This window comes from Nonomuraea sp. NPDC048892 (assembly GCF_040649735.1).
Taxonomy (GTDB): Bacteria; Actinomycetota; Actinomycetes; order Streptosporangiales; family Streptosporangiaceae; genus Nonomuraea; species Nonomuraea maheshkhaliensis.
Genome location: NZ_JBEZFZ010000004.1, coordinates 113,326 through 572,625, shown reverse-complemented (window position 1 = coordinate 572,625; position 459,300 = coordinate 113,326). Strand labels below are relative to the sequence as shown.

399 protein-coding genes, 1 tRNA gene and 5 pseudogenes (2 of these 405 cut by a window edge) are annotated in these 459,300 nt (G+C 71.0%); 199 read left to right on the top strand and 206 right to left on the bottom strand.

The features are described from left to right. The 3 genes from AB0C28_RS16335 to AB0C28_RS16325 all read left to right on the top strand — a co-directional run. Nucleotides 1-1,554, top strand: partial view of an indolepyruvate ferredoxin oxidoreductase family protein gene (locus AB0C28_RS16335; RefSeq protein WP_358075108.1) — the 3' portion only. Its footprint begins 1,797 nt before the window's first position; the window shows 1,554 of its 3,351 coding nt (coding positions 1,798-3,351); its start codon lies off the left edge, out of view; the stop codon is at nt 1,552-1,554. A gap of 139 nt (nt 1,555-1,693) precedes the next feature. After that, on the top strand, nt 1,694-2,842 hold the full coding sequence (locus AB0C28_RS16330; protein ID WP_358075105.1) for an acyl-CoA dehydrogenase family protein: 1,149 nt from the start codon (nt 1,694-1,696) through the stop codon (nt 2,840-2,842). A 171-nt stretch (nt 2,843-3,013) separates the two neighbouring features. Then, a complete protein-coding gene (locus AB0C28_RS16325) occupies nt 3,014-3,661 on the top strand; it encodes an NYN domain-containing protein (protein ID WP_358075102.1) in 648 nt (215 codons plus the stop codon). Nucleotides 3,662-3,737: 76 nt separating this feature from the next. Here the strand turns inward: AB0C28_RS16325 and AB0C28_RS16320 are convergent, their stop codons facing one another. Then, nucleotides 3,738-3,941: a hypothetical protein gene (locus AB0C28_RS16320; RefSeq protein WP_357838031.1), complete on the bottom strand. Its 204-nt coding sequence runs from the start codon at nt 3,939-3,941 to the stop codon at nt 3,738-3,740. 719 nt (nt 3,942-4,660) lie between these two features. Between AB0C28_RS16320 and AB0C28_RS16315 the strand changes: the two genes are divergently transcribed. Beyond that, complete coding sequence (locus AB0C28_RS16315; RefSeq protein ID WP_358075099.1) at nt 4,661-6,955, top strand: M20/M25/M40 family metallo-hydrolase; 2,295 nt, start codon at nt 4,661-4,663, stop codon at nt 6,953-6,955. Nucleotides 6,956-7,350: 395 nt separating this feature from the next. Here AB0C28_RS16315 and AB0C28_RS16310 read toward each other — a convergent pair whose 3' ends face one another. The 3 genes from AB0C28_RS16310 to AB0C28_RS16300 form a co-directional block, all read right to left on the bottom strand. Beyond that, entirely contained in the window at nt 7,351-7,839 is a 489-nt protein-coding gene (locus AB0C28_RS16310; protein ID WP_358075096.1) for a type II toxin-antitoxin system VapC family toxin, read from the bottom strand. After that, complete coding sequence (locus tag AB0C28_RS16305; RefSeq protein ID WP_358075093.1) at nt 7,836-8,156, bottom strand: prevent-host-death protein; 321 nt, start codon at nt 8,154-8,156, stop codon at nt 7,836-7,838. The genes AB0C28_RS16310 and AB0C28_RS16305 overlap by 4 nt, the downstream gene beginning before the upstream one ends. Before the next feature lie 191 nt (nt 8,157-8,347). After that, the gene (locus AB0C28_RS16300; RefSeq protein WP_358075508.1) at nt 8,348-8,977 is read right to left on the bottom strand and encodes a nucleoside monophosphate kinase; all 630 of its coding nucleotides are present in this window, start codon (nt 8,975-8,977) and stop codon (nt 8,348-8,350) included. 167 nt (nt 8,978-9,144) lie between these two features. Between AB0C28_RS16300 and AB0C28_RS16295 the strand changes: the two genes are divergently transcribed. From AB0C28_RS16295 to AB0C28_RS16270, 6 genes and pseudogenes are all read left to right on the top strand, one after another. After that, nucleotides 9,145-10,389 (top strand): peptidase C39 family protein, encoded by a 1,245-nt coding sequence (locus tag AB0C28_RS16295; RefSeq protein WP_358075090.1) that lies wholly within the window; start codon nt 9,145-9,147, stop codon nt 10,387-10,389. A gap of 128 nt (nt 10,390-10,517) precedes the next feature. Beyond that, nucleotides 10,518-15,065 carry a hypothetical protein gene (locus AB0C28_RS16290; protein ID WP_358075088.1) on the top strand — a complete coding sequence of 1,516 codons (4,548 nt, stop codon included), beginning with the start codon at nt 10,518-10,520 and terminating at the stop codon, nt 15,063-15,065. A gap of 493 nt (nt 15,066-15,558) precedes the next feature. Further along, a pseudogene (locus tag AB0C28_RS16285) lies at nt 15,559-16,412 on the top strand (polysaccharide lyase family 1 protein). 100 nt (nt 16,413-16,512) lie between these two features. Next, complete coding sequence (locus AB0C28_RS16280; protein WP_358075085.1) at nt 16,513-17,349, top strand: helix-turn-helix transcriptional regulator; 837 nt, start codon at nt 16,513-16,515, stop codon at nt 17,347-17,349. A 133-nt stretch (nt 17,350-17,482) separates the two neighbouring features. Beyond that, nucleotides 17,483-18,337: an oxidoreductase gene (locus AB0C28_RS16275; protein ID WP_357836749.1), complete on the top strand. Its 855-nt coding sequence runs from the start codon at nt 17,483-17,485 to the stop codon at nt 18,335-18,337. Further along, entirely contained in the window at nt 18,334-19,056 is a 723-nt protein-coding gene (locus AB0C28_RS16270) for an SDR family oxidoreductase (RefSeq protein WP_357836752.1), read from the top strand. Before AB0C28_RS16275 ends, AB0C28_RS16270 begins: the two co-directional genes overlap by 4 nt. A gap of 50 nt (nt 19,057-19,106) precedes the next feature. Here the strand turns inward: AB0C28_RS16270 and AB0C28_RS16265 are convergent, their stop codons facing one another. The 3 genes from AB0C28_RS16265 to AB0C28_RS16255 form a co-directional block, all read right to left on the bottom strand. After that, nucleotides 19,107-21,284, bottom strand: a complete 2,178-nt coding sequence (locus AB0C28_RS16265) for an ATPase (protein ID WP_358075082.1) — start codon at nt 21,282-21,284, stop codon at nt 19,107-19,109. Nucleotides 21,285-21,458: 174 nt separating this feature from the next. Then, complete coding sequence (locus AB0C28_RS16260) at nt 21,459-24,692, bottom strand: hypothetical protein (protein ID WP_358075079.1); 3,234 nt, start codon at nt 24,690-24,692, stop codon at nt 21,459-21,461. After that, entirely contained in the window at nt 24,689-26,068 is a 1,380-nt protein-coding gene (locus AB0C28_RS16255; protein WP_358075077.1) for a glycoside hydrolase family 43 protein, read from the bottom strand. The genes AB0C28_RS16260 and AB0C28_RS16255 overlap by 4 nt, the downstream gene beginning before the upstream one ends. Nucleotides 26,069-26,386: 318 nt before the next feature. On the opposite strand from AB0C28_RS16255, the gene AB0C28_RS16250 reads away from it, so the two are divergent. Beyond that, nucleotides 26,387-27,214 (top strand): hypothetical protein, encoded by an 828-nt coding sequence (locus tag AB0C28_RS16250; protein ID WP_357836763.1) that lies wholly within the window; start codon nt 26,387-26,389, stop codon nt 27,212-27,214. Between the two features lie 71 nt (nt 27,215-27,285). On the opposite strand, the gene AB0C28_RS16245 is transcribed toward AB0C28_RS16250, so the two are convergent. Next, complete coding sequence (locus AB0C28_RS16245; protein WP_358075074.1) at nt 27,286-29,256, bottom strand: translation factor GTPase family protein; 1,971 nt, start codon at nt 29,254-29,256, stop codon at nt 27,286-27,288. A 262-nt stretch (nt 29,257-29,518) separates the two neighbouring features. Here AB0C28_RS16245 and AB0C28_RS16240 point away from each other — a divergent pair, with 262 nt between their 5' ends. Continuing rightward, nucleotides 29,519-30,145: a TetR/AcrR family transcriptional regulator gene (locus AB0C28_RS16240; protein WP_357836769.1), complete on the top strand. Its 627-nt coding sequence runs from the start codon at nt 29,519-29,521 to the stop codon at nt 30,143-30,145. Beyond that, on the top strand, nt 30,142-31,311 hold the full coding sequence (locus AB0C28_RS16235) for an FAD-dependent oxidoreductase (RefSeq protein ID WP_358075071.1): 1,170 nt from the start codon (nt 30,142-30,144) through the stop codon (nt 31,309-31,311). The genes AB0C28_RS16240 and AB0C28_RS16235 overlap by 4 nt, the downstream gene beginning before the upstream one ends. Here AB0C28_RS16235 and AB0C28_RS16230 read toward each other — a convergent pair. From AB0C28_RS16230 to AB0C28_RS16210, 5 genes are read right to left on the bottom strand one after another with little or no spacing between them, the layout of a single operon-like run. After that, on the bottom strand, nt 31,274-32,329 hold the full coding sequence (locus AB0C28_RS16230; protein ID WP_358075068.1) for a phosphotransferase: 1,056 nt from the start codon (nt 32,327-32,329) through the stop codon (nt 31,274-31,276). The two genes, AB0C28_RS16235 and AB0C28_RS16230, sit on opposite strands and share 38 nt — an antisense overlap. Continuing rightward, nucleotides 32,295-32,435, bottom strand: a complete 141-nt coding sequence (locus AB0C28_RS16225) for a hypothetical protein (RefSeq protein WP_346103869.1) — start codon at nt 32,433-32,435, stop codon at nt 32,295-32,297. Before AB0C28_RS16225 ends, AB0C28_RS16230 begins: the two co-directional genes overlap by 35 nt. Before the next feature lie 57 nt (nt 32,436-32,492). Next, entirely contained in the window at nt 32,493-34,982 is a 2,490-nt protein-coding gene (locus tag AB0C28_RS16220) for a PEP/pyruvate-binding domain-containing protein (RefSeq protein WP_358075065.1), read from the bottom strand. Next, a complete protein-coding gene (locus AB0C28_RS16215) occupies nt 34,979-35,752 on the bottom strand; it encodes a TetR/AcrR family transcriptional regulator (protein WP_358075063.1) in 774 nt (257 codons plus the stop codon). The genes AB0C28_RS16220 and AB0C28_RS16215 overlap by 4 nt, the downstream gene beginning before the upstream one ends. Before the next feature lie 44 nt (nt 35,753-35,796). Then, on the bottom strand, nt 35,797-40,728 hold the full coding sequence (locus AB0C28_RS16210) for a tetratricopeptide repeat protein (protein WP_358075060.1): 4,932 nt from the start codon (nt 40,726-40,728) through the stop codon (nt 35,797-35,799). Nucleotides 40,729-40,877: 149 nt separating this feature from the next. Between AB0C28_RS16210 and AB0C28_RS16205 the strand changes: the two genes are divergently transcribed. From AB0C28_RS16205 to AB0C28_RS16195, 3 genes are all read left to right on the top strand, one after another. Next, complete coding sequence (locus AB0C28_RS16205) at nt 40,878-41,432, top strand: hypothetical protein (protein ID WP_357836790.1); 555 nt, start codon at nt 40,878-40,880, stop codon at nt 41,430-41,432. 59 nt (nt 41,433-41,491) lie between these two features. After that, the gene (locus tag AB0C28_RS16200) at nt 41,492-41,875 is read left to right on the top strand and encodes a hypothetical protein (RefSeq protein WP_358075057.1); all 384 of its coding nucleotides are present in this window, start codon (nt 41,492-41,494) and stop codon (nt 41,873-41,875) included. Nucleotides 41,876-41,954: 79 nt separating this feature from the next. Beyond that, nucleotides 41,955-42,626 carry a DUF6766 family protein gene (locus AB0C28_RS16195; RefSeq protein WP_357836796.1) on the top strand — a complete coding sequence of 224 codons (672 nt, stop codon included), beginning with the start codon at nt 41,955-41,957 and terminating at the stop codon, nt 42,624-42,626. Here AB0C28_RS16195 and AB0C28_RS16190 read toward each other — a convergent pair. Then, nucleotides 42,560-43,399, bottom strand: coding sequence for a pyridoxal-phosphate dependent enzyme (locus AB0C28_RS16190; protein ID WP_357836798.1), 840 nt, complete (start codon nt 43,397-43,399; stop codon nt 42,560-42,562). The two genes, AB0C28_RS16195 and AB0C28_RS16190, sit on opposite strands and share 67 nt — an antisense overlap. 43 nt (nt 43,400-43,442) lie before the next feature. Between AB0C28_RS16190 and galK the strand changes: the two genes are divergently transcribed. After that, nucleotides 43,443-44,555 (top strand): galactokinase, encoded by a 1,113-nt coding sequence (gene galK / locus AB0C28_RS16185; protein WP_358075054.1) that lies wholly within the window; start codon nt 43,443-43,445, stop codon nt 44,553-44,555. 142 nt (nt 44,556-44,697) lie between these two features. Next, nucleotides 44,698-45,333 carry a TetR/AcrR family transcriptional regulator gene (locus tag AB0C28_RS16180; RefSeq protein ID WP_357836804.1) on the top strand — a complete coding sequence of 212 codons (636 nt, stop codon included), beginning with the start codon at nt 44,698-44,700 and terminating at the stop codon, nt 45,331-45,333. A gap of 40 nt (nt 45,334-45,373) precedes the next feature. Here the strand turns inward: AB0C28_RS16180 and AB0C28_RS16175 are convergent, their stop codons facing one another. Next, nucleotides 45,374-46,333, bottom strand: a complete 960-nt coding sequence (locus AB0C28_RS16175) for a zinc-binding alcohol dehydrogenase family protein (RefSeq protein WP_358075051.1) — start codon at nt 46,331-46,333, stop codon at nt 45,374-45,376. Nucleotides 46,334-46,401: 68 nt separating this feature from the next. Between AB0C28_RS16175 and AB0C28_RS16170 the strand changes: the two genes are divergently transcribed. Then, nucleotides 46,402-47,034 (top strand): TetR/AcrR family transcriptional regulator C-terminal domain-containing protein, encoded by a 633-nt coding sequence (locus tag AB0C28_RS16170; protein ID WP_358075049.1) that lies wholly within the window; start codon nt 46,402-46,404, stop codon nt 47,032-47,034. A gap of 45 nt (nt 47,035-47,079) precedes the next feature. On the opposite strand, the gene AB0C28_RS16165 is transcribed toward AB0C28_RS16170, so the two are convergent. Then, nucleotides 47,080-47,856: an enoyl-CoA hydratase-related protein gene (locus AB0C28_RS16165; RefSeq protein ID WP_357836813.1), complete on the bottom strand. Its 777-nt coding sequence runs from the start codon at nt 47,854-47,856 to the stop codon at nt 47,080-47,082. Nucleotides 47,857-47,907: 51 nt separating this feature from the next. On the opposite strand from AB0C28_RS16165, the gene AB0C28_RS16160 reads away from it, so the two are divergent. Continuing rightward, on the top strand, nt 47,908-48,612 hold the full coding sequence (locus AB0C28_RS16160) for a tyrosine-protein phosphatase (RefSeq protein ID WP_358075046.1): 705 nt from the start codon (nt 47,908-47,910) through the stop codon (nt 48,610-48,612). 149 nt (nt 48,613-48,761) lie between these two features. Here AB0C28_RS16160 and AB0C28_RS16155 read toward each other — a convergent pair whose 3' ends face one another. From AB0C28_RS16155 to AB0C28_RS16135, 5 genes are all read right to left on the bottom strand, one after another. Next, the gene (locus AB0C28_RS16155; RefSeq protein WP_358075043.1) at nt 48,762-49,892 is read right to left on the bottom strand and encodes a nitric oxide synthase oxygenase; all 1,131 of its coding nucleotides are present in this window, start codon (nt 49,890-49,892) and stop codon (nt 48,762-48,764) included. A 249-nt stretch (nt 49,893-50,141) separates the two neighbouring features. Next, nucleotides 50,142-50,621 (bottom strand): hypothetical protein, encoded by a 480-nt coding sequence (locus AB0C28_RS16150; protein ID WP_358075040.1) that lies wholly within the window; start codon nt 50,619-50,621, stop codon nt 50,142-50,144. 92 nt (nt 50,622-50,713) lie between these two features. After that, the gene (locus tag AB0C28_RS16145) at nt 50,714-50,974 is read right to left on the bottom strand and encodes a cell division protein CrgA (protein ID WP_358075037.1); all 261 of its coding nucleotides are present in this window, start codon (nt 50,972-50,974) and stop codon (nt 50,714-50,716) included. A gap of 95 nt (nt 50,975-51,069) precedes the next feature. Continuing rightward, nucleotides 51,070-51,747, bottom strand: coding sequence for a sulfotransferase domain-containing protein (locus AB0C28_RS16140; RefSeq protein WP_358075034.1), 678 nt, complete (start codon nt 51,745-51,747; stop codon nt 51,070-51,072). Nucleotides 51,748-52,014: 267 nt separating this feature from the next. Further along, nucleotides 52,015-52,089: transfer RNA gene (locus tag AB0C28_RS16135), tRNA-Asn, on the bottom strand. A 127-nt stretch (nt 52,090-52,216) separates the two neighbouring features. Between AB0C28_RS16135 and AB0C28_RS16130 the strand changes: the two genes are divergently transcribed. Further along, nucleotides 52,217-52,534, top strand: coding sequence for a YtxH domain-containing protein (locus AB0C28_RS16130; RefSeq protein WP_346112168.1), 318 nt, complete (start codon nt 52,217-52,219; stop codon nt 52,532-52,534). A gap of 125 nt (nt 52,535-52,659) precedes the next feature. Here the strand turns inward: AB0C28_RS16130 and AB0C28_RS16125 are convergent, their stop codons facing one another. From AB0C28_RS16125 to AB0C28_RS16115, 3 genes are read right to left on the bottom strand one after another with little or no spacing between them, the layout of a single operon-like run. Beyond that, complete coding sequence (locus AB0C28_RS16125) at nt 52,660-53,133, bottom strand: hypothetical protein (protein ID WP_357836832.1); 474 nt, start codon at nt 53,131-53,133, stop codon at nt 52,660-52,662. Next, nucleotides 53,130-54,404 (bottom strand): hypothetical protein, encoded by a 1,275-nt coding sequence (locus tag AB0C28_RS16120; RefSeq protein ID WP_357836835.1) that lies wholly within the window; start codon nt 54,402-54,404, stop codon nt 53,130-53,132. The genes AB0C28_RS16125 and AB0C28_RS16120 overlap by 4 nt, the downstream gene beginning before the upstream one ends. A gap of 32 nt (nt 54,405-54,436) precedes the next feature. Next, the gene (locus AB0C28_RS16115; protein WP_357836837.1) at nt 54,437-54,595 is read right to left on the bottom strand and encodes a hypothetical protein; all 159 of its coding nucleotides are present in this window, start codon (nt 54,593-54,595) and stop codon (nt 54,437-54,439) included. Between the two features lie 177 nt (nt 54,596-54,772). On the opposite strand from AB0C28_RS16115, the gene AB0C28_RS16110 reads away from it, so the two are divergent. Continuing rightward, nucleotides 54,773-55,939, top strand: a complete 1,167-nt coding sequence (locus tag AB0C28_RS16110; protein ID WP_358075030.1) for a hypothetical protein — start codon at nt 54,773-54,775, stop codon at nt 55,937-55,939. A 43-nt stretch (nt 55,940-55,982) separates the two neighbouring features. On the opposite strand, the gene AB0C28_RS16105 is transcribed toward AB0C28_RS16110, so the two are convergent. Next, on the bottom strand, nt 55,983-56,156 hold the full coding sequence (locus AB0C28_RS16105; protein ID WP_357836843.1) for a hypothetical protein: 174 nt from the start codon (nt 56,154-56,156) through the stop codon (nt 55,983-55,985). On the opposite strand from AB0C28_RS16105, the gene AB0C28_RS16100 reads away from it, so the two are divergent. From AB0C28_RS16100 to AB0C28_RS16075, 6 genes are read left to right on the top strand one after another with little or no spacing between them, the layout of a single operon-like run. Further along, the gene (locus AB0C28_RS16100; RefSeq protein WP_358075027.1) at nt 56,146-58,089 is read left to right on the top strand and encodes a tetratricopeptide repeat protein; all 1,944 of its coding nucleotides are present in this window, start codon (nt 56,146-56,148) and stop codon (nt 58,087-58,089) included. The two genes, AB0C28_RS16105 and AB0C28_RS16100, sit on opposite strands and share 11 nt — an antisense overlap. 26 nt (nt 58,090-58,115) lie before the next feature. After that, nucleotides 58,116-59,003, top strand: a complete 888-nt coding sequence (locus AB0C28_RS16095; RefSeq protein WP_358075024.1) for a protein phosphatase 2C domain-containing protein — start codon at nt 58,116-58,118, stop codon at nt 59,001-59,003. Beyond that, nucleotides 58,996-60,294, top strand: a complete 1,299-nt coding sequence (locus AB0C28_RS16090) for a VWA domain-containing protein (RefSeq protein ID WP_357836852.1) — start codon at nt 58,996-58,998, stop codon at nt 60,292-60,294. The genes AB0C28_RS16095 and AB0C28_RS16090 overlap by 8 nt, the downstream gene beginning before the upstream one ends. Further along, nucleotides 60,294-60,968, top strand: a complete 675-nt coding sequence (locus AB0C28_RS16085; RefSeq protein WP_358075021.1) for an FHA domain-containing protein — start codon at nt 60,294-60,296, stop codon at nt 60,966-60,968. Before AB0C28_RS16090 ends, AB0C28_RS16085 begins: the two co-directional genes overlap by 1 nt. Then, the gene (locus AB0C28_RS16080) at nt 60,965-62,323 is read left to right on the top strand and encodes a hypothetical protein (RefSeq protein WP_358075018.1); all 1,359 of its coding nucleotides are present in this window, start codon (nt 60,965-60,967) and stop codon (nt 62,321-62,323) included. The genes AB0C28_RS16085 and AB0C28_RS16080 overlap by 4 nt, the downstream gene beginning before the upstream one ends. Further along, entirely contained in the window at nt 62,320-63,123 is an 804-nt protein-coding gene (locus AB0C28_RS16075; RefSeq protein WP_358075016.1) for a transporter substrate-binding domain-containing protein, read from the top strand. The genes AB0C28_RS16080 and AB0C28_RS16075 overlap by 4 nt, the downstream gene beginning before the upstream one ends. 64 nt (nt 63,124-63,187) lie before the next feature. Here AB0C28_RS16075 and rpoD read toward each other — a convergent pair whose 3' ends face one another. Both rpoD and dnaG read right to left on the bottom strand, forming a co-directional pair. After that, complete coding sequence (gene rpoD, locus AB0C28_RS16070; RefSeq protein ID WP_106235648.1) at nt 63,188-64,324, bottom strand: RNA polymerase sigma factor RpoD; 1,137 nt, start codon at nt 64,322-64,324, stop codon at nt 63,188-63,190. A gap of 441 nt (nt 64,325-64,765) precedes the next feature. Beyond that, on the bottom strand, nt 64,766-66,610 hold the full coding sequence (gene dnaG, locus AB0C28_RS16065) for a DNA primase (protein ID WP_357836864.1): 1,845 nt from the start codon (nt 66,608-66,610) through the stop codon (nt 64,766-64,768). A 184-nt stretch (nt 66,611-66,794) separates the two neighbouring features. Between dnaG and AB0C28_RS16060 the strand changes: the two genes are divergently transcribed. The 3 genes from AB0C28_RS16060 (at nt 66,795) to AB0C28_RS16050 (ending at nt 69,646) form a co-directional block, all read left to right on the top strand. Further along, complete coding sequence (locus AB0C28_RS16060; RefSeq protein WP_357836867.1) at nt 66,795-67,715, top strand: M23 family metallopeptidase; 921 nt, start codon at nt 66,795-66,797, stop codon at nt 67,713-67,715. A 93-nt stretch (nt 67,716-67,808) separates the two neighbouring features. Then, a complete protein-coding gene (locus AB0C28_RS16055) occupies nt 67,809-68,639 on the top strand; it encodes a helix-turn-helix transcriptional regulator (protein WP_358075013.1) in 831 nt (276 codons plus the stop codon). A gap of 44 nt (nt 68,640-68,683) precedes the next feature. Then, on the top strand, nt 68,684-69,646 hold the full coding sequence (locus tag AB0C28_RS16050) for a zinc-binding dehydrogenase (RefSeq protein ID WP_357836873.1): 963 nt from the start codon (nt 68,684-68,686) through the stop codon (nt 69,644-69,646). A gap of 28 nt (nt 69,647-69,674) precedes the next feature. Here the strand turns inward: AB0C28_RS16050 and AB0C28_RS16045 are convergent, their stop codons facing one another. Together AB0C28_RS16045 and AB0C28_RS16040 are read right to left on the bottom strand one after the other, a co-directional pair. After that, entirely contained in the window at nt 69,675-70,832 is a 1,158-nt protein-coding gene (locus AB0C28_RS16045; protein WP_358075010.1) for an FAD-dependent oxidoreductase, read from the bottom strand. A gap of 155 nt (nt 70,833-70,987) precedes the next feature. Beyond that, nucleotides 70,988-72,208 (bottom strand): deoxyguanosinetriphosphate triphosphohydrolase, encoded by a 1,221-nt coding sequence (locus AB0C28_RS16040; protein ID WP_357836879.1) that lies wholly within the window; start codon nt 72,206-72,208, stop codon nt 70,988-70,990. A gap of 101 nt (nt 72,209-72,309) precedes the next feature. Between AB0C28_RS16040 and AB0C28_RS16035 the strand changes: the two genes are divergently transcribed. Then, nucleotides 72,310-73,860 carry a M48 family metallopeptidase gene (locus AB0C28_RS16035; RefSeq protein WP_358075007.1) on the top strand — a complete coding sequence of 517 codons (1,551 nt, stop codon included), beginning with the start codon at nt 72,310-72,312 and terminating at the stop codon, nt 73,858-73,860. 92 nt (nt 73,861-73,952) lie between these two features. On the opposite strand, the gene AB0C28_RS16030 is transcribed toward AB0C28_RS16035, so the two are convergent. Further along, complete coding sequence (locus tag AB0C28_RS16030) at nt 73,953-74,687, bottom strand: phosphotransferase (RefSeq protein ID WP_357836883.1); 735 nt, start codon at nt 74,685-74,687, stop codon at nt 73,953-73,955. Nucleotides 74,688-74,916: 229 nt separating this feature from the next. Here AB0C28_RS16030 and AB0C28_RS16025 point away from each other — a divergent pair, with 229 nt between their 5' ends. The 3 genes from AB0C28_RS16025 to AB0C28_RS16015 all read left to right on the top strand — a co-directional run bounded on the left by AB0C28_RS16025 (nt 74,917) and on the right by AB0C28_RS16015 (nt 78,262). Continuing rightward, nucleotides 74,917-75,654 carry a hypothetical protein gene (locus tag AB0C28_RS16025; protein WP_358075004.1) on the top strand — a complete coding sequence of 246 codons (738 nt, stop codon included), beginning with the start codon at nt 74,917-74,919 and terminating at the stop codon, nt 75,652-75,654. Nucleotides 75,655-75,778: 124 nt separating this feature from the next. After that, nucleotides 75,779-77,518: a DUF4832 domain-containing protein gene (locus tag AB0C28_RS16020; protein ID WP_358075002.1), complete on the top strand. Its 1,740-nt coding sequence runs from the start codon at nt 75,779-75,781 to the stop codon at nt 77,516-77,518. Between the two features lie 198 nt (nt 77,519-77,716). Further along, complete coding sequence (locus AB0C28_RS16015) at nt 77,717-78,262, top strand: GNAT family protein (protein WP_358074999.1); 546 nt, start codon at nt 77,717-77,719, stop codon at nt 78,260-78,262. Between the two features lie 144 nt (nt 78,263-78,406). Here the strand turns inward: AB0C28_RS16015 and AB0C28_RS16010 are convergent, their stop codons facing one another. Both AB0C28_RS16010 and ppdK read right to left on the bottom strand, forming a co-directional pair. Then, complete coding sequence (locus tag AB0C28_RS16010) at nt 78,407-80,656, bottom strand: alpha/beta hydrolase-fold protein (protein WP_358074996.1); 2,250 nt, start codon at nt 80,654-80,656, stop codon at nt 78,407-78,409. Between the two features lie 111 nt (nt 80,657-80,767). Next, nucleotides 80,768-83,404, bottom strand: coding sequence for a pyruvate, phosphate dikinase (gene ppdK / locus AB0C28_RS16005; RefSeq protein WP_358074993.1), 2,637 nt, complete (start codon nt 83,402-83,404; stop codon nt 80,768-80,770). Nucleotides 83,405-83,635: 231 nt separating this feature from the next. On the opposite strand from ppdK, the gene AB0C28_RS16000 reads away from it, so the two are divergent. Next, entirely contained in the window at nt 83,636-84,988 is a 1,353-nt protein-coding gene (locus AB0C28_RS16000) for a cytochrome b N-terminal domain-containing protein (protein ID WP_357836900.1), read from the top strand. Between the two features lie 63 nt (nt 84,989-85,051). Here AB0C28_RS16000 and AB0C28_RS15995 read toward each other — a convergent pair whose 3' ends face one another. The 10 genes from AB0C28_RS15995 to AB0C28_RS15950 form a co-directional block, all read right to left on the bottom strand. Beyond that, entirely contained in the window at nt 85,052-86,239 is a 1,188-nt protein-coding gene (locus AB0C28_RS15995) for a HAMP domain-containing sensor histidine kinase (RefSeq protein ID WP_346115336.1), read from the bottom strand. Beyond that, on the bottom strand, nt 86,236-86,901 hold the full coding sequence (locus AB0C28_RS15990) for a response regulator transcription factor (protein WP_357836903.1): 666 nt from the start codon (nt 86,899-86,901) through the stop codon (nt 86,236-86,238). Before AB0C28_RS15990 ends, AB0C28_RS15995 begins: the two co-directional genes overlap by 4 nt. A gap of 9 nt (nt 86,902-86,910) precedes the next feature. Then, nucleotides 86,911-87,903: a trypsin-like peptidase domain-containing protein gene (locus AB0C28_RS15985; RefSeq protein ID WP_358074990.1), complete on the bottom strand. Its 993-nt coding sequence runs from the start codon at nt 87,901-87,903 to the stop codon at nt 86,911-86,913. Nucleotides 87,904-87,908: 5 nt separating this feature from the next. Next, entirely contained in the window at nt 87,909-88,853 is a 945-nt protein-coding gene (locus tag AB0C28_RS15980) for a VWA domain-containing protein (RefSeq protein WP_358074987.1), read from the bottom strand. Continuing rightward, a complete protein-coding gene (locus tag AB0C28_RS15975) occupies nt 88,850-89,803 on the bottom strand; it encodes a DUF58 domain-containing protein (protein ID WP_358074984.1) in 954 nt (317 codons plus the stop codon). Before AB0C28_RS15975 ends, AB0C28_RS15980 begins: the two co-directional genes overlap by 4 nt. Then, nucleotides 89,800-90,780 carry an AAA family ATPase gene (locus tag AB0C28_RS15970; RefSeq protein ID WP_358074981.1) on the bottom strand — a complete coding sequence of 327 codons (981 nt, stop codon included), beginning with the start codon at nt 90,778-90,780 and terminating at the stop codon, nt 89,800-89,802. The genes AB0C28_RS15975 and AB0C28_RS15970 overlap by 4 nt, the downstream gene beginning before the upstream one ends. After that, nucleotides 90,777-90,935 carry a hypothetical protein gene (locus AB0C28_RS15965; protein WP_346106269.1) on the bottom strand — a complete coding sequence of 53 codons (159 nt, stop codon included), beginning with the start codon at nt 90,933-90,935 and terminating at the stop codon, nt 90,777-90,779. Before AB0C28_RS15965 ends, AB0C28_RS15970 begins: the two co-directional genes overlap by 4 nt. A gap of 180 nt (nt 90,936-91,115) precedes the next feature. Then, complete coding sequence (locus AB0C28_RS15960) at nt 91,116-94,226, bottom strand: M14 family zinc carboxypeptidase (RefSeq protein WP_358074978.1); 3,111 nt, start codon at nt 94,224-94,226, stop codon at nt 91,116-91,118. A 223-nt stretch (nt 94,227-94,449) separates the two neighbouring features. Further along, a complete protein-coding gene (locus tag AB0C28_RS15955; RefSeq protein ID WP_346106273.1) occupies nt 94,450-95,835 on the bottom strand; it encodes a glycine--tRNA ligase in 1,386 nt (461 codons plus the stop codon). Nucleotides 95,836-95,927: 92 nt separating this feature from the next. Then, on the bottom strand, nt 95,928-96,215 hold the full coding sequence (locus tag AB0C28_RS15950; RefSeq protein WP_357836919.1) for an antibiotic biosynthesis monooxygenase: 288 nt from the start codon (nt 96,213-96,215) through the stop codon (nt 95,928-95,930). 58 nt (nt 96,216-96,273) lie between these two features. Between AB0C28_RS15950 and AB0C28_RS15945 the strand changes: the two genes are divergently transcribed. Then, nucleotides 96,274-96,630, top strand: coding sequence for a DUF6703 family protein (locus AB0C28_RS15945; RefSeq protein ID WP_357836922.1), 357 nt, complete (start codon nt 96,274-96,276; stop codon nt 96,628-96,630). Between the two features lie 43 nt (nt 96,631-96,673). Here AB0C28_RS15945 and AB0C28_RS15940 read toward each other — a convergent pair whose 3' ends face one another. The 6 genes from AB0C28_RS15940 to sucC are packed head-to-tail and all read right to left on the bottom strand — an operon-like array spanning nt 96,674 to nt 103,600. Next, nucleotides 96,674-98,215 (bottom strand): aldehyde dehydrogenase family protein, encoded by a 1,542-nt coding sequence (locus AB0C28_RS15940; RefSeq protein ID WP_357836925.1) that lies wholly within the window; start codon nt 98,213-98,215, stop codon nt 96,674-96,676. Between the two features lie 6 nt (nt 98,216-98,221). Beyond that, complete coding sequence (gcl, locus tag AB0C28_RS15935; protein WP_358074975.1) at nt 98,222-99,943, bottom strand: glyoxylate carboligase; 1,722 nt, start codon at nt 99,941-99,943, stop codon at nt 98,222-98,224. Beyond that, nucleotides 99,940-100,800: an NAD(P)-dependent oxidoreductase gene (locus tag AB0C28_RS15930; protein ID WP_358074972.1), complete on the bottom strand. Its 861-nt coding sequence runs from the start codon at nt 100,798-100,800 to the stop codon at nt 99,940-99,942. Before AB0C28_RS15930 ends, gcl begins: the two co-directional genes overlap by 4 nt. Next, complete coding sequence (locus AB0C28_RS15925) at nt 100,797-101,570, bottom strand: TIM barrel protein (RefSeq protein ID WP_358074969.1); 774 nt, start codon at nt 101,568-101,570, stop codon at nt 100,797-100,799. Before AB0C28_RS15925 ends, AB0C28_RS15930 begins: the two co-directional genes overlap by 4 nt. Further along, nucleotides 101,567-102,466 (bottom strand): succinate--CoA ligase subunit alpha, encoded by a 900-nt coding sequence (sucD, locus tag AB0C28_RS15920; protein ID WP_358074967.1) that lies wholly within the window; start codon nt 102,464-102,466, stop codon nt 101,567-101,569. Before sucD ends, AB0C28_RS15925 begins: the two co-directional genes overlap by 4 nt. Then, nucleotides 102,467-103,600 carry an ADP-forming succinate--CoA ligase subunit beta gene (gene sucC / locus AB0C28_RS15915; protein WP_358074964.1) on the bottom strand — a complete coding sequence of 378 codons (1,134 nt, stop codon included), beginning with the start codon at nt 103,598-103,600 and terminating at the stop codon, nt 102,467-102,469. It lies immediately after the preceding gene. 161 nt (nt 103,601-103,761) lie between these two features. On the opposite strand from sucC, the gene AB0C28_RS15910 reads away from it, so the two are divergent. From AB0C28_RS15910 to AB0C28_RS15900, 3 genes are all read left to right on the top strand, one after another. Beyond that, nucleotides 103,762-104,949, top strand: a complete 1,188-nt coding sequence (locus AB0C28_RS15910; RefSeq protein ID WP_357836940.1) for an MFS transporter — start codon at nt 103,762-103,764, stop codon at nt 104,947-104,949. 135 nt (nt 104,950-105,084) lie between these two features. Further along, nucleotides 105,085-105,822: a GntR family transcriptional regulator gene (locus AB0C28_RS15905; RefSeq protein WP_357836943.1), complete on the top strand. Its 738-nt coding sequence runs from the start codon at nt 105,085-105,087 to the stop codon at nt 105,820-105,822. A gap of 266 nt (nt 105,823-106,088) precedes the next feature. Next, nucleotides 106,089-106,268, top strand: coding sequence for a hypothetical protein (locus AB0C28_RS15900; protein ID WP_357836946.1), 180 nt, complete (start codon nt 106,089-106,091; stop codon nt 106,266-106,268). Between the two features lie 90 nt (nt 106,269-106,358). On the opposite strand, the gene AB0C28_RS15895 is transcribed toward AB0C28_RS15900, so the two are convergent. From AB0C28_RS15895 to AB0C28_RS15865, 7 genes are all read right to left on the bottom strand, one after another. Beyond that, the gene (locus AB0C28_RS15895) at nt 106,359-107,348 is read right to left on the bottom strand and encodes a TerC family protein (RefSeq protein WP_357837989.1); all 990 of its coding nucleotides are present in this window, start codon (nt 107,346-107,348) and stop codon (nt 106,359-106,361) included. Nucleotides 107,349-107,356: 8 nt separating this feature from the next. Next, complete coding sequence (locus tag AB0C28_RS15890) at nt 107,357-107,860, bottom strand: hypothetical protein (RefSeq protein ID WP_346106293.1); 504 nt, start codon at nt 107,858-107,860, stop codon at nt 107,357-107,359. After that, nucleotides 107,860-109,266 carry an Nramp family divalent metal transporter gene (locus AB0C28_RS15885; RefSeq protein ID WP_357836949.1) on the bottom strand — a complete coding sequence of 469 codons (1,407 nt, stop codon included), beginning with the start codon at nt 109,264-109,266 and terminating at the stop codon, nt 107,860-107,862. Before AB0C28_RS15885 ends, AB0C28_RS15890 begins: the two co-directional genes overlap by 1 nt. A gap of 164 nt (nt 109,267-109,430) precedes the next feature. Then, the gene (locus tag AB0C28_RS15880; protein ID WP_357836952.1) at nt 109,431-111,545 is read right to left on the bottom strand and encodes an acetate--CoA ligase family protein; all 2,115 of its coding nucleotides are present in this window, start codon (nt 111,543-111,545) and stop codon (nt 109,431-109,433) included. After that, nucleotides 111,546-112,769 (bottom strand): formyl-CoA transferase, encoded by a 1,224-nt coding sequence (gene frc / locus AB0C28_RS15875; protein WP_357836955.1) that lies wholly within the window; start codon nt 112,767-112,769, stop codon nt 111,546-111,548. A 13-nt stretch (nt 112,770-112,782) separates the two neighbouring features. Continuing rightward, nucleotides 112,783-114,456: a thiamine pyrophosphate-binding protein gene (locus AB0C28_RS15870; protein WP_357836958.1), complete on the bottom strand. Its 1,674-nt coding sequence runs from the start codon at nt 114,454-114,456 to the stop codon at nt 112,783-112,785. A gap of 95 nt (nt 114,457-114,551) precedes the next feature. Further along, the gene (locus AB0C28_RS15865; RefSeq protein WP_357837992.1) at nt 114,552-115,865 is read right to left on the bottom strand and encodes a molybdopterin molybdotransferase MoeA; all 1,314 of its coding nucleotides are present in this window, start codon (nt 115,863-115,865) and stop codon (nt 114,552-114,554) included. A gap of 147 nt (nt 115,866-116,012) precedes the next feature. Here AB0C28_RS15865 and AB0C28_RS15860 point away from each other — a divergent pair, with 147 nt between their 5' ends. Genes AB0C28_RS15860 through AB0C28_RS15850 form a run of 3 tightly spaced genes read left to right on the top strand, consistent with a single transcriptional unit; the run spans nt 116,013 to nt 117,551 of the window. Next, entirely contained in the window at nt 116,013-116,990 is a 978-nt protein-coding gene (locus AB0C28_RS15860) for a 2-dehydropantoate 2-reductase (RefSeq protein WP_357836961.1), read from the top strand. A 38-nt stretch (nt 116,991-117,028) separates the two neighbouring features. Further along, a complete protein-coding gene (locus AB0C28_RS15855) occupies nt 117,029-117,160 on the top strand; it encodes a hypothetical protein (protein WP_357836964.1) in 132 nt (43 codons plus the stop codon). Beyond that, complete coding sequence (locus AB0C28_RS15850) at nt 117,153-117,551, top strand: formate dehydrogenase accessory sulfurtransferase FdhD (protein ID WP_358074961.1); 399 nt, start codon at nt 117,153-117,155, stop codon at nt 117,549-117,551. Before AB0C28_RS15855 ends, AB0C28_RS15850 begins: the two co-directional genes overlap by 8 nt. A gap of 149 nt (nt 117,552-117,700) precedes the next feature. Here the strand turns inward: AB0C28_RS15850 and AB0C28_RS15845 are convergent, their stop codons facing one another. Then, entirely contained in the window at nt 117,701-119,416 is a 1,716-nt protein-coding gene (locus AB0C28_RS15845; RefSeq protein WP_358074958.1) for an ABC transporter ATP-binding protein, read from the bottom strand. Next, nucleotides 119,413-121,158 carry an ABC transporter ATP-binding protein gene (locus tag AB0C28_RS15840; protein ID WP_358074956.1) on the bottom strand — a complete coding sequence of 582 codons (1,746 nt, stop codon included), beginning with the start codon at nt 121,156-121,158 and terminating at the stop codon, nt 119,413-119,415. Before AB0C28_RS15840 ends, AB0C28_RS15845 begins: the two co-directional genes overlap by 4 nt. Nucleotides 121,159-121,293: 135 nt before the next feature. Between AB0C28_RS15840 and AB0C28_RS15835 the strand changes: the two genes are divergently transcribed. The 5 genes from AB0C28_RS15835 (at nt 121,294) to AB0C28_RS15815 (ending at nt 124,959) form a co-directional block, all read left to right on the top strand. Further along, a complete protein-coding gene (locus AB0C28_RS15835; protein ID WP_357836977.1) occupies nt 121,294-121,857 on the top strand; it encodes a TetR/AcrR family transcriptional regulator in 564 nt (187 codons plus the stop codon). 123 nt (nt 121,858-121,980) lie between these two features. Next, complete coding sequence (locus tag AB0C28_RS15830; protein WP_357836980.1) at nt 121,981-122,925, top strand: metal ABC transporter substrate-binding protein; 945 nt, start codon at nt 121,981-121,983, stop codon at nt 122,923-122,925. Further along, on the top strand, nt 122,922-123,701 hold the full coding sequence (locus tag AB0C28_RS15825) for a metal ABC transporter ATP-binding protein (RefSeq protein ID WP_357836983.1): 780 nt from the start codon (nt 122,922-122,924) through the stop codon (nt 123,699-123,701). The genes AB0C28_RS15830 and AB0C28_RS15825 overlap by 4 nt, the downstream gene beginning before the upstream one ends. Further along, on the top strand, nt 123,701-124,573 hold the full coding sequence (locus AB0C28_RS15820; RefSeq protein WP_357837995.1) for a metal ABC transporter permease: 873 nt from the start codon (nt 123,701-123,703) through the stop codon (nt 124,571-124,573). Before AB0C28_RS15825 ends, AB0C28_RS15820 begins: the two co-directional genes overlap by 1 nt. Then, entirely contained in the window at nt 124,570-124,959 is a 390-nt protein-coding gene (locus AB0C28_RS15815) for a transcriptional repressor (RefSeq protein ID WP_358074954.1), read from the top strand. Before AB0C28_RS15820 ends, AB0C28_RS15815 begins: the two co-directional genes overlap by 4 nt. Nucleotides 124,960-125,002: 43 nt before the next feature. On the opposite strand, the gene AB0C28_RS15810 is transcribed toward AB0C28_RS15815, so the two are convergent. Beyond that, complete coding sequence (locus AB0C28_RS15810; RefSeq protein WP_358074952.1) at nt 125,003-125,923, bottom strand: DMT family transporter; 921 nt, start codon at nt 125,921-125,923, stop codon at nt 125,003-125,005. Nucleotides 125,924-125,994: 71 nt separating this feature from the next. Between AB0C28_RS15810 and AB0C28_RS15805 the strand changes: the two genes are divergently transcribed. Then, on the top strand, nt 125,995-126,543 hold the full coding sequence (locus tag AB0C28_RS15805) for a CGNR zinc finger domain-containing protein (RefSeq protein WP_357836992.1): 549 nt from the start codon (nt 125,995-125,997) through the stop codon (nt 126,541-126,543). 58 nt (nt 126,544-126,601) lie between these two features. On the opposite strand, the gene AB0C28_RS15800 is transcribed toward AB0C28_RS15805, so the two are convergent. From AB0C28_RS15800 to recO, 3 genes are all read right to left on the bottom strand, one after another. Further along, complete coding sequence (locus AB0C28_RS15800; protein ID WP_358074950.1) at nt 126,602-128,224, bottom strand: polyketide antibiotic transporter; 1,623 nt, start codon at nt 128,222-128,224, stop codon at nt 126,602-126,604. 253 nt (nt 128,225-128,477) lie between these two features. Further along, on the bottom strand, nt 128,478-129,305 hold the full coding sequence (locus AB0C28_RS15795) for an isoprenyl transferase (protein ID WP_346106318.1): 828 nt from the start codon (nt 129,303-129,305) through the stop codon (nt 128,478-128,480). Next, nucleotides 129,248-129,982: a DNA repair protein RecO gene (recO, locus tag AB0C28_RS15790; protein ID WP_357836999.1), complete on the bottom strand. Its 735-nt coding sequence runs from the start codon at nt 129,980-129,982 to the stop codon at nt 129,248-129,250. The genes AB0C28_RS15795 and recO overlap by 58 nt, the downstream gene beginning before the upstream one ends. A gap of 150 nt (nt 129,983-130,132) precedes the next feature. On the opposite strand from recO, the gene AB0C28_RS15785 reads away from it, so the two are divergent. The 5 genes from AB0C28_RS15785 to AB0C28_RS15765 all read left to right on the top strand — a co-directional run bounded on the left by AB0C28_RS15785 (nt 130,133) and on the right by AB0C28_RS15765 (nt 135,915). After that, nucleotides 130,133-131,671 carry a CDP-alcohol phosphatidyltransferase family protein gene (locus tag AB0C28_RS15785; RefSeq protein ID WP_358074947.1) on the top strand — a complete coding sequence of 513 codons (1,539 nt, stop codon included), beginning with the start codon at nt 130,133-130,135 and terminating at the stop codon, nt 131,669-131,671. Continuing rightward, nucleotides 131,668-132,387, top strand: a complete 720-nt coding sequence (locus AB0C28_RS15780) for a DUF5941 domain-containing protein (protein WP_357837004.1) — start codon at nt 131,668-131,670, stop codon at nt 132,385-132,387. Before AB0C28_RS15785 ends, AB0C28_RS15780 begins: the two co-directional genes overlap by 4 nt. A 252-nt stretch (nt 132,388-132,639) precedes the next feature. Continuing rightward, the gene (locus AB0C28_RS15775) at nt 132,640-133,557 is read left to right on the top strand and encodes a hypothetical protein (RefSeq protein WP_358074944.1); all 918 of its coding nucleotides are present in this window, start codon (nt 132,640-132,642) and stop codon (nt 133,555-133,557) included. Between the two features lie 86 nt (nt 133,558-133,643). Further along, nucleotides 133,644-134,399 carry a hypothetical protein gene (locus AB0C28_RS15770; RefSeq protein ID WP_357837009.1) on the top strand — a complete coding sequence of 252 codons (756 nt, stop codon included), beginning with the start codon at nt 133,644-133,646 and terminating at the stop codon, nt 134,397-134,399. A 169-nt stretch (nt 134,400-134,568) separates the two neighbouring features. Beyond that, complete coding sequence (locus AB0C28_RS15765) at nt 134,569-135,915, top strand: glycoside hydrolase family 16 protein (RefSeq protein ID WP_358074941.1); 1,347 nt, start codon at nt 134,569-134,571, stop codon at nt 135,913-135,915. Between the two features lie 73 nt (nt 135,916-135,988). Here AB0C28_RS15765 and AB0C28_RS15760 read toward each other — a convergent pair whose 3' ends face one another. Beyond that, the gene (locus AB0C28_RS15760) at nt 135,989-137,185 is read right to left on the bottom strand and encodes a hypothetical protein (RefSeq protein ID WP_357837015.1); all 1,197 of its coding nucleotides are present in this window, start codon (nt 137,183-137,185) and stop codon (nt 135,989-135,991) included. A 92-nt stretch (nt 137,186-137,277) separates the two neighbouring features. Between AB0C28_RS15760 and AB0C28_RS15755 the strand changes: the two genes are divergently transcribed. Continuing rightward, nucleotides 137,278-138,234, top strand: a complete 957-nt coding sequence (locus tag AB0C28_RS15755; RefSeq protein WP_358074938.1) for a 2-oxoglutarate and iron-dependent oxygenase domain-containing protein — start codon at nt 137,278-137,280, stop codon at nt 138,232-138,234. Between the two features lie 18 nt (nt 138,235-138,252). On the opposite strand, the gene AB0C28_RS15750 is transcribed toward AB0C28_RS15755, so the two are convergent. Beyond that, a complete protein-coding gene (locus AB0C28_RS15750) occupies nt 138,253-140,625 on the bottom strand; it encodes a GH1 family beta-glucosidase (protein ID WP_357837021.1) in 2,373 nt (790 codons plus the stop codon). Nucleotides 140,626-140,750: 125 nt separating this feature from the next. Between AB0C28_RS15750 and AB0C28_RS15745 the strand changes: the two genes are divergently transcribed. From AB0C28_RS15745 to rocD, 3 genes are all read left to right on the top strand, one after another. Next, nucleotides 140,751-141,236, top strand: coding sequence for an Lrp/AsnC family transcriptional regulator (locus AB0C28_RS15745; protein WP_357837024.1), 486 nt, complete (start codon nt 140,751-140,753; stop codon nt 141,234-141,236). Between the two features lie 125 nt (nt 141,237-141,361). Continuing rightward, nucleotides 141,362-142,159, top strand: coding sequence for a dimethylargininase (gene ddaH / locus AB0C28_RS15740; protein ID WP_358074935.1), 798 nt, complete (start codon nt 141,362-141,364; stop codon nt 142,157-142,159). A gap of 2 nt (nt 142,160-142,161) precedes the next feature. Then, the gene (gene rocD / locus AB0C28_RS15735) at nt 142,162-143,388 is read left to right on the top strand and encodes an ornithine--oxo-acid transaminase (protein ID WP_357837030.1); all 1,227 of its coding nucleotides are present in this window, start codon (nt 142,162-142,164) and stop codon (nt 143,386-143,388) included. Between the two features lie 61 nt (nt 143,389-143,449). On the opposite strand, the gene AB0C28_RS15730 is transcribed toward rocD, so the two are convergent. Together AB0C28_RS15730 and AB0C28_RS15725 are read right to left on the bottom strand one after the other, a co-directional pair. Then, nucleotides 143,450-144,160, bottom strand: coding sequence for a class I SAM-dependent methyltransferase (locus AB0C28_RS15730; protein WP_357837033.1), 711 nt, complete (start codon nt 144,158-144,160; stop codon nt 143,450-143,452). 5 nt (nt 144,161-144,165) lie between these two features. Next, the gene (locus AB0C28_RS15725) at nt 144,166-145,713 is read right to left on the bottom strand and encodes an alkaline phosphatase D family protein (protein WP_357837036.1); all 1,548 of its coding nucleotides are present in this window, start codon (nt 145,711-145,713) and stop codon (nt 144,166-144,168) included. A 219-nt stretch (nt 145,714-145,932) separates the two neighbouring features. Here AB0C28_RS15725 and AB0C28_RS15720 point away from each other — a divergent pair, with 219 nt between their 5' ends. Both AB0C28_RS15720 and AB0C28_RS15715 read left to right on the top strand, forming a co-directional pair. Then, nucleotides 145,933-147,210, top strand: coding sequence for a Glu/Leu/Phe/Val dehydrogenase (locus tag AB0C28_RS15720; protein ID WP_358074932.1), 1,278 nt, complete (start codon nt 145,933-145,935; stop codon nt 147,208-147,210). Between the two features lie 100 nt (nt 147,211-147,310). After that, the gene (locus tag AB0C28_RS15715) at nt 147,311-147,514 is read left to right on the top strand and encodes a hypothetical protein (protein ID WP_357837039.1); all 204 of its coding nucleotides are present in this window, start codon (nt 147,311-147,313) and stop codon (nt 147,512-147,514) included. Here the strand turns inward: AB0C28_RS15715 and AB0C28_RS15710 are convergent, their stop codons facing one another. Next, on the bottom strand, nt 147,515-147,961 hold the full coding sequence (locus AB0C28_RS15710) for a MarR family transcriptional regulator (protein WP_357837042.1): 447 nt from the start codon (nt 147,959-147,961) through the stop codon (nt 147,515-147,517). A 56-nt stretch (nt 147,962-148,017) separates the two neighbouring features. On the opposite strand from AB0C28_RS15710, the gene AB0C28_RS15705 reads away from it, so the two are divergent. From AB0C28_RS15705 to AB0C28_RS15695, 3 genes are all read left to right on the top strand, one after another. Beyond that, nucleotides 148,018-149,088, top strand: a complete 1,071-nt coding sequence (locus AB0C28_RS15705) for a substrate-binding domain-containing protein (RefSeq protein WP_358075505.1) — start codon at nt 148,018-148,020, stop codon at nt 149,086-149,088. 110 nt (nt 149,089-149,198) lie between these two features. Further along, the gene (locus AB0C28_RS15700) at nt 149,199-150,566 is read left to right on the top strand and encodes an APC family permease (protein ID WP_358074929.1); all 1,368 of its coding nucleotides are present in this window, start codon (nt 149,199-149,201) and stop codon (nt 150,564-150,566) included. Beyond that, nucleotides 150,563-151,567: an acetamidase/formamidase family protein gene (locus AB0C28_RS15695; protein ID WP_357837049.1), complete on the top strand. Its 1,005-nt coding sequence runs from the start codon at nt 150,563-150,565 to the stop codon at nt 151,565-151,567. Before AB0C28_RS15700 ends, AB0C28_RS15695 begins: the two co-directional genes overlap by 4 nt. Before the next feature lie 44 nt (nt 151,568-151,611). Here the strand turns inward: AB0C28_RS15695 and AB0C28_RS15690 are convergent, their stop codons facing one another. Continuing rightward, nucleotides 151,612-152,826, bottom strand: coding sequence for a transposase (locus tag AB0C28_RS15690; protein ID WP_357837052.1), 1,215 nt, complete (start codon nt 152,824-152,826; stop codon nt 151,612-151,614). Nucleotides 152,827-152,836: 10 nt separating this feature from the next. On the opposite strand from AB0C28_RS15690, the pseudogene tnpA reads away from it, so the two are divergent. Together tnpA and AB0C28_RS15680 are read left to right on the top strand one after the other, a co-directional pair. After that, nucleotides 152,837-153,112: pseudogene (gene tnpA / locus AB0C28_RS15685) on the top strand (IS200/IS605 family transposase); the annotation flags it as partial. A 168-nt stretch (nt 153,113-153,280) separates the two neighbouring features. Then, nucleotides 153,281-154,105 (top strand): hypothetical protein, encoded by an 825-nt coding sequence (locus AB0C28_RS15680; RefSeq protein WP_357837055.1) that lies wholly within the window; start codon nt 153,281-153,283, stop codon nt 154,103-154,105. A 73-nt stretch (nt 154,106-154,178) separates the two neighbouring features. Here the strand turns inward: AB0C28_RS15680 and AB0C28_RS15675 are convergent, their stop codons facing one another. Together AB0C28_RS15675 and AB0C28_RS15670 are read right to left on the bottom strand one after the other, a co-directional pair. Then, nucleotides 154,179-155,066, bottom strand: coding sequence for a Gfo/Idh/MocA family oxidoreductase (locus tag AB0C28_RS15675; protein WP_357837057.1), 888 nt, complete (start codon nt 155,064-155,066; stop codon nt 154,179-154,181). 26 nt (nt 155,067-155,092) lie between these two features. Next, nucleotides 155,093-155,446, bottom strand: coding sequence for a YrdB family protein (locus AB0C28_RS15670; RefSeq protein WP_346106355.1), 354 nt, complete (start codon nt 155,444-155,446; stop codon nt 155,093-155,095). A gap of 122 nt (nt 155,447-155,568) precedes the next feature. On the opposite strand from AB0C28_RS15670, the gene AB0C28_RS15665 reads away from it, so the two are divergent. Continuing rightward, complete coding sequence (locus AB0C28_RS15665; RefSeq protein WP_357837061.1) at nt 155,569-156,261, top strand: TetR/AcrR family transcriptional regulator; 693 nt, start codon at nt 155,569-155,571, stop codon at nt 156,259-156,261. Nucleotides 156,262-156,285: 24 nt separating this feature from the next. Then, nucleotides 156,286-156,597 (top strand): PadR family transcriptional regulator, encoded by a 312-nt coding sequence (locus tag AB0C28_RS15660; RefSeq protein WP_357837064.1) that lies wholly within the window; start codon nt 156,286-156,288, stop codon nt 156,595-156,597. On the opposite strand, the gene AB0C28_RS15655 is transcribed toward AB0C28_RS15660, so the two are convergent. The 5 genes from AB0C28_RS15655 to ddaH (AB0C28_RS15635) form a co-directional block, all read right to left on the bottom strand. After that, the gene (locus tag AB0C28_RS15655) at nt 156,581-157,174 is read right to left on the bottom strand and encodes a TetR/AcrR family transcriptional regulator (RefSeq protein WP_357837067.1); all 594 of its coding nucleotides are present in this window, start codon (nt 157,172-157,174) and stop codon (nt 156,581-156,583) included. The genes AB0C28_RS15660 and AB0C28_RS15655 overlap by 17 nt on opposite strands. A gap of 10 nt (nt 157,175-157,184) precedes the next feature. Next, complete coding sequence (locus AB0C28_RS15650) at nt 157,185-159,545, bottom strand: PEP/pyruvate-binding domain-containing protein (RefSeq protein WP_357837070.1); 2,361 nt, start codon at nt 159,543-159,545, stop codon at nt 157,185-157,187. Further along, complete coding sequence (locus AB0C28_RS15645; RefSeq protein ID WP_358074926.1) at nt 159,542-160,924, bottom strand: MFS transporter; 1,383 nt, start codon at nt 160,922-160,924, stop codon at nt 159,542-159,544. The genes AB0C28_RS15650 and AB0C28_RS15645 overlap by 4 nt, the downstream gene beginning before the upstream one ends. 174 nt (nt 160,925-161,098) lie before the next feature. After that, complete coding sequence (gene leuA / locus AB0C28_RS15640) at nt 161,099-162,805, bottom strand: 2-isopropylmalate synthase (protein ID WP_358074923.1); 1,707 nt, start codon at nt 162,803-162,805, stop codon at nt 161,099-161,101. Nucleotides 162,806-163,049: 244 nt separating this feature from the next. After that, complete coding sequence (ddaH, locus tag AB0C28_RS15635) at nt 163,050-163,796, bottom strand: dimethylargininase (RefSeq protein WP_358074920.1); 747 nt, start codon at nt 163,794-163,796, stop codon at nt 163,050-163,052. Nucleotides 163,797-163,834: 38 nt separating this feature from the next. Between ddaH (AB0C28_RS15635) and AB0C28_RS15630 the strand changes: the two genes are divergently transcribed. The 6 genes from AB0C28_RS15630 to AB0C28_RS15605 all read left to right on the top strand — a co-directional run bounded on the left by AB0C28_RS15630 (nt 163,835) and on the right by AB0C28_RS15605 (nt 171,108). Further along, on the top strand, nt 163,835-164,080 hold the full coding sequence (locus AB0C28_RS15630) for a DUF2630 family protein (protein ID WP_357837082.1): 246 nt from the start codon (nt 163,835-163,837) through the stop codon (nt 164,078-164,080). A 149-nt stretch (nt 164,081-164,229) separates the two neighbouring features. Then, complete coding sequence (locus AB0C28_RS15625; protein WP_358074917.1) at nt 164,230-165,243, top strand: GNAT family N-acetyltransferase; 1,014 nt, start codon at nt 164,230-164,232, stop codon at nt 165,241-165,243. Nucleotides 165,244-165,295: 52 nt separating this feature from the next. Then, nucleotides 165,296-167,566 carry a glycoside hydrolase family 6 protein gene (locus AB0C28_RS15620; protein ID WP_358074914.1) on the top strand — a complete coding sequence of 757 codons (2,271 nt, stop codon included), beginning with the start codon at nt 165,296-165,298 and terminating at the stop codon, nt 167,564-167,566. Between the two features lie 234 nt (nt 167,567-167,800). Beyond that, nucleotides 167,801-169,111, top strand: coding sequence for an MFS transporter (locus tag AB0C28_RS15615; protein WP_357837091.1), 1,311 nt, complete (start codon nt 167,801-167,803; stop codon nt 169,109-169,111). Nucleotides 169,112-169,120: 9 nt separating this feature from the next. Further along, nucleotides 169,121-169,786 carry a response regulator transcription factor gene (locus AB0C28_RS15610; protein WP_357837094.1) on the top strand — a complete coding sequence of 222 codons (666 nt, stop codon included), beginning with the start codon at nt 169,121-169,123 and terminating at the stop codon, nt 169,784-169,786. After that, the gene (locus AB0C28_RS15605; RefSeq protein ID WP_358074911.1) at nt 169,783-171,108 is read left to right on the top strand and encodes a HAMP domain-containing sensor histidine kinase; all 1,326 of its coding nucleotides are present in this window, start codon (nt 169,783-169,785) and stop codon (nt 171,106-171,108) included. The genes AB0C28_RS15610 and AB0C28_RS15605 overlap by 4 nt, the downstream gene beginning before the upstream one ends. Nucleotides 171,109-171,147: 39 nt before the next feature. Here the strand turns inward: AB0C28_RS15605 and AB0C28_RS15600 are convergent, their stop codons facing one another. Then, nucleotides 171,148-172,065 (bottom strand): TAXI family TRAP transporter solute-binding subunit, encoded by a 918-nt coding sequence (locus tag AB0C28_RS15600; protein WP_358074908.1) that lies wholly within the window; start codon nt 172,063-172,065, stop codon nt 171,148-171,150. Nucleotides 172,066-172,091: 26 nt separating this feature from the next. Between AB0C28_RS15600 and AB0C28_RS15595 the strand changes: the two genes are divergently transcribed. Further along, nucleotides 172,092-172,862: a Mut7-C RNAse domain-containing protein gene (locus tag AB0C28_RS15595; RefSeq protein WP_358074905.1), complete on the top strand. Its 771-nt coding sequence runs from the start codon at nt 172,092-172,094 to the stop codon at nt 172,860-172,862. On the opposite strand, the gene AB0C28_RS15590 is transcribed toward AB0C28_RS15595, so the two are convergent. Further along, nucleotides 172,823-176,521, bottom strand: a complete 3,699-nt coding sequence (locus tag AB0C28_RS15590) for a protein kinase (protein WP_358074902.1) — start codon at nt 176,519-176,521, stop codon at nt 172,823-172,825. The genes AB0C28_RS15595 and AB0C28_RS15590 overlap by 40 nt on opposite strands. A 46-nt stretch (nt 176,522-176,567) precedes the next feature. Between AB0C28_RS15590 and AB0C28_RS15585 the strand changes: the two genes are divergently transcribed. Then, entirely contained in the window at nt 176,568-179,144 is a 2,577-nt protein-coding gene (locus tag AB0C28_RS15585) for a BTAD domain-containing putative transcriptional regulator (RefSeq protein WP_358074899.1), read from the top strand. Between the two features lie 81 nt (nt 179,145-179,225). Here the strand turns inward: AB0C28_RS15585 and urtE are convergent, their stop codons facing one another. Genes urtE through urtA form a run of 5 tightly spaced genes read right to left on the bottom strand, consistent with a single transcriptional unit; the run spans nt 179,226 to nt 183,766 of the window. After that, on the bottom strand, nt 179,226-179,915 hold the full coding sequence (gene urtE / locus AB0C28_RS15580) for an urea ABC transporter ATP-binding subunit UrtE (RefSeq protein ID WP_346106387.1): 690 nt from the start codon (nt 179,913-179,915) through the stop codon (nt 179,226-179,228). Further along, complete coding sequence (gene urtD, locus AB0C28_RS15575; RefSeq protein ID WP_357837111.1) at nt 179,893-180,642, bottom strand: urea ABC transporter ATP-binding protein UrtD; 750 nt, start codon at nt 180,640-180,642, stop codon at nt 179,893-179,895. Before urtD ends, urtE begins: the two co-directional genes overlap by 23 nt. After that, nucleotides 180,626-181,660, bottom strand: a complete 1,035-nt coding sequence (urtC, locus tag AB0C28_RS15570; RefSeq protein ID WP_358074896.1) for an urea ABC transporter permease subunit UrtC — start codon at nt 181,658-181,660, stop codon at nt 180,626-180,628. The genes urtD and urtC overlap by 17 nt, the downstream gene beginning before the upstream one ends. 49 nt (nt 181,661-181,709) lie before the next feature. Then, on the bottom strand, nt 181,710-182,558 hold the full coding sequence (gene urtB, locus AB0C28_RS15565; protein ID WP_358074893.1) for an urea ABC transporter permease subunit UrtB: 849 nt from the start codon (nt 182,556-182,558) through the stop codon (nt 181,710-181,712). A gap of 2 nt (nt 182,559-182,560) precedes the next feature. Next, nucleotides 182,561-183,766 (bottom strand): urea ABC transporter substrate-binding protein, encoded by a 1,206-nt coding sequence (gene urtA, locus AB0C28_RS15560; protein WP_358074890.1) that lies wholly within the window; start codon nt 183,764-183,766, stop codon nt 182,561-182,563. Between the two features lie 199 nt (nt 183,767-183,965). Here urtA and AB0C28_RS15555 point away from each other — a divergent pair, with 199 nt between their 5' ends. Genes AB0C28_RS15555 through AB0C28_RS15525 form a run of 7 tightly spaced genes read left to right on the top strand, consistent with a single transcriptional unit; the run spans nt 183,966 to nt 189,275 of the window. Continuing rightward, nucleotides 183,966-184,268, top strand: a complete 303-nt coding sequence (locus tag AB0C28_RS15555; RefSeq protein ID WP_106236048.1) for an urease subunit gamma — start codon at nt 183,966-183,968, stop codon at nt 184,266-184,268. Then, nucleotides 184,265-184,576 carry an urease subunit beta gene (locus tag AB0C28_RS15550; RefSeq protein ID WP_357837124.1) on the top strand — a complete coding sequence of 104 codons (312 nt, stop codon included), beginning with the start codon at nt 184,265-184,267 and terminating at the stop codon, nt 184,574-184,576. The genes AB0C28_RS15555 and AB0C28_RS15550 overlap by 4 nt, the downstream gene beginning before the upstream one ends. Continuing rightward, nucleotides 184,569-186,344, top strand: a complete 1,776-nt coding sequence (locus AB0C28_RS15545; RefSeq protein WP_357837127.1) for an urease subunit alpha — start codon at nt 184,569-184,571, stop codon at nt 186,342-186,344. The genes AB0C28_RS15550 and AB0C28_RS15545 overlap by 8 nt, the downstream gene beginning before the upstream one ends. Beyond that, entirely contained in the window at nt 186,344-187,246 is a 903-nt protein-coding gene (locus tag AB0C28_RS15540) for an urease accessory UreF family protein (protein WP_357837130.1), read from the top strand. Before AB0C28_RS15545 ends, AB0C28_RS15540 begins: the two co-directional genes overlap by 1 nt. 17 nt (nt 187,247-187,263) lie before the next feature. After that, a complete protein-coding gene (gene ureG, locus AB0C28_RS15535) occupies nt 187,264-187,938 on the top strand; it encodes an urease accessory protein UreG (RefSeq protein ID WP_357837133.1) in 675 nt (224 codons plus the stop codon). Further along, entirely contained in the window at nt 187,938-188,762 is an 825-nt protein-coding gene (locus AB0C28_RS15530; protein WP_358074887.1) for an urease accessory protein UreD, read from the top strand. Before ureG ends, AB0C28_RS15530 begins: the two co-directional genes overlap by 1 nt. A gap of 54 nt (nt 188,763-188,816) precedes the next feature. Then, nucleotides 188,817-189,275, top strand: a complete 459-nt coding sequence (locus AB0C28_RS15525) for a hypothetical protein (protein ID WP_357837139.1) — start codon at nt 188,817-188,819, stop codon at nt 189,273-189,275. 12 nt (nt 189,276-189,287) lie between these two features. Here AB0C28_RS15525 and era read toward each other — a convergent pair whose 3' ends face one another. The 8 genes from era to AB0C28_RS15485 all read right to left on the bottom strand — a co-directional run bounded on the left by era (nt 189,288) and on the right by AB0C28_RS15485 (nt 195,238). Then, nucleotides 189,288-190,196, bottom strand: a complete 909-nt coding sequence (gene era / locus AB0C28_RS15520) for a GTPase Era (protein WP_357837142.1) — start codon at nt 190,194-190,196, stop codon at nt 189,288-189,290. Nucleotides 190,197-190,213: 17 nt separating this feature from the next. Then, nucleotides 190,214-190,690, bottom strand: a complete 477-nt coding sequence (locus AB0C28_RS15515; protein ID WP_357837145.1) for an NUDIX domain-containing protein — start codon at nt 190,688-190,690, stop codon at nt 190,214-190,216. Between the two features lie 7 nt (nt 190,691-190,697). After that, nucleotides 190,698-191,009, bottom strand: a complete 312-nt coding sequence (locus tag AB0C28_RS15510; RefSeq protein ID WP_346106410.1) for a cytidine deaminase — start codon at nt 191,007-191,009, stop codon at nt 190,698-190,700. Between the two features lie 9 nt (nt 191,010-191,018). Continuing rightward, on the bottom strand, nt 191,019-191,651 hold the full coding sequence (locus AB0C28_RS15505; RefSeq protein WP_357837148.1) for a hypothetical protein: 633 nt from the start codon (nt 191,649-191,651) through the stop codon (nt 191,019-191,021). Nucleotides 191,652-191,970: 319 nt separating this feature from the next. After that, complete coding sequence (locus AB0C28_RS15500) at nt 191,971-193,266, bottom strand: hemolysin family protein (RefSeq protein WP_358074884.1); 1,296 nt, start codon at nt 193,264-193,266, stop codon at nt 191,971-191,973. Further along, the gene (gene ybeY, locus AB0C28_RS15495; RefSeq protein WP_357837154.1) at nt 193,263-193,739 is read right to left on the bottom strand and encodes an rRNA maturation RNase YbeY; all 477 of its coding nucleotides are present in this window, start codon (nt 193,737-193,739) and stop codon (nt 193,263-193,265) included. Before ybeY ends, AB0C28_RS15500 begins: the two co-directional genes overlap by 4 nt. Continuing rightward, a complete protein-coding gene (locus AB0C28_RS15490; RefSeq protein WP_346106417.1) occupies nt 193,736-194,776 on the bottom strand; it encodes a PhoH family protein in 1,041 nt (346 codons plus the stop codon). Before AB0C28_RS15490 ends, ybeY begins: the two co-directional genes overlap by 4 nt. A gap of 117 nt (nt 194,777-194,893) precedes the next feature. Then, nucleotides 194,894-195,238, bottom strand: coding sequence for a histidine triad nucleotide-binding protein (locus tag AB0C28_RS15485; protein WP_106235463.1), 345 nt, complete (start codon nt 195,236-195,238; stop codon nt 194,894-194,896). Nucleotides 195,239-195,517: 279 nt separating this feature from the next. Between AB0C28_RS15485 and AB0C28_RS15480 the strand changes: the two genes are divergently transcribed. Continuing rightward, on the top strand, nt 195,518-196,030 hold the full coding sequence (locus AB0C28_RS15480) for a SigE family RNA polymerase sigma factor (RefSeq protein ID WP_080047132.1): 513 nt from the start codon (nt 195,518-195,520) through the stop codon (nt 196,028-196,030). Then, nucleotides 196,027-196,683 (top strand): hypothetical protein, encoded by a 657-nt coding sequence (locus AB0C28_RS15475; protein WP_357837158.1) that lies wholly within the window; start codon nt 196,027-196,029, stop codon nt 196,681-196,683. Before AB0C28_RS15480 ends, AB0C28_RS15475 begins: the two co-directional genes overlap by 4 nt. Before the next feature lie 120 nt (nt 196,684-196,803). On the opposite strand, the gene AB0C28_RS15470 is transcribed toward AB0C28_RS15475, so the two are convergent. The 4 genes from AB0C28_RS15470 to AB0C28_RS15455 all read right to left on the bottom strand — a co-directional run bounded on the left by AB0C28_RS15470 (nt 196,804) and on the right by AB0C28_RS15455 (nt 200,147). Then, nucleotides 196,804-197,529, bottom strand: coding sequence for a 16S rRNA (uracil(1498)-N(3))-methyltransferase (locus AB0C28_RS15470; RefSeq protein ID WP_357837161.1), 726 nt, complete (start codon nt 197,527-197,529; stop codon nt 196,804-196,806). Then, nucleotides 197,526-198,668, bottom strand: a complete 1,143-nt coding sequence (gene dnaJ, locus AB0C28_RS15465; RefSeq protein WP_357837164.1) for a molecular chaperone DnaJ — start codon at nt 198,666-198,668, stop codon at nt 197,526-197,528. Before dnaJ ends, AB0C28_RS15470 begins: the two co-directional genes overlap by 4 nt. 11 nt (nt 198,669-198,679) lie before the next feature. Further along, nucleotides 198,680-199,693 carry a heat-inducible transcriptional repressor HrcA gene (hrcA, locus tag AB0C28_RS15460; protein WP_106235455.1) on the bottom strand — a complete coding sequence of 338 codons (1,014 nt, stop codon included), beginning with the start codon at nt 199,691-199,693 and terminating at the stop codon, nt 198,680-198,682. A 295-nt stretch (nt 199,694-199,988) separates the two neighbouring features. Further along, nucleotides 199,989-200,147: a hypothetical protein gene (locus AB0C28_RS15455; protein WP_357837167.1), complete on the bottom strand. Its 159-nt coding sequence runs from the start codon at nt 200,145-200,147 to the stop codon at nt 199,989-199,991. A 93-nt stretch (nt 200,148-200,240) separates the two neighbouring features. Between AB0C28_RS15455 and AB0C28_RS15450 the strand changes: the two genes are divergently transcribed. The 3 genes from AB0C28_RS15450 to AB0C28_RS15440 are packed head-to-tail and all read left to right on the top strand — an operon-like array spanning nt 200,241 to nt 202,338. After that, entirely contained in the window at nt 200,241-200,729 is a 489-nt protein-coding gene (locus AB0C28_RS15450; RefSeq protein ID WP_357837170.1) for a hypothetical protein, read from the top strand. A gap of 17 nt (nt 200,730-200,746) precedes the next feature. Then, nucleotides 200,747-201,553, top strand: a complete 807-nt coding sequence (locus tag AB0C28_RS15445; RefSeq protein WP_358074881.1) for a DUF3097 domain-containing protein — start codon at nt 200,747-200,749, stop codon at nt 201,551-201,553. Then, nucleotides 201,550-202,338, top strand: a complete 789-nt coding sequence (locus AB0C28_RS15440) for a DUF4870 domain-containing protein (protein ID WP_358074878.1) — start codon at nt 201,550-201,552, stop codon at nt 202,336-202,338. Before AB0C28_RS15445 ends, AB0C28_RS15440 begins: the two co-directional genes overlap by 4 nt. On the opposite strand, the gene hemW is transcribed toward AB0C28_RS15440, so the two are convergent. Continuing rightward, the gene (gene hemW, locus AB0C28_RS15435; protein WP_357837179.1) at nt 202,335-203,555 is read right to left on the bottom strand and encodes a radical SAM family heme chaperone HemW; all 1,221 of its coding nucleotides are present in this window, start codon (nt 203,553-203,555) and stop codon (nt 202,335-202,337) included. The two genes, AB0C28_RS15440 and hemW, sit on opposite strands and share 4 nt — an antisense overlap. Before the next feature lie 92 nt (nt 203,556-203,647). Between hemW and AB0C28_RS15430 the strand changes: the two genes are divergently transcribed. The 5 genes from AB0C28_RS15430 to AB0C28_RS15410 all read left to right on the top strand — a co-directional run bounded on the left by AB0C28_RS15430 (nt 203,648) and on the right by AB0C28_RS15410 (nt 209,963). After that, nucleotides 203,648-204,874, top strand: a complete 1,227-nt coding sequence (locus tag AB0C28_RS15430) for a styrene monooxygenase/indole monooxygenase family protein (RefSeq protein ID WP_358074875.1) — start codon at nt 203,648-203,650, stop codon at nt 204,872-204,874. Between the two features lie 51 nt (nt 204,875-204,925). Then, nucleotides 204,926-206,173: a glycoside hydrolase family 18 protein gene (locus AB0C28_RS15425; RefSeq protein ID WP_358074872.1), complete on the top strand. Its 1,248-nt coding sequence runs from the start codon at nt 204,926-204,928 to the stop codon at nt 206,171-206,173. A gap of 395 nt (nt 206,174-206,568) precedes the next feature. Further along, nucleotides 206,569-207,057 (top strand): hypothetical protein, encoded by a 489-nt coding sequence (locus AB0C28_RS15420; protein ID WP_358074869.1) that lies wholly within the window; start codon nt 206,569-206,571, stop codon nt 207,055-207,057. Nucleotides 207,058-207,778: 721 nt separating this feature from the next. Beyond that, a complete protein-coding gene (locus AB0C28_RS15415) occupies nt 207,779-208,870 on the top strand; it encodes a histidine kinase (RefSeq protein WP_358074866.1) in 1,092 nt (363 codons plus the stop codon). Nucleotides 208,871-209,096: 226 nt separating this feature from the next. Continuing rightward, complete coding sequence (locus tag AB0C28_RS15410) at nt 209,097-209,963, top strand: response regulator (protein ID WP_357837193.1); 867 nt, start codon at nt 209,097-209,099, stop codon at nt 209,961-209,963. On the opposite strand, the gene AB0C28_RS15405 is transcribed toward AB0C28_RS15410, so the two are convergent. Then, nucleotides 209,923-210,240, bottom strand: coding sequence for a hypothetical protein (locus tag AB0C28_RS15405; protein ID WP_357837196.1), 318 nt, complete (start codon nt 210,238-210,240; stop codon nt 209,923-209,925). The genes AB0C28_RS15410 and AB0C28_RS15405 overlap by 41 nt on opposite strands. Nucleotides 210,241-210,437: 197 nt before the next feature. Between AB0C28_RS15405 and ccmA the strand changes: the two genes are divergently transcribed. The 3 genes from ccmA to AB0C28_RS15390 are packed head-to-tail and all read left to right on the top strand — an operon-like array spanning nt 210,438 to nt 212,802. Further along, entirely contained in the window at nt 210,438-211,061 is a 624-nt protein-coding gene (gene ccmA / locus AB0C28_RS15400; RefSeq protein ID WP_358074864.1) for a heme ABC exporter ATP-binding protein CcmA, read from the top strand. Then, nucleotides 211,058-211,186 carry a hypothetical protein gene (locus tag AB0C28_RS15395; RefSeq protein WP_357837202.1) on the top strand — a complete coding sequence of 43 codons (129 nt, stop codon included), beginning with the start codon at nt 211,058-211,060 and terminating at the stop codon, nt 211,184-211,186. The genes ccmA and AB0C28_RS15395 overlap by 4 nt, the downstream gene beginning before the upstream one ends. Continuing rightward, entirely contained in the window at nt 211,183-212,802 is a 1,620-nt protein-coding gene (locus tag AB0C28_RS15390) for a DUF6297 family protein (RefSeq protein WP_358074861.1), read from the top strand. Before AB0C28_RS15395 ends, AB0C28_RS15390 begins: the two co-directional genes overlap by 4 nt. Here AB0C28_RS15390 and AB0C28_RS15385 read toward each other — a convergent pair. Further along, a complete protein-coding gene (locus AB0C28_RS15385) occupies nt 212,790-213,257 on the bottom strand; it encodes a GNAT family N-acetyltransferase (RefSeq protein WP_357837208.1) in 468 nt (155 codons plus the stop codon). The two genes, AB0C28_RS15390 and AB0C28_RS15385, sit on opposite strands and share 13 nt — an antisense overlap. Nucleotides 213,258-213,391: 134 nt before the next feature. Next, complete coding sequence (gene lepA / locus AB0C28_RS15380) at nt 213,392-215,224, bottom strand: translation elongation factor 4 (RefSeq protein WP_357837211.1); 1,833 nt, start codon at nt 215,222-215,224, stop codon at nt 213,392-213,394. A gap of 56 nt (nt 215,225-215,280) precedes the next feature. On the opposite strand from lepA, the gene AB0C28_RS15375 reads away from it, so the two are divergent. The 7 genes from AB0C28_RS15375 to AB0C28_RS15345 all read left to right on the top strand — a co-directional run bounded on the left by AB0C28_RS15375 (nt 215,281) and on the right by AB0C28_RS15345 (nt 224,972). Then, a complete protein-coding gene (locus AB0C28_RS15375; RefSeq protein ID WP_358074858.1) occupies nt 215,281-216,279 on the top strand; it encodes a glycoside hydrolase family 18 protein in 999 nt (332 codons plus the stop codon). Between the two features lie 109 nt (nt 216,280-216,388). Then, a complete protein-coding gene (rpsT, locus tag AB0C28_RS15370; RefSeq protein ID WP_346115452.1) occupies nt 216,389-216,658 on the top strand; it encodes a 30S ribosomal protein S20 in 270 nt (89 codons plus the stop codon). 193 nt (nt 216,659-216,851) lie between these two features. Next, entirely contained in the window at nt 216,852-219,914 is a 3,063-nt protein-coding gene (locus AB0C28_RS15365; RefSeq protein WP_357837217.1) for an ABC transporter permease, read from the top strand. A 58-nt stretch (nt 219,915-219,972) separates the two neighbouring features. Continuing rightward, the gene (locus AB0C28_RS15360) at nt 219,973-222,561 is read left to right on the top strand and encodes an FtsX-like permease family protein (protein WP_357837220.1); all 2,589 of its coding nucleotides are present in this window, start codon (nt 219,973-219,975) and stop codon (nt 222,559-222,561) included. Further along, nucleotides 222,558-223,484 carry an ABC transporter ATP-binding protein gene (locus tag AB0C28_RS15355; RefSeq protein WP_358074855.1) on the top strand — a complete coding sequence of 309 codons (927 nt, stop codon included), beginning with the start codon at nt 222,558-222,560 and terminating at the stop codon, nt 223,482-223,484. The genes AB0C28_RS15360 and AB0C28_RS15355 overlap by 4 nt, the downstream gene beginning before the upstream one ends. Continuing rightward, entirely contained in the window at nt 223,477-224,169 is a 693-nt protein-coding gene (locus AB0C28_RS15350; RefSeq protein WP_357837225.1) for an ABC transporter ATP-binding protein, read from the top strand. The genes AB0C28_RS15355 and AB0C28_RS15350 overlap by 8 nt, the downstream gene beginning before the upstream one ends. Before the next feature lie 122 nt (nt 224,170-224,291). Continuing rightward, nucleotides 224,292-224,972, top strand: coding sequence for an HAD family hydrolase (locus tag AB0C28_RS15345; protein WP_357837228.1), 681 nt, complete (start codon nt 224,292-224,294; stop codon nt 224,970-224,972). A 182-nt stretch (nt 224,973-225,154) separates the two neighbouring features. Here the strand turns inward: AB0C28_RS15345 and AB0C28_RS15340 are convergent, their stop codons facing one another. Then, a complete protein-coding gene (locus AB0C28_RS15340) occupies nt 225,155-226,549 on the bottom strand; it encodes an MFS transporter (RefSeq protein ID WP_358074852.1) in 1,395 nt (464 codons plus the stop codon). A gap of 68 nt (nt 226,550-226,617) precedes the next feature. On the opposite strand from AB0C28_RS15340, the gene AB0C28_RS15335 reads away from it, so the two are divergent. Further along, the gene (locus AB0C28_RS15335; RefSeq protein WP_358074849.1) at nt 226,618-227,103 is read left to right on the top strand and encodes a MarR family transcriptional regulator; all 486 of its coding nucleotides are present in this window, start codon (nt 226,618-226,620) and stop codon (nt 227,101-227,103) included. Nucleotides 227,104-227,224: 121 nt separating this feature from the next. Here AB0C28_RS15335 and holA read toward each other — a convergent pair whose 3' ends face one another. Then, nucleotides 227,225-228,196 carry a DNA polymerase III subunit delta gene (gene holA / locus AB0C28_RS15330; RefSeq protein WP_358074847.1) on the bottom strand — a complete coding sequence of 324 codons (972 nt, stop codon included), beginning with the start codon at nt 228,194-228,196 and terminating at the stop codon, nt 227,225-227,227. A gap of 140 nt (nt 228,197-228,336) precedes the next feature. On the opposite strand from holA, the gene AB0C28_RS15325 reads away from it, so the two are divergent. Beyond that, entirely contained in the window at nt 228,337-229,257 is a 921-nt protein-coding gene (locus AB0C28_RS15325) for a hypothetical protein (protein ID WP_358074844.1), read from the top strand. 17 nt (nt 229,258-229,274) lie between these two features. Here AB0C28_RS15325 and AB0C28_RS15320 read toward each other — a convergent pair whose 3' ends face one another. From AB0C28_RS15320 to AB0C28_RS15310, 3 genes are all read right to left on the bottom strand, one after another. Next, nucleotides 229,275-229,709 (bottom strand): hypothetical protein, encoded by a 435-nt coding sequence (locus AB0C28_RS15320; RefSeq protein WP_358074841.1) that lies wholly within the window; start codon nt 229,707-229,709, stop codon nt 229,275-229,277. Nucleotides 229,710-230,191: 482 nt separating this feature from the next. After that, a complete protein-coding gene (locus AB0C28_RS15315) occupies nt 230,192-233,272 on the bottom strand; it encodes a ComEC/Rec2 family competence protein (protein WP_358074838.1) in 3,081 nt (1,026 codons plus the stop codon). Nucleotide 233,273: 1 nt separating this feature from the next. Next, complete coding sequence (locus tag AB0C28_RS15310) at nt 233,274-233,693, bottom strand: ComEA family DNA-binding protein (protein WP_358074836.1); 420 nt, start codon at nt 233,691-233,693, stop codon at nt 233,274-233,276. 28 nt (nt 233,694-233,721) lie between these two features. Here AB0C28_RS15310 and AB0C28_RS15305 point away from each other — a divergent pair, with 28 nt between their 5' ends. Beyond that, the gene (locus tag AB0C28_RS15305; RefSeq protein ID WP_358074833.1) at nt 233,722-234,303 is read left to right on the top strand and encodes a hypothetical protein; all 582 of its coding nucleotides are present in this window, start codon (nt 233,722-233,724) and stop codon (nt 234,301-234,303) included. Nucleotides 234,304-234,971: 668 nt separating this feature from the next. Here AB0C28_RS15305 and AB0C28_RS15300 read toward each other — a convergent pair. The 4 genes from AB0C28_RS15300 to AB0C28_RS15285 form a co-directional block, all read right to left on the bottom strand. Continuing rightward, nucleotides 234,972-235,703: a DegV family protein gene (locus AB0C28_RS15300; protein WP_358074831.1), complete on the bottom strand. Its 732-nt coding sequence runs from the start codon at nt 235,701-235,703 to the stop codon at nt 234,972-234,974. Nucleotides 235,704-236,277: 574 nt separating this feature from the next. Further along, entirely contained in the window at nt 236,278-237,486 is a 1,209-nt protein-coding gene (hutI, locus tag AB0C28_RS15295; RefSeq protein ID WP_357837258.1) for an imidazolonepropionase, read from the bottom strand. Nucleotides 237,487-238,086: 600 nt separating this feature from the next. Next, nucleotides 238,087-239,499 (bottom strand): GTPase HflX, encoded by a 1,413-nt coding sequence (gene hflX, locus AB0C28_RS15290; RefSeq protein ID WP_357838001.1) that lies wholly within the window; start codon nt 239,497-239,499, stop codon nt 238,087-238,089. 108 nt (nt 239,500-239,607) lie between these two features. Then, the gene (locus AB0C28_RS15285; RefSeq protein WP_357837261.1) at nt 239,608-240,300 is read right to left on the bottom strand and encodes a DUF4097 family beta strand repeat-containing protein; all 693 of its coding nucleotides are present in this window, start codon (nt 240,298-240,300) and stop codon (nt 239,608-239,610) included. Between the two features lie 143 nt (nt 240,301-240,443). On the opposite strand from AB0C28_RS15285, the gene aceB reads away from it, so the two are divergent. Genes aceB through AB0C28_RS15245 form a run of 8 tightly spaced genes read left to right on the top strand, consistent with a single transcriptional unit; the run spans nt 240,444 to nt 249,599 of the window. Continuing rightward, the gene (gene aceB / locus AB0C28_RS15280) at nt 240,444-242,021 is read left to right on the top strand and encodes a malate synthase A (protein WP_358074829.1); all 1,578 of its coding nucleotides are present in this window, start codon (nt 240,444-240,446) and stop codon (nt 242,019-242,021) included. Between the two features lie 15 nt (nt 242,022-242,036). Beyond that, entirely contained in the window at nt 242,037-243,473 is a 1,437-nt protein-coding gene (locus AB0C28_RS15275; protein ID WP_346108717.1) for an FAD-linked oxidase C-terminal domain-containing protein, read from the top strand. A gap of 10 nt (nt 243,474-243,483) precedes the next feature. Further along, complete coding sequence (locus tag AB0C28_RS15270; RefSeq protein WP_357837267.1) at nt 243,484-244,662, top strand: FAD-binding oxidoreductase; 1,179 nt, start codon at nt 243,484-243,486, stop codon at nt 244,660-244,662. A 31-nt stretch (nt 244,663-244,693) separates the two neighbouring features. Further along, entirely contained in the window at nt 244,694-245,902 is a 1,209-nt protein-coding gene (locus AB0C28_RS15265; protein WP_357837270.1) for a heterodisulfide reductase-related iron-sulfur binding cluster, read from the top strand. After that, a complete protein-coding gene (locus AB0C28_RS15260) occupies nt 245,899-246,645 on the top strand; it encodes an IclR family transcriptional regulator (RefSeq protein WP_357837273.1) in 747 nt (248 codons plus the stop codon). The genes AB0C28_RS15265 and AB0C28_RS15260 overlap by 4 nt, the downstream gene beginning before the upstream one ends. A gap of 14 nt (nt 246,646-246,659) precedes the next feature. Beyond that, on the top strand, nt 246,660-247,400 hold the full coding sequence (locus AB0C28_RS15255; protein WP_358074826.1) for an IclR family transcriptional regulator: 741 nt from the start codon (nt 246,660-246,662) through the stop codon (nt 247,398-247,400). A 3-nt stretch (nt 247,401-247,403) separates the two neighbouring features. Continuing rightward, on the top strand, nt 247,404-247,616 hold the full coding sequence (locus AB0C28_RS15250; protein ID WP_346108727.1) for a DUF2277 domain-containing protein: 213 nt from the start codon (nt 247,404-247,406) through the stop codon (nt 247,614-247,616). A gap of 60 nt (nt 247,617-247,676) precedes the next feature. Beyond that, nucleotides 247,677-249,599, top strand: coding sequence for a hypothetical protein (locus tag AB0C28_RS15245; RefSeq protein WP_358074824.1), 1,923 nt, complete (start codon nt 247,677-247,679; stop codon nt 249,597-249,599). A gap of 55 nt (nt 249,600-249,654) precedes the next feature. On the opposite strand, the gene AB0C28_RS15240 is transcribed toward AB0C28_RS15245, so the two are convergent. Beyond that, nucleotides 249,655-250,113, bottom strand: a complete 459-nt coding sequence (locus AB0C28_RS15240; protein ID WP_357837281.1) for a hypothetical protein — start codon at nt 250,111-250,113, stop codon at nt 249,655-249,657. A 92-nt stretch (nt 250,114-250,205) separates the two neighbouring features. Here AB0C28_RS15240 and AB0C28_RS15235 point away from each other — a divergent pair, with 92 nt between their 5' ends. From AB0C28_RS15235 to AB0C28_RS15225, 3 genes are all read left to right on the top strand, one after another. Then, complete coding sequence (locus tag AB0C28_RS15235; RefSeq protein ID WP_106235382.1) at nt 250,206-250,883, top strand: response regulator transcription factor; 678 nt, start codon at nt 250,206-250,208, stop codon at nt 250,881-250,883. Next, nucleotides 250,880-252,118, top strand: coding sequence for a HAMP domain-containing sensor histidine kinase (locus AB0C28_RS15230; protein WP_358074821.1), 1,239 nt, complete (start codon nt 250,880-250,882; stop codon nt 252,116-252,118). The genes AB0C28_RS15235 and AB0C28_RS15230 overlap by 4 nt, the downstream gene beginning before the upstream one ends. Nucleotides 252,119-252,184: 66 nt before the next feature. After that, nucleotides 252,185-252,523: a PepSY domain-containing protein gene (locus AB0C28_RS15225; protein WP_357837287.1), complete on the top strand. Its 339-nt coding sequence runs from the start codon at nt 252,185-252,187 to the stop codon at nt 252,521-252,523. A gap of 133 nt (nt 252,524-252,656) precedes the next feature. On the opposite strand, the gene AB0C28_RS15220 is transcribed toward AB0C28_RS15225, so the two are convergent. The 11 genes from AB0C28_RS15220 to AB0C28_RS15170 form a co-directional block, all read right to left on the bottom strand. Then, nucleotides 252,657-253,718: a hypothetical protein gene (locus tag AB0C28_RS15220; protein ID WP_358074818.1), complete on the bottom strand. Its 1,062-nt coding sequence runs from the start codon at nt 253,716-253,718 to the stop codon at nt 252,657-252,659. Beyond that, a complete protein-coding gene (locus AB0C28_RS15215; RefSeq protein ID WP_358074815.1) occupies nt 253,715-256,177 on the bottom strand; it encodes an Hsp70 family protein in 2,463 nt (820 codons plus the stop codon). Before AB0C28_RS15215 ends, AB0C28_RS15220 begins: the two co-directional genes overlap by 4 nt. Further along, nucleotides 256,170-256,748, bottom strand: coding sequence for a hypothetical protein (locus AB0C28_RS15210; RefSeq protein WP_358074813.1), 579 nt, complete (start codon nt 256,746-256,748; stop codon nt 256,170-256,172). The genes AB0C28_RS15215 and AB0C28_RS15210 overlap by 8 nt, the downstream gene beginning before the upstream one ends. Then, nucleotides 256,745-257,758: a serine/threonine-protein kinase gene (locus AB0C28_RS15205; RefSeq protein ID WP_358074810.1), complete on the bottom strand. Its 1,014-nt coding sequence runs from the start codon at nt 257,756-257,758 to the stop codon at nt 256,745-256,747. Before AB0C28_RS15205 ends, AB0C28_RS15210 begins: the two co-directional genes overlap by 4 nt. 9 nt (nt 257,759-257,767) lie before the next feature. Further along, nucleotides 257,768-259,210 (bottom strand): hypothetical protein, encoded by a 1,443-nt coding sequence (locus AB0C28_RS15200; RefSeq protein ID WP_358074807.1) that lies wholly within the window; start codon nt 259,208-259,210, stop codon nt 257,768-257,770. Between the two features lie 115 nt (nt 259,211-259,325). After that, a complete protein-coding gene (locus tag AB0C28_RS15195; protein WP_358074804.1) occupies nt 259,326-260,123 on the bottom strand; it encodes an endonuclease/exonuclease/phosphatase family protein in 798 nt (265 codons plus the stop codon). 33 nt (nt 260,124-260,156) lie between these two features. Continuing rightward, entirely contained in the window at nt 260,157-260,834 is a 678-nt protein-coding gene (locus AB0C28_RS15190; RefSeq protein ID WP_357837307.1) for an HNH endonuclease family protein, read from the bottom strand. A 61-nt stretch (nt 260,835-260,895) separates the two neighbouring features. After that, complete coding sequence (locus tag AB0C28_RS15185; RefSeq protein ID WP_358074801.1) at nt 260,896-264,228, bottom strand: 2Fe-2S iron-sulfur cluster-binding protein; 3,333 nt, start codon at nt 264,226-264,228, stop codon at nt 260,896-260,898. Further along, nucleotides 264,225-264,467 (bottom strand): sarcosine oxidase subunit delta, encoded by a 243-nt coding sequence (locus AB0C28_RS15180; protein ID WP_358074799.1) that lies wholly within the window; start codon nt 264,465-264,467, stop codon nt 264,225-264,227. The genes AB0C28_RS15185 and AB0C28_RS15180 overlap by 4 nt, the downstream gene beginning before the upstream one ends. Further along, complete coding sequence (locus AB0C28_RS15175) at nt 264,467-265,669, bottom strand: sarcosine oxidase subunit beta family protein (RefSeq protein ID WP_358074796.1); 1,203 nt, start codon at nt 265,667-265,669, stop codon at nt 264,467-264,469. The genes AB0C28_RS15180 and AB0C28_RS15175 overlap by 1 nt, the downstream gene beginning before the upstream one ends. Further along, nucleotides 265,666-268,116 (bottom strand): FAD-dependent oxidoreductase, encoded by a 2,451-nt coding sequence (locus AB0C28_RS15170; protein ID WP_357837318.1) that lies wholly within the window; start codon nt 268,114-268,116, stop codon nt 265,666-265,668. Before AB0C28_RS15170 ends, AB0C28_RS15175 begins: the two co-directional genes overlap by 4 nt. Before the next feature lie 150 nt (nt 268,117-268,266). On the opposite strand from AB0C28_RS15170, the gene AB0C28_RS15165 reads away from it, so the two are divergent. Next, the gene (locus AB0C28_RS15165; protein ID WP_357837321.1) at nt 268,267-269,250 is read left to right on the top strand and encodes a helix-turn-helix domain-containing protein; all 984 of its coding nucleotides are present in this window, start codon (nt 268,267-268,269) and stop codon (nt 269,248-269,250) included. A 60-nt stretch (nt 269,251-269,310) separates the two neighbouring features. Here the strand turns inward: AB0C28_RS15165 and AB0C28_RS15160 are convergent, their stop codons facing one another. The 6 genes from AB0C28_RS15160 to AB0C28_RS15135 form a co-directional block, all read right to left on the bottom strand. After that, nucleotides 269,311-270,069 carry a glucose 1-dehydrogenase gene (locus tag AB0C28_RS15160; protein ID WP_357837323.1) on the bottom strand — a complete coding sequence of 253 codons (759 nt, stop codon included), beginning with the start codon at nt 270,067-270,069 and terminating at the stop codon, nt 269,311-269,313. A 123-nt stretch (nt 270,070-270,192) separates the two neighbouring features. Continuing rightward, entirely contained in the window at nt 270,193-272,469 is a 2,277-nt protein-coding gene (locus AB0C28_RS15155) for a tetratricopeptide repeat protein (protein ID WP_357837326.1), read from the bottom strand. 19 nt (nt 272,470-272,488) lie between these two features. Next, nucleotides 272,489-273,244, bottom strand: coding sequence for a hypothetical protein (locus tag AB0C28_RS15150; protein WP_357837329.1), 756 nt, complete (start codon nt 273,242-273,244; stop codon nt 272,489-272,491). 48 nt (nt 273,245-273,292) lie between these two features. Beyond that, nucleotides 273,293-274,105: a diaminopimelate epimerase gene (dapF, locus tag AB0C28_RS15145; RefSeq protein ID WP_357837332.1), complete on the bottom strand. Its 813-nt coding sequence runs from the start codon at nt 274,103-274,105 to the stop codon at nt 273,293-273,295. 1 nt (nt 274,106) lies between these two features. Then, complete coding sequence (miaA, locus tag AB0C28_RS15140) at nt 274,107-275,000, bottom strand: tRNA (adenosine(37)-N6)-dimethylallyltransferase MiaA (RefSeq protein WP_358074793.1); 894 nt, start codon at nt 274,998-275,000, stop codon at nt 274,107-274,109. 13 nt (nt 275,001-275,013) lie between these two features. After that, complete coding sequence (locus AB0C28_RS15135; RefSeq protein ID WP_357837338.1) at nt 275,014-275,541, bottom strand: methylated-DNA--[protein]-cysteine S-methyltransferase; 528 nt, start codon at nt 275,539-275,541, stop codon at nt 275,014-275,016. Here AB0C28_RS15135 and AB0C28_RS15130 point away from each other — a divergent pair. Beyond that, complete coding sequence (locus AB0C28_RS15130; RefSeq protein WP_357837340.1) at nt 275,540-276,457, top strand: ribonuclease Z; 918 nt, start codon at nt 275,540-275,542, stop codon at nt 276,455-276,457. The two genes, AB0C28_RS15135 and AB0C28_RS15130, sit on opposite strands and share 2 nt — an antisense overlap. On the opposite strand, the gene AB0C28_RS15125 is transcribed toward AB0C28_RS15130, so the two are convergent. From AB0C28_RS15125 to AB0C28_RS15115, 3 genes are all read right to left on the bottom strand, one after another. After that, nucleotides 276,430-277,083, bottom strand: a complete 654-nt coding sequence (locus AB0C28_RS15125) for a hypothetical protein (RefSeq protein ID WP_358074790.1) — start codon at nt 277,081-277,083, stop codon at nt 276,430-276,432. The genes AB0C28_RS15130 and AB0C28_RS15125 overlap by 28 nt on opposite strands. 53 nt (nt 277,084-277,136) lie before the next feature. Continuing rightward, nucleotides 277,137-277,877 (bottom strand): isocitrate lyase/phosphoenolpyruvate mutase family protein, encoded by a 741-nt coding sequence (locus AB0C28_RS15120; protein ID WP_357837346.1) that lies wholly within the window; start codon nt 277,875-277,877, stop codon nt 277,137-277,139. Nucleotides 277,878-278,112: 235 nt separating this feature from the next. After that, on the bottom strand, nt 278,113-278,703 hold the full coding sequence (locus AB0C28_RS15115; RefSeq protein WP_358074787.1) for a hypothetical protein: 591 nt from the start codon (nt 278,701-278,703) through the stop codon (nt 278,113-278,115). Nucleotides 278,704-279,061: 358 nt separating this feature from the next. On the opposite strand from AB0C28_RS15115, the gene AB0C28_RS15110 reads away from it, so the two are divergent. Next, on the top strand, nt 279,062-279,589 hold the full coding sequence (locus tag AB0C28_RS15110; RefSeq protein WP_358074785.1) for a hypothetical protein: 528 nt from the start codon (nt 279,062-279,064) through the stop codon (nt 279,587-279,589). Nucleotides 279,590-279,773: 184 nt separating this feature from the next. Here AB0C28_RS15110 and miaB read toward each other — a convergent pair whose 3' ends face one another. Then, a complete protein-coding gene (miaB, locus tag AB0C28_RS15105) occupies nt 279,774-281,273 on the bottom strand; it encodes a tRNA (N6-isopentenyl adenosine(37)-C2)-methylthiotransferase MiaB (protein WP_357837355.1) in 1,500 nt (499 codons plus the stop codon). 137 nt (nt 281,274-281,410) lie between these two features. Here miaB and AB0C28_RS15100 point away from each other — a divergent pair, with 137 nt between their 5' ends. From AB0C28_RS15100 to AB0C28_RS15075, 6 genes are all read left to right on the top strand, one after another. Then, nucleotides 281,411-282,166 carry an amino acid ABC transporter ATP-binding protein gene (locus AB0C28_RS15100; protein ID WP_346108779.1) on the top strand — a complete coding sequence of 252 codons (756 nt, stop codon included), beginning with the start codon at nt 281,411-281,413 and terminating at the stop codon, nt 282,164-282,166. Nucleotides 282,167-282,208: 42 nt separating this feature from the next. Next, a complete protein-coding gene (locus AB0C28_RS15095; protein ID WP_357837358.1) occupies nt 282,209-283,048 on the top strand; it encodes a glutamate ABC transporter substrate-binding protein in 840 nt (279 codons plus the stop codon). A gap of 58 nt (nt 283,049-283,106) precedes the next feature. Continuing rightward, nucleotides 283,107-283,775, top strand: coding sequence for an amino acid ABC transporter permease (locus AB0C28_RS15090; RefSeq protein ID WP_357837361.1), 669 nt, complete (start codon nt 283,107-283,109; stop codon nt 283,773-283,775). Beyond that, on the top strand, nt 283,772-284,689 hold the full coding sequence (locus tag AB0C28_RS15085; RefSeq protein WP_357837364.1) for an amino acid ABC transporter permease: 918 nt from the start codon (nt 283,772-283,774) through the stop codon (nt 284,687-284,689). Before AB0C28_RS15090 ends, AB0C28_RS15085 begins: the two co-directional genes overlap by 4 nt. Before the next feature lie 306 nt (nt 284,690-284,995). Next, entirely contained in the window at nt 284,996-285,844 is an 849-nt protein-coding gene (locus AB0C28_RS15080; RefSeq protein WP_358075502.1) for a glutamate ABC transporter substrate-binding protein, read from the top strand. Nucleotides 285,845-285,913: 69 nt separating this feature from the next. After that, nucleotides 285,914-288,046: a prolyl oligopeptidase family serine peptidase gene (locus AB0C28_RS15075; protein ID WP_358074782.1), complete on the top strand. Its 2,133-nt coding sequence runs from the start codon at nt 285,914-285,916 to the stop codon at nt 288,044-288,046. A 477-nt stretch (nt 288,047-288,523) separates the two neighbouring features. On the opposite strand, the gene rny is transcribed toward AB0C28_RS15075, so the two are convergent. From rny to recA, 3 genes are all read right to left on the bottom strand, one after another. Next, nucleotides 288,524-290,140 carry a ribonuclease Y gene (gene rny / locus AB0C28_RS15070; RefSeq protein WP_358074779.1) on the bottom strand — a complete coding sequence of 539 codons (1,617 nt, stop codon included), beginning with the start codon at nt 290,138-290,140 and terminating at the stop codon, nt 288,524-288,526. 863 nt (nt 290,141-291,003) lie between these two features. After that, a complete protein-coding gene (locus AB0C28_RS15065) occupies nt 291,004-291,447 on the bottom strand; it encodes a regulatory protein RecX (protein ID WP_358074776.1) in 444 nt (147 codons plus the stop codon). A gap of 1,477 nt (nt 291,448-292,924) precedes the next feature. After that, nucleotides 292,925-294,019, bottom strand: a complete 1,095-nt coding sequence (gene recA / locus AB0C28_RS15060; protein WP_357837380.1) for a recombinase RecA — start codon at nt 294,017-294,019, stop codon at nt 292,925-292,927. 652 nt (nt 294,020-294,671) lie between these two features. Here recA and AB0C28_RS15055 point away from each other — a divergent pair. Beyond that, nucleotides 294,672-295,046, top strand: coding sequence for a hypothetical protein (locus AB0C28_RS15055; protein WP_358074773.1), 375 nt, complete (start codon nt 294,672-294,674; stop codon nt 295,044-295,046). 209 nt (nt 295,047-295,255) lie between these two features. On the opposite strand, the gene AB0C28_RS15050 is transcribed toward AB0C28_RS15055, so the two are convergent. Both AB0C28_RS15050 and AB0C28_RS15045 read right to left on the bottom strand, forming a co-directional pair. Beyond that, nucleotides 295,256-295,450 (bottom strand): DUF3046 domain-containing protein, encoded by a 195-nt coding sequence (locus AB0C28_RS15050; protein ID WP_357837385.1) that lies wholly within the window; start codon nt 295,448-295,450, stop codon nt 295,256-295,258. Nucleotides 295,451-295,690: 240 nt separating this feature from the next. Continuing rightward, complete coding sequence (locus AB0C28_RS15045; RefSeq protein ID WP_357837388.1) at nt 295,691-296,179, bottom strand: VOC family protein; 489 nt, start codon at nt 296,177-296,179, stop codon at nt 295,691-295,693. A gap of 89 nt (nt 296,180-296,268) precedes the next feature. On the opposite strand from AB0C28_RS15045, the gene AB0C28_RS15040 reads away from it, so the two are divergent. The 12 genes from AB0C28_RS15040 to AB0C28_RS14985 all read left to right on the top strand — a co-directional run bounded on the left by AB0C28_RS15040 (nt 296,269) and on the right by AB0C28_RS14985 (nt 313,032). Further along, complete coding sequence (locus AB0C28_RS15040; protein WP_358074770.1) at nt 296,269-301,008, top strand: DEAD/DEAH box helicase; 4,740 nt, start codon at nt 296,269-296,271, stop codon at nt 301,006-301,008. 184 nt (nt 301,009-301,192) lie between these two features. Next, nucleotides 301,193-301,798, top strand: coding sequence for a TetR/AcrR family transcriptional regulator (locus AB0C28_RS15035; protein WP_358074767.1), 606 nt, complete (start codon nt 301,193-301,195; stop codon nt 301,796-301,798). Beyond that, nucleotides 301,795-302,544, top strand: a complete 750-nt coding sequence (locus AB0C28_RS15030) for an ABC transporter ATP-binding protein (protein ID WP_358074764.1) — start codon at nt 301,795-301,797, stop codon at nt 302,542-302,544. Before AB0C28_RS15035 ends, AB0C28_RS15030 begins: the two co-directional genes overlap by 4 nt. After that, on the top strand, nt 302,535-304,277 hold the full coding sequence (locus AB0C28_RS15025; protein ID WP_357837400.1) for a hypothetical protein: 1,743 nt from the start codon (nt 302,535-302,537) through the stop codon (nt 304,275-304,277). Before AB0C28_RS15030 ends, AB0C28_RS15025 begins: the two co-directional genes overlap by 10 nt. A gap of 98 nt (nt 304,278-304,375) precedes the next feature. Then, a complete protein-coding gene (locus AB0C28_RS15020) occupies nt 304,376-305,050 on the top strand; it encodes a GntR family transcriptional regulator (protein ID WP_357837403.1) in 675 nt (224 codons plus the stop codon). A gap of 93 nt (nt 305,051-305,143) precedes the next feature. Continuing rightward, a complete protein-coding gene (locus AB0C28_RS15015; RefSeq protein ID WP_358074761.1) occupies nt 305,144-306,760 on the top strand; it encodes an ABC transporter substrate-binding protein in 1,617 nt (538 codons plus the stop codon). Continuing rightward, nucleotides 306,760-307,719: an ABC transporter permease gene (locus AB0C28_RS15010; protein WP_346110060.1), complete on the top strand. Its 960-nt coding sequence runs from the start codon at nt 306,760-306,762 to the stop codon at nt 307,717-307,719. Before AB0C28_RS15015 ends, AB0C28_RS15010 begins: the two co-directional genes overlap by 1 nt. Then, nucleotides 307,712-308,557 carry an ABC transporter permease gene (locus tag AB0C28_RS15005; RefSeq protein WP_358074758.1) on the top strand — a complete coding sequence of 282 codons (846 nt, stop codon included), beginning with the start codon at nt 307,712-307,714 and terminating at the stop codon, nt 308,555-308,557. Before AB0C28_RS15010 ends, AB0C28_RS15005 begins: the two co-directional genes overlap by 8 nt. Then, complete coding sequence (locus AB0C28_RS15000; RefSeq protein WP_357837412.1) at nt 308,554-309,519, top strand: ABC transporter ATP-binding protein; 966 nt, start codon at nt 308,554-308,556, stop codon at nt 309,517-309,519. Before AB0C28_RS15005 ends, AB0C28_RS15000 begins: the two co-directional genes overlap by 4 nt. Continuing rightward, on the top strand, nt 309,516-310,493 hold the full coding sequence (locus AB0C28_RS14995; RefSeq protein ID WP_357837415.1) for an oligopeptide/dipeptide ABC transporter ATP-binding protein: 978 nt from the start codon (nt 309,516-309,518) through the stop codon (nt 310,491-310,493). Before AB0C28_RS15000 ends, AB0C28_RS14995 begins: the two co-directional genes overlap by 4 nt. Next, nucleotides 310,490-312,289, top strand: coding sequence for a gamma-glutamyltransferase family protein (locus AB0C28_RS14990; protein WP_358074755.1), 1,800 nt, complete (start codon nt 310,490-310,492; stop codon nt 312,287-312,289). The genes AB0C28_RS14995 and AB0C28_RS14990 overlap by 4 nt, the downstream gene beginning before the upstream one ends. Beyond that, on the top strand, nt 312,286-313,032 hold the full coding sequence (locus AB0C28_RS14985; protein WP_357837421.1) for a sulfite exporter TauE/SafE family protein: 747 nt from the start codon (nt 312,286-312,288) through the stop codon (nt 313,030-313,032). Before AB0C28_RS14990 ends, AB0C28_RS14985 begins: the two co-directional genes overlap by 4 nt. Before the next feature lie 16 nt (nt 313,033-313,048). Here AB0C28_RS14985 and AB0C28_RS14980 read toward each other — a convergent pair whose 3' ends face one another. From AB0C28_RS14980 to AB0C28_RS14970, 3 genes are all read right to left on the bottom strand, one after another. After that, the gene (locus AB0C28_RS14980; RefSeq protein ID WP_358074752.1) at nt 313,049-314,134 is read right to left on the bottom strand and encodes a glutamate--cysteine ligase; all 1,086 of its coding nucleotides are present in this window, start codon (nt 314,132-314,134) and stop codon (nt 313,049-313,051) included. A gap of 87 nt (nt 314,135-314,221) precedes the next feature. Further along, on the bottom strand, nt 314,222-314,872 hold the full coding sequence (locus AB0C28_RS14975) for a M15 family metallopeptidase (RefSeq protein ID WP_357837426.1): 651 nt from the start codon (nt 314,870-314,872) through the stop codon (nt 314,222-314,224). A 12-nt stretch (nt 314,873-314,884) separates the two neighbouring features. Next, nucleotides 314,885-316,033 carry an ROK family transcriptional regulator gene (locus tag AB0C28_RS14970; protein WP_357837429.1) on the bottom strand — a complete coding sequence of 383 codons (1,149 nt, stop codon included), beginning with the start codon at nt 316,031-316,033 and terminating at the stop codon, nt 314,885-314,887. A gap of 137 nt (nt 316,034-316,170) precedes the next feature. Here AB0C28_RS14970 and AB0C28_RS14965 point away from each other — a divergent pair, with 137 nt between their 5' ends. The 4 genes from AB0C28_RS14965 to AB0C28_RS14950 are packed head-to-tail and all read left to right on the top strand — an operon-like array spanning nt 316,171 to nt 320,834. After that, nucleotides 316,171-317,487, top strand: coding sequence for an extracellular solute-binding protein (locus AB0C28_RS14965; RefSeq protein WP_357837432.1), 1,317 nt, complete (start codon nt 316,171-316,173; stop codon nt 317,485-317,487). Nucleotides 317,488-317,489: 2 nt separating this feature from the next. Next, the gene (locus AB0C28_RS14960) at nt 317,490-318,497 is read left to right on the top strand and encodes a sugar ABC transporter permease (RefSeq protein WP_357837435.1); all 1,008 of its coding nucleotides are present in this window, start codon (nt 317,490-317,492) and stop codon (nt 318,495-318,497) included. Next, a complete protein-coding gene (locus tag AB0C28_RS14955; RefSeq protein ID WP_357837438.1) occupies nt 318,494-319,345 on the top strand; it encodes a carbohydrate ABC transporter permease in 852 nt (283 codons plus the stop codon). Before AB0C28_RS14960 ends, AB0C28_RS14955 begins: the two co-directional genes overlap by 4 nt. 46 nt (nt 319,346-319,391) lie before the next feature. Further along, nucleotides 319,392-320,834 carry a glycoside hydrolase family 3 N-terminal domain-containing protein gene (locus AB0C28_RS14950; protein WP_357837440.1) on the top strand — a complete coding sequence of 481 codons (1,443 nt, stop codon included), beginning with the start codon at nt 319,392-319,394 and terminating at the stop codon, nt 320,832-320,834. A 106-nt stretch (nt 320,835-320,940) separates the two neighbouring features. Here the strand turns inward: AB0C28_RS14950 and AB0C28_RS14945 are convergent, their stop codons facing one another. Continuing rightward, nucleotides 320,941-322,143 (bottom strand): ROK family transcriptional regulator, encoded by a 1,203-nt coding sequence (locus AB0C28_RS14945; protein ID WP_357837442.1) that lies wholly within the window; start codon nt 322,141-322,143, stop codon nt 320,941-320,943. A 78-nt stretch (nt 322,144-322,221) separates the two neighbouring features. Between AB0C28_RS14945 and AB0C28_RS14940 the strand changes: the two genes are divergently transcribed. Both AB0C28_RS14940 and AB0C28_RS14935 read left to right on the top strand, forming a co-directional pair. Beyond that, entirely contained in the window at nt 322,222-324,042 is a 1,821-nt protein-coding gene (locus AB0C28_RS14940; protein WP_358074749.1) for an endonuclease/exonuclease/phosphatase family protein, read from the top strand. A gap of 8 nt (nt 324,043-324,050) precedes the next feature. Beyond that, the gene (locus tag AB0C28_RS14935; protein ID WP_357837447.1) at nt 324,051-324,500 is read left to right on the top strand and encodes an Rrf2 family transcriptional regulator; all 450 of its coding nucleotides are present in this window, start codon (nt 324,051-324,053) and stop codon (nt 324,498-324,500) included. A 91-nt stretch (nt 324,501-324,591) separates the two neighbouring features. On the opposite strand, the gene AB0C28_RS14930 is transcribed toward AB0C28_RS14935, so the two are convergent. Both AB0C28_RS14930 and AB0C28_RS14925 read right to left on the bottom strand, forming a co-directional pair. Further along, nucleotides 324,592-326,676, bottom strand: a complete 2,085-nt coding sequence (locus tag AB0C28_RS14930; RefSeq protein WP_358074746.1) for a serine/threonine-protein kinase — start codon at nt 326,674-326,676, stop codon at nt 324,592-324,594. Beyond that, nucleotides 326,673-328,595: a serine/threonine-protein kinase gene (locus AB0C28_RS14925; protein ID WP_357837453.1), complete on the bottom strand. Its 1,923-nt coding sequence runs from the start codon at nt 328,593-328,595 to the stop codon at nt 326,673-326,675. Before AB0C28_RS14925 ends, AB0C28_RS14930 begins: the two co-directional genes overlap by 4 nt. 237 nt (nt 328,596-328,832) lie before the next feature. Between AB0C28_RS14925 and AB0C28_RS14920 the strand changes: the two genes are divergently transcribed. Beyond that, nucleotides 328,833-329,612, top strand: coding sequence for a DNA-formamidopyrimidine glycosylase family protein (locus AB0C28_RS14920; protein WP_358074743.1), 780 nt, complete (start codon nt 328,833-328,835; stop codon nt 329,610-329,612). On the opposite strand, the gene AB0C28_RS14915 is transcribed toward AB0C28_RS14920, so the two are convergent. The 11 genes and pseudogenes from AB0C28_RS14915 to AB0C28_RS14865 all read right to left on the bottom strand — a co-directional run bounded on the left by AB0C28_RS14915 (nt 329,609) and on the right by AB0C28_RS14865 (nt 339,142). Continuing rightward, nucleotides 329,609-329,965: a helix-turn-helix transcriptional regulator gene (locus tag AB0C28_RS14915; RefSeq protein WP_357837458.1), complete on the bottom strand. Its 357-nt coding sequence runs from the start codon at nt 329,963-329,965 to the stop codon at nt 329,609-329,611. The genes AB0C28_RS14920 and AB0C28_RS14915 overlap by 4 nt on opposite strands. 286 nt (nt 329,966-330,251) lie before the next feature. Next, a complete protein-coding gene (locus AB0C28_RS14910) occupies nt 330,252-330,743 on the bottom strand; it encodes a nicotinamide-nucleotide amidohydrolase family protein (RefSeq protein WP_358074740.1) in 492 nt (163 codons plus the stop codon). A 3-nt stretch (nt 330,744-330,746) separates the two neighbouring features. Further along, entirely contained in the window at nt 330,747-331,319 is a 573-nt protein-coding gene (gene pgsA, locus AB0C28_RS14905; protein WP_357837464.1) for a CDP-diacylglycerol--glycerol-3-phosphate 3-phosphatidyltransferase, read from the bottom strand. Beyond that, nucleotides 331,316-332,725: a 30S ribosomal protein S12 methylthiotransferase RimO gene (gene rimO, locus AB0C28_RS14900; RefSeq protein WP_358074737.1), complete on the bottom strand. Its 1,410-nt coding sequence runs from the start codon at nt 332,723-332,725 to the stop codon at nt 331,316-331,318. Before rimO ends, pgsA begins: the two co-directional genes overlap by 4 nt. Before the next feature lie 70 nt (nt 332,726-332,795). Beyond that, nucleotides 332,796-333,533, bottom strand: coding sequence for a RodZ domain-containing protein (locus tag AB0C28_RS14895; protein ID WP_357838003.1), 738 nt, complete (start codon nt 333,531-333,533; stop codon nt 332,796-332,798). Between the two features lie 106 nt (nt 333,534-333,639). Next, on the bottom strand, nt 333,640-336,153 hold the full coding sequence (locus AB0C28_RS14890) for a DNA translocase FtsK (protein WP_358074734.1): 2,514 nt from the start codon (nt 336,151-336,153) through the stop codon (nt 333,640-333,642). Between the two features lie 136 nt (nt 336,154-336,289). Next, nucleotides 336,290-337,075: a response regulator gene (locus AB0C28_RS14885; protein WP_358075499.1), complete on the bottom strand. Its 786-nt coding sequence runs from the start codon at nt 337,073-337,075 to the stop codon at nt 336,290-336,292. Further along, nucleotides 337,055-337,789: pseudogene (locus AB0C28_RS14880) on the bottom strand (ATP-binding protein); the annotation flags it as partial. The pseudogene AB0C28_RS14880 and the gene AB0C28_RS14885, both read right to left, overlap by 21 nt. 181 nt (nt 337,790-337,970) lie before the next feature. Continuing rightward, a pseudogene (locus AB0C28_RS14875) lies at nt 337,971-338,099 on the bottom strand (hypothetical protein); the annotation flags it as partial. Between the two features lie 39 nt (nt 338,100-338,138). Further along, nucleotides 338,139-338,645 carry a HAMP domain-containing protein gene (locus AB0C28_RS14870; RefSeq protein ID WP_358074731.1) on the bottom strand — a complete coding sequence of 169 codons (507 nt, stop codon included), beginning with the start codon at nt 338,643-338,645 and terminating at the stop codon, nt 338,139-338,141. After that, entirely contained in the window at nt 338,564-339,142 is a 579-nt protein-coding gene (locus AB0C28_RS14865; RefSeq protein ID WP_358074728.1) for a hypothetical protein, read from the bottom strand. Before AB0C28_RS14865 ends, AB0C28_RS14870 begins: the two co-directional genes overlap by 82 nt. A gap of 95 nt (nt 339,143-339,237) precedes the next feature. Between AB0C28_RS14865 and AB0C28_RS14860 the strand changes: the two genes are divergently transcribed. After that, on the top strand, nt 339,238-341,706 hold the full coding sequence (locus AB0C28_RS14860) for a SpoIIE family protein phosphatase (protein ID WP_358074725.1): 2,469 nt from the start codon (nt 339,238-339,240) through the stop codon (nt 341,704-341,706). On the opposite strand, the gene AB0C28_RS14855 is transcribed toward AB0C28_RS14860, so the two are convergent. The 3 genes from AB0C28_RS14855 to AB0C28_RS14845 all read right to left on the bottom strand — a co-directional run bounded on the left by AB0C28_RS14855 (nt 341,699) and on the right by AB0C28_RS14845 (nt 344,501). Continuing rightward, entirely contained in the window at nt 341,699-342,634 is a 936-nt protein-coding gene (locus tag AB0C28_RS14855) for an aldose epimerase family protein (protein ID WP_358074722.1), read from the bottom strand. The genes AB0C28_RS14860 and AB0C28_RS14855 overlap by 8 nt on opposite strands. Before the next feature lie 12 nt (nt 342,635-342,646). Continuing rightward, on the bottom strand, nt 342,647-343,606 hold the full coding sequence (locus tag AB0C28_RS14850) for a LacI family DNA-binding transcriptional regulator (protein ID WP_346110177.1): 960 nt from the start codon (nt 343,604-343,606) through the stop codon (nt 342,647-342,649). A gap of 100 nt (nt 343,607-343,706) precedes the next feature. Next, nucleotides 343,707-344,501, bottom strand: coding sequence for an NAD(P)-dependent oxidoreductase (locus AB0C28_RS14845; RefSeq protein WP_358074718.1), 795 nt, complete (start codon nt 344,499-344,501; stop codon nt 343,707-343,709). Between the two features lie 235 nt (nt 344,502-344,736). Here AB0C28_RS14845 and AB0C28_RS14840 point away from each other — a divergent pair, with 235 nt between their 5' ends. The 5 genes from AB0C28_RS14840 to AB0C28_RS14820 all read left to right on the top strand — a co-directional run bounded on the left by AB0C28_RS14840 (nt 344,737) and on the right by AB0C28_RS14820 (nt 349,517). Beyond that, a complete protein-coding gene (locus tag AB0C28_RS14840) occupies nt 344,737-345,951 on the top strand; it encodes a sugar ABC transporter substrate-binding protein (protein WP_358074715.1) in 1,215 nt (404 codons plus the stop codon). Then, nucleotides 345,948-346,877, top strand: a complete 930-nt coding sequence (locus AB0C28_RS14835) for a sugar ABC transporter permease (protein WP_358074712.1) — start codon at nt 345,948-345,950, stop codon at nt 346,875-346,877. The genes AB0C28_RS14840 and AB0C28_RS14835 overlap by 4 nt, the downstream gene beginning before the upstream one ends. Further along, complete coding sequence (locus AB0C28_RS14830; protein ID WP_357837493.1) at nt 346,874-347,734, top strand: carbohydrate ABC transporter permease; 861 nt, start codon at nt 346,874-346,876, stop codon at nt 347,732-347,734. The genes AB0C28_RS14835 and AB0C28_RS14830 overlap by 4 nt, the downstream gene beginning before the upstream one ends. Before the next feature lie 67 nt (nt 347,735-347,801). Further along, nucleotides 347,802-348,569: an IclR family transcriptional regulator gene (locus AB0C28_RS14825; RefSeq protein ID WP_357837495.1), complete on the top strand. Its 768-nt coding sequence runs from the start codon at nt 347,802-347,804 to the stop codon at nt 348,567-348,569. Nucleotides 348,570-348,611: 42 nt separating this feature from the next. Beyond that, nucleotides 348,612-349,517: a 5-dehydro-4-deoxyglucarate dehydratase gene (locus tag AB0C28_RS14820; RefSeq protein WP_358074709.1), complete on the top strand. Its 906-nt coding sequence runs from the start codon at nt 348,612-348,614 to the stop codon at nt 349,515-349,517. Between the two features lie 255 nt (nt 349,518-349,772). On the opposite strand, the gene AB0C28_RS14815 is transcribed toward AB0C28_RS14820, so the two are convergent. Next, entirely contained in the window at nt 349,773-351,242 is a 1,470-nt protein-coding gene (locus tag AB0C28_RS14815) for an aldehyde dehydrogenase (NADP(+)) (protein ID WP_357837501.1), read from the bottom strand. 105 nt (nt 351,243-351,347) lie between these two features. On the opposite strand from AB0C28_RS14815, the gene AB0C28_RS14810 reads away from it, so the two are divergent. The 5 genes from AB0C28_RS14810 (at nt 351,348) to AB0C28_RS14790 (ending at nt 357,725) form a co-directional block, all read left to right on the top strand. Next, nucleotides 351,348-352,724, top strand: coding sequence for an enolase C-terminal domain-like protein (locus tag AB0C28_RS14810; protein WP_358074706.1), 1,377 nt, complete (start codon nt 351,348-351,350; stop codon nt 352,722-352,724). A gap of 271 nt (nt 352,725-352,995) precedes the next feature. Then, complete coding sequence (locus AB0C28_RS14805) at nt 352,996-354,156, top strand: hypothetical protein (protein WP_358074703.1); 1,161 nt, start codon at nt 352,996-352,998, stop codon at nt 354,154-354,156. 80 nt (nt 354,157-354,236) lie between these two features. Continuing rightward, complete coding sequence (locus AB0C28_RS14800) at nt 354,237-354,734, top strand: chloramphenicol phosphotransferase (protein ID WP_358075496.1); 498 nt, start codon at nt 354,237-354,239, stop codon at nt 354,732-354,734. A gap of 684 nt (nt 354,735-355,418) precedes the next feature. Next, nucleotides 355,419-356,462, top strand: a complete 1,044-nt coding sequence (locus tag AB0C28_RS14795; RefSeq protein WP_357837510.1) for an RNA polymerase subunit sigma-70 — start codon at nt 355,419-355,421, stop codon at nt 356,460-356,462. Nucleotides 356,463-357,227: 765 nt separating this feature from the next. Further along, nucleotides 357,228-357,725 (top strand): DUF402 domain-containing protein, encoded by a 498-nt coding sequence (locus AB0C28_RS14790; protein WP_357837513.1) that lies wholly within the window; start codon nt 357,228-357,230, stop codon nt 357,723-357,725. A gap of 70 nt (nt 357,726-357,795) precedes the next feature. Here the strand turns inward: AB0C28_RS14790 and AB0C28_RS14785 are convergent, their stop codons facing one another. Next, a complete protein-coding gene (locus tag AB0C28_RS14785; RefSeq protein ID WP_357837516.1) occupies nt 357,796-358,443 on the bottom strand; it encodes a response regulator transcription factor in 648 nt (215 codons plus the stop codon). Further along, nucleotides 358,440-359,633: a histidine kinase gene (locus AB0C28_RS14780; protein WP_357837519.1), complete on the bottom strand. Its 1,194-nt coding sequence runs from the start codon at nt 359,631-359,633 to the stop codon at nt 358,440-358,442. Before AB0C28_RS14780 ends, AB0C28_RS14785 begins: the two co-directional genes overlap by 4 nt. A gap of 113 nt (nt 359,634-359,746) precedes the next feature. Between AB0C28_RS14780 and AB0C28_RS14775 the strand changes: the two are divergent. From AB0C28_RS14775 to AB0C28_RS14760, 4 genes and pseudogenes are all read left to right on the top strand, one after another. After that, a pseudogene (locus tag AB0C28_RS14775) lies at nt 359,747-360,385 on the top strand (ATP-binding cassette domain-containing protein); the annotation flags it as partial. 77 nt (nt 360,386-360,462) lie between these two features. After that, nucleotides 360,463-361,227: an ABC transporter permease subunit gene (locus tag AB0C28_RS14770; RefSeq protein ID WP_358074700.1), complete on the top strand. Its 765-nt coding sequence runs from the start codon at nt 360,463-360,465 to the stop codon at nt 361,225-361,227. Further along, nucleotides 361,224-361,772 (top strand): hypothetical protein, encoded by a 549-nt coding sequence (locus tag AB0C28_RS14765; RefSeq protein WP_358074697.1) that lies wholly within the window; start codon nt 361,224-361,226, stop codon nt 361,770-361,772. The genes AB0C28_RS14770 and AB0C28_RS14765 overlap by 4 nt, the downstream gene beginning before the upstream one ends. Beyond that, the gene (locus AB0C28_RS14760; RefSeq protein WP_358074694.1) at nt 361,769-362,545 is read left to right on the top strand and encodes an ABC transporter permease; all 777 of its coding nucleotides are present in this window, start codon (nt 361,769-361,771) and stop codon (nt 362,543-362,545) included. The genes AB0C28_RS14765 and AB0C28_RS14760 overlap by 4 nt, the downstream gene beginning before the upstream one ends. A gap of 341 nt (nt 362,546-362,886) precedes the next feature. On the opposite strand, the gene AB0C28_RS14755 is transcribed toward AB0C28_RS14760, so the two are convergent. The 3 genes from AB0C28_RS14755 to AB0C28_RS14745 form a co-directional block, all read right to left on the bottom strand. After that, a complete protein-coding gene (locus AB0C28_RS14755) occupies nt 362,887-364,572 on the bottom strand; it encodes a ribonuclease J (protein ID WP_357837531.1) in 1,686 nt (561 codons plus the stop codon). Nucleotides 364,573-364,626: 54 nt separating this feature from the next. Beyond that, nucleotides 364,627-365,544, bottom strand: a complete 918-nt coding sequence (gene dapA / locus AB0C28_RS14750; protein ID WP_357837534.1) for a 4-hydroxy-tetrahydrodipicolinate synthase — start codon at nt 365,542-365,544, stop codon at nt 364,627-364,629. A gap of 703 nt (nt 365,545-366,247) precedes the next feature. Beyond that, nucleotides 366,248-366,694, bottom strand: a complete 447-nt coding sequence (locus AB0C28_RS14745) for a GNAT family N-acetyltransferase (protein ID WP_357837537.1) — start codon at nt 366,692-366,694, stop codon at nt 366,248-366,250. Between the two features lie 684 nt (nt 366,695-367,378). Between AB0C28_RS14745 and AB0C28_RS14740 the strand changes: the two genes are divergently transcribed. The 5 genes from AB0C28_RS14740 (at nt 367,379) to AB0C28_RS14720 (ending at nt 373,400) form a co-directional block, all read left to right on the top strand. Beyond that, nucleotides 367,379-368,095: a GntR family transcriptional regulator gene (locus AB0C28_RS14740; RefSeq protein ID WP_357837540.1), complete on the top strand. Its 717-nt coding sequence runs from the start codon at nt 367,379-367,381 to the stop codon at nt 368,093-368,095. Between the two features lie 1,566 nt (nt 368,096-369,661). After that, a complete protein-coding gene (gene radC / locus AB0C28_RS14735) occupies nt 369,662-370,318 on the top strand; it encodes a DNA repair protein RadC (RefSeq protein WP_358074691.1) in 657 nt (218 codons plus the stop codon). Between the two features lie 1,094 nt (nt 370,319-371,412). Further along, a complete protein-coding gene (locus tag AB0C28_RS14730) occupies nt 371,413-371,868 on the top strand; it encodes a hypothetical protein (protein WP_358074688.1) in 456 nt (151 codons plus the stop codon). A 520-nt stretch (nt 371,869-372,388) separates the two neighbouring features. Then, the gene (locus AB0C28_RS14725) at nt 372,389-372,877 is read left to right on the top strand and encodes a GntR family transcriptional regulator (protein WP_357837549.1); all 489 of its coding nucleotides are present in this window, start codon (nt 372,389-372,391) and stop codon (nt 372,875-372,877) included. A gap of 40 nt (nt 372,878-372,917) precedes the next feature. Beyond that, nucleotides 372,918-373,400: a GntR family transcriptional regulator gene (locus tag AB0C28_RS14720; RefSeq protein WP_357837552.1), complete on the top strand. Its 483-nt coding sequence runs from the start codon at nt 372,918-372,920 to the stop codon at nt 373,398-373,400. 1,019 nt (nt 373,401-374,419) lie between these two features. Here AB0C28_RS14720 and AB0C28_RS14715 read toward each other — a convergent pair. The 3 genes from AB0C28_RS14715 to AB0C28_RS14705 form a co-directional block, all read right to left on the bottom strand. Next, nucleotides 374,420-374,857, bottom strand: a complete 438-nt coding sequence (locus tag AB0C28_RS14715; RefSeq protein ID WP_357837555.1) for an ASCH domain-containing protein — start codon at nt 374,855-374,857, stop codon at nt 374,420-374,422. A gap of 139 nt (nt 374,858-374,996) precedes the next feature. Then, nucleotides 374,997-375,947: a hypothetical protein gene (locus tag AB0C28_RS14710; protein ID WP_358074685.1), complete on the bottom strand. Its 951-nt coding sequence runs from the start codon at nt 375,945-375,947 to the stop codon at nt 374,997-374,999. Nucleotides 375,948-376,065: 118 nt separating this feature from the next. After that, nucleotides 376,066-376,908: a DMT family transporter gene (locus AB0C28_RS14705; RefSeq protein WP_357838010.1), complete on the bottom strand. Its 843-nt coding sequence runs from the start codon at nt 376,906-376,908 to the stop codon at nt 376,066-376,068. A gap of 202 nt (nt 376,909-377,110) precedes the next feature. Between AB0C28_RS14705 and AB0C28_RS14700 the strand changes: the two genes are divergently transcribed. The 6 genes from AB0C28_RS14700 (at nt 377,111) to AB0C28_RS14675 (ending at nt 382,713) form a co-directional block, all read left to right on the top strand. Then, nucleotides 377,111-378,523, top strand: coding sequence for a PLP-dependent aminotransferase family protein (locus AB0C28_RS14700; RefSeq protein WP_357837561.1), 1,413 nt, complete (start codon nt 377,111-377,113; stop codon nt 378,521-378,523). A gap of 58 nt (nt 378,524-378,581) precedes the next feature. Beyond that, a complete protein-coding gene (locus AB0C28_RS14695) occupies nt 378,582-379,151 on the top strand; it encodes a CGNR zinc finger domain-containing protein (RefSeq protein ID WP_358074682.1) in 570 nt (189 codons plus the stop codon). Nucleotides 379,152-379,195: 44 nt separating this feature from the next. Then, on the top strand, nt 379,196-379,807 hold the full coding sequence (locus AB0C28_RS14690) for a GNAT family N-acetyltransferase (RefSeq protein ID WP_346110147.1): 612 nt from the start codon (nt 379,196-379,198) through the stop codon (nt 379,805-379,807). 15 nt (nt 379,808-379,822) lie between these two features. Then, nucleotides 379,823-380,698, top strand: a complete 876-nt coding sequence (locus AB0C28_RS14685; RefSeq protein ID WP_357837566.1) for a 1,4-dihydroxy-2-naphthoate polyprenyltransferase — start codon at nt 379,823-379,825, stop codon at nt 380,696-380,698. A 20-nt stretch (nt 380,699-380,718) separates the two neighbouring features. Further along, nucleotides 380,719-381,717, top strand: a complete 999-nt coding sequence (locus tag AB0C28_RS14680) for an adenosine deaminase (RefSeq protein ID WP_358074679.1) — start codon at nt 380,719-380,721, stop codon at nt 381,715-381,717. 96 nt (nt 381,718-381,813) lie between these two features. Further along, nucleotides 381,814-382,713 carry a GAF and ANTAR domain-containing protein gene (locus AB0C28_RS14675; RefSeq protein ID WP_358074676.1) on the top strand — a complete coding sequence of 300 codons (900 nt, stop codon included), beginning with the start codon at nt 381,814-381,816 and terminating at the stop codon, nt 382,711-382,713. A 12-nt stretch (nt 382,714-382,725) separates the two neighbouring features. Here the strand turns inward: AB0C28_RS14675 and AB0C28_RS14670 are convergent, their stop codons facing one another. The 6 genes from AB0C28_RS14670 to AB0C28_RS14645 form a co-directional block, all read right to left on the bottom strand. Further along, nucleotides 382,726-383,205 carry a GNAT family N-acetyltransferase gene (locus tag AB0C28_RS14670; protein WP_358074673.1) on the bottom strand — a complete coding sequence of 160 codons (480 nt, stop codon included), beginning with the start codon at nt 383,203-383,205 and terminating at the stop codon, nt 382,726-382,728. 155 nt (nt 383,206-383,360) lie between these two features. Further along, the gene (gene dapB / locus AB0C28_RS14665) at nt 383,361-384,098 is read right to left on the bottom strand and encodes a 4-hydroxy-tetrahydrodipicolinate reductase (protein WP_357837578.1); all 738 of its coding nucleotides are present in this window, start codon (nt 384,096-384,098) and stop codon (nt 383,361-383,363) included. A gap of 35 nt (nt 384,099-384,133) precedes the next feature. Then, nucleotides 384,134-385,444 (bottom strand): pitrilysin family protein, encoded by a 1,311-nt coding sequence (locus AB0C28_RS14660; protein WP_357837581.1) that lies wholly within the window; start codon nt 385,442-385,444, stop codon nt 384,134-384,136. Further along, nucleotides 385,441-387,771 carry a polyribonucleotide nucleotidyltransferase gene (locus AB0C28_RS14655; RefSeq protein ID WP_358074670.1) on the bottom strand — a complete coding sequence of 777 codons (2,331 nt, stop codon included), beginning with the start codon at nt 387,769-387,771 and terminating at the stop codon, nt 385,441-385,443. Before AB0C28_RS14655 ends, AB0C28_RS14660 begins: the two co-directional genes overlap by 4 nt. Before the next feature lie 300 nt (nt 387,772-388,071). Then, nucleotides 388,072-388,341 carry a 30S ribosomal protein S15 gene (rpsO, locus tag AB0C28_RS14650; RefSeq protein ID WP_106235181.1) on the bottom strand — a complete coding sequence of 90 codons (270 nt, stop codon included), beginning with the start codon at nt 388,339-388,341 and terminating at the stop codon, nt 388,072-388,074. 209 nt (nt 388,342-388,550) lie between these two features. Further along, on the bottom strand, nt 388,551-389,471 hold the full coding sequence (locus AB0C28_RS14645) for a bifunctional riboflavin kinase/FAD synthetase (RefSeq protein ID WP_357837587.1): 921 nt from the start codon (nt 389,469-389,471) through the stop codon (nt 388,551-388,553). Between the two features lie 82 nt (nt 389,472-389,553). Between AB0C28_RS14645 and AB0C28_RS14640 the strand changes: the two genes are divergently transcribed. Next, nucleotides 389,554-390,573 (top strand): SAM-dependent methyltransferase, encoded by a 1,020-nt coding sequence (locus AB0C28_RS14640; protein ID WP_358074667.1) that lies wholly within the window; start codon nt 389,554-389,556, stop codon nt 390,571-390,573. Between the two features lie 148 nt (nt 390,574-390,721). On the opposite strand, the gene truB is transcribed toward AB0C28_RS14640, so the two are convergent. The 8 genes from truB to rimP form a co-directional block, all read right to left on the bottom strand. After that, nucleotides 390,722-391,594, bottom strand: coding sequence for a tRNA pseudouridine(55) synthase TruB (truB, locus tag AB0C28_RS14635; RefSeq protein WP_357837592.1), 873 nt, complete (start codon nt 391,592-391,594; stop codon nt 390,722-390,724). Further along, a complete protein-coding gene (locus AB0C28_RS14630) occupies nt 391,594-392,646 on the bottom strand; it encodes a DHH family phosphoesterase (protein ID WP_357837595.1) in 1,053 nt (350 codons plus the stop codon). Before AB0C28_RS14630 ends, truB begins: the two co-directional genes overlap by 1 nt. Continuing rightward, a complete protein-coding gene (gene rbfA, locus AB0C28_RS14625; RefSeq protein ID WP_357837598.1) occupies nt 392,643-393,113 on the bottom strand; it encodes a 30S ribosome-binding factor RbfA in 471 nt (156 codons plus the stop codon). Before rbfA ends, AB0C28_RS14630 begins: the two co-directional genes overlap by 4 nt. Nucleotides 393,114-393,152: 39 nt before the next feature. Next, complete coding sequence (locus AB0C28_RS14620) at nt 393,153-393,449, bottom strand: DUF503 domain-containing protein (RefSeq protein ID WP_357838013.1); 297 nt, start codon at nt 393,447-393,449, stop codon at nt 393,153-393,155. Nucleotides 393,450-393,569: 120 nt separating this feature from the next. Further along, the gene (gene infB / locus AB0C28_RS14615) at nt 393,570-396,710 is read right to left on the bottom strand and encodes a translation initiation factor IF-2 (RefSeq protein ID WP_357837600.1); all 3,141 of its coding nucleotides are present in this window, start codon (nt 396,708-396,710) and stop codon (nt 393,570-393,572) included. Nucleotides 396,711-396,835: 125 nt separating this feature from the next. Further along, on the bottom strand, nt 396,836-397,135 hold the full coding sequence (locus tag AB0C28_RS14610) for a YlxR family protein (protein WP_357837603.1): 300 nt from the start codon (nt 397,133-397,135) through the stop codon (nt 396,836-396,838). Beyond that, nucleotides 397,119-398,123 carry a transcription termination factor NusA gene (gene nusA, locus AB0C28_RS14605; RefSeq protein ID WP_357837606.1) on the bottom strand — a complete coding sequence of 335 codons (1,005 nt, stop codon included), beginning with the start codon at nt 398,121-398,123 and terminating at the stop codon, nt 397,119-397,121. Before nusA ends, AB0C28_RS14610 begins: the two co-directional genes overlap by 17 nt. Before the next feature lie 12 nt (nt 398,124-398,135). Further along, nucleotides 398,136-398,621, bottom strand: a complete 486-nt coding sequence (gene rimP, locus AB0C28_RS14600; RefSeq protein WP_357837609.1) for a ribosome maturation factor RimP — start codon at nt 398,619-398,621, stop codon at nt 398,136-398,138. Between the two features lie 318 nt (nt 398,622-398,939). Here rimP and AB0C28_RS14595 point away from each other — a divergent pair, with 318 nt between their 5' ends. Together AB0C28_RS14595 and AB0C28_RS14590 are read left to right on the top strand one after the other, a co-directional pair. Then, nucleotides 398,940-399,434 (top strand): hypothetical protein, encoded by a 495-nt coding sequence (locus AB0C28_RS14595; RefSeq protein ID WP_357837612.1) that lies wholly within the window; start codon nt 398,940-398,942, stop codon nt 399,432-399,434. Continuing rightward, nucleotides 399,431-399,919 carry a ferritin-like domain-containing protein gene (locus AB0C28_RS14590; protein WP_358074664.1) on the top strand — a complete coding sequence of 163 codons (489 nt, stop codon included), beginning with the start codon at nt 399,431-399,433 and terminating at the stop codon, nt 399,917-399,919. Before AB0C28_RS14595 ends, AB0C28_RS14590 begins: the two co-directional genes overlap by 4 nt. Before the next feature lie 20 nt (nt 399,920-399,939). Here the strand turns inward: AB0C28_RS14590 and AB0C28_RS14585 are convergent, their stop codons facing one another. Beyond that, nucleotides 399,940-401,007: a DUF5937 family protein gene (locus AB0C28_RS14585; RefSeq protein ID WP_358074661.1), complete on the bottom strand. Its 1,068-nt coding sequence runs from the start codon at nt 401,005-401,007 to the stop codon at nt 399,940-399,942. 68 nt (nt 401,008-401,075) lie between these two features. Here AB0C28_RS14585 and AB0C28_RS14580 point away from each other — a divergent pair, with 68 nt between their 5' ends. Genes AB0C28_RS14580 through AB0C28_RS14565 form a run of 4 tightly spaced genes read left to right on the top strand, consistent with a single transcriptional unit; the run spans nt 401,076 to nt 404,932 of the window. Further along, complete coding sequence (locus tag AB0C28_RS14580; protein WP_358074658.1) at nt 401,076-401,924, top strand: hypothetical protein; 849 nt, start codon at nt 401,076-401,078, stop codon at nt 401,922-401,924. Next, entirely contained in the window at nt 401,921-402,910 is a 990-nt protein-coding gene (locus AB0C28_RS14575) for a tripartite tricarboxylate transporter substrate binding protein (RefSeq protein ID WP_357837622.1), read from the top strand. The genes AB0C28_RS14580 and AB0C28_RS14575 overlap by 4 nt, the downstream gene beginning before the upstream one ends. Next, nucleotides 402,907-403,431, top strand: a complete 525-nt coding sequence (locus AB0C28_RS14570; protein ID WP_358074655.1) for a tripartite tricarboxylate transporter TctB family protein — start codon at nt 402,907-402,909, stop codon at nt 403,429-403,431. Before AB0C28_RS14575 ends, AB0C28_RS14570 begins: the two co-directional genes overlap by 4 nt. Before the next feature lies 1 nt (nt 403,432). Further along, nucleotides 403,433-404,932: a tripartite tricarboxylate transporter permease gene (locus AB0C28_RS14565; protein ID WP_357837626.1), complete on the top strand. Its 1,500-nt coding sequence runs from the start codon at nt 403,433-403,435 to the stop codon at nt 404,930-404,932. 145 nt (nt 404,933-405,077) lie between these two features. Here AB0C28_RS14565 and AB0C28_RS14560 read toward each other — a convergent pair whose 3' ends face one another. Beyond that, complete coding sequence (locus AB0C28_RS14560; protein WP_358074653.1) at nt 405,078-406,820, bottom strand: proline--tRNA ligase; 1,743 nt, start codon at nt 406,818-406,820, stop codon at nt 405,078-405,080. A gap of 177 nt (nt 406,821-406,997) precedes the next feature. Further along, nucleotides 406,998-407,669, bottom strand: a complete 672-nt coding sequence (locus AB0C28_RS14555; RefSeq protein WP_358074650.1) for a hypothetical protein — start codon at nt 407,667-407,669, stop codon at nt 406,998-407,000. A gap of 134 nt (nt 407,670-407,803) precedes the next feature. Between AB0C28_RS14555 and AB0C28_RS14550 the strand changes: the two genes are divergently transcribed. Beyond that, nucleotides 407,804-408,745 carry an acyl-CoA dehydrogenase family protein gene (locus tag AB0C28_RS14550; RefSeq protein ID WP_358074647.1) on the top strand — a complete coding sequence of 314 codons (942 nt, stop codon included), beginning with the start codon at nt 407,804-407,806 and terminating at the stop codon, nt 408,743-408,745. 74 nt (nt 408,746-408,819) lie between these two features. Here AB0C28_RS14550 and AB0C28_RS14545 read toward each other — a convergent pair whose 3' ends face one another. Beyond that, nucleotides 408,820-409,302 carry a hypothetical protein gene (locus AB0C28_RS14545; RefSeq protein ID WP_357837635.1) on the bottom strand — a complete coding sequence of 161 codons (483 nt, stop codon included), beginning with the start codon at nt 409,300-409,302 and terminating at the stop codon, nt 408,820-408,822. A gap of 93 nt (nt 409,303-409,395) precedes the next feature. Between AB0C28_RS14545 and AB0C28_RS14540 the strand changes: the two genes are divergently transcribed. The 5 genes from AB0C28_RS14540 to AB0C28_RS14520 all read left to right on the top strand — a co-directional run bounded on the left by AB0C28_RS14540 (nt 409,396) and on the right by AB0C28_RS14520 (nt 415,761). Continuing rightward, nucleotides 409,396-410,463 (top strand): LLM class flavin-dependent oxidoreductase, encoded by a 1,068-nt coding sequence (locus AB0C28_RS14540; protein ID WP_358074644.1) that lies wholly within the window; start codon nt 409,396-409,398, stop codon nt 410,461-410,463. Next, a complete protein-coding gene (locus AB0C28_RS14535) occupies nt 410,463-411,524 on the top strand; it encodes a hypothetical protein (protein WP_358074642.1) in 1,062 nt (353 codons plus the stop codon). The genes AB0C28_RS14540 and AB0C28_RS14535 overlap by 1 nt, the downstream gene beginning before the upstream one ends. A 49-nt stretch (nt 411,525-411,573) precedes the next feature. Beyond that, nucleotides 411,574-413,130 (top strand): AMP-binding protein, encoded by a 1,557-nt coding sequence (locus tag AB0C28_RS14530; RefSeq protein WP_358074639.1) that lies wholly within the window; start codon nt 411,574-411,576, stop codon nt 413,128-413,130. Between the two features lie 203 nt (nt 413,131-413,333). Further along, nucleotides 413,334-414,635: an FAD-dependent oxidoreductase gene (locus AB0C28_RS14525; protein WP_357837646.1), complete on the top strand. Its 1,302-nt coding sequence runs from the start codon at nt 413,334-413,336 to the stop codon at nt 414,633-414,635. Further along, nucleotides 414,619-415,761 carry an aldolase gene (locus tag AB0C28_RS14520; RefSeq protein ID WP_357837649.1) on the top strand — a complete coding sequence of 381 codons (1,143 nt, stop codon included), beginning with the start codon at nt 414,619-414,621 and terminating at the stop codon, nt 415,759-415,761. The genes AB0C28_RS14525 and AB0C28_RS14520 overlap by 17 nt, the downstream gene beginning before the upstream one ends. A 22-nt stretch (nt 415,762-415,783) precedes the next feature. Here the strand turns inward: AB0C28_RS14520 and AB0C28_RS14515 are convergent, their stop codons facing one another. Next, nucleotides 415,784-416,464 (bottom strand): copper homeostasis protein CutC, encoded by a 681-nt coding sequence (locus tag AB0C28_RS14515; RefSeq protein ID WP_357837652.1) that lies wholly within the window; start codon nt 416,462-416,464, stop codon nt 415,784-415,786. 204 nt (nt 416,465-416,668) lie between these two features. Between AB0C28_RS14515 and AB0C28_RS14510 the strand changes: the two genes are divergently transcribed. Continuing rightward, complete coding sequence (locus AB0C28_RS14510; protein WP_358074635.1) at nt 416,669-419,008, top strand: DUF4132 domain-containing protein; 2,340 nt, start codon at nt 416,669-416,671, stop codon at nt 419,006-419,008. A gap of 205 nt (nt 419,009-419,213) precedes the next feature. Here the strand turns inward: AB0C28_RS14510 and AB0C28_RS14505 are convergent, their stop codons facing one another. From AB0C28_RS14505 to AB0C28_RS14490, 4 genes are all read right to left on the bottom strand, one after another. Further along, nucleotides 419,214-419,429 carry a hypothetical protein gene (locus AB0C28_RS14505; protein WP_357837657.1) on the bottom strand — a complete coding sequence of 72 codons (216 nt, stop codon included), beginning with the start codon at nt 419,427-419,429 and terminating at the stop codon, nt 419,214-419,216. Between the two features lie 187 nt (nt 419,430-419,616). Continuing rightward, nucleotides 419,617-420,831, bottom strand: a complete 1,215-nt coding sequence (locus AB0C28_RS14500) for a S8 family serine peptidase (protein WP_357837660.1) — start codon at nt 420,829-420,831, stop codon at nt 419,617-419,619. A 137-nt stretch (nt 420,832-420,968) separates the two neighbouring features. Next, nucleotides 420,969-423,083 (bottom strand): NACHT domain-containing protein, encoded by a 2,115-nt coding sequence (locus tag AB0C28_RS14495; protein WP_358074632.1) that lies wholly within the window; start codon nt 423,081-423,083, stop codon nt 420,969-420,971. A 139-nt stretch (nt 423,084-423,222) separates the two neighbouring features. Beyond that, nucleotides 423,223-424,677: a YcaO-like family protein gene (locus AB0C28_RS14490; RefSeq protein WP_358074629.1), complete on the bottom strand. Its 1,455-nt coding sequence runs from the start codon at nt 424,675-424,677 to the stop codon at nt 423,223-423,225. A 346-nt stretch (nt 424,678-425,023) separates the two neighbouring features. Between AB0C28_RS14490 and AB0C28_RS14485 the strand changes: the two genes are divergently transcribed. After that, entirely contained in the window at nt 425,024-427,438 is a 2,415-nt protein-coding gene (locus AB0C28_RS14485) for a trypsin-like peptidase domain-containing protein (protein WP_358074626.1), read from the top strand. A 213-nt stretch (nt 427,439-427,651) separates the two neighbouring features. On the opposite strand, the gene AB0C28_RS14480 is transcribed toward AB0C28_RS14485, so the two are convergent. The 4 genes from AB0C28_RS14480 to AB0C28_RS14465 all read right to left on the bottom strand — a co-directional run bounded on the left by AB0C28_RS14480 (nt 427,652) and on the right by AB0C28_RS14465 (nt 431,715). Next, nucleotides 427,652-428,188: a GNAT family N-acetyltransferase gene (locus AB0C28_RS14480; protein ID WP_357837671.1), complete on the bottom strand. Its 537-nt coding sequence runs from the start codon at nt 428,186-428,188 to the stop codon at nt 427,652-427,654. A 268-nt stretch (nt 428,189-428,456) separates the two neighbouring features. Next, the gene (locus AB0C28_RS14475) at nt 428,457-429,194 is read right to left on the bottom strand and encodes a GntR family transcriptional regulator (RefSeq protein WP_106235132.1); all 738 of its coding nucleotides are present in this window, start codon (nt 429,192-429,194) and stop codon (nt 428,457-428,459) included. 914 nt (nt 429,195-430,108) lie between these two features. Further along, on the bottom strand, nt 430,109-430,546 hold the full coding sequence (locus tag AB0C28_RS14470; RefSeq protein WP_358074623.1) for a zinc ribbon domain-containing protein: 438 nt from the start codon (nt 430,544-430,546) through the stop codon (nt 430,109-430,111). Beyond that, nucleotides 430,546-431,715, bottom strand: a complete 1,170-nt coding sequence (locus AB0C28_RS14465; RefSeq protein WP_357837678.1) for an acetyl-CoA acetyltransferase — start codon at nt 431,713-431,715, stop codon at nt 430,546-430,548. Before AB0C28_RS14465 ends, AB0C28_RS14470 begins: the two co-directional genes overlap by 1 nt. 229 nt (nt 431,716-431,944) lie before the next feature. On the opposite strand from AB0C28_RS14465, the gene AB0C28_RS14460 reads away from it, so the two are divergent. The 5 genes from AB0C28_RS14460 (at nt 431,945) to AB0C28_RS14440 (ending at nt 436,574) form a co-directional block, all read left to right on the top strand. Then, entirely contained in the window at nt 431,945-432,478 is a 534-nt protein-coding gene (locus AB0C28_RS14460) for a flavin reductase family protein (RefSeq protein WP_357838016.1), read from the top strand. Then, a complete protein-coding gene (locus AB0C28_RS14455; protein WP_358074620.1) occupies nt 432,465-433,589 on the top strand; it encodes an acyl-CoA dehydrogenase family protein in 1,125 nt (374 codons plus the stop codon). The genes AB0C28_RS14460 and AB0C28_RS14455 overlap by 14 nt, the downstream gene beginning before the upstream one ends. Before the next feature lie 12 nt (nt 433,590-433,601). Then, the gene (locus AB0C28_RS14450) at nt 433,602-434,390 is read left to right on the top strand and encodes an SDR family oxidoreductase (RefSeq protein WP_358074617.1); all 789 of its coding nucleotides are present in this window, start codon (nt 433,602-433,604) and stop codon (nt 434,388-434,390) included. A gap of 93 nt (nt 434,391-434,483) precedes the next feature. Further along, nucleotides 434,484-435,779 (top strand): DUF2252 domain-containing protein, encoded by a 1,296-nt coding sequence (locus tag AB0C28_RS14445; RefSeq protein ID WP_358074615.1) that lies wholly within the window; start codon nt 434,484-434,486, stop codon nt 435,777-435,779. Between the two features lie 48 nt (nt 435,780-435,827). Beyond that, nucleotides 435,828-436,574, top strand: a complete 747-nt coding sequence (locus AB0C28_RS14440; RefSeq protein WP_357837689.1) for an SDR family oxidoreductase — start codon at nt 435,828-435,830, stop codon at nt 436,572-436,574. On the opposite strand, the gene AB0C28_RS14435 is transcribed toward AB0C28_RS14440, so the two are convergent. The 3 genes from AB0C28_RS14435 to AB0C28_RS14425 form a co-directional block, all read right to left on the bottom strand. Beyond that, nucleotides 436,575-437,387 carry a hypothetical protein gene (locus AB0C28_RS14435; RefSeq protein WP_357837692.1) on the bottom strand — a complete coding sequence of 271 codons (813 nt, stop codon included), beginning with the start codon at nt 437,385-437,387 and terminating at the stop codon, nt 436,575-436,577. It lies immediately after the preceding gene. 104 nt (nt 437,388-437,491) lie between these two features. Next, nucleotides 437,492-437,749 carry a hypothetical protein gene (locus AB0C28_RS14430; protein WP_357837695.1) on the bottom strand — a complete coding sequence of 86 codons (258 nt, stop codon included), beginning with the start codon at nt 437,747-437,749 and terminating at the stop codon, nt 437,492-437,494. 42 nt (nt 437,750-437,791) lie between these two features. Beyond that, a complete protein-coding gene (locus AB0C28_RS14425; protein ID WP_358074612.1) occupies nt 437,792-438,079 on the bottom strand; it encodes a hypothetical protein in 288 nt (95 codons plus the stop codon). A gap of 215 nt (nt 438,080-438,294) precedes the next feature. On the opposite strand from AB0C28_RS14425, the gene AB0C28_RS14420 reads away from it, so the two are divergent. Continuing rightward, entirely contained in the window at nt 438,295-438,951 is a 657-nt protein-coding gene (locus tag AB0C28_RS14420) for an NIPSNAP family protein (protein ID WP_358074609.1), read from the top strand. A 157-nt stretch (nt 438,952-439,108) separates the two neighbouring features. On the opposite strand, the gene AB0C28_RS14415 is transcribed toward AB0C28_RS14420, so the two are convergent. After that, on the bottom strand, nt 439,109-439,960 hold the full coding sequence (locus tag AB0C28_RS14415; protein ID WP_358074606.1) for an SDR family oxidoreductase: 852 nt from the start codon (nt 439,958-439,960) through the stop codon (nt 439,109-439,111). A 40-nt stretch (nt 439,961-440,000) separates the two neighbouring features. Here AB0C28_RS14415 and AB0C28_RS14410 point away from each other — a divergent pair, with 40 nt between their 5' ends. Genes AB0C28_RS14410 through AB0C28_RS14395 form a run of 4 tightly spaced genes read left to right on the top strand, consistent with a single transcriptional unit; the run spans nt 440,001 to nt 443,326 of the window. Continuing rightward, nucleotides 440,001-440,729 carry an enoyl-CoA hydratase family protein gene (locus AB0C28_RS14410; RefSeq protein ID WP_358074603.1) on the top strand — a complete coding sequence of 243 codons (729 nt, stop codon included), beginning with the start codon at nt 440,001-440,003 and terminating at the stop codon, nt 440,727-440,729. Between the two features lie 56 nt (nt 440,730-440,785). Next, nucleotides 440,786-441,559 (top strand): CoA-transferase, encoded by a 774-nt coding sequence (locus tag AB0C28_RS14405; RefSeq protein ID WP_357837709.1) that lies wholly within the window; start codon nt 440,786-440,788, stop codon nt 441,557-441,559. Then, nucleotides 441,546-442,268, top strand: a complete 723-nt coding sequence (locus AB0C28_RS14400; protein ID WP_358074600.1) for a CoA-transferase — start codon at nt 441,546-441,548, stop codon at nt 442,266-442,268. The genes AB0C28_RS14405 and AB0C28_RS14400 overlap by 14 nt, the downstream gene beginning before the upstream one ends. Then, nucleotides 442,265-443,326, top strand: coding sequence for a nitronate monooxygenase (locus AB0C28_RS14395; RefSeq protein WP_358074597.1), 1,062 nt, complete (start codon nt 442,265-442,267; stop codon nt 443,324-443,326). The genes AB0C28_RS14400 and AB0C28_RS14395 overlap by 4 nt, the downstream gene beginning before the upstream one ends. A 20-nt stretch (nt 443,327-443,346) precedes the next feature. On the opposite strand, the gene AB0C28_RS14390 is transcribed toward AB0C28_RS14395, so the two are convergent. The 3 genes from AB0C28_RS14390 to AB0C28_RS14380 form a co-directional block, all read right to left on the bottom strand. Beyond that, nucleotides 443,347-444,018 (bottom strand): pentapeptide repeat-containing protein, encoded by a 672-nt coding sequence (locus AB0C28_RS14390; RefSeq protein ID WP_357837715.1) that lies wholly within the window; start codon nt 444,016-444,018, stop codon nt 443,347-443,349. 4 nt (nt 444,019-444,022) lie between these two features. Beyond that, nucleotides 444,023-445,501 carry a glycoside hydrolase family 3 N-terminal domain-containing protein gene (locus AB0C28_RS14385; protein WP_357837718.1) on the bottom strand — a complete coding sequence of 493 codons (1,479 nt, stop codon included), beginning with the start codon at nt 445,499-445,501 and terminating at the stop codon, nt 444,023-444,025. A 211-nt stretch (nt 445,502-445,712) separates the two neighbouring features. Beyond that, complete coding sequence (locus AB0C28_RS14380; RefSeq protein WP_358074594.1) at nt 445,713-446,888, bottom strand: acetyl-CoA C-acetyltransferase; 1,176 nt, start codon at nt 446,886-446,888, stop codon at nt 445,713-445,715. Between the two features lie 97 nt (nt 446,889-446,985). Here AB0C28_RS14380 and AB0C28_RS14375 point away from each other — a divergent pair, with 97 nt between their 5' ends. Continuing rightward, nucleotides 446,986-447,654 (top strand): TetR/AcrR family transcriptional regulator, encoded by a 669-nt coding sequence (locus tag AB0C28_RS14375; protein WP_346104227.1) that lies wholly within the window; start codon nt 446,986-446,988, stop codon nt 447,652-447,654. Beyond that, on the top strand, nt 447,651-448,331 hold the full coding sequence (locus AB0C28_RS14370) for a DNA alkylation repair protein (protein WP_358074591.1): 681 nt from the start codon (nt 447,651-447,653) through the stop codon (nt 448,329-448,331). The genes AB0C28_RS14375 and AB0C28_RS14370 overlap by 4 nt, the downstream gene beginning before the upstream one ends. A gap of 62 nt (nt 448,332-448,393) precedes the next feature. Here AB0C28_RS14370 and AB0C28_RS14365 read toward each other — a convergent pair whose 3' ends face one another. The 3 genes from AB0C28_RS14365 to AB0C28_RS14355 are packed head-to-tail and all read right to left on the bottom strand — an operon-like array spanning nt 448,394 to nt 450,612. Further along, complete coding sequence (locus AB0C28_RS14365; protein ID WP_358074588.1) at nt 448,394-449,257, bottom strand: alpha/beta hydrolase; 864 nt, start codon at nt 449,255-449,257, stop codon at nt 448,394-448,396. Next, nucleotides 449,239-449,727, bottom strand: coding sequence for a hypothetical protein (locus AB0C28_RS14360; RefSeq protein ID WP_346104233.1), 489 nt, complete (start codon nt 449,725-449,727; stop codon nt 449,239-449,241). Before AB0C28_RS14360 ends, AB0C28_RS14365 begins: the two co-directional genes overlap by 19 nt. A gap of 48 nt (nt 449,728-449,775) precedes the next feature. Beyond that, on the bottom strand, nt 449,776-450,612 hold the full coding sequence (locus AB0C28_RS14355) for a LysR family transcriptional regulator (protein WP_346104369.1): 837 nt from the start codon (nt 450,610-450,612) through the stop codon (nt 449,776-449,778). A gap of 84 nt (nt 450,613-450,696) precedes the next feature. Here AB0C28_RS14355 and metE point away from each other — a divergent pair, with 84 nt between their 5' ends. After that, entirely contained in the window at nt 450,697-452,883 is a 2,187-nt protein-coding gene (metE, locus tag AB0C28_RS14350; RefSeq protein ID WP_358074585.1) for a 5-methyltetrahydropteroyltriglutamate--homocysteine S-methyltransferase, read from the top strand. A 16-nt stretch (nt 452,884-452,899) separates the two neighbouring features. Here the strand turns inward: metE and AB0C28_RS14345 are convergent, their stop codons facing one another. The 7 genes in view from AB0C28_RS14345 to AB0C28_RS14315 are tightly spaced (at most 55 nt apart) and all read right to left on the bottom strand, a layout consistent with a single transcriptional unit that may run on beyond the window. Further along, nucleotides 452,900-453,763 carry an alpha/beta fold hydrolase gene (locus AB0C28_RS14345; protein ID WP_357837733.1) on the bottom strand — a complete coding sequence of 288 codons (864 nt, stop codon included), beginning with the start codon at nt 453,761-453,763 and terminating at the stop codon, nt 452,900-452,902. Further along, nucleotides 453,760-454,365 (bottom strand): GNAT family protein, encoded by a 606-nt coding sequence (locus tag AB0C28_RS14340; protein WP_358074582.1) that lies wholly within the window; start codon nt 454,363-454,365, stop codon nt 453,760-453,762. Before AB0C28_RS14340 ends, AB0C28_RS14345 begins: the two co-directional genes overlap by 4 nt. 55 nt (nt 454,366-454,420) lie before the next feature. Then, nucleotides 454,421-455,281, bottom strand: a complete 861-nt coding sequence (locus AB0C28_RS14335) for a phosphotransferase (protein WP_357837738.1) — start codon at nt 455,279-455,281, stop codon at nt 454,421-454,423. Between the two features lie 37 nt (nt 455,282-455,318). Continuing rightward, nucleotides 455,319-456,236, bottom strand: coding sequence for a carbohydrate ABC transporter permease (locus tag AB0C28_RS14330; RefSeq protein ID WP_357837742.1), 918 nt, complete (start codon nt 456,234-456,236; stop codon nt 455,319-455,321). Further along, the gene (locus AB0C28_RS14325; RefSeq protein ID WP_357837745.1) at nt 456,236-457,147 is read right to left on the bottom strand and encodes a sugar ABC transporter permease; all 912 of its coding nucleotides are present in this window, start codon (nt 457,145-457,147) and stop codon (nt 456,236-456,238) included. Before AB0C28_RS14325 ends, AB0C28_RS14330 begins: the two co-directional genes overlap by 1 nt. Beyond that, the gene (gene ngcE / locus AB0C28_RS14320; protein WP_357837746.1) at nt 457,147-458,559 is read right to left on the bottom strand and encodes an N-acetylglucosamine/diacetylchitobiose ABC transporter substrate-binding protein; all 1,413 of its coding nucleotides are present in this window, start codon (nt 458,557-458,559) and stop codon (nt 457,147-457,149) included. Before ngcE ends, AB0C28_RS14325 begins: the two co-directional genes overlap by 1 nt. A gap of 17 nt (nt 458,560-458,576) precedes the next feature. Then, a protein-coding gene (locus tag AB0C28_RS14315) for an SIS domain-containing protein (protein WP_357837749.1) crosses the window boundary here: on the bottom strand, nt 458,577-459,300 show its 3' portion. The gene runs 11 nt beyond the window's last position; only the last 724 of its 735 coding nucleotides appear in the window; the start codon falls outside the window, past its right edge; the stop codon is at nt 458,577-458,579.

Below are 459,300 nucleotides of genomic sequence, written 5' to 3'. Positions count from 1 at the left end.
GGCAAGGCGCCCGTTCCCACCGAGAAGGTGCTGATCAACGAGCGGGTCTGTGAGGGCTGCGGCGACTGCGGGGACGTCTCGACGTGCCTGTCCGTGCAGCCGGTCGAGACCGAGTACGGCCGCAAGACCCGCATTCACCAGGCGTCCTGCAACACGGATTTGAGCTGTCTCAAGGGCGACTGCCCTTCGTTCCTCCTGATCGAACCGGGCACCAGCAAGCCGCGGCCGACCCCGCCTCCCCTCACCGTCCAGCTCACCGACCCCGCGACCCAGCATGGGGACGAGGTACTGGTCAGAATGCCCGGCATCGGCGGCACCGGCGTCGTCACCGTCTCCCAGATCCTGCAGATGGCCGCCCACCTCGACGGCCTCCATGCCGCCGGGATCGAACAGACCGGCCTCGCGCAGAAGGGCGGTCCCGTGGTCAGCGACGTACGCATCTCCAAGGATCCGATCTCCGGCTCCGTACGCGCCTCGCAGGGCGGCGTCGACGTCATCATCGGCTTCGACGTGCTCGGCGCGGCCGCCGACGCCACCCTCGCCGTGGCCTCCCCCGAACGCACCGTCGCCGTGCTCAACACCGCCGTCGTCCCCACCGCCGCCATGGTGACCGGCCGCGTGCCGGTGCCGGGACACGCCGACGCGGTCACGCGGGTGGCCTCGGCCACCAAGGAACAGGTCTGCGTGGACGCTCACGCCCTGTCCGAGGCGCTGTTCGGTGACCACATGCCGGCCAACCTGCTGCTGCTCGGGGCCGCGTACCAGCGTGGCTGCCTGCCGGTCGGTGCCGATGCGATCGAGCGCGCCATCACCCTCAACCGGGCCTCCGTCGAGCAGAACCTGGCCGCCTTCCGCTGGGGGCGGGCCGCCGTGGCCGACTCGGAGGCCGTCCGCCGGGCGGCGCTGCCCGGCTCGGAGCCGGAGGCGCCCCAGAAGCTGGAAGAGCTCGTGGCCACCCGGGTCGCCGACCTGACGGGCTACCAGAACGCGACCTACGCCCGTACGTACGCCGACGACGTCCGCCACGTGACGGCGCTGGCCGTCGAACGCGCGGGCGCCGAGCCCGGCGCCGCCATCGCCACCGCCTACGCCCGCGGCCTGCACAAACTGATGGCCTACAAGGACGAGTACGAGGTCGCCCGCCTCCACCTCGACCCCGCCGAGGTCGCGCGGCGCGAGCGCGAGTTCGGCGCGGACGCCGTCGTGTCGGTGCTGCTGCACCCGCCGGTGCTGCGCGCGATGGGCATGAAGCGCAAGATCCGCCTGCGCCGCTCGGCCGGCGTCCTGTTCCGCGGCCTGCGCGCCGCCCGCGTCCTGCGCGGAACCGCGTTCGACGTCTTCGGCCGCGCGGAGGTGCGGCGGGTCGAACGCGAACTGGTCACCGAGTACCGCGAACTGGTCCACACCGCCTTGACCCGCCTCAACCCCGGCAACGCGGTGGCGGTCGAGGAACTCGCGGGGCTGCCGGAGCTGATCCGGGGGTACGAGGACATCAAGCTCGCCCGCGTCGCGGAGTTCCGCGACCGCGCCAAGAAGACCCTGGAAACCCTGTAGCCCCGCCGGCGGACCGACGGAGCACAGCCGAGGCCCTCCACCGCACCGACCAGAACAGCTAACCTCCACCCATCAGCCCAGAACACTCGACGTACTACCCCACAAGAGTTGACCTCGACCGCCACCAGGAGCTCGAACCGTGACATCTGCCCCAGTTGACCGGCTGCTACCCGACCAGGACTCCCGCGACCTCATCGAGCTCACCAGGGAGATCGCCGACAAGGAGCTGGCGCGCCGGGTGGACGAGCACGAGCGGGCGGAGACGTACCCCGAGGGCCTGTTCGCCACGCTGGGCGCGGCGGGCCTGCTCGGCCTGCCCTACCCGGAGGAGCACGGCGGGGGCGGGCAGCCGTACGAGGTGTACCTCCAGGTCATCGAGGAGCTGGCGATGCGCTGGGCCGCCGTCGCGGTGGCGACCAGCGTGCACACGCTGGCCTGCTTCCCGGTGGCGACGTACGGGACGCCCGAGCAGCAGGAGCGGTGGCTGCCCGACCTCCTGGCCGGCCGCCTCATCGGCGGCTACAGCCTCTCGGAGCCTCAGGCCGGCTCCGACGCCGGCGCGCTGACCTGCAAGGCGGAACGGGTCGAGAGCGGCTACCGGATCACCGGCAACAAGGCGTGGATCACCCATGGGGGCATCGCCGACTTCTACGCCCTGTTCGCGCGGACGGGCGAGGGCTCCCGCGGCATCTCCTGCTTCCTCGCCCCGGGTGCCGCCGACGGCCTGACGTTCGGCCGCCCGGAGGAGAAGATGGGCCTGCACGCCATCCCCACGACCAGCGCCCACTGGGGCGGGGCGATCCTGGACGCCGACCGCCTGATCGGCGAGGAGGGCCAGGGCCTGCAGATCGCCTTCAGCGCCCTCGACTCGGGCCGCCTCGGCATCGCCGCCTGCGCGACCGGCCTGGCCCAGGCGGCCCTGGACGAGGCGGTGGCGTACGCGAAGGAACGCCAGACGTTCGGCAAGAAGATCATCGACCACCAGGGTCTCGGCTTCCTTCTGGCCGACATGGCCGCGGGGGTGGACACCTCCCGCGCCACCTACTTGGACGCCGCCCGCCGCCGCGACGCCGGCCTCCCGTACAGCCGCCAAGCCAGCGTCGCGAAACTGGTGGCCACGGACACGGCGATGAAGGTGACAACGGACGCGGTGCAGGTGCTGGGCGGGTACGGGTACACGCGGGAGTTCCGGGTGGAGCGCTACATGCGCGAGGCCAAGATCATGCAGATCTTCGAGGGCACCAACCAGATCCAGCGCCTGGTGATCAGCAGACACCTGGCCAAGTAGCCACTGACCCAGCGGCCCCGAAACCGACACGACACCACGAACAATCGCATACGGTGCGTATACCTTTAGCTTACAGATCGTGACCGTTCGCGGTAGAATGAAGACTCGACCATGCCCCCACATCGCCATTCAGGTTGGCGGGGTCCTGGGCGGCGAGGTATCCTGTGGTCATTGCTCCCCGCCGTCCTCCGGGATTGGCGGGGCTTTTTCATGCCGGGAGGCGTGATGACAGACCGCGTTGTGGTCTTCTTGGACTATCAAAACGTCCATCTTGGAGCGCATGAGTGCTTCGGCGCAGGCCTTGAACCGTACACGACCTTGGTCCACCCACTGTCTGTGGCCGAACGGATCGTCGCCAAGAGGAAGCACGGCGGAACCCTCCAAGAAGTGAAGGTGTTCCGGGGACAGCCGAACCCTCAGCATGAGCCGACGCTTGCCGCCGCCAACGATGCCCAGAGCGCGGCCTGGAGCCGCGATCCACGTGTCACGATGGTGCGTCGCCCGTTGAACTATCGGGGATGGCCCAGCGAGAGGCCGCGTGAGAAGGGCGTGGACGTCGCCCTAGCCATCTCACTTGTTGAGACTGCCCTGCTTGCCCAGTATGACGCCGCGGTGGTCTTCACTAACGACACAGACCTGCTTCCGGCTATCGAGATGGCTTTCCGCAGGACACGGCCGATGATCGAAATCGCAGCCTGGGTCGGGAAGAAGCCCTTGTGGTTCCCTGAGGAACGGAAGATGAAGCGCTATCTGCCCTTCTGCCACTTCCTGTCTGAGGTCGACTTCGAGGACGTACGCGATCGCGCTACGTACATCTAGCATCCATCCTGAACCGTCGACCTGGTGATCGCTTGCCACTGATCACCAGGTCGACTGCTTTTGGGAAGCCGTGCGATCAGGCGTCTGTCAGCCGTCGCCGTTCGCCGTGCCGCAGTTGCTCGCCCAGTGCCCGCAGATTGGTCAGCCCGCCCTCCGCCGGCTCGCTCGCGGCCACTTCGTCGTCGGCCACGGTCAACTCGAACTCGGCGTCGATCCCGGAGAGGTCCACATCCAGCATGGTGACCACCAGGTCGCGCGCCATCTCCTCGGCCTGCTCCAAGTGCTTCACCTGGGTGTGATGACTCCGCCTGAGGCCGGGTCCGGAGACGGTCAAAGGGTGGCGCTGCCGGTGTATTCGGGGAGTTCGGCACCAGGATGGCGATGTCGGGGGCGGTGGCGTCGCGGCGGCGGTGGATTTCGGCGATCTTGGTGCCGATCTCCGGGTCCGGGTCGTCGGTGATGTCGAACGAGGCGAATCTGTCGACCAGTGCAGCCCGTTGCGGTCCACCTCGAGGTGGACGGGGTGGCCCATCATCTCCGCGTAACCTTCCAGGTCCTCGATCACGGAGATGGAATCGCCACTCCGCGCGACGGCTTGGGGCGACCGTCCGCCCTGGGGTGCGCCCCTCCGTTGCCCATCTTTCGACCTCCTCCATCTAGAGCAGTGCTCCGTTTAGTTATAATCTCTAACTTAACTGAGCATCTATCACGACCGCGCGCTCTGTCAAGAGATGCTTGAAGTGCTTGGCGTTCGCGGAAGATCCGTCGTGGACGTGGCGTGGATGGCATGGAGGGCAGGGATGGTCGCAGGGCGGCGCCGGATCCGCTCTCTCAGTGGATGCACCGAGGACCTGGGTCACTGAGCTGCGGGATCGCCGGCCTGTTCACCTCGTTTCCGACCTACCGGTCACTTGCATAACTTTTTCTGCAGGATTTTTTCTGCAATACTCCCTCGTGGTCATCCCCCGACAGCGGGGCGCCAGCTTGGGAGCGTACGAAATGACATCACCCGAAAACCGGCACCCGACAGGACGGCGTACACGCGTCACCGGCCTCATCGCACTGTGCGTGCACGTGCTGATCGGCATCGCTGCGATCTGGGACATCACCCCCACCGCGGTGAGCCCCGCCGACGCCCCCGACCGGACGTTCAGCGCGCAACGCGCCTTCACCCAGGTCGAGCGCATCGCCGTCGCCCCTCATCCCGTCGGCACGGCCGAGCACGCCCGGGTCCGGGACTACCTGGTCGGCGAACTACGCCAGCTGGGCCTGAAGCCTGAAGTGCAGGAGGCGGTGGGCGTCGCACCCCGCAGCGAACCAGGCGAACCTGTCACTGCCGGGCGCGTCTTCAATATCGTCACGGTCATACCCGGGACCGCTGCCACCGGCCGGGTCTTCGTCACCGCCCACTACGACTCCGTCCCCGAAGGCCCCGGCGCCAACGACGACGGAGCCGGCACCGCCAGCGCCATCGAGACGGCCAGAGCACTGGTCGCGGATGGCACCCGGCTGCGCAACGACGTCGTCTTCCTCATCACCGACGCCGAGGAGACGGGGCTCCTGGGATCGGAGGCGTTCGTCAAGGAGCACCCGCTCGCCCAAGGGCGGAACGTCGTGCTCAACAACGAGGCCCGCGGCTCCAAAGGGCCGGTGCTGATGTTCCGCAGCACGGAACCGAACGCCGGCCTGATCTCCACGTTCGGATCGGCGGCGCCCATGCCGGTGGCCGACTCCGTGTACGCCGAGCTCATGAAACTGCTCAACAACGACACCGACTTCACCGCCTTCAAGCCCGGCGGGATGGCCGTCCTCGACTCCGCGTACGCCAACGCCGGCACCCTCTACCACAGCGTCCTCGACGACCCCGCCCACGTCGACCTCGCCGCACTCCAGCAGATGGGCGACAACACGCTCGCCCTCGTTCGCGCCTTCGGCGACGCCGACCTCGCACAGCTGACCACCAGGAACGACAACCTGGTCTACTTCAACCTCCCACCCGGCCTGCTGATCCGCTACCCGGCCTGGGCGGCCACCGGACTGGCCGCCCTCGCCCTGCTGGCGGCACTCGCACTCATCCTCCTGGCCCGCCGCCGCGGCGTCGTCACATTGCGGCGCACCCTCCTCGGCACCGCACTCGCCCTGATCCCGATCACGGCCGGGGTAGGCGCCGGCGTCTACTTCTGGGACCTGCTCAAGACAATCCGCCCCGCACTCAACGGCACCGCCACCACCACGCCCTACCGCCCCGAACTGCTGTGGCTCGCCGTCCTGACCCTCGCGACCACCATCCTGATCACCTGGTACGCCCTGCTCCGCCGCCGCATCGGCACCACTGAACTAGCGCTCGGCATCCTGACCTGGACAGCCCTGATCGCCCTCGCCCTCGGCATCGTCTCCCCCGGAGCCGCCCACCTCGCCACCTGGCCCACCCTGGGCGCAGCCCTCGGCGGACTGACCGCACTCCATTGCCCGCCGCGCTGGCGCACCCTCGCCCTCACCACCGGCCTCATCCCAGCCGCCCTCATCCTGCTGCCCACCGCATGGAACACCCTGCCCACGGGCCTGCAGTACGTCGGCTACGCCCCCATCCCCCTGATGATCCTCTTCACCGGCCTCCTGCTGCCGCTGATCGAGATGACGTGGCCACGCAGACGTTCCCTGCTGATCCCCCTGACCGCGCTGGCCATGTCCATCGCCCTAGTGGCAGCGGGCCTGCTGGCCGAACCCTTCGACAAGGATCACCCCCGGCGCACCAGCCTCGCCTACGGCCTCGACACCGACACCGGCCAAGCCGTCTGGCTGACCTCCAAGAACCCCGACCAATGGGCCCGCCGCTACAGCAGCACCAGCCACCCGCCGACCGGGCCATGGGCCGACGAACCCAAGCTCTCCAGTCCGGCAAAAGCCGCCCCTCTGCCGCCACCCTCACTACAGGTGCTCACGGACACGACCTCCAACGGCGAACGCACCCTCCGCGTCCGCATCCGTTCGGAACGCGGAGCGAACACGATCGCCCTACGAGTGGACGGGGACACCACGACAGTGCGCGCCCTGACCGTCGAAGGCCGCACCATCACCACCGACCCAGCCGGCTTCGCCTTCCACGCCCCCGACCCAGCAGGCGTAGAGGCAACACTCACCGTAGCCGCCACCAACGACAAGATCCGGCTCCGAGTCACCGACATCAACCCGAGCCCCAGCGAAATGTCCACACTCCCCGGCTTCATCCCCCCACCGGACTGGCTTTTCCTCGGCGACACCAAAATCTCCGTCACCAAGGCCTATCCCCTGTGACAACTATCGCGCCGCACAGAGCCCATCCCCGCCAACGAACAACTCGAAAGTCTCGCGCTTGCTCACTGCTCCCCCTGCTCCTTCGCCACCTCAGCAAGGATGCTGTGGATCATCACCGCAGGCCCCCGAAATCGCCCAGTCCAAGGCGGCTAGGGTTGCAGAGCCAGGCCGCTGGCACACATCTCGACCGGCGGGCGGCGCGACTGCTCACCGACCCAGGGTTCGCAGACTGGTCCCACGCCATGTCCACGGTGACCGGAAAGCACGAGTTCCTCATCCACCGCCTGCGGGAATGGACCCTGCTCAGGGCGATCGCCATGGACGCCCCCTGGAGACCGGAGGAGGTCGTCGCCGCCTCCGACTGGTGCCAGCGTACGGCCGTGCAGTTCCTCACCTCACCGGCCGCACTGCGCCTGCTCGCCGGGGAGGGCAGAACCCGACGCGTCCGCACGGCCGCCGACCGCTGCGCTGACCCATCGTGGCCGGGTGACCGGGACCACGGTGAGCAGGTGGTCCAGGCCCTTGAAGTCCTTGGGATTGCAGGTGTAGAGGGGGAGGCGGTTTGCGATGGCCACGCAGGCGATCATCAGGTCGGCTGTCCGCGGCCGAGGTTTGCGTCCTGAGGCGATGACGGAGGTCCACAATTGGCCGTACTCGCGGGCGGCGGTGTCGTCGAAGGGAAGAGGGTCGAACTCGGCCTCGACAGCTTGCAGGGTCTTCATTCGCTGGGCGAGTTCCTGCGTCCCGGCGGCCACCAGCACACCGACCGACAGTTCGGCGGTGGTGATGGCGCTGATCATCATCTCGTCGGGCAATTCGTCAGGGTTGATGTCAGCCCGCAGGATGAGGATGTTGGTGTCGAGCAGCCCATGAGTGAGGGTCATTCCCCGCCCTCTGCGAACTCGCCCCTGCCGTAAGCGCGGTCGTAGGGGTCATAAGGGTCGTCGTTGACGTAGCGGTTCATGTCCTCGCGGTATTTCCGGTCGTCCAGCCTCGGCATGCCGCGGGACATGGCGGCGAACTCGGCGCGCGAGACGGCCCGGCGGCGACGGCGAATGGGGACCAAGTCGCCGATGTGGTGGCCGTTGCGTGTGACGGCGTACCGCTCGCCGCGTTCAAGGCCGTCCATGATCTCCGCTGACCGGTTGCGCAAGTCGCGTTGGGAGATCTCGTGCGGGTGGTCGGCTTCAGGAGTGCTCACTCGTCAACTCTATCTCGACGTGCTATCAGGTGCCACCGGGTGGCACCTCGTCGACGCACCGGATCGACACGGTTGGCTCGGCGTGGTAGTGGACTCCTTTGGAGGGGCCGCGTCATTGTCGGGCAACCGTCGTTCTTACGGTGTGGTGAGCAGTTCGTTCTGGTGCGCCGAGTGCAGCAGTCGCACACCACCTACCCCTGGTACGGCGGCAGGTTGAAGCGGGTGCGGATGGCGCGTTGGACGGTGGTCTTGTCGGACCGGGCGTCGATGGTCATCACGTACTCCTTGCGCCGGAACAGCTCCAGCACCGGATCCGTCTTGCTGTGATAGTCACGAAGCCGCCGGGCCAGTGCGTCCGGGGTGTCGTCCTCCCTCGTGACCAGGTCCCCGGCGCACACATCGCACCTGCCCTCCACCTCCGGACGGTGGGCGATGAGGTTGTAGTCCATGCCGCACCGCGCGCACAGCCGTCTGGCCAGGACGCGGCGGCGGACCTCGTCGTCCGGCAGGTCCAGGTGGATCACCCCGTCGAGGTCGTAGCTCTCCAGGAAGAACTCCGCCTGGGGGCGGTTGCGGGGGAAGCCGTCGACGACGAAGCCGTAGTTCCAGTCGTGAAGCTGGAGCCGGTCCTTGACCACGTCGGCCACCAGGTCGTCGCCCACCAGCTCGCCCGCCGCCACCAGGCGGCGGACTTGGGCGCCGAGTTTGGTGTGGTTTTTCACGTGCCAGCGGAAGATGTCGCCCACGCTGATGTGCACCAGGTCGAGGTCGGCGGCCAAGAGAGCGGCTTGTGTGCCTTTTCCGCTGCCTTGGACGCCCATAATCACATATTTCCGCATTCGTCCAAACTCCTTGCCTCGTAGTCATGCCACCCTCCCATCGAGGCCCGTACGACGGAACCGCGCCGATACGTAGATCTGCGGATGCTTTGCCAAGCCCGTCGTGCCTAATCTCGGCGGCGACGACCGGGTTCGGAGAAGGTGGGTCCATGCGTGCGCTGACCGTGTTCCTGTCCACCCTCGCCCTGGTCACGACGGTGGCGGCCCCGGCGGGCGCGAAGCCGGCCGCCGTCGTTCCCGACGTCGTCTTCCACCGGGCCGACTTCGCCACCGGCACCCGGGAGGGCACGACCCATGCGGACGGGCTGGCGTTCGGCTCGGCGGCGGGCACGGTCACCCACACCGACGCGCTCGGCACCAAGACCTGGGAGTTCGCCCGCTGGACCGGCCCCGAGCGGGCCATCGGCTTCGCCGCCACCGAGCTGATCGCCTCCTGGACGGCGGACGTCCCCCGGGGTAGCTGGCTGCGGGTCGAGGCCCGGGTCAGGAACGCGGAGGGGCTGACGAAGTGGTATTCGCTGGGCCGCTGGTCCTACGCCGAGGGTGACGTGCTGCGTACGTCGGTGCCCGGCCAGGGCGACGCCGACGCCAAGGTGGCGGTCGACACGCTGGTCGCGGCGGCGGGCAGGCCGATGAGCGGCTACCAGCTCCGCCTCACCCTCTACCGCCTGCCGGGCTCGGGCGTGACGCCGCGTGTGCGCACGTCCGGCGTGATGAGCTCCAACGTGCCCAGCCGTAAGACCGTGCCGGTCAGCCCGGGCGGGGGCGCCTGGGGGAAGGAGCTGGCCGTGCCGCGCCGCTCCCAGAACGTGCACCAGGGCCACTACCCCGAGTGGAACGGCGGCGGCGAGGCGTGGTGCAGCCCGACCTCGACCACCATGGTGATGGGCTACTGGGACGTGTGGCCGAGCGAGCGCGACACCGCCTGGGTCGACCCCGCGGACCCGAACCCCGAGGTTGATCACGCCGCCCGGCACACCTACGACCACGCCTACGCGGGCACGGGCAACTGGCCGTTCAACACCGCCTACGCGGGCCGTTACGGCCTCGACGGGTTCGTCACGCGGCTGCGGTCGCTGACCGAGCTGGAGCTGCTGATCAAGGCGGGCGTCCCGGTCATCACATCGCAGTCGTTCAAGAAGGCGGAGCTGCCGGGGGCCGGGTACGGCACCGACGGCCACCTCATGGTGGTCGTGGGCTTCACCGCGACCGGCGACGTGATCGCCAACGATCCCGCCTCGCCGAGCAACGATGCCGTACGGCGGGTCTATCCGCGGGCGGCGTTCGAGAACGTGTGGCTGCGGAGCTCCAGCAGCGGTGGCGTGGCCTATGTCATCCATCCGCCGGGTCGCCCGTTGCCCGCCACGACGCCCGGTCTGCCCGCCAACTGGTGACGCTCCGTCAACCCCTCGACGCGCGGCCGAGATCTGCGTACCGTAACAACCGGGCAACGGGGGGTTGACCGCGCCCTGACCTTCCCTGCCACCATGGCCGCAAGCATTCCCACGTTGTGGAGCGCCGGATGAGCGAGGACGAGTCGACGACGATCGAGAAGACCCGGCTCGTGCGGCCCCCCCGGTGGAACGGTCCACCACTGCTGCTGTCCGCGGCGGAGGCCAGGGTCGTGGTGGCGGGCACCGGCGCGCATCGGCCCTCCTCACGGCTGCCGCAGGTGCCGGCCGTGCCGGCCACCGTCACCGATCTCGGTCATGCTCTGGTCGAACGGGCGGGCCTGGCGCCGGCCAACCTGTCCGTGCTGCTCGATCCGGCGACCCCGGCGAATCTGGGCGAGGCGCTGGAACGGGCGGCGAGCGAGGCCACCGGCGTGCTCATGTTCCACTATGTCGGGCACGGGCTGTTCGGTCCCGGGAACGAGCTGCACCTGGCCACGCGGGCCACGACGGATCTCACGGAGGGGGTGCCGGGCTACCAGGCGCTGCCGTACTCGATGGTGCGCCGGATCCTCGCGTCGTCGCGGGCCGAGCTGGTCGTCGTGATCCTCGACTGCTGTTTCACCGCCGGCCCCAGGCCGGTGCCGGCCAAGGCCATGGAGCAGGCGCTCGACGTGTCCGCGCGGGGGGCGTACGTGCTGGCGTCCTCCAGCAAGGACGAGAACGCGTGGGCGCTGCCCGGCGTCAGGCACACCGCGCTGACCGGCGCGCTGCTGCGGCTGCTGAACGAGGGCGACCCGTCAGGGCCACCGGCGTTCACCCTCGACCACGTGCACCACCACCTGTCCCGGGTGCTGCCCGAGGCCGGGTTCCCCAAGCCGCGGCGGCAGGCCGGAGCGCTCAAGGAGCTGCCGCCGCTGGCCGTCAACGCGGCCCACGACGCGCCCGCCGGCCGGACGGGCCCGCCGACCGGCTCCCCCGGCGACCTCAACAGCCCCTACCGCGGGCTCGCGGCCTTCGGGCCCGAGCACGCCGGGCTGCTCTTCGGCCGCGAGGAGCAGACGAGGTCGCTGGTGACGCGGGCGCGCCAGGCGCTGCGGACCCCGGGGCCGCCGGTGGTGATCGGCTCGCAGGCGTTCGAGACCGGCGGGCCGCTGGTCCTCACCGGCCCTTCAGGGTGCGGGAAGACCTCGCTGCTGCGCGCCGGGCTGATCCCGGCGCTGGCGAAAGAGGGCGGCCGGCAGGTCGTCATGACCCCGGGCGCGCGGCCGGTGGCCGGGCTGGTGCGGGAGCTGTCGGCCCTGACGGGCAACGATCCGGAACGGCTGCGCGCGGTCATCGAGTCCGATCCCGGCTCGGCCGGGCGCGGGCTGCCCGCCCGCACGCTGCTGGTGGTGGACCAGTTCGAGGAGCTGTTCACCGTCTGCACGGACGAGCCCGCGCGGCGGCGTTTCGTCGAGGCACTCGTCGCGGTCTCGCGCTCCGCGGCCGTGGTGATCGCGGTCCGGGGCGACTTCTACGGGCGCTGCGCGAACTATCCCGGCCTGCTGGAGACGATGCGGCGGCCCGAGATCGTCGCTCCCATGACCCCGGCCGAGCTTCGGGCGGCGATCGAGGAGCCGGCCGTGCGCTCGGGGCTCTCGCTGGAGCCCGGGCTGGTCGAACTGATCATGGAGGACGTCCAGGCGGTCGAGGACGACCTGCTGCCCAGGCTCTCCCACGCGCTGCTGGCCACCTGGCAGCGGCGCAGCGGCGGCGTGCTCACCATGGCCGGCTATCGCTCCGCCGGCGGGGTGGCGCGGGCGGTGGCGATGAGCGGCGAGGAGACGCTGCGGCGGCTGGGCGCGGAGTCCGAGCCGGTGGCGCGCGGCCTGCTGGTCCGGCTGGTGCACGTGGACGAGCGGGGCGGCGGGCTGCGGCAGCGGGTTCCGGTGAACGAGCTGAGCCCTGGGCCGTCGTCGATCGAGGGGCAGGTGCTGGCGGAGTTCGTCCGGGCGCGGCTGGTCACGCTGGACGGCGCCCAGGCCGAGCTCGCGCACGAGGCGCTCATCCGCGCCTGGCCCCGGCTCGGCACCTGGGCGGAGACCGGGCGGGCCCAGCTGCTGGTACGGCGCCGGCTGGCCGAGGACGCGCTGATGTGGCAGCGCGACGGCCAGGACGCCACTTACCTGTACGCCGACGACCGCCTCGCCATCGCCCAGGCGGCCGTGACCGCGTCGGCCCCCGGTGTCCAGGCCGGCGTGACCGCGACCGAACCCGGCCGAACCGCGCAAGCCCCCATGGCCACGAACGCCCCCGCGACACCCGCCGCCGGCCGAACCGCGCAAGCGCCCGCGGCACCCGGCGCCGCCCCTCCCCTCACCCCCGTCGAGCGGGACTTCCTGGCCGCGTCGCGGAGCCGGCAGGCGCGGCGTTCGCTGATCGCGCGTGCCGCCATCGCCTCCCTCGCCGTGCTGTTCCTCGTGGCGGCGGCGGGCGGCGTGGTGGCGCTGGTGCGCAGCGGGCAGGCCAACCGGCTGGCGAACGAGGCCGCCGCGCAACGCGACCAGGCCCTGTCCCGGCAACTGGCCGCGTCCGCGAGCACCGTCAGGGACACCTCGCTCGGGTCCCAGCTCGCCCTGGCCGCCTACCGCGTCTCGGCCACCCCCGAGGCCAGGGGCGCGCTGCTCGGCTCCCTGTCCCGCCCGGTCGGCGCCCGCATGATCGGGCACACAGGCCCGGTCGAGCGGGTCGCCTACCGCCCCGACGGCCGCGTCGCCGTCACCGCCTCCGGCGACACCACCGCGCGGCTGTGGAACGTCACCGACCCCCTGCGCCCGAAGGCCATGGGCGTGGCGAAGGGGCACACCGGCGGCGTGCTCGCGGCGGCGTTCAGCAAGGACGGCAAGACGCTGGCCACGGCGTCGGCCGACGGCACGGCCCGGCTGTGGAACGTCTCCGACCCGGCGAGCCCCCGCGCCCTGTCCACGCTCAAGGGGCACAAGGAGCAGGTCACCTCGGTGGCGTTCAGCCCGAAGGGCGACGTGCTGCTCACCGCGTCCGCCGACGGCACCGGCCGGCTGTGGAACGTCAAGGACACCGCCAAGCCCGCCGCCGTCTCCGTGCTGAGCCGGCAGTCGGCCCTGACCAGGGCGGTCTTCAGCCCGGACGGCCGCCTGGCCGCGCTGGCCGGCACCGGCGGCACGATCGCCATCCTCGATGTGCTCACCCCCGCGCAGCCGAAGAGCCTGGCCACGCTGACCTCGCAGGAGGGCGCCGTGCGCGGCGCGGCCTTCTCGCCCGACGGGCTCAACCTGGCCACGTCCTCCGCCACGGGCGCGGTGCAGGTGTGGGACATCACGGCGACCAAGCTGCTCGGCACGGCGCGCGGCCACTCCGCCTCCGTGGACGACGTCGCCTACAGCCCCGACGGCAGCGTCCTGGCCAGCGCCTCGGCCGACGCCACCGTGCGGCTGTGGAGCATGGAGTCGCCGAGCGAACCCGAGCTCACGGCGACGCTGGCCGGGTTCCCCGATCCGGTGACGGGCGTGGCGTTCAGCCCGAACGGCCAGAACCTGGCCACCTCCGCCACCGACGGCATCGCCCGCCTGTGGAACGTCTCCAACGCCTCCCGCGTCGCCCCGCGAGCCAGGCTCGACCGGCACACCGCGCCGGTCAACGGGATCGCGATCGCCAAGAGCGGCCGCGTCCTGGCCACGACCTCGGACGACATGAGCGTCAAGCTCTGGGACCTGGCCGACCCGGCGGTGGCCGTCCCGCAGTCCACGCTGTCGGGGCACACCGGGAAGATCATGGCGGCCTCGTTCAGCCCCGACGGCCGCCGCCTGGTCACGGCCTCGCTCGACAAGACCGCCAAGCTCTGGGACGTCTCAGAGCCGGCCACCCCGAAGCTGCTCGGCACGCTGAGCGGGCACACCGACGGGCTGCGCTCGGCCTCGTACGGACCGGCGGGCAAGACGGTGGTGACGACCGCCCGCGACGGCCGGACGATGGTGTGGGACGTCGCCACTCCCGCCACCCCGAAGCGGCTCTCCACGCCGGGCGCCGCCGACCGGCGGCTCAACACCGCCGTGTTCAGACCTGACGGCCGCGTGGTGGCGACGGGCTCGGGCACCTCGTCGGTACGTCTCTGGGACGTCTCCAAGCCCGCCAAGCCCGTGTCGCTGAAGACCTTCTCGGCGGCCTCCGGCGGGGTGCTCGACCTGAGCTTCAGCAAGGACGGCAAGACGCTGGCCGTGGCCGCCTCCGACGGCACGGCGCGGCTGTGGGACGTGTCCCGCCCCGCCCAGCCCAAGGCGCTGGCGAGCCTGCCCGGGCACACCGCCGACGTCTCCGCCGTCGCGTTCGCCGCCGACGACCGCACGCTCGTCACCGCCTCCCAGGACCGTACGTTGCGCGTCTGGAACGTCGCGGACCTCGCGCGGCCCTCGCTCTGGGCCGTGTTCGCCGGCACCGAGGCGGCCGGCGACGTGGAGCTCGGCCCCGACGGGACCGTGCTGGCCAGCGCGTCCGGCACGGCCGCCCAGCTCTGGGGGCTGAACGTGGAGCAGGCGAGCGCGAACGTCTGCGAGGCCGCCGGCACGCCGGTCACCAGGGCCGAGTGGGCCCAGTACGTCCCCGGCCGCCCCTACACGCCGCCCTGCCCTGCCACGACCGCCACCCCGGCCGCCGGCTCGTAACGCCACCCGGGCGGGGCCCGCCGGACAGCGCCCCCGCCTGGACGGCACCCACGCGCGATGCTCTGCTGTCGAATGCGAGTGTCGAATGCAACCGCTTGCCGAGCTCTGCCGAGGTTGCGCATGCGACGCCTCATCCTCCCCCCACTGATCGTCCTGACGGCACTCGCGACGGCCCCTCCCGCGACGGCCTCCCGGTGCCGGCACCACCGGCGGCTCGGCTGCCCGCCCCGAGGACGTGCACGTCGTACGGCCCAGGGCGCAACTGCTGGCCGCGCTGGGCGATCCGGCCGACAACACGCCCAAGATCATCTACGTGAAGGGCTCCACAGACGTCGACACCGACGCCGCCGGCAACCCGCTGACCTGCGACGACTACGCCGCAGACGGCTACAGCCTGCCCGCCTACCTGGCCGCCTACGACCCGGCCGTCTGGGGCAGGACGACCGTCCCGTCAGGGCCGCTGGAGGAGGCGCGCAAGGCGTCGTACGCCAGGATGGCCGAGCACGTCACGATCACCGTCGGCTCCAACGTCACCCTCATCGGGGCCGGCCGGGACGCGGCGCTGAAGAGCTTCGGCCTGCGCGTCATCGGCGCCGACAACGTGATCATCCGGAATCTCACCATCACCGACACCTCCGACTGCTTCCCGCAGTGGGACCCGAGCGACGGCGCGGAGGGCAACTGGAACGCCTCCTTCGACAACGTCGAGGTCTCCGGCTCCACGCACGTCTGGATCGACCACAACACGCTGAACGACGGCGACAACCCCGACTCCGGCCAGCCGTCCTACTTCGGCCGTCCGTACCAGGTGCACGACGGCCTGCTCGACATCGTCCGCGGCTCGAATCACGTCACCCTCTCCTGGAACCACCTCAGCGGCCACGACAAGGTGCCCTGATCGGCAACACCGACAACCCGGACAGGTACGGCGAGCAGGACAAGCTCAAGGTCACCCTGCACCACAACCACTTCGAGGCGCTCGGGCAGCGCACGCCACGGGTGCGCTTCGGGCAGGTGCACGTCTACAACAACTACTACCGAGGCGGGGACGGGCACGGCTACAGCATCGGCGTGGGCTTCGGCTCCCAGGTGTACGCCGAGGACAACGCCTTCGAGGGGATCGAGGCGGCGAAGGTGCTGACGGTGTTCAACGGCACGGCCATCACGGCCAGGGACAACCTGGTGGACGGCGTGCCGGTGGACGTGGTGGCCGCGTACAACGCCGCCAACGGCACGACGCTCGGCGACGACGCCGGCTGGATCCCGACGCTGGTCCCCCGGCGGCATCCGGCCAAGGTGCTGCGGCACCTGGTCCCGGCTGGCGCGGGAGCGGGCCGGCTCCGCTAGCGCCGGCGCCGCCGCGCCGGGAGCCGCGCTGCCGGAGGGTGGGTGTGGCGCGGCCACCCTGAGCCTCCCGACCTGCTCTTTTCTGGCCTAGCCTCGAAGCATGGACACGGAGAACCTGCTCGGGCAGTTCCTGCGGGCCCGCCGCGAGCTGCTCCAGCCCGAGGACCTGGGCCTGCCGGTCGGCGTCCGCCGCCGGGTGTCGGGCCTGCGCCGTGAGGAGGTCGCCCAGGCCGCGGGCGTGAGCACCGACTACTACGTACGGCTGGAGCAGGGCCGCGAGCGCCACCCTTCCGCGCAGGTGATCGACGCGCTGGCCCGCGCCCTGGAGCTGGAGGAGGACGCGGCCGCGCATCTGCACGAGCTGGCCCGCCACCGCGACGGCCGGCAGCGCGGACAGGGCGGCTCAGGTCAGGGTGGCGGCCCCGAACAGGTGAGCCTTCGCCTGCTGCGCATGATGGACGCCTGGCCGCACACGCCCGCCGTGGTGATCGGCCGCCGGATGACCGTCCTCGCCGCCAACATGCTGGGCGAGGCCCTGTTCGCGGGCCACGCCCACAGCGGTGACCTGGTGCGGCTGGTGTTCCTCGACCCGGACGCGCGTACGTTCTACCCCGACTGGGACCGGGTGGCGCTCAACACCGTCGCCGGGCTGCGCCAGTCGATCGGCACCGACTACGACGACCCCGCGCTCGTCGAGCTGGTCGGGGAGCTGTCGCTCAAGAGCCGGCTGTTCCGCGAGCTGTGGGCTCGGCACGACATCCGCCAGAAGACCCACGAGACCAAGCGTTTCCGCCATCCGCTGGTGGGCGAGCTGACGCTGCACTACGAGTCGCTGACCGTCAACAGCGCGCCGGGGCAGCAGCTCGTCGTCTACCAGGCCGATCCGGGCAGCGCGTCGGAAGAGGCACTCGGCCTGCTGGGCAGCCTCAGCGCCTGAGCCCACCGCGGGGCGGCCGCACCGCCTGAGCCGGGCGGCCGCAACCGCCTGAGCCATCCCGTCCACCGCGCGGCGACCTTCGCCGGCGCGCCATACGACCATGCCGCGAAACCATCAGAAAGCACCTCACACCATGCAGGACACCCACGTCTGGTTCATCACCGGTTGCTCGACCGGCCTCGGCCGTGCGCTGGCCGCCGCCGTCCTCGATCGCGGCCTGCGTGCCGTGGTCACCGCCCGAGACCCTGATCAGGTGGCCGACCTGGTCGAACGCCATCCCGGCCGCGCCCTCGCCCTGCCGCTCGACGTCACCGACGCCAAGCAGATCGAGTACGCCGTGGCCGAGGCGCACCGGGCGTTCGGCCGGATCGACGTGCTGGTCAACAACGCCGGCTACGGCTATCTGGCCGCGATCGAGGAGGGCGAGGACGAGCAGGTGCGGGCCCTGTTCGACACCAACGTGCACGGCCTGGTGGACGTCACCAAGGCCGTGCTGCCCGGCATGCGCGCCCGCCGCTCCGGCCACGTCGTGAACCTGTCCTCGCTCGGCGGCCTGGCCGCCTTCGGCGCCACCGGCTACTACCACGCGACCAAGTTCGCCGTGGAGGGGCTGTCGGAGTCGCTGGCGGCCGAGGTCGGGCCGCTGGGCATCAGGGTCACGATCGTGGAGCCGGGCGCGTTCCGTACGAACTGGTCCGGGTCGTCCATGCGGCAGTCCGGGATCAGCATCGGCGACTACCTCAAGACCGCGGGCGCGCGCCGCGCGTCGACCCTGGCCACCTACGGCCACCAGCCCGGCGACCCGGAACGCGGCGCCGCGGCGATCATCGCCGCGGTCCAGGCCGACGAGCCGCCGCTGCGGCTGCTGCTCGGCAAGGTCGCCTACGACGTGGCCACGGCCCGGCTCGGCACGCTCGCGACCGTCTTCGACACCTGGCGCGAGCTCACGCTCAGCGCCGACTACCCCACCCAGGAGGGAACATCATGAGCAAGGTCGTTCTGATCACCGGCGCGAGCAGCGGCATCGGCGAGGCCACCGCGCTGCGCCTGGCCGCCGACGGCCACCGCGTGGTCCTCGGCGCGCGCCGCGAGGACCGGCTGGCCACGATCGCGAAGGCGATCGAGGCGGCGGGAGGCGAGGCCGACGTGCGCCGCCTCGACGTGACCGACCGGCGCGACGTCGCCGCCTTCGCCGACGCCGCCGCCGAGCGGCACGGCCGCATCGACGTGATCGTCAACAACGCCGGCGTGATGCCGCTGTCCCGGCTGGACGCGCTGCTGGTCGAGGAGTGGGACCGGATGATCGACGTGAACGTGCGGGGCCTGCTGTACGGGATCGCCGCCACCCTGCCGCACTTCCAGCGCCAGGGCGAGGGTCACTTCGTCACCGTCGCCTCGGTCGGCGCCCATGAGGTGGTGCCGACGGGGGCGGTCTACTGCGGGACGAAGTACGCCGCCTGGGCGATCACCGAAGGGCTGCGGCAGGAGCTGGACCCGGGCATCCGGGTCACCACCCTCTCCCCCGGCGTGGTGGAGTCGGAGCTGGCCGACTCCATCACCGACCCGCTGGCCCAGGGGGCGATGCGGGACTTCAGGAAGGACACGATCCCGCCCTCCAGCATGGCGGACGCCATCGCCTACGCGATCGGCCAGCCGGCGGACGTGGACGTCAACGAACTCGTCATCCGCCCGGCCCGGCAGCGCTGAGCGGGCGCGGGTCTGCCGGTCCTGGGCCGACCGGAGAGCCGGGGCGAGGGTCAGCTCAGCGGGCCGCCGTTGTGCAGGCCCTCGCCTTCGGGTTCGAGCGCGTACGCGATGCCCGCGTCGATGTCACTGTCGAACCCCGTCTGGTAGGCCACCGTGTACGCGTTGTCGCCGAGCAGGTCGCGGGCCTGCGCCTCGCAGCCCTTCCTGGCCGCCACCCACGCCGCCACACTGGCCTGGGCCTGGCCGTGGGTGCTCCAGATCCGCTGGGCCAGCCCGAGCAGCCGCGCGGCGCGCATGGCCCGCCCGGCCGCGCCCGCCGCCAGGGCCAGCAGGTCGACGGTCATGCCGATGCCGAAGCTGTCGTGCAGCCGCCGCTTGGTGCGCAGCGCCGCCTGCCCGTAGGAGACGGCCGCGTCGAGCCGCCCGGCGCTCAGCTCGGCCTGGCCGCGCAGCAGGTCGCCGTGGGAGCGCATCAGCTGCTCGCCGCGTTCGTCGCAGAGCGAGCGCAGGTCCTCCAGCACGGCGATGGCGTCGTCGATGCGGTTGTCGACGGTGTAGGCGTGGCCCCGGCACAGCAGCGCCAGCAGGCCGGCGATGGTCAGCGGCTCGCCGCTCCAGCGAGCGGTGTACGAGGGCTCAGACTCGGCCATCGCCTGCACCAGGTTGCCCCTGATCACCCCGGCGGAGGCGCGCAGGGCCCTGACGCACGTGGCGGCGTAGGGGTCGCCTTCGGGGGCGGCCAGCTCGCACTCCGCGGCCCTGGCCTCGGCCGCGTCGGCGTCACCCTGCGTGGCCGCGAGCAGGCCGTCGGCCCACAGCGCCTGCGCGAGCGCGGGTCCCGGCCTGGTGTCCAGGTCGAGGGCCTGGCGCAGGTAGTGGCGGCCCTCCTTGGCGTAGCCGCAGCCGTACCAGAAGAAGGCCAGCGTCCCGGCCAGCTCCAGCGCGGGCAGGCCGTCCTTGACGCCGAGGGCGACCTCCATGGCGGCGCGCAGGTTGTCGTGCTCGCCGACCATGCGGTCGTACCAGGAGATCTGGCCGGGGCCGAGCCAGCCGGCGGCGCCCTTGCTCGCCAGCGACAGGTAGTGCTCGCGGTGGCGCTGCTTGAAGCGCTCTTCCTCGCCGAGGCCGCGCAGCCAGCCCGCGCCGTATTCGCGCAGCGTGTCCAGCATGCGGTAGCGCTCGCCCGCACCGGTCGGCAGCCAGGTCAGGATGGACTCCTCGGCCAGCGCGTCGAGCAGTTGCCCGATGTCGGCCTCCGCGAGCAGCTCGTCCGCGCACACCCGGCGTACGGCCTCGGCGTCGAAGTCGCCGGCGAACACCGACAGCCGCGCCCACAGCAGCCGCTCGGCGGGCTCGCACAGCTCATGGCTCCATCCGATGGCGGTACGCAGCGCCTGGTGCCACGGCGGGCCGGTCTCGCCGGACGCGCCCGGCGTGGCGGGATCCGCTAATGCGGCGGGGTCGGCTGACGCGGCGGGGTCGGCTGACGCGGCGGGATCGTCGCGGAGCGTGGCGAATCGGTCGTCGAGCCGGTCGGCCAGGTGCTCGACCGGCATCTCGCGCAGCCGCGCCGCCGCCAGCTCGATCGCCAGCGGGATGCCCTCAAGCCGCCGGCACAGCCGGATGACGGCGTCCTGGTCCTGGTCGGCGAGGTCGAAGCCGGGCACGGTCTCGGCGGCGCGCTCGGCCAGCAGCGCCACCGCGTCACCGAGACCGGCGCTCGTGCCGGGCGGCGGGACCGGCAGCGGGTCGACCACGTGGACGAGCTCGCCGGGCACGTCGAGCGGGCGGCGGCTGGTGGCCAGCACGCACAGCCCCGGCACGGCGTCGAGCAGCGTCTCGACCGTTGTGGCGCAGGCGCCGACGAGGTGTTCGCAGGTGTCGAGGACGAGCAGGACCTCCCGGTCGAACAGGTGCTCGGCCAGCACCTCGACCATCGGGCGGGTGGTCTGGTCGGTGAGCCTGAGCGCCTCGGCGATGGCGTGCGGCAGCAGCGAGCCGTCGACGAGCGGCGACAGCTGCACCAGCCAGGCTCCGCCGCTGAACCGGGGCCGCAGGTCGGCGGCGGCGCGCAGCGCGATGCGGGACTTTCCGACACCGCCCACCCCCGTGAGGGTGACCAGGCGGGAGCGCCGGGCGGCCTGGCGCACCTGTTCGAGCTCGGCGCGGCGGCCGATCAGGCTCGTCAGCTCCGCCGGGAGGTTGCCTGCCTGCCACTTGCCCACCATGCGATCGCCACCTATCGGCCGGATTTGTTACAGCAGCTTGCCCGACGACGCCGCGCCATGTCACCGAAAGTGAGAATGTCATTACCCCGATGCACGCGATCGTGCGCCCGCGGCGCGGGTGCCGTCAAGAGGAGGAGCGCCCCCGATATCGGGAGCGCTCCTCGCGTTGGCACCTCAGATTCCGTAGGCCCTGACCTCCAGCAGGCCGACGGAGCTGGTGCCGGTCCCGGTGAGCAGCACCCGCAGGCGGGTGGTGCCGGTGGCGGTGAAGGTGACGGAGTTGTAGGCGTTCTTGGTCAGCGGGTACGCCGAGGCGCCGGGCACGTCCACGTACGCGCTGCCGTTCCAGTACTGCAGCTTCCACGACGCCGGCATGTCGATGCCCTGCTCGTCGTCGAAGAAGTACACCTCGGCCCGGTTCAGGGTGCGGGCCGAGGACCAGGTCAGGTCCACCCACTGCTGGCCGGTCTGCGGCCAGCAGCCCCAGCGCGGGTTGACCGTGTCGTTGGAGGAGGGCGGGTCGATGCCGTCGTTGACGGCGGCCACGCTCTCCCACGACGAGGTGTAGGACGCGGTCGGCGTGGCCGCGGCCGCCAGGTTGGCCGGCGGTGGCGTGCCGCCCCGGTTGTGCGCCTTGATCTCGGTGAGTCCGGTCCGCGCGCCGGAGGCGGCCGTGGCCAGCACCCGTACCCGCTGGGCGGTGACGGCGGGGAAGCGCACGAGGTTGTAGTTGGCCCGCGGCGCGGCCGGGGTCTTGGTCTGCGCGGGCACACTGACCCAAGCCGAGCCGTTGTGGTATTGGATGTCGTACGACGCGGGCGCCCGGTAGGTCGAGTTGGCCGGGCGGCTGTCCTTGAAGTGGAGCCGGATCTCGTCGAGGGTGCGGGCGGTGCCGAAGTTGAGCTCGTACCAGTCCTGCCCGGCGGTCGTGCCACCCCAGAACGGCTCGTTGATCGGGAAGCCGTCCACGGCGCCGGCGGCCGAGCTGCCCGAGGCTGTGGTGGAGGCCGTGGCGGTGGCGCCGGCGGCCAGGTTGGGCAGGTCGGCGGTCAGGTCGACGCCGGCCTTGGCGAGCAGGTCGACCATGCGGGCCCCGCTGTGGACGACCTGGGCCGGCGAGCGCAGGCCCGGGACGGCGACGTGGTGGGTGACGGTGCCGCTCGTGGTGACCGTTCCGGTGGCCGGGTCCCAGGTGAAGGGCACGAGTGAGGAGACCGTGGCGGCGCGGGTGCCGTTGACGTAGATCGAGTAGCCCTCGGGCACGCCGGGGTAGCGGACGACGCCGTCGGCCGGGTCGTCCCAGACGATGGTCAGGTCGGCGCCGCGGTAACGCAGGTTGTTGACGGTGAAGTGGGTCCAGCCGATGCCGATCGGCGAGAGCTCCACCTTGGCGTCGTTGCGTGGCCGCAGCCCGGCGACGTCCTCGATCACGGTCCAGTTGCCGCTGCCGAGGATGTTGTGGTGGATCCAGGAACGGTAGGTGATAGAGGAGCCGTTCCAGTCGGCCCAGAACTCGTTGGCGTCCGGCCACTGGGTGTTGCCGCCCACGTACTGGGCCCAGACGTTCCAGTAGAGGAGCTTCTTGTACCAGGTCGCGTCGATCCACTCGTTCGGGTAGTTACGCAGCACCGAGGAGAGCAGGCGGAACTGCACGGTGGAGTTGATCGTGGAGAAGTTGTTGCTGCCGGTGCCCGAGGCCGCCTTGTCGGCCTGGTTGGCGGTGTAGAAGGGGAAGATCGGATACTGGGCCGGGTCGTCGAAGAGGCGCAGCGCCTGCTTGTAGGTGCTGGTGTTGGGGATCGCGCCGACAGCGAACGGGTAGTAGTTGTTGATCTCCTTCCACGGCACCCATTCGTTGGTGGACTTCAGCCGGTGCTCGAAGAGCTGCCGGCCCGGGTTCCACAGCACGTTGACGATGGCGTTCTGGATCTGCGTGGCGAGCGTGCGCATCTCCGCGGCCTTGGCGGTGTTGCCGACCGTCTCATACGCCTGGGCGGCGGCCAGCGCGCCGCTGTACTGGTAGGCGCTCTCGGCCCGGTCCATCCGGCCCGGCTTCCAGTGGAAGGAGACGGCGTCGGCGTCGTTGCCGGTCAGGGCGCCCCAGTCGTACTCGATCAGCTTGTTGTTGTCGGTGTCGTAGTGGGACAGCTGGCCCTTGACGTCCTGCTCGGCGTAGCGGGCCAGGTTGGCGGCGATGCCGGGCTGGCCGCCGTGGATCTGGTAGCTCTTCCAGGCGGCCTCGCCGATGTACTGGGTGTAGCTGTTGGACCAGTTCTCCGGATCACCGGGGTTGTCGAGGAAGCGGCCGTTCTTGGAGGTCTGCCCGACGCTCAGCCAGTCGCCGTAGGAGTAGATCGGGTCGCGCAGGTACTTGAGGTCGTCGATGTGCATGGGCTGGGTCAGCGCGATGGCGTTGTTGTAGCCGAGCACGCCCTCGGTCGAGGTGGGGAACTGGAAGGTCTGGCCGGGGATGTCGGCGTCGAGGTGGTTGAAGCGCATCAGCCACCAGCGGTAGTAGATGTTCTTCTTGATGGCCGGCTCGGGCACGTCGATGTAGGGGACGTTCTCGGCCCACCAGCGGTTGTAGGCGCGCACGTGGGTGGCGAACGCGGTGGCGGCGGAGTAGCCGGCGTAGGCGTCGTACTCGGTGCGGGAGGCCGGGATCTCACTGGTGACGAAGCCCATGACGACCTTGACCGTGACGGTGGCGCCGGCGGCGATCGTGAGCGAGCGGTTGAGCCCGCCGCTGGAGACCGCGCAGCCGTCGCAGGTGAGCCGCGGGTAGAGGGTGGTCAGGTTGTTGTAGGCGTTGACCTGGCCGGTCAGCTCGGCGCCCGAGCCGGTGGTGGCGTACGGGGAGGTGGCGCGCAGCTGCAGCGTGGTCGTGCTGGCGCCGCCGTTGGTGACGGCCAGGTTGGCCACGGCCACGTTGTTGTCGGTGATGAACTTCGTCTGGTTGACGGTGATCGAGCCGCTGGTGTGCCGGCTCTTCCAGTGGCTCGGCGCCTGCCAGCGCGAGCTCACCTGTTCGGTGAACGTGCCCGGCGTGAGCGCGACGGCGAAGGCGTGGTTGTTGCTGATGCTCTCCCAGTACGCGGCCTGCCCGGCGAACCCGAGCGTGCCCGGCGTGTGCGTCTTCATGAACAGCGCCCGGCCGCGCGACATGAGCCAGGTGCCCGCCGGGTCGTTGCCGGGCCTGGCCAGCAGCCGGTCCATCCAGAAGTCCGTACCGGAGCTCTCCGCGTCGTAGATGGCTCTCATCATGTCGCCGGTCGTGTACGCCCCCGGCGGCGCGGGGACGGCGGGGCCGCCGAAGGAGGGGTAGCCGATGGTCTGGTCGGCGTGCGCCGGGGCGCCGGCGACGAGTAAGGCCGCGATCAGCAGCAGAGCGGACAGGACGCGCCTCATGAGAAGGCCCTCCATTCGAGCACGCCGGTCGAGTAGCCGGTTCTGGAGGTGATGTTCAGCCGCAGCCTGGTCGTGCTGACCGGGCTGAACGTGGTCGGGTTGAACGTGTTGCCGGCCACGCCGCAGCCGGGCAGGTCGACGTAGGCGCTGCCGTTCCAGTACTGGAGCCGGCAGGAGGCGGGCAGGTCGATGCCGAGGTCGTCGTCGAACCAGTACACCTCGGATCTGGAGATCGTCCGGGCGGCCGGCCAGCGGTATTCGAGCCACTCGGTGCCCTGGTGGTTCCAGTTGCCGTAGGCGCCGTGGCTGTGGTCGGCCGAGCTGACCGGGGTGTGGCCGTCGTTGATCGCGCCGAGCGTCTCCCAGGGCGAGACGTACGAGGTGGACGGGGTGGCGCTCGCGGCCAGGTTGCCCGGGGTGACCGGGCCGCCGGTCTGCACGACCTTCCGCATGGTGCCGTCGGCGTTGAAGAAGAGCTGGTCGATCGTCACCGAGCGGCGGAAGTCGCCCCCGCCCGGACTGGCGGCGTTGTGGTAGACCATGTACCACTGGCCCTTGAACTCGATGATCGCCGGATGGTTGGTCGTCGAGCTCACCTGGTCGAGCACGATCCCGCGGTGGGTCCACGGGCCCATCGGGTTGCTCGCGGTGGCGTAGCGCACGCACGCGTAGCCGGGCGCCGAGCAGGCCGAGTCGTTGGCCGCGTAGGCGAGGTAGTAGACGCCGGCGCGCTTGAACATCCAGGGGGCCTCCCAGAAGTTCGACACGCCGCTCGGGGTGATGACCGGGCCGTTGATCGAGGTCATGTCGGCGTTGAGCCTGGCCGCGCGCAGCCCGTAGTAGGAGCCCCAGTAGAGGTAGACCTGGCCGTCGTCGTCGGTGAAGACGGTCGGGTCGATGTTGAGCGGGGAGGAGTTCGGGGTGCTGTCGCTGACCAGTGGGCCGCCCTTGGCGTCGGTGAACGGGCCGAGCGGGCTGTCGCCCACGGCCACGCCGATGTCCATCCAGCCGGGGCCTCTGCCGTTGACGGAGGCGTACCAGTAGTAGCGGCTGTCGGCGCCGCGCTCGACCTCACTGGCCCAGGCGTCCCCGCCCGCCCACGGGAAGGTCGCCAGGCTCAGCCGGGCGCCCTGGTCGGTGAAGGTGGTGGCGTCGGAGGTGGTGAAGACGTGCCAGTCGCGCATGACGAAGTTCGTGCCGCCGGTCGGGGCCTCGTCGTGGCCGGTGTAGAGGTACAGGGTGTCGCCCGCGACCAGCGCGGCCGGGTCGGCCGTGTAGATCGCGGTGGTGATCGGCGGGCCCGCCAGTGCGGGCCGCGCGGTGCCGGGGAGGAGCAGGAGTGCCGCGGCGAGGGCCGCCGCCCATCGTCGTCTCATGAGTGGCCCCTTGTGGATGTGAGCGCTAACATGATGAGCCCGGGACTACCTAAAAGGTTTTCGGGAACGTAGATCGCCGAGGCCGGGTCTGTCAATCGACTCCTGCACGTTGTTGCAAGTGTCATGACCTGCGGAGAGGCGAACGCGGCGGCGCTGATCAGCTCAACCGTTTTTGGTTACAGTTTCGTATCATCGAAAAGGGTTTCGGCGACTTTCTTCGTCCGATGTCATGACGTGGCCGTGCCGCGCGCCTGCGCGGAAAGTCCACCGGCGCATGAGAGGTTCCGAGGAGTAGCTCCTGATCTCCAAGGAACTTCCGTGGTACACGAACGCGAAGACCGGCGGGTCAGCCGGCGACGGCTCATCACCGGAATCGGCACCATCGGCCTCGGCGGCCTGCTCACCGCCGGCGATCCCAGCTTCGGCGTCACCCTGACGGACGACCCGGCCACCGTCTTCGACCCCGACACCCACGCCAAGGCGGACGCGTTGTTCGCCAAGGCCAGGACGTGCCGGCTGGCGCCCAGCACGATGCAGGGCCCCTACTACTTCGAGACCGGCGCGATCCGCAGCGACCTGCGTGAGGACCGGGAGGGCGTCCGGCTGCGGCTGGCGATCAAGGTCCAGGACGGCTCCTCCTGCCGGCCGCTGCCCAGAGCCGTGGTGGAGATCTGGCACTGCGACGCCGCCGGGCTCTACTCGGGCGCCGAGTCCGAGTCGCTCGACGCGCTCAAAGACAGGGGCAAGGACGGCAAGGCGAAGATCAATCCGGACACGAAGTTCGCCGACCTGCGGCCCACGGACCGCAAGCGGTACCTGCGCGGGGTGCAGATCGCCGACGCGGGCGGGGTCGTCCGCTTCACCACCATCTGGCCGGGCTGGTACCCGGGACGTACCGTGCACATCCACGCGATGGTGGTCGTGGACGATCGGCGTGCTCTGTGCACGGAGCTCATGTTCGACGAGAGCCTCAACCGGCGGGTGCTGACTCAGGCTCCTTACCTTGGGCACGACCAGGCGCGCGACACCTTCAACGGCAACGATCCCGTCTTCAAGGACGACATGCTGGCTCATGTCGTGCAGGACGGAGACGGGTACCTCGCCGTCGTCGTGGTGGCCACCGATCCCGACCTGCGGCAGGTCTGACCGTCCGCCGCCCCCGAGCCGCCCATGGGGTGCGGGCGGCACGGGGGCTCTGGGGGACGGGCCTGGGCGCGTCAGACCCGGCGTGCCACGTGCAGCAGGTACTCCTTCCGGTCGAGCGGGTTGTGGTCGGAGCGCGGGCGGCGCGGGATCGGGCCGCGCACGGGCTCGTACCGGTCGAAATCCGACTCCAGCACGGCCTCGCCCCTGGTCAGCCCCGGCAGCCGCCGCTCCAGCTCGTGCACCCTTGCCGCCGGGATCAGCCCCTCCACCAGGGAGGAGCGCTGGGTGCGCGGGGTCGCGCCGAGCCGGGCCAGCACGGGCAGCATCGGGCCCAGCGTGTCGGGCGGCAGTTCCAGGCGGAAGCGGTGCATCGGCTCGTACACCGTGCTGCCTGCCCGCCTCAGCGCGTCCATCAGCACCAGCGGGACGAGGTTGCGGAAGTCGGCCGCGACGCTCGACGGAGGCGAGTATCCCGCGTGGGTCAGCGTGACCACGCAGTCCAGCACCTCCCAGCCGTGCAGGCCCTGGTGGAGGGTCTCGTGCACCGTCTCCTCGATCGCGCTCATGAACGCGTACGGCAGCGACCCCAGCTCCACCTCCAGCCGGAACTCCACTCCCCCGCCCGTCGGGTCACCCGCCCCGCCCGGCTCGACGCGCAGGCCGACGGTCGCGACGAACGGGTTGGGGTCCTTGCCGAGCACCTCCAAGGCCGCGCCCGTGCCGGCGGGCCGTTCGACGCAGATGGTGGTGGTCTCGCGGAAGGTGACCTCCAGGCCGAAGTCGTCCAGGAGCGTGGCCTGGATGACCTCCTTCTGCACCTCGCCGTAGAGCGAGACCGACACCTCCTGGCGCAGGTCGTCCTGGCGCAGGCCGATCAGCGGGTCCTGCTCGGCGAGCCGGCTCAGCGCGAGGTGCAGCGCGGCCCGGTCGGCGGCGCGACCGGGCGACACGACGGTCTCCAGCGTGGGCGGCGCGAAGTGCCCTGCGGAGGCTCGCCTGGCGCTGGGGCCCGCGTCCGCGTCCTGGTCCTCCGGGCGGGTCAGCCGGTCGCCGATACGGACGTCGGTCAGGCCCCAGAGGCGGGCGATCCGGCCGGCGGGCACGTCCTGGCAGCGCACGGACGTGCCGCCGTCGAAGACGCTGATCGCAGTGACCCTGCCCTCACGTCGGTCGTCGAAGTGGAGCCGGTCGCGGGTGTGCAGGGTGCCGCCGAAGATGCGGGCGTAGGCGACCTTCTCCCCTGCGGGACCCCGTTCGATCTTGAAAACGGTGCCCGAGACAGGATCGTTCGGGTCGTCCTGGGCGGGTGGCAGCAGCTCCCTGACGCCCGCCATCAGCGCCTCCACGCCTGCCCCCATGACGGCCGAGCCGAAGAACACCGGGTGGACCAGCGTCCGGCCGGTCTGGTCGGCGAGTTCGGCGCGCAGGCGGGCGGTGGAGATCGAGCTCTCGTCGTCCACGTACGCCGCCAGCAGCGCGTCCTCCTGCGCGGCGAGCACGTTCACCAGGTCCTCGGCGAACGCGGCCTGGCCGTCGAACGGCGTGAACGCGGCGGAACCCGTACCGAGGCCGGAGACCGCGCCCATGGCGACGACGGAAGGGGACAGCTTGGCGGCGAGCTCGCGCAGGACGCCGTCGTAACGGGCGCCACGGCGGTCGATCTTGTTGACGAAGACGAGCGTGGGGATGCCGAGGCGGCGCAGCGTGCGCATGAGCACGCGGGTCTGCGCCTGCACGCCCTCCACGGCGGACACCACCAGGACGGCGCCGTCCAGCACGCTCAGCACCCGCTCCACCTCGGCGATGAAGTCGGGATGGCCCGGCGTGTCGATCAGGTTGACCGTGGTGTCGCCGACGGCGAAGGACACGACCGCCGACTTGATGGTGATGCCGCGCCTGCGTTCCAGAGCAAGGGTGTCGGTCTGAGTGTTGCCGTCATCGACGCTGCCGACCTCGTCGATGACCCCGGCGGCGTGCAGCAGCCGCTCGGTCAGGCTGGTCTTACCGGCGTCTACATGCGCCAAGATTCCCAAGTTGAGCATACGCAACGAACGTCATGTCCTCTGATCGGCCGACTCCTTCTTTCGTGTGGGACATGGACGCCTGGCGCATCGGGGCTCCTCCGGGTCGTTCGGCCACGACAGTGATCGCCACGGTCGCGGCAGTGGGCGTTCGGCCGCCGGAAAGCACATCAGACCGTCTCCCCGAACGGCAACCGATTTACGCAGCGCCGGTCCGCCATGGGGTAATGTTTGGACAGTTGCCCAAGTCGATCGCCCAAGCCATCCGTCCAAAGAGGAGACCATGGCGACCCACTCCGCCGAACGCGGCAGAACCACCCGGCAGCGGTTGCTCGACGCCGCCGTCGCCCTCGTCCCCGAGGTCGGCTGGGGCGGCGTCACGACCAGGATGGTCGCCGAGCGGGCGGGGGTGGCGCCCGGCGTGGTCCACTACCACTTCGCCTCCGTCACCGACCTGCTCGTCGCGGCCGGGCTCGGCTTCGCCGCCGGCCTGCTCGACGGCCTCGCCGCCGAGCTGGCCGCACGACCGGACATCGGCGAGGGGATCGACTGGCTGCTCGGCGAGCTGTCGCGGTACAGCGGCGCCGACCCGGCCTCGCTGCTGATCCTGGAGATGTTCCTCGCCTCGACCCGGCTGCCGGAGCTTCGCGAGCGGCTCGGGGTGCAGATCGGCGGCTTCCGCGCGGTCGTGGCGTCCTGGCTGACCGCACGCGGCTACCGGGGCGACGCGGAGGCCGCGGCCGCGCTGCTGGCGGCCTCGCTCGACGGGATCATGCTGCACCGCGCGCTCGACCCCGGCCTCGACCCGGCCGCGCTGACCGGGCCGCTGCGCGCCATGTTCACCGCAGGACAGACCGCTCCCGACCCGGCGAGCGGTCCCCGTACCAGCACGAGGAGGACGGAAGCGTGAAGGCTCTGATCTGCGGCGCCGGCATCGCCGGGCTGACGCTGGCCTGGCATCTCGAACGCTCCGGCTGGGAGGTGGAGCTGGTCGAGCGGGCGGGGGCGTTCCGCGAGGGCGGCTACCTGATCGACTTCTACGGCCCCGGTCTTGAGGTGGCCGGGCGCATGGGGCTGAGGGAGCGGCTGACGGAGGCGCGCCACCCGGTCGACGAAGTCCGTTACGTCGACCGTTCCGGGCGGCCCAGCAGCCGGCTCAAGCTCGGGGCCGGGCTGGAGGGAGTGCTCAGCCTGCTCCGTGGCGACCTGGCCCGGATCATCGCCGACGACGTGCGCGCGCCCGTCACGTACGGGACCAGCGTCGAGGCCGCCGAGCAGGACGGCCGCCGGGTATCGGTGCGGCTGACCGACGGCACATCGCGCGAGGTGGACCTGCTGGTGGGCGCGGACGGCGCGCGTTCGCGGGTGCGCGAGCTGGCGTTCGGCGACGTGGCCCCGCGCTATCTCGGGCATCAGGTGGCGGCCTGCGTCCTGACGGACGCGGAGCTGAGCCGCCGGGTGGGCGTCCGCTACCAGATGCTCACCGAGCCGGGTCTCATGGCGGGCGCGTACGCGCTCGGCGACGACCGGCTCGCGCTGCTGTTCCTACGCCGCGAGCCCGAGCCCGAACTGCCCGCCGACCCCGCCGCCGCGCTGCGCCGCCACTTCGGCCACCTCGGCTGGATCCTGCCGGACGTGCTGGCGCGCTGCCCCGAGCCGCCCGATCTCTACCACGACCTGGTGACGCAGGTGGTGATGGAACGCTGGCACCGGGGCCGGATCGTGCTTCTGGGCGACTCGTGCCAGGCGGTGTCGCTGTTCGCCGGGCACGGGGCGTCCATGGCCATGGCGGCGGCGTGGGTCCTGGCCGACGAGCTGACGTCTGCCGAGGTGGATCCGGCCGACGCGCTGGCCCGTTACCAGGAGCGGATGACGCCGGTCATCTCGGAGGTGCAACGGTTCGGCCGGCGGTTCATACAGTGGATGGCCCCCTCACACCGCTGGCGCATCGTGGCCCGCGACCTGATCCTCAGGCTGGCCGGGCTCCCCGGCGGCGAGCGCCTGTTCGTCAACGCGCTGAGCCAGGGCGGGCACAACCTCATCCCGCCACGCCACACCACCGTCTCACCCTCCTGAGCCCGCGCCGCGCCCCCGGTCTCGCCCTCCTTCGCCCGCCGCCCAGCGGATGCGGAGCCAGCTCAGTGTGGCTCGCCGGGAGTGTTCGCGTCGCTGCTGGAGGTGCGGGGCGTGCGCGGGGCCCGGGAGGGCGGCCGTACGGGTCCAGTAGCCGGCCAGCGCCACCAGCAGCGCGTCCACCCGCTCGGGGTCGGCGGCCCGGCCGAGCGGGCGCGGTGAAGATCTCCTCCGGATCGGGGGTGCCGAGGTCGGACTCCAGCAGCAGGCAGACCAGGTCCGTCCAGGCCGGTCCGACGCAGGCGCGGCCCCAGTCCACATAGCGGGCCGTGCCGTGCGCGTCGATGACGATGTTGTCGAAGCGCGGGTCGAAGTGGAGCAGCGTGTCGCCGGTGACCAGCGACGTCCAGGTGCGCTCGACCGCCGCCAGCCGGTCCAGGTGCGCACGCTCCCAAGCACCCATCTCCGGAGCGGCGCCGATCCCCGGAGCCCCGGCCCGAGCCCGGTCTCCGTCGCCTGCCGCCCCGCCGTTCGTGGCGAGGGCGTGCCAGAGTTCGCAGCGGCCCGCCATTCGCTCGGCCACCGTCGGCAGGCCGTCCACGGGTGCGGGGGTGAGCGGGGCCGCGCAGGCGGTGAGCAGGTCGAGCGCCGCCGCGAGCTCCGCGGGCCGCCAGGGCTCGTGCGGCACCCGGCCCGGCGCCTCCTCCGAGCAGAGCAGCACCCAGCCGTCCCGTTCGCAGGAGAACAGCAGCCGCGGCGTCGGCACCTCGGCGGGCAGGGCGGCGCTGATCACCGCCTCCGACCGGTAGTCGCCCGCGTGGTCCGCGTCCGCCGGCGTCGGCTTGACGAACACGCGCCGCCCGCCGTCGAGGGTGAGCACGCCGAGGACGCCGTACGAGAAGCCGCCCCGCCGCGGCTCGAACCCCCGTACGGCGCCCAGCCGGCGCTCGGCCTCCGCTACCAGCGGGGCGGGCAGGTCGGCCCAGTCACGCCGCGGGCCCCATCTCGCCGGGCCGCTCAACCGCCTCCTCCCGGTCCTTGTGCTCCAGCGCCTGCTGGGCGTTCCTGAACCGGGCACAACGCGCTTCGAGTTCGCGCTCGTCTTCGAGCATCCACTGTTCGATCATGGTCCTCGACGGGATCACACGCCACCCGGCCCGCGCGAGCGACTTGGCGGGAACTTTTCACGCCAGCAACTCGACCGTGCCGCGTTCCCCGTCCACCCTGATCCGGTCGCCGTCGCGCAGCCGCATGGTGGCGTTGCCGGTGCCGACCACGGCGGGGATGCCGAGCTCGCGGGCCACGATCGAGGCGTGCGACAGCGGAGCGCCCATGTCGGTGACGACGGCGGCGGCGCGCGGGAACATCGGGGTCCAGCCCACGTTCGTCAGCGTCGTGACCAGGATCTCGCCCGGTTTGAGCCGGTCGCCGTCCTCGGGTCCCGAGAGCACCCTGGCGACGCCCTCGACCACGCCCGGCGCGCCGGGGAAGCCGGTCACGGTGTCGCTCACCGGCGCCCCCGGGCCGCGCGCGTCGTAGACGTCGGCCCGGCGTCCCGGGTCGGCCGCCCAGCGCACGGGGTCGAAGTGGCCGACGATCAGCACGGGGTAGGGCGGCAGGGAGGCGTAGCGCTCGTGGGTGACCCGCCGCGACGGCACCCGCTCCAGCGCGGACCGGTCGCCGCGCAGCAGATCGAGCAGCTCCTCCAGGTAGAGGTGGAACACATCGTCGCCGGCCCCGGTCAGCTCGCCGGCCCGGACGGTGAAGGCCCGCAGCACCCAGAACGCCCGTATCGTCTCCGACCGGGTGCTCTCCCGATCGCGTACGACGGCGTTCCAGCGCCGCACCCTGGCCCGCATCCGGGCCTCCTTGCCCGGATGACGCCGGGCGAAGCGCGCCCAGGCCGCCTCGCGCGCCTCCCGCTGCCGGGCGAGCAGGGCCTGGGTGTCGGCCCCGAGGTCGCGCAGGCCCGCGAGCTGGGCGTCGATCCAGCCGGGGTCCTCGCCGGGCCGCGGCACGGAGACCTCGAACTCGTGGGGTCCGCGATGCCCGTACGCGCGGGCGAACTCGTCCCTGGTGATCTCGCCGCGCGCCAGCCTGGACAGGCCGATGACCGGGCCCATGCTGGCCAGCTCGCCCTCGGCGTTGACGCCGGTGAGCATGGCCTCGGCGTCCGCCTCGCCCATCATCCGGTAGAGCCGGTCGCGGGTGTAGACGAGGGTGGCGCCGCCCTGGCGGCCGGCCGCCTCCAGCATGCGGCAGGCGGTGATCAGGTGCGGCCTGATCTCCCGTTCCCACAGCTCGGCCAGCTCGGCGCCGGACGTGGTGCGGGCCACGCGCTCGCGCAGCTCCTGCCAGCGCTGCTGCGAGGTGTCGAGGAACGCGCGCATGCCCTTGAGGTTGCGCCGCACCCGGAGTCGCAGGCGTACGGCCATGGGCAGGACGCGTTTGACGATCTCCCAGCGGGACGCCGGCACGCGCGGCACCTCCAGGCCGGGCGGCAGCTTGCCGAAGACCTGCTCGACGGCGGAGAGCCGGCCGCTCATGCCCAGCGCGCCCGCGATGGAGTGGACGACGCTCAGGTTCATGTAGAAGCGGCCGCCGATGTTGCCCACCAGGTCGAAGCCGGGGATCGAGGCGGCCGACATGGCCTCGTGGATGAACAGCCGCACGTACGACCAGGTGATCGGCGTCATCACGTCGGGGATGGCCTCGCCCAGGTTGCCGCCGGTCCACAGGTAGTCGCCCTTGAGGCTGTCGTTCCACTCCTCGAACTGCGGCTTGATGCCGGTGATCGGGCGGGCCTGGACGATGGCGAACGCGCCGTCGCGCCGGACCCATTCCACGTCCATGGGGGTGCCGTACAGGTCCTGGATGCGTGCGCCGAGCGCGGCCAGCCGCACGGCCTCGGCGTCGTCGAGCACGGCAGCGCCGCGCAGGCCGGCGGGGACCGGCCGTTCCTCGGTACCCGACTCGGTCCGTACGGTCATGACCTGTTTGTCGCCGACCCGCGAGGAGGTGACCGCGCCGCCGGACACCACGATCGTGTCGGGCGTGACCTGGCCGCCGACGACCGCCTCGCCCAGCCCCCACGAGGCGTTGATCACCGTGTCGTCGCGGGCGCCGGTGACGGGGTCGGCGGTGAACATGACGCCGGCCGCGTCGGCGTCGACCAGTTCCTGCACCACCACGGCCAGGGCCACGTCGTCGTGCGGCACGCCGTTCGTGTCGCGGTAGGCGATGGCGCGCGGGTTCCACAGGGAGGCCCAGCAGCGCCTGACCGCGTCGAGGAGGGCGTCGCCGCGGATGTTGAGGTAGGTGTCCTGCTGGCCGGCGAACGACATGTCCGGCAGGTCCTCGGCGGTGGCCGACGAGCGCACGGCCACCGGGACGTCCTGGCCGAGCTCCTCGTACGCCCGCAGGATCTCGTCGGCGATCGGGCCCGGCACCTCGTGGGCGGCGAACAGCGCCGGGATGGAACCGGGGTCGGTGACGGCGGCGCGCAGGATCGCGTCCTGGAACCCGGCCACGAACGCCCGGTAGGCGGCGGTCGTGACGTGGAAGCCGCCGGGCACGGGCAGCCCGGCCCTGGTCAGCCTGGCCAGGGAGGCACCCTTGCCGCCCGCGGTCGCGAGGTCGGCGGCGGCGTCGCCGAGGGGGATGACGGTCTTCACTTCGCCCGCCTCCCTGTGCTCACGGGCTCGGTGCCCAGGGACGCCGCGAGCTTGCGGCCGGCCAGCTCGGCCGCGGCGTCGAGGAAGGCGAGAGTGGCGTCCGCGACGGCCTTCTCGGCGGCGGCGTCCAGTGGCTTGCCCGTGCTCATGGTCCGCTCGATGGTGTCGGCCACCAGGTCGGCGACGCGGTCGTCGGACGGCCGGCCCCCATCGGCCGGCCCGTCAGACAACTCGCCTGGCGGCCCTGCGGTCAGTCCGCCGGGCAGGAACAGGAACCCGTAGACGATCGAGGTGATCACCCGCACATGGTGGCCGGGCTCCTCGCGCACCGCGCCGAGCTCGATCAGCCGGGCCGTGTACGCCTCGAAGGGACCGTCGATCCGCAGCCGCGCCGCGTTCTCGCGCTTCTGCCGGGTGAGCTTGCCGAGCACCTCGGAGTCACCGCTCAGCACCACGTGCAGCAGCGGCCGGCGCAGCAGCGCCCGGGAGAACTCGCCGAACAACTCGCTCAGCGTGGCCGGCTCCCGGTCGCGGACCGCCTCGACAAGGCTGACCCGCTCGCGCCGCAGCAGCGCGGCGAAGATGTCGTCGCGGGTCTTCCAGTGCAGGTAGATGGTGCCCTTGGCGACCCCGGCCCGCTGCGCGATGTCGTCGATCGTGGTCTTGTCGTAGCCCCAGCGCAGGACCAGTTCGGCGACCGCGTCGAGGATCCGGTGCGCCCGCTCGATCTGGCGCGCCGGATCCTGCGGCGGTCTTCCCGCTCGTGCCATCCGTCTCACCCCATTTGTTTGACTGGATGAGACTATTTGGTCATTTAATTAACGGCAAGTTTGCCCAGCAGCGCCTCGGCCTGAGGAGCGAAGGAGGCGTCCCCGGTGTCGACGGCCGTGGTCAGCAGCCGGCGGGCCAGGTCGAGGTCGCCGCGCTCGTACCGGATCTCGCCGAGCCGGTACGCGGCCTCGGCCACCAGGTCGTCCTGCCGGCTCAGCCCCAGCGTGAGCTCGTAGTACCGCAGTGCCCCGTCGCGGTCCCCCAGCCAGTAGCACAGCTCGCCCAGGTGCGCCGCGGCCATCCCCGACTCCGAGTCGCCCGAGTCGATGACCCGCTGGTACCAGGTCAGCGCCTCCGGGAAGTCCCGTGCCCGCTTGGCCAGCGCGCCCAGGTACATCGCGGCCACCGCGCCGGTGTGCCCCTCGCCCTCCTCGACGGCCCTGCGGTACCACCCGCGCGCCTGTTCCTCGTCCTCGTCGTGGTAGGTCTGGCCGAGCGCGACCATCGCCCGCGCGGCGAGGTCGGCGTCGCCGGCGTCCAGCACCCGCAGGTACACCTGCCGGCCCTCCTCCACCTCCCCGGTCTCGACGAGCGCCTGCGCGAAGAGGCTCAGCGCGGTCGGCTCGCCGCTCTCCGCCGCCGCGCGCAGCGTGCGCAGCGCCGCCTCGGTGTCACCCTGCTGACCTTGCAGCATGCCGAACAGGCTGCCGAACACCCCCTGCCCGGGGCTGTCGGCGTCGCCCGCCTGCCGCTCGGCCAGGTCGTAGAAGGCCGCGGCGTCGCCCTCCTCGTCGAGCAGCGACAGCAGCCTGCCGCCGGCCACGAACCGCACGTCGGCGTCGTCGTGGTCCTTCAGCCCCTCGTAGATCGCGCGGGCCTGGTCCGTCTGCTCCAGCTCCTCCAGCCGCTCGGCGATCCGCAGCTCGGTGAAGGGTCCGGAACCGGCCAGCTCGTAGTACGCCCGCACGGCCACCGGGTCCTCGCACATGTCGCCCAGCTCCCTGGCCTGCTCCCTGAGCTGCGCACCGGCCTGTTCGCCCGTCGGGCCGGCCATCGACAGCACCTCGACGGCCAGCGCGTGCTCGCCGCGCCGGCACGCCTGGTAGGCGAGCGCGTCGAGGTTGTTCATGGCGGTCTGGGTGAAGTCGCCGTCGCCGCTCACGGCCACGGCGGCGAACGCCCGTGCCGCGCCGAGGTGGTCGCCGTCCTCGTGCAGCCAGACCCCCAGCAGGACACCGGCTCGCGCCGCGGTGCCCTGGTCGCCGGACTCCACGGCCAGGCGCACCTCCCGGTCGGCCCCGGCGGCATCGCCGAGCTGGCGCAGGGTCAGCGCGAGGTCCACCCGGATGCGCGGCGTGATGCCGGGGAATCCGGTCTCGACGCCCCTGACGTACAGGAGGGCCGCGTCCGGCAGGTCGCCCATGGCCTTGCGGGCGTCGGCCCAGGTCCAGTAGCCCAGCGCCACGGTCTCGGGGTCGCCGGTGCCGACCGCCTGCTCGGCCTGGGCCACGAGGGCGTCGAAGTCCTCCCGCTGGAGCAGGTGGACGAGCAGTCTCTGGTGGCAGTCCAGGTCGCCGGCCGCCGCGCCCTCGGTCAGCAGCCACCGTGCCTCGTCGTACGCGCCGCGTTCCTCCAGCAGCTCGGCGACGAGCGAGGCGGTGGCGGGCAGGGCGGCGCGGGCGGCCTCGATCGCGCCGCCGAGGTCGCCACGACGGCGGCGGACGGTGGCGAGGTAGCGCCAGGCGGACTCGGCCGTCGCCTCGACCTCGGTCGCCGGCAGCAGCCACAGCTCGGCCCGGCACTGGTCGCCGGCGTCCGACAGGATCTCGCTCAGCCGGATCCCGGCCATGGCCGCGAGCTCGGGCTCGCCCAGCTCGGCCACCAGGCGGAAGATCGGCTCGGCCGTGCCGGCGTCCGACTCCAGCGCGTGCGCCAGCAGCTCGCGCAGGGCCTCCGTCCGGTCCTGCACGGGCAGCTCGGACAGCGGGCCGCGCAGGTCTCCCACCTCACCGGCCTGGATCGCGAGCAGCACCTTCGCCACGAGCTCGGACCCGGTCCGCTCGGTCAGCGCCGCCAGCGCGCCCTCCCTGTCGCCCTCCGCCGCCAGCACCCAGGGCAGGTCCTCCTCGTCACCCCGGCCCAGCAGGTACGCGGCCACGGCGGCGCGGAACGGGTCCTCCTCCTGCGCCGCGGCCCGCTCCAGCGCGAAGCGCGCGGCGTCGGCCTCCGGCGTCTCCATCAGGCAGCGGCCGGCGGCCAGCATCGTCTCGGGCTCGGACCCGGGATCGACGGCCGCCCCCAGCTCGAACGCCGCCTTCGCCCCTTCCAGGTCTCCCGTCTCGGCCAGCAGGCCGCCGAGCAGCCGCTGGGACTCGCCGCTCACGCGCGGCGGCGCGGCCTTCATCGCCGCCAGCGCCGCCTGAGGGTCGCCGTGCTCGCGCAGGAAGATGGCCAGGTGCAGCGTCGCGTCCGCGCCGAACGTCTCGGTCAGCAGCTCGCGCGCCTCCTCCGCCCGGCCGCAGGCCACGAGCGAGTCACCGATCATCAGGGTCAGGCCGGGGTCGCCGTCCGCTCCCCGCAGCCGGGTCAGCGTCTCCACCGCCTCGGCGTGCTCGCCCAGCTCCCGCAGGACCTGACCGGCCGAGCGCAATGCCACGTCGTTCAGGCGCTCGTCCTCGCCCAGAGCCCCCAAGAACGCCGCCACCGAGCCGCGCTGGTCCCCCGCTTCGCCGCGCAGCGCGCCGAGGAAGCAGCCGGCCCGCTGCCGTTCGTCCCGCGGCTCGCCGACCGCGGCGACCAGCGCGAGCGCCCCGTCGGCCGCGACCGCCGCGCCCGTGCGCTGCCAGGCGTGCGCGCTCTCCATGGCCAGCGCCGTCGCCATCGCGGCCGGGGCGTCGTCCTGCGGGAACGCCCGCCGCGCGGCCTCGAAGTCCTGGTCGAGCAGCAGCGCGCCGAACGCGCCGACCTCGTCGGAGGTCAGGGCGAGCGCGGCCCGCGCGGCCTCGACGTCGTCGAGCCTGACCCGGGTGAACGCCAGCGGCAGCGCGGCGCGGTCCTGCCTGCCCTCGGCGATCAGCCGCTCGTGCAGGCGGCAGGCGGCCAGCAGGTCGCCCTGCCTCTCGTACACGCCGACCAGCCCGGCGGCGGCCTCGACACGCAGCCCCTGGTGCGCGCACTCCAGCACCGACTCGTACGCGGCCCGCGCCTCGGCCGGGTCGTCCTCCTCGACGAGCCCGCCGAGCTGGTACGCCACCCACGGCGCGAGCACGGGATGCCCCTCCGCCCTGGCCCGGCGCAGCAACTCGACCGGCTGGTCGGCACCCGTGGGCAGGTCCTTGCGAATCAACGCCGTGTACGACAGCGCCAGCGGGTCCCCGCTGTCCGCCGCCCGCGCGAACATGGCCGCCGTCTCCGACAGGTCGTACCCGAGCACGGCCAGCATCTGCGCGAACACGGCGGTGCCGATCGCGGAGACCGACAGGTCGGGATGCTCGGTGGCGGCCTCGTAGCGGGTCAGGCCCTCCTCCCTGCCGAGCCGCTGGTGGGCGAAGATCGCGGCCAGCACGGGGTGCGGCTCCTCGCCCGACTCGCGCAGCAGGTGCAGCAGGAACGTCGCGTGCAGCCCCTGGGCCACGTCGTCGCCCTCGGCCACGTACGTCAGCAGCTCGTCGGCCTGCTCCCGGTCGCCCTCCCCCAGCTCCAGCTGGGCCAACGCCACCATGGCCCGCGACGACTCGGCGGGCGCCTCGGAGTCGACGGCTCCGCGCAACAGCCGCCTGGCCTCGCCCAGGTCTCCCTCGCGCAGCCGGGCCAGGCCGTCGTCGATGTCCTGGAGCGCCTGCTCCGCGACGGGGTCGGCCAGCGGCTGCTGCCTGGCGGCGTGCTCGAGCAGCAGCGCGGCCTTGAAGGAGGTGTCGGGGTCCTCGCTGGCCGCGGCCAGCCCGGCCAGCTCCACGACCTCGTCGCGTACCTCCTGATGAGCGTCGTGCAGCATGCCGAGCAGCGCGACGCAGATCGAGGTCCACTCGTTCTCGCCGGCCTCCAGCACGGCGCGCAGCTCGGCCAGTGCCTCGGCGCTCTCGCCCGCCTCGGTGTGCATCTGGGCCAGGCAGGCGTGCGCCTGGACGGCGTACTCGCGCTGGCCGCTGGCGATCACCCGGTGGAAGATCGCCTTGGTCTCGGCCACGTCGCCGAGCTGCGCGGTCGCCTTGGCCAGCTCGATCAGCGCGGGCAGCCGGAACTCGGGCCTGGGGTCCTCGGCGGCCACCCGGTAGGCGGCGGCGGACTCGGCGTACTCGCCCAGATCCACCAGCACCGCGCCGAGCAGGCTGTGGGCCATGGCCAGGTGATCGGGATGGCCGACGGCGATGGCGTGCTCGCACACCTCGCGGGCCGCGCCGAACTCCCCTTCGTCGGCGTACGCCTGGTAGAGCTTGAACGCCGACAGCGACACCACCTCAGGGTCGCCGCAGGTCAGCAGCGCCCGGTAGTCGTCCTCGGTCTCGGCCACCTCGTACAGGTCCCTGGCCGAGGCCGGGTCCTGCTCGAAGTCCGGCAGCTCCAGCCGGGCGGCCAGCTCCGCCACGGAAGGGCTGTCACACCTGCGGGCCCGCTCCAGCGCCTCCTGCGCGCCCGGCTCGTCGCCGAGCTGCGTGAGCACGAGCACGAGGGCGGTGTCCGCGAGCGCGGCCACCTCGAAATCCGCCCCGTCGGAGGCGATCATCAGCACCCGGTGCGCCGCCGCCCACTCCTTGGCCGTCACGAGCATCATGCCCATGGCGATGGCCGAACGCTGCCCGAACACGGGGTCGCCCGACTGGATCACCGACCTGTGCGCCGCCTCCGCGCCCTCCAGGTCCCCCTGCTCCATCAGCAGCCCGGCCAGCAGATGGGACGCCTCCGGGTCACCCGTGGCCGCGATCTGCCTGAACAGCACGGCGGCCTGGTCGAGGTCTCCCGCTTTCCAGTGGCTCATGGCCGCGTCAAGCTGCTCCGACGCCATCATTCACTCCAAGGTCATCCAACAATGTGAAAAAGCTACACATGTGTCACGCGCGTCACAGGGCATTCCGAGATCTCCCGTCCTCACGCGTAGAACCCGGGGAGCGCCGTAGCGTAGTGCTCATGGGCAAGGCGTTCTGGATCGATCAGGAGTTCGACAGGGACCGCGACGGGCGCTATGCCGTACACGTCCGCAAGAACCTGGACGAGTTCGAGTGGGGTGACATCGCGCCGGTGCGTTTCGCCTGCACGGCGTGGCGGCTGGCCGCGCCGCCGTTCCTCGACCCCGGCTACGTGCGGTGGGACCGGCGCATCCTGGAGGCGACCTGCCACCGCAACACCTGGGACGGCACGCTCTACGCGCGGGTCAGGGTCGTCTCGCCGCTGCCGGAGGAGCTGCGGCGCTCGCGGACGTGGTGGCGCGACCGCGGCTGGCTGGGCTGGCAGGAGACCTTCGGCCAGTACGTCGAGCCGACCCAGCAGGACCTGGCCAGGATCCCGTTCCTGCGCGCCTCCCTCCTCGTCGAGGCGCCGGTGCCGCTGGACGACCTGCCGCCCGAGCCCGAGGGGCCGCACGAGGAGGTCGAGCAGAGCGCGCACCGGGCGGTGACGGTGCTGGCCCGCGAGCTCAACGCGCTGGTGTCGCCGGTGCTCGACCAGCTCGGGCCGATGTACTGAGCCTGTTGCGAGGACCCGGCGGCGAGCATGCCTGATGCTCCTGTGGGTAACAGAGGCCCATGAGAACGCCTCTCGTGGTGCTGACGCTGCTCCTCGTGCCGGTCTCGGCCTGCGCCGTGGACACCGCGTCCCCCGCACGAGCGGCCGAGCGCTTCCACGCCGCGATCTCCGCCCACCAGGAGCGGGCCGCGTGCGCGATGCTCACCCGCGAGACCGCCGACAGGTTGCCCGCCCGCGGTCAGACCTGCGCCGACGCGCTGAGGGAGCTGGGGCTCGGCCCCGGCGGCGGGGTCACCTCGGTGAGCGTGTGGGGCGACGAGGCTCAGGTCCGTCTGCGCGGCGACACGCTCTTCCTGCGCCGCTTCACCGACGGCTGGCGGATCAGCGCGGCGGGCTGCAGCCCGGTGCGCGACCTCCCGTACGAGTGCGAGGTGGAGGACTGATGCGGGTGATGTTCGGGCTGACCCTGCTGGTGATCGTGCTCGGGCTGGCGAGCTTCTTCGCGATCGGATGGTCGAGGCTGTGAGATGGGTCAGGGAGAACGCGCTGTCGCTGACGTTCCTGGTCCTGTTCCTGCTGGCGCTGGGCGGGCAGGCCGTGGCCGGACTGCTGCAGTTCAACGACCAGCAGCTGGCCGAGGGCGCCGAGCCGGTCTCGCTGCTGCGGTTCGTGACCTCCTCGTCGTTCGCGGTGGACGTGGCGGAGAACTGGCAGTCCGAATACCTGCAGTTCTTCCTGTTCATCATGCTCACCGTCTGGCTGGTGCAGAAGGGCTCGCCCGAGTCCAAGGAGCTCGGCGAGGAGGGGCCGGAGTCGGACGAGGAGCAGCGGATCGGGCCGCACGCCGGGCCGGGATCGCCGCGCTGGGCCAAGGTCAAGGGGATGCGGCTGTGGCTGCTCAGCAACTCGCTCGGGATGGTGATGGGCGCCGTCTTCCTGCTGTCGTGGCTGGCGCAGTCGGTGGCGGGGCAGGCGGCGTACAACGCGGAGCGGCTCAGTGACCTGCGCGATCCGGTCACCTGGGGCTCGTACGTGACCTCGCCGGAGTTCTGGAACCGCAGCCTGCAGAACTGGCAGTCGGAGCTGCTGGCCGTGCTGTCGATGGTGGTGCTGTCGATCTATCTGCGTCAGCGGGGCTCACCGGAGTCGAAGCCGGTCGGGGCGCCGCACGCCTCCACCGGGGTCGAGGGCTGACCGGTGACCACGGCGACGACGCGTGTGCCCGGCGCGAGGACGCCCCGCCGGGCGAGGTCGACGATGCCGTAGAGCATCTTCGCCACGTAGATCCGCTCGACCCGATGCCGCTCGGCGAACGCGTCCAGGGCCGGCGTCGATCTCGCGTACCCGCCGAAGTGGTAGCCGAGCTCGATCGACCAGTTCGGCCACGTACGGCCGAAGGCCTCCCGCTGCAACCTGGCCACCTCCTCCCGCAGGAAGGCGCCGCCCTTCAGCACCGCGAACCCGAGCGCCCGCCGCCCCCCGTCGAGGCCCGCCGAGATACCCGCCAGGGTGCCGCCGGTGCCGACGGGGCAGCAGATGACGTCGTAGTCGCCGTCGATCTCGCCAGGCAGCTCGGCGCATCCGCGTACGGCCGCCGCGTTGCTCCCGCCCTCCGGCAGGATCACCACGTCCTCGCCCCACCGCGCCCGCAGTCCCGCCTGCACCTCCTCGGCGTGCTTGCGCCGGTAGGTGGCCCGGTCGAGGTAGGTGAGCGTCATGCCGCAGGCCGCGGCGCGGGCCAGTGAGGGGTTGAGCGGCAGATGCTCCTCGCCCCTGATGACCCCGATCGTCTCGATGCCGTGGCGCGCCCCCGCCTCGGCCACGGCCCTGATGTGGTTGGAGTAGGCGCCGCCGAACGTGAGCAGCCGCTTGTGCCCGAGGTTGTACTTGAGTTTGCGCGGTTTGTTGTCGTCGTGCCGCAGGAACACGCGGACCTGACCGAGCCCTGGGTCCAGCAGCTCCTCCATGGCGCTAGTCTACGGTCGGGCCTTTGTTGAGGAGTGTTCGATTATGAGCGTTGTTGAAGCTTTCCGTGCCGCGTACGGCGCGTCCCCCCAGACCGTCTGGCGTGCACCGGGACGGGTCAACCTCATCGGCGAGCACACCGACTACAACGACGGCTTCGTGCTCCCGTTCGCGGTGCCGTGGGGCGTGACGGCGGCCCTGACCCCGCGCACCGACGGCACCATCCGCCTGCTCTCCCTCCAGGCCCCCGGCGAGCCGGTCACCCTGGCCACCCGCGAGGAGTCCAAGGGCTGGACCCGCTACGTCGTCGGCGTCCTCGCGATGCTCGGCGACCGGGTCGAGGGCGCCGACATCGCGATCGACGGCGACGTCCCGAGCGGCGCGGGGCTGAGCTCCAGCGCCGCCCTTGAGGTGGCCGTCGCCTCCGCGCTCAACGACGTGCACGAGCTGGGCCTGACGCCCATGGAGCTGGCCCTGCTCAGCCAGAAGGCGGAGAACGACTTCGTCGGCATGCCCTGCGGCATCATGGACCAGGCCGCCTCGGCGCTGGGCAAGGAGGGGCACGCGCTGTTCCTCGACTGCCGCTCGCTCGGCTCCCGCAACATCCCGCTCGACCTGGCCGCGCACGGGCTGAGCATCCTCATCATCGACACGCAGGTGCACCACGAGCACGCGGGCGGCGAATACGCCAAGCGCCGCGCCGAGTGCGAGTCCGCGGCCCGCAAGCTCGGCGTCCCCGCCCTGCGCGATGTCACCGACCTGGCCGGCGCCCTCGACCAGCTGAAGGGCGACGAGCGCAAGCGCACGATGCACGTCGTGACGGAGAACCACCGCGTCGAGGCGCTGATCGGACTGCTGCGGGCCGGCCAGGTCACCGAGATCGGCGCCCTGCTCAACGCCTCCCACCTGTCGCTCAGGGACCAGTACGAGGTGTCGTCGCCCGAGCTCGACCTGGCGGTGGAGGCCGCGATCCGGGGCGGGGCGCGGGGGGCGCGGATGACGGGCGGCGGGTTCGGTGGCTCGGCCATCGCGCTGGTGCCGGACGAGCGGCTGGAGAACGTCCAGCGGTCGGTGTCGGACGCGTACGCGGAGCGCGGGTTCCAGGCGCCGCGCTTCCTGCCCGCCATCCCGTCCGCCGGCGCCCACCGCCTCTCCTGACGCCGCCTTTCCTGATCGCCCGCCTCTCCTGGCGCCGGTTCTCTGATCGGTGTCCGGTTTCGCCTAAACTAAGTGGAGCGTCGTTCCGATCGATCGATTGATCGCCGGAGCCCGTTCCGCTTCGTCGGCGAAGGAGAGCACGGTGCCCACCACAGGCCAGCCCACCCCCGCGCAGCCCGGCTCCGAGCGGTTCGGAGCCGAGCGGCCCGGCGCGGCGCCGGTCAGGAACAAGCGGGCCGACGCGCGGCGCAACCAGCAGACGCTGCTGGCCGCCGCCGCCGAGGTGTTCGTCGCCTCGGGCGTCGACGCGCCGATCAGGGAGATCGCGGCCAAGGCGGGCGTCGGGGTGGGGACGATCTACCGCCACTTCCCGTCCCGGGCCGACCTCATCGTCGCCGTCTACCGTCACCAGGTCGAGGCCTGCGCGGAGGCCGGCCCGGCGCTGCTGGCGGAGACCGGCTCCCCGTACGAGGCGCTGCGCCGGTGGATCGACCTCTTCGTGGACTTCCTGGTCACGAAGCACGGGCTGGCCAAGGCGATGCAGTCCGACAGCAGCGGTTTCTCGACGCTGCACGCCTACTTCCTCGACCGCCTGGAGCCGGTCGCCGCCCACCTGCTCGACGCCGGGGTGGAGGCGGGCGAGATCGAGCCGGGCACGCGCGCGTACGAGCTGATGCGCGGCGTCGGCGACCTGTGCGTGGACCACGGCGGCGACCCGCGCTACAACCCCCGCCACCTGATCGACCTCGTCTTCAGAGGGCTGCGGCGCACTCCCTGAGCACCGCGGTCACGGCACGGCGAGGCGCCGGCCGCAGCGGTCACGGCACGACGACGAGGCGCCGGCCGCGCAGGTCGGTGCGCCGCCAGGCGGACTCGACCGCGCTCAGCGGGACCCGCTCGATCTCGAAGGTGAGCTCGCCGGAGCGGGCCCAGTCCACGATCCGCCCGTACGCCTCGCCCATGCTGTCGGGGGTGAGGTTTCTGGCCGCGCCGTAGATCTCGACCCCCGAGGTGCGCAGGCTCTCGGCGGAGAGGGTCAGCCCCGCCCCGGCCGATTCGCCGACCTGCACCACCCGGGTCGTCTTCGGGAAGGCGAAGGAGTCGGGCGTCAGCGCGCGCAGCAGGATCTCGGTGGGCCTGCCCCAGAGGAAGTCCACGACGACGTCGTAGCCGTCGCCCCTGGCCTCGACGAACGCCCGCACCAGCGCGTCGTCGGGGACGGCCGTGTTGATCACCGTGTCGGCGCCGAGGTCCCGCACCTCGCGCAGTTGCCCCTCGTCGCGGCCGGTGGCGACGATCCGGCCGGCGCCGAGCAGCCGGGCGAGCTGGACCGCGAGCCGCCCGGCCACTCCCGTGGCGCCCTGCACCAGCACCGTCTCCCCCGGCACGAGGCCCGCCGCGGTCGCCATGGACATGCCGGTGACGGCCGAGCCCAGCACGGCCGCGACCACCGGCTCGATCCCCTCGGGGACGGGGACGTACGCGCCGCGCGCCACCACGGTCCGCTCGGCGAGCGCGCCGTAGGGTGCGCGCGGGCCGCCGAAGCCGACGAGGGTGCCGTCCGGCAGCGTCCCGATGCCGTCGAAGACGGGGATGAGCGGGAGCCGGGCGAGGTATCCCCCGCCGGCGTAGTGGGTCCCGGCCGCGAACGCCTTGTCGACGTTCTCGATCGCGGCCGCCTTGACCTCGACGATCACCTCGTCCGCGCCGGCCACGGGGTCGGGGAAGTCCTCGAACCGTGGCACGCCGCCGATCTCGTGGAGTACCGCTGCCTTCATGTCCGCTCCTCTCTATCACTGATAGGGAGGACCCTAGCACTGATAGAGTGCGCTGGGAGGTGCCTACTTTGGCCTTGGACAGACAGCGGATCGTCACCGAAGCGATAGCACTGCTGGACGCGGAAGGTCTCGACGGCGTGACCACCCGCAAACTGGCCACCCGGCTCGGGGTGAAGTCACCGACCCTCTACTGGCACTTCCCGAACAAGGCGGCCCTCGTCACCGCGATCGCCGAGGAGATACTCGGGCAGCAGTTCCCCGAGCTGACGCCGCCGGAGCCGGAGGAACGCTGGCAGGACTGGCTGAGCGGCCTGGCCGCCCGGCTGCGCCGTGCGCTGCTGGCCCATCCCGACGGCGCCAGGATCGTCTCGGCGGCCCAGCTCTCGCTCAAGATGGCGGCGATCTCGGAGCTGGCGATGAAAACGCTGGTCGAACGCGGCTTCGCGCTGCGGCAGGCACGCCTGATCGTCCTGACGGTGGAGCGCTTCACCATCGGGTTCGTCCTGGAGGAGCAGTGGCCCCGGCCGGAGCCGGGCAGCGGGGAGGAGGTCGACCTGGCCGCGTACCGGGAGATGTTCCCGACCGTCATGGCGGGTGTGACCGACTACTTCCAGCCCGGCCGCACCGTGGACGACCTGTTCCACGACTGCCTGCGGATGGTCGTCGAGGGGCCCCCGGCAGCGCCCGACCCCGCACCCTGACCGGCGGCACCGTCGCAGGGCCGTCGCAGGGCCGTTACAGAGCCGTTACAGGGGCGGGAAGTTCGGCGGGCGGCGCTCCAGGAAGCTCGCCACACCCTCCGCGAAGTCCGGCCGCTCGAAGGAGGCGAGCATCTCCTGGGTGGCCGCCTTGGCCGACTCCTCCAGCGTGGTGTCCCAGTCGTGCCACACCTGCCGCTTGATCACCGCCATGGACGCCGGCGAACTGTGCACCGCCAGTTCCCCTGCGTAGGCGCGGGCCTGCTCCAGCAGTTCCTCCCCCGGCACGGCCCGGTTGGCCAGCCCCAGCTCGTACGCCTCCCGCCCCGAGAACACCCGCCCCGACAGCAGGATGTCCATGGCCCGCTGCTGCCCCATGACGCGCGGCAGCACCCAGGACAGCCCGTACTCGGCGACCAGCCCGCGGCGCGGGAAGGCCGTCGTCCACTTGGCCTCCTCGGCCGTGAAGACGAGGTCGCAGACGAGGGCGTGCACGATGCCCAGGCCGGCGCAGGCCCCGTTGACGGCGGCGATGATCGGCTTGGCGATGGTCGTGGGGAAGGTGGTGGGACGGGGGTCGGGGGCCTCGTCGTACGAGCCGGTCTGGATGGCGGTCAGCGTCTTGAAGTCGGCTCCCGAGCAGAACCCCTTGCCCGCGCCGGTGACCACCACGGCCCGCACCCCGGGGTCCCGCTCCGCCTCCGCCAGCAGGTCGAAGTAGCGCCGCCCCATCGCGTCGGTCCACGCGTTGAGCGTGTCCGGCCGGTTGAAGGTCAGCGTGAGCACGCCCTTGTCGTCGAGCGTCGAGAGCACCAGTTCCGCCATGCCCTAACAGAACCATGTTCTAGCCTGGGAAGGCAAGGATACGGTGGTCCCATGGAGCGGCATCTGGCGTGGGAGGGCTGCCACAACGTCCGCGACCTGGGCGGCCTGGCGACGGCTGACGGGCGGCGTACGCGCTGGGGGGCGGTGGTGCGTTCCGACACGCCCGACCGGCTCACCCCGGTCGGCTGGGCGGCCGCCGCTGCACACGGCGTACGGACGATCGTCGACCTGCGCACCCCCGGCGAGCATCGCGCCGCCCCCGGCCACCGCCCGCCCGGGATGACGATCGTCAGCGTGCCCCTGCACCGCCACGACGACCCCGCCCTCGCCCGGTACGGCGGGACCCCGCTCTACCTGGGCCCGTTCCTCGACCGGCGGGCCGACCTGTGCGTCCTCGCCCTGCGCGCCGTCGCGCGGGCCGAGCCCGGCGGCGTGCTCGTCCACTGCGTGGCCGGCCGCGACCGCACCGGGCTGATCGCCCTGCTGCTGCTCGCGCTGGCCGGGGTCGGATCCGCCGACATCCTGGCCGACTACGCCTGCTCGGCGGCCCGGCTGAGCCCTCTGTACGCCCTGCTGGGCGAGCCCGACGACGACCTGCGCGTACGGGCACGCCTGGAGGAGGCCGGGACCACCACGGAGGAGGTCGTGCTGGCCCTGCTGGCGCGCCTCGACGTGGAGGCGCGCCTGACGGCGGGCGGCCTGACCGCCGCCGAGATCACCGCACTCCGCGACCGCCTGACCGAACCACCCGCCTGACACCTGGCGAGCGCCCCGCGACGACGGACGACTCGGGGCGGAGGACTCGGGGCGGAGGACTCGGGGCGGACGACTCGCGGCGGACGACTCGCGGCGACGGGCGGCGGACGGGCGTGGGGCCTGCCCTGCCTCCGCTCCCGACACACCTCCTACCGATGGTGGACGAAGGCGGGGGTCAGGACGCGGGTGTCGTAGTAGCGGTGGAAGACGGGCGTGGCGCTGCCCGACAGCGGTGGCACGATCCACGACCAGTCCGCCGGGCAGACCCGTCCCGCCTGCTCCTCCCGCGACAGATGCGTCAGGAAGCGCCGCGACTCCGTGTGGTGATCGGTCATGCTCACCCCGGCCCGCTCGAACGAGTGCAGCACCGCCACGTTCAGCTCCACCAGCGCGTGGTCGCGCCACAGCGTCCGCTCGCTGGAGGTGTCCAGCCCGAGCCGCTCCGCCACCACCCCGAGCTGGTCGTACCTGTCCGCGTCCGCCAGGTTGCGCGCGCCGATCTCGGTGCCCATGTACCAGCCGTTGAAGGGCGCGCAGGGATAGCAGATTCCGCCGATCTCCAGGCACATGTCCGAGATGGCCGGTACGGCGTGCCAGCGCAGGCCGAGCTCCTCGAACCAGGGATAGTCGGGATGCGTCAGCGGCACCTCCAGCACGGCGTCCCCCGGCAGGTTGCACAGGAGCGGCTCGCCCGCCGGGGGCCGGATGACGAGCGGCAGCACGTCGAACCGGCCGCCCCGGCCGCGCCAGCCCAGACCGGTCGCCGTCTCGGTGAGCGCGACGTTGGCCGGATCGCCGCGCACGCCGTCCGGAGTGCGGTATCCGGCATAACGGATGAGCTGGTCGTTCAGGATGCGGAAGCCGGGCAGGGCGGGGGTGTCGGGCGGCAGCACGGTGACCGTGGGCCTGATCTTGCCTTCGCCCGTGGCCTCGCGCAGGTGGGCCACGCATTCGAGGGCGACCCCCTCGGCCGTGCCCACCTGACGGCGGTCACGTACCTTGAGCGAGCGCCAGTACAGCCGCCCGATGCACCGGTTGCTGTTGCGCCAGGCCACCCGGGCCCCGAACTCCAGTTCTTCGTACGTGTGCGTGTAGGTCCCGCGCCGGGCCACCTCCCTGGCGACGTCGCGCAGGCGGGCGTAGGCGTTGCCGGCGGAGGGGTTCTCGGCGTGGAAGAGCCTGATGAAACGCTCGGCCTCGCCGAGGTCGGTGGTGCGCCTGACCACCGTGCGGGCGGCGGGCGCGTCGAAGGGTCGAAGAGATTTGATCCAGGTAGGCACGCGGCAGTCAGCACTTCTCCGTCAGCGGAGCGCCCCGCCGATTCCGGGTCGGCGACACGTCCTGGTGGCGCCCTCTCCACGCCTCCGTCACGGTTCCCGCGGCTCCGGCCCGAACGACCGGCCCTTCCATCCTTGCGTGCCATGCCTGCCTTGTCCCAGGAACGGGAAAACGGGTGATGGTCGAGTCACATAGCGTGAAACGCCACGCGCCCCCGGGAACCCTGCCGGGGGCGCGTGACAACGGCCGGGTCACCGGCGGGCGCGGCCCTCCCACACGCAGGTGAGTTGGATGACGCGCGTGTCACGCCACCGCTTGCCGGCCTTCCCGCGCCCGATCTCGCGTGCCGGAACGCGAATCGTCAGCCGCTCGGACGTCCCACGTACCTCGTCCTCGACCGCCCGCGCGGGCCGTACGTCATCCTGCGCGGCCCGCGCGGGCACGACCTCGGCGTACTCGCCGTCGATCAGCTCGACCGCCCTGGCCCTGGACAGACGCACAACCTCACCGTCACTCGTCCAGCACACGAGCCTGGCACCGCGCGGCGCACGCTCGATGTGCCGGTCGCGCCGGTCGTACTCGCCGTGCCCGTCGTGCCCGTCGTGCCCGTCGTGCCCGCCGAGCACCCTGACGGGCCCGTCAGGACGCTCATCGGCCAGCGCGGGCCCGGCCATGCCACCGAGCCCGAGCGCCGCCACCGTGGCGACGATCGCCAGGTGTCGCTTCATCATTGGGATCTCCCTCCCCGAAGGGTTTCGACACCCCCGAGGGTCGCCCGCGGCACCTGAAGCGAGCCTTAAGACACCCGAAGCGACCTTCAGCTTCAGGGCCGGCGGCGGGCCACCACGATGGCCACCAACGCCTGCACCAGGGCGAAGAACATGCCGAGCAGAATGAACGCGAAGCCGGCGAGCAGGTTCCAGTTGCCCAGTTCGGCGATGCCGGGGAGAGCCGGGTTCACGTAGAACACAACGATCCACAGAACGCCGACGATCCAGGACAGACCCATCGCCAGCGACGGCCACATGGGGGTGCGCTGGGGACGCCGCGACGAGCGGCCGGGCGAATCGGGCGAAGAGGCCACTCGTTCACTCCTCTGGTGGGGAGTCGTCGGGGAACGCACCAGTCCGAACCAACGCCATCAAAGCACGGCGCCTGCGGTTCCGTCCCCCTCCGGCTTCACGCGTCTCGGGGGTACCCAAGCAGCTCCATGGCCGCGGCGTTGTCGGGGCGGGACCAGAAGAGCCGGTGCAGCTCGTCCGGCAGTTCGTCCGCGTGCGTACGCGTATGACCTCTCCTGAAGAAGCCGCCGTCGAGCTGGCGCAACTCCGCGAAGGTCGGGATCCGGGCGTCGGGCAGCGGCCGCAGGGACGGCACCAGCGTGGCCACCAACCGCTCGACGGCCCGGCGCGGCTCGCGGATCAGGTCCTCGTAGCGGAGCGGCACGCGATGGGGCGCGGGTGGCCGGAGCCAGCTCAGCACGTTCCGCCCCCAACTGCCCGTGCCCACCGTGTCACGGCGGTCGATGATCCTGCGCACCTCGGCCTCGAAGTCGAGCGCGCCGTTCAGCCGGGCCCATGAGGTGATGGAGTCGCGGCCGTCCCGGACGAGGCAGATCGCACGGTCCTCCTCGCCTGCGCGCTGCCGGTGCGTCTTGACGAAGTGCGGCCGCTCGGACGCGCGCATCTCCTCGATCGACGAGGGCCGCTCCTCGAACCCGATCAGCTCGGGCCCGAGCCGCTCGGCCACGCCGTCCACGTCGTAGACGGTGGAGGTACGCACGCCGTACAGGTAATTGAGGATGATGCGCAGGAAGGTGTTGCCCGACCGGGGAAACGAGGCGACCCAGATGATCACGCCTCCGACCGTACATTCCGCCCCCGCCGCGCGTCGCGCATCCGGCCGCGCCTCTACGATCGCCATCGTGGGCGCGGGCTTCATGATCGGCGCGGTGGCCCTGGCCATCGGATCGGACCCCCGGGACCGCAGGCGCCCGCAACGCAAAGACCGGCCGACGCACCCGAGCCATGGGGTGAGGCTGTGAGCCCCCGACGATCACGGGTTGACCCGCCGGGCTCCCGTAACGACTCAGGCCCCCTTCCGGAGGAAGAGGGCCTGGATGACTGGCTCCCGCGATAGGACTCGAACCTATAACCTGCCGGTTAACAGCCGGCTGCTCTGCCGTTGAGCTACGCGGGATCGATCTGTTTGCCCACCTCGCCGGGGGTCTGTGCCCCCGTCGCTGTGCGCAGGAATAGATTAGCGCACTCCGGGAGTGCGTGTCGCATCGCCAGCGGGGTAGGCCCGGAGACAGCGGAGGTGCGAAATGCGTTATCGACTGACATTCGCTGTCGGGCTGGCTGTCGGCTACGTGCTGGGCAGCCGGGCCGGGCGCGAACGGTACGAGCAGATCAAGCGGACCGCGCAGCGCGTGGCCGACAATCCCCGGGTGCAGGAAGCGGCCGGGGTGGTCGGGGCGCAGGCGTCGAGGTTCGCGGGAATGGCCAGGGCGAGGGTGGGTGACACGCTGCAGCAGCGGATCCCGTTCCTCCATTCGGAAGAGCACGGCACGGGCAACGGCACCGGCTGGCCCGACGAGGAGGCCGCCGAGCGGAAGGCTCGCGAGAGCGGCATCCCCTACTGAGGCGTACACACGCGCCTCAACAAACGCGCCGCAGGCGCACACCTGAGGCGCACATCGATCGGTAGGGGATTGAGCGGCCGTACACCCCCGCGAGCCTGCGGCCGCCCCCGCACCGGCGCAGAAGATCAGACGCCCATGCTGCGGCGTACGCCTTCCAGAGCCTGTTCGGCCTGGGCGCGCAGGCCGGGGTCGGCGGGGTCGAGGCCGTCGTCGAAGACGAGGGTCCAGCCGAGCATCTCGCCGCCGGGCCTGCGCCTGGCCACCAGCCGGACGCCGCCCCTCCCGGGCAGTTGCACGTGCTTGTTGACCACGATCGTGGAGTTGACGCGCTCGCGCACGGTCTCGGGCATCATGCGCGGCTCGGTGACCCGCTCGAAATGCCGGACGCCGCCCGTGGTGATCACGAGCAGGCCGTCCTCGTCCCACGAGGCCCGGTCGATCTCCTCGTACGGCAGGCGGGTGCCCCCGGGCAGGTGGAGCGCGAGGTTGGTGGCCACCAGGTGGCCCGCCTCGGCGGCGGCGAACGTCAGCACCCGCTCCCCCTTCGCAATGTCCAGGGAACGGCGCACGTCAGCGGGCAGCCGGCGGAAAAGGCTCATTCGACCACAGTATCCGCGAGCAGATCCAGGGTGAGCGCCGCACTCCAGGAGAAGTCCCTGCAGCCCCGCCCGCTGCCGTCGAAGGGGTCGAAGCACTCGCGGAAACCAGCCTGGCGGACCAGACGTAAGGTGCCGTTGGTGAGCTGCTGGCCGAGCTGGTCGAGCGAGTGCACGGCCGCTGCCCTGCGCAGCAGCCAGTTGGTGTTCACCCAGGAGGGGCCGCGCCAGTAGCGGGTGCGGTCGAACTGGGTGGCGCGAATCTCGCAGCTGGGCACCGGATAGCCGGTCGCGCCCATGAACCTGGCCGACTCCAGCACGTCCACGGCGGCCCGCAGCCGGTCGGCGGGCAGGCCGGGGTCGAGCAGCGGCCCGAACGCGCCGACCGTGCAGACCCGGATGAGCCGGTCCGCGCGCAGGTCCCTGGCGTAGAAGCAGCCGTCCCAGAGGCGTTCGAGCAGGGCCCGCCTGATGCGTTCCGCCTGCTCGGCGTGCGGCGCGGGATCGACGCCCGCGAGCGGGGCGAGCTCCGCCATGGCCTGGCAGGACGCGAGCCAGATCCCGTTGAACATCGGGTCCTCGATCGCGAACGGGTGCTCGTCGCGCAGGTAGTCGGGGCTGTAACCGGCGTCCCGGTAGCGCATCGCCAGCCAGACGTAGCGGTCGTGGTCGCTGTCGGGGTGGCGTTCCTCCATCTCGACGTGGTGGTAGCCGTACCGGATCGAGGGCAGCGCGTTGAGCGGCTCGTCCCAGGCCGGGCTGTCGTCCATGCCCGACTCCCAGGGGTGCACGATCGCGGCCAGCCCGGCGCCGCCCAGGTCGCGGGCGGAGGCGAGGTAGTCGTGCTGGGCGGCCAGCGCCGGGTACGCCTGCCTGACGAACGCGGCGTCGCCCGTGTGGCGGTAGAGCCACCACAGCGCCAGCCCGTGCAGGGGCGGCGCGGTGAGTCCTGAGGTGAGCACGCGGGGCGCGGCCTTGTGCTCCTGCGATCGCCACACGGAAGGGCCGGGGAAGTACGCTTCGCGGGTATGGAAGACGATGTGCGGCACCATTCCGGTGGCCCACTGCCCGCGCAGCAGGCTGAGCAGCTCGTCGCGGGCCCGGTCCGGCCGGTGTCTGGCCAGGCCGATGACGACGAACGCGGAGTCCCAGCTCCATTGGTGCGGATACAGCCCTGGCGCGGGCACGGTGCCGGTGCCCGTCCAGTTCGCCTCGAGCACGGCCAGGGCCTCGCGCCCGAGCGCGGCATCGTCGACCGCGGGCCGCGCCTCCATCACCTCACTATGACTGCGGATGCCTCAGGAAGCTATGTCCGCTTGAGCCACTTCGAGGCGAACATGACGGCGAACGCGACGGCGCCGATGACGAGCCCCCACTTGAGCAACGTCAGGGCGAAACCCACGAGGGGGCCGAGCAGCACGAGCGCGGCGATGACGGCCGCGACGATCAGAAGAATTCGTCCCATGACCACCACGCTAAGAGATCGTTAAGTGCTTTGCAGGCGAGGCAGGGTTGAATCAGGGACAAGTCAGGGGTCACCCCGAGCCAAAGGAACTAAAGCCCTTCAACCCGCCGTTGAGGCGGTATAAACGGGGCAGCGGGGGGCCTCTTCACGGGGAGCGTGATGAGCCTGGGACCACCAATGAGCAGGGAGGGCGCCGAGCACGCGCTGCGCGCTCGGGCCGACGAACGTGACCGGATCTCCGGCGACCTGCTCGATCTCGAATCCCACACCACCTACCAGTTGCTGCGCGGCGCCTCCTTACGCGGGGCGACCGAGCGGCGCTGGGCCGCCGCGCAGGAGGCACTGGCCGGGCTGTGGGCGCTCAACGACGCCTACCGCGCCGTGCTGCGCGACGCCGAGCAGATCCGGGCCTCCCGTCCCCGGCTCGGCGCCGACCAGCTCGCCCGGCTCACCGAGCTGCTGTCGGGCCCATCCGTGGTGCTGCGGGCCGCCGCCAAGCCGGTCGAGCAGCGTTCGCTGCGCCCGCAGGCCGACACGCGCCTGACGCTCGACGAGACCGTGACCCGGATGGACGCCGCGTTCGGCGAGGTCACGGCCGCCCTGAACGACATCGACGCGGTGTGGAACGCCGTGCTGCCCCGCCTCGACGAGGCCGACGCCCGCCTGCGCCGCATCCGCGAGCTGGAGAGCCGGCTGGGCGAGAGCTCCGACCTGGCCGCCCAGGAGGCGGAGCTGCGGCGGATGCGCGCGGCGGCGGTCGAGGACCCGCTGGGGCCCTCCGTCGCGCAGGAGCTCGACCGGATGGCCAAACTGCTGGCCGGCTCGCTGGCGGAGGTCGAGCTGGCGCTCGTGGTCAAGGACGAGTACGCCAGGCGCAGAGAGGACCTGGTGGCCGCGCTCGACCGGGTGCGGGCCGCCGAGAGCGAGACCCGGCTGGCCCACGGCTCGGTCGTGGTCAAGATCGCCCTGCCGCCGCAGGCCCAGCCGCGCAGCAGGGTGGAGGCGCTGGCCGGGGAGCTGGACGCGCTCGACGCCTCCGCCGATCCCTGGGTGTTACGGGCCAAGCGGCTGGCGGCCCTGGAGGAGGAGACCCGCAAGGCCGCCGACCAGGCGTACGCCACCGCCAAAGCGCTTTACGGCCTCGTCGCCCGGCGCGACGAGCTGCGCGGCCGGCTCGGCGCCTGCCAGGCGATGGCGGTGCGCAAGGGCCTGGCCGAGGACCCGGTGACCTCGGAGCTGTACGAGCGGGCGCGCGTGCTGCTGTGGAGTGCCCCCTGCGATCTGACGAGGGCGGCCGAGGCCGTCGAGAACTACCAGCGCGCGATTTCCGGAGGTAAGCGATGACCCGCTGCGCGCAGCCCGGCTGCACAGGGACGATCGAGGAGGGCTACTGCGACCAGTGCGGGCACGCGGCGAGCCCGTCACCGCTGCCCCCGTCGTCGGCCCCCTTATCGGCACCGTCGTCGGTGCCGTCGTCGGGTCCTCTCAACACGCAGCCGGTCAGCAGATCGATGAGTTCCCCGTCGAGCAGCGGCAGGTCGCGGGCCGGGGTGCTGGCCACGATCGCCGACCTGCCGTCGGTCCCCTACCGCGACCCGTCCACCGCGGTGATGGCCAACCCCGAGGTGCCCGAGGAGAAGCGCCACTGCGCCAACCCCGACTGCGGCAAGCCGGTGGGCCGCTCGCGCGAGGGCCGCCCCGGGCTGACGGACGGGTTCTGCCCGCACTGCCGCACCCAGTTCTCCTTCGCCCCGAAGCTGGCCAAGGACGACATGGTCGCCGGCCAGTACCGGGTGCTGGGCTGCCTGGCGCACGGCGGTCTCGGCTGGATCTACCTGGCCTCCGACGAGAACCTGGACGGCCGGTGGGTGGTGCTCAAGGGCCTGCTCAACACCATGGACGCCGAGGCGCTGGCGGCGGCCGAGGCCGAGCGGAAGTTCCTGACCACCGTCGACCACCCCAACATCGTCAAGATCTTCAACTTCCAGCGCTCGGCCGGGCTGGGCTACATCGTCATGGAGTACGTCGGTGGCCAGTCGCTGCACGAGCTGCGCCGCCAGGGCCCGCTGCCGCTGCGCGAGGCCCTGATGTACGGCAGGGAGATCCTGCACGCCTTCGGCTACCTGCACGAGAACGGCCTGGTCTACTGCGACCTCAAGCCGGCCAACGTGATCAGGGTCGGCCGGCGGCTCAAGCTCATCGACCTGGGCGCGGTGCAGCCGTTCGGCTCGCCGGTGGGCTCGTCCTGGGTCACCGTCGGCTACCACGCCCCCGAGCTGGAGACGCAGCCGTCGTCGATCGCCTCCGACCTCTACACCGTGGCCAGGACGCTGGCGGTGCTGGCGATCCCCGGGTTCAGCCCGGCCTCGGGCGGCGTGGCCAACCCGCTGCCGGCCGACTGCGGGCATCCGTCGTTCACCCGGCTGCTGCGCAAGGCGACCGCGGCGAACCCCGCCGACAGGTTCCAGAGCGCGTGGGAGATGGAGGAGCAGCTCGTCGGCGTGCTGCGCGAGGTCAGCGCGCTGGAGAGCGGGGTGCCGCACCCGGCGCTGTCGACGCTGTTCGGGCCGGAGCGCACGGCCGTCGGGACGGCGCTGTCGCAGCGCGAGGGCGAGGTGTTCGAGCCGCTGGACCCGGTGGCGGTGGCCCGCGCGCTGCCGGTGCCGCTGGTGGATCCGGCCGACCCGGCGGCCGGCGCACTCGCGGGACTGCTCGGACGCGACGGCAAGGAGCTGCTCGACCAGCTCGCCGCGATGCCGGCGACCCCCGAGACGAAGCTCATGCGGGTCAGGCTGCTGGCCGAGTCGGCCGCGGCCGAGACCCCCATCGCCCTGAACGAGCTGGACGGGGAGCTGCCGCGCGACTGGCGGCTCACCTGGTACCGCGGGGTGCTCGCGCTGGTCACCGGGCAGGCGGACCAGGCGGTGTCGCTGTTCGAGGCGTGCCTGTCGCACCTGCCCGGCGAGACGGCGCCGAAGCTGGCGCTGGCGTTCGCGCTGGAGTGCGCGGGCAAGCCCGCCGCCTCCTGGTACGACCTCGTCTGGCGCACCGACCACACCTACGTCAGCGCGGCGTTCGGGCTGGCCAGGTCGGGCCGGATCGGCGTGCTGGACGAGGTGCCCGCCTCGTCGGTCCACCGGGTGGCGGCGCAGGTGGCGCTGGCGGCCTCGGTGGTACGCAGGGCCGACCTGAGCGTGCTGAAACCGGACGAGCTCGTGGGCGCCGCCGACCGGGTCGCGAAGCAGGCCGACCTCGACCCGCGCCGCCGCGACCTGCTCACGGCCGAGGTGCTGGGCGGGGCGCTGGCCTGGCTCGACAGCAACCCGCCGCCGCAGGGCTCGCCGCGGCTGGCCGACGCGCCGTTCACCGAGCCGGGGCTGCGCAAACGGCTCGAATCCATCTACCGCAGGCTGGCCGTGGCGGCGGAGACGCGCCAGGAGCGCCACGCGCTGATCGACCAGGCCAACGCCGTACGACCGAGGACGTGGTTGTGATCTGTCCCGTTTGCGAGGCTCCCGTGGTGGCCGGAGACACGTACTGCGAGGCGTGCGGCCACGCGCTGGGGGCGCCCACCTGCTCCTTCTGCGCCGCGAAGGCCGTGGACGTGGAGGGCTACTGCGAGCGGTGCGGGCTGCGCCAGCCCACCGGCCGCGACCACGCCGAGATCGTGCTGGCCGGCGGCGCCGCCGCGGTGACCGACAGGGGGCTGCGGCGCGGCCGGAACGAGGACGCGGTCGCGCTGCTGAAAACCGGCGGCCGAACCAGCGACCAACCCGGCGGCCAACCCGGCGACCCCACCGGCAACCTCTCCGGCGGTGCCACCGGCAGCCCCATTGGCGGCCCCACCGGCGGAACCGTGGTGACCGTCGTCTGCGACGGCGTGGGCAGCTCGCCCAGGGCCGACGAGGCGTCGGCGGTGGCGGTGGAGACCGCGGGCGCGGCGCTGGCCAGGGGCCTGTCGCAGGAGGAGGCGTTCGAGCTGGCCGGGCGGGCCGTGGCCAAGCTGGCGACGTCGGTGGACGACGCCCCCGCCTGCACGTACGTCTCGGCCGCGGTGGCGCCGGACGGCCGGGTCACGCTCGGCTGGGCCGGCGACACGCGGGCGTACCTGCTGCCGGGCGGCGACCTGCTGACCGAGGACGACGTGGTGGAGACCGGCGAGATCACCGCCTGGCTCGGCGCCGACGCCGGCGACGTGGACCTCCACCTGCGTGCTTTCACCCCGCAGCGGCCGGGGCTGCTACTCGTCTGCAGCGACGGCCTGTGGCGCTATCTGGACGGCTACGCCTTCCCCGCCACCGGCACCCCCATCGAGATGGCCCGTGAGATGCTGCGCCACGCGCTGGACTCCGGTGGCCAGGACAACGTGACGATCGTTTTGATCCCTCTAGGAGAGTCGCATGGCTGACCAGCCCGTTTTCACGCTGAACGTCGACCAGAACAAGTACCTTCCGCTGGACGGCCGCGAGGTGCACGCCATTCTCACCGTCACCTCCCCTGGCGGCTCCACGGGCGGCGCGACCGTGCAGGCCGCGCCCACCGAGGCGGCCGAGGTGATCATCATTGACACGTCGGGCTCGATGAGCGGCAGCAAGATCCGTGAGGCGCGGCAGGCGGCCGCGACCGCCGTGCGGACGCTGCGCGACGGCGTCTACTTCGCCGTGATCGCCGGTACGGAGTCGGCCAGGGTCGTCTTCCCCGGCGGCCACGCCAACCTGGTCAAGGCGAGCCCGGCCACCAGGGCCGAGGCCGAGCGGGCCATCAGCCGGCTGACCGCGCACGGCGGCACCGCGATGGGCGAGTGGCTCAAGCTGGCCGGTCATCTGCTGACCGCACATCCGTCGGCGATCAGGCACGCGCTGCTCATGACCGACGGGCAGAACAACGAGCGGCCCGAGGTGTTCGCCTCCGTGCTGGCGGGCTGGAGCGGCAAGTTCGTGGCCGACTGCCTCGGTGTCGGCGACGACTGGGTGCCCGCCGAGCTGCGGAAGGTGGCCGAGGCGCTGCTCGGCACATTCGACTTCGTGCGCAATCAGGGTGACCTGCCGGAATACTTCCGCAGGCTCACGCAGACGTCGATGAGCAAGACGGTGGCCGACCTGTCGCTGCGGGTGTGGGTGCCGCAGACGGCGCGGCTGAAGTTCGTCAAGCAGGTCTCCCCCACGCTGCTCGACCTCACCGGCAAACGCGCCGACGTCAATCCGCTGACCGGCGACTATCCCACCGGCTCCTGGGGCGCCGAGGAACGCGAATACCACATCTGCGTCGAGGTGCCCCCGGCGCAGGTCGGGCAGGAGATCAGGGCGGGCTGGGTCAAGCTCGTCCGCCCCGACACCCAGGAGACGGTGGCCTCCGGCAACGTGCTGGCCCAGTGGACCGACGACCTGGCGCAGTCCACCCGGATCAACAGGAAGGTCGCCCACTACACCGGCCAGGCCGAGCTGCACGAGCTGATCCAGGAGGGGCTCAACGCCCGTTCCATGGGCGACGTCGACACCGCCACCGCCCGCCTGGCCAAGGCGCGGCAGATCGCCACCGACTCCGGCCGGGAGGACACCGCGAGGCTGCTGGAGAGGGTGGTGGAGGTCGATCCGGCCACCGGCACGGCCCGGCTGCGCAGGAACGTGGACAAGGCCGACGAGATCGAGCTGGACACCGGCTCCGTGCGGACGAGCCGGCTGCGTAAGGAAGGAAGCTGATGGCGACCTGCCCGCAGGGGCACGCGTCGGGCGCCGACGACTACTGCGACACCTGTGGCGCCCAGATGGCCGGCCCGCCCCAGGCCGTGTCCCCCCAGACCGTGTCCCCCCAGGTCACCCACTCCGTGCCCCAGCACGGATCCCCGTCCCAGGGGCAGGCCGCGGAGTCGTGCCCCGTCTGCCAGACGCCGCGCGCCGGGCAGTTCTGCGAGGTGTGCGGCCACGACTACAGCGGCAACAGCGCCGCCGTCCCCCTGCCCGCGACGGGAGCACGATACGAGGCCGTCACCGGTGCCGACCGCACCTACTACGAGAAGGTCATCGCCGAGGGCGGTCCCGACGCCGCCGCGATGGCGTTCCCGCCGTACTGCCCCGAGCGCTCGTTCGCGCTGCACGGCGAGCAGGTACGCATCGGGCGGCGCAGCCGGACCAGGAACGCCTCCCCCGAGATCGACCTGGCCGGGCCGCCCGAGGACCCGGGCGTCTCCCACCTGCACGCCGTGCTGCTGGGCCAGCAGGACGGCTCGTGGCTGCTGGTGGACCCCGGCTCGTCCAACGGCACCCAGCTGAACGGCCGGCCCCTCGCGGTGAACGTCCCGGTCAGGGTCGGCCCCGGCGACCGCATCCACCTGGGGGCGTGGACCGTGATCACGATCAGGGAGGGCACGCCGTGACCATGGTGCAGGTGCGGCCGGCCCCCGCCCCGGCCCGCCGGAGCGTGCCGGGCCGGATCCGCGTCATCTCCGGCATCACGGTCGCCTCGCTGGCCCTGCTCTTCGCGGCGCTCGCGGTCGGCAGCTCCAGCGCCCGCGACGGCCTGCGTGTCATCGGCCGCGACGCGGGCCCCCAGGTCGTCGCCACCGCCGGGCTCTACCTCGCGCTGAGCGACATGGACGCGCAGGTCGCCAACCTGCTCGTGATCGGCAAGGACTACGAGGCGCAGCGGGCCGAGGCGCTGAAGCAGTACGACGCGCGGCGGGTCGAGGCACACCGGGCCCTGCTGGAGGCGTTCGAGCTGTCAGGCGACAACGAGGCCGAGCGCAGGACCGTCCAGTCGGTGCTCGACGGGCTCGGCCGCTACGAGCGGCTGGCCGGGCAGGCCCTGCTGCTGAACGACCAGGCCGATCACGCCGCCGGGCCGCCGCCGGACAACGTGGTGCGCACCTACCGCACGGCCACCGACCTGATGCGGCTGGTGCTGCTGCCGCAGGCGTACAACCTGACCCTGGAGAGCGGCACGATCGTGCGCCGCACCGCCGACGAGAAGAGCCTCATGGTGCCGCTCGTGCGGCTCGCGGTGGTGGTGGCCGGGCTGGTCGCGCTGGGGTGCCTGATCTGGCTGCAGGTCTTCCTGGCCCGGCGCTTCCGCCGGGTCTTCGGGCCCGCGCTGCTGGCGGCCACGGTGACGACGGCGGTCGCGCTGATCTTCGGCGTGAACGTGCTCTCCCGGGACGACCAGGCCCTGCGCACGGCCAAGTCGGACGGGTTCGACTCGGTGCTGACACTGGCCAGGGCGCGGGCGATCAGCAACAGCATGCAGGGCGACCAGAGCCGCTACCTGCTGGACAAGGATCGGGCCGACACCTACGAGCACACCTACCTGGACAAGTCGCTGTCCGTCATCTACTACGAGGCGGGCAATCTGAGCACCTACCACCAGCGGGTGTCCAGCGGCTCGACAGGAGGGCTCGGCATGCTGGGGCCGGAGCTCGTCGGCAGGGAGGGCGAGAAGGTGATGCGGGCGTACCAGGACTTCCAGCGCGCCGACGCGGCCTTCCGCCGGCTCGCCGCGAACGGCCAGACCAACGAGGCGGTCGCCGAGCGGCTCGGCCGCACCATGACGGCCTTCGCCTCCTACGACGAGGCACTGCAGTCCATGGCCGCCTCGCACCAGAAGGTGTTCGAGCGGGCGATCAGCACCGGCGAGAGCGCGCTGGACAGCCTGTGGCGGCTGATGCCGTTCGCCATCGGCGCGATCGGGGTGCTGGTGATCGCCGGGGTGTGGCCACGACTCAAGGAGTACCGGTGAAGCGGGTGCTGGCAGTGGCGCTGGTCCTGGTCGCCCTGGCGGCCGCGGGCTGCGGGATGAACGGCCGGGAGTCGATCCTGGACAAGGACGAACTCGTCATCGCGGTGCGGACGGACCTGCCCTCGGTCGGGTTCCGCGCCGGCGGCACGTTCGACGGCTTCGACGTGGACGTGGCCCGCTACGTCGCCGGCCGGCTGGGCAAGGAGGTCTCCTTTCTGGGCGTGCTGGCCGCCGACCGGGAGAAGGTGATCTCCCAAGGGCGGGCCGACCTGGTGGTGGCCACGTTCACGATCGACCAGGACCGGAAGCAGCGAGTGCTGTTCGCGGGGCCGTACCACATCTCCTACCAGGACATCCTGACCCGCGGCGACGACACGATCACCAACGTGCGCGAGCTCAAGGGCCGCAAGATCTGCGAGGTGGAGGGCGCGAACGCGGCCAAGCGGGTCGTCGAGGAACGCGGGGTGGCGGCGCAGGTCGTCCCGTTCCCCGACTACAAGAGGTGCCTGGCGGCGCTGAAGGACCGGCAGGTGGACGCGGTCACCACCAACGACATCATCCTGGCCGGGCTGGCCGCCGAGGACGGCTCGGGGCTGCGGCTGGCCAACGCGCAGTTCAACGAGCAGCGCTCGGGGATCGGGATGGCCAAGGGCGACGTGGCCGGCTGCGAGGCGGTGAACCGCTCGATCACCGACATGTACCAGAGCGGGACGGCCGAGAAGCTGCTGACCAAGTGGTTCGGCAGGTCCGGGCTTGATCTGTCCACGATCGCGGTGCCGCAGTTCGAGGGCTGTTCGTGATCGGTGAGCATGAGTCTGGGGACTGAGTGCGGGGACGACCGATGGCCGTCCCCGCACTTCGCGCTCAGTCGAGGTAGTCGCGCAACATCTGCGCCCGCGTCGGGTGGCGGAGCTTGGCCAGGGTCTTCGACTCGATCTGGCGGATGCGCTCCCGCGTGACGCCGAACTCCCTGCCCACCTCCTCCAGCGTGCGCGGATGCCCGTCGGCCAGGCCGAACCTGAGCTGGATGATGCGCTGCTCGCGGTCCGACAGGGTGGCCAGGATGTCGTCGAGCTGGTCCTGCAGCATGATGAAGGCCGCGGCCTCCATGGGCACGACGGCGTCGGCGTCCTCGATGAAGTCACCGAGGTCGGAGTCCTCCTCGCCGATCGGCGACTGCAGCGACACCGGCTCCTGGGCGATGCGCTGGATCTCCACCACCCGATCGACGGGGAGATCCATCTCCTTGGCGATCTCCTCCGGGATCGGCTCGCGGCCGAGGTCCTGGTGGAGCTGGCGCTGCACCCTGACGAGCTTGTTGATGGTCTCCACCATGTGCACGGGGATGCGGATGGTCCGCGCCTGGTCGGCGATGGCCCGCGTGATCGCCTGACGGATCCACCAGGTCGCGTAGGTGGAGAACTTGTAGCCCTTGGTGTAGTCGAACTTCTCCACGGCCCGGATGAGCCCGAGGTTGCCCTCCTGGATCAGGTCCAGGAACAACATCCCGCGGCCGACGTAGCGTTTGGCGATCGACACCACGAGCCGGAGGTTGGCCTCGATGAGCCGCTGTTTGGCCCGGGTGCCCTGCCAGACGAGCTCCCTGAACTCCGGGAAGGCCAGACGCGAGACCCCGTTGGCCAGCTTGTCCTCGGCGAACAGGCCGGCTTCGATCGACTTGGCGAGCTCCACCTCCTCCTCGGCGGTCAGCAGGGGCACCCGGCCGATCTCCCGCAGATAAATCCGGACGAGATCACTGGTCGGCGCCCGCTTGCCTACGTCTTCCTCATCGGCGCGGGAGGTCTCCTCGTCGCCCTGGGGCTCAAGGACCTCCACACCGTTCTCGGCGAGCATCCGCACGACGCGTTCCAGCGCGTCGGACGGCAACTCGGATCGGTCAAGCGCGGCTGCGACGTCATCGACGGTTACGCTCCCGCGCTCCCTTCCCTTCGCGACGAGGTCCGCCACCTGATCTACCGATGGCGGTCCGCTTGGCAGCACCGATGCACCCACGGGAGACAGTCTGCAGTATTGGTTCCATCAAATGGCAGACCCATTTTTGTCACCGAAGGTAAGACGATCGTCCTTACCGAATTGAGATCGCAATAAGGTTTAGCCCGAGTTTGATCAGGAAAGTAAAGTCAATTACGCGGTCTGGATTCACGCGCCCGGCGACACCCCCCGGTCGGACGCCACCGTTTCGCTGCCCCGACGTGGCCGTCCTCGCCTTGTGGCGGATTTTGGACCGGGCCAAGTTTCCGGGTCAACCACCCTGATTTGTGGCTGCGATCGCGTCCTAACTGTTACCGAACGCGAGTGATGAGACGGCCCGGCAGAGCCGTTCCGACGGCGTTCCGGAGGCGCTGCGGCGGGCGTCCAAGCGGCGTCGCGGCGGGCCGTCGTGGGCCGGCCGCCGGCCGCGGAACAGCGCGCCGTCGCCGGTCAGCTGCCGGCGGCGCGGTCGCGCAGGACGCGGCGCTGCTGCTCCAGCGCCACCAGCTCCCCGAACAACTTGTTGTACTCCTGCTGCTCCTCCACCGGGTTGAGCCGCTGGATCCGCGACTTGACCTGGGCGATGGCCCGGTCGACCGCGATGGCCTCGATGGCGGCCAGCATCGCCCCGGCGTAACGCTCCTCGGCGTGGGCGTCGGCCTGGATCGGGTCGACCGCGAACCGGGTCACCAGCGCCCGCGCTCCCTCCTCGTGCGCGTGCTCCAGCAGCCGATCGACCCACTCGCGGCCGCCGTGCCCGGCCGCCGCGAGCCCGCCCGCGGCGGCGATGACCTTGTGCAACATCACGTGCTCAGGAGCGGTGAACGCCTGCGCGTCGAGCGCGTCGAAGCGCGGCCCGATCAGCGCGGGACGCTGCACGGCCAGCTTGAGCAGCTCGCCCTCGACCCGCACGCCCGGGTCGTGCGGGGCCGCCTTGGGGGCCTGCCTGCGCCGGCCCTGCTGCTGGGCGCCGGACACCTCGGAGATGCGCTGCATGACGAAGCGCTCGTCCATGAACCCCAGCCACCGGTCCAGGTCGATGGCGTAGCGCTTGCGCAGGCCCACATCCTTGATGCCGGCCACGATCGGCGCGGCGGCGTCGAGCGCGGCGATCTTGCCCTCGTTGCTGCGCAGGTCGTAGCGGGAGATCGTGCTCCTGATCGCGAACTGGAAGAGCGGCTCGCGGCTGGCGATCAGGTCGCGCACGGCCGCGTCGCCCTGCTTGACCCGCAGATCGCACGGGTCGAGCCCGTCGCCCTGCACCGCCACGTAGGTCTGGGTGACGAACTTCTGCTCGTCGGCGAACGCGCGCAGCGCCGCCTTCTGGCCGGCCGCGTCGCCGTCGAAGGTGAAGATGACCTCGCCCCGGAATTCGGCCTGATCGAGCAGGAACCGGCGCAGGATCTTGATGTGCTCCTCGCCGAAGGAAGTGCCGCAGGTGGCCACGGCGGTCGGCACGCCGGCGAGATGGCAGGCCATCACGTCGGTGTATCCCTCGACGATCACGGCCTGCGCGCGCTTGGAGATCTCCCGCTTGGCAAGATCAATTCCATAAAGAACCTGGCTCTTCTTGTAAAGCGGGGAGTCAGGCGTATTCAGGTATTTCGGGCCGTCGTCGGAATCGAGCAACTTGCGCGCGCCGAAGCCGATCACGTCGCCGGTGGCGTCCCTGATCGGCCAGATCAGCCGCCCGCGGAACCGGTCGATCGGGCCGCGCCGCCCCTCCCTGACCAGCCCGCCCTTGACCAGCTCGTCGGCGCTGAAGCCGCGGCCCAGGAGATGGCGGGCCAGCGCCTCCCATTCGGCCGGCGCGTAGCCGACCCCGAACGTCTCGGCGTCGGCCCGCTCGAACCCCCGCTCCGACAGGAACCGCCGCCCCACCGCCGCGTCCGGCGACATCAGCTTGTCGGCGTAGAACTCCGCCGCCACCCGGTGCGCCTCGATCAGCCGGGCCCGCTCGCCGTGGTCGCGCCTGGGCACGTAGCCGCCCTGCTCGAACTGTAGCTGGATGCCGGCCCGCTGCGCCAGCCGCTCGACGGCCTCGCTGAACGACAGGTGCTCGATCTTCTCGACGAACGTGATCACGTCGCCGCCCTCGGAGCAGCCGAAGCAGAAGTACATCCCCCGCTCGGGGGTGACGTTGAACGACGGGCTCTTCTCGTCGTGGAAGGGGCACAGGCCCTTGAGGTTGCCCCCTCCGGCGTTGCGCAACTGGATGTGCTCGCCGATCACGTCGGCGATGGGGGAGCGCTCGCGTACGAGGGCGATGTCGACATCACGGATCCGGCCAGCCACGCCGGGAAGTCTATTCCGCCCCACCGACGGTTCCCGACCGGCCGGGTGTCCCCGGTATGGGGAGCGGGGAGGAAGCCGGAGGTTACCTCTCGGCTGCTAAAGGGGGAAAGCGGCCATGCGGGGGCTCCCGGTCGGCTACAAAGGTAAAGGTTGTCGGTGGAAAACGGTGACACGGGTGGAGAACATGCGATCGGGGCATATCGGACGATGGGCGGCCGTCACAGGCGCCGTGCTGCTGACCGGCGCGTGCACCCAGGCCACCGGGCTGGCGGGCGTCGGCGCCGGGGCCGGAGGAGTAGCCGGATCGCCCTCCGCGGTCGCCGTCTCGGGCACTCCGTCGGCCACCGCCACGACCCCGAGCCCGACCCCGCAGCCGCAGGCGGCCGAGCAGCCGCCCCAAGCCGACGACCCGGTGAACGTCCCGCCGCCGAAGTTGTCGAAGTACAGCTACGCCTTCCCGGTGAAGGGCTGCAAGACCACCTACCAGCGCAAGCTGCTCGTGCTGCCCAAGACGACGATCTGGGCGCCGCAGGGCTGCTCGTTCGTGGCGCCCGTCGAAGGCGTCGTGGACGAGGTGAACACCCAGGACAGGTGGCAGCCGGGCACCGACGCGGGCGCCGACCGCGAGGGCAGGTTCGTCACGATCATCGGTGACGACGGCGTTCGCTACCTGGGCGGCCACCTCGACTCGATCGCCGACGGCGTCAAGCCGGGCGCCAAGGTCAAGAAGGGCCAGCTGCTGGGCAAGGTGGGCCGCACGGGCAACGCCCGCGACACCGGGTCCAACCTCTACTTCGCGATCTCGTGGAAGACCGGCCCGGCCTTCTGGTGGGTGCGCAGGGGCATGGTCGAGCCGTGGGACTACCTCGACGCCTGGAAGAAGGGCAACCGCACGTACTCCCCCCGGGAGGAGACGATGAAGCTGCGCGGCAAGCTGGGCGAGACGCCGCCCTGCTCCGTGCAGTGCGCGTCGCGGCAGGCGACGACGCCGCAGAGCGGCAAGCCGACCAAGACGCCGAGGCCGCGCAGGAGCTCCGACAGCGACGCCGAGCGCAACCCGACGGCGACGGACCCGCTGACCGACGGCGGCGTCTCGGCCGGCTGAGCACGGCTGAGCACGGCTGAGCACGGCTGAGCACGGCTGAGCACGGCCGGGGGTGCGATGAACAGGGCCGGCCGGGGCGCATAGGGTGTGCTGGTGACTGCCAGCCGAGGCCGCCGTGACCAGCTCAAGGAGTTCCTGCGGGCCAAGCGGGAAGCGCTCACCCCGGCCGAGGCGGGCATGCCCTCCGGAGGGCGTCGCCGTACTCCCGGTCTGCGCCGGGAAGAGGTGGCGGTGCTCGCCGGTGTGGGGGTGTCCTGGTACACCTGGCTGGAGCAGGGACGCGACATCAAGGTCTCCGATGCCGTGCTCGACGCGGTCGCCCGCGCGCTGAGGCTCGACGAGGCCGAGCGGGCGCACCTGTACGTGCTCGCCGGGCTGAATCCACCCGACCCCGCGGGCCGGCCGGGCGCGCCGGTGAGCGAGCAGCTGCGCGCGGTGCTGGACGCGTGGATGCCCAATCCGGCCCACGTCCTGGACCGGCACTACAACCTGGTGGCGATGAACGACGCGGCCAGGTGGGTGTTCGGGTTCGACGACGACGTACGGAACTGCATGGTGGCGTTCTTCACCCACCCGACCTACCGCGGCAGGTTCACCGAATGGCACGAGTTCGCCCCTGACATGGTGGCCGACTTCCGTGCGAGCGCGGCCCGGTATCACGACGATCCGGTCTTCGGGCTGATCGCCGCCGACCTGTGCGCGGCCAGCGCGGACTTCGCCGAGCTGTGGGCGCGGCCGGACGTCCGTTCCCGCTCCCAGGGGATCAAGGCGATCACCCACCCCGAGGCCGGGGAGCTCACCTTCGAGTACTCGCTGCTGCGGCTGCCGGACCGCGCCGACCTCAACGTGGTGCTGCACACGCCGCGTCCCGGCACCGGCACCAAGGAGAAGGTGGAAAGCCTGGTGGTGGCAGACCCAGGATGAGCTGACACTGCCATGACGGAGGCCGTCCCAGCACGATGGACGGCATGAGAGCGATCACGATTCCCGAGTTCGGCGGCGCCGACGTCCTGCGCCTCGACGAGGTCGAGGTTCCCGAGCCAGGACCGGGGCAGGTCTCCATCGACGTGGCCTACGCGGGCGCCAACTTCGCCGAGATCCTCTACCGGCGGGGCGTGGTGGACGTCCCGCTGCCGTTCGTTCCCGGCATCGAGGTGTCCGGCCGCATCAGGGCGCTCGGCCCCGGCGTCGAAGGGCTGCGCGGGGGGCAGCCGGTCGCCGCGCTGACGATCGTCGGCAGCGGCGGCTACGCCGAGGTGGTGACCACCTCCGCCGCCCTGGTGGCCCCGCTGGACGGCTACGACCTCGGGCTGGGCCTCGCGGCGGCGCTGCCCTCCAACAGCGCCACCGCGTTCCTCGTGCTCGACCGCGTGGCCCGCATCGCGCCCGGGGAGGACGTGCTGGTGCACGCCGCCGCCGGAGGCGTGGGCAGCCAGCTCGGCCAGGCCGCAAAGCTGCTGGGCGCGGGCCGCGTGGTGGGCGCCGTGGGCAGCCCCGCCAAGATCGAGGCGGCCAGGGCGTTCGGCTACGACGAGGTGGTGCTCCGCGATGAGGTGGCCGCGGCCGGTCGGTTCGACGTCGTGGTGGACATGGTCGGCGGTACGGCCCGCCGCGGCAGCCTGGACCTGCTGGCGCCGATGGGCCGGATGGTGGTGATGGGCAACGCCTCCGGCGCCGAGGACGTCGGGATCTCGGCCAATGAGCTGTGGTTCACCAACAGGACCGTTTCCGGGTTCAATCTCGCCGCGTTCTCCGCCGCCTTCCCCGAAGAGGCGGGCCGGGCGCTGCACCGGGCCGTGGCCGCGGCCGCGAGCGGAGAGCTCCGGGTGCGGGTCGAGTCGCTGCCGCTGGAGCAGGCCGCGCAGGCGCACCGCCGCATCGAGACCGGCCGCACCACCGGCAAGCTCGTGCTCGAAGTCGAACGACTCTGAGGCGGCCGGCCGGCGGTGGCCACCGTGCTCAGCCCGACGACAGCTCCTTGACGTCGACCTGGGCGCCTGACCTGATCAGCTCCTGGATGCCGTCCACGACGTCCCACGTGTTGACGTTCATGCCGGCCACCACCCGGCCGTCGCGCAGCCAGTAGACGATGAACTCCAGGCTCTCGGGGTCGCCCCGGTAGACGATCTCGTCGTGGCCCTCGATGTCGCCGGAGAACTCCATGCCCAGCTCGTACTGATCGGTGAAGAAGTAGGGCAGCCGGTCGTGGACCACTTCCTGACCGAGCATGGACCGCGCGGCCACGGGGCCGCCGTGCAGGGCGTTGGCCCAGTGCTCGACGCGGATGTTCCGGCCGTACACCGGGTGCAGGAACTCGGCCACGTCGCCCGCCGCGTACACGTCGGGGTGGGAGGTGCGCAGGGAGGCGTCGGTGCGGATGCCCTGGCCGACGTCGAGGCCCGCGTTGCGGGCCAGGCCGACCTCCGGTGCGGCTCCGATGCCGGCCACGACCAGGTCGGCGCTCAGGCGCTCGCCCGAGCTGAGCCGCACGCCGTCCTCGGTGATCTCCGCCGCGGCGATGCCGAAGCGCAGGTCCACGCCCTTGCTCGCGTGCAGGCGGGCGAAGAGGGCGCCGAGCTCGGGGCCGAGCGCCCGGTTGAGCGCGGTGGGCTCGGGCTCGACGACGGTGACCGCGCAGCCGGCCGCCCGCGCCGCTGCGGCGGTCTCCAGGCCGATCCAGGACGCGCCGACGACCAGCACGGAGCCGCCCTCGGCGAAGCGCCGCCGCAGTGCCTCGCTGTCTCCGACCGTACGCAGGTAGTAGGCGGGTCCGGGCAGCCGCCTGGGCACGGCGCCGGTGGCGATCAGCAGCTTGTCGTACGGCTGCCGGGAGCCGTCCCCGAGCCGCACCAGGTGGTGACCCAGGTCGATCTGGGTGACCGGCGTGCCGAGCCGCAGATCCACGCCGTTGTCGGCGTACCACTCGGGGGCGTGGACGAAGATGTCGTTCCGCTCGCTCCTGCCCTGGAGGTACTCCTTGGACAGGGGTGGTCTCTCGTAGGGCCGTTCGCTCTCGGCGCCGATCAGCACGACCTCGCCGTCGAAGCCTTCTTCACGCAGCGTCTGCGCCGCCTTCGCCCCGGCCAGTCCGGCACCGACGATCACATATGTGGCCATGGGCGCAGTATCCGCCCGGCGGGGGTCCTCGCGAAAGCGGCTCGTCCCGGAGAGCCCGGCTCGTTGACGAAGCCTTAACCAGAAGATCGGCCGCAGAGGCCCGATCAAGGGCCTGATCAACGGCCTGATCAAGGGGGTCGGTCAGAGTGGATCGGTCAGTGGGAGAGCCGGCGGTGCCAGCTCACCGCCGAGGTGTCGGTGAGCGAGGCGATCTGGTCGATCACCACGCGCACGCGGGCGGCGTCGTCCGGCGCCTCCAGGAAGGCGGGCCTGAAGGCGGGCTCAAGCGTGTCCGGCGCGCCGAGCGTGATCAGCGAGGCCAGCTCGGTGATGAGGTCGCGCTGCCTGGCCTGCTTGGCGTGATGGTCGTCGGTGGTCATCACGTAGTGGGCGGTGACGCCCTTGAGCAGCGCGCACTCCAGCCTGGTGGCGTGCGGCACGACCAGGTCGGCGCGGTGGCGCGAGCCGTGCACCTCCCTGGTGGCGGCCTGCGCGGAGCGGCAGAAGCGGCCGATGAGACCGCTGGTGAGGGCCTTGAGGCCGGCCAGGTCGGCGATCGTGGCGGCGAAGCGGCGCGGCCAGAGGGGGTCGTCGATCAGCTTGGTGAAGACCTCCTCCAGCTCGCCGAGGTCGGCGCCGGGGGCGTACCAGGTGCGGGTGATCTCGCACACCTGGGCGCGTTCGGCCGGCGACTGGAGCGCCTCGGGGGTGACGTGGCCGGAGTGCAGGGCGTCCTCCAGGTCGTGCACGGAGTAGGCGACGTCGTCGGCCCAGTCCATGATCTGCGCCTCGAAGCTCACCCGCCCGGCCGGCGCGCCCTCCCTGATCCACTCGAACACCGGCAGGTCGTCGTCGTACACCCCGAACTTGGGCGATTCGCGGCAGGTCCACGGATATTTGATGGAGGCGTCCAGGACGGCGCGGGTCAGGTTGAGACCGGCGCTGCGCCCGTCCTCGGTGAGCACCTTGGCCTCCAGCCTGGTGAGCAGGCGCAGGCTCTGGGCGTTGCCCTCGAAGCCGCCGCACGAGCTCGACAGCGCGTTGAGCGCCACCTCCCCGTTGTGCCCGAACGGCGGATGCCCCAGGTCGTGCGCCAGACAGGCGGTCTCGACCAGGTCGGGGTCCACACCGAGGGTGGCGCCCATCTCCCTGCCGACCTGGGCGCACTCCAGGGAGTGGGTCAGGCGGGTGCGGGGGATGTGCTGGCCGCCGCCGAGCGTCTCTCCCGGGCCGACGACCTGCGTCTTCGCGGCCAGTCTCCTGAGCGCGGCGCTGTGCAGGACGCGGGCACGGTCCCGCTCGAACGCGGACCGTTCCGGATTGCCGGGAAGTTCCGGAACCCAACGCTCTTGGTCATGCTCGTCGTAGTACGGCATCAGTGAAGCGATTTTATCCAGTTTCCCGTCTCCGCTAGTGTCGAGCCTCGCGAGAACCCCTTCCCCGGGAGCCCTCCCCCATGACGACAGCGTTTCGAGCAGTGCTGGCTTTTACCCTGCTCGCCGGCTTCTACATCCTCGTCGGCCTCATCGTGGCCGCCGCCATCTTCCTCGACGTCCTGCTCATCATCGACTTCCACGCCACCGCGCTCAAGTTCGCGATCGTGCTCACGCTGGCGGCGGGCGCTCTGGTCAGGACGCTGGTGATGGTCAGCCGCCGCCGTGACGGCGAGCAGCCCGGCGTGCCGGTGGGACGCGAGCACGAGCCGGTGCTGTGGCAGACGGTCGAGGAGCTGGCCCAGCGCGTGCGCACGGCCCCGCCCGACGAGATCCGCCTGGTCCCCGAGGTGAACGCTGCCGTCTCGGAGGACACCCGCTTCCTGGGGCTGAAGGCGACGCGGCGGCGCATGTTCATCGGGCTGCCGCTGCTGCAGACGCTCACGGTGGACGAGCTGCGCGCGGTGCTCGGGCACGAGCTCGGCCACTACAGCGGCGCCCACACGCGCCTGGGCGCGCCGGTCTACCGGGGCCGGGTCTCGCTCATCGCCACCGTCCAGGGGCTGCGCAACCATCCGTTCGTGCAGCGCCTGTTCACCTGGTACGCCAAGCTCTACCTCCGGGTCTCGCAGGCCGTCTCGCGCAAGCAGGAGCTGGAGGCCGACCGCTTCGCCGTCGCGATCGGCGGCCGGCAGGCCACGTCAGGGGCGCTGCGGAAGATCCGCCTGACCGCGGCCGGCTGGGAGACCTACGTCGACAGCTACCTGATCCTGACCGGCGCGGGCGGCACCAGGCCGGCGACGGTGTTCGGCGGCTTCCACGCGCTCATGAGCGACCCCGAGCGGCAGGCCGAGCTGGCCAGGCTGAGCGAGCAGCCCGAGGAGGTCTCACCGTACGACTCCCACCCCAGCATGGCCGAGCGCCTGGCCGCGATCGAGCACCTCGACGAGCCGCAGCAGGTGCCCGACCCGCGCTCCGCCCTGACTCTGCTCATCGACCCGAACGTGGCGGTGCAGGCCGTGGAGCAGTCGATGTGGTCGCCCGACGCGGCGGCGACGCTGCGGCCGGTGCCGTGGGAGGAGCTGGTCTCGCACGCCATGTACGCCGGCCGCAACGCCGACGCCCTGCACGACCTGGCGGTGGCCGGGCAGCAGGTGATGGGGGCCTCGCGGCCGTACCTGGACGCGGCGTTCGAGGCCATCGCGCGGGGGCGGCAGGCCGAACTGGAGGCCAAGCTGCTGGAGAGCGGCTGGAACCCCTCCCCTACCCTGCTGGCCGGGGTGCTGGGGCAGGCGCTGGAGGCGGTGCTGATCCAGCTCGGCGAGGCCAAGTGGACGCTGTCGTGGTCGGGGCCGGCGCGGCTGCTGTTCGACGACGGGGAGGAGGTGGCCCTGTCGGAGTACGCGGCCCAGGTGGCGACGAACCCGGAGGCCGTGGGCGGGCTGCGGCAGTGGCTGGGCGACCACGGGATGCGCCACGACTACGTACCGATCGAGGAACCGCCCGCCCCTGACCCTGCCGCCCCGCAACCGGCCCCGGCGCCACCAGCCCTGGCGCAACCGGCCCCGGCCGACCTGCACCACCTGCCGAGCTGACCGGCCGCCCGGAGCCGGCGGAGGACTCGTCCGAGAGCCCCGCCGCGCTCGTCGGGCGTCAGCGGAGGGCTCGCCCGAGAACCAGGTCGGGCTCAGCGGAGGGCTCGTTCGAGGTCGGCGCGCTGTGCGGCGACCCAGTCGCGGGCGGCGCCCACCCGCTCGACGACCCCGTCCGCGACCAACCGGACGGCGTGCGGCAGGCCGGCCGCCGCGTCCGCCACTATGCCGTCGCGGCACCGCTCCTGCCACCACAGCACGGTCGGCACCACCTCACCGCGCTCCGCCAGTCCGTAGCCGTCGCAGATCACCCGCATCCGCCGCGCGGCCACGCCCGGCTCCGCGCCGGGCCCGAGGCCGGCGTACTGCCAGCACACGTGGGCCACGTCGTGGATCCGCCGCCCCGGCCCGGCGAGGTCCCAGTCGATGAACGCCACCGGCCGCAGCCCCGCCCCCTCGTCCCGGTAGACGGTGTTCTTCGGCGACAGGTCGTTGTGGCAGACCACCTCGTCGTCGCCGGCCTGCGGGGTGCCCGCGGTCAGGTCGTGGAACTCGCGGACGAGGGCGGCCACCCGGGCCAGGCTCTCGTCCGAGCCGACGCCGTCCGGCTGGACCTCCTCCCACGCGACGTGCCCGTCCACGTACCCCAGGATCTCGCGGCCCTCGCCGTCGAGGCCGAGGAAGCGCGGCGCGCCCCGCCAGCCGCTCCGCTCGAACAGGCGCAGCACCTCGTGCACGTACGCGGCCCGCTCTGAGGGACGGCGGCGGACGGTGTCGCCGACGCGGACGACGGCGTTGACGAACCCTCCCGGAAGTGGTGTCTCAGGCATGAGTCCCAGCCTGCCCGATCACCACCCGCCCGCGCGACGCCCGCTCATCCTCGGCCGATCGTGCCAAGATCGATCACCTCGGGTGACGAGTCTGTGGCATCGCGGCGGATGAGGCGGAAAGTCGCGCGCGGGAGGGCCGCGCGGCAAGAGTTTTTCCCGACCGTCTTGCCACACTCCGATCAGTGGCCTTACGGTCACCCTTAGCATTCGCCCGGACCAAGGAGGCGCTGTGAGCAGGCATGACGGCGGAACCCGGCAGGGCTCTTCGATGCTGCCCCACATCGCCTGGCGACTGGAGGCGATGATCGCGGCCATCGCCGAGCGCCGCGCCCCCGCCACCGGCCCGATCGCGCAGGCGCTGCGGAAGGTGCCGCGCCACTGGTTCGTCCCCTCGCAGGGCCTCGCGCTCGACGACGACGGCGGCGCGGTGCCGATCGACCGCGACACCGATCCGCACGGCTGGTGGGACGCCGTCTATTCCGGCAGCCCGATCGCCACCCCGCGCCCCTCCGAGCGCGGCGGCACCGCCTACACCTGCGTCAACCCCGCCCCCAGCGCCGTGGCCGACCTGCTGGAGCTGCTCGAGGTCGGCCCCGGGCAGCGGGTGCTGGAGGTCGGCACGGGCAGCGGCTGGGTGACCGCGCTGCTGTGCCGGCTGACGGGCGAGGCGGGCGGCGTCACGTCGATCGAGAGCGATCCGGCGGTGGCGGAGGCGGCGGGCCGCAACCTGGCCGCCGCGGGGATACGGCCGCACCTGTTCGTCGGCGAGGGGGCGCGCGGGTGCCCGGAACGGGGGCCGTACGACCGCGTGCTCGTGCTGGCGGGCTCGCCTGAGTCGTGGACCGGGCAGACCCGGCCGGGGGCGGTGATCGTGGACGCGCGCGACGGGCACGCGGGGCACACGGGGCACGCGCACAGGACCGTCACCCCGTCGGTCGAATATTACTCGGGACTCCCTGATTATTAAAGCTCCACCCCCGACCACTACCAGCTCTCGCTGACCGGGGTCTTGACTTAATTCGCATGGATTCCATGATTAGTCGCAAGCAATCCGCGAACATCCCGCCGGCCTGCCTGCCTCTAGGAGCGCCATGCCCAAGCTCGCACGCGGTCTCACCCTCCTCCTCTTCCTGTGCGCGTCGGTCCTCGTCGCGCCCTCCCCCGCGCTGGCCGCCATCACCGGCCAGTCGGCCACCGACACCGCCACGACGGTGACGTACCAGTTCGGCTACACCGGCAGCCCCGCCTACACCCGCACGTACGTCGACACCGACCGCAATCCCGCGACCGGCTTCGCCCAGGGCGGAGCCGGCGCCGACTTCTTACTGGAGAACGGCTCCCTCTACCGCCACAACGGCGGCGGCTGGAGCTGGACGCTCGTGGGCACGGTCACCCACTCGGCCACCGGCGGCACGGCCAGGTGGACGGTGCCACGCGCGAGCCTCGGCGAGAGCGCCACCCCCAACGACGCCGACCTCGTCTTCCAGGTGGAGTCGCCGCTGGAGACGTCCGCCAAGTACACCCACGTCTACAGCGGAGGGGGTGGCGGCAACGGCACCGTCACCTACACCCCCACCAGCGCCGACTTCGCCAACCCCGAGCGCGGCCTCTACCACCACACCGGAGACTGCGACAAGAACGACTTCTCCCTGGCGACCCTGCAGAGCTACCGCACGAGCCAGAACATCTCCCTGGTGATGTGCGTGTTCTACCTGGCCGAGTTCAAGACCGCCCCGATCGGCGCGGCCGCCCTGCAGCAACTGCAGCAGCAGCTCGACACCGTACGGGCGGCGGGCCTGAAGATGATCCTGCGCTTCGCCTACACCACCTCGACCGACGGCGCCGACGCCGCCAAGGACCGGGTGCTCGCCCACCTCGACCAGCTCGCCCCCTACCTGAGTGCCAACAGGGACGTCATCTACCTCATGCAGGCCGGCTTCATCGGGGCCTGGGGCGAGTGGTACTACACCCAGAACTTCGGCAACGCCGGCACGGTGACCGCGGCCGACTGGGCCAACAGGAAGGCCGTCGTGGACAAGCTCCTCAGCGTCCTGCCGTCGACCCGGATGGTGCAGCTGCGTACGCCGAAGTTCAAGCGCACGATGTACACCACCAGCCCGGTGACCTCCGGCCAGGCCTACGGGGGCTCGGCCGTGGCGCGGCTCGGGCACCACAACGACTGCTTCCTGGCCAGCCCGGACGACTACGGCACGTACGAGGACCCGGCCGTCGAATATCCCTACCTCGGCTCCGACACCGCGTACGTCGCCATGGGCGGCGAGACCTGCAACCCCAACCCGCCCCGCTCCGACTGCCCCACCGCCATGGACGAGCTGTCGCGCTTCCACTACTCCTACCTGAACACCGACTACCACACCGGCGTGCTCGGCAGCTGGAACACCGGCGGCTGCCTGGCCGAGATCACCCGCCGCCTCGGCTACCGCCTCGCCCTGACCACCGGCACCTATCCCGCCACCGCGACGCGCGGCGGCGGCCTGCCGGTCAGCATCACCCTGCGCAACGACGGCTACGCCGCCCCCTTCAACCCGCGCGGGCTGGAGCTGGTGCTGCGCAACACCGCCACCTCGGCCCTGCACCGCTTCCCGCTCACCGCCGACCCGCGCAGGTGGCAGGCCGGCGCCACGAACACGATCACGCAGACGGTGCCGCTGCCCGCGTCCCTGCCGGCCGGCACGTATGCACTGCTCCTCAACCTGCCCGACCCGCAACTGCCGTCCAGGCCGGAGTACGCGATCCGGCTCGCCAACGACGGCGTCTGGGAGGCCACGACCGGCCTGAACAGTCTCCGCCACACGGTGACCGTGAACTGACCCTCACCCGCCGGCCCGTCACCCTCCGGGGCGGTGACGGGCCGGCCCTCACCCAACGCCTGCCGACGCCGGCGGCGGGCTCCACAGCCGATCGGCGGGACGAGCGCGTTCTGGCCCATCGACCTCGCGAAGTGTAATGATCGTCGGGTGGTGAAAAGGGTTTGACGGGGTGTGGTGGGGGTCTGGACGATCGGGTCTGTGAACGTTGAATTCTCTCGGTTCTCCCCCGACGACGCCGATGCCCTGGTCGAGTTTCTGACCGGCGAGGAGTGGCCCTTCCATGCGAGCGTCCAGGAGGAGACGGCCATCCGGCGGCGGGTCGCCAACGGCGTCTACGACGACGCGGACAACCGTACGTTCTGGCTGGTCTCCGACGGGGAGCGGGCCGGGCTGGTGCGGCTGCACGACCTGACCGACTGGACGCCCATGTTCGACCTGCGGATCCGGGCCGCGTGGCGAGGGCGGGGGCTCGGTACGGCGACGCTGAAGTGGCTGACCGGCTACCTGTTCGAGCAGTTCCCCGCGTTCAACCGGATCGAGGCGAACACGCGGCAGGACAACCTGGCCATGCGGGCCGTCTTCCGCCGCTGCGGTTACGTGAAGGAGTCGCACTACCGGGAAGCCTGGCCGGCGCCGGACGGCCCGGTGTACGACTCCGTGGGGTACGCGATCCTGCGGCGGGACTGGGTCTCCGGGACGACCACCCTGCCCGACTGGGACGACGAGCCGACGAGCGTCGCCTGATCAGGCGGGCAGGGTGAGGTGAGGGAAGCGTCCGTCACGTGACGGCTCAGGTGCCCCAGTGGTCGGCAGGGCGTCCGTCACGTGACGGCTCAGGCGGCCCCAGTGGTGGCAGGGTGGCGGACAAAACGCCCCTGACGTGACAGCTCAGGCGGCGGGCAACGTGGTGAGGAAGACGTCGCCGTTGCCCGGTGCGGTGCCGCCTGCCGGGGTTCCGTAGGTCAGGCCCGTGACGGCCACCTGGCCCGAGGGGGTCGGGGTGGCGTACAAACCGGGCTCGGCGAACGGGTCCACGCCGTCGTCGCGGGCCGTCCCGAGCTGGGTGGCGGCGCGCTGGGCCCCCTTGGCGTCCAGACGCAGCACCAGTACGTCGGCGCCGCCCGCCGGCACGCCGACCCGGCCCCGCGTATAACCGACGACCTGCACCTCCCCGCCCGCGAGCGGGGTCACGGCGGCGCCCTCGTCGGCCTGGGGCGTGGCCAGTACGTGCTGCCAGCGGCGCGCGCCCTTGCCGGTGTAGGCGACGGTGAGCGCGTCCTCTGCCGACATGCCCGTGGCGACGGTCAGGCCGGTGGTGGTGACGGTGACCGCGTTCAGCCGGTCGTCCTCTGGGCCGCCGGCGGTGGTGGCCCACTGCCGGGTGCCGTCCGTGGTGTAGGCGGCGATCCAGCCGTCCAGGCCGCCGAGGGCGGTCGTGCCGGGCAGGGCGGCGGAGGCGCTGCCGGTCACGTGGACGGCCGAGGTGCCTACGGCGATGCCGGCCGCCTTGTCCTCGCCGGGGCCGCCGTACTGGCGGATCCAGGACAGCGCGCCGTCCGGCGTGAGGCGGGCGACGATGGCGTCCTTGTCGCCGGCGTTCTGGCCGTCGAGCGACCCCTTGGTGTAGCCGGCGACGTACGCGCCCCCGTCGGGAGCGGCGCTCAGCGCGTAGAGGCGGTCGGCCGCGGCCGGGTCGCCGAACTGGGTGAGCCAGCGCACCTCGCCGGCGGCGTCCAGCCGGACCACGAAGGCGTCGTCGGCGGCGTTGCCCGGATGACGGCCGTCCAGGTCGCCCTTGGTGTAGCCGGCCGCGAGCACGCCCCCGTCGGGCAGGGCCGCGACGCCGTACAGGCGCTCGTCCGCCGCCGTGCCGAGCTGCCTGGTCCAGCCGCCGGTGTCGCCGGCCTCGTCAGGCGGGGCAACGGCATCGTCCGTCACCGTGCCGGGCTGCGTGCCGGGCTGCGTGCCGGGCTGCGTGCCGGGCTGCGTGCCGGGCTGCGTGCCGGGCTGCGTGCCGGGCTGCGTGCCGGCCCGCGTGCCGGTACGGGTCAGGACGGCGTCCAGGCGGCCGGCGTGCGGCTGCCCCTCGACCGGGCCGCCGGCGGCGTACCCGAGGGTCAGGGAGCCGTCGGCGTGGGCGGCCACGCCGCCGGCCCAGTCGGCGGCGGGCGTCCCGTGCAGCGGGGCGGGCAGGCCGGTCGGCGGGACGACGCTCAGGCCGGGGCCCAGCTCGGCCATGGCCTGCTCGAAGGCGGGCGCCCAGACCGACCAGTCGTGGCCGCCGTCCATGACGCGCAGCTGCGCGGAGATCGCGGGCGAGCGCCTGGCCGCGTTGTAGAGGGCGGCGGACTCGAAGTCGAGGTCGTGGCGGGCGTCGGCGGGGTCGGGGTTGGCGTACTCGTCGTCGCCGACCGCCACGAACAGCCGGACGGGCAGGTCCTGGTCCCGGCCGGGAAGCAGGGACGGGTAGTTGAGCTCGCGGTAGACGTCCTCCGAGAACTTCGCATCGCCTTCGCCGAAGGCGCCGTAGTCGCGGGCCGAGGAGTCGGACGGCGGCAGCGGCGCGTACACGGCCGGGCTGAGCACCGCGGCGGCGCCGAACAGGTCCTGGTGCGCGAGCGCGAACCGCAGCGCGCCCGCGCCGCCCATCGAGTAGCCGCCGACCAGGCGGGCCTGCCTGATCGGGGCCGTGCGGTAGGTGGCGTCCACGTGGGCGATCAGGTCCCTGGTCAGGGCGGTCTCCACCGGGCGGCCGGGGAGGTCCGTGCCGGTGTAGCGCGAGTCCACGTACCAGTTGCCGCGCTCGTTCCACGGCGCGTCCGGCATGACGGCGATGACCGGCGGGATGCGCCGGGTGCGGATCATGTCGTCCAGCGTGGTCTTGACGCGGGTCCACGCCTGCATGGTGTCGCCGCGGCCGTGCAGCAGGTAGAGCACGGGGTGGCGGTCCTTGGTCCGGTCGTAGCGGGCCGGGAGGTAGACGTTGTAGGCGATGTCCTCGCCCAGGGCGGGCGACGGGGCCGAGCCGGTGACGATCCGGCCCTCCGCCCGTACGCCCGTCTCACCGGGCCCGGCCGTCAGGCTGAGCGCGGCCACGACCGTGAGCGCGGTGGCGGCGATCCATCGGGGTAAGGGCATCGGACTCTCCTGTAAACGTTTACCGCATGCTGGCGACAGCACGCGTGTTTCGGGAGAGTTTCGTGGGGTTTGTGGGGCTCTGTCAACAGCCCCACCAACCCAACGGGAACGTCAGCGGGTGTCGGAGTCGGTGTCGGTCAGGGCGGCGCGGCCGGCTTCCAGCCGGGCCACCGGGATGCGGAACGGGCTGCAGGAGACGTAGTCGAGGCCCACGTGGTGGCAGAAGTGGATCGAGGCAGGGTCGCCGCCGTGCTCGCCGCAGATCCCCAGGTGCAGATCGGGCCGGGCGGCCCTGCCCTCCTCGACGGCGATCTTGACCAGGCGGCCCACGCCCTCCTCGTCCAGGGACTCGAAGGGGGAGACGCCGAAGATGCCGAGGTCGAGGTAGCGGGAGAAGAAGGCCGATTCGACGTCGTCGCGCGAGAAGCCCCACACCATCTGGGTCAGGTCGTTGGTGCCGAAGGAGAAGAACTCGGCCGCCTCCGCGATCTGGCCCGCGGTCAGCGCCGCCCTGGGGACCTCGATCATGGTGCCGACCAGGGCCTGCACGCCGGCCTCCGCAAGGATTCTGACGGACTCCTCGCGGACCGCCTCCAGCTCCTGTACGGCGGCCACCAGCGGGATCATGATCTCGGGCCTGGCCCCCGGCACCTCCTTGGCGGCCTGGGCGATGGCCCTGACCTGCATCGCGAACAGGCCGGGGATGACCAGGCCGAGACGGACGCCGCGCAGGCCGAGCATCGGGTTCTGCTCGTGCAGGCGCTTGACCGCGGCCAGCAGTTTGCGGTCCTTGTCCGTGGCAGTGTCTGTGGCGGCCTTGACCGACAGGTCCACGATGTCGGGGAGGAACTCGTGCAGGGGCGGGTCGATCAGGCGGATCGTGACGGGCGCACCGTCCATAGCCTGAAATATGCCGATGAAGTCGGCTTTCTGGAGCGGCTCCAGGGCGTCCAGGGCCTGCTGGCGGGCCTCGTCCGTGGTGGCCAGCACGAGGTCCTCGACCAGCTGGCGGCGCTCGCCGAGGAACATGTGCTCCGTACGGCAGAGCCCGATCCCCTCACCGCCGAAGCGGCGGGCGCGGGCCGCGTCCTCGTTGGTGTCGGCGTTGGCCCTGATGCCGAGCCTGCGCGCCCCGTCGGCGTGCCGCATGATGCGGTCGACCGCGCGGACGAGATCGTCGCCCGGCTCGGAGGCGCCCTCGAAGTACTCCACCACGGCCGAGTCCACGACGGGCACCTCGCCGAGGTAGATCTCGCCGGTCGTCCCGTCGATCGAGATGACGTCGCCCTCGGAGACCACCACGCCGCCGGGGGCGGCGAAGCGGCGCTCGCCGGTGTGCACCTCCAGCTCCTCGGCCCCGCACACGCACGTCTTGCCCATCCCCCGCGCCACCACGGCGGCGTGGGAGGTCTTGCCGCCCCTGCTGGTCAAAATGCCCCTGGCGGCGATCATCCCGGCCAGGTCGTCGGGGTTGGTCTCGCGGCGGACGAGGATGACGTCCTCGCCCTGCCCGGCCAGCTCGACGGCGCGCTCGGAGGAGAAGACGACCTTGCCGACGGCGGCGCCGGGAGAGGCGTTCATGCCCTTGGCGATCTTCCGCTTGGGGGCACCCGCGTCGAAGCGGGGGAACATGAGCTGGGCGAGCTGGTCGCCGGTGACCCGGGTGACGGCCTCGTCCATCGTGATGAGGCCCTGGTCGACGAGCTGAGTGGCGATGCGGAACGCGGCCCCCGCCGTGCGCTTGCCGACCCGCGTCTGCAACATCCAGAGCTTGCCGCGCTCGATGGTGAACTCGATGTCGCACAGGTCGCGGTAGTGGTTCTCCAGCACTTCCATGATCCGCAGCAGCTCGTCGTACGAGTGCCGGTCGATGTTCTCCAGCTCCTGCAGCGGGATCGTGTTGCGGATCCCGGCCACCACGTCCTCGCCCTGGGCGTTCTGCAGGTAGTCGCCGTAGATGCCCTGCTGTCCCGTGCCGGGGTCACGGGTGAAGGCGACGCCGGTGCCGGAGTCGTCGCCGTAGTTGCCGAAGACCATGGCCATGATGTTCACGGCAGTGCCGAGGTCGGCGGGGATGCGCTCCTGGCGGCGGTAGAGGATGGCGCGCGGGGCGTTCCACGAGTCGAAGACGGCCATGACGGCCAGGCGCATCTGCTCGCGCGGGTCGGCCGGGAAGTCCTTGCCTGTCTGCTCGCGGACGATCCCCTTGTAGGTCTCCACCAGCCCCTGCAGCTCGCCCGCGTCCAGGTCGGTGTCCTGGCGCCGGCCCTTCAGCGTGTCGAGCGCCCGTTCGAACAGGTCGCCGTCGATGCCGAGCACGGTCTTGCCGAACATCTGGATGAGCCTGCGGTAGGAGTCCCAGGCGAAGCGGTCGTTGCCGCCGGCCTGCTTGGCCAGCCCTTGGACGGACTCGTCGTTGAGCCCGATGTTGAGCACGGTCTCCATCATCCCCGGCATGGAGAACTTCGCCCCTGAGCGGACGCTCACCAGCAGCGGATCGCCGGCCTGGCCGAGCTTCCTGCCCATCCGGGCCTCCAGCGCCTCCAGTTGCCCGGCGACCTCCTGGTCCAGCCCCTCCGGAACGGAGCCTTCCGTCAGGTAGTGGCGGCAGGCCTCGCTGGTGATCGTGAATCCAGGGGGAACGGGCAGCCCGAGGTTCGTCATTTCGGCGAGGTTCGCACCCTTACCGCCGAGAAGATCTTTCTGATTCCTGTTGCCCTCGGTGAAGTCGTAAACGTACTTGGCCACCACACGCTCCAATCAAACGCCTCTGTCCCGGACTCTACCGGGGGAATTGATGATGAAACTGCACTCCCCTCTTAAGTCACCGTTTGCGCTGGTAAAGGGCACATGAAAGGTCTAATCCAATTATACGACCAGCAGGTATGAAATTGGATTAGACCAATTGGTTTAAACCAATTCTTGAGAAAGGCGGCCTTCGGGTGCAGAATCGGATCACACCCCCACCAGGAGGCCCCCATGGCCACTCCTACCAAGCCCGGACGGCGGGCCCGCGTGCTCACCGGCTCCGCCAGGGCCGCCGTCGGCTCGGCGCGCTACCTCGACGACCGGCTGCCGTTCGGGCGCTGGTTACGGCCGCAGCTGCGCAAGCTCTTTCCCAGCCACTGGTCCTTCCTGCTGGGCGAGCTGGCGCTCTACTCGTTCGTGCTACTGATCCTCACGGGCACGTTCCTGACGCTGTTCTACAAACCGAACCCCGACGTGGCCTACGAGTCGGTCGTGGAGATCAGCGTGCAGGTGCGCGGCGGGCTGCTGATGCGCCAGCTGCACCACTGGGCGGCGACGGTGTTCGTGCTGGCGATCGTGGCCCACATGTGCCGGGTCTTCTTCACCGGGGCGTTCAGGAAACCTCGCGAGCTGACCTGGATGCTGGGGGCGCTGCTGTTCGGGCTGGCCCTGTTCGAGTCGTTCCTGGGGGTCTCGCTGCCCGCCGACCAGCTCGCGATGACGGGGCTGCGGCAGGCGCAGGGGCTGCTGCTGTCGATCCCGCTGGTGGGGACGTACCTGTCGGCGTTCGCGTTCGACGGCGGCTTCCCCGGCCAGGTCATCCCGCGCGTGTTCGTCACCCACGTGCTGCTCGTGCCCGGCATCCTGCTCGCCGTGGTGCCGCTGCACGCGCTCATCCTCACGTGGCGGCAGAAGCACACCGAACGGCGCGCCACGGCCGCCGGCGAGCAGACGGTGACCGGCGGGCCGTTCTTCCCTTACTTCGCGGTCAAGAACGGCGCGACGGCGCTGTTCACGATCGGGTTCATCGCGCTGCTGGCCACGTTCGTCCGGGTCAACCCGGTGTGGGAGCACGGCGCCTACCGTCCGGGCGGCGCGCCGCCGTCGGCGCAGCCGTTCTGGTACGCCGGGGTGCTGGAAGGGGCGCAGCGGCTGGTTCCCGCTTGGGAGGTCACGGTCGGCGGCTACGTGCTGCAGTTCGGGCTCTGGGTCCCGCCGCTGGTCCTGACCGTCTTCTTCGGCGTGCTGCTGTTCTACCCGTTCCTGGAGCGCCGGTTCACCGGCGACCACGACGTCCACCACCTGCTCGACCGGCCGGCACAGGCGCCCGCGCGGACGGCGCTGGGCGTCGGGGTGATCACGTTCTTCACCGTGCTCTGGGCGGGCACGTGGGTCTCGGCGCCGCCGCCGGTGATGAGCTCGGCGCCCGGGTTCCCCGCGCCGCCGCCGCCCGCGCCCGCGCTGCTGACGGTCCCTCCTGAGACCTACGAGCTGGTCGTGCTCGGCCTGCGGATCGCGGTGGTCGTGCTGCCGGTGGCGGCCTTCCTGCTCACCAGGGCCTGGTGCCGCCGCAGGCCGGACTAGGGTTTCCCGAGCTTCAAGTGTTCCCGAGCAGGCCCGTCTCAGGCGTTCCCGAGCAGGGCGGTCTCAGGCGTTCCCGAGCAGGTCGGCGAGGGGGTTGTGGCCGGGCGGCGTGCCGGGCACGCCGCCGCGCGGAGGCAGCCAGAGCACGAACGTGGACCCCTGGCCCAGCTGCGAGAACACCGCCACGCGGCCCCCGTGCGACTCCACGATCTGGCGGACGATGGCCAGGCCCAGGCCCGTGTGCCGGTCCCTGCGGCTGGACTCGCCGCGCCAGAAGCGGTCGAACACCCGCGCCTGGTCGGCCTCCCGTAGCCCGGGGCCGTCGTCGCCGACCGCCGCCCAGAGCCAGCCCTCGTCCCGGCCCGCCGAGGCCCTGATCGTGCCGCCGGGCGGCGAGAGGCGTACGGCGTTGGAGAGCAGGTTGGCCACGGCGCGGCGCAGCGCGTCGGCGTCGCCGGTCATCTCCAGCCCCGAGCCCAGGTCGCGGACGATCGCGATCCGGCGCGCCGCGGCGGGGGCGGCGTACTCCTCGCACGCCTCCCCCACCACCCTGGCCAGGTCGAGATCGGCGTCGGCGAACGCGGTGCCCTGCCGCCTCGCGGTGGCCAGCAGGTCCTCGACCAGCCGGGTCATGCGGGTGGTCGCGCGGTCCACGATGGCCACGGCCCTGACCCGCTCCTCCTCGCTGGCGTCGGGGGCGGCCAGCACGGCGTCCACGTTCGCCCTGATGATGGTCAGCGGGCTGCGCAGCTCGTGCGAGGCGTCGTCGATGAGCTGGCGTTGCGCGCTGAACGCCTCCTCCAGCCGGTCGAGCATGGTGTCGATGGTGTCGGCCAGGTCCTTCAGCTCGTCGCGCGGTCCGTCCAGCTCGATGCGCCGCTTCAGGTCGGTGGCCTGGATCTCCTCCGTCGTACGGGTGATCGCCCTGACCGGCCGCAGCACCCGCCCGGCCAGCACCCAGCCGATGCCCAGGCTGGCCACGTACAGGGCGGCCAGGGTGTAGAGGGAGTAGTCGCGCAGCGTGGCCATGGTCTGGACGTTGACCTGGTTCTCCACCTCCTCGACGAAGACCACCTCGCGCTTGCCGAGGTATTGGTTGCCGCTGTACGCCTTCGCGAACTCGGTCGTGACCGGCCGCTGGTCGGTGGTCTTGGACACGGCGAGGTAGATGCCGCCGAGCACGAGCGCGGCCAGCACGAACAGCAGCCCCGAGTAGAGCACGGTGATCCGGAAGCGGATGGTGTGGATCACGACGGCTCCTTCAGCCGGTAGCCACGGCTGATCACGGTCTCGATCAGGCCCTCTTCCTGCAGCTTGCGGCGCAGGTTGCCGACCGTGACGCGGACGGTGCTGGTGAACGGGTCGGTGTGCTCGTCCCAGACGTGTTCGAGCAGTTCCTCGGCGGACACGACGTGGCCCGGCCTGGTCATCAGGTAGTGCAGCACGCCGTACTCCTTCGGGGTCAGCGCCAGCGACCGGCCGTCGAGCGACACCTCCAGCCTGGCGGTGTCGATCCGCAGCCCGCCGACCTCCAGCACGGAGGTGCCGCCCCCGGTGTCCCTGCGCAGCAGGGCCCGTACCCGGGCCAGCAGCTCGGGGAAGGCGAACGGCTTGACCAGGTAGTCGTCCGCGCCCTCGTCGAGGCCGCGGACCCGGTCGTCGAGGCGGTCGCGGGCGGTGATCATGATGATCCGTACCCCCTGGCCGGCCGAGCGCACGGTCCGGCAGAGCTGGAAGCCGTCGCCGCCGGGCAGGTTGAGGTCGAGCAGGACCAGGTCGTAGGTGTTGACCTGCAGCTTCTCGTGCGCGGAAGGGGCGTCGTAGGCCACGTCCACCGCGTACCCGGCCCGGACCAGGCCGACGCGCAACGCGTCGACCAGGTCTTCTTCGTCCTCCACCACCAGCAGTCGCATATTTCGAGCCTAGTTTCGGATGATGCGGTCCGCGATGGGCGCCGCCCGGTCGATGGGGATGGCGAACCCGATGCCGATGTTGCCGCCTCCCCTGCCGGACGCGATCGCGGTGTTCACGCCCACGACCTCGCCCCGGCCGTTCACCAGCGGGCCGCCGGAGTTGCCCGGGTTGATGGAGGCGTCGGTCTGCACGGCCGTACGGGAGAAGCCGCCCAGGCGCACCTCCCGGTCCAGCGCGCTGACGATGCCGGCGGTGACCGTCCCCGACAGGCCCAGCGGCGAGCCGATGGCCAGCACCTGCTCCCCCACGGACAGGTCGGAGGACCGGCCGAGCGTGGCCGGGGTAAGCCGGCTCGGGTCGTCCAGCTCCAGCACGGCCAGGTCCTCGCCGTCGTCGGCGCCGGCGACGCGGGCGGGCAGCCGGCTGCCGTCGCTCAGCACCACCGTGACCTGGCTGCTGCCCCTGACCACGTGGGCGTTGGTGAGGATGTGTCCGCGTTCGTCCACCGCGAAGCCGGAGCCGCCGCTGCTGCGCGTCTCGATCTGGACGACGCTGGGCAGCACGCGGGCCGCCGTCGCGCTCAGGCCGGTCAGCCCGGCGGAGGGGACGGGTGCCGCCCTCGGGAGGGCGGCGACGGGGGCCGGCGCGGGCCCTTCGAACAGCCCGGCGCCGGCCGTGGCCACCGCCGCCCCGCCGAGCGCGCCGGTCAGCGCCGCCACGAGCCCGGCCGCCACCAGCAGCCGCCCCCGGGGCGACTCGGGCGCGCTCCGCCCACCGTCCGTCCCCGGGACGGACACGGCCGGTACGGGACGCGGCGGCGGCCCGATCAGCGGCGGCAGCACGGGCGGCGGTGAGACAGGCGGCGGGCCGCCGGCCGGGGGCTCCAGCCGGGCAGGCGGCGGGCCGCCGAAGGCCCCCCGCCGGGTCGGCGGCGCGTCGTCGGGCTCCGGCCGGGCGCCCGGTGCCGGGCTCAGGAAGTCGGGCCCCTGCGGGTTGCCCATGCCTCTCACGGCAGCCTCGAGAACCACAACATCGACGTCATCGCCGCGATGAGCGCGAAGATCAGCCCCGCTCCGACGAACCACTGCCAGACCTCCTGACGCTCGATCCGATACCCGACCGACGTGCCGATGTCCTCATAGACCGCCTGCAACTCGTCGCCGCTGGCCGCCTCGTAGAAGCCGCCGCCGGCCGCGTCGGCCAGGCCGCGCAGCGCGGGCCCGTCCACCGGCACCGGCACCTCCTGTCCGCCCAGGCTGATGGTGCCGTCCGCCGTTCCGTAGGCGATGGTCGTGACGGGGACGCCCCGCGAGGACGCCTGCGCCGCCGCGTCGGGCACCGTGCGGCCGGTGGTGTTGGAGCCGTCGGACAGCAGCACGATGTGCGCGGGAGGCGCCTCCTCCTCCGAGTCGAGTGCGGCGATGGCGTCGAGAGAGGAGAAGACGGCCTCGCCGATGGCGGTGCCGGAGCCGGTGCTGAGCCGGTCGAGCGCGCTCAGCACCGTACGCCGGTCCGTGGTGGGCGGCACGGCGACCGAGGCCGACGCCGAGAACGACACCAGGCCCAGGTTGAACCGCTCCGGCAGGCCCTGGACGAACTGCCTGGCCGCCTGCTTGGCCGCCTCGAACCGGTTGGGCGAGACGTCGGTCGCCCCCATGGAGGCCGAGACGTCGAACGCCACCATGATCGTCGCCCGTTCGCGCGGCACCCGCACCTCGGCCGTCGGCCGGGCGAAGCCCACCACGAGCAGGGCGAACATGAGCAGCAGCGCCGCCGCGGGGACGTGCCTGCGCCAGCCGGGCCGCCGCGGCGCGACCTTGTCCAGCAGGTCGAGGTTGGTGAAGCGGACAGCGTAGGAGGTCCTGCTCCGCAGCGCCATGACCACGTACGTCACCGCCAGCAGGGCCACGGGGACGAGCAGCAGCAGCCACAGGGGCGCGAGGAGGCTCACGCGGCGTCACCTCCGCCCTCCGGCGGCCGCCCCTGCCGGGTCGGCCCCGTCGCCAGCGCGGCGAGGCGCCGCTGGCGCATGACGTGCCTGACCAGGTCGCGCACCCAGTCCCGGTCCGTACGCAGCCGCAGGTGGGCGGCCCCGGCCCGGCGCAGTCCCTGGGTGACGGCGTCGCGCTGCCCGGCCGCCGCCTCGGCGTACCTGCGCCGCAGCCGCGCGCTGCCGGTGGCGACCTCGCGCCGCCGTCCCGTCTCCGGGTCGACGAGCGTCAGGATCCCCACGTCGGGCAGGCTCAGCTCACGCGGATCGACCACCTCCACGGCCAGCAGCTGGTGCCGGGCGGCGAGCGCGCGCAGCGGCTGCTCCCACGTCGGCGGCGGGTCGAGGAAGTCCGAGACGACGACGACCAGGCCGCGCCGGCGTGCCGTCCGGCCGAGCTGGTCGGCCGCCACGCCGATCAGCGGCTCGCTCACCCCCGGCTGGGTGCGCGGCAGCGCGAAGGCCGCCTGGAGCAGCGCCATCAGGTGCGGCCGGCCCGTCCTGGCGGGCAGCGCCTTGACGCCGCCGCCGTGCAGCAGGTGGACGCCGATCCTGTTGCCGGTCCGCTGGGTGAGGAAGCCGATCGCGGCCAGGGCCGACAGGGCCAGCTCCCGCTTCTCCATCGCCACGGTGCCGAAGTCCATGCTGGCGGTGGCGTCGAGCAGGGCCCAGATCTCCAGTTCCCGGTCGGCGACCAGGTCCCTGACGTGCGGTTCGTTCGTGCGGGCGGTGACGTTCCAGTCCATCCGCCGCACGTCGTCGCCCGGCTGGTAGGGCCGCGACTCGGCCGGCTCGCTGCCCGGACCTGGCACCAGGCCGAGATGTTCGCCCTGGAGAAGTCCATCGAGTCTCCTGGTGATCGTCAGTTCGAGCCGGCGCAGCGCGGGCTCGGCCATCAGGTACGGCCTCATGCCACGGCCTCCTGCTGCGGGGCGATGACCGGCATCGGCACGGCCGCGAGCACGCGGTCCACGATCTGCCGGGGCATGACCCCGTCGGCCAGGGCGTCGAAGGAGAGCACGAGCCGGTGTGCCATGACGTCGTGGGCGAGGTCGCGTACGTCCTCGGGCAGCACGTACTCGCGCCCGCGCATGAGCGCCAGCGCCCGCCCGGCCGCGAGGAGGCCGAGTGTGGCCCTGGGGCTCGCCCCGAAGGCCAGCAGCCGGTCCACGTCCTGCACGCCGTAGCGGCCGGGGTCGCGGGTGGCGTAGACGAGGCGGACGGCGTACTCGGCGACCGCGTGGTGCACGAAGGCCTCCTCGGCCCGGCGCTGCAACGCGACGACCTGCGCCGGGCCGAGGATGTTCTGGGGCACGGGCGGGTCCACGCTCATGCGGTAGACGATCGCCAGCTCCTCCGACTCGCTGGGATGGTCCACGTCGATCTTCATGAGGAAGCGGTCCCGCTGTGCCTCGGGCAGGTGGTAGACGCCCTCCGACTCGATCGGGTTCTGGGTGGCCAGCACCAGGAACGGATCGGGCACCCGGTGCGTGACCCCGCCGATGCTGACCTGGTGCTCGGCCATGATCTCCAGCAGCGCGGACTGCACCTTCGCGGGCGCCCGGTTGATCTCGTCGGCGAGCACCAGGTTGACCATGACCGGGCCGAGCTCGACGTCGAACGACTCGGTGGAGGGCCGGTAGATCCGGGTGCCGATGATGTCGGACGGCACCAGGTCCGGCGTGAACTGGATGCGGGCGAACGTCCCCCCGACCACGGTGGCCATGGTCTCGGCGGCCAGGGTCTTCGCGATCCCGGGAACCCCTTCGAGCAGGCAGTGCCCCTTGGCCAGCACCGCGACGAGCAGCCGCTCGACCATGTGGTCCTGGCCCACGATCACCCGCTTGACCTCGAACAGGGCCCGTTCGAGCAGCGCCTGGTCCGTCATGGCCGCAGGCTTCCGTAGTGGCAGTCGTCCATGACGACCCGCAGCTCCAGAGCGGTCGGCTCCGGATCGGCGAACGCGGCGCTCCCCGTCGTGAACGACGTCATGAGCAACGCGACGGCCGCGAGAACCACCAGAGCGAAACGTGATGTACGCATTGGATTCCTCGTCCCTCGTATCGGCTTACGACGAATGTCATCAAGAGACCGCGAAAACCCGCGTAACCGCCGCCTTTACACGATCTTTCGGTCTCTCACCGCACGAAACGGCCACCCCCTGAGCGGAGGTGGCCGTTCCGTGTGGTGCTCAGCCGATCAGCCGTTCGGCAACGCGGCCGCTCAGCCGATCAGGTACCGCAGGATCTTCCGCAGTGACGCACTACGCGCCGCGTCGCTGCCGAGCTGCTCCAGCCCGAAGCCGAGCAGCACCGTGTCCTTGGTGGTCACGGCCGCCGTCCGGTCGGCGGAGGCGCGGACGAAGTCGCCGCCGCCGGTCGGGCTGCCCGCCGGAGGTCCGGGGGTCGCCCAGGCGCCGAGCCCGGTCTCGAAGCCCTCGGCCTGGGTGGTGCCGCCGATCGTGGTGAGCCGGGTGTCGTCCACGAACGCGCCGACGCCGCCGGTGGCGGGGTCGGTCACGTAGCTGATCGACACCTCGACCTGCTGCCCGGCGTAGGCGGACAGGTCGAACGCCACCTGCTGCCAGCCGCCCGAGTCGCCGGTGAACCGGTTCCACGATCCGCTGCTCCCCGTCGGCTGACAGGGGTTGCCGCGGGTCAGGTAGTGCTCCAGCCACGGGTGCTCGTCCAGGTAGAAGTCGGCCTCGCACTCGGACGGGACGCCGGTGTCGGTGCCGCCGTTGAGGTCGGGCAGCGTGGTCCAGTTCTCCTGGCCGACCGTGTGGGCCTCGACGATGACGTTGTCGTAGCCGGGCTCGGTGTCGAAGGAGAGCTGGAAGGCCAGCCGCGGCTGCTGCGCCGCCGTCACGGAGCCCAGGTCGATCGTCCTGGTCAGCCGCATGTACGAGTCGTCGACGTGCGGCCCGGCCATGTACCAGGCGCCTTCGACGGGGTCGAACGGTCCCGGGGCGCCGAGCGCGTAGTCGGCGGCCGGGGTGCCGGTGAACCTCGGGAAGTCCGTGCCCATGGGGAACAGCACACCCGCCTCGTCCACCGGGTTGTCCACCGTGGCGGGGCCGCCGAACGTGCCACTGGTCCCGGCCAGCGGGCCGGTGCCGGTGAAGCCGCTGGGGTTGGCCCGCGGCAGCCGGCCGGCCAGGCCCATGTAGTACTGGGTGAAGTCGTCGGCCAGCAGCAGGCACTCGTCGAACAGCCCCTGGATGGTGGTGACCACGCAGTCGCCGTCGGGGTTGCCGTCGATGCCGTAGTAGATGCCGCCGACGATGGTGTCGAGAATGCCGTAGTACGCGGCGGTCTCGCCGGTGTAGAGGAGCTTGCCGCCCTCGTTCAGGTAGTCGCGGACGGCGATGGTCAGGTCCTGCTGCGAACGCTTGACGTCGGCGTCCGGCAGGTTGCCGAGCGGGGTCACGGTGACCACGTCCTGCTGGTCCATGGACAGCCGGTTGTCGCCCAGCTCCCACACCAGGCCCTTGAAGTGCGACAGCACGCCGAGGTGGTGCGGCACGCCCTGGGCGTCCACGTCCCACGTCTCTGAGGAGTACCCGGCGGCCTGGAGGGCCTGCTTGTACCGGGTGGCGTACTTGGGCGCCGTGACGCTGTCCGGATAGTCCGGGTTGAAGCCGGTGTAGTCCTCGTTGGCCAGCACCAGCACCTTGGCTCGCGAGTCCTTGGCCAGCCGGTAGGTGAAGTGCTCGCTGGAGACGACGCCGGCGCCGGGCTTGACGCCCTGGAACCAGACCTCGACCCGGTCACCCGGTCGCGCGCCGGTCACGGTGGCGCGGTACTCGGCGAAGTAGAGGTCGTTCTCGTCGCCGTAGCGCTCGCCGCCCTTCCACTCACTCAGCGGCTTGACCCGCGCGGGGCCGCCGTTGATGCGGTAGCGCAGCACCTTGTCGCGCAGGGACCGGCGGGCGGTGACCGCCACCGGCTGCGGGTCGCCGTATGAGACGGAGAAGGAGTCGGGCTGGAAGTCGGGCACGGTGCGCCCGACCACGGAGACCGGCTTGTCCGGCGTGTGCACGGACTTGGCCGCGGCCAGTGCCAACGGCACGTTGCGCAGGAACTCGTCCTGGATGAGCGCCTCGCTGTCGGGGAAGGTGAAGCCGAGGCCGCCCGCGCAGTCCGCCAGCGTCCACTCGTCGTTCGGGTCGCGCTCGACGGCGTCCTCACACGTGGACATCTCGGGCGTGATGGACATGATCTTCCGTACGTTCGTCATGTGCCCGTCGAGCTCGCCGTTGGTGGTGTAGAGCTCGGCGCCGATGTCGGGGTCGTAGCCCTGGACGGCGGGGTTGGCGTCGTCGCCCAGCAGGGCCTCGAAGATCAGGTCGTCGGGCGACGGGGTGGCCTGCTGCCAGCCGACCCCGTACAGGAGCAGCATGGCGGCCGAGTGGTAGTTCAGCAGGTACGTGAACCGCACCCGCTTGGCCAGGTTGTCCAGCGCCACGGTCTCCGGCTCCGACTGGGCGGCGGCACCGCGGTAGGTCTGGCTGGAGGCGAGGCTGGAGGAGCCCTCGTCGTCGTAGCGCCACTTGTAGGAGAAGTTGCGGTTGAGGTCCACGCCGTCGTTGCTGGTGAGCTGCCCGTCGCCGTCGTTGTCGCGCAGGTTCTTGCGCCACAGGCGGTTGTCGGGGGTGAAGGTGTGGTCGTAGCCGTCGGGGTTGGCGACCGGCAGGAACCACAGCTCGGTGGTGTTGATCAGCTTGGTCAGCTCGGCGTCGGCGCCGTAGCCGTTGAGGAAGTGGTGCAGCAGGCGCCGCACCATCTCGGGCGTGATCCACTCGCGGGCGTGCTGCGCGGCCGAGTACAGCATGGCCGGGCGCTTGCCGTCGCCCAGGGTCCTGGCGTTCTTGGTCACCTTGATCGCGGTGATCGGCGTGCCGTTGAGGCTGTTGCCGAGCTCGACGACCTTGGCGATGCCCGGCTTGGCGTTCGCCGCCGCGACGATCTCTTCGCGGATGCCTCCGGCGCCCGCGTACCGCTTGAAGACCCCGTCCGCCTGGAGTGACCGGCGGGCGGCGGTGTTCTGGGCGCGGAGGGTGACGCCCTGGCCGGCGAGGGAGTCGGCCAGCGCGGAGGCCAGGATCACCTCGACGGTGACCTTGCCGTCCGCCCGTTTGACGATCCGCATCTCCTCGCGGTCCACGCCCGCGGCGACCAGCTTGGCGAGCTGGTCGGCGGTGAGCTCACCGCTGTAGACGAAGACGCCGTCGGGCCCGCTCTGGGGTGGTTTCGGCACCGCCGAGGCGGGCGGGATGGTGAACGAGCCGAGTAACAGGAGCATGCCGGCGAACATGATCAGTGCGCGCTTCATCGCGCCTCCGAAGAGTCAGCCCCCGAATTGCCGCTAAGGATGCCCGCAATGTCCGCGTATGCCGGGGGCTTGTCAATCATGACGGCCACATCCGGTCAAACATTTGACGACTTGGCCCGCAGCACACTCTCGCCCGGACGGACAGCGCGACCGGAACGCGGCGCACACGCCGACGGGCCGCCCGCCGAGAAGTCGGCGGGCGGCCCGTCAGGTCAAGCGTGGATCAGTCGTTGAGGTGCTGGCGGAGGTAGGCGTCCACACCGTCGATGGAGATGCGCTCCTGGGCCATCGAGTCACGCTCGCGGATGGTCACCGCGTGGTCCTCAAGGGTGTCGAAGTCGACCGTGATGCAGAACGGCGTGCCGATCTCGTCCTGGCGGCGGTAGCGGCGGCCGATCGCGCCCGCGTCGTCGAACTCCACGTTCCACCGGCGACGCAGCTGCGTGGCCAGGTCGCGGGCCTTGGGCGACAGGTCGGCGTTGCGCGACAGCGGCAGCACCGCGGCCTTGACCGGCGCGAGCCGGTGGTCGAGCCGCATGACCGTGCGCTTCTCCAGCACGCCCTTGGCGTTGGGCGCCTCGTCCTCGCTGTAGGCGTCGAGCAGGAACGTCAGCGTGGCGCGGTCGACACCGGCAGCCGGCTCGATGACGTAGGGGACGTAACGCTCTCCCGTGTCCTGCTCGAAGAAGCTGAGGTCGGTGCCCGACGCCTTGGAGTGGGCGGTCAGGTCGAAGTCGGTGCGGTTGGCGATGCCCTCGAGCTCGCCCCACTCAGAGCCGGTGAAGTTGAAGCGGTACTCGACGTCGACCGTGCGCTTGGAGTAGTGGGAGAGCTTCTCCTTGGGGTGCTCGTAAAGGCGCAGGTTGTCCTTGTTGATGCCCAGGTCGGAGTACCAGCGGAAGCGCTCGTCGATCCAGTACTGGTGCCACTCCTCGTCGCTGCCCGGCTTGACGAAGAACTCCATCTCCATCTGCTCGAACTCGCGGGTGCGGAAGATGAAGTTGCCCGGCGTGATCTCGTTGCGGAACGACTTGCCGATCTGGCCGATGCCGAACGGGATCTTCCTGCGCGCCGACTGCTGCACGTTGAGGTAGTTGATGAAGATGCCCTGCGCGGTCTCGGGCCGCAGGTAGGCCAGGCCCGACTCGTCCTCGACCGGGCCGAGGTAGGTCTTGAGCAGGCCGCTGAACTGCCGGGGCTCGGTGAAGGTGCCCTTGTTGCCGCAGTTGGGGCAGGTGATGCCGGCCAGGCCGCCCTCGGGCTCCTTGCCGTTCTTCTCCTCGTAGGCCTCGATGAGGTGATCGGCGCGGAAGCGCTTGTGGCAGGACAGGCACTCCGTCAGCGGGTCGGTGAAGGTGTCGACGTGGCCGCTGGCCCGCCACACCTCGGGGGCCAGGATGACGCAGGAGTCGAGGCCCACCACGTCGTCGCGCGACTGGACCATCGACAGCCACCACTGCCGCTTGACGTTGTTCTTCAGCTCGACGCCCAGAGGACCGTAGTCCCACGACGCGCGCAGTCCGCCGTAGATCTCGCTCGACGGGTAAACGAGCCCGCGGCGTTTGGCGAGGCTGACGATGGTGTCCATGACGTCGGTGCGTCGTGCCATTTGGTTGGTTCTCTTTCCGGCTGGAGGTCGGCGAGTGAAATCGGTGAGATCCCAGCTTAGGGGACGGGCGCCGCTCTCGCGCGCGACTAGGGCTATGCCCCGTCGCGGAGGTAGACGTCCTCGTACGCGCTGGGTTCGTGGACCATGAGGATCATCAGCGGATACATCACCATCCTGGACGCGGAAAGCGCTCTTCGGTAGAACCCCGCGCCCTCCCATTCCGACACCAGCGCCCACAGATTGGGCTCGTCCACCGAGCGGGCCAGCCTGCCCCGCTGGTAGCCCGGCTGGGTGGCGAACGCGTCGAGAATCGTGTGGCCCTGCTTGACGAAGTCCTGCGACTGGGACTCTGGGACGGTGTATCGGATCACGGCGAGCACCCGACCAGCCTAAAGGCGCTCATCCCCCCTGGCGCCCCATCTCCCGTAGGCTCTGGACGTGGCCCCTCAGAACAAGCGCGGCGGCAAGCGTCCCATCCCGCAGGGCGAGCAGTTCTTCACGCCCGGCGCGACCGGCCTGCGCGCGGCGGTGGAGCGGCGCAGCGCCGTGCCGATGACGTTCCTGTTCACCCAGGTGCCCCGGTGGGTGGCGCCGGTTCTCCTGGTGATCCTGCTGCTGGTCGGGTTCGCCGTGGCCAATCCGCTGGGCGGCGTGGCCGTGCTGCCGGTGCTCGCGTTCATCGGGTGGCTGGGCTACCTGTCGTGGCCGTCGCTGAGCGTGGGCGGCAAGCTGTTGCGGGTCGCCATGCTGACGTTTCTCGTCCTGCTCGTGGCGACCCGCTTCGGGGCCTTCTGAGCCCGTCAGCCCGTCTCTGAGACTGCCCGTCGATAAGCCCGGGTCACGGGAGCAGGGTGTAGTGGGGGAAGTTGCCCGGCAGGCGCTCCGTCTCGCCGTCCCCGCCGCTCGTGGCGGCGCGGACGAGCAGGTCGCCGCCGACGAACGCGCCGCGCCACGACGCGCCGAGCCCGCCGAAGAGCTCCTCCCTGTCCCCGCGCGAGCGCGGCCTGTTGTGGCCCACCTTGAACGCGCGGATCTCGGGCGCGAGCCGGGCGAAGGTCTCCTCCCGCTCGCAGGACAGGGTGGCCACCAGTGCGCCGTTACTGGCGTTCATCGCGGCCAGCAGCTCCGCCTCCGTGTCCACCAGCACGATCGTGTCGACCGGGCCGAACGGCTCGGCGTGGTGGAGGGGTGAGGAGGGCGGCGGGTTGAGCAGCGCCGTCGGAGCAAAGTAAGCGGAAATATCCTGACCGGGGAGGAAGTGTCCGGACTCCAGGGACGCCCGATGGATCGGCACGCCGCCCCTGGCCACCGCCTCGTCCACCTGGTCGGCCAGTTCCTTGGCCTTCGAGGCGTTGACCAGCGGCCCGAAGTCCAGCTCAGGCAGCGGGTCGTCCGGATCGGCCACCGCCAGCGGATGCCCGAAGCGCAGCGAGCCCACGGCCTGGAGGTAGGCGGCCAGGAACTCGGGGAAGAGCGAGCGCTGCACGACGAAGCGCGGGTAGGCGGTGCAGCGCTGCTTGGCGTAGTCGAAGGACGCCCTGATCTGCCTCGTGAGCAGGTCCCAGTCGCCGTACTCCCACACGCCCCAGCAGTTGAGCCCCTCCTGCTCCAGCACGTGCCGGCGGCCGAGGTCGGCCAGCGAGGTGGCCACCTTGGCCCCGGCGTCCCTGCCGCCCACGAACGAGACGCACCCGAGCGAGCGCCCGGCCACCAGCACCGGCGACAGCTCCGCCCCTCCCCCGCTCACCAGCGTGAACGGCAGCCCCTCTCGGACGGCCAGGGCGCTGGCCAGGGTGAGGCAGCACAGCCCGCCGTCCGTGGGCGTCTTGGCGATCACCGCGTTGCCGGCCAGCGCCTGGATCAGCATGGCGTGCATGAGCACGCTCATCGGATAGTTCCAGCTGGCGATGTTGCTGACCGGGCCGGGCAGCGGCACCCGGCCCTCGACCATGCGGTCGATCTCGCCGACGTACCAGCGCACGCCGTCCAGGCAGCGGTCCACGTCGGCGCGGGCCGTCTTCCACGGCTTGCCGATCTCCCAGACCAGCAGCAGGGCCAGCAGGTCGCGGTGCGCCGCCATGGACTCCACCGCCGCCGACACCATGGCCTTGCGCTCGGCGAGCGGCAGGTAGCGCCAGCGGTTGTGCTCCTCGACCGCGCCCGCCGCCGCGCGGCTCGCGCCCGCCCGGTCCAGCCGGGGCAGGCCGGCGATGGCGGTGCCGTCCAGGGGTGAGAACGCCGGAACCGGGCGCCCGTCGCGGTGCCAGATGCCGCCCCAGTGGTTCAGCACCCGCTCGTCGTGGAAGGCCTCGGGAGCCACCGAGCAGCACTGCTCGTAGGCCTCCCGCCAGGATGTGCCCGGCTTGAGCCGCATGTGCATCCCTCCTCAGTCGGACCAGTCGGCGGTGATGAGCTCGGGCAGCGGCTCGAACTCCTTGATCGCCTCCAGGGACGGGCCCATGGCGGCGTTCGCCTCGCGTTCCACCATCACCTCCACCAGCACGGGCAGCCGCTCGCGCGCCGCCTCCGCGCTCGCCCAGGCCAGCGCGTCGCGGATGTCGCCGGGCAGTTCGACCCGGCGCGCCGGGCAGCCGAACGCCTCCATGGCCTTGACGTGGTCGATGCCGCCCTCGCCGTAGTGCAGGTCCACGGCGTAGTTCATGTCGTACGGAAGCTCCGCCTGCCTGATGAGCCCCAGATACTCGTTGTTGATCATGACGATGACGAACGGGATCCGGTACTGCGCCGCCACCGCCACCTCCTCCATCAGGAACTGGAAGGAGTAGTCGCCGACCACCGCCACGACCTGCCGTTCCGGATGAGCCAGCTTGACCCCCATGGCGGCCGGCACCTCCCAGCCCAGCGGCCCGGCCTGCCCGCAGACCAGGTAGCGGCGCGGCAGGTACGTCGTCTGGAACTGGCCCGACCAGATCTGGTAGAGCCCGATCGCGGTGACGAACGTGGTGTCCCTCGGGAAGTAGTCGTTCACCTCCTTGAACACCCTGGGCGGCTTGATCGGCACGTCGTCGAAGTCGTCCCTTCGCCCCAGCGTGCCGCGCAACTCCCCGACCTTGCGCACCCACTTGCCCGCGTCGCGCGGCTCGCTCCTGCGGCGGGCCTCGTCGCGCAGCGCGGCCAGCACGGGCCTGGCGTGGCCGACGACGCCGAGATCGGGCTGGAAGACCCGGCCGATCTGCAGGGGGTCGATGTCCACGTGCACGAACTTGCGCCCACGCCGGTAGACGTCGAGGTCGCCGGTGTGCCGGTCGCCGAACCTGGCGCCCACGGCGAGCACCAGATCGCTCTCCAGGAACGCGGCGTTGCCCCACCGCGTCTGCGTCTGGATGCCGGCCATGCCGGCGAAGAGCGGGTGGTCCTCGGGGAAGGCGCCCTTGCCCATGAGCGTCACCTGCACGGGGATCTGAAGGTGCTCGGCCAGCGCGCGCAGCTCGTCGCACGCCTCTGCGCCGATCACGCCGCCGCCGGCCAGGATGATCGGCCGCCTGGCCCCCTCCAGCAGGTCCATGGCCGCGCTCACCGCCCTGGGCAGGGGCTGCGGCACCTCGACGGGCAGCGGCGCGTCCACGTCGGGGTCGTACAGGCACAGGCCTCGCTGGACGTCGATCGGCAGGTCGATGAGCACGGGTCCCGGCCGACCTGAGCGGGCCCGCCTGAACGCCTCCCTGAACACCCACGGCGCCTGAGCCGGCTCCTTGAGCTGCACCGCCCACTTGGTCACCGGCCGGGCGATCTCCACGATGTCGACCGCCTGGAACGCCTCCTGGTGCAGCTTGGAGGTCATGGCCTGGCCGGTGATGCAGATCATCGGGATGGAGTCGGCGAGCGCGGTGTAGAGGCCGGTGATCATGTTCGTGCCCGCGGGGCCCGAGGTGCCGATGCAGACGCCGACGTTCCCCGTGACCCTGGCCCAGCCGTCGGCCGCGTGGGTGCCGCCCTCCTCGTGCCGTACGGTGATGTGCCGGATCGAGCTGTGCTGGAGCGCGGCGTAGAGCGGCAGGATGGCCGCGCCGGGGATGCCGAAGACGGTGTCCACGCCCTCCGACTCCAGCACCGACACCACTGCCTCCATGCAGGGCACCTTCTTCATCCGTTCAGCCTTTCGATCACCTTGAGCAGGGCGGAGTGGTCGAGCGAGCCGTGGCCCTGGGCCCTGGCCGCGGCCACGAGCTGGGCGACCTGACCGGTGAGCGGCAGGCTGACCCCGGCCTCGCGGGCGGCGGCGACGGCGATGCCCATGTCCTTGTGGTGCAGGTCGATGCGGAAGCCTGGGGCGAACTCCCGCTTGAGCATGGTGTGCCGCTTGAGGTCGAGGATGCGGGAGCCGGCCAGGCCGCCGGCGAGCACGTCCAGGCCGGGCCCCGCGTCCACCCCCGATGCTTCGAGCAGCACGATCGCCTCCGCCACCAGGCCGTAGATGCCGCCCACGACGAGCTGGTTGGCCGCCTTGACGGTCTGGCCCGAGCCCGCCGGGCCGACGTGCACGACGGTGGTGCCGAGCCGGCCCAGGACGGGCCTGGCGGCCTCGACGTCCTCGGCGTCGCCGCCGACCATGATCGACAGGGTGCCGTCGATGGCGCCGCGCTCGCCGCCACTCACGGGGGCGTCCAGGGCCCGTACGCCGGCCGCCTTGGCCTGCCTGGCGACCTGGCGGGAGGTCTCCGGCCTGATGGTGCTCATGTCGACGTACAGCAGGTCGGGCTTGCCGTACTCGACGACGAGCGGCGCCACTTCCTCGACCTGGGGGGAGTCGGGGAGCATGGTGATCACCACGTCGGCGCCCGCGACCGCGTCCACGACGCCGGTGGCGGGCTTGCCGCCCAGCTCCGCCAGTTGTTCGACGCGGGCGGCGCTCACGTCATAACCGGTCACGACATATCCGGCTTTGAGGAGGTTGGCCGCCATCGGGCTGCCCATGATCCCCAAACCGACGAACCCGATGTTCATTCCTGCCTCCAGTCGAACGCGTCCGGCCCCTCGTGCCGGTACTCCAGGCCGACGTGGCCGCGGTAGCCCGCCGCCTCCAGCCGGGCGAGGATCTCCGGGTACGGCATGTCCCCGGTCCCCGGCCGTCCCCTCCCGGGGTCGTCGGCGATCTGCACGTGCCCGAAGCGCGCGCTGTGCCCGTCGATGAGCGCGAGCACGTCCTCGCCCATCCGGTGCAGGTGGTAGAGGTCGGCCAGGAAGGCCACGTTGGGCCGGTCCACCTGGTCGATCAGCTCGAACGCCGCCTGCGACGAGGTGATCGGATAGTCCGGGTTCTCGTAGGAGTTGAGGGCCTCGACCACCACGGTCGCGCCGATGCCCGCCGCCGCGTCGGCCGCCCGGCGCAGGTTCGCCACGGCCAGGTCCCTGTCGGTGCCGGGGTCGTTGCCGTACAGGGCGTTGAGCACCGTGCAGCCCAGCTCCCCCGCGAGCCGGACCGCGACGTCGATGTTGGCCTGGAAGCGGGCCGAGCCGCCGGGCCTGGCCAGCAGGCCGCGCTCGCCCGCCGCCATGTCCCCGGCGTCGAAGTTGAGCCCGGCCAGCCGCACGCCGGCCTCCTCGATCGCGCTCCTGAGTGCGCCCAGCTCGGCGGCGCCCGGATCGGGCGAGCCGAACGGCCACCACAGCTCGACCGCGTCGAACCCGGCCTTGGCCGCCGCCGCCGGACGTTCCAGCAGCGGCAGGCCGGTCAGCAGGATGGAGAGGTTGACGTCGAAACGCACCGCGCTCACGTCCTGGTCCCGCGCGGCACGCGGTTCAGCTCGGACCGCATCAGCCGGGCCGTCTCCGAAGGGGTGCGCCCGACGCGGACCCCGACCGCCTCCAACGCCTCCTTCTTGGCCTGGGCGGTGCCGGACGAGCCGGACACGATCGCGCCCGCGTGCCCCATCGTCTTGCCCTCGGGCGCGGTGAACCCGGCCACGTAGGCGACCACGGGCTTGGTCACGTTCGCGGCGATGTAGGCGGCGGCCCGCTCCTCGGCGTCGCCGCCGATCTCGCCGATCATCACGATGGCGTCGGTGCCGGGATCGTCCTGGAACGCCTGGAGGCAGTCGATGTGCGTGGTCCCGATGACGGGGTCGCCGCCGATGCCGACGGCGGTGGAGAAGCCGAGGTCGCGCAGCTCGTACATGAGCTGGTACGTCAGCGTCCCCGACTTCGAGACCAGCCCGATCCGCCCGGCCGAGGTGATGTCGGCGGGGATGATGCCGGCCGACGACTGGCCGGGGCTGATCAGGCCAGGGCAGTTGGGCCCGATGATCCGGGTGCGGCCGCCGTTCGCCAGGGCGCGGAAGCGCACGGCGTCGTGCACGGGCACGCCCTCGGTGATCACCACGCAGAGCGGCACCTCGGCCTCGACCGCCTCCTGCACGGCCGCGGCGGTGAACCGGGGCGGCACGAAGATCACCGACACGTCGGCCCCGGTCTCCGCGACCGCCGCCGCGACCGAGCCGAACACCGGCACCGTCCGCTCACCGAAGTCCACCGAGGTGCCGCCCTTGCCCGGCGTCACCCCGGCCACGATGTCGGTGCCGGCGGCGAGCATGCGGGCGGTGTGCCGGGTGCCCTCCGCGCCGGTCATGCCCTGGACGAGCACCCGGCTGTCCTTGGTCAGAAAAATCGCCATTTACGCACCTACCGCGAGTCGAGCCGCCGTCTCGGCGGCGCCGTCCATGGTGGAGACCTGGCGCACCGCCGGGTGCCGGGCGTCACTGAGGATGCGCCGGCCCACCTCGGCGTTGTTGCCGTCCAGCCGTACGACGATGGGCCTGCCGTGGCCGCGCTCGCCGAGGAGTTCGAGCGCGGTGACGATGCCGTTCGCCACCGCGTCGCACGCCGTGATGCCGCCGAAGACGTTGACCAGCACCGAGCGCACGTCGGGGTCGGCCAGGATGATCTCCAGCCCGTCGGCCATGACCTTGGCCGAGGCGCCGCCGCCGATGTCGAGGAAGTTGGCGGGGTCGGCGCCCGCGCCCGCGACCACGTCGAGCGTGCTCATGACCAGCCCGGCGCCGTTGCCGATGACGCCGACGGTGCCGTCCAGCTTGACGTAGTTGAGCCCTTTCGCCTTGGCACGGTCCTCCAGGCTGTCGGTGCTCTCCTCGTAGTCCTCCCAGGTGTGCCGGAAGGCCGCGTTGTCGTCCAGGGTGACCTTGCCGTCGAGCGCCACGATCCGCTGGTCGGTGGTGCAGATCAGCGGGTTGACCTCGACGAGCAGCGCGTCCTCCTCGACCAGCACCCGCCACAACTGCGCCAGCACCCCTGCCGCCTGCTCGGGCAGCCCCGCCTTGGCCGCCAGCAGCCTGGCGGTTTCGGCGTCCACGCCCGTCGCGGGGTCGATCGGCAGTCTCACGATGGCGTCGGGGTCGGTGGCGGCCAGTTCCTCGATCTCCATGCCGCCCTGGGCCGACACCATGGCCAGGAACGTGCCCTCCGCCCGGTCCACCAGGAAGGCGGCGTAGTACTCCTCGAACGGGACCGTCGCGGCCTCCACCAGCACGCGGCGCGCGATGTGTCCCTTGATGTCCATTCCGATGACGCGATCGGCTTCCGTGGCGGCCGCGGCCGGGCCCGCCGCCGGTCTGATCCCGCCCGCCTTGCCCCGTCCGCCGGTCTTCACCTGGGCTTTGATGACCACGGGCGCGTCCAGCTCCGCCGCGATCTCGCCGGCCTGCGCCGGAGTGGTCGCGATCGCGCCGGCTGGTACGGGGATCCCGTGACGCCCGAAGAGCTCCTTCGCCTGGTACTCGTACAGGTCCATTCGAGCCTCCTTTGTAGACGGTATACCGTATGGAGTATCCTTCGTCTAGGGCCTCGACAGCGGTCGGTCGGCGGGATATTCCATACAGTATGGAGAATGCAATTAAGGATTGGCGGGGGCGTTCGTACTGCCCTGGACCCGTCCCGGCCGACCGTGCCCGCATGTTCCGGCTGGCCCTGGCCGCCATGGCGGCCATCGCGCCCCTGCAGTACGGCTACGCGGCCCTGCTCGCCCGCGACGCCGGCGGGCTGACCCTGCTGGCGGTGTGGATCGCCTGCCAGGCCGCCGGCGCCCTGCCCGCGCTCCACCTCGTGCGGCGCGGGCGCCTGGGCGTCCGCGCGTGCCTGGCAGCCGGCGCGGCGCTGAGCGGCCTCGGCCTGGCCACGGCCGCCCTCACCACCCCCGGACCGGCCGCACTCATCGGGTACGCGCTGCTCGGCGGGCTCGGCGGCGGGCTCGTCTACGGGGTCTGCGGGGAGGTCGTCTCCTCCTGGTATCCCGAGCGCCCGGCCGCCCGGGTCGGCCTGATCACCGGCGCCTTCGGCTACGGAGCCGTGCCGCTGCTGCTCTGGACCGGGATCGCCCCCGGCGCCACGTCCGCCGCCCTCCTGGTCTGCGCCGTGCTCGCCACGGCCGTCGTCGGTCTGGCCGCCTGGCACCTGCGGCTTCCGCCGGCCCGCTGGTGGCCCGGCGACGTCGATCCGCGCAGCCACGCCCTCGACGCCGCCCGGCTGCGCACCAGCCCCGAGGCGGTCAAGCAGTTCGGGCTGGCCCAGGCGGTGCGCACCCGTACGCTGCCGGCCCTGGCCCTGCTGCTGACGTGCGCGGGGGCGGTGTCGGTTTTCGACGTGATCGTGGTGGCGGGCACGGGCGCGTGGGGCGCGCTGGCCCTGCTCGTGGCGCTGAACGGCGCGGGCAGGTCGGTGGCGGTGCGGGCGTCGGAGCGGTTCGGCCGCCGCCGCGTGCTCGCCGCCGTCTTCGCCGCGCTCGCGCTCGGCCAGATCCTGCTGGCCGTGGCCGTCCAGAACGCGTCAGTGCAAGGGGCGACGTCCGCGGGCAGCCCGCTGCTGTGGCTCGGGGCCGTCGCGGCGGGGCTCGGCGGTGGCGCGTTCTATCCCCTGCTGGCCAGTCTCGTCCGCGAGCTCTTCGGCACCGAGCGGGCCACGGAGATCCACGCGGTGGTCTACAGTGCCAAGGCCGTGGCCGGAGTGGTGGCCGCCGTGCTGGCCCTGGTAGCGCTGACCGCTCCCGGTGCCGCCCTGCTGGCCGCCGCCGCGCTGGCGGCCCTGCCGGCCCTGGCCACGCCCCGGCTGCGCATCCCCGGCCTGCCCGTCACCATCCCGCTCTGAGGGTCTTCGGTGAATTCCCCCTAAAATCCCCCCGTTATATCCCCCTGTGATGAGTCTCACGACCATGGAGAACCCCTCCACGGTATGCTGTAGGCAGTCGACCAAAAACCTTAACTTGTCCTGGAGACGTGTCCCATGTTGCTGTCGGATCAGGCCGGTCAGACGGCGGCCGCCAAGATTCCCCGTCCGACGACGCTCCGCGAGAGCGTCATCGAGGCTATCCAAGAGCTCATCGTCTCCAGCCAGCTCAAGCCAGGCCAGCATCTCGTCGAAAGTGAGCTGGCCGAGCTGCTCGGCGTCTCCAGGCAGCCGGTCCGCGAGGCGTTGCAGCAGCTCAGCGGCGAGGGATGGGTCGATCTCCACCCGGGGCAGGGCGCGTTCGTGCACGTCCCGACGGTGGAGGAGGCCGACCAGCTGCTCGCCGTGCGCACGCTGCTGGAGACCGAGTCCGCCAGGCTCGCCGCGCAGCACGCGGGCGAGGAGGGCGTCAGGCGGCTGCGCGCGCTGTGCGCGCGCGGCATCGCCGCCGTGCAGTCCGACGACGTCGACGACGCGGTGGCGACCAACTCCGAGCTGCACGCCCTGGTCACGGACCTGTCGGGCAACAAGGTCCTGGCCGAGCTGGCCGCCCAGGTGGCCAGGCGGGTGCGGTGGTACCACACGCCGGTGGCCCGCCAGCGCGGCATGGCGTCCTGGGACGAGCACACCGCGCTGATCGACGCCATCGAGGCCGGTGACGAGCGCACGGCCGCGAAGATCATGCGCGATCACACCGAGCACACCCGGGCCTCCTACATGGAGCAGCGGGAGCACCAGCCGGCCGAGCCGGCGCCCAAGCCCGTACGCAGGCGCCGCCCGCGCCGCCTGGGCTGAACCCTCGCCGAACCTCCCTGGGCCGGTCGCGTCTGGACCGGTCCGATCTTCAGGGCGGTCTCCCTTGGGGTGGTCTCGTCCGAGCCGGCCTGGCTTGGACCGATCCCGCCCGGGTTCGACCTGCCCGGGAACACGCACGCCCGGATCCACGCCGTCCGGGGGTCGACCAGCGGTTTCCGGGTTTTGACACGGCGTTCACGTAAGTCCACATGCTCCGAAACACCTCGGGTAGAGGGTGGAGCTGTTACCGAATGGAGGTGCACGACATGAAAGCGTTCATCCGCTTTCTCTTGGGTGATCCCCTGGGCCAGTCCGCGGACGGCGGGACCATCGGCGCCGGCCTCAGTGCGGCGCTCAGGAAGCACTACTCCGCGCAGGACGCGGAGCACTACCTGCGCCAGTGGAGCGCCGAGCGGCACGACGTGCGCGACAACACGCGCCACTGAGCCGCCGGATCGGGCATGCATGCGCATGCCGATGAGCCGCGACAGGGGGGCGGCCACCCATGAGCAGCCACCGCCCCCGCGCGGCCCACGTCAATCCACCGGTGCCGGCTCCACCTCCTCGGCCTCCTTCTTGGCCGCGGCCTTGGCGTCGCGCGACGACTTGATCAGGCTCAGCACCGTGGTCACGGCGAGGGTGCCGATGATGACCCCCAGAGACACCAGGATCGGGATCTCCGGCGCCCACGACACACCGTCGTGGTGCAGCGCCTCCATGATCAGCTTCACGCCGATGAAGGCCAGCACCACCGACAGTCCCTTGCTGAGGTAGACGAGCCGGTCGAGCAGTCCTCCGATCAGGAAGAACAGCTGCCGCAGCCCCATGAGGGCGAAGGCGTTGGCGGTGAAGACCAGGTACGGCTCCTTGGTCAGCCCGAAGATGGCCGGGATCGAGTCCAGCGCGAACAGCAGGTCGGTGGTGCCGATCGCGACCATCACGATGAGCATCGGGGTGACCATCCTGCGCCCGTGGTGCACGGTGAGACGGGCGCCGTGATAGGTGTCCGTCGTCGGGAGCACCCGGCGAACGGTGCGCAGCGCGAGGTTCTCGGAGAACTCCGCCTCCTCGTCCTCGTGCCCGATCAGCTTCCACGCGGTGTAGACGAGGAAGGCGCCGAACACGTAGAAGAGCCAGTCGAACCTGGTGACGGCCTCAGCGCCGGCCGCGATGAAGCCGCCGCGCATGAAGAGGGCCAGGATGATGCCGATGAGCAGCACCTTCTGCCGATACTGCCGGGGCACCTGGAACCTGCTCATGATCAGCAGGAAGACGAAGAGGTTGTCCACGCTGAGCGAGTACTCGGTGATCCACCCGGCGAAGAACTCCCCTCCGTGCGCCGGGCCGGACAGCAGGAGCAGGCCGGCGCCGAAGGCCACGGCGAGCCCCACGTAGAAGGAGACCCAGGCCACGCACTCCTTGAAGCTGGGTTCGTGCGGGTTGCGGGCCACGAGCCAGAAGTCGAACGCGAGCACGACGCAGAAGCCGCCGATCGTGACCAGCCAGATCCACAGCGGCAGTTCCATCGCCGGCGTCATCTACGCGCCCCCTTCCGCGCGTTTCTGCGCTTGTCGACCACCCGGGCGAAGCGCAGGTACGTGCCGAGCAGGTCCTTGGCGAGCGGGTTGTCGCCGGCCCGGCGTACCAGCCAGTGCGGCATGAGCCGCTCGTGCATCCAGAGAAAGCCGATCGCGAAGCCGAGGGCGATCATCGCCTGGTAGGCCAGGAACGCCGGCACCCCTTCGGCCAGGCCGCCCGTCGGGGCCAGGACCTCCTGCGCCAGCCTGGACACCGGGAAGGCGGCCATCCAGTACAGGCCCACCGGCCCGAAGGTGCCGGGTCGGAAGACGCCGTGACCGAGCAGCATGCCGTACAGGCCGCCGAAGAGGCCGAGCGGCATGGCGAGCGCCAGGGCAGCCAGCGCGGCCATCCCGGTGGGCTGCCCCGCGAGCAGGGTCAGCCCACCGGCGATGGCACCGGCTACGGCTCCGATCGACGCCCCTGGCAGGGCGAGTTCGAGGCTGTGCCGTCCACCCATCAGCCCACGACCACGCCGTAGGCGAAGAGGCTGTAGAACAGCATCCCGAGATAGAACACCGCGCCGAAGCCGATGATCAGGTTGGTCCACCACTTGGGCCTGATCGGTTTCGGCAGCATGCGGTTGTTCACCAGGAGCAGGGTCACGCAGTACGCGCCCATGGCGAACGTCGACAGGAACGCCAGCGTGTCCAGGATCCCGCTCGGCCCGTCAGCCGGCCCGAACAGCAGGATCAGGATGCCGAAGATGATGACGCCCCAGAGGAAGATCCCGTACAGCTTCGACATGCCCAGCTTCTTCGCCCCGGGGACGAAGTGGAAGGACATGTCGGCCTGGCCACGGGAGAAGGAGTCGAACAGGCCGAGCGTGGCGTTCAGGCCGATCAGCGCGATGAACCCGAGGAAGACGGCCCCGAGAACCGAGCTGCCCGCCGACGAGACGGCGTCGGCCATCGCGGACAGCGCCACCTCCCGGTCGTCGCCCTGAATGGCCGTGCGCACGGCCGGGTTCTGGCGCACCGCCGACTGGGCGATCACCGTGAAGGAGATCGTGACCAGCATGGTGATGCCCCAGAACAGCAGCAGCGCGTCGAACGTGACCCAGCGCCGCCACCCCTTCCACTTCGCCATCTCGGCGGGGTCCTCGGTGTCGAACATGAACCCGCGCGAGGGCATCTCCTCTTCCTCGCCCGCGTGCCGCAGCCCGCGCACCTTCGGCAGGTGCACGCCCATGCCGGCGCCGGAGTCGCGCAGGTGCAGCGTGTACCACATCTGCTGCATGCCCGAGGGACCGGCGAAGGCGCACGCCCCGACGATGACGGGGAACCAGGCGGCCGACATGGCCTCCGGCGGCAGGTAGCCGAAGGAGAGCATGCCGGAGATGGTGGAAACCACGTCGCTCCACGATCCGACCATGGCCGCGACCACGGCCGTGCCGAGCACGAGAGCGCCGATGAGCAGCGACAGCACGTTCTCGAGCAGGTTGTAGATCACCTTGGCGAGGGTGAAGACCACGCCGACGAGGATCAGCCCGGCGACCGCGGTCACCACCCAGGGTATGCCGGTGATCTCCTCGAACGCCGCCGCTCCCGCCGACAGGTGTCCCGGCCAGATGTAGACGGCGATCGCCACGATGAAGAAGAACCACATCAGCGGCTTGAACACCCTGGCCGCGCCGGAGAAGATGCTCTCCCCCGTGGCCATGGCGTAACGGGCCATCTCCAGCATCACCACGGCCTGCAAGGTGACGCCGATCAGGAACAGCCACCGGATCTCCGGTCCGAACAGCAGGACCAGCCGGGGCCACATGTACGACTCGCCCATGCCCACGCCCAGGGCGACGAGGAACACCGTCGGCCCGAGAATGTGCACCGAGGGAGGCGCGTCGGGGAGCTTCCTGATGGGCATCGGCTCAAGCCGGCCCGCTTTCCATACTCGTTCATCCTCGACCGGCGGCGTGGCCGTCGCCGGTGGTGTGTTCGATGTGTCCACCTACGGACCTCCTGGGGGGTTGTTGCCTTCCTCGTGCGCCCCGAATAAGCCCCCTCGCCTGCTGCTGTCGCGCTCGGCTCTTAGCGCAACAGCCCGGCTGCCCTGGCCCAGCGGTACTTCGCACCTAGGACCGCCACGGGCTTCTCCGTCGTGTACGGGTACGCGACCACGCCATGCTCGTACAGGTACTCGCTGGCCTCCTCAACCTCGGTGTCGCCGGCGAGCGATGCCACGACCGGCTTGGTGTTGCCCTTCGCCCGCTCCTCCGCGACCACTTTCGCGATGAGCTCGGCGAAGACCATCGGCGGCGTCACGATCGTGTGCCAGTAGCCCAGGACGAGCGCGTGGATGCGGTCGTCCTGAAGGCCGAGGCGGACCGTGTTCTCGTAGGTCGAGGGGGGTTCGCCGCCGGTGATGTCGATGGGGTTGCCCGCCGCGCCGAACGGCGGGATGTAGGCGCGGAAGGCCGTGTCCAGGTCGTCGGGGATGTCCATGAGGGTCAGCCCGGCGTCCACGACGGCGTCGGAGAGCAGCACGCCCGAGCCGCCCGCCCCGGTGATGATGACGACGTTCTCGCCCTTGGGCGTGGGCAGGACGGGCAGCGCGCGGGCGTACTCGAGCATGTCGTTGAGCCCCGGCGCGCGCACCACCCCGGCCTGGCGCAGGATGTCGTCGTAGACCTTGTCGTCGCCGGCCAGCGCGCCGGTGTGCGAGCCCGCGGCCCGCGCGCCCATCGCGGTGCGGCCGGCCTTGAGCACGATGACCGGCTTCTCCTTGACGACCCGGCGGGCGGCCTCGACGAAGCCGCGACCGTCCTTGAGGTCCTCCAGGTGCATGGCCACGGCCTTGGTGTTGTCGTCCTGCTCGAAGAAGGTGAGCAGGTCGTCCTCGTCCACGTCGGCCTTGTTGCCGACGCCGACGATGGCCGAGACGCCCATCTTCGAGGTGCGGCTGAAGCCCAGGATGGCCATCCCGATGCCGCCGCTCTGCGAGGTCAGCGCCACGCTGCCGCGCACGTCGTACGGGGTGCAGAAGGTGGCGCAGAGGTTTTCCGGCGTGTAGTAGTAGCCGTAGATGTTCGGCCCGAGCATGCGCACGCCGTGCCTGCGGGCGATCTCGACGATCTCCTTCTGGCCCTCCACGTTCCCGGTCTCGGCGAACCCGGACGGGATCATGACGGCGCCCGCCGCGCCCTTCTGCCCGACCTCCTCCAGGGCGGGGGCGACGAACTTGGCCGGGATGGCGAAGACGGCCACGTCCACGTCGCCGGGCACGTCGGTGACGCTCTTGTACGCCTTGAGCCCCATGATCTCGTCGGCCTTGGGGTTGATCGGGTAGATCTGCCCCTGGTAGCCGCCGTTGATGAGGTTCTTCATGACCGAGTTGCCGATCTTGCCGTTCTCGGCCGAGGCACCGATCACGGCGACCGAGCGCGGCTTGAAGATCCGGTTCATCTGCCGCAGGATCTCCTCGCGCGACAGCCTGGTGACCTCGGGCTGCGGGGTCCCGATGATGACGCGCACGTCGGCGGCGACCGCGCCGTTCGCGTCGGCGAAGACGGGGTTGAGGTCCACCTCGACGATCTCGGGGATGTCGGTGACGAGCCGGCCGACGCGCTCGATCAGCGCCGCCAGCGCCTCCCGGTTGGCGGGTTCCGCCCCCCGGACCCCGCGGAGCACTTCCGCCGCCCTGATGTCGTCCAGCATCTTCAGCGCATCATCGCCTGAAACCGGGGCAAGACGGAAGGTCACGTCCTTAAGTACTTCAACCAGGACACCGCCCAGGCCGAACGCGATGACCTTGCCGAAGGTCGGATCGGTGACCGCGCCCACGATGACCTCGTGCCCGCCACCGACCAGCTGCTGCACCTGGATGCCGTCGATCTTGGCGTCGGGGTTGTAGGCGCGGGCATTGGTCAGGATCGTGTCGTAGCCGGCGCGTACCTCCTCGGCGCTCTTCAGCCCGACGAGCACGCCGCCGGCGTCCGTCTTGTGCAGGATGTCCGGCGAGACGATCTTCAGGACGACGGGGAACCCGATCTCCCCGGCCAGCCGGGCGGCCTCGTCGGCCGAGGTGGCCAGGCCCTCGCCGGGGGTGGCGATGCCGTACGCCTGGCAGAGCTCGCGGCCCTCGGGGGCCGTCAGGGCCGTGCGCCCTTCCGCCAGCGCCTTCTCGATGACTTCCCTGGGGCCCACTTAGATGACTCCGTTCGACTTGAGTTCAGCCAGCTCGTCAGCGCTCACGCCGAGCTCGCCGTAGATCTCGTGGTTGTGCTCGCCGAGCAGCGGCGGGGTGCGCACGTCCACCGGCGAGTCCGACAGCTGCAGGGGGCTGCCCACGGTGACGAACTCGCCGCGCTGCGGGTGATCGACCGAGACGACGATGCCCTCCTCGCGCAGGCTCTGGTCCTCCACCAGCTCCTTGGTGGACAGGATCGGCCCGCAGGGGATGTTCTCGGCGTTGAGCCGGTCGAGCACCGTCCACTTGTCGTGCCGGATCGTCCACTCCTCGATGAGCTGGAACATCTTGTCCAGCTTCGACAGCCGCGCCTCCGGCGTCGCCCACTCGGGGTCGTCGGCCAGCTCGGGCCGGCCGATGATGGCCGAGATCGGCTTCCAGCCGACCGGCTGGACGATCACGTAGATGTAGTCGTTCGGGCCGCCGGGAGCGCAGCGCACCGCCCAGCCCGGCTGGCCGCCGCCGCTGGCGTTGCCGGAGCGCGGCACCTCGTCGCCGAACGTCCTGTTGGGGTATTCACGCAGCGGGCCGTGCGCCAGGCGCTGCTGGTCGCGCAGCTTGACGCGGCACAGGTTCAGCACGGCGTGCTGCATGGCCACCTGTACGCGCTGGCCGCGGCCGGTCTGGCCCCGCTGGTAGAGGGCGGCCAGGATGCCGGCCACCACGTGGATGCCGGTGCCCGAGTCGCCGATCTGGGCCCCGGTGGCCATCGGCGGGCCGTCCTCGAAGCCCGTGGTGCTCATCGAGCCGCCCATGGCCTGGGCGATCACCTCGTACGCCTTGAACTTGGCGTACTTGCCCTGGCCGAAGCCCTTGATCGAGGCGTAGATGAGGCGGGGGTTGAGCTCCTGGAGGCGATCCCAGGAGAAGCCCATGCGGTCCACCGCGCCGGGACCGAAGTTCTCCACCAGGATGTCGGCGTTCTTCACCAGCTCGGTGAAGATCTCCTTGCCCCGCTCGCTCTTCATGTTGAGGGTGATGCTGCGCTTGTTGCAGTTGAGCATCGTGAAGTAGAGGCTGTCGACGTCTGGCACGTCGCGCAGCTGCTGCCGGGTGATGTCGCCGGTCGGCGCCTCCAGCTTGATCACGTCGGCGCCCAGCCAGCCGAGCAGCTGGGTGGCCGACGGACCCGACTGGACGTGGGTCATGTCGAGGACGCGAACACCTTCGAGAGCCTTCATCTCAAGCTTTCCCCTACTTGTACATGGTCTGGTTCATGGTTCCGGGGGCGTACACCTCTGGGTCGACCCAGACGTTGATCAGGGAGGGCTTGCCCGACTGCCTGGCCCGCTCAAGGGCGGGACGGATCTCGGCCGGGTCGCGCACCTCCTCGCCGTAGCCGCCGAGGAGCTTGGCGAACTCCCCGTAGCGGATGTCGCCGAGCGTGTTGCCCACGCGGGCGCGGTCCTCGCCGTACTTGGCGGCCTGGCCGTAGCGGATCTGGTTCATCGAGGAGTTGTTGCCGATGACCCCGATGAACGGCAGGTCGAAGCGGACCATGGTCTCGAAGTCCCAGCCGGTCAGGCTGAAGGCGCCGTCACCGAACAGGCACAGCACCTCCTTGTCGCGGCGGGCCTGCTTGGCGGCCATCGCGAAGGCCATGCCGACGCCGAGCGTGCCCAGGGGGCCCGGGTCCATCCAGTGGCCCGGCGACTTCGGCTGCACGACCTGGCCGGAGAAGGTGACGATGTCGCCGCCGTCGCCGATGTAGATCGTGTCCTCGGTCAGGAACTCGTTGATCTCGTGCACGAGGCGGTACGGGTCGATCGGCTGGGCGCCGGAGAGCTGGCGGGGCAGGCGCTTCTCGTACGCCTTGGTCTCGACCGCGCGCAGCTCCTCCAGCCACTCCTTGCGGCGGGCGGCGCCGTTCTCGACCCGGCCGCTGGCGGCCTGGGCCGTCGCCGCCAGGATGAGGCCGGCGTCGCCGACGATCCCGAGGTCGATGTCGCGGTTCTTGCCGACGGTGCGGTAGTCGAGGTCGATCTGCACGACCTTGGCCGTCGGCGACAGGCGCTTGCCGTAGCCCATCCGGAAGTCGAACGGGGTGCCGACGATGATGATCAAGTCGGCCTCGGTGAAGGCGTACCTGCGGCTGAGCTGGAAGTGGTGCGGGTCGCCGGGCGGGAGCGTGCCGCGGCCGGAGCCGTTCATGTACGCGGGCACGTTCAGAGCCCTGACGAAGTCGATGGCCGCGTCCGTGGCGCGGCACGTCCAGACCTGGTTGCCGAGCAGGATGCACGGCTTCTCGGAGTGCGCGAGCAGGTCCGCCAGCCGCTCGATGGCCTCGGGGTCGCCCTGCTGGCGGGTGGAGGCCCGGTAGTGGCCGGCCTCGGGGATGCGCGCCTTCTCGACCGGCACCTTCGCGTCGAGCACGTCGCGCGGGATCTCCAGGAACGACGGCCCGGGAGCGCCGTGGTAGCACTCGCGGAAAGCCATCGACACGATGTCGGCCACCCGTTCCGTGCTGGGCACCGTGGCCGCGAACTTGGTGATCGGGGTCATCATGTCGACGTGCGGGAGGTCCTGCAGCGAGCCCATCTTGTGCTGGCTCAGCGCCCCCTGACCGCCGATGAGCAACATCGGGCTCTCCGCCCTGAAGGCGTTGGCCACGCCAGTGACGGCGTCGGTCGTGCCCGGCCCGGCGGTGACGACCGCGCAGCCGGGCTTGCCGGTGATGCGCGCGTAACCGTCCGCGGCGTGCGCGGCCACCTGCTCATGGCGTACGTCGATGACCTCGATGCCCTCATCGACGCAGCCGTCGTAGATATCGATGATGTGGCCGCCGCAGAGCGTGTAGATCACGTCCACGCCCTCGGCCTTGAGTGCCTTGGCTACGAGATGACCGCCAGAGATCGTTTCCGACATCATGCCACCCTTTCCCGGCGACTGAACTGCCCACTGTCTGTCTTCCGCATACTGCATACCGTATGAACGCAATGGTTACCCCCTCGCGATGGGCCTGTCTAGCCCCCTGGGGGCAACTCGATCAGCTCGACCCGCTCTCCCGACCACCCCGGAGGGACCACCGCAAGTGCCCCGGCCAGGGCCGCACCCCACAAAGAGCCCGGCCGATCGTGTCCCACGGGAATCGCTCCCCGCTCGGATCCGAGCACCGGAACCAGCCGGGTGTCACGGGGATGCGGGTGCACGACCCCGTGCAGCGCGCTCGTCTCCACGGCCGCCGGCGTCCCGGTCAGCTCGCGCAGGATCGGGGCGAGCAGCGTCAGCGAGGCGGCCAGGGCCGCGAACGGGTTGCCCGGCAGACCCACCACGAGCCGGCCGTCGCGGAGACGGGCGAGGAGCTGGGGGTGGCCTGGGCGGACGGCGACGCCGTCGACGAGCACCTCGGCGGCCAGGCCGTCGAGCACGGCCCGCAGGTGGTCGGCGGGGCCCTTCGACGAGGCCCCGCACACGACCACGATCTCGGCCGCCGGCTCAGCCGAACGGCCGTCAGCGACCGCGGCCGACTCAGGCGCGCGGCCGTCAGCGACGAAGGCCGCCGGCGAATGACCGACCGCGGGAGCGGCCTGCTCCGGTGAACGGCCGCCCTCCTCGGGGGGATGTTGCCATGCGCCGGCGGTCTCGCGCCAGCCCCCGGTGAGCGCGGCGCGCAGGGGGTCGGCGCCGTCGGGGAGGCGGTCCACGGTCGTCACGCGCCCCCCGGCCCACTCCACCAGGCCCGGCAGGAACGGCCCGATCGCGTCCCTGACCCGGCCAGGGCCCGGCAGCCCGTGATCGACCACCTCGTCCCCAGTGACCAGCACGGCGACGCGCGGGCGGGGCCGTACCGGCAGCTCGTCGTGGCCGAGCGCGGCGGCCAGCCCGAGCGCCGCCGGCGTCACCACGGCGCCCTCCGGCAGCACGACCGCCCCCTCGGGGACGTCCTCACCGCGCCGCCTGATGTGCCTGCCCTCCTCGGCCGGGCCGCGAACCCGCCCGCCGGTCGCGTCCGCCCGCTCGTACGGCAGCACCGAATCGGCGCCGGCGGGCACGGGAGCGCCGGTCGCGATCTCCACCGCCTCCCCCGCCCGCAGCGGCCGGTCGTGGGCCGCCCCGCCGGCGAGCACGCGCGCCACCACGCGCCACGGCCCAGGACCGGCCACGGCGTAGCCGTCCATCGCCGAGACGTCCGTCCCCGGCACGGCGACCAGCGCCGTCAGCGGCCCGGCCAGCCGGCGTCCGAGCGCCTCCCGCAAGGGGACCGTCTCGGGCTTGGCCGGGCAGGCCGCACCGGCCGCGAGGGCCCGCGCGGCGGGCCAGGAGATCGCTTCCACCACTGGTCCATGCCACGCAACGGCCACGGGCACACTCCTTGACCCTCGTTTTTCCATACTGTATACCGAATGCACGACGGGCCGCGATTTTGCGGCCCGTCGCAAGTTACGGGCCCGTACTTGTCATCCGACGCGAGAACGGAGCGCAGCATGAAGGTCGCTGTTCTTGGCGCCGGCGCCATCGGCGCTTACGTGGGCGCCGCCCTGCACAGGGCGGGAGTCGAGGTGCACCTCATCGCGAGAGGTCAGCACCTCGAAGCCATACGTAGCGCAGGTGTGCGGGTGCTCACCCCCAGGGGCGATTTCATCGCCCATCCCCATGCCACCGACGACCCCACCCAGGTCGGTCCGGTGGACCACGTCTTCCTGGGCCTCAAGGCGAACAGCTACGCCTCGGCCGGCCCCATGATCGAGCCGCTTCTGCACGAGACCACCAGCATCATCGCCGCGCAGAACGGCATCCCGTGGTGGTACTTCCACGGACTCAAGGGCCCGTACGAGGGCTACCGCATCGAGAGCGTCGACCCCGGCGGAGCGGTGACATCCGCCTTACCCCTCGACCGCGCGATCGGCTGCGTCGTCTACGCCGCCACCGAGATCGAGGAACCCGGCGTGATCCGTCACCTCGAAGGCACCCGCTTCTCCATCGGCGAGCCCAGCGGCGAGCCGACCGAGCGGTGCGCCGCCTTCAGCGAGGCCGCCATCGCGGGCGGACTGAAGTGCCCGGTCGAGCGTGATCTCCGCCGGGACGTCTGGATCAAACTCATGGGCAACATCGCCTTCAATCCGATCAGCGCCCTCGCCAGGGCGACGATGGCCGGAATCTGCCGTCATGACGGCACCAGGGAACTGGTCGTGGCCATGATGACGGAGACCGTGGAGGTGGCCAGGCGCGTGGGCTGCGATCCGGGGATCTCCATCGAGCGCCGCCTTCGGGGGGCCGAGAAGGCGGGCGAGCACAAGACGTCCACACTCCAGGACCTGGAGAAGGGCAAACCGCTGGAGCTCGACGTGCTGCTGGCCGCGGTGGTCGAACTGGCCGACCTCACCGGGGCCGAGGTGCCGACGCTGCGCGCGATCCACGCGGTCAGCGACCTGCTCAACGAGAATGTTGTTCGTGCGGTCTGACACGGTATACCGTAGCCCGTATACACTACGGAGCCATCGTGAGCCATGACCGCCTGACCCGTCCACCCGCCTCCGTACGCGTCGAGCCGCCCGCGACCTCGCCGCACGGCAACCCCGTCACGAAAGGCGACCACAACGACAAGGAGCACCTCGGGCACCGCCATGTCTGAGGCGGTACGCACAGTGGCCCGCCGGAGCGTTGCCGACGACCCCGTCGACCTGGCGCGGCCGACCGTCGCGAGCCCGCCGGACCGGCCCCGCGCCGCCCGGCGGGCCTCCGACCGGAACGGGGGCCTGCACACGGCCGGCCTGTTCCCGGCGGACGGCGAGCCACTGTGCGTATGCGAGCACGTCGGCCGGCACGACACCATCGATCAACTGCCTGACCGATCCGAAAGACGACCACTACAAGACACCACCCTGACGGTGCCGATCCGGGGCACCGCCCCGGCGGTCCCACCGCAGGGCACCGTCCACACAGGCGACCGGCGGCACCGCACCGGCCAGAACGTCACCCCGGGCACCGGCAACGGCTCTGCCGGCGCACGACCACCGGGGTGATGACGGGACGCCGCACGGCACACCTGGCCCCCAGTGTGGCCGTGCGGCGGGCCCTGTCTAACTTGCCGCCCTGTCGGGCGGCGGAGGCTCGGTCGCCTCAATGCCGCCGCCTTGCGACGATCGAAAACCTCGCACTTCGTGCGTTGGCCCTACTCGGGGGCTGCGGGCGCCATGGAGATGGTCCAGAAGGCGGCATAGCGGCCGTCGCGGCTGAGCAGCTCCTCGTGGGTGCCTTCTTCCAGCACCCGGCCGTCGTCCAGGAAGGCGATGTGGTCGGCGTCGCGTACCGTACGCAGCCGGTGTGCGGCCATCACCACCGTCCGGCCCGCCATCAGCCGTTCGATGCCCTCGTGGACGGCCGCTTCGTTGACCGGGTCGAGGGCCGAGGTCACCTCGTCCAGCAGCACGATGGGGGCGTCCTTCAGCAGGGCGCGGGCGATGGAGACGCGCTGGCGTTCGCCGCCCGACAGCAGGGTGCCGCCCTCCCCGACTGCGGTGGACCAGCCGTCCGGCAGGCGTTCGATCACCTCGTCCAGGCGGGCCGCGGTCGCCGCCGCACGGACCTCGGCTTCTGTGGCGCCGGGGCGGCCGAGGCGGATGTTGTCCTCGATGGTGCCGTCGAAGAGGTAGACGTCCTGGAAGACGATGGCGATCCGGGACATGAGCGCCTGCGTGGCGATGTCGCGGACGTCCGTGCCGCCGATGCGGATCACACCCGTGTCCACGTCGTGGAAGCGGGCCAGGAGCTGCAGCAAGGTGCTCTTGCCCGCACCCGAAGGGCCGACGACGGCCAGCCGCCGGCCTTCTGGGAGGGTCAGCGAGAGGCGGTCGATCACCGTGCGGTCGCCGTGGCGGAAGGTGACGGAGTCGAACTCCAGGTCGTGCCGGGCCGGTTCGACCGGCTCGCGGGGTTCGGGGAGCGGCGGGGTGCGCAGGAGCGTGTCGAGCTTGGTCAGCTCGGCGCGGGCGCCCCGGAGCTGGCCGCCGATGTCGCCGAGGGAGAGGAGGGGGTCGGCGCAGCGGGTGGCCAGGACCAGGATGGTGAGCACCTCGGCGGGGCCGATGGTGCCGCCCAGCGCCAGGTAGGTGCCCAGGACCAGCAGTGCGGTGAAGATCGCCTGCACGGTGAGTGACAGGCCGAGGATGCCGGGCAGCGCCGAGATCATGGAGCGGCGGGAGGCGCGCTGGAGCTCTCGCAGGGAGTCGTCGAGCAGGCCGAAGCGTTCGGTGGTGCGGCCGCCCGCCCGTAGCACCGGCTGGGCCTGCAGGTATTCGATGACCCGACCGGCGGCCTGCTGGTCGCGGTGGTGGCGTTCGGTGTCGGCGGCGGCCGTGGCGCGTCCCGTCCAGAGCTGGATCCCCGTCACGACGGGGACGGCGAGCAGTGCGGCCAGCCCGAGCTGCCAGTTGAAGGCGAGCATCACCGCGACGATGGTGAGGGGGGTGACGGCGGCGGAGATGTAGGGCGACAGCACGTGTGCGAGCACGCTCATCGCCTGGAGCACGCCTCTGCTCGCCAGGAGCGAGACTTCGCCGACGCGGCCGGGGGCGTACCAGCCGATGGGCAGGCGGGCCAGGTGGTCGCCGAGCCGCCGGTACGTACCGCGCAGCAGAGTGGTTCCGACGCGGAAACCGGACAGGTCGCCAGCGTAGCGGAGCACGGCGTAGAGCGCGACCGCCGCGCCGAAGGCGATGAGCCAGGGGCGGGCGGCGGCGGTGTCGTCGCCGAGCAGGGCTCGCAGCACGGGGACCAGCAGGGCGTAGGACAGTCCTTCGGCGATCGCGGTGGCCGTCATCAGGGCCACGGTGCGGCGCACCGGTCGTGCGTACTGGTGTCCCAGGACGCGCAGGAGCATGCGGATCATCGGGGCTCGTCTCCTCGGTGGGATCGCCAGAACGCGGCGAACCTGCCGTTCCGGCTCAGCAGTTCCGCGGGGGTGCCGCGCTCGACGATCGCTCCGTCGTCCAGCATCACGACGGTGTCGGCGTCGGCGATCGTCTCTAGGCGGTGGGCGATGACCACGATGGTGCGATCGCCCTGCGATGTGGTCAGCGCCTGCCGTACCGCCTGCTCGGTCTGTGGATCGGCGAACGCGGTCGCCTCGTCCAGCACCAGCACGGGGGTGTCGGCGAGCAGCGCGCGGGCGATGGCGATCCGTTGCGCCTCACCGCGCGACAGCCCGGCCTCCTCGTCGAGCACCGTGTCGTAGCCGCGCGGCAGCCGCAGGATCCGGTCGTGGACATCGGCCAGTTTTGCGGCCCTGACCACCTGGTCGCGGCCGGCCCGCGGGACCGCGAGCGCGATGTTGTCGGCGACGGAGGCACGCAGGAGGCGGATGTCCTGGAAGACGAAGGAGATCGTCCGGTAGAGCTGCCCGCTGCCGAGCTCGCGCAGATCGACGCCGCCCAGGGTGATCGAGCCGTGGGTGGGGTCGAAGAACCGGGGCAGCAGCTGGATCAGGGTGGACTTGCCGCTGCCCGAGGGGCCCACGATCGCGGTGGTCGTGCCGGGTTCGAGCACCAGGTCGACGCCGCGCAGCACCGTGCGGCCGGCGTCGTAGCCGAAGCTCACGTCCCGCAGCTCCAGCCGGTGCCCGCGCGCCGCGGCCGGGCGGGCGGGCTCGGGCAGGGGCTCCACCGCCAGCACGTCCTTGATCCGGCCGACCGCGCGCCAGGCCGCCCGCATGTCGTCGAACCCGTGCCCCAGCGCCGCCACCGGAGCGGTCAGCCCCAGGCCGAGCAGCAGGAACGGCAGCAGGTCTGCCGGCGCCAGGCCGCCGCCGGCGATCAGGACGGTGCCGCCGGCCAGCACGACCAGCAGCACGAACGGCGGCGCCAGCGCCGTCTGCATCCCGGCGGCGATCGGCGCCAGCCCGCGCGCCCACCGCAGGAACGTGCCGGCGAACTCGTCCGTGGCCGTCAGGAACCTCCGGTGCGTACGCTCGGCCCCGCCGTACGCCTTGACCACCGCGATGCCCTGCACGAACTCCACGACCGAGTCGGCGATCCGCCCCATGGCCGCGTCGAACTCGCGCTGCTCCCGCTGCCGCGCCGGGGTCATCATCAACGGGACCAGCGCCACCGCCAGCAGCACCGGGATCAACGTGATCAGCGTGAGCCGCCAGTCCACCGTGAACAGGTAGACCAGCGACACCAGCGGCACCACGAACGCCGAGACCAGCTCGCCGGGCGTGTGCGCGATGAACGGATGCACCGCGCTCACGTCCTCGCCCACCACCTTGGCCAGCTCGCCCGTCCCGCGCCGGGAGAACCACCCGATCGGGACGCGGCCCAGGTGTGCGGCCAGCCGCCGCCGGAAGGCCAGCTGAACCCGGCCGTCGAGCAGATGCCCGATCCCCGACGACGCGGCGGTGAACAGCAGCCGGACCAGCAGGCCGGCCACGCCGGCGAGCACCGCGGACCAGACGTGAGCGCGATCGAGCGGGCCGGGCGACAGCAGGGCGCGCCCCACCTCGGCCACCGCCAGGAGCGGCGCCAGGCCCGCCACGGCGCCGATCACCTGAAGGATCACCAGGGCGGCGAAACCGCCCGCGTGCGGGCGGAGCAGCCCGGCCACGGTGCCGGAGTCCGGCCGGATGTCGCTCACCGGGACGCTCCCGGAGGAAGGCGGAGCACGTCCCCGCCGTGCCGCATCGTGGTGACGTCGTTCATAATCCTCTCCCCAAGTTTCGCTACCTCAGGTTTCGAAACCTACGGTAGCGCAACTTGGTATCGTGTGAGCGTGAGCACGACTTCGAGCACACCCACCCGGCCGCCCGGCCGCCCGCGCTCCGGCATCAACGACATGGTCTTCGCCGCGACGCTGAGCACGGTCCACGAGCTGGGCTACGCGCGGGCCACGGTGGAGCGCATCGCCGCCGCGGCCGGCATCGCGAAGACGACGATCTACCGTCGCTGGCCGACGAAGGGGGCGCTGATCGTGGACTGCCTGCTCGACGCGTTCGGCCCGGTGCCGATGGAGGGCGGCAGCCGGGCCGAGATCATGTCCTCGGCGGTCCGCTGGGCCGCGGGCAAGATCGCCGAGCCGGGGGTGGGCGACGCGTTCGCGGGCGTGTTCAGTGACGGTGTCAGCGATCCGGAGCTGCGCGAGATCCTCTCCTCGCGGCTGCAGGACCCCTACCGGCTCGCGCTCCAGGACGCGCTCGGCGAGCCGGAGCACCGGGTCCTGTTCTTCATCGACGTCGTCGTCGGGACCCTGCTCCACCGCATGGGCATGACCGGCGAGCCGATGGTCGACGACGACGTGGACGCGCTGGTGGAGCTGGTCCTGCCGTTCTTCCGCTGAGGACGCGAAGCCGGGCCGGAGCCCCCGGCGCCCCCGGAAGACAGCACCCCGCACGGCAGGATGGAGCGATCCAAACATTAAGGACTTTGACAACCGTTTTCATTTTGGCGCATACTGAGTTCCATGATGTCAGGATTTTCCCGGTTGCGTGCCGGCGGTCTGCTGGCCACGGCCGCGCTGTTCGCCACTGCTGCCTGCGGCGCCGGCGCCGCTGAGACCGCCCCCGACGGCAAGCCCGCGGTGGTCGCCGCCTTCTACCCCCTGCAGTGGCTGACCGAGCAGGTCGGGGGATCCGACGCGCAGGTGAGCGGGCTGACCCCGCCCGGTGTCGAGCCGCATGACGTGGAGCTGGGCATCCAGCAGGTCACCGAGCTCAAGAACGCCACCCTGGCCGTCTACGTCAAGGGCGTCCAGCCGGCCGTGGACGAGGCCGTCGAGCCTGACACGAGCTTCGACGCCGCCACCGCCGTGGCGACCATCCCAGTAGGTGAGCACGCCGGTGAGCACGCCGAGGAGGGTGCGGAGGAGGGTGCGGAGGAGCACGGTCACGAGGAGCTCCCGTACGACCCGCACCTCTGGCTCGACCCCTCCCGCCTGGCCACCGTCGCCACCAAGCTGGGCGAGCGCCTGGCCACGGCCGACCCCGCGCACGCGCAGGGCTACAAGGACCGCGCCGCGAAGACGGCCGCCGCTCTCACCACCCTCGACCAGGAGTTCACCAAGGGGCTCACCACGTGCACGACCAGGACGCTGGTCACCGCGCACGAGGCGTTCGGGTATCTGTCGGACCGTTACAAGCTCAAGCAGATCGGCATCACGCTCGACCCCGAGACCGAGCCCTCCCCCGCCCGCCTGTCCGAGGTCGCCAAGCTGGCCAAGGCCGAGGGCGTCACCACGATCTTCACCGAGGCCCTGGTCAGCCCGAAGGTGGCCGAGGTGCTGGCGAGCCAGGTCGGCGCCAAGACGGCCGTGCTCGACCCGCTGGAGAGCAAGCCCTCGGGCGATTACCTCTCCGCCATGCGCGATAACCTCAAAACCCTACAAACAGCACTGGGGTGTACAGCATGAACGAAACGGCCTTCGCGATGACCGACGGCCGGGTCTCCTTCGACGGCAAGCCCGTCCTGCGAGGAATCGACCTGACCGTCTGTCCCGGGGAGGTCGTCGCCCTGCTGGGCGCCAACGGCTCGGGCAAGTCCACGCTGGTGCGCACCCTGCTCGGCCTCACGCCGCTGACCGGCGGCAAGACCCTCGTGTACGGCACCCCGCCCGGCCGCTTCCGCGACTGGTGGCGCATCGGGTACGTGCCGCAGCGGCTCCAGGTCGGCGGCGGCGTGCCCGCGACCGTGCGCGAGGTCGTCGCCTCGGGCCGGATCGCCAGGCAGAGCCGGCTGCGCAGGACCAGCGCGGCCGACCGGGCGGCGGTGACCGGCGCGCTGGAGGCCGTCAGGCTGGCCGACCGGGCCGGCGACCCCGTCCAGTCGCTGTCCGGGGGGCAGCAGCAGCGGGTGCTCATCGCCCGCGCGCTGGCCGGCGAGCCGGACACGTACGTGATGGACGAGCCCACCGCGGGCGTGGACGCCGAGACCCAGCAGTTGCTCGCCGACACGCTGGCCGGGCTGGTGACCGGCGGCAAGACCGTGGTGCTCGTGGTGCACGAGCTGGGCCCGCTGGAGCCGATCATCACCCGCGGCGTGGTGATCCGCGAGGGCCGCGTCGCCCACGACGGCCGCCCGCCGCGCCCCGAGGGCGAGTGCGCGCGACCGGGGCACGAGCACCAGCACCCGCACGCCGACGAGGCCGCGGCGGGCCCGCTCACCGGGTGGCAGGGGGAACCAAGGTGATCTTCGAACTTCTGCAGGAGCAGCTCTTCCAGCTCGCGCTGATCGCGGCGCTGCTGGTGGGGCTCTGCGCGCCCGCCGTGGGCACGTTCATCGTGCAGCGGCGCCTGGCGCTGCTCGGCGACGGCGTCGGGCACGTGGCGCTGACCGGCGTGGCGCTGGGCTTCCTGACCGGCACCGCGCCCGTGCTCACCGCCGTCCTCGTCTCCATCGCCGGCGCCGTGGCCATCGAGCTGGTCAGGGCACGCGGCAGGACCAGCGGTGACGTGGCGCTCGCGCTGCTGTTCTACGGGGGCATCGCGGGCGGCGTGATGCTCATGGCCGTCGCGCCCGGCGGCAGCAACGCCAAGCTCAACTCCTACCTGTTCGGCGCCATCGCCAGCGTCACCCCCCTGGACATCTGGATCGTCGCCGCGCTGGCCGTCACCGTGCTCGGGGTCGTCGCGATCTTCGGCAGGGAGCTGTTCGTGCTCTGCCAGGACGAGGAGATGGCCAAGGCCAGCGGCCTGCCGGTGCGCTTCCTGAGTCTGCTGATCGCGGTCACGGCCGCACTCACCGTGGTCATCGCCATGCGGGTGGTCGGCCTGCTGCTCGTCAGCGCGCTGATGGTGATCCCGGTGGCGACGAGTCAGCAGCTCACGCGCGGATTCAGGACCACGATGGGGCTGGCCATGCTGTTCGGCGTGCTGGCCTCCGTGGGCGGTCTGCTCGCCTCCACCTACTCCCCCAAGGTTCCTCCTGGCGCCGCGATCGTTCTTCTTGCGCTCGCCGGCTTCGTCCTGGCCCTCGGTGTCGGTAAATTCGTACGCCGAGGCCGTACTCAGGAGTCAACTTTGAGCGAGCGACCAAAGCTGCGCGTGGAGGAGGTCGCATGACGACGAGGCGCGACGCTGTGCACGACACCCTGCGCGGGAGCTCCGGCTTCCGCAGCGCGCAGGACGTCTATGCCGAGATGCGCCTGCACGGGGCGAAGATCGGGCTGACCACCGTCTACCGCGCGCTGCAGGCGCTGGCCGACGGCGGCAAGGTCGACGTGCTGCGCACCGACGACGGCGAGTCCGTCTACCGGGCGTGCGCGACCGACGCCCATCACCATCACCTGGTGTGCCGCAAGTGCGGGCAGACGGTGGAGGTGGCCGGTCCTGCCGTGGAGCGCTGGGCGGAGACGGTGGGCAGCGAACACGGCTTCACCGAGATCACCCACACCGTCGAGGTCTTCGGCACCTGCTCGTCCTGCTCGACGCCGTCCAGGACCGCCTGAAGCCGGTCCCGTGGCGGCCGGCGGCGACGGCGGGCGCTTCCGCTCAGACGACCGGTGCGCCTTCCCCGGCCGCGGCCGGTTCCGCCGGCGGGGCCGGGGCGGGCTTGGCGCGGCGGGAGCCGTACAGGACGCCGAGCACGATGACCGCGCACCCGGTCAGCTGCACCGGCGACGGCCGCTCCCCCAGCGCCAGCGCGGAGATCGCCACCGTGGTCAAGGGCTGGATCAGCAGCAGCAGCGCGGTGAGCGCGGCGGGCTGGCGCGGCAGCGAGAACGTGATCAGCGACCAGCCGAGCACCTGCGGGCCGAGCGCGAGCAGCAGCAGCCACCCGTGACCCGGCCAGGTGGGCATCAGGTCGGCTCCGCCGAACAGCGGGCTGAGCGCGGCGATGGTGAGGGTGGCCACCACGGTCGCGTGCGCCAGCGGCCCCGCTCCCCGCTCGGAGCCGCCCTTCATCAGCAGCAGGAACGCCGCGTACGACACCGACGTCGCCACCCCGGCGAGTACCCCCAGCACGGGATCGCTGCCGTACGCGGCGCTGTCGAACACCCCGGAGATCAGCACGACCCCGGCGAACACGACCGGCGTGCCGACCATCAGCCGCGACGACGGCCGCTCGCCGAAGACCGCCCACGCGGCGAACGCGACGATGAACACCTGCAGGTTGCCCAGCACGGTCGCCAGCCCCGCGCCCACGTAGTCGATCGCGTGATGCCAGAACAGCAGGTCGAGCGCGAACACCACGCCCGCGAGCCAGGCCGCCACCATGCCCCTGCGTGGCAGTGGCCCGAGCCTGCGCCGCTCCAGCCAGGCCAGCAGCAGCATGGGCGGCACGGCGTACGCGCACCGGAACAGGGCGGACGTGGCGGGCGACACCTCGGACAGCCGCACCAGAGGAGCGGAGGTGGAGATGATGAGCGCACCGGCCACCGCGATCAGCACGATACGGCGATGTGCACTCACAGAAACCCCTACAACTGCTGACAGGAGATACGCTGCGACCACGCTAGAACCCGGTGCGGACAGGAGTCAACATGACGTTTGGCCATGACATGGTGCATTCTCTGGCCACCGTTGTCGAGCTGGTCAACACCTCGCCGTCCACCGGCGGCGACGAGGGTCTGCCGGGTCTGCCGGAGCTCGCGGCGTTCATCGACGCCCGCGAGATCAGCGGCATCGGCGCGGTCACGGCCCGCGACCTGGGTCAGGTGCGGATGGTGCGCGAGGTGTTCCACCGCGTCTTCACCGCCGCCGACCAGCCTGCGGCCGTGCGCACCCTGAACGCGTTGCTGTCGGACACGCGGATCACGCCCCGGCTGGTCGAGCACGACGGGCATCCGCTGCACGTCCACTATCACGCGGCCGATTCGACGCTGGCGGAGCACCTGGCGGCCGACTGCGGGGTGGCGCTGGCCCATCTGCTGGTGGAGGGGGAGGTCGAGCGCCTGCGTACGTGCGCGGCCCCCGACTGCGACCGGGTGTTCGTGGACGAGTCGCGCAACCGGTCGCGGGTCTACTGCGACAGCCGCACGTGCGGCAACCGCATGCACGTGGCCGCCTACCGCGCCCGCCGCCGCGCCTGAACGACCCCGCCTCCATACGAGCCCGCCTGGGACGCGGTGCGACAGGCAGGGTTGCGGGTCAGCGGCCGAAGTCGCGGCGGCGCAGCGCGAGCAGCCCGGCCGACGCGAGCAGCGCCGTGACCGCGAGCAGGGCCGTGGTGGGCCCGGCGGCGAACGGCGGCCCCGTCATCGCGTTGCCGACGAAGTGGAACGGCTCCACGGGCAGCCCGCCCCACACCCCGTACAGGGGACCGGCGACCTGACCCAGAGCGGCGGTCAGGACCCACACGAGCCACGAGATCGCCACGCTCGCCCGGGGCAGCAGCCCGTACGCCAGCACGCAGAGCGCCCCCACGCACCAGGCCGCGGGCACGGTGCTCAGCGCCCCCGCCAGGAAAGCCGGCAGGTCGCTCGCCAGGTCCCCGACGAGCAGGGAGTAGACCGTGCCGAAGACGAGCCCGGCCACGGCCATGAGGCCCGCGGTGCCGAGCGCGGTCACGACGAGCTGGCCGGCCGCCCAGCGCAGCCGGGTCAGCGGCGTCGACTGCACGTTCTCCGCCCGGCCCGAGAGCTCCTCCGCGCGCAGCCGCAGCGTCATGAGGACCGGGTAGAGGGCGACGGCGTAGGCGAGGATCAGGATCAGGTACCACGAGTACGCGCCCAGCGCCGCGGGGCCTGACGCGATGCCGAGGGTGCGCCGCAGGTTGTCGACCACGACGCTCGGCCGGGACAGCAGGTCGCGCGTCAGCGGGCTCAGCGCGCCGCCCGCCGCCGCGAAGACCACGACGCCCGCCACCCACTTCGCCAGCAGCCCCCTGTGCAGCCGCCAGGCCAGGCTGACCGGGCCGCGCAGCTCGGGGGCCGACTCCCGTCCCTGCCGCTCGGGGAGCAGGCCGGAGCCGAGGTCCCTGCGGCCGAGCAGCCGGTACGCGAGCCCGTACAGGATCGCGGCGGCCGCGATCGACACCCCGAGCAGCCACCACCGCTCCTCCTGGTACGGCCGCACCAGATGGCTCCAGCCCACCGGCGAGAGGTACGCCGTCCACGACGCCCCCGCCGCGTCGCCCGCGTAACGCAGCACGTAGGCGGCGGCGAGCGTGGCCAGGGCGGCCGTGGTGGCCGTGCGGGCGCCGCCGGCGATCTGGGCGGCCACCGCCCCGACGCCGCCGAACACCCAGCCGGCCACGGTGATGGCGGCCCCGTAGGCGAGCGACCCGACGGGCTCCAGGCCGATCCCCGTCAGCACGGCGGCGGTCAGCGCCCCGCCGAGCAGACTCACCGCGCCCGAGACCAGCATCGCCGCGGTCAGGGGCGCGTACCTGCCGACCGAGCCCGCCAGGACCAGCTCACTCCTGCCCGCGTCCTCCTCCGCGCGGGTGTGCCGGATGACGGACATCAGGGCGGCGAAGGCGCTCGCCACGTAGAGGAAGCCGCCGCTGCGCCACGTGGCGAGCACCTCCAGCCGGGGCTCGACGGTGCCGCCGCCGAGGCCGCGCAGGAAGGCGTTGCGGCCGATCACCTCGACGTAGGTGGCCTTCAGCTCGGGGGTCGCCATGTTGGTCTGGATGTACTCGACCATCACCAGGGCCAGCGCCACGAGCGCCAGGATCCACCAGGGCGCGATGCCCCTCTCCCGGCGCAGCGCCAGGCGGACCAGGGCGGCGAGGCCGGGCGGCCGGGCGGTGCGCGATCCGTTCACCACGACCAGCTCCTATCCATGAGTGCAACTGACTGTTCGCTAGGACAGGACGCTATACCTGTGTATAGCCGCACGGCAATCCGGGGCCAGCGACACCTCAGGGAATCGGGGACCGCGCAAGGGAAAGGCCCGCACAGAGCGCGCGAATCACGGCGCCGGGCGGGCCAAGGGGCGGCGAGCTGGTCAGGCGGGCGTCACCTGCCAGGTGACGCCGTGGAGGGGTCAGGTGGTCCGGGGGTCCGCTGAGGACCGCGCGTCAGACCTGATTGGGGATCGCGCCGCCGTAACGCCGGTCGCGCTTGGCGTAGATCTCGCACGCCTCCCACAGGTCGCGCCGGTCGAAGTCGGGCCAGAGCCGGTCGAGGAAGACCATCTCGGCGTACGCCGACTGCCACAGCAGGAAGTTGGAGAAGCGCTGCTCGCCCGACGAGCGCAGGAACATGTCGACCGGAGGGATCTCCGGCTCGTCCAGGTAACGGGCGAACACCTTCTCGCTGACCTTGGACGGCTTGACCCGGCCGGCCGCGATGTCGGCCGCCAGCCGGACCGCCGCGTCGACGATCTCGGCCTGCCCGCCGTAATTGACACAGAACTGCAATGTGAGCTTACGGTTGGTGAGCGTCATCTGCTCGGCGGTCTGCAGCTCGGAGATGACGCTCTTCCACAGCCGCCCGGGCCGCCCGGCCCAGCGCACCCGCACGCCCATCGCGTTGAGCTCGTCGCGCCGCCGCCGGATGACGTCGCGGTTGAACCCCATCAGGAAGCGCACCTCGTCGGGCGAGCGCTTCCAGTTCTCGGTGGAGAACGCGTACGCGCTCAGATAGGGAATGCCCAGCTCCAGCGCGCCCTCGATGACGTCGAACAGCGAGGACTCACCCGCCTTGTGCCCCTCGGTGCGCGGCAGCCCGCGGGCCTTGGCCCAGCGCCCGTTGCCGTCCATGACGATGGCGACATGCTGGGGCACCAGCTCTTTCGGGATGGACGGCGGAGTCGCTCCCGACGGATGCGGAGTAGGCGGTCGTACGTTCACGCGGGCTCCCTTTCGACGTGTCGGAGAGAGCGTATTCCGTGTTCGAGGTGCCATTGCAGATAGGCGGCCACCAGGCCGCTGCACTCGCTGCGATGGCGCGGCTCCGAGGCGTCGGCGGCGGCCCAGTCGCCGCGCAGCAGCGCCGTCATGAGCCCGAGCGTCTCCCCGGCCGGCACGGCCGCGCCGGCCGGCTTGCACCCCCCGCACACCACGCCACCTGCGACGATGGCGAACGCCCTGATCGCCGGCGCCTGGCACTTGGCGCAGGCCTCCAGCGCGGGCGCGTAACCGGCCACGGCCAGGGAGCGCAGGAAGTAGGCGTCGAGGACCAGCCTGGCCTCGTGGCCCCGGTCGGCGAGCGTGCGCAGCCCGCCCACCAGCAGCAGGAACTGCCGCAGCGCCGGCTCCTTCTCCCCGTGCGTCAGCCGGTCGGCGGTCTCCAGCATCGCGCTGCCCGCGGTGTAGCGGGGATAGTCGGCGGCCAGCGCCTCGCCGTAGGGCCTGATCGTCTCGGCCTGGGTGACCACGTCGAGCGTGCGGCCGGTGTGGAATTGCACGTCGACATGGGTGAACGGCTCAAGCCTTGCCCCGAAGCGCGAGGTCGTGCGGCGCACGCCGCGCGCCACCGCCCGGACTTTTCCTGTGCGCTTGGCCAGGACGGTGATGATCCGGTCGGCCTCCCCGAGCTTCTGAGTGCGCAGGACCACGCCTTCGTCACGGTAGAGACTCACTCGGACATCTTACGGCCACCCCTATACCGGCGGACGGGACGTTACGGGCATGCTCTGTTGACGCGACTTTGCGTCACTCTCACTAGACTTTGACGCCTGTCCCCGCATCACCCGTTGTTCAACCCCCCGCTACCGCCTCGAAAGGGAGTCATGACCCGCGTGGTCCTGCTGGGTTCCTCGCCCGGCCCCGACATCTCTCCGACCGGCCTGAGGCTGGCCGCGCTGCCCGGCACCCCCACTGTTGCCGAGCGGCTTCACAGCCAGCTCACCTCGATGGATCCGCGCTTCGCCACGATCCAGTCAGGCGACGTGGCCACCGCCCTTCGTGCCCTGGCCGACGTTGCCGAGTCCGCAACGGAGAACCTGTTCATCATCCCGGAGAACTCGGTCGTCCACGACGAGCTGATCTACCAGATCACCAAGTCCAAGCGCGGTGCGCTGGCGCTCGTCGCGAAAGAACCACGGGTGGGGGTGACGGAGGAGCAAGAGGACAACGGGCAGGACGACAACAGTCCTGAAGACCGCATCCCGATCGACGAGGCCGACCCCGAGATCGGACTCAACCGCGTCGAGGGGCTGCCCGTACGCGTCCGCGTCGGCAAGTCGCGCGTGGTCTCGGTGGGCACCGCCAACCACGCCGTGACCAGGCCCAACGCGGTGATCCTCGGCCCGTTGCACATCAGCGCGCGCAACGCGCCGACGCTGGCCGCCACCTGCCGCGAGCTGGCCGACATGGCCGACCGGTTCGGCGACGACGACGACCTGATGCAGCTCGTCGTGTTCGGCCTGGTGCGCAACGGCGTGTCGGTCGGCATCAGGGGCCGCCGCGACCTGTTCTACCGCCGGGTCACCACCCAGGAGGAGATCAACGAGGCCGGCGCCGAGATGGCCGGCATGGACGAAGACCGCGCCCGCCTCAACAACGCGGTCAAGGGCGCCGACGGCTTCTTCACCACCTACTTCGTCTCCACCTACTCGCGCTACATCGCCCGCTGGGCCGCCCGGCGCGGGCTGACGCCCAACCAGGTGACGCTCATCTCGATCATCCTCGGCGTCGCCGCGGCCGCCTGCTTCGCCACCGGCGACCGGCCCTGGATGATCGCGGGCGGCGCGCTGATCTACTTCGCCTTCGTGTTCGACTGCGTCGACGGGCAGGTGGCCCGCTACGCGCGCAAGTTCGGCGTGCTCGGGGCCTGGCTGGACGCCACGTTCGACCGGTTCAAGGAATACGTGGTCTTCGCCGGTCTGGCCGTCGGCTGGGTCGTCTCGGGCAACGGCGACGACATCTGGATCCTGGCGCTGGCCGCGCTCGGCCTGCAGTCCGTACGCCACCTGCTCGACTTCTCCTTCGGCATCGCCAACCGCCGGAACAAGACCCCCAACCCGCTGCCCACGACGCCGCTCGACGCCCCCGACGACCGCGAGCTGCGCCAGGCGCTCACCCGCCGCAAGGTCGAGCGGAGCCAGGGGCTCCGCGGCGTGCTGAAGATGTGGACGAAGGCGGGCAAGTACCGTGCGGTCCATTGGGCGCGTAAGATGATCGTCTTCCCCATCGGCGAGCGTTTCGCGGCCATCGCGATCACCGCCGCCCTCTTCGACGCCCGGATCACCTTCATCACCCTGGTGATCTGGGGCTCCGTCGCCGCCGCCTACACCCTCACCGGACGCCTCATGAGGTCGCTCGTATGATCACCCACCCGCAGGCCATGGCCACCCCCACGCCGGACCCCGACGAGGAGCGCCGCCGCCTCCAGACCGCCCGCCTCGTCGCCTACCGCGACGACGGGCCCCTCGCTCACGCGTTGTCCACCAAGATCGGCGGCGGCGTTCCCCCTGTTCCGGCCACGCTCGTGGCCCTGCTCGCCGTGGTCGGCATCACGGCCGCCGGGCTGCTCGACCGCGGGCCCATCCTGCTGCTGCCCGTCGCGATCGTGCTGCTGCTCGTGCTGCCCACGACGCCGCGCGACCACCTCGGCCGCTTCGACTGGCTCACGCCGCCGCTGCTGCGCGGCGCGGAGTTCCTCACCGTGATCGCGGTCGGCCTGGCCGCCGACGCGCCGAAGTGGCTGCTGTTCGTGCTGGTGTACGTGGTCGGCTACCACACCTACGACACCGTCTACCGCACGCGGCAGAGCATCTGGCCGCCCGCCTGGGTGTTCCGGGCGGGGCTCGGCTGGGAGCTGCGGCTGCTCATCATCGGCCTCGGCGCGGCGCTCGACGTGCTGACGCCGGTGCTGGCGGTGCTGACGGCGTACCTGTTCGTGCTGTTCGCGGTGGAGAGCGTGACGAGCTGGGTGCGCCTGGACAAGGCGTCCGCCCAGGCCGGCGCCGACGCCGAGCAGGACCTGGAGGCCTCTCCTGAAGACGCCCTTGAGCAGGCCACGGGCGAGGCGGAGAAGGGCTGACCCGCCGCTCATCCGCGTCGCGGCGCCGCACACTCGTGCGGCGCCGGGCCCTTCGACCCGCGCCGCGGCGCCGCATCCTGGTGCGGCGCCGCGCGCTTTCGTCTTTCGGGCTTTGTCTTTCTGGCTTGGCTTTCTGGCTTGGCTTTCTGGCTTTGGCTTTCCGGCGCGCCATCGGGGGCACTGACTCCTTAGTCTGGGTTTCAGTGACACCTCGGACCGGGGTGCCGGTCCGGGCGGAGCCAGGAGACGCGGATGGCGTTCTTGTCGCGGCTGTTCAAGCGGGCCGATCCGCCGGCCGAGCGCGAGGAGGCGCACCGGCGGGGGATGCGCGACGCCCGCGAGCATCCCCTGAGCGAGTTCACCGATCCCGACTTCCAGCCCGCTTACGTCACGGAGATCCGGGCCCTGGCCCGCGAGGAGATCACGCGGGTGGACCGGCGGCTGGCCGCCACGCGTACGGCGCTGCTGGAGCGGGCGCTCGGAGAGCGGGAGACGATCCTGCGCGAGCTGGGCCGGGCCGACACCCGCCCGCCCGTGAACGGCCACGCGCCCCCGCCCTCCGGGAACGACCCGGCGCAGGCGGACCCGTTCATCTCGATCGCGGAGTCGAGGGCGCGGCGGGAGGAGGCGCGGCGGCGGATCCTGGTCGAGGAGTCGAACGCCGGCGTGCAGCGCTCCAGGGCCCGCATCGAGCACCTCACCCAGGAGTGGGAGAGCGCGCTGATCGAGCGCGACCACGAGGTGGAGGCGGTGCACGCCAGGGCCGAGCGGCTCATCGCCGCCTACAAGAGCGGCGTGCTGCGCGCTCATCCGCGCAGGGAGGAGATCCCGGCCCTGTGGAAGGGCGAGGTCGTCGCGATGGACGCCACCGGCGACCGGCCGGCGGCGGTGTCGGGGCGGGAGGAGATCAGGCGGATCCTGCGGGAGGTGGAGGCGCGGATCGAGGTGTGGCACGCGGAGGTGTTACCCCGTGAGCTTCCAGCGGGCCAGGACATCAGGTCCGCCCCAGAGCTCACCCGGCAGGAAGCACCGGAGCGCACGCCGGAGGACGCCCGGGAGTTCCCCTCGGCAGCCGCCTCGAACGGCGCCGCAGGCCTTGCCCCGGAGGACGCTCCGCGCCCCGGCTCGGAGGGCGGCTCGAAAGGCGGCGCTGCCGGGAGCGGTGCCTGATGGGTGGGGGCGGGAGAAGCGCACGTCGGCTGGTCGCGACGCGCGGGGCGCTGGGGCTCGGTGCCGCCGGGAAGGGCGCGCGTCGGGTGGTCGCGGCGTTCGGCGCGCTGGTGCTCGGTGCCGCCGGGAGAGGCGCGCGCCGGATGGTCGCGGCGTTCGGGGCGCTGGTGCTGGTCGGTGCCGGGCTGGCGGGGTGTGGCACCGAGGCGAAGGCCGTCTGCGGCGTAATCGTGGACTCCACCAGCTACGCCGACCCGGCCACCTCCAGGAACGACGTCACCTCCAAGCTCCCGCCGTTCACCGAGGGCTGCGACTGGATCGCCTTCGCCGCGGTCACCGGCAGCTCGGAGAGCAGCACGTGCCGGCAGGACCCGGTCGCCCTGGCCGCCACCAGGGCCGAGAACCCGAACGACAACCCCGTCGTCGAGGAGCGCGTCAGGGAGCACCGCGTCACCGAGGTGCTGCCGAGGGCGGTCAAGCTGTTCGACTGCCCGGCCGAGGGCGAGGGCTCCGACGTCCTGGGAGCGCTGCGGTACCTGGCCAAGCAGCTCGGCGCGCGCCGGCAGCCCGACAGCGCGCACCAGATCATCGTGTTCAGCGACCTGATCAACAACCGCGGCGACCTCGACATCAACCGGCTGGACCTGAGCGAAGCTGCGCGGCAGCGGAAGATCAAGGAACTGAGGGACGCGCGGCTGCTGCCCGACCTCAACGGGTACGCGGTGGTCGTCCACGGCTTCCTCCGGGAGAAGGCGTCGAACCCCGACCGCTTCCCGCTGCTCGAAGGCTTCTGGAGGGAGTCGTTCGAGGCGGCGGGAGCGGCCACGGTGGACCTGCTCTGACCTGTGCGGAGAGCGCTCTCTGACAGCTCGTTCCGGCGTCTTGTGCGGATTGTTGACAGGAAGTCACGCCTGTGTTCACATCTGGTGAGAGCGCTCTCTCACCTCCGCCTCAGCACCCCCTGGAGCGATGATGACAACAGAACTCAGGTACAGACGCCGTCTGGCGGCTGTGGCCGTGGTGCTCGTGGCACTCAGCGGCCTGCTCGTCAAAGTGGCCGTGAGTGCCTCCGCCGCCGTCCCGCCCACTCCCTCGGGCTGGTCGCTGGTCTGGTCGGACGACTTCAACGGCTCGGCCAACACCCTCCCCTCGTCGTCCAACTGGATCATCGACACCGGGCACGCGTACCCAGGAGGACCCGCCAACTGGGGCACCGGCGAGATCCAGAACTACACCTCCAGCACCAGCAACCTGAGCCTCGACGGCTCGGGCAACCTGCGCATCACGCCCCTGCGCAGCTCCTCCGGCGAGTGGACCTCAGCGCGCATCGAGACCAGGCGGGCCGACTTCAAGCCCGCCGACGGGCGGGTGCTGCGCATCGAGAGCCGGATCCAGATGCCGAACGTGACCGGCGACGCCGCCCTCGGCTACTGGCCGGCGTTCTGGGCGCTCGGGGCGCCGTACCGGGGGAACTACTGGAACTGGCCGGCCATCGGTGAGTTCGACATCATGGAGAACGTCAACGGGCTCAACTCCGTGTGGGCCGTGCTCCACTGCGGCGTCAACCCCGGCGGGCCGTGCAACGAGACCACCGGCCTGGGCGCCAGCCGCGCCTGCCCCGGCTCGACCTGCCAGTCGGCGTTCCACACCTACCGCTTCGAGTGGGACCGCAGCGTCAGCCCGAACCAGCTGCGCTGGTACGTGGACGGCCAGCAGTTCCACAGCGTGAACCAGGCCCAGTTCGACGCGACGACCTGGAGCAACATGACCGGGCACGCGGGCTACTTCCTGCTGCTCAACGTGGCCATGGGCGGCGCCTTCCCGAACGCGCTCGGCGGTCAGACGCCGACCGCGGCGACCGTGCCCGGGCGGCCGATGGTGGTCGACTACGTGGCGGTCTGGCAGAGCGGCACCACCACCGACCCGACCAACCCGCCCGGCGGGGTCGACGCCCGCTCGACCATCCAGGCGGAGGCGTTCCAGGCGCAGTCCGGCACCATCACCGAGGCGACCACCGACTCCGGCGGCGGCCAGAACATCGGCGCCATCACCAACGGCGACTGGCTGCGCTACGACGGGGTCAACTTCGGCTCGACGGCCGCCACGCAGTTCCGCGCCCGGGTCGCCTCAGGGGCGGGGGCCGGGGTGAGCGGGCTCGTGCAGGTACGCCTGGACAGCCCCACGGCCACGCCCATCGGTGACTTCGCGCTGGGGAACACGGGCGGGTGGCAGAGCTGGCGTACGGTGCCGGCGAACATCTCAGGGGTGACGGGGACGCACACCGTCTACCTGACCTTCTCCTCCGGCCAGCCGGCCGACTTCGTCAACGTCAACTGGTTCAGCTTCTCGACCTCCTGAGGGGACTCGGGCCTTCAGGAGCCCCGCCGAGCCCGGTCACCTTCCCGGGCTCGGCCCCCCACATGAGGGGCGGTCAGGGGCGGGTGGTGCGGCGGTGGTGGACGATGCGTTCGGCCCAGCTGGCCGCCTCCGGATCCCTGAGCCCTTCCACGACGCCCCCGAGGTAGGCCGTACCCAGGCTGTCGAACCCGCTGTCCAGCTGCCGCACCCGCCCGGCCCGCCGCCGTTCCACGCCTTGCAGGTACTGCGCGATGCTCTCCGCGTACGAGGCGTCGCGCTGATACGCGGCCTGCGCGGCGGCGCAGGCGCGGGACTCGGCGTCGCGCTTGGCGCGCAGCTCCCACAGGCGGCGGTCGTTCGGGTTGTGCATGCGCCGGCCCAGGTCGGCGGCGATGAGGGCGGTGGCGATCAGCAGCGCGAGGAGCAGGATCATGGTGGGCAGCTGCCCGACCCCGTCGGAGGTGGGACCGATCTCCTGGCCGTCCACCACCAGCGGCCTGACCAGGGCGTCGCGGCGCAGGACGGCCACGGCGGCGATCAGGCCGAGCCAGACGAGCGCCGCGCCGATCAGCAGCACGCGCCCCTTGACCGGGCTGCCGTGCTCCTGCCACGAGCGGAACGCCCGCCCGTACATGTGCGGCGCGACGAGCATGATCAGGGCGGCGCCCGCGGCCAGCAGCGCGGTCATGGCCACGCTGTCACCCCAGCTCAGGATGACCTGGTAGAGGATCGGGACCTCGACGATCAGCAGCAGGAGCAGCAGCAGCGCGGCGGGCAGCCAGCGGCGCACGACGGGCCAGCGGCTGCCCGAGACGGCGATGGAGCTGGGCCGGCCGTCGCCGGGGCGCCTGCTGGGCTGCTCCAGCTCGGCGACCCGGCGCTGACTGTCCTCCAGGGCCTTCCTGGCCTCCCCGAACGCACGCTGCGACTCCGCCAGGCTGATCTTCTGGCCTTCGAACTCCGCCCGCGCCCGCTGGATCTCCTGCTCCGTGCGCTCCTCGATCCTGGCCAGCTCCTCCAGCCGCTCGTCCTCCAGCTCGTGGAAGCGGGGCACGCTGCCGGTCTGCAGGGTGAGCGTGTCGATCTGGCCGTCGGCGGCGTGCGCGCGCCCCAGCTCGCGCTCCTCGCGCCGGCGCGCCGCCCAGTCGGGCAGGTGGTAGAGGTCGCCGTCGTAGGCCACGGCGGGCGCCCGGCGGACGACCTCGCCGTCCTCGACGCTCTCCGTACGGTCGCGGCTGAGGCGGGAACGGTTGCGGCGTAACAGGCGCATCGGGCCTCCCCGGCGGGGTTCTCCCTTCGATGCTAAGTCGCGCATCCGGCACGGCCATGGCTACCCGGGCGATTTGGGGAACAATGGTGCGGGTGAGCGCATTGCCGGTGATCGACGTGTCACCCCTCCTCGCCGCCGGAGCCGGATCCGAGTCTGAAGCGCGGAGACGGCGGGTCGCGGAGGAGATCGGGGCGGCCTGCCGGGAGAACGGCTTCTTCTACGTCTCAGGTCACGGCGTGCCGGCCGAGCTCATCGACCGGCTCGACGCGGCCGCCAGGCGCTTCTTCGCCCTTCCTGAAGAGGTCAAGGACGAGATCCGGATGGAACGGGGCGGACGGGCCTGGCGCGGCTTCTTCCCGGTCGGCGGCGAGCTGACCTCCGGCCGCCCCGACCTGAAGGAGGGCGTCTACTTCGGGGCCGAGGAGCCGGCGGGCACGCTGCCGCTGCACGGCCCCAACCTGTTCCCCGAGCGGGTCCCCGAGTTGCGGGAGGCGGTGCTTGAGTATCTGCGCCGGATGACGGGGCTCGGGCAGGCGGTCATGAGCGGGATCGCGCTGAGCCTGGGTCTGGAGGAGGACTACTTCCGTACGGGATACACCGCCGACCCGACCATCCTTTTCCGGATATTTCACTATCCGCCGAGCCCGCCTGACGACGACGGCTGGGGCGTGGGCGAGCACACCGACTACGGCCTGCTCACCCTGCTCCTCCAGGACGCCAACGGCGGCCTCCAGGTCCGTACGCGGGCCGGATGGATCGACGCGCCCCCGGTGCCGGGCACGTTCGTGTGCAACATCGGCGACATGCTCGACAAGCTCACCGCCGGCCACTACCGCTCCACTCCCCACCGCGTACGCAACCGCAGCGGCAACGAGCGCCTCAGCTTCCCGTTCTTCTTCGACCCCGGCTGGGACAGCGAGGTCCCGCCCCTCCCCTACGCCCCGGGGCGCCGGTGGGACGGCCAGGTGGACTTCACCGGCACGTACGGCGAGTACCTGCTGTCCAAGGTCGCCAAGGTCTTCCCCCGTCTCTTCGAGCAGCAGCTCTGAGCGGCCCTGAGCGGCTCTCTAAGCCGACTCGCGCACGACCAGCCGGGCCGGCAGCACGACGGAGGTGGTGTGCCGTCCCTCCAGGCGCGACAGCAGCAGCCGGGCCAGCGCGAGCGCCTGGTCGGCGACCGGGACGCGGACGGTGGTCAGCGCCGGGGTGGTGGCCGAGGCGGCGTCCACGTCGTCGAAGCCGACGACCGCGAGGTCCTCGGGCACCCGCCGGCCGGCCTCCCGCGCCGCCGTGAGCGCCCCGATGGCGAGCTGGTCGGTGGCGGCGAAGACGGCGTCCAGTGACGGGTCGTCTTCGAGGAGACGGCGGGTGGCCGCCGCGCCCGCCGCGCGGGTGAGGTCGTCGGCCACGGCCAGGTGCGGGCTCAGGCCCGCCCGCCGCAGCGCCGTACGGTGGCCGGCCAGCCGGTCCTGGACGGCGACCAGGTCCATGGGGCCGCAGATCATGCCGATGCGCCGCCGGCCGAGCGCGACGAGGTGGTCGGTGGCGGCCCCCGCGCCGCCCGCGTTGTCCACGTCCACGTACGGGACCAGCGACGCGATGGGCGGCTTGCCCAGCAGGACGACCGGCACCTCGGTGCGCGAGAGCCGCTCGGCCAGCGTGTCGCCCCGGTCGGGCGGCAGCAGCACGACCCCGTCCGCCAGCCCGCTCTCGACGTGCGCGACGATGCGGCGATGGCTCTCGGCCGTGTCGGCGAGCATGAGCGTGATCTGCTTGCCCGCGCCCTCCAGCAGGCTCGTGACGTACTGGACGACGGACTGGACGACGGCGGCCGTCAGCGCGTCGCCGCCCTGGCGGGGCACGGACAGCACAAGGGCGACGGCGTTGGTGCGGCGGGTGACGAGGCTGCGGGCGGCGGCGTTGGGCACGTAGCCGATCTCCCTGACGGCCCGCATCACCGCGGCCCTGACCGAGGAGCTGACCGACGACTCCCCGTTGACGACGCGCGAGACCGTGGCCCGCGACACTCCGGCGCGGGCGGCCACCGTCTCCAGGGTCGGGCGTTTCGGCCGGGTCTCGGTCAGGCCGTTGCGGCGGATGACGTCGCGGTACCACAGCGCGCTGTCCTTCGGCCGGCGTTTCTGGGTGGCGAAGTCGACGTGCACGAGGCCGAACTTGCGCTGGTATCCGTCGGCCCATTCGAGATTGTCGAGCAGGGTCCAGACGAGATATCCGCGCACCTTCGCGCCGTTCTCGACGGCGCCGCGCAGGGCCCGCAGATGTTCCTCGACGAAGTTGATCCGGTCGACGTCGTGAATGCCGTCGCCGGTCACCACGTCCACGAAATCGGCGCCGTTCTCGGTGACCATCAGGTCGAGGCCGGGATAGTCGCAGGAAAGGCGGTCGAGGAGCAGCGCGAGGCAGTTGGGCACGATCGGCCAGCCCATCGCGGTGACGGCCGTGGGAATGGTGCAGAAGAGAATTCCCTCGCTGCCGGGAAAGGCAGGGTCGGCGGGCTCGCTCGGCTGGGCCTGGACGACCAGCGGGGTGTAGTAGTTGACGCCGAGCAGGTCGAGCGGCTGGGCGATGACGTCGAGGTCGCCGTCGCGCACATGATCGAGGCCGCCGTGGCGCTCGGCGATGGCCAGCAGTTCGGCGGGGTAGGCGCCGCGCAGCATCGGCTCCAGGAACTGCCGGTTGGCCAGGGCGTCGATCCGCGCGACGGCCTCGGCGTCCTCGTCCGACAACGTCCTGCCGAAGTCGCTGACCTGGGCCGGCGTCATCACCGGCGAGATGTTGAGCACGGCGCCGACCTCGGCGGCTCCGCCGTCGCGCAGGGCGCGCGCGCCCAGGCCGTGCGCGAGCAGCATGTGGTGTGCGGCGCGGAAGGCGTCGGCGGCCGACGCGCGGCCCGGGGCGTGCACGCCGGAGCCGTAGCCGAGGAAGGACGCCACCCACGGCTCGTTCAGCGTGAACCAGGTGCCGACCCGGTCGCCGATCCGCTCGTGCACGGCGGCGGCGTAGTCGGCGAACCGGTGGGCCGTGTCCCGCGCGGGCCAGCCGCCCAGATCCTCCAGCCACTGCGGCAGGTCCCAGTGATAAAGGGTGGCGTACGGCGTGATGCCCGCGCCGGTCAGCTCGTCGGCCAATCTGTCGTAGAAATCGAGCCCGGCCTGGTTGACCTTTCCCGACTCGTCGGGAAAGACGCGCGTCCAGCTCACCGAGAACCGGTAGGCGGCCATGCCCAGCTCTTTCATCAGCCGCACGTCTTCCGGATAACGGTGGTAATGGTCGCACGCCTCGGCCCGGTCGGCGGTGAAGGTGTCCCAGATCGACGGGGAACGGCCGTCGGCGGCCGTCGCCCCCTCGATCTGGAAGGCCGAGGTCGATACTCCCCACACGAAATTCGGGGGAAAGCTGGCGATATTCGTGCTATTCATGCTGCGAATAACCTTCCGGTGACAAGTCGAAGGGGCGGCGCTCGACGGGGGTCGCGGCCGGCCCCGCCCAGTGTCCCGCGTGCCGCTCGTCGCGCGCCAGCCTGGCCAGGCGGTATACAGAGCGCGTGGAACTGGACCGGCTCGATCGTGACATCATCGCGGCGCTCGTGGACGACGCCCGCCAGACCTACGCCGAGATCGGCCACCGGGTCGGGCTGAGCGCTTCGGCGGTCAAGCGGCGGGTGGACCGGCTGCGCGAGCTCGGGGCGATCACCGGGTTCAGCGCGCGGGTGGCGCCGCAGGCGCTCGGCTGGACGACCGAGGCGTACGTGGAGCTGTTCTGCCAGGGCAAGACGAAGCCGTCGGACATCGCGCTGGCCGTGGCCAGGTTCCCCGAAGTGGTGGGCGCGGCCACGATCACCGGCGAGGCGGACGCGCTGCTGCACATCAGGGCGACGGACGTGCGCCACGTCGAGCGGGTGATCGAGCGCATCGCGGCCGAGGCGTTCGTGGTGCGGACCAAGAGCGCCATCGTGCTGTCGCGCCTGGTGGACGCAACTCACAACCCCTCTGTGCCCGAGGTGCGCAACGAATCCCCCTCAACCGGGTGAAAGACGCAACCGATCGGCGGCAAGACGCAATGTCAACCCCTTGGCTTGCCCAATCGGGAATTCCTAGGCTTGCTCCGTCCCCCTGAAGAGGGGTTTTCCCTGGTTACGACACGTTGGAGCGTTGCATGCCCAAACACTTCCTCATGTGCCGCCCGGACTTCTTCACGGTCGAGTACGCGATCAACCCGTGGATGTGTCCCGAGGCCGGAGCGGACCGCGACGTTGCGGTCCGGCAGTGGGAGGGCCTCAAGACGGCGTACGAGGAGCTCGGACACCAGGTCAGCCTGATCGACCCGATCGAGGGCCTGCCCGACATGGTGTTCGCCGCGAACGGCGCCCTGGTGGTGGACGGCCGCGTCTACGGCGCGCGCTTCGCCTACCCGCAGCGCGCCGCCGAGGGCCCGGCCTACCTGCGCTGGTTCACCGACCGCGGCTACGAGGCGCTCGAGCCCTCCCACGTCAACGAGGGCGAGGGTGACTTCCTCACCCTCGACGACGTCATCCTGGCCGGTACGGGCTTCCGCACGGACGTGGTCGCCCACCAGGAGGCGCAGGAGTACCTGGGCCGGCCCGTCGTCTCGCTGACGCTGGTGGACCCGCGTTTCTACCACCTCGACACGGCGCTGTTCCCGATCGACGGGCGCAATGTCGGCTACTACCCCGCCGCCTTCTCGCCCGGGAGCCTCGCGGTGCTGCGCCGCATGTTCCCCGACGCGGTGATCGCGACGGACCGCGACGCCGAGGTGCTCGGGCTGAACGCGGTCAGCGACGGCACGAACGTGGTCATCAACGCCGAGGCCTCCGATCTCCACCTGGAGCTCAAGCGGCGCGGCTACGAGGTGATCCCGGTCGATCTGTCGGAGCTGCGTAAGGCGGGCGGCGGCCCCAAGTGCTGCACACTGGAGATCAGGGGGGAGATCTGATCATGACCACCAGCGCAGAACTGATCGAAGTGAGCGAGCGCCGCAGCGCGCACAACTACCATCCACTGCCCGTGGTGATCCACGAGGCGCACGGCGCCTGGGTCACCGACGTCGACGGCAAGCGGTATCTGGACTGCCTGTCCGGCTACTCCTCGCTCAACTTCGGCCACGGCCATCCGAAGATCATCGAGGCCGCGAAGGAGCAGCTCGAACGACTGACGCTGACCAGCCGCGCCTTCTACCACGACCAGTTCGCGCAGTTCTGCGCCGGGCTCGGCGACCTCACGGGCAAGGACTTGGTCCTGCCCATGAACACCGGCGCCGAGGCCGTGGAGACCGCCATCAAGGTGGCGCGCAAGTGGGGCTACGAGGTCAAGGGCGTCGAGCCGGACCAGGCCAACATCATCGTGATGGAGGGCAACTTCCACGGCCGTACGACCACGATCGTCAGCTTCTCCACCGACCCCGAGGCGCACGACAACTTCGGCCCGTACACGCCGGGCTTCCGCGTCGTCCGCTACGGCGACGTCGAGGCGATCAGGCAGGCCCTCGACGCCAACACGGTCGGGGTGCTGGTCGAGCCGATCCAGGGCGAGGCCGGGGTGCTGGTGCCGCCGGACGGCTACCTTGGCGAGGTGCGGGAGCTGTGCACGGCCGAGGGCATCCTGATGATCGCCGACGAGGTCCAGTCGGGGCTGGGGCGCACGGGCCAGACGTTCGCGTGCGACTTCGAGGGCGTCGTGCCCGACATCTACGTGCTGGGCAAGGCGCTGGGCGGCGGCGTCGTACCGGTCTCGGCCATCGCCGCGAACCGGGACGTGCTCGGGGTCATCCACCCCGGCCAGCACGGTTCCACGTTCGGCGGCAACCCGCTGGCGTGCGCGGTGGCCAACGCGGTGATCGAGATCCTCGGCACCGGCGAGATCCAGGCCAGGGCCGCCAAGCTGGGCGAGGTGCTGCACACGCGGCTGCGCGACATGGTCGGCAAGGGCGGCGTGGTCGCGGTGCGCGGGCGCGGGCTGTGGGCGGGCGTGGACATCCACCCCGACCTGGGCACCGGCCGTGAGGTGTCGAAGGCGCTGCTGAAGCGGGGCGTGCTGGCCAAGGACACGCACGGGTCCACGATCCGGCTGGCGCCGCCGATCGTCATCTCGGAAGAGGACCTGCTCTGGGCGATCGACCAGTTCACCGACGCCATCTACGACCTGCAGCACCCGCAGAACTCGTAGAACCCGCAGGACCCGCAGGTCGAGCCAGGCCCGGCCACTCGTGGTGGCCGGGCCCTGGGCGTCAGCCGGGCAGCGACCACACCTGTATGCCGTCGGGCGCGTCCTCAGCGACGAACCCGTGCTCCTTCAGCTCAGCCACCAGCACCTCCCCTGCCGGCCAATGGCTGGTGGAGACCACCTCGTCCTCGGTCACCACCACCCCGCGCTGCCTGGTCCGGTAGACGAAGCGCGAGGTGACGCTCTCCCCTTCGGCGGCGAGCACCTGCCCGGCCACCTCGTACGTGTGCCGCCCCACCGGATAGGAGCCCATGGACACGAGCTCCCCCGGCACGGCCGCGGCCCGCTGCCGCCAGTTGAACAGCAGCCGCCCGCCCGGCTCAAGCTGCCTGGCCAGCACCCGCCACAGCTCGTCCCGCTCGGCGGCGGAGAAGCTCTGCAGCACCGAGATCATCACGACGGCCTCGACCGGCTCGTCCACGTCCACGTCGAGGGCCCCGCACGGCAGCACGGTCACCCGCCGCAGCGCCGGCGGGTCCTGGGCCAGCCGGGAGATCAGCACGGAACGCATGCCGAGCGACGGCTCCACGGCGTAGATCTCGGCCGGGGTGACGCGGGCGATCAGCTCGGTGATCAGGCCCGTGCCCGCGCCGATCTCGATCAGACTGCGCCGCACCCCGGCCAGCAGCGGCGGCAGCAGCTCGCGGATCAGGGGCACGTGCCCGTCCTCGTGCCAGAGGTCGTAGAAGGGTACGGCGACGGCGTTGGCATCCATGGGGATCAGCGTAGGCGGGCGGAGTCGATCGGCTTGACCACCTCGCCGGTGGAGCCGTACCAGGTGACCTCGTCGGGCAGGGTCAGCACGGCGAGCGCGTTCTGGAACAGCGGGCCCTTGGTGACCCGCCAGCGAAACGGCGGGCGCGGGATGCCCGCCGACCGCGCCAGCAGGCCGCCCACCAGGGTGGCGATCGAGAACTGGGTGAAGACGTTGGCCCAGCGCAGCATGCGGCTGAGCGGGTTGCGGATCGGCGAGCAGACGATCTGGAAGACCGGCCCCCGGTCGGCCTGGGCCAGGTAGGAGTAGTGCACGTCGCCCGACAGGATCAGCACCGGCTTGCCCAGCCCGATGAGCAGCCGGGCCAGGTCCTCGAACGAGCGCCGGAACGCCGCCCAGTGCTCCAGGTCGATGGCCTGCCGGAACTTCTCCGACCACCGCCGCACCACGGGCCCCCACTTGCCGTCGCTCAGGGCCTCGTTCCAGTTCTGCACGCCGTGGACGCCCTCGGGCAGCAGGAACGGGATCGACGAGCCGATGATCAGCTGCTCGGTCGGGCGGCTGACCTGCTCCTCCAGCCAGGCCCACTCGTCCGCGTCGAGCATGCGGCGGTCGCCGGGCGTGAGCTGCCTGGCGCACCGGGTGTCGACCATGATGAGGCGGGCCGGGCCGAGGTCGCGGGCGTAGCTCCAGCGGTTGCTGGTGGGCTCGGCGTCGGCCTTGTCGGCGAAGGCGTCGAGCGCCTGGCCGCCGTCGCCCTCCATCAGCTTGCGCAGCAGCGGGTCCTCCGCCCGCTCGGCGGGTGAGAGGTTGCCGAGGTGCTGGTAGATCCAGTACGCCCCCAGCCCGGCCACCACCCGGCGGCGCCACCACGACGTCCTGGCCATCTGCTCGCGCCAGGGCTGGGAGGTGTTCCAGTCGTCGCGCAGGTCGTGGTCGTCGAAGATCATCGCGGTCGGCACGGTGGACAGCAGCCAGCGGATCTCGGTCTCGGTCCACGCCTGGCGGTAGAGCTCGGCGTACTCCTCGAAGTCGGCGATCTCGCCCTGCGGCTCGGTGTCCCTGCGGGAGCGGATGTAGGCCAGCATGTCGGGCGAGGGGTTGTCGGCGTAGACCTGGTCGCCGAGGAGCAGCAGCAGGTCGGGCCACTCCTCCTCGGCCGCCTCGGGGAGGTGCTCGCCGAAGGCCCGCAGCACGTCGTCACCGTGGGAACGCACGTGCGCGGCGTCGTGGGGCACGCTGGTGCGGCACGATCCGAACGCCAGCTTGCGCACCCCTTCCCTGGGCAGCAGCCTGATCCGGGACGGCGGGCGACCCGCCATCGGCCAAACCTGCTCCCCGTCGAGCTCCACCGTGTACGACGCGATATCCTGGGACAACTCGACGAGATCGACGATCGCGTAGTGGTGACCGTGCACAGTGAAGGTAGGCGACCGGTAAGTCCTGCCTCCCGCCTCGACGGCGACTGTGCAGGGCTCGGCGGTCTCCACCCAGATCGACGCGCTGTCGAAGGCGACGTACCGCAGCATCGGCCCCACCACCAGTGCGGGCAATGGAAAAACCTCCTGGTTCGACGTTCCTTCACACTCTCGTGCGCAAGCCTGCCAGAGTGGCGCTGTCCGCCACATCCGATCAACGGCTTGGATTTCTACCAAAACTCGGCAAGGTCAAACGCCCCGCTCTAGGATGATCGTGACATCAACGCCCAAAAGGGAGAGGCAACGGCGCCTGTTCCCGTAAAAGGGCGTTACATATCGGGAGGAAGTTCTTCCATGAGCATCATGGTGCCGTCAACGACGCCGGCCCTGATCACCCCGGGCCGTCAGGCCCTCGACTCCGCGTTGCACCAGCTCGACCGGGCCGCCGAACATCTCGGCCTCGACGACGGGCTCCGCACGATGCTGGCCACGCCCCGCCGCTCCCTGACCGTCTCGGTCCCGGTGCGCCGCGAGGACGGTCGCCTGGACGTCGTCCAGGGCTACCGGGTCCAGCACAACGTCTCACGCGGCCCCGCCAAGGGCGGGCTGCGGTTTCATCCCGCCGTCGACATCCACGAGGTCACCGCGCTCGCGATGTGGATGACGTGGAAGTGCGCACTGGTCGGCATCCCGTACGGCGGCGCCAAGGGCGGCGTGGCCGTGGACCCGGCCCAGCTCACCACTCGCGAGCTGGAACGGCTGACCCGCCGCTACGTCAACGAGATCCTGCCGCTGATCGGCCCGGAGAAGGACATCCCGGCCCCCGACGTCGGCACCGACGAGCGGACCATGGCCTGGATCATGGACACCTACAGCGTCAACACCGGCTACTCGGTGCCCGGTGTGGTCACCGGCAAGCCGACGACGCTGGGCGGCTCGCTGGGACGCGCGGGCGCGACCTCCAGGGGCGTGCAGATCGCGGCGCTGGCCGCGCTCGGCCGCTCGCCCGAGAGCGTGACCGTGGCCGTGCAGGGCTTCGGCAAGGTGGGTGCGCCGGCCGCGCGATACCTGGCCGACGCGGGCTGCAAGGTGGTGGCGGTCTCCGACGTCAGCGGGGCCGTCTACAACGCGGCCGGCCTCGACATCGCCCGCCTGCGCGCGTGGGTGGCCGAGTCGGGCGGCGTGCGCGGGTTCCACCAGGCCGACGACCTGCCTCGCGAGGACCTCTTCGAGCTCGACGTGGACGTCCTGGTCCCGGCCGCGCTCGAAGGCGCGATCACCGAGGCCAACGCGCCCAGGGTGCGCGCCCGGCTGATCGTCGAGGGCGCCAACGGGCCCGTCACACCCGAGGCGGACGAGATCCTCGCCGCCGGCGGCACCACGGTCGTGCCCGACATCCTGGCCAACGCCGGCGGGGTGATCGTGTCGTACCTGGAGTGGGTGCAGAACATGCAGGCCTACTCGTGGAGCTCCGGCGACGTCGAGCTGAAGCTGCGCGAGCTCATGCTGGCCGCCTACGCCGAGGTCACGGCCACGGCCGCGGACCGCGGGCTGACGCTCAGGCAGGCGGCGCACGTCATCGGCGTGAGCAGGGTGGCCGAGGCGCACCAGATGCGCGGCCTCTACCCGTGACGACCCGCGTGTAGGTCCTGAGCAAGGCACGACTTAAGTAGCACGCGGCCCGCCCAAGGTTCGATGCCCTGGGCGGGCTTCGTGCTGCATCGTGATGGGCATGAGAGGAATCATCAACATCGTCGGCGTGATCGCCATCATCCAGGGCGTCGTCGGATTCGTGGGCCAGATGTGGTTCGACAGCAACTGGGGGTTCCTGCACCGGCTCGTGGACCTGCCGCTGTGGGCCTACCTGGGCGTGGCCGCCGCCGGGCTGGTGGCGCTGCTCGCGGCCGACTCCACCAAGAAGCGCGAGGACCGGTGATCAGAGCTTCAGTGCAGTGCTGTCGAGCGCCTCGACCAGGTCCTCCAGGTCGCGCATGAGCTGCTCGGTGCGCTCCTGCCCGAACGCCCGCGCGATCTCCCCCTGCTGTTCGGCCACCGCGCCGTCCACCCGCGCCAGCAGCTCGGCGCCGCGTTCCGAGACGAACACCGCCACCCGCCGCCGGTCGCCCTTCGCCGGCCCCCGGTAGACCAGCGCCCGGTCGATGAGCCGGTCGACGGCCTTGGTCAGCGTGGGGTGCGGCATGAGCACGGCCGCGGCCAGCTCGCCCATCGACTCGCCGCGGCCGTCGGCCAGGGCCCGCATGATGCGCCACTGCTCGACCGTGACGTCCTCGCCGGCGAGCACCGCGGCCAGCCCGCGGTTGACGCCCCGCTCCGCACGGCTGAGCAGGTAGGCGAGTGAGGACCCCAGCCCGGAGGTGGTCATCGCAAGGTCCTTTCGTCGGGGAGCTTGAAGGGAGGATACTCGTCGGCGTGGCGCCGATGGTCGATCCCTTCGAAGCACGACTCCTCCCGTCGGGCTCGGTCAGGGTCGCGCTGATCGTGCCCGTCTCCGGCGTGCTGGGGCTCATGGGGCCGTGCGCGATCAACTGCGCCGTGCTGGCCGCCGAGGAGGTCAACGACCGGGGCGGCGTGCTGGGCCGGCCGGTGGAGCTGGTCCTCGTGGACGGCGGGCGTCCCGCCCGGGTGGTGGCGGCCGAGGTGGCGGGGCTGGTCCGGACGGGCACGGTGCAGGCGGCGGTCGGGGCGCACGCGAGCGACGTGCGGGTGGAGGTGGTGGCCGCCATCGCGGGGCGGGTGCCGTTCGTGTACGCGCCGCCGTACGAGGGCGGCGGCCGCGCGCCCGGCGTCTACTTCCTGGGCGAGACCCCCGACCGGCAGCTCGCCCCCGGCATCGAGTGGCTGGCCGGCACCCGGCGGGCGCGCAGATGGTACCTGCTGGGCAACGACTACATCTGGCCGCGCCTGGTGCACGCCAGCGCCCGCAGGAGGCTGCGGGAGGCGGGGGCGAGCGTGGTCGGCGAGAGCCTCGTCGCGAACGGCCAGGCGGTGCGCCGGCTGGAGCGGGTGGCCGAGGTCAGGCCGGACGCCATCCTGCTGACGCTGATCGGCAGCGACCTGATCGACTTCAACCGCGCGTACGCGGACTCCGGCCTGACCGCGGCCCGGCTGTGCGGCGCGCTGGAGGAGCACGGCCTGCTCGGCATCGGCGGCGACGCGACCGGCGGCCTGTACGCCTCCATGGGCTACTTCCGCGGCCTGCCGACCACGGCCAGCCTCGACTTCGCGCAGCGGTACGCGGCCAGGTTCGGCCAGGACGCCCCCTCGCTCAACGCCCACGGCCACGGCTGCTACGAGGCGGTGGCCATGCTGACCGCCCTGAGCGCGCGGGCCGGCTCGCTGGCGGTGCCGGCGCTGGACGCGGCGGCCGACGGGGCCACGATCACGAGCGCGCGCGGCACGGTCACGCTGCTCGACCGGCAGGTCCGCCATCCCGTCCACCTGGGCAGGGCCGACGGCCTGAGTTTCTTTCTAGAGAAACCTTTCCAATAGAAAGCTTTGGCTCTAAGGTGCGAAACGCCCCCGGGCAGCCCCCAAGCACCCCGTGCATGCCCCAAGCGCATGCCCCCCCGCGCAGCCCCCCAGGCAGCAAGGAGCCGTCCATGAGCACCATCGAACAGTTCGGCTACCGGCAGGAGCTGAAGCGTACCCTCGGCTTCGCCGACCTGATGATCTACGGCTTGATCTTCATGGTGCCGATCGCGCCCTTCGGCATCTTCGGCTACGTCTTCTCCGCCTCGCACGGGATGGTGGCGCTGGCGTACGTGATCGGGCTGCTGGCGATGGCGTTCACGGCGCTGTCGTACGCGCAGATGGCGCGGGCCTTCCCGATGGCCGGGTCGGTCTACACCTACGCCGGGCGCGGCATCGCGGCCCCGGTCGGGTTCATGGCCGGCTGGGCGATCCTGCTGGACTACGTGCTCGTACCCTCGCTGCTCTACCTGATCGCCAGCGGCGCCATGAACTCCTTCGTGCCCGCGATCCCCGTCTGGGCGTGGCTGGTCATGTTCGTGCTGCTCAACACCGGCATCAACTACCTCGGCATCCAGATGACGGCCAGGATCACCCGGGTCATGCTGGTCGCCGAACTGGCCGTGCTGGCGATCTTCCTGGTCGTCGGCGGCGTCGCGCTGGCCCAGGGCAAGGGCCAGGCGGGCGCGTTCTCCCCGATCTTCGAGTCCTCCTCCTTCACCTGGAGCGTCGTGTTCGCCGCCGCGTCGGTGGCGGTGCTGTCGTTCCTCGGCTTCGACGGCATCTCCACGCTGGCGGAGGAGAACCGCGAGGACGCCAGGCGGCTCGGCCGCTCCATGGTCGCCGCGCTCGGCGTGGCGGCCGTGCTGTTCGTGGTGCAGACGTGGGTGGCGGCGCTGCTCACCCCCGGCAGGGACAAGCTGATCGCCGAGGGCGACCTCACCGGCAACGCCTTCTACGACACCGCCGCGTTCGCCGGCGGGCAGTGGCTGGCGGTGCTCACCGCCGTGGCCACCGCCATCGCCTGGGGCTTCGCCAACTCGCTGGTCGCGCAGGCGGCCACCTCGCGGCTGCTGTTCGCCATGGCCCGCGACCGGCAGCTGCCCGGCTTCCTGGCCAAGGTGGACCCGAAGCGGCAGGTGCCGGTGAACGCCACGTTCGTGGTCGCGGGTATATCGCTGGCCGTGGGCCTGTTCATGAGCACCAGGGAGCAGGGCGCCGGGGAGCTGACCTCGCTGGTCAACTTCGGCGCCATGACCGCCTTCCTGCTCCTGCACGTGGCCGTGGTCGTCCACTACGCGATCAGGCAGGGCAGCCGCAATTACTGGGCGCACCTGGTCGCGCCCGTGATCGGCTTCGGCATCCTGGTGGCCGTGGTGATCAACCAGAACGTCGCGGCCCAGTGGGCCGGCGGCATCTGGCTGGCCGCCGGTCTCGTCGTGCTCGGCCTGTCGTACCTGTCGGGCCGCGGGCCCGTCCTTCCCAAGGAGGTCATGTGAACGTCGTCTCGTACCATCCCTCGCCAGAAGAGCTGAGCTACACCTTCGGTGGGCGCCCGGCCGTCGGCAAGGTGCGGCCGGGCACGATCATGGAGCTGTACACGGAGGACTGCTTCGGCGGCCTGGTCAGGAGCGTGGACGACCTGCCCTCGCGGGTGTGCGAGTTCCCCTACCTCAACCCCGTGACCGGGCCCTTCCACGTCGAGGGCGCCGAGCCTGGCGACACCCTGGCGCTGCACTTCGTCTCCATCACCCCGGCCAGGGACTGGGCGGTGTCCACGACGTTCCCCCACTTCGGCGCGCTGACCGGCACGCACACCACGGCCATGCTGCAGCCGCCGCTGGAGGAGCGCGTCTGGCGCTACGACATCGACCTCGACCGGGGCGTGGCCGTCTACCACGCCCGCAACAGCGACTTCAGCGTGGCGCTGCCGCTCGACCCGATGCACGGCACGGTCGGCGTGGCCCCCGCCGCGAACGAGGCCCGCATGACGATCACCCCCGACGCGCACGGCGGCAACATGGACACCCCGGAGCTGCGCGCGGGCGTCACCGTCTACCTGGGCGTCAACGTCGAGGGCGGCCTGTTCTCGATCGGCGACGGCCACGGGCGGCAGGGGCACGGCGAGGTGTGCGGCACGGCGGTGGAGTCGGCCATGAACACCGTGGTCGCGGTCGAGCTGATCAAGGGCATGGCCACGCCGTGGCCCCGGCTGGAGGACGACCTGCACCTGATGTCCACGGGTTCGGCCAGGCCGCTGGAGGACGCGTACCGGATCAGCCAGCACGACCTCGTCACCTGGACCTCGGAGCTGACCGGGCTGGACACGCTGGACGCCTACCAGCTCGTCAGCCAGGCCGGGCAGGCGCCGGTCGGCAACGTGTGCGACACCAACTACACGATGGTCGCCAAGATCCCCAAGGAGTTCCTCGGCCGGGCGGCGGTCTACGAGTCGGCGCACGAGCGGCTGCGGGCCCTGGGTTCGGCGTACACAAGATAGGTTGACTTGCTCTCCGCCCTGAAGAACGGAGGTTCCCGTGCCGCTCACGCGGCAGTTCGTGCCGCTGGCGCGGCCCGTGCTGTGGAACGGGGTGCTTGGCGCTTCACGGACCCGGATGGGTCTCCACGCCCTGAGACGACCAGCCCGGCCGCCTGATACTTCGCTAGCGTGTTCTTGGCCCCGACGATGTCGGCGTGCTCGGTATGCCCGCAGGCGGTGCAGGAGAAGAGTGCTTGGCTCTTGCGGCTCTTCCCATCCACCACCCCGCAGGCCGGTGCCGGGCAGGTCTGTGAGGTGTACGGGGCCGGAACCTCAGCGATCACCGTCCCGGTGTAGCGAGCCTTGGACCGCAGCGCTATCTCCAACCCGTACCAGCCCTTGTCCAGGATCGCCTTGTTCAGGCCGGACTTCGCGGCCCGCCCGTTGGGCAAGAAAGCGCCAGGGCGGCCGGGGTCGGGTTTCGGCCGCGCGGCGCTGGTCAGGTTCGTCGTCTTCAAGTCTTCGAGGATCACCACGCCGTAGTCGCGGGTAAGTCGGTGCGCGGTCTGGGCGTTGAAGTCGCTGCGCCGCCATCTGACCCGGTGCATGATCTCACCCAGCCGAGCGATGATCGCCTTGCGCCGCTTGGAGCCCTTCGCGCTGCGGGCCAGCCGGCGCTGCAGCCGCAGATACCGTTCTGCTTCACCACGAGTGAGATAGCCCAGATCGGATGTCCGGTCCTGCTTGGCGGCCGGGGGTATCACCCAGCTGGAGACACCATCGGTGGTGGCGTGGCGACGATCGAAGAACTCCCCGTCGAGGGAGACGGTCGCCGATTTCACCACTCCACCCAGCGGACGCGACATCCGGAACTTCACCCACCCGAATTTGGGCAAGAACACCCGCCCCCACGTGCGGTTGATCCGCTCCACGGGGATATGTTTCGCGGTGGGGAACCGAAAGGACGGCTTCCATCTGGTTTTCGACTTCCAGTTGACCTTCCAGGTGCCGTGCCGAGAGCACGCCTGATCCAGGTCTTTGAGGATCTGCTGGATGACCTGGGCGGGAGCGTCGGCCAGCCAGGCGCAGTACGGGTCCTTTTTCGCGTCGGCGAGTTGCGCGCACTGCTCGGCGTAGCCGAGGCGCCCGCCCCGCTTGCGGTACTCGCGGCGCTGCTGGAGACCGGTGTTCCACACGCTGCGGCAGATCCCGCCCAACCGCTCCGCGAAGATCCGCTGCCCGGGGTCGAACTCCACGCGATACTTCCGCCCCGCCAGCACAGCCAGACCATGCGACAACTTTGAAGCCGAACTACGCGAGTTCAACGGCGCAGACGACCACGTCCACCTGCTCGTCCACTACCCACCCAAGATGGCCGTCTCCAACCTCGTCAACTCCCTCAAGGGCGTCTCATCCCACTACCTGCGCAAAGAGTTCACCGGCCGCCTCAGCCACGTCCCCATGAAGGACCCCCTCTGGTCGCCGTCCTACCTCGCCGCATCCTGCGGCGAAGCCCCGCACACCCTCATCAAGGCATACATCGAACAACAGCGCCGCCCCACCTGACCGCTTCAAGCTCCGCGCCACGCGCCCCGCCACGCCACGCCTCCGGCGGGCCACCCCCTTCGAGGACCACATCCATCCCGGTCTGAAGGCCGAGGCTTTCTGCAGACCTTCGGCAAACATTGATGTCGCAGGTCAGAACATTGATCATCTTCCCCTTAGAGTGGAGCGGTGCTCAGGTTGGTGCTCTCTCTGGTCCTGCTCGATCCAGCCGCCCTCACCGAGGTGTCCCAACGCAACGTCCCCGTTCCCCGCGTGCTGACGCCTGACGGCGACCGCCTGGGCTACGCGCCGGTCCCGCGTCCCTACACGGGGGCGCGGCGGCTGACCGGGGTGCTGCTCGGCCACGATCCCGTCGCGAAGACCGACGTGCTGTGCGGGGGCACGGTGATCGGCTCGCGCAGCCGCAGCCTGGTGCTGACGGCGGCCCACTGCCTCTATCACGACGGCCGGCTGCTCGAACGGCTGGCGTTCCTGCCGGGCTACGACAGGGGCCGGCCGCCGCTCGGGGTCTGGCCCGTCGTGCGCACGTGGGTGCCGGCGCGCTGGCGCAGCAGGCCGTTCTCCTCCGAGCTGCTGCCGTACGACGTGGGCCTGGTCGGAGTCGTGCGCCGCAAGCGCCCGCTGGAGGACGTGACCGGGCGGGGGCTGCCGCCCATGCCCACGGCCAGGGGCACCAAGTTGCGCGGGCTTGAGCTGCTCGGCTATCCGGTGGGCCGGGGTTATCCGGGCACCAAGATGTACCGGTGCGTGGGCGACACCGTCGAGGGCGTCTCGGAGGGGCCCGGGCTGATGGTGACCCGCAACTGCCACGCCGCCGCCGGCGGCAGCGGCGGGCCCGCGCTGTACGGGGGCTCGGTGGCGGGCGTCGTGTCGTCCTCCAGCCCGCTGAGCGACGCCAAGGGCTATACCGTGCTGACCCGGCTGGGCGACAGGTTCGGCCGGATGCTGGCCAGGGCCGACCGCGCGATGCGCCTGCTCACCCCGACCGGCTGACCCGCGCTCCCTCTGAGCCGCACGGCCGAGCCGGAGCCGCGCCGCCGAAGCAGAGCCGCGCGGCCGGGGCGGATCAAGTCGCCTGGGCGACGATCTGCTCACAGAGGGCGTGGGTGGCCAGGGCGTCGCCCGGGTCGATCCGGCGGTCCGCGCGCACGGCGGCCAGGAACTCCAGGCAGATCTGCTCGATGCCGCGCTGCCTGGCCACCGGCACCCAGTCAGGCCGCCTGGCCAGCTCCTCGCCGCCCTGGTAGTCGACGACGTCGCCGAGGTTGACCACGCGGCGCTTGCGGCCGTCGCCCATCGCCTCGCAGGTCTCCTCGCTCGCGCCGCTCACCCGGTTCATGACGCCGAGGGCGGTGAAGCCGTCGCCCGACAGCTCCAGGACGATGTGCTCGATGAGCCCGTCACGAACGCGGGTCCTGATCGTGGTGCCGGTGACCTCGCCCGGGGCGAGGAACCTGAGCGTGTCGGCCACGTGGATGAAGTCGTCGAAGACGGCCCGGCGCGGGGTGTCGGGCAGATCGTGCCGGTTCTTCTGCATGACGACGAGGTGCCGGGGGTGGGCGGCCAGCGAGACGTAGCCGGGGGCGTGGCGGCGGTTGAAGCCGACCATCAGCGACCTGCCGGCGGTCCTGGCCAGGCGCACCAGGCGCTCGGACTCGGCCAGGGTGTAGGCGATGGGCTTGTCGACGTAGACGTGGATCCCGGCTTCGAGCAGCGCCTCGACGATCTCGGGATGGGCCTCGGTGGCGGCGTGCACGAACGCCGCCTCGACCCCGGCCTTGATCACCTCGTCGACGCGGGTGAACCGGGCCGCGATGCGGTGGGCGTCGCCGAGCCGGTCGAGCCTGGCCTCGTCGCGGGTGCACAGGTGCAGGTCGAGGGCGGGCTGGGCGGCCAGCACGGGCAGGTACGCCTTCTCCGCGATGTCGCCCAGGCCGATCATGGCTGTCTTCACGGGTCGAGCGTAGCCGTACCGGGAGCTCAGCTCTGATTCCAGACGAGGCGCAGGACGGCGTTGAGGACGAAGAGCGCGGCGAAGACGGCGGCGGAGGTGAGCATCCCGGAGGCGTAGAGCGCCAGAGCGCCGCCGCCGAACCAGAGGATCTCCAGGGCGGCACGGGCCAGGCCGGTCAGCGGGTAGACGGCGTTCTCGCCGCCACCGGCCCCGAACAGCGCCCACGCGGCGATGAACAGGGCCGGGCCACCGATCCCGGCCAGCAGCTTGACGGCCCAGTTCGGGCTGAGCGTGAACCCCCAGTACGCGACGGAGGCCAGCACGCCGAGCTCCAGCAGGAACATCAGCAGGGCGTTGGCGTGCTTGGCGAGGGCGAGCATGGGGGCCTCCGGCGTTCAGGCGTTCAGGCGTTCACTTACGAGAGCAATGCTCTCTCAAGAGAGCGCCAGTCGTCAAGAGCAGTGCTCTCGTTTGCTTGCGCCGCTCTGGTAACCTGCCGAGCATGACAGCCAGCCGTACCGCCAGAGAACGCGTCAGGGCCGAACTCACCAGAGAGATCACCGACATCGCGCGGCGCCGGCTCGCCACGGAAGGGGCGGGCGGCCTGTCACTGCGGGCCGTGGCGCGGGAGATGGGCATGGTCTCCTCGGCCATCTACCGCTATTTCCCGAGCCGCGACGACCTGCTCACCACGCTGATCATCGACTCCTACAACGCGCTCGGCGAGGCCGTCGAGCAGGCCGAGGCGGCGGCCCCGCGCGCCGACCATCTCGGCCGGTGGCTGGCGGCCTGCCACGGCGTGCGCGACTGGGCGGTGGCCCACCCGCACGAATACGCGCTGATCTACGGCTCCCCCGTGCCCGGCTACCAGGCGCCACAAGACACGATCGCGGCCCGCGTACGCGACCTCACCGTGCTGGCCGGCATCGTCCGCGACGCCTGGCAGGCGGGCGCGGTGCGCGCCCCCGAGGCCGGGCCGCCGGACGAGCTGGAGCCGGACACGGCCGGCCTGCGCGCCCTCATGCCGGAAGTCCCCGACGCGGTGATCTGGCGCGCCGTCACCGCGTGGACCGCGACGTACGGCTGGGTCAGCTTCGAGGTGTTCGGCCAGTTCAACAACACGATCGAGCACAGGCGCACGGCCTTCGGCCACTCGATGCTGACCATGGCCGAGACGATGGGTCTTGCCCGGTGACCCTCACTCACTTTTACTGAGGGGATGGCTCGCGGGAACCAAGCGCTCAGCCGCTTCACGGACGTGGCGCTGCTGGTGCTCATCAGCCTCGCGGAGGGGCAGAAGCACGGATATCGCATGATCGGCGACATCGAGGAGTTCTCGGGGACCTCGCTGGAGCCGGGCACCCTGTACGGGGCGCTGATGCGGCTGGAGGAGGACGGCCTGATCGAGGCCGTGCAGTCGGTGGAGCGGCACAGTCCGTACCGGATCACCGAGACCGGGCGTGACGCGCTGCGCGAGCAGCTCGGCATGCTGCGCCGGATCGAGCAGGCGGGGGTCAGCCGCGTGGTCTGAGCAGCGGCATGAGCACCTGGTCCACGATCTCGACCACGAGCCGCTCCGGGATGGGCGGCCCCTCGAAGAGGAAGTGGTGGCGCAGCAGCGCGTGCCCCGAGTCGAGGCGGAGCGGGGTGACGTCGCCGGGATCCACCTCGCCGCGCTCGACCGCGCGCCGCACGACCTCCTCCATCAGCCGCCTGGCCGTTCCCTGGGAGTTGCGCCGCAGCGTGCCCAGCGGCGACTCGCCTCTCAGCGCCTCGCCGAGCAGCCCGCGCATGGCCTCGCCCGCGGGACCCGACAGGGCCTGCGCCGTGAGGCTGAGCATGGCCACCAGGTCGTCACGGAGGTTGCCCAGGTCGGGCGAGCACCCTGGCGTCGGCAGGCTCTGGTAGACCGCCTCCATCACCAGCTCGATCCGGGTGGGCCAGCGCCGGTAGAGCGAGGCCTTGCTGGCCTTGGCCCGCTCGGCCACCCCCTCCATGGTCAGCCCGGCGTAGCCCACCTCGGCCAGCTCGTCGAGCGTGGCCTGGTAGATGGCCGCGTTGAGCGCGTCGCCCCGGCGGCGTGGCAGCTTGCGGTGGTCGGTGACCATGGCATGCATTCTAAGGAGCCGCGGTGACCGCGCCGGTGTCGCCGTTCACGGTCACCACCTGACCGTCCTCCAGCACCGACGTCGCCGTGCCCGTGCCCATCACGGCCGGGATGCCGTACTCCCTGGCCACGATGGCCGCGTGCGAGGCCGCGCCGCCGGTGTCGACGACCACCGCCGCCGCCTGCTGAAAGAGCGGCGTCCACGAGGGGTTCGTGTACGGGCACACGAGCACGTCGCCGGCTGCGAGCCGGCCGAACTCGGCGGGCTCCCTGATCACCTTGACCGGCCCGGTCGCACTGCCGCCCCCGGCCGGCGCGCCCGTGATCAGCGCGTCGCCGGTGTCCCCCGCGCCGAAGACCTCGGCGGGGTCGATGAGCCGCACGCCGGACAGCTGCTCGCGCTTGACCGCGCGCGCCCTGGCCGTCTCGCGCAGCCGCTCGGCGTCCTCGGGGCGCAGGGCGGCGATGTCCTTGATCTCCTCCAGCTCCTCCAGCCGCAGGTGGAAGAGGGCCTCCGGCCGGTCGAGCACGCCCCGCTCGGTCAGCCGGCGGCCCATCTCCAGCAGCGACCTGCGCAGGATCGGATGCGGCAGCATGAAGGCGAGGTGGCTGTCCTCGCGGAAGGCGATGCCCGCGCGGGCCGCCACCACCCGGCGCGTCATCCGGGCGCGCCGGCGCTCCGAGCGCAGCCGGGGGTGGGTGAGCAGGCGTTCCAGCGGGTCCTGCGGCCTGTCCTTGGGCGGCTCGGCGGCCAGCACCTCGACCAGGCTGAGCACGATCTCGGGGGCCTCCGACCAGGTGGGCGGGGTGATGAGGATGGGGCTCGCGCTCTCGCGGTGGCCGTACTCGGTCAGGAACGCGGCGAACTCCCGCTGGAACTCCTCCGGCTGCGGGCCGCCCTTCAGCGCTCCCGTGCGCCTGGCGACCTCCGCCAGCCGTTCCAGTGCCTGGTTGGCGTCGCTCGTCCTGGTACGCGTCCCACCCATCAGCGGGCCGTACCACTCCGCGAGCCCGAGCAGCCGCAGCGCCAGGATCAGCCGCAGCAGCGCGAGCCCGGTGCCGGGCAGGTAGTCGATGCGCAGGTCGGCCACCGGGTCGACCAGGGCGAGCGCCTGCCTGGGCATGCGGACGAGCTCGGGCCACGACATCGCTGTCAGGTCGCGGGCGCGCAGCCGCTCGGTCGCCACCAGGTAGTCGCGGAAGCGCGGGTCCTCGGTCCAGCAGGCGGGGTCGTACTTCCTCGCCTTGCTCATCACCTTGAACGGCGTCGCGAGCATCCGCGGGCTCGGGCTCGGGGACGGCGGCACGATCCGGTAGACGACGCCGTCCTCCTCCACCAGGAACCCCTCGAACGCCTGCCGCAGGCCGAAGTAGCGGGTGACCTTGCCCATCAGCCCCGCCGGCCCGTACGGGAGCCAGGTCGTCATGTCGATCGGGTAGGGCCGCACCGGCAGGTACTCCATCAGCACCGTGGCGAGGCGGCGGCGGATGGGGTTGAGCGGGCCCACCGGAGGCGGCGGCAGCGCGGTCATCGGGCGGGCCTGCAGCAGGTGGACGCGGCCCTTGGCGTAGGCCCACTCGATGTCCTGCGGCCGGCCGAAGTGCCCGGCCACGCGCCGCGCCAGCCCGCCCAGCTCCGTCAGCACCGCGTCCGGCAGCCGCTCCGCGCTCTCCGCGCCCCCGCTCTCGTGCACGACCCCGCCGCCTTCCACGCCGCGGATGACCACCTCGCGCCGTCCGGGGGTGAAGTCGATCTCCCCCGAGCGGCGCAGCACGTAGTGGTCCGGCGTCACCAGGCCGGAGACGACCGCCTCGCCCAGGCCGCTGCTGGCGTCGACGACGATCCTGGTCCGGTCGCCGCTCACCGGATCGGCGGTGAACATCACCCCCGCCGCCTCGGCCTGCACCATGCTCTGCACGACCACCGCGATCCGCACCTCGGCGTCGTCGATGCCCAGCCGGGCCCGGTAGGCGACGGCGCGCTCGGTGAAGAGCGAGCCCCAGCAGCGGCGTACCGCGTCGAGCAGGGCCTGCTCGCCGACGACGTTGAGGTAGGTGTCCTGCTGGCCGGCGAACGCGGCCCCCGGCAGGTCCTCTGCGGTTGCGCTCGACCGCACGGCCACGGCCCCGCCGCCGAGCTCCGCGTAGGCGCCGACGATCGCCTGCCGCAGGTCGTCCGGCAGCTCGGCCTGTTCGAGCTGCTCGCGGCTGTTACGGTCCTGGGCGACCTGTTCGTACGCCTGCGTGGTGACGACGAAGCCGTCAGGCACCGGGAAGGCGTTGTTGACCAGCTCTCCCAGGTTGGCGCCCTTGCCACCGGCCGTGGCGAGGTCGCCCCGGTCGAAGGCGCTCAGGGGTGCGACGAGTTTCACGACTTCTCCTCGGCATAGGCGGTGGTACGAAGGGGACGCGCCGGCAGCGCCAGCGCGAGCAGGAACGCCACGGCGAGCAGCGGCGCCATGGCGGCGAACACCGGCGGCACGGCCTCGGTGAAGGCCACGCGGACGCTCTCCGGCAGGTCGGACGGCACGGAGGCCGGGATCCCCGCCGGAAAGCGCACCGTGATCAACGCGCCCACCAGCGCGACCCCGGCCGAGGCGCCGATCTGGCGCAGGAACGTCACCGACGAGGTGGCGGTGCCCAGGTCGGCGTACTCGACCGCGTTCTGCGCGGCCAGCACCATGACCTGCATGACCAGCCCGACGCCGAGCCCGGTCAGCAGCATGGCCAGGGCCAGCCCGAGCGGCGATTCCGCCGCCAGGCCGAGCGCCCCGAGCCCGGCCGCCGCCAGCGCCGTGCCCGCGACGGGGTAGGGCTTGTAGGTGCCGGTCCTGGTGATGAGCCGCCCGGACGCGATGGTGGTGAACAGGACACCGCCCATGAGCGCGGTGACCAGCAGGCCGGCCTGGGTGGCGCTCGTGTGCAGCGCGATCTGTACGTACGCCGGCATGTACGTGATCGTGCCGAACAGCGCGAACCCGATGAGCAGGCTGATCAGGACCGGCACCGCGAACGCCCGGTCCCTGAACAGCCGCAGCGGCAGGATCGGATCCTTGGCGAAGCGTGCGCTGACCAGCCACCCGGCCACGCCCGCCGCAGCCGGCACCAGGTAGAGCGGGTTCCTGGTCTGGCCGACCATGACCACGCCAATAACGGCGACGGCCAGCGTGACGGCTCCCGCGACGTCCAGCGGCGCCCGTGACCGGGGGCTGGGCAGCTTGAGCGCGACGCTCAGCACGACCAGCGCCACCAGGCCGAGGGGCGGGTAGAGGGCGAAGATCCACCGCCAGCTCAGCCGGTCGATGAAGAACCCGCCGATCAGCGGCCCGCCCACGGCGGCGACGACGTACGCGGCGCCGATGAACCCGAGGTAGCGGCCCCGCTCACGCGGGCTGACGATCTCGCCCATGATCGCCTGCGCCCCGATCATCAGCCCGCCCCCGCCCAGCCCCTGGACGGCGCGGAAGACGATGAACTGCGGCATCGACGTGGCCAGCGCGCACAGGACCGCCCCGGTGACGAAGACGACGATGGCGACCTGCATGGTGGGCTTGCGCCCGTATCGGTCGCCGAGCTTGCCGTAGACGGGCATGACGACGGTGGCGGCGACGACGTAGGCGGTGACGACGGCTGGCATCTGGTCGATCCCGCCGAGGTCGCCCGCGACTGCGGGCAGGGCGGGCGCCATGATCGTCTGGTCGAGGGCGCCCAGCAGCATGGCCAGGATGAGGCCTGACAGCACTAGGCCCATGCGATCGCTCCTTAGAGAACGAGGCGTTCTCTAAGGAGCATAGGTTTCTTCGCGTAGATACGCAACGTTCACTATGCGGGCAGCCGTCGGCCATCTGAGCGAACGAGCGAGGGCCCGCCTCCACCGAGCGCACTCGGCAGGGACGGGCCCGTCAGCGAAAGGGTGGTGAGGGTGTCAGCGGGAGGCGCGGTTGACGGCGGAGATGATGGCCTTGAGCGAGGCCGTCGTGGTGTTGGCGTCGACGCCGACACCCCACAGCACCTGCCCGTCGACCTCGCACTCCAGGTAGGACGCCGCCTTGGCGTCGCTGCCCGCGCTCATCGCGTGCTCCACGTAGTCGAGCACCCGCACCTGAATGCCGATGCCCGCGATCGCGTCGACGAAGGCCGAGATCGGGCCGTTGCCGGTGCCCTCGATCTCGCGGATCTCCCCGTCGAGGCGGACGTCGGCGCCGATGCGGTCCTTGTCGTCCACCGTGGAGGCGTGGCGGTGGGCCATGAGGCTCAGGCGGCCCCAGCGGTTGGCCGGGTTGGGCAGGTATTCGTCGCGGAAGATCTCGAACATGGCGGCGGGGCTGATCTCGCCGCCCTCGCTGTCGGTGCGCGCCTGCACGACCTTGGAGAACTCGATCTGCAGCCGGCGCGGCAGGTCGAGCTGGTGGTCGGCCTTCATGATGTAGGCGACCCCGCCCTTGCCCGACTGGCTGTTGACCCGGATGACCGCCTCGTAGGAGCGGCCGATGTCCTTCGGGTCGATCGGCAGGTAGGGCACCGCCCAGGTGAACTGCTCGACCGGCACGCCGGCCGCCGCGGCGTCGCGTTCGAGGTGCTCGAAGCCCTTCTTGATGGCGTCCTGGTGGGAGCCGGAGAAGGCGGTGTAGACCAGCTCGCCGCCCCACGGGTGGCGCGGGTGCACGGGCAGCTGGTTGCAGTATTCGGTGACGCGGCGGATCTCGTCGATGTCACTGAAGTCGATCTGCGGGTCGACGCCCTGGGAGAACAGGTTCATGCCCAGGGTGACCAGGCAGACGTTGCCGGTGCGCTCGCCGTTGCCGAACAGGCAGCCCTCGATGCGGTCGGCGCCGGCCATGTAGCCCAGCTCGGCGGCGGCCACGGCGGTGCCGCGGTCGTTGTGCGGGTGCAGCGACAGGACGATCGAGTCGCGGTGGGCGAGGTTGCGGTGCATCCACTCGATCTGGTCGGCGTAGACGTTGGGGGTGGCCATCTCGACGGTGGCCGGCAGGTTGATGATGACCTTGCGGTCGGGGGTCGGCTGCCACACCTCGTTGACCGCGTCGCACACCTCGACCGCGTAGTCCAGCTCGGTGCCGGTGAACGACTCGGGCGAGTACTGGAAGCGCACGTCGACGTCGGAGGCGTCGGCGAGCTTCTTGACCAGCTTGGCGCCCTCGACCGCGATGGCGGTGATGCCGTCCTTGTCCTGGCCGAAGACCACGCGGCGCTGGAGGGTGGAGGTCGAGTTGTACAGGTGGACGATGGCCTGCTTCGCGCCCTGGATCGACTCGAAGGTGCGCTCGATGAGCTCGGGCCTGGCCTGCGTCAGCACCTGGATGACCACGTCGCCGGGGATGCGGTCCTCTTCGATGATCTGGCGGACGAAGTCGAAGTCGGTCTGCGAGGCGGCGGGGAAGCCCACCTCGATCTCCTTGTAGCCCATGCGTACCAGCAGCTCGAACATCTGGAGCTTGCGGTGGGAGTCCATCGGGTCGATCAGGGCCTGGTTGCCGTCGCGCAGGTCGACGGCGCACCATCGGGGCGCCTCGGTGATGACCTTGCCGGGCCAGGTGCGATCGGCCAGCCTTACCGGCTCGAACGGCTGGTAGCGGTGGATCGGCATGCGGCTGGGCTGCTGAGCGGTCATGTCTGCTGCTCCTCGTCGGTCTCAGAAAAGAAAGCGGCCGACGCGCACGACTCGCTCCGCGGCGAGGGAGCCGGCCTTAGAGGCCCCCGCCGCGGCAGCTAAGAAGGAGACCGCGCAGCATGCCATGAACGGTATCAGACGTCTCGCCGTGGACCGTCCAGGATCTCAGATCCTGAGAAACGCCTGAGCCAGGCCCTGCGCCCAGGTTCTGAGCCCACGTTCTGAGCCCACGTTCTGAGCCGGGTCAGTCCGCGACGAGGACGCTGAGGCAGGTCACGCAGCCTTCCAGCTTCTCGTACTCCGAGATATCCACCTTCGTCACGAAAAATCCGCGCTTTTCGAGCATCGCGGCGGTCTGTGGGGCCGACGCGGCCAGCAGCACCCGGTCCTCGCCCAGCACCACCACGTGCGCGCCCGCCTCCTCCTCCGGCACGAGCAGGCCGGGCAGGTCCACCTGGTCCGGGTCCCCGATCAGCGTCCCGTCGGGCAACGCGGTCACCGCCGACTTCAGGTGCAGCACGCCGCGCAGCTCGACAGGCACGACGCTGCGCTCGGGCAGGAGGGCGGTGAGCTGCCTGATGCCGTCGTCGTCGGTGCGGGCGGACCTGCCGACGTACACGGTGGGGCCGACCTGGAGCACGTCGCCGCCGTCCAGCGTGCCGGGCGCGGCGATCCGGACCGACGGGACGCCCAGCTCCCGCACGGCCTGAGCCACCGACTCCACCTCGGGCCGCCGCTCCGGCGCCCCTGGCCTGGTCAGCACGGCCAGCCGGCCCGACATCACCAGCATGTCCTCCACGAACGGCCCGTCGGGCAGGTCGTCGGCGGGCGCGACGTAGGTCGGCCGCCATCCGTTCGCGGCCAGCGCCGCCACGTAGGCATCGTGCTGGACGGCGGCCCGCTCGTGGTCCACGGGCTCTCTCGCCAGATGCGTGACGATGCCCTCGGCGATTCTGGGGCCGGGCCTTCTTACCAGCGCGATACCAGACATAGGGCGCTTTCTATCACGAGGTGACTAGAGTCTTGGGCATGCGGGACGACGAAATTCTCACCACGATCAGCGCACTGGTCTCCGAGGAGCACGACCTGCGCGACAAGCTGCGGGCCGGCGACGTGACCACGGATGAGGAACACACACGCATCAAGGAACTGGAGACGGCCCTCGACCAGTGCTGGGACCTGCTCAGGCAGCGCCGGGCCAGGCGCAGCGCGGGCGAGGACCCCGACGGCGCCGCCGCCCGCCCCGCCGGCGAGGTGGAGAACTACCGCCAGTGAAGCCTCAGCCGGACCAGCCCCCAGGTGAACCGGATGCGGCTCTCCCCAGTAAGACCACAGGTGGGCAGCCACCGCCGGTGAACGGGTGGTGGGGCACCACGCGGTAAAACCATTCGCCCCGGCCGGTGGGCGTGCGTTTGGCTGAGGGCATGCGGATCCAGCCCATCGCCATCGCCGACCGGCCGGGCCCCACCGGCGCCCGCCGCCCGGAGGACGACCTCGTCGCCGGCCTGTACGCGGCGCACACGGCGGCCTCCACCGACGTCCCGGGGCCCGAGCTGTCCCTCGCCCGGTTCCGCCGCGACGTCTGCGCGCACGCCCCCTCCGCCCGGGCCGAGGCCTGGGCTCTAGTCGACGGCGACGGCGACGGCAAGGTCGCCGGCGGCTACGCCCTGTCGCTGCCCCAGTCCGACAACCGGCACATGGGCTCGATCTTCCCCCTCGCCGTCCGCCCGGAGCACCGCGGCCGCGGTCTCGGCTCCATGCTCTTCGGGCACGCCCTCGACCGCATGCGCGCGCACGGCAGGAGCCTGCTCCTCACCGTGACCCCCGTCGCCGGCACGGGCACCCGATTCGCCCGCGCGCACGGCATGACCGTGGCGCTCGCGGAGGCGCGCCGCGTCCTCGACCTCCGCGACGCCGACTGGGCGGCCCTGCGGGCCATGTACCCGCCGGTCGAGGGCTACAGTTTGGAGAGCTGGGTCGGCCCGGCGACGCCGGAGTTGCTGCCCGATCTCTCGGCGGTCAAGGCCGGCATGAACGACGCCCCGCGCGACAGCGGCGTCGGTGCCATCGACTATGGCATCGACCTCGTGCGCGCTTACGAAGAACGCATCCCGTACGCCGACGAGACCTGCTACACCACGATCGCCCGCCGGGACCGCGACGGGGCTCCCGCCGGATACACCCGCATCTTCGTCCCGACCGACCGCGCCGGCGGCTGGGCCGAGCAGGGGGACACGGCCGTGCTGAGCGAGCACCGGGGCCACCGCCTGGGGTTGGCGCTCAAGCTCGCCAACCTGTTCCTGATGCGGGCGAACGAGCCCGCGATCGACCGCGTCATCACCTGGAACGCCACCTCCAACGCCCACATGGTCGCCATCAACGAGGCCATGGGGTTCGTGCTCTTCGACGAGTGGACCGGATGGCGGCTGTCGCTCTAGCCGGGCGGACGGCATGGATCATCCGTCGCCTCCTTGGCTAACCTGACGGTCTATGACCGTGCGGGCACTGAGGGACGAGGATCCGCGGCAGGCAGGGCCGTACGCGCTGCTCGGGCGGCTGGGCGAAGGCGGCATGGGCGTCGTCTACCTGGGGCGGGGGCCTGACGGCACCCGGGTGGCGGTCAAGCTGATCCACGCCAGGATGGACGCGCACTCCGACTTCAGGCGGCGGTTCGCCCGCGAGGTGGAGGCGGCCAAGCGGGTGGCCCGCTTCTGCACCGCGCCCGTGCTGGACGCCGACGTGGAGGGTGAGACGGCCTACCTCGTCACCGAATACGTCGAAGGTCCCAGTCTCGCGGACGCCGTGCGCGACTCGGGCCCGCTGACCGGCTCGGCCCTCGACGGGCTGGCCGCCGCGATGGCGATGGCCCTGCACGCCATCCACGGGGCCGGGGTCGTGCACCGCGATCTCAAGCCGTCGAACGTGCTGCTGTCGCAGGTCGGGCCCAAGGTCATCGACTTCGGGATCGCGCGGCTGGCGGACGCCGAGGTGAGCAGCGCGATCGTGGGGACGCCGTCGTACATGTCGCCCGAGCAGGTGGCGGGCTCCGACATCGGCCCGGCCTCCGACATCTTCTCCTGGGGCTGCACGGTCGCCTTCGCCGCCGGCGGCGTGCCGCCGTTCGGGTCTGGCTCGATCCCGACGATCCTGCTACGCATCGTCAACGAGCCGCCCGAGCTGCGCGGCCTGTCGGGGCCGCTGCGTGAGCTGGTGCTGGCGTCCCTGACCAAGAACCCCGGCCGGCGCCCGACGGCCCAGGAGCTCATGGACCGGCTGAGCGCCGCCAACATCACCGCCCCCGGCCCGGAACCCACCCCCTCCGGCCTGGCAACCCCGGCACCACCATCGCCTGTCGCAGGCAACCCGGCACCGGCACCCGACGGCACCGGGACCACCCCACCTCACGGCGCGGGCGCCACTCCGCCTCCAGGCACCGGCGCCTTGCCGCGTTCCGGCACCGCCCCTTCACCGTCCGATACGACCCCACCGCCTCCCGGTGCACCGCTGCCGCCCCCTGCCATCGAGCCGCCCGCCTCCTCGCCGGTGCGGCGCAAACTTCTGGTCGCGGGCACCGCCGTGGTGCTGGCCGTCGCCGGTGTCTCGGCGGCCGTCGTGCTGCGCGACCGGGGCTCGTCGGCCGCCAGGACCACCCCCGCCGCCGGCGACACCCCCGCTGTTCAGACCGAGTCGGCCGTCCAGGCCACGACGGCCGCAACGGGCACCCCGCAGTCCCCGGCCACCCGTCAGAACCCCCTCAGAGCCGCCGGCAACGTGACGTTCTACGCCCCCGACGAGCCCAACGCCTCCCGTCAGGCCGAGCTCTGGGAGAAGGACCGCCCGCAGGACGCCGCCCTGATGCGGAAACTCGCCGCGGTCCCCTACGCCATCCGGCTCGGCGAGCCGGAGGTCCGCGCGAAGGTGGACGACACGATCACGAACGCGCGGCAGGAGGGCGGCGTCCCCGTCTTCCTGATCAACCGCATGCCCGGCAGCGACTGCCGCCGCCCGGCGACCACCGCCGAGATGCGGACGTACCAGGACTGGATCAGCGGCATCGCGCGCCAGATTGGCCCGGCCCCGGCGGTGGTCGTCCTGGAGCCCTCCAGCCTGGTCAAGCTCCCCGGCGCCGCGAACTGCCCGGTCCCCGACGACGGCGGCCGGCGCTACCGCGACCTGCGCCAGGCGGTACGCAGCCTGAAGGCCGGCCCGCGCACGGCCGTCTACCTCGACGGCGGCCAGGCGCTCTACCCGGGCACCGAGACCATGGCCGGGCGGCTCATCGGCGCGGGCGTGGACGAGGCGGACGGCTTCATCGTCAACACCTCCGCCTACACGGCCACGGACAAGAGCGTCGCGTACGGTGAGGAGCTGTCGGCCTGCATCGCCGTCCGCCTGAAGACGAAGGGCGCAGACTGCCCGAAGGACGCCGACGTCGACCCCGCGTCCATGCCGCACTTCGCCGTGGACACCTCGAGGAACGGCCGCGGCTCCTGGCGCACGGACAAGCCCTACAAGGACCCGCAGACGTGGTGCAACCCGCCGGGCAGAGGCGTCGGCGAGCGGCCGACGACGGAGACGGGCGAGGAACTGGTGGACGCCTACCTGTGGGTGGCCAGGCCGGGCACCTCCGACGGCCGGTGCCGGCGCGGCACGAACGGGGAGAAGGACCCGGAACGCGGCGTCGCGTCCCCGGAAGCGGGCCAGTGGTGGGACGCCCTGGCGCTGGAACGGGCGAAGAACGCCAGCCCCCCGTTGCGCTGAGGTAGCGGGAGGATGCCGGCCCAGCGTCGGTCTGAGGTAGCGGGAAGACGCCGGCCGAGCGTCGCGCTGAAGCAGCGAAACCGCCGGCCCCGCGTAGCGCTGAGGTAATGCACGCGTAAGAACGCCATGTTAAGCGCACGTTAGATCTGACGCCCGCTCCCTTGTCCGAACATCCTTCTGACGTAAGGCTCTGGCCAGCAGCTACTCCCCCCAGAAGCCCCCCGGAGGTATTTCGTGAGCAAGGCCCGCGTGCCGTGGAAAGCCGTGCTCGGCGGCTCGATCGGCAACATGGTCGAATGGTATGACTGGTTCGTCTACAGCAGTTTCGCCATCTATTTCGCCGCTTCCTTCTTCCCCGACGGCAACGACACGGCGAAGCTGCTCAACACCGCCGCGATCTTCGCCGTCGGCTTCTTCATGCGCCCGCTCGGCGGCTGGCTGCTCGGCCGCTACGCCGACAGGAAGGGCCGCAAGGCGGCGCTCACGCTCACCGTCACGCTGATGTCGGCCAGCGCCCTGCTGATCGCCATCGCCCCGACGTACGAGGCGGTCGGCTACTTCGGCGCGCTCGTGCTGGTGGTGGCGCGCCTGCTGCAGGGCCTGTCGGTCGGCGGCGAGTACGCGGCCAGCGCCACGTACCTCACCGAGGCCACCCCGCGCGGCCGGCGCGGCTTCGCCTCCAGCTTCCAGTACGTCTCCATGACCGCCGGTCAGCTCGTCGGCCTCGGCCTGCAGATCATCCTGCAGAACTCGATGTCGAAGGAGGCGCTGAGCTCCTACGGCTGGCGCATCCCGTTCGTGGTCGGCGCGCTGGCCGCCGCGGTCGTGTTCTACCTGCGCCGCAGCCTGCTGGAGACGGAGGCGTACGACGAGGAGGAGCGCGAGACCTCGCAGGGCCGCGGCACGATCGCGCAGCTGCTCGCGCACAAGAAGGAGGCGCTGCTGGTCATCGCGCTGACGATGGGCGGCACGGTCGCGTACTACACCTACACCACCTACCTCACCAAGTACCTGTCGAACACGGCGGGCCTGGCCAAGGAGACGGCCACGCTGGTGAGCTTCTGCGCGCTGTTCATCTTCATGTGCCTGCAGCCGCTGGCGGGCGGGCTGTCGGACCGGATCGGGCGCAGGCCGCTGCTGATCACGTTCGGCATCGGGTCGATGGTGGGGACGGTGCCGCTGATGACCGCGCTCGGCGGCGTGCAGGGCTTCGGCGGCGGCCTGGTGCTGTCGCTGATCGGGCTGATCATCGTCACCGGCTACACCTCGATCAACGCCGTGGTGAAGGCCGAACTCTTCCCGACGCACGTGCGCGCGCTCGGCGTGGCGCTCCCGTACGCCATCGCGAACGCCCTGTTCGGCGGCACCGCCGAGTACGTGGCGCTGTGGTTCAAGGACAGCGGCATCGAGTCCGGTTTCTTCTGGTACGTCTCCGGCTGCGCCGCCGTCTCCCTCGTCGTCTACCTCTCCATGCGCGAGACCAGGGACGCCGCGCTCTCCCGCGCCGAGCAGGCCACGGCGGAGTCGGTGCCGACGCGCGTCTAACCTGACGGCATGCGAGTTCTCCTGGTCGAGGACGACGATCGGCTCGCGTCCGCGCTCACCACGGCCCTCGACCGGCACGGCCACCAGGTCACCAGGGCGGGCCTGGCCGTCGACGCCCTCCGCCTGGCGGGGGGCGCCGACTTCGTCCTGCTCGACCTGGGACTGCCGGACATGGACGGGCTCGACGTGCTGCGCCGCCTGCGCCGGGTGTCGGCGGTGCCGCTGATCGTGGTCACGGCCCGTACCGAGGAGCGTGAGGTGCTGCGCGGCCTGCGGTCGGGGGCGGACGACTATCTGGTCAAGCCGTTCCGTACGGTCGAGCTGATGGCGCGCATGGAGGCGGTGGTCCGGCGGGGCACGCGCCCGCGCCCGCCGCGCGATGACGTGGTGAGCGTCGGCGACGTCCGCATCGACCTGGAGTACCGGCAGGTCACGGTGGCCGGGCGGCCGGTGACGCTGACGCGGCGCGAGTTCGACCTGCTGGCGATGCTGGCCCGCGAGCCCGGCGTGGTGCGCGGCAGGGAGGAGATCCTCGACGAGGTCTGGGGCGACCCGCTGCTGTCGGCCTCGCGCTCGCTCGACGTGCACGTGGCCAACCTGCGCTCCAAGACCGGCCGGCCCGGCCTGGTGGAGACGTTGCGCGGGACCGGCTACCGGCTGGGCTCGACGGCGTGAACTCGCGGCTGGTGGTCACGTTCACGACGCTGATCGTGTTCCTGGTGGCGGCGCTGGCGGTGCCGCTGGGCCTGGCCTACGCCTCCCACAGGACGAACCGCCTGCTGCTCGACCGCCGCGCCGACGCCACCCGCTTCGCGGAGCTGGCCGACCAGGCCGCGCGGGACGACGACCGCACGGGGCTGCTGTCCGAGATCACCCGCTACGCCGACCTGTACGGCGCCGCCGTCCGCGTACGTGACCGCGACGGCTCCATCCTGCTGACCGCCGGCAGTTTCACCGCCGACGACGGCGACGCCCTGCGCCTGGCGTTGTCCGGCCGCACGACCGAGGACCTGCCCACGATCAGCCCGTTCGGCCCCGACACGGTGCTGCTGGCCGAGCCCGCGGGCCGGGACGCGCAGTTGTCCGGGGTGGTGTTGCTGCAGGCCCCCGCCGGCCGGGCCCGCCTGGAGGTGAGCCTGGTGTGGGCCGCGCTGGCGCTGGGCGCGCTGCTGATGCTGGGCGTCTCGACGGTGGCGGCCAGGCGGCTGGCGCGCTGGATCCTGCGGCCGGTCACCGAGCTGGATCGCACCACGCGGGCCATCGCGCAGGGCCGGATGGACGCGCGGGCGCATCCCGGCGCGGGCCCGTCCGAGCTGCGGCGGCTGGAGGAGCGCTTCAACGCGATGGCGGACGCGGTCGCGGGCGCGATGGAGCGGCAGCGGGCGTTCGTCGCCGACGCCTCGCACGAACTGCGGACGCCGCTCACGGTGCTGAGCCTGCGGCTGGAGAACCTGGAGCCGCATCTGCGCGCCGAGGGGACGGCCGAGTTCGAGGAGGCGATGGCCGAGCTGGACCGGCTGGCGCTGCTGGTCGAGGATCTGCTGGTGCTGGCCAGGGTGGAGGCGGGCGCGGGGGTCGAGGGCAAGGAGGTCGCGCTGGAGCCGCGGCTGGGGGTGTGGCGGGAGGTGTACGCGGCGAAGGACGTACGGCTGACGACCGACATTCCCGAAATGTCGGTCGTGCCGGAGGCGGCGGCCAGGATCGCCGACATCGCCCTCGACAACGCGCAGAAGTTCGTCCCCGCGGGCGGCACCGTGACCGTCACCCTGCGCGAGGGCGTGCTGCGGGTGGCCGACGACGGGCCGGGGCTGAGCGAGGAGGAACGCGCGGAGGCGCAGGCGCGCTTCTGGCGCTCAGGAGCGCACGCGAACGTGCCCGGCAGCGGCCTGGGCCTGGCCATCGCCGCCGAACTGGCCAGAGCCTGCGGGGCCACGCTCGAACTGCGTCCGGCAGACCCGGACGGCCTCGTGGTCGAACTCCGCCTGCCCGAGCCGTAACCGCCTCCCCGCCCGGGTCCCGCCGCTCAACCGCGAACCTCACCCGTAGACGGCGCGGTAGTAGCGCGCGGCGCCGGCGTGCAGCGGCACGACCCCGGTGCCTATGGCGTAGCGCCGGTCCAGTCGTCCCCCGGGGGCCGACGGGGCCTGCAGCCGGTCGCGGGCGGTGAAGAGGGTCTCGGTGATCGTGTACGCCAGGTCGTCCGGCAGCGAGGTCCGGCACATCAGGTAACTGGGCGTGCCCACGGTCGGCACGGCCCTGGGTCCGCCGTACGCGCGGGCGGGCACGGTGGCGTCCTCGTACACGGGGCCGAACTCGCGTCGCAGCACCGGCACCAGCGACTCCAGCGGCAGCAGCCGGATGTCGTCGAGCTCGGCCAGCGCGGGCGTGGGCACCCCGCCCGACCAGAAGAACGCCTCGACCCGGCCCGCGCGCAGCGCGCCGATGGAGGCGTCCAGCCCCAGCCTGGTGATCCTGGGCGGACGCCGGAGCCGGGCGGCGGCCAGCACGCGGGTGGCGGTCACCGCCGTCCCCGAGCCCTCCACCCCGATGGACACGGCCCGCCCCGCCAGCCCGCCGATCGCGCTGATCTCTGAGTCCGTGCCGACGACCAGGTGCACGTAGTTCATGTACATCCTGGCCAGCGCGGAGACGGGCTGGTGGCGTACGCGTACGGCGTCGTCGGCACTGTCGGCCAGCGCGAACCCGACGTCGGCGCGCCCGTCGGTCATCATCGTGAGGTTCTGCACGCTGGCGGCGGTCGGCAGCACCCGCACGCCCAGCCCGCCGCGCCGCAGCTCCTCGGCGAGCCGGTCGCCGAGCGCCCCGTACGGCCCGCCAGCGAGCCCCGTCGCCAGCCGCAGTTCGGGCTGCCCGTCGCCGCCGCCCGAACACCCGGCGGCGGCCAGGGCGGCGATCCCCGCCAGCCCGGCGAACGAGCGGCGGGATATCGGCATGAATTCACGGTACTCGGTGTCACAGAATGGACATTGTGACGACCGCACGCCTGCGCATCTCCTCGGAGCTGAGGATGTTCCTGCCCGCGAACCGCCGCCACGAGTGGCAGGAGGTGACCCCCGACGGCACCTCGACGCTGGGCCACCACGTGGAGTCGATCGGGGTCCCGCTGACCGAGGTGGGTCCCATGGTGGTGAACGGCAGGGGCGTGCCGCCCTCCTACCAGCCGGCCGGCGGCGACGTGGTGGAGGTGCATCCGATCCCCCGGCCCCAGCAGCTGCCCGAGGAGCCCCGGTTCCTGCTGGACGTGCACCTGGGCACGCTGGCGCGGCGGCTGCGGCTGCTGGGCGTCGACACCGCCTACCACAACGACATGGACGATCCGGCGCTGGTGGTGCAGGCCAACGAGGAGCGTCGGGTGCTGCTCACGCAGGACCGCGGCCTGCTGCGCCGCCGCGCGCTGTGGCTGGGAGCGTACGTGCGCGGCTCCGCCCCCGCCGACCAGCTCCGCGACCTGCTCGACCGCTTCTCCCCGCCGCTGCGCCCGTGGACGCGCTGCACCGCGTGCAACGGCGTGCTGGCGCCGGTGCCGAAGGAGGAGATCGAGCCGCGGCTGGAGGCGGGCACGCGGCGCAGCTACGACGCCTACGGCCGCTGCGCCGACTGCGGCCAGGTCTACTGGCACGGCGCGCACAGCGACCACCTTGAGGAGATCGTCCGCACGGCCAGAGCCTGGGCGAGCGGCGCCGGCTCCGGTCAGGAGCAGAGGGCGAACGGGTCGACGCCGGGCAGATAGTCCCTCCACTCGGCGGCGGTGAGCGCGCGACCGGCCCGCTCGCACACCGTCACGGCCAGGCGCGCGCCGTCGAGCTCGTGCGTACGGAACGTGCCGTCCACGCCGAGGCTGTGCAGCTTCGTCCCGTCGGCCGAGAAGCCGAGCCACGAGTTGTCGATCTGCGGCGCCGCCAGCCCGTCGTACACGACCCCGATCTGCCGCCCGCTCGCCACGTCCCACAAGCGCAGCCGCGGCCCGCCTTCGTACGAGGCGATCCAGCGGCCGTCCGGCGACCACGTCAGCAGGGTGGCTTCGCCCATCCCGGCCGTCACGGGGAAGGCGCCGAGCCGGGTGCGCAGGTCACGGTCCCAGATGGTGATCCGGTCCGGTCCTGAGAAGGCGATCCTGCGCCCGTCGGGGCTGTAGGCGAACGTGCCCCCGAGCCGTGCGGCGTCGGCGGACACGGGTACGAGGGTGTCGCGTCCTGGGTCGTAGAGCCGCGGTCGCGGGTCCGCGACGAACAGCCGGGCACCGTCAGGGGCGAACTCCATGGGCCCGTCGCCCGGCACGGGGTTTCCCGCGGACGACCTGCGCTTGAGGTCCCGCAGGTCCATCACGAAGAACGCGCCACCGTCCGGCTGCACGGCCAGCGTCCGGCCGTCGGGCCCGAAGGCCAGCTCGGAGACACTGACGGGCTGCTCGGAGGCACTGCCGGCCGGTTCTGAGTCACTGTCGGCCGGTTCGGGGATGCTGTCGGCCGGCTCGGGAGCGTTGTCGTCCTCCTCGGAGGCGCCGGGCGGTTCAGAGGCACTGCCGGGCTGCTCGGAGGTGCTGTCGACCTCATCGGTGACGCTGTATTCCGGTCCTGAGGCACTGTCGGTGAGCCCGAACTGCCGCATGATCCGCCCGGAGGTGACGTCGAGCACGCGCACCACGTCGCCGTCGCCGAAGGCCAGCCGGGTGCCGTCCCGGCTGAAGGCCATCGCCTTCCCCTCGCCCTCCCAGGCGATCGGGCCGGCCTTCCGCGCGCCGGTCGCCGGGTCGAGCAGTTCCAGGGTGCGTAGCTGGTGGGCGGTGAGCGCCGAGGGCTCTCGCTTGACGGCCAGCATCCGGCCGCCGGGCGCCACTTCGAGGGTGACGACGTCGTGGTCGAGCGGCGGGTCGAGCCTCATCGGCCGGTCGAACATCATGGAGACGTCCAGGGTGACGACGCCGCCCTGCCCGTTCAGCACGCGTACGGCCTTGCCCGCCAGGTCGTAGCGGACCTGGACGGGATCGGTCGGCAGCGGGACGGTCAGCATGGTCGTCCAGCCGTCCCACCGCGCCACGGTGAGCTCCCCCGGTGCCCACATGCCGACGTACCCGCCGCCGAAGACGAAATCCGCGGCCTGCAGCGCATCGCCCTCGATGGGCTGCTTCGCCCTACGCGTGACCAGGTCGTACAAGTGCACGATGGGTTTGTCGTGGCGGGGCACGTCCTCGATGAGCGCCAGCGCCCGGCTGTCCTCGCTGAAGGCGGCGGCGATCGTGGTGCCGCTGCCCGGCAGGGAGGGCAGGCTCAGCCGCCGGCCTCGTCGCAGGTCCCACACCTCGGCCGTCCGCTCGCCCGCCGCGACGACCCCGTAGCGGCCGTCGGGGCTGATCCCGGTGAGCGCCGCCCCGCCCGGAGCGGTGAGCTTGGCCCGCCCGGCCACGTCCCACCATTCCACGCCGCCCGACGCGCGCGGCACGGAGAGCAGCCGGCCGGACCGGTCGAACTCCAGCCCGCCGAACCCACCCGCATCCTTCGCGAACGGCTCGCCGAGCGGCCGGCCGGTGACGGTGTCCCACACCCGCACGCCGTCGTCGTCCAGAGCGGCCAGTCGTCGGCCGTCGCGGCTCACGGCCAGCCGGGTCACGCCCGGGTCGAGCCCGGTGACCTCGCGCAGCCGCCGTCCGCTCGCGACGTCCCAGAGCCGGGCGGTGTCGCCCGCCACGGAGGCCAGGACGCGGCCGTCCGGGTCGAGCGCCTGCACGCTCGACGAGTCCACGGACGGGGCCACGAAGACGTCGCTCACGTGCTGGGACGCCGAGTCGAGCAGCGCTCCCCACGCCTCCGTCGTCTCCGGCGACAGCCGCCAAGCCGCCACCGACAGCAGTAGTGCCAGCTCCGGCTCCACCTCGCGCAGCCCGGACGCGCGCAGCGCCAGCTCCTTGGCCCTGGCGTCGTCCCGCTGGCGTACGGACTCCCTGCGCAGGTACTCGGCCGCCCCCAGCCCGCCCAGCGCGACGACCAGCAGCACGGCCAGCGCCGCCGCGATCAGACCGCGCCTCCTGCCGCGCCTGCGCACCTGGGCCGCGGCGGCGTCGAGGTACTCGCGCTCCCGCCTGGCCAGTGTGAGGTCCCTGCGCTCGGCGGCGGCCCAGCGCAGGGTGCGGTCCAGCGGGGTGCCCTGCATCAGGTCGGCGGGCCGCCTGCCGTGACCGTCCCACTCGGCGGCGGCGTCGGCCAGCCGGCGGTGCACGGGCAGCCCGTCGCTGTTGGCCCCCACCCAGTCCCGCAACCGAGGCCAGGCGCGCACCAGCCCGGGCGCGGGCAACTCGAACGTCTCCTCGCGCCGCGTCACGAGGCCCGCGGCGGTGAACAGGTCGAGCATGGCGTCCAGGCCCTCGATCTCCGGCAGCTCGTCACGCCGCACCGGCCGCAGCGCGTCGCCGTCGAGCATGCGCAGGAACACCTCGGGCACGCAGGCCCGCTCCGCCTCGCTCAGCTCGCGGTAGAGCTCCTCGGCCACCGCGCCCAGGCCGGGACCCGCCTCACCGGTGAGTTCAGCGGCCACCCCGCTGCCGCGAACCAGCGGATCGTCTTCCGCACCGGAGCCGTCCCCTGCAGCACCATCACCGTCCCCTGGCAGCTCCGGCAGCCCCAGCAGGCCGAGGAGCACGTCCCTGGCTGCAGGACGGGCGGCGGGGTCGTGCGCCGTGGCGGCGGCCACCAGCGGCGCGATCCCGTCCGGCAGCCCCGAGACGTCGGCGGAGAACTCCAGCACCCGCCCCACCACCGCCATCGGCTCACCCGCCGGAATCGCGTCGCGCCCCCGCGCCGCGAACAGCAGCACCATCGCCCACGCCCACACGTCCGCCGCCCCGGTGGCGGCGCGGCCGGTGAGCACCTCGGGCGCCATGTAGCCGGGCGTGCCCATGGCCGGTCCCGTCGTGGTGGGCCCGCTCTCGCGCGCCACACCGAAGTCGATCACGCGCGGCCCGTCGGGGCCGAGGATGATGTTGTCCGGTTTGAGGTCGCGGTGCACGATGCCGGCCTGGTGGATGGCGGTCAGCGCGGTGGCCACGCCGATCGCGAGCCGACGCAGCGCGCCGGCCCCGTACGGCCCGGATTCGGCCACCGCCTGACGCAGGCTGGGCCCGGGGACGTACTCGCTGACGATGTACAGCGGCGCCGTCTCGACCTGGGCCTCGATCACGGCGGCGGTGCAGAAGGAGGCCACCCGCCGGGCCGCGGCCGCCTCCTTGGCCAGCCGGGCGCGCGCCTCGGGGCCGTCGAGGGTGGGCACTTTGACGGCGACGCGCTCGCCGCTCTCGCCGTACGCCTCGTACACGACACCCTGGCCGCCCGCGCCGAGCCGGCCGGCCAGCCAGTAGCGGCCCAGCCGTCGTGGGTCTGCGGGAGTGAGGGCAGCCATCAAGTGTGCCATTCTGATCGAGATCTCCTCCCCGAAGGAAGGCCGCGTGGAATTTCGCATCATGGGGCCGCTTGAGGTACGCGACGGCGAGGGGCACGACCGCACCCCGACCGTGCCCAAGCACCGCGACCTGCTCGCGATGTTCCTGCTGAACGCGGGCCGCCCGCTGACGGTCGAGCGGCTGCGCAGGCTGCTGTGGCCGCGTGAGGGCGGCGACCGCTCCGACTCCCTGGTCCGCGGCTACGTCGGCGAGCTGCGCAGGCTCGTCGGCAAGGACGTGATCAGCACCGTGTCCGGCTCGTACGTGCTGGCGCTGGGCGACGAGCAGCTCGACGTCGACCGCTTCCGGCTGCTGGTCGACAAGGGCGCCTACGAGGAGGCGCTGAGCCTGTGGCGGGGCGACCTGCTGGAGGACGTCGATCCCGAGGGCGAGCGCTGGGCCGAGACACGACAGCTGCGCGAGGAGCTGGAGGAGCTGCGGCTGCTGGCCCTGGAGCGCAGGCTGCAGGCCGACCTCCACGCGGGCCGGCACCGCGAGCTGCTGGTGGAGTTGCGCCGGCTGACCAAGCAGCACCCGACGTGGCAGCGCTTCCGCGGCCAGTACATGCTGGCCCTCTACCGCAGTGGCCGCCGGGTGGACGCGCTGGCCGCGTACGCGGTGCTGCGCGACCAGCTCGACGGCGGGCACGCCATCGAGCCCGACTCCGAGCTGCAGCTCCTCTACCACCGCATGCTGCACGACGACGTCTCGCTGCACGTCTCGGCGGGGCCGCCGGTGCTGCTGCCGCCGGACGTGCCCGACTTCACCGGCCGCGCCGGCCTGCTCGACCGGGTGCTCGGCGACCAGGTGGTGGTGCACGGCCAGGCGGGCGCGGGCAAGTCGGCGCTGGCCGTGCGCGCGGCCTGGCGCGGGCGCGAGGCGTACCCCGACGGCATCCTGTACGCCGACCTGCGCGAGACGACGTCCCCCGCGGCCGTCCTTGAGGACTTCCTGCGCTGGCTGGGCTGCCCGGCCCAGGCCATCCCCGCGACGCTGGAGCAGCGCGAGCGCCTCTTCCGCGCCTACTGCGCCAACCGGCGGCTGCTGGTGCTGCTCGACAACGCCGCCGACGAGGCTCAGGTACGCCCGCTGCTGACCTCCTGCCCGACGGTCGTGACCAGCCGTTCCCCGCTCGGCGGCCTGGCCGGGGCGACCCGGCTGTCGGTGGGCGTGCTCGGCCCTGAAGAGTCGCTCGACCTGCTGACGGCCGGGTCCGGGCGGCCCGCCGACGCGGCGATGGGCCGGCTGGCCAGGTTCTGCGGCGGGCTGCCGATCGCGCTGCGCATCGCCGCCTCCAGGCTGGCGGCCCGGCCGGAGTGGACGGTCGACTACCTGGTGGGCCTGCTGGAGGACGAGCACGGGCGGCTCGACCGGCTGCACGCGGGCGACCGGACGGTGCGCAGCGTGTTCACCGTCGGCTACGACGGACTGCCCGAGCCGGCCAGGCTGACGCTGCGCGGCCTCGGCGCGCTGTCCGCGCCGGACTTCGCCGACTGGCTGACCGAGCGGCTCGGCGGCGGGGCCGAGGCGCTGGTGGACGCGGGCCTGCTGGAGACGGCGGGCGTGGACGCGGCGGGGCAGGTCCGCTACCGGATGCACGCCCTGACCAGGCTGTTCGCCCGCGAGCAGCCGGTGCAGGGCGTGCTGGACCGGGTGTCGGCGGTGGTGCTGGCCAGGGTGCGGGCCTCCCGGTTCTCCCTGGTGTCGGGCGATCCGGCGACGGCGGTGGCGACCCGTGACATCAGGGAGTCGGTCGAGTGGCTGGACGCCGAGCGCTCGTTCCTGGTGAGCCTGGTCGCCGACCTGCACGACGCGGGCTTCGACGACCCCTGCTGGCGCCTGGCGCATCTGCTGGCGCCCTACCTGGAGCGGCACCGCTTCCTCGACGACTGGCGTGAGGTGTCGCGGCGGGCGCTGGAGTCGGCCCGCCGCTCCGGGGACGACCAGGGCGAGGCGCTCGTCCTGCTCGACCTGGGCGACCTGCATCTCGCCGAGCGCGAATGGGACCTGGCGCACGAGAAGCTGCGGCTCGCGCTGGGCATGTTCCTGCGCCAGGGCCGCACCCGCAAGGTGAACCACGCCCGGCGCCGGCTCGGCCGGGTGCACCTGGAGCGGGGCCGGCTGGACGAGGCCGAGCGGGCGCTGGTGTCGTGCCTGGAGGCGGCGGGCAACCAGCGTGACGCGGCCGACGCCGAGAGCGTGCTCGGCGCGGTGCTGCGCCGGGCTGGCCGCCTCGACGAGGCCGCCGCCCACCTGACCCGCGCCGTCGATCACCTCACCGAGCTGGGCGACCGGCACCGCCAGGCCGACACTCTGCTCGACCTGGCCGCGGTACGCCTGGCGCAGGGCGCCAAGCCCGAGGCCAGGGCCGCCGCCGAGCGGGCCCGCGGCGTCGCCGTCCGCCTCGGCGACCGCCTGCTCGACGCCCACGCCCTGCTGGGCCTGGCCCGGGTGAACCGGGCGGAAGGCGCGGCGGAACGGGCGCGGGAGCTGGCCGGCACGGCGCTGGAGGTCTTCGAGCGAGCCGGCGACCGCCAGGCCGCCGGCAACGCCCGCGCCCTGCTCGCGCAGGTGGCCCGCTAGACGCCGGGCGGTCAGTCGCCGCCCGGCCCTGCTCGCCCGGCCCTGCTCGCCCGGCCCTGCTCGCCCGGCCCTGCTCGCCCGTCAGACGGCCAGCAGCCGGCGGACGTCCTCCTTGTGCAGGTCCCCTGCCGCCCCCGTGCGCACCACGTGGCCGCCGTCGAGGATGACGAACGTGTCCGCCAGCCGGAGCGCGATGTCCAGGTACTGCTCCACCAGCAGCACGGCCAGCCCCGAGGCGTGCAGCCGCTCGATGGCCGCCTCGATCTCGACGATGATCGACGGCTGGATGCCCTCGGTCGGCTCGTCGAGGATGAGCATCCTGGGCCTGGTCACCAGGGCGCGGGCCATGGCGAGCTGCTGCTGCTGGCCGCCCGACAGGTGCCCGGCGCTCCGCTTGAGCAGGGGCTTGAGCGCGGGGAAGACGTCGAGGGCCTCATCGACAGCGCTCCTGGGCTGCTTGGCGGCCTCGACGGTGACGAGCAGGTTGCCCAGCACCGAGAGCTGGGGGAAGCACTGGTGGCCCTGCGGCACGTACCCCATGCCGAGCCGCACCCGCTCGTGCGGCTTGAGCCTGGTGACGTCGCGGCCGTCGAACGTCACCGTGCCCGCCGTCGCGGGCAGCACGCCCATGACGGTGTTGAGCAGCGTGGTCTTGCCGACCCCGTTGCGTCCCATGACGCACACGAGCTGGCCGGGGCCGACCTCCAGCGACACCCCGAACAGCACGCGCGCCCTTCCGTACCCCGACTCAAGGCCGGTTACCGACAGCATCGCTGGCCCTCCTCCCCAGATAGACCTCCTGCACCCGGGGGTCGGCGCTGACCTGGTCGACCGACCCCTCGACGAGCACCTTGCCCTCGTGCAGCACGGTCACCACCGAGGCGTGCCGCCGCAGGAAATCCATGTCGTGCTCCACCACGATCACCGTGTGGTCGTCGGCGATCTCGGTGAGCAGCTCGCCCGTACGCTCGCGTTCGTCCTTGGACATGCCGGCCACCGGCTCGTCCAGGAGCAGCAGTTTCGGCCGCTGCGCCAGCAGCATGCCGATCTCCAGCCACTGGCGCTGGCCGTGCGAGAGAACGCCCGCTGAACGCTCGGCGAGCTCTTCGAGACCCGTCCTGGCCAGGGCCTCCTCGACGGCCTCCGACACGCCGTCGCGCCGCCGGGTCAGCGACCACAGGGGTTTGCGGAAGGTGGCGGCCAGGTCGAGGTTCTCAACCACGGTGAGCGCCTCGAACACCACCGAGGTCTGGAACGTGCGCCCGACGCCCATCCGGACAATCTGGTGCTCCTTCCTGCCGACCAGGTCCGCGCCGCCGAACCGCACGCTGCCCGCCGCCGGCTTGGTCAGGCCGGTGATCACGTCGATGAGCGTGGTCTTGCCGGCCCCGTTGGGCCCGATGAGGAAGCGCAGCTCGCCCTCGGGCACGGTCAGGTCGACGCCGTCGAGCGCGCGGAAGCCGTCGAAGATCACCTGGACGTCACGTAGCTCTAGCATGGCGCAGCCTCCCGGCGATGCTTCGGCTGATTCCGGCGATGCCCTTGGGGGCGAGTGTCATCACCAGGATGAACAGGGCTCCTTGCAGGTAGAGCCAGCCGTCGGCGAACTGCTCGCTGAACGCCGTCTTGGCGTACCCCATGACGACCGCGCCGAGCACGGCGCCGGCCAGTGCGTGCCGGCCGCCCACGGCCACCGCGACGACCAGTTCCAGCGAGGGCACGACGCCGAGCAGCGCGGGCGAGATGATGCCGACGACCGGGACGAACAGGGCTCCCGCCAGCCCGGCCATGCCCGCCGAGACGGCGAAGGTGACGGTCTTGACCAGGGCCGGGTCGTAGCCGAGGAAGCGCACCCGGTCCTCGCCGTCCCTGACCGCGACGAGCAGGCGGCCGTAGCGGCTGTTCACGAGCTGGCGGGTGGCCAGGTAGAGCACCCCGAGCACGCTCGCCACAACCAGGTAGAGGCCGCGCTGGGTGGAGTCCTCGGCCAGGTCCTGGCCGAACAGCTCGAAGAAGTTCGTCATGCCGTTGGTGCCGCCGGTCAGGCCCTGCTGCCCGACCAGCAGGATGACCATGGCGGCGGCCAGCGCCTGGGTGAGGATCGCGAAGTACGCCCCCCGTACCCGCTGCCGGAAGACGAGCGTGCCCAGGATCAGCGCGATGGCCACCGGCCCGAGCACGGCCATGCCGAGCGCGAAGACCGGGTTCGCGAACGGCACCCACAGGGCGGGCAGCGTCTCCACGCCGCTCCACACCATGAAGTCGGGCAATCCGCCCGCTCCGGCCTCGTTGAGCTTGAGGTACATGGCCATGGAGTAGCCGCCGAGCCCGAAGAAGACGCCCTGGCCGAGCGTGAGCATGCCGCCCTTGCCCCAGGCCAGCCCGATCCCGAGCGCGACGATCGCGTAGCACAGGTATTTCGCGAGCAACCCCAGCCGGAACGGCTCCAGCAGCAGCGGCGTGGCCACCAGCGCGATCACGGCCACGGTCGCGAAGGGCAGATGATGTCTGATCACGTGAGCACCCCTCTGACGCCCGATCATGTGAGCGCCCTCTGATGCCCGATCATGTGAGCACCCTCGACCTGAGCACGAACATGCCCTGCGGCCTGATCTGCAGGAACGCGATGACGACCGCGAACACGATCACCTTGGCCAGCGAGGCGTCCGACCAGAACTCGGCGTAGGAGTTGAGCAGCCCGAGCCCGAGCGCCGCGAGCACGGCCCCGCGCAGCTGCCCGAGCCCGCCGGCCACGACGACGAGGAAGGCGTCCACGATGTAGTAGTCGCCGAGCGCGGGCCCGACCGGGCCGATGAGCGTCACCGCCACGCCCGCGACGCCGGCCAGCCCCGATCCGATGAAGAAGGTCAGCATGTCGACCCAGCCGGTGTCGATCCCGCTGGTGGCGGCCAGTTGCCGGTTCTGCACCACCGCCTGGGTCCTGCGGCCGAGCCCGGTGCGGGTGAGGTAGAACCAGACCCCCACCACGCCGGCCACCGCGAGCCCCATGATGAACAGCCGGTTGTAGGGCAGGATGCCGACGCCTCCCGACAGCCAGGTGGGCGCACTCACCTGCACGTTGGGCGCGCCGAACAGGTCGCGGGCGAGCTGCTGCAGCACCAGGCTGACGCCCCAGGTGAGCAGCAGCGTGTCCAGCGGCCGGCCGTACAGGTGCCTGATCGCGAGCCGCTCCAGGACCAGCCCCATGGCGCCGGCGACCACGAAGGCCGCCGGCAGGGCCAGGACGAAGTCCTGCAGCAGGTACGCGGTGTAGGCCCCGGCCATGATGAACGACCCGTGCGCCATGTTGATCACGCCCATCTGCCCGAACGTGAACGTCAGGCCGAGTGCGATGAGCAGCAGCACCGCCCCGATCGAGAGCCCGATCGGCAGCTGGTTGACGAAGGCCGTCATCGTCAGCCCGCCGCCAGGCTCGCGGCCCAGGGGTAGCCCTTCAGGTACGGGTCCGGCTTGATCGGCTTGCCGGAGTCCCACACCTGCTTGATCAGGCCGTCGGGCTGGATGATGCCGATACGGGCGGTCTTGTACATGTGCTGGTTCTCGCCGTCGATGGTGACCAGCCCTTCGGGACGTTCGAGCGCGATGCCCGGGGCGGCCTTCTTGACCGCCTCCACCTCGGTCGTGCCCGCCTTCTTGACCGCCTCGGCCCACAGGTAGACGGCGTTGTAGCCGGCCTCCATGGGGTCGCTGGTGACCTTGCCCGCGCCGTACCTGGCCTTGTACGCCTTGACGAACGCCTCGTTGGCCGGGGTCTCGGTGGTCTGGTAGTAGTTCCAGGCGACCGGCTGGCCGACGATGTTGTCCACGCCGATGCCGGTGACCTCCTCCTCGGCGATGCTCACCGACAGCACCGGCATGCTCTCCGCCGTGGCCCCCGCGCTCTTGAGCTGCTTGAAGAAGGCCACGTTCGAATCGCCGTTCAACGTATTGAAGACCGCGTCCGGCTTGGCGCCCGTGACCTTGTTGACCAGAGTGGAGTACTCGGTGTGGCCGAGCGGGGTGTACTCCTCACCGAGGATCTCCATCCCGTTCGCGGCCGCGTACGCCTTGATGATCTTGTTCGCGGTGCGCGGGAAGACGTAGTCGCTGCCGACCAGGAACAACTTCTTCTTGCCCTGCTCCTTGAGGTAGTCGAGGCCGGGGATGATCTGCTGGTTGGTGGTGGCGCCGGTGTAGAAGATGTACGGCGAGCTCTCCAGCCCTTCGTACTGCACCGGATACCACAGCAGCGCCTTGTAGCGTTCGAAGACCGGCAGCATCGCCTTCCTGCTGGCCGAGGTCCAGCCGCCGAAGACGGTCGCGACCTTGTCCTGCCTGATCAGTTTGGTGGCCTTCTCGGCGAACGTGGGCCAGTCGGAGGCCCCGTCCTCCACGACCGGGACGAGCTTCTTGCCCAGGACGCCGCCGGCCTTGTTGATCTCCTCGATGGCGAGCAGTTCGGCGTCGCGCACGGTGACCTCGCTGATCGCCATCGTGCCGCTGAGCGAGTGCAGGAGTCCGACCTTGATCTCGCTGGACTGGGCGGCGGGTTCGGCGTCGGACCCGCAGGCCGCGAGGGTTAAGAGGAGGATCGCGGAGACAATCGGGCGGGAGATGCGCACAGCCGTTCCTTCCTGCCGACCGGTTCTGCGAGAAAGGTGACTCGGCGACATTTCGCCAGAAGATCCCGATTGTTAATTGGCGATTGCCAAGCGTTCACAATCGCACAAAAACCGTCATGCCCTGCTTCACCGCAGGGCGAAACCAACACGACATGCTCCGGCAACGCCGTGGAAACGGCCGGTTTCTATGGTCCGGGCCATGCGGCTAACCCCACACGAGCAGGAACGGCTGCTCATCCACGTCGCCGCCGGGGTCGCGCGCGAGCGCCAGGCCCGGGGCCTGCGGCTCAACCACCCCGAGGCTACCGCCGTCATCGCCTCCTTCCTCATGGAAGGGGCCAGAGACGGGCGCAGCGTGGCCGACCTGATGGAGGCCGGGCGGTCGGTGCTCGGCCGGGCCGACGTCATGGAGGGCGTACCGGAGATGCTCGACAGCGTGCAGATCGAGGCCACCTTCCCCGACGGCACGAAGCTGGTCACCGTGCACAGGCCGATCCCGTGATCCCGGGCGAATACGTCCATCCGGAGGGCGTGATCGTGCTCAACCCGGGGCGCGAGCGGGTGAGCGTGCGCGTGGTCAACACGGCCGACCGGCCGGTGCAGGTGGGCTCCCACTACCACTTCGCCGCGGCCAACCCGGGGCTGGAGTTCGACAGGAAGGCGGCGTGGGGGATGCGGCTGGACGTGCCGGCGGGGACGGCGATCAGGTTCGAGCCCGGCGTCGAACGGGACGTGACGCTGGTGCCGCTGGCAGGGAATCGGGTGGTGCCGGGGCTGCGGCAGGAGTGGGCGGGGCCGCTCGATGACTGACCAGCCGACCGCACACGGGCCCACCGCCGATGGGCCGGCCACGCACGGGCCCGTCACCCAGGGGACCGCCATCACGCGCGCCCGTTACGCCGCACTCTACGGCCCCACGACCGGCGACCGGATCCGGCTGGCCGACACCGACCTGTTCATCGAGGTCACCGAGGACCGGTCCGCGGGCCCCGCCGGGCACGGCGACGAGGCCGTCTTCGGCGGCGGCAAGGTCATCCGCGAGTCCATGGGCCAGGCCAGGACCACCCGCGCGGAGGGCGCGGCCGACCTGATCATCACCGGCGCGGTCATCCTCGACCACTGGGGCGTGATCAAGGCCGACGTCGGCATCCGCGACGGCCGGATCATGGGCATCGGCAAGGCGGGCAATCCCGACACGATGGACGGCGTCGACCTGGTCATCGGGCCGTCCACGGAGGTGCTGGCCGGCAACGGCAAGATCCTCACCGCCGGGGCCGTCGACTCGCACGTCCACCTCATCTGCCCGCAACTGCTCGACGAGGCCATCGGCTCCGGCGTCACCACGATCGTCGGCGGCGGCACCGGGCCCGTCGAGGGCACCAAGGCCACCACCGTCACCGGCGCCTGGTACCTCGCCCGCATGCTGGAGTCGCTCGACGCCTACCCGCTGAACTTCGCCCTGCTCGGCAAGGGCAACACCGTCAGCGAGGAGGGCCTGCGCGAGCAGCTGCGGGCCGGCGCCTCCGGCTTCAAGCTGCACGAAGACTGGGGCACCACGCCGGCCGCCATCGATGCCTGCCTGAGCGTCGCCGACGCCGCCGGCGTGCAGGTCACGATCCACACCGACACGCTGAACGAGGCCGGCTTCGTCGAGTCGACGCTCGCGGCCATCGGCGACCGGACGATTCACGCTTACCACACCGAAGGGGCGGGCGGCGGGCACGCGCCCGACATCATCCGCGTCGCGGCCTATCCCAACGTGCTGCCGTCGTCCACCAATCCCACCAGGCCCCACACCGTCAACACGCTCGACGAGCACCTCGACATGCTGATGGTCTGCCACCACCTCAACCCGTCGATCCCCGAGGACCTGGCGTTCGCCGAGTCGCGCATCCGGCCGACGACGATGGCGGCCGAGGACATCCTGCACGACCTCGGGGCGATCTCCATGATCGGCTCGGACTCGCAGGCCATGGGCAGGATCGGCGAGACGATCATCCGTACGTGGCAGACGGCGCACGTCATGAAGGCGCGGCGGGGCTCGCTGGGTGGGCCGGCCGACAACCTGCGCGCCCGCCGCTATATCGCGAAATATACGATCTGCCCGGCCATCGCCCACGGCCTGGAGGCCGACGTCGGCTCCGTCGAGCCCGGCAAGCTCGCCGACCTGGTCCTCTGGGACCCGGCCTTCTTCGGGGTCAAGCCCGACCTGGTGCTCAAGGGCGGCGTGGTCGCCTGGGCGCAGATGGGCGACGCCAATGCCTCGATCCCGACGCCGCAGCCGGTGCTGCCCCGCCCCATGTTCGGCGCCGCGCCGGTCACCGCCGCGGCCACCTCGCTGCACTTCGTCTCGCCCGCCGCCGTGGAGTCGGGGCTGGCCGACCGGCTCGCGGTGCGCCGCCGCCTCGCGCCGGTGGCGGACGTACGGGGGCGCGGCAAGTCCGCGATGCCGCTCAACGACGCGCTGCCGCGGATCGACGTGGCGCCCGACACGTTCGAGGTCCGCATCGACGGCGACCTCGTCGAGCCCGCGCCCGCCACCGCCCTGCCCATGGCCCAGCGTTATTTCCTCTTCTGATGCGGCCCGCCCTGCTCCTCCTCACCGACTCCCGGCTCCCGGCCGGGGGTCACGCCCACTCCGGCGGCGCCGAACGCGCCGTCGCGTCGGGGGCGGTGCACGACGTGCCCTCACTGGCGCACTTTCTGCGCGGACGACTGCGCACGGCCGGCACAGTCGCCGCCGCCCTCACCGCCGCCTCCTGCGCCCACGCCTCCATCGGCACGGCCTCCCCAGGCGCGGCCTCACCCGGCACGGTTCCCTCCGGCACGGCCTGCCCAGGCGCGGTCTCCTCCGGCACGACCTCCTCGGGCTCAACCTTCCCAGGCGCGGCCCCCACCGGCGCGGTTTCGTGGGAGGCGCTGGACGCCGAGATGGACGCCAGGACCGCGTCCCCTGCGCAGCGGGAGGCCTCGCGCACTCAGGGCCGGCTGCTGCTGCGGGTGGCCCGCCGGATCTGGCCGTCCCCCGTGCTGGACGAGCTCGCCCGGGCGATCCCGAGCCCGCATCACCCGCTCGCCCTCGGCGCAGCGGCGCACGCGGCCGGGGCCACGCCCGAGGAGGCGGCGCTGGCGGCGGCCTACCACGCGGTCACCGGGCCGGCCACGGCGGCGGTCCGGCTGCTGGGCCTCGACCCGGTGGCCGTGCACGCCGTCCTGGCCGGCCTTGATTCCGACCTGACCGCCGTCGCCACCCAGGCCTGCCTGCCGTCCGACCTCGCCGCCGCCGACGCCGGCCCGGCGACCGGCCGCACCACCGACGCGACCCGAGCCGATCCGGCGTCCGGCGCCGGACACTCCACGGCCGCCGATCCCTTCGCGGCCCTGGCGGCGCTGGAGGCGCTTCCCGCCTGCTCGGCGCCGGCCCTTGATCTTCTCGCGGAACAGCACGCCCGAGCCGAGGTACGGCTGTTCATCTCCTGAGACGAAAGGACCCCTTCATGGGAGCCAATCACGACGACCACCACCACGCCCCCGACGGCCGCGGCCGCGCGCTGCGCCTGGGCGTCGGCGGGCCGGTTGGCAGCGGCAAGACGGCCCTGGTGGCGGCCCTCTGCAGGACCCTGGGCCCGTCGCTGTCCCTGGGCGTGGTGACCAACGACATCTACACCACGGAGGACGCCGACTTCCTGCGCCGCGCGGGCGTGCTCGACCAGGAACGCATCCTCGCCGTCGAGACCGGCTGCTGCCCGCACACCGCCATCCGCGACGACATCGCCGCGAACCTCGACGCCGTGGAGACCCTGGAACACCACTTCGGCCCGCTCGACCTGGTGATCATCGAGAGCGGCGGCGACAACCTGACGGCCACGTTCAGCCGTGGGCTGGCCGACCGGCAGATCTTCGTGCTGGACGTGTCGGGCGGCGACAAGGTGCCACGCAAGGGCGGCCCCGGCGTCACGAGCGCGGATCTGCTGGTGATCAACAAGACCGACCTGGCCCCGATGGTGGGCGCCGACCTCGACGTGATGGCCCGCGACGCGGCCGCGGTGCGCGGCGACCGGCCGGTGCACTTCACCTCGATCCGCCAGGAACCCACCGCCGCCGAGGTCGCCGCCTGGGTCTCCGAGCAGGTACGCGACTGGTCTCACGCCCACGCGGCCCCCGTCTCGTAATGCCACCACCATCGGCCGTCCACCCACCCCCCACCCCGACACTCGCCGCCCCCACGACACCCGCACCACCCGCGGGCACCCGGCGGGTGATGCGGGCGAGTGCCGCCGTCGCGACCGCGCGGGCCGGTGACGGCCGTACCGTGGTGAGCCGCCTGGCCTCGGCGCCGCCGCTGACGCTGCGCCAGACCGGGCCGCACACCGTCCACCTCGTCTCCACCGCCGCGGGCCCGCTCGGCGGCGACAGGCTCGCGCTCGACCTGTACGTCGCCCCCGGCACCACCCTGGAGCTGGGCTCGGTCGCCGCCACGCTGGTCCTGCCCGGCCCGGGTGAGTCCGAGCTGCTGGTCACCGCCCACGTGGGCGCGGGCGGCACGCTCCGCTTCGCCCCTGAGCCGACCGTGCTGGCCGCCGGCTGCGCGCACCGCCTCGTGGTCCGGCTCACGCTGGAGGACGGCGCGAGCGCGTTCTGGCGGGAGGAGATCGTCTTCGGCCGCCACGGCGAACCGTCCGGCCGCTGCCGCTCGCGCTTCGACGTCACCCGCGACGGCCTGCCGCTGCTCAGGCAGGAGTTCACGGCCGGCGACCCGGATTTCGACTCCTCCCCCGCCGTGTACGGCCCCGCGCGCTGCGTCGGCACCACCTTCCTGACCGCCCGCGCCAAGGAGCCGGCCGTGGCCGAGGGCGTCGCGGTGCTGCCGCTGGCCGGTCCCGGCACGCTGGTGTCCGCGCTCGCGAAGGACGCCGTACAGCTGCGGTCACGGCTGGAGTGGGGCGAGCGCACGGCTGTGGCGGATGAGCCGGCCACCGGCGCCACGCCGTGGTGACGACTCCGTTGCGTACGGTGGAGAGCGGCGCGTCTCCCGGCTTACAGTGATCGTATGGCCGTCGCACCCGCCCACCCGAAGCTGCGCCGTGGTTATCCGCTGGCCGTGATCCTCACCGGAGCCCTGCTTGTGTTCTGCGCGGTCCTGCCCTGGGCCGGGCTGCAGGCGACGAGCGGCCTGATCGGCGCCGGGGTGGCCAGTGACGTGCGCGGGATCGACGACGCGTTCGGCGTCTACACGCTGATGGCCGGGCTGGCGGCGCTGGGCTGCGGCCTGGCCGGCCTGCTGTCACGCCCGAGGCTGGCGGCGCTGGCGATCCTGCCCGGCGGGGCGGCCGTGCTGGTGCTGGTGCTGTTCGTGACCGAGGGCAGCGGGCTGCGCGACCGCGTCTCCATCAACCTCGGCGAGCTGCTGTCGATCGAGCCGGTGATCAGGTTCGGCTGGTTCGCCGCGCTGGCCTGCGCGCTGGCGATCGTCCTGCTCGCGTTCATGGCCCTGATCGGCCGCCGCTGATCCCGGCCGGGATCAGTCGTAGAAGCCCAGCCGCCGCAGCTGCTTGGGGTCGCGCTGCCAGTCCTTGGCCACGCTGATCCGCAGGTCGAGATAGACCCGGGTGCCCAACAGGGCCTCGATCTGCTTGCGGGCCCTGGTGCCGACGTCGCGCAGCCGCTCCCCCTTGTGCCCGATGACGATCGCCTTCTGCGAGGGCCGTTCGACGAACATGTGGGCGTAGATGTCGAGCAGGTCGTCACGCCCCTCGCGGGTCATCATCTCGTCGACGACCACGGCGATCGAGTGGGGCAGCTCGTCGCGTACGCCCTCCAGCGCCGCCTCCCTGATCAGCTCGCCGACCAGCACCTGCTCCGGCTCGTCGGTGAGCTGGCCGCCCTCGTAGAGGGGCGGCGACTCGGGCAGATGCTCGATGATCACGTCGCCCAGCACGTCGAGTTGCTCGCCCGACTGCGCCGACACGGGCACGACGGCGGCGAACTCGGCCACCTGCGACACCGCCAGCAACTGCTCGGCGATCTGCTCCCTGCTCGCCAGGTCGCACTTGGTCACCACCGCGATGACCGGGGTCTTCTTCACCGCGGACAGCTTGTCGGCGATGAACCGGTCGCCCTTGCCGATGGGCTCGTTGGCCGGCACGCAGAACCCGATCAGGTCCACCTCGGTCAGCGTGGACAGCACCAGGCTGTCGAGCCGCTCACCGAGCAGCGTGCGCGGCCGGTGCAGGCCGGGGGTGTCGACGATGATGATCTGGGCGTCGGGCCGGTGCACGATGCCCCTGATGACGCGTCTGGTCGTCTGGGGCTTGGACGAGGTGATCGCCACTTTCGTGCCGACCAGGGCGTTCATCAGCGTGGACTTGCCGACGTTCGGCCTCCCCACGAAGCAGGCGAATCCGGCGCGATGGTTGTCTGGCGAAGTCACATGTGCATTCTGTCCCATCATCGAGCCTGTTCACGCCACCAGGCGAACGCCGTCGGCGCCACCCCGGGCGTCCACGCCGTCGTCTCGTAGCCGGGCAGCTCGCTCTCGGACACCCACCGGTAGTCGTTGATCTCGTCCCCGTCGGGACGCGGCTCGCCCGAGCCGGGGGCCAGCGCGCAGCCGTAGGCGGCGATGACGTAGGCGACCTGGTGGCCGTTGGGGTAGCGGGTGCGGAACTCGGGCCCGCCGTACACGCCGATCAGGCCGCGCACCTCGATCTCGACGCCGAGCTCCTCGCGCAGTTCCCTGGCCACGGCCGCCTCAGGCCGCTCGTCCGGATCGATCCCGCCGCCGGGAGCGGCCCAGAGGCCCACGTCACCGTGGCGGGCCAGCAGCAGCCGGCCCTCGTCGTCGAACACGAACCCGGACACCGACGGCAGCATGAGCAGATCGTTGCCGATCTTCTCCCGCAGGCTCGCCAGAAAGGGCGACATCGGCACGTCAGCCTCGCAGAGTGCCGTCGGGACCGGCCACGAGCAGCTTGCCGACGCCCAGCTCGGCGGCCACCGCCTCGTCGTCGGGGCTCGGCGTGCCCTCGCTGACCAGCGCCGCCGCCTCCAGGGACCGAGCGCCGCTGGAGATCGCCATGGCCGCCGCCACTTGCACCGCCGACAGCTTGAGCGCGGTCAGGGAGACGTCGGTCGCCGCGTAGGTGCGGCCGGTCTCGTCGCGGACGGCCGCCCCCTCGGCGGAGCCGTTGCGTGCCCTGGCGGCACGGGCCAACGTGATGATCTTGCTGTCTTCAGGGTTCACTGGTCCAGATTAGGCGCTGACCAAGGAGATCGCCGCCTCGACCACCTTGCGGGTACGCGCCGCGTCCACGTCGTTCATCCCGGTGTGCACCACGGACACGAGCGTGTCGCCGACGCGGGACACGACGACGTCCATCGCGTACGGGTAGCCGTTCAGCCGCCCGTGCAGCCGCGCCCCCACGGCCTCGTCACCCGCGTCGCGCACGGGAAGCGTCCGCACGCTCAGGTCGGTGCCGCTGGAGGTGTGCACGGAACGGCAGGAGTCGATGGCCTTGGCCAGCTTGTCGAGGTGCCCGCGCGCCTCCTCGTTCGCGTACCTGGCCAGGCCCACCCCGGCCTGCTCGCCCAGCCCGTCGCCGTCGTAGCTGACCGCCGCCTGGGCCTTCAGCGCCTGCGCCGGCGCATGTCCGCCGGCCGGCTCCAGCACGGCCCTGCAGTTCCTGTCCGCCTGCCCGAACGGCATCCGCCAGGCCTGCTCGGGTCGCGGCGTGAAGCCGTCGGGCAGCGGTGGCTTCTTGGTGAGCACCTCGCGCAGCTGTGCCATGGCCCGGGCGTCGAGGAAGCTCTCGGCTCCCCCGCCGCCGCATCCCGCCAGGACTCCGGCCAGCAGTGCGCAGGCGATGACCCCCGGTACGCGTTTCATGATCCCTCCTGCTTCGCAGCCTCCCCCACCTGCGAAGACGGCAATCCACCGGAGTGGCCACCGAAGCGCAAAAAGGGTGCCCTCATCCGGTTTCCGGATGAGAACACCCTTTAAGCCGATCAACGTCTCGGCCGGTGACCCGGCCAGGACGTTGTCGTCCCCCCGGGAAGTCTCCTTCTGCCGCGAACCCCACCCGGCGTTCGGACACTTCCCCTTTGACACCCACCGCACTGGATGTCGTGAAATGAGAATGGCGGACGCGGCTTGCAGAAGACTTGTAGAACGCTTGCCGCACCACCCTGAGGTGATGCGGGAATGGTCATTCGCGTTCGGCGGCGGCCGGGACCGCCTCGTCCTCGGGCGGCGTGACCCGCCGCGCCACCACCGTGCTGATCCGGTTGCGCCGCCCGGCCAGGCTCTCGGCCGTGAGCGACAGCCCGCCCACCTCCGCGTGCGACCCGGCGATCGGGACCCGGCCGAGCGCGTGGGCCAGCAGCCCGCCCACGGTCTCCACGTCGTCCACCTCGATCTCGGTGTCGAACAGCTCGGCCAGCTCGTCCACCGGCATGCGGGCCGTCACGCGCAGCGCGCCGTCCGGCATGGACTCCACGCGCGGGGCCTCCTGGTCGTACTCGTCGGTGATCTCCCCGACGATCTCCTCCAGGACGTCCTCGATCGTGACCAGGCCGGCGGTGCCGCCGTATTCGTCGATGACGATGGCGATGTGGATCTGCCGCGCCTGCATCTCGCGCATGAGCTGGTCGATGGGCTTGCTCTCGGGCACGTACGCGGCCGGCCGCATGATCGACTCGACCGGTTCCTTGCCCCCGCTGTCACCCGACTCGTGGATCTTGCGGGCGATGTCCTTGAGGTAGGCGATGCCGATGACGTCGTCCTCGTTCTCGCCCACGACCGGGATGCGGGAGAAGCCGCTGCGCAGCGCGAGCGACAGCGCCTGGCTGATCGTCTTGCCCCGCTCGATGTAGACCATGTCGGTGCGCGGCACCATGACCTCGCGCACCAGCGTGTCACCCAGCTCGAAGACCGAGTGGATCATCTCGCGCTCGTCGGGCTCGATCACCCGGCGTTCCTCGGCCAGGTCGACCAGGTCACGCAGCTCGGCCTCCGAGGTGAACGGGCCGTCGCGGAAGCCCTTGCCGGGGGTGAGCGCGTTGCCGAGCAGGATGAGCAGCTTGGGCAGGGGGCCGAAGATGCGGGTCAGGCCGTACACGACGGGGGCGCTGGCCAGCGCGACCGGCTCGGCGTGCTGGCGCCCCAGCGTGCGCGGCATGACGCCGACCACGACGTAGCTGATCACGATCATCACGACCGCGGCCCAGAAGTAGGCCCAGCCCTGGTCGTCGAGGAGATCGATGAAGAGCAGCGTCGCGATCACGGTCGCGACCAGCTCACAGCTCAGCCGCAGCAGCAGGAGCAGATTGAGGTAGCGCGGCGGGTCGGTCACGATCGCCTGCAACCGCGCGGCACCACGTCTGTCTTCACGCACGTATTCCTCGGCACGCACCCTGGAGATGCGCGTCAGCGCCGTTTCCGCGCTGGCGATCAGGCCACCGATGATCACAAGGGCGATGACCGACAGCAACCAGGCGTTCACCGCGGGTTGCGCACCTCCTGCCACGACTCGAGGAGCCGGGACTGCAGTCCGAACATCTCCTTGTGCTCCTCCGGCTCGGCGTGGTCGTAGCCGAGCAGATGGAGGATGCCGTGGGTGCACAGCAGCTCCAGCTCGTCGGCTGCGCTGTGACCGGCGTCCTCCGCCTGCCTGGCCGCGACCTGCGGGCAGAGCACGACGTCACCGAGCAGGGCCGGATCGGCGGGACCGTCGCCCTCGCCGCGCGCGCCGCCCCCAGGACGCAGCTCGTCCATCGGGAACGCCAGCACGTCGGTCGGGCCGGGCTCGCCCATCCACTTCTCGTGCAGCTCGGCCATGGCGTCCTCGTCGACGACCACGATGGACAGCTCGGCGAGCGGGTTGATGCCCATCTCGGCGAGCACGTGAGCGGCCAGGGTGGCGATGCTCTCCTCGTCGACCCCTACGCCGGACTCGTTGTTGATCTCGATGCTCATGGCCGTCGCTTCCCCCGCTGCTGGATCGCCTTCGGCTCCTGGGCGGCCTGCGTGGCATCGTAGCGCCCGTAGGCGTCGACGATCTCGCTGACCAACTTGTGGCGGACCACGTCGGCGCTGCTCAGGCGGGCGAAGTGGATGTCGGGGATGCCCTCCAGGATCTCCTGCACCACCCGCAGGCCGCTGACCGTACCCGAGGGCAGGTCGACCTGGGTGACGTCACCCGTCACCACGATCTTGGAGTTGAACCCCAGCCGGGTGAGGAACATCTTCATCTGCTCGGCCGAGGAGTTTTGCGCCTCGTCGAGGATGATGAAGGCGTCGTTGAGCGTGCGGCCGCGCATGTAGGCCAGCGGCGCGACCTCGATCGTGCCCGCGGCCATGAGCTTGGGGATCGAGTCGGGGTCGACCATGTCGTGCAGGGCGTCGTAGAGCGGGCGCAGGTAGGGGTCGATCTTCTCGTAGAGCGTGCCGGGCAGGAAGCCGAGCCGCTCACCGGCCTCGACCGCCGGCCGGGTGAGGATGATGCGGTTGACCCGCTTCTCCTGCAGCGCCCGCACGGCCTTGGCCATCGCGAGATAGGTCTTGCCGGTGCCGGCCGGGCCGATGCCGAACACGACCGTGTGGTTGTCGATCGCGTCGACGTAGCGCTTCTGGTTGACGGTCTTGGGGCGGATGGTCCGCCCACGCGAGGAGAGGATGTCGAGGGAGAGCACCTCGGCGGGACGGTCGGAGGTCATGCGCAGCATGGCGATGCTGCGCTCGACCGCGTCGGGGGTGAGCTCACCGCCGCTGCGCAGGATCTCGACGAGCTCCTCGAAGAGGCGCACGACGGCGCCGCTCTCGTCGGGGCTGCCGGTGACGGTGATCTCGTTGCCACGCACGTGGATGTCGGCCCTGAAGGCGCCCTCGATGACGCGGAGCAGCTCGTCACGGGAGCCCAGGAGGCTGACCATCGGGTATTCGTCCGGAATCAGCACCTTCGCCTGAGTGCGCGAAGGAGGTGCTGTGCGTCGGGATTCGTGTAGTTCGGACATGGGCAGGCCAGCGGCCTGATGCCTCCCGGTCTCTTTCGGTGTGCTTCTCCGCCCATCGTAGCCGGGACCTGGCCGATTGCTCGCGCCAATATCACCGCCTGCGGCCGGAGGTGTCCGTTATCCGGGCGGCCAGCCCAGATCGCGCCCGCCCAGGACGTGGGCGTGGACGTGGAAGACGGTCTGCCCGGCGCCCGCCCCGGTGTTGAACACGATGCGATAGCCGCTTCCGGACACCCCGTCCAGCACGGCCACCTCGTGCGCCGACTTCAGCACCTCGTCGGCGAGCCCGTCGTCGGCCGCGGCCAGCGCCGCGGCGTCGGCGTGATGCTCCTTCGGGATGACGAGCACGTGCGTGGGAGCCTGCGGATTCACGTCGCGGAAGGCGAGGGTCCTGCCGGTTTCGTAGACGATCTCAGCGGGAATCTCGTTGGCGACGATTTTGCAGAAGAGGCAATCGCTCACCCGATCACCCTATCGAGCGCTCACCGCCGGCAAGTCCGTTGCGAATCGGTAATCAGCTGTGTCGTGCGTAGGAAGATCAACGAGGTTAGGGTGAGTGTGCGACACTACAGCTAAAAGAAGACGATTCAGGGTCGGGCGAGCGCCACCTGGCGAGGACACGACTGGGTAATGCACCCTAAGGAACCGGGGAAACCTCAAGAACCGGAAGAGCGTAAACCCTCTGGGAAGGCCGCGCGTCCCACTGATGTGACCACCGAAACCCTCCTGGCCGACAGGTCGATGGGGGCGGTGCCGGTCGGGTGGGATGCCGACATGGCCGTGACGGCGCTGTACAGCGCGCACTTCCGGTCATTGGTGCGTCTCGCCGTGTTGCTGGTGCGCGACATTGCAACAGCCGAGGAAGTCGTGCAGGATGCGTTCGTCGCCATCCATGGCGCCTGGCGCAGACTGCGTGACCCCGACAAAGCACTCGCCTACCTGCGTCAATCCGTCGTCAACCGGTCCCGGTCCGTGCTGCGTCACCGCGCGGTCGTCGAGAAATACGCCCCCAAGGGCCTGCCTGACGCTCCGAGCGCCGAGAACGGCGCGATCGGCGAGCTGGAACGCTCCGCCGTCATCGAGGCGTTACGAGCCCTGCCGACCCGACAGAGAGAAGCACTGGTTCTACGCTACTACGGTGATCTGTCCGAAGCTGAGATCGCCCACGCCATGGGGATCAGCAAAGGCGCGGTCAAGAGCCACACGGCACGTGGTATGGCCGCGTTGCGATCGGTCCTGGAGAAGATGTCATGAGCCAGCCCCCCGACGAGTACGGCGACCTCCTGCGTCGTGCGCTCCGCGCGGAGGCGGACGCGGTCGTACCCTCGCCGGAAGGACTGGAGATCATCCGTGGCCGCATCGAGCGGCGTGGAGTGCGCAACCTGTTCTGGTGGCGAGCGGGCGCGGCCGCCGCCAGCGCCCTGCTGGTGGCGGGAACGATCGTGATGGCCGTTCCCTCGCTGCGCTCCCAGATCATCGACCAGATCCCGGTCGGCCCCATCGACAACGAGACGACCTCCGAGGCTCCTTCCAACTCCTCCACCACCCGTTCCGTGCAGCCTCCGCCGCCGGAGCGGACCAGCGACCCGCCCGCGGCCGTGATCCCCGAGACCCCCAAGCCGCCGACCCCGCGCACCAGCCGTAAGGCCGACTCGACCAGCAGGCCGTCCCCGTCGCCCAGCCCGACGCCGACCTCCTGCCCCTCGACCCTGGCCGAGCAGGCCGAGCCGCCCGCCGACTGTCCTACGCTGTCACCGACGCCCACTCCGACGCCGACGTCGGAGGAGACGAGCGCGCCGCCCACGGCCTGCCCGCCCGAGGAGTGCCCGCCGTCAGACGACGCGATGGAGACACCCGCGGAGCTGGCCAGCCCGCTCCAGGACACCTCCGACGCCACGGTGCCCTGACCCGGCTGAGCCGGCCGAACCACCCGCACGTCTTCACGACCGCAACGTCGCGGTCACACCCCCATGCCCCGCCCGCAGCGTCGCGGGCACGCTCGCACGGCCTGCGCGGTTCGCGCGGTCTCACCAGCGTCCGGTACGGCTGAGCAGCACGGCCGCCGCCGCGACCCCCGCCGTGGACGTACGCAGAACCGTCGGCCCCAGCAGCACCGGCGCCGCCCCGGCCGCCCCGAACCGGGCGAGCTCGTCCTCCGAGACGCCGCCCTCAGGACCCACGACCATCACGATGTCGCCGCTCGCCGGCAGCGGAACCTTCGACAGCGGCCCTGCCGCCTCCTCGTGCAGCACCAGGCCCAGGGCCGCGCCGGCGAGCAGCTGTTCGACCTGGGCCGTGGTGGCGAGGTCCGTCACCTCGGGCAGGTGGAAGCGGCGGGCCTGCTTGCCCGCCTCGCGGGCCGTGGCACGCCACCGGCCCAGCGCCTTGGCGACCTTGTCGCCCTTCCACTGCGTGATGCTGCGCGCGGCCGACCACGGGACGATCACGTCCACGCCGGCCTCGGTCATCATCTCGACCGCCAGCTCGCCCCTGTCGCCCTTGGGCAGCCCCTGGACGACGACGAGCCGGGGCCCTGGCGCCTCGACCTGGTAGCGGCGCAGCACGTCGAGCCTGAGCGCGTCCTTCAGGGTCTCGCGTACGACGCACTCGGCCACCGTGCCGGCGCCGTCGGTCAGATCGACCCGCTCACCGGCGCGCAGCCGTCGTACGGAGGCTGCGTGCCGCCCCTCGGGCCCGTCGAGCGTCAGCTCGGGGCCGTCGAGCGCGTCGGCCAGGAAGACGGGCGCCGTCACCGGCCGTTGAACGCGTCACGCAGGCGGGAGAAAAAACCCTGCTGACCCGGTGCGAACTTGCCAGGCGGGCGCTCCTCACCCCGCTGCCTGGACAGCTCGCGGAGCAGTTCTTCCTGGGCGGTGTCGAGGCGGGTCGGCGTCTCGACGTTGACGTGGATGAGCAGGTCGCCCCTGCCGGACTCGTTGAGCCGCTGCACGCCGCGGCCGTACATGGTGATGACCTGGCCGGACTGGGTGCCGGGGCGGACGTCGATCTCCTCGGAGCCGTCGAGCGTCTCCACCGCCAGCACGGTGCCGAGCGCGGCGGCCGTCATCGGGATCTGCACGGTGCAGTGGAGGTCGTCGCCGCGCCGTTCGAAGATCTCGTGGGCCCGTTCGACGATCTCCAGGAAGAGGTCTCCCGGCGGGCCGCCGCCTGGACCGACCTCACCCTCGCCGGCGAGCTGGATGTGGGTGCCGTCCTCGACGCCGGCGGGGATGCGGACCTTGATCGTACGGCGGGTGCGCACCCGGCCGTCGCCGGAGCACTCCTGGCAGGGATGGCGGATGATCGTCCCGAAGCCACCGCACTGGGGGCACGGCCGCGAGGTCATGACCTGGCCCAGGAAGGAGCGGGTGACCTGGGAGATCTCACCGCGCCCGTTGCACATGTCGCAGGTGTCGGGGTGGGTGCCCGCCGCCGCGCCGGCGCCGTGGCACACCTCGCACAGCACGGCCGTGTCGACGGCCAGCTCGCGGGTGGTGCCGAACGCCGTCTCGCGCAGGTCGAGCTCCACCCTGATGGTGGCGTTGCGACCTCTGCGGGCGCGTGAGCGCGGCCCGCGGGCGCCGGCGGCCGTGCCGAAGAAGGCGTCCATGATGTCGCTGAACGGGAAGCCCGCGCCGAACCCGCCCGCGGCGCCCGCGCCCGCTCCCGCACCGCCGAAGGGGTCGCCACCCAGGTCGTACATCTGGCGCTTGTTGGGGTCGGAGAGCACCTCGTAGGCCTGCGTGATCTCCTTGAACCGCTCCTGGGTCTCAGGATCGGGGTTCACGTCGGGGTGCAGCTCACGGGCGAGACGGCGGTAAGCCTTCTTGATCTCGTCCTGACTCGCGTCACGGCGCACCCCGAGGGTGGCGTAGTAGTCGCTGTTTGCCACTTATCGACCTCTTATGATGCAGCCAGGATCTGGCTGACGTAGCGTGCCACCGCGCGTACGGCGCCCATCGTCACGGGATAGTCCATCCTGGTCGGCCCGAGTACGCCGAGCCGGGCCAGTTGGTTGTCGCCAGAACCGTATCCGGTCGCGACGATGGATGTCCCCCGCAGGTAGGGGTTTTCCGCGCCGATGCGCACGGTGAGCGCGGACGGGGTGTCTGAGGTTGTCTCGCCGAGCAGCCGCATGAGGACCACCTGCTCCTCCAGCGCCTCCAGCACGTCACGCAGGCCGGTGGTGAAGTCGGCGCCGGCGAGGTTGGCCGCGCCGGCGAACACGATCTTCTCGTCGTGCCGCTCGACCAGCGTCTCGAGCAGGACCGACAGGACCGTGGCCACCACGGGCCGGTCTTCGAGGGGCAGCCGCTCGGGCAGGTCGGCGACCAGGTCGGGCACGCTGCTCAGGCCGCAGCCGTCGAGGCAGGAGTTGAGCACCGCGCGCAGGTGCGCGATGCGGGCGTCCTCCACCACCTCGGGCAGCTCGACCACGCGCTGCTCGACGCGGCCGGTGTTGGTGATCAGCACGAGCATGACCCGCCGGTCGCTCAGCGGGACCAGCTCGACGTGTCTGACCGTCGAACGGGTCAGCGTCGGATATTGCACGACCGCGACCTGCCGGGTCAGCTGCGCGAGCAGCCGGACCGTGCGGGTGACCACGTCGTCGAGGTCGACCGCGCCGGCCAGGAACGTCTCGATGGCTCTGCGCTCGGCCCCGGACAGCGGCTTCACCTGCGAGAGCCGGTCGACGAACAGGCGGTAGCCCTTGTCCGTCGGCACGCGGCCCGCGCTGGTGTGCGGCTGGGTGATGTAGCCCTCCTCCTCCAGCGCGGCCATGTCGTTTCTGACCGTCGCGGGGGAGACCTTCAGGTTGTGGCGCTCGGCGAGCGCTTTGGAGCCCACCGGTTCGTTGGTGGACACGTAGTCTTCGACAATGGCTCTGAGCACAGCCAGCTTACGTTCGTCGAGCACGTGCTCACCTCCTGCCTCTGTCTCTGTCAGGAACGCGGTGTCTAGCACTCTGTGTTCCCGAGTGCCAAGTGTACGGCTCTCGCCCACAAGGTGCGATAACAGCGGGTCCCATCCTGCTGCTGGCGTGGTGTGAGCGACAGGCCTCAGACTGGCGAACATGACCGACGATTCTCAGCCCCCGCCGTACGGCCCCCCGTCTGAGCAGGGGCCTCACCACGGTCAGCCGCAACCTCCTCAGTACGGGCCGCCTTCCGGGCCGCAGCCCGGCCCTGGCCCCGATCAACCTTACGGACAGTCACCGTACGGACAGCCACCGTACGGGCAACCGCCTTACGGGCCGCCGCCGCAGGGACAGCAGCCCCCGTACGGACAGCCTCCGCCCTACGGGCAGCAGCCGCAGTACGGTGAGCCCACCCAGTTCGGCCCGCCACCTCAGTACGGACAATACGGCCAACAGGCCCAATTTCCACCACGAATCGACTCCAAAGCCATAAAGCCCAGCCTGTGGTGGCTCGCCGCCGCCTGGGGCGTGTTCCTGGTGTGCGTGGTGGCGGGTGTGGCCCTGTTCGGCGGCGGCCTGGTGAGCAGCGTGGCGGACATGGCGCCGACGAAGACGTTCGCGCCCGGCGAGAGCATCACGGTGTCGGTCGATCCGGCCGACAAACCGGCCGTCTACGTCGCCAGCGACGCCCGTATCTCCTACGACTGCGCCATCTCCGGCGGCCCCGGTCAGGCCAGGCTCGCCAAGGTCCCCGGAAACCAGAGCGTCACCTGGGACAACACCGTCTGGCAGGAGATCCTCGTGATCAACGCGCCGGCCAAGGGCGACTACCAGCTCACCTGCACCAACCAGGAGCAGGCCACCGTCCGCTACGGCGTGGGCCGCGACGTCCTGTCCAGCCTGGGCGGCGTCACCGGTGGGCTGGCGGGGCTGTTCCTGCTGCCCGGCGCGGGCCTGCTGGCCGCCGTCGCCGGCACGGTCGTCGTCCTGGTACGCCGGAGTGGCGCCCGCAAGCGCCTTGCGGTCAGCGGGTGATTTGCTACGGTCCCCGTGTGTACGAGGGCGATGTTCTGGCGGGAAACTGGCGTCGGCCGGGCAAGGGGAAGATCCCCAAGGTGCCCGCCGAGATCGATCTGGTCGTCGAGGACGCCGACAGCGGCTTCTGCGGCGCCGTGGTGGCCTGCGACAAGGAGGCCGTCACGATCGAAGACCGGTTCGGCAAGCGCCGCCTGTTCCCGCTGGCGCCCGCCGCCTTCCTGCTGGAGGGCAAGCCCGTGACCTTGGTACGTCCCGCCGCCGCCCCCGCCGCGCCCCGGCGCAGCGCCTCGGGCTCCGTCGCCGTGGAAGGGCTGCGGGCCAGGGTCGCCAGGCAGAGCCGGATCTACGTGGAAGGCGTCCACGACGCCGCCCTCGTCGAGAAGATCTGGGGCCATGACCTGCGGGTCGAGGGGGTCGTGGTCGAATACCTCGAAGGCGTGGACGACCTGCCCGCCATCGTGGCCGAGTTCGGCCCGGAGCCGGGGCGGCGGCTGGGCGTGCTGGTGGACCACCTGGTGCCCGGCTCCAAGGAGAGCAGGATCGCCGCCGAGATCACCTCGCCGGACGTGCTCGTGGTGGGGCATCCGTACATCGACATCTGGCAGGCGGTCAAACCCTCCGTGCTGCGCATCCCCGCCTGGCCCGACGTGCCGCGCGGGGTGCCGTGGAAGGAGGGCGTGATCGCGGCTCTGGGCTGGCGCATGGAGCCGGCGCAGGCGTGGCGGCGCATTCTCGGCGCTGTCTCGACGTACACGGACCTGGAGCCGGAACTGCTCGGCCGGGTCGAGGAACTGATCGACTTCGTTACGGAGGCACCATGAGCCAGGACCCGCCCCAGCCGCCGCCCGATGACGACGCCACCAAGAAGATCTCCCCCGCCGACATCCCACCCCCGGCGTCCGGCCCCCAGCCCGGCTACGGCCAGCAACCCAGCTCGCAGCCCGGCTACGGGCAGCAACCCGGCTCCCAGCCCGGGTACGGGTACGGCCAGCAGCCCGGCTCCCAGCCTGGTTACGGTCAGCCTGGGTACGGCCAGCAGCCCGGCTCGCAGCCGGGGTACGGCCAGCCCGGGTACGGGCAGCCTGGGTACGGGCAGCCTGGGTACGGGCAGCAGAACCCGTCCGGCCAGCAACTCCCCTACGGCCAGCTGCCCCACTCGGCCCCGGGCTACGGCCAGCCCCCACCCGGTTACGGTCAACCCGGCTATGGTCAACCGAACTACGGTCAGCCCGGCTACGCGCCGGGCCGCGGCGAGCCGTACGTGCCCGGCAGGTTCGGCCCCCGCCCCGGCACCGACGACACCACCATGGCCATGCTGGCGCACCTGCTCGGCCTGCTGGTCTCCTGGATCGGCCCGCTGATCATCTACTTGATGAAGAAGGACGAGGCCCCCTACGTCAGGGACCAGGCGGCGGAGGCGCTGAACTTCCAGATCACGATGTTCATCGGCTACCTCGTCGCCGGCATCCTGACCGTCATCTTCATCGGCGTCCTGCTGCTGCCGGTCATCTGGGTGCTGTCGCTGATCTTCCACATCCAGGCCGCGGTGGCCAGCAACAAGGGCCAGCCGTACCGCTACCCGTTCTCCATCCGGATGATCTCCTAGACCAGGAGGTCCCTGACGAGGGCGTCGGCGAGCAGCCGTCCCTGGAGGGTGAGCACCATCAGGCCCGCCTTGAACGGCTCGGGCTCCAGCAGCCCGCGCGCCAGCGCGCTCGCCACAGTGGGGCGGGCTGCGGGCGCCACCCGCGCCAGCGGGTAGCCGGAGGACAGCCGCAGCTCCAGCATCAGCCGCTCGGCGTCGCGGTCGTCCTGGCCGAGCACCTCGCGCGCGTGGGCGGGCGAGGCACCGCCGGCCAGGCGTTGCGCGTAGGCGGCCGGATGTTTGACGTTCCACCAGCGGGTGCCGCCGACGTGGCTGTGGGCGCCGGGGCCGGCGGCCCACCAGTCGCCGCCGGTCCAGTAGAGCAGGTTGTGCCGGCAGCGGGCGGCGTCGTTCACTGCCCAGTTCGACACCTCGTACCAGCGCAGACCGGCTCCTGAGAGCAGCTCGTCGGCGATGAGGTAGCGGTCGGCGGCCACGTCGTCGTCGGGCATCGGCAGCTCGCCGCGCCGGATCCTGGCCGCCAGACGGGTGCCCTCCTCGACGATCAGCGAGTACGCGGACACGTGGTCGGGCCCGGCCTCGATGGCCGCGGTCAGCGAGGCCCGCCAGTCGTCGTCGCTCTCGCCCGGGGTGCTGTAGATCAGGTCGAGGTTGACGTGGTCGAACCCGGCCTGCCGGGCCTCCTTGACGGCCGCCGCGGCCCGGCCGGGCGTGTGCTGCCGGTCGAGGACCCGCAGCACGTGCTCGCGCGCGCTCTGCATGCCGAAGCTGATCCGGTTGAACCCGCCCTGGCGGAGTTTCTCCAGGTATGACGGGTCGACGGACTCGGGGTTGGCCTCCGTGGTGACCTCCGCCCCCGGCGCCAGCCCGAACTCGGAGTCGATCGCCGCCAGGATCCTGGCCAGGTCCTCGGGCGGCAGCAGGGTGGGCGTGCCCCCGCCGAAGAACACCGTCTCCACCGGCAGCTCGGTGGCGCCCAGGACGCGGCGGGCCAGGCGGATCTCCGTCACGACCGTGTCGGCGTAGTCGTGGTGGGAGGCGCCGGGACCGAGCTCGGTGGCGGTGTAGGTGTTGAAGTCGCAGTAGCCGCAGCGGGTCACGCAGAACGGCACGTGCACGTAGAAGCCGAACGGGCGCTCGCCGAGGCCCCGGAGGGCGCTGTCGGGCAGTTCGCCCGAGGTGGGCGCGGGATCGCCGTCAGGCAGGGTGGATGGCACACCACCAGTTTGCCCGCCTCCCAAGAGTGCTCCAATCCGACTGCAAGTCACACCATGTCCACTGATGTCATACCGGCGAAGGGGGAAACATCATGGCGGGCATCGGCATCGTGGGGGCGGGGATCTCGGGGCTCACCCTCGCGCTGCGGCTGCAGCAGCTCGGCGTCGAGACCACGCTCTACTGCGAGCGCGGGGCCGAGTCGATCCGTACGGGGCGGCTGCCCAACACCGTGGCCAGGATGGGCCACACGCAGGAACGGGAGCGGGAGCTGGGCAGCGTCCACTTCCGCGACCCCGGGTGCCTCATGAACTCCGCCACGCTCTCGATCAAGGGCGATCCGCCGCTGGAGTTCACGGGATACGTGACCGAGCCGTTCCACGCCGTCGACTTCCGGCTGCTGCTGCCCGCGTTCATGGACGACTACGCCGAACGGGGCGGCGAGATCGTGGTGGCGGGCGCGGAGCCGGACGCGGCGCAGGTGGATCGCTGGTCACGGGGGCACGAGCTGATGGTGGTGGCGGCGGGACGGCGCTCGGTGGCCGAGCTCTTCCCGCGCGATCCGGAACGTTCTCCGTACGACAGGCCGCAGCGCAGGCTCGCCGCCGGGCTCTGCCGCGGCATCGACCTGCCCACCGGCTTCTCCAACAACATCGCCGCCGGGGTGGGCGAGATCTTCCGGCTGCCGATGATGACACGGGAGGGCGTCATGTCCGCCCTGCTCGTCGAGGCGATCCCCGGCGGCCCGCTGGAGCCGGTCACCCACATGCCGTGGCACGAGGTCTCCTCCGCCCTGCCAGGACTGATCCGCGAGTACGCGCCACGGCTGGCGGAAGGGCTGGACCCGGCCGAGTTCGGCCTGCTGGGGCCCGACGACCTGCTGCAGGGCGCGATCACGCCCACGGTGCGCCGGCCGGTGGCCGAGCTGCCCAGCGGCCGGATCGCGCTGGCCGTCGGCGACGCCTGGATCGTCAACGACCCCATCACCGGCCAGGGCGCGAACCTGGGCTCCAGGTGTGCCTGGATCGCGGCCGACGCCATCGCGGGCGGCGGTCCGTACGACGCCGCGTTCGCCCGTGCCACGGCCGAGCGCATGTGGGAGGCGGCGGCACCGGTCACCGACTGGACGAACGCGTTCCTGCAGCCGCCGCCCGAGCACGTCGCGCGGCTGCTGATGGCCGCCACGACCAGGCAGGACCTCGCCGACCTGGTGGTGTCGCTGTTCTCCGACCCCGCGTTCGCCTGGGGGCTGCTGTCGTCCCCCGAGGAGATCGCGCGGATCGTTGACGGGGAACCGGAGCCGCTCTACGATCGCGTCTAAATTTATAGGAAAGTTTCCTATACAAGTGGCGCAGTCCCCGGGAGCCGCTCCGTGCGCAAGAAGGTCCTGATCACACTGTCGCTCTTACTCGGCCTCTCGGCGCTCGCCGTGCCCGCCGAGGCCCATACCGGCTTCAAGCGGGTCGCGTACTTCATCCAATGGGGCATCTACGGCCGGAACTTCCACGTCAAGGACATGGACGTCTCCGGCGCCGCCGCGAAGCTCACCCACCTCAACTACGCGTTCGGCTTCGTGAACGCCGAAGGCGGCTGCTACTCGGCCGACCCGTGGGCGGACTGGCAGCGTCCCGTACCGGCCGAGCAGAGCGTCGACGGCGTCGCCGACGCTCCGGGCCAGGCGCTCAACGGCAACCTCAACCAGCTGCGCAAGCTCAAGGCCAAGCACCGCGGCCTCAAGGTGATGATCTCGCTCGGCGGCTGGACCGGCTCCGCGCACTTCTCCGACGCCGTGCTCACCCCCGAGTCCCGCTCCGCACTGGCCGCCTCCTGCATCGACCTGTGGCTGCGCGGCAACCTGCCCGGCCTGGAGCCGGGCGCGGGAGCCGGCGTGTTCGACGGCATCGACCTGGACTGGGAGTGGCCCGGCTCTTCGGGCGCCGACGGCAACGTCATCAGGCCGGAGGACAAGCGCAACTTCACCCTCTTCGTCCGCGAACTCCGCAAGCAGCTCACCGCCTACTCGGCGAAGGCCCAGCTCACGGCCTTCCTCCCGGCCGCCGCCGCCAAGATCGACGCCGGCTTCGAGGTGCGCGACGTCTTCCGGCAGCTCGACTTCGCCACCGTCCAGGGGTACGACCTGCGTGGCTCCTGGGAGCCCATGACCGGCCACAACGGCAACCTGCTCACCGACCGCCGCGACCCGAACCCGGTCAAATACAGCGTCGACCAGACCGTCCGCGACTACCTCTCCCGAGGGGCGCCGGCCCGCAAACTCGTGGTGGGCGTACCCGCCTACGGCCAGGGCTGGACCGGCGTCACCGCCGGCGGAAACGGCCTGTACAAGCCCGCCACCGGCCCCGCCCCCGGCAAGTGGGCCCCCGGCACCGAGGACTACAAGGACCTGGTCACCAAGCCCGGCCAACGCCACCGCGACCTGCGCACCGGGACGATGTGGCTGTACGACGGGAACGAGTTCTGGTCGTACGACGATCCGGCGGTGCTGCTGCAGAAGGCGGCCTACATCCGGCTCAAGGAGCTGGGCGGGTCGATGATGTGGTCAATCGACCAGGACGACTCCCGCGCCTCCCTCACCTCGGCCCTGTACTCGATCCTCCGCTAGCTCTGCAGGCCGCGCCCACCCATTCCCCCGGGCGCAGCCTCCCCACATTCCAGACACACTTCCACATAACCCGCCCATCCCCCAGCCACCCACCACGACGGCCCAGACGCCACCAAGCCGCGCACGACCCGGCCTCACTCCCAGCACGACCTGGTCCAGCGCGGCTACACGCCCAGCTCCGCCCTGACCACGCCGCCAGGCGCAGCCCGACCACACGACCCCACCCGACGAGACCGCACGACCGGGCCCAGCGCAGTCACACTTCAGGCCCAGCCTGACCCCACAACCGGGTGCGACCGAAGACCCAGGTGGGCACTCCACCCCAGGGTGGAGACCCGGGGTCTCAACCCGCAGGTCGATCCGATTCCGGCGGTGTCTCCCTACGGTCGGACCTCGTGAACACCGTGGAGATTTCCCTTCTCGTCCTTCTAGCCCTCCTCCTTTCCGTCTACCGCCAGACCCGAACCCGGCCCGCCTCCCGCATGACCGGAACCCTCGTCACCGCCGCCGCCCTGGTGGTGCTGGGCGTCAATTCCGGCGGGCTCCTCGACACCGGGCAGCCCGCGCTCAGCCTGGCCCTGTTCGCCGTGGAGGCGGTCGCCGCCGTGGCGCTCGGCGCATGGCGTGCGAGCAGCGTGCGGGTGTGGCTGGACAACGCCGGGATCGCCTGGTCGAAGGGCACAGCCTGGACGATGCTGGCCTGGCTGGCCTCGATCGCGATCCGGGTCGGCCTCTACTTCGCGGGAACGGCCGCCGGCCTCTCCGTCTCGACCGGCGGCGCCCTGCTGTTTCTCGGCCTGACGCTCGGCACCCAGGCGTACCTCGTCGCACGCCGGGGCCGTGCGCTTATCGGCGACCGGATACTTTCGAAAGGTGATGCGTGAGCTGTCCAGGTTTGTCGCGGTCGCATTGCGACTGGGGGTGATCGTGCTCCTGGTTGTGGCGCTGGTGCGGGCGACACCCGCGCCAGGCCTGACCGGCATGCCCCTGGTCGTCACCCTGCTGACCGTCGCGCTGGCCCTCTCCCTCCTGGCCGTCCTGTTCCTGTCACACCCTTGGAACCTCCACCGCAAGGAGAACGACAGCTTCCACCGCGAGGGGAACGGCGGCTTCCACCGCGAGGGGAGCAACGGCTTCCCCCCGGTCGCACGGCGCAGCACCAGCACGTCCCCGCCGTCCCCGTCGTCCGGAAGTCCGCTCCCGACCACAGGCCAGGAGCTCCCGGCCCCAGGGCAGAAGCTCCCGATCGCAGGGCAGGACACCCGCCCGCACCGACTCACCGGGCATCCCCTCCCAGTCGTGTGGCGCACTGTACGCACGCACTTGCCGACCGGACGCTCGCTCCCAGCCGCGCGGCGGACCCTACGCACACGCTTCCCGGCCGCCGTTTCCGCCGCATGGCGCACCCTACTCACAAACCTCCCGGCCAGAATTTCCGCCGTATGCGCCCGCTTCGCGGTCAGCCTCCAGAGTGCATGGCGCAGCGTACGTACACGGCTCCCGTCCAGTCGCCCGAGCGTGTGGCCGAGCGAGGGCACGGAGGATCGGCCGGCCGGAGGTCTTCTCTCGGAGGCGTGGCGGAGAATGCGCCGGCCGGGGGCGAGCATGTCGCAGCTCGCCACAACGATCGCGCTCGGCCTCGCGGTGCTCCTCTCCATCGCCCTGAACTCGATCACGCACAGCGGGGCCACGATCGGCTCGCTGCTCGTGTGCGTCAGCCTGGCGGTGAGCCGCCTGCCCTTGGGGCGGGCGCTGGCGATCGCGCTGCTGGCCGTCGCCGGGCTGATCGTGGCGGGCGGGATCTCCGGCGCCCCGGTGCAGGATCTCACGCTCGTTCTCAGCGTCTGCCTGATCTTTCTGGTCACCTACGCGGGTAAACAGCGCAAAGCCGCCAGGGCCGCCGAGGCGAGGGAGGCTGTGCTCGCGGAGAGAGCCAGGATCGCCAGGGAGATCCACGACATCCTCGCCCACTCCCTCTCCGCCCAGCTCGTCCACCTGGAAGGGGCCAAGCTGCTGCTGCGCGCGGAACGTACGGCCGAGGCGCTCGACCGCGTCACCCACGCCCGCGACCTGGCCAAGTCGGGGCTTGAGGAGGCCGGCCGGGCGGTGTCGGCGCTGCGCGAGGACCCTCCGGAGCTGCCCGTGGCGCTGCGCTCGCTCGCGGAGAACTTCGAGAGCATCACCCACAGACCATGCACGTTGCGCATCTCGGGCCCGCAGCGCCGGCTCCCTCCGGAGACGGAGCTCGCGATGCTGCGCACCGCCCAGGAGGCCCTCACGAACGTACGCCGCCACGCGCCGGGCAGCCCGGCCGAGGTCGAACTCGACTTCGGCCCGGCCTGGTGCGACCTGCGGGTCATCAACCCCTCCTCCTGGACAGAACCCCCAGAGAAGGGGTCACCCCGGACAGAACCCCCCGAGACGGGGGCGTACCAAACGGGCTCGTCCCAATCGGGATCGCCCGAGACGGGATCGCCCGAGATGGGGTCATCCCCGACGGGATCGCCCGCGATGGGATCGTCCCCAACGGGGGCGTCCCGGACGGGATCACCTGAGACGGGATCGCCCGGGACGGGATCGACCCGAGGCGGGTATGGCCTGGTGGGTATGCGTGAACGCGCCGAACTTCTCGGCGGCACGCTGTCGGCGGGCGAGCGCGACGGCGTCTTCCTGGTGCACCTGAGGGTGCCGGCATGAGTTCTCCTCCTCAGGGTGCCGGCATGAGTTCTTCTCCTCGGAAGCGCGCCCGCCTCCTCCACCGCCTCTCCTCTCCTCGCCTCGGATGTCGCGCCCCGATCGGCACCGGGGCCAGGGATGACGATGGAGCTAAAGGGTCTGGGCATGGGTGTCGAGGTATGAGCGGCAAGGTCGTCGGTGGCGGAATCGGGGTCGAAGGGAACGGGATCAAGGAGGTGCTCCACCGGTGATCAGGGTGGTGGTGGTCGACGACCAGGCGGTGGTGCGTGAAGGGCTGGTGTTGCTGCTCGGGCTGTTGCCGGGGATCGAGGTGGTCGGGTCGGCGGGCGACGGTGAGGCGGCGCTGCGGCTGGTCGGGGCGGAGTCGCCGGACGTGGTGCTGATGGATCTGCGCATGCCGCGCATGGACGGCGTGGAGGCGACCAAACGCATCCGCGCCTCCCACCCCGGCACCCAGGTCGTCGTGCTCACCACGTATTCGGACGACGAGTCGGTCTTCGCCGCGTTGCGTGCGGGCGCGCGCGGCTTTCTCACCAAGGACGCGGACGCCGACGACATCGCCTCGGCCGTGGCCACGGTGATGCGCGGCGACGCCCAGCTCGACCCCACGGTGCAACGCCGCCTCCTGGACACGATCTCCCCTCCCTCCCCGGACCACGACGCCACCTCCCAGAAGTCGTCCGGCGAAACGGTCCACACCGCTTCCCAGGAGCCTTCCGACGAGCCGGCACACGTCACTCCCCAGAAGCTGTCCGACCAGCCGCCCCACGTCACTTCGCAGAAGCCTTCCGACCAGTCGACCTACGCCTCCTCCCAGCCATCGTCCGAGCCGGCCGAGCCTGCGAGCAGCACGAAACCCGGCCCGGCGGACCGCCGAAGCGGCGAGTCGCCGGACGGGCTCACCCCGCGTGAGAGCGAGGTGCTGGCCCTCATCGCCGAAGGCCTGTCGAACGCCGAGATCGCCCTCCGCCTCTACATCACCGAAGCCACCGTCAAGACGCACATCAACAACCTCTTCGCCAAGGCCCACCTCAGGGACCGGGCCCAGGCCGTCACGTACGCCTACCGTCACGGCCTGGCCGGCCCGGGTTGAGCTGCGACTCCTCGTCGAACCCGGCCAGCTGTAACAACGTCTCCAGCGCCGCCTGCCTGGTCTCCTCGACCGAGTCTCCCCGTTCGCCGAAACACTCGGCCGCCACGTCGAGCAGCGCCGTGACCACGGCCGCGTCGGGGTAGGGCACGTCAACGAGAACGGTGCCGTCGTCACCCTCCTCGCCCTCGCCCACATGGAGCTTCAGCAGCCGCCGAGTCTCCTCGGCCACAGCCACCCCCAGCACCGCGGCCCGCTCGAATCGCTCAGAAGCAATCACGTCACCCTCCAGTAGCACAGGTGTTCGGAATGAAAAGGTAGAGGGTGGCACCGACAGAATCCCTTGCGTCGCCGGGGATCCCGCCTTTCACCCTCCGTCCCGGCCCGTCATCCGCGCCCCGCCGAGCCCCGTTCGCCGACCGCCGAAACCCAGAAGGCTCGCGCGCGCTCCACCGCGACGATGGATACGCTCGAACGATGTACGACCCGATCATCAGCACCGACGACCTCACGGTCGAGCTGGGCGGCAACCCCGTGCTCCGAGACCTGCGCCTGACCGTCTCCCCCGGCGAGATCGTGGCGGTGGTGGGCCCCAACGGCTCGGGCAAGTCCACCCTCCTGCGCTGCCTGGCCGGTCTCCAGCCGGCCACCTCGGGAGAGATCCGGGTGTTCGGCGCGCCTCCGGCCGACGACGCCGCCTTCTGGGGGCGCGTCGCGCTGCTGGGTGACGAGCCCGCCTGGTATCCGGGGCTCACGGCGCGCGAACATCTGGAGCTGATGGGGGCCGTGCACGCCCGTTCCAGGATGACGGTGGACGCGGCGATGGAGGCGTTCGCGCTGACGGAGCGGGGCGACGCGCCGCCGCTGAACCTGTCCACCGGCCAGCGCCAGCGCCTCTGCCTGGCCGCCGCGCTGCTCAGGCCGAGCACCTTGCTGCTCCTGGACGAGCCGGAACGCGGCCTGGACGCCGCCTTCCGCGACCGCCTGACCCGCCTGCTAGGGGCATACGCGGACGAGGGCGGCACCGTCGTCATGGCCACGCACGACCAGGGCCTGGCCGCCCGGGCCCGGCAGATCTCTCCGGCGGGGGCAGACGCATGAACCGGCAGAGCGGCATGAGCACGTACGGCCGGACGGACCCGTACAAGCGCATGGACCAGCACAGACGCATCCGGCGCCAGAGCACGTGCGGGCGCCTGAGCGTGCGGCGGGAGGTGGCCGCGTGAGCGGGGCGGAGGCGAGTGTACGGGCGGTGCGGGCGTACATCCGCTCCCGAGGCCGCACCCCCGCCACCCTGATCGACCGCTACGCCGCCGTCTTCGGCCTGGCCATGATCGTCGCCGTGCTCGGACGCCCGCTGTCCGGCCTGCTCACCGGCCTGGCCGGGCCGATCGACCCGGTGCGGGCGGGTGCGGGTGCGGCGCTGCTCGCGCTGGCCGTGGCGGGCTTCCTGGCGGCGGCCCGCGCGGCGGGGCCCGTGCTGCTGCCCGCCTCCGACGCGTCCTGGCTGCTGCTCTCCCCGCTGAACCGGCGTCACCTCCTCGGCCGGACGGCCCGCGCGCTCAGTGTGGTCGCTCTGGTGGCGGGCGTGCTGCTGGGCGTGGGGCTGCTGGCCGTGCTGGGCGCGCCCGACCAGCTCGTGTGGCGGCTGCTCGGCGCGCTGGTGCTCGGTGTGTCGGTGACGGCGGGCGGGATGGCGCTGGCCGTGCTCGGGCAGGTCTCCCAGTCCTGGCAAGTCTGGCTGACCGGCGCGGTGGCGGCGCTGCTGGTGCTGGCCGTGGTGGCGGTGAGCGGGCAGCTCCGTACGGTGGCGGCGATCGCCGCGAGCGCTCCACTCACCGCTCTCGCCGCCGCCGCGTCGGGGGCCGCGGTGCTCTCCGCATTGCTGGTACGGCAGGCGTGGACCTCGCTCGATCGCATTCCCACCCGTACCCTCGCGAACGCCTCGACCAGGGCCGGCCACGTGGCGAGCGCGACCGTGTCCCTCGACCCCGGCGCGCTCACCTGGATCGCCGAGGACAACCGCTGGCGGGCCAGGCGGCTCGGCTCCAGGCGGTGGCCGTCGCTGCCCGCGCCGTTCGCGCTGGCCTGGCACGACTGGCGCAGGCTGGCCCGCACGCCGGGACGGCTGGCGGCCGTCGCGGCGACGACGGCGCTGCCCGCGGTGCTGGCTCAGGCGGGCGGCCCGCCCGCGGCGCTGGGGGTGGCCGTGCTGGCCGGCGCGCTGGCCGTGGCGTCGATGGGTACGTCAGGCGCCCGCAGGGACGCCGACAACCCGGCTCTGGCCCGGCTCATCGGCGTGGGCCGCCGCCCCGCGCTGGCGGCCCGCGCGGTCCTGCCCGCCCTGCTGGGCGGCGTCTGGGCAGCCACCGCCCTCACCGCCCTGACCCTGGCCCTGACGCCCAGCACACTTTCCGCCCTGCCCGAGGCGGTACCGGCGGCTACGACGGCGACGGGCGCGGCAGGCTTCAGCGCGACGGCCACAGCGACAGGCGCGGCGACAGGCGCGGCGACAGGCACAGTGACGATGGCCGGCGCCGGCGGATGGTGGGCGCTGGGGCTGCTGGCCGGGCCGGCGCTGGCCGCCGCCGCGTTGCGGATGGCCAGGCGCGCCCCGGTCGACCACTCGATGCCGACCATCGACACCCCGGGCGGCTCCATCCCGACGGGCCCGCTGTTCTGGGCGGCCACCGGCCCCGACCTGGCCCTGCTCGGCTGCCTCCCCACCGCGATGGCGCTGCTCACGCAGCCGGCCGCACTGGCACCGTTCATCGCAGCTCAGGCGATCATGGGAGTGGTGGTACTCGCGGGATACGTGTGGCGGACGGGTCAGGTGACGTAGACGTCGCTGGGCACGCCTCCGTACGGGATCGTCCGGTCCTTCTTCATGCCGATCCGCTCGGCCACCCGGTGCGAGGGCAGATTGATGTCCCTGATCACCGCCACGACCTCCCCCAGCCCCGTACCGACGTCGAGGGCGGCCCTGGCCAGTTCGGCCGCGTACCCGTGGCCCCAGGCGGCAGGGCGGAAGCGGTAGTACAGGTTGAGCACCTCGCGCCCGTCCAGGATCGCGCGGCGCAGCCCGCCGAACCCGAGCACGAGCGGTTCGTCCACCGGCCGGGCCGCCCAGTAACCGATCCCCCGCTCCTCCCAGTCGGCCAGCCACAGATCGAGCATGGCGCGGCTGGACTCCAGGTCGGTCACGGGGCCGCTCGGGTGGTAGACGCTCGTACGCGGGTCGGCGTGGATCTCATGGACGGCGTCGAGGTCATCGGCCGTGACCCGAGATAGGACCATACGCGCCGTATGTACCACTTCCATGCTTTCAGCGTAACCGCCACCGTCACCTAGCGATCGGACGAAGACATCACGAGAAGACATCACGCAGGGCCCCCGGCGAACGACGCCGGAGGCCCTCGGACCGCGGAAAACTACTTCTTGGCCTTGTCGGCGGCGCTGGAGTCGGTGGACAGCGCGGCGACGAAGGCCTCCTGGGGCACCTCGACCCGGCCGACCATCTTCATCCGCTTCTTGCCTTCCTTCTGCTTCTCCAGCAGTTTGCGCTTACGCGAGATGTCACCGCCGTAACACTTGGCCAGGACGTCCTTGCGGATGGCCCTGATGTTCTCGCGGGCGATCACCCTGGCCCCGATGGCGGCCTGGATGGGCACCTCGAACTGCTGCCGCGGGATCAGCTCGCGCAGCTTCTTGGCCATGTCGACGCCGTAGCCGTAGGCCTTGTCCTTGTGCACGATCGCACTGAAGGCGTCGACCGCCTCACCCTGCAGCAGGATGTCGACCTTGACCAGCTCGGCCTCCTGCTCGCCCGCGGGCTCGTAGTCGAGCGAGGCGTAGCCGCGGGTGCGCGACTTCAGCTGGTCGAAGAAGTCGAAGATGATCTCGCCGAGCGGCAGCGTGTAGCGGATCTCGACCCGGTCTTCGGACAGGTAGTCCATGCCGAGGAGCTGGCCGCGCCGCCCCTGGCAGATCTCCATGATCGCGCCGATGAACTCGGCCGGCGCCAGGATCGTGGACTTGGTGACCGGCTCGAAGACCTGCGCGATCTTGCCGCCGGTGGGGAACTCCGACGGGTTGGTGACGGTGAGCTCCTTGCCGTCCTCCATGACCACGCGGTAGACCACGTTGGGCGCGGTGGAGATCAGCGACAGCCCGAACTCGCGCTCCAGCCGCTCGCGCACGATCTCCATGTGCAGCAGCCCGAGGAAGCCGACGCGGAACCCGAACCCGAGCGCCGCCGAGGTCTCCGGCTCGTAGACCAGCGCGGCGTCGTTGAGCTGAAGCTTGTCGAGCGCCTCGCGCAGCTCGGGATATTCGTCGCCGTCGATCGGGTAGAGGCCGGAGAAGACCATCGGCTTGGGGTGCTCGTAGCCCGCCAGCATGCCCTTGGCCGGCTTGACCGCCGAGGTGACGGTGTCGCCGACCCGCGACTGACGCACGTCCTTCACACCGGTGATCAGGTAGCCCACCTCACCCACGCCCAGACCCAGGTCGGCGACCTTGGGCTCGGGCGAGATGACGCCGATCTCCAGCGTCTCGTGGGTGGCGTTGGTGGACATCATCAGGATGCGCTCGCGCTTGCCCAGATGGCCGTCGAACACGCGGACGTAGGTGACCACGCCGCGGTAGGTGTCGTAGACGGAGTCGAAGATCAGCGCCCGGGCGGCGGAGTCGGCGACGCCGACGGGCGCGGGCACGGTCTGCACGACGTGGTCGAGCAGCTCGCGCACGCCCACGCCGGTCTTGCCCGACACCCTGAGCACATCGGACGGGTCGCAGCCGATCAGCCCCGCGAGCTCCTCGGCGAACTTCTCCGGCTGCGCGGCGGGCAGGTCGATCTTGTTGAGGACGGGGATGATGTGCAGGTCGGCGTTCATGGCCAGGTAGAGGTTGGCCAGCGTCTGCGCCTCGATACCCTGGGCCGCGTCGACCAGCAGGATCGCGCCCTCGCACGCCTGCAGCGACCTGGACACCTCGTAGGTGAAGTCGACGTGCCCCGGGGTGTCGATCATGTTGAGCACGTGGCCGTCCCACGGCAGCCGCACGGCCTGCGACTTGATCGTGATGCCGCGTTCGCGCTCGATGTCCATCCTGTCGAGGTATTGGGCACGCATGGAACGGTCGTCGACCACGCCGGTGATCTGCAGCATGCGGTCGGCAAGCGTCGACTTGCCATGGTCGATGTGCGCGATGATGCAGAAGTTGCGGATCAACGCGGGGTCGGTCTGGCCAGGCTGAGTGCGCACCGAAGTCCGTTTCGACAGGGTTGAGGTCGAGCAGTCTTTTATGGTGACATGCCCGGGTGATAGCCCGGACCGTCATCCGCCGCGGCCTGCGCCTGATCGCGCTGGCCTTGGCCATCGTGGTCGCGCTGGTCGGCCTCCTCGCCGTGGCGCTCCGCCTCCAGTTTACCGGTGCCCCGGCGGCCTGGGCGAAGAGCACGGGCAACGACGCACTCTGGCTGGGCCACGCATGGGTCGACGGCCGCCGCACGGAGCGTGATGTGGAACGGCTCGCGGTACGGCTGCGCGCCACGGGCATCAAGGACGTGTACGTCCACTCCGGCCCGTTCGAAGCCGACGGCCGCTTAGATCCCGCTAAATACCCCAACGCCGGAAATTTCATCTCTTGGATGCGTGAGCAGCTGCCCGGCATCCGCATCTCCGCCTGGCTCGGCCAGACCGTCGACGCCGACCTCGACGACGACCTCGACCTCGACGACCCGAAGTCCCGCGCGAACGTCCTGACCGGCGTGGCCGCCATCATGAAGACCGGCTACGACGGCATCCACTACAACTTCGAGCCGATCGGCGACGCGGACACGGAGTTCCTCGACCTGCTCGACCGCACCAGGCGGCACACGAGGCTCCTGTCCACTTCCACCCCGCAGATCGAGCCGTACCCGGGCATGCGCCTGACGGCCAGAGCCGTGCTGGGTCACGACAAATACTGGTCCGAGGGATATTTCCGTGAAGTCGTGAACCGGGTGGATCAAGTGGCCGTCATGACGTACGACTCCTACACCCCGCTCCAGTCGCTCTACGGCGGCCATGTGGCCCGCCAGGCCCGCCTCGCCCTGGACCTGGTGCCCGCCGAGAAGTCCCTGTTCATCGGCGCCCCCGCCTACCACGATCACGGCGTAGGATGGCTGGACGCCGCCGAGAGCGTCGAGATGGCGGCGGAGGGCGCCAGGCTGGCGCTCTCCGATCACGGCCGCCGCGAGCGCTTCGGCCTGGCCCTCTACGTGGACTTCGCGGCCACGGAAAGAGATTGGCACGAGTACATGACACGATGGCGTTGATTTGAGCAGCGGCCTGGGTTATTGGTAGCCTGGGCAACTGCGTGTGGCGCGCCCTCTCTCGAGCCCGCGCGCCCCGTCCAATCACTTCAGACTTCACCGAGGCTTCTTCGTGGCGAACATCAAGTCCCAGATCAAGCGCAACAAGCAGAACGAGAAGGCTCGTCTGCGCAACAAGGCAGTCAAGTCCTCGCTGAAGACTGCCGTCCGCAAGTTCCGCGAGGCCGCCGAGCAGGGCGACGTCGAGCAGGCCACGGCCCTTCAGCGGGTCGCTGCCCGTCAGCTCGACAAAGCCGTCAGCAAGGGCGTCATCCACAAGAACCAGGCCGCCAACCGCAAGTCCGCGATCGCCAAGCAGGCCGCGGCCCTGGCCGCCAAGTAAGCGCGACCGGTACAGCAACGCCGCACTCCACGAAGGAGTGCGGCGTTCTTGTTTTTCCGGCCCGGTTCCGTCAGCACTTTGTCACGGTTTCGATATCACACTGCCGTATCGGGTGAGTCACCGTTGCAGAGATCGCCTTGCCCCTCGCTCCGCGCGTGCTCGAAGGTGCACTAAACGGGGTTAAGGGGGACACATGCGGGGGCCGCTCGTCGTCAAACGGGCGTTCAGTGAGCCGTTGCTTCTCCTGGCCGCGTTCGGGTCGATCCTGCTCGCCACCACCACGCTGGTGGCGCTGACCATGTACGCCTCCTCCATCGCCGAAGCCGGTGTCCGCCGGACGATGGAGACCGCCTCGTACGAGCAGACCGCCGTCACCGTCAGCGCCTCCGTGACCGCGGAGACGTTCCCGAAGGACGACGCGTCCATCCGCGCCGAGCTCGCCAAGGCGTATCCCAGCACGCCCGCCGTCACCACCAGCCTGCGCTCCGACTCCTACACCATGCCCGGCCAGGAGGACAGGAAGCTGCCCGAGCTGCTGCGGTTCGGCAGCTACGACGGCCTCGACCGGCAGGCCAGGCTGGTCTCCGGCGCCTGGCCGAAGCCCGCAGCCACAGGTGACGAACCGGTCGAAGCGGTGATCTCGCTGCCTGCCGCCACCGCGACCGGGTTCGAGACGGGCCGCGAGTACACGGTGCGGGGGCGGCTCGACCCGCGTCCGGTCAAGGTCCGCGTGGTCGGCGTCTTCCAGCTCGACGACCCGTTCGGCGCACGCTGGGCGGGCGAGCAGCTGCTCAGCACGGGCGTCGAGCGCCGCGACTTCACCACGTACGGGCCGCTGATGGTCGCGCGTGAGACGTTCGTCGGCCGGTTCGCTACCAGCGTCAACGCGACCTGGACCGCTGTGCCCGACCTGCGCGCCATCACGCCGGAACGGCTGCGCCCGCTGGCCGGCGCCGTCGCCGAGCTGGGCGACCGGCTCAAGGCCGCCGGGTGCACCGGCTGCGAGACGGCCAGCCGCCTGCCCGAGATGCTCACCCAGCTCGACACCGCCTCGCTGGTGGCCCGCTCCACCATGCTGATCCCGGTGCTGCAACTGCTCTTGCTGGCCGCGTACGCGCTGATGCTGACGGCGCGGCTGCTGGCCGACCACCGCCGGATGGAGGTGGCGCTGCTGCGTTCGCGCGGCGCGGGCACGGTGCGGCTGGCGGCACTGGCGGGCGGGGAGGCGCTGCTGGTGGCGCTGCCCTGCGCGATCGTGGCGCCGTTCCTCGGGCCGCCGCTGCTCGCGCTGGTCACCATGCTGCCCTGGATCAGGGCCTCGGGAGTGCGCCTTGCGCCGGTAGCGGATCTGGGCACGTTCCTCGTGTCGGGTGGGGTGGCGCTGGCCGCGGCCGTGCTGCTGATGCTGCCCGCGCTGGCCGGCGCGCGGCGTACGTACGTGGAGGAGCAGTCATCGCGCGGGCGCGGCGGCGGGCGCGGGCTCATCGAGCGGGCGGGCGCCGACCTGGCGCTGCTGGTCGTGGCCGGGCTGGCCATCTGGCAGCTCCAGCGCTACGGCGCGCCCGTGACCGCCACCGCGCAGGGCGGGCTGGGCATCGACCCGCTGATCATCTCCGGGCCCGCGCTGGCCCTGCTGACGGGCGGCATGCTGGGGCTGCGGCTGGTGCCGCGCGTCTCCAGGCTGGCCGAACGGGTGACCTCCAGGCGGCCCGCCCTCGCGCCCGCGCTCGGAGCGTGGCAGGTCAGCAGGCGGCCGCTCAAGTACGCCGGGCCCGCGCTGCTGCTCACCATGGCCATCGCGATCGGCATCGTCTCCCTGGCCACCACCGCCACCTGGCGTTCCTCGCAGCTCGACCAGGCCCGTCACCAGGCCGGCGCCGACCTGCGGCTGTCGGGGCCGCCGGACGGGCCCGAGCTGGGCGCGCTCGGGCGCGGCACCGCGTTCACCGCCCTGCCCGGCCTGACCGCCGCCTCCCCCGGATACCGGGGGCAGATCGAGGTCGGCGGCGAGAGCGCGCTGCTGCTCACGCTGGACGCCGCGAAGATGGGGCAGTTGTTCCACCTTCGTGCGGATCTGTCGGCGCAGACCACCGCCGAACTGTCGCGGAGCCTGGCCGGTGACCGGGCGGGCAAGCTGGACCTGCCCGGCCGACCCGCCACGCTCACCCTGACCGCCCGGGTGAGCGCGGACCTGCCGCTGCGGCTCGTCCTGTCCGACGCGCTCGGCGTGTGGCGCGAGGTCTCGCTCGGCGTGCTCAAGCCCGGCGACAACCAGGTCGAGGTGGACCTGCGGGCGCTGGCAGGGCGGAGCGGGGCGCTGTCGTACCCGATCTCACTGCGCGGCCTGCTCGCGGGCGCGCCGGAGAGCGAGGCGAGCCTCACCCTGACCGGCCTGCGCGCCGACGGCCGCGACGTGGCCGCGCCGCCGCTCACGATGACCGTCGGCGACGGGCCGGGATCGGCCGCCTTCGTGGCGCCGCCTCGGCTCGGGCCACTGCCCGTGGTGCTCACCGCCGACCTGGCCGCCTCGCTCAAGCTGGGCGTCGGGCAGGTCGGGAAGGCCAGCATCGACCGGCGGGTCCAGACGGTCAAGGTCGTCGGCGTCGTCGCGACGATGCCCACCGCGCCGGCCGGGCAGAAGGCCGTACTGGCCGACTGGAGCACGGTGCAGGCGCACGAGCTCGCCGCGGCGCAGTCGCCGCGGCCGGCCACCGAGTGGTGGCTGGCCGGTGACGGCGCGGCGGCGGTGGCGGCGCTCGGGAGACATCCGGAATGGGACGTCTCCGTGCTCGACCAGCGGGCGCTGGCCGCGACGCTGCAGAACGACCCGCTGGCCAGCGGGCTGCAGGGGGCGCTGATGCTGGGGTTCCTGGCGGCGCTGGTCTTCGCCGTGCTGGGGTTCCTGGTCAACGCGGCCGTCGCGGCACGGGAGCGGATGGCCGAGTTCGCGATCCTGCGGGCGCTCGGGGTGAACTCGCGGCAGGTGTTCGGGATCCTGGCGATGGAGCAGACGTTCGTGGTCGGGCTGTCGCTGGTGGCCGGGACCGGGCTCGCGATCGTCGTCGGGGTGCTGGTGGTGCCGCACATCGTGCTGACCGGCCAGGCGGCGGCCGTCACGCCGGGGGTGCTGCTCGACATCCCGTGGGCGGCGACCGGGGTGATGCTGGTGCTGGTGGCCGGGGTGCTGTTCGCGATCGTCGCCGGGCTGACGCGCAACCTGCGCCGGCAAGGGCTCGCCTTCCGGGAGGAACAGTGACGATTCCGGCCGCTCGCCGTCCGGCGGGGTTCCGGCTGCTCGCCTTCCGGGAGGAACAGTGAGGATCCGGCTGCTCGCCCGGGAGCACCTGGGCACGGTCGCCGTGCTCTTCGTGCTGACGCTGGGCGCCTGCCTGCTGGTCGCGGGCCTGCCCAGGGCGACGCAGGCGGCGTACGACGAGGCGCTGCGCCGCGACCTCCAGGCCGCGCCCGCCGTCCAGACCGACCTGGCCGTCACCGTCAACTCCGGCTCGCGAGCCGAGGACCTGCACGAACGCGCCCAGTTCGACTCCCGCGAGCGCCTCTGGCGCGAGATTCTGCCGCCCCGGCTCCGCCCGGTGACCGCGCCCTCCAGCGCCGGCCACATGAGCGCCAAGACCACCCTGACGCCGATCACCGGCACCGGTGGCAAGTCCTTCCTCAACCTGGGCTGGCTCTCCGACGCCGACCGGCGCGTGGACTGGGTGCGCGGGCGCGCGCCCGGCGCGCCCGCCACGACGCGCTACGAGGGTGAGACGATCCCGGTCTTCGAGGTGGGCGTCGTCGAACAGGCCCTGGACAAGATGAACCTGCGGCTGGGCCAGACGGTGTTCGTCGGCGAGAACGACTACGCCGCCGTCAAGATCGTCGGCATCTTCCGCGCCAAGGATCCCGGCGACCGCTACTGGTCCCACAACTCCGACATCCTGCGCATCCTCGAAGAGCAGCCGCCCGGCCGCCAGGACTTCGTCCGGCACATCACCACGCTCACGTCCGACGCCGGGCTCACCGCGCTCAGCGGCGAGGGACGTAACCTGACCTACCGCTGGATCCTGCCCCTCGACCCGCGGGCGGCCGACGCGCTCGACGTGCCCGGCCTGCGGGCAGCCGTGCACGAGTTCGACCGGGTCGTGGCGCTGCAGACCGTGGGCACGGCCAGCCCGTACCGGCTGGTGAGCGGGCTGCCCGAGCTGCTCAGCGGCTTTCTCGCCGAGCTGTCCACCGCGCAGACCGTGATGTACCTGGTGCTCGGCGGGCTGCTGGCCGTGGCGCTCGGCGTGATCGTCCTGGCCGTACAGCTCCTGGCCGACAAGCTCGACCACACACTGAGCCTGGCCCGCGCGCGGGGCGGATCGTTGCCGCAGGTGGCGGGCACAGCGGCGGCGCTGACGGCGCTGGCCGTGGTGCCCGCCGCGCTGATCGGGTACGCGCTGTCGTACCTCGTGCCCGGCCCCGTCCTGCCCGTCGTGCACGCCGGGCCGGTGGTCGTGGTGGTCGTGGCCGTCGGGTTCGCCGCCGTCGGGCCGGCCCTCGCGCACCGCACGCCGCTGCACGAGCGGCGCGAGGACGTGGCCACCGCCCGGCCGTCCGCCAAGCGGATCACGCTTGAGGTGCTGGTCGTGGTGCTGGCGCTGGCGGGGGCGTACCTGCTGCGGGCCCGCGGGCTGAGCGCCTCGGCCGGGCAGGATCCGTTCCTGCTGGTGGTGCCGATCGCGCTGACCGTGGCGGCGGCGCTGATCACGTTGCGCTGCTATCCGTACCCGCTGCGGCTGTTCGTCCGGCTGAGCGCGCGCGCCCGCGCGGCCGTGCCGTTCCTCGGGCTGACCAGGGCGGCCAGGTCGCGATCCGGCAGCGTGCTGCCGGTGCTGATCCTGCTGCCCGCGCTCGGCGTGTCGGTGTTCGCCGCCGTCGTCTCCGACGGGATCGCGAGCACGCAGCGGCTGGCCGCCTGGCAGCAGGTGGGCGCGCCGGTCAGAGTGACCGCGGAGAGCGAGATCCCGGGCGACGCGATCGAGCGGGTGCGCCGCCTGGCCGGGGTGGAGCAGGTGGTGCTCGCCCAGACGGGACGGGTCCAGGTCGGGTACGGCGCCGAACGGGCCGAGGCCATCGCCGTGGACGTGGCCCAGTGGCGCGCCATCCTCGGGGACGCCCCCGTCGGCCTGCCCGCGCTCTCCGACGGCGTACTCGTCTCGCCGGAGCTGCGTGGACGGGGAACGCTGGAGATCGGCTGGCAGTCGCGGCTGAAGCTGGCCACGCGCGGCGTGATCGAGTCGGTGCCCGGCTTCTTCACCACCGGCAAGTTCGTCGTCGTGCCCATCGGCGTGCAGTTGCGGCCCGCCGTGAACACGCTGCTGATCAAGGGCGACGTCTCACTCCCCGAGCTGGCGCGACTGGTCCCGTCCGCCCGCGTCGTCTCCCAGGAGAGCGCCATGGCGGCCATCCAGGAGGACCCGCTGACCAGCACCGTCCGCTCGACGCTTGTCGTGGTGACGGTCGCGCTGGCGGCGTACGCGCTGGTCGCCGTCGTCCTGTCACTGGTCGTCGGGGCGGCCGAGCGGGCCAGGGCAGTGTCGTTCCTGCGTACGCTGGGGCTGTCCGAACGCCAGGCGCAGCGGCTGACCGTGCTGGAGATCCTGCCCATGATCCTCGTCACCGCCCTGGTCGGGCTCGGCCTGGGCCTCGGCCTGCCGGCCGCGCTCGGGCCCGGCGTCGACCTGTCGTCCTACGCCGGTGACCTGGCCGTCGGCGACTACTCGCTCGACCTGTTCCTGCCGAGCGCGCTGGCCGCCGGCCTGGCCGTCGTCGCCGTGCTCGGCGCGTACGCGCACACCGTCATCAGCCGTCGTCGCAGCCTCGGCGCCGTCCTTCGAGTGGGGGACCTCACATGAATCCGACCCTGTCAGAGCTGGAAGCCAAGGCCACCCGCCAGAAGGCCGCCTTCGGCGGTGACGCGCACATCGTGTGCGACAACCTCGTCCGCATCTACAAGACCGAGGGCGTCGAGGTCGTCGCGTTGCAGGGCCTCGACCTGGTGATCGACAAGGGCGAGCTGGTGGCCATCGTCGGCGCGTCGGGCTCGGGCAAGTCGACGCTGCTGAACGTGCTGTCCGGGCTGGACGTGCCGACGGCGGGGGTGGCCAGGGTGGCGGGCATGGACCTGCTGTCGATGAGCCCGCGCGACCGGCTGCGTTACCGGCGTTCCGTGGTGGGGTTCATCTGGCAGCAGACCGCGCGCAACCTGCTGCCGTACCTGACCGCGCGGGAGAACGTCGAGCTGCCGATGAAACTCGCCTCTCGCGGGAAGGCGCGGCGGGGACGGGCGGAGGAGCTGCTGGAGCTGCTCGGCGTCGACTCCTGCGCCGGCCGCAAACCCCCCGAGCTGTCCGGCGGCCAGCAGCAGCGCGTCGCCATCGCCGTCGCGCTGGCCAACTCCCCGCAGCTCATCCTGGCCGACGAACCGACGGGCGAGCTGGACAGCGAGACGTCGGAGCAGGTGTTCGACGCCCTGCGCACGGCCAACAGGGAGCTTGGGGTGACCGTGGTCATCGTGACCCACGACCCGCTCGTGTCCGAGCAGGTGGACCGCACGGTGGGCATCCGCGACGGCCGTACCAGCAGCGAGACGCTCCGGCGCGAGGGCGCCGAGGGCCAGATCATCGCCGAGGAGTACGCCGTGCTCGACCGCGTCGGACGGCTGCAGCTGCCCCGCGACTTCACCAGCGCCCTCGACATGGAGCGGCGGGTCCGCCTCGAACTCGAATCCGACCACATCGGCGTGTGGCCCGCCCGAGAGGAGCCCTCGAATGACTGACTCGCCTCTGGTCGTGGTGGAGGGTCTGCGCAAGGTCTACCGGACCGGGCCGAAGGAGGTCGTCGCGCTGCGAGATGTGACGTTCTCCATCCATCCCGGCGAACTGGTCGCCGTACGGGGCCGGTCGGGCTCGGGCAAGACCACCCTGCTCAACCAGATCGGCGGCCTGGACAAAGCGGACGCCGGCCGGGTCGTCGTGGACGGGCACGAGGTCACCGCCATGTCGGAGAACGAGCTGCTGACCCTGCGCCGGGACGTGGTCGGCTTCGTCTTCCAGTCCTTCGGCCTGATCCCGGTCCTGTCGGCGGCCGAGAACGTCGGGGTGCCGATGCGGCTGCTGCGTACACCCGCGGTGGAACGGGAGGCTCGCGTCCGGATGCTGCTCGCGCTCGTGGGGCTGGAACAGCACGTCAACCAGCGGCCGTACGAGCTGTCCGGGGGGCAGCGGCAGCGGGTGGCCATCGCGCGCTCCCTGGCCAACCGGCCCCGGCTGCTGGTGGCCGACGAGCCAACGGGGCAGTTGGACTCGCAGACGGGGCGGCAGATCATGGAGCTGCTGCGGGCGCTCGTACGGAGTGAGGGGGTTACGGCGTTGGTGGCCACGCATGATGAGAGTCTGATGACGGTGGCGGACCGGGTGCTGGAGATCAGCGACGGCGTCATCCACGAAACCGCCCGCACCTGACCGCTCCGCGGCGCGGCATTGGAGAGCCCACACGTGCCGAGAAGGCGCTCAGAAGGGATGGCCGTGACCTTCATCCCGAGCCCACTGTCCTGGTTGAGCCACAGCTTTCTATGATCGGCTGCGTGCAGCGCCTAGCCCTCTTCGACCTCGACAGAACACTCCTCGACCATGACGCCGGATTCCTCCAGTGGGCCGCCGAGTTCGCCGAACACCAGCACCTGGGCCCCAAGAGCCTGGCCTGGCTCATTGCCGAGAATCGAGCCACACACCCCAATCGCGAGACCTTCTTCACCAGAGTCCGTGAACATTTCGCCCTGCCCGACCCAGTCGAGGAACTATGGGCGGCCTACCGCCGGCGCATGCCCAACCTCGTCAGCTGCTACCCCGGAGTCCTCGCCGGAATTGCCGGCCTGCGCGCCGCGGGATGGCGCGTGGGCATCGTGACCAACGGCATGGCAGACACCCAACTCGGCAAACTCCACCGAACCGGCCTGGCCGACGCGGTAGACGGTTACGCCGTGTCGGGAGCCGAGGGCATCAGGAAGCCCGAGACCGGCCTGTTCGAGATCGTCGCTGAACGGTGTGGGACCAGCCTCGCCCAGGGCGGCTGGATGGTCGGCGACAACCTCATAGCCGACATCGCAGGAGCCCAAGCAGCCGGTCTGCGTACGATCTGGATCGACCGGGGGACGTGGCCGGCCCACGAACACGCGGCCGATCACGTGGTCGGCGACGCCACCGAGGCCATCGCCATCCTGCGCGGGCATATGCCGCTTGAGCAGCCTCCCTCGACCACACCTTGATTCCTCGCGAGACCTCGTACTACTGCTCAGCACGTTCAGATCGCGAGGATTTCTTCGTGAGAAGCATCGAGTGACATCCGCCGACCTCGTTCAGCGACGGTCGGGCGAGCCTCAGTCACGGTACGACCTCGCGATCGGGCGCATCTCAACCCGGCTCCGTTCAGGGATGAGCGCGTCCCGGTTCATGCGATCGGACGCTTTCTCCCCAGTCTCAGCGAGCGCGCCCCGTCGGCGTTGTCGCGCCTGCGGGCGTTCGGGTCGGACGTCGTGGGCGACCAGGCGATCGCCAGCAGGTTGGCGGCGGCGACCAGTACGCCCCCCACCACCGCCAGAGCCGTGACCCCGGTCAGCCCGGCCAGGGGCGCCGCCACCGCCAGCCCGAACGGTCGCGACGCGAACGAGATCAGTGTGTCGAACGAGCGCACCCGCCCCAGGGCCCCCTCCGGGATCTCCTCGGCCACGACCGTCTCCCACAACGGGATGAGCACCCCCAGCCCGAACATCGCCAGGAAGTACGCTCCCGCCAGCACCGCGACAGGCCCCGGGATGGCCAGAGCGACCATGGGCAACAGATAGGCGGCGGCGCCGACCTGTATCAGCGCCAGCGGGCGCCGGATCGGCAGCCTCGGTGCGGCGAACACGCCGAGCACCATCCCGACGGTGCCGCTCTGCACGATCACCATCCAACTCGTCTCACCGCCCAGGTTCTGTACGACCGTCACGGGGGCGAGCGTCAGGAAGAGCCCGGCGACGAAATGCCACACACCATGACCGAACACAGATGCCAGGAACCAGGACCTTTGCCTGATCTCGCGCCACCCATGCCCCAGATCCCGCCCGAACGCCGACAAAGTACCCCGCCCCTTGGCCTCAGGGCTCTCGAGGCCCCGATTCGCCGCGACGCCCGCAGCGCCCTGGGCCACCACGCTCTGGCCTCTCAGGCTCTCCCCGCCCCCAGCACCCCGGGCCGCCACGTTCTGGCCCCTCGGACCCTTCTCAGCTCCTTGGTAGCCCTCCACGGCCCGAGCGGTCGACGTTCGGATGCCGCCCAACGTCAGCGCCGAGCCGGCGAACAGCACCGCGGTCAGCCCCGCCGCCCAACCAGGCCCGGCGGCGACCGTGACCGTGCCGGCGATCGCCGGGGCCGCCACCGACGACAGGCTCGTCACCACGCCGATGCGCGCGTTCATCCGCAATCTGGCCGGCCCGGGCACGACCGCGACCACCAGCCGCGGCACGGCCGGGCTGCCGAACGCGATGGCCGCGCCGGCGATCGCCGACAACAGTGCGAGGTCGACCAGCCGGTACAGCCCGAGGAGCAGCTCCACGGCGATGGCCGCCTGCGACAGGCCCCGGGCCAGGTCCGCGAACAATGCCACCCGCTCGGGCCTGAGCCGGTCGGCCAGTACGCCGCCGACGGGGAGGAGCAGGAGCATGGGAACCAGTTCGCTCGCCAGCACGATCCCGAGCGCCCCGGCGTCGTCGGTGGCACGCAGCACCGCCAGGGTCAGGGTCGTCGGGATGAGCGCCGTGGCCAGCGCCGACAGGCACCGTCCGATCAACAGCCGAGACATCATGTTCAGAGACGGTATTTCGTCAGCGAATGTTTCGTCAACAAAATACTTGCTGGCATAGGATCTCGCGCATGGAGGACTCCGTCGATCGTCACCTGGCCCGCTGGCGCGGCAAGGCGCCCTTCGACGAACGGGTGGAGGCGATCGTCACCCGCCTGCAGTTCCTGGTGAAGCACCTGGGCCACACCAAGGAGGCGGCGCTGTCGGAAGTCGGCATGCAGGACTTCGAGTTCGAGACGCTGCACCGTCTGGTGGCGCGCGGCGGTTCGGCGACGCCGTCGGAGCTGGCCGCGGATCTCCTGCTCTCGCCGGCCGGGATGACGGGGCGCCTGGACACGCTGGAACGGGCGCAGCTCGTGCGGCGCGTACGCAGCACCGAGGATCGGCGTCGCGTGGACGTCGAGATCACTCCCAAGGGGAACGACCTGTGGACGGATGCGATGACGATCCGCGCCGAGGTGGAGGCGGCGATGATCGGCACCCTGTCACCCGAGGATCAGATCGTCCTGAACGAACTCCTCAAGCGCCTGCTCCTCAACGCGGAAAATCCGGGCTGACCCGCCCGCCTCTAATCGGCCACGCCGACCCGTGACCTTCGGACGTCGTCGCCCCACTCAGTTGGCCGAGCCGACGTACCCCTCCTCGATCGCCCGGTCACACCAACTCACCTCTTGAACGTCACCGGCCCGTTCGGCTGGCCACGATGACCTGCACCGTGTGCTCCAGCGCGTAAGCCGGATCCGCGCCCCCGCCCTTGACCTGCTCATCGGCACTGGCCACAGCCTGGATCGCCCGGGACAGCCCTTCCGGGCCCCACCCGTTGAGCTGCCGTCTCACCCGGTCCACCTTCCACGGCGGCATGCCGACATGACTCGCCAGCTGCCCGCCCCGCAGGTTGCGCGGCGCACTGCCGACCTTCGCCAGCGATCGCAGCCCACCGGCCAGAGCACTCACCAGCAGCACGGGGGCGACGCCCGTGCCGAGCGCCCATCGCAGCTGCTCCAGTGCCTCCGCCAGCCGCCCCTCGACCGCCGAGTCGGCCACGTTGAACCCGGTGACCTCCGCGCGCCCCTTGTGATAGCGGGCCACCGCCGTCGCGCTGATCGTCTTCTCTTCGCTGTCGAACACCAGCTGGCTGCACGCCGCAGCGAGCTCCCGCAGGTCATTGCCCACGGCGTCGAGCAGCGCCTGCGCCGCGTCGCCCGAGATGTTGCGCCCGGCCCGCTTGAACTCCCCCTTGATGAACTCCAGCCGCTCCCCCGCCTTGGTGACCTTGCTGATCGTGATCACCTTGGCCCCGGCCTTCTTCACCCCGTCGACCAGCGCCTTGCCCTTCACCCCACCCGGGTGTGCCAGGACCATCACCGTGTCCTCGGACGGCTGCTTGGCGTAGGCCACGATCTCGGCGATGACGTCCTTCGCCAGATCCTGCGCCGACCGGATCACCACCACGGAATGATCGCCGAAGAGCGACGGCGAGGTCAGCTGGGTGAGCTCCCCGGTGGTGACCTTGCTCCCCAGCAGGTCATGCACCTCGGTGGCGGGATCAGCCGCCCGGGCCGCGGCGACGACGCCAATCACCGCCCGCTCGGCCATCAACTCCTCATCGCCGACGACCAGGGTCACAGGTGCTGGATCGGTTCCCGCCATGTCAGGCAGCATGCCATGCCCCACCGACAACCCGGTACTCAACGCCTCCGCCGTGGCTGTGGGCGCTGGATGCAGGGTGAGGAACGTGCCTCTCAGGCGGCCTCCGGCGCGTTCGGAACGCGCCGTGGCACAGTTTCATTGTGCCGCTCGACGATCTGCCGGACTGGCTACCGGCCTGGTGCCTGGATCACCTGGGAGAGCAACCCGCCGACGTGCTGTTCCGGCAGCAGTCGATGTCGGCGGTGCTCGGTCTCCGGCTGGCCGACGGTACGGATGTCGTGGTCAAGGCCCGTCCCGACGACGGCCGGGCGGGGTCGTGCGTCGCAGCGCAGGCCCGGCTGGCCGAGAACGGGTTCCCCTGCGCCCGTCCGCTCACGCCGGTCGTCGGTGTCGGTCCGCTTGCCGTACACGCGGAGGAGCTCCGCCCTGGAGGAGAGGTGCTGCATGGGGACACACCGGACATCGCCGTACGCTACGCGGAGGTCTTCGCCCGGCTGATGACCGCGCTCGCGGACGTCGCCGTCATGCCACCGCTTCCCAATCCGCGCTGGGTACGCTGGGATCACCCGGACCCTGGGCTGTGGCCTTCGATCGAGTCACTCGACGAAAAGGACCAGAGCCTCGTACCTGCTTATGTCACTGACATAGCCGACAGGGTCCGTCGGCGCATGCTGGCCGCCGACCTGCCCCGCGTGCTGGGCCACGCCGACTTCGAGGCGCACAACCTCGGATGGCGCGGGCGGCAGGTATGGATCGTGCACGACTGGGACAGCCTGGCCTGGCAGCCGGAGGCCGCCCTGGTGGGAGCCGCCAGTACGGTGTTCCCCAAGCTGGGACCGGCCATTTTGCCACCGATCGAGAGCACCGAGGCGTTCCTGGCCGCGTACCAGGATGCTCGGGCCCGCGCGTTCACCACCGAAGAACAGCAGATCGCCTGGGCGGCGGGGCTGTGGCCGGCGGCCCATGACGTTCGGTGGGAAGCACTCCACGGCTACACCGCGGTGTCCGGCAGAGCGCTCTGGGCCCAAGCAGCCGAACGCCTCCGCCGAGCCGACGCGTGACAGCACCGATCGGCGCATCATCTCTTGTCCAGCAGCGTGTATCCCCCCTTGATCACCGGCGCATCGGCTGCGGGAGCCATGCAGGCGCTCAACTCGCCTTCCCCAGGCAGAGGTGCCCCGCTCAGACCGATCCGGCTCGGGCCACGGCTTTTCCCCGCGACGTAGAAACTGAGGCCCATGCGTGTCCGGTCCTTCAGCAACTGCTCCCATGGGCCGCCGGGTGTCACCTTGGTGAGCCTGCCGGTGACGGTCGCGGTGGGTCCACCAGTGGTCAGGCAGTCGACCGCGAAATCACCCCAGTTGGTGAACCATGTCCCGTCCGGCATCTTGTACCGGTGCGAGATCCGGAACGTCCCCCATGATCGGGTAGGTCTCCATGCACCGCTCGGGTCGAACGTGGCATGGGCGTCGGCCGTGATCTCGATGTCGTTGTCGGGCGCCGGAAAGTACATCGTGGCCCGCCCCTTGAGGTGGGCGGTCTTCGCGGCGGACGTGGTCGGACTCGGCACGGCGGATGCCTCCGATCTGGCCGTACCATCCGCAGTCCGGCCCCCGGATGGCGTCGATCCGACAGCGCCATCCGACACCCAGCCCCCGGACGGTGCCGAAGCTGCAGCGCCGTCCGAGACCCAGCCCCCGGACGGTGCCGAAGCTGCAGCGCCGTCCAACGCCCAAGCCCCGGAGGGCGCGGCCGCAAGGGCCACCGCGGCGATCAGGCTCATCAGGGATGTGCGGTTGTTCATCGGGAACGTACGGTGGATCCGATTGCTCACGTTTGTACCCCGGTCGGAAGAGGTCGTGCATGCTGACCTTCCGAGCCTTCCAATCTCCATGGAGCCGCGACTCCCTCTGGCGAGGGAAGGCATGATCGCCGAGCTCCCTCGGATGGGGGAAATAGGGCTTGAGACGCGAGGTGAGGGGCGCAACTGATCGGCTACGTGCCTCGTGCGACGACCGCCATTCCTCCTTCTTCTCGTTCCACCACGGCGAGGTCTCCGTCCTGGTCGGTCCGGTAGATGGTGAGGCCGAGCCGTCTCAGCAGGTTCAGCGTGGACTCGGCCGGATGGCCGTAGTCGTTGTCGGCTCCGACGCTGATCAGCGCGGCTCGGGCGCCTAGCGAGGACAGGAAGGCCGGGGACTGCCGGTTCGACCCGTGGTGCGGGGTTTTGAGAAGGTCTGCCCGTACGGTCAAGCGGTGGTGCAGTTGTTCCTGCGCTTCCGTTTCCAGGTCGCCGCTGAGCAGGATCGAGCCGGCGCGCCAGCGTACGTGCATGACCACGCTGGAGTTGTTGATCGCGCTTCCCTCTCCGTATCCGTGCATGTCATCGGCTGTGACCTCCGGGGCCAGTACGGTCAGCTCCGATGGACCGAACCGCCAGCGGGTCCCTGGTGGGGCGGTCCATTCGGGGATCCGGTGGTGTGCGAGGGTGGAGGACACGCGTGCGACTGATCGTGCGTCCGTTCGTTGCGGACTGACGACCACCGCGCCGACGCGCCGGTTTCTGAGCACGCCTGGCAGCCCGTTCACATGATCGGCGTGGGGGTGGGTGAGAACGAGCAGCGGTACGTCCTCGATGCCGATCCTCCTCAGGCAGCGGTCCATGGTCACGGGGTCCGGCCCGGTGTCCACCACGACGCCGCGTCCCGGCCCGGCCGAGATCACCAGGCCGTCGCCCTGACCCACGTCACACATGACCATCAGCCAGTTCCTCGGCGGCCAGGCTCCGGTGATGGGCCGGATAACCAGCACCGTCAGGAGCGCGGCACCGGCCGCCGTGAGCGCCATCGCCCGCCAGGCGCGACGTCGCAGGAGGAGGGCCGCCACGACCAGCGCGAGCAGGAGCAGGCCGAGACCCGCAAGGCCGGCGGGCCATGGGACGTTGGCGAACGGCAGGTTCACCGCCCAGCGGGCTACCGTGATGATCCAGCCGACCGCGTATCCGGCCGGGATCACCAGCAGCCTCGCGCCGTCCGGCCAGACGGGGGCTATCAAAGCGGCGCCGAAGCCGAGCAGGGTGGCGGGAGCCACGGCCGGGGCGACGAGCAGGTTGGCGATCACAGCCACTGGGGTCAACTGGCCCGCCATCAGCACCAGGACAGGCGTCACCGCCAGCTGAGCGGCCGCCGGAACGGCAACAGCCTCAGCCATCCAGCGTGGAACCCGCCACGAGAACCCAGAATCAGGGCCTTGATGCCTGAGCTCTGAGCCATGCGGGTCTGAGTGGGGCGGACCTGAGCCATGCGGGTCTGAGTGGCGTAGATGCATGTGGCGCGGGCTGGGGTCGTCAACGTTGCGGCGATCGGGAGCGGGCGTACTCGGGTCGTAGGCGTCAGGGTCACGGCGAGCAGGCTCACAGCGGTCAACAACATGGTGTCCGGAGCAGACGCGGTCGGCGTTGCAGCTGTCGGGGTCGAGGCGGCCGGAATCCGAGTGATCCGAACCGTGGCGATGCAAGCCGGAGCTGTCGGGGCTGGGACGGTCTGCGGCGAAGCGGCTGAGGTCGGAGTGGTCGCTGCCGAGGTGGCCCCATTGGGAGTGGCCCCATTGGAAGTGGCCCGGGTTGAGGGGATACGGGCTGGGGTGATCGAGGTCGAATGGATCGGTGCTGAGGCGGTGGATGTGGTCGCGATCGGCGTAGTCACGATCAGGGAAGGCCTGATGGGCGTGGTCGTGATGAGCGTGGTCGTGATGGAGGCGGTCCGGATGAGCGTGGTCGTGATGGAGGCGGTCCGGATGAGGGTGGGCTGGATGAGGGTGGGCTGGATGAGGGTGGGCTGAATGAGGGTGGGCTGAATGAGGGTGGGGCTCAGTTTCTGGTGGAGGGGTTTCCCTGGTTGTTCCGGTTAGCTTGTCTCGCCAGCGAGGGGCCAGGATGAGGATGCCGGCGGTGGCGGTTACCGAGAGGGCGAAGCCGTAGGAGCGGGCGAGTTCGGGGGCGAAGAGGATCAGGAAGAGGACGGTAGCGGTCAGGGCCGCGAAGCCGTCCTTCGAACGGCCCGTACCCATCGCTATGGCTGCTGCAAGGCCCATGAGGAGGGCGCGCAGGACGCTCGGGGACGGGCGGGCGACGATGGCGAACGCGAGCATCGCGACTGCGGCGAATATGGCCCTCAGCGGCAAGGAGAGGCCGATGAGGCGGGAGATCGCTAGTGTGGCGCCTGCGACAATTGCCAGGTTTGCCCCGGATACCGCGTTCAGGTGGCTGAGGCCCGCTTCCTTGAAGTCGGCGGTCACCTGCGGGTCCATGCGGGAGACGTCGCCGACGACGAGGCCGGGGAGGAGGCCGCGCTGGTCGGGTGGGAGGACGTCGGCGGCCGATCGCAGGCCCGACCTGAGCGCGCCTGCTGCCGTCTGGAGTCCTGAGGGCTGGGTCAGCACTCTTGGCGGGCCTCGGACCAGGAGAGTCGCGGCTATCAGGGAGCCGGGGATCGGTTTGGCCAGGCGGCCGGTGACTTCCACGTGCTGGGTGGGCAGGAGCGGGCCCCAGGCTTGGCCGGTGGCGAAGACGGTGATGGGGACGTTGACTGCTTGCGTGGTGGCGCCGGTTCGGATGGTCTTGAGGTCTGCGGAGATCACGTAGCTGGCGGGTTGGAAGTGTCCGCTTCTGTCCGGTCGGCGTTTGGGGTCGTCGGTCAGGGCGATCTGGGCGGTGATGAATGCGTTCGCCTCCGCGAGCTGGGCTGCGGGGCCCGTGGTGAGGGCGTGGACTCTGAAAGCGACAGAGGCCGAGGCTGCTGCAGTGCAGATGAGGGTGGCTATGGTGACGTTTCGCCATGTGGTGCGTCTGGCGGTAGACCTGTCGGTTTGTCCGTCTGCGAGTCGAGTGAGGCGGAGCAGCACGATGGTCGCCACGGCTGCGGATGTGGCGACCATCATGCCGGTGAGGGCGGAGCAGGCGGGCAGGATCAGGGCGGTGGCCCAGGCCGCCAGGGCGGGCACGGCGAGGGGCCAGGTGTGTTCGCGGGGGACGGAGATCGGGTCTTTCTGGCTGTCCGCGGTGCGTTTTCTGGGCATGTCAGACGCGGACCTTCGGCTTGATCTCGGCGAACTTTCTGGGGCCTATTCCACTGACTTCGCGTAGTTGCTCGACTGAGGTGAAGCCGCCCCGGCTGGTACGGAACTCGAAGATGCGTGCGGCCAGGACTTCTCCGACTCCTGGGAGTTGTTCGAGTTGGTCGGTGGTGGCGGAGTTCAGGTCCAGGATGGCGGCGGTCGGGTCGGAGATTGGCGAACCGGGGGCGAGAGGTGTCTGGGGTGAGGTGGCGCCCACCACTATCTGCTCGCCGTCTATCAGGCGTCTGGCCAGGTTGAGCGGCCCCGTCGAGGCGCCGCGCGTCACGCCACCCGCGGCTGTCACCGCGTCCGTCACGCGGGCGCCTGAGGGGAGCAGGTAGACGCCGGGCTTACGGATCTTGCCTGCGACGTGGACGGTCACTTTGGCGGAGGGGGATTGGGTCAAGGGGGTGATCGACGTGTTGGGGGTCATCGGGGTGGGGGCTGCGAGGGGTTGGGGTGACGGGTTCGAGCGCCAGACGAAGAAGGCGGCTGCGGCGACTGCGAGTGCGCCGATGGCGAGGAGGACACGGAGACCTGGTTTGCCCGGATCGAGGGTGGAGCTCTTGGAGGCGAGCAACTCTCGAAGTGATCGCAATGAGGAAGGGGGGAGGGTGGCTGGGGACGAGGTGGGCGCACCGGAGGTGGGTGGGTTAAGGGTCCTGGGCGAGATGGTGGTAGGTGGGTCAGAGGTCCAGGGCGTGCCGGCCGTAGGTGAATTAGCGGTCCTGGGGGTGTCGGCGGTGAGTGGGGTGGTGGGTGTAGAGGTCGAGACCTCTGGCATCGTGGAGGTCGAGGGAGTCGCAGAGGTGGGGGAAGGTGCAAGGGCCAGGGGCGCGGCGCCCGCAACCGTTGGGGCTGCGAACGTGGGGGCCGTGGCGGTGGTGGTGGAGGCTGTGGCGGCGGTGATGGTGGTAGAGGTGGAGAGATCGGCAGCGGTGGAGGAGGGGGCAGCGGCGGCGGTGGAGGGGTTGGCGGTGGCGAAGGGGTAGGGAGGACCGGGGATCCGGCGAGGGCTACGGCTGGAGCTGATGCTGTGGTCAGGGTCAGAACCATGGCCAGCGTCGTAGTTGGCGACCGGTGCAGGACTGCGAGCAGGTGCCGACCTGTGACCGGAACCGAAGCCGTGGCGGTGTCCGGGGTCGGGGCCGGGGCCGGGGTCGAGGCCGGGCTCAACGTCGTAGTTGTGAACGGGTGCAGGGCTGCAAGTGGGCGAAGGGCTGTAGCCGGGATCGAGGTCGAAGCGGTGTCCGCGGTCACGGTCGAAGCCGGCCTCAACGTCATAGCGGGGGACGGGTGCGGGTGCTGCTCGTTGCGCGGCCGTCCGTGTGGATGCCCACTCCCCCTGCTCCGGGCTTGGGCTTACCTGCTGTGGTTTCGTGGGGGGTGCGGTTGTGGGGGCGGGGGTGGGTTCCCGGGATCCGGGGGGCTTTCGCGTGCCCCAGGGAGGTCGGCCGATGAGGCGGCGGGGGCGGCGGGCAGGGGCGGTGATCGACCGTAGCCGGGCTTCGGCTATGGCGCGCTCTGCCTTCGGATCGGGGGTTCGCACGTCGGCGACGGTATGGGGTGGGTGGCCGTGGCGATGGGGCCGAACGGCGTTCTGGGGATAGTGGTGGGTGGGGAGGGGCCGGCTGTGGATAACGTGCCGAGGGCGGGATCGTTATCCGTCTGCTGGTGTTACGGTGAGGCCGAGGAAGCCGGGGCCCACGTGGATGCCGAGTTCCGCGCCTACCTCCACCACCTGGAGGTCCACCGCGCCTGGCAGGCGTTTCGGGAGGCGTTCCGCCAACGCTTCGGCTCGTTCGCTTGCGTTCAGGTGTTGTACCGCGATCCGTACGGGGCCCGGTCCCACCGCGTGCACGGCCAGGTCTTCGAGGCGGGCGATGGCGCGTGAGGCGGTGCGGACCTTCTCCAGGAGGGAGATGCGGCCGTCCACGAAGTGGAGCAGTGGCTTGATCATGAGGGCGGAGCCTACGAGGGAGGCTGCCGTGCCGATTCGGCCGCTGCGGCGGAGGTAGTCGAGGTTGTCCACGTAGAAGAACGATTGCGTGGTTTGTAGGCAACGATGTGCGGCCGCTGCTACCTCATCCAGAGTGCCACCGCTCTCGGCGGTACGGGCGGCGGCCAGGACGGGGTATCCCAGGCCCATGGCGATCGAGCGGCTGTCGATCACCTCTACGGGTACGGGTGCCTCGCGCGCGGCGGCTCGGGCGGAGTCTATGGTGCCGGACAGTTCGGCGGAGACGTGGATCGAGACGATGGCCGTGGCGCCGGCGGCGGCCAGCTCGGCGTAGCAGGAGGCGAAGCGGGTGGGGGAAGGGCGGGAGGTGGTCGCGTCGGTGAGGTCTCCGGTGAAGGAGTTCTCGGCTGACGACACTACTTCTGCCAACACTTCTGGCTGCGCTCCTGGTGACGCTTCTGACGGCACTTCGGCGGTGGAGCTGCTCCTCGGCGGGCTCGCGCCGAGGTAGGCGCTTCCGGGCGGTCCCCCGACGGGCGAGGACTCACCAGGCGGCCCGTCGCCGGGGTGGGCGTCCCCCGACGGTCCCGCCGCACCTACGTGGCCGTCCCGAATCGGCCCCTCGTCGGCCGAGGAGCCTCTCAAGGTGTCGCTACCCATACGGCTACCTGTTGGGCCGCCCATTGAGGTGGGTGCGGCCGTGACAGGCGGTCCAAGGGCTGATGCGGCGGCTGGCTCGACAGGCGGCGGCTCCGGGGCCGATGTGGTGCCGGACGCGGTGGAAGGGCCAGACGTGGTCGGCCGAGCCGGACAGAGGCCGAACGTAGTGGGAGGGCCGGGCGTTGTTGGTCGGGCTGGAGGGAGGCTGGGAGTGGAAAGTGGGGCGAGGGGGGTGCCGTGGCGGGGGAGGACTTGGATGGGGACGATGGTTATGCCGGGTTCGTCCCCGAGGCAGGCGGTGGAGTCTGTGACGATGGCGATCCAGGGTGACATGTCCGGACCCTGACTACTGGACCGGCGTCCCACCCCGCCACACCCGCCGCGGCTTCAGGCCGAAGGACCAGGCGAAGGCGCCCTCGTGGTCGGCGTCCCACTGGACGATGTCGGCCAGGCGGCCCGGCGCGAGGACGCCGCGGTCGGGGGCGCCGAGGACGGTGGCTCCGCCCAGGGTGGCGGCGCGGAGGGCGTCGTTGACGCTCATGCCGAACGCCGACACCGCCATGGCGATCACCAGGGACATCGAGGTGATGCCGCAGTAGCCGGGGTTGTGGTCGCTGCCGAGCGCGATCTGGACGCCGTGCTTGATCATCTGGCGGACCGGCGGGAGGTGGCCGCGCTGCAGGGCGGTGGCGGGGCAGACGACGGCGGGGACGCCGTAGCGGGACATGATGGCGATGTCCTCGTCGGACATGTGGTGCAGGCCGTCAGCCGACGCGCAGCCGAGCTCGGCGGCCAGCTGGACGGCGCCGCGGCGGCTGTACTGACCGGCGTGGACGCGCGGCAGCAGGCCCACGTTGCGGCCGGAGGCGAGGACCCAGCGGGACTCCTCGGTGGTGAAGTAGCCCTCGTCGCAGTAGACGTCGACGCTGTCGGCGCCGGCCGCGGCCGCGTCGGCGCACCAGGCGCCCACGGCCTCGACGTATTCGCGCTGCCTGCCGAAGTATTCGGGCGGCACCACGTGCGCGGCCAGGAACGTGACGTGCACCCGCGGCATCATCGGCTCCTTCTCCAGCTCGCGCAGGAGCCGCACGTCGGCGAGTTCGCCGTCGCGGGTGAGGTGGTAGCCGGTCTTGGCCTCGACGGTCGTGGTGCCGCTGAGCAGCCAGCCGCGCAGCCGCTCGCGTACGCCGTTGCACAGGGTCCACGGGTCGGTGCCGCGGGTCACGGTGACGGTGGAGCCCACGCCGCCGCCCGCCGCGGTGATCGAGGCGGACGTGGAGCCGCCGGTGCGGATCGCCAGCTCGGCGTAGCGGTTGCCGGCGTAGACGGGGTGCGTGTGGGCGTCGATCAGGCCGGGCGTGACCAGGGCGCCGCCCAGGTTTTCGACGTGGTCGACGTCGACGATGTCGTCGACGACTCCGGGAACGCTCTGCGGCAGATCGGGCGCACGCCCGACCCACGCGATGCGGTCGTTGTGCACCAGAATGGCGGCGTTGCTCAGGACCTCGTTGCCGGTCCAGAGGCGGCCGATGTTGGTCAGCAGTCGAACGGTCACCGCATCACCACCCAGCACGGCCCACCGCATGAGCGCAGAGCCCAGCGCACGGCCTGGGCCGCGCCCACTGAGTCCGCTCCGGGTCCGGACGACATGGGGGGTCTCCTGCTCTTTTCCGCACCTCGTTGGTGCGGTGACCGTATCGCCGGGGGCATGATCCGGCGATTTCAGTTCAGTTACGTTATTTCACATGTTGGGCTGCTGTACAGGGTTATTCGGAAGAAAGACCACTCATCCCAATCGTCACGCAGCCCTACCGCGTCCCCAGGGCTCCCGCTGACGACTCGAACGCGCACGACCCTCATCCGAAACTCAGAACCGAACCCAAATCCAGACCAAAGTTAGGTCTGGCCAATCGTAGCAACCCCTGGGTTCGGGGACCACTGCCGCTTTTAGGCAGGTCTGCGCGCTTTGCGGCGAGAACTGACCCACCATGCCAGGAAGAGCCCCGGCATGGTGGGTCTGTTCTCCGGTTTTCATGGGCGCCCACGCGTGTTCATGCACGTCCATGGCCTACATGAGTCCCATGACGCATCCATGAGCGCGCCCCGCCGGACAGCCCTCCGCCGCGTACGCATCCCCAAGAAGCCCAGGCAGAGCCTAGGAGACGTGCTCCACCGGCTTGCCCACCTTCTCCAGCTCCTGCGCCAGACTGGGCAGCACCCGCGCGTGCAGCACGGTCCCGTCGCCCACGTGGTCCACCGAGAGCACCTCGCCCTCCTTGTGGGCCCGCGAGATCAGGTCTCCCCTGTCGTACGGCACCAGCAGCTGCACCTCGTGGTCGAGCCGCGGCAGCCGCTCCTCGATCAGCGCCATCAGCTCGCCGATCCCCTTGCCCGTGCGCGCCGACACCACGATGCTGTCGCGTTCGCGCCTGGCGATCCGGTCGAGCACCTCCTGGTCGGCGGCGTCGGCCTTGTTGATCACCACGATCTCGGGCACCTCGGAGGCGCCCTCGATGTCGGCGAACACCTCGCGCACGGCCGCCAGCTGCCCCTCGGGGTCGGGGTGCGAGCCGTCGACCACGTGCAGGATCAGGTCGGCGTCGGCGACCTCCTCCAGCGTCGAGCGGAACGCCTCGACGAGTTGGTGGGGCAGGTGCCGGACGAAGCCGACGGTGTCGGCGATGGTGAACAGCCGGCCCTCCGGCGTGCGCGCCCTGCGCACGGTCGGGTCGAGGGTGGCGAACAGCGCGTCCTCCACCAGCACGCCCGCGCCGGTGACGCGGTTGAGCAGCGAGGACTTGCCGGCGTTGGTGTAGCCGGCGATGGCCACGGCCGGGACCTCGCGCCGCTGGCGGCGGTTGCGCATGGTGTCGCGGGAGGTGGACATGCCGCCGATCTGGCGGCGCAGCTTGGACATGCGCTCGCGGATGCGCCGGCGGTCCAGCTCGATCTTGGTCTCACCGGGGCCGCGGCCGCCGATGCCGACGCCGCCCGCGGCGCGACCGCCGACCTGACGGGACAGGTTGCCGCCCCAGCCGCGCAGGCGCGGCAGCAGGTAGGACAGCTGGGCCAGCTCGACCTGTGCCTTGCCCTCACGGCTCTTGGCGTGCTGGGCGAAGATGTCGAGGATCAGCGCCGTACGGTCGATGACCTTGACCTTGACGATCTCTTCGAGCTGGCGCAGCTGACCGGGGGTCAGCTCGCCGTCGCAGATCACGGTGTCGGCGCCGGTGGAGTCGACCACGTCGCGCACCTCCAGGGCCTTGCCCGAGCCGATGTAGGTGGCCGGGTCGGGCTTCTGGCGGCGCTGGACGAGCCCTTCGAGCACCTGGGATCCGGCCGTCTCGGCCAGGAGCTTGAGCTCGAGAAGGGAGTTGTCGGCGTCCTCGGCCGTGCCGGAGGTCCAGACGCCGACGAGGACGACCCGCTCGAGCCGCAGCTTCCGGTACTCGACCTCGGAGACATCCTGGAGTTCGGTGGAGAGGCCCGCCACGCGGCGCAGCGCCTGGCGCTCCTCGAGGTCCATGTCGCCGGTCTCGAACTCGTCGAGCGCGGTGTATTCGTGCATTCGTGTCATCTCTATGAGGGAACGTCTGGACACCCCGATGTCTTCCCACGATGGTGGCATGACACCCGCGGCGCAATCACCTGGTTATCCAGGTGCGCCCCGGCCCTGTCAAGAGGCCGCGACGGTGATGTCGCCGGAACCCGCCGTCAGCGAGAGCTTGTGCGGCGAGGAGTTGTCTTTCTTGACCGAGATGTCGGTGTCGCCCGAGCCGACGTCGCTCTTCACGTCATAGGCGCCGTCGGGGACGTTGAGCGTGATGTCGCCCGACCCGACCTCCAGCTCCACGCTGTCGGGGACGGAGACGTACTTCAGCTCGATGTTGCCCGAGCCGGCCGTGGCCAGCACCTTCTTGCCGCCCAGGCCGGCCGCGTCCACGTCACCGGAGCCGACCCGCAGGTCGAGCGGGCCGGTCAGCGCCCTGAGCGTCAGGGTGCCCGAGCCGCTCTCCAGGTCGGCGGACAGCCCCTTGGGGATCTCGATCTTGTAGTCGACGCTGCAGCTCCCCCAGTTCGACGGGCACTTGTAGGAGAGGAACAGCGAGCCGCCCTCGACCTTGTGCTCGGGGACGGGCTTGTCGTCGCCACGCCAGCGCAGCTTCTCGACCACGCGCACGCTGGTGCCGTCGGTCTCGGTGATCACGGCGTCGCCCGCGTCGCTCTCCAGCCGGAGCGTGGAGACCTTGTCCTTCACCTCGTACGAGGCCGTGTCCTCATTGCTGGGACCACCCAGGCTCTGGAGTCCGCAACCCGCCATCAAGAAGGCGGAGGCCAGCAGGCCGCCCGCGATCGCCATCGTCTTCATGGCGGAAATCCTGTCGCGTCCGGGTCCGGCACACATCGGGGATCCCCCGGGGGGAACCCCAACCTTTGACCCTCGGACACCAGGGGAGTAACTTCACTTCCACAATCCAGAATCGATTTTCCACACTGCGGAAAGGCGTCCTGATGGAGATCACCGGCCCGATGCTCGACCGGTTCGACGAGATCCTCACGCCGGAGGCGCTCGCCTTCGTGGCGGCGCTCCAGCGGGAGTTCGGCGCCAGGCGGCTGGAGCTCCTGGAGGCCCGCCAGGCGCGCCAGGCGGAGCTGTCGGCGGGCGGCATGCTCGACTTCCTGCCGGAGACCAAGGAGATCAGGGAGGCCGACTGGCAGGTCGCCGCCCCCGCGCCCGGCCTGGAGGACCGCCGGGTGGAGATCACCGGCCCGGTCGACAAGAAGATGACCATCAACGCGCTCAACTCCGGCGCCAAGGTGTGGCTGGCCGACTTCGAGGACGCCAACTCCCCGCTCTGGGAGAACTGCGTGGCCGGCCACCTCAACCTGCGCGACGCGCTCGACCGCACGATCGACTTCGAGACCGGGGGCAAGTCGTACACGCTGCGGCCCGACGCCGAGCTGGCCACGGTCGTGGTCCGCCCGCGCGGCTGGCACCTCGACGAGAAGCACGCCCTGGTGGACGGGCAGCCGGTCTCGGGGTCGCTGTTCGACTTCGCGCTCTACTTCTTCCACTGCGCCCAGCGGCAGATCGACAAGGGCAGGGGCCCGTACTTCTACCTGCCCAAGATCGAGTCGTACCTGGAGGCCAGGCTCTGGAACGACGTGTTCACCAGGGCCCAGGAGCTGCTCGGCATCCCGTACGGCACGATCAGGGCGACCGTGCTCATCGAGACCTACCCGGCGGCGTTCGAGATGGAGGAGATCCTCTACGAGCTGCGCGACCACTCGGCCGGGCTCAACGCGGGCCGCTGGGACTACCTGTTCAGCGTGATCAAGAAGTTCCGCACCAGGGGGCGCGAGTTCCTGCTGCCCGAGCGGAACGCGGTGACGATGACGGCGCCGTTCATGCGCGCGTACACCGAGCTGCTCGTGCGCACCTGCCACAAGCGCGGCGCGCACGCCATCGGCGGGATGGCGGCGTTCATCCCCTCGCGCAGGGACCCCGAGGTCAACGCCGTCGCGCTGGAGAAGGTGCGGGCGGACAAGACGCGCGAGTCCAACGACGGGTTCGACGGGTCGTGGGTGGCGCACCCCGACCTGGTGCCGGTCTGCCGTGAGGTGTTCGACGGCGTGCTCGGCTCGCGGCCCAACCAGCTCGACCGGCTGCGTACGGACGTCAGCGTGTCGGCGGCCGAGCTGCTGGCCGTCTCCGAGACGCCGGGCGAGATCACCGAGGCGGGGCTGCGCAACAACGTGGACGTGGCGCTGCGTTACCTGGCCGCCTGGATGGGCGGACTGGGCGCGGTGGCCATCCACAACCTCATGGAGGACGCGGCCACGGCCGAGATCTCGCGCTCGCAGATCTGGCAGTGGATCCACAACGACATCACGCTGGCCGACACGGGCGCGCAGGTGACCAAGGAGCTGGTCGAGCGGATCATCTCCGAGGAGCTGGCCAAGATCGCGCAGGAGCCCGGCTACGACGAGAAGCTGTTCGGGCAGGCGACCGAGCTGTTCAAGGAAGTGGCGCTGGACGACGACTTCGCGGAGTTCCTGACGCTTCCGGCCTATGCTCAAATGCCATAAGAAGGGGGATCGGTGATGGACACCCTGATAGCGGCTCTCCGCTCGCTGCTGCCCCACGACTCGGTGATCACCGATCCGGTACGCCTGCGCACCTACGAGTGCGACGGCCTCACCTATCACCGGGCGACCCCCGGCGTGGTCGTGCTGCCGGACACGGCCGAGCAGGTCGCCCGGGTGGTGCGGCTCTGCAACGACTTCGGCGTGCCGTTCGTGGCCAGGGGCTCGGGCACGGGCCTGTCGGGCGGCGCGCTCCCCCGCGAGGACGGCGTGCTGATCGTCACCTCCAGGATGCGCGCGATCCTGGAGATCGACCTCGCCGACCGCAGGGCCGTCGTGGAGCCGGGCGTCACCAACCTGGCGATCACCGAGGCCGTGCGCGACCGCGGCTACTACTACGCGCCCGACCCCTCCAGCCAGCAGATCTGCTCGATCGGCGGCAACGTGGCGGAGAACTCGGGCGGCGCCCACTGCCTCAAGTACGGCTTCACGGTCAACCACGTCGAGGCGTGCGAGATCGTCACCCCGGACGGCGACCTGGTCACGCTCGACCGCATGGACCCCGGCTATGACCTGCTGGGCGCGTTCATCGGCTCGGAGGGCACGCTGGGCATCGCCACCAAGATCACGGTACGGCTCTGCCGCGCGCCCGAGGCCGTGACCACGGTGCTGGCCGCGTTCGAGAGCATCGAGCAGGGCGGGCAGGCCGTTTCGGCGATCATCGGGGCGGGCATCGTGCCGGCCGCGATCGAGATGATGGACGCGCTGGCCATCGAGGCGGCCGAGGCGGCGGTGGCCTGCTCCTATCCCGAGGGCGCCGGCGCCGTGCTGATCGTCGAGCTGGACGGCCCCGCCGCCGAGGTGGAGCGGCAGTTCGCCCAGCTTGAGGAGATCTGCTCGGCGGCGTTCGAGCTGCGGGTGGCGGCCGATCCGGCGGAGCGGGCGGCGATCTGGAAGGGCCGCAAGTCGGCGTTCGCCGCGGTGGGGCGGATCAGCCCGGCCTACATCGTCCAGGACGGCGTGGTGCCGCGTACGTCCCTGCCCGCCGTGCTGGCCGCCATCGACCGGCTCTCCGCGGAGCACGACATCAAGGTGGCCAACGTCTTCCACGCGGGCGACGGCAACCTGCATCCGCTGGTGCTGTTCGACGACGGGGATCCGGGGGCGGGCGAGCGGGCCGAGGTGGTCTCCGGCGCGATCCTGGACCTGTGCATCGAGCACGGCGGCTCCATCACGGGCGAGCACGGCGTCGGCGTCGACAAGTCCCGATATATGCCGAAGATGTTCAGCGCGGACGACCTGGACACGATGCAGCTCGTCCGGTGCGCGTTCGACCCCCAGGGCCTGGCGAACCCGGGCAAGGTCTTCCCCACCCCGAGGTTGTGCGGCGAGGTGCCGGGCGTGCGCAAGGGCGTGCACCCGCTGGTCGAGTCAGGAAAGGCCGATCAACTGTGAGGGGGCGGATGTGTTCGGCGAGGTGACGACCAGGCAGGCCGGCGACGACGACGCCGTGTGCGGCGTGCGGCCGCGCTGGGTCGCGCTGCCCGAGACCGTCGAGGAGATCGCCGCCGTCATGCGCGCCTGCGCCGAGCGCGACCTCGCGGTGGTGCCCGCCGGCGGCGGCACGAAGCTGCACTGGGCTCCGCCGCCCGAGCGCTGCGACGTCCTGCTCGACCTGTGCTGCATGAACGAGGTGCTGGAGCACGCCGCCGGCGACCTGGTCGTGCGCGCCCAGGCCGGGGTGACGATGGCGGCCCTGTACGCGGCCCTCGCCGGCGAGGGGCAGGAGCTGGCCCTGGACGTGCCGTTCGGCGAGGACGCGACGGTCGGCGGCACCCTGGCCGCCCCGCTGCCCGGGCCGCGCGCGTTCCGCTACGGCACCGCCCGCGACCTGCTCATCGGCATCACGGTCGTGCTCCCCGACGGCACCGTCGCCAGATCCGGCGGCAAGGTGGTCAAGAACGTCGCGGGCTACGACCTGGGCAAGCTCTTCACCGGCTCGTACGGCACCCTGGGCGTCATCGCCGAGGCCACGTTCCGCCTGCACCCGACACCTCCCGAGCGCCGCTGGGTCGTCGCCGAGCTGAGCCGCGCCCGGGTCCCCGCGGTCGCCGCGGCGCTGGCCGCCTCGCAGGCCGAGCCCAGCGCGGTGGAGGTGGACCGGCCCGATCCCACGGGGCCGATCACCCTGGCCGCGCTGGTCGAGGGCACGGCGGCGCAGACGAGGGCGGAGGCGCTGCGCGAGCTGATCGGCACAGGGTCGGTGACCGGTGATCCGCCCTCGTGGTGGGGGCAGGTCTTCGGTGACGAGGTGCTGGTGGAGGTGCGGTTCCCGGCTTCGGGCGCGGCGGCCGTGCTGGACGCGGCGGCGGGGTGCGGGCTGTCGCTGCGCGGCTCTCCCGTGGCCGGGCGCGTGCTGCTGGAGCCCGGACGCGAGCTGAACGAGGACGAGCTGGCCGCGACGGTGTCGGGGCTGCGCGAGAAGGTGGAGGCGGCCGGCGGGCGGGCGAACGTGCTCGCCGCGCCGTACGCGGGCGTGGACCGGTGGGGGCATGTGAGCGGGCTGCCGCTGATGCGGCGGGTCAAGGAACGCTTCGATCCCGGGCGCAGGATGTCTCCCGGACGGTTCGTGGGAGGCATCTGATGCGACGGCGAGGGGGGAAGGGAGTGCGGCCATGAGCTTGGATCCCGAGCTGATCAACGACTGCGTGCACTGCGGGTTCTGCCTGCCGACGTGCCCCACGTACGCGCTGTGGGGCGAGGAGATGGACTCGCCGCGCGGCCGGATCCATCTGATGAAGCAGCACGTCGAGGGCACGCCCATGACGCCGGAGATGGCCGGGCACTTCGACGCCTGCCTCGGCTGCATGGCGTGCGTGACGGCCTGTCCCTCGGGCGTGCGTTACGACCGGCTGATCGAGCAGACCAGGGTCGTGGTCGAGCGCGAGCACGTACGCGAGCCGCGCGAGCGGGCCGTGCGCGGCCTGGTGTTCAGCCTGTTCCCCTACCCGCGCCGGCTGCGGCTGCTGCGCCCGGGGATGTGGCTGGCGGATCGGATGGCGCCGTTCCTGGCTCGGGTGCACCCCAGCCTGGGCGCCATGGCCGCGCTCGCGCCGCGCGTGGAGCACCGGCAGCGCATGCCGCGCGTGGTGCGGGCCAGGGGCGAGCGCAGGGCCGTGGTCGGGATGCTGACCGGGTGCGTGCAGGGTGAGTTCTTCCCGCAGGTCAACGCGGCCACGGCGCGGGTGCTGGCGCTGGAGGGCTGCGACGTGGTCATCCCGCGCGGCCAGGGCTGCTGCGGGGCGCTCAGCGTGCACTCAGGGCTCGACAGCCAGGCCAAGCGGCTGGCGAGCAGGACGGTACGGGTGTTCGAGCGGGCCGGCGTCGACACCGTCGTGGTGAACGCGGCCGGCTGCGGCTCGTCGATGAAGGAGTACGCCGAGCTGCTCGGGCGTGAGCCGGGGTTCAGGGTGATGGACCTGTCGGAGTATCTGGCCGAGCTGGGTCCCGTGGCCAAGCGGCATCCGCTGCCGGTCACGGTCGCCTACCACGACGCCTGTCACCTGGCCCACGCCCAGGGCGTGCGGTCGCAGCCACGCGAGCTGCTGGGCGCGATCCCCGAGCTGGAGCTGCGTGAGATCCCCGAGTCGGCCATCTGCTGCGGCTCCGCGGGAACGTACAACCTGCTGCAGCCGCAGGCCGCCCGCGACCTCGGCGACAGGAAGGCCAAGGCGGTCGGGACGACCGGCGCGCAGCTGCTGGTCTCGGCCAACCCCGGCTGCACGATGCAGATCGCGGCGGCGATGCGCCGCGCGGGCGGCGAGATCAGGGTGGCGCACACGGCCGAGGTGCTGGACGCCTCGCTGCGCGGGGTGGGCCTGTGAGCGTCCAGTCGGTCGAGCGGGCGCTCGATGTGCTGGAGGCCCTGGCCGAGCACGGGGGTGAGGCGGCGCTGTCGGAGATCGCCGCCAGGACCGGGCTGCCGTACGGGACCATCCACCGGCTGCTGCGCACGCTGCTCGCCCGCGGCTACGTGCGTCAGGAATCCGACCGGCGTTACGCGCTGGGCGGCGGGCTGGTGCGGCTGGGCGGCATCGCGGAGAGCATGGTCGGCGTGTGGGCGCAGCCGTACCTGGCCAAGATGGTGGAGCTGTCCGGCGAGACGGCGAACCTGGCCGTGCTCGAAGGGGACTTCATCGTCTACGTGGCGCAGGTGCCCTCGCCGCGCAGGCTGCGCATGTTCGCCGAGGTCGGGCGGCGGGTGCTGCCGCACAGCACGGCGGTCGGCAAGGTGCTGCTCGCCGGGAGGCCCGCCGCCGAGGCGATGGCCGTGTTCGAACGCACCGGCATGCCGCGCCGCACCCCCAACACGATCACCGACCTGCCCGTCATGCTGGCCGAGCTGGGCGCGGTCAAGGCCCGCGGCTACGCCATGGACCTGGGCGAGGAGGAACTCGACGTGCACTGCCTGGCCGTCCCCGTGCTGGACGGGGAGCGCGTCGTGGCCGCGATGTCGGTCTCGGGACCGGCCGGGCGGATCGACGCCCTCGACCGCGACGAGCTGGCAGAAGGGCTGCGGAAGATCGCCCTCGACTTCGGTAACGAGCTCAGTCCTGTCGGTAACTGAACTATCGTTGCGTCATGGGCAACAGCACGTCGGTTCAGTCGGTCGACCGTGCCATCGCGATCCTGGAGATCCTGGCCCGCGACGGCGCCACCCGGGTCACGGACGTCGCACAAGAGCTGGACGTGCACAAATCCACCGCCTCCCGGCTGCTGGCGGCCCTGGAGCACGGCGGGCTCGTGGAGCAGAGCGGCGACCGCGGGCGCTACCGGCTCGGCTTCGGCGTCGTCCGGCTGGCCGGCGCCGCCACCGCCCAGCTCGACCTGTCACGCGAGAGCAGACCGGTGTGCCTGCGGCTGGCCGAGGCGGTCGGCGAGACCGTCAACATCGCGGTCGCGCGGGCCGGCGACACGGTCAACATCAGCCAGGTACGCGGTCCCGCCGCCATCAGCGGCCACAACTGGGTCGGCCAGCGCACCCCCTCCCACGCCACCTCCAGCGGCAAGGTGCTGCTGGCCTTCGGCGCGCTGCGGCTGCCGGCCGAGCTGGAGCGCTACACGGCCCACACCGTCACCTCCCCCGCCGAGCTGGGGCTGGAGCAGATCAGGGAGCAGGGCTGGGCGACCACGGTGGAGGAGCTGGAGGTGGGGCTGAACGCGGTGGCGGCGCCGATCAGGGGCTCCGACGGCTCCGTGGTGGCCGCGGTCAGCGCCTCGGGGCCCTCCTACCGGCTGACCAGGGACCGGCTGCCGGACGTGGGCGCGCTGCTCGCCGAGGCCGCGAGGGAGATAAGCCAGCGCATCGGCCATTACGGTTAGGGCATGTGTAGAAGCATCAAAACCCTCCGGCCGCCGTACACCGAGGACGTGACCGAGGAGGACGTACGGGCCGCCGCGCTGCAGTTCGTCAGGAAGATCTCCGGCTTCCGCGCGCCCGCCGCGCACAACGCGGAGGCCTTCGACCGGGCGGTCGAGACGATCACCAGGGCCTCGGAGGAACTGCTCGGGGCGCTCGAAGTTCGCGGGAGTCGTTGACAGGGTCATTCCGCGGGAGAAGTCTCCCGGGTATAACCCCAGCGATCCCCAGGAGCTCCCATGATCAGCGGGCTGTACCAGGGACAGGACGGCGATTCGCGGCTGGCGCTCCGCGTCGACGTGGACGGGGCCAGGCCCACGGGGCGGGTGAGCGGCGACCTGTTCACGGTCGCGGGCGCGACCACCTCGTACGCCGGCTCGTTCGTGGTGGACGCCCCGGCGGTGCGGGCCGAGGGCGGGCGGACGCTGATCGAGGGACGGGCCGCGTTCAGCGGCGGCACCCCGGCCGGGGACGTGAGCGTGACGATCCCCGACGGAGGCGGGGGCGGGACGGCCTCCGTCGCGGGGCGTGCCTATGAGGTGTCGTTCGCCTCGCCGTTCTTCCGCAGCGTGGTGCTCGAAGTGGACTCCGTGGTGGGCGCCGAGCCGTTCACGGCGTACCGGACCGGCTCGCTGCCAGGGCCCGCAGGGTCGCCGGACCGGGAGCTGACCGTGGCGGCGGCGTACGCGGAGGCGGGCGTCGAGCTGCGGCTGAACGAGCCGGAGGTGATCCCGGTGACCGGCTCGGGCGCGGACCTGGCCTGGGACGACGCCGAGCTGCACCACGCGATGACCCGGCACTTCAGCGCCTTCGCCGACCAGCCGGCCTGGCGGGTGTGGCTGCTGGTGGCGAGCAAGCATGTGGGCGGCTACCGGGGGATCATGTTCGACTACAACGACGCGCACCAGCGGCAGGGCGCCGCGGTCTTCCACGACGCGATCATGGGGACGACGCCGCAGGCGCAGAGGGCGCAGTTACGCACGTACGTGCACGAGCTCGGCCACGCCTTCAACCTGCTGCACTCCTGGCAGAAGAACCTGGCCAACCCGCCCCAGCCGCTCGGCCCCGACGGCGGCTTCGGCGACCTGTCGTGGATGAACTACGTGCATAACTACTCCCAGGGTGGCGAGGAGGGCTACTGGGCCGCCTTCCCGTTCCAGTTCACCGACGCCGAGCTGGTCCACCTGCGGCACGGCTTCCACCGGAACGTGGCCATGGGCGCGGACGCCTTCGGCAGGGGCGCCGCCGAGATCGCCCCCTTCGAGCCGCCGGTCGAGGACCATTCGGGGCTGCGCCTTGAGGTGCGCGCCAAGGAGTCGTTCGAGCTCGGCGAGCCCGTCGTGGTGGAGTTCAAGCTCTCCTACGCGGGCGGGCCGCGGGACACCCACGGCCATCTGCATCCGGACACGGAGTTCACCCAGGTGTCGATCACGCAGCCGGGCGGCAGGACGCTGCTCTACCGGCCGATGATGCGGCACTGCGTGGACACCTCACCGCGGATCCGCCTGGACGAGGGCAATCCGGCGCTCTATCGCAGCGCGTACATCGGGCACGGCCGCGACGGCCACTACTTCCAGCAGCCCGGCGAGTACCAGGTACGCGCCCAGTACATCGCCGCCGACGGCTCCCGCATCGTCTCCCCCGTCTGCCCGGTCAGGGTGCGCTTCCCCGTCTCCCGTGACGACCACCAGGTGGCCGAGCTGATGCTGGGCGAGGAGCAGGGCATGCTGTTCTCGCTGCTCGGCTCGGACTCGCCCCGGCTGAGCGCGGGCAATCAGGCGCTGGACGAGGTCATCGGCCGGCACGGCGAGCACCCGCTGGCCGTCTACGCCCGGCTGGTCAAGGGGCTGAACGCGGAGCGGGAGTTCAAGGAGCTGACACCGGACAACCGGCTGCGGGTACGGCCACCGGACCCCAAGCAGGGCGTCGAGCACCTGAGCGCCGTGGCCCGCGACGCCGGCATCGACAACATCACCCTCAACCTGGTCATGCGCCGGCTGGCCAGGGCGGAGGCGCGGCAGGGCGACCTCGTACGGGCGAACGCGGTGATGGACCGGATGGTGGCCACGTTCGCCGCCAAAGGGGTGAACGACATCGTCATGGGTCAGATCCGGCGCCAGGCCGAACTGACGAAGACGGCACTCGCGGCCGAGGTCTCCTGAGGCCGCGAGCTTCTGGCGTCCGGCCGCGCGACGCCGAGGTCTCCTGACATCCCCGTCACGGAGAGCGGACGACGGGCGAGCCGCCCGAGCAGACGATGGTCAGCTCGACGTCCTCGCCTTCGTCCGGCTCGAACTCCACCTTCGCCTCGCGGGCCGGCCCCGCGTCCACGCCGTCCACCGAGTAGTCCTGCGCCGGGCTCCACGAGCGCAGCGTGACCAGATCGCCGTCACAGGAGGCGATCACCGTCCCGCCGGCGCTGCGGATCAGCTTTTCGCGGGACGTCCGCGACGGCGTCACGCTCGGCGCGCCCGTGCTGGTGGGGGCTGCGGTAGGGGCTGCGGTGGCGGTCGGGGTGCGGGTGGCGGCGGTGGCCAGGGCCGAGCGGACCTCCCCCGCGTCGAGCACGTGGCCGTCGGTGCCGGTGATGCCGTTGCCGAGCAGGCCGATGACCGCCACGGCGGCGCCGGTGGCGGCGAGCGCGGTGGCGGCCCAGGCCACGACGAGTCTCTTCATCGCCCTCACGTTCCCCCATGTACGGCTAACGCCAGGTTAAGGCGGCGCTAAGGCTGCTCTATGCAGGGCGGAAAAGCGTCTACGTTCTTGCTATGGCTGACATTCTGCTCATCGAGGACGATGCGGCGATCCGCACGGCGCTCAGCCGCGGGCTGCGGGAGCTCGGCCATGCCGTCTCCTCCTCCCCCACGGCGCTGGACGGGCTACGGCTGGCCGTACAGGACCGCCCCGACCTGATCGTGCTCGACCTGGGGCTGCCCGACCTGGACGGGGTGGAGCTGCTGCGGATGTTGCGGGCGGTCAGCAAGGTGCCGGTCATCGTGGCCACCGCCCGCGACGGGGACGCCGAGATGGTGCCCGTGCTGGACGCGGGGGCCGACGACTACGTGGTCAAGCCGTACAGCGCGGCGCAGCTCGACGCCCGCGTACGGGCCGTGCTGCGGCGCTCGGGCGAGTCGGCGCCGGAGCCGCTGGCGGTGGGGACGCTGCGGGTCGATCCGCGCGCGCGTACCGCCACCCTCGACGGCGCGGCGCTGGACCTGACGCCGCGCGAGTTCGACGTGCTGCACTATCTCGCGGCCCGCCCCGGCGAGGTGGTCACCAAACGCGAGCTGCTGACCGAGGTGTGGCAGCTCCCCTACGGCGGGGCGGACAAGACGGTGGACGTGCACCTGTCGTGGCTGCGCAGGAAGCTGGGCGAGACGGCCGCCGAGCCGCGCTACCTGCACACGGTGCGCGGCGTCGGCGTCAAGCTGGTCGAGCCGTCGTGAGGCGCTGGCTGGCGCTGCTCGTGGCGGCGACGACGTCCCTGGTGCTGATCGCGCTGCTGGTGCCGATGGCGCTGCTGATCCGCGCCGTGGCCGAGAACGGCGCCATGAGCCGGGCCACGACCGCGGCCGAGTCCGTGGCGGTCGCGGTGGGCACGGACGAGCTGGCCGTGGCGGTGGAGCAGGTGTCGCGGCCCGTCACGGTGTTCCTGCCCGGCGGGGGCCTGCTGGGGGCCAAGGCGGCGCGCTCCGACGCGGTACGCCTGGCCGCGACGGGCCGCAGCGTCACCGCCGAGGCCCCCGGCGGCAGGGAGGTGCTGGTCTCGGCGCAGTCGCCCGAGGGGACGGCCGTGATCAGGGTGTTCGTGGCGGACGCGGAGCTGATGCGCGGCGTGCGCGAGGCGTGGCTGGCGCTGCTGCTGCTCGGGCTCGGGCTGGTGGTGCTGGGCATCGTCCTGGCCGACCGGCTGGCGCTGGCCGTGACGCGGCCGGTGGACGGCCTGGCGCGGGTCTCGCACCGGCTGGCGGGCGGCGATCTGAGCGCCAGGGCCGAGCCGGGCGGGCCGCCGGAGGTGCGTTCCGTGGCGCTGGCGCTCAACCATCTGGCCACGCGCATCGACGAGCTGCTGGTGGCGGAGCGGGAGTCCGTCGCCGATCTGTCGCACCGGCTGCGCACCCCGCTGACGGGCCTGCGGCTGGACGCGGAGTCGCTGCGCGACCCGGAGGAGGCGGCGCGCGTCCAGGCCAGGGTGGACGCGCTGGAGCGGGCGGTGAGCTCGGTCATCACGGAGGCGCGGCGCCGCTCGGCGGGCCGCGAGTCGTGCGACGCGGCGGCGGTGGTGCGCGAACGGGTGCGGTTCTGGTCGGTGCTGGCCGAGGACCAGGGGCGCGAGGTGACGGTCGCCCTGCCCGACGGCCCGCTGCCGGTCGCGGTGGGCGCCGAGGAACTGGCCGCGGTGGTGGACGCGCTGCTCGGCAACGTCTTCGCGCACACCCCCGAAGGCGTCTCGATGGCGGTACGGCTCCAGCCGCGCCCCACAGGGGCCCTGCTGACCGTGGCGGACGCGGGCCCCGGCTTCGAGCCCGCGCTGCTCGAACGGGGGAACAGCGGGGGCGGCTCGACCGGGCTCGGCCTGGACATCGCCCGGCGCACCGCGGAGTCGTCCGGCGGCGGCCTGACCGTATCCCGGTCCCCGGACGGCGGGGCCCGCGTCGAAGTGCTGCTCTCCCGCCCCTGAACGCCTTCTCCTCGCCTTAACCGCCGTTTAGCGCGCGGTTACCGGGGCTCGCGGTTTCGTGGAGTCATGCAGATCACGAAGAAGTTCATCGTCGCAGGTGCCGGGATCGTCGCGCTGATCGGTGGCGGTGGCGCCGCCTACGCGGCCACCACGTCCGCCACGACCGCCGCCCCCAAGGTCACGGCCGAGCAGGCCATCGACATCGCCCACAAGACCGTGCCGGGCGCGTGGGTCAGCGAGCTCGACTTCGACGCCCGGGGCAGCCGGGCGGACGTGTGGGAGCTGGAGCTGACCAAGGGCTCGCAGCGTCACGAGGTGGACGTGGACGCGTCCTCGGGCAAGGTCGTCAAGAACCAGATCGACAAGAACGACCGGGACGACGACAACGACGGCGACGACGACTGATCCCCCGTCCCCCGCCACGCCGGCCCGCCTCAGGCGGGCCGGCGTCCTCATGCCCGGCCCGCCACGTCGTGGGCCAGCGCTCTCGTGCCTGGGCCGCCTCATCGTGGGGCGGCGTTTCCGTGTCCGGGCCGGGTCACCCCTTGGGGGTGATCCGCAGGGTGACCGTGCGGTTTCTCGGGGCCTGGCGGTGCGGGTTGTCCGACTGGTCGGCGCTGACGAGCGTGAACGACGTGCGCGGCAGGCCACCGCCCTCCGCCAGGTGGCGCGCCGCCACCAGGGCGCGTCCCAGGGCCACCACCGAGCCGCCGCGCGTCCGTCCGCCGGGCACCGGCACCGCGTGGCCCACCACCGTGATCCGCACGTCCATGCCCGCCATCCTGCGGCCAAGCCCGCGCAGCACGGCCCTGCCTCGCGGGCTGACGTCCGCGCCCTGCGGGAACAGGCCCGTGTCGAAGCGTACGTGCACGTCACGGGAGCGGCGCCGTACGGTGAGGCCCGGCATGGACAGCCGCCCGGCGATGGCGGCGAGCCGCGCGTCCAGACGGGCCTCGGCCGCAGTACGGCGCCCCTCGGCGGCCTCCCGCTCCTTCTCCGCCTCCGCCCGCTCCCTCTCCACCACCGCGCGTTCCTTCGCCACCGCCGTACGCTCGGCCGCCACCGCCGCGCGCTCGGCCTCCAGCGCGGCCACACGGCCGGTCAGGGCGTCGGCCCGCGCCGGGGTGGCGGGGGCCCCCGCGCCCCGCCCGGCCCCGCCCAGCGCCACCACAGCGCTCCCCGCCAGCACCACGGCCGTCACGGCCGCGGCGGCCGACGCGAGCCGGCCCGGCTGGACCAGCGGCCGCGTCCGGCGCCGGCCCGCGGTGATCCGCGCGATCGTGCGCCGCCCCTCGGCCGCCGCCGTGTCGCCGGGCGACCGTTCCTGCACGGCGGCCCAGCACCGATCCGCCTCGTCCAGCTCCCCACGCTGAGCATGCACCCGAGCCCGCAGATCCAGCACCGCCACAGGACCTGTCCCGGCACCCGCCTCGGTGCCCGTGACAGCGTCCGTGGCGTCCGTGGCGTCGGTGGAGTCGGTGGAGTCGGTGGCCGGCGGTTCCAGACTGTCCAGGAGGGCGAGGGCGGTGTCCAGGTCGCCGGTGCGGGCGGCGGTGCGGGCGCGGTCGAGGGTCAGGCGGGTGCGCAGGGCGTCGCTCATCGCCTGACCAGACCGATGATCTTGTCCTGCTCGCCCTTCGGCAGCATGCGGATCATCCGCTGGTTCACCCCGTCAAGCCCCTGCCGGTCGCCCGCGGCGATGGCCCGTTCGCCCTCCTTGATCAGCGCCTGGGCCCGCCCCGTCGGCTCCAGCATGTCCCGGAGCCCCTGGAACAGGGTGAACGGCCAGTCCGGGCTACGCCGTTCCAGCTCCACCAGCAGCCGCCCGGCGCGGTCGATCTGGGCGCGTACGGCCGTGATGTCCCGCGCCCTGATCGCCTCGCGCGAGCGCCCGCGCAGCCCGGCCAGCTCCGCGCGGTCCGCGGCGTCGCCGAGCGCGTCCACGAGCCGGTCCGCCTCGTCCAGCAGCCCCTCCAGCTCCTCGGCCAGCGCGGGCAGCAGCGCGGCATCCTCGACGTCGTCCAGCTCCGCCTGCAGCTCGCGCAGCCGCTCCTCCGCCGTGGCCGCCGCGCCGGCGTCCACCCTGGCCGCGCGCACCTGCTCGCGGGCGGTCGTGATCGTGCCCTCCGCCTCGATCCTGGCCAGCCGGCCGGCGACGTCGGCGGAGCCGCCGCTCGACGCGCGCAGCGTGTCCAGGCGCCGCTCGGTCTCGTCGAGCAGCGTCTCCAGCACCTCCGCGTCCGGCGTGCGCACGTCGTTCAGATTGATCTCGCCCTCGAACTGGGTCTGCACCAGCGGCACGTCCGCCACCACCGTGACCAGGCTGGAGGCGTCCACCTCGAAGGTGACCTCCACCTCCGTCCCCGGCGGCAGGTCGATCGTGACGTCCTTGGGCCTGATCTCCAGCTGGCCGACCACGCGGTTGCGCTCGCCCCTGCTGCGCTCGCCCTGCAGCACGGGGATGCGGATGACCGCGTCAGTGTCGGAGCGGCGCAGGGCGGCGGCGGTGTGGAACACCTCGCGTACGGAGGTCGGCAGCGTGACGCCCTTGCGCAACATCGGCGCGAAAGCCCGGTCGGCGAGCTGGATGCCGAGCGAGTGCGCCAGCCGCACCCCACCGAACTCGACCTCACCGTGCTTGATCGACAGCGAATCCGGCGTCAGCGGCCTGGGCGCGCCCCGGTCGTCGATCAGCTCGACGCGGAAGCGCGAGGTCCTGCCCTGGTCGATGTCCACTTCCGCGACGAAGTGACCGGTGTCGCTGAGCGGGATCCTGCCGGTGGTGAACGGCGGGCGCCCCTCGGGGTTGCTCAGCGTGACCGAGTAGCCGCTCCAGCCGGTGGCCGGCCCGCTCACCCGGCCGGCAACGGTGGGCCTGGTCGTGGTGACGATGGGCTCGTACGCCAGATCGACCGCGAACTCGCCCTCGACCCTGGTCTGTGTCCTGGGCCGGCGCAGGGTGGCGGCGAAGACGGCCGCGCCGCGGGCGACCACGGTCGTGGGGTCGAGGCTCACGTCGAGCTCGATGCCCAGGCCGTGATGCGGATCGGCGAGCCGCTCCCTCAGCCCTGGCGACAGGGTGACGCCGCCGACCAGGAGCAACCGGTCGATGTCGGCCGGGCCCAGCGCGGCCTCCTTGAGCGCCCTGCGGCACAGGTTGATCGCCCGCTCGTAGAACGGCTCGGCGGTCGTGTCGAGCTCGCCGCGGCGCAGCACGTACTCGAAGGTCTCGGTGCCGCCGTCCGCGCCCGTCAGGTCGACGACAACGTCCGCCTGCTCCATCCTGGACAGCAGGATCTTCGCCTCTTCGGCGGCGCCCTTCAGCTTGGCGAAGTTGTAGCGCCATCTGGGGTTGTCCCGGCGAAACTCCTCCAGCCCGAGCTCGCGGGCGGCGGCCGGGGCCAGGATGCGCTCCACCAGCGCCCAGTCGATCAGCTTGCCGCCCAGGTACGGGTCCCCCGAGTGGTCGAGCACCCGCAGGTCCCCGTCGCGCTTGCTGACCACCGCCGCGTCGAAGGTGCCGCCGCCGAAGTCGAACACCATCCAGTACGCCCGCTCGTCGGCGTCGTCGAACCCGTACGCGAACGCCGCCGCGGTCGGCTCCTGCACCAGCGGGCAGGCCGTGGTGAACCCGGCCAGCAGGGCGGCGTCGGTGGTGGCCTTGTTCTGGTTCAGCGTGAACGCGGCCGGCACGGTGATCACGGCGGCGTCCGGCGGCGTGCCGGTGTAGTGGGCTGCGTCGGCGCGCAGCGACTTGAGCACCTCGGCCGACAGCTGCGGCGGCGACAGCCGCACCCCGGCTCTGGCGAAGCTCGTACGCGCGTCGGCCAGCCCCATCTCCAGCTTGAACTCCGCCGCCGCGTTCTCCGGGTCGCTCTCCACCCGCTCCCGTGCCCGCCGGCCGACGTGGACGAGGTCCGGCTTCGGCATCCAGACAGCCGAGGGCGTGGTGTCCCAGCGCTCGTTGTTCTTGATCACGGTGACCGTGTCGTCGTCCGCCACCGCGATGGCGCTGTTGGTGGTGCCGAGGTCGATGCCGAAGTCGATGGTGTCACGCATTTCCGTTCCTCAGGTCGTCTCTGGTGGGGCGGCCGACGATCACCTGGCCCAGCTGGATGTGCCGCTCCCGCAGGTAGATCGAGGGCCGCACGGTCTCCAGGACCGTCTCCGCGCTGAGCGACGGGTCGTCCTGGAACAGCAGGACCTCGATGGAGCGGCCGGAGTGGAACGCCTCGCCGTCGTGGTCCTGGAGGACGAGCCCGGCCTCGGCCAGCGCGGCGCGGGTCGTACGCAGGTGGCGGGCGGCCTGCCGGCCGGCGGCGTCCGCGCCCGGCGCGGACAGCCTGCGCTCGGCCCGCCACAGGTGGGTGGCCGCGGTGGCCAGCGACTTCTCGTCCAGCGGTTCCGGCGGTTCTGGGGCGTCGAGCAGCGCGGCGAACTGCTCCATGACGGGGTCGTCCCAGACGGGCGGCGGGATGCGGAAGGCCCGATGGTGCCGCAGTTGCCCGAGCTCTTCCCGAACCGCACGACGGAGCCACGACCGGCCCGCACTCTCGCCGGACGCGCGACGCGGGCGGAGCTGAACCAGCCGTTCGCGGAACGTACGACGCGGCTCACGCCGGGAGCTCACATGATCACCCCCCGGCGCCAGAGCACGAGCCGGGACAGGTGAAGTTCGCGCAGGGGCGGCCACAGTTCGACGGCTTCCTCCATGAGTTCGGTGGCGCGCCCCAGTTGTCCTGGGACGCGGTAAAGGCGCAGCGCCTCGGCGGCGATCCGGCGGGCGCGCTCGTCCGGCGGGCCCTCCACGGCCGCGCGCCGCTCGCTCAGGGCCGCGCTCAGCTCTCCGGCCGTGGCGGGACGGTCGCGGGGGTCGAGCGCGAGCGTGGCCACGATGATCTCGTCCAGGCGGCGGTCCACGTCGTCGTTGTACCGGCTCGGCGGCAGCAGCATCCGGTCGAACCTGGACAGGCCGAGGTCCTCCCCGTACGGCAGACGGCCGGTGAGCAGCAGGTACGCGATCGTCCCCACCGACCACACGTCGCTCGCGCACGAGTGGCCCCGATAACCCAGTACCTCGGGGGCCATGAACGCGAGCGTGCCCCGCCCGCTGGCCAGGCGGGTGACCGGGTCGGCCCGCTTGGCCAGGCCGAAGTCGCTGACCCGGATCCGCACGGCGCTGCCCTCGTAGCCGATCAGCACGTTGGCCGGGGTGAGGTCGCGGTGCACGACGGGCGGGTCCTGCTCGTGGGCGAGCGCGAGCCCGCCGGCGAGCTGCTCCGTCACGCGCACCGCGAGGTCCATGGGGATCCCGCGCGGGTAGGCGGTGTAGAGGCTCTCCAGACTGCCGCCGGGGACGTACTCCATCGTGAAGTAGCCGCGCAGCCCCTGCGGCGTGCGCACGGTGCCGGCGTCGAAGAGCCGCACGATGTTCGGGTGCCCGAGCGTTGACAGCAGCCGGGCCTCGTCCAGCATCTCGTGCGTCTCCTCCAGCGAGGCGACCCGCTTGAACAGCTTCATCGCCTGCAGCCCCAGGTGCTCGTGCCGGACGCGGTGCACCTCGGCGAACGCGCCTTCGCCGAGCAGCCGGTCGATCACGAGGGTGGCGGTGACCCGGTCACCGCTGTTGAGGAGCGCCATCGTCCCGCCTCACCAGACCTGGGACACGGCGGGAGGCACGGGGGCCGCGGTGCCGGAGGAATCGGACGAGCACTCGTTCAGCATGAAGATCGCGCCGGCCACCAGGACCGCCCAGAAGGCGAGCCTGAACGCGGTGCGGCTCCGCCTGGGCATCGGCACGGGCCTGATGCCGCCGCGGTCGGTGCCGAGGTCGCGGCGCAGCTTGTCGATCAGCGCCACGCCCGGCGTCCCCGCCGCCTGCCGCCGGAGGTCACCCAGGAACCCGTCGGCCACGGCGGGGCCGTAGGCGGCCATCAGGGACCGGGCCTGGTTCGTGATCTGTTCGAAGGTCTGCACGAACTCGGTCACCTGGTCCTCGTTCGTCTCGATGGCCTGCCTCATGTGCTCGTCGGAGGCCAGCTCCAATCCCGTGGCGAGCCAGTTGAGCGCCGAGGACTCCCCCACGGGACCGGCGCTGTCCATCAGCGTCATCGCGCAGTTGTTGAGCAGGATGGCGGTGTCGTTGCGCACGCCGGCGGTGCGGCGGTGCCGGTCGTGGGGCACCAGGGTGTCCAGTCTCCGCAGCTCGGGCAGCACGTCCGTGTAGACCATGGCGGCCGCCAGCGCGGTCTCGCCCTCCTGCAGCCGGTCGTTCGCCGCCGTCAGGGCCGTGTTCACCGCTTCGTAGCACGGTGCGGCCACCGTCTCCAACTGGTCGTCGATCGCGATCGACGGCGCCGGCCAGCTGCGGGCCAGGTTCGCCAGGCGCGCCTGGTCCCGCTGGTTCCTGGCCGCCAGGTCGGTGATCGGCCGCAGCAGCGCGGTCGCGAACTCCTTGCGCAGCTCGTCCACGGCGGACTCGCCGAGCTGCCGGTCGTCCAGCGCGGTGATCCGGTGGCGGACGTGGTCCCAGAACGCGGCCCGGCGCAGGACGGCCTGCCACGACCGCGCGGCCGACTCCCACAGCCCCTTCAGCTCGGGATCGGCCACTTCCGGGCCGTCGGCCTCCCGGTCGAGCGCGGCGCAGTGGGCGCGTACGGCCTCGTCGTGGTCGGCGTGCAGGGAGCTGAGGCAGGCGCAGGTGGCGTCGCCCGTGTCCCAGAGCCAGAACAGCTCGTCGACCAGGCGCCGGCGGGGGTCGTCGAGCAGGCGGTCGAAGGCGGCGCGCACCTCTTCCGGCCCGACGGGCAGCGTGTGGCCGAGGTCGAGGTCGGCGCCCACCTGGAGCGCGGTGGTGACCCGCTGCCTGCGCTCCCGTACGGCGCGGCGGTTCGCGTACGTGGAGACCCCGGTGATCCGGAACGCGTTGCGCCGGTAGAGGTCCGCCCCGGCCACGTCCCGCAGCGCCGCCACCGTCGCGTCGCCGGCTCCTTGTGCTGCCCAGTCCGCCTCGCCTGCCCCGAACATGACCTGCCCATCCAGATCGAAGGACCGCCTGTCCCGAGCCTGGCGCAGGGCCGCGTCAGGCTCCATGACAGGCGGATGAAAACCAGATGGGCGCCGATTCACAACGGCGTCACAGACAGGGCAGGATCAGCCGGGCAGATCAGTCGGGCAGAGTCAGTCGGGCGGGGTCAGCCGGGCAGAGTCAGCGGACCATTCTCATGACGAGGGGGCGGTGGTCGGACAGGGTGGATGACAGCACGGACCCGCTGGTCGTCGTGATCCCGCGGGTGTAGACGTAGTCGATGCGGGCGTCGCCGTGGGTGGGCTTGTTCGCGTACCTGGCGCCGGTGTCCGTCCAGCCCGCGCTCACGAACCGCTTGGACAGCGCGTCGGTGGGCGGCGCGTTGAAGTCGCCGGTGAGGATCACCCCGGTCCTGGTGCCGAAGTAGCCGAGCACCTTGGCGGCCTGGGCCTCGCGGCGGCTGACCGAGGTCGCCGACAGGCCGGGCGACAGGTGCGTGGTGAACACTCGGACCTGCGCGCCGCCGCCGAGGTCGAGCTTGACGCCGGCCATGGAGCGGTTGACGGGGCAGGTGGCGAAGTTCGAGATCGGCAGCGTCACCCGTTCGACGATCCGGTACGACGACAGGATGGCGTTGCCCGCCTTGCCCGGTTGCGGATCGTCACAGGGCCCGACGTCGTCGCCCATGCCGAAGTGGGCGTTGGCCGTGATGTCCCAGCCGAGCTCGTCGGCCAGTTCGCGGACCTGGTCGGCACCGGGCCGGCGGTGGATCTCCTGGAGCGTGACGACGTTCGCCCCGCTGTCCTTGACCACCTTGGCGATGGCCTTCATGTCGGCGCTCTCGCCGTGGATGTTCCAGTCGAGGACGACGACGTTGACGGCCCTTGCGTGAGCACTCTGGGCGGTCTGGGCAGCGGGGACGACGGTGGCGATGAGGACTAACGCGACGGTCAGGTGGCTACGCTGAGTCACTCGCATATTTCGTGATCTTACGTAGCCTTTCCCGTGAAGTCAGCAGCCGTCCAGGATGCCCTTCATGGCGTCCTTCTCCGCCGAGGTCACCCACAGTTCGTACTTCGCCTTGACGTCGATCTGCTTGGCGATGTACGTGCACCGGTAGGCCTTGCGCGGTGGCAGCCAGGTGGCGGCGTCGGAGTCGCTCTTCTGCCCGTTCAGCGGGCCGTCCACGGCCATGAGGTTGATCGGGTCGTTGGCGAACTCCTTGCGCTTGGCGTCCGTCCACTGCTGCGCGCCCTTCTGCCAGGCGTCCGACAGCGGGATCACGTGGTCGATCTGCACGGCCGTGCTGGTGGTCTGGCCGCGCTTGAACCTGATCGTCTTGCCGCTGTACGGGTCGTCGAGCGTGCCGGTGAGCACGATGCAGTCGTGGGTACCCGCTTTGAACGTCTCGTCCGTCAGGTCGCGCTTGAGGATGTCGTTGCGGGTGTCGCAGCCGTTGTGGTCGACGTCGGACCAGGCCGGGCCGAACTCGTCGCGGTCGAAGCCCGTCTTGGGCGCGCGGCCCTTGACGTCCAGCTTGGCCAGCTTCGTGCGGGCGTCGGCGATGGCGGCCGAGTCGGTTTTCGAGCTCTTCCCACCACCGTCTCCCGAGACCTGCGCTTCCAGCCCACCGCAACCGGCCAGCATCGCCACTGTGGCCAGACCGGCCATGAACGCCCGAACTCGCACGCCCGCTCCCCAGACTTCACCCAATGAATCCCTAAAGTCTAGGTAATGCCCGTTTAAAGGGTTATAACGCGCTAATGGCGTCCAGTAGCCACTCCGCGAGATATCGGGTGAAGGACGACCTGACGAAGACGCGGTAGTCGCCGGGGCCGCGCCGCTCCAGGACGACCGAGGTCTTGCCGAGCAGGGTCTGGGCGTGGCCGGGGAGCGTGTCCAGGTCGAGGGGACAGCCGGTGATCAGGACGCCCTCCGCCCTGGGGCCGGTCAGCTCCAGGATCGTCCGCTGCCCCGAGACGTCCACCCAGCCCTCACGAGGCACGATATTTCCGGACACGAGCCACCAGGACGGTCCCAGCCGCAACCCCACGCCCGGATCTTGCCCGCGCACCTCCCACATCGGCTCGAACGCCACCTCCCGCAGCCTCAGCTCGGGCCCGCTCGCGGCCTCGAACCGGGCGGCGAACGAGGCGGCCGGGCTCTCGGCCCTCGCCTCCCCCGGCGGACGCCCGTGCGGCGGCCCACCAGATCGCCCGCCGGCCGGTGGCTCGGCGTCGTCAGGCAGCGGCTCCCGCAGCGGACCGGCGTGCGGATGTCCTTCGGGCAGCGGCTCGCCGTCGCGGCGGGCGTTGTCCGGGTCGTAGAAGACGGGCGCCACGACGGTCACCGGCTGCGTCACACCCCCGGACACGGCGGTGAGCCGGTCCCCCGGCTCGACGCCCCTGGCCAGCGCCAGCCCGAACGTCCGGCCCAGCACCGCGCTGTGATAGGCGGAGGTCACGTGGCCGAGCATGGGCACCCTGCCCTCAGCCGGGCCCTCCGCCCTGCTCTCCACTGGGCCCTTCACGGGCCGCCCGGCCGCGACGAGCTGTGCGCCCTCCTCCAGCCGGGCCCCCGGATCGTCGGGCAGCAGGCCGATCAGGCGCTTGCGATCGTCACGCGAGGTGTCGGGACGGGCGTGCGACCGCCTGCCGACGAACTCCGGCTTGCGCCGCGAGACGATCCACGACATGCCGAGGTCCTGCGGGGTGACGGTGCCGTCGGTCTCCTGCCCGACGATCGGGAACCCCTTCTCCGCCCGCAGCACGTGCATGGTCTCGGTCCCGTACGGCACCGCGCCGGCCTCCAGCACCGCCTCCCACAGCGCCCTCCCGTACGCCCAGGGCACGTTCACCTCGTACGCCAGCTCGCCCGAGAAACTGATCCGGAACACCCGCCCCGGCACGCCGAGCACGTCCGTGGCCGCGTACCGCATGAACGCCAGCTCCACCGCGCCCGGCGCGACCGCCGCGACGACCCGCCTGGCGTGCGGGCCGGCCACGGCCACGGTCGCCCAGTGGTCGGTGACCGACGTGAACGACACGTCCATGCCCGGCCATTCGGTCTGGTGCCACTCCTCCAGCCAGTCGAGCACGGCGGCGGCGTTGCCCGTGGTCGTGGTCATGAGGTAGTGGTCCTCGGCCAGCCGCGTCGTGGTGCCGTCGTCGAACACCATCCCGTCGGCCCCGCACATCAGCCCATAACGGCAGGCGCCGACGGCGAGGGTGGAGTACAGGTTCGTGTAGATCAGGTCGAGGAACGCGCCCGCGTCCGCACCCCTGATGTCGATCTTGCCCAGGGTGGAGGCGTCCATGGCGGCCACGGCGGTGCGGACGGCGTGACACTCGCGCCGCACGGCGGCCTCCATCGGCTCGCCGTCCTTCGGGAAGTACCACGGGCGCTTCCACTGGCCGACGTCCTCGAACACCGCGCCCATGGCGACGTGCGCGTCGTGCATCGCGGTCGTCCTGACCGGGTCGGACAGCTCACCCCGGTCGCGTCCGGCCAGGGTGGCGAAGGACACCGGCGTGTACGGCGGCCGGAAGGTCGTGGTGCCGACCTGGCCGGGGGCCGCGCCGAGAAGGGCGGACATGACGCCGACGACGACCGCGCCCGAGGTCTTGCCCTGGTCGGCGCCGGTGCCCGCGGTGGTGTAGCGCTTGACGTGCTCCACCGAACGCATCCCGGCGCCGGTCGCCCTGGCGAGGTCGGCGACGGTGACGTCCCGATGCAGGTCCGCGAAGGCGGGCTCGTCCGAGCTCCCCTCGACCGCCCACAACACGGCCGGCCGGCCGAGCGGCCGCTCATCACACTCGGGCACCCGCAACCCGTCCGAGCCGGCGCCTGCCGCGCGAGGCTGCGCCGCGCCGGGATCCGCCACCTCACGGTCCATCGGGTCGGAGCCCGTCGCACCCGTGCCCGCCGCGCCGAAGCCCGCCGCGCCTGTGCGGGACCGCGGCGTAACCTGGGCGGCGTCGGCGGCCTCGGTGCCGGCGGCGTAGCCGTCCGCGATGGCCTCGCGGGTGCCGTACCGGCCCGCGCACGCCCCCACCGACCGCTCCGCCTGCGCCGACGTCCCCGGGACGAAAGCCTGGAGGTCCTCGTCGAACCTGACCCGGCCCTGCGACTGGCTGAACAGGTGCACGGCGGGGTTCCAGCCGCCCGCCACCGCCAGCAGATCGGCCTCGACGTGCCGCGCGCCCACCTGGACGCCGTTCAGCACGCCCTCCGCGTCGCCCGTCGTGCCGGTGACCACCTGCCCGTCCACCCGGGGGTCGACGATCTCCGCGATCTCCACCCCGGCCGCCGCAAGGTCCCGCGCCGCCTCGTGGCCGGAGTCCGTGCACGCGAACACCACCGCCCGCCGCCAGGGCGCCACCCCGTACCGGTTGGCGTAGGCGCGGGCCGCCGAGGCCAGCATGACGCCGGGCCGGTCGTTGCCGGGGAAGGCGAGCGAGCGCTCGTGCGCGCCCGTCGCCAGCACCACCCGCCGCGCCCTGACGTGCCACAGCCGCTCGCCGCGCGCCCGCCGCTCCACGGCCACCACGTAATTGTGGTCGTAGTAGCCGACGGCGGTCGTCCTGGTGAGCACCCGGCCGGTCAGGTCGAGCGAGTCCACCCAGTCCGTCGCGGGTCGGCCGTCCAGGAGTGTCCTGGAGTTCAGCAGGTCGCCGCCCAGCCGGGGCTGGTCGTCCATGAGGATCACGCGCGCGCCGGCCTGCCCCGCCGCCGTGGCGGCGGCCAGCCCGGCGGGCCCGCCGCCGATCACGAGCACGTCGCAGTGCAGGTACCCCTTGTCGCAGCGACGCTCGTCCGTAGCATTGAGGTCCACCCGCCCCTTGCCGCGCAGGCTCCACGCCTCCAGCCCGTCGTACAGCTCCACGGTCGTGGCCGCCAGCATCGGATCGGCGCCCACCCGGACCAGCGCGTTCGGCTCCTCGGGACCGGCCGTGAAGACGCCGCGCGGCCGGCCCAGCTCCACGCTGCGGCCCACGATCCGCACCCGGTTACGCAGGAGGGCGGCGGCCAGCATGTCACCCGGCTCACCCTCCAGGGGACGGCCGTCGAAGGTGAACCTCATCTCGCCTTCCTCACCTCATGAGTGGCAGTGTGCCGTTCGACGTCGAACCAGGTCCGGCAGCCGTGCACGTGGAACCAGCGCTCGCGGAACCAGCCCTTGGGGTTGTCGCGCAGGAAGACGAAGGCGGCCCACTCCTCGTCGGTGGTCTCCCCGAGGGGGTAGGGGATCCCGGCCTGGCCGCCGTAGTGGTACTCGTTCTCGTCGCGGGGCCCGCAGTGGGGGCAGTCGATGAGCAGCATCAGTGCGCCACCGCCGCCGCGCCGTGCTCGTCGATGAGCGCCCCCGTCGTGAACCGGTCCAGCCCGAACGGCTCGGCAAGCGGATGGGGCCGCTCCTCGGCGATCGTGTGGGCGTACACCCAGCCGGCGCCGGGGGTGGCCTTGAAGCCGCCGGTGCCCCAGCCGGCGTTGACGTACAGGCCCTCGACGGGGGTGGGGCCGATGATCGGCGAGGCGTCCGGGGAGACGTCCACGATGCCGGCCCAGGTGCGCAGCACGCGTACCCGGCTGAAGAGCGGGAAGAGCTCCAGCGCCGCCGCCATCTGCGCCTCGATCACGTGCACGCCGCCGCGCTGCCCGTAGGAGTTGTACGCGTCGATGCCCGCCCCCATGACCAGCTCCCCCTTGTGCGCCTGGCTGACGTAGACGTGCACCGCGTTCGACATGACCACGCAGTCGAGCACCGGCTCCAGCAGCTCCGACACCAGCGCCTGGAGCGGGTGCGACTGCAGCGGCAGCCGGAGGCCGGCCAGCGCGGCGAGCACCGAGGTGTGCCCGGCCGCCGCGAGCGCGACCTTGCCCGCGGCGATGAGGCCGCGCGAGGTCCGCACGCCGGTCACCCGGCCGCCGCTGAGCTCGAACCCGGTGACCTCGCACCCCTGGATCAGGTCGATCCCGTACGCGTCCGCCTTGCGGGCCAGCGCCCAGGCCACGTGGTCGTGCTTGGCGATGCCCCCGCGCCGCTGCAGGGTCGCGCCCATGACCGGGTAGCGCACGCTGCCGGAGACGTTGATGATCGGGCAGAACTTCTTGACCTCGTCGGCGTCCAGCCACTCGGCGTCCACGCCGTTCAGCCGGTTGGCGTTCACCCTGCGCCTGCCCTCACGCACGTCGCCGAGGCTGTGGGCCAGGTTGAGCACCCCTCGCTGGCTGAACTGCAGGTCGTAGTCCAGCTCCGCGCTCAACCCCTCCCACAGCTTCAGCGAGTGCTCGTAGATCGCGGCGCTCTCGTCCCACAGGTAGTTGGAGCGGATGATCGTGGTGTTGCGGGCCATGTTCCCGCCGGCCAGCCAGCCGCGCTCCAGGACGGCGACGTTCGTGATGCCGTGATTTTTGGCCAGGTAGTAGGCGGTGGCCAGGCCGTGCCCGCCGCCGCCCACGATCACCACGTCGTAGGCGGGCTTCGGGTCGGGGTCGCGCCAGAGGAAGTCGGGGTGGGTCAACGCCTGATCTTCTCCATCCCGGGGTCGTACAGCGGCTCGGCGGCGACCACCGCGGGCACGCGGCGGCCGAAGTAGGAAATGTCGACATACGTCCCGGGCTCGGCCAGCTCGACCGGCAGCCAGGCGTAGGCGATGGGGCGCTGGATGGTGTGTCCGTAGGCGGCGCTGGTGACGTAGCCGACCGTGCGCCCGCCGTGCCTGACCGGCTCCTTGCCCATGACGACCTCGGTGCTCAGCAGCGGCACCAGCTTGCGGGTGACGTCCTTGGTCAGGGCGTCGCGGCCGACGAAGTCCTTGTCGTCCTTGACGGCGAAGGCCAGCCCCGCCTCGTACGGGCTGTGCTCGGTCGTCATGTCGACGCCCCAGAGCCGGTACCCCTTCTCCAGCCGCAGGCTGTTGAACGCGGCCCGGCCGGCGGCCACGGCCAGCCCCGGCGCCCAGAGCGTGTCCCAGAGCTTGAGCCCCATGTCGGCCGTGGTGTAGAGCTCCCAGCCCAGCTCGCCCACGTACGAGACGCGCAGCGCGAGCACCGGCACCTGCCCGACATATCCGGACTTGCAGCCGAAGTAGCGGAAGTTCTGGTGCGATAGGTCCATGTCGGTCAGCCCCTGCACCAGCTCCCTGGCCCGCGGCCCCCACACGCCGACGCAGCAGGTGCCGGGCGTCAGGTCGCGCACCCGTACGCCGCCCGGCGCGTGCCCGGCCAGCCAGTCGAGGTCGAGGTTGCCGTTCGCGCCGACCTGGAACGTGTCCTCGTCCAGCCGGGCCACGGTGAGATCGGACCGGATGCCGCCCTTGACGTCCAGCAGCAGCGTGTAGGTGACCGATCCGGGCTTCTTGTCCACGTTGTTGGTGGTCATCCGCTGCAGGAACGCCGCCGCGCCAGGCCCGCTCACCTCCAGCCGCTTGAGCGGGGTCATGTCGTAGAGCGCCACGCTCTCCCTGGTCGCGTACGACTCGGCCGCGGCGACCGGCGACCAGTAGCGGGTGGCCCACTCGTCCCGCAGCGCCGCCCCGAGCAGCGGCTCGACGGCCGCACCGCGCGACTCCTCCGGCACGTCGGCGTGCTCGTCCCTGCGCCGGCGGACGAGGTCCTCCAGCAGCGGCACGTTCGCCTCGAACCAGTGCGGCCGCTCCCACCCCGCCCCCTCCAGGAAGAACCCGCCCAGCTCCTGCTGCCGCGGATGGAACGGGCTGGTGCGCAGCGGCCTGGGCGACTCCATCGGCTGCAGCGGATGGATGATGTCGTAGACCTCGACGAAGTTCTGCCTGCCGCGCTCCTCGACGAACGCGGGCGAGAGCTGGGCCTGCTCGAACCGGTTGAGCTCGCATTCGTGCAGGTCGATCCGGGAGTGCCCGTCCACCAGCACCTCGGCCAGCGCCCTCGCCACCCCGGCCGAGTGCGTCACCCAGACGGCCTCGGCCAGCCAGAACCCGTCGAGGTGCGGCGCCTCGCCGATCAGCGGGAAGCCGTCGGGGGTGAAGGAGAAGATGCCGTTGATGCCGTCCTCGTACTTGGACTCGGCCAGCACGGGCAGCAGCTCGACCGCGTCGCGCCAGGCGGGGTCGAAGTCCTCCTCGGTGAACGCCTGCACCGACGGCATCGTGGTGGATCTGGGGCCGATCTCGTCCTGGGCGACCGGCATGGGGCGGTGGGCGTAGGAGCCGATGCCGATGCGGTCGCCGTGCCGGCGGAAGTAGAGGTCGCGGTCCTGGTGGCGCAGGATCGGGCCCTCCTCGCCCAGCTTCAGCGGGCCCGACTTGGCGTACTGGTGGGCCAGGGGCAGCAGCGGCACGTTCAGCCCGGCCATCCTCCCGATCGAGGGACCCCAGAAGCCCGCCGCGCACACCACCACGTCGGCCGGGACCGTGCGGTACTCGCCGGCGCTCGTCACCGTGACCCCGGTGACCCGGCCGCCGCGCTGCTCGACGCCGACCACGGTGTGCCCCGGCAGGAATCTGGCCCCGCGTTCCGTGGCCCGTTCGGCCTGCGTCTGCCCGCACGCGACCGCCGCCGCCAGCCCGTCGCCCGGCACGTGGAACCCGCCGAGCACCTTGCCGGGGTCGAGCGAGGGCCACAGCTCCAGGCAGGCGGCCGTGTCGAGCAGGCGCGCCTCGACGCCCCACGACTCGGCCCAGCCGTGCTTGCGGTGCAGGTCGTGCCAGCGTTCGGGGGTGGTGGCCACCTCCAGGCCGCCGACCTGGCGGAAGCAGTGCTCGCCGAGGCCGGTGTACTTGCGCACGGTGTAGGCGGCGAATTCGGTCATGGTCTTCGACGGGTTGGTCTGGAAGACCAGGCCGGGGGCGTGGGAGCTGGAGCCGCCGGCGGCGAAGAGCGGCCCCTGTTCGAGCACGGTGACGTCGGTCCACCCCCGCTCGGTGAGCTCGTCGGCGAGGGCGCAGCCGACGATGCCCGCCCCCACGATCACCAGACGGGGCCGACTCATGACGCCTCCGGTTGTTCCTTAATGCGCAACATGTCCCGGACTACGCAACGAACATAGATCCCCGCGTCCCCGCGAACAAGGGCCCCTTCACCGCCGGGAACGGCCCCCATACTCTTTACTTCGGATCATGGCAGGTCAGGAAGAGGGGACATGGCGCAGCGGCGCTTACTCGAAGGGCTCGGTGTCACCGTCGCCGAGGAGAACTCGTACCGGGCCCTGCTCAGACACGGGCCCGCGACGCTGAGCGAGCTCGCCGCCGAGACCGGCACCTCCGCCGCCGCCATCCGCCGCATGCTGCCCCGGCTGGAGGACCTCGGGCTGATCTCCCGGGTCGCCGGCCGGCCGCTGCGGCTGGTCGCCACTCCCCCGAACGTCGCCATCGACATCCTCGTCGCGCGCCGCCAGGAGGAGCTCACCCACAGCAGGGCCGCCGCCGCACTGCTGGCCACCGAGGTCGCGGACCGCGGCGGGCCGCACCCCGAGGAGGTGCTGGAGGTGGTCAGCGGGCGCGACGCCGTGGCCAGGCGCTACCTCCAGCTCGAACGCAACGCCACACGGGAGATGCTGGTGCTGGTGCATCCGCCGTACGCGGTGGACGTCAGCGACGACAGGGAGAACCGCCGGCGCGCGGCCCGCCAGGGCGCGCCCACCCGCGGCATCTACAGCCCGCTGGCCTTCGAGCACCCCGGCATGCTGGCCCACACCCGCCGCGCCATCGCCGACGGCGAGCAGGCCAGGCTCGGGCAGGTGCCGGTCAAGCTGGCCATCGCCGACGCCCGCACCGCCATCCTGCCGCTGGTCTCCGACGAGGACCGGGCCGTGGAGAGCGCGCTCGTGGTGCACCCGTCGGCGCTGCTCGACGCCCTGGTGGGGCTGTTCGAGACGTTGTGGCGGGCCGCCGTGCCGCTGCGTCTGTCGGACGAGTCCCTCGAACCCGAGGCGTGGCCGCAGGCGTCCGACGCCGAGGTGCTGACCCTGCTGGCCGCCGGCATGAAGGACGATGCCATCGCCAGGCAGCTCGGGCTGAGCCCGCGCACGGTCCAGCGCCGCGTCCAGGTGCTGTGCGAACGCCTGGGCGCCAGGACCCGCTTCCACGCCGGCTTCCTGGCCGCCCAGCACGACCTGCTGGACTAGGGTGACCGGCATCGCGCCGCCCGCCCCGAGCCGTGCTCCCGAGGTCCACCGCAGGCCGGGCTAGGTGATCAGGATCCCGCCGTCCACCGCCAGCGTCACCCCGGTGATGTACGAGGCCGCGTCGCCGGCCAGGAACACCGCGGCGGCCACCAGCTCGGCCGGATCCCCCGCCCGTCCCATGACCACCCGCTGCTCCGTCATCCGCTCCAGGTAGCCGGGTGGGTACTGCTCGGTCATCTCCGAGGCGAAGAACCCCGGCTCCAGGCAGTTGACCCGGATGCCGCGCCGCCCCGTCCACTGCTGGGCCAGGTCGCGGGTGAGCCCGGTGACCGCCGCCTTCGAGGCGCTGTAGGCGGCCTGCGGCAGCCCGGCCGTGGTCTCGCCGAGCACGCTGCCGATGTTGACGATCGACGAGCCGGGCCGCATGACCCGCGCGCACGCCTGCGCCATCCAGTAGGTGCCGTGCAGGTTGACGTCGACGACCTGGCGGAACTCCTCGGGGGTCTCGCGCAGCGCGGGCACGGCCGTGCCGATGCCGGCGTTGTTGATCAGCACGTCGACCCCGCCCAGGCCCTCGACGGCCGCGGCCACCAGCCGGTCGCAGTCTTCCGGCCGGGCCACGTCGGTCTGGACGGCCAGGCACGCGCGGCCGGTCTCCTCGACCAGCCGACGCGTCTCCTCCAGCCGATCCGCGCGCCGGGCGCCGATCACCACGTCGGCGCCCGCCTCCGCCAGGCCCCTGGCGAAGGCCACGCCGAGGCCCGATGAGGCCCCGGTGACGATCGCCACCTTGCCGTCGAGCCGGAAGCGCTCCAGCACGTCACACCTCGCTTCTCGGAACGAAGACCCGGCTGTTCGGAACGAAGGGCCCCGGCCGCCCGACCACCGGCTCGGCGATCACGACCTCGTGCGGCCGAGCCGGACAGGACGGGCCGGATGCCCCTACAGGCCGTATTCCTTGACGATGCGCTCGTGCCGTTCGATCTCGACGTCGATCTCGCGGGCCAGGTCGAGCCAGGCCAGCGGATGCACCCACCGCTCGGTGGCGTCGTCGAGCAGCGCGTCGACCTCGGAGGGCGACACGTCGGGCGGCACCGCGACCCAGCCGAACACGCCCGGCAGCGGCTCGCTGCTGGTCGGGTGGGTGACGGTGTAGTTTTCGTCGCTGTAGACCCACATCGGCCAGCCGCGCTCGGCCATGACCTCGGTGAACTCGGCCCAGTCCTCCTCGCTCGGCGCGGCGCCGTCGAAGAAGTAGCTGGTGTAGCCGCCGGGCCGCAGGATGCGCACCGCGCCGAACGGCGGCACGAAGTTCTGCTGCTCCTCCGGGTCGTCGGGGACGGGCTCCAGCAGCTGCGGGTCGAACACGACCAGGTCGCCGGCGTTGTAGTCCATGCCGCGCGGCTGCGGCAGGGCCAGCCTGGCGGTGGCCGGGCCGGTGCGGATGGACAGCACCTGGCGCTGGCCGCCGTCGGGGGCGGGCAGGATGAGCCTGATGAGGCCCATCTCCTCCTCGATCGGGCCCTCCTTGGACTTGATCGGCATGCCGATCTTGGCCGCGCCCTTGCGCACGGTCTCCCAGTCCTCGGCCGAGGTGGCCATGACGATCATGCGCCAGACGTCCTCCTCGGCCAGCTCGTCGAGCACCTCGAGCAGCACTTCGGCGGCCCTGGCGTTCTGGTCGAGCTGCTGGGCCGCGCCGGACAGCAGGCGGCGGGCGTCGAGCCCGGCCCCGGCCGCGAGGGCGTGCTCGCCCGCTTCGACCGTCTCCTGCCAGCGCTCGCGGGCGCTGTGGAGGCGGGCCAGCGCGAGGTATTGGGCGGCGTGCGGCAGCAGCCCGGCCATCTGCTCCAGCCGCTCGTCCTGGCGGGCTTCGATGAGCAGCGTGGTCAGGTAGGCCACGTCCTCGGGGTCGGCGGTGGCGATGTCGCCGGTGTCGACGAGCAGCTTCCAGTAGATGTCGGCGCCCGTGGCGGGGTAGCCGAGGAAGCCCAGCGTGGTGGTGTGGCGGCGGGTGGCCTCCAGGTCCTCGCCGGACAGCGGCGCGAGCCAGCCCACCCACTTCTCCGGGTCGGCGTTGAAGCCGTCGGCGGCGTCGAACAGGCCCACCCGCTCGGCGAGCGGACCCGGCGGCGTCGCCTCGGTGGCGGCGTCGGCTGCGGTCCGCAGCGCGGCGATACGCTCGGCCAGGTCGCCGGCCTCGCGCAGCTCGGCGGTGCCGGACTCGGCCACGTCGGCCAGCAGCCTGGCCTGCCAGACGCCCTGCCTGGCGATGGCCAGCTCGCCCGCGACCAGGGCCAGCTCGACCCGGGAGCGGTAGCCGCCCATCATGCCGAAGTAGTCGGTCCACTGGCGCAGGACCCGGCCGAGCTGCCAGGTGTTGGTGATCTGCGAGGAGCCGGCCAGCTTGTTGACGGCGTGGGCCCACTCGACCCACACGCGCGGGTGGTCGCCCACCACGTCGAGGTCGGGCAGGGCGTCGACGGCCTCGGCGGTGCGGCCGAGCGTGGCCAGGATGAGCGAGCGGCGCACGCCGTCGCGGTGCTCCTTGGCCACCGGGTCGTCGGCCTGGAACTCGGCCGCGGCCTGGAGCGCGGTCAGCGCGTCCTCCGCGCGGCCGGCGGCCAGCAGCGCGCGGGCGCTCTCCGCACCCAGCTCCCAGCTGGCCTCCCGGCCGGCCGTCTTCAGCCGCTCGACGGCGGACTCGGCGTAGGTCACGGCCTCGCCCGGCTTGCCCGCGTCGACGAGCGCGGCGACGTACTGGGTCACCAGGCCCGTGAAGGAGGGCCGCTCGGGGCTCATGCCCTCAAGCGCGGCGGCCAGCGTCTCCAGCCGCTCGGCCGCGTAGCCGGGGCCGTCGGTGTTGGCCCACACGACGGCCAGCGCCTCGACCGCGGCCGGGGTGGCCGGGCAGTCACGCACGTCTTCGCGCTGGGCGAACGCGAGCAGCTGCTCCACGTCGGCCAGGGCCACCGCCCCCTGCGCCCGGTCGCCGATCCGGCCGACCAGGTGCCAGTAGCGGGCGTAGAACTCGAGCCAGGGCAGCTCAAGGGTCTCCGCCTGCTGCGCGATGGCCGGGGCCATCACGTCGAGCTGCGGATATCGGCCCTCATAGGCCTGTGCGGGGAGGTCTCCCAGCGCCATGGCGAGGCCAACGTTGCCCGCCTCAGAAAGCTGCTGCTGGGTGTCGCCGACCCAGGCCCAGATGTCCACGTCCATGGGCAGTCAGTCTGCCAGGTCAACGAGCGTCCCCAAAACGCAGAAGCTCGATCAGCTCGTCCGACTCGGTCTCGGTGAGGACCGAGAACGCGGGCGCCATGAGGTCGTCCGTCGTCTCCTCGACGGCGGCGCGGCGCGCGACGAGCTCGGGACCGGGCGTGGCGTACGGCTCAGGCCACTCGAAGAACCTGGCGATCGCCTCGCCTGCCGACGTCCCGAGCGGGGCTCCGCGGTGGTCGGCGGCCAGGGTGGCGTCCAGAGGATGCATGCCCGCCGCGATCACGGCGTTGGCGTGCAGGCCGCCGCGCAGCTCGCGTACGACGTGCATGAGCTGGGCGGCCCTGGCCGGCGGGTCGCCGGGCAGCGGAACGGCCCGCCACCCCGCGAACAGCGGCGCGCCCACCGGCGACGCCTGCTCGACGACCGGCTGCAGCAGCTCGGCGATCCTGGCGCAGCCGTCGTAACCGCCCAGATTGCGCCGGCCCCACGCCTGGCACGCCTGCGCGTAGAGCTCGACGGCGTGCTCGGCCGTGAGCTTGCGGCCGCCGTTCCAGTTCGGCTCCACGTGCCGGGAGGGGAAGAAGACGGCGACCGACGTGACCACGTCGGCGTCGCACTCGCCGAGGACGCCGCAGCGGCCCCTGAAGTAGAGCTCGCGCGGGCCGAGGCCGTGCTCCTCGCAGAGCGCCTTGGCCTCTCTGGAGATCATGAAACCGCCGCCGAGCCGGCCGATCGGCGTCTTGACCTGCGCCGCCGTGGTGCGTGGGTCAGCCATGTCCACCTCTCAGTGCGTGAAGTGAACCCAGCATCCCCTACCAGAACATCATTCTGCAAGCAGGAGTTCGCCGCTGGCGACGATGGTCGCGGGACCGGACAGGTAGCTGGTCTCCTCGTCGAGGATGACCGTCAGCGTGCCGCCCAGCACCTCGATCGTCCATGTGCCGGTGGTGTCGCCCGACAGGTGGGCGGCGGCCACGGCGGTGGCCACTGCGCCGGTGCCGCAGGAGCGGGTCTCGCCGGAGCCGCGCTCGAAGACGCGCATGACCGCGCGGCTGGTGCCGACCGGGTTGAACAGCTCGATGTTGACCCCGGCGGGGAAGACGCCGGTGTCGAAGCCCGGCTGGTGGGTGAGGTCGAGCTGGGCGACGGGGTCGCCGATGGCGCAGGCCAGGTGGGGGTTGCCCATGTCGACGGCGAGCCCGGTGTATTCCTGGCTGCCCACGGTGGCCACGCTCTCGCCGGAGACCACGGGCTTGCCCATGTCGACCGTGATGTCGCCGTTCGGCTCGACGCGGATCCGCCGCACGCCGCCCCGCGTCGCGATCTCGAACTCCGAGGCGCTCACCGCGCCGGTGTCGATCAGGTAGCGGGCGAACACCCGCACGCCGTTGCCGCACATCTCCGCCATGCTGCCGTCGGCGTTGCGGTAGTCCATGAACCACTCGGCGGCCGAGGCCTGGTCGGCGACCTCGGGGCTCTGCTTCGTGCGCACCACCCGGAGCACCCCGTCGGCGCCGATGCCGGCTCTCCTGTCGCAGATCTTGGCGACGAGCGTGGCCGGTACGTCGGCCACCCCGTCGGGATCAGGCAGGATGACGAAATCGTTCTCGGTGCCGTGCCCCTTGAGAAAGCGCATGCTAGGAGTTTATTAGCGCCAGAGATCGCTCCAGGATGTCGGGGGCGTCGTACGGCAGCCAGTGCACCCGCGGGTCCCTGCGAAACCACGACTCCTGCCGCCTGGCGAAGCGCCTGGTCAGCCTGACCGTCTCGGTCATCGCCTGCTCCTCGCTCCACTCGCCGGTGAGAAAGCGGATGACCTGCGCGTAACCGAGCGCCCGCCCGGCCGTGCGCCCTTCGGCCAGCCCCTGGCCGAGCAGCGCCCGCACCTCGCCGACCAGCCCCGCCTCCCACATCCTGGCGACCCTGAGCTCGATCCGCTCGTCAAGCACCGGCCTGGGCACCTCCAGCCCGATCTGCACGCTCGGGTAGACGGCGTCGTACGACGGCATGGTGGCCGAGAACGGGCGGCCGGACAGCTCGATCACCTCCAGCGCGCGCACGATGCGCCGGCCGTTGCTGGCCAGGATGGCCGCCGCGGCGGCCGGGTCACGCTCGCGCAGGCGCTCGTGCAGGGGGCCGGGGCCCAGCTCGGCCAGTTCCTCCTCCAGCCGGGCCCTGATCTCCGGGTCGGTGCCGGGGAACTCCAGCTCGTCGATGGCCGCGCGCACGTACAGGCCGCTCCCGCCGACCAGCACCGGCACCTCGACGGCGTCGATGACGGCCCTGGCCAGTTTCTGGTACTCGGCCACGCTGGCGGTGACCGTCACGTCCCAGATGTCCAGCAGGTGGTGCGGGACCCCCCGCCGCTCGGCCTCGGTGAGCTTGGCCGTGCCGATGTCCATGCCCCGGTAGAGCTGCATGGAGTCGGCGTTGACGCACTCGCCCCCCAGCCGGAGGGCGAGGTCGACGGCGAGATCGGACTTTCCTGCGGCCGTGGGACCCACGACGGCGATGACTGACTGCTGGCGCACGGCGACAAGTCTGCTAGAGATCGAGGAGCGTCGGCTGCAGATAACCCTCGTGGGTCAGCAGCCAGCGCTTGGTCTCCACGCCCTCGCCGCCGCTGAAGCCGCCCAGCCCGTTGCCGGCCGCGACGACCCGGTGGCAGGGCACCACGATGGGGATCGGGTTGGAGCCCATGATCGAGCCGATGCCGCGCGCGGGCACGCTGGAGCCGCTGAGCGTGGCCAGTTCGCCGTAGGTGACGGCGCTCCCGTACGGGATCCCGTGCAGGGCGCGCAGCACCCGCAGCCGCGAGCCCGACATCAGCCGCCAGTCGATCGGCGTCTCGAACCGCTTCAGCTCACCGGCGAAATAAGCATTCAGCTCGGCGACGGCGAAGGCCGTACGATCCGCATCATGAACCTCAGCCAGGTCGAGCCGGCCGGACACCCGGGCGCGGGAGCCCCAGCCCGACGCGACGAGCCCGGTCTCGGTGACGGCCAGCACGAATGGCCCCACCGGCGTCTCCACCTCGGCGAAGGCGACCGTCTCCTCGTTGGCGGTCATCATGTCCTCACGTGAGCTCGTGGTGCTGGGCACGTCCAGCGCCGTTCCTACCCGACACCGTAACCACAACGGCTACCTCCTGCGCTGGGACGGCCAGGGCTTCCTGTTCGACCCGGGCGAGGGCACGCAGCGACAGATGGTGCACGCCGGCCTGAGCGCCAACGACGTCCACTGGCTCTGCGTGACCCACTTCCACGGCGACCACTGCCTGGGCCTCCCCGGCGTCGTCCAGCGCATCGCACGCGACAAAGTACGCCATCCGGTGCGCGCCGTCTTCCCCGCCTCCGGCCAGACCTACTGGCGGCGGCTGCGCCACGCCGCCGTGTTCGCCGACACCTCGGTCATCGCCGAGCATCCACTCACCGGCGACCTGGCCGGCGTCGGCCCGCTCATCGCGCGCCGCCTGTCCCACCCCGTCGAGTCGTACGGCTACCGCGTCCAGGAGCCGCCCGGCCGCCGCATGCTGCCCGACAAGCTGGCCGCCCACGGCATCCGCGGCCCCGACATCGGCGAGCTCCAGCGCACCGGCTCCGTGCGCGGCGTCACCCTGGCCGAGTGCAGCGTCCCCAGACCGGGGCAGAGCGTGGCCTTCATCATGGACACCCGGCTCTGCGACGCGGTCTTCGAGCTGGCCTCAGGGGTCGACCTGCTGGTGATCGAGTCCACGTTCCTGTCGGCGGAGAGCGCGCTGGCCAAGGAGTACGGGCATCTGACGGCGTTCGAGGCCGGGGTGGTGGCGGCGGACGCGGGGGCGCGCAGGCTCGTGCTCACGCACTTCTCCGAACGGTACGGCTTCGACGACGAGCCGACCTTCGTCGCGGAAGTACGGCGCAACTTCGACGGCGAGGTGGTGACGGCCCGCGACCTGATGCGGATCCCGGTGCCGAAGCGTCAGACCGTCCACGTCCCGACGAGATAGCCGACCCCGTACGGGGCCGTCTCCATGAGCAGCCGCCCCTCGTAGTCCCGCCCGTCCGCCGCGCCCGCCAGCACCTGGAAGGCGGACCGGCCGCTCACCCACAGCCGGTCGGCCTCCTCCGGATCGAGGGCGGCCAGGGGAGTGGGGTCGCCGCCGGCGACGGCCTGGGCGATGCGGTCGTTGCAGGGGCCGGCCGCTTCGTCGTACTTGCCGGGGGCCTTCGGGCTGAGGCAGGCCGAACCGTCGGCCATGACCAGCAGCGCCACCCTGTCCGCGCGGTCGGCCAGTTGTTCACCGAGCTTGGCGCAGTCCTCGCCCGGGGCGTCCCAGGCCACCGACTGAAAGGCGTCGGGTCCGTGCGCTCCGAGCAGCAGCCGGGCCACGGTCAGCGACAGCGGGAGCACCGGCTCGCCTAGGCCCGCCGCGAGCTCCGGCCCCCAGGGGCGCAGGCTGCCCGCCGCGTCGCCGTCGTACGCGCCGGTGGCCGGCGCGCCACCCACCACGATCAGCGCGTCGGGCCGCGCGTCGCGCAGCGTGGCGATCGCGGTGTGGCAGGCGGAGCGGAGGTCGGGCATCCCCAGGACGACCAGCGGGGTGAGCGGGCACACGGCCGCGGCGACAAGCACGAGCGCAAGCGTACGTCCGGCTCCTGCCTTGCCCGGCACGGCCCCTGCTGTTGTCAGTACGGGTCGTGGCCCGCGCGTATCTCGGCGAGCAGGCTCTCCGTGAAGGTCTGGGACGCCTGGTGCAGGCCGCTGCCGAAGCTGATCCTGGCCACCCCCAGCGCGGCCAGCCCGCCCAGCCCGGGGGTCCCCGGTCTGAACAGCACGTTGACCGGCCCGCCGAGGCCCTCGACCAGCGCCCGGATCTCATCCGCGTCGGCCAGCCCGATCGGGTACACGCAGTCGGCCCCCGCCTCCAGGTAACGCCGCCCGCGCGCCAGCGCCTCCTCGCGCGTCACCTGCCCGCGCAGGTAGAGGTCCACCCTCGCGTTGATCACCAGCCCGTCGCCGGCCGCCGCCCGCACCTCGGCCAGGAACCCGGCCTGTTCGTCCTGATCCACCATCTCGCCGCCGCCCGGCAGGGAGTCCTCCAAATTGCAGCCCACGGCCCCGGTCGCGAGCAGCCGTTCGGCCAGCTCCGCGGGCTTGAGGCCGTAGCCGCGCTCCACGTCCGCCGTGACGGGCCGGTCCACGGCCCTGACCACCCGGGCGATGGCCGCCATCATCTCCCCGACGGGCGTACGCTCTCCGTCCTCGTAGCCGAGCACCCGCGCGACCGCGGCGCTGCCGGTGGCGACCGCGGGGAACCCGGCCGCCTGCACGGCGCGGGCGGAGGCGGCGTCCCAGACGTTGGGCAGCACCAAAGGGGTTCCCGGCACGTGCAGAGCACGCAGCTCGGACGCTCTGTCAGTCGTCATACCCCGACCCTACGGACGGCACCGGCTCCTCCGAAGGGCCAGTAAGCCCCATAAACGGCAAGCCACTTCGCCGGACACCCGACCACCACGAGCCGTCCTTCCCGCCCGACATCAGGACCGGCCACCACAAACCCACTTGGCCGCCCGTCGTCAGGACCGCCGTCTCGAGTCCTTGCCACCCGGCGTCAGACCGACCGCCGCGAGCTCACCCTGGCGCCCATCACCGGAGACGTGCTCAGCAACCGCTCTTCGAGCACTGGCCGGGGACGAGGCCGCCGGGACCGTCCGCCGGGCTGTCGGCCTCGGAAGGGGTGCCGGCGCCTGAGGACTGGGGCGACTTGGTGGGCGAGGTCGTCGCGGGCTTCTTGTTGGTGCCGGTCTTGGCGGAGTCGGTGCCCGTGTTGCCCGTCGTGTCCCCTGCCCTGTCACCCGTACCGGGCTGGTCTCCGCCGTCCGGGACCCCGGCGGCGACGTCGCCCATGCTGCCGTCGTCCTCGGGAGCCTCGCCCGTACGGTCGTCCCCAGGGGAGTCGGCGGGAGAGTCGCCCGCCGTGGCGTCGTCGTCGCCGCCCTGATCCTGGTTCGCGTCGGCGCTCTGGGAGGTCGCGGGGCCGCCGCCCTGCTGGGCGCTCCCGAAGGGGTTCGAGGCCAGCATGTAACCGGCGCCACCGGCCACGAGCACGGCGATGAGCGCCGAACCGGCGATGAGAAGGGTCTTGTTGCTCTTCTGCCTCGGTCGTCTGTTTCCCGACGCCCTGTTTTCCAGGCGGGTGTCTCCCGGCCCGGTGAGGATCTCCTGGCGATCCGCCTCGGTCGGATCTTGCATGGCGTTACAGCTCCCTGCGGTCGTATCGGGGAAAGCTCGCCGGCTTCCGCGGGTGATGGACCACACTAGCCGCAACAGCTGAATGCTCGCACAACAATCACAAAGGAATCACGACTTGTCCCCCCTTAGATCCATTAGCCCAGGTAGCCGCGCCAACCTGGCACCCGTGGCCGGAGCCACCGGGGTGCTCGTCACAGCGGCGCTGGGAATATTCCTGGCATTCACCAACAGTAAGGAACCGTCACCGCAAACACCTCAGGAAATGGATCAGGAAACCCCGCTTTCCCCAAGATCAATACCACTCTCGGCATCGAATACGCCACCGACGGCGACCGTCCTTCCGCCGTCGGTGGCGCCCATGGCTGGAACGCTCCAATTCCCGACGGCCCAGCCCGCCGACGTCATGCTCGGCCCGCTGACGCCCCCGTGGATCGAGACCGTTCCGCCCCCGAATGCGAGCCTGCCGCCCTGGGGAGCGCACCTCCCTCCTGTGGGCGCCGACCTGCCGGCCGTGGGCGCCGACCTGCCGCTCATCCCCTCGGCGACGGCCGGCCCGCCGGTCACCCCCGTCGCCGAGGACGCCGATCCGCGCCGGCCAGGCAGGGACGGGAACCGCCCCCCGAAGGTCCGACCCGCCCCACGGGCCACCCCGCAGGTCCCCCCTGAGGAACGCCCGTCACCCGGCGGCCTCGCCCCACCGCCCCTGCCGTCCCAGCCGCTGCGGCCCCCGTCGTCACGGCCGATCGCACCCCAGCCGTCCCACCCGCCGTCCCACCCGGCGTCCCGGCCGGCCCCGCCGGGCCGCGCGGGCCCCGACCCCTGCGCCACCATGCACGACTTCCGCCGCCGCTCCTGCTACGACATGCTCGACCGCCTCACGCGGTAGACCCCCGGCACAGCGAAGGGCGGCCCCGGATGATCCGGAGCCGCCCTTCCCAGCAGTACGCAGAAGAGCCCGGCGAGACGGGCAACGGCATGGGCCGCCCGTCGTCAGCGGTACCGGCCAGACCCGGCGGGACCGGCGACGGCGCGGGCCGCCCGACCGTCGTCAGTGCGCCGTCAGTGTGCCGTCAGTGCGCCGAGCAGGCCCCTGTCGAGGCCGGCAGCGGGGCGGGCCGTCCGACGGTGGGCATGCCCAGCAGCACCCCCGAGCCGCCGCCCGAGCTCCCGCCGCCCTGGCGGGCCTCCCAGGCGTCTCCCGCCCTGGTCCGCCGCAGCCCCAGCACGGCCCCGTCGGCCACCAGGTGGTGCGGCGCCGCGTACGTCACCTCGACCGTCACCATGTCACCGGGCCGCGGCGTCTCCTCGCCCACCGCGAAGTGCACGAGCCGGTTGTCCGCCGCGCGCCCCGACAGCCGGCGGGTGGCCTCGTCCTTGCGCCCCTCGCCCTCGGCCACCAGCACTTCGAGCGTCCGCCCGACCTGCTTCTTGTTCTCCTCCCATGAAATCTCCTCCTGCAGCGCCACCAGTCGTTCGTAGCGCTCCTGGACGACCTCCTTGGGCACCTGGTCCGCCATCGTGGCCGCGGGCGTGCCGGGGCGGATGGAGTACTGGAAGGTGAAGGCGTTGGCGAAGCGGCTCTGCCGGACGACGTCGAGGGTCGCCTGGAAGTCCTCCTCGGTCTCGCCGGGGAAGCCGACGATGATGTCGGTGGAGATGGCCGCGTCGGGCATGGCGGCGCGTACGCGTTCGATGATGCCGAGATAGCGCTCGGCCCGGTAGGAGCGGCGCATCGCCCGCAGCACCCGGTCGGAGCCCGACTGCAGCGGCATGTGCAGCTGGTGCATGACGTTGGGCGTCTCCGCCATGGCGGCGATCACGTCGTCGGTGAACGCGGCGGGGTGCGGCGAGGTGAAGCGGACCCGTTCGAGCCCCTCGATGTCGCCGCAGGCGCGCAGCAGCTTGCCGAAGGCCAGCCGGTCGCCGAACTCCACGCCGTAGGTGTTGACGTTCTGGCCGAGCAGGGTGACCTCCAGCACGCCCTGCTCCACCAGCGTGCTGACCTCGGCGAGGACGTCGCCGGGCCGGCGGTCCTTCTCCTTGCCGCGCAGCGACGGCACGATGCAGAACGTGCAGGTGTTGTTGCAGCCGACCGAGACCGACACCCAGGCGGCGTACGCGGACTCGCGCTTGGTCGGCAGCGTCGAGGGAAAGACCTCGAGCGACTCCTTCAGCTCGACCTGCGCCTCACCCTCGACGCGGGCCCGCTCCAGCAGCACCGGCAGCGAGCCGATGTTGTGCGTGCCGAACACGACGTCGACCCACGGCGCCTTGCGGACGATCTCGCCCTGGTCCTTCTGCGCCAGGCAGCCGCCGACGGCGATCTGCATGCGCGGATTGCTCACCTTGGCCGGTCTGAGGTGGCCCAGGTTGCCGTAGAGGCGGTTGTCGGCGTTTTCCCGCACGGCGCACGTGTTGAACACGACGACGTCGGCCGCCTCCCCGTCGGGAGCGGCCACATAGCCGGCGTCCTCCAGCAGGCCTGACAGCCGCTCGGAGTCGTGGACGTTCATCTGGCACCCGTATGTGCGCACTTCGTAGGTGCGGGCGCCCTCCTGAGTCACAGTCATGGCATGTTCAAGGGTAGTCGGTGTCAGCCTTGGGACTGCCCGGACCGATCTAAAAGGCCTGCTTGATGGCACGATGTGATCGGATCGGTACCGCTCGGTTAGTGCACAGCGTTCTAATGCCCTCTACGTTTTACTCCATGACGGAGAACGGCGACGCCACTCCACTTGTGCAGTTGGAGAACGTCAACAAGCACTTCGGGGCGCTGCATGTCCTGAAGAACATCAACTTGACCGTCTCTCGTGGCGAGGTATTGGTCGTCATCGGTCCCTCGGGCGGCGGGAAGTCGACGCTCTGCCGCACGATCAACCGGCTGGAGACGATCAACGACGGCAAGATCATATTTGACGGCCAGGTGCTGCCCGACGAGGGCAAGGCGTTGGCCAGGCTGCGTTCCGACGTCGGAATGGTCTTTCAGTCGTTCAACTTGTTCGCCCACAAGACCATCCGGGAAAACGTCACGCTCGGCCCGATGAAGGTGCGCGGCAAGGCCAGGGACGCCGCCAACCAGCGGGCGATGGAACTGCTCGAAAGAGTGGGCATCGCCGCGCAGGCGGACAAATATCCGGCCCAGCTCTCCGGCGGTCAGCAACAACGTGTGGCGATCGCCAGAGCACTGGCCATGGACCCGAAAATGATCCTGTTCGACGAGCCGACCTCCGCACTCGACCCCGAGATGGTGCAAGAGGTCCTCGATGTCATGATCGGGCTGGCACGTGACGGGATGACCATGATGGTCGTCACGCACGAGATGGGGTTCGCCCGCCGGGCCGCGAACCGGGTGGTGTTCATGGCCGAGGGGCAGATCGTCGAGGAGAACACTCCCGACGAGTTCTTCACCAATGCGCAGACGGACCGGGCGCGAGACTTCCTTTCGAAGATCCTCACGCACTGACTATTGAGGCAGGTACACATGCACATGCGTCGAACGGGAGCAGTGCTCTCCATTGCGGCTCTGGCCGCGGGCCTGACCGCCTGTGGCGGTGGCGGCGGTGAGTCGTACGCCAACGTGGCCGACAAGATCGCGGGCGGCGGCACGATCGTGGTCGGCACCAAGTGGGACCAGCCCAGCCTGGGCCTGAAGATGGGCAACGAGCCCGAGGGCTTCGACGTCGACGTGGCCAAAGCCGTGCTCAAGGAAGTGGCCGGCGGCAAGGACGTGAAGATCGAGTGGAAGGAGTCGGCCTCGTCCAACCGCGAGCCGTTCCTCCAGAACGGCACGGTCGACATCATCTTCGCCACCTACTCCATCACGGAGGAGCGCAAGGGCAAGGTGACCTTCGGCGGCCCCTACGTCGTGGCGCACCAGGACGTGATGGTCCGCAAGGACGACACCTCGATCAACAGCCCTCAGGACCTCAAGGGCAAGAAGATCTGCAAGGCCGCGGGCTCCAACTCCTACAAGCGCATCACCGACCCGCCCCCGGACGGTGAGCTCGACATCGACGCGACCACCGTCGACGCCGGCAACTACTCCGAGTGCGTGCAGAAGCTCACCGGCAGCAACCTCGACGCCGTCACCACCGACGACCTGATCCTGGCGGGCTTCGCCAAGCAGGCGGGCGGCAACTTCAAGGTGCTGGGCCAGGGCTTCACGGACGAGAAGTACGGCATCGGCCTGAAGAAGGGCGACACCAAGACGTGTGAGGCCCTCAACACCGCGGTGAAGAAGCTGTGGGACAACGGCACCATGAAGCAGCTGCTGGACAAGTGGTTCGGCGGCATCCAGGGCCTGAAGTTGTCCGAGACCGCGCCTCCCGCCGAGGGTTGCGCCTGATCACACCAGGGGCGGCGGCCGGTGACCCGGCCGCCGCCGTCCTATGCGGTGGAGCACGATGGACGAACTAATCAAATACGCCCCGGATCTCGGGCTGGGATTCCTGGAGAACGTCAAGCTGTCCCTCGTGGCGGCCGTCGCCTCCCTGATCCTCGGCACGGTCCTGGTGGCGATGCGGGTCTCACCCACGCCGGTCCTGCGCGCGGCCGGCACCATATACGTCAACGTGGTGCGTAACACCCCGCTCACGCTGGTGCTGGCGTTCTCCGCGCTGGGCCTGAGCGACCAGCTCGGCCTGGTGTTCTCGGACGTGCCGTCGACCAACTCGTTCTGGATCGTGGCGATGGGCCTGTCGGTCTACACCGCGGCCTTCGTGTGTGAGTCGCTGCGCGCCGGCATCAACACCGTGCCGATGGGCCAGGCGGAGGCGGCCAGGGCGATCGGGCTCACGTTCATGCAGTCGCTGCGGATGATCGTCCTGCCCCAGGCGTTCCGCGCGGTCGTCGCGCCGCTCGGCAGCGTCATGATCGCCATGATCAAGAACACCACGGTGGCCACCGCGGGCGGATACCTCGCCGACGCCGCGGCGGTCATGAAGATCACCTTCGACACGACCGGCGCGTCGATCCCGATCTTCCTCGGCATCGTCGTCGCCTTCATGGCGCTGACCATGCCCATCGGCTTCTTCACCGGCTGGTTGTCGCGACGTCTGGCGGTGGCCCGATGAGCACGTCCGTACTGTTCGACGCGCCCGGCCCGCGCGGGCGGCTGCGCAACCACGCGCTCACGGTGATCAGCGTCCTCGCCGTCATCGCCGTCCTGTACGGCGTCTATCGCGGCTTCGACGCCAAGGGCCAGTTCGAAGGCAAGATCTGGCAGCCGTTCCTGCAGTGGGAGACGTGGGAGTTCTACATCTTCCCCGGCCTCATCGGCACCCTGGAGGCGGCGGCCGTCTCGGCGGTGCTGGCACTGGCCTTCGGCTCGGTCTTCGGTCTGGCCAGGCTCTCCGACCACGCGTGGGTCCGGATCCCGGCCGGTGCGGTGGTCGAGGTGTTCCGGTCCATCCCGCTGCTGCTGCTGATCTTCTTCATCTTCTACCTGGCGCCCATGCTCATTGGCGGCGGCGACTACGCCTTCTTCGCGGTCGTGCTCGGCCTGACCCTCTACAACGGCTCCGTGCTGGCCGAGGTCGTCAGGGCCGGCGTGTACGCCGTGCCGAAGGGGCAGTCGGAGGCCGCGTACGCGGTCGGCATGCGCAAGAACCAGGTGATGCGGCTGGTGCTGCTGCCGCAGGCCATCACCGCGATGATGCCGGCGATCGTCAGCCAGCTCGTGGTGCTGCTGAAGGACACCGCGCTCGGCTACATCATCGCCTACGTCGACCTGCTCAACACCGGCTTCAAGATCATGCCGGCCCGCTTCTTCGGCTCGCTGATCCCGGCGGCGATCGTCGTCGGCATCATCTACGTGGCGCTCAACATGGCGCTGAGCTACCTGGCCACCTGGCTGGAAAGGCGCAGCAGGCGCAGCCGCAAGACGGCGGCCGTCCCGATCGCGGCGCCCGGATCGGCCGAGGTCGGCATCGGCGCCGGTCAGGGCACCGCTGGTGGCGGCCTGGGTCCTGACAAACCCCTCGAGTGACCGCGGGGCGGCGGGCGTGCTGGCGCCCGCCGCCCTGACGGGCTCTCGGGCTTGGTCTCGGGGGCTCGTTCGCCTTGAGGGGCCTCAGGCTTGGCTTCGGGGGTTTGTCACCTTGATGGGCCCTCAGGGGTTTGTCACCTTGGCGGGCCCTCAAGCTTGGCCTCAGGCGTTTGTCACCTTGACGAGCCCTCCACTTTGTCGCCTTTCTCCCCATAGATCGCCAAGAAACACCCACGACTGCGTCGAATCCGCGTTCCGCACGGCTCGCGTGGGTTACCCATAGTCGTGGGGAAGTTCAGGGTGAGCATGCGCGCGGCGGCACTCGCCGTGACCGTGACCGTGACAGCGGGACTGGCCGGGTGCGGCGGCGGAGGCTCGTACACCACCGTCGCCGACAAGATCAAGGGTGCCCGCACCGTCGTCGTCGGCACCAAATGGGACCAGCCGGGCCTGGGCATGCGCTCCGGCTCGGGCGATCCCCAGGGGTTCGACGTGGACGTCGCCCGCTACATCGTCGCCAACCTCGCCGGCGGCGCCAAGGTCAAGATCACCTGGCGCGAGTCGCCGTCGTCCACCCGCGAGGCGCTGCTTCAGAACGGCACCGTGGACATGATCGTCGCCTCCTACTCCATCACGGAGTCCCGCAAGCCCAAGGTCACCTTCGCCGGCCCGTACGTGATCGTGCCCCAGGACACCATGGTCAGGGCCGGCGACATGAGCATCAAGAAGGTGGAAGACCTGCGCGGCAAGCGGATCTGCCTGGCCGAGGGCTCGAACTCGTACCGGCGGATCGTCGACCCGCCGCCGGACGGCATGCTCGACCTGCCGGCCCAGCTGGTGCCCGCCGCGAACTACTCCGACTGCGTACGCAAGCTCGTCGAGGCCCGTCTCGACGCGGTCAGCACCGAGAACCTGACCCTGGCCGGGTACGCCGAGCACGACCCCGGCATGTTCCGGCTGCTCAACCAGCCGATCAGCTGGGAGAAGTGGGGCGTCGGCCTGAAGAAGGGCGACATCGAGACGTGCCAGGCGGTCAATCGCGCCATCGCCTCGATGTGGCGCGACGGGACGACGACGCGGCTGCTGAACAAGTGGTTCGGCCGCGCTGGCGTCGCACTCCCCTCCTCCCTGCCCCGCCCGGCCGGCTGCCCCTGAACCGCTCACGCGGGCTGAACTGTGGGGACAGCACCTCACGCCCGGCGATCTTCCGGCAGGATGCGGGGTATGCCTTTCTGGCCCTCCCCCATTTCGACCAGAGACGTGGCCGGCTCCGCCGTACGTCCCGGCTGGCCCACGCTCATGGACGGCCGGACGTGGTGGACCGAGGACCGTCCCGACGACGGCGGGCGTACCACGATCGTGTGCCGCGCCGCCGACGGCACCCGTCGTGACCTGCTACCCGCCCCCTGGTGCGCGCGCACCCGCGTTCACGAGTACGGCGGCCGCCCGTACGCGGTGACCCCCGAGGGGGAGGTGGTCTTCGCCAACCTGCAAGATCAGCGCCTCTACCTGTTGCCGGAAAACGGCGAACCGAAACCCGTCACTCCCCCGGGTTGCCGCTACGCGGATCCGTTGGTGCGCGACGGACAGGTGTGGTGCGTACGCGAGCACCACGCGGAGGACGGCAAGGTCACCAGAGCCGTCGTCTCTGTCCCCCTCGACGGCGGCGAGATCCGCGAATGGGCCACCGGCTGCGACTTCTACGCCTCTCCCACCATCTCCCCCGACGGACGACATCTCGCCTATGTCTGCTGGGATCACCCCCGCATGCCCTGGGACGGCACCGAGCTACGCGTCATCCGCCTCTCGGACGGCGACTCCTGGAAGGTGCGGGGCAGCGTCACCGAATCCGTCCTGGCTCCCGCCTGGAAGGACGACACCCGGCTCTACCTGGTCTCCGACTCCTCGGGCTGGTGGAACCTCTACGAGATCGGCCTGCACGGCGACGGGGCGCGAGCGCTCCACCCGGCCGAGGAGGAGTTCACGCTGCCGCCGTGGCGACTGGGCGGGATGCCGTACGCGATCCTCGCCGACGGCCGGCTCGCGGTCCTGCACGGGCGCGGCGACCTGCGACTCGGCCTGCTCGACCCCGCCTCAGGCACCCTCACCGACGTCGAGGCCCCGTACAGCGGCTGGGACGCCGACCTGGCCACCGACGGCACCGCCGTGACCGGCATCGCGTACGCCCCCACCACGCCTCGCTCGGTCGTGACCGTGAACCCGGCGACAGGCTCCCACCACCCCCTCGCCCCCACACCCTCCGCCCTGCCCAACCCCGCCTACCTGCCCGTCCCCCGCCCCGTACGAATCGGCGGCCCCGCAGATCAGACCGCACAGATCAGCGACACCACCGAGCAGGCCACCCGAATCGCCGGCACCACCGACCACGAAACACGAACCAGCAACGCCACCGACCAGGCCACACGGATCGGCGGCTCCACCCACCAAGAAGCACAAATCGGCTCCACCGCAGACCAGGCCACACGAACCAGCGACACCACCCACCAAGACACACAGATCGGCTCCACCGCAGACCAGGCCACACGAATCGCCAGCACCACCCACCAGGACAGACGGAGCGGCGACACCATCCACCAAGACGCACGAATTGGCGACACCGCAGACCAAGACGTGCACGCCTTTCTTTACCCACCCCACACCGAAGCCTCGCCGCAGTCCGGCCCACCCCCTTACGTCGTCTTCGTGCACGGCGGCCCGACCGCTCACGCCGACACCGCGCTCGACCTGGAGAAGGCGTTCCTGACCTCGCGCGGCATCGGCGTCCTCGACCTCAACTACGGCGGCTCGACGGGTTACGGCAGGGCCTACCGCGACCGGCTCAAGGGCCAATGGGGGCTCGTGGACGTCCACGACACGATCGCCGCCGCACGGTGGCTGGCCGAGCAGGGCCTGGCCGACCCCGCCAGGATCGCCGTACGCGGGGGCAGCGCGGGCGGCTGGACGGTGATGGCGGCCTGCTGCAGCTCCGACGTGTTCGCCGGCGGCGTCTCCTACTACGGCGTCAGCGCACTCGCCCCGCTGGCCGCCCACACCCACGACTTCGAGTCACGCTACGTGGAGTGGCTGGTGGGTCCGGAAGATCCCCAGGTGTACGCCGCCAGAGAGCCCCTGGCCCTCGTGGACGGAGCCACCCGCCCCATGCTGCTCCTCCAGGGCCTAGACGACCCGGTGGTGCCACCCGAGCAATCGGCCGCCTTCGCCGACGCACTGTCCGAACGCGGGGTGCCGTGCACGTACCTGGCCTTCGAGGGCGAATCCCACGGCTTCCGCCGCACCGAAACCCGAGCAGCGGCCCTAGCCGCAGAACTTGCCTTCTACCAGCAAATCTTCATCTAACCCAAACCCCAAACCCCAGACCCCAGACCCCGAACCTCCGGTCCCCTGAACCTCGGCCCCGCCCCAACCACCCTGACCTCGAACCCTCGAACCTCGGACCCGCACCCCCGCACTCCGAATCTCGCCCCCAAACCTCTCAGCCCCGCCCCAACCACCCTGACCTCGAACCCTCGAACCTCGGACTCGCGACCCCCAAACCGCCAAACCTCGGATCCCGAACCTCTCAGACCCACGATCCCTAGACCCCGGAACCTAGGACCCGCGAACCTCAGCCCCCGCACCCCATACCCCCGGACCTCTAATCCAGGAATCCCGAACCTCTCGGCCTCGCACCCCCGAACGTCGGATCCCCAAACCCCGGACCTCGGATCCCTGAATCCCGGATCCCCGAACCGCTCAGACCCTTGAACCCCCAGACCCCCGACCCTGGCTACGCAGAACCCGACCATTCACGCGCACCCACACAAACACCTGCACCTAGCGGGCGAACTCGGTTGCCCGTGACTCCCGTACCACCGTGATCCGGATCTGCCCAGGGTAGGTCAGCTCCTCCTCCACCTGCTTGGCCACATCGCGCGCGATCACCTGAGCCTGGATGTCGTCGATCGCGTCGGGCTTGACCATGACCCGGATCTCCCGGCCCGCCTGCATGGCGAACACCTTCTCCACGCCCTCGTACGACTGCGCGATCTCCTCCAGCCGCTCCAGCCGCTTGACGTAAGCCTCCAGGGACTCGCGCCGCGCACCGGGACGGCTGCCGCTGATCGCGTCGGCGGCCTGCGTGAGCACCGCCTCGACGGTACGCACCTCGACCTCGTTGTGGTGCGCCTCGATGGCGTGCACCACGTCCTCCTCCTCGCCGTACCGGCGGGCGATCTCCGCGCCGATCAGCGCGTGACTGCCTTCGACCTCGTGCGTGAGCGCCTTGCCGATGTCGTGGAGCAGGGCGCAGCGCTTCATCAGCGTCTGGTTCATCTTCAGCTCGGCGGCCATGATCCCGGCGATGTGCGCGGACTCGATGAGGTGCTTGAGCACGTTCTGTCCGTACGAAGTCCGATAACGCAACTGCCCGAGCAGCAACGTCAGCTCGGGATGCATCTCGGTGATCCCCAGCTCGACGAGAGCGTCCTCACCGGCCCGCGCGCACAGGTCCTGCACTTCCTGGCGGCTGCGGTCGTGCGCCTCCTCGATGCGCTGCGGGTGGATGCGGCCGTCCAGCACTAGCTTCTCCAGCGTCAGCCGCGCCGTCTCCCTCCTGACCGGATCGAAGCACGACAGCAGCACCGCCTCCGGCGTGTCGTCGATGATCAGGTTGACCCCGGTCGTGGACTCGAACGCGCGGATGTTGCGCCCTTCGCGCCCGATGATCCGGCCCTTCATCTCGTCACCGGGCAGGTGCAGCACGCTGACGACCGACTCGGCCGTCTGCTCCGCCGCCAGCCGCTGCACGGCCAGCGTCACGATCTTCGTGGCTCGCTTCTCGCCCTCCTTGCGGGCGGCGCCCTCGATCTCCCTGATGATCAGCGCGGCCTCGCGCTTGGCCTGGTTCTCGATCTCCTTGACCAGCTCGTTCTTGGCCTGCTCGCCGGTGAGCCCGGCCGCCCGCTCCAGGATGACCCGCCGCTCGTCCTCGACCTGGAGCAGCTCTTCCCGGCGGTCGGCCAGCTCGACCTCGGTCTCGGCCAGCTTCCTGTCCCGCTCGGACTGCCGCCTGGCCTCCTCGTCCAGCCGCTGCTCCCGCTCGGCCAGCCTGGCCTCGCGGCGTTCGAGGTCGGAGCGGAGCTCCTTGAGCTCGGACTTGAGTATCCGGCTCTCCTCCTCGACCTCCCGCCGCATCTGCGCGGCGCTCTCGGCGGCCGCCTCCGACCTGCGCAGAATCTCCTCGGCGTCGGTCTCCGCCTTGTGCCGGATCTCCCGCGCCTCTTCACGCGCCTGTTCAAGCTCCTCGTGCACGACGTGCACCTGCTCGGCACTCGGCTTGCCGGCGCGGGGCTGGCTGCCCGAAGTGCGCCGTATGACGACGAGGAGCGCCGCGATCATCCCGAACGCGAGCACGAGCACCGCCACCATCAGCACCACGACCAGCGGCCCCATGTACGCCCCGCCCTCCTCGCGTCGTCAAGAACTCATAACGCGGCCACAAAACGGGAGGGGTCACAGGCGCGCTGCGCAGAGCCCGGTCGGCGTCTTCACCAGTATCGATGTCAAGCCAAGACTGACCGGGCGTCGACTGCTCCAGCCGACACCTCGTCCGCCTCGATCATCCAAGCTCGTTCGTCCGTCGTTCACCGGTATGGCAATCCGCGCTGCGCGGAGTAACTCCTCACTGCCGTCGAGGTTATGCGTCGAACAGGTCACGAGCAAGCAAACGCGTCATCAAGCGTGTCTTACAGGCCCGCATCTCCACATCCAGCCCGATATCCCCCATTAGTGCCCGAATAGCCCAGTATGCGCCCCCGCTCCACCTCCCAATCCCCACCAACCCCGATAACCCACGCAACCCCGGCGGTGGTACGGCTTCTGCGGCCGCCGCACTCCCTTCAAGTCACCTCAAGGAACGACGCCCGCCGAGCAGAACGGCTCACACCCCACAGAACAGCGCGTCTCCACCCACTCCCCCTGATCCCGCCCAGGTCAGCAACGCGCAACACGACCGTTCCTCCCCACTCGGCACAACGCAACCCCGGGTCCGCCGGTACGGGACCCGCAGAGGCCCATGCAGCACTCGAACCACCACACAAAACGACCGACCAGCAGGGGGACACCCGGAAGCGGAAGGTCGAGAAGCAGAAGACTGAGAGAAGCGGGGGCCGATCCCAAGCCCGGAGCCCGGAGCCCGGAGCCCGGAGCCCGGAGCCCGGAGCCCGGAGCCCGGAGCCCGGAGCCCGGAGCCCGGAGCCCGGAGCCCGGAAAATGTGGGAGAAGTGGAAGAAGAGGAGGACCGGAGGGCTCAAGGGTCAGGAGAAGTCTTCCTCGATCTCGATGCCCTCCTGCTCAAGCGCCTCCCGGATGACGCGGAAGGCCAGTCCGGAGGGATAGCCCTTGCGCGCGAGCATGCCGGCCAGCCGTCGCGTCCGTACCTGCGGGTCGAGGGACCGGGTGGAGGCGAGCTTACGTTCGACCAGCTTCCGGGCCGTCTCCGCTTCCTGGTCGGGGTCCAGTCGCTCGACGGCTTCGTTCACCGTGTCGCTGTCGACACCCCGATGACGCAACTCGGCCGCCAGCGCGCGCTTGGCCAGACCGCGACCGTGATGCCGCGAATCAACCCAAGCCTCGGCGAAGGCCTCATCGTTGATCAGCCCAAGCTCGGAGAATCGGCTCAGCACCGCCTCAGCGGCCTCCTCCGGCACGTCCCGCTTACGCAACGCCTCAGCGAGCTGAGCGCGGGTCTTGGGCGCCATGGTGAGCAGGCGCAGGCAGATGGCCCGAGCGACGGACTCCGGATCGGCATGCGCCTGCGCCCCGGCCGCACTCCCCTCATCCGGCCCCTCAGGCAACCACCCCCGCTTCCGACCACCGTTCCCATTCCGTCTACCGCCCCGACGCCCACCACCACGACCCCGAGCACTACCGCCACCGCCATAGGGCCAAGCATCGCCACCGGATGACCCGCCATCACCACCAGGCGGTCCACTGTCACTGCCACGCGGCCCAGCGTCGCTGCCGCGTAGTCCGCCTACACCACCGCCATACAGGCCGGCGTCACCGCCGCTAAACCCGCTCCCGTCGCCAGACGGCCAAGCTTCGCCACCGGATGACCCGGCTTCACCGCCATGCGGCCCAGCCTCGCCATCACGCGATCCGCCTACACCGCTGCTAAACCCGCTCCCATCGCCGGACGACCACGCGCCGCCACCAGACAGCCCGCTTTCACCGGCGGTCGGTTCACCTTCACCGCCATACGACCACCCAGCTTCGCCACCGTGCGGCCGGCCTGCACCGCCGTGCAGGGCGGCGTCACCATCGCTGGACCCGGTCCCACCGCCGTACGGCCGAGCATCGCTGCTGGACGACCCGATTCGGCCCCCGCGTGGCTCGGTTTCGCCGTCGTGGAAGCCGGCTTCGCTGTCGTGTGGTTCGGGTTCGCCGTTGCTTGATCTGCCAGAGCGGTTGCGGATGCGGCTTGATCTGCCGCGTTTTCCGTAAGCGTTGCCGAGTCGGTCCGTTCCTTCTTCGGGATCAGGCTCTCCCGAGCTTCCGCCCCAGCGTCCGGTCTCCTCACCAGGCCACCCGGCTGTGCCTTCGGGTCCGTCAGGTTCGCGATCGGACCATCGGGACCTCTTCCCGGAACGACCGGACTTTCTGCCGGATCCGCTGGAGCGGCGTACCTTGGTCGGCCAGCCCGTGCCGCCGTCGTTCTGGTCGGGTGCGAACCAGCTGCTTCCGGCCAGCACCTTGGAGTGCCAGTCGTCCGCGGTTCCTGCCTTGGACCGGGCTTCGGCGGAGGGAGTGTCGCCGCGTGGATCTTGTGAGTCGTCCGGATGCGGCGGACCGTTCTGGGGACGTGGCAGGACGTCCTGGGCGCCCTCCTCATCACCGCCGGGATCCAGGGATGTGCTGGGTTCCGGGGATGGGCTCGTGGGAGTGGTGTCAGGAGCGGCCTGTTGGGTTGGGGGGGCTTCGTGGGGAGTGTCTGATTGTGGTTGTGAGGGCTCCGATGGTGGGGGGTTTGTGTCCGGCGGGGCGGCGGCGGAGGGTTCCGCCGCCTCGGCGGCGCGCAGGCGGATGCGTTGCTCGCGCCATTCGTCCACCGACGGCCAGCCGTCCGTGGCCGAACGGGCCAGGTCGCGCCTGTGTGACGAAGTGGGCTCGGGCCGAGCGCCCCGGTCTGACGGAGGGGGCGCCTGCGAGCGATCCGTGCTGCTCATGCGTGGTCGATCAGACGTCACCCGGCTTCGGGGTGGACTTCGAGCCCCGACCCGAAGGAGCGGCGGCGGCCGGAGCCGGAGCGGCGGCCTCTGCGGCGGGAGCGTCGAGACGCGGGCCCACGCCCAGCTTGTCCTTGATCTTCTTCTCGATCTCGTTGGCCATGTCGGGGTGGTTCTTCAGGAAGTTGCGGGCGTTCTCCTTGCCCTGGCCGAGCTGGTCGCCCTCGTAGGTGTACCAGGCGCCGGACTTGCGGACGAAGCCGTGCTCCACACCCATGTCGATGAGGCCGCCCTCGCGGGAGATGCCCACCCCGTAGAGGATGTCGAAGTCGGCGACGCGGAAGGGCGGGGCCATCTTGTTCTTGACGACCTTGATCCTGGTGCGGTTGCCGACCGCCTCCGTGCCGTCCTTGAGGGTCTCGATGCGGCGGATGTCCATCCGGACCGAGGCGTAGAACTTCAGCGCCTTACCGCCGGTCGTGGTCTCGGGGCTGCCGAACATGACGCCGATCTTCTCGCGAAGCTGGTTGATGAAGATGGCGGTGGTGCTGGTGCTGCTGAGGGCGCCGGCGATCTTACGCAGCGCCTGGGACATGAGGCGGGCCTGGAGACCGACGTGGCTGTCGCCCATCTCGCCCTCGATCTCGGCCTTGGGCACCAGGGCCGCCACCGAGTCGATGACGATGATGTCGACGGCGCCGGACCTGATCAGCATGTCGGCGATCTCAAGCGCCTGCTCACCCGTGTCGGGCTGGGAGACCAGCAGAGCGTCGGTGTCGACCCCGAGCTTCTTGGCGTATTCGGGGTCGAGGGCGTGCTCGGCGTCGATGAACGCGGCGATGCCGCCGGCCCGCTGGGCGTTGGCCACCGCGTGGAGGGCGATCGTGGTCTTACCCGAGGACTCAGGACCGTAGATCTCCACGATGCGGCCGCGTGGCAGGCCGCCGATGCCGAGGGCGACGTCAAGGGAGATCGACCCCGTGGGGATCACCTCGATGGGAGCTCGGGCGTCGTCGCCCAGTCTCATGACGGAGCCCTTGCCGAACTGCCGCTCGATCTGAGCGAGCGCGGTCTCGAGGGCCTTCTCGCGGTCGTTGATAGCCATGGAACTCCCCCTGGAGGGTCGTGGTCCGATCAGTCGAGTGAAAGCTACGGCCTGCCACCGACAATTTCTGCCGCAGTCGGGGAAGACGTGGCCCGGCTTTCATATCGTAGCCGAACGGCTGTTCGATCTCAGCAGGAACACGCAGGTCGTCATTGATCATCAGGCTCCTGGATCCCATTCGACTCGACACCGCTCAACGAACTGGTCGAGGGACTGGTGGATGAACTGGTCGAGGGCCAGGGCATGAGCTTGGGCTTGGGCTTGGGCTTGGGCTTGGGCTTGGGTGACATAGGTCCGGGTCGGCGACGGAGCTGGGGGGTGACTCTCGAAGGCTCGGGCTGTGGGTCGCAGGTCGAGGTCGGGTCGTGTAAGGCCGGGACTGTGCGGGTCCGGTGCTGGAGTCCGGGTCGGGTGGGCGGTGCCGGGGGGGCGGTGCTGGGGGGCGGTGCTGGGGTGAGCGGGGGTGAGGGTGAACGGGCGCGGATGAGCGGGCGATTCGGACAGGTGCTGGGGGTGGAGGGCGGGGTGAGGACGGATGCGCGTCCGTAGAGAAACGGCGCTCCGATGATGTACGCGGGCGGTTGGGCACCGCGTGTTGTCAGGCGCGATGAGCTGGGGAGACTCAGTGCAGGGCGACAGTTGGAGGCGGCACGTGGCGAGCGGCTTCACCGGGGAACGACGTGTCCATCTCGAGGCTCTCGCCGACCTGCTGCCCGCCTACGGCCTGGTCAGCCGGATGGTCGGCGGTGAGGATCCGGTGTTGTGGGTGTGGCATCCCCGCACCGGCCGCCAGACGATCGTCTTCGCCACCCCCTCGAACAACGGATGGCAGCTGTTGTGGTCACCAGGCGGGCAGGGCTCCGCGGACGAGCTGGACCGTGCGGCCACCGCCCTTCGCCGGACGCTCGCCGTGGACGAGCCGGACCACGAAGACCACCCGGATCACGAAGACCACCCGGATCACGAAGACCACCCGGATCACGAAGATCGCCCGGACCGCCCGGACCGCTCCGGCCACCCTGACTAGCCTGACTAGAGCGTCGGTGGCCTTGCCGGCACCGCCGGGCGCCCATGTAGGTCGCGGTGCGCAGTCGGCGCGGCCGCCCCTCCGATACGGTCGCCCCTGCCGGTACGTGCCCCCACCAGTGCGGCCGACCGAGCCGATTCGGCCACCCGCGTCCGTTCAGTCACCCGATCGGTGCAACACCACCCCAGAACGACTACAACCCGCCCCGATCACCGCAGCTTGGGCGACACGTCCTCCACCTGGCAGACCGCGCGCCACACCGTTTTCACACTCTCCCCGTCAGCCAGCGCCTGCATCACGGTCCGCCCGCCCAGAGGCGCGAGGACGTAGTCGCGGGCCCACGATTCGGCGTACGTCTCGCCGAAGTGGGCGTTCATCCGTCTCCAGAACTCCGTCAGGCGCATGGACTCAAGTATGGAATCCCCGGAGGTGTGGGTAGGACATCCTCATGCCAAAGACCCCCAAGTCTTCACCCCCGAAGACAGCCAGAACCAAGGCCAACAGAGCCAGACGCCGCCGGTTACTGCGCGCGCTGCGCCAGACCGTACATGAGGAGAAGGCGGAGCGCGCCGAGCGGCACGCGGGCATCAGACAGGCACCACGTGCGGGCAAGCCGCGTACGCGCAGGGCGTCGCGGCGTTAGGTCACATCACCCGCGCGCCGTACATCTCACCGAGATGGTCGGCGAGCAGTTCCAGACGGGCGCCGTCGGGGTCCTTGAAGTAAATGGAGGCGCCGCTCTCTATCTGGTGCGGCACGCCGGCCATCTCCAGCTTCCCGCGCAGCCGCTCCCACGTGGCGGGGTCGACGGAGATCGCGATGTGGTGGAGCCCGCCGAGCACTTCCTGGTACGGCCCGAGGTCGAGGCCGGGGAAGTCGAAGAAGGCGAGCAGGTTGCCGTTGCCGATGTCGAAGAAGAAGTGGTTGGAGCCCTTGTAGTCGCGGTTTTCGATGATCTCCGTCAGCGGGAACTCCAGGAGTTCCTGGTAGAACGTGATGGTCCGTTCCACGTCGGAGGAGAGCAGGGCCATGTGGTGGAGACCGCGCGCGCTGCTCGATGGCCGGTGCGGTAACACGTAACGCTCTCGTATGTCCGTACGGCGGGCTTCGATGGCCGCGTAATCGATGGTCACGGTCGCTGTATGTCCACGCGGGCGGCCCCTCAATCGCACGGCGCCGGGCCAAATGGTTTTCTGTCGGTGGCGCGAGGCAGGATGGCTGGGTGAGCTCGCTAGCCCAGTTCAGCCAGGTGACCAGGCAATGGTTCACCGGAGCCTTCCAAGCTCCCACGGCCGCCCAGGAGGGGGCGTGGGAGTCGATCTCGCGTGGCGACAACACCCTCGTCGTCGCGCCCACCGGGTCGGGCAAGACGCTGGCCGCGTTCCTGTGGTCGCTCGACCGGCTGGCCGCCGAACCGCGGCCCGAGCCCGGTCCGGGCGTTAAGGCGGGCACGCGCGTGCTCTACGTGTCGCCGCTCAAGGCGCTGGCCGTCGACGTCGAGCGTAACCTGCGCGCGCCGCTGGCCGGGTTGAAGCAGACGGCGCGCAGGCTGGGGCTGCCGGTGCCGGAGATCTCGGTGGCGATCAGGTCGGGCGACACCCCGGCCGAAGACCGCAGGCGGTTCGCGGCCAGGCCGTCCGACATCCTGATCACCACGCCGGAGTCGCTGTTCCTGCTGCTCACCAGCCAGGCGCGGGAGGCGCTGCGGAGCGTGGAGACGGTGATCGTGGACGAGGTGCACGCGGTCGCGGGCACCAAGCGCGGCGCCCACCTGGCCATCACCCTCGAACGGCTCGACGCCCTGCTCGACCGGCCGGCGCAGCGGATCGGGCTGTCGGCGACCGTGCGGCCGGTGAGCGATGTGGCCGCGTTCCTGGGCGGGGCGCGACCGGCCACCGTGGTGCAGCCGCCGTCGGACAAGCGGATCGAGGTCGAGGTCGTCGTTCCCGTCGAGGACATGACGGAGATGGAGGGGCGGCCGCGCGGGGAGCCTGCGGAGGAGGAGTTCGCGCCCGAGCCGGCCAACCGGTCGATCTGGCCGCACGTGGAGGAGCGGCTGTTCGACCTGATCGAGGCGCACAGCTCCACGATCGTGTTCGCCAACTCGCGGCGGCTGGCCGAACGGCTGTGCACCCGGCTCAACGAGCTGGCCTACGAACGCGAGCACGGCGCCGCCGCCGAGGCCGTCGACCTGTCGATCTGGGAGACGGGCCCGGCCGTTGAACCGGGCCTGAACGCGGGGCCGACCGACGGCGACTCGATGGGCGGGACCGACTCGAAGGGCGGGGTCGGGTCGAGAACTGAGGGTGGGGCCGGGAACGCGGGCGACCGGGGGCCGCGGGAGCCGTCTCAGAGGTCCGGGCCGGTCAGGCGGATGCCCGCCGACATGATGGCGCAGGCCGGATCCGGCGGGGGCGTCGTGTCGGAGATCGTACGCGCTCACCACGGCTCGGTCTCCAAGGAGGAACGGGCGCAGATCGAGGAGGCGCTGAAGTCGGGCCGCCTGCCGGCCGTGGTCGCCACCTCCAGCCTGGAGCTGGGCATCGACATGGGCGCGGTCGACCTGGTCGCCTGCGTGGAGGCGCCGCCGAGCGTGGCCAGCGGGCTGCAGCGCATCGGGCGGGCGGGCCACCAGGTGGGCGCGGTGTCCAGGGGGGTCATCTTCCCGAAATATCGGGGCGATCTGGTGCAGACGGCAGTGGTGGCCGAACGGATGAAGAGCGGGCTGATCGAGGAGCTGCGCTATCCGCGTAATCCGCTCGACGTGCTGGCCCAGCAGATCGTGGCGATGACCGCGCTCGACGAGTGGACGGTCGACGAGCTCGAAGAGGTGGTCAAGCGGGCCGCCCCTTATGCGACGCTGCCGAGGAGCGCGCTGGAGGCCACGCTCGACATGCTGGCCGGGCGTTACCCGAGCGAGGAGTTCGCCGAGCTGCGCCCGCGCATCGTGTGGGACCGGGTGACCGGCACCCTGCAAGGGCGGCCGGGCGCGCAGCGGCTGGCGGTCACCAACGGCGGCACGATCCCCGACCGCGGCCTGTTCGGCGTCTTCCTGGTGGGCGAGCGGGCCTCCAGGGTGGGCGAGCTGGACGAGGAGATGGTCTACGAGTCGCGCGTCGGCGACGTGTTCGTGCTGGGCGCGACCTCCTGGCGGATCGAGGACATCACGGCCGACCGGGTGCTCGTCTCCCCCGCGCCTGGCCAGCCGGGCAAGCTGCCGTTCTGGCACGGCGACGCGCCGGGCCGGCCGGCCGAGCTGGGGCGGGCGATCGGGCAGTTCCTGCGCGAACAGGCCAAACAGGATTCCACCGAACGGATGCGCGCCGCGGGCCTCGACGAGTTCGCCTCGGGCAACCTGCTGTCCTACCTCAAGGAGCAGCGCGAGGCGACCGGCTACGTGCCCGACGACCGCACTCTGCTGGTCGAACGCTTCCACGACGAGCTCGGCGACTGGCGGGTGGTGATCCACTCCCCCTACGGCGCGCGGGTCCATGCCCCGTGGGCGCTGGCGATCAACCGGCGGCTGCGCGAGCGTTACGGCATCGACGTGCAGGCCGTCCACTCCGACGACGGCATCGTGCTGCGCATCCCCGACACGCTGGCCGAGCCGCCGACCGACGTGGCGGCGTTCGACGCCGAGGAGATCGAGCAGATCGTCACCGAGGAGCTGGGCGGATCGGCCATGTTCGCCTCCCGGTTCAGGGAGTGCGCGGGCCGGGCGCTGCTGCTGCCGCGCCGCACGCCGGGCCGGCGCAGCCCGCTGTGGCAGCAGCGGCAGCGCGCCGCCCATCTGCTGGGCGTGGCCTCTCAGTACGCCTCGTTCCCGATCGTGCTGGAGACGATGCGCGAGTGCCTCCAGGACGTCTTCGACGTGCCTGGCCTGGTGCGGCTCATGCGTGACATCGCCGCGCGCAGGGTGCGGCTGGTGGAGGTGGAGACCTCGCAGGCCTCACCGTTCGCGGCCTCGCTGCTGTTCCACTACGTAGGCGCGTTCATGTACGAGGGAGACGCGCCGCTGGCCGAACGCCGGGCGCAGGCCCTGGCGCTGGACACCACCCTGCTGGCCGAGCTGCTCGGCCAGGCCGACCTGCGCGAGCTGCTCGACCCCGACGTGATCTCCGACAGCGAACGCGAGCTGGCCAGGCTCGACCGGCCGCTGCGCGATCTGGAGGACCTCGCCGACCTGCTGCGCTCACACGGGCCGCTGCTGGCGCCCGACGTGAGCGTGCGCGGCGGCGATCCCGCCTGGCTGGAGGAGCTCGAACGGGCTCGGCGGGCGATCAGGGTGCGCATCGCGGGCGAGGAGCAGTGGGCGGCCATCGAGGACGCGGCCCGCATGCGTGACGCGCTGGGCGTGCCGCCGCCCGTTGGGGTGCCGCACGCCTTCCTGGAGCCGGTGTCCGATCCGCTGGCCGACCTCGTCGCCCGGCACGCCCGCACGCGCGGGCCCTTCCACGCCGACACGGCGGCCGCCAGGTTCGGGCTCGGCGTGGCCGTGGTGAGCGACGCGCTGCGGCGGCTGGCCGCGACCGGGCGGGTCGTCAACGGCGAGTTCCGGCCGGGCGGGCGCGGCGAGGAATGGTGCGACGCGGGCGTGCTGCGGATGTTGCGCCGCAGGTCGCTGGCCAGGCTGCGCAAGGAGGTCGAGCCGGTCGCCCCCGAGACGCTCGCGCTGTTCCTGCCCGCCTGGCACGGCGTCACCGGCTCCGGCACGGGAAGCGGCGTCGGCGGGCCACGCGGTGAGGCGATCGGCGCGGCCCGGGCCATGGACTCCCTCGTCCGCGCCATCGAACAACTTCAAGGTGCCGCCGTGCCCGCCTCGGCGCTGGAGACCCTGGTGCTGCCGTCGCGGGTGCCCGCCTACCATCCGGCGCTGCTCGACGAGTTGACCTCGGCGGGCGACGTGATGTGGGTAGGTCAGGGCTCGCTGCCCGGCGGTGACGGATGGGTGTCGCTCTACTTCGCCGACACGGCGCCGCTGCTGATGCCCGAACCCGCCGAGATCACCGTGACGCCGGTGCACGAGCGGGTGCTTGAGCTGCTCGGCGGGGGTGGGGCGCTGTTCTTCCGCGGGATCTCCGACCAGGTCGGCTCGCTGGACGACGCGACCTTGGTGTCCGCGCTGTGGGACCTGGTGTGGGCGGGGCGGATCTCCGGCGACACCCTCGCACCGCTGCGGGCCACGCTCGGCACCGGACGTCCCGCGCACCGGCCGGCCACGACGCGGCGGCGCCGGGCCGTACTGCCCAGCCGCAGCGGGCCGCCGACGGTGGCCGGCCGGTGGTGGCTGCTGCCCTCCCCCGCCGACGACGCGACCCAGCGCGCCCACGCCCAGGCCGAGGTGCTGCTCGAACGGCACGGCGTGGTGACGCGGGGGGCAGTGACGTCGGAACGGTTGCCCGGCGGGTTCACGCCTGTTTATCAGGTGCTGCGGGCGTACGAGGAGAGCGGGCGGTGCCGCAGGGGGTACTTCGTCGAAGGGCTCGGCGGCGCGCAGTTCGCGTTGCCGGGGGCGGTGGACCGCATGCGCGCCATGGCGCCGGGCATAGCACCGACCTCCCAGCCCGCCCCCGGGACGGCCAAGGCGGGTGGCGGGCGGCGGGCCGTGGTACTGGCGTCCGCGGATCCGGCCAGCCCGTACGGCGCCGCGCTTCCCTGGCCGCAGCGTCCCGGCGACGTCGGGCACAAACCGGGCAGGAAGGCGGGCGCGCTCGTCGTGCTGGTGGACGGTCATCTGGTGCTCTACGTGGAACGTGGCGGCAAGACGCTGCTGTCGTTCACCGATGGCGACCGGCTGCAGCCGGCGGTGGACGCGCTGGCCCTGGCCGTACGTGACGGGGCGCTGGGGAAGCTGACGGTGGAGCGGGCCGACGGCGCCTCCATCGTGGACTCCCCGCTGGCCGCGGCCCTGGAGGCGGCCGGCTTCCATCCGACGCCACGCGGGCTGCGGCTGCGGGCCTGAGCGAAGGGGCGGCGCCCAGTGGTGGTGGGCGCCGTCCAGTGCCGCGGTCGCCCTGGCTGAGGCATTCGCCGGCGAACCTGCGGACCAGCGCGTATCCGCCTTGACGGCGTGACTTCTCGGACCTGATCATCCCGATGGCTGGCTGCTCTTCCAAAAATTTGAATGACCGTTTAAAGTTCTGCCTGTGCAGCCAGAAAGTCGCACGTTCATTGAAGAGGCCCGCCGGGCCCAGATCATCGCGTGTGCCATCGAAGTGATCGCCGAGCACGGCTACGCCCACGCCACCATGGCCAGGATCGCCAAGCAGGCGAAGATCAGCAGCGGCGTGATCTCGTATCACTTCGGCGGGAAGGACCAGCTCATCCAGGCCGTCGTCGCGGAGGTGGCCAAGCTGGCCATCGACCTGATGCTCCCGCGCATCCTGGCACAGCCCTCCGCGACGGAGGCGCTGCACGCGTACATCGAGGGCAACCTCGAGTTCATGCGGCTGCACCGCAAGCCCCTCCTGGCGCTGGTGGAGATCGTCACGCACGCCCAAGGCGGGGAAAGCGGCCAGGGGCCGTACGCCGAGCAGGCCGAGGTGGCCATCACCGACCTGGAGAAGATCCTGGACTGGGGCCGACGGACCGGCGAGTTCCGCGACTTCCACCAGCGGACCATGGCCATCGCCATCCGGGGAGCCATCGACGCCGTGCCGGGGCGTCTCCTTCACGACCCCGACTTCGACCTCGGCCTGCTCACCCGTGAGCTGGTCACCACCTTCACCATCGCGACCAGGAGACAACCATGACAGCGGCCTTGCAGATCAAGGGCTTAGCCAAGACCTTCGGCGACAAAACCGCCGTGGACCACGTCGATCTGACCGTCCCCCAGGGTTCCTTCTACGGCCTGGTCGGGCAGAACGGCGCGGGCAAGACGACCACGCTGTCCATGGCGGTCGGCCTGCTGCGGCCCGACGCGGGAGCGGCGTGGATCTTCGGCTCGAACGTCTGGTCCGACCCGGGGAAGGCCAAGCAGCTCGTCGGCGTGCTGCCGGATGGCCTGGCGATGCCCGAGCGGCTCACCGGGCGTGAGGTGCTCACCTATCTCGGCCTGCTGCGCGGGCTGAGCAAGGAGGTGGTGGCCGAGCGGGCCGAGGAGCTGCTGTCGGTGCTGGAGCTGGACAGCGCGGAGAAGACACTCGTCATCGAGTACTCCACGGGCATGCGCAAGAAGATCGCTCTGGCCACGGCACTGTTGCACGCGCCCAAGTTGCTGGTGCTGGACGAGCCGTTCGAGGCGGTGGACCCGGTCTCGGCGGCGACGATCAAGACGATCCTGCGCGGCTTCGTGGCAGGCGGCGGCTCGATCGTGCTGTCCAGCCACGTGATGGCGCTGGTCGAGCAGCTCTGCGACCACGTGGGCGTGATCGACAAGGGCCGGGTGGCGGCGGCCGGCACGCTGGACGAGGTACGCGGCACGGCCACGCTCGAGGACAGGTTCGTGGAACTGGTCGGCTCCGGCACCACCGCGACCAAGGGGCTGTCATGGCTGTAGCCGTCACCATGGCCCAGATGAAGCTCGCGATCCTGCGCCATTCGCTGAAGGGCGACAAGGGCACCATGATGGCCTCGGGCGGCACGCTCGGCCTGGTGCTCGCTGCGGGCACGATCTACCTGGCCTTCCTGGAGGGCGACTGGCTGGCCGCCGCGCTCGCGGTGTGGATGCTGGGCTGGATCATCGGCCCCGTCTTCTCCGGCGGCGGTGACGAGACGCTGCGCCCGGAGTTCTTCTCCCTGATAGGGCTGCCCCCGTGGCGGCTGGCGACCGCGCTGCTGGTGTCGGCGTTCGTGGGCGTGGCCCCGGTGATCGGCCTGATCGCGCTGGCCGGTCTTGTCGTCGCGGCCACGTCACCGGTGAACGCGCTCGTGGCGGTGCCGGCGATGGTGTTGCAGCTGGCAGTGTTCGTGCTGCTGTCGAAGGTGGCGGTGGCGCTGCTGGGCATCGCGCTGCGTTCGCGGGCAGGGGCGATCGGCGCGGGCCTGCTCAACGGTGTGGTGCTGGCCTTCCTGGGCCAGGCGTGGGTGTTCGCGGTGGCGTTCGGGCAGGGCGCGCAGATCCCGGAGTTCGTCCGCTACCTGCCGTCCGGCTGGGGGCTGCTCGCCGTCCAGGGCGACTATCTGGCGCTGGCCGCGATGGTCGTGCTCATCGCGCTGCTGCTGGCGACGTGGGCGGGGCTGCTGACCCGCCGGGCGGGCGCGAACCGGCCCTCGACCCGCGGCCGGCGGCCGATGCGGGCCCGCAACGGCCGGGAGGCGGTGGTGGCCAAGGAGCTGCGTACCTGGTCGCGGGACCTGGTGCGCAACCACCAGCTCACGTTCGCCCTCGCCTACGGGGTGTTCTTCGCGAGCGCGCCGCTCGTGCTGGGCTGGACGGACATGCTGCCCTGGGCGGCCCCGATCTTCATCGTCATGGCGGCCTCGATGACCTCCAACCTGTACGGCACCGACGGCACCTCCCTCTGGCTCGCCCTGATGACGCCGGGTTCGTCCGACGTGCGGGGCAGGCAACTGGCCTGGCTGGTGATGGTGGGCCCGGTGGCGGTGCTGGTGGCGGTGGCGTGCACGCTGATCACCGGCGGCCCGTGGGCGGTGATCCTGACGGCCACGGCCGCGCTGCTCGGCGGCGGCGCGGGGCTGGTGCCGCTCATCTCGGTGTACGCGCTGGTGCCCGGCACCGACCCGCAGAACCGGGGCGGCAACCCGCTGCGTACGAGCGAGGAAGACGGCGCCCTGACGGGGCTCGCGTACCTGATGATGGTGCTCGTAGCCCTGACCGGCGCGCCGGCCATCGCCGTCGCGACACTGTACGGCTGGTGGGGTGTCGCGGCCGGGCTGGCCACCGGCGCGCTGTGCTACTGGGGCCTGGGCCTGCTGGCGGATCGGCGGCTGGCGGCCCGGGGGCCGGAGCTGCTGCACCTCATGCGTACGGGACGCAGGCCGGAGAGCCCCAAGCCGTCCGCGTTCAAGCTGCCCGACATGCCGACGTCGCATCGGGCGATCGTGATGATCTGCTGGTCGCTGGGCGCGATCCCGCTGTTCCCGCAGGGCGTCGTGGCGGCGGTCATGGTCTCCAACGGGCAGCTCCGGCACTCCTGGTTCCTGGCCACGTACATGGAGCCCGGGTTGCGCTGGCCGGTGGCGATCGGCTTCGTCCTGCTCGGCCTGACTATGTACGGCACGGGCCTGTGGCTCCCGCACCGGGCGAAGAAGAAGGCGGCGGCCGGGTAAGAAGTTCGACGGTCTCCGGGAGGCGGCCAGGGAGGTGACGGACGCCGACCGGTACCCCGGCGCAGCGCAGATGACCTCCTGTATACGATTAGTCCGATATGACTGATCTCACGCTGGGCGCGGCCCACCGGACCTTGCGGGACGAGGTCACCAACGAGCTGCGCCGGCGCATACTGTCCGGCGAGCTGGCCCAGGGTGAGCGGTTGGTCGAGGATCGGCTGGCCGCCGCGCTCGGTGTCTCCCGCAACCCGGTGCGCGAGTCCATCAGGGTGCTGGCCGCCGAGGGCTTCATCCGGGTCGTCCCCCGGATCGGCGCCACAGTAGCGCGGCTGTCGGCGGAGGAGGGTGAGGAGCTCTTCGACGTGCGCATGGCGGTCGAGGGGCTGGCGGCGCGGCTGGCGGCGCGCAAGCGGGGCTCGGCCTCGGCAGCACGGCTGCGGCAGGTGCTCGACCAGGCCAAGGAGGCGGTGGAGAGCGGCCGGCTGGAAGAGGTGGCCGATTTGAACACCGCGTTCCACCTGGCGGTGGGCGAGGCGGCGGGGAACTCGTACCTCGCCCTGATGATGAAGCCGATGCTGCAGCGGGCGCAGTGGATCTTCAGTCAGACGGCCGCCGTCCGGGGCCCGCACTCCTGGCAGGAGCACCTGAGCCTGTGGGAGGCGATCGAGGCGGGCGACGAGGACGAAGCGCAGGCCAGGGCGGTCGCGCACGTAGCGGCGGCCCGGCGGTCGTTCCTGGCCGCCACCCGCGAGCCAAAACCGGCAAACGATTAGGAAACACTCAGATAACGACATAGGGTCACGAAACATCCCTGAAATGTCAGATCTTGTATACAGTCTCCTAAACGTTTTTCAACGGAGGCCCCCATGCGACCGTCACCCAAGGTCGTCGCGGCGCTCGTGACACTCCCCCTCGCCCTGACGGCTTGCGGCGGCGGCGGATCGAGCACCACACCCGCGGCACCTAGTTCCATAGCCAGCGCCTCGGCCGACCACCGGGCGGTCAAGAGCGGCGGCACGCTCAACATCGCTCTCAACGCCGACCCCGACGCGCTGGACCCGAGCATCTCGACCACGCTGGTGGGCCGCGAGGTGTTCGCGAACATGTGCGAGAAGCTCTACGACATCGACGCATCCTCCGCCCTGGTGCCGCAGCTCGCCTCGGCCCTGCCCGAGCTGTCGGGCGACGGCAAGGAGGTGACGATCAAGCTGCGCGAAGGCGTGAAGTTCAACGACGGCACGGCGCTCGACGCCGACGCGGTGAAGAAGTCGCTGGACCGCCACCGTACGTGGGAGAAGTCGGCCCGCCAGGCCGACCTGGCGGCGGTCTCCAAGGTGGAGGTCGTCGACCCCGCGACGGTGAAGCTCACTCTGACGCAGGCGTTCACCCCGCTGACCGCGCAGCTCGCGGACCGCGCTGGAATGATCATGTCGCCGAAGGCCCTGGACGCCGAAGGCGACAACTTCGGCGCGAGCCCGGTGTGCGTGGGGCCGTTCAAGTTCGCGAGCCGGACGTCCGGCAGCCAGATCTCGCTGGAGAAGGCGCCGGACTACTACGACGCGGCCAAGGTCAAGCTGGACAAGCTCGTATACAAAATCATCGTCGACCCCAACGTGCGGGCCGCGAACCTCAAGTCCGGCGACGTGCAGGTGGGCGACCAGCTCGCCACCAACACCGTCAAGGGCGTGCAGGACGACCCCAACCTGACCGTGGTCTCCGGCGGCGGGCTGGGTTACTACGGCTTCCAGATCAACATCGGCAACGCGAACGGCTCGACCAAGAAGCCAGGCCCGGTGGACACGGCGCTGGGCAAGAGCCCGCAGCTGCGTGAGGCGTTCGAGCTGGCGCTCGACCGGGACGCGATCAACAAGACCGTATACAACGGCCTGCACGAGGTCGACTGCTACCCGGTGCCGAACGACAGCCCGTTCCGGCCGAAGGATCTGACCTGCCCGAAGCGTGACCTGGCCAAGGCCAAGCAGCTCGTGCAGGCATCCGGTGTGCCGACGCCGATCCCGGTCTCGATGGCCACCCCGAACGACGCCGTCAACCAGCGTCTGGCGCAGGTCATCCAGTCGATGGTCAAGGAGGCCGGCTTCAACGTGAGCGTGCAGACGGCCGAATTCGTCAGCGTGCTGGAGCAGGGCAAGGCCGGCAAGTTCGACACCCTGCTGAGCGGCTGGTCGGGCCGGGTGGACGCGGACGGCAACCTGACGAACCTGGTCACGACGCAGGGCAGCAACAACTACGCCGGCATGTCCGACCCGGGCATCGACGACCCGATCAAGCAGGCCGCCGCCGAGACCGACCCGGACAAGCGCGCCGAGCTGTACGGGGCCGCCATGAAGAAGGCCGCCGAGCTGCGGGGCGTGGTGTACCTGTACCACAACAAGTACTACCTCGGCATGCACAAGACGGTCGCCGGCGTCCAGTACTTCAAGGACGGCCTGCCGCGCTTCGTCACCGCCGGGTTCGCCGCGTAATGCTCTGGTTCATCCTCCGGCGCTGCGGGTCGGCGGTGATCGTGCTCTTCCTGTCCAGCGTCCTGATCTTCCTGGGGATCAGGGCGCTGCCGGGAGACCCGGCCACGGTCATGGCGGGCCAGGAGGCCTCGCCCGCCGCGATCGAGGCCATCCGGCACGAGTTCGGCCTGGACAAGCCGCTGCCCGCGCAGTACGTGGACTACGTCGCCCAGACCGTCACCGGCAACTTCGGCCGCTCGACGCAGGACCAGCTCCCGGTGATCGACATCCTGGCCGAGCGGATCCCCGTGACGCTGGAGCTGTCGGCGCTGGCCATGCTGGTCGCGATCGTCGTCGGCGTGGGCGCGGGCATCGTCGCGGCCGTGCGCCGCGGCAGGTTCGCCGACTACGTGGCCACCGGCTTCGGCCTGGCCGGGCTGTCGGTGCCGCACTTCTGGCTGGGCCTGCTCGGCATCCTGCTGTTCGCGGTGACCTGGCGGGTCCTGCCCGCCTCCGGCTACGTCCCCTTCACCGAGGACCCCGGCCAGAACCTGCAGCGCATGATCCTGCCCGCGCTCGTGCTCGGCACCGGCTTCGCGGCGATCCTCATGCGGCAGACCCGCTCGGCGATGCTGGGCGCGCTGTCGGCCGACTATGTCAGGACCGCCAGGTCGAAGGGCCTGCCGGAGGTCAAGGTCGTCGGCGCGCACGCGCTGCGCAACAGCCTGACGACCGTGGTGACCGTGCTGGGCCTGCAGCTCGGCGCGCTGATCAGCGGCGCCGTGGTGACCGAGCAGATCTTCGTCATCCCCGGCTTCGGCAAGCTCACCGTGGACGCGGTCCTGACCAGGAACTATCCCGTCATCCAGGCGGTCGTGCTGGTCACGGTCGTCGGCTACGTGGTGGTCAACCTGCTGGTCGACATCGCCTACGCCTTCCTCAACCCGCGGATCCGGCTCTCGGGAGGCGGCCATGACTGAGGTGATGAGCCGGACGCGGCTGTGGCGGCGCTTCCGGCGCAGGCCCATGCCGATGGCCGGTCTCGTGCTGGTGGTCGCGTTCGTGCTGCTGGCGCTGGTAGGGCCCCTGGTCACCGGCGACCCGGCCGCGCAGGACTACATGGCCACCCTCGCTCCCCCGTCGGGCGCGCACCCGATGGGCACCGACGACCTGGGCCGGGACGCCCTGGCCAGGATCGCGCACGGCGCCCAGGTCTCGCTGCAGGCGGGCGTGCTGTCCACACTGCTGGCGATGATCATCGGCATCCCGATCGGGCTGGTCGCCGGGTTCTACCGGCGCTGGCTGGACCCGATCGTGATGCGGCTGGTGGACGTGACGCTGGCCTTCCCGTTCCTGGTGTTCGCGGTCGGCCTGGCGGCGATCATCGGGCCGTCGCTGAAGGGCGTGGTGCTGGCACTGGGCTTCGCGCAGTTGCCCGCCGTCATCCGGATCACCCGCGGCGAGGTGCTGGCGGTCAGGGAGATGGACTACGTGGCCGCGGCCATCGCCGACGGTGCGGGCGACGGGCACATCATCTTCAGGTACGTGCTGCCGAACTGCGCCAGCCCTCTCATCGTGCAGGCCACGGTGGCGATCCCGGCGGCGATCATCGGCGAGTCCACGCTGTCGTTCCTGGGCCTGGGCGTGCAGCCGCCGACCCCGTCGTGGGGCGTGATGCTGACGACCGCGCAGCAGTACCTGAGCGACGCGCCCTGGCTGGCGATCTGGCCGGGGCTGATGATCGCGCTGGCCACGCTGGGCTTCAACCTGCTCGGCGACGGGCTGCGCGACGTACTGGATCCGAGGAGCGCCCGATGAGCCTGCTGGAGATCACCGACCTCCGCGTCGGTTTCAGGACCGAGGACGGGCTCGTCCAGGCGGTCAGGGACATCTCGCTCACCCTGGACGAGGGCGAGATCCTCGCGCTGTGCGGCGAGTCGGGCTGCGGCAAGTCGGTCACCGCGATGTCGGTGCCGAGGCTGCTGCCGCCCGACACGACCGAGCTGAGCGGCTCGATCAAGCTGGACGGCCGCGAGCTGACCACGCTGCCCGAGTCGGAGCTGCGGCGCGTGCGCGGCAAGACGGTCTCAGTCGTCTTCCAGGAGCCGATGACCTCGCTGAACCCGTCGTTCACCGTCGGCTACCAGATCGCCGAGGTGCTGCGCCGGCACGAGCGCCTGTCCAGGCAGGCCGCTGCCAGGCGGGCGGAGGAGCTGCTGGAGCTGGTCGGCATCCCGGCGCCCGGGCGCAGGATGAAGGAGTACCCGCACCAGCTCTCCGGCGGCATGCGGCAGCGGGTGATGATCGCCATCGCGGTGGCCTGCTCGCCGCGGGTGCTGATCGCCGACGAGCCCACCACGGCGCTCGACGTGACGATCCAGGCCGGCGTGCTGGACGTCTTCCGCGACCTGCGGGACCGGCTGGGCACCGCGATCATCCTCATCACGCACGACCTGGGCGTGGTGGCCGACATCGCCGACCGCGCCGTGGTCATGTACGCGGGCCGCGCGGTCGAGCAGGCCCCGGTGGCGCAGTTGTTCGCCGAGCCGCGGCACCCGTACACGCTGGGGCTGATGAAGGCGCTGCCGTCGGCGGCGGTGAACGGGCGGCTGGCGGAGATCCCCGGCATGGTGCCCTCGCCGATGTCGGACCCCGACGAGTGCGCCTTCCATGACCGCTGCCCGCGCGCCCAGGACGACTGCCGCCTGTCCAGGCCCCAGCTCGTACGCCAGGCCGACCGCCACCTGGCGGCCTGTTTCCACCCGGGAGGCGGCAAGTGATCCTGCGGATCGACAACCTGGTCAAGCACTACGGCCCGGTACGCGCCGTGGACGGCCTGTCGCTGGAGATCGGCCAGGGCGAGGTGCTCGGCCTGGTCGGCGAGTCGGGCAGCGGCAAGTCCACGGTCGGCAAGTGCGTGCTGCGGCTGACCGAGCCCACCTCGGGCTCGATCGAGCTGAACGGCACCGACATCACCCACCTGTCGCGCCGGGCCATGCGGCCGCTGCGCCGCGAGGTCCACATGGTCTTCCAGGACCCGTTCTCCTCGCTCAACCCGCGCTTCACGATCGAGCAGATCGTCGGCGAGCCGCTGCTGCGGCACAAGGTGAGCGACCGGCGCGAGACGGCCGGGCGCGTGGCGGCCATGCTGGAGAAGGTCGGGCTGCGCCAGGAGATGCGCAAGCGCTACCCGCACGAGCTGTCCGGCGGGCAGCGGCAGCGGGTGGGGCTGGCCAGGGCCCTGATTCTGGAACCCAAGCTGGTCGTGGCGGACGAGCCGGTGTCGGCGCTGGACGTGTCCGTGCAGGCGTCGGTGCTCAACCTGATCACCGACCTGCAGCGGGACATGGGCTTCTCGTGCCTGTTCATCACCCATGACCTGTCGGTCGTGGAGTTCCTGGCCGACCGGATCGCGGTCATGTATCTGGGCCGGATCGTCGAGTCGGGGCCGACGGCCGAGATCTTCGCGCAGCCGCGGCATCCGTACACGCAGGCCCTGCTGTCGGCCGCCCCGGTGGCCGATCCGGTCGCGCAGCGGGAGCGGCGCAGGATCGTGCTCGGCGGCGACGTGCCGAGCCCGGTCGATCCGCCGGCCGGCTGCCGGTTCCACACGCGGTGCCCGCTGGCGTACGACGAGTGCCGCACGTCCGAGCCCCTCTTGCGAGACCCACGTGGCGCGGCCCATCCGGCCGCCTGCCACCTGGTAACGGCGGACCGCGTCCCCGACGCGGCCGCACCCCTAGTGAAGGAGTGAGTTTGTTCACCACCAGGCCCGAGCTGAAGGGCGACTTCGGCATGGTCGCCGGTACCCACTGGCTGGCCTCGGCCACCGGCATGAGTGTGCTGGAACGCGGCGGGAACGCCTTCGACGCCGCCGTGGCCGCCGGATTCGTGCTGCAGGTCGCCGAGCCGCATCTGAACGGCCCCGGCGGCGAGGTGCCGATCCTGCTGTGGAACGAGGCCGAGCAGAAGGTCTCGGTCGTGTGCGGTCAGGGCGTGGCCCCCGCGGCGGCGACCATCGAGCGCTTCACCGAGCTCGGCCTGGACGTCGTGCCCGGCACCGGGCTGCTGGCGGCGACGGTGCCGGGGGCGTTCGGCGGCTGGATGCTGATGCTGGAGCGCTGGGGCACCTGGTCGCTGGCCGACGTGCTGGCCCCGGCGATCCACTACGCCGAGCACGGCGTGCCGGTGCTGGAGCGGATCTCGGCCACGATCGAGTCGGTGCGCACCCTGTTCGAGCAGGACTGGCCGACGTCGGCGGCGACCTGGCTGCCCGGCGGAGACGTGCCCGAGCCCGGCGCCAAGCTGGCCAACCCGGTGCTGGCCGCCACCTACCGGCGGGTGATCGCCGAGGCCGAGTCGGCCTCCGGCACCCGCGAGGGCCAGATCGAGGCCGCCAGGAAGACCTGGTACGAGGGCTTCGTCGCCGAGACGATCGCCGAGTTCAGCCGGACCACAGCCTGGCGGGACAGCTCGGGCGAGGTGCACGGCGGCCTGCTGACCGGCGACGACCTGGCCGGCTGGGCGGCCTCGGTGGAGGAGCCGGCGACCTTCGACTACCGCGGTCACACGGTGGCCAAGACGGGGCCGTGGGGCCAGGGACCGGTCTTCCTGCAGCAGCTCGCCCTGCTCGACGGGTTCGACCTGGACGCGATGGACTTCCTCGGCGCCGACTACCTGCACACGGTGACCGAGGCCGCCAAGCTGGCCTTCGCCGACCGCGAAGCCTGGTACGGCGACACCGACGTGCCCATGGGCGACCTGCTGAGCCCGGCGTACAACGCCGAGCGGCGGCGGCTGATCGGCGCGCAGGCCAGCCTGGAGCTGCGGCCGGGCGCGCCCGGCGGGCGCACGCCCCGGCTGCCCGTCTTCCCCGAGCCGGGCACGGGGAGCGACGCGCCGGGTCTGTCGGGCTCGCGCAAGCCGCAGGGGGTGGGCGAGCCGACCGTGGCACGTGATGGCATGGTCAAGGGTGACACGTGTCACATCGATGTCGTGGACCGGTGGGGCAACATGGTGTCGGCCACGCCCAGCGGCGGCTGGCTGCAGAGCTCCCCGACCATTCCCGGGCTGGGCTTCTGCCTGGGCACGCGGGCCCAGATGTTCTGGCTGCAGAAGGGCGTGGCAACGGTGCTGCGTCCTGGCGCGCGCCCGCGTACGACGCTGTCGCCGTCGTTCGCGCTCAGGGACGGCAAGCCGTGGCTGGCCTTCGGCACCCCCGGCGGCGACCAGCAGGACCAGTGGAGCGTGAACTTCTTCCTGTCGATCGTGCACGGAGGGCTGAACCTCCAGGAGGCCATCGACGCCCCCATGTTCCACTCCGAGCACTTCCCCAGCTCGTTCTTCCCGCGCGCCTCCCGTCCCGGCGTCATGCACGTCGAGGACCGCGTGGACGCGGGCGTCATCGCGGAGCTGCGGCGGCGCGGGCACGAGGTCGAAACGCCGGGCGCGTGGGCGCTCGGCCGGCTCAGCGCGGTCGCGCGCGACGGCGCCTTCCTCAAGGCCGCCGCCAACCCGCGTGGCGCCCAGGGCTACGCAGCCGGCCGATGACGGTCACCGATCTGCTCTTCCTGGTAGGAGCCGGTCTGCTGGCCGGCGTGGTGAACGCCCTGGCAGGGGGAGGAACGCTCGTCTCCTTCCCCGCGCTGCTGGCGCTGGGGCTTCCCGGCCTGACCGCCACCGTGACCAACGCGGTGGCGCTCTGGCCGGGCTACCTGGGCGGCGCGGTGGGCTACCGCAAGGAGCTGCGCGGCCAGCGCAGCAGGACGGTGAGCCTGGCGGTCACCGCGGTGCTGGGGGCGTGCGTGGGCAGCTCGTTACTGCTGCTCACGCCGGGGAAGTTGTTCGAGTCGATGGTGCCGTGGCTGGTGGCCTTCGCCAGCCTCGCGCTGCTGGCCCAGCCGTGGCTGCGCCGCCTGTTCGGGGGCGAGGCGGACGAGCCGGTCAGCCGCATGGTGTACGCCGGGGTGTTCCTCGGCGGCTGCTACGGCGCCTACTTCAACGGCGGGATGGGCGTGGTGCTGCTGACCGTGCTCGGCATGTTCCTGCACGACAACCTGCATCGCGTGAACGCCGTGCGGGCCGTGCTGTCGCTGGTCGTCAGCTCGGTCTCGGTCGTCGCCTTCTCGCTGTTCGGCCCCGTGAACTGGCGGGCCGTGGCGGTGATCGCGCCGGCCAGCCTGGCGGGCGGGCTGCTCGGCACCCGCCTGGCCAGGCTCATGCCGCCGAAGGTGCTGCGCGGCGTGGTCGTCGCCTTCGGCCTGGGTGTGGCCGCCGCCCTCGCGCTGCGCTGACCACACCCGTCTCGCCTCAGGCCACGGTGGCCTCGATGAGGTCGTCCACCACCTCGGCCAGATCATTACCCCTCTCGTACGCCCTGCGCTGGCGCATGGCCCCCGACCCCTCGCGCAGCAACCGGTCGAGGCCCTCCTGGATGAAGGTCAGGTCACCGGTCTCCGCCAGCGCCGGGCGTACGTGCTCCAGCAGGCGCCCGGCCATCACCGCGGCCGGGACCAGCGTGCCGTGCCGTACGTCGAGGCTGTCGCCGCGTAACCCGTCGCGGGCGGCCCGCCAGTAGGCGGCGCGCAGCACCTCGGCAGGAATCGGCAGCCCGCGGTCCCCTCGCCGGACAGCGGTCAGCGCGGTGACGACGAGCGCCCTGATCAGCCCGATCAGGGTGAGGCTGTCGGCCACGTCGAGCGGCACGTCGGCCACCCTGATCTCCACGGTGGGCAGCCGGGGCGACGGGCGCGCGTCCCAGTAGACGGTCTTGGCGTCGAGCAGCGCGCCCGACTCCGCCAGCGCCTGGAGGGCCAGCTCGTAGTCGCCGAACGAGCGGAAGTAGGGTGGCGCGCCGGAGACCGGCCAGCGGCCCCAGCTGATCACCCGCCACGAGGCGTAGCCCGTGTCGCGGCCCACGAAGAACGGCGAGTTGGCGGCCAGCGCGATCAGCGTGGGCAGCCAGGGCCGCAGGTGGTTGCTCACGTAGACGGCGTGCTCGGGGTCGGGCACGTCCACGTGCACGTGCAGGGCGCAGATGCTGATCTCGTCCTGAAGGGCCCGATAGAGGGTCCTGCCCCGGAGATAACGGTCGTCGTCGGTGAGCGGTGAGGGCACCACGGCACCCAGGACCGGGATGCCGCTCGCGACGACGGCCAGCCCGCACGAGCGGGCCGCAAGGGCCACCTCCTTTCGCGCTGCGCGGAGCTGGAAGCCCAGCTCGCTGAGGTCGGCGGAGGGCGGTGTACGAGCCTCCACCTGGAATCTGGTGATTTCATGCACCACGTCCAGCACGTCGGTCGCCGCGGCCAGGACTTCGGCCGCTCGGGGAGCTACGTGGCGGGTGCGGGGATCAACGATGAGGTATTCCTCTTCGATCCCGATGAGCGGAACCATGCCGGCACCTCACTGGGGGAGTCCACAGTCTCCGCATCATGTTGTGCCCGTCCCACGCCCGTCGGAAAACCTTTCGACTGAGCGGTGTCAGACGGTAAATTCCACGGGGCCGTAGCGCGCGTGCTCTGCCTGCGTGGACATCGCCCAGTAACGGTCCCCGTACGACCAGTGCCACCATTCGGTGGGGTAGTTGACCAGCCCGGCGGGCTCCAGGGCGGCGGCCAGGAGCTTGCGGTGGGCGCGGGCGTCGTCGGAGATGCCGGGGGCGGCGGTGTAGCAGGCGCCGTCGCTCTGCTCGGGGTTGTCGTTGACCTGGGTGCCCATGTCGTATTCCGTACCGTCGGGCGAGCACAGGGTCAGGTCGACCGCCGCACCGGCGGTGTGGGGGGCGACCTCGACCGGGGAGACGTAGCGGCTGGCCGCGACATACGACTCCTCGGGCGTCAGCCCGGTGAGCGTGGCTCGGTATTCGTCGAAGATCCGGCGCTGCGTGGCGACCGGCCGGTAACCCTCGACGACCAGCAGGTGGTAGCCGTCGGGCAGCAGGCCCTGGGCCTGCTCCAGCCGGCGCAGCACGCCCTCCCGCAGGTGGGCGTAGGCGCCCTGCTCGTCGGCCAGCCGTGAGTCCACGCGCAGCCGCCCGCGTACGTCGGCCAGCGGCTCGCCGCATTCACGCACGGGGATCGAGGTCACACGCGGGTCGGAGATCAGCACGACGTCGTTCGAGGACTGCCACATGGGCAAGAATTCTCACACAGTGTCGGAGAAGACCTGCTCCCGGGCCTGCTCAAGGGCGGCCACCAGAGCGCCGCGCAGCACGGGGTTGCCGGCCACCCGGCTGACGACGACGCTCGGCCTGCTGGGGCACATGCGGGCCACGGCCTCCTCCACCTTGGCGGCCAGCCGCTCGCCGCCGGCCCTGCCGATGTCGCCGCTGAGCACGATGAGGCCGGGGTCGAGCACGACGGTCACGGCGGCCACGCCCAGGGCCAGCCGGGCCGCGACGGCGTCGAGGTAGTCGTCGTCGCCGCCGCGTACCAGGTCGGGCACGCTCGCGCCGGTCACGCCGCGTTCTCCGGCCAGGCCGCGCAGGGCGTCGTGGCCCACCAGGCGCTGGAACGAGCCGGTCTGCGGCCGGCGTACGTCGCTGGGCAGCGGCTGCCCGGGGACCGGCAGCCAGCCGATCTCGCCCGCGCCGCCGCTGATACCGCGGTGCAGCCGGCCGCCGAGCATGACGCCGAGCCCCTGGCCGACGCCGGCCCAGACGAGCACGAAGTCGTCGACGCCTTCGGCGGCGCCGTATCTGTGCTCGGCCAGGGCGACGAGGTTGACGTCGTTCTCTATCGTCACGGAGGCGCCGAGGGTCTCGCGCAGGCTGGCCAGCACGCCGACGTGCCAGGAGGGCAGGTCGACCGAGATGCGCACGTCGCCGGTGAGCGGGTCGACCACGCCCCTGGTGCCGATGACGAACGCGCGCAGCCGCGACAGGCTGACGTTGGCCGTGTCGCAGGCCCGCTGGACGGCCGCGTGCACCGCCTTGACGGGGTCGCGGCCGTCGGCGGGGTTGAGGGTGACCTCGACCACCACGCGGCCTGTGATGTCCGCCACAGCGACGGTGAGGCTGTCGGGCAGGACTTCGAGGCCGGCGACGTACGCGCTGGAGGGGACCACGGCATAGAGGGCGGCGTGCGGCCCCCTGCCTCCCGCCCGCTCGCCTGCCACTTCGACCAGGCCCCGTTCCTCCAATCGCGCGAGAAGCTGACCTGCCGTTACCTTGGAGAGCCCGGTACGCGCACCGAGCTCGGCCCGCGTCAGTGGGCCGTCGCCGAGGAGCAACTCGAGTGCCGCGCGGTCGTTCAGCCGGCGCAGCAGACGGGGGACTCCCGGGTCTCGGCTCATCTGCGCACCCTTCTCGTCACGATCGGCTAACGGGCGTTTCTTTTAAGAAAGTTTCTTGTTAGTTTAACACCATCGTTCGGCATATGACGATCAGCCTGGTGCGGACCGTAGGCCAGCACCCGGGAAGGGAGAACCCTGTGAGGATCGCGAAGATCACGGCCACTACGGTCACCACGGCCGCGCTGGCCCTGGGACTGGCCGCCTGTGGCGGTTCGAGCGAAGAACCCGCCACGTCCTCACCCAGCGCCGCCGCTGCCTCCGGCCCCAAGTTCGCCGGCAAGACCTTGAGCGTGTGGCGTCTTGGAGACAGCAACCCGGCCGCCGCCAAGTACATGGAGGAGCTCAACGCCGAGTTCAAGACGCAGACCGGCGCCGAGGTCAAGCTTGAGTGGATCCCGTGGCCGCAGGTCGCCGACAAGTTCGCCGCCGCCGCGACCGGCACAGGACCCGACGTGACCGAGATCGGCAACGACCAGGTCCCGATGTGGCAGAGCCAGGACGCGCTGGAGCCGATCACCGACATCGCCCGCGAGGGCGACAGGTCGCAGATCCCGCAGAACCTGTACGGCTACGAGACCGTCGACAACGAGGTCTACGCCGTGCCGTGGGGCGCGGGGGCCCGCGCGGTGCTCTACCGCAAGGACTGGTTCGACGACCTCAAGATCGAGGTCCCCAAGACCTGGGACGAGCTCGTCGCCGCGGCCAAGAAGATCCAGGGCGAGAAGAAGGGCGTCGACGGCTTCGCCTTCAACGGCGGCTCGGACGCCAACCACCTGCTCGCGGCCTTCGCCTGGTCCGAGGGCGGCGAGTACGCCGTCAAGGAGGGCGACAAGTGGGTCGGCAAGCTGACCGAACCCGGCTTCGCGGCCGGCTTCAACACCTACACCGGCCTGGTCCAGGACGGCCTGTCCAGCAAGGCCAACCTGACGCTCAACACCACGGACATCCGTAAGCGCTTCGCCAACGACAAGGTCGCGATGTACCTCACCGCCGCCTGGGACCTGCCCGGCATCGAGGAGGACTCCAAGGGCAAGCTGAAGGGCGACAAGCTCGGCTTCTTCCCGCTGCCCGCCAAGACCGGCGGCGTGGCCGCGTCCTTCTTCGGCGGCAACGACATCGCGCTGTGGGGCGGCACCCAGCAGGCCGACCTCGGCAAGGAGTACATCAAGCTGGCCACCAGCAAGACCTGGGCCGATCGCTACGCCAAGGAGGGCGGCCTGCTCCCGGTCTACCCCGACACCCTGGCCGCGATGAACGAGGACCCCGCCCAGGGCGCCTTCGCCCAGGCCTTCGCCAAGGCCAAGGCCTTCCCCGCCGACCCCAACTGGTCCGAGGCCGACGCGACCAAGGCCGTGCTGCAGAACGCGGCGCGGGAGGTCATCGAGGGCAAGAAGGACGCCACCGCCGCCCTCGCTGACGCCAACAAGGAACTCGAAGAGATCCTGAACCAGTAACGATGGCGAACCCGACAACGGTCGCCCGGGGCAGGGACTCCTCCCCTTCCCCGGGCCGCCGGCGCAACGACCGGGCCGCCCGCGCGAGCGGGCTGCCGGTCTGGAGCATCCCGTACGTGCTGCTCATCCCCGGCCTGGTGGTCATCGCGGGGCTGCTGCTGTATCCGATGGTCCAGCTCGGCATCATGGCCTTCCAGAAGGTCGGCCTGGCCCAGATCCGCGGCACCAGACCCGCCGAGTGGGTGGGCCTGGACAACTTCGACAAGGTGCTGTCCAACGACATCTTCTGGTCGGCCCTGCGCAACACCGTGGTCTTCGCCTTCGTCGCCGTCAGCCTCACGCTGATCGTGGGCACCGCGGTCGGCGTGCTGCTGCACCGGCTGGGCAGGAAGATGTCGCTGTTCGTGGTCATCGGCTGCATGTTCGCCTGGGCCGTGCCCCCGGTGGCGCAGGGCGTCATCTGGCGCTCCCTGTTCGACGCCGAGTCCGGCATCATCAACTGGGCGCTCAACCTCGTGCCCCACTGGCTGCTCTCGCCGCCGGACGGGCAGGAGAGCTGGTCGGGCACGCCCTGGCTCAACGACACCATCCCCCTCTACATCGCGCTCGTGGTGTGCGTCGTGTGGGCCGGCTTCCCGTTCATCGCGGTCTCGGTCCTCGCCGGGCTCAAGGGCATCCCCGCCGAGCTGTACGAGGCGGCCAGGGTCGACGGCTCGGGCGCCTGGCGCACGTTCAGAAAGATCACCCTGCCGCTGCTCAAGCCGGTCTTCGCGGTCCTGACGATCCTGTCGATCATCTGGGACTTCAAGGTGTTCAGCCAGCTCTACGTGCTCATGAACGGGCCGACCAACCGTGACGGCTTCAACCTGTCCATGTACGCCGTCGCCGAGGCGTTCAAGCCCCCGCAGAAGCTGGGGACGGGCGCGGCGATCTCGGTGGTGCTGACGATCATCCTGCTCATCATCACCGTCGTGTACGTCAGGCAGATCGTGAAGCAGGAGGAGATGTGACCCCGCTCGCACGCAAGAGGCTCGGCAAGATCCTCCTGAACACGGCCGGGATCCTCGTCTTCCTCTACGCCGTCTTCCCCGTCTACTGGATGGTCGCCACCGGCTTCAAGGCCAACGACCAGATCTTCACCACGGAGTTCATCCCGTTCCCGACGCACTTCACCTTCGAGCACTTCGAGCGGGTGCTGACCGAGGGCGTCGCGAACAACTCCATCTGGCTCTACATGCGCAACAGCGCCGTCGTGGCGCTCGGCACCGTGCTCATCGGGTCGGCCTTCGCGCTGCTGTCGGCCACCGCCATCGCGCGCTTCCGGTTCAAGGGCCGCGGCACCTTCCTGGTCACGCTGCTGATCGTGCAGATGCTGCCGTCGGAGGGCCTGCTCATCCCGCTCTACATGATGGTCAAGCGGGCCGGGCTGGGCGACCAGCTGATCGGCCTGATCATCACGCAGGTGGCGCTGACGCTGCCGTTCGGCGTCTGGATGCTGCGCACGTTCGTCGCCGCGGTGCCGAAGTCGCTGGAGGAGGCGGCCTGGATCGACGGCGCCGGACGCATGACGACCTTCTGGAAGGTGCTCTTCCCGCTGGTCGCGCCGGGCCTGGTGGCCACCAGCATCTTCTCGTTCATCACCGCGTGGAACGACCTGATCTTCGCCCTCTATCTGATGTCGGGGTCCGAGGGCTACACGATGCCGGTCGCCCTGCAGTACTTCTTCGGCCAGAAGGGCGTCGACTGGGGCGCGATCATGGCCGGCTCGACCCTGATGACGATCCCGGTCGTCATCTTCTTCCTGCTCGTCCAACGCCGCATGGTCTCCGGCCTGGTCGCCGGGGCCGTGAAGGGCTGACACCGTACGACGTCGTGGACGCCGTGCGCAGAACTGATGAGGAGCCATGAGTCAGAGTGATCGGGGGCTGCGCCGCCTCGCGGCCGGCACGCTGCTCGTCGCCTTCCAGGGCACCACGGCGCCCGAGTGGGTGCTGCGCGAGCTGGAGCAGGGTCTGGGCGGCGTGACGCTCTTCGGCTTCAACGTGGCCGACCCCGGCCAGGTGCTCGACCTGACCACCGCGCTGAGGGGAGCCGGTGATCCCGTCATCTCGCTCGACGAGGAGGGCGGGGACGTGACGCGGCTGGCGTACCACGTCGGCAGCCCGTACCCCGGCAACGCGGCCCTGGGGGCCGTGGACGACGTCGAGCTGACCCGCCGGGTCTACCGGGCCATCGGCTCAGAACTGGCCGCCTGCGGCATCAACCTGGACATGGCGCCCAGCGCGGACGTCAACACCGAGGCCGACAACCCGGTCATCGGCACCAGGTCGTTCGGCACCGTGCCCGACCTGGTCGCCCGGCACACGGTGGCCGCCGTCGAGGGCCTGCAGTCGGTACGGGTGGCCGCCTGCGTCAAGCACTTCCCCGGCCACGGCGCCACCCGGGTGGACTCCCACCTGGACGTGCCGGTCGTGGACGTCAGCCTGGAGGTGCTGCGGGCGCGCGAACTGGCGCCGTTCCGCGCGGCCATCGGCGCGGGGGCCAGGTCCGTGATGACCGCGCACGTGGCGGTGCCGACGCTGACAGGCGACACGCCTGCCACGCTGTCGGGGGCCGCGCTGACCGGGCTGCTCAGGGGCGAGCTCGGCTACGAGGGCGTGGTCGTCACCGACGCGCTGGACATGCGCGCGATCACCGAGAGCGTAGGGCTGGCCGGTGGCGCCGTGCTGACCCTCGCGGCCGGGGCCGATCTGCTCTGCCTGGGGCCGCTGCCGACGTACGACGACGTGCTGGCGATCATCGCCGGGATCGAGGCGGCCGTGCGCGACGGGCGGCTGCCGCTCGACCGGCTGGAGCAGGCGGCGGCGCGGGTGGCCGCGCTGCGGGCCTGGGCCGCCGGGGCGCCCGAGGAGGTCACGGCCGAGCAGAACGTCGTCGGCCTGCACGCCGCCCGCCGCGCCGTCCGCCTGAGCGGCTCGGCGGAGCCGCTGGTCGAGCCGCTGGTGATCGAGGTGGACACCCCGCCGACGATCGCCGTGGGCGACGTGCCGTGGGGGGTGGGCCCGTGGCTGCCCGACGCGGAGATCGTCCGGGTCAAGCCGGCCGCGGCCGACGTCGCCGGGCTGCTGGCCAAGGCGGTGAACCGGTCGCTGGTCGTCGTGGTCAAGGACGCCCATCGGCATCACGAGAGCAGGAACCTGCTGTCGGCGCTGGTGGCGGCCCGGCCCGATACGACCGTGATCGAGATGGGCCTGCCCGTGTGGCGGCCCGACAGCGCGGCCTACATCGCGACGTACGGCGCCGCCCGCGCCAACGCCCAGGCGGCCGTGGAGCTCCTCACCGCCTGAGCCGGGCATCTGCACACCCGGCATCCTGTTTGTGGCCCGTAGGGCGCGTCCTGAGTCCCCGTCAGCGGGTCGCCGTCGGGCGGCAGGCCCGTCGCCGGGTAGCCCGTCAGGCCAGGAGTTCCTCGCGGGCCTGGTCCAGGGCCGCCAGAACGGCGCCGCGCAGCACCGGGTTGCCCTCCGTCACCGTCGTCGTGACCACCTGGGGCCGTACCGGGCAGATCCCGGCCACGGCCTCCTCCACCCGGGACGTCAGCGCGGACCCGCCGGCGAGCCCCACCTCCCCGGCCAGCACCACCAGGCCGGGATCGAGCACCACGCACACCGCCGCCACCCCGAGCGCCAGCCGGTGCGCGATCTCGTCGAGCAGCGGCTCGCCCTCGGCGCCCGCGGCCACGGCGACCTTGACGGCCTCGGTGGCGCTGCCGGCCGCGAAGCCGTAGCCCTGGGCCAGCTCGGTCACCGCCTCGGCGCTGACCAGCGACTGCAGGCCGCCCGCCAGCGACGGCAGCCGCCCGGGCAGGGTGCGGATGTCTTCCGGCAGCGGCACGCCGGGCACCGGCAGGTAGCCGATCTCCCCCGCGCTGCCGGAACGCCCCCGGTGGAGCCGGCCGCCGAGCATGATGGCCAGGCCGAGGCCGCGGCTCGCCCACAGCAGCACGAAGTCGTCGGCGCCCTGGGCGGCCCCGTCGGCGCGCTCGGCGATGGCGGCGAGGTTGACGTCGTTCTCGATCGTCACCTCGCGCCGCAGGTCGCCGGCCAGGGCCTCGTGGATGCCCTCGTGCCAGCCGGGCAGGTCGAAGGAGAAGCGGATGTCGCCGCTGCGCGGATCGACCACGCCCGGGGTGCCGATCACCACGCCGCGCAGCCGGGAGATGCTGATCCTGGCGCCGCGGCAGGCCTTGGCGATGGCGCCGTGCACCACGGAGACCGGGTCGTCGTGCCCGTCGGGATCGACGGTGACCTCGGCGATCGTCCGGCCGTGGATGTCGGCCACGGCCGCGGAGAGCCGTTCAGGGCCGACCTCAAGGCCGGCCACGTAGGCGCTGGAGGCGATCACCGAGTAGAGGGCCGCGTTGGGCCCCCGCCCGCCGGCCTGGGCGCCCACCACCTCGACCAGGCCGCGCTCCTCCAGCCTGGCGAGAGTCTGCGAGGCCGTGACCTTGGACAGGCCGGTCAGCTCGCCGATCTGCCCGCGCGTCATGGGACCGGTGGCCAGCAGCAGGTCGAGCGCGGCCCGGTCGTTGATCTCCCTGAGCAGTCCGGGCACACCAGGGCGTCGCTCCGCGCTGTATCCCACCGTGAATCCCACCGTCAAAATCGAAAAGGTTGTTGGAAGTTTAGCGCTCCGGCTCTTGCGCGCCGCGTCAGGCGAACACGAGGATGCCTCATGACCATCCCGCGTGGCCATGCCGTCATGCTGGCGCTCGGCATCGTAGTCCTGTTCGACGTCCTGCGGGTCTTCCTGCCCTCTTTGATCACGCTGTTCGGCCGCGCGGGCGAGACGCCCGCGGAGCTGATGGGCCTGTACGCCGCCGCCTGGTTCATCCTCCCCTTCCTGGCCCTGCTCGCAAAGCCGCGCCACGCCCTGATCGCCGGCGCGGCCGGGCTGGTCGCGGCACGGCTGCTGCTCCAGGCGGGCGTGAGCCAGCTGTACGTCTCCTCCGCCGGCGTCACGGCCGGCCTGGTCTTCCTGTACGGCTGCGCCTGCGCGGTCCCCCGCAGGGCCGTGCCGGTCGGCATCATGGGCGGCATCGCGCTGTCGTCCCTCGTCCACCTGCTGCTGGACGGGGTGGACCTGGTCTGGCGGGCGGGCCCGCTGCCCTGGGCGGCCACGCTCGCGCTGTGCCTGGCCCTGTTCCTGGCGCTGCTCTCCACGCCGCCTGCGGAGGGCGCGCCCGCTCCCGCGCGGGTCTGGTTCCTCTTCGGGCCCACGCTGCTGCTGGCCGGGATGGCGGCCACGTCGTGGGCCAAGCCGGAGCAGGGCCCCGAGCCGCTCGGCACGCTCGCGCTCACCTCCGGCCTGCTGGCGCTGACGCTGGTCGCGGCGACCGCGGCGGCGCTGGGCCCGGCCACGTCCCCGCTGATCGAGCTCGGGCTGGGTATCGCGCTCGTCGCGATCACCGTGGTCACCTACCTGCCGGGCGCCGGGGTTCCTGGGCTGTCGATCGGGTTCCTCGGCAGCATGCTCGCCGCGGCGGGCACCGGGCCCGCGGGGCGGCGCCAGGGCCTGGCCCTGCTGTGCGGCGGGCTCGTCTTCCTCGTCGGGACGTTCGCCTATTACGCGGCCTACGACCTCGATCTCGGCGTGCCCAACTCCGTGGTGCCCGTGGCGGTCTCCGTGCTGGTCGCCGCGGTGGCCGTGGTGCCGCGGCTGGTCCGCGACCCGCCCGTGGAGCTGCCCGCCCGCCGCCGGACCCTACCCGCCGCCCTGGCCGCCGCGCTCGTGCTGGTGCCGCTGGTGGTGGTCGTCTCCTGGCAGCCCGCGCCCGCCGTGGCCGCCCGGCGCTCGGACGACCTCACGCTGATCGCGTACAACATCAGGATGGGGTTCGGGCTGGACGGGCGGCTGTCGCTCGACCGCATCGCCTCGTGGGCCGCCGCGCGGCGGCCCGACATCGTCCTGCTCAGCGAGGTGGACCGGGGCTGGCTGCTCAACGGCGGCCGCGACGACCTGGACCGGATCGCGCGCGGCCTGGGCATGCGCCACTACTTCGCGCCGGCGGCCGACAACGTCTGGGGCGACGCGCTGCTCACCAACCTGCCGGTCAAGAGCGTGCGGTCGTACGGGCTGGGGCGGCACGGCTATCCCACGGGGGCGCAGGCGCAGGCCGCCGTCGTCGAGGTGAACGGCAGGGAGGTCGGCGTGGTCAACACCCACCTCCAGGCGCCCGCCGGGCAGGCCCCCGAGGTCGCCGCCATCGTGCGCGACCTGGCCGCGAGCCGGCCGGTGATCCTGGCCGGCGATCTGAACATCACGCCGGACGACCCCGAGATGCGCGTGCTGCTCGCGGCGGGGCTGTCGGACCCCCTGAAAACCCTGGGCGACCCGCCCACCTCGCCCGCCGGCAGGCCGGTGAGACGGATCGACCACGTGCTGATCAGCGCGGGTTTGACGGCCGTTTCGGCCCAGGTACCGCGGTTGCCGTATTCAGATCACCTGCCCGTTCTGACGACCTTGCGCCTAACCAGTGTTGACCAGGAGGGATAATCGAGAACATGCGCCTATCCGCTCGTGTCGACTACGCCCTTCGCGCCGCCGCCGAACTCGCCGCAGCCGGTGCGGGTCCGACCACTGTGGGCGAGCTCGCCAAGGAGCAGGACATGCCGCCCAAATACCTGGAGAACATCCTGCTCCAGATGCGCCGCGCCGGGCTCGTACGCGGCCAGCGCGGCCCCGAGGGCGGCTACGTGCTGGCCCGGCCCGCCGCCGAGATCTCCCTGGCCGACGTCATCAGGGCGGTGGACGGCCCGCTGGCCAACGTCCGCGGCGAGCGGCCCGAGCACGTCGGCTACCGGGGGCCCGCCGAGTCGCTGCAGCAGGTGTGGATCGCGCTGCGGGCGACCGAGCGGTCGATCCTGGAGGAGGTCACGCTGGAGCAGGTGGCCTCGGGAGCGCTGCCCGAGCGCATCCGCGTGCTCGCCGCCGACCCCGCCGCCTGGGACTGACCGCTCCCCTCGTCGCCTGGGGCTGACGCCTCCCCCGGCCCCCGCCCGGAACCGGCCTGTTCCCCGGCTTCCCAGGCCCGGCGGCCCGTCCTCACTTCCTCGTGTACCAGAACCTGACCTTGTCGATCACGGACGCGGGGCCGGTGGCCAGGGTGCGCACGGTCCGGCCGGTCACGTCCGCCATGACGACGTTCAGGTCGTCGCCTGAGGGGATGGTGACCAGCAGATGGCGATCGTCCAGCCAGCCGCGGAAACCGGACCCCTTCGGCAACCGGGCCTCGCCCTTCTTCGCGCCGGTCATCTCGTCGAGGAAGCAGATGTCACGCGAGCGTCCGGGGCACTCGGTGGCGAAGACCGTGCCGATCGGCGTGGTCGCGACCCCGCCGATCGCCAGCTTCCCCTTGAACTCACGCAGCCGCCCGCCCTGAAGGTCCAGCGCCCTGATCACCCCGCCGGTCGCCTGATACAGCACGCTGTCGCCTGAGCCCCACATGAACCTGGTGTCGGCCACGTCAGGAACCTTCATCACCTTGACGGCTCCCGTGATCACGTCGATCACCGCGAAGCCCTCGGCCTTGCCCTTCCGGTCGGCCAGGGTCGCGACCAGCCGCCGCCCATCGGCGGACCAGACCGGCTCGAACAGCGTGGCGGGCTTGTCCACCGTGCGCAGCTCCCGGTCCTGGCCGGTGGCCCGGTCGCGGATCCGGATGAACTCGAAGCCGGAGCGCCGGAAGCGGGTCACCGACAGCGAGGCCACGTAGCGGCCGCCCGGCGCCACGATCGGCTCCTCCCAGGCGCCGAAGAAGCCGAAGGTCCCGGCGGCGGGGTCGCGTGTGTAGGTCGTGTAACCGACCCCGTCGCGCTCGTCGCGGTAGGAGGAGACCCAGAGGGGGTCGGCGGGGTTCTCGTGCAGCGTGATCCCGGTGCCGGGGATCTTCGCCTCGGTGGTGGACGTGAGCGCCATGTCCCCCGCGCGCGGAGTCGGCAGCGGCACCGACGCCGACCCCGACGCCGACCCCGAAGCCGACGGCGTGGCGGCGAGCGGTCGCGGCCCCGGCTGGGATCGCGGGATCAGCAGCACCGCCGCCACGACGGCGACCAGAGCCGTGGCCACCGCCGCAGCCACCACCGGCCACCTCCTGCGCCACGCGGAAGCCTGCTCCCCGACAACCGGTGGCCAGTTCCCGAGCCGCGCAGGATCCTCCGCCCCGCCCACCAGCGGCCATCTCCTGCGCCGCGCAGGAGCCGCGGGGTCCTGCGCCCCAGCTGCCGGAAGTCCCCCGGCGCGCCGAGGGACCTGATCGCGTCCGCCGGACGGCGGCGCCGCCGACTCCTGGCCCTCGGCCAGCAACTCGCCCGGGTGGCGTGGCGCCTGCTCCGGCACGCGGTGCCCGAGCAGGGTGAGCAGCGCCTGCGCGGCCGTGGGCCTGGCCGCGGGGTCCTTGGCCAGGCAGCGGGCGGCCAGCTCACGCAGGTCGCCGTCGAGCTCGCCCAGGTCGGGCTCCTGGTGCAGGATCCGGGTGATCAGCGCGGCCAGGTCGCCGGTGCCGAACGGCGGCCGCCCGGTGGCGGCGGCCACCATGGTCGAGGCCCAGGCGAACAGGTCCGCGGCCCGGCTCACCGGCCGGTCGGCGAACTGCTCCGGCGCCATGTACGGCGGCGTCCCGACCAGCTCCCCGCCGGCCTCGGTCTCCTCCAGGGCCCGGGAGATGCCGAAGTCGATCACCCGTGGCCCGTCCCTGCTGAGCAGCACGTTGCCCGGCTTGAAGTCCCGGTGCACCACCCCGGCCTGGTGGATCGCGGCCAGCGCGGTCAGCGTCCCGATCGCCAGCCGGCGCAGCTCGGCCCCGCGCAGCGGCCCCCTGTCCATGATCACGTCGGCCAGGGAGGGGCCGTCCACGTACTCGCTCACCACGTACGGCGTGCCGTCGAGCTCACCGCTGGCCAGCACCTGCGCGGTGCAGAACGCCTTGACCCGCCGCGCGTACCCGATCTCCTGCCGGAAACGCGAGCGGGCCTCGGCGTCGGCCGGCTCCGCCCCCAGCATCTTGATCGCCACCCGCCCGCCGCCGGGCGACTCGCCCAGGTAGACGACGCCCTGCCCGCCCACGCCGAGCCGCCCGACCACGCGGTGCTCCCCCACCTGGACGGGATCGTGCGCGAGCAGCGGCCTCACGATCGCGGCACGCGGGCGAACTGGAGCAGCACCGGGCCGTCCGTCGCCAGGTCGGCCAGCACCCGCTTGACATCGCCGATGAAGTCGATGATCTGGATTTGCTGGGTTTTCTTCTTGCCGGGATCCTGCACCATCAGGTGTTTCTCGTTGAACCAGCCGAGGAAGGAGCCCTTGGCGTCGCCGAAGTCGACCGTCGCCTGCCGCGCGCCGGTCGCGAGATCCCACACGCACAGCTCCTTGCCGTTCGGGCAGACGGTGGCCAGCCGCTTGCCGGACGGCGAGAACCACTCGCCGCCACGTGGCAGGCCCACCCAGTGCATGGTCTTGGTGACCTGGCCCGACATGTCGTAGAACTCGATCCCCGAGTTCTTGCCATCCCAGAACCCGCGCACGACCGTGCCGTCAGGGGCGAAGTTGTAGTACAGGGAGGAGTTGTCGGTGTATTCGGTCTCGACGTGCACGGCCTTCCTGGTGGCCAGTTCGATCACCACGAAGCCGACCAGCCTGCGGTCCTTGTCCTGGTTGTAGACCGACAGCAGCAGCTTGCCGCCGTCCCTGGACCAGACGGGCGTCAACGTCTGCAGAGGCTTCTTGACGGTGCTGACGACGAAGGACTCACCGGTGGACATCCGTACGAACCTGATCTGGTCCAGCTCGGAGGTCTGGAACTTGAGCATGGGGTTGAGCGCCACCCAGTCGCCGCCGGGGGAAAGGGCGGGCTGCTCGTAGTTGCCCACCTCCTTGAACTCCCCACCGGGCGGCCTGGCGAAGCTGGAGAACTGGCCGCCGGAGCCCAGGTAGGAGACCAGCCGCATCGAGTCGTCGGCATGCTCGTGCAGGGTCACGGCGACGTCCTTCAGTTTCGTGTCGCTCAGGCCCTTCTTCTCCACATCGTCCGACGGCGCCTCGGTCTGGACCGTGGTGATCGTGGGCGTGGGGGCGGCGCCGGGCGCGGGGGTGACGGCGCTCGTCGGCGTGGCGGCGGTGGCGGCCGTGCTCCTGGTCGCGGGGCCGCCGGACAGGACCTGGAACCCCGCGGCCGACACCAGCGCTCCCGCGACGAACGCGGCGGCCAGCGCGAGCACGCTCCTGCCCCGCCGGGGCGGCGGGGCGGCCGCCACGGCGCCGCTGTCCACCCGCCCGGTAAGCAACGAGGTCTGCCCGACCAGCCGCAGCAGCACCTCGCTGGCCGCCGGCCGCGCCTCGGGATCCTGCTCCAGGCAGGCCACGATCAACCCGTGCAACTCCCCCAGCTCCGGCAGATCCGCCTGACCGCCGGTGATCCTGGCCACGGTCGCCGCCATCGACCCGCCCTCGAACGGCGAGGCTCCGCTGACCGCGAACACCATCGTCGCCGCCCACGAGAACACGTCACCCGCCGGCGTGGCCGCGCCGCCCGCCAGCCGCTCGGGAGCGGTGTACGCGGGCACCGCCACCTTCCGCGTCGACACCGACGCCTGCGCCATCGCGTGTTCCAGCCCCGCGTCGGCCACTCTGGGCCCGTCGGGGCCCAGCAGCACGTTGCCCGGCCGGATGTCGCCGTGCACCAGCCCCGCCTGGTGCAGCGCGACCAGCGCCGTGATCGTCCCGGCCGCCAGCCGGTGCAGCCCCACCCCGTCGGCCGAACCGCCGACCTCCGCCAGCGAGGGTCCGTCCACCCACTCGGCCACCAGGTACGCCTGCTCGCCCTGTACGCCCGCGTCCAGGACCTGCGCCGTGCCGACCGCCGAGACCGCCCGCAGCGGCTCCATCTCCCGCAGGAACGCCTCCGGGTCCACCTCGGCCGGTAATAATCGCACCAGGACCGGCTCCCCGGCCCTCGACCGCCCGGCGAACACCCCGGGCGCCAGCCGCCCGCTCAGCCGATATCCCGCGACCTCCGCGGGATCTCCCGCACGTAACTCAGTGATCTCCGGCATGCCCTGCACAAGCCTTCCGTCAAGGCCGTCTCCTGATCGCCATTATGGCCACGAACCCCCTCAAAACGCAGCGAATCATTGACGCAAGGCTCTGCCGGAGACGCCCCCGTGCCGGTCAAGCGGGCCCGCGGCCGTGACGGCGGACGCGCAGCCATGACAGCGGACGCGCAGCCGTGACAGCCGCGCACCCATGACAGCGGACGCGCGGCCGTGACAGCGGCTTCTTAGACTGGACAGGTGCCTGAGGGAGATGCCGTCTACCGCACCGCCGCCCGCCTGCGAGGCGCGCTCGACGGGCGGACGCTCACCCGGTCGGACTTCCGGGTTCCGCGGCACGCCACCGCCGACCTCACCGGCCGCGCGGTCGTCACCACGCTCTCGCGTGGCAAACACCTGCTCACCCGGGTCGAGGGCGGCCTGACCGTGCACACCCACCTGCGCATGGACGGAAGCTGGCTGGTCACGCCCGCAGGCCGGCGCACCGCCCCCGGCGACCGGGTACGGCTGATCCTGGCGAACGCGGAGTGGCAGGCGGTCGGCGTCAGGCTGGGAATGGTCGACCTGGTCAGGACCGACGACGAGGCACGGCTGGTGGGCCATCTGGGGCCGGATCTGCTGGGTGCGGACTGGGACCCGGAGGAGGCCGTGCGGAGATTGCGAGCGGAGCCCGGCAGGACCATCGGGGAGGCGCTGCTCGATCAGCGCAACCTGGCGGGGATCGGCACGATCTATCGCACCGAGACCCTGTTCCTGCGCGGGGTCTGGCCGTGGAAGAAGGTCGGGGAGATCGAGGATCTCGACGGGCTGGTGTCACTGGCCCAGCGGCTGCTGGACGCCAACAAGGGACTTGCGGGCACGGTGACCACAGGTGATCGCCGCCCGGCGAACGCGACGTGGATCTACGGCAGGGCGGGGAGGCCCTGTCGCCGATGCGGCACCCGCATCAGCCGCGGGGAGATGGGGATGCGGCCACAGGAACGGCTGATCCTGTGGTGTGCGGGCTGCCAGCCGCGTTAGGCGGCCACCATGTCCTTGACTTCGGGGAACACGGAGTCGGAGATCGCCCCGGGAACCGTCTCGGAAAGGGCGAGACGCTCGTGCTCGGGCACGTCGGCGAGCACAGGGGCAGCCTGGAGCTCCGCCAGCGCGAACTGGTCGGAAACCTCACGCAGCACCTGCGAAAGCGGCACCCCGAGCGCGCCGCAAATGGACGCGAGCAGCTCGGACGAGGCCTCCTTCTGGCCACGTTCCACCTCGGACAGGTAGCCGAGCGAGACACGTGCCAGTGTCGACACCTCGCGCAGCGTGCGCCCTTGCCGCACCCGCAACCGCCTCAGCACGTCGCCGAGCAGCTGACGCAGCAGAATCATCTGTCGCTCCCTCCCCGGCGCGGATGTCTTCACCACGCCCCGCGCGATCGGTTCGTGCCGCACATTTTGCTTCTTCGCTTCGTACATACTCCTCGCCGTCATCACTGGGCGACTCCGCCCCTGGACCGCCGCTCGTGCCTCGTTGCGCGACTCATCAGGCCCGCCTGCCGGGCGCTCGGTGCTTGCAGTTGGCTCACGGACCTCACTCACAGCTCCACCGTACCCGTATCCACCGACACCGCGTCAGACCGTGCCTCGGATGTTCGCTCGGGACGTAACACGGTAATCACCCGGAATGTTCCCCTATGTTCGCCTTCAGCACACCTGACAGTAGATCGACTGCCTCGTCCACCGTCTCTACCCTGATACGTTCGCGCGACCCTTCAAGTCTCAATTCCCGGGCCCAAATCTGCCCGCCGGGCCCGGCGACGGCCGCGTAGACGGTGCCGACCGCCTTGCCGTCCTGCGGCTCGGGCCCGGCCACCCCCGTCACCGCCAGCCCGTACGTCGCCCCGCACACCCGCGCGACCCCCGCCGCCATGCCGGTCGCGACCTCGGGATGCACGGCCCCCTCGCGCTCCAGCAGCTCACCCGGCACCCCCAGCAGCTCATGCTTGAGATCGGTGGCGTAGGAGATCACCCCGCCCCTGAACGCCTTGGAGGAGCCGGACACCGCCGTGATGGCGGCGCCGATGAGCCCGCCGGTCAGCGACTCGGCCACCGCCACGGTCTCCTGCCGCTCCACCAGCATCGCCAGTACCCCGGCCACATCCGCCATCGCTCACTCCCCGCGCGCCCGCTTGGCCACTTTACGCAGTCTCACGGCCCTGAAGACGTAGTCGACGCCCGTGCCCACGGTCACGACGACCGCTCCGCCCATCACCACCCACTTGACGGGATCGGGGATGCCGGGCAAGAGGTAGAGCACGATCGCGGCGATCTGCAGCACGGTCTTGACCTTGCCGCCGTAGCTGGCCGGGATGACCGCGTGCCGTAGCAGCACGAACCGCAGCCCCGTGATGGCCACCTCGCGGCCGAGGATGACGATCGTGACCCACCAGGGCAGCTCGCCGAGGATCGACAGGCACACCAGCGCCGCCCCGGTGAGCGCCTTGTCGGCGATCGGGTCGGCGATCTTGCCGAAGTCGGTGATGAGGCCGTAGCGCCGGGCCAGCTCGCCGTCGAGGTGGTCGGTCAGCGAGGCCACCCCGAACAGCGCCAGCGCGCCCAGGCGCCAGCCGGTGCCCGGCAGGAAGAGACAGACGACAAAGAAAGGGACGAGCACCAACCGGAGGACCGTGAGGACGTTGGCGATGTTCCACGGGCTTACCACGCGGCGCTCGTCCCTTTTCATGGACCGGCCTTGATGCGCGCGATCAGGTCAACCCCCTCGGCGTCGACCACCACCGCGCGTACGATCTGCCCCTTGACCAGGCCGATGCCCTGCACCGTGACCGAGCCGTCCACCTCGGGGCCCTGGTGCGCCGCCCTGCCCTCGTAGCCGCCGTCGCCGAGGTCGTCGTCGATCAGCACGTCGACCTCGGTGCCGATGCGCTCCTCCGCGCGCTGGGCGGTCAGCTCCTCGGCCAGTTCGGTGAGCACGCGCACGCGCTCGTCGACGACCTCCTGCTCCAGCTTGCCCGGCAACCCGGCGGCCTCCGTGCCGTCCTCGTCGGAGTAGCCGAACACACCGATCACGTCGAGCCTGGCCTGCTCAAGGAAGCCGACCAGCTCGCCGAACTCCTCCTCCGTCTCGCCGGGGAAGCCCACGATGAAGTTGGAGCGCACACCCGCCTCGGGGGCGCGCTCGCGGACCGACTCCAGCAGCCCGAGGAAGCGCTCGGGGTCGCCGAAGCGGCGCATCCGGCGCAGCACCGTGCCGCTGGCGTGCTGGAAGGACAGGTCGAAGTAGGGGACGACGCCCTCGGTGGCGGTGAGCACCTCGATCAGGCCCGGACGCAGCTCGGCCGGCTGGAGGTAGCTGACCCGCACCCGCTCGATGCCCTCGACGGCGGCCAGCTGCGGCAGCAGCTTCTCCAGCGCGCGCAGGTCGCCCAGGTCCTTTCCGTAGGAGGTGGAGTTTTCGCTCACCAGGACCAGCTCGCGCACCCCCCTGTGGGCCAGCCAGTCGGCCTCGGCCAGCAGGTCGTCGGGCTTGCGCGAGACGTAGGAGCCGCGGAAGGCGGGGATGGCGCAGAAGGTGCAGCGCCGGTCGCAGCCCGAGGCCAGCTTGAGCGAGGCCACCGGGCTCTCGTCGAGCCGTTTGCGCAGCACGCGCGGCCCGCTGGCGGGCGCCAGGCCCGTCGGCAGGTCGCCGTGGCCCGGGATGCTCGTCGTGGCCGCGCTGGCACGGTCCACCGGCGAGATGGGTAGCAGGGTGCGGCGGTCGCGTGGGGTGTGCGGCTTGAGCGGCCGGCCTTCGAGCACGTCGTCGAGGCGGCCGCCGATCTCGGCGTAGTCGTCGAAGGAGATGACCGCGCTGGCCTCGGGCAGTGCCTCGGCCAGCTCGTTGCCGTAGCGCTCGGCCATGCAGCCCGCGGCGACTACCTTGACGCCCGAGTCGGCGGCGGCCAGCAGCGTGTCGATGGAGTCCTTCTTGGCCGAGTCGATGAAGCCACACGTGTTGACGACGACGACATCGGGGTCGTCGTCGCCCAGCTGCCAACCGGCAGCCTCGAGTCGCGCGGCCAGCTCCTCGGAGTCGACCTCGTTGCGTGCGCAGCCCAGAGTGATCAGCGATGCGGTTCGGCGGGATGACATGGTGAACACTACGGTATCGGGAGTTGGCCACCACCTGTTGCACGGGCTCCCCCGCGCGACCCGCGCGCTGCTACCGCGACTGCGGTTTCGGCGGCCCGAACGAGCGCCGCACCATGTCCCCGCTGCCTCCCAGACCCTTGACCTTCTTGCCGTTGACGTGCAGCGTTACGGCTCCGACGTCGGAAAGCAGCACGTTGACCTTCTCGGGCGCCTTCCAGGTGGACGTCTTGCCCGCCTTCAGCGTGCCCGAGAACAACTTCTGCCCCTTGGCGTCGTGCACGTTCACGTACGACGACCGCTTCGCCTTGATACGCACCGTCACCAGGTTCTTGGCGCTGACCTTCGACGGCGCCGCCCTGGGCGCCTCGGTGATCGGCGTGTTCGGCGGGACGCTGGGCCGGGCCGAGGCCGCCCGCACGTCCCCCGTGCGCACCTGGTCGCTCGCGCCGCCCAGCACCCGCATGGTGCCGAAGACCACGACGATGGCCAGGGCCACGCCCAGCGCCATCGTCCAGTTGGGCCCCCGGCGCTCGGGCACGTTGATCTTGCGGTCCGCCTGGAACACGGCCGAGGCCCGCACCGGCTGCGGCACCCCTCCGTGTTGCTGGTCGTAGAGATGGACCGTGGCCTCCGGGTCGAGCCCCACGGCCCCGGCCACCGCCCTGACATGCCCTCTGGCGTAGAAGTCACCCCCGCACTGGCGGTAATCATCCTGCTCCATGAGATGGATGATCGCTTCGCGAATCCTGGTTGCCGCACTGACCTGCGCGACCGTTAGCCCGGCCGACTGCCTGGCCGCTGCCAGCATGGCCCCGATGCTCTGCTCCTGCACAGCGAACGCCCCCCACCACACCGACTACTCTTCGTGGTGGTACATATTCAATCAGTTATCGCCAGGCAAGCACGCATTGGGGTCATTCGCCACGCAGATCGGCCAGCAAACCAGGCAGATCGTCGGGCTTGACCAGCACCTCGCGGGCCTTGGAACCCTCGCTCGGACCGACCACGTTGCGGCTCTCCAGCAGGTCCATCAGCCGCCCCGCCTTGGCGAAGCCGACCCGCAGCTTGCGCTGCAACATCGAGGTCGAGCCGAACTGCGTGGTCACGATCAGCTCCGCCGCCTGGATCAGCACGTCGAGGTCGTCGCCGATCTCCTCGTCGATCTCCCGCTTGACCGGCGCCGCCGCGACGTCGTCGCGGTATTCGACCTGCATCTGCTCCTTGCAGTGCGAGACGATCCCGGCGATCTCCTTCTCCGAGACGAACGCGTTCTGGATGCGGATCGGCTTGCTCGCGCCCATGGGCAGGAACAACGCGTCACCCTGGCCGACCAGCTTGTCGGCGCCGGGCTGGTCGAGGATGACCCGCGAGTCGGTGAGCGAGGACACCGCGAAGGCCAGCCTGGACGGCACGTTGGCCTTGATCAGGCCGGTGACGACGTCCACAGAAGGCCGCTGGGTGGCGATCACCAGGTGGATGCCGGCCGCGCGGGCGAGCTGCGTGATGCGCACGATCGAGTCCTCGACGTCGCGCGGGGCCACCATCATCAGGTCGGCCAGCTCGTCCACGATCACCAGCAGGTACGGGTACGGCTGGTAGACCCGCTCACTGCCGGGCGGCGGCTGCAGCTTGCCCGCCCGCACGGCCTTGTTGAACTCGTCCACGTGCCGGAACCCCGAGGCGGCCAGGTCGTCGTAGCGCCGGTCCATCTCGCCCACGACCCATTCCAGGGCCTCGGCGGCCTTCTTCGGGTTGGTGATGATGGGGGTGATGAGGTGGGGGATGCCCTCGTACACGCTGAGCTCGACCCGCTTGGGGTCCACCAGCACCATGCGCACCTCGTCGGGGGTGGCCCGCATGAGGATGCTGGTGATCAGCCCGTTGACGCAGACCGACTTGCCCGCGCCGGTGGCGCCCGCGATGAGCAGGTGGGGCATCTTGGCGAGGTTGGCCACGATGGTGCGGCCCTCGACGTCCTTGCCCAGGCCGACGATCATCGGATGGTGGTCGGCCTGCGCCACCTGCGAGCGCAGCACGTCGCCGAGGGAGACGAGGTCCTTGTCGGCGTTGGGGATCTCGACGCCGATCGCCGACTTGCCGGGGATCGGCGACAGGATGCGCACGTCCGCCGACTTGACGGCGTAGGCGATGTTCTTGGTGAGCGCGGTGACCTTCTCGACCTTGACCGCGGGCCCGAGCTCGATCTCGTAGCGGGTCACGGTCGGCCCCCGGGTGAAGCCGATCACCTGCGCGTCGATGGCGAACTGCTCCATCACGCTGGTGAGCGCGTTGACCACGGTCGTGTTGGCCTTGGTCTGCGGTTTGGGCGCCGTGCCCATCTTGAGGTGCTGCAGGTCGGGCAGCCCGTACGGGCCCGCCTGCGGCGACAGCACGAGCTGCTCGACCTTGCGCGGCGCGGGCGTCGGCTGCGGCGGCTCAGGCTTGCGCTCGGCCTCGGGAACAGGCGCTTCCTCCTCGTCCGTCAGCCCCGGCACGATCTCGGGCGAGTGGTCCTGCCGCTTGTCCTTCTCGGCCAGCACCGGGGTGTCGTACGGCTTGACGATGTCGCCGACGTCCTCGCCGCTCTCGCCCTTCTTGGTCCTGACCCGCTTCTTGGCCGGCTGCCGCGGCGTCTCCTGCTCGGCGTGCCGTTCGAACAGCAGGTGCTTGAGCTCGGCCAGCCGCTCGGGGATGCGGTGCACCGGCGTGGCGGTGATCACCAGCACACCGAACCCGGACAGGAGCAGCAGCAGCAGGATCGTCACCCACGGGGGCAGGATGCTCATCGGCGGCGCCGACACGATGAACCCGACCATGCCGCCGGCCTGCGACACCTTGTCCATGCCCTGGCCCTCGCCGGCCGGGTAGGGCGTGTCGTTGGCCACGTGGATGACGCCGAGCACGCCGACCATCAGCGCGGCCCAGCCGATCACCATGCGGCCGGTGTCGGCGTTCTGGTCGGGATGGCGCAGATAGCGCCAGGCCAGCAGGCCGAGCAGCAGCGGCAGCGCCCAGGCCAGCGAGCCGAACACGGCGTGCACGGTCGCGTTGACCACCCCGGCCACCGCGCCGTCGGAGGTGCGCCAGGTCATGGCCGCGAGCACGATCGCGCCCGCGAGCACCGTCAGGCCCACCCCGTCGCGCCGGTGCGCGGGATCGAGCTCCCTGGCGTTCTTGCCCAGCGCCCTGGCCGTGCTGCCGATGCCGTTGGCGAGCAGCATCCACAGCCCGACGATCAGCTTGCCGATCATGGTGAAGACCCAGCTGATGGGGTCCTGATGGGTCACCGATGACTTGCGGCCGGACGTGGTCGTCCTGGCCCTGGACCGGCCCGCCGGCGTGCTCCCGCGCTTGGCGGTGGTCGAGCGAGACGAGGCCGACCGCTTCGCCGGCCCCTTCGATGCGCTTTTCGGCGTACGGGTGGCCATGATGCCAAAGGTACGACGGAGACACCGCTGAACGCGCGCAGCCACGCCGGTGTCCTGGCACGAACCTCACCCGGCCCGCTCAGGCCGGCCCCGCCCATTCCGGCCCGCTCAGTCCGGCCTGCTCATTCCCGCCTGCTCATTCCCGCCCCCGTACGGACGACACCGCCTCGAACGCGGACTGCATGGCCCCCACCCGGTCCGCCAGATCCTTGATCGCCTCCCGCAGCCCCTCGTCCTCCCCCTCCACCTCGGCCAGCCCCTCCAGCCGCGACTCCACCGCCCCGAGCCGGCGCGCGAAGCCCGCCAGCGCCTCGTGGTCGCGGACGAGCTGGGCGAGCAGCGCCGCCTGCTCCTTCAACACCGTGGTCTTGCGGAACAGCTCCATGAACACCGTCACCTTGGAGCGCAGCACCCAGGGGTCGAAGGGCTTGGTGAGGTAGTCGACCGCGCCCACCGCGTATCCGCGGAAGGCCGATCCCGCGCTCGGCTCGGTGCCGGTCAGGAAGATGACGGGCACGTCGCGGGTCTGGTCGAGCCGCTTGATGTGGGTGGCGGTCTCGAACCCGTCCATGCCCGGCATGAGCACGTCGAGCAGCACGACGGCGAAGTCGTGGCGCAGCATCAGCTTCATCGCCTCGGCCCCCGACCTGGCCTTGAACAGCACCTGCTGCAGCGGCCTGAGCACGGCCTCCAGCGCGACCAGGTTCTCCTCGTTGTCGTCCACCACGAGGATCTTGACCTGCCGGTTCATCCGCCGGCCTGCCGTTCGCCCGTGAGCCACCCCCGCATCACCTCCAGGAACTGGTCCACGTCCACGGGTTTGGGCATGTAGTCGGAGGCGCCGCACGAGATCGTCTTCTCCCGGTCGCCCGGCATGGCCTTGGCGGTGAGCGATGATGGGCAGGCCGGCGAAGGCGGGCATCTGGCGTACGGCGGTGAGCGTCTCGTAGCCGTCCATCTCGGGCATCATCACGTCCATGAGAACGAGGGCGATGTCGTGCTCGCGTTCGAGCGCCTCCAGCCCCTCCCTGCCGTTCTCCGCGTAGACGATCTCCATGCCGAGGCGGCCGAGCACGTGGCTCAGGGCGTAGACGTTGCGGATGTCGTCGTCCACGATGAGCACCCGCCGGCCCGCGAAGATCTCCCCGGCCGGGCTGTCCTTCAGCCGGGTGAGCGTCGCGCTCCACGAGTCCTCGCCATCGGCGGCCGGCCACTCGGCCGGGACGGTGAGCGCCTCGGGCACGGGCTCCTCGGCCCACTCCGGCTCGCCCGCGAGCGCGGCCGCCGCCCGGCCGGCCGGCACGTAGAGGGTGAAGGTGCTGCCCCTGCCGGGGCTGCTGGCGGCGTGGATCTCGCCGCCGAGCAGGCGGGCGATCTCGCTGCTGATCGACAGGCCCAGGCCGGTGCCCCCGTATTTGCGGCTCGTGGTCCCGTCGGCCTGCTGGAAGGCCCCGAAGATGGCGGGCAGCTTGTCGGCGGCGATGCCGATGCCGCTGTCGCTGACCGCGAACGCGAGCATCGGGCGGCCCTCGGGGTCGGGCCTGTCCCCGGCGACGGAGACGACCATGCGCACCTCGCCGGAGGAGGTGAACTTGACCGCGTTGGACAGCAGGTTGCGCAGGATCTGCTGCAGCCGGCGCTCGTCGTTGCAGCTCGGCCTGCTGGCGCTGCAGCTCGTCCGAGCGGCCCTGGAGCTGCTGGGCCAGGCGCTGCGACTCCGACAGCAGCGCCTCGGTGCGGGCGTTGGCGATGATGGTGTTGATGGCCACGCCGATGGTGACCACGAACTGGTCGAAGAAGGCCAGGTGCACGTCGCTGAACCGGCTGAACGAGGCCAGCTCGATCACCCCGAGCACCTTGTCCTCGGACACGATGGGCAGCACCACGACGCTGGCCGGGGCGGCCTCGCCGAGCCCGGTGTGGACCTTGATGTAGCCGGGCGGCACGTCGCCGAGCAGGATGCGCTTGCGTTCCAGGGCCGCCTGCTACATGAGCCCGGGCCCCGGGGTGCCCTGGCCGGGCAGCACGTCGTGGGCGGCGCCGTAGCCGGCGATGAAGGCGAGCGAGCCGTCGAAGGAGGCGGCCTCGGCCAGGAAGAAGGCGCCGTACTGGGCGCTGACCAGCGGCGTCAGCTCGCGCAGGATCAGGTCGGCGACCTCGACCAGGTCGCGGTGTCCCTGCATGAGGCCCGCGATGCGGGCCAGGTTGCTCTCCAGCCAGTCCTTCGCGCGGGTGGTCTCGCGCAGGTTGGCGACCATGAGGTTGACGTTGTTCTCCAGCTCGGCGACCTCGCCCTTGGCCTCGACGCTGATCGAGCGGCTGAGGTCGCCCTGGGCGACGGCACTGGCCACCTCGGCGATGGCGCGCACCTGGGTGGTGAGGTTGCCGGCCAGCTGGTTGACGTTCTTGGTCAGGCGCTCCCAGGTGCCGTAGACGCCCTCGACCTCGGTCTGGCCACCCAGCCTGCCCTCGGTGCCGACCTCGCGGGCCACCGCGTCACCTCGCCGGAGAACAGCGCGAGCTGCTCGACCATGCGGTTGACCGCCTTGCCCATCAGCCGCAGCCCGCCGCGCAGCGGCCGGTCGTCCTCCTGCAGATCGACCCGCTTGGACAGGTCGCCGTCCGCGACCGCGTTGAGCACCCTGGTGGCCTTGGCGGCGGGGATGACGAGCGCGTCGATGAGGGTGTTGACGGCGGCCACGTTGACCGCCCAGCCGCCGGTGCCTGGGCTGGGGCTGAGCCGCTCGTCGAGCCGCCCGCGCCTGGCCACCTCCGTGCGCAGGCGGGTCAGCTCGCCGCAGAGGTGCTCGTTGCGGTCGAGCACCTGGTTGAGCGTCGTCGCCAGCTCGGCCAGGAAGGGGTCGCCGGGCAGTTCGAGCCTGGTTTTGAAGTTGCCGTCACGCAGCCCGCGCAGGGCCACGAGCAGCGGGCGGAGATCCGCCGGGTGGAGCGGTCCATGTGCATTAGAGGATTCCAACTGCGTGACCATCGCGGCCTTCTTCACAACTGGAGGCATCAACGGCATCAGTCTGCCACTCTGAGAGTGACCGAACTGCCACATCGAGTGATGTTCTAGGACGCAGAGTGGACACGACCAAGGTGTCGAGCACGGCCTTCGACGGCAGTCCCCACGCACCGGCGCACGCCCGCAAGTTCGTACGCCAGGTGCTCGCCGAGTGGCGGCTGGCCCATCTGGCCGAGGACGCCGTCCTGCTGACCAGCGAGCTCGTCACGAACGCGGTGGTCCACGCCGGCACCGGAGTCGAGCTGACCTGCCGCCTCGACGTGGACGCGTGCCCGGCCAGGCTGGAGATCGAGGTCGACGACCACCACCCCGGCCGGACCATCTCCGGCGCCCCGCCGCCCGCCACCGACGAGGACGAGCAGCCGGCCACCTCCGGCCGCGGCCTGGCGCTGGCCCACCTGCTCGCCGACGCCTGGGGCGTGACGTACACGAGGACGGCCAAGCGGGTCTGGGTGCGGCTGGAGATCGGCGAGGGCTGCGAGCAGCAGGAGAGCCTGCCGGGCCCGGCGGGCCCGGTCGCCGCGCCGGTCGTGGCGCCGCTGGAGACCCTGCACGTCGGCGTGGTGGTCTGCGACCTCGACGGTGTGGTGAAGTCGTGGAACTCCGAGGCCGCCCAGTTGCTCGGCTGGGCGCCTGAGCAGGTCGTCGGCCGGTCGCTGAAGGGGCTGGTGGTCTGGCGCGGCGCGGGCCCGTACGCGCTGTCGCTGGCCGACACGCTCGGCCTCGGCCGCTGGCGGGGCGAGACGCGGATGCGGCACCGCGACGGCGGGCTCGTCCCCGTCTACGTCTCCCACCTGCGCACCCGCGGGCACGCCGGGGAGCGCAGGACGATCTGGATGATCGTGGCCGGCGACCACCGCCACGTTTTGACACCGCCGCCCCAGCCGCTGCGCAGGGAGGCGGGCCGGCGGATCAAGGACCTGATCGACCACGACATGCCGCTCGCCGACCTGCTCACCACGATCGCCCAGATCGTGCAGGTGTCCAGCGCGGGCGACGCCTCCTACGTGCTGCTGGCCGCCGACACCGGCGGCCAGTTCGGCGTGGCCGCCGGCGCGGGCGACACGGCGGGGATGGTCGGGGTGCTGGCCAAGGGCGTGTTCTGCGCCGAACGCAAGGCGCCCGCGCTGATCGACGACCTGCTCGCCGCGGACGTGGAGCTGGCCGAGCAATTGCGCGCCAGGTCGCTGGCGTGCGCGCCGTTGCTGGTGTCCGGCGAGGTGATCGGCTATCTCGTGGTCACGGCCGCGCGGCCGGCGCGCTTCGACCAGGAGCTGACGGTCAGCCTGCAGCACATCGCCGACCAGGTGGCGGTGCCGGTGCAGCGCGAGCGGCTGGCCGAGCGGGACCGGGCGCACCGGGGACGGCTGTCGTTCCTGGCCGAGGCGGGCGAGCTGCTGGCGGGCGTGCACGACGAGGAGCTGATCGCGGCGCTGACGGCGCAGCTCGTCGTGCCGAAGATCGCCACGTGGGCGGCGGTCTACCTGACCGATCTGGCGGGCATGACCAGGCTCGCCCACGTCTGGCACAGCGAGGAGAGCCGCAACTCCGCGCTGCGCAAGTCGCTGCCCGCCCTCCCCCGCACCGCGCTGCACGAGGTGGCCTGGCCGATCGGCCCCGAGACGGTGCTGGCCTTCCCGCTGCTGACGCAGGGCAGGTCGCACGGCGCGCTGGTGATCGGCCGTAAGGAGCCGACGCTGCCGCTGGAGCTGGCCGACCTGCTGGCCGATCTGTGCCGCCTGGTGGCGCTCAACCTGCACACGGCCATGCTGTACGCCAGGCAGGCGACGACTTCCCGCGTGCTGCAGCGCAGCCTGCTGCCGATGCGGGTGGCCCCCATGCCGGGTCTGGAGTCGGCGGTGGTCTACGAGCCGGCCGAGGAGGGCGCCGACGTCGGGGGCGACTTCTACGACCTGTTCACGGTGGCCGACCACTGGTGCTTCGCGCTCGGCGACGTGTGCGGCAGCGGCCCCGAGGCGGCCGCGGTCACCGGCCTGGCCAGGCACGCCGTACGCCTGCTGGCCAAGGAGCGCTACACGGTGGCCGACATCTTCGGCCGGCTCAACCAGGCGCTGCTCGACGAGGGGGACGAGGGCAGGTTCCTCAGCCTGCTGTGCGGCGAGCTGACCCCGCTGCCGCAGGGCGGCGCGCTGTGCACGATCGCCTCGGCCGGCCACCCTCCGCCCCTGCTGCTGCGGGCCAGCGGCGAGGTCCAGGCCATGGCGACCCCGCAGCTGCTGCTCGGCATCGAGTCCGGCGCCAGGTTCTACGTGGAGACGTTCGAGCTGGCGCCGGAGGAGGTGCTGCTGTGCGTCACCGACGGCGTGACCGAGCGCCGCGACGGCGACCGGCTGCTCGACGACGGCGACGGGCTGGCCGAGCTGCTGTCGGGCTGCACGGGCCTCAGCGCCCACGCCGTGGCGGAACGGGTGCGCCACGCCGTCGAGACGTTCGCCGCCGAGCCGGCCCAGGACGACATGGCGCTGCTGGTGATCAAGGCGTCCGGCGCCCTGCGGCCGGTCAGATGAACCGGTACGTCGTGGTCGAGGTGCGCCGCTCGCCGGGACGCAGCACGGTGGAGGGGAACTGCGGCTGGTTGGGCGCGTCGGGGAAGTGCTGCGTCTCCAGGCACAGCCCCGCGAACGGCCCGTACGGCGTCTGCACCCCGTCGAGCATGCCACCGGCGTAGAACTGCACGCCCGGCTCGGTCGTGGTGACCTCCATGGTCAGCCCGCCGCCCTTGACCTCGATGCCGCCGCCGTCGAGCACGAAGCAGTGGTCGTAGCCGCCGTCGTAGCGCTCACCCACCGCGTGCGGCTCGGTGAAGTCGAACGGCGTGCCCTTGACCGGCGCCGGCTCCCCTGTGGGGATCTTGTCGTCGTCCACCGGCAGGTAGTGGGCGGCGTCCATCCTGATCACGTGGTCGAGGACGTCGCCCTCGCCCTTGAGGTTGAAGTAGGAGTGGTTGGTCAGGTTGACCACGGTGGGCGCGTCGCTCTCGGCCGCGTAGTCGATCCGCAGCGCGTCGCCGTCCAGCGTGTAGGTGACCGAGGCCGTCAGCGTGCCGGGGAAGCCCTGGTCGCCGTCGGGGCTGGTCAGCGTCAGGGTCACCGACGCGTCGCTCTGGGCGGCGATCGTCCACACCCTGCTGTCGAAGCCCTCGGTGCCGCCGTGCAGGCAGTTGGGGCCGTTGTTGGCGGGCAGCCGGTATTCGGTCCCGTCGAGGGTGAAGCGGGCGTGGGCGATGCGGTTGCCGTAACGGCCGACGACCGCGCCGAAGTAGCGGCTTCGGGTCAGGTAGTCGTCGATCGTGTCCAGCCCGAGCACGACGTTGACCCCGTCGACCTCCAGCCTGCGGATGACGGCGCCGTAGGTCAGCACGTCGGCGCGCAGCCGTCCCGACGCCAGCTCCACCTGCTCGACCTGCCGACCCGACGGCAGCGTTCCGAAGTTCATGACGGCGCTCATTTATGGGGCCCTTCCCGTGGACTCGCGGACGATGAGGTCGGTGTCGAGGGTCACTGTCGCGCCCTCTCCCCCCGACTGCAGCAGCAGGTCGACGGCCATCCTTCCCGCCGCCGCGGCCGGCATGGCCACCGTGGTCAGCTTGGGCCGGTTGAGCCGTCCCGGAAGGATGTCGTCGAACCCGATCACACTTATCTGGTCTGGTACCCCTATCTCCATCGCCGACAGCCCCTCGATGAGCCCGAGTGCGAGGAGGTCGTTGTAGGCCAGCACCGCGCTCGCCCCGCAGGCGGCCACCTCGGGGGCCACGGCCAGGCCGCCGCCCTCCGTGGGCTGGTTGGGGCCGAAGAAGACCAGGTCGAGCCCGACCGCCTCGGCGGCCGCGCCCTGCATCTCGTTGCTGGTCCACGAGCCGATCGGGCCGGACACGAGCGCGATCCTGTGGTGGCCGAGCGCGGCCAGGTGGTCGAGGGCGAGCTTGGTGCCCTGGGCGACGTTCATGAGCACGGCGGGCATGCCCTTGATGCGCCGGTTGACCACCACGAACGGCACGTCCTCCGCCAGCCGCTCGATCATCTTGTTCGACAGCCGGGGGCTGCACAGCAGGACGCCGTCCACCTGCTTGGCGAAGGTCCTGATCAGCTCTTCCTCGACCCGCGGGTCCTCGTCGGTGTCGGCCACGAAGACGTGGTAGTCACGGCCTCTGGCCTGCGCCTGGGCGGCCTTGATGAGCGGCGGGAAGAACGGGTTGGCGATGTCGGCCACGATCAGGCCCATGTTGTACGTGCGCCCCGTGGTGAGCGCCCTGGCGGCGCGGTTGGGCCGGTAGCCGAGGTCGTCGGCGGCGGCCAGCACGCGGGTCCTGGTGGCCGGATTGACCAGGTGCGGCGCGGAGAACGTCCGGGACACGGTGGAGACGTGGACACCGCAGGCGCGGGCCACGTCCTTGATCGTCGCCGCCATGGCCGTCCTCCCATGCAAACGGTTGCCAGATCAAACCTTGGCGTTCATAGCTGGCGCCGTCAAGGTTCTTGCAACCGGTTGCCCCGGCAGGCGGGTCAGCTCACCACTTCCCGCCGAGCTCGTTCAGCGTGAAGACGCCGCCCGCGCGGTGGTGCAGCGGCTCGGACACGTCGGGCTCGCCCTGCGCCTCGATGAGGGCGGCGGCGAACGGCTCGGAGCTGTCCTTCGACTCGAACCCGATGGCCTTGGCCTCCTCCAGCGACCACCAGCGGCGCGGGCTGTCGGAGACGCCCCAGACCACGTGGTAGCCGGTCGCGCTCAGCCCGGCCTCGACCAGGCGGGTCAGGTCGTCGGGCGAGATCCAGGTGGCCAGCCCGCGCGTGTCGGCGGGGGCCTCGCTGCAGGTGCCGAGGCGGACCACGGTGACATTCATGCCGAACCGGTCGTGGTAGAGGCTGCCGAGGGCCTCCATGACGACCTTGCTCACGCCGTAGAAGGTGTCCGGTCTGGGGAAGGCGTAGTCGGGCAGGTCCGCGCCCGACTCGGGGCGGGTCTGGTAGCCGGCCGCGTGGTGGCTGCCCATGAGCAGGACGTGCTCGACCCCCTCCTTCCGCGCCGCCTCCAGCAGCACCTGGGTCCCGTTGATGTTGGCCTGCACGATGTCGGCCCAGGGGTGCTCCCTGCTCTGGCCGCCCAGGTGCAGCACGGCGTCCACGCCCTTCACGGCCTCGGCCACGGCGGCCGGGTCGGTCAGGTCGGCCGTCACCCATTCCTCGCCGGGCCCGGGCTCGACCGGCTGGATGTCGGAAAGCCGCAGCGTACGGCCCTCACGCGCGAGTCGCGGCCGGAGCAGCGTCCCGACCTTTCCCGAGGCCCCTGTCATGAGAATGCGCATGCCTCAATGATGTACACGAATCTGACTGAAATTCACATCCTTGAATATTGACCGTGAGCCATGCCACTAGTTACGTTCACAGGCACACATCCAAGTCCACGACTCATGTCCACATATGTGAACAGGAGGCGGTCTGATGTCACGTCGTCTGCTGGGAGCCGCGATGACCGCGGCTCTGGCCTTAGGAGTGACAGCCTGCGGGTCCGGGGGATCATCGTCTAGTTCCGACAACGCCTTGGAGATCTGGATCAGGCAACCACCCGATTCCGACTCCGCCAAGACCGCCGTGAAGCTGGCCGAGGGTTTTACCAAGGCCAGTGGCGTACAGACGAAAGTCGTCGCCCTTTTCGACGACTTCGAGACCAAACTGAACCAGCAGGCGGCGCAGAAAGACCTGCCCGACATCGTCATCAACGACACCGCGCAACTCGGCAACATGGTCACCCAGGGCTGGCTGGCGCCGGTCGACAAGGCCGCGCTCAAGGGCGGTGACCAGATCGCGGAGACCGCCTGGACGGCCGCCACCGGGGCCGACGGCAAGTTCTACGCGGCCCCGTTCTCGGCCCAGTCGTTCGCGCTGATCGTGCGCAAGGACTGGCGCGAGAAGGTGGGCATGGAGCCGCCCGAGACCTGGGAGGACCTGGCCGAACTGGCCGTCGCCTTCACCGAGAAGGACCCCGACGGCAACGGCCAGAAGGACACCGCCGGCTTCGTGGCCCCCGCGGGCACCAAGCGCGGCTACGCCTCCTGGTACGCCTCCTCGCTCATCTACGCCAACGGCGGCGACTTCATCAAGGCCGCAGGCGGCGGCAAGTACGCCGCCACGGTGAACGACCCCAAGACCGTGGAGGCCGTGCAGTTCCTCCAGGACCAGTTCTGCAAGACCAAGACCGTCAACCCGGGCGCCGTCAGCAACGACACCACCGTCACGCACGAGGTGTTCGAGAAGGGCCAGGGCGGCATCTACCTGGTCGGGCCGTACGTGCTGGCCAGGTTCGTCAACAGCATCGGCACCGACAAGATCGAGGTCCTGCCCGTGCCCAAGGGGCCCTCCGGCGGCCCCGGCACGCTCGGCGAGGGCGAGAACGTCTACATGATGGCCGGGTCCCCGAACCCGGACAACCAGAAGAAGTTCGCCGAATTCGCCATCTCGCCCGAGGGCCAGAAGATCGGCATGAACAAGGACGCCAACGGCGCCATCGTGCGTCTGCCGGTCAACACCACGGTCGACATGGCCGCCGAGCGGCAGGACCCGCGCTGGAAGGTGTTCCAGGAGTCGTACGCGAACGCCGTCTACGCCCCGCCGGTGCCCAACTGGGCGCCGATCCGCCAGACCTCCGCCGACACCATCAACGCGGTCTGGGCCGACTGCTCCGCCAACGTCAAGACGGCGATGGATGAGCTCAACACGAAACTCACCCAGGAACTGCAGAGCCAGAAAGCGTCATGACCTCCACACTCGCCCCGGCGTCCGGCCGGACGGCGGCTCCCGGCCACCCGCCGAAATCGGCGCGGTGGCGGGGACCGCTGATCGCCTGGCTGTTCCTGGCGCCCGCGCTGCTGCTCTTCCTGTATTTCAAGTTCATCCCGATGTTCGTGGGCCTGTGGAAGAGCCTGTTCAAGGTCCAGACGTTTCTCGGTGACGAGTGGGTCGGCTTTCAGAACTACCAGACGATCATCACCGACGACGAGTTCGGCGCGGCGATCTGGCACAGCGTCGTGCTGGCCCTCGGCACCACGCTCGGCTCGATCGTGCTGGGCCTCGGGCTGGCGCTGCTCATCGAGGGGCCGGCGCGTTACCTGTGGTTCGTCAGGACCGCGGCCTTCCTGCCGGTCGTCACCACGATGGCGGCCGTGGCCGAGGTGTGGCGCATCATGTTCCACCCGGCCGACAGCGGGATGCTCAACATCGTGATCGGCTGGGCCGGCGTCGATCCGCAGCCGTGGCTGGCCAGCGAGGACTCCTCGCTGATGTCGATCATGCTGATGAGCATCTGGCGCGGCACCCCGTACGACATGATGATCTTCCTGGCCGGTCTGGTCGGCGTGGACCGCAGCCTGTACGAGGCCGCGGCCGTGGACGGCGCCTCCACCTGGCGGCGGCTGCGGCACATCACGCTGCCCGCGCTGCGGCCGGTGTTCTGGATCCTGTTCACGCTGGCGGCCATCCGCGGCCTGCGGGTCTTCGTCGAGGTGTACGTGCTCACGAACGGCGGCCCGAACGGCTCCTCCGAAGTGCTGATGACCTTGATCTACAAGCTCGGGTTCCAGAAGAACGAGCTGGGGGTCGCCTCGGCGGGCGGAATCGTGCTGTTCCTGGCCACGCTGGCGCTCACCGTGATCGTGCAGATGTTGCGCAGGAGGCAGGCGACATGAGGTTCGACAGCGCGCTGGGCCTGGAGTCGCGGCGCGGCCCGCTGGCCACCACCGGAAAGTTCCTGATTTATGGGGCTATGGTGGTCGTTTTCACCGGGCCGCTGGTCGGGCTGCTCATCAGCGCCTTCAACAAGACCCTCGACCCCACCTCTTTTTCCCTGTGGCCGGACGAGTTCACCCTGGAGAACTTCATCAAGGCCCAGGAGAAGAACGTCTACCTGTACCTGCTCAACTCCTTCATCGTCGTGGGCTTCGGGCTGCTGCTGCAGGTGCTGGTGAGCGTCTTCGCGGCGTACTCGCTGGCCCGCAAGAAGTTTCGCGGCATGACGTTCGTGATGCTGCTCATGCTCGCCACGATGATGCTCCCCGAGGAGATCATCGCGATCCCCCTCTCCCTCGTCCTGGCCGACATGCCGCTGCTGCACGTCAACCTCATCGGCACGTACGCCGGCATGATCCTGCCCGTCGGGGCCTGGGGGTTCTCCATCCTCGTCATGACCGAGTTCATGAAGGAGGTGCCGGTCGAACTGGAGGAGGCCGCGCGCATCGACGGCGCGGGAGAGCTGCGCATCTTCGCCACGATCATCCTGCCGCTGTGCCGCCCGGCGCTCGGCGTCATCGGCGTCTTCGGTTTCACGATGATCTGGGACCAGTACCTGCTCCCCCTGATCGTCGCGCCGCAGTCGGACATGTGGACGCTGCCCATCGCGCTGCGCTCCCTGCGCTCCGACGAGGAGGTCGGGATCGGCGTGCTGCTGGCGGCCTCGTTGCTGGCGCTGCTGCCGTCGATCATCGCGTTCCTGGCGTTCCAGCGGCAGTTCATGCGCGGTCTGACAAGCGGCGCGGTCAAGGGCTGAGTGTCCATGTATCTGGACGGCATCCCATATCCTGGATGCCCGAGCCCGCCGATGGATACGAGATGGGATGAGCATGGAGCCCCAGCTGGTCAAGTCCGCCGAGCGGACCGTACGCATCCTGGAAACTCTCGCAGATTCACACGACCACCTGACGTTGTCCGAGCTCCAGCAGCGCACCGGATTCCCGCGCAGCAGCCTGCACGCTCTCATGCGCACCCTGGTCGAGCTCAACTGGGTCGAGACCGACGCGGCCAGATCGGCGTTCGGGATCGGGCCCCACGCGCTGCTGACCGGCACCGCCTACCTCGACAAGGACCCCGCGCTGCCGTTCGCCCAGGAGAGCCTGGAAGACCTGCGCGACGAGATCGGGCAGACCGTGCACTTCGCCCGCCGCGACGGAGCCCACGTGCTCTACCTCGCGACCCGCGACTCCCGCGAGGCCGACCACATCATCCCCCGCGTCGGCCGGCGCCTGCCCGCCCACGTCACCGCGCTCGGCCAGGTGCTGCTCGCCCAGCTCACCGACGACGAGGTCGGGGCGCTGCTGCCCCAGCCGCTGACCGGACTGACCGACCACACGATCACCGACCTGACCAAGCTCACGGGCGAGCTCGACCAGGTCCGCACGCGCGGCTGGTCCTACGAACGCGAGCAGGGCACGCCCGGGGTGGCCTGCGTGGCCGTGGCCGTCGACTACCGCATCCCGGCGACGGACGCGATCAGCTGCTCGATGCCGGCCGGGCTGCCGCCTGCCGACGTGGAACGGATCACCGAAGCGGTGATCAGACATACGCGGAAGCTGGCCGCCACTCTCCGCAGGGAGGGCATCCGCTAGCGGCGTCCTGTTCTTCCCGGCCCCTTGAGGTAGGAGGCGTTGATGCGGCTTGACGGCGTTCTGTTCTTCCCGGTCACCCCGTTCGGCTCCGACGGCCGCCTCGCCGAACCCGTCCTCGCCCGGCACGTGTCCGACGGGGTCGCGGCCGGGGCCGGCGGAGTGTTCGCCGCGTGCGGCACCGGCGAGTTCAACGCCCTCGACCTCGACGAGTACACCCGCGTCGTGGCCACCGCGGTCACCGCCACCGCCGGCCGCGTCCCCGTTCTCGCCGGCGCCGGCGGCCCGCTCCCGTCCGCGCGCGCCCTCGCCAGCGCCGCCGCCGACCAGGGCGCCGACGGCCTGCTGCTCATGCCGCCGTACCTGGTCACCGGCCCCGCCGCCGGCCTGGTGCGCTACGTCCGCGAGGTGGTGGACGCCGCCGGCCTGCCGTGCGTCATGTACCAGCGCGGCAACGCCCGCTTCACCCCCGCCGCCGTGGCCGAACTGGCCCGCCACCCCGGCGTGATCGGCTTCAAGGACGGCCTGGGCGACTTCGACCTGCTGCAACGCATCATCCTGACCGTCCGCGCGAGCGCCGGCGAGGACTTCACGTTCTTCAACGGCCTCCCGACCGCCGAGCTGACCGTCCCCGCCTACCGGGGGATCGGCGTCAACCTCTACTCCAGCGCCGTCTTCGCCTTCGCCCCCGAGATCGCCCTCGCCTTCAACAAAGCCGTCACCGGAGGCGACGAGGTCATGGTCCGGCGCCTGCTCACCGACTTCTATCTGCCGCTGGTGGAGCTGCGCGATCTCGTGCCCGGGTACGCGGTGTCGCTGGTCAAGGCGGGGGTGCGGTTGCGGGGGCTGGAGGTGGGCGGGGTACGGGCGCCGTTGGCGGACCCGGCTCCCGAACACCTGCGCGCCCTGGAGCGCCTCATCGCCACCGGTCTGGGGCTCGTGGACGCCTGAAGGGGTCGTGCGTACGCGCTGGGCCCCTCGTTCCCCACGATCAGCCGACAGCACTGACGACGGAGACAGGACCCCGTGACCACGGGCCATAAGGCCGCAGCCCCGTCGCTGCGGATCACGAGCCCGGTCGCCACAGGTCACGGGGCTGTCCGCCACGGCGCCACCAGCCCCGTCACCACACGCCACCACTTAGGGAGGACCTAGGGACGGACGGGAGAACTCAGGCCCGCCCTGGCCCTGCACATGTATGCCTGCCTAGCCCTGCATACGTCCATCCACCCTGCGCGGAATGGACAGCGGATTGGCTTCCTTGAGCTCGTCCGGCAGCAGCGCCTCCGGCCAGTCCTGGTAGGCCGTGGGCGCGAGCCAGCGCTCGATCGCCGTGGCCCCCACGGACGTGGAGGTGGTCGTCGCGGCGGGCCAGGGCCCACCGTGATGCATGGCCCAGCACACGGCGACCCCGGTCGGCCAGCCGTTCCAGATGAGCCGCCCGGCCTTGCGGCCCAGCACGCCGGCGACCTCCGCGGCCTCGTCGGCCTCGGTGCCGTGCACGGTCGCGGTCAGCGACCCTTCGAGCCGCTCCAGCACCGGCGGCAGGTCGGAGACGTTCCGGTACGTCACCACGATCGACGCGGGCCCGAAGCACTCCTCGCCGATGTTCGGCAGCTTGCCGGCGAACGTGTCGAGGTCGGCCGTGAAGACCTTGGGCGTGACGGCCAGGCTGCCCTCTCCCGGCTTGCCCTCGGCCAGCAGCCGCAGCTCACCCAGGCGCTCGACGCCGCCGAGGTAGCCGTCCCTGATCCGCTCGGCCAGCATGGGGCCGCCGCTGGTGCCCTCGACGGCCTCGACGATCGCCTGGCGCAGCTCGTCGTTCTCGGGCACGAACAGCAGCCCGGGGTTCGTGCAGAACTGCCCCACCCCGAGCGTCAGCGACCCGGCGAACCCCGTGGCCACCTCCTTGGCGGGCGCGGAAGGCAGCACGACCACCGGGTTGACGCTGCCGAGCTCGCCGAAGAACGGGATCGGCACCTCTCGGTCGTCGATCAGCTTCTGGATGGCCTTGCCCCCGGACACGGACCCCGTGAACCCGGCCGCGACCACGCCGGGGTGCTGGACGAGGTCGGCGCCCGCCTGCATGCCCTGGACCAGCCCGAGCAGGTCCGGGTTCGGCAGCGCCTCGCGTACGATCTTGGCCACTCGCTCGGAGGTGTTGGGGTGCCCGGGATGCGCCTTGACGACCACGGGGCAGCCGGCGGCCAGGGCGGAGGCGGTGTCACCACCGGCCACCGAGAACGCGAAGGGGAAGTTGCTGGCCGCGAACACGGCCACGACGCCCTGCAGCGCGTTCTTCATCCGCCGCACGTCCGGCCTGGGCGGTGCGAGCGAAGGGTCGGCGTGATCGATGATGGCCTCCAGGTAGCCGCCATCCCTGATCACCTCGGCGAAGAGCCTGAACTGCCCCGCCGTCCGCGCCACCTCGCCGCGCAGCCGCGCCTCGCCGAGCGCGGTCTCCTGGTCGGCGAGCTGCCACAGTTCGTCCACGTGGGCGGTGAGCGCGTCGGCGACGGCCTCCAGCGCGACGGCCCGCTCAGCCGCCGGGGTCGCGCGCCAGGCCGCACCGGCCGCCGCCGCGGCAGAGACGATCAAGTCGACCCCGGCGCTGTCGGTCTCGGGCAGGGCGGCGCCCACGGTCTCGCCGGTCCTGGGGTCGTGTCCGTAGATCATCGAATGGCCCTTCGGAGTCTTGACACTTATTCAGCCCAATTCTTACAGTTGCGACAACTTGTCCACAAATCTGGCTATTGTTCACATATATGGACGGCGTTGCGAATGATCATTAGGCAGATCCACGTCACCCCCGTCGCCTTCCGGGATCCGCCTCTGCTCAACGCCGCAGGAGTCCACGAGCCGTGGGCCCTCCGTACCATTGTCGAGGTCGTCACCGATCAAGGTCTGACCGGGTTGGGCGAGACCTACGGAGACCTCGACCATCTCGGCAAGGTACGCACGTGCGCGCAGGCCCTGATCGGCCTCGACGTCCACGCCACGAACACCATGTACGCCCGCATCGCCGCATTCCTCGGCGCCCCCGAACCCGGCACCACCGCAACCGAAACCGGCACCACACCTGGCCCTTTCACTGTCGCCACCAACCCCAAGGAAAGGACCGGGAAGAGAACCGGGGCGAGGACCGGGGAAAGGACCAAGGAGAGGACCAGGGAGAGGACCAGGGAGAGGACCAGGGAGAGGACCGTCGACCGGGTCTTCTCCCCCTTCGACGTCGCCTGCCTCGACATTCGCGGCAAAGCAGCCGGCGTCCCGGTCTCGGACCTGCTCGGCGGCAGGGTCAGGGACGCCGTGCCGTACAGCGCGTACCTCTTCTACAAGTGGGCCGGCCACCCGGACGAGCAGCAGCCCGACAGATTCGGCGCCGCACTGGACGCGGCCGGCATCGTCGAGCAGGCGAGACTCCTCATCGACGAGTACGGCTTCGAGTCCATCAAGCTCAAGGGCGGCGTTCACCCTCCCGACGAAGAGATCGCCGCGATCCGCGCCCTACACGAGGCGTTCCCCGGCGTACCACTCCGCCTCGACCCGAACGCCGCCTGGACCGTGGAGACCTCGATCCGCGTAGGCCGGGAACTCGACGGCGTCCTCCAATACCTGGAGGACCCCACGGCCGGCATTCCGGGCATGGCCGAAGTCGCCGCCGCCGTCCCCATGCCCCTGGCTACCAACATGTGCGTGGTCACCCCCGAACACTTCCCGCCCGCGATGGCCGCCACCCGCGCCATCGGCGTCCTCCTCCTGGACCACCACTATTGGGGCGGACTCGTACGTTCCGCACACATCGCCGCCATGTGCGACGCCTTCGGCCTGGCCATGTCCATGCACTCCAACTCCCACCTCGGCATCAGCCTGGCCGCCATGACCCATCTGGCCGCCGCCACGCCAAACCTCACCTTCGCCTGCGACACGCACACCCCCTGGCAGGACGGCCAGGACGTGATCCAGCCCGGCACCCTCCACTTCACGAACGGCGCCGTCCCCGTACCCACCGCCCCGGGCCTGGGCGTGGACCTCGACCGGGACGCACTGGCGGTCATGAACGAGCAGTACGAGAAGTGCGGCATCGTCGCCCGCAACGACACCTCGTACATGCAACGCTTCACCCCCACCTTCACCGCAAAGCGCCCCCGCTGGTGACCACCCCGCACCCAGCCATCAACCACCCACACCCCTGCCCACCACCGCCCTGCCGCCAGCCACCCGCACCACTGCCCCACCATCACCCTGCCGCCAGCCACCCGCACCACAGCCCCACCAGCGCCCTCAGCTCTCGCCACCACCCAGCCGCATTCACCCGGCTACCGACTTCCCGGACAACTGCCCGCAAGACTGAAGCTCCGACCACCCACACTCACCACCACCATCGACAAGAAGACCCGCCGATCAACGGCGGCAAGGAGATGCCCTGATGAACCTCGCCTACCTCTACCCATGGGACGTGGTCGGGGACCCGTCGGCTCCAGGCCGCCTGGCGGACCTCGGCGTACAAGCGGTCGCCCTGGCAGCCAGCTATCACTCGACAAGGGCCGCCACGCCGTACCACCCCGCCCACCGGGTACTCGACGTACCGCACCCCGCCTTCTACCTCCCGATCCGCCCGTCGTCCTGGGCTCGCCTCGTCCCCGCCGCCCCGACGTGGACCCCCGCAGACGCCTACCTCCAGGCCAGAGACGCCTTGAAGGCCGCCGGCCTCCAGGTGCACGCCTGGACCGTCCTCACCCACAACTCACACCTGGGCACGGCCAACCCCGACCTGGTCGTACGCAACGCCTTCGGCGACCCGTACCCCTATGCCCTGTGCCCCGCCCACGAGGACGTCATCGAGTACTGCGAACGGATGGTCCAGGAGATCCTCGAGGTAGGCGAGCCCGACGGCCTGATCCTGGAGGCCTGCGGCCCGATGGGTTTCGGCCACCAGAGCGTCCACGAGAAAACGTCCGGCGCGGACTGGACCCCAGTAGACGCCGACCTCCTTTCGCTCTGCTTCTGCACGAATTGCGCCCCCCGCTACCCCGAACCGACCGCAGCAGCCGTACGCGCCGCCATAGACCGCACCCCGCAGGCGAACCCCACCACAGAAAACGCCACAGCCTCTTCACCCACCCCCGGAACCATCGAGTCGGCCCTCGGCAACCTGACCGACGAAGTACGCGAGATCCGCGTCGCCCTCTCCACCACCCTCCGCCAACGCCTGACAACCCTCACCCGCACAATCGCCCCAAACACCCCCATAACCCTGCACGCCAACCCAGACCCGTGGGCCACCGGCGCCTTCGCCCCTCTCCCCACAGGCGAACCGAACGCCGACGTCCTGGTCGCCAACTGCTGGGGCGACCCCGCCACAGACGCCATCCGCCTGGCCCGCCTGAAGGAACTCACCACACCAGGCCAGCGAGTAGGCGCCTACGTCCTGGCCCTCCCACCCCGCCCCGCCGACCCGTACGTCCTGCTCGACCACCTCAGGACGTACGCCAAAGCAGGAGCCTCTGAGTTCCACCTGTACCACGCGGGCCTGGCCTCCCCCCAACGCCTGACCACCCTCGCCCAAGCCCTACGCCTCCACACCTAGTACCGCCCGAGAGAGCACCCACGGCTGCCGACCAACACCGCACCGTCAATCACCACAGGCAGCCACACCCCGAACAGGTCCTGCTAGTCCTGGATCGCCCCTTCTTCCACATGCCGGTAGATGCCATCAACGCAATGCGCGCCCGCCGACGCACATTGGAACTGGACCCCGACGAACTGGCCGCCACGCTGGCCCGAACCCGGGCCGGCTTCCACCGTGCAGTCGCAGGCATGGCCCAAGCAGGCAACGACCTCGTCGTCGATTACGTCCTCAGCGAGCAGTGGCGCCTGCTGGGCTGCCTCACCGTCTTCAGCGGTCTGGACGTCGTCTTCATCGGCGTCCGCTGCTCGGAACAGGAACTGGCACGCCGGGAAAAGGCGCGCGGCGACCGGCACCCCGGACAGGCAGCAGCCCAACTCCGGCAGGTCCACTCCTACGGCGCTTATGACATCGAATGCGACACGACCACAACCAGCCCCCGCGACTGCGCCTTGACCATCAAGAAGTCCCTTGACCAACTCCCCACCCCTCACGCCTTCGACGGCCTAAGAACCGAATTCCTGCGCTACAGGAATTGAAGCGTCGGGGCGCCTCCCGCCCCGCTCGTCTACCTGCAGAAACGTGACCCATAGGCGCTCCCCCTGCCTCTGATCCTCTGCAGCGTCTACACACGCCCCGAAGCCCTGGAACCACCGGCCCCCAGCACCCGGTCCACTCCGCGCACCCGAGATCACGACCTCACCCGCCATACGCGCTCAACTCACGAGAAACTGCGGCCAGCTCTCAGGAACGAACCCACTCCACTACGCGGCCGAACCCACTCCACCACCACGGAACCTGACCCCACACACCAGCGGAACATCGCCTCCACCTCCACTCCGGAGGACACGAACCCGCGCGCCACACGAACCGCGCGTCAACGAAGCACCGCTTCCACCCCCACCGGGGTCAGAGGCCCTGCCTGACCTGGCCGTAGCCGCACGGCCTGGCAACAGCGATCTCGAGGTATTCGGCATCCATCACTGATCACCAAGCCAAACAACACCCCCACCCCACGGAACCTGACCCCACCCACCGGCCGAACAACCACTCCGCCTCCACCTCCACCCCGCAGGACACCAACCCGTGCACCAACGGAACCTCGCTTCCACCCCCACCAGATCCATCACTGATCACCAAGCCGCCCAACGTCTCGTGATGAGTTGTCGCGCCCACAACCGTCACACCTATGACAGGACACACCGAGGCGGAAGGATGACGTGATGAGCACGGACGCACGACCGACGAAGCCGAGCGCAGGCGGTCTGGGCCCGAAAGGTGCGAGCGAAAGCAGCCTGGACGCAAGGAGCCTGGCCGAGGTCGACGAACCGACGTTCTCGGGGCTGGCGGAGCGACACCGGCGGGAACTCCACGTCCACTGCTACCGGATGCTCGGTTCGTTCGAGGACGCCGAGGACACCGTACAGGAGACGTTCCTGCGCGCCTGGCGGCGGCGGGAGACCTTCGAGGGGCGGTCGACGTTCCGGGCCTGGCTGTACCGGATCGCCACCAACGCCTGCCTGGACCTGCTCGCCAAGTGCCGTCCTGAGCCTGCGACCGGCGGCGAGGTGCTGTGGCTGCAGCCCTACCCGGACCGGCTGCTCGACGAGCTGCCCGCCGGCGACGCGGACGAACCGGAAGCCGTCGCCCTCGCGCGGGAGACGATCGAGCTGGCGTACCTGGTCGCGGTCCAGCACCTCGCACCGCGCCCCCGGGCCGTGCTGATCCTGCGGGACGTACTCGGCTGGCCGGCGAAGGACGTCGCGGAGCTCCTCGGGGACTCCGTCAACTCGGTCAACAGCGCGCTGCAACGAGCCCGCGCCGGCATGCGCGAGCACCTGCCCGCCGAACGACAGGACTGGACCGGCGGCGAGGATGACGCCGGAGCGCGCGAGCTGGTGCGCCGCTACACGGACGCCAGCGTGGCGACGGACATCGACAAGCTCGCCGCACTGCTGCGCGACGACGTCCGCTGCTCGATGCCACCCACCCCGGGCCTGTACGTCGGCCGCGACGCGGTGGTGAAGGACTGGATCGAGAGCGGCTTCGAGCACCTGACCCACCTGCGCACCATCCCTACCTCTGTGAACCGTCAGCCCGCCATCGCCTTCTACGAGTGGCGACAGGGAGAGGGCGCGTACCTGCCCCTGACCATCGACGTCCTGCGCATCACCGGCGGAGCCATCACCGAGATCATCACGTTCCACGACGACCAGTTCCCGCACCTCGGCCTGCCGCAGCGCCTCCCGGTGAACGACCCGAAGTAGCCCCACCACGAACGCCCACACGGGGCCGCGCGCACACATCCCGAAACCACAAATTTCACCCAACCGGAGCGCGCAGCCCCGCAACCACGAACGCCTACACCACCGCAGCGCGAAGCCCCGTTAACCAGAAACGCCCGCATGACCGCAGCACGCATCCCATGACCGCAAACACCCGCACAACCGCAGCACACATGCCCGAAACCACCAACACCTGCACAAGCACGGCACACATCTCCAAGACCCCAAACGGCCGCACGGCCGCGGCACACATCCCCAAGATCGAAAACACCCGCACAGTCACGGCACGCATCCCAACCCGAAACGGCCCCGCCGAACACGTGACACTGAAGCCACCCCGACCCAGACCACCCGACACCCCGAAGTGGCACCTCCAAGCCGTCCTCGACAAAGGCCCGGGTTGGGGGCAAGGACCGGTTCTAACCATCACGAACCACGCCTGAACAGCAGTCATCAGGAAACCCGGTCGGCTATCAGTGACCACGCCGGTAGCCGTAGCCGGTAGCCGGTCTGAGTCGCAGACGGACGGCCGTAAGAGATGCCGACGGCCGTATCCGTCGCCCGAGCACCCGGCACCACGCTCACCGAGCCGCCACCCAGCAGAACAACATCTGCCGGGTGGCCGGCGATCCAGGGAGCACGGCTTGTGAGGCGGAGGTCGGAACGGCTCCCCCAGCGCAGCACTCACCCTGACCTCGCGGCGGGGCACCTCGTGTGAGCCCCATGCGGCCTGGATAAATTCTCCCTATGACTGATGTGCGAATCGTCTTTCGAAAGTACGGCGGCGCATTGCACTGGAACCACCCCGGTCGTGTGCTCGGCGAGGATGAGTACGGCATCTGGGTGACAGTCCCAGGTGGAACGGTCGCCCGCAAAGGCGACGGCCCACCTGTCACCTGGGAGACAACCGCGATCATGCTGTTCCCCCGAGACGCCTGGTGGACGGCCTCCTTCAACACCCCGCCCCACAAGTCGGAGGTCTACGTCGACGTCACCACCGTCCCCGAGTGGAGAGACGACGAAGTCACCATGCTCGATTTGGACCTGGACGTGATCCGCCTGCGAGACGGCCGGCTGATCCTCGACGACGAAGACGAATTCGCCGAACATCAACTCTTGCTGAACTATCCGACCGATCTGATCACCCAGGCTGAATCAACTGCACAGTGGCTGCTCGACGCGGTAGGTGAGAGAAAAGGCCCGTTCGGCGGCGCCCATCTGGACTGGCTGTCAAAAGCTGAATAAATCCAAGAAATCACACTTGTTCGGCGCTCATCCCCATAATTGTGCTACTCCTCGAGAGAACGTCCCTTTTTCACAGTAACCCAGCGGCAGAGACCAGACCGCTTTCGTAGGCTGCGATGACGAGCTGGGCCCGATCCCGAGCCTCCACCTTGGCCAGCAGCCGGGTGATGTGTGTCTTCACCGTAGCCAGACTCACCTGCAGATGAGCGGCGATCTCATTGTTCGACAATCCTCGCGCGATCAGCGTCAGCACTTCACGTTCCCGCTCGGTGACCCCGTCCAAGCCCTTGACCCGAGGCATCGCAGGAGTGCGGGTGAACTCCTCGATCAGCCGCCTCGTCACCTTCGGAGCCAGCAACGCCTCTCCGCTCGCCACCACCCGGATAGCAGCAAGCAGATCCACCGGTGGCGTATCCTTCAACAAAAATCCGCTCGCGCCCGCCCGCAGTGCATCATAAACATAAGAGTCAAGATCGAACATCGTCACCACCAGCACCCGGCAGATATCTCGAATTCGACGAGTGGCCTCGATCCCATCCATTTCCGGCATTCGTACGTCCATAAGAACCACATCCGGACGCTCCTGCACCGCGAGAGCCACGGCCTCACTTCCCGTCGCCGCCTCCCCCACGACCTCCAGGTCAGGCTCAGAGTCCACCAGCACCCTGAAACTGCCCCTGAGCAGTGCCTGGTCATCGGCCACGACCACGCGAATCATGCGACCTCCCGGTAGGGCAGTCTCGCAAACACCCGAAATCCCCGTCCGGCAACGTTTCCGGCCTCGAACGCGCCACCGTACAGCGCGACCCGCTCCCGCATCCCGATCAGGCCGTGACCGGCACCGTCAGAGGGCGTGGTGCGCCTCCCCGGGCCGTCATCCACGACCTCGATCCGGACATTCTCGCCATCCGCGACCACCGACACACGGCAACGCGTGGGCGCGGCGTGCTTGACGACATTGGTGAGCGCCTCCTGCACGATGCGGTAGACCGACAGCCCCACACCGTCAGGCAACCGCTCCCACTCCCCTGCCCCCTCATGCGGGCCATCTTTCTCCGACACACCGAGCTCGAGATCCACCTCGACCCCGGCCAGCCGAGCCTGCCCCACCAACCCCCGAATGCCTGCCGGACCAGGCGCGGGCACCCGCTCGGGCGCCTCCGTCGATCTCAGCACGCCGAGCAGGTGGCGCATCTCGACCAGCGCGCTCCTGCTGGCAGTCTCGATCACCCGCAGCGCGTCGTGCGCCTCCTCCGGCTTGGTCGCCATGACATGGTTGGCGACCCCCGCCTTGACCGCGATCAGCCCCACGCTGTGCGTGACCACGTCGTGCAGCTCGCGAGCGATCCTTAACCGCTCGTCGGCCACCGCCTGCGCTGCCAGCCGCTCCGCGTCGCGGGCCGCGAAGGACCTGCGCTCCTGCACGGCCCGGCCGACGGTCCACGCCGCTCCGAGGGATCCGATGCCGAGCAGCGGCTGGTCGAGGTGCAGCAGCCAGCCGGGCGCCTGATCGCGCGGCGCGCCGGCCATCACCAAGCCCAGCACCGTGACCAGGCTTATCACCCCGATGCCCATCGTCGGAATCACCGTGCCACGTCTGTCGGACAGGGCGACGACGTAGAGAGCATACGCCGGCGCCAGGTACGCGAAACCCATGGCGTCGGCCAGCACGGCGAAGACCGCGAGAGCGAGTGTGAGGCAGAAGACGCTCAGCGGCCACAGCCTGCGCAGGGCCAGTGGCAGCCCCAGACCGAGAGGAAGGGCGATCCGCATCCACGGGGGTATCGCCGTGGCGTGAACCGTCACCGTCAGGGCAACGAACGCGAAGCACAGCGCTGCCACCGCGTCGAGCATGATCAGCTCGCGACGGCTCCTGCGTCGGGCGAAGAAGGGATGCGTGTCGTCCACGCGTTGAAACGTAGCCGGTGAAGCGGTGCGCGCACGTCAACCCAGGGTTTGACCTTGAGATTCGAACCGTGGTCCGACGCGCCGGCGACCCGCCGTCCCGCATCCTTTACGGCGTGATCGAACTCCAACACCTCACCAAGCGCTACGGCGCCACACTCGCCGTGGACGATCTGTCCTTCGCGGTCGAGCCCGGGCATGTGACCGGGTTCCTCGGTCCCAACGGCGCAGGCAAATCGACCACGATGCGTCTGATCCTCGGACTGGACGCGCCGACCTCCGGCCAAGCCCTGGTCAACGGGCGTCGATACACCTCTCTCAGCAAGCCGATGCGCGAGGTCGGCGCCCTACTCGACGCCGGCGCCGTCCATGGCGGGCGCAGTGCCTACAACCATCTGCTGTGCCTGGCGCGCACCAACGACATCGGTCCGAAGCGGGTGACGGAGGTGCTGGAGCAGGTCGGGCTCGCGGAGGTGGCCCGTAAACGGGTGGGTGGGTTCTCCCTCGGCATGAAACAGCGCCTCGGCATCGCGGTCGCGTTACTCGGCGATCCAGGGATATTGATGTTCGACGAACCGGTCAACGGCCTCGATCCCGACGGCGTGCGCTGGATCCGCGACCTGATGCGCGCGCTGGCCGCCGAGGGCAGGACGATCCTGCTCTCCAGCCATCTCATGAGCGAGATGGCACTCACCGCGGAGCGCATCGTCATCGTCGGCCGCGGCAAGCTCATCGTCGAGGCCACGGTCGCCGACCTGACGGCGCGCTACCCCTCGCTCGAAGACGCCTACATGGCCTTGACCTCCGGCAGCGTTCAATTCGGGGCGGCCCGATGAAGGCAGTTCTCTCGTCCGAATGGGTCAAGCTCCGCTCGGTGACCTCGACCTTCCACACGGTCGGCGCCGCCGCCGCGATGGTGGTCCTCGGCATCGCCTGGACCGTCTACGTGTGTGTCCTCGCCGACGAGAGGGGGATGCTCCGCGCCGCCGCTCCGGAGGAGGGCTTCCTGCCGCTCGTCCAGCTGAGTCTCGCCGTGCTCGGCGTGCTCACGATCACCTCCGAACACGCCACCGGCATGATCCGCACCAGTCTCGTCGTCGTCCCGCGACGCAGCACCCTGTTCTTGGCCAAGACCGGCATCGTCGCTCTGGCCACGTTCGCGACCGCCACATCGATTCTCCTGCTGACCTACGTGACGAGCCGCCTCATCGCCGGCGAGCGCCAGCTCGGCTTCAACGAGTCCGCCTTCACCGACGACCTGCCCGCCCTTCTCGCCTCCGGCCTGTCGGTGACCGCACTGGCGCTCGTAGGGCTCGGCCTCGGCGCCGCCATGCGATCCACGGCGGGAGCGCTCGTGTCGGTCGTCTCCTTACTGTTCGTGCTGCCCGGCGCGGTCAACTACCTGCCAGCACCGTGGAACACGCGTATCGCCACACTTCTCCTACCGAATCTCATTCCGCAGATAGCAAGCGAGCGCATGTCGTCCCGTCTCGGCGACGGTTTCCTACCGCCTTGGGCCGCGCTGGCCGTGCTCTTCGCCTATCCGCTCGTCACCCTGACCATCGGCTATTACGCACTCAAGCGGAAAGACGCATGACCATCCGCACACTTGCCACCAAACCCGGCTGCGAACGCCACGAGCCATCGTTCGCCCACCCCGGCAGCCCCACCGCATCGGCCATCAGCTCTCGCCTGCTGCGAACAGTCGCCCCCACAGCCTGTACGCAACTCGGACGCGTGCTTCCACACCGCTCGGCGAGGCTGCTAAGCGCCAACTCGGCCAACGACGCAGTCTCCGATAGGAGAGCCGCCACACGTCCGTTCACGCCCCAACCGAGCACCGACGCCCAACCGCTCTTCTCAGGCCACCTGAACATCATCCGCAGCCGCACCGACACCTACAGCACCGGCACCCACCGAAGCCCCCACACCGAAGTTGGCGCTTCCGCCGACACCGACGGCAGCATTGCCACCCGAATCGGCATAGTCACCCGAACCGGCACTGGCAAGAGCAGCGGCAGCGGCAGCGGCAGCGGCAGCGGCAGCGGCAGCGGCAGCGGCAAATCTAACTTCGACCGGCCCGAGAACACCACCACCAACAACACGAAGAGTCATCACGATTGCCGACGGAGGAGCGCATGAGTGTTCTCGCTTCCGAGTGGGTGAAGATCCGCTCGCTCCGCTCGACCTACCTGGTTCTGGGGCTCGCGCTCAGCGCCATTGCCATAGGCCTGGCACTCGCCGTGATGGCGGCCGGCATGTACGACACGGCGTCCGCCGCTCAGCGATCCCGCGCCAGGATCGCGGACCTGGAGGAGGTGCTCGTCATGGTGCCCCAGCTCTGCATGGGCATCCTGGGCGCCCTCACCATCACCTCGGAATACACGACCGGCTTGATCAGGACCAGCCTGACCCTGGTCCCGCGCCGATGGCCGGTCCTCGCCGCCAAGTCCGTCATCGTCGGCGCGCTGGGCTTGATCGTCGGCACTCTGACGGTCTTCGGCACCTACTTCCTGGCTCGGGAGGTGCTGGGCGACCGTTTCGCGGGCGCGTACACCACTCCTTTCCAAGACCGCCTGCCACTTTTGCTCGCGCTCAGCCTCACGGTGCCGGTGCTCGCGCTGCTCGGGACGGCCTTCGGTGCCCTGCTCCGCTCCGCCGCAGGTGCGATAGCCCTCATTGTGGGGCTCGTCTACGTGATCCCCATGATCATCGGCAACATCCCCGAGCCGTGGAGTGAGCGCCTCGGATCACTGATGATCGGCGCGTTGCCCCGGGAGATCACAGGTGACACCATCACCACCTCGGTGTACGGCTCTCTCCTGTCCTCCATCGCCGCCGCCCTGGTCATGATCGCGTACGCGATCCTCCCCTTGATCGCCGCCACGTGGCTGGTACGCCGAAGGGACGTTTGACCATGCAACTCCCCGGGCTCCCGCCCCGCTCCGACCACTCCGGCACGGCGGATCAAGCCCTCACACGCCACAAGCCCGAAGGGTCGGCTTTCATCCGGAAGTGGGGCCTCGCCGGGCGACGAGGCGACGAGCTCGCCGCACATCGCCGACCTGGACGAACCAGGCCAAGCTGGTGGGGAAAGTACGCCGCCCTGTGGGACATCATCATCCGGACGTCGCTGTATCGCCTGCTCCGGCCGCGACCCACAACATCGGCGGGCACGCCGGAGCCGGATGACGGCCTCGTGCGCGTACGCCCGCAGGTACGGCAGGCAGGGACGCCTGCCGTACCCTCACCAAGGTCAGACTTCGACCACCACGGGGATGATCATGGGCCTGCGGCGATAGGTGTCGCTGACCCAGCGGCCCACCGTGCGACGTACGACCCGGCGGATCTCCTGCATGTCGACCACACCATCCGCGGCCTTCTCCTCGAGGGCCCTTTGGATCTGCGGAATGAACTCGTCGAACTGCATCGGATCGATGCCCGACCCTCGCGCGTGGATCTCAGGGCCGGCGGTGAGCTTGCCCGTGTTGGAGTCCACGACCACGACGACGGAGATGAATCCTTCGTCGCCCAGGATCCGGCGGTCCTTCAGCGAGGTGTCGGTGATCTCACCCACCGACGAGCCGTCCACGTAGACGTATCCGGCGTGAACCGCGCCCACGATCTTGGCGCGTCCGTCGACCAGGTCGACCACGACGCCGTCCTCGGCGATGACGATGTGATCCTCGGGCACGCCGGTGAGGGCTGCCAGCTTGGCGTGGGCACGCAGATGGCGCCATTCGCCGTGCACCGGCATGAAGTTCGACGGACGCGTCAGGTTGAGCACGTACAGGAGCTCGCCGGCGGCCGCGTGGCCGGAGACGTGCACCTTGGCGTTGCCCTTGTGCACCACCCGGGCGCCCCACCTGGTCAGCCCGTTGATGACCTTGTTGACCGCCGTCTCGTTCCCCGGCACCAGCGACGACGCCAGCAGCACGGTGTCGCCTTCGGCGATGCGGATCGGATGGTCGCGGTTGGCCATCCTGGACAGCGCTGCCATCGGCTCGCCCTGGGATCCGGTGCAGATGAGCACCACGTCCTTGGGCGGCCACTCCTCGATGTCGCGCGAGTCGACGATCAGGTCCGGCGGCACCTTGAGGTAGCCGAGGTCGCGGGCCACGCCCATGTTGCGCACCATCGACCGGCCAACCAGGGCCACCTTGCGGCGGTGCTTGGCGGCGGCGTCCATCACCTGCTGGATGCGGTGTACGTGCGACGCGAAGCTGGCCACGATGACCCGCTGCTCGGACGTCCGGATCACCTCGTCGATGACCGGCCCGATCTCGCGCTCGCTGGTGACGAATCCCGGCACCTCGGCGTTGGTGGAGTCGGACATCAACAGGTCGACGCCCTCGGTGCCGAGCCTGGCGAAACCGCCGAGGTCGGTGAGCCGGCCGTCGCTGGGCAACTGGTCCATGCGGAAGTCGCCGGTGTGCAGGACGATGCCTGCGGGGGTCCTGATGGCGACGGCCAGCGCGTCGGGGATCGAATGGTTGACCGCGAAGAACTCGCAGTCGAACGGCCCGAACGTGTGCCGCTCACCCTCGACGACCTCGACCTTGGTCGGCTGGATCCTGTGTTCGGTCAGCTTGGCCTCGATCAGGGCAAGCGTGAGTCTGGAGCCGATGAGCGGGATATTGCGTCGCTCGCGCAGGAGGTACGGCACCGCCCCGATATGGTCCTCGTGAGCGTGCGTCAGCACCACGGCTTCGACGTCGTCGAGCCGGTCCCTGATGTACTCGAAGTCGGGCAGGATCAGATCGACACCCGGCTGGTCGGGCTCGGGGAACAGCACCCCGCAGTCAACGACCAGCAGGCGACCGTCATATTCGAAGACGGCCATGTTTCTGCCGATTTCCCCCAACCCACCGAGCGCAACGATGCGCAAGCCGCCTTCGGGCAGCATCGGCGGGGGGCCAAGCTCAGGATGCGGATGGCTCATGCCTGGCCCCCACGGTCAGATCTTGTTCTCAAAACTCCCGGTTCCTCCCCGTTCCTATGCGTCTGTCAACTTCACCCCGCCGGCTACCAGGCAAGCACGCAGCTCGGCGATTTGCTTCTCTGTCGCGTCCACGAGCGGCAGGCGTACCGGACCGGCCGGCACCCCCACCATGCTCAGTGCCGCCTTTGCCATGATCGCGCCGCCGGCGCGCAGCATGATCCCGTCCACCACGGGCGCCACCTGGCCGTGTATGGCCATCGCCTGCTCGACGTCCCCGTTCTTGTGCAGGTGGATCATGCGCGCCAGTTCCGCGCCCACCACGTGCCCGACGACGCTGACGAACCCGGCCGCGCCAAGGGACAACCAGGCCAGGTTGAGCAGGTCGTCGCCGGAGTAGAAGGCGAGATCGGTCGAGCTCATCACCTGGCTCGCGGCGAAGAGGTCGCCCTTGGCGTCCTTCACGGCCACGATACGGTCGTGCTGCGCCAGCCGGATCAAGGTCTCGGTCTTGATCGGCACGCCGCTACGACCGGGAATGTCGTACAGCATCACCGGCAGCTCGGTCGCGTCGGCGACGGCGGTGAAATGCCGGTACAGCCCCTCTTGCGGAGGCTTGTTGTAGTAAGGCGTCACCACCAGCAGACCGTGCGCGCCGGCGCGGGCTGCCTGCTTCGCGAGTTCGACGCTGTGGCGAGTGTCGTTGGTGCCGGCTCCCGCCACCACGGTCGCGCGATCACCTACCGCCTCGAGGACGGCGCTGACGATGCGCTGCTTTTCCTCATCCGAGGTGGTGGGCGACTCACCCGTCGTCCCGTTGACGATCAAGCCGTCGTTGCGCTGCTCATCCACCAGATAAGCGGCAAGACGTCGCACAGCCACATAATCGACCTCGCCGTCGGAGGTGAACGGCGTGACCATCGCGGTCAGCATACGGCCGAAGGGCGCGTCAGTGGTTCCAGTTGGCGATGCCATAGTGCGAACGCTACCTGGATTCAGAAAACCATTGGACGTCGCCACCCCGCTTTGCCTGCCTGGAGCCGCCTTTTGCCCCCTTTCGCCGGACGTTGCCGCCCAGCACCTCAACGGTAAGCGATGAAACCGACTCCCCCGACCGTCGCCGATGAGCCGGGCGACGCGGATCCGGCGGCGTATCGGAGGCGATCATGAGTCCGGAGAAGAGTGCGCCCAAGGACCAGGGCCGCTTGATCGTTCGCCGCCCGCAGCCGTCCCGGGTCGAGGACGCATTCTCGCCGCTCAAGGGCAGGGCGTTCCGGAGACGCGGCGCGAATCGCAGCACGCGGGAATCGTCGATCCAGCAACAGGCCGAGACGCCGTCGACAGTGCCGCCCGTGAACCATTGGTGTCCGCCACCGGCTGAAGTGCCCCCATGCACGCAGTCTCGGCGTCACGAACCAGCACGCCCACCGGGCCGACCACACCGCCGAAGCACCGACATCTCAGCCCAATACGGCCGTGGCACTGCGCTTCGCAAGATCCCAGGCCCGACGACTCATGAGCCTGCAAGCGCCTCGAACCCCTGCCCGGGCACGACGCTCAGCTACGGAAGTGTCACCGATAGGGGCACGTACCGGAGCCACACCTTGAACGGCCGGGACAGCTTTACGGAACTCGATGGCCTATGAGCGATGTCCTCCGACAGCCACCGCTTGGCCACCTACGACGACAGTTCGATCTGGTAGCGGATGAAACCCCGGTTCTCGGCGACCTTGTCGTACAAGTGCCGTGCGGTGCTGTTCGACTCGTGCGTGTTCCAGTACACCCGCGAGCAGCCGCGACTCCGAGCCCAATCCGCCACGGCCTCGATCAGGGCGCGGCCCACACCCTTGCCGCGGACATCTGGAGCGGTGAACAGGTCTTGCAGGTAGCAGACGTCCGTACCGGGTGTCGAGGTGTTCCCATGGGTGAGGAAGTGTGTGATGCCGACCAACCGCCCGTCGATCCTCGCCCCGAGCGCGTGCAGCGTGGCATCGGTCTGGAATTCATGCCACGCCCTGTCGTACATCTCATCTGGCTCGACCCGCTCGTAGAAGTCGATGTACGAACGGAACAAGCCTTCCCACACATTCCGGTCAGACGGGAGAAGCTTGCCGATATCGAGCATGATGCACCTCTTGGATGTTCGACGTCATGGGAGCACGGTTGCACGCGAACCCTGCGGGAGGGAGCTTCACAGGGAGGCCGGCAACGCCTTCGAGCTCGCAACTTAGGAGAAATGTCACCTCTCCTGAACAGCCACTCAACGGCGGTACCCGAGGACCACTTGTGCTCCATGCTCAGCGGCCCGCCGCGGGCGGCAAGCGGCACAGCGCACCCGACCTTTCACGAGCTCACGAGACGCAGACCGAGCACCCTGCGTTCACGAAGCGTGAGGACCGCGACTGAAGATGGCAGCGATCTGCCCGAGCAACAACCAATTGCGCAGACTGGACGGGGATCCAGTCAGCGGGGGGCCTGGACCGCCATGGGTTGGGGAGGCCGCTGAACCGGCGTTCGAGCGCCTCTTCCCGAGCCCCGAAAAGCAGGACTGACCAGGGGTTCTACACCCGGCAGACGGCACCGCCTCCCGAGGCGGACATGGAAGAGGTCGCCGATATGTGCTCGGGGGTACACACATCGACGACCTCTATCGGAGAATCGGCACCCCTTACATCGGCGTTACAGGGTTTCTCCGATAATTTTCCACCATCGCAAAGTTGGGGCTCCAGCAGTCATCGATGACGGTCGGTTACCTGTCGAATACGGCAACATGGGGCAACGCCTCACACGAACCCCCAGGGATGCACTAGTGGCCACCTCAGATCCGGTCTACCTGCGTGTCGTCGAAGACATCCGGCGACAGATCACCGACGGCACCCTTCCCCCCGGCGCGCCTATTCCTTCGCGGGCGCAGCTGACCCGTAAATACCAGGTCGGCGAGACCGCCGCCCGTCACGCGCTACGTGTGCTCGCGGGCGAAGGCCTCATCATCGGCCGAGTGGGCTCGGGCCATTACGTCAGAGAACGCCCCGATCTCACCCCGCTCTACCGATGGCGTTTTCTTGATCATCCCGCCCCGTTCGCCGCCGACCTGCAGTCCCAGGGCCGGCGCGTGACCTGGGATTGGCACAGCGAGCCGGCCGAAGCGGGCCCCGACATCGCCAGGCGGCTCCGCCTGCCCGAGTCGGCCACGCTGACCAGAACGCATTACGTCTTCCGCGGGGACGGCAAACCACTCCAACTGGCGACGTCCTACGAGTTGCGGGAGTTCGCCGCCCATTCGGACGAGGAGCGGCGGAGCCTGGTCGCGCGGATGTACGGGCACGGGATAAAGATCACTGAGATCGTCGAAAGCGTGCATACCCGCATTCCTCGCCCGGTGGAGAGCGATGCGCTCGATCTGGCGGCGGGCGTGCACGTCTTGCATGTCGAACGTACGCACTGGGCGGGCGACCGTCCGGTGGAGACCAGCGACATCGTGATTCCCGGCGATCGCTTCCGGGTGATGTACAGCATGCCTGTTTAGGGCGGGAAGCTCCGGGCGAGTGGCCCCGTCTCGCCCGGAGCTTCCGTACTGGCGAGGCGTCTGAGCCGGCGGCGGCCCGTACGCTGAACGCAGGGGCGATTCGGCGGGGTTTGCACCGCCTTGGACCTATGTACGTGTGCGGAGATGTGCGGCCTGGGCACGACTCGACTGAAGAGCAAGCGTTCCGTCGACCGGAACACGATCACGACAGGGCGGCGGATCAGGCCCGGGACGTGTTACCCGAAGACCTGCCGTACGCCGCTCACTACGAAATTCGTGCGACTGAATCGTCCCTGGGCCAGGCTCGGGCCGGGTGTCTACTCGGCGATCCGGCGGAACTGATCCTCGGAGCGGCGTCGACACCGTGGCCGGCGCGAGCGTCGACCAATGGCCACCACGTCGCGCAGAACGGCTTCCCTCTGACGCTTTCGCCTCTGCAGTCTTCTCCGTCGGCTGCCCGGACGCGGAAGTCGGCAGGTGGTTTCCCACCCGAATAGAACAGTTCCGCCCGTACGTTTCTGTTCAGCCAGGTTATACACGCGAAGAGTCTTCGTCCGTTACTCGGCTGGACGTCATCAAGTCAGCATTTCCCGTACATTGCGCGAATCAACGAGACATTGGGGCCCCAGCCGCCTCCGGCAAGCACTCGGAGAAGTGAAAAGCAGTACCCCGCCGCCGGTTACGGATTACTCTTCTGTCGGGCAGGGGCGCCATGCAGAGATCCACCCCCTTCAATTGGCCGCTCCTGCCTCCATTCGTTCACGCGTCCTGAATTCGCTGCTGCCTCTGGCCCTTCAGAGCGGCTATCCGACCACGAGTGTCTGGGCGTTCCCCGCGAACAGCAAGCTCCGCCACCCACGCGCTTGTCCGGATATTTCCGATGTCCACGAATCGGGTGTCGTCCCTCTGAAGCGCGACTCGCTCGAAGCCATGCAGTGCCCCGACTCAGCCTCGTTCACCCAGGTAAACGGCGCGCAGCAAGATCATTTACTTCCACTCGGCGAGATGCAGCCACCACTGCCGCCTCCGCCCACTTCATCAGAGGCCGACCACCGCAGGCCGGACCGTGGTCGCGTTACCGCTGGCCGGAGCCACGACCGCGCCGACGCACGCCAGGCCAGGACCGTGCGGCCACGCGCCGGACCATGAAGTTGTAGCCACGTGCCGGGCCATGCCGTGCCGCCACACACCGGCCGTGACCGTACCGACGCACGCCGAGCAGGTAACCGTGCAGCCACGCGCCGAGCCGTGACCTTGTCGCCGCGCCATGCCACGGCCCTGTCGCCACAGGCCGGTCCATGGCCGCGTCACCACCATCGACCCGGACCGTGCCGCCACACGCTGGGCCATGACCGTACCGACGCCGGACGGCACCACCGGGCCGCCTGTCGGTCGGGGGGCGCGGACCGCCTGGCCGGTTCCGCACCCGTGTGAGAGCCGCGACCCACGCACCCACCCCCTCCCAACAGATGGGGACGTTGCGCGCATATCGTGCGATCGATCTCGGCGAATGCGCAGGTCAGAGATTGTCGGTGCGGGTTGATACAACGGTTGCGGAGGTTGCCGATGCGAGTCAAAGACCTGTCCGAGCGCGACCGACCGCGCGAACGTCTGATGGCTTCGGGTGCCGCCGCCCTGGCGGACCGAGAGCTGCTGGCTGTCCTGCTCGGCTCCGGGTTCCGCGGGGCGAGCGCCCTGGACCTGGCCAGCCAAGTGATCGAGCACTGTGGAGATCTCGACGGGCTCGGCCGTTCCGACCCACACCGGTTACTGGCGCTGCACGGCATCGGGCCGGCCAAAGCCGCGCGCGTGACGGCGGCCTTCCATCTGGCGCGCCGGGCCGGAGCCTGTCCTGAGCGTACGCGGATCACCAGCACGTCCGATCTGGCGTACGCATGCGAGCCGCTGTTGCGCGACTGCACCCATGAACGGCTGGTCCTGGTCGTCTGCGACACCGGTGGGCGGGTGCTGAAGCGCGCGGTGCTGACGGAGGGCGGGAGCGATCACACCGTGCTGCCCGTACGGGAGCTCATCACGGAAGTGCTCACGGCCGGCGGGGCGATGTTCGGGCTTGCCCACAATCATCCCGGCGGGTCGCTGGAGCCGAGCTTGGCCGACCTGGAGGCGACGGCCAGGCTCATCGAAGCCACAGAGACCGTCGGGCTGAGGCTCCTCGACCATCTGATCATCACGGATGGAGCCTGGAGGCGGATTCCCACCTAAATCAATTGCAGCGCACATCAGGAGGTCGGCACGCTGCAAACGGAATGATCCTGGATATAGCGTCGAACGGTGGTTTTCCAAGGGGTGCCCATGAGAATCTAATGGCGCGGGTAGGCCGTTATGGACGTCAGCCGGCCACAACTCGTCATGGCGTGGCACCATGCCCCTGGTAAGCACGGGGCCACGTCCATGGTCTTGCACGATCCTGTTGAAGCCCATTCTCGCCATATTGGAGGATATGGAGGGTTCGGGTGGACACATGAGCTGGATCAGGCAAGACGCACGGTACGTCAGCGATGGCGCCTCAAAGCGGGTCATTGCCAACGGTGTCCGGTTCGCAATTTGCGATGGCAATGGCGCAAATTGGGCGCTCGCTCGTACCTGCGCCACCGAGCGGGGACGTGTTTCCCGTTCGGTGGCGCGTGGGGGCAACAGCTTGTGTTCGTCAGGTTGCGACCCATGGCCTTCACCAAGGGTCGCAACAGAAAGTCGGAGCCACCGGTTAGGAACCCCTTCACTAAACGGTGGCTCAGGCGGCACACTGTTGTCTGCGGCCATCGCGATGACATCCCTTGAACTGCGTCTTCAAGGGACCGCGATGGCCGTCACCATTTCCAGGCCCGGCTCCAGCACGGCGTCTCTCCGGCGGATGGGCGATCGGATCGCCTGCGGGTTTCGGTGGTCCACGGGCTCGCGTCCGCGGTTCATGGCCGACGTCCGCACGTGCATCCCACAGGTAGTGCCACTTCCGCTCCGGCAGCCCACTGGGATCAACCGCCGCAGGTGCTCCGGGTGCTGCAAGTCCCCCAGGCGCCGTCGATAGACGCTGCCGGCGCCCCGGCGTAGACAACACACAAGGTCACCGGTGCTGCCTGCGCGGAGGGTCCACAGGGCCGCCCCGGAGGGTGCATAGGGCTGCCTGCGCAGACGGCATGCCGGTGCCGCTGACACTGAGGCGCTGCCGATGCGGACGACGCAGAAGGCCGCCACGGCTGCCTGCTCGGACGACACGCGGGGCTATCAGTGCTTACTGGCGCGCAGAGCTCCTGGTGCTGCCGGTGCGGAGGGTGCACAGGGCTGCCTGCGAGGACGGCGTGCAGGACTACGCGTCGGTGAGGGGGTACGCAGAACTGCTGGTGGGTGTTACCGGTGCTGCTGGCGCTGAGGTGCTGTGGGTGCGGACGGCGCACGAGATTGCCGGCGGTGCCTACGTGAGCGGTATGCCGGTGCTGGTAGCGCGGACGGAACGGAGGACCGCCGATACTGCCTGCGCGGACGGCACGCGGGCTATGCCGGTGCTGCTGGCGCGCGCGCCAGTGCGGGAGGCGCACAGGGCCGCCGATGTTGCCGAAGTGGACGACACGAACGGCGCTCAGGGCTGCCGGCGCTACCTGCTGCTGGCGCCGGTGCGAACGGCGTGCCGGGCTGCTCGTGCCGCTGGTGCCGAACGCGCCTTTGACGCCTCGCCATCTCGCGGCTCATCGTTCGCGCTCGGCAAGGCTCCCCTTCGTGACGCTGAGTCGCGAGCAGGGGTGTCTTTGAGTCGGTGACGATCCAGAGGAGTAGCGCCCGGGGCGACACCCCGCAGAGCCGCCGATGCTACCGGCGCAACGGTGCTCCTGGCGCTGCTGGTGCGGAACGGCACGCAGGCTGCCGGTGCTGCTGGCGTTGACAGCGCACAGGGTGCCGGGGCTGCCTGCTGCTGGCGCGCCGGTGCGAACGGCACGCGAGGTCGCCGGAGCGGACGGCATACGGGCCACGGTGCTGCTGAGGCGCTAGCGCGGACGGCACGTAGGACTGCCGGTGCTGCCGACGCGGACAGCGCACAGGGTCGCCGGGCTGCCGGCGCCGGTGCAGACGGCGTGCAGGGCCCAGGGGGCTGCCTGTTGCCCGTGCTGCTGGCGCCAGTGCAGACGACGTACAGGGCCGCTGGTGCTGCTGGTGGCAGACGTGCCCATGACGCCCTGATCTCATCGCTACTTTGCCGGTGTAGGTCGACTGGGGCGGCTGGGGTGAAGGGGTGGCTGTGGGGCGGTGAGTCAGGACTGTTGAAATGTTTATAATCCGGGCGTGCTCGATCGTACGGGTCCCGTGCCGCTCTATCAGCAGGTCGCCGGCCTGATCCGCGATCAGATCGACAGTGGGGTGCTTCGACCTGGCGATGTTCTTCCGAGTGAGGCCGCGCTTGAGGAGCACTATGGCATCGCTCGGACGACCGCGCGTCGCGTCGCCAGGGAACTGCGGGAGCGGGGGCTGGCGTACACGGTTCCGGGGGAGGGGACGTACGTCGGTCAGCCGGGCATTCCTCGCACGCCACGGAAGGTGCCTATATATCAGAGAATCGCTGGTGAAGTTGTCAAACGTATCCAGCGAGGTGAGATCACGCCAAACAGTGCCATTCCCGGCGAGAAAGTGATGATACGACAATATGGTGTGGCGAAGGTGACGGTACGGCAGGCCGTCGCGCATCTGCGGGAGCAGGGGTGGGTCTTCACCGTGCCGTATAGGGGTACGTTTGTGGCCGATCCCGAAAAGTGGCCGGGGAATCGGGGCTCTTGATTGCCCTGTGTTTGACGGGGTCGTTGGATAACCTTGTAGCGTGCCGAATCGCGAGGGCGGGACGTACCTGTATCTCCAGATCAGCGAGGTCATCAAAGCGCGCATCATCGCCGATCTTTCGCCTGGAGATCTTGTGATCAGCGAGGCGGGGATCCAGCGGGAGTTCAAGGTCGCGCGCACGACAGCGCGCAGGGCGATTCGTGTGCTGCGCAACCAAGGGCTGGTTCATACGCGGCAAGGAGAGGGGACATTTGTCAACGCTCCCGGCCAGACCGGGCCATCAGGCAGGCAGACGCCGTTCTATCGACACATCGCCGATGAGCTCAGAAAGCGGATCAGAAGTGGCGCCTTGGTGCCGAGTAAGCCGCTGCCGAGCGAGGTCGATCTGGTGCGTGAATTCCGTGCGGCACGGGAGACCGTACGGCGGGCTCTTACGTTGCTACGGGAGGAGGGATGGGCGTACAGCATTCCGCATCGTGGCAGTTTCGTCGCCCCTGTGGAGCAGTGGCCCATATCGGAGTGATGCGGCGGATATCGGGATGCGGCGACTGAAGGGGCTGCAGGCGATACAGAGGATGCGGCGTACTGGGGTCGAGGGTTACGGCTCAGCCGCTATGGGATGTCAGGCGCCCCGACAGGTGTCCGTATGTCCTCCGTCCGTCCTTCTGTTCTCCGTCTGTCCTACTTTCCCCGCCGGCCGGTACAGACGCCTTGGCCTGATGTAGGTGCCGCTGGCCGGATGTAGGTGCCGCTGGCCGGATGTAGGTGCCGCTGGCCGGATGTTTGATGCCGCCGGAGATGGTGGCGGTGGTCGCGGCGAGAAGGTGGATCGGCGGTGTCGGCGCGCATCATCGCCGATGTGGGCAGGGCGGATAAGGCTGAGCGGGTCGGAAACTCGCTCGGATCTGTGGACGTCATCCCGGGCATGTGGGAGGTCATTCCGGGCGAGAGGGGTAGGCAGGCCAGTGAGTGGCGGGGTGCGCGGAGTTGAGGTGCCGGTGGATGGGGACGACGGGATGTCTCCGGAATGCGGACGAAGTGGTGTCGCCAGTGGTCGGTAGCGGACGTCTCCGACGAGTAGAGGGGTCGGGGTTACGCCTGTTCGATGGTGATACGTCTCTTGCGAACCCGGCGAGAGGATGCCGTGCTGTCCGGCGGCCAAGCCACGGTCACGTCACGGACGAGCCGAGCAACGGGTACGCCTCCTTTCATAGCGCGGGACGTCTCACGCGAACGTGCGAGACGGTGCCGCGCCTGCCCGGCGGCTAGGCCTCCGTCGAGTAGAGCAACCGGGTTACACCGGTTCCATGGCGGGACGTCTCTCGCGAACCCGACGCGACGACGTCGTCCTCCCCGGGTGGCCGAGCCTCTGACGAGCCGAGGAACGGGGTTACGCCTGTTCCATGGCAGGCTCGCTCTCAGGGGTGATCGCCAGGGTTGGGGCACGCTGCCGTCTCGGGGAGGCGGTGTCGCACCTGCACGGTGGCGGGCCTCGCCGACGAGCGTGAGGGGCGGTGTCTCAGTGCTGCGAGCGGGGCGGCGTCATGCGGGTGGGGCTGGATTTCCGTTTGGCGGCCCGCCTACGCGTGACACGACCCGGTACCACAGGCACACCACCGTGGTGTCGTGGCTCACCTCGTACCCCTGCTCCGCCCAATAGCGGCGGTGCGTCTCCCGCCAGTCCTCCACCGAGCTGTACCCCTCCCCCTCCGCCTGGGCGAACTCCCAGCTCACCTCGGCGAACGGCGTCAGTTCGACTCGGGTGATCTCGATCTCCGCGGTGCGTTCCCCGGAGGAGTTCACCAGGACGAGTCTCTCCCCGACCTGCTCCAGTTCCTCGCCTTCGGCCTCGTAGTCGAGGGGCAGGAGGCCGGCTGTGGCCGTCTTGGCGCCCGACAGTGTCAGGTCGGTGAGCCAGGTGCGGAGTTTGCCGGGAGTGCCCAGTTCGAGGACTCTGAGTCCGTCTATGCGCGGCCACATGAGGTCATCCTAGAAGTCGCCAGCCATACGACGGCGTCGTGTGGCCGTCACATGACGTGACGGCACCCGGGTGACCGCCGTACGACGTGCTGCTTGATGTCGTTCCGAAGTTCTCAGCCGGCGGCTTCGGAACGGGGCGTCAGAAGACCGGGATGATGTCCTCCGGGTCGATGAAGTCCACGGGGACTCCTTCCAGGTCCAGCTCGGGAATGGCGGGAAAGGCGATCCCCCACCGTTCGACGATGGCTCGGACGCGGGCCATCGCCACCCGCCAGTTCTCCGCCTGCTCCTCGTACGACAGCACCCCCAGCCCCGCCTCCCGCGCATGGTCCATGAGGACGCGATGGTTGGGCAGGAAGTAAGGGGGAAGCTCCCAGAAGCCCTCCGGCGGCTCCCAGAGAATCATGCTGAGGAAGACGAAACCGGCCCTCAACTGCCGGGTGATCAAAGTACGGGTCTCGTCGGTGAGGCCGGGCCATTCGGTTTCGAGAATGGTCATGCAGATCTGCAGGTGGCGTGACTCGTCGCGGCCGATCCGCTGGAACATCTCGCCGAAGACGGGATGACTCGTGCCCGAGGCCATGCCTCTGAACAGGGTGGAGGCGGCCATCTCGCCCATCATGAAACTGGTGAAGAGAACGGGCAGCGAATACTTGCCCACGGCCGAGGTGTAGCCGGTCCAGTAGCGGCCGCCGTTGTGGTAGAGCCAGCCGATGTTGTTGTGGGCGGCCGATTCGAGGTCGTCCGCCGGTGTCCAGTCGAGCGGGCCGCCCGGCCAGAGTCTGGCGATCGTACGCTGGCAGCATTCCTCGTGGTTCATCTCGTCGCGGGTGATCGAGAAGAAGCACTTTCTGACCGGGTCCTCTTCGTGTTTCTCGAAGGCCTGGATGGTGGCGCGGGCGAACACCGCCGGCCCCGAGGCGTCGAAGTTCGCCAGGACCGCGAACCAGTACATGATGCCCAGGCGCTGCTCCCGCGTGAAGTCGTCGGGATTGAGGCCGTCCCAGGGCAGGTCGGCCGGGTTCCAGACCACGCGCTTGGATTTCTCGTATATGGCGGCGAGCTTCTCGGTCTCCACTCGCCATTCCATGGGATAGATATTGGGCTGCGGGATTTCCGGCGCCGGCCAGAATCCGCCTTCCGGGATCGTGAGGTCAGCCATTGGTGTGACACCTCCACTCCCATCCTGCGGCGCGGCGTCACGGCTTTCAAGTACGGGCGCGCTGGGTGACGGCCACGCAGACGAGCACGGCCACGGCCGCGAGCACGGTCGCCGGGCCGAAGCGCTCGCCCATCAGGAACCAGGCCCACACCAGGGTGAGGAGCGGCTGGGTGAGCTGGGTCTGGCCCGCTCTGGCGATGCCGCCTCTGGCCAGGCCCGCGTACCAGGGGATGAAACCGAGGAACATCGAGATCGCCGCCACGTACGCGAGCCCGGCGACGGCCTCGGGGGTGATGGTGATCGGGGTGGTGAGGGCCAGGACCGCCGTCACGGGGAGCGTCACAGGAAGGGAGAGCACGAGGACGTGCGAGATGACCTGCCAGCCTGGCGTCTGCCTGGTCAGGCGGGCGCCTTCGGTGTAACCGGCCGCCGCCGACAGCAGGGCCGCGACGAGGAGCAGGTCGGGCCAGGACGCGCCGCCCTGGTGCTGGATGAGGGTGAAGGCCGTGATGGCGGCGGCGCCGGCCGCGCAGGCGACCCAGAACAGCGGGCGGGGGCGTTCTGAGGCTCTCAGGACGGCGCAGGCGGCCGTGGCGGCCGGGAGCAGGCCGATGACGACGGCGGAGTGTGCGGTGCCGGCTCCGAGGGCCAGGGCCAGGCCGCTGAAGACGGGGAAGCCGAAGACGACGCCGCCGGAGATCAGCGCGTACGAGGGCCACTCGGCTCTGCGTGGGAGGAGTGGACGGCCGCTGGCTCGCAGGCAGATCAGGGCCAGTACGCCTGCCAGGGCGGCCCTGCCCACCGCGACGAGCCAGGGGTCGAAGCCCTGCATCGCGTAGACGGTGGCGGGGAAGGAGCCGGAGAAGGCCAGCACCCCCAGGAAGGCCAGAGCTGTCCCCCGCCGACGATCACGTCCACGGTCGTGATCTCGCTCCCGACCATGGTCATGGTCATGATCGCGGGACTGCGGCTGCGGCTGTGGTGGGGTCTCGGGCTCGGCGCCGGGCTGGGGCGTGGGTGGGGAGTCAGGGTGAAGGTCGGGTTGGGGGAGCGCTACTGCGCCGGTGACGATAGCGCTATCATCCGATCTCATGAACAACGATAGCAGTATCGCTCAGATCACCGCGATACTGCGTGAAGAGGCCGAACGCCTCGGGCCGGGCGCGCGGTTGCCGTCCAGTCGGGAGATCATGCGCCGGCACAACGTCAGCCCCGTCACCGTCTCCAGGGCGATCGGGCAGCTGGCCGCAGAAGGGCGGGTGGTGACGCGGCCGGGCAGCGGTGCCTTCGTGGCACCGCCCGTGCGGCCGGCGCGGGACGCGGCCGATCTGTCCTGGCAGACCGTCGCGCTCGGGGATCGGGTGGTGGACGACGGGCCGATCACGGCCCTGCTGGGGGCGGCGCCCGAGGGGGTGGTGCCGCTGACCGGTGGATATCTGCGGCCCGGGCTGCGGCCGGACAAGCAGCTGGCCGCCGCGGCGGCGCGGGCCGTACGCAGGCCGGGCGCCTGGGCCAGGCCGCCTCTGACCGGGCTGCCTGAGCTGCGGCGCTGGTTCGCCACGCAGGCCGGCGGCGACGTGACAGGGGCCGACGCGTTGATCGTGAGCGGCGGACAGGCGGCGCTCACGAACGCGTTCAGAGCGCTGGCGGCTCCCGGTACGCCCATCCTCGTCGAGACGCCCACCTATCCGGGAGCGCTGGCCGCGGCCAGGGCGGCGGGGCTGCGGGCCACGGCGGTGCCGATGGACCGCGACGGCGTGCGGCCCGAGCTGCTGGCCGAGGCGTTCGCGATGACGGGGGCGCGGGTGTTCTTCTGCCAGCCCACCCTGCACAACCCCACCGGCGCCACCCTGCCCGTCGAACGCCGCGAGCAGGTGCTGCAGGTGGCGCGGGCGGCGGGCGCGTTCGTGGTGGAGGACGACTACGCCCGCTACCTGACCGGGCAGGCGCCCCCGTCGCTGGCGTCGATGGACCGCGACGGCACGGTGGTGCACATCGGCTCGCTGACCAAGATCCTCGCGCCGAGCCTGCGGGTGGCGGCCGTGATCGCCAGGGGGCCCGCCGCGCACCGGCTGCGTGCCGCCCAGCTCGTGGAGTCGTTCTTCGTGGCGCGGCCGTTGCAGGAGACGGCGCTGGAGTTCGTGGGGTCGCCGGCCTGGCGGCGGCATCTCACGGCCGTGCACGCCGAGATCGTGATCCGCCGCGACGCGCTCGCGGCGGCGCTCGCCGAGCACATGCCCGCGGCCGAGCCGCATCTGCTGCCGATCGGCGGCATGCATCTCTGGGTACGGCTGCCCGCCGACGTCGACGAGGGCGCCCTCGTGGAGACGGCCAGGCAGAACGGGGTACTGGTGAGTCCGGGCCGGATGTACTACCCGTCGGAGCCGCCGGGGCCGCGCATCCGGGTCACGCACATGGCCGCGGCCAACCTCGCGGAGCTGCGTGAAGGGGTCAGGCGGCTGGCTGAGGCCCTGACGATCACAAAAGTGCGGGCAGCCCAGTAGATGGCCGGGTTCGAGTCCAGTAGATCAACCCGGGAGATCGGCCCAGTAGAGTGACGGCATGCCGTTGCCCACGGAGCTCGTACGAGACTTCGTGAACACCTTCGACGTCGAAGCCCAGGCGGACGAGCTGTCCTCCCCCGCCGACCTGGCCCTGTGGCTGCGCGAGCGCGGCCTGGCAGGCCCGCGCGACCGTGCCTCCGACGACGACCTGCACACCGCCCACGCCCTGCGTGAGGGCCTCAGAGCGGCACTCAGACGGCGCCCGGCCGAGCGTTCGCCCGAGCGCCCGTCCGAGCGACCGGCGCAACAAAGGCGACCGGCCGAGCTTCCCCCGCTGCCCCTCCTCGTCACCCTCGACGCCGACGGTGGCCCCCGGCTGACCCCTGCGGCCACCGGCGTGGCGGGCGGCCTGGCGCGCATCGCCGCGGCGGCAGTGGCCGCGTCGTGGGACCGGCTCAAGGTGTGCGCGGAGGAAAGCTGTCGGTGGGCGTTCATCGACTCGTCGAAGAACCGTTCCCGCTCGTGGTGTTCCATGCGTGTATGCGGCAACCGCACCAAGACGCGGGCTTACCGGGCGAGGAAGCGGGGTTCGCGTCGTCTCCAAGGCTCAAACACCGATACGGTGTAACTCGTGCCTTGTGGCATGGACGGCAGGCGAAGGAGCGGGCCGAGATGGCAGACGTAGGCGTCCGGGCGGCCCGGCGCGAGGATGTTCTCCAGGTTGCGAACACTCAGATCCGCGCCTGGCGCTACGGCTATCGGGACTTCCTCCCCGAGGGCCCACTCGAGCAGATGACCGGCGCGGCGGCGGAGAAGATGTGGCTGCGCCAGTGGGACGAGGCGATCGTCGCCCCGCCCTCCCCCATGCATCGGGTGCTGGTGGCGGTGGAGACGATCCTCGACACCGAGGGCTTTCCCGCGCTGGGCGCGGGCGGCGCCGGAGCCGCCCTCGTCACCCCGCGCGGCGGTGAGCGCGTGGTGGGGCTGGCCTCCCACGCCCCCGCGGAGGACCCCGACCTCGACCCCGGGGTGGCGGCCGAGATGCTGACGTTGCTGGTCGACCCGGACTTCGTCCGCAGGGGCCATGGCAGCCGGCTGCTCAACGCCACGGTCGACTATCTTCGTGACGACGGGTTCCGGCAGATCGTCACCTGGGTGTTCGCCGACAACTACGCGGTGCTCGGCTTCCTGGAGTCGGCGGGCTGGGGTGAGGACATGGCCGAACGCGTCCTCGACATGGGCCGTCCGATCCGGATGGTCAGACTCACCACCGACATCAGCTAGAGGTTCAAGCAGGACATGGCAACCCCTTCCCAGTGGATCGCCGGCGCTCGCCCCCGCACCCTTCCCAACGCCGTCGTGCCGGTCATGGTCGGCACGGGCGTGGCGATCGGCGAAGGCGGTTTCGTGTGGTGGCGGGCGGTGCTGGCCCTGTTCGTGGCGCTGTCGCTGCAGATCGGCGTCAACTACGCCAACGACTACAGCGACGGCGTGCGCGGCACCGACGACCAGCGGGTCGGGCCGATGCGGCTGGTGGGCTCGCGGGCGGCCACCCCGCGCGAGGTGCTGACGGCCGCGCTCGGCTCGTTCGCGCTCGCGGCGGTGCTGGGGCTCGTGCTCGTCGTCGTCACGCGGGCCTGGTGGGTGCTGCTGGTGGGCGCGGCGGCGATCGCGGCCGCCTGGTTCTACACCGGCGGCAAGCACCCGTACGGTTATCGCGGGCTCGGCGAGGTGGCCGTGTTCGTGTTCTTCGGCATCGTCCCCGTGATGGGCACGGCCTACGTGCAGACGGAGCACCTGAGCTGGGCGGCGCTGATCGCCTCGATCCCGGTGGGGCTGCTGTCGTGCTCGATGCTGGTGGTCAACAACCTGCGCGACGTCGGCACCGACGGGCAGGCGGGCAAGCGCACGCTGGCGGTGCTGCTGGGCGCCGAGCGCACCCGTACGCTCTACGTGGCCTGCCAGATCGTGCCGTTCGTGGTGGCGCTGGCGATGATCCCCATCACGCCCTGGGCGGCCCTGGTGCTGCTCGCGGCGCCGCTGGCGGTCTCCCCCATCAGGGCGGTGCTGAGCAAGGCGGTGGGCCCGGCCCTGATCGCGGTGCTGCAGCAGACGGGCAAGCTGCAACTGGCGTACGGGTTCCTCTTCGCGGTGGGTCTGGCGATCATCTTCTAGCCGTCTTCTACAGTGGGACGGTGAAGGAATTCATCGCCGGTCTGCCCAAGTGCGAGCTGCACCTGCACATCGAGGGCACGCTGGAGCCGGAGCTCAAGTTCGAGCTGGCCGCCCGCAACGGGCTGGAGCTGCCGTACGCGACCGTCGAGGAGATGCGGGCCGCCTACACCTTCGACAGCCTCTCGTCCTTCCTGACGATCTACTACGAGGGCATGCGGGTGCTGCGCACCGAGCCCGACTTCTACGACCTGGCGATGGCCTACCTGCGCAAGGCCGCCGAGCAGAACGTCCGCTACGCCGAGATCTTCTTCGACCCCCAGGCGCACACCTCGCGCGGCGTGCCGTTCGACGTGGTGATCAGGGGGCTGCGGCGGGCGTTGATGGACGCGCACGCCCAGCTCGGCGTGCGGGCCCAGCTCATCATGTGCTTCCTGCGCGACTTCCAGGCCGAGTACGCGATGGCGACGCTGCTGGAGTCGCTGCCGTACAAGGAGTGGATCGTCGGGGTCGGGCTCGACTCCGACGAGAAGGGCAACCCGCCGGCCAAGTTCGCCGCGGTCTACGAGCGGGCCAGGCAGGAGGGCTACCTGCTGACCATGCACTGCGACGTGGACCAGGACGACGCGATCGAGCACATCCGCCAGGCCGTCGAGGAGATCGGCGTCGACCGGATCGACCACGGCGTCAACATTCTTGAGGACCAGCGGCTGGTGGAGGTGGTGCTGGCTCGCGGCACGGGGCTGACCTGCTGCCCGGTGTCCAACGGCTACGTCACCGACTCGATGAAGGCCGAGGGCATCCGCAAGCTGATGGACCTGGGCGTGCGGGTGACGGTCAACTCCGACGATCCGGCCTACTTCGCCGCCTACGTACAGGAGAACATCGAGGCCCTGCAGGACTCCCTCCAGCTCAGCCGCGAGGAGCTGGCGCAACTGCAGCGCAACGCCTTCGAGATCACCTGGCTGCCGCGCCACGTCAAGGACGCCTACCTGACAGAGATCGACGCCTACCTCTCGTGAGCGTCCCGCCGAACCGCTAGCCTGGAGGTCTCGAAGGCAAGGCCCCAGTGACCCCCGACGCAGCGATCGCGAGGGATCGTGGCAGATCGGCCCAGGGTGTCCACGGACATCGAGGAGTTCGAGCGGGCACTCGCTGAGTGCGTCGCCATCGCCGGACGGGCGATGCCCGGCCCGACCGCGCCCGTCTCACCCCTGACCGGGCCGACCGCGCCCGTCTCATCCCCGACCGCAGCCGAGGCGACGATCGCCGCCTCGGCGATGCCCTGCTCGCCGATGCTGAGCGTCGTGCTGTGCTCCGCGGACGGTCTGCGCACCGCGGCCGCGTCCCACGCGCGGGCCAGGCTCTTCGACGACCTGCAGACGGCCGTCGGACAGGGGCCCGTGCTCGACACGATCGGCAGCGGGCGGTCCGTGACGACCCGCGACCTGGCCGCCGACTCCCGCTGGTCGAAGTTCGCCCAGCAGGCGCCGGAGATCCGCACGGTGCACTGTGAGCCGCTGGAGTCGGAGGGGACGCTGCTCGGCGCGTTCACGCTCTACTCAGAGGACGACGGCTCCCCCGACGCCACCGTTCTCACCGCCACGCAACCGGACGCCACAGAACCGGACTCCACAGAACCGAACGCCGCCGAACCGAACGCCGGAGGACTCGCCGCCACCATGCTCGCCATGCGGGTCAGCGCCGCCCACGTCGGCGTCCTCTACCGTACGACGCTGGAAGCGGCCAGGATGCGTGAGGTGGCGGCCCAGCTCAAGGAGGCGCTCACCACGCGCGCGATCATCGACCAGGCCCTCGGCATCGTCATGGCGCAGCGCCGGTGCACCGCGCAGCACGCGTTCGAGCTGCTGCGGCACGTCTCCCAGGACCGGAACGTCAAGCTGCACCAGCTCGCCGCCTCCATCGTGGAGCAGGTCAGCGGCGAGCCGGCCCAGCGCTCCCGCTTCGAGGAGCCGCCACCGCACATCACCAGCCGCACCGTCCGCGAGCCGTCGTGACAACGGCGCACGCTAGGGACGGCGGCGCATCACCACGCGCGGGGCGATCTCGATGCCGAGCTCCCGTTCGTGCTCGACCAGCGCCCGCAGCTGCGGCCCCCACTCGGCCTCGGGCATCGGGGTGAAGCCGTGGCGCGCGTACCAGGGCGCGTTCCACGGCACGTCGCGGTACGTCGTCAGCGTCACGCCCGGCGCACCGGCCGCCCGCGCGTGGTCGATGACGGCTGTCACCAGCCGCCCGCCGATGCCCTGGCGCATGCTCTCGGGACGGACGGCGAGCTGATCGAGGTGGAGGCCGCCGTCGACCCAGCCGATCAGCGCGAACCCGTCGGGCGGCTCGCCCTCGACCAGCACGGCGCCTGGGTCGGCCGCTTCTTCGATCATGGTGGTCCCGGGCGGGAAGACGATGCCCACCTGCTCGAACAGCCGGTCGGCGGCCAGCTCTATGGAGACCAGCCCGGGAAGTTCGTCCGCTCGCGCCCATCGCACCATGGCGACACGATCTCATTTTTCCGGACGAGCTCGCCGCTCATATTAGGGTTGAAGATCGTAGGCCTGGCTGTGCGGAGCCGGGACCCTCTCCTCACCACGTGCCCACGGCCGAGTACGGACGTGGGCACGTCGTGTTGAGAGGCGAAAAGGCCGCGTCAGAGGTCGAGCAGCGGCTCAAGGCCGAGGGTCAGGCCGGGCAGCTCGCGCACCCTGCGCACGCCGAGCAGCACGCCCGGCGTGAACGCCGACCTGCTCATCGTGTCGTGCCTGATGGTGAGGATCTCGCCGTCGCCGCCGAGCAGCACCTCCTGGTGCGCGATCAGCCCGGACAGGCGCACCGCGTGGACGTGCACGCCGCCGACGTCGGCCCCGCGCGCGCCGTCAAGCGCGGTGCTGGTCGCGTCGGGCATCGCCCCGGCCCCGGCCTTGGCGCGCGCCTCGTAGATCAGCTCGGCGGTGCGCCGGGCCGTGCCGGAGGGCGCGTCGGCCTTGTTGGGGTGGTGCAGCTCGATGATCTCGGCCGACTCGAAGTAGCGGGCCGCCTGCTGGGCGAAGTGCATCATGAGCACGGCGGCGATGCCGAAGTTGGGGGCGATGAGGCAGTTGGTGCCGGGACTCGCGGCCAGCCAGCCGCGCACGGTCTCCAGGCGGCCCTCGTCGAACCCGGTCGTGCCCACCACGGGATGCACGCCGTGGCCGATCGCCCAATCGAGGTTGCCCATGACCACGTCGGGATGGGTGAAGTCGACCACCACCTCGGCGCCCTGGAGCCCCTCGATGGAGTCGTCCTTGTCGAGCGCGGCCACCAACTCCATGTCGGTGGCCGCCTCGACCGCCTTGCACACCTCGACGCCCACGCGCCCCTGGGCGCCGAGCACACCTACCCTGATCACAGGGCGAGCCTATCCCAACCGGCGCGGGCCGCCGTTCACGCGATGGCGTCGGAGAAGTCCTTGTCGCCGTACGGGCCGATCACGGCCAGCGTGAGCGGCCGGTTGAGCACGTCGCGGGCGACCTCGGAGATCTCCTCAGGGGTGACGGCCTCGATGCGGGCCAGCACCTCGTCGACCGACATCAGCTCGTCGTAGACCAGCTCGTTCTTGCCGATGCGCGACATGCGCGAGCCGGTGTCCTCAAGACCGAGCACGAGCCCGCCACGCATCTGGCCCTTGCCGCGCATGATCTCGTCGGCGGTGATGCCCTCGGTGATCACCCTGGCCACCTCGTCCCGGCAGATCTTGAGCACGTCGTCGATCTTGGACGGCAGGCAGCCCACGTAGATGCCGAACTGGCCGGTGTCGGCGTAGGCCGAGGTGTAGCTGTAGGCGGAGTAGGCCAGGCCGCGCTTCTCCCTGATCTCCTGGAAGAGCCGGGACGACATGCCGCCGCCGAGCGCCGCGTTGAGCACGCCCAGCGCGAAGCGGCGGTCGTCGGTGCGGGCCAGGCCGGTCGTGCCGAGCACCAGGTTGGCCTGCTCGGTGGGCCGGTCGAGCACCGCCAGGCGGGAGCCGGACGTGGCGCCGGGGCCGCTGGTGCGCGGCGGCGCGAACTCGGCAGGACCGGTCAGCGCCCCCGCCCGCTCATAGGCCCTGGCCACCAGCTCGACGACCTCTTCGTGCCGGATGTTGCCCGCCACGGACACCACCGTGCAACGAGGCCGGTAGTAGCGGTGGTAGTACTCGGCGATCCGCTCGCGCCCGAGGGCGTTGATCGAGTCGACCGTGCCCAGGATGGGCCGGCCGATCGGCGAGTCGCCGTAGAGGGCGGCGGCGAACTGCTCGTGCACCACGTCGGAGGGATCGTCGTCGTGCATGGCGATCTCTTCGAGGATCACACCCCGCTCGGACTCGACGTCCTCGGCGGTCACCAGCGAGCTGGTCACCACGTCGGCGAGCACGTCGACCGCGACCGGCAGGTCCTCGTCGAGGACCCGCGCGTAGTAGCAGGTGTACTCCTTCGCGGTGAAGGCGTTGATCTCACCGCCGATGCCCTCGATGCTGGCGGAAATCTCCATCGCGTCGCGCGTCGGGGTGCCCTTGAACAGCAGGTGTTCGAGGAAGTGCGTGGCCCCCATGTGCTCGGGGGCCTCGTCACGCGAGCCGATGCCGACCCACATGCCGACCGCGACGCTGCGCACGGTCGGCATGGTCTCGGTCACCACGCGCAGCCCACCCGGGAGGACGGTGCGCCTCACCACCCCGGCTCCGTCCTTGCCGGGGTGGAGCGTGGTCGTCGTCACGAGTTCCGGTCGTCCCCATCGGAGCGGGTGTTACGCACGCGCGTACGGGTGCGCCGGGGCCGCTCGGACCGCTCCTCGCCGGCCGGAGCCGCCTCGGACGGGGCCGGAGCGTCGGAGTCGTCGCCGTCGACGCCCTTGGCCTCCTTCTCGGCGGCCTCCTTCTCGATGACCTCGACCGGCACCAGGGAGAGCTTGCCCCGGCCGTCGATCTCGGCGATCTCGACCTGGATCTTCTCGCCGACGCCCATGACGTCCTCGACGTTCTCGATCCGCTTGCCGCCGTGCAGCTTGCGGATCTGCGAGACGTGCAGCAGACCGTCCTTGCCGGGCATGAGCGAGATGAACGCGCCGAACGCGGCGATCTTCACGACCGTGCCCAGGTAGCGCTCGCCGACCTCCGGCATGTGCGGGTTGGCGATCGCGTTGATCGCCGAACGGGCGGCCTCGGCGGCGGGCCCGTCGGTGGCGCCGATGTAGATCGTGCCGTCGTCCTCGATGGTGATCTCGGCGCCCGTGTCGTCCTGGATCTGGTTGATCATCTTGCCCTTCGGGCCGATGACCTCGCCGATCTTGTCGACCGGGACCTTGATGGTGATGATGCGCGGCGCGGTCGGGTTCATCTCCGCCGGAGAGTCGATCGCCTCCTGCATCACGTCGAGGATCGCCAGGCGGGCGCCCTTGGCCTGCTTGAGCGCGGCGGCCAGCACGCTGGCGGGGATGCCGTCGAGCTTGGTGTCGAGCTGCAGGGCGGTGATGACGTCCTTGGTGCCGGCGACCTTGAAGTCCATGTCGCCCATGGCGTCCTCGGCGCCGAGGATGTCGGTCAGCGTGACGTAGTTGTCACCCTCGCCGATCAGACCCATCGCGATGCCCGCGACCATCTCCTTGAGCGGCACACCGGCGTCGAGCAGCGCCATGGTGGAGGCGCAGACCGAGCCCATCGAGGTGGAACCGTTGGAGCCGAGCGCCTCGGAGACCTGCCGGATCGCGTAGGGGAACTCCTCACGCGTGGGCAGCACCGGGATCAGCGCCCGCTCGGCCAGCGCGCCGTGACCGATCTCGCGGCGCTTGGGCGAGCCCACTCGGCCGGTCTCACCGGTGGAGTAGGGCGGGAAGTTGTAGTTGTGCATGTAGCGCTTGGTCCGCTCGGGGTTGAGCGTGTCGATGACCTGCTCCATGCGCAGCATGTTGAGGGTGGTGATGCCCATGATCTGGGTCTCACCGCGCTCGAACAGGGCCGAGCCGTGCACGCGAGGCACCACGTGGACCTCCGCCGACAGGGCGCGGATGTCCTTGGTGCCGCGGCCGTCGATGCGGATGCCCTCCTTGACGACCCGCTCGCGCATGAGCTTCTTCATCACCGAGCGGAAGGCGCCGGAGATCTCCTTCTCGCGGCCCTCGAACTCGGGCAGGAGCTTCTCGGCGGCCAGCGCCTTGACCTTCTCCAGCTCGGTCTCGCGCTCCTGCTTGCCGGCGATGGTCAGCGCGGCGGCCAGCTCGTTCTTGACCGCGGCCTCGACCGCGTTGAGCACGTCGTCCTGGTATTCCAGGAAGACCGGGTATTCGGCCGTCTCCTTGGCCGCCACCTGCGCGATGCGTGACTGCGCCTCGCACAGCACCTTGATGAAGGGCTTGGCGGCGTCGAGGCCCTGCGCGACGGTCTCCTCGGTGGGCGCGACCGCGCCCTCGGCGACCAGCTTGAGCGTGTCCTTGGTGGACTCGGCCTCGACCATCATGATCGCGACGTCGCCGTCGTCGAGCACGCGGCCCGCCACGACCATGTCGAACGTGGCCCGCTCCAGCTCGTGGTGCGTCGGGAAGGCCACCCACTGGCCGTCGATCAGCGCGACGCGCACGCCGCCGATCGGGCCGGAGAAGGGCAGGCCGGCCAGCTGCGTCGACAGGGACGCGGCGTTGATGGCGACCACGTCGTAGAGGTGGTCGGGGTTGAGCGCCATGACCGTGGCCACGACCTGGATCTCGTTGCGCAGGCCCTTGACGAACGACGGGCGCAGCGGCCGGTCGATCAGCCGGCAGGTGAGGATGGCGTCCTCGGAGGGACGGCCCTCACGGCGGAAGAACGAGCCGGGGATGCGGCCCGCGGCGTACATGCGCTCTTCGACGTCGACCGTGAGCGGGAAGAAGTCGAACTGTTCCTTCGGAGACTTCGACGCGGTGGTGGCGGAGAGCACCATCGTGTCGCTGTCGAGATAGGCGACGGCGGAGCCCGCCGCCTGGCGCGCGAGGCGACCGGTCTCGAACCGGATCGTGCGCGTGCCGAATGAGCCGTTGTCTATGACGGCTTCAGCAGTGTGGACACCCTCCACGGGGGACCTCCTTGTGGTCGGTCTCCCGCGCCCTTTTCTCACCGGCACCCTCGTTAGGTGCAGCGCCGGTCTTCGATCGAAGCGCCCGGTCAAGTGTGTTTGTTACCGGAAGCCACTACCGAGGACCGGCCCGCAGGCGTCGCGGGTCGCATGGTGCTGAGCGGACGCGGGGGCTGTGTGTCTCGGATCTTCAGTTGTACGTCAAGCGCGGGGCGGTTTTCAGCTCGCCACGCCTCCTGACCGTATGGGGTTCTACCCCAATATGAGAAGGGAGCGGCGCGAGCGCCGCTCCCTTTCAGACTATCGGCGCAGGCCGAGCCGCTCGATGAGCGTACGGTAGCGCTGGATGTCGACCTTCTGCAGGTACTTCAGCAGGCGGCGCCGGCGCCCGACGAGCAGCAGCAGACCACGACGGCTGTGGTGGTCGTGCTTGTGCGTCTTCAGGTGCTCGGTCAGCTCGCTGATGCGCTTGCTGAGCAGCGCGATCTGCACCTCGGGCGACCCGGTGTCGCCGTCGGCCGTCGCGTACTCCTCGATGATGGTCTTCTTGGCAGCGGTGTCGAGGGACACGGCTCTCCTTCGATCTACGGACACGCGCGAATGTGATGTGAAAGCGCGAACGACCGTGCGTGCCTACAGTCGCCGCGTGAAGGCCGTCATGGGCAGCGCGCAGCACCGCCGCTACAGAGCCGACATGCAAGGTTACCACCAAGCGTCCAGTGCTCGGGCGGGGTCGCGACGCGCCCGCGTACAGAGGGCTTACACGGGTCAGGGCGGGGTCAGTTCGTCAGACGGCGGGTGGCCTCCACGTCGGCGTGGATCTGGTCGATCAGCGCCTCGATCGAGTCGAAGCGGGTGTTGCCGCGCAGCCGCGCGGCGAACTCCACGGCCACGTGCACGCCGTAGAGCTCCAGGTCGTCGCGGTCGAGCGCGTACGCCTCCACCGTGCGCGGCACGCCCTCGAACGTCGGGTTGGTGCCGACCGAGATCGCCGCCGGCCAGCGCTCCCCCTCGTAGAGAGCGGGCAGGTTGGCCATCGGGACGCACTCCATCCACCCGGCGTAGACCCCGTCGGCGGGAATGGCGGTGTGCTGCGGCGTCTCGACGTTGGCGGTGGGGAAGCCGAGCTGGCGCCCGCGCTGGTAGCCGCGGACGACGACGCCCTCCACACGGTGCGGCCGGCCGAGCTGCCGCGCGGCGCCCTCCACGTCTCCGGTGGCGATCCGCTCACGGATCGAGGTGGCGGAGACGTCGTCGAGGCGGGGCACGGTCTCGACCTCGAAGTCGTATTTATCGCCCAGCGTCCTCAATATCTCCACGCCGCTGCCTTCGTCGTGGCCGAACCTGAATTGCTCCCCCACCACCACGACGACCGCCCGCAGCCGCTCGGCCAGGACGTTCCGCACGAACTCACCAGGATCCGCCGCGCCCGGCAGATCCGGCACCACGTCGACCTCGTCGACGCCGAGCCCGGTCAGCAACTCGGCCCTGCGCCGCGGGCCGGTCAGCACCTGCGGCCGCGCCCCTCGCCGCCCCGCCTCGTCGGGCCGCTCGAACACGACCGCCACGGCACGCAGCCCACGCTCACGCGCGACGGCGACAGCCCGCTCGGCCACCCGACGGTGCCCGCGGTGAACCCCGTCGAACACGCCGATGGTGACGACAGACCTCTCCGAACCCTGCACGCCCCGGCCCCACATTCGCTCGTTCCCGGATCAACGCGTACAAGCCTGCCATGCGCTCCGGCATTCCCTCCAATCGAGGGGGCTATCATCGGGCATCATGCCTCGTTACGCGCTACTGATCCTGCCTGCCTTCAACCGGGTCTACGGAGAGAGCTCCGTCCGGCTGACCCGTAACGAGCTGGCCGTCTTCAGCGCGCAGGCCCTCGGCAATCAGGTGCTGAGCAGCGACGAGACGCGGATCGGCGGCGTCCCCTACGTGACGTTCGAGACCGCCGGGCCGCTGAGCGAGGCGGACGTCGCGCTGCTGTCCGACCTCTCCTCCGTCTACGCCGTCTTCGGGATGGAGGGCGAGTTGCTCAGGCCGCTGGCCATGAGTCCGCGCGACCGGCTCAGCAGCGACCTGATCACGATCCAGAAATACGCCGGCAAGACCAACGAGCACTTCACCAAGCTGCTGCTCAACGTCACGGCGCTGGCCCGCGACGAGGGGATGGGCGGGCGGTTGTCGGTGTTCGACCCGATGTGCGGGCGCGGCACCACCCTCAACCAGGCCCTCATGTACGGCTACGACGCCTACGGCATCGACGTGGACAGCAAGGACTTCGAGGCCTACACCGGCTTCTTCAAGACGTGGCTGCGCAACAAGCGGCTCAAGCACACGGCGGAGATCGTGCCGGTGCGCCGCGAGCGGGCCCTGGTCGGCCGCCGCTTCAATGCCACCTTCGGCCTGTCGAAGGAGGCGGTCAAAGCGGGCGACACGCAGCGCCTGACCGTGGTCAACGCCGACACCCTCAAGAGCCGCGACTTCTTCAGGCCGCGCTCGTTCGACATCGTGGCGACGGACGCGCCGTACGGTGTCCAGCACGGCAGCAAGGGCGGCGGCGGGCTGTCCCGCAGCCCGCTGGAGCTGCTCGGCCGGGCGGTGCCGGTCTGGGCCGAGCTGCTGCGCCCCGGCGGCGCGATGGGCATCGCCTGGAACACCTACGGGGGCAAGAGCTCCGAGCTGGCCAGGATCCTCACGGACGCGGGCCTTGAGGTGATGGACTATCCCGACTTCGAGCACTGGGTGGATCAGGCGATCGTGCGCGACATCATCGTGGCCCGCAAGCCCCACTGACCGGCGGCTGGCAATCCAGAAGAGAAGCGGCTGGCGGCTGGCGATCCACAGAAAAAGCGACCGCCGACCGGCGATCTGCGGTTGCCGACCGGCGATCCGCGGCTGGCGGCCGGCGATCGGCGATCGGCGGAACGTCTGTCAGTGGGCGCTAGCCGACGAACACGGCGAGCGGCCTGGCCGTTTTGCCCTGCTCCTCCACCAGCGCCAGCAACTCCCCCTCCGGCCCGAACACCCCGATCGGCCCCGGTCCCAGCCCGGCCGCCGGCAGCCGCCCGCCGTGCCCGATGACACGCGCCTCCTCGGCCGTGACGTCCCTGCGCGGGAACGCCGCCGCCACCGCCTCGCCGATCGGCAGGATCACGCACTCCTCGGTCAGCTGCTCGATGCTCCTGGCCAGGGACAGGTCGTACGGGCCGACACGGGTGCGCCGCAGCCGCGTCAGGTGACCACCGACCCCGAGCCCGGCGCCCAGGTCGCGGGCCAGGGCGCGGATGTAGGTGCCGCTGGAGCAGGTCACGACGGCGTCCACGTCCACCACGTCGCCTTCGGCCCTGATGTCGAGCACGGCGAACTCCCGTACGGTGACGGGCCTGGCGGCCAGCTCGACCTCCTCGCCCGCCCGCGCCATCTTGTAGGCCCGCTGGCCGTTCACCTTGATCGCGCTGACCTGCGGCGGGATCTGCATGATCTCCCCGGTCAGCGCGGCGACGCCCTTGTGGATCTCGCCGGGCGTGACCGCCGACGCCGAGGCCGTGGCGGTGACCTCGCCCTCGGCGTCGTCGGTGTTGGTGGTGACGCCGAGCCTGATCGTGGCCTCGTAGACCTTCTCGGTCAGCGTCAGGTGCCCGAGCAGCCTGGTCGCCTTCTCCACACCGACGACGAGCACGCCCGTCGCCATGGGGTCGAGCGTGCCGGCGTGGCCCACCCTGCGGGTGCCCGCGAGGCGCCGCATCTTGGCCACCACGTCGTGGGAGGTCCACTCGCCCGGCTTGTCGACGATGATCAGACCGCTCTCGGCCATCAGGAGACCTTCCTCAGCTCGTGCCGGAACTTCGCCATGGTCTCCTCCACGGTGTCGTGGGAGGTGTAGCCGGCGGCGTTGTGGTGGCCGCCGCCGCCGAGCGCCGTACACACGGCCGCCACGTCGACGCTGCCCTTGGACCTGGTGGACACCTGCCAGTCGCCCTGGTCGTCCTCTTTGAGCACGACCGCGACCTCGGCCTCGTCGGTGCGGCGCACGATGTCGATGAGCCCTTCCAGCTCGGAGTACGGCAGCCCGTGCTCCGCCCGGTCGACCCGGGTCACGTACGTCCACACCAGGCCGCCCGCGGGCCCGTTCTCCAGCGTCACCCGATCGAGGGCCCCGGCCAGCACCTTGAGGTAGCCGAACGGCGAGCGGTCCCACAGCTCGCGGGCGATCTCGTCGGTACGCAGCCCGGTCGCCACGAGCCTGGCCGCCATCTGGTGCACGGCGGGCGTGGTCGAGGAGTAGCGGAAGGACCCGGTGTCGGTCACCAGGCCCGCGTACAGGCAGGTGGCGATGTCGCGGTCGAGGCGTCCGCCGAGCCGGTAGACGAGCTGCTCGGCGAGCACGGCCGTGGCCGCGGCCTGGGCGTCGATGAGGCTGAGCGTGCCGAAGCCGGCGTTGGACGGATGGTGGTCCACCACGACGAGCTCGCGCGCCATGGCGGCGTTGGTGCCGAGCACCCCGAGCCGCTCGAACGTCGAGGAGTCGAAGACGATCATCAACTCGGGCGCGGCGGGATAGGCATCCGGCGGCACGAGCATGTCCTGGCCGGGCAGGAAGCGCAGCAGCCGCGGCACCGCGAACTGCCGGTCGCCGAAGGAGGCCACCACGCGCTTGCCCATCGAGCGCAGCACGAACGCGACGGCCAGCATCGAGCCGAGCGCGTCACCGTCGGGGGTGACGTGGCAGGCCAGCGCGACCTCGTCGGCCTGCCCGATCAGGTGCAGCGCCCGGTCCCACGACGTGGCGGGGATCGGGCAGTCGTCCGCCTGCCCCGCCTCGACCCGGGCCGGGCGGCCGGCCCGGTCCCGAACGTCGGGCGTCACGCCTGCTCTTCCCTGGCGACGTCGGCGCGCTCCTCCGCTTCCTCTTCCTCGTCCGGCTTCCTGTAGGGGTCTGCCTCGCCGGCGTAGGAAGCGGTCTCGGCCCGCCGCGCCACCTCGGCGTCACGCGCCCTGGCGGCGTTGATCAGGTCGTCCAGGTGACGAGCGCTGTCGGGCAGCGGGTCGTGCTTGAACGTCAGCGTCGGGGCGAAGCGCACCCCGGTCTGGCGGCCAACCTCGGAACGGAGGATCCCCTTGGCGCTTTCGAGGGCGGCGGCGCTGTCGGCCCGCTCGGCGTCGGAGCCGAACACCGTGTAGAACACCGTCGCGTCGCGCAGGTCCGCGGTGACACGCGTGTCGGTCACGGTCACGAAACCCAGGCGCGGATCCTTGATCCGGCGCTCCAGCATCTCGGCGACGATCTGCTGGATGCGGTCCGCGAGCTTGCGCGCTCGTGCGGCATCCACCATGTTCGCTCCCCCTCACGCACGACCTGGCCGTGCAGTTGTTCAATCTTCGTCGTTGTAGAGCCGGTGCCGGGCCGACAGCAGCTCGATCTCGGGGCGGAAAGCCACCATCCGCTCGCAGGCGTCCAGCACCTCTTTGCAGTTACCCGCGGAGGCTGAGACCACCGCGACGCCGACCTCCGCTCTGCGGTGGAGGTCGAGATGGCCGGTTTCAGCCACCGCGATGCTGGGATAACGGCGCTGCAGCTCGGCGATCAGAGGCCGGATGGCAGAGCGCTTCTGCTTCAGCGATCTGACGTCGCCGAGCAGGATGTCCAGGGTGAGAGAACCCACATACATCGTTGGCAACCACCGCTTGACCTGGTGAGGTGGACGCACGCCCGGCCTGCTGCGGTGGGGACCAGGCCAGGGCGTGCGAGAAGCGCCCGGCGGATGTCCCGCCGGGCGCCCGGCCGCGTGTCACACGCGCGGCTTCTCCCGCATTTCGAACGTCTCGATCACGTCGTCGAGCCTGATGTCGTTGTAGCCGACACCGATACCGCACTCGAAGCCCTCGCGGACCTCGGTCGCGTCATCCTTGAAGCGACGCAGGGACGAGACGGTCAGGTTGTCCGCGATGACGACGCCGTCGCGGATGACCCTGGCCTTGCTGTTACGGACGATCACGCCGGAGCGGACCAGCGAACCGGCGACGTTGCCGATCTTCGGCACCTTGAAGACCTCGCGGACTTCGGCGGTGCCCATCTGGACCTCTTCGAACTCGGGCTTGAGCATGCCCTTGAGCGCCGCTTCGATCTCCTCGATCGCCTGGTAGATGACCGAGTAGTAGCGGATGTCGACGCCCTCGCGCTCGGCCAGGTCGCGCGCCCGAGGCTCGGGGCGGACGTTGAAGCCGATGATGACCGCGTTGTCGTCGGCGACGGCCAGGTTGACGTCGTACTCGGTGATCGCGCCGACCGCGCGGTGCAGGACTCGGAGCCTGACCTCGTCGCCGACGTCGATCTTGAGCAGGGCGTCTTCCAGGGCCTCCACCGAACCGGACACGTCACCCTTGATGATGAGCTTGAGCTCGTCGACGCGGCCCTTCTCAAGGTCGCTGAACAGCTCTTCGAGGGTGCGGCGACGGCTCGACTTCGCCATGTCGGCGCTGCGCTTGCGCGCCGCGCGCTGCTGGGCGATCTGCCGGGCCATCCGGTCGTCGGTGACCACGATGAAGTTGTCACCGGCGCTCGGCACGGCCGTCAGACCCATCACCAGGACCGGACGCGACGGCGTGGCCTCTTCGACCGCGTCGCCGTTGTCGTCGAGCATCGCCCGGACGCGGCCGAAGGCCTCGCCACAGACGATGGAGTCGCCGACCCGCAGCGTACCGCGCTGGACCAGGACGGTCGCGACGGGGCCGCGGCCCTTGTCGAGGTGTGCCTCGATCGCGATGCCCTGAGCGTCCATCGTCGGGTTGGCGCGCAGGTCGAGCTCGGCGTCCGCGGTCAGCAGGATGGCCTCGAGGAGCTGGTCGATGCCCGTGCCGTTCTTCGCCGAGATGTCGACGAACAGCGTCGAGCCGCCGTATTCCTCCGCCACCAAGCCGTATTCGGTGAGCTGGGCCCTGACCTTGTTGGGGTCGGCGCCCTCCTTGTCGACCTTGTTGACCGCGACCACGACCGGCACCTCCGCCGCCTGGGCGTGGTTGAGTGCCTCGATCGTCTGCGGCTTCACACCGTCGTCGGCCGCGACCACCAGCACCGCGATGTCGGTGGACTTGGCGCCTCGGGCACGCATGGCGGTGAACGCCTCGTGACCCGGGGTGTCGATGAAGGTGATGCGGCGCTCTTCGCCCTCGTGCTCGGCCGAGACCTGGTAAGCGCCGATGTGCTGGGTGATGCCACCCGCCTCGCGCGCCACCACATTGGTCTTGCGGATGGCGTCGAGCAGCTTGGTCTTACCGTGGTCGACGTGACCCATGACGGTCACGACCGGCGGACGCGCGGCCAGGTCGGCCTCGTCGCCCTCGTCCTCGCCGAACTCGATGTCGAAGGCCTCGAGAAGCTCGCGGTCCTCCTCCTCCGGGCTGACGACCTGGATGTTGTAGTCGAGCTCGGCGCCGAGCAGCTGCAGCGTCTCCTCGTTGACCGACTGCGTCGCGGTCACCATCTCGCCCAGGTGCAGCATGATCTGCACCAGAGAGGCGGGATTGGCGCCGATGCGGTCGGCGAAGTCGGAGAGCGAGGCGCCGCGGGGCAGCCGGATCGTCGCGCCGTTGCCGCGAGCGACCTGCACGCCGCCGATCGCCGGCGCCGACATGTTGTCGAACTCCTGGCGCCGCTGACGCTTCGACTTGCGGCCACGCGCGGGACGGCCGCCGGGACGCCCGAAGGCTCCCGCGGTGCCGCCGCCACGGCCGCGGCCACCGCCGCCGGGACGACCGCCGAAGCCGCCGCCACCACCGGGACCACCGGTGCCGGTGCGCTGGCCGGTGCCGCCGCCACCCGGGCGACCGGCGAAACCGCCACCGCCGCCACCGGGACGACCGCCGCCGCCACCGCCGCCAGGACGACCGCCGCCGCCACCGCCGGGACGGCCACCGCCGCCACCGCCGCCGGGACGACCGCCACCGCCGCCGCCACCTCCGGGACCGGAGGGACGACCCTGGGGCATCATCATCGGGTTGGGCCGCGGGCCACCAGGACGGGGACCACCGGCACCAGGACCGGGACGCGGGCCGCCGGGAGGCGGACCAGGACGCGGACCGGCGCCGCCGGGCCTGCCCTCGCCGCCGCCACGACCCTGCGGCGGACGCGGCATCGCGCCGTCGCGCGGCGGACCGTCACGACGCTCACGCTGGCCGGGACCGCCACCGCCTTCGCGGTTGCCGCCCGGACGCGGCGGCCGGGACTGACCCATGCCGCTGGCGTTGGACGAGAACGGGTTGTTGCCGGGACGCGGACCACGCGGGCCGGGCTTGGGACCCGGACCAGGACGCGGGCCACCGCCGCCACCGGGACGCGGAGCCTGCTGCTGGCCACCGCCGCCGCCACCCTGGGCCCCAGGACGGGCCGCGGGGCCGGGCCTGGGCCCGGGACGCGGAGCGGGACCGGGCCGCGGGGCCGGAGCGGGACGAGCGGACGGGCCGCCCTCCTGACGGGCCGGCGCGCCGCTCTCGAAACGCGCCTGCGGAGCCCCCGACGTCTCGCCGCGGGCGGCCTCAGGCTGCTGCTGAGGCTGGTGCGGCATCGCCACCGGCGGGCGCGGCTGCGCGCCGCCACCGGCGGGGCCCGCTGCGGGGCCGGGACGCGGACCGGGCTTCGGGCCCGGACGCGGGGGGGCTGGAACCGGCGCCTGCCCGGCGCCGTTGGCGGCCTGGCCATCGGCCGGCCGCGGCGCAGCCCTTGGCGGCTGCGGCTTGTTGGACGACTGACCGCCGCCCCTTGAGGGGCCGCCCTTGGACGCCCCCAACGCTTCGGTGAGCCTGCGGACCACCGGCGCCTCGATGGTGGAGGACGCCGAACGGACGAACTCCCCCATCTCCTGGAGCTTGGCCATGACGACCTTGCTCTCTACGCCGAACTCCTTAGCGAGCTCGTATACCCGGACCTTCGCCACTGCACTCCCTTACTCGGCCCGGGAGGCTGGCTATGCCGTCCGGACCGTCGCTACCTTGACGTCTTCATCGCCGCGTGCTCATCAGGCGCTCATAGCAATCTGACTCCGCCCATCAACTCGGCGTCCTACATGACATTTCGTGGTTCTCCTTCTAGATGCGCCCGTACGGGCGACACGTCAAGCGGCCCCGGCACGCGGAACGCGCGCGGAAACGCTCGACGCCGCTCGGCGAGCTCCAGACAACTCAAGGACGGATGCAGCGATGCACCGCGGCCTGAAAGCCGTCCTCGCAGGTCGGGGACCACTTGATCCTCGACCCGCACCAGTCGGAGCAGCTCGGACTTAGCCGTGCGAACCCTGCAGCCCACACAGGTGCGCTGTGGGACCGCGTGGCCACCATATTCCAGCTTACCGTGTTGACGCATCTACGGAACCGGCGGCGTCCTCGGCTTGGGTATCGGGCCGGATGTCGATCCGCCATCCGGTCAGTCGTGCGGCGAGCCGGGCGTTCTGCCCCTCTTTGCCGATGGCCAGCGAGAGCTGGTAGTCGGGCACGGTCACCCGCGCGACGCGTCCGTCGAGATCGAGAACCTCGACATGGGAAACGCGTGCGGGAGACAGGGCATTCCCCACGAACTCGCCGGGGTCCTCCGACCAGTCGATGATGTCGATCTTCTCGCCGTGCAGCTCGGTCATCACGTTGCGCACCCGCGAGCCCATCGGCCCGATGCAGGCGCCCTTGGCGTTGACGCCGGGCCTGCGCGACCTGACCGCGATCTTCGTGCGGTGGCCGGCCTCGCGGGCGACCGCGGCGATCTCGACGGTGCCGTCGGCGATCTCCGGGACCTCCAGCGCGAACAGCTTCTTCACCAGCCCGGGGTGGGTGCGCGACAGGGTGACCGACGGGCCCTTGTGGCCCTTCTTCACCTGCACCACGTAGGCGCGGATGCGCTCGCCGTGGGTGTATTCCTCACCGGGGACCTGCTCGGCGTGGGGCAGCACGGCCTCGATCTTGCCGAGGTCGACCAGGACCACGCGCGGGTCCTTGCCCTGCTGGATCACGCCGGAGACCAGCTCGCCCTCGCGGCTGGCGAACTCGCCGAAGTTGATCTCGTCCTCGGCGTCGCGCAGCTGCTGCAGGATGACCTGCTTGGCGGTGGTCGCGGCGATCCGGCTGAAGTTGCCCGGGGTGTCGTCGAACTCCCTGACGACCTCGCCCTCGTCGTCCAGCTCCGCCGCCCAGATCGTGACGTGACCGCTGCCTCGGTCGAGCTCGGCCCGCGCCTTGGGGGCCGCGCCCTCCGTGCGGAAGTACGCGATCAGCAGCGCGTCCTCGATCGCCTTGACGACCAGGTCGAAGGAGATGTCCTTCTCCCGCTCCAGGCTGCGCAGGACGCTCATGTCGATGTCCACGACGGCTCCCCCTTAGCCTTCGTCGCCGTCGACGTCGTCGAAGCGGCGGAACTCCACCTGCACCCGTCCGCGGGTCAGGCTCTCGTAGTCAAGTCTGCGCGCCGCGCCCTCGACGTCGAGGTCGACGCCGGTGTCGTCGGCGGTCATGATGCGGCCCTCCATCACGGTGCCGTCTCGCAGCTCGGCCTTCACCAGCCGTTTCGCCGCGCGGCGCCAGTGACGCGGCTCGGTGAGCGGGCGGTCGACGCCGGGCGAGGAGACCTCGAGTGTGTAAGCGGCCTGGCCCATCGCGTCGGTGTCGTCGAGGGCCGTGGAGACGGCCTGGCTGACGTCGGCCACGTCGTCGAGGCTCACGCCGCCGTCACGATCGACGATCACCCGCAGCAGCCGTCTCTTGCCTGCCTGGGTGACGGTGACGTCCTCCAGGTCGAGACCCTCCGCGCTGACCACGGGCTCCAGGAGCTTCATCAGGTGGTCGCGGGGTGATGCGCTGCCCATATCGACCTCCCCTATTGTCATGTCTCAGCCGGGCGGACCTCGCCTCTGGCTCTCCGCCGTCTGGCCGCTCAGCCAGCGACGACAGTTGACACCCTATCCGTATGAGGGCACAGAAAGAGCGCCACTCGTCACGGCTGGACGGCGGGTCGAACGCCAGGCCGGATCACAGGCTGGATCACGGGCCTGATCCGGAGCCGGATCACGGGTCTGATCACGAGCCCGATCACGGGGCGTCGCCGGGCGGCGATCCCGGGCACTGGCCGTACGATGCTAGCGAGGTCCGCGACAGGGGTCAGAGACATGTGGAGGTTCGAGTCCGTGCGCCCGGTTCAGCTCTCCAGGCGAGCCTTGCTGGCGGGCGGGGCGGCCGCCCTCACCGCATGCAGCGCCTCCGGCCCCGATCGGCCGGCGGCGCCGGCCCCCGACTCGCCCGAGACGGTCATGCTGAAGGGCCTCATCGCGGAGAAGGAGCGCACGATCGCGCTCTACTCGTCGCTGATCTCGGGCGGGGCCGACAAGCTCGTGCCGTTCAGGGACCGCCATCAGGCCCATCTCGACGAGCTGCGCAAGCACGTGACCGTCCCGCCCACGCCGGTCGCCGCGTCCGGGCCGGTCTCGCCGTCGCCCACGTCGCCCACGTCCACCGGGAGGGCGCGTAAACCGTCGCTGGCGCGGCTGCGCGAGCTGGAGCGCAGGGCCGCGGCCGGGCGGGCGCGGGCGCTCGGCGGGCTCTCGCCCGGGGTGGCCCAGCTCGTGGCCAGCATCGGGGCCTGCGAGGCCGCCCACGTCGTCGCGCTGCCGAGGTCCCTGTGAGCGGCGACGCGGGCGACATCGACAAGTTGCGCAAGGCGCTGGCGGCGGAGCACGCGGTGCTGTTCGCCTACGGGCTGCTCGGGGCGCGCACCTCGGGCACGCTGCGGTCCAGGATGAGCGCGGCCTACGAGGCCCACCGGTCCAGGCGCGACCAGTTGCGCGCGCTGATCACGGCGCGGGGCGGCCGGCCGGTCGAGCCCGACGCGTCGTACGCGCTGCCGTTCTTCCCCTCCAACGCCACCCTGGCCGCGAACCTCGCGGTGCACCTGGAAGGCGGTGTCACGGCCGCCTACCTGGAGCTGGCCGCGGCCACCGAGGAGCCGCTGCGCCGGCACGCCGCGCTGGCCATGCAGGAGGCGGTGGCCCGCTCCTACTCCTTCCGCCCGGCCCAGCCCGCGGCCTTTCCCGGCATGCCGGCGAAAGCCACGCCCGCCGCCTCACCCGCGGCCTCGCCCGGGGCATCGGCCGTCCAGGACGGGGAGTAGCGCCCTCCGGGAGCCGTGCGTCAGCGGTAGAGGACGGAGAGCAGGTCGGGGCCGAGGCGTTCGACCGCGTCGGCGTCGAGCTGGTAGTAGACGACCGAACCGCGCCGGTGCGTGTGGACGAGCTGGGCCTCCCTGAGCCGGCGCAGGTGCCTGGAGACCTGGGGCGCGGTCATGCCGAGCTGAGTGGCGAGCTCGGCGGTGGCGACCGGGTTGCGCAGGATCGCGTAGCACAGCCGCAGCCGCGTGGGGTCCTGGAGGGCGGCGAGCCTGCGCCTGGCGGTCTCCAGCGTGGGCGTGCCGGCCCCGTCGGCGCTGTACTGGATGACGACCGGATAGCCCGGATAGTGCTTGATCACGAAGTGGGGGCGGCCGTGCACGGTCGGGACGAGCAGGCAGGGGCGGTCGTCGTCCACCCGGGCGGTGGCGTTGTAGAGCTTGTCGAACACGACGCGCACCCGCCCGCCCGACGGCTGGACGGCTGACGCGGTCGGGAAGTCGGCCAGCGACAGGGCGCCCTTCCTGCGCAGGTCGCGCTCGCGCAGCGCGCCGTCGCGGTCGAGGACGCGGCGCAGGGCGGGCCATTCGGCGTCGAACGCGGCGGCGGCGAAGGCGGCCAGGAAGCCGAGCAGCTCGGCGCGCACCCCCTCGGGGTCGGCCAGCAGCCGGGCGCCGATCTCCATCCGGCTGGAGGAGATCAGCCGGAGCCGGTGCAGCACCTCGTCGCTGAGCCGGGGCGCGAGCCCGGTGTCGTTCTTGCCGATCAGCGCCTGCACGCTCATGTCCGTGAACTCGCCGATGGGCAGCCCCGCCACCTCCTCCAGCTCGTCGTCGAGCGTGCGCCGCCCGTCGGCCGACAGCGGCAGCAGGTAGCGGGCGCGGAAGGCACCCCAGAGCGGCGCCCAGACGGCGGCCTGGGCGAGCAGCGCGGTGTCGAGGTCGGCGTGGGCCCTGGCCACCCAGGCGGCGCTGGCGGGGTGGTGGCCCGGCTCGTCGAACGCGTGGAGACAGGCGCACAACTCGGCCAGGGGCGACTGGCGCGCGACGACGGATCCGGTGCCGGGCGGATCGAGGAGGAGCGTGACGGCCACCCTGCAGATTACCGCGTTCGCGGCAATCTCCTTGTGGAGCCCTCCGCGTTTGCGCAGGCTGTCGCCTCATGGCTGAGGCACTGCACGTGGTCAAGCATCCGACGGGCTTCTATTCGGCGGGCGCGACGACCGTCTTCGCGTCGAGATACGACCAGAGATTCTCCTACTGCCTGTACGTGCCGTCCGCCCACGACCCGGACGGCGCTCCCCTGCCGATGGCCGTCCTGCAGCACGGGACGGGGCGGCGCGGACCGCAGTACCGCGACAACTTCGCCGGCTGGGCCGAGGAGCACGACTGCCTGGTGCTGGCGCCGCTCTTCCCCGCCGGCATCGGCGACGACCCCCAGGACCTGCACAACTTCAAGTTCCTCCGGTACGACGGCATCCGCTTCGACCTGGCCCTGCTGGCCATGGTCGAGGAGGTCGGCGAGCGCTTCAACGTACGGACGGAGAAGTTCCTGCTGCACGGCTTCTCCGGCGGCGGGCAGTTCGTGCACCGGTTCGCCTACCTGCACCCCGGCCGTCTGTCCGGATTGTCCATCGGGGCGCCGGGGCGGATAACGTACATCGATCCCGACAGCCCTTGGTGGATCGGGCTGAAGGGGTTCGAGGAGGAGTTCGGCTGCGCCCCGAGGATCGGGGAGCTGCGGGACGTGCCGGTCCAGATGGTCGTGGGCAGCGCCGACGTGGAGACCTGGGAGATCAACAACCAGGGCGACTCCAACTGGATGGACGGCGCCGACGCCCACGGCGTGACGCGGCTCGAACGGCTGACGGCGTTGCGCGACGACTTCGAGGCCCACGGCATCGGCGTGCGGTTCGACGTCGTGCCGGGCGTGGGGCACGAGCCGATGCAGGTGCTCGGCCCCGTCAAGGACTTCTTCGCATCGATCCTCACCCCCCGGGAGTCATCATGAAGATCAGGCTGGTGGCCGCCGTCGCGGCGGCCGTGACGCTCAGTGGCGGCTGCGCCGTGGGCGAGAGCGCCGACGCGGGCGGCGAGTACCCGAGCAAGGCCCTGTCGATCATGGCGCCGGGCAGTCCCGGCGGCGGCTGGGACACCCGGGCGCGCGGCATCGCGAGCGCGCTCGGCGAGTGCAAGGTGGCCGACGTGGACGCCACGGTCACGAACGTGCCGGGCGCGGGCGGGACCATCGGGCTGGCGCAGTTCGCCAAGCGGAACGGCGACCCCTACCAGCTCATGGTCATGGACAGCGTCACCATGCTGGGCGGCATCGTGAACAACAAGTCGCCGGTCGACCTGTCCACGCTGACGCCGGTGGCCGGGCTGAGCCGGGGGCCGAGCGCCATCGTGGTGGCCGAGAAGTCCCCGTACGAGGACCTGAAGGCGCTGCTCGACGCGATGCAGGCCAAGCCGCACAGCGTCAAGTGGACCGGCGGCTCGCTCGGCGGCCCCGGCCAGATGACGGTGGCCGGGCTGGCCAAGGGCCGCGACATCGCCGCCAAGGAGATCAACTTCGTGCCCACCGCCGGTGGCGGCGAGTCCATGAACCTGCTGCTCAGCGGGGCCGCCACGGTCGGCATCGACACCGTGGCCGAGCTGCGACCGCAGATCGAGGCGGGCGCGCTCCGGGTGCTGGCGGTCGACTCCGAGCAGCGGGTGCCCGGCATCGACGCGCCGACCATGAAGGAGCTGGGCCTGGCCGACGAGGCGGTCTCCACGCTGGCGGGCGTGCTGGCCCCGGCCGGGCTGTCGAAGGAGCAGCAGCAGGACGTGATCGGGCTGATCGACAAGGTCCGCCAGTCGTCGTGCTGGAAGCAGGTGCTCAAGCGCAACAACTGGACCGAGGACTGGAAGCCGGGCGACGAGTTCGGCAAGGTGCTGGCCGAGCAGCGGACGCAGGTCACCGCCATCCTGGGTGAGCTGGGGCTCGGCAAGTGACGCAGCGGATCGTCTCGCTCGGCTTCCTGGCGGCGGCCGTGGTCGTGCTGGCCCAGGCCTTCTCCATCCCCCAGGGCACCGGGTACCAGACGGTGGGGCCGCGTGCGTTCCCGCTGCTGGTGGGGGTGGGGCTGGCCGTGGTGTCGGTGATCGGGGTGATCCAGGCCTTCCGGCCCGGCTCCACCCCGGGCGAGGTCGCGGCGGGCTCGGTCGCGTCGGGTGAGGACACGTCGGGCGAGGTCGCGCCTGGTGAGGACGCGTCGGTTGAGGACGGCGAGACGCATTGGCCGTCGGTGCTGATGCTGCTGGGGGCGCTGGCCGCGTACGCGCTGCTGCTCGTCCCCGCGGGCTACTGGCAGGCCACGACCCTGTTCTTCGTGGCCGTGGCCAGGGTCCTGGGCAGCCGGCGGCTGGTGCGCGACGTGCTCGCCGGGCTGGTGCTGGCGCTGGCCACGTACTTCCTGTTCGACCGGCTCCTCGGCATCACGCTGCCGCCGGGCCTGATCAGATTGGCGTTCTGAGATGGACGTGCTGGGCAACCTGCTCGACGGGTTCGGCCACGCGCTGAGCCTGCAGAACCTGCTGCTGGCCATGCTCGGGGTCACCGTCGGCACGCTCGTGGGCGTGCTGCCGGGGCTCGGGCCCGCCACGACGATCGCGTTGCTGCTGCCGCTGACCTTCGTGTTCGACCCCGTCGGGGCGTTCGTGATGTTCGCCGGGATCTACTACGGCGGCATGTACGGCGGCTCGACCACCGCGATCCTGCTCAACATCCCGGGCGAGACGGCCTCGATCCCGACCACGCTGGAGGGCTATCCGATGGCCCGGCGCGGCCGGGCGGGGGCGGCGCTGGCGACGGCGGCCATCGGCTCGTTCGTAGCCGGCACGATCTCCACGGTCGTCATCACGTTCCTGGCTCCCGGCATGTCGAACATCGCCAAGCTGATCCAGCCGGCCGAGTACTTCTCGATCATGGTGCTCGCGTTCGTGACGGTCACCTCGCTGATGGGCGACTCGATCGTACGGGGGCTGTCGAGCCTGTTCGTCGGGCTGACGATCGGCCTGGTCGGGATCGACCAGATGACCGGCCAGCCGCGCTTCGCCTTCGGGGTGCCCGAGCTGTACGAGGGGCTGTCGGTGGTGGCGGTCGCGGTGGGGCTGTTCGCGGTGGCCGAGGCGGTCTCCACGGCGGCCGCCCGGCACCGGCCCGCGCAGGCGCCCGTCACCGTGGACGGCAGGGTCGGCATGACGCGGGAGGACTGGCGGCGGTCGTGGCGGCCGTGGTTGCGCGGGACGCTGTTCGGGCTGCCCATCGGCTCGCTGCCGGCGGGCGGGGCCGAGCTGCCCACGTTCCTGAGCTACAACGTCGAGAAGCGGCTGTCGAAGCACAAGGAGGAATTCGGGCAGGGGGCCATCGAGGGCGTGGCGGGGCCTGAGGCGGCCAACAACGCGGCGTTCTCCGGGGTGCTGGTGCCGCTGCTCACACTGGGCATCCCGACCTCGGCGACGGCCAGCATGCTGCTGATCGCGTTCCAGATCTACAACGTGCAGCCCGGGCCGCAGCTCTTCGACCAGCAGCCAGTGCTGGTGTGGACGCTGATCGCCAGCCTCTACATCGGCAACGTGATGCTGCTGGTGCTGAACCTGCCGCTGATCCGGGTGTGGGTGAAGCTGCTGAGCGTCCCGCCCGCGCTGCTGACGGCGGCGATCCTGACGTTCGCCACCCTGGGCGTCTACTCGATCTCGCAGAGCGTGTTCGAGGTGCTGATCGCGTACGGGTTCGGGCTGCTGGGGTGGGTGTTGCACCGGGCCCGGTATCCGGTGGCGCCGCTGATCCTGGGGGCGGTGCTGGGGCCGTTGATGGAGGTGCAGTTCCGGCGGGCGCTGGCCTTCAGCGAAGGGGATCCGACGGTGTTCGTGACGCGGCCGGTGTCGCTGGTGATCCTGCTCGTCGCGGTGGCGTGCCTGGTCGGGCCGGTGGTCGTACGGCGGCGGTCGAAGTCTCCCCTGCCCGTCGCCTGATCCACCTGGCCCGCCCGGCGAGCATGTGTGCCGGGCGGGCTGAGGCTGTGCCGGCTCAGGCGGTGGCGGGTCAGGTGGTGGCGGGTCAGGTGGTGGCGGGTCAGGTGGTGGCGGGTCAGGTGGTGGCGGGTCAGGTGGTGGCGGGTCAGGTGGTGGCGGCGATCACGCGGTCGGCGGCCTCGGCGAGGGGGATCTCCGACTTCTCGCCGGTCACCCGGTCGCGCAGCTCCACCACGCCCTGCGAGAGCCCGCGCCCGACCACCACGATCGTGGGCAGGCCGAGCAGCTCGGCGTCCTTGAACTTCACGCCGGGCGAGACCTGCGGCCGGTCGTCGACCAGGACCCGCAAGCCGCGCGACTCCAGCTCGGCCCCCAGCTCCAGGGCGGCCTCCACCTGGTTTTCCTTGCCGGTGCCGACGATGTGCACGTCGGCGGGCGCGACCTCGCGCGGCCACACCAGCCCGAGCTGGTCGTGGGCCTGCTCGGCGATGACGGCCACCGCGCGCGAGACGCCGATGCCGTAGGAGCCCATGGTGACGCGGATGGGCTTGCCGTCGGGGCCGAGCGCGTCGAGGCCGGCGGCGTCGGCGTATTTGCGGCCGAGCTGGAAGATGTGGCCGATCTCGATGCCCCGGTCGATGGACAGCTCGGCGCCGCAGCGGGGGCACGGGTCGCCGGCGCGCACCTCGGCGGCCTCGATCGTGCCGTCGGGGGTGAAGTCGCGGCCGGCGACCACGTTGACGGCGTGCTTGCCGGGCTCGTTGGCGCCGGTCACCCAGGAGGTGCCGGTGACGACGCGGGGGTCGACGAGGTAGCGGATGCCGAGCTCGCGCAGGACCTGCGGGCCGATGTAGCCGCGGACGAGACCCGGGTGCTTGGCGAAGTCGGCGGCCTCGAAGATGGCCGGCTCGCCAGGCGCCAGCGACGCCTCAAGGCGCTTGAAGTCCACCTCGCGGTCGCCGGGCACGCCGACGACCAGCGTCTCGACCTTGTCGGAGCCGGGCGTGGTCACCTTGACGACGACGTTCTTGAGCGTGTCTGCGGCGGTGACGGACAGGCCGTGGTGCTCGTTGACGTGGCTGACCAGGGACTCGATGGTCGGGGTGTCGGGCGTGTCGAGGACCCGCAGCGGCGCCGCGTCCTCGACGGGACGGGCGGCGGGCGCGGTGGTGACGACGGCCTCGGCGTTGGCCGCGTAGCCGCAGGAGTGGCAGGCCACGAACGTGTCCTCGCCGGTGGGCGTGGGGGCCAGGAACTCCTCGGAGGCCGAGCCGCCCATGGCGCCGGACGTGGCGAAGACGATCTTGTAGGAGATGCCGAGGCGGTCGAACGTGCGGATGTAGGCCTCACGGTGCTGCTCGTAGGAGCGCTTGAGCCCGTCGTCGTCGAGGTCGAAGGAGTAGGAGTCCTTCATCAGGAACTCGCGGCCGCGCAGGATGCCCGCCCGGGGCCGCGCCTCGTCGCGATATTTGGTCTGAATTTGGTAAAGGGTGACCGGATAGTCCTTGTAGGAGGAGTATTCGCTCTTGACCATGTCGGCGAAGAGCTCCTCGTGCGTGGGACCGAGCAGATAGTCGGCGCCCTTACGGTCTTGGAGACGGAAGAGCGTGTCGCCGTATTCGGTCCAGCGACCGGTCGCCTCGTAGTATTCGCGGGGCAGCAGCGCGGGGAAGAGCACTTCCTGGCCGCCCATGCGGTTCATTTCCTCGCGGACGATCCTCGCGACGTTCTCCAGCACCATCTTGCCGAGCGGGAGCCAGGAGTAGATGCCGGGGGCCACGCGGCGGACATAGCCGGCGCGGACCAGGAGCTTGTGGCTCGGGACTTCCGCGTCTGCCGGGTCGTCCCGCAGGGTGCGAAGAAACAACGACGACATGCGCAGCAACACGGCTACTCCTTGCTCGAACCTGGATGTGAAGGACTACAGGCTATCGAGTCGGAGGAGCGCCGCGCTCGGGCTTATCCCGTGTGGGGGCACGGGAGGATTCGGACGGCCCAGAAGACGGCCCAGAAGACGGCCAGAAAAACGACGCGGAAGACGGCGCAGAAGACGGTGCGGAAAGGATCAGGCGGCCAAGGGGAACCAGCCCGCCACGAAGGCCGCGAGGCAGAACGTGAACAGCGCCGCGAACACCGCCGACATGGCCAGCGCGCGCACCCGTCCGCCCGCGTTCCTGCGCAGGAAGAACACCAGGCCCAGGGCGAGCAGCGCGACCGACACCGCGGGTCCCGGCCAGAACGACTGGTCGCTGTCGATGAAGCCGGGGGTGCAGCGGTCCACCACGTCGGTGATCAGCGCGGCTCCGATCGCGCCCGCGGCCACGTCGCCCCAGCCGTCGTCTCTGCGTGTGACGTACGCCAGCAGGCCCAGCACGACGAGCAGGCCGAGCGTCCAGTTGAGCCCGACGGCGCTGCCGCCGATGACGTCGAAGGCCTCGTCGCCGCTCAAGGCGGTCGCGCCGAGCGCGGCGACCAGCGTGGAGACCGCCGCGAGGAACGTGGTCACCAGCGCCCAGCCGAACCCGGAAGCACTCACGCCCACGGCGAGGGAGAGGGCGAGATAGACGTAAGGATCGTAGATCTGCCCGAACCATCGCGGACCGATCCCGGAAAGCAGCATTCCCAGCACTCCGACGACCAGTCCACCCAGGAAGGCCGTCACCAGGTGCCGTTCGATGGCACGTTGTCGCCGGTCGTACTCGGCGAAGTCGACGTAGTCGATGGTGGTGTTGTTCATCTCCGATTCCCTGGTCAACCCCTCACCGGCTAAATCTGGGGATAACCGCAATCAGACTATGTAACCCTACAGAAAAGGCAAATTTCGGTCATCCGCATTCCAAAACAAGCAATCGCTTGGTTATGGTGGAGCACGTGACGCTCGCCGACGATCTCCGCGCCGTGGTCCGCGACTATCTCGACGCCCGTCCCGCCGCCTCATGGCGGGCGTTCGCGGACGACGTCGGGATCGCCGGGCTGCTCGTTCCCGAGAAGTACGCCGGCGCGGGCTGCGGCCCGGCGGAGATGGCCGCGGTGGCCGAGGAGCTCGGACGCGCGCTGTCCCCTCACCCCTTCCTGCAGTCGGCGGTCATGGCCGTCGAGGCGGCCAGGGCGTGCGGGGCGGACGGGGTGCTGACGGCGCTGGCCGGCGGGGAGACGACGGCGACCGTGGTGCTGCCGGGCGACGGCGAGCTCAGGCTGGAGGGCGGCCTGCTCACCGGGGTGGTGCCGTACGCGCTGGAGGGTGAGCTGGTGCTCCTGTACGCCGGCGGATCGCTGGTCGAGGCGGTGCCGGAGGAGCGGGAGACGTACCGGACGATGGACGAGAGCCGGCCGCTGCAGCGGCTCTCCTTCCGCGACACCCCGGTCCGGCGACTGGGCGACGGCGGCTCGTGGGCCCGCGTGCGCGACCTCGGGATCGCCGCCCTGGCGGCCGAGCAGGTGGGCGGGGCGCAGCGGTGCCTGGACATGGCGGTCGAGCACGCGCTGCGGCGGCACCAGTTCGGGCGGCCGATCGGGTCGTTCCAGGCGATCAAGCACAAGCTGGCCGACCTGCTGCTCCTGGTGGAGTCGGCCAGGTCGGCGGCGGGGGCGGCGGCCGAGGACGAGGTGTCGGCGGCGGTCGCGGGGTCGTACTGCACGGAGGCGTACCTGACGGCGGCCGGGGAGAACATCCAGGTGCACGGCGGGATCGGGATCACCTGGGAGCATCCCGCGCATCGTTACTTCAAGCGGGCGACGTCGGACGCGCAGCTGTTCGGCCCGCCGCAGGCGCATCGCGCCCGCCTCGCCGCGCACGTCTTCGACGGCGCCTGAGCCGGAAGCCACAAGCCGGGGCGGCGGCAGGGAGCCGGGCCTCGATCGGCGGCGCATGAGCCGCGTCCTCGGGGTCAGCCGCCGAGGAGTTCTTCCCAGGGGTGGCGGGTGTTGGTGCGGCGGGTGGTGTCGAGGGCCTCGGTCAGGCGCCAGAAGCCGGGCCTGGCGCGTACGCCGGCCCGTCCCATCGGGTCGATCGCGCGCAGCTCGAACCGCACGCCCATCACGTCGAGCACGGCCGACCCCGCACCGGCCGGCCCTGCCCCGGTGACCAGCGAGTCGTCGTAGGCGGGGTCGCGTACCTGCTCGGCGAGCAGATCAGCCACCTCGGACGCGAAGGGGCCGTCGCGCCACTCGATGTGCCAGCCGTGGTCGGCGCCGGGCCACCAGGTCAGGTCGCGGCACGACTCGATGAAGTCGGCCTCGGCGGCCAGCGCGGCCATCACCCTGCCGAATGCTTCGTACCGGCGGGCCTCGGTGAGCGAGAGCCCGTCGCCGTGGTCGGAAGGCGTGCCGCTCTTCGGCCGCCGCAACGCGTGCTTTCGCTTCACGAGCATCACTCTGATCGCCGCCGCGCCCTTCCCGCAAGTCTTTGCCGCTGATACGCTCTACCAAGCGAGCGCTTGGTTTCCTATAACGCCGGAGGCGCGATGACGTCCCTACGGATCAGCCTGGGGTACGAACTGGAGGTCCGCGGCCGCACCCGCGAGGTCGAACAGCGGGCGTTCCAGAACGTGATCGACCAGGTCGTCCTGGGCGACAGGCTGGGCTTCGAGGCGGCCTGGTTCGTGGAGCACCACTTCACCAGGGGCTTCTCCCACTCCTCCGCCCCCGATCTGGTCCTGGCCGCCATCTCCCAGCGCACCGAGCGCATCAGGCTCGGGCTCGGGGTGGTGCTGCTGCCGTTCCAGTCCCCGATCCGCACGGCCGAGCGCGTGGCCACGCTGGACGTGCTGAGCGGCGGCCGGGTGGACTTCGGCACCGGGCGCGGGGCCTCCCCGCTGGAGTACCAGGCGTTCCAGCGGCCGTTCGAGAAGTCGCGGCAGATCTGGGAGGACTCCCTGGAGGCGACGCTCGCCATCTGGGAGGCCGACGGCGAGCCGGTCAGCCGGTCGAACGAGTTCTTCGAGATCCCCGACGTGGCCGTCTATCCGCGCCCGGCCCAGCGGCCCCATCCGCCGGTGTGGGTGGCCTCGACCTCCCTGGAGGGCTACCTGGCCGCCGCCCGGCGCGGGTACAACCTGCTCGGCATGACGATGCTCAAGGGCATCGACGACGTCGCCGCCGACATCGCGAAATATCGGGAGTGTCTGGCGGAGCACGGTTTCGACCCCGCCACGCGCCGGGTCGCGCTCATGATCCCCTGGTTCGTGGCCCCCACCAGGGACGAGGCCACCGCCACGGCCGCCGACGCCGTCCTGTGGTACATCCGGCGTCAGGTCAACCTCGTCACCCCGCCCGACTACTACGACGCCCGCCACGCCACGCACCGCGTGCTCGGGCAACTGGCGGCCGGGATGCCGCCCGAGGAGTCCATGGCCACGCTGCGCGAGCACCTGATGGTGGTGGTGGACGACGTCGAGGGCTCGCGCAAGGCGCTGGCCAGGATCGCCGAGGCGGGCGCGACCGATCTGATCATCCAGGCGCAGGTGGGCGGGCTGGCGCACGAACGGGTGTGCGACTCGATCACCCTGTTCATGAAGGACGTGATGCGCTGATGGCGCGCTGGCTGACCCGCGACGACCTCGGGTCCGCCGCGGGATCCGCCACCGGCCTGCTGCTGGTCTCTCCCGACGTGTCGAGCGTCCTGCCCCTCGGTCCCGGCGACCGGGCGGCCGCCGCCGAGCTGACCGGGGCTGCGCTTCGGGAAGCGGGGGTGGGTGACCGCGACCGGGTGGTGGTGGCGCTCGCCGAGCCGGCCGGGGCGCTGTGGACCGCGGCGGCGGCGGACGTGGCCGCGGCGGCGGCGTCCGTGGGCCCGCGCGGGCGGATGCGGCTGCACCACGCCCTGTCGGCGCTCAAGGCGACCACGCTGGTCGCCACCCCGACGGGCGCGATGGACCTCCTGGCCCGCCTGCATCTGGAGTTCCTGCTGGACCCGCTGGACCTCGGCCTCAGGAGCATCGTCCTGACCGGGGAGATCGCCTCCAAGCGCACGCTCGGGCACCTGGCGGGCGAGTTCGGCGCCACGGTCACGGAGGTGCTGGCCAGCCCGTTCGGCGGCGGCGCGCTGGCGTGGCGGACGGCCGAGGAGGATCCGCTCAAACCGCTCGTGGACGGCCTGCTCGGGACCGCGGCCCTGGCCAGGGACGACGCGGCCGACCCCGCCGCCGGGCTGGCGGAGCTGGTCGTCACCCCGCACGCGCACTCCACGCTCGGCGACGCCGTGCTGCGGACCGGCCTGGTGGCCGGGACGTCCGGCTCGGCCATCCCCGCGCCGGCCCACACCGTGGGCGAGCACGTGCTGGTCAGAGGCGTGTGGCTGGCGCTGCCGCGCGTCGACAGGGCGCTGTCGAAGATCGACGGCGTGACCGGGTGGGAGCTGGCCGTGAGCCGCCATGGAACGCTGGACACGGCCGTGCTGACGGTGACGTTCGGCCGGGAGAGCCTGGTCGGCAACCCCATGTGGAAGGCGCGGATCGAGCAGTCCGTACGCGCGCTCACGCCCGTCTCGATCGCCGTGGAGATCGCCCCCGAGATCTCGGAGACCGCGACGCCCGGCGCCGTCGCCGACGCACGCGGCCACCACCTGGGAAGGGACCGGAGCGCGCTCGCCTGAGAAGGGGCAGCCGATGGGATCGATGCCGGACTGGGGGACGCTCCCCCGCATGCTACGTGACCAGGCCGAACGGCATCCCGGCGCCGTCGTGGTCGCCGAGCGGGACGGCCCGCGGCTGACGCTGGCGGACCTGAGGGAGCGGGCGTCCGGCGTGGCCCGCCGCCTGATGGCGCTCGGCGTGGCCCCCGGTGACCGGGTGGCGATGTGGGGGGTGAACTCGGCGGCCTGGGTGACGCACGCGTTCGGGATCTGGGACGCGGGCGCGGTGATCGTGCCGCTGTCGGCGCGCTACAAGGGGATCGAGGCCGCCCAGCTGATCGAGAAGACGGGCGCGAAGGTACTGATCGCGGGGGCGGGGCCGGCGGATCCCCGGCCGGCGGAGCTGCTGCCCCCGCTGCCCGGTCTGCTCCACGTCCTCACCTCGGGCGACCTGGGCGCGGCGCCGGATCTCCTCGGCGCCGGCGCAGAGGCGGTTTCTGCCAGGGCGGTGTCTGCCAGGGCGGTGTCTGCCAGGGCGGTTTCCGCCGAGGCGGCTGAGGAGCGGGCGCTGTCGGTCCTGCCGGGCGACCTGTGCGAGATCATGTCCACCTCGGGCACCACCGGCACCCCCAAAGGCGTCATGATCGACCACTCCCAGGTCCTGCGCGGCTACTGGGACTGGTCGGAGATCGTCACGCTGGACGAGAACGACCGCTATCCGGTGATCGCCCCGTTCAGCCACGGGTTCGGGCTGAACGCCGGGCTCGTGGCCTGCGTGCTGCGCCGGGCCACGATGGTGCCGATCCCGGTGTTCGCGCCGGAGTCGCTGATGTCGCTGATCTCCTCCGAGCGGGTCACGGTGCTGGCCGGGCCGCCCACGCTCTTCCACCGGGTGCTGGACGAGCTGGACCGGGGCTCCTGGGACGTGTCGTCGCTGCGGGTGGCCATCTGCGGGGCGGCCGCCGTGCCGGCGAGCCTGATCACGCGGCTGGTCGAGCGGGTCGGGCTGGAACGCATGATCAACGCGTACGGGCTGATGGAGGGCACGGTCGTCTCCATGACCAGGGCCGGCGACCCGATCGAGGTGGTCGCCGCGACGACCGGCAGGCCCGTGCCGGGCATCGAGGTGAAGATCGTGGACGACGACGGCAAGGAGGTCGCGCCCGGCGAGCGCGGCGAGATCCTCCAGCGCGGCTACGGCGTGATGCGCGGCTACTGGGACGACCCCGACAGGACGGCCGAGGTCGTCGACGCCGGCGGCTGGCTGCACACCGGCGACGTCGGCGTCCTGGACGAGGCCGGCAACCTCGCGATCGTGGACCGCAAGAAGGAGCTCTACATCGTCAACGGGTTCAACGTCTCCCCCGCCGAGGTCGAATCGCTGCTGCTGCGGGAGGGCTCGCTGGCGCAGGCCGCGGTCGTGGGCGTGCCCGACCCGGTCTCGGGCGAGGCCGGGCTGGCCTACGTCGTCCCCCGGCCCGGCCAGAAACCCGACCCCGAGGCCCTGCTCGCGTGGGCGAGGGCCAACATGGCCGGCTACAAGGTGCCCAAGACGATCACCGTGCTGGACGCGCTGCCCACGAACCCGAACGGAAAGGTGGACAAGCTGGCATTACGCCCCCGATAGACGCGCCTGGCTGACAAGGTGAGGTGCTTCTCCCCACCGGCGCGGTGATGAGCGGCTACGTTGGCAAGAGCCCCGATCATGCGGTAATCGCCGGACACGGGTTCATCCGTACCGGCGACCGGGGATACATCGATCACACTGGCCGGTTGTATCTGGTGGGACGCACGTCCCGTGGTGCACGATCACCGGCATAGGGAGGCGACGTGGCGTTGCGCGTGGCGGTCATCGGGTCGGGCCCAGCAGGCATCTACACGGCCGAGGCACTGGTCAAGCAGTCGGCGGAACCGGTCGAGGTGGATGTCCTGGAGCGGCTGCCGACTCCGTACGGGCTGGTCAGATACGGCGTGGCGCCTGACCACACCTCGATCAAGTCGATCGCCAACTACCTGCGCAGGGTGCTGGAGCTGCCCGAGGTGCGCTTCCTCGGCGGCGTCACGCTCGGCGCGCACCTGTCGGTGGACGACCTGCTCGGCGCCTACGACGCGGTGGTCTACTGCACGGGAGCGATGGTCGACAGGAAGCTCGGCATCCCCGGCGAGGACCTGCCGGGCAGCGTGGCGGCGACCGACTTCGTCAACTGGTACTGCGGGCATCCCGACGTCGATCCCGGCCGGTTCACGCTCGACACCTCCGAGGTCGCGGTGATCGGGGTCGGCAACGTGGCGGTGGACGTCGTACGCGTGCTGGCCAAGACCTCGCAGGAGCTGCGCGCCACGGACGTGCCCCACGAGGTGCTCGAACGCCTGGAGGCGAGCCAGGTCAAGGCCATCCACATGATCGGCCGGCGCGGCCCCGAGCATGCCAAGTTCACCCTGAAGGAGCTGCGCGAGCTGGGCGAGCTGGCCAACGCCGACGTCTGCGTGCGGCCCGAGGAGGCCGTCGTCCTGGGCGCCGACTTCTCGCGCCAGGTGCAGGGCAACATCAAGATCCTCCAGGAGTGGGCAGGCCGCGAGCCCGTGGGCCGGCCGCGCCGGCTCGACGTGCGCTTCTGGATGCGCCCGGTCGAGATCCTCGGCGCCGACCGGGTCGAGGGGATCAAGCTGGAGCGCACCCGGCTGTCGGAGGAGGGGCGCGTGGTCGGGACCGGCGTGTACGAGACGCTGCCGGTCGGCATGGTGCTGCGCTCGGTCGGCTACCAGAGCGTGCCGTTGCCCGGGGTGCCGTTCTCCGAGGCGACCATGACCGTCCCGAACGAGGCCGGGCGGGTGCGCGAGCGCGAATACGTGGCAGGCTGGCTCAAACGCGGGCCCACCGGGGTGATCGGCACGAACAAGTCAGACGCGGCCGAGACTGTCCGCACGCTCCTGGCCGACTCCGCGGGCGGGGCGCGGGCCGAGGGGCCCGGCATCGACGCGGTGCTGGCCGAGCGGGGGGTGCGGCCGGTGACGTACGAGGAATGGCTGGCGATCGAGGCCGCCGAGGCCGAGCTCGCCCAGTCGCTCAACCGGGGCGAGCGCGTCAAGCTCGTCGGTCTGGAGGCCATGCTCCGTGCCTGCCGTCCCTGAGGGTTTCGCTGGGACCTACCGGCTGCAGCAGGCCCGATACCCCATGACCACGCCCGGCTGGCAGCCGGTGCACACCGTCTACGTGCCCGCCGACCGGTTCTCCGCGCGTACCGTCCAGGAGTGGGGCGATCACGCGCTCGCCCTGGTCAAGGCGCACCTGTCCGGGCCCGACGAGCTGACCGAGGTGTTCGGCGTGCCGGGTGCGCTGGGCGCCGCCGTGCACGAGCGGGTGCTGCGCAAGCTGTCCACCGAGCCGGTCGAGGACCTGCGCGTCGACTTCGAGGACGGCTACGGCGTGCGTCCTGGTGCCGTCGAGGACGAGCACGCGGAGCGGGCCGCCGAGGCCGTCGCCTCGATGTACGCGGCCGGGACGCTGCCGCGGCGCTGGGGTCCCCGGGTGAAGTCGTTCGCCGACGGCGATCCCGAACGGTCGGTGCGCACGTTGCGTACGCTGCTGGCCGGGGTGATCACGCGAGCGGGGGAGCTTCCGGGCGGTTTCACGGTAACTTTCCCAAAGGTCCTGATGGAGGCCTATCTCGGGCAGTTCGCGGCCGTGCTGGCGGAGCTGGAGGCCGAGTTCGGGGTGCGGCTGCGGTTCGAGATGCAGGTGGAGGCGCCGCAGACGCTGCCGTTCCTGCGCGGGGACCTGAACGAGTCACTGGGCGGGCGCCTGGCGGCGGCGCACTTCGGCGTCTTCGACTACACCGCCGCGATCGGGCTGCCGCCGCACGAGCAGCGGCTCGACCATCCGGCCTGCGACCACGCGCGGCACGTGATGCAGACGGCGTTCGCGGAGACGGGGGTGGAGCTGTCGGACGGGTCGCTGGCGGCCTCGCCCGCCTCCGAGCTGACGAGCGACGTGCACGCCCTGTGGCGGCGGCACGCCGAGCTCGTCAGGCATTCCCTGCGTTACGGGTTCTACCAGGGCTGGGACATGCACCCGTCGCATCTGGTGAGCCGCTTCGCCACCGTCTACGCCTTCCATCTGGCCAGGTACGACGCCTACCAGGAGCGGGTGCGAGCCTGGGAGGAGCGGCGCTCGGCCGGGGGCGGCGTGATGGACGAGCCTGCCACGATCCGCACGCTGAGTGCCGCGCTGCGTCGCGCGGACGCGGCACTCCCCTGACCCCGCTGTCGCTTGCCCGGGTTCAGTCGCGTTCGACGAGGGCCCGCCACTGGCGTACCAGGCGCCAGTCGACGGGGTCCGACCAGCTGCCTCGCACCGCCGTGCCGACGTGGAAGGCGCGGATGCCGTAGTCGAGCAGGGCTGGCACGTGGACCGGCTTCAGGCCGCCGCCGGCCAGCACGATGGAGGCGTCACCGGCGTCGGCGCGCGTCTTCAGCACCCGCAGGCCGTCCCCCACGCCGCTGGGCGAGCCCGAGGTGAGCACGGTGGCCAGGTTCGGCAGCAGCCGAACCGCCCGCCAGGCTGCCTGGACGTCGGCGGCGTGGTCCACGGCGCGGTGGAACGTCCACGGCAGCGGGGAGACGGCGTGGATGAGCGCCTCGGTGGCGGCCAGGTCGACGGCTCCCCCGCCGTCGAGAAACCCGAACACGAACCCCGCCGCACCCGCCTGCGCCAATGCCTTGGCGTCGCGGCTGAGCCTGGCCAGCACGTCGGGGTCGGCGGCGAAGCCGGCGTCGCAGCGGAGCATCACCATCTGGGGCAGGGGGCATTCCGCGGCGATCGCGGCAACCGTCTCCGGGGAGGGGGACAATCCGTCGGCCGCCATGTCGGCGACGACCTCCAGCCGGTCGGCTCCGCCCTGTTCGGCGGCCACGGCGTCGCGCACGTTGAGCGCGATCACCTCGAGCAGGGATCCGGTCATGGAGGAGAGGTTATAGGGTACTTTGCGCCTTTGTGTCAGAAAGTGCCGCCTGACCTCGGATGGAGCGCGGACGGGCCTTGCTGGTAGGGGAATCGGAACGCGTACGGAAGCCGTTACGGAACGCACGAGACCTTCGCACGCGGAGAGCCCTCGGGAGGTCCCTCGCCTCGCTTTTGTCGGTGGCGTCCGGCAACCTGCTGTTCCATGACCGCGTCCCTCACGCTTTCCCCCGAGGCCCAGCGGGTGCTGCTCCACCTGACCGGGCAGGACCCCGCCTACCCCGATCCGTGGCCCGACGGCTCCCGGCTGACCGCTCGCGATCTGGGCCACCTGCTGCCCCTCGCCTACCGGACGCCGGGCAAAGGGAGCGCGGCCTTCTCGATGCGCCGCCTCGTGGAGGACGAGGTGCGGCAGCGGCAGCCGGAGTTCACCCCCGAGTCCTGCCTGGCGCTGTACGAAGCGCTCGTGGCCGGTCTGGAGAGGCGCAAGTGGGCCGATCTGTGCCTGGCGGCGGGCGCGTTGCTGCGGTGTCCCGACGGTGTGCCGACGGCCGAGCTGGCCGGGCCGGCCCGAGTCCTGACCGAGTTCATGATCGCCGCACAGCGGCTGGAGGCGCCGTGGGCACTGCTGGCCGTGGCGGCGGTGGCGGGAATGGGAGAGGTGACGCTCTTGGCGGACGAGCCGGCGGCGTCGCTCGCGGCGGCCGAACGCGACCTGGTGCTGAGCTTCGATCCGGTGGACCGGGCACTACTGTCCGAGACCGGCCCCGGCTCGTTCGGAGCGCCGCCCGAATCGCCCGACACGTGGGAACGGCTGGCGCAGCTGCCCGCCTACGCGGCCTTCGCCCGTACCGCCCTGGAGAGCGCCGGGGAGAGGCTGGCCGCGATCCACGCCGGGGAGCTGCCTTTCCGCGCCGACAAGGCGTTCGGCCGGGCCGAGGTGGAGACGCTCGGCCGGGCCGCGCGGCTGGCCCTGTTCCGCGACGAGCCGTGGCTGCCCGAGTTGCTCGGCAAGCTGCTGTCCCTGGTCGCGGTCGCCCCCACGCAGGCGAAGACGCCGCCGTCGCAGGCGCTGCTCTTCGAGATCGCCAGAGCGGCCGAGCGGTTCCCGACCCCCGAGGTGATCACGGCGCTGCGCGCGGCCCGCGCGGCGACCCGGCACGCGGGGGTGATCAAGCAGCTCGACCGCATGATCAAGCGGGCCGAGCCGGGGCTGGCCGACCGGGTCGAGGTCGCCCTGCGCATGCCGTCCCTGGGGTTCGGGCCCGGCGGGCGGATGGAGGTGGCGCTGGGCTCGCACCAGGCGGTGATCGCGCCGGGCGAGAGCGGCGAGTTCGCGCTGACCTGGCGGCAGGGCGAGCGGCCGGTCAAGAGCCTTCCCGCGGCGGTGCGCAAGGAGCACCCGGAGGAGGTCAAGCGGCTGCGTGAGCTGGTCAAGCAGGCCAACCGGCAGGTGAGCACGATGACCAGGGCGCTGGAGGCCGGGTTCGCGGCGGAGAGCACGCTGCCGTACGCGACGTGGCTGGCGCAGGTGGCCCGGCATCCCGTCGCCGAGCCGGTGGCGGCACGGCTGATCTGGGAGATCGAGCACGCCCCCGGCGAGTGGCGGGCCACGCTGGGCGCGCCGGAGGAGCCCGGCGTGCCCGAGGACGCGCAGGTGCGGTTGTGGCACCCGGCTCGCGCGACCACGGACGAGGTGTTCCGCTGGCGCGAGCGGATCACCGAGGAACGGGTCAGGCAGCCGTTCAAGCAGGCCTTCCGCGAGGTCTACCTGCTGACTCCGGCGGAGGAGGGCGCGGCCCTCTCCGAGCGCTTCGCCGGTCATGTCGTCGACTACCGCCGCCTCTACGCCCTGCTCAAGACCCGCGCCTGGCAGACCCCGATGCTCGGCCCCTGGGACGGCGGCGTCGAGGGCGAGGCCACGCGCGAGCTCGGCACACGGGTGGCGGGTGATCGGTGGCGGGTGGCGTTGCACCACGAATACCTCCACGACGACCCCGGCGAATACGCCCTCACCGGCCGGATCCGCTTCGACCGGCACGACGGCGGCGGCTGGCGGGAGGCGCCGCCGGCGGAGGTGCCGCCTCTGGTGTTCAGCGAGGCGATGCGGGACGTGGACCTGTTCGTGGCGGTGACCTCGATCGCCACCGATCCCGAGTGGGCCGACCGGGGGCAGGGCCGCCATCTCGATTACTGGCGTGAGACCTCTTTCGGCTCGCTCGCGGCCTCGGGCGAGGTGCGCCGCGACGCGCTGGCCCGCATCCTGCCGCGCCTGGCCGTGGCCGATCGCTGCACGCTCGACGGGCGGTTCCTGGTCGTTCGCGGCGACCTGCGTACGTACAAGATCCATCTGGGCAGCGGCAACGTCCTCATGGATCCGGGCGACGTCTACCTGTGCGTCGTGCCCGAGCGGAAGACCGACGCGCGGCTGTTCCTGCCGTTCGAGGACGACAGCCGATTGGCGCTCATCCTCAGCAAGGCGCTGCTGCTGGCCAGGGACACCGAGATCACCGACGAGAGCATCCTCAGACAGATCAAGGGCTGACCGCCCGGCCCGCGATGCGGGAAGGGCCGGCGCCCCCGACGGGACACCGGCCCTCGGCATGCCGAGCGCGCTCACGTGGCCGCTCACATAACCGCTGCCACGTGCGCGGACTCACGGTGGGCGAACCGGCGTCCGCCCACCGTTCTCACATGAAGCCCACTGTGCTCACGTGAAGCCCATCGTGCTCACGTGAAGCCCATCGTGCTCACATGAAGTAGTAGACGTCCACGGAGCCGTCGCTCCGGGTGGAGAAGGAGGCCTCACCCGCGCCTTGCGGCGGTGTCTTGTTGACCCACTCGGCCGCCTTGGCCGCGTTGGGAACGGTCTTGGTGTGCCAGATCTTGGTGGCCGCCTCGACCCCCGCTGCACGCTTGGCGCTGGACGCCGCCTCGCGCTTGTCGACGTCAACCGCTTGACTCATGCTTGTTACACCTCCGGAGAAGACCTGCACGGTCTTCGTTGAGAGAAGGAATACCGGCCGTTCGCCGGCCGGAGCCGGTGCGGTCGGCGACCGCACCGTTCCACCGCCCTCCGTCGCGGAAGCCCGCGGAACGGTCGCGCCTTGACGTGGCGCGACCACTGCCGCGTGGCACCGGCAGAGAGCAGGTCTACGGGGAGCGCACCAGACCGACGCCCCGGTCGGCGATGTCCACGCCGGAGGCCAGCGGGCTGACGGCGGCGTTGGCGAGAAGGCGGGCCAGCACCGTCGTCGACGTGGCCGGCAGCGGTGACTTCATCACTTCCTCCCACCACAGCGCCGCCACGCCCGCGACGTGCGGCGTCGCCATGCTGGTGCCGCTGAGCGAGCGCAGGCCGCCACCGACCCGGGCGGAGACCACGCCGACCCCGGGCGCGCTGATCTGCGGGAAGGTGTTGGAGAAGGGCGCGACGACCAGGCCGTTGCCGGTGGGCGACTGCGCCAGCGCGCCCACCGCGATGACGCCCTCGGCTGCGGCGGGCAGCGACACGGCGATCTCGAAGTCAGGCCCGGTCTGGCGCTCGCTCTCGTTCCCCGCCGCGGCGACGACAAGGGTGCCGGGGCTCACGGCCTCGCGGGCGGCGACCATCCGCATGAGCGCGTCGAAGAGCCGCAGGTTGGCCCGGTACGCCTCCAGCGCCAGCGACGTGGCGAACTTGGGCTGCCGTCCGAGGTCGACCAGGCGCTGCACCATGCCGGGGAAGTCGAACCCCAGCGACATGGAGATCACCTGCGCGCCCTGGCGCAGTGCCCACTCCATCCCGCGCAGCAGCCCTTCGGTGTCGCCGCTCCCGTCGTCGGCGAGCACCTTGCCGATCACGGCGCGGGTCACGCCGGGCGCGACGCCGATCCTGGTGCCGTCCACGGCCCGGCCGAAGATCGTGCCGGCGCAGTGGGTGCCGTGTCCCTGCTTGTCGCCGACGCCGGAGCCGCTGAAGTCCTCCTGGATGAGGGTGACGCCGGTGAACGCGGGGTGGTTGCCGTCGATGCCGGTGTCGAGGACGGCCACGATCACGTCCGCGCCCGTCCGGGTCGAGACGTCGGCGCCCACCGCCTTGACGCCCCAGGTGGCCGCGGCGGCCGCCGCCTCGGCCGTGGCACGTTCGTCGGCGCCGTCCTCGAACGGCTGGATGAGCATGGTCGGCATGACCGGCGCCACCGCCCGCACCTCCGGATCACGGGAGATGTCGCGCAGCTCGTGCTTGGCCAGTTCGAGCACCTCGACGTGCGGCTCGCCGCCGGCGAGGACGCGAGCGGGCTCCGGCCCCGGCTGCCGCGCCGACTCGAAAGGACTCGCTGTGCTCACGCCGCTCATGTCGCGCAGCACGCTGTATCTTTCACCCACCGAAATTTCTCCCCCTCGCACCCGTCCGTTTCCGGACGGGGGCCGGACGTGCCCGGCTCCACCCGGATCAGTTCCCAGCACCGGCTCGGCTCGTGCTCAAGGCACGCCCGGAATACCGCCAAGGGCACGCACAGGACTCACAAGTGGGGTGCCGGCTCGAACGGCTGGTCCGCGCGCTTCTCCTGGAGTCCACGGGTGAGGTGCTGCTGCAGCTCGATGTGGCGGAACTGGTAGTACGGGCCTTCCGTACGCAGCAGGCCGAGCCGGTGGGCGTCGTCCAGGAAGTCCATCGCCCGCATGGGCAGACTGCCCTTGGCGGCCAGGCGCGGCACGGTCAGGTTGTAGGCCAGCCAGGCGTGGTGCCGGCCCACGACGAGCCCGAACAGCAGGCCGAGCAGCAACCCGCCGACGATCGCGACGGTCGTGGGGAGCCGGGCCTCCCTGGCGATGAGCCCGGCCATGAGGCCGACCACGATCCCGCTGAGCATCCGGATGACGGTCAGGGTCCGGTCCGCCCGCCAGGTCGAGCGGGGGGATCGCGCGGTCGCGGTGACGGTCGGGTGCTCGACCCAGCGGATCAGGCCGAGGACGATGACGAAGCCGATGCCCGACAGCAGCCCGATGTTCCGCGCGGTGTTCCAGGCGGCCTCGTAGTTACCGAAGTACCAGCCCACCAGCCAGCCGAGGATCGCCCCGACAAGTCCGATGATCAGCCCGGCCAGGAGCACGCGGGCCAGTTCGCCGAGCCGGCCGCGCCACTGGAGCTCGGCGTGACCGGGGGTCTCGGTGAACCAGGACCCGGTCATGACGATGACCACCAAGGCCGCCAGCAAGCCGGTCACCACGCCTACGAGCACCATCCCGTCGGTCAGTAGAAAGAAGACCAGCCCGGTCACGACGCCGATGCCGATGCCGCACCAGAGGCGCACCGTGCGGTTGGGCGTGCGGCCCGCCAGGTGCCACCAGGCCATGTCGCGGGTGTCGTCCTCGCTCACGGCCAACTGCCGGCAAACGTATGTGAGCCAGCGGCCGACCTGCTCCGGGGTCCACGCGTGCCGGGGCCTGAAGGGCTGCACCGGACCGTCGGCGGGCGTCCTGGTGCTCACCAGAGCGGGAATGAGCTGGTCGCAGAGGTGGTCCTGCAGTTCGGCCGCGCTGCCGTGCGCGTACCGCAGCAGCGGGGACGGATCCACGCGCGGGGCGATGTAGGTGGCGCGGACCAGCCACAGGCCCAGCGAGGTCGAGGTGACCTCCGCCAGAGCGGGGGCCGCGCCTGTGCGCAACGCCTCGATGACCGCCGGCCAGTTGGGATGCGGCACCGGCGGAAGGCAGGCCTGCAGATAGTCGGCGGCGACGTCGGGCCCCATAGGCTGCGGCTCGATGACCGCAGCCGCTGTCAGGACGTCGCCGATCTCCTCGACCGACTCGGCGAACTGCTCCGTCCGGCAGGTGAGGATGAGCTGGTCGTTTCCGCACATCGACCGGTTGAGCGCGGCCAGCAGATCCGCGCGGGCGTGGTCGGGCAGCTCGTCCAGGCCGTCGATGACGGGCAGGATCTCCCCCCTCGCCACCAGCGACTCAGGGATGTCGGTGCCGAGTTCCGCCGCACGCAGCGCGGGATAGTCCATGACCAGGCTCCCGGCCAGCCATTCCTGAAGCCGGGGATACGCGCGATCGTCCCAGCGGGCGGCCGACAGCAGCACCGGGACGGGCTCGTCCGACTCGCGGGTGCGCAGAAGTTCGAGCACGAGCTGCACCGCCAGCGTCGTCTTGCCGGTGCCTGGGCCGCCGAGGATGACCAGCCGCCTGCAGCGCAGGGCACGGAAGTTACGGACCATGTCCTCGATGTGCACATCCAGGCCGGAGAAGGCGACGGTCCCCTCGGCGATGATCTCGGAGCGGTCGGCGAGTTCGCGGCGCTCGGTCGAGCGCCAGGCCAGCGGCATCGGCTCGGGGTCGGCCAGCGAACGCAGGGCGGTCTCGTCCCGCCACTGCTGCGCCACCAGGCCGGCGAGCACATCCTTCGCGGTGCTGATCTGGGCGGAGGTCGGGGCGGGCAGGGGCGCGCCGCTGCGCCGCCACCAGGACACGGACTGCAACACGTGGGTGCCCAACGCGATCACAGTGCTCGCGAAGGCGTAGATCTGGGCGGACCCGAACACCTGCCCCAGGGGCTGGCCCTTGAGATTCGTGGCGGCCATGTAGAACACCAGAGACAAGAACCCGAACAGCAGGAAGAAACCGAACGACATCCTGGCCAGGCGATTTTGTCGTCGCCAATATCGAGCAGTCATAAACTCAGTATGCGCAGGTTCCACGCGAAACCAGTGCTCGGAATTCTCCGCACAAGGTTGATTATCGGAAAACAGGGCTGCGGCTCTCCAATATCCGTCAAAGACGTGGCAGAGATACGTTCTCAAGGGCAGAAAGTGCGGCCGCCCTGCCGCGACGGCCGGGAATGACGAGGTTTCCGTCGATCACCAGCATGAAACGCTCCAGCCCAGGAACGAACACGTGCACGGCGGTGACGCCGGAAGGAAGGGCGTGCACCGTCCGGCCATAAGCGGTGAAACCCCGCGCCGCCAGCGCCGCGACGACTCTCCATAGCTGATCCCCAGGCGTCCCGGCCGTCACACCCGCCGGCGCATCGGCCGGGAAGGGCACCACGTGGGCGTCGGGCAGGGCCTGGGCGAGGTCGAACCGGGCGCACGCGTGCAGCGCGGGATGCGCCGCCGGCGCGGCCGGGTCGCGGTGTGTGCCGGCCGGGAGCCGTTCGCCGAGCGTGGTCTGGACGAGTTCGGCGAGGGCGCGCCAGGCGGCGTGGGACGGGCTCAGCGAGGTGCCGGTGCCGCGCCGGTGCGGGTGGCGGGAGGTGGGCAGCGTGTACGCCAGCATGGTCGGCACGCCGAGGTCGCTGGTGATGTCCAGCAGGTACACCGGGGATCCGGTCAGCTCCCGGGCCACCGCGTACGCCCGCGCGGGCCTGTCGGGCAGCGTCCCCGGATCGATCAGCCGAGGGCGGAACCCGGGCCCGCCCAGGAAGGCCCGTACCAGGAGCAGGGACAGGGCGTCCCGCTCGATCGTCTCGTTGAGCGCGTGCAGCAACGCCTCGGCCACCGTGACGCCGACGGCGGAGCCGCTGTTGCAGCTGTAGCGCATGAGGTCGGCGTAGTCGCAGCGGTCGCCCACCAGCTCCCGGAGCGGCGCGGAGCCCGCCTCGACGTACCAGGGAGCCGACAGAAAGAGCGGCACCAACACCCCGCCGCCGCCACTGAGGCCATCCTCGCTGCGGCCGCCACCGCTTGGACCGCCGCCATCGAGGCCGTCCCCGCTTGGACCGCCCCCGTTCAGTTGACCGCCGCTGAGACCGTCCCCGCTGAAGCCGCCACCGCTGAGGACGTCCCTGCCGAGCTTTGGCCCGCCGATGGCCCGGTAGCGAGCGCAAGCCATCCGGTGGCCGCTCATGGGGGCCAGCAGGGCCCCGCAGACGTCATCCCGCAGCGGCCCGGCGGCGACGTCGGCCGGGACGGCCAGTTCCACAGTCTCGGGGGCGAATCCTGCCGATCCGGTCAGGTAGTGCTCGACGGCCTCGAAGAGGGCGCCCGCGCGGGCCTCGTCCCGGCTGCCCTTGCCCATCCCGCAGGCAGGCGGCGCCGCGTCCGCCTCACCCCGCAGGCCGCACCACCAGGCGGACGGGTCACGACCGGGACCCGCGTCGACGAGCTGCGCGCGCAGGCCGAGCGCGGACAGCGTGGCCGTCACCCGCCGGACGGCGACGGGAAGCGGCACCTCGCGCTCGGCCGGGCAGCGCGGCGGCGGATGACGACCCCCGCTACTGTCCGTCATCCCGGGCCGGCAGCTCGTCCAACAGTTGGAGCTCCACCGGGGTGAGCTGCTGGGCCTGCCGGTCCAACGATTCCACGGTTACGAAGTCGACCTTGTTTCCCATGGGACCGCCTCCCTTTCTCACGTCGTTTGATTGTAGTCCCGCCTTCATCCGGAAAAGAGAAAAGCATCTTGATGACATATTTAATGAGTTAACTTGACTGGCGACCGTCGAGGTGGACGGGAAGTGCGCGCCGAAATGTCGGTCAACGTGCGGCCAATTACCGTACACCCGCCTGGACGCCGCACCGCCCCGAGCCGCATCGTCGAAAGTGACACGGCTTTTACGTGAGGTGGCGGAACTGCCATGGATATAGCAACCGAGGTCCGTGAGAACCGGGTGGGCCACAGCAGGGCCGCCGCGAAGCGGTATCGCTGGAGCGACAGCGACCGCGAGGCCACCTCCCACAGGCAGCGGCAGGGAGAGGCGTTCCCCGACACGCCGGAGATGCTCGCCGCCCGCACCGCCCGCCTCGTCCAGCGCAACGGGCTCCCGGTCGAGGCGGCGCTGGAGGCCACCAGGACCGAGGCTCTCGACCGGCCCAAGATGTACGAGCGCATCCTGGGCGTGGCCAAGGACCTCCAGGCGTGGAGCTTCCTGCCCCGCGGCGCACGGGCCGCGCGGACGGTCGCCAGGATCGCGGTCCGCGAGAACGGCCGCGAGATCCCGATCGGCACCGGCTTCCTGGTCTCCCCCAGGCTGCTGCTCACCAACCATCACGTGTTCCCCGACGCCGGCGTGGCCCGCTCGGCGGTCGTGGAGTTCGACGCCCAGGTCAGCGTGGACAACACTCCCGAGGTGTCGCAGCGCTTCCTCCTGGCCCCCGACGCCTTCCTCGTCGCCGACGAGGCCCTCGACTTCGCCCTCGTCCCGGTCGTCCCTGACGCCACCGGCCGGCCGGTCGGGGAGATGTTCGGCTGGAACAGGCTCAGCGTCCAGACCGGCAAACTGGTCATCGGGGAGCCGGTGAACATCATCGGTCATCCCAGCGGCAGGCTGAAGGAGATCTCCATCCGGGAGAACCGGCTGGAGGCGCGGCTGGACGACTTCCTGCAGTACCAGACCGACACCGAGCCCGGCAGTTCCGGCTCTCCCGTCTTCAACGACCAGTGGGAGGTGACGGCGCTCCACCACAGCGGCGTGCCCAGGACGGACGGCCGCGGCCGGATCCTGCGGCGCGACGGGCAGCTCTGGCGCGAGGGCGACGGCGACGACGCCGTCGACTGGATCTCGAACGAGGGCGTACGAGTCAGCGTCATCCTCAAGCACCTGGCCGCGCTGCCGCTCGACGATGAACGGCTGACGTACCTGACCGAAATGGGCCCAGAATCCGGCCTCCAGAACCTCACCACGGTACGAACCACCGCCACCGCAACCGCAACCGCCTCGCCCTCGACAGACGGGCGATCCGCCAGCCCCTCGACAGACGGACGATCGGCTCCACTTTCAGCGGACGGGCTATCCGCCGCACCTTCGGCAGACGGGGAAACGATCCCTCCTGCGTCGGACGCACAAGCAGTCCTTCCTGCGATGAATGGACAAACGGTCCCGCCGTCGGAAGACGCGCGATCGGCCGCGCCGCCACAGGACACGCGACCGGTTTCGCCACCGCAGGGCACGCGATCGGAGCCGCCGCTGATGGATCCGCGGTCGGTCCCGCCACCAGGCACCAGGGCATCGGTGGCGCCGCCCGGAGACGGGCGATCGGAGCCGCCGCCGGAGGCGTGGCGGTCGGTTGTGCCGTCGCAGGGCGGGCCGCCCGTCGAGGCCGGCGTACGTGCCGCGCCCCTCCGGACTCGCACCGGCCTGCCCGCTGCGCCGGGCGCGTTCGGTGGGGCGAAGCACCTGGTGTTCCTGCACGGCCGCAACCACGAGGATTGCGTTCCCGAAGAGGTGCGTCGCAACTGGGCCGCCGGGCTGAACTGCGGGCTCACCCGGGCCGGCCTGCCCACCATCGTGCCCGCCGACGCCTGCTTCCCGTTCTACGGGCGGCGGCTCGTCGACGCCATGCGGCCGCTGGAGGCGCTGCAGCGTTCGCCGAGGGTGGCCGTCGGGGATCCCGTCGAGGCGGCGGCGCCGGCGGCCGGTTCCACGCGGCGGCTGTACGAGCAGCTGATCGTCGAGGCGGCGGCCCGAGCCGGCCTGCCCCCGGCTCGGGCTCCGGGCATGGAGGGGCTGAGTGACGCCGTCCACGACGGGCTGAGCTGGCTCGCCGACACCACCGACCTGGACCGCCTGGCCATCGCCGCCGTCTTCGGAGACGTGGCCGCCTACCTCGACGACCAGCGGGTACGGGACGCGGTTCTGGACTGCGTGCTCCAGGAGCTGCCACGATCCGGCCGCATGGTGCTGGTCAGTCACAGCCTGGGCACGGTGGTCGCGATGGACCTGCTCACCCGGCTCGATCCGGCGGTGGAGGTGGAACTGCTGGTGACGGCGGGCAGCCCGCTCGGCCTGGACAGCGTGTACGAGCGGCTGATCAGCGGCGGGCCGTACCGTCCTGACCGGGTGGCCCGCTGGTTGAACGCCTGGTGCCCGACCGATTCGGTCACCATCGGCTGCCCGCTAAGTGATCGCTGGCAGGACGGGCCGGATGAGGTCCCCGTCGTCAACGCGACGGGCCGGGCTCATGACATCGACGAGTACCTCGCCCACGCCGAGGTGGCCCAGGAGATCGGCATCTCGCTGTGCGCCCCGGCCTGGACGGCGCCGCACGGCTGAGCAAGCCGACTCAAACCGCAGGCCAGCTCAGACCAGAGGCCGACCCCGCGGGATCGGGTCAGGACAGAGCCGCGCGGGATCGAGGGTCGGACCGGGCTCCTGGGAGATCGGGGCCGGTCGCAACCCGAGGGACGGGGGCCGGTCGCGACCGAGGAACGGAGCCGGCCGGGGCCCGGTCCCGAGGGGTGGGGCCGGGCCGCGAGCCGGGGCGGGTCAGGCGCTGATCAGTTCGGCGATGGTCAGGTCACGGAAGACCGTGATCGGCACGTCCTGCGACGAGCGCTGGAACAGCGCCCCCGAGGACCGGTGCGGCAGGTCCACCGTGCGGACGTGGCGGAAGCCGCGCCTGCGGTAGTAGTTCTGCAGCCCGGGGTTGTTCTTGGCGCAGTCGAGGCGCAGCCACGGCAGGCCGGCCCAGTACGCCGAGGCGCCCGCCCAGTCGAGCAGGGCGTCCCCGAGGCCGGAGCCCGACCAGGGGCGGGCGACGGCCAGTTTGTGGACGTAGAGCGCGGCCCCCGGGTCGTCTCCCGGCCGCCAGAACTCGGGGTCGGCGTGCTCGTCGAGGGCGATGGTGGCCACCGGCGGGGCGGATTCGTCGGGATCGAGGTATCTGAGCTCGTCGTCCAGCAGGAACAGCACCCGCTCCTCGATGAGCGGCTCGATCCTTTCCGGGCCGAACCCCCCACGGGGCCATTGCCGCAGTCCCTGCCGCCAGAGCCACTCGGAGGTGTCGGCGAGGAGGGTGAGCACGCCGGGAAGGTCCGCGGGTTCCGCTCGGCGGAGGGAGAGAGGGTGAAGCAGGGTGTGTGTGTGCATAGTAAATCCTTCACTGCGTTGGGTGTCCGCTCCAGCGCACAGCGTGATGACGCAACGGTGCGCTAGGGCGAAATAGGGCCTTATCCCGATATATATGGATAAATGGCGATTTAGGGGAGTATGCACGACTCCCCTAGGCCAGCGAGGCGGCTATTTCTCGCTGCGCCCGGCCGGCGGGATCACCCCTTCACCCACGAACTCGTCAGCGGCGATCGAGTTCGTATCTGATCAGATGTTTGTCGGCTGGCAACACCGACACGGCGACACGCACAGGCATGTCCGCCCCGTCGTAACCCACTCGGACATAGACCATCACTGGCGTGCCGAGCTCAAGCTGGAGGCGCTCGGCCTCCTCTTGGTTGGGCATGCGGGCCCAGATGTCGTCGACGACGCGCACCTGCGCATGACCCAACTCTTCCAGTACCCGGTTCGCCCCTCGCGCGATGTCTCCGGGTCTGGCGATCTCGGAATCGGCGACCATGTCACGGGGAAAGTAGGAATCGTTGGTGTTGTACGGCTGCCCGTCCACGAACCGCAGACGGCGTCTCACCACGGCCAACTCCCCGTCGGCCAACTCCAGCCTGCTGGCGATCTCCTCTACCGGAGACACCGTCAGGACCTCGATGTACTGGCTTGGCGCGCGGCCTTCCTGCGCGACGGCGTAGGCGAAGGCCTCCCGCAGTTCCCCACTGGGTTGTGGCTCCAGCTCCCGCTGCGGATAGATCAGCAGCGGTCTGCGGTCTCTGACCACTGTTCCACGCCGTGGCGTGCGAGTGACGAGTCCCTCATTGACCAGCTCCCCAAGGGCCAGCCTCACAGTGTTCCTGCTCACGCCATGGTCTTCCATGAGCTGAGCCTCGGTCGGCAGCTGCGACCCGGGGCCGAGGACACCCGAGTAGATGGCTCGTCGCAGTTCCGAAGCCACCTGCTGATACAGCACCGACCTTGCCACTTTCACCCCTTTTGTTCCAACAATTTAGACGATCTGGTTCTAGCAGGCCACAACCCCTTGACCAAACCCGGTCCACCGGCCCATCATCCATTCGTTGGTACAAATCCATCTAAAGGCCGGTGAGGGGGTGAAGGCCAGTGTCGCCGGTCCGCACGGGTACGCCATACCTGCCCTGGCATGACCCTCGCGAAGCAACTCGTTTACTGCGTTACGCGTTGCGCCGCCAGGTGATCACCCACACCTGCCAGTGCAGTGGCACATCCGTGCCATCGCCATCGGTGCTGACTGAGCTGACCGCGTGCTGCGAAGACGGATCCTTTGTCGGAGACAAGGAGGGTGGCGCCACCGTCACGCAGCACATCGATGACCCGGTCGGTGCAGCTCGAAGCATCGCCGCACGTTGCCGACGACAGGGACCTTCACGTTCCCCCATCGACTCCGTGTGCGGCTCAACGGTCTAGGACTCCATCCCTCGCCGGAGTCCTGGGCCGTCGCACACGGGGAAGGAAGCGCGTCCTGGCGGGTCCCCCACGCCCGCCAGGACGCGTTCTCCTCGACAGGGATCCGCACGAACAGCCGCCTCCATCTCCCGATGGGGGCTTTTCCGTGTCAGGGGGCGCACGGGCCGCCCCGCTCCGGAACCCGGGGCGGCTGGCCCGGGTTCCGGAGCGGGGAGACCGGGTGTCACGACGGCAGGCGGGCAGGATCGTCTCACGTGACCTCGTGGCCACGTCCGTCACCCAGCACGCACGAATCACATCTGCCGCCAAGTCCAGGCCGTCCGCATCGACGACGCCTACAGCCACATCATCAACCCTTGAGGCCGAACGCGGGGGCACCTTTCGTGATGGTGGGACTGGTGGGATTTACCGGTACCAATGCAATTTGCCACGCAAGGTCAACTAGCGGGAGGACTTGCGCTCGGGTGGATGAACATGCACGCTCCCGGCATCGGCCGGCGCCCAGTCGAGCAGCGTCACATCCCCTGTGACCTCGGTGAACGCCCCCACGACCCGCTCCCCGTGCTCCGGCGGACGCGTCGATCGCCAATTTCCGTACACCAGACAGCCGGAAACCGCCTCCAGCCGGACCATTACCACTAGGTATGGATCGAGCCGTCCCGGCACGAACGGCTGGTGGCTGACGATCCAGCTCTCCACCGTTCCCACGGGGTCGACCTTCCGCCAGCGACACCCTTCCGTACGGCAGACCGGGCAGAAGGCCCGCGGTGGGAAACGCGGCGTGCCGCAGCCGGCACATTCCTGTACCGCGAACTCCTTCCCGGCGATCCGCTCCCACCACGGGCGGGAGTCCCGGTCGGGCTCGGGACGGTAGGCCATCACGCCCTCCTCAGGATCAGGGCGGAGGTGGCGGGCAGGATGTAGCCGGGCTGGGACGTCGAGAGCGCCACCTCCGCGCCCGGCACCTGCCGGTCCCCCGCGTCCCCCCGGAGCTGGGAGACCGCCTCGGCGACGTGGTTGAGCCCGTGGACGTATCCCTCGGACAGGAAACCCCCGTGCGTGTTGACCGGGAGGGCGCCGTCCAGGGCGGTCGCGCCCGACTCCACGTACGGCCCGCCCTCGCCCTTGGCGCAGAACCCGTAGTCCTCCAGCTGGACGATCACCGAGTAGGTGAAGCAGTCGTACAGCTCGGCCACGTCCACCTCCTCCGGGCCGAGCCCGGCCTGCGCGTACAGGCGGGGGGCCAGGGCGGCGGCCGCGGTGACCGTGGGGTCGGCGCCGGCGAGCGAGAGGTGCGAGGTGCCGCCGCCCCAGGCGGCGCCGGAGACGAGGACGGGCGGGCGGCGCAGCGAGCGGGCGCGTTCGGCCGTGGTGACGACCACGGCGCAGGCCCCGTCGGTCTCCAGGCAGCAGTCCAGCAGCCGGAACGGCTCGGCGATCCACCGGCTGGCCAGGTAGTCGTCGAGGGTGATGGGCGTACGCATGAGAGCACGCGGATTCTTGGCGGCGTTGGCCCGCTGGGTGACGGCCAGGCGGCCGAAGTGCTCGGCCTTGGTGCCGTAGCGGAGCATGTGGGCGCGGGCGTACATGGCGAACTGCTGGGGCGGGGCCACGTACCCGTACGGGGCCTGGTACTGCACCTCAGGGCTCACCGGCACGCCCCTGCCGGTGCCGCCCATGCGGAACTCCGAGCGGGCGTTGATGGCCCGGTAGCAGACGACGGTCTCGGCCAGGCCCGCGGCCACCGCCAGCGCGGCCTGGCCGACGACGGCGTGGGAGACGCTGCCCCCGCCGAACTGGTCCAGGTGCCAGGCCAGGTCGCTCAGCCCCAGGGCGGGGCCGACGAGGGTGGGCGGGGCCGAGTCGCCGACGCGGTGCGTGGCCAGGCCGTCCACGTCGTCCGCGGTCAGGCCGGCGTCCTCCAGCGCGGCCAGCACGGCGCGGCAGGCCAGGGTCAGCGTGCTGACGCCGGAGTCCTTGGTGAAGGGCGTGTAGCCGACTCCCGCGACGGCCGTGACATTCCTGAATTCAAGCAAGCGCTTGGGCACATACGTCACGTTATGCACCCGTTTTCGCCCCTGTCAACGCAGGTGAGCCGGTGCGACTTGACACCTTTCGCCGCTTCCCCCTAGCGTCCAAGCAAGCGCTTGGTAAGATGAGCGCAGTCGGCGTACGAGGAGGCGGATCATGAGCACACACGCTGCCCGGCTCATCGCGCCGGACGGCTGCCGCGGCCTTCCGACGCCCTACCAGCGCAGGACTCGCAACGGAGCCGCCATGCCGACGAGCCCATCCCAGCACAGCCCGAACGGCCACCTCGACAGCCGCCGCTTCCGGCAGGTGCTGGGCAGGTTCGCGACCGGCGTGGTGGCGATCACGGCCGTCGACCCGCTGAGCGGCCGGCCGTGCGGCCTGGCCGCCAACTCCTTCACCTCGGTCTCGCTGGACCCGCCCCTGGTGGCCTTCTGCGTCGCGCACACCAGCACGAGCTGGCCCAAGGTACGCGCCGCCAAGGTCGTCACGGTCAACGTGCTGGCCGAGACCCAGCAGGACGTGTGCGCGCAGATGGCGAGCAAGGGCGGCGACAAGTTCGCCGGCCTCGCCTGGACCGGCTCCCCCGGCGGCAACCCGGTGCTCGACGGCGCGCTCGCCTGGCTCGACTGCGTGGTCGAGGCCGAGCACGTGGCGGGCGACCACATGATCGTGGTGGCCCGGGTACACCAGCTCGACACGCTCGCCGAGGGCGGGCCGCTGCTGTTCTTCCGCGGCGGGTACGGATCGTTCAACGGCGGGTTCCTTGAGCCTTCGTGAGCGGGCCAGGGCCTGGCTGGAGGAGAGCCTGCGCGGCGAGTTCGCCGACGCAAGGGGGCTCGGCGGCCCCGGGCGCGAGCACGAGGGATTCGAGCGGCGAAAGGCGTGGGAGCGCCACCTCGGCCGGCACGGCTGGACCTGCCTGGGCTGGCCCGAGAGGTACGGCGGCCGCGCCGCCTCCCTCGCCGACCAGGTCGCCTTCCACGAGGAGTACGCCAGAGCCGGCGCCCCCGCCCGGGTGGGCCTCATCGGCGAAGGGCTGGTCGGCCCGACCATCCTGGAGTTCGGCACCGACGAGCAGAAAGAGCGCTTCCTGCCCCCGATCCGGCGCGGCGAGGAGCTGTGGTGCCAGGGCTACTCCGAGCCGGAGGCCGGCTCCGACCTGGCCAATGTCCAGACGCGGGCCCGACTCGAAGCGGGCGAATGGGTGATCACCGGCCAGAAGGTGTGGACGTCGCTGGCGCACGTGGCCGACTGGTGCTTCGTCCTGTGCCGTACGGAGGAGGGCTCCCGGCGTCATCACGGGCTGTCGTACCTGCTGGTGCCCATGAACGGCCCCGGCGTCGAGGTGCGCCCGATCGTGCAGCTGACCGGCACCTCGGAGTTCAACGAGGTCTTCTTCGACGGCGCGCGCACGGCGGCGGGCAACATCCTCGGGGCGCCGGGCGACGGCTGGCGGGTGGCCATGGCCACGCTCGGCCACGAGCGCGGGGCCTCCACGCTCGGCCAGCAGCTCGGGTTCGCGCGGGAGCTGGACACGGTGATCGCGACGGCCAGGCGCACGGGCGCCGCCGCCGACCCCGTGCTGCGCGACCGGCTCGTACGCGCCTGGCTGGAGCTGCGGATCATGCGGCTCAACGCGCTCAGGACGCTGGGCCCCGACCCGGGACCCGAGGTGTCGATCGCCAAGCTGTACTGGTCGGAGTGGCACCGCAGGCTGGGCGAGCTGGCCCAGGCCGTCCAGGGCCGGGCGGGGCTCGCCTGCGGCCCAGACGGGCTGAACGAGCTGCAGCGGCTCTACCTGTTCAGCCGGGCCGACACCATCTATGCCGGTTCCAGCGAGATCCAGCGCAACATCATCGCCGAGCGCACCCTGGGACTTCCCCGCTGATCGGAGCCGCCGATGTCACCATCCCGACCGACGCCGCCCCAGCCGAAGGCTCACGGCCTGCTGGACGGCAAGGTCACGCTCGTCACGGCCGCCGCGGGCGCCGGCATCGGCTACGCCACGGCCAGGCGCTGCGCCGAGGAGGGCGCCACGATCGTCGTCTCCGACCGGCACGAGCGCCGCCTGTCGGCCGCCGCCGACGCGCTGACCGAGCTGACGGGGGTCAAGCCGCTGGCCGTCCCCTGCGACGTGACCTCGGAGGCGCAGGTGCTGGCGCTGTTCGACGCGGTCGTGGAGGCGCACGGGCGGCTGGACGTGGTGGTCAACAACGCCGGGCTCGGCGGGACCGCGCCGCTGGCCGAGATGACCGACGAGCAGTGGCACGCGGTCATCGACGTCACGCTGCACGGCACCATGCGCTGCACCAGGGCGGCCCTGCGGCAGATGATCGCCCAGGGCTCCGGGGTCATCGTCAACAACGCCTCCGTGGTCGGCTGGCGGGCCCAGCGCGGTCAGGCGCACTACGCCGCGGCCAAGGCCGGCGTGATGGCGCTGACCAGGTGCGTCGCGATGGAGGCGGCCGAGCACGGGGTGCGGGTCAACGCCGTGGCGCCGTCGCTGGCGGTGCATCCGTTCCTGGCGAAGGTGACCAGTGAGGAGCTGCTGGCGGAGCTGGCGGCCAAGGAGGCGTTCGGGCGGTCGGCGGAGCCGTGGGAGGTGGCGAACGTGATCGTCTTCCTGGCGAGCGACTACTCCTCGTACATGACGGGCGAGGTCGTCTCCGTCTCCTCGCAGCATCCGTGAACCCGCAGGAATCATCCCTGACCGGCGCGGATCGCCCCTGTCAGGGAAAGACCAGGGTGGCCGGACGGGCGATCCGGATCTAGTGTCCGGACCATGGGCACACGCTCTTCGTTCCTGCTCGATGTCCTCATGACGGAGTTCGGCGAGTCGATCAAGCGAGACCCCGCCGCGTTCAGGCGGAAGTTCAGGAAGATGGCGGCCTCCCCCTTCGCGTTCTACCGGGGCAGCGCCTGCCTGTTCTACGCGGACATGACCGGATCCTTCGCCGACGAGTCCTACCTCGACGGGCCGACCAGCCGGGTGTGGATCCACGGCGACCTGCACGCGGAGAACTTCGGCACCTACATGAACGCCTCCGGCGTCCTCGTCTTCAACGTCAACGACTTCGACGAGGCGTACGTGGGCCCCTACGTCTGGGACCTCAAGCGGTTCGCGGCCAGCCTGGCCCTGCTCGGGTACGCCAAGGCGCTGTCCGACGACTCGATCAGCGTGCTGGTGACCGACTTCGCCGGGGCGTACCTGGTCGAACTGGGCGCCATCGCGGCCGGTGGCGACGACGCGATCGGCTCGCTCACGCTCGACACCACCACCGGCGTGCTGCACCGGGTGCTGCAGCGGGCCCGGCTGAGCACCAGGGTGGCGCTGCTCGACGTCGAAACGGTGATCGACGACTACGACCGGCGCTTCGCGCTCATGGAGGGGCGCGAGCCGGTGGACGAGGCGACGCGGCTGGCGGTGCTGGCGGCCTTCGACGACTACCTGGCCACGCTGCCGGCGCCGCTCGCGCCGCACGAGCAGACGATCAAGGACGTGGCGCTGCGCAAGGGCGTGGGCATCGGGTCGGCGGGGCTGCCGTCGTACAACCTGCTGCTCGAAGGGCGCTCGCAGGCGCTGGAGAACGACGTGATCCTCTACATGAAGCAGGCGGCGGCCCCCGCGGTGGCGCGCTACATCTCCGACGAGAAGGTCACCTCCTACTTCCTGCACCAGGGGCACCGCACGGCCGAGTCGCAGCGGGCGCTGCAGGCCTACGCCGATCCGTGGCTGGGATACACCTCGCTCGGCGGAGTGGGGCAGCTGGTGGCCGAGGTGTCCCCGTACTCGGCCGACCTCGACTGGGACGACGTCAACGAGCCGGCGGAGCTGCGCTCGATCGTGCAGGACCTGGGGCGGGCGGTGGCCCGCATGCACGCGGTGGCCGACGACGAGTCCAGCCACGACCTGGTGGACTTCTCGACGGAGAAGGCGATCGTGGCGGTGATCGGCGCGGACAGGTCCGGATTCGTCGCCATGCTGGTGGACTTCGCCCATCGGTACGGGGCGCGGGCCAGGGACGATCATCAGCGGTTCGTCGACCTGTTCCGCAACGGCCGCCTGCCCGGAGTGTGAGCGTCCGACCCTGACAGCCGACCGGTCGGTATGGCATGCTCCCAGAACATGACTCTGTTCTCAGTGGAAGGCAAGAACGTCGTCGTCACCGGCGGTTCGCGCGGCATCGGGCGCATGATCGCCGCCGGGTTCGTCGAGGCGGGCGCGACCGTGCACATCTCCGCCCGCAAAACGGCCGAGGTGGAGAAGACGGCCGCCGAGCTCGGCTGCTCCGCCGTGCCGGCCGACCTGTCCACGCCCGAGGGGCTGGACCGGCTGGTGTCGGCGGTGGACGGGCCGCTGCACGTGCTGGTGAACAACGCGGGGGCGACGTGGGGCGCGCCGCTGGAGGAATATCCGGAGAGCGCCTTCGACAAGCTGTGGAACATCAACGTCAAGGGGGTGTTCCAGCTGACCCAGCGGTTCCTGCCGCAGTTGCGCCAGGCCGCCGGCGCCGACGACCCGGCCCGGGTGATCAACGTCGGCTCGATCGACGGGCTCAGGGTGCCGGCCTTGGAGAGCTACGCCTACTCCGCGACGAAGTCGGCCGTCCACATGCTCACCCGCCACCTGGCCAAGCGCCTGGCCGGCGAGCACATCACGGTCAACGCCATCGCGCCGGGGCCGTTCGAGTCGAAGATGATGGCGTTCGCGCTCGACGACCCCGCCACCCGCGCGAGCATCGCCGCGAGCGTCCCGCTGGGGCGCATCGGGCGGCCTGAGGACATGGCGGGCGCGGCCATCTACCTGGCCTCGCGGGCGGGGGCGTACCTCACCGGCACGGTCATCCCGGTGGACGGCGGGATCTCCTGCTGATCAGAGCAGCTCGCGCAGCGCCCTGGCGAAGCTCGCCGCCGCCGACGGCTCGTGGCGCAGGTAGAGGGCGGGCTCGGTCAGCTCCAGCTCGATGACGGCGGGCGCGCCGCCGGGGAGCCGGACCAGATCGACCCTGGCGTAGAGAAGGACATGGGGTACGGCGGTGAGCACCTTCTCGGCGAGGTCGACCTGGTCCGGAGCCGGCGTGCGGAGCCGGGCCCGCGAGATGTCGCCGGGGCCCGCCCCGCGGGCGAGCATGGGCCTGCGGCGGACGGCGTGACTGAGGCGGCCGTTGAAGAACAGCAGCGAGGTCTCGCCCTCCGACTCCACCATGTCGAGGTACGGCTGCACCATCGGCGCGCGCCCCGCGGCCTCCAGCGCCGCGGCCAGCGCCTCCGCCTCGGCGCGGTCGGCGGTCCTGACGGTGTCGCGGGCCCCGCCGGAGACGGTCGGCTTGACGACGTATTCCGGCCAGTCGGGCAGCCCCCGCGACGACCAGTGCGTGGGCACGATCGGCACACCCAGGTCGCGCAGGTAGGTCTTGTCGGTGTTCGACTCCAGCACCGCGTACGGGTTCAGCAGCCGCGTGACGGACTCCACGCCGCGCGCCCACGCCAGGAACTCCTCCCGCCGCAGGATGTAGTCCCAGACGGAACGGACGACGACGGCGTCGTACGCGCTCCAGTCGACCGCCGGGTCGTCCCAGCGCTCGGCGCGCCCGTCGATCCCGGCCTCTTTCCAGGCGGTCAGGACCAGGTCGAGCTCGTCGTCCTCACGAAAGTTCTCAAACGTGGCATAGGCGCAGAGAGTCACGCAAAGATGCTATTACGGTGCGAGCCGGGCCTTTTCGGCCCGGCCCGCCCCCTACCCCGCACGAGCGCGCCGCCTTCCGTCAGGTCCGCGGCGCGGGAGCCGGACTAGTCGACCACGTCGTCGACGGCCACGTCGCTGCCGTTGGTGCCCGTCACGGCGTTGCCGTTGACGTTGTTGATCGCGGTGGCGCCGAGGCCGTTCACGTTGGAGTTGACGACGTTGCCGAAGTTGTTGCCCGACTGCGAGGAGCCGCGGTTGGAGCTGGTGTTGCCGGCGTTCGTGTCGGCCTGGGCGGGGGCGGACAGCAGGGTCACGCCGGCCGCGGCGGCGATGAGACCGGTCACGCAGAGCTTCTTCATCATGGTGCTTGCCCTTTCGTAGTGCTGTTTCGGGACGCCAGCGGGTCAGTGGAAGATGTACGTCACCGTGATGCCGCCGTAGGTGGCGGTCGGCGCGATGCCGTTGACGTTGTTGACGTTGGTCGAGTGTCCTGAGCCGTGGTTGCCGGCCAGGACGTCCCCGAAGTTGTTTCCCGACTGGGACGAATCGCTGTTGCCGCTCCGGTTCGCGGACCAGTCGGCGCCGGTCCACGGGCTGATCCAGTCGTCGTCAGCGTGAGCGGGGACTGCCAGTAGTGTGCCGCCGGCGACCGCTGCCAGCACGGCCGCGGCGGCGCACACCCTTCTGATCACTTCTGCTCCTTCGCCAGTTGGGGAAGAGCTCGGAGACGGCGCTCGCAGGGCCCTGAGCGCACACCGCCCCCTTGACCTTCCTTGGACCTCAGGGGATCAAGGTCAGTGCGAGCATATAGCGTTGCGTGGTCGATTAGTAGCTGTGCGTGATCAGAATATTGTTCGAAGCTTACGCTGACACGGGATGTCAGTGACCCGGCCCTAACGTCCGGCGCATGATCTACGAACTACGGCGCTACCAGATGCGCCCCGGGCGGCGTGACGTCCTCATCGAGCTGTTCGAGCGGGAGTTCATCGAGACGCAGGAGGCCACCGGCATGCGGGTCGCCGGATCCTTCCGCGAGGACGGCGAGCCGGACACCTTCCCCTGGTTGCGGGCCTTTCCCAACATGGAGTCGCGGCGGGCGGCGCTGACCGACTTCTACAGCGGCCCGACCTGGCTGGCCAACCGTGACACGGCCAACGGCACGATGGTCGACTCCGACGACGTGCTGCTGCTGCGGCCCGCCGGACCGGAGCTGCCTTTCGGTGAACGGCCTCCGGTGGGGGCGAAGGAACTGCCCTCGTCACTCTACGTAGCCACGATCCATCACGTGGCCGGAGACGGCTTCGCCGGACTCTTCGCGCGGGAGACCCTGCCGGCGCTGGCCGAGGCGGGGGTGCGGCCGGTGGGTTGCCTGGAGAGCGAGCACGCGGAGAACACCTATCCGCGACTGCCCGTGAGGACGGGGGTGAACGTGTTCGTGTGGTTCGCCCGTTTCGAGACTCCGGAGGAGGAGCGGGAGGTGGAGCTGCCGATGCTGAAGCCGTACCTGACCGCGCCCACGGAGCGGCTGCGCCTGCGCCCCACCGCCCGGTCTTCCCTGCGCTGATCCCCCACCGCCCGCTCGTCTCTGCGCTGACCTCACACCGCCCGGCGTCCGCGCGCTGGTCCCGCGCGTCCCCTGCCGCCCCGGCGCTGAGGTCCGCACCGATCGGCGCATGGGGCCACAGCGTCAGGGGCCGCTCCGCTCCCGTGCCGGTCGCCGGTCACTCCGCGACGAGGTGGCGCCAGGCGGGGATCTCGCCGCCGCCGTCCACTCGCACCTCCGCGCCGGTCACGTAGCCGGGGGCAGCCAGCCACAGGCAGGCCTGGGCCACGTCGGCCGGTGTGGCCATCCGCCCGGCCGGGATGGCCCGGCCGTCGAGATCCGCCCGGCCGCCATAGTGGTCCGCCGCGCCGTGGGCACCGGCGCCCCGAGTGCCGAGGTCCCGGGCTCCGGCATCCTGGGATCCGGCGTCCCGGGTGTCGGCGTCCCGGGTGGTGGCCAGGCCCACGACGACCGTGTTGACCCGCACCCGGGGGGCCCACTCGGCGGCCAGGCAGCGGGCCAGGTGGTGCAGGCCGGCTTTGGCGGCGCCGTACGCGGAGGTGCCGGGTGAGGGGCGGGCGCCGCTGGCGCTGCCGATCATCACCACGGCCCCGCCCGCCTCGGCGAGCAGCGGGTACGCGCACTGCGAGACCAGCAGCGGAGCCGTCAGGTTGAGCTCGATGACGCGGGCGTGCAGGCGCGGCGACGTGCCCTCCAAGGGTGCGGGGGGCGAGCCGCCCGCGTTGTTGACCACGACGTCGAGCCGGTCGAACCCCGAGATCAGCCGCTCGACGTCCGAAGGATCGCGCACGTCGGCCTGGACGAAACGGAACCCCCCGGCCGGGACGGCGCCCCGCCCGACCGCTCCGGTATCGCCGGAGTGATGGTCACGGGCGGTGGGTGGGGTTCTGGCGCAGACGGTGACCTCGGCGCCGGCCGAGGCGAAGGCGGCGGCGATGCCGGCGCCGATTCCCTTGGTGCCGCCGGTCACCAGGACGCGCTTGCCCGCGTAGTCGTAAGTCACGGTCACGAGTGCTACCGTACCAAGCAAGCGTTAGGTAAGGGGGGAGATGGGCATCACGTTGCTGGGCGGAGCGGTCGCCGAGGTGGTCGTTGACCTGCCGCCGGTGAACGCACTGGCCGTGCGGGACTGGGAGAAGCTGGCCCGCCTCGTGCGGGCGGCCGGCGAGGACCCCGCGACCCGGGTAGTCGTGCTGCGGGCCGAAGGGCGCGGGTTCAACGCCGGAGTGGACATCAAGGAGATGCGCGACAGCGAGGGGCACGCCGCGCTGGTCGGGGCCAACCGGGCCTGCTACGAGGCGTTCGCCGCCGTGTACGAGTGCGCGGTGCCGGTGATCGCGGCCGTGCACGGGCACTGCCTGGGCGGCGGCGTCGGGCTGGTGGGGAACGCGGACGTGGTGGTGGCCGGCGAGGACGCCTACTTCGGCCTGCCCGAGGTGGACAGAGGCGCGCTGGGAGCCGCCACGCACCTGTCCAGGCTGGTGCCGCAGCATCTCGTCCGAGCCATGGTCTACACGTGCAGAAACGTCACCGCCGCCGAACTGCACGCCTTCGGGTCCGTCCTGGAGGTGGTGCCGCGCGACAAGCTGCACGAGACGGCGATGGAGGTGGCGGGGCAGATCGCGGCCAAGGACCCGTACGTGATCCGGCGCGCGAAGGAGTCGCTCAACGGCATCGACCCGATGGACGTCAACCGCAGCTACCGCTTCGAGCAGGGCTTCACCTTCGAGCTGAACCTCCTGGGCATCGGCGAGCGGCACAGGGAGCGGTTCGAGTGAGCGCATCGGCCAACGAACCGGCGGCCGATCTGGGAGCACGCCCGGGGAGCAAGGTGATGACGGCCGAGCAGGTGGCCGCGTCCGTGGAGAGCGGGATGGCGGTCGGGATCGGCGGCTGGGGCTCGCGCCGCAAGCCCATGGCTCTCGTCCAGGCCCTGCTCCGCTCCCCCGTCCGCGACCTCACCCTCATCTCGTACGGCGGCCCCGACGTCGGCATGCTCTGCGCGGCGGGAAAGGTGCGCAGGGTCGTGGCCCCGTTCGTGACCCTCGACTCCATCCCCCTCGAACCGCACTTCAGAAGGGCCCGCCAGACGGGGGCGATCGAGTTCACCGAGTACGACGAGGGCATGTTCATGTTCGGCCTGCTGGCCGGGGCGCACCGGCTGCCGTTCCTGCCGACGCGGGCCGGGATGGGCTCGGACGTGATGCGGGTCAATCCGGAGCTGCGGACCGTGCGGTCGCCGTACGCGGACGGGGAGGAGCTGGTGGCGGTGCCGGCGCTGAGGCCCGACGTGGCGCTCGTGCACGTGAACCGGGCCGACGCGCGGGGCAACGCCCAATACCTGGGCCCCGACCCGTACTTCGACGACCTCTACGCCAAGGCCGCCGGGCGCTGCTACGTCTCGTGCGAGCGGCTGGTGGACCCGGCGGACCTGCTGAAGGAGGGGCCGGTGCAGTCGTTGCTGATCAGCCGCTCGATGGTGGCGGGCGTGGTGGAGGCGCCGGGCGGAGCCGGGTTCACCTCGTGCGAGCCCGACTACGGCCGCGACGAGGCCGAGCAGCGGCGATACGTGGAGACGCCGTGGGAGGACTTCCGTGAGCAGGGCTGACGTGTGCGTGGTGGCCTGCGCGGAGGCGTTCAGGGGCGACGGGGAGATCCTCGCGGCCGGGATCGGCGGGGCGGTCACGGTGCTGGCCGCGCGGCTGGCCCGGCTCACGTTCGAACCTGACCTGCTCACCCACGACGGCGTCTGCCTGCTCACCGGCGACGTGCCCGCGCTCGGCGAGGCACCGCAGGTGGTGGAGGGGTGGCTGCCCTTCCGCGAGCACCTGTGGCTGGTGCTGAACGGGCGGCGGCACGTCATGCTCGGAGCCAGCCAGATCGACCGGCACGGCAACACGAACATCTCCTGCGTCGGCGACTGGGCCAGGCCCAAGGCGCAGTTGCTCGGTGTGCGCGGCGCCCCGGGGAACACCCGCTGCGACCCGACGAGCTACTGGATCCCCCGGCACTCGACCAGGGTGTTCGTCCCCGAGGTGGACATGGTCAGCGGGCTCGGCACCGACAGGGGCGCGTTCGAGCTGCGCCGGGTGGTGACGAACCTGGCCGTGCTCGACTTCGGCGGGCCCGGCGGGGCGATGCGGCTGGTGTCGACGCATCCTGGGGTGAGCGTGGCCGACGTGGTCGCCGCGACCGGGTTCGAGCTGGCCGGCGCCGGCGACGGCGTCCCCCGTACGCGGGAGCCGACCGAGGAGGAGCTGCGCGTGCTCGACCGCCTCGACCCCGGTCGCCTGCGCGACCGGGAGGTGCCGGCGTGAGGACCGCGCTGACGTCGCTGGTCGGCTGCCGGCATCCGATCGTGCAGACCGGCATGGGGTACGTCGCCGGGGCCCGGCTGGCCGCGGCCACGTCGGCGGCGGGCGGCCTGGGCGTGATCGGGTCGGCCACCATGTCGGTGCCCGAGATGACCGCGGCGATCAGGCGGGTCAAGGAGCGGACGGACGCCCCCTTCGGGGTGAACCTGCGCACCGACGCCGACGACGCGGCGGCCAGGATCGAGGTGCTGATCAAGGAGGGCGTGCGGGTGGCGTCGTTCGCGCTGGCGCCGCGCCGCGAGCTGATCGCCCGGCTCAAGGACGCGGGCGTGGTGACGATCCCGTCGGTGGGGGCGCGCCGGCACGCGGAGAAGGTCGCGGCGTGGGGCGCCGACGCGGTGATCGTACAGGGCGGCGAGGGCGGGGGGCACACGGGGCCGGTGGCGACCACCCTGCTGCTGCCGCAGGTCGTGGACGCGGTGGACATCCCGGTGATCGCGGCGGGCGGCTTCTTCGACGGGCGCGGGCTGGTGGCGGCGCTGGCGTACGGGGCCTGCGGGATCGCCATGGGCACCCGGTTCCTGCTGACCGCCGACTCGCCGGTGCCCGACGAGGTGAAGCGGTTCTACCTGGCGGCGCGCGAGACCGTGGTGACCCGCGACGTGGACGGGGTGCCACACCGGGTGCTGAGCACGCCGTTCGTGGCCTCGCTCGAACGTTCCCGCCTGGTCAGGGCGGTGGTGAACGGGGCCAGGTTCAAGCGGCTGTCGGGGCTGTCCTGGCGGTCGATGCTGCGCGAGGGACGGCGGATGCGGCGGGGCCGCGAGCTGACGTGGGCGCAGGTGCTGCAGGCGGCGAACACACCGGTGCTGCTGCGGGCGGCCATGGTGGAGGGCAGAGTGGACCTGGGGGTGATGGCCTCGGGGCAGGTGGTCACGGTGATCGACGACCTGCCGTCCTGCCGTGAGCTGGTCGAGCGCGTCATGGCGGAGGCGGAGGCGACACTGGCCCGACTGCCCGCGAGCACGTCCCTCCAGGACGAGGCACCCACAGGACGGTGACGCCACGTACGACGCGGCGGCTACAGGACGGTGATGCCGCGGGCCGCGAGGATGGCGTTGGCCTGCGTCTGGTTGATCACGGCACCCGCGAACGCGCGCAGCCTGTCGTCGTCCGGCTGCCCCAGATCGGCCCCGCGCAGGTCGGCCTGCTGGAACTTGGTCAGCAGCAGCCGCGCGCCGATGAGCCGGCAGTCGCTCAGCGTGGCCTGGGTGAAGTCGCAGCCGGACAGGTCGGCGTCGTCGAAGCGCACGCCCTCGATCACCTCGCCGCGCAGCGAGCAGCCGCCGAGGTTGGCCAGCGTCAGGTTGGAGCGCGCGACCTTGAAGCCGGTGCCCCTGGAGCCGGTGAGCGAGGCACCGATCATGCGGCAGCCGGTGAAGGAGACGTCGGTCAGCAGCGCGCCGCCGAACCGGGCCGACGACAGGTCCACATCGGTGAAGGTCGCGTCGATGAGGTCGGCGTCGCTGAACCTGATGCGCATCCCGCCGCCGCCCTTGAAGACCGCCCCGTCGAGGTCGGCCTTGCGGAAGTCGGTCTGCTCCAGCACGCACGACTCGAACCGCGCCCCGGCCAGCGAGGCGCCCCACAGGTCGGTCTCCGTCAGGTCGCACTCGCGGAAGACGTGGGTCTCCCCCTGGGGAAGCCGGTCGCCCAGCGCCTTGTGTGAGAGGTCCTCGCCGTCGAAGTTCACGATCTCAGAGACTACCGGTCAGCACCTCCGCCGCGGCCTGGCCGCAGACCCGCGCGGAGCCGTACGTGGCGATGTGCACGGCCCCCAGGTCGGACCTGGCGGGCAGGCCCATCTCCACGACCACGGCGTCGGGGCGGGCGCTGAGCAGGTGGCTCAGGGCCTCCGACTGCCAGCGGTGGCGGTGCACGTCCCTGACCACCACGACCAGCGGACGGCCGGCGGCCCGGCCGATCACCCGCTCCAGCTCGGGGCCGGTGGTCCGGCCCGCCGTCAGGCGGACGGTGGAGGTGCCGGGGCGCAGCCGGGTCAGGGGCTCGCCGACGCCCCACGGGGTCTTCCTGTCGATGGCCAGGTTCATCTCCGGCGCCAGCTCCACCACGCAGGGCTCGGGGCCGAGCGGGAGCACGGCCGCGGTGGAGCGGCGGGTGAGGCGGATCGCCCGGCGGGCCGCGGTCAGGCCGACGTGGCCGTCAGCGGGGGCCGGACTGCCCGAGGAGGCGGCCCACGTGGCCAGCTCGCGGACCCTGCGAGCGGCGTCCGCCAGTCGCTCCTCGGGCAGCAGCCCGCTGGTCACCGCCGCCGCGATCGCGTCGCGGATCCCGGCCGCGGTGGCCTCGTCGGCGTGCTCACCGCCGACGCAGATGGCGTCCGCCCCGGCGGCCAGGGCTCGGGCGGAGGCGCCGCCGATCCCGTACGCGCCCGCCACGGCGGCCATCTCGATGCCGTCAGTGATGATCATTCCGTCGAAGCCGAGCTCCTCCCGCAGCAGCCCGGTGAGCACTTTGGGGCTGAGCGTGGCGGGCAGTTCGGCGTCGTACGACGGCACCAGGAGGTGGCCGGTCATGACCGCCTTGACCCCTTCGGCGATGGCCTCGCGAAAAGGGAACAGCGCGTCCTCGATCCCGCTCTCGGCGACGACCGGCACCCCGTGGTGCGAGTCCACGGAGGTGTCCCCGTGCCCGGGGAAGTGCTTGGCGCAGGCGGCCACCCCGGCCGACTGCAGCCCGCGGACGAACGCCCTGGTGTGCCGGGCGACCAGCGCCGGGTCCGCGCCGAAGGCCCGCAGCCCGATGACCGGGTTGTCCGGGTTGGAGTTGACGTCGGCGGAGGGGGCGAAGTCGAGGGAGATGCCCGCCCCGGCCAGGTCCGCGCCGAGGCCGGCGGCCAGCGACTCGGTGAGGTCCACGTCGTCCACGACGCCGAGCGCGTATCCGCCGGGGCGGCTGCTGCCGGTGTCCGCCTCCAGCCTGGTGACCTCGCCGGACTCCTCGTCGGTGCCGACGAGCACCTCGGGGTTCTCCGCGCGCAGGGCGGCCGTGAGCCGGGCCACCTGCGCGGGGTCGGCGATGTTGCGCGAGAACAGCACCACGCCGGCCAGCCCCGCGCCGAGCCGGCGGCGGATCCAGTCGGGAGGGTCGTGTCCGGTGAAACCGGGGAAGAGGACGGCGTCGGCGAGGCGAAGCAGGTCACCGCTCAGGGGCATGGTCTGCAATCTAATAGGAAAGTTTCCTATTTGCTAGAGGCATTTTCTGACGTCAGCCCGTTTCTTATCATGACAGACCCGACTCATAGCGAGCCCGGCTCACGATCCGCCCGGCTCCTGACCCCCGGCCGGCCCTGGCTCGCCATCCGCCCGGCCCATGTCGAACCGGGCGTCCCCCACCCCCAGGCCCCCACCCCCAGGCCCCGGTCCGTCAGGGCGATTCCGGGCCGGGCGTGGCGAGTCGTTCGATGATCGTGACGTTCGCCTGTCCGCCGCCCTCGCACATGGTGAGCAGGCCGTACCTGCCGCCGGTCCGCTCCAGCTCGTGCAGCAGCTTGACCGCCAGCACGGCGCCGGTCGCGCCGAGCGGATGGCCGAGGGCGATGGAGCCGCCGTTCGGGTTGACCTTGGCGGGGTCGGCGCCGGTCTCCTGCATCCAGGCCAGCACGACGGAGGCGAACGCCTCGTTGATCTCGATCGCGTCGAAGTCCCCGATGGACAGGCCGGTCATCCCGAGCGCGTGCACGGTGGCGGGGATGGGAGCGGAGAGCATCATGATCGGGTCGTCGCCGCGCGCCGACAAATGGTGCACGCGGGCGCGCGGCGTCAGGCCGTGCTCGCGCACCGCGCGGGGCGAGGCGACGAGCAGGGCGGCGGCGCCGTCGGAGATCTGGGAGGCCAGGGCGGCGGTCAGGCGGCCGCCGTCCGTCAGTGGCCTGAGCGCGGCCATCCGCTCGCGGGTGGTGTCCCTGCGCGGGCCCTCGTCCACGGCGACGCCTTCGAAGGGGGCGATCTCGCGCCCGAAGTGCCCGGCGTCGATGGCGTGCAGGGCCCGGCGGTGCGACTCGTACGCGTACCGTTCCATCTCCTCGCGCGAGATGCCCCAGCGCTCGGCGATCAGCTCGGCGCCGGTGAACTGGGAGACCTCCTGGGTGCCGTACCGCTGCGCCCAGCCCTTGGAACCGGAGAACGGCGTCTCGTGCCCGAGCGGCCGGCCCGCGAGCATCGCGGAGGAGATGGGGATCATGCTCATGTTCTGCACACCCCCGGCCACCACCAGGTCGTTCGTGCCGGACAGCACGGCCTGGGCGGCGAAGTGCAGCGCCTGCTGCGAGGAGCCGCACTGGCGGTCGATCGTGACGCCCGGCACCTCCTCCGGCAGGCCCGCCGCGAGCCAGCAGGTGCGCGCGACGTCGCCGGCCTGGGGGCCGATGGTGTCCACGCAGCCGAAGATCACGTCCTCGACGGCGGACGGGTCGGCGTCGGCGCGGTACATCAGCTCTTTGAGCACGTGCGCGCCGAGGTCGGCGGGGTGGGCTCCGGACAGCCCGCCGTTCCTGCGCCCGACGGGGGTGCGGACGGCGCCGACGATGTACGCCTCACTCATCCCGATATCGTAGCAAGCGCTTGGTATGTGCGGGAATGCCGTATGAGCTGGGCCGGTAAGGTGAACAAGCGATTGTCCGATGGCTCATAATGGTGTCGTGACCACGCGAAAGAACTCCGGCACCACCGCCGCCCCGGCCAAGCGCCAGCGCGCGACCTCATCGGGGTCGGCGTCCGAGCGTCGCGACCACCTCGTCAAGCTCGCTGCGGAGCTCTTCGCGCGCAAGGGCTTCCAGGCCACGACCGTACGCGAGATCGCCGACGAGGCGGGCATCCTCTCCGGAAGTCTCTACCACCACTTCGACTCCAAGGAGACGATCGTCGACGAGGTGCTGTCCACCTTCCTCGACGACCTCATCGCCCGCTACCGCGCCGCCCTCGACACCAAGGCCGACCCCCGCACCGTGCTGTCGGAGATGGTGCGCATCGGCTTCGGCACGCTGGAGCCCCACCGCGCCGCCATCACGGTGATGCAGAACGACTGGAACTACCTGCGCCAGTTCGAGCGCTTCAACTACCTGGTCAAGGCCGAGGACGAGGTCGAGCAGATCTGGGTCTCGCAGATCAAGGCGGGGCAGGCGGCCGGGCTGTTCCGGGCCGACGTCGACCCCAAGCTGACCTACCGGATGATCAGGGACACGATCTGGGTGGCGGTGCGCTGGTTCCGCCCCGGCGGCAGGCTCAACACGGCCGGCCTGGCGGAGCACTACATCACCGTGCTCTTCGACGGGCTCGCCACCGGCGAGCGCACCACCCAAAAGGGATGAGCCTCGGCAAGGCGGTGCGCCTGGCACTGCAGGAGGCGGCCGAGCCCGCCAAGGCCGAGACCATGCGCGCCTACATGAAGTCCACCATGCCCTTCCTCGGCGTCAAGGCGGTACCCCGGCGGGCGGCGCTGCGGAAGGTGTTCGCCGAACACCGGCTGGGCAGCGCTCCCGAGTGGCGGCGCGCCGTGCTGTCGCTGTGGCGCGAGGCCGAATTCCGCGAGGAGCGCTACGCCGCCGTCGAGCTGTCCGGCTATCACCTCTACCGGGAGTTCCAGACCCTCTACACCGTGCCGATGTACGAGGAGATGATCGTCACCGGCGCCTGGTGGGACCTGGTCGACGAGCTGGCCACCCATCGCGTCGGCGGGCTGCTGGCCGTCTATCCCGACTCGATGCGGCCGCTCATGCTGGAGTGGGCGCACGACGACGACCTGTGGAAGCGGCGCACGGCCATCCTGTGCCAGAACCGGTTCAAGTCGCGTACGGACACGGCTCTGTTGTACGCGTGCATCGAGCCGAGTCTTTCGGACAACGACTTCTTCGCCCGCAAGGCGATCGGCTGGGCCTTACGCGAGTTCGCCAAGACCAATCCCGGCGAGGTGATCCGCTACGTGAAGGCCAAGGGCATCTCGGGGCTCAGCCGCCGCGAGGCGCTCAAGAACCTGCCGGCCCAGTAGATCAGGCCCCTATGATCGGGCCGGCGATCAGCCCGGTGGACCCCAATGATCGGCCCCGGTGTTCAGGCCCCGGCAGGCTGTGCGCGCAGTGACAGCACGGCTTCGGCGATGCGCTCGGGCTGCTCATCGAGCATGTTGTGGCTGGCGTCCAGTTCGAGCACGCGCAGGTGCGGGCGGTCGGCGGTGAGCGCCGTCAGGTCGCGGCGGATGCCCGCGCGCAGCGCCGGCATGAGGTCGCCGGTCCGGCCGGGCAGCCCCGGCAGGTTCCTGGTGGCCAGCACGAACAGGGCCGGGCAGCGCAGGTCCGCCACCGCGGGGACGCTGTCCTGGAAGTGCGGGTCGGACCTGACCCGCGCGGCCAGCTCGGCGTCGGGGCGCGCGTAGACGCCGTCGGCCGTGTGGCGCAGCGCCCGCTGGGGGAACATCGCGACGTGCTCCTCGGGCAGCGGCTGGGCCATCGCCGCGGCCTGGGCGTCGAAGACGGCCTTCAGCTCCGCCAGCAGCGCGGTCACCTCCTCCTCCGCGAGGCCGGCGTAGTGGCGCGGCGCGGTCTCGGCCGAGCGCAGGCCGTCGAGGTTGACGATCCCCGGGCCGTCCGGGTGACGCAGGCCCCAGCGAATCGCGATCATGCCGCCGAGCGAGTGTCCGGCCACCAGGGGCGCGTCCAGGCCGAGGTGGTCGACGACGGCCTGCACGTCGTCGAGGACGGCCTCCCAGTCCCACGGGCCGTCGCCCGAGCGGCCGTGGCCGCGCAGGTCCATCGCCACGACGCGGCGACTGCCCGTCAGCAGCGGCGCGAGGGCGTCCCAGTGCAGCAGGGTGCCGCCGAGGCCGTGCAGCAGCAGCACGGGAGGCCCGTCGCCGCCGTGATCGCGGACGGCAAGGCTGACGGGGCGGTCATCGATGATCAGGTCTTGCGGTGCCACGGGATGCTCTCCTGGGGTCGGTTGAGCCGGTCGCGAATGGAGGAGGTGGTGACGCCGCCGTCGGGGTGCCGGTCGAGCTTGCCCCGCTTGACCAGGTCGTGCACGCCCTGCCGGGTGATGCCGAGCATCGCGCCCGCCGTGGCGTACGGCACCGCCGCCGCCGTGGGGTGCCCGGCCGTGCGGGCCACGGCCCGGCCGAGCGCGCTTCGCCACCACGAGTCGGGCGGGTCGAATGGCCCGTCGCCGGGGAAGAGCACGCCGATGAGCCTGGCCGCGGTCGCGGTGGCCCGCTCCCTGTCGGCGCCCAGCAGTTGCGCGGCCCACACCTCGGCCTCCACGCGCAGCCGCGCCCTGACGGGGCTCAGCAGCTCGTCGGAGGTCAGCAGGATCTCCAGCGGGTCGAGGATGCGCGTCTCCAGCAGGCGCACCAGCTCGGCCACCAGCTCGACGTGGTCTTCCGTGGTCGTCACTTGACACAAGATAGCAAGTACTTGCGCCGCCGCGTCAAGTAGTCGGAGTCACCTCGTCCACAGGGCGTCCTGGACGGCTTGGACCAGGGCCATCAGCTCCGGGGTGACCCGTTCCTTCGACCACGCCAGCGCGTACGTGATCCGCAGATCGCCCGCCTCCAGCGGCACGAAGCGCACGTCGTCCCGCCGGATCGTCCTGACCATGAGCTGCGGGATGGGCAGCAGGCCCGCCCCTGCGGCCACCAGGTCGAGGGCGGCGGCGAAGTCGTCGGCCACCAGCCGGGAGCGGCCGGGCAGCCCGGGCCACGGGCGGCTGCCCGGCGTGAGGAGCACCTGGCCGCCCAGCTCGGCCGGACTCACTCGCGGAAGGGACTCCAGGCGGTGCCCGGCGGGAACGGCCAGATGGTCGACGGTGACGTGGAACCTGGCCGCCGTGACGAACCGGGCGGGCGCCGGCGTGGCCAGGATGGCCGCCGAGACCTCGCCGTCCGCCAGCGCCCGCGCGGCCTCGTCGCGCCCGGCGGCGCGCAGCTCGACCCCGACCGCGGGGGTGCGCGTCGCCAGCCGCCTGACGATCCGGGCGGCCAGCGTCCCGACAAGGGGTGGATAAGCCAGGTGAATGGTCGGCCGAGCCAGCCGGGCAGCCTCCGCGCCGAACGCCTGGACCGAGTCGATCACCTGCTCCGCGTACGCCAGCAGCGCCTTGCCCGCGGCGGTGAGCCGCACCTCGCGGGCGCTCCGCTCGAAGAGCCTGACCCCGGTGGCACGTTCGAGCCGGGTGATGGCCTGGCTCATGGCGGGCTGGGACATCCCCACGTCGGCGGCGGCGGCCGAGAAGCTGAGCCGTTCCGCGACCCGCGCGAAGCACTGGATCTCCCGAAGCATAAGCAGCACAAATCCATGGTGCATGACGTTCCGGCAATCGGCAGCATTCCACCGACCTGAACGATCTCGAAGGAGCACCAGAACATGTCAGCACTTATCCCGTCTTCCCCCGGGCCGTTTCCCGCGTCCACCGTGCTCGGATATCCGCGGATCGGACCGCGGCGCGAGCTGAAGCGGGCGCTGGAGTCGTACTGGGACGGGCGGGCGAGCCGGGCGGAGCTCGACCGGGTGGGCGCCGAGATCAGGGAGCGCACCTGGCACCGGCTGGCCGAGCTGGGCCTCGAAGGGCTGCCGTCGAACACGTTCTCGCTATATGACCAGGTGCTGGACACGGCGGTGCTGCTCGGCGCGGTGCCGGCCCGCTACCGCGACGCGGCCGACCCCTACTTCGCGATGGCCAGGGGCACCGACGGACTGGCGCCGCTGCGGATGACGAAGTGGTTCGACACGAACTACCACTACATCGTGCCCGAGATCGGGCCGGAGACCGTGTTCAAGCTGGACGCCGCCAAGCCGCTGGCCGAAGTGCGGCAGGCGCGGGCGCTGGGGTACGAGACGCGGCCCGTGGTGGTGGGGCCGGTGACGTTCCTGCTGCTCGGCTCGGCCCTGGACCGGCTGGACGAGGTGCTGGCCTGCTACGAGGAGCTGCTGGCCGCGCTGGCGGCGGAAGGGGTCGCGTGGGTGCAGCTCGACGAGCCCGCGCTGGTGGGCGACAGGACGCCGGAGGAGCTGGCCGCCGTCAGGACCGCCTACGAACGGCTGGGCGCCCTGGGCACGCGGCCCGCGCTGTTCGTGGCGTCGTACTTCGGCGACCTCGGCGAGTCGCTGCCCGAGCTGGCCGCCACACCGGTCGAGGCCATCGGGATCGACCTGGTCAGGGGCGGGGTGCCCGGTGTCGATCTGAGCGGCAAGACCGTGGTCGCGGGCGTGGTGTCCGGGCGGGACGTGTGGCGCACCTCGCCGGAGCGCGCGCTGGCCGCTCTGGGCGCCGTACGCGCCGCGCAGGTCGTGGTGTCCACCTCGTGCTCGCTCCAGCACGTGCCCTACTCGGTCGCGGACGAGCCTGACCTCGCGCCGGAGCTGAAGGCGCGGCTGGCGTTCGCGGAGGAGAAGGTGGCCGAGGTCGTGGCGCTGGCGCGGGCCGACTTCCGCGGCTCCCTGCCGGCCGGGCCGCCCGGACTGTCCGTGGCGCTGCCGGCGCCGGTGGTGACCGAGGGGCGTGGCCCGTACGCCGACCGCGCCGCCGCTCAAAAGGCGCACCTGCGGCTGCCCGTCCTGCCCACCACCACGATCGGCTCGTTCCCGCAGACCGGCGAGCTGCGCGCGGCCCGCGCGGCCCTGACGGCGGGGACGCTGAGCCAGGAGGAGTACGAGCGGCGGGTCGAGGCGGAGATCGAGCGGGCGATCCGGCTCCAGGAGCGGCTCGGCCTCGACGTCCTCGTGCACGGGGAGCCCGAGCGCAACGACATGGTGCAGTACTTCGCCGAGCACCTCGACGGGTTCGCGGTCACCAGGAACGGCTGGGTGCAGTCGTACGGGTCGCGCTGCACCCGCCCGCCGATCCTGCACGGCGACGTGAGCCGTCCCGGGCCGATCACGGTGCGCTGGTCCACGTACGCGCAGTCGCTCACGGACCGGCCGGTCAAGGGCATGCTCACCGGCCCGGTCACGATCGTGGCCTGGTCCTTCGTCCGGGACGACCTGCCGCTGCGCGACGTGGTGTTCCAGGTGGCCGACGCCGTCAGGGAGGAGGTCCGCGACCTGGAGGCGGCCGGGCTGTCGATCGTCCAGGTGGACGAGCCGGCGCTGCGCGAGCTGCTGCCGCTGCGGCGGGCGGCGCAGGACGACTACCTGGAGTGGGCGGTGGCGGCCTACCGGCGGGCCACGTCCGGGGCCAGCGACCGCACACAGATCCACACGCACCTGTGCTATTCGGACGCCGACCAGATCCTGGCCGCCATCGACGGCCTGGACGCCGACGTCACGACGATCGAGTCGGCCCGGTCGGGGGCGCGGATCCTGGGGACGGTGGCGGCGTTCGGGCGCGGGCTCGGCCCGGGGGTCTACGACATCCACTCGCCCCGGGTGCCCGGCGTCGAGGAGGTCGAGGAACTGCTGCGCAGAACCGTGGCGGCGCTGCCGGCGGAACGGGTCTGGGTCAACCCGGACTGCGGGCTGAAGACGCGTACGTACGAGCAGGTCGAGGCCGCACTGGCCAACGTGGTCACCGCCACCCGGCGGATCAGGGCCGAACTGGAGGCTCAGGCGTAACGCTCGGCGTCCCCGCTCAGGCGTAACGCTCGGTGTGCTCGACGATTGCCGCGATGGCCAGGTCCCAGAGTTCTCGTGGCGGTTGTTGATGCCCGGCGCCGGGGAGGGGGACCAACTGCGCGCCAGGGATCTCGGCGGCGAGGGCCTGGCCATGCTCAAGGGGGAACATCGGGTCGGTGGTGCCGTGCAGGACCAGGGTGGGGGTGGTGATCTGGTCGAGCCGGGAGCCGGTCGGGGTGTCGTCATCCAGGGTGAAATGGTTGGTCATCGAAGCGGCCATGTCCCGGGTTCGATCGACCTCCTGGGCAGCGAGCCGCCGGTAGTGCGGCTCGTCGAACCCGAGACTTCCCGCGTACGGCCGTTCCACCTCGACCCGATAGGCCACCACCGCGTCCCGGTCGGTCCAGTCGGGCTCGGGTCCGGGGTCGGTGAACGTGGCCATCACCTGCGGTCTCGGCGGTGGGAGCCTGCGATCGTGCTCGGCCGGGACGGCGGGGCTGGTTGAGGCCAGGCACAAGGTGCTCACCCGTTCGGCGTGTTCGAGAGCGATACGCTGGGCGATGCCGCCTCCCATCGACAGCCCGACCACGTGCGCGCGGCCCACCCCCAGGGCGTCCAGTATTCGCAGTGGGTCGGTGGTCAGATCGTGGGCGGTGTACGACGGTCGTCCGGGCGGTGAGCTGGTCGACCGGCCGGTGTCGCGGTGGTCATAACGCACGACCCGGCGACCCGCCTCGGCGAGCCTGCTGCAGAACTCCTCTTCCCACCAGATCATCGACTGTGCTCCGCCGGCGATCAACAACACGGTGGCGTCGGCCGGGACACCGAACACCTCGTAACACAGGTCGATCCCGTCGATGGTGACCGTTTGCTCGGTCATGGTGCGGTCCCCTTGGTCGTGGCGGGCCGGGTGCTCGTGGGCCGGCCGCCGGCGTAACGATCGGTGTACTCCTCGACCGTCATGCCGAAGAGCACCTCGTCGTGATAGCGGCCGTTGGCGTAGTGGCTCCTGCGCCGGCGGCCCTCCTCCACGAAACCCAGTCGGCGGTGGAGGGCGAGCGAGGCGTCGTTGTAGCCGTAGACCCAGGCCTCGGCCTTCTGGAAGCGGCGCTCGAAGAACATGTAGCGCAGGGTCAGCACGATGGCCTCGCTCGCGTAACCCTTGCGCTGGTGCGGCGTGCCGACGGCGATGCCGTAGGAGAAGGTGCCGTGGACGCGGTCGATCGTGTGGGTGTTGACCGAGCCGACCAGCAGGTTGCCGGCCTTGGTGGCGATCGCCAAGGAGAACTCGTCGAGGTCGAGCTCCTCCTCGGCGTGCTCGATCGCCGCCTTCTTCGCCCGGGCGACCGAGGTGGGCGGGGTGAGCCGCCAGCCGCTGCGCACGGCGTCGGAGTCCTCGTCGAAGGCGTGGAAGGCCTCCCAGTCCTCCGGCTCTCTGGCACGCAGCCGGACGCGCTCGCCTACCCAGGCCGACGTTGTCATGGCAGGCAGCCAAGCAGATCGGGGCACGGTCCTGCGAGCGCTTTTCCGGCAGTGATCACCGCTGAGCGAACGTCCTGGCCAGGTGGGCGAGGGCGGCGTCGGCGTAGTGGCGGGGGCCGATGCTCAGCCCGTACGCCAGGTCCTCGATCAGCGCGCACCTGGCGTGGAACAGGATCCGCGCCCGGTCCTCCTCCGTCACCTCGAACTCGTAGAACGACACCGTCAGCTCGAAGATCTCCGGCCCCAGATCCCGATAGATCAGCGCGAAGTCGTGCGCGGGGTCCGTGATCGCGGCGTCCGTCCAGTCGATGACGCCCGTGATCGTGGCGCCGTCCGCGTCCACCAGCAGGTGCTCCGCGCCCAGGTCGTTGTGGCAGAAGCGCGTCAGCTCCGGCTCGGCCGGCGGGTGCTGCCGCAGGAAGCGCTCGACCAGCGGGCGCTGCTGTTCCGGGACGTGCCGCTCCACGTCCCGGTAGTCGAGCTCGGCGTCCTGGAGCAGCGTCGGCATGGGATAGGCGTCCCGTGGCGCCAGCTCCTCCATCCGGGCGGGCTCGGCGCCGTGGATCGCGCTGAGGAAGCCGCCCAGGGGCCTGGCCAGCTCCCGGGGCCGCAGGCCCGGGGAGCCCTCCAGGAGGTTGAGCGGGGTGCCGGCGAGCTTGCGGTAGGCGATCGCGCCGGACTCGTCGTCGGCGAAGACGACCTCGGGGACGGGCAGCGGGGACAACTCCCTGACGGCCGCCAGGCGGGCGACCTCCTGGCGGGTCTTGCGCGCATCGCTCACCCTGCTCCGCCGTACCAGCAGCTCGTCGTTGACCTCGGACACGTGGTTGTCGAGGCCGGTGCCGAGCCGCCGGACGGAACGCACCCGGTAGCCGGGCAGGTGCCGAGCCAGCAGGGCGTGAATGTCGCCGGTCACACCCCGCACCCTAAGCCGGATATATCCGGCGTGCGCGCTATTTCAGGGCACCCGACGTCAGGCCGGACTGGATCTGGCGCTGGAACACCGTGTACACGATCAGCATCGGCAGGATGGCCAGGGTGAGGGCGGCGAACATGGCCGACCAGTCCTGGTCGTAGCCGGCGGCGGTGGAGATGTCGGCGATGCCCATGGTGAGCACCCACTTCTCCCGGTCCTGGAGCAGGATCAGCGGAAGCTGGTACTGGTTCCACTGGCCCAGGATGTTGAAGATCGTGATGCTGATGATGCCCGGCCTGGCCATGGGCAGCATGATCTGGAAGAAGACCCTCGTGTGCGAGGCGCCGTCCACCATGGCGGCCTCCCCCACCGCCGTGGGCAGCGTGCGGAAGAAGGCCGACAGGAAGAAGACGGTGAAGGGCATCGAGTACGCGATGTAGACCAGCACCAGCCCCGCGTGCGTGTTCAGGCCGATGAACGGCCCGATCACCGGCAGGTTGCCCATGTTCTGCACGACGAAGAACAGCGGCGTCAGGGCCAGGTAGACGGGGAAGGCCAGACCGGAGACGAACAGGAAGTAGATCGCCCGGTTGCCCTTGAAGGGGTAGCGGGCCAGCACGTACGCCGCCATCGACCCCACGAGCATCGTCCCGAACGTGCTGAAGGCCACCACGATGATGCTGTTGAGCATGTACTGGCCGATGTGCACCTGGTCCCAGGCCCTGGCGAAGTTGTCCCAGCGCAGCGCGGACGGCAGCGACCAGGCGTCGCTGAAGATCTCGTCCTCGCTCTTGACCGAGGCCAGGAACGTCCACAGGATCGGGATCATCACGAGCAGGGTCCAGATCAGCAGCGCCAGATGGGTCAGAATGCCCAAGGGGCCGAGCCGGCGCCTGCGCTCGGAACGGGCGAGCTTGCGCGAGTTCGCCACCGTCCACGAGATCATCGTTGTCATCAGTACTCGATTCGTTCGCGCCGGGACAGGCGAAGCGAGAGGATCGCGAAGCCGACGGTGAAGAAGAACATCACCACGCCCAACGCCGAGGCGTAGCCGAAGCGGAAGTGGCCGAAGGCGCTGCGATAGATCTCGGCGGCCATGACCGTGGTCGCGCTGTCGGGGCCGCCCTGCTGCAGGGTCATCACCCAGACGATCGCGAACACGTCGAGGGCCAGGATGCCCAGGTAGACCCAGGCCACCTGGACGGTGTCCCAGAGCAGCGGCAGCGTGATGCGGAAGAACAGGCTCATCCGGCCGGCTCCGTCGATCTGCGCGGCCTCGAACATGTCCTTCGGGATGCTGGCCAGGCCGGCCGAGAACAGCACGACGTAGAAGCCGACCGCCTGCCAGACCATGACCGCCAGCACCGACCAGAACGCCACGTCCCGGTCGGACAGGAACCCGATGGGGTCCATCCCGAGCGCCATCAGGGGGCCGTTCAGCATGCCGCTGCCGTCCGGCCGGAACACCTGCTGGAACAGCACCGCGACCACGGCCACGGCCAGCACCTGCGGGAAGAAGAACACCACCCGGTAGAACTTCGACCCGCGGATGCCGCTCACGCCCGAGGGGCCGCCCACGTTCAGCAGGAACGCGAAGAACAGCGCGATGACGATCGTGATCAGCGGCAGCAGCACCAGCAGGGCGCCGTTGTGCGTGACGGCCTGCCAGAACTTGCTGTCGCCGAAGAGCCGCTGGAAGTTCTCCAGGCCGATGAACCTCGGCGTGGCCGTGACCCCGCGCCAGTCGGTCAGCGCGATGTAGAACGCCTGGAGGTACGGCGCGATCACGTAGACCAGATAGAGGATCACCGGGGCTGCCAGGAACGAGGTGATGAACAGCCCGCGGCGATACCTGTTGAACAACATCAGCGCTTGTATTTCTTGATCGAGGAGTCGTTCTTGATCTCGTCGGCCTTCTTCTGGATGCGCTCCAGGTACTTGTCCGGGGTCAGGCCGCCGGACATCAGCTCACCGGTGGCGGCGATGGCCTCGTCCTTGAGCGGGCCGTACCAGTTGAACCAGCGGTAGTAGACGGTGTTGGCGCCCGCGGCGGCGACCGCGGCCGAAGCGCTGGTGACGCCGGGCGAGATGTCGCGGCCCTCGGTGGCGCCCTTGACCACGGTCATCGTCCGGACGAGCGCGCTGAAGTCGCCGGCCGCCTTCTTCGACAGCATGGCGCGCAGGTACTCCATGCCGGCCTGCGGGTGGGGGCTCCTGGCCGAGACGATGAAGTTCTCGCCGGGCTGGGTGTGCAGGGTGCCGTAGGGCATCTTGTCGGAGCCGGTCACGTCGGGGATGGGGAACATCCCGTACGCGAAGTCCTCAGGCGTGGTCGTCTTCTGCTCGTTCTCCAGCCAGGAGCCGGAGGGCAGCATGGCCACCTTGTACTTGTTCTGGGCGGTCTGCGTCTGCACGTGGTCGAGGCCGGTGGTGCCCTGCATGAGGTATTTGGCGCCCACCTCCGCCCACGCCGTGGCCGCGGTCTTCATCGCCTCGGAGGTCCAGGCGCCGTCCTCCAGGTTGTCGATGTTGACCAGCACCTCGTTGCCGCCGACCTTGGCCGCCATGGTGAGCAGCGGCTCGTAGAGGTACTGCGGGAACTTGCCCGCGTAGGTGAAAGGCGCCATCTTGCCGGACTTCTTGATGGTCTCGCAGAGCGCCAGGAACTCGTCCCAGGTCTTCGGGATCTCCCAGCCGTTGTCCTTGAACGCCTTCTGCGAGTACCAGATGCCGTGGATGTAGTTGACGTAGCCGAGGACGCTGAACTTGCCGTCGTAGGTGCCGATGTCGATCACGGACGGGTCGATGGTGTCCCTGACCTTGACGTTCGGGTCGTCCCACGAGGGCGCGTCGAGCAGGGCGGTCAGGTCCTGCAGCTGCGAGTCCTGGGAGAGCGCGCCGAAGTCGATGAAGTTGGCGCCCGAGTTGTCGATGACCTCGGGCGGGTTGCCGCCGGCGAAGCGCGGCTGCAGCACCTTGGTGATCTCCTTGGTCGAGTTGTGCTTGATCTCGACCTTGGGGTACTTCGAGGCGAACAGCGGCTGGTGGATGTTCTTGGCGTAGTCCTGGCCGAAGCCGCCGTCGAAGATCCAGACCTCCAGCGGCTTGCCGTCGGCGACGCCGAACGGGTTGGCCGCGCTCGTCGCCGCCGGAGCCGCCGAGCTGGAGGCCGCGGGAGGCGCCGCCGGCGTGGCACACGCGGCCAGCGCCCCCGCCACGGGTACGAGCGCGGCGCCGCGCAGAAGCTCGCGCCTGGAGATATGGGGGGTGTTAGGCATGGTTGTACTCCTGATCTTCATGTACCGCGTCTGATGCGCCCTGCGTAGCGGCTCTCAAGGGCCTTGTTGTGCTCGTCGCCGCCGGTCACGTTGGCCGACAGGTAGATGGGAGGCGTCTCGCCCAGCGCGATGAGCCGGTCCACCGCCTCGGTGACCACCAGCTGCGCGAGCAACGCCGAGGTGATCGTGGAAACCGCGCCGTAGCTGCCGCCGCCGGGCAGGTCGAGAACGGCGTCCCCGTACGGCGCGCCGTTGTCGAGCACGACGTCGGCCAGGTCGAGCAGCTTGCCGCCCGACGGGTGGCGCGAGGTCATGCGGGTGCTGTGCTGGACCGAGGTGATCGCGATCAGCGGATGACCCCGTTCCTTGACGATCGTGGCCAGCTCCACGACCGTGCCGTTGACGCCCGAGCTGGACACCAGCACGAACACGTCCGCGGGCTCCACCGGCGCCAGCTCGTAGATCCGATGGGCGACGGCCGGGTCGCGCTCCAGCTCGGGAGTGAGCACGCTGGGCGGCTCGCCGCCGTAGAACACCAGGTCGCGCGGGCTGAGGCGGTTGCTCGGCACCAGGCCGCCGGCCCGCCCGGCGATCTCCATGGCGATGGCCTCGGAGTGGCCGGAGCCGAAGGCGTTGACCACGCCGCCCGCCCTGATCGAGGTCACGAACAGCGCCGCCGCGCGGCTCACCGGCTCGGACTGGCTCTCGGCAACCCGCTGAGCCAGGCCGAGGGCCTCGGAT

What these genes read in the sequence shown, in the direction of transcription:
- AB0C28_RS14895 (WP_357838003.1), bottom strand. Translation starts at nt 333,533, where the DNA reads ATGCTGGCAGCGGCCAGGCAGTCGGCCGGGCTAACGGTCGCGCAGGTC.
- recA (WP_357837380.1), bottom strand. Translation starts at nt 294,019, where the DNA reads ATGGCTATCAACGACCGCGAGAAGGCCCTCGAGACCGCGCTCGCTCAG.
- AB0C28_RS14670 (WP_358074673.1), bottom strand. Translation starts at nt 383,205, where the DNA reads ATGGTGCGATGGGCGCGAGCGGACGAACTTCCCGGGCTGGTCTCCATA.
- rbfA (WP_357837598.1), bottom strand. Translation starts at nt 393,113, where the DNA reads ATGGTGGATGCCGCACGAGCGCGCAAGCTCGCGGACCGCATCCAGCAG.
- AB0C28_RS15180 (WP_358074799.1), bottom strand. Translation starts at nt 264,467, where the DNA reads ATGCTGCTCATCGACTGCCCCCACTGCGGGCCCCGCGACGAGAACGAG.
- AB0C28_RS15490 (WP_346106417.1), bottom strand. Translation starts at nt 194,776, where the DNA reads ATGTCCGAACTACACGAATCCCGACGCACAGCACCTCCTTCGCGCACT.
- AB0C28_RS14420 (WP_358074609.1), top strand. Translation starts at nt 438,295, where the DNA reads ATGATCTACGAACTACGGCGCTACCAGATGCGCCCCGGGCGGCGTGAC.
- AB0C28_RS16290 (WP_358075088.1), top strand. Translation starts at nt 10,518, where the DNA reads ATGAGCGAGGACGAGTCGACGACGATCGAGAAGACCCGGCTCGTGCGG.
- AB0C28_RS14580 (WP_358074658.1), top strand. Translation starts at nt 401,076, where the DNA reads ATGGCTGAGGCACTGCACGTGGTCAAGCATCCGACGGGCTTCTATTCG.
- AB0C28_RS14845 (WP_358074718.1), bottom strand. Translation starts at nt 344,501, where the DNA reads ATGCGCATTCTCATGACAGGGGCCTCGGGAAAGGTCGGGACGCTGCTC.
- AB0C28_RS15710 (WP_357837042.1), bottom strand. Translation starts at nt 147,961, where the DNA reads ATGACCACCTCCGGGCTGGGGTCCTCACTCGCCTACCTGCTCAGCCGT.
- AB0C28_RS14890 (WP_358074734.1), bottom strand. Translation starts at nt 336,153, where the DNA reads ATGGCCACCCGTACGCCGAAAAGCGCATCGAAGGGGCCGGCGAAGCGG.
- AB0C28_RS15385 (WP_357837208.1), bottom strand. Translation starts at nt 213,257, where the DNA reads ATGGTCCTATCTCGGGTCACGGCCGATGACCTCGACGCCGTCCATGAG.
- AB0C28_RS14910 (WP_358074740.1), bottom strand. Translation starts at nt 330,743, where the DNA reads ATGGCGGATGTGGCCGGGGTACTGGCGATGCTGGTGGAGCGGCAGGAG.
- AB0C28_RS15165 (WP_357837321.1), top strand. Translation starts at nt 268,267, where the DNA reads ATGGCGCAGCGGCGCTTACTCGAAGGGCTCGGTGTCACCGTCGCCGAG.
- AB0C28_RS15195 (WP_358074804.1), bottom strand. Translation starts at nt 260,123, where the DNA reads ATGCGAGTGACTCAGCGTAGCCACCTGACCGTCGCGTTAGTCCTCATC.
- truB (WP_357837592.1), bottom strand. Translation starts at nt 391,594, where the DNA reads ATGGCCGAGAGCGGTCTGATCATCGTCGACAAGCCGGGCGAGTGGACC.
- AB0C28_RS14915 (WP_357837458.1), bottom strand. Translation starts at nt 329,965, where the DNA reads ATGATTCTGCTGCGTCAGCTGCTCGGCGACGTGCTGAGGCGGTTGCGG.
- rny (WP_358074779.1), bottom strand. Translation starts at nt 290,140, where the DNA reads ATGGGGCCGCTGGTCGTGGTGCTGATGGTGGCGGTGCTCGTGCTCGCG.
- AB0C28_RS14830 (WP_357837493.1), top strand. Translation starts at nt 346,874, where the DNA reads ATGAGGTTCGACAGCGCGCTGGGCCTGGAGTCGCGGCGCGGCCCGCTG.
- AB0C28_RS15030 (WP_358074764.1), top strand. Translation starts at nt 301,795, where the DNA reads ATGACAGCGGCCTTGCAGATCAAGGGCTTAGCCAAGACCTTCGGCGAC.
- AB0C28_RS15655 (WP_357837067.1), bottom strand. Translation starts at nt 157,174, where the DNA reads ATGGTCACCGACCACCGCAAGCTGCCACGCCGCCGGGGCGACGCGCTC.
- AB0C28_RS14460 (WP_357838016.1), top strand. Translation starts at nt 431,945, where the DNA reads ATGCCGACGAGCCCATCCCAGCACAGCCCGAACGGCCACCTCGACAGC.
- AB0C28_RS15415 (WP_358074866.1), top strand. Translation starts at nt 207,779, where the DNA reads ATGTCGCAGCTCGCCACAACGATCGCGCTCGGCCTCGCGGTGCTCCTC.
- AB0C28_RS15990 (WP_357836903.1), bottom strand. Translation starts at nt 86,901, where the DNA reads ATGCGACTGCTGGTGGTGGAGGACGAAGAAGACCTGGTCGACGCGTTG.
- AB0C28_RS15395 (WP_357837202.1), top strand. Translation starts at nt 211,058, where the DNA reads ATGAACCGGCAGAGCGGCATGAGCACGTACGGCCGGACGGACCCGTAC.
- radC (WP_358074691.1), top strand. Translation starts at nt 369,662, where the DNA reads ATGCGAGTCAAAGACCTGTCCGAGCGCGACCGACCGCGCGAACGTCTG.
- AB0C28_RS14440 (WP_357837689.1), top strand. Translation starts at nt 435,828, where the DNA reads ATGACTCTGTTCTCAGTGGAAGGCAAGAACGTCGTCGTCACCGGCGGT.
- AB0C28_RS15665 (WP_357837061.1), top strand. Translation starts at nt 155,569, where the DNA reads ATGACAGCCAGCCGTACCGCCAGAGAACGCGTCAGGGCCGAACTCACC.
- AB0C28_RS15805 (WP_357836992.1), top strand. Translation starts at nt 125,995, where the DNA reads ATGACGTTTGGCCATGACATGGTGCATTCTCTGGCCACCGTTGTCGAG.
- sucD (WP_358074967.1), bottom strand. Translation starts at nt 102,466, where the DNA reads ATGGCGATTTTTCTGACCAAGGACAGCCGGGTGCTCGTCCAGGGCATG.
- gcl (WP_358074975.1), bottom strand. Translation starts at nt 99,943, where the DNA reads ATGAAGAAGGTGCCCTGCATGGAGGCAGTGGTGTCGGTGCTGGAGTCG.
- AB0C28_RS15440 (WP_358074878.1), top strand. Translation starts at nt 201,550, where the DNA reads ATGAGCCAGGACCCGCCCCAGCCGCCGCCCGATGACGACGCCACCAAG.
- AB0C28_RS15775 (WP_358074944.1), top strand. Translation starts at nt 132,640, where the DNA reads ATGGCGTTCTTGTCGCGGCTGTTCAAGCGGGCCGATCCGCCGGCCGAG.
- AB0C28_RS15750 (WP_357837021.1), bottom strand. Translation starts at nt 140,625, where the DNA reads ATGAATAGCACGAATATCGCCAGCTTTCCCCCGAATTTCGTGTGGGGA.
- AB0C28_RS15090 (WP_357837361.1), top strand. Translation starts at nt 283,107, where the DNA reads ATGGACGAACTAATCAAATACGCCCCGGATCTCGGGCTGGGATTCCTG.
- AB0C28_RS15620 (WP_358074914.1), top strand. Translation starts at nt 165,296, where the DNA reads ATGACCGTGCGGGCACTGAGGGACGAGGATCCGCGGCAGGCAGGGCCG.
- AB0C28_RS14805 (WP_358074703.1), top strand. Translation starts at nt 352,996, where the DNA reads ATGAACCTCGCCTACCTCTACCCATGGGACGTGGTCGGGGACCCGTCG.
- AB0C28_RS16000 (WP_357836900.1), top strand. Translation starts at nt 83,636, where the DNA reads ATGGCCACTCCTACCAAGCCCGGACGGCGGGCCCGCGTGCTCACCGGC.
- AB0C28_RS15545 (WP_357837127.1), top strand. Translation starts at nt 184,569, where the DNA reads ATGACTGACCAGCCGACCGCACACGGGCCCACCGCCGATGGGCCGGCC.
- AB0C28_RS14940 (WP_358074749.1), top strand. Translation starts at nt 322,222, where the DNA reads ATGACCATCCCGCGTGGCCATGCCGTCATGCTGGCGCTCGGCATCGTA.
- AB0C28_RS16010 (WP_358074996.1), bottom strand. Translation starts at nt 80,656, where the DNA reads ATGCCCTTACCCCGATGGATCGCCGCCACCGCGCTCACGGTCGTGGCC.
- AB0C28_RS16160 (WP_358075046.1), top strand. Translation starts at nt 47,908, where the DNA reads ATGGAGCGGCATCTGGCGTGGGAGGGCTGCCACAACGTCCGCGACCTG.
- dapF (WP_357837332.1), bottom strand. Translation starts at nt 274,105, where the DNA reads ATGCGCTTTCTCAAGGGGCACGGCACCGAGAACGATTTCGTCATCCTG.
- AB0C28_RS15185 (WP_358074801.1), bottom strand. Translation starts at nt 264,228, where the DNA reads ATGAGGTTCACCTTCGACGGCCGTCCCCTGGAGGGTGAGCCGGGTGAC.
- AB0C28_RS15240 (WP_357837281.1), bottom strand. Translation starts at nt 250,113, where the DNA reads ATGAAGAGACTCGTCGTGGCCTGGGCCGCCACCGCGCTCGCCGCCACC.
- AB0C28_RS15780 (WP_357837004.1), top strand. Translation starts at nt 131,668, where the DNA reads ATGATCACCCACCCGCAGGCCATGGCCACCCCCACGCCGGACCCCGAC.
- AB0C28_RS16110 (WP_358075030.1), top strand. Translation starts at nt 54,773, where the DNA reads ATGAGCAGGGAGGGCGCCGAGCACGCGCTGCGCGCTCGGGCCGACGAA.
- AB0C28_RS16205 (WP_357836790.1), top strand. Translation starts at nt 40,878, where the DNA reads ATGGGCAAGGCGTTCTGGATCGATCAGGAGTTCGACAGGGACCGCGAC.
- AB0C28_RS15910 (WP_357836940.1), top strand. Translation starts at nt 103,762, where the DNA reads ATGTTCCGGCTGGCCCTGGCCGCCATGGCGGCCATCGCGCCCCTGCAG.
- AB0C28_RS15245 (WP_358074824.1), top strand. Translation starts at nt 247,677, where the DNA reads ATGATCAGCGGGCTGTACCAGGGACAGGACGGCGATTCGCGGCTGGCG.
- AB0C28_RS14760 (WP_358074694.1), top strand. Translation starts at nt 361,769, where the DNA reads ATGAGTGTTCTCGCTTCCGAGTGGGTGAAGATCCGCTCGCTCCGCTCG.
- AB0C28_RS15205 (WP_358074810.1), bottom strand. Translation starts at nt 257,758, where the DNA reads ATGGCGCTCCTCAACAGCGGTGACCGGGTCACCGCCACCCTCGTGATC.
- urtE (WP_346106387.1), bottom strand. Translation starts at nt 179,915, where the DNA reads ATGCTGTCGGTAACCGGCCTTGAGTCGGGGTACGGAAGGGCGCGCGTG.
- AB0C28_RS15065 (WP_358074776.1), bottom strand. Translation starts at nt 291,447, where the DNA reads ATGGCGCCCAAGACCCGCGCTCAGCTCGCTGAGGCGTTGCGTAAGCGG.
- AB0C28_RS14885 (WP_358075499.1), bottom strand. Translation starts at nt 337,075, where the DNA reads ATGCCCGCCTTCGCCGGCCTGCCCATCATCGCTCACCGCCAAGGCCAT.
- AB0C28_RS14505 (WP_357837657.1), bottom strand. Translation starts at nt 419,429, where the DNA reads ATGAGTCAAGCGGTTGACGTCGACAAGCGCGAGGCGGCGTCCAGCGCC.
- AB0C28_RS15985 (WP_358074990.1), bottom strand. Translation starts at nt 87,903, where the DNA reads ATGGGCAACCCGCAGGGGCCCGACTTCCTGAGCCCGGCACCGGGCGCC.
- aceB (WP_358074829.1), top strand. Translation starts at nt 240,444, where the DNA reads ATGGAGATCACCGGCCCGATGCTCGACCGGTTCGACGAGATCCTCACG.
- AB0C28_RS15830 (WP_357836980.1), top strand. Translation starts at nt 121,981, where the DNA reads ATGATGTCAGGATTTTCCCGGTTGCGTGCCGGCGGTCTGCTGGCCACG.
- AB0C28_RS14645 (WP_357837587.1), bottom strand. Translation starts at nt 389,471, where the DNA reads ATGTGGGGCCGGGGCGTGCAGGGTTCGGAGAGGTCTGTCGTCACCATC.
- AB0C28_RS14685 (WP_357837566.1), top strand. Translation starts at nt 379,823, where the DNA reads ATGGCAACCCCTTCCCAGTGGATCGCCGGCGCTCGCCCCCGCACCCTT.
- AB0C28_RS15430 (WP_358074875.1), top strand. Translation starts at nt 203,648, where the DNA reads ATGGCGGGCATCGGCATCGTGGGGGCGGGGATCTCGGGGCTCACCCTC.
- AB0C28_RS15220 (WP_358074818.1), bottom strand. Translation starts at nt 253,718, where the DNA reads ATGAGCGACGCCCTGCGCACCCGCCTGACCCTCGACCGCGCCCGCACC.
- AB0C28_RS14330 (WP_357837742.1), bottom strand. Translation starts at nt 456,236, where the DNA reads ATGACAACGATGATCTCGTGGACGGTGGCGAACTCGCGCAAGCTCGCC.
- AB0C28_RS16270 (WP_357836752.1), top strand. Translation starts at nt 18,334, where the DNA reads ATGAGCAAGGTCGTTCTGATCACCGGCGCGAGCAGCGGCATCGGCGAG.
- AB0C28_RS15250 (WP_346108727.1), top strand. Translation starts at nt 247,404, where the DNA reads ATGTGTAGAAGCATCAAAACCCTCCGGCCGCCGTACACCGAGGACGTG.
- AB0C28_RS15265 (WP_357837270.1), top strand. Translation starts at nt 244,694, where the DNA reads ATGAGCTTGGATCCCGAGCTGATCAACGACTGCGTGCACTGCGGGTTC.
- AB0C28_RS14345 (WP_357837733.1), bottom strand. Translation starts at nt 453,763, where the DNA reads ATGACCGAGCAAACGGTCACCATCGACGGGATCGACCTGTGTTACGAG.
- AB0C28_RS15955 (WP_346106273.1), bottom strand. Translation starts at nt 95,835, where the DNA reads ATGGCACGACGCACCGACGTCATGGACACCATCGTCAGCCTCGCCAAA.
- AB0C28_RS15170 (WP_357837318.1), bottom strand. Translation starts at nt 268,116, where the DNA reads ATGAGTCGGCCCCGTCTGGTGATCGTGGGGGCGGGCATCGTCGGCTGC.
- AB0C28_RS14855 (WP_358074722.1), bottom strand. Translation starts at nt 342,634, where the DNA reads ATGAACTTCGGAACGCTGCCGTCGGGTCGGCAGGTCGAGCAGGTGGAG.
- AB0C28_RS15885 (WP_357836949.1), bottom strand. Translation starts at nt 109,266, where the DNA reads ATGCCCATCAGGAAGCTCCCCGACGCGCCTCCCTCGGTGCACATTCTC.
- AB0C28_RS14450 (WP_358074617.1), top strand. Translation starts at nt 433,602, where the DNA reads ATGTCACCATCCCGACCGACGCCGCCCCAGCCGAAGGCTCACGGCCTG.
- AB0C28_RS15320 (WP_358074841.1), bottom strand. Translation starts at nt 229,709, where the DNA reads ATGTACTTTCCGGCGCCCGACAACGACATCGAGATCACGGCCGACGCC.
- AB0C28_RS15555 (WP_106236048.1), top strand. Translation starts at nt 183,966, where the DNA reads ATGCGGCTAACCCCACACGAGCAGGAACGGCTGCTCATCCACGTCGCC.
- AB0C28_RS16060 (WP_357836867.1), top strand. Translation starts at nt 66,795, where the DNA reads ATGCGATCGGGGCATATCGGACGATGGGCGGCCGTCACAGGCGCCGTG.
- AB0C28_RS16090 (WP_357836852.1), top strand. Translation starts at nt 58,996, where the DNA reads ATGGCTGACCAGCCCGTTTTCACGCTGAACGTCGACCAGAACAAGTAC.
- AB0C28_RS15000 (WP_357837412.1), top strand. Translation starts at nt 308,554, where the DNA reads ATGAGCCTGCTGGAGATCACCGACCTCCGCGTCGGTTTCAGGACCGAG.
- AB0C28_RS15590 (WP_358074902.1), bottom strand. Translation starts at nt 176,521, where the DNA reads ATGGCTGCCCTCACTCCCGCAGACCCACGACGGCTGGGCCGCTACTGG.
- AB0C28_RS14530 (WP_358074639.1), top strand. Translation starts at nt 411,574, where the DNA reads ATGCTACGTGACCAGGCCGAACGGCATCCCGGCGCCGTCGTGGTCGCC.
- AB0C28_RS16215 (WP_358075063.1), bottom strand. Translation starts at nt 35,752, where the DNA reads ATGGCACGAGCGGGAAGACCGCCGCAGGATCCGGCGCGCCAGATCGAG.
- AB0C28_RS14755 (WP_357837531.1), bottom strand. Translation starts at nt 364,572, where the DNA reads ATGAGCCATCCGCATCCTGAGCTTGGCCCCCCGCCGATGCTGCCCGAA.
- AB0C28_RS14715 (WP_357837555.1), bottom strand. Translation starts at nt 374,857, where the DNA reads ATGTGGCCGCGCATAGACGGACTCAGAGTCCTCGAACTGGGCACTCCC.
- AB0C28_RS14970 (WP_357837429.1), bottom strand. Translation starts at nt 316,033, where the DNA reads ATGAGCCGAGACCCGGGAGTCCCCCGTCTGCTGCGCCGGCTGAACGAC.
- leuA (WP_358074923.1), bottom strand. Translation starts at nt 162,805, where the DNA reads ATGACCGCTCAGCAGCCCAGCCGCATGCCGATCCACCGCTACCAGCCG.
- AB0C28_RS15970 (WP_358074981.1), bottom strand. Translation starts at nt 90,780, where the DNA reads ATGACGGACCAGGCGCTGCTCGAACGGGCCCTGTTCGAGGTCAAGCGG.
- AB0C28_RS16020 (WP_358075002.1), top strand. Translation starts at nt 75,779, where the DNA reads ATGCCCAAGCTCGCACGCGGTCTCACCCTCCTCCTCTTCCTGTGCGCG.
- AB0C28_RS15200 (WP_358074807.1), bottom strand. Translation starts at nt 259,210, where the DNA reads ATGGAGCCTGACGCGGCCCTGCGCCAGGCTCGGGACAGGCGGTCCTTC.
- AB0C28_RS14640 (WP_358074667.1), top strand. Translation starts at nt 389,554, where the DNA reads ATGCCTCGTTACGCGCTACTGATCCTGCCTGCCTTCAACCGGGTCTAC.
- AB0C28_RS15150 (WP_357837329.1), bottom strand. Translation starts at nt 273,244, where the DNA reads ATGGCTGACCCACGCACCACGGCGGCGCAGGTCAAGACGCCGATCGGC.
- AB0C28_RS14385 (WP_357837718.1), bottom strand. Translation starts at nt 445,501, where the DNA reads ATGCCCCTGAGCGGTGACCTGCTTCGCCTCGCCGACGCCGTCCTCTTC.
- AB0C28_RS15715 (WP_357837039.1), top strand. Translation starts at nt 147,311, where the DNA reads ATGAGAGGAATCATCAACATCGTCGGCGTGATCGCCATCATCCAGGGC.
- rocD (WP_357837030.1), top strand. Translation starts at nt 142,162, where the DNA reads ATGACCACCAGCGCAGAACTGATCGAAGTGAGCGAGCGCCGCAGCGCG.
- AB0C28_RS15005 (WP_358074758.1), top strand. Translation starts at nt 307,712, where the DNA reads ATGACTGAGGTGATGAGCCGGACGCGGCTGTGGCGGCGCTTCCGGCGC.
- AB0C28_RS15135 (WP_357837338.1), bottom strand. Translation starts at nt 275,541, where the DNA reads ATGATGACCGCCAACGAGGAGACGGTCGCCTTCGCCGAGGTGGAGACG.
- AB0C28_RS15010 (WP_346110060.1), top strand. Translation starts at nt 306,760, where the DNA reads ATGCTCTGGTTCATCCTCCGGCGCTGCGGGTCGGCGGTGATCGTGCTC.
- AB0C28_RS14540 (WP_358074644.1), top strand. Translation starts at nt 409,396, where the DNA reads ATGACGTCCCTACGGATCAGCCTGGGGTACGAACTGGAGGTCCGCGGC.
- AB0C28_RS15530 (WP_358074887.1), top strand. Translation starts at nt 187,938, where the DNA reads ATGCCACCACCATCGGCCGTCCACCCACCCCCCACCCCGACACTCGCC.
- AB0C28_RS14815 (WP_357837501.1), bottom strand. Translation starts at nt 351,242, where the DNA reads ATGATCTACGGACACGACCCCAGGACCGGCGAGACCGTGGGCGCCGCC.
- AB0C28_RS16175 (WP_358075051.1), bottom strand. Translation starts at nt 46,333, where the DNA reads ATGAAGGCAGCGGTACTCCACGAGATCGGCGGCGTGCCACGGTTCGAG.
- dapA (WP_357837534.1), bottom strand. Translation starts at nt 365,544, where the DNA reads ATGGCATCGCCAACTGGAACCACTGACGCGCCCTTCGGCCGTATGCTG.
- AB0C28_RS14490 (WP_358074629.1), bottom strand. Translation starts at nt 424,677, where the DNA reads ATGACGGACAGTAGCGGGGGTCGTCATCCGCCGCCGCGCTGCCCGGCC.
- AB0C28_RS15900 (WP_357836946.1), top strand. Translation starts at nt 106,089, where the DNA reads ATGAAAGCGTTCATCCGCTTTCTCTTGGGTGATCCCCTGGGCCAGTCC.
- AB0C28_RS14565 (WP_357837626.1), top strand. Translation starts at nt 403,433, where the DNA reads ATGGACGTGCTGGGCAACCTGCTCGACGGGTTCGGCCACGCGCTGAGC.
- AB0C28_RS14980 (WP_358074752.1), bottom strand. Translation starts at nt 314,134, where the DNA reads ATGGTTCCGCTCATCGGGATCGAAGAGGAATACCTCATCGTTGATCCC.
- AB0C28_RS14610 (WP_357837603.1), bottom strand. Translation starts at nt 397,135, where the DNA reads ATGCGTCAACACGGTAAGCTGGAATATGGTGGCCACGCGGTCCCACAG.
- AB0C28_RS14935 (WP_357837447.1), top strand. Translation starts at nt 324,051, where the DNA reads ATGCGCCTATCCGCTCGTGTCGACTACGCCCTTCGCGCCGCCGCCGAA.
- pgsA (WP_357837464.1), bottom strand. Translation starts at nt 331,319, where the DNA reads ATGAAAAGGGACGAGCGCCGCGTGGTAAGCCCGTGGAACATCGCCAAC.
- frc (WP_357836955.1), bottom strand. Translation starts at nt 112,769, where the DNA reads ATGAAGGCTCTCGAAGGTGTTCGCGTCCTCGACATGACCCACGTCCAG.
- AB0C28_RS16245 (WP_358075074.1), bottom strand. Translation starts at nt 29,256, where the DNA reads ATGCTCAACTTGGGAATCTTGGCGCATGTAGACGCCGGTAAGACCAGC.
- AB0C28_RS16050 (WP_357836873.1), top strand. Translation starts at nt 68,684, where the DNA reads ATGAGAGCGATCACGATTCCCGAGTTCGGCGGCGCCGACGTCCTGCGC.
- AB0C28_RS15700 (WP_358074929.1), top strand. Translation starts at nt 149,199, where the DNA reads ATGAGCACCATCGAACAGTTCGGCTACCGGCAGGAGCTGAAGCGTACC.
- AB0C28_RS14485 (WP_358074626.1), top strand. Translation starts at nt 425,024, where the DNA reads ATGGATATAGCAACCGAGGTCCGTGAGAACCGGGTGGGCCACAGCAGG.
- AB0C28_RS15645 (WP_358074926.1), bottom strand. Translation starts at nt 160,924, where the DNA reads ATGGGCCTAGTGCTGTCAGGCCTCATCCTGGCCATGCTGCTGGGCGCC.
- AB0C28_RS14430 (WP_357837695.1), bottom strand. Translation starts at nt 437,749, where the DNA reads ATGATGAAGAAGCTCTGCGTGACCGGTCTCATCGCCGCCGCGGCCGGC.
- ngcE (WP_357837746.1), bottom strand. Translation starts at nt 458,559, where the DNA reads ATGCCTAACACCCCCCATATCTCCAGGCGCGAGCTTCTGCGCGGCGCC.
- AB0C28_RS15940 (WP_357836925.1), bottom strand. Translation starts at nt 98,215, where the DNA reads ATGCACATGCGGCTCAAGCCGGGCACATCCTGGCGGGAGGCCTACGAG.
- AB0C28_RS15115 (WP_358074787.1), bottom strand. Translation starts at nt 278,703, where the DNA reads ATGCAAGATCCGACCGAGGCGGATCGCCAGGAGATCCTCACCGGGCCG.
- AB0C28_RS15120 (WP_357837346.1), bottom strand. Translation starts at nt 277,877, where the DNA reads ATGACGACTGACAGAGCGTCCGAGCTGCGTGCTCTGCACGTGCCGGGA.
- AB0C28_RS15020 (WP_357837403.1), top strand. Translation starts at nt 304,376, where the DNA reads ATGACTGATCTCACGCTGGGCGCGGCCCACCGGACCTTGCGGGACGAG.
- AB0C28_RS15080 (WP_358075502.1), top strand. Translation starts at nt 284,996, where the DNA reads ATGCGCGCGGCGGCACTCGCCGTGACCGTGACCGTGACAGCGGGACTG.
- AB0C28_RS15475 (WP_357837158.1), top strand. Translation starts at nt 196,027, where the DNA reads ATGAGCCAGCCCCCCGACGAGTACGGCGACCTCCTGCGTCGTGCGCTC.
- AB0C28_RS15610 (WP_357837094.1), top strand. Translation starts at nt 169,121, where the DNA reads ATGCGAGTTCTCCTGGTCGAGGACGACGATCGGCTCGCGTCCGCGCTC.
- AB0C28_RS16255 (WP_358075077.1), bottom strand. Translation starts at nt 26,068, where the DNA reads ATGAGACGACGATGGGCGGCGGCCCTCGCCGCGGCACTCCTGCTCCTC.
- AB0C28_RS15015 (WP_358074761.1), top strand. Translation starts at nt 305,144, where the DNA reads ATGCGACCGTCACCCAAGGTCGTCGCGGCGCTCGTGACACTCCCCCTC.
- AB0C28_RS16275 (WP_357836749.1), top strand. Translation starts at nt 17,483, where the DNA reads ATGCAGGACACCCACGTCTGGTTCATCACCGGTTGCTCGACCGGCCTC.
- AB0C28_RS14470 (WP_358074623.1), bottom strand. Translation starts at nt 430,546, where the DNA reads ATGGCCTACCGTCCCGAGCCCGACCGGGACTCCCGCCCGTGGTGGGAG.
- AB0C28_RS15930 (WP_358074972.1), bottom strand. Translation starts at nt 100,800, where the DNA reads ATGAACATCGGGTTCGTCGGTTTGGGGATCATGGGCAGCCCGATGGCG.
- AB0C28_RS14850 (WP_346110177.1), bottom strand. Translation starts at nt 343,606, where the DNA reads ATGGCGGCGACGATCAAGGACGTGGCCCGCGCCTGCGGTGTCCACGTC.
- AB0C28_RS15050 (WP_357837385.1), bottom strand. Translation starts at nt 295,450, where the DNA reads ATGCGCCTGACGGAGTTCTGGAGACGGATGAACGCCCACTTCGGCGAG.
- AB0C28_RS16240 (WP_357836769.1), top strand. Translation starts at nt 29,519, where the DNA reads ATGGCGACCCACTCCGCCGAACGCGGCAGAACCACCCGGCAGCGGTTG.
- AB0C28_RS14545 (WP_357837635.1), bottom strand. Translation starts at nt 409,302, where the DNA reads ATGCTCGTGAAGCGAAAGCACGCGTTGCGGCGGCCGAAGAGCGGCACG.
- AB0C28_RS14820 (WP_358074709.1), top strand. Translation starts at nt 348,612, where the DNA reads ATGCGGCTTGACGGCGTTCTGTTCTTCCCGGTCACCCCGTTCGGCTCC.
- AB0C28_RS15595 (WP_358074905.1), top strand. Translation starts at nt 172,092, where the DNA reads ATGGACATTGTGACGACCGCACGCCTGCGCATCTCCTCGGAGCTGAGG.
- AB0C28_RS15720 (WP_358074932.1), top strand. Translation starts at nt 145,933, where the DNA reads ATGAGCATCATGGTGCCGTCAACGACGCCGGCCCTGATCACCCCGGGC.
- AB0C28_RS14810 (WP_358074706.1), top strand. Translation starts at nt 351,348, where the DNA reads ATGATCATTAGGCAGATCCACGTCACCCCCGTCGCCTTCCGGGATCCG.
- AB0C28_RS16030 (WP_357836883.1), bottom strand. Translation starts at nt 74,687, where the DNA reads ATGCCTGAGACACCACTTCCGGGAGGGTTCGTCAACGCCGTCGTCCGC.
- metE (WP_358074585.1), top strand. Translation starts at nt 450,697, where the DNA reads ATGTCAGCACTTATCCCGTCTTCCCCCGGGCCGTTTCCCGCGTCCACC.
- AB0C28_RS14515 (WP_357837652.1), bottom strand. Translation starts at nt 416,464, where the DNA reads ATGACCGGATCCCTGCTCGAGGTGATCGCGCTCAACGTGCGCGACGCC.
- AB0C28_RS14745 (WP_357837537.1), bottom strand. Translation starts at nt 366,694, where the DNA reads ATGCTCGATATCGGCAAGCTTCTCCCGTCTGACCGGAATGTGTGGGAA.
- galK (WP_358075054.1), top strand. Translation starts at nt 43,443, where the DNA reads ATGAGCGTTGTTGAAGCTTTCCGTGCCGCGTACGGCGCGTCCCCCCAG.
- AB0C28_RS14770 (WP_358074700.1), top strand. Translation starts at nt 360,463, where the DNA reads ATGAAGGCAGTTCTCTCGTCCGAATGGGTCAAGCTCCGCTCGGTGACC.
- AB0C28_RS15960 (WP_358074978.1), bottom strand. Translation starts at nt 94,226, where the DNA reads ATGAAGCGCGCACTGATCATGTTCGCCGGCATGCTCCTGTTACTCGGC.
- AB0C28_RS14410 (WP_358074603.1), top strand. Translation starts at nt 440,001, where the DNA reads ATGGGCATCACGTTGCTGGGCGGAGCGGTCGCCGAGGTGGTCGTTGAC.
- AB0C28_RS14700 (WP_357837561.1), top strand. Translation starts at nt 377,111, where the DNA reads ATGAACAACGATAGCAGTATCGCTCAGATCACCGCGATACTGCGTGAA.
- rimO (WP_358074737.1), bottom strand. Translation starts at nt 332,725, where the DNA reads ATGTCATCCCGCCGAACCGCATCGCTGATCACTCTGGGCTGCGCACGC.
- AB0C28_RS15100 (WP_346108779.1), top strand. Translation starts at nt 281,411, where the DNA reads ATGACGGAGAACGGCGACGCCACTCCACTTGTGCAGTTGGAGAACGTC.
- AB0C28_RS16315 (WP_358075099.1), top strand. Translation starts at nt 4,661, where the DNA reads ATGACATCACCCGAAAACCGGCACCCGACAGGACGGCGTACACGCGTC.
- AB0C28_RS15850 (WP_358074961.1), top strand. Translation starts at nt 117,153, where the DNA reads ATGTCTGAGGCGGTACGCACAGTGGCCCGCCGGAGCGTTGCCGACGAC.
- AB0C28_RS15130 (WP_357837340.1), top strand. Translation starts at nt 275,540, where the DNA reads ATGTCCTCACGTGAGCTCGTGGTGCTGGGCACGTCCAGCGCCGTTCCT.
- AB0C28_RS15795 (WP_346106318.1), bottom strand. Translation starts at nt 129,305, where the DNA reads ATGGCACCTCGAACACGGAATACGCTCTCTCCGACACGTCGAAAGGGA.
- AB0C28_RS16300 (WP_358075508.1), bottom strand. Translation starts at nt 8,977, where the DNA reads ATGGGCGTCCAAGGCAGCGGAAAAGGCACACAAGCCGCTCTCTTGGCC.
- AB0C28_RS16210 (WP_358075060.1), bottom strand. Translation starts at nt 40,728, where the DNA reads ATGAGCCACTGGAAAGCGGGAGACCTCGACCAGGCCGCCGTGCTGTTC.
- AB0C28_RS15600 (WP_358074908.1), bottom strand. Translation starts at nt 172,065, where the DNA reads ATGCCGATATCCCGCCGCTCGTTCGCCGGGCTGGCGGGGATCGCCGCC.
- AB0C28_RS14695 (WP_358074682.1), top strand. Translation starts at nt 378,582, where the DNA reads ATGCCGTTGCCCACGGAGCTCGTACGAGACTTCGTGAACACCTTCGAC.
- AB0C28_RS15155 (WP_357837326.1), bottom strand. Translation starts at nt 272,469, where the DNA reads ATGGACGTGGACATCTGGGCCTGGGTCGGCGACACCCAGCAGCAGCTT.
- AB0C28_RS14825 (WP_357837495.1), top strand. Translation starts at nt 347,802, where the DNA reads ATGAGCATGGAGCCCCAGCTGGTCAAGTCCGCCGAGCGGACCGTACGC.
- AB0C28_RS15275 (WP_346108717.1), top strand. Translation starts at nt 242,037, where the DNA reads ATGGACACCCTGATAGCGGCTCTCCGCTCGCTGCTGCCCCACGACTCG.
- AB0C28_RS15110 (WP_358074785.1), top strand. Translation starts at nt 279,062, where the DNA reads ATGGCTGGAACGCTCCAATTCCCGACGGCCCAGCCCGCCGACGTCATG.
- AB0C28_RS14710 (WP_358074685.1), bottom strand. Translation starts at nt 375,947, where the DNA reads ATGGAATGGCGAGTGGAGACCGAGAAGCTCGCCGCCATATACGAGAAA.
- AB0C28_RS15025 (WP_357837400.1), top strand. Translation starts at nt 302,535, where the DNA reads ATGGCTGTAGCCGTCACCATGGCCCAGATGAAGCTCGCGATCCTGCGC.
- AB0C28_RS15730 (WP_357837033.1), bottom strand. Translation starts at nt 144,160, where the DNA reads ATGGATGCCAACGCCGTCGCCGTACCCTTCTACGACCTCTGGCACGAG.
- AB0C28_RS15815 (WP_358074954.1), top strand. Translation starts at nt 124,570, where the DNA reads ATGACGACGAGGCGCGACGCTGTGCACGACACCCTGCGCGGGAGCTCC.
- AB0C28_RS14795 (WP_357837510.1), top strand. Translation starts at nt 355,419, where the DNA reads ATGAGCACGGACGCACGACCGACGAAGCCGAGCGCAGGCGGTCTGGGC.
- AB0C28_RS15215 (WP_358074815.1), bottom strand. Translation starts at nt 256,177, where the DNA reads ATGCGTGACACCATCGACTTCGGCATCGACCTCGGCACCACCAACAGC.
- AB0C28_RS16265 (WP_358075082.1), bottom strand. Translation starts at nt 21,284, where the DNA reads ATGGTGGGCAAGTGGCAGGCAGGCAACCTCCCGGCGGAGCTGACGAGC.
- urtB (WP_358074893.1), bottom strand. Translation starts at nt 182,558, where the DNA reads ATGACGGCCTTCGTCAACCAGCTGCCGATCGGGCTCTCGATCGGGGCG.
- AB0C28_RS14790 (WP_357837513.1), top strand. Translation starts at nt 357,228, where the DNA reads ATGACTGATGTGCGAATCGTCTTTCGAAAGTACGGCGGCGCATTGCAC.
- ddaH (WP_358074935.1), top strand. Translation starts at nt 141,362, where the DNA reads ATGCCCAAACACTTCCTCATGTGCCGCCCGGACTTCTTCACGGTCGAG.
- hflX (WP_357838001.1), bottom strand. Translation starts at nt 239,499, where the DNA reads ATGCACGAATACACCGCGCTCGACGAGTTCGAGACCGGCGACATGGAC.
- AB0C28_RS15630 (WP_357837082.1), top strand. Translation starts at nt 163,835, where the DNA reads ATGCGGGACGACGAAATTCTCACCACGATCAGCGCACTGGTCTCCGAG.
- AB0C28_RS16130 (WP_346112168.1), top strand. Translation starts at nt 52,217, where the DNA reads ATGCGTTATCGACTGACATTCGCTGTCGGGCTGGCTGTCGGCTACGTG.
- AB0C28_RS15525 (WP_357837139.1), top strand. Translation starts at nt 188,817, where the DNA reads ATGGCCGTCGCACCCGCCCACCCGAAGCTGCGCCGTGGTTATCCGCTG.
- AB0C28_RS16280 (WP_358075085.1), top strand. Translation starts at nt 16,513, where the DNA reads ATGGACACGGAGAACCTGCTCGGGCAGTTCCTGCGGGCCCGCCGCGAG.
- AB0C28_RS14975 (WP_357837426.1), bottom strand. Translation starts at nt 314,872, where the DNA reads ATGTGGCAGTCCTCGAACGACGTCGTGCTGATCTCCGACCCGCGTGTG.
- AB0C28_RS15825 (WP_357836983.1), top strand. Translation starts at nt 122,922, where the DNA reads ATGAACGAAACGGCCTTCGCGATGACCGACGGCCGGGTCTCCTTCGAC.
- AB0C28_RS16225 (WP_346103869.1), bottom strand. Translation starts at nt 32,435, where the DNA reads ATGATCGAACAGTGGATGCTCGAAGACGAGCGCGAACTCGAAGCGCGT.
- AB0C28_RS14925 (WP_357837453.1), bottom strand. Translation starts at nt 328,595, where the DNA reads ATGCCGGAGATCACTGAGTTACGTGCGGGAGATCCCGCGGAGGTCGCG.
- AB0C28_RS14355 (WP_346104369.1), bottom strand. Translation starts at nt 450,612, where the DNA reads ATGCTTCGGGAGATCCAGTGCTTCGCGCGGGTCGCGGAACGGCTCAGC.
- AB0C28_RS15860 (WP_357836961.1), top strand. Translation starts at nt 116,013, where the DNA reads ATGAAGGTCGCTGTTCTTGGCGCCGGCGCCATCGGCGCTTACGTGGGC.
- ccmA (WP_358074864.1), top strand. Translation starts at nt 210,438, where the DNA reads ATGTACGACCCGATCATCAGCACCGACGACCTCACGGTCGAGCTGGGC.
- AB0C28_RS15845 (WP_358074958.1), bottom strand. Translation starts at nt 119,416, where the DNA reads ATGATCCGCATGCTCCTGCGCGTCCTGGGACACCAGTACGCACGACCG.
- AB0C28_RS16125 (WP_357836832.1), bottom strand. Translation starts at nt 53,133, where the DNA reads ATGAGCCTTTTCCGCCGGCTGCCCGCTGACGTGCGCCGTTCCCTGGAC.
- AB0C28_RS14960 (WP_357837435.1), top strand. Translation starts at nt 317,490, where the DNA reads ATGGCGAACCCGACAACGGTCGCCCGGGGCAGGGACTCCTCCCCTTCC.
- AB0C28_RS16045 (WP_358075010.1), bottom strand. Translation starts at nt 70,832, where the DNA reads ATGGCCACATATGTGATCGTCGGTGCCGGACTGGCCGGGGCGAAGGCG.
- AB0C28_RS14405 (WP_357837709.1), top strand. Translation starts at nt 440,786, where the DNA reads ATGACGGCCGAGCAGGTGGCCGCGTCCGTGGAGAGCGGGATGGCGGTC.
- ybeY (WP_357837154.1), bottom strand. Translation starts at nt 193,739, where the DNA reads ATGAGCATCGAGATCAACAACGAGTCCGGCGTAGGGGTCGACGAGGAG.
- AB0C28_RS15975 (WP_358074984.1), bottom strand. Translation starts at nt 89,803, where the DNA reads ATGAGGCCGTACCTGATGGCCGAGCCCGCGCTGCGCCGGCTCGAACTG.
- AB0C28_RS15355 (WP_358074855.1), top strand. Translation starts at nt 222,558, where the DNA reads ATGAATCCGACCCTGTCAGAGCTGGAAGCCAAGGCCACCCGCCAGAAG.
- AB0C28_RS15340 (WP_358074852.1), bottom strand. Translation starts at nt 226,549, where the DNA reads ATGATGTCTCGGCTGTTGATCGGACGGTGCCTGTCGGCGCTGGCCACG.
- AB0C28_RS14555 (WP_358074650.1), bottom strand. Translation starts at nt 407,669, where the DNA reads ATGAACAACACCACCATCGACTACGTCGACTTCGCCGAGTACGACCGG.
- AB0C28_RS15785 (WP_358074947.1), top strand. Translation starts at nt 130,133, where the DNA reads ATGACCCGCGTGGTCCTGCTGGGTTCCTCGCCCGGCCCCGACATCTCT.
- AB0C28_RS16085 (WP_358075021.1), top strand. Translation starts at nt 60,294, where the DNA reads ATGGCGACCTGCCCGCAGGGGCACGCGTCGGGCGCCGACGACTACTGC.
- AB0C28_RS15895 (WP_357837989.1), bottom strand. Translation starts at nt 107,348, where the DNA reads ATGGAACTGCCGCTGTGGATCTGGCTGGTCACGATCGGCGGCTTCTGC.
- AB0C28_RS14985 (WP_357837421.1), top strand. Translation starts at nt 312,286, where the DNA reads ATGACGGTCACCGATCTGCTCTTCCTGGTAGGAGCCGGTCTGCTGGCC.
- urtD (WP_357837111.1), bottom strand. Translation starts at nt 180,642, where the DNA reads ATGCTAGAGCTACGTGACGTCCAGGTGATCTTCGACGGCTTCCGCGCG.
- AB0C28_RS15670 (WP_346106355.1), bottom strand. Translation starts at nt 155,446, where the DNA reads ATGCTCGCCCTCGCCAAGCACGCCAACGCCCTGCTGATGTTCCTGCTG.
- AB0C28_RS16310 (WP_358075096.1), bottom strand. Translation starts at nt 7,839, where the DNA reads ATGACCCTCACTCATGGGCTGCTCGACACCAACATCCTCATCCTGCGG.
- AB0C28_RS14620 (WP_357838013.1), bottom strand. Translation starts at nt 393,449, where the DNA reads ATGTATGTGGGTTCTCTCACCCTGGACATCCTGCTCGGCGACGTCAGA.
- AB0C28_RS16150 (WP_358075040.1), bottom strand. Translation starts at nt 50,621, where the DNA reads ATGATGAAGCGACACCTGGCGATCGTCGCCACGGTGGCGGCGCTCGGG.
- ureG (WP_357837133.1), top strand. Translation starts at nt 187,264, where the DNA reads ATGGGAGCCAATCACGACGACCACCACCACGCCCCCGACGGCCGCGGC.
- AB0C28_RS16260 (WP_358075079.1), bottom strand. Translation starts at nt 24,692, where the DNA reads ATGAGGCGCGTCCTGTCCGCTCTGCTGCTGATCGCGGCCTTACTCGTC.
- miaB (WP_357837355.1), bottom strand. Translation starts at nt 281,273, where the DNA reads ATGACTGTGACTCAGGAGGGCGCCCGCACCTACGAAGTGCGCACATAC.
- AB0C28_RS15365 (WP_357837217.1), top strand. Translation starts at nt 216,852, where the DNA reads ATGCGGGGGCCGCTCGTCGTCAAACGGGCGTTCAGTGAGCCGTTGCTT.
- AB0C28_RS14445 (WP_358074615.1), top strand. Translation starts at nt 434,484, where the DNA reads ATGGGCACACGCTCTTCGTTCCTGCTCGATGTCCTCATGACGGAGTTC.
- AB0C28_RS14325 (WP_357837745.1), bottom strand. Translation starts at nt 457,147, where the DNA reads ATGTTGTTCAACAGGTATCGCCGCGGGCTGTTCATCACCTCGTTCCTG.
- AB0C28_RS15335 (WP_358074849.1), top strand. Translation starts at nt 226,618, where the DNA reads ATGGAGGACTCCGTCGATCGTCACCTGGCCCGCTGGCGCGGCAAGGCG.
- AB0C28_RS14575 (WP_357837622.1), top strand. Translation starts at nt 401,921, where the DNA reads ATGAAGATCAGGCTGGTGGCCGCCGTCGCGGCGGCCGTGACGCTCAGT.
- AB0C28_RS15085 (WP_357837364.1), top strand. Translation starts at nt 283,772, where the DNA reads ATGAGCACGTCCGTACTGTTCGACGCGCCCGGCCCGCGCGGGCGGCTG.
- AB0C28_RS14510 (WP_358074635.1), top strand. Translation starts at nt 416,669, where the DNA reads ATGACCGCGTCCCTCACGCTTTCCCCCGAGGCCCAGCGGGTGCTGCTC.
- AB0C28_RS15890 (WP_346106293.1), bottom strand. Translation starts at nt 107,860, where the DNA reads ATGGGTGGACGGCACAGCCTCGAACTCGCCCTGCCAGGGGCGTCGATC.
- AB0C28_RS14380 (WP_358074594.1), bottom strand. Translation starts at nt 446,888, where the DNA reads ATGAGTGAGGCGTACATCGTCGGCGCCGTCCGCACCCCCGTCGGGCGC.
- AB0C28_RS14835 (WP_358074712.1), top strand. Translation starts at nt 345,948, where the DNA reads ATGACCTCCACACTCGCCCCGGCGTCCGGCCGGACGGCGGCTCCCGGC.
- AB0C28_RS15870 (WP_357836958.1), bottom strand. Translation starts at nt 114,456, where the DNA reads ATGATGTCGGAAACGATCTCTGGCGGTCATCTCGTAGCCAAGGCACTC.
- AB0C28_RS15505 (WP_357837148.1), bottom strand. Translation starts at nt 191,651, where the DNA reads ATGAAACGCGTACCGGGGGTCATCGCCTGCGCACTGCTGGCCGGAGTC.
- AB0C28_RS15905 (WP_357836943.1), top strand. Translation starts at nt 105,085, where the DNA reads ATGTTGCTGTCGGATCAGGCCGGTCAGACGGCGGCCGCCAAGATTCCC.
- AB0C28_RS15660 (WP_357837064.1), top strand. Translation starts at nt 156,286, where the DNA reads ATGGCTCGCGGGAACCAAGCGCTCAGCCGCTTCACGGACGTGGCGCTG.
- AB0C28_RS16295 (WP_358075090.1), top strand. Translation starts at nt 9,145, where the DNA reads ATGCGTGCGCTGACCGTGTTCCTGTCCACCCTCGCCCTGGTCACGACG.
- AB0C28_RS14785 (WP_357837516.1), bottom strand. Translation starts at nt 358,443, where the DNA reads ATGATTCGCGTGGTCGTGGCCGATGACCAGGCACTGCTCAGGGGCAGT.
- AB0C28_RS16200 (WP_358075057.1), top strand. Translation starts at nt 41,492, where the DNA reads ATGAGAACGCCTCTCGTGGTGCTGACGCTGCTCCTCGTGCCGGTCTCG.
- AB0C28_RS14340 (WP_358074582.1), bottom strand. Translation starts at nt 454,365, where the DNA reads ATGACAACGTCGGCCTGGGTAGGCGAGCGCGTCCGGCTGCGTGCCAGA.
- sucC (WP_358074964.1), bottom strand. Translation starts at nt 103,600, where the DNA reads ATGGACCTGTACGAGTACCAGGCGAAGGAGCTCTTCGGGCGTCACGGG.
- AB0C28_RS15515 (WP_357837145.1), bottom strand. Translation starts at nt 190,690, where the DNA reads ATGTCGCCCTTTCTGGCGAGCCTGCGGGAGAAGATCGGCAACGATCTG.
- AB0C28_RS15235 (WP_106235382.1), top strand. Translation starts at nt 250,206, where the DNA reads ATGGCTGACATTCTGCTCATCGAGGACGATGCGGCGATCCGCACGGCG.
- AB0C28_RS15255 (WP_358074826.1), top strand. Translation starts at nt 246,660, where the DNA reads ATGGGCAACAGCACGTCGGTTCAGTCGGTCGACCGTGCCATCGCGATC.
- AB0C28_RS15075 (WP_358074782.1), top strand. Translation starts at nt 285,914, where the DNA reads ATGCCTTTCTGGCCCTCCCCCATTTCGACCAGAGACGTGGCCGGCTCC.
- AB0C28_RS16040 (WP_357836879.1), bottom strand. Translation starts at nt 72,208, where the DNA reads ATGCCGTACTACGACGAGCATGACCAAGAGCGTTGGGTTCCGGAACTT.
- AB0C28_RS16120 (WP_357836835.1), bottom strand. Translation starts at nt 54,404, where the DNA reads ATGGAGGCGCGGCCCGCGGTCGACGATGCCGCGCTCGGGCGCGAGGCC.
- AB0C28_RS15225 (WP_357837287.1), top strand. Translation starts at nt 252,185, where the DNA reads ATGCAGATCACGAAGAAGTTCATCGTCGCAGGTGCCGGGATCGTCGCG.
- AB0C28_RS15760 (WP_357837015.1), bottom strand. Translation starts at nt 137,185, where the DNA reads ATGCGCCTGTTACGCCGCAACCGTTCCCGCCTCAGCCGCGACCGTACG.
- AB0C28_RS15625 (WP_358074917.1), top strand. Translation starts at nt 164,230, where the DNA reads ATGCGGATCCAGCCCATCGCCATCGCCGACCGGCCGGGCCCCACCGGC.
- AB0C28_RS16165 (WP_357836813.1), bottom strand. Translation starts at nt 47,856, where the DNA reads ATGGCGGAACTGGTGCTCTCGACGCTCGACGACAAGGGCGTGCTCACG.
- AB0C28_RS15480 (WP_080047132.1), top strand. Translation starts at nt 195,518, where the DNA reads ATGGGGGCGGTGCCGGTCGGGTGGGATGCCGACATGGCCGTGACGGCG.
- AB0C28_RS14950 (WP_357837440.1), top strand. Translation starts at nt 319,392, where the DNA reads ATGAGTCAGAGTGATCGGGGGCTGCGCCGCCTCGCGGCCGGCACGCTG.
- AB0C28_RS15705 (WP_358075505.1), top strand. Translation starts at nt 148,018, where the DNA reads ATGGTCGATCCCTTCGAAGCACGACTCCTCCCGTCGGGCTCGGTCAGG.
- AB0C28_RS14690 (WP_346110147.1), top strand. Translation starts at nt 379,196, where the DNA reads ATGGCAGACGTAGGCGTCCGGGCGGCCCGGCGCGAGGATGTTCTCCAG.
- AB0C28_RS15350 (WP_357837225.1), top strand. Translation starts at nt 223,477, where the DNA reads ATGACTGACTCGCCTCTGGTCGTGGTGGAGGGTCTGCGCAAGGTCTAC.
- AB0C28_RS14495 (WP_358074632.1), bottom strand. Translation starts at nt 423,083, where the DNA reads ATGTCGTTCGGTTTCTTCCTGCTGTTCGGGTTCTTGTCTCTGGTGTTC.
- AB0C28_RS15965 (WP_346106269.1), bottom strand. Translation starts at nt 90,935, where the DNA reads ATGCGTACATCACGTTTCGCTCTGGTGGTTCTCGCGGCCGTCGCGTTG.
- rimP (WP_357837609.1), bottom strand. Translation starts at nt 398,621, where the DNA reads ATGGGCAGCGCATCACCCCGCGACCACCTGATGAAGCTCCTGGAGCCC.
- AB0C28_RS14370 (WP_358074591.1), top strand. Translation starts at nt 447,651, where the DNA reads ATGAGCCTCGGCAAGGCGGTGCGCCTGGCACTGCAGGAGGCGGCCGAG.
- AB0C28_RS15285 (WP_357837261.1), bottom strand. Translation starts at nt 240,300, where the DNA reads ATGAAGACGATGGCGATCGCGGGCGGCCTGCTGGCCTCCGCCTTCTTG.
- AB0C28_RS14865 (WP_358074728.1), bottom strand. Translation starts at nt 339,142, where the DNA reads ATGGTCACGCAGTTGGAATCCTCTAATGCACATGGACCGCTCCACCCG.
- holA (WP_358074847.1), bottom strand. Translation starts at nt 228,196, where the DNA reads ATGGCGGGAACCGATCCAGCACCTGTGACCCTGGTCGTCGGCGATGAG.
- AB0C28_RS14535 (WP_358074642.1), top strand. Translation starts at nt 410,463, where the DNA reads ATGGCGCGCTGGCTGACCCGCGACGACCTCGGGTCCGCCGCGGGATCC.
- AB0C28_RS15540 (WP_357837130.1), top strand. Translation starts at nt 186,344, where the DNA reads ATGCGGCCCGCCCTGCTCCTCCTCACCGACTCCCGGCTCCCGGCCGGG.
- AB0C28_RS14765 (WP_358074697.1), top strand. Translation starts at nt 361,224, where the DNA reads ATGACCATCCGCACACTTGCCACCAAACCCGGCTGCGAACGCCACGAG.
- AB0C28_RS16115 (WP_357836837.1), bottom strand. Translation starts at nt 54,595, where the DNA reads ATGGGACGAATTCTTCTGATCGTCGCGGCCGTCATCGCCGCGCTCGTG.
- AB0C28_RS16190 (WP_357836798.1), bottom strand. Translation starts at nt 43,399, where the DNA reads ATGGAGGAGCTGCTGGACCCAGGGCTCGGTCAGGTCCGCGTGTTCCTG.
- ddaH (WP_358074920.1), bottom strand. Translation starts at nt 163,796, where the DNA reads ATGTCTGGTATCGCGCTGGTAAGAAGGCCCGGCCCCAGAATCGCCGAG.
- AB0C28_RS15315 (WP_358074838.1), bottom strand. Translation starts at nt 233,272, where the DNA reads ATGCCCAGAAAACGCACCGCGGACAGCCAGAAAGACCCGATCTCCGTC.